This window comes from Lacticaseibacillus parahuelsenbergensis (assembly GCF_030770265.1).
GTDB classification, from domain to species: Bacteria; Bacillota; Bacilli; order Lactobacillales; family Lactobacillaceae; genus Lacticaseibacillus; species Lacticaseibacillus casei.
Genome location: NZ_CP132482.1, coordinates 230,687 through 692,059, shown reverse-complemented (window position 1 = coordinate 692,059; position 461,373 = coordinate 230,687). Strand labels below are relative to the sequence as shown.

Sequence of the window (461,373 nt, the reverse complement as noted above, 5' to 3'; positions counted from 1 at the left end):
TAACCAACAATGTTCGAAATGTGCCAGTCGAGGTCGCTAAAGTCTGTAGTTTGTTAAGCGCCTGCCGATCCAATTTCAGTTTCTTGAAATACGCATAAAAACGTTCGCCAAGCATGGCTTGATTAATGATTTTGCCTTTTTTATTGAAGACGACCATATTCATCCGAAACGAAATCGGCCGACTTCCTCCCGGCTGCCGTGGCGCGCTGGGCGTCGTCATCCCTGTCGCTGGTTTGATGATCATGGTCTTTTGCTGCTCTAACGTATGGTCAATGTCTTGATAAACCGAGCGTTCATACAGAAAAAAGACGATAAATCCCAGCACCAGGAAAAGTCCGGCGAAACTCAGCAGCTGACCGACAAACAAGCGCCGCTGCTGCCGCTTAATTCCTTTATCTGCATTCATTCACGGCCCTCCGGTTCTTGAAAAATATAGCCAACATTGCGAATGGTTTTAATCCAGCCGTCAACTTTCAGCGGTTTTAACTTTTTGCGTAAGTTCGACATATAAACTTCAACCACACTCACAGCGGTTTCGGAGTCAAAGCCCCAAAGTCGATCGAAAATCTGATCTTTCGTGATAATGGTTTTTTGATTCTGCAGCAAATACACGAGCAAGTCGAATTCCTTACCATTTAACGAAACGGGTTGCCCATTGATCAGCACTTCATGGCGATTTAAATACACTTCGTATGGCCCAGCAGTTAAGCCATCATCATCAAAAAAGTGTCCAGTGCGTTTCAACAACGCCTTGAGCCGCATAATGAGTTCTTCTCGGTGAAACGGTTTGGTGAGGTAATCATCCCCGCCTAATTCAAACCCGTGCAATTTATCGGCAAGCGCATCCTTGGCCGTCAAAATAAGCACCGGCGTTTTCACCTGCTTGGCGCGCAACTGTTTGAGCAAGTCGAAGCCATTCAGCTCTGGCAACATAATATCCAGAATAATCGCATCAAACACGCCTTCTTCCGCCTGATACAAACCTTCTGCCCCAGTTAACGCGGCTTCAGGTTCGGAAAAGTCCCGAATGAAGTCAACGATGCTTTCATTCAAATCCGGATCGTCTTCTATGACAAGAATTTTTGGTTTAACCGTCATTTCTATACTCCTACCTTTGGTGAGCGTGAACTGGCGCGATTAAAAATCTACACCAGTAGCCGCATTATACTTCAATCACTTCAGCCACTATTTCAGCCTAACACGCCAACCATAAAACCTTCTTAAGAAAAAATCCGACCGCCTTTAAGGTTAATTTATGCTGCACATCGCATACTAGTCCCATTCATCAGGAAGGGAGCGATACGATGCGCCTAAAGCTGAAACAATTCATTAGCTTCGGTCTCGTCGGAGGGATCAACACCATTTTGACTTATTTGATCTATCTGACATTATACCAATTGATCAATCCGACCGCTGCAATGGGTGTCGGTTATGGGTTAACGTCCATCTTGGGACTTTTCCTCAATGATACCTGGGTTTTCAAAGTCAAAGATCATCGCCAACTTAAAAGTGTAGCGCCGCGATACTATTTCTCTTATGGCCTCACATTTATTTTAAGTCTGGTGCTGACCAGCTTCTGGAATGATGCTTTGGGTTTACCTAAGCCTTTAGCACCGATGTTTTCGCTTATGGTTACTGTCCCGACGAACTTCCTTTTAAGTAAGTTCTGGGTATTCCGAGAAAAGGGAGTTACGGCACATGAAAAAAATTAGACAATGGACGGTTGATTGGTGGCTCATTGGCATTTTAATTCTCGCAGCGTTTCTTTACGCGTGGAACATATGGGAAGCAGGCAATGCCAATGATTATTACACCGCCGCCATTACCAGTATGGTTCAAAGTTGGCACAATTTCTGGTACGGCGCTTTTGATCCCGCTGGCTTTATTACAGTTGATAAACCACCGGTCGCACTGTGGTTTATGGCCATCTCCGCCAAAATTTTCGGGGTTCATGGCTGGTCAGTTGTCCTACCATCCATTTTGTTCGGCATCGGCAGCGTTGCCTTAATCTACAACATGATCAAGCCACGCTTTAATGCCTGGGCAGCGCGACTAGCCGCACTGGCACTCACTTTGATGCCGATTGTGGTTGCGGATTCGCGGACAAACAATATGGACGCCACCTTACAATTCTTCCTACTGCTTGCTAGCTGGTGCCTCATGAAGGCCATTAGCACCCGCAAGCCATGGTTGGTGGTTGTCAGTTTTGCCTTAATTGGCGTCTCGTTCAATATTAAAATGCTTCAGGCCTTTATGATTTTGCCGGCCCTATTGCTTTTCTACTGGCTCGCCTCGAACCAGAAACTTTGGCGCCGCCTTACCACACTAGGCATTGCGGCTGTCGCCATGGCGGTTACCACACTAGCCTGGCCAATGCAGGTTGATTCGACTGCTGCGAGTCAACGGCCGTATGTCGGCAGTTCTGAAACCAACTCGGAAATGGAATTGGCTTTTGGCTATAACGGTACCGAACGCTTACTAGGTCAGACAACCGGTACTGGCGCAGCTTTCCCAGGCATGGGGAATAATTCCAAGTCCAAGACCGGTGGCACCCCACCAACTGGCACGAAAGGTAAAACCGGGACTGCGCCTACAGGAACCAAAGGAAAGTCCGGAACACCGCCAACTGGCGCAACCGGTAAGACCGGCAATCTACCAGGTGGCAAGTCGACTAAAGGCACGTCCGGTCAACCGGGTACCGGCAACAACCAAGGTGGTACCCCGCCAACCGGCACGAAGGCTAAAACCGGAACCAAGACCAAAACAACCACGCCGCCAACTGGGACTAAAAAGCAGCAGGCAACTGTCAAAACCAAAAAAGCTACCGGCGGGAAAATGCCTGCCAACCTCAAAAAAGGTAACTTCAAAGGCGGACCCGGTACAGGCGGCGGTGCTCCGGGCGGCCGTAAAGGTGGTGCTGGTGGCGCTGGCGGCGGTGGCGGTGGTGCCTTTGCAATTGGCACTGCTGGCCCGTTACGTTTGCTCCAATCCGACCTTGGCCCACAAATCAGTTGGTTAGTCCCAGCTGCTTTAATCGGCTTCATCAGTGCATTTGCTTATTATCTCGATCGCAAGCGTAAATGGTATCAAACAACCACTCAGCAAAATCATTTGCTTTTCTGGATGGGTTGGCTCGTACCAGTCGCCGGTTTCTTCTCAATTGCCAGCTTCTTCCACCCTTACTACATGATTATGCTCGCACCGCCGATTGCTGCTTTGTTCGGCATCGGGATTGTCACAATGTTTAAGCAATTCAAGCTAGGCTTCAAGCATTGGCAAAGTTGGTTATTGCCACTTGCTATCGTGACAACGACCGGACTCCAGGCTTGGTATGTCAGCTTGTACTATCAGTGGCAGACATGGCTGGTGGTTGGTGCAGGTCTAATTGGCTTAGTGCTTCTTTTCATCGGCCGCACCAGAAGTTGGCGCAAATCAGCCCTGGGCGTTGCCATTGCCGCTATTTTGGTAGCGCCGGGCTTCTGGTCACTTACACCGACGCTTGCCGGTTCATCAGCTGCGATTCCGTCTGCCGGTCCTTCACTTCTGACCTCCGGCGGTAACAGCGGCGGCATTGGCAGCGGCAGCGTTGACAGCGGATTGCTGAAGTATGTTGAAAAACATCAAGGCAGCGCCAAATACCTGTTTGCTACCAGCAACGCTAGCACGGCCGCGCCTTACATCATTAAGTCCGGCAAAGCAGTCATGGCGATCGGCGGATTTAATGGTACCGACCCTGCCATTACCCTTAAACAATTCAAAGCCCTCGTTAAAAAAGGCGACATGAAATATTACCTGTCCTCAGGTCGCTCGGGCAATTCCAAGATTGAAGCCTGGGTCACCAAAGTCGGTAAAAAAGTTTCGTCAAGTAAATACAGCAGTCAAAGCACCGCAAACGCCAAAGCCCCAGGTGGTATGGGAATGGGCGGCGGTATGGGTGGCGGCACCCTGTATGAGCTTGACGCCAGCATGGTTAAGTAACCCATTAATATTTTGAAAGGAGAAGATGCGCTATGCGACAAGAAAAGGATCCCTTCATCTCGATCGTTTTGCCAGTTTATAACGAAAGCGCCGGTATCGGTGAGACGATCAAAGAACTGGCTAATTACGTCCGTGCCAGACCGGAACGATATGAGCTCATCTTTGTCAACGACGGTTCAACTGACGATAGCGCCGATCAAATTAGAGCCGCTGTAGCGAAGAACCCGACGATTCGGCTGGTGGATTTTTCACGCAACTTCGGCCATCAACTGGCGATTACAGCCGGCATTCGTTACGCCAGCGGAGACGCGGTTGTCGTCATGGATGCCGACTTGCAGGATCCGCCGCGCGTGATTCCCGAAATGCTGGCACGCTGGCAGGAAGGCTATGATGTTGTTTACGGTAAGCGCCGCAAACGCAGCGGTGAAACCTGGTTTAAAAAGTTGACCGCCGAAACGTTTTATCGGGTGTTGAAAGCCGTCACGAGTATCGATATTCCGGTTGACACCGGCGACTTTCGACTCATGGACCGTCGCGTTGTCAACGTTTTAAAACAAATGAACGAACAAGATCCGTATGTTCGCGGCATGGTCTCATGGGTCGGCTATAAACAAGTCGCAGTAGAATACGATCGGCAAGAACGCACCGCTGGTAAAACCCACTATCCGTTGCGAAAAATGCTGCACCTTGCCATGAATGGCATTACCAGCTTCTCTACTGTCCCTTTGACGATTGCCAACTGGCTAAGTGGCTTCTTCCTCTTAGTAGCCGTTGCCACCACCTTCATCAGCCTTCTACTCGGCCGCCTCAGTTTATTGACTTGGGTCATTAGTGCCACCTTCTTTGTCGGTGCCGGCGTGACCTTCACTATCGGACTACTTGGCAATTACATCGGCAGAATGTTTGCCGAAAGCCGCCATCGCCCGCTTTACATCGTTGCCGACACCTATGGCTTCAAAACCCAAGCAGCGCAACAGCCGCATTATCGCTATCATGCGTTGCAAAACTAAAGAAAGCTCTATTCACCATTGATAAAACAGGACTGCTGGTCATCACTCGGCAGTCCTGTTTTTGTGAGCGTGACCCAGCCCGGTTAGAAACCGGCGTGCCGATTCAAAATTTTACAGACGACACTTTGTCATGTTACGGTTATTATAAGTAAGTATTGACATGACCCACCCAACCCAGAAAGGACTGAGTGTATGCCAACAACGACCAAAGCCTTGACACTTCTGACGCCGAGCGATTTGGCCGCTGAATTTGACACTAACCTCACCACCGGTCTGACAACTGACACAGTTGTCAAACACCGGCAACAAAATGGTTCCAATCAATTGACCGCTGCCAAAAAGCCTAGCTTGTTTCGGCAAATCGCCCACCACCTCAGCGATATCACGTCATTGATCTTGCTCTTTGCTGTCGGCCTATCCGCTTATCTTGCATTGACGACGGACAGTAACTGGACCAAGACGATTGTCATTGGCAGTATTGTGATCTTAAACGTTGTCATTGCCTTATATCAGGAACACAGCGCCGAAAAAGCATTGGCTGCGTTAAAAGCCATGACTGTTCACACTGTTACCGTGATTCGCGATGATAAAACGCAAACCATTCAAGCGGCGGATTTAGTTCCAGGTGACTTAATGCTGCTCAATGCTGGCGATGCCGTTGCTGCAGATGCCCGGCTGATTGAAAGTCAGGAACTTGAAGCAGACGAAGCCGTTTTAACCGGCGAAAGCGAATCTGTTGCTAAATCAGCTGCCCCATTAGCTGAAGTTCCTGAAAATCTCGGCGATGCGGCTAACTGCATTTTTTCCGGCACCGCAATTACCAGCGGAAAAGCAACCGCGATCGTCACGGCGACGGGGATGAATACCGAACTGGGAAAAATTGCCTCGCTATTAAACCAAACCAAAAAGCAGGTCACTCCACTCGCTAAACGGCTCGACGCACTTGGCAAACGGCTATCATTAGTTGCAGTTTTAGGCGGCGCGTTAACCATGTTATTAGCCATGCTGTATCATCAGGAAACTCTGGCAGACAGTCTCATGCTTGGTGTCAGCTTAGCCATCGCGGCAGTTCCGGAAACATTGCCGGTCATTGTCACCTTGAGTCTGGCACACGGTGTTCAGAAAATGGCCAAACGCCGCGCGATCATTCGTCAAGTCACCGCAGTCGAAACCATCGGCAATGTCAACGTCATCGCCTCGGACAAAACCGGTACTTTAACGCAAAATAAGATGACCGTGACGCATTTTTGGTCATTCGGGCAGTCTAATATTCAAAAGGCGACGGCCGAACCGCTAACGACTGACACGCGCCGTTTTCTGTCGTATCTAGGGCTCGCCACTAACGCCCAGTTAACCGATCAGGATGAACCCGACATCGGTGACGCTACCGAGCTGGCCATTATGCGGTTGCTTGCCCACTATGACTTAAGCCGCGACGAACTTGAAACCCGTTACCCACGCATCGCTGAGGCGCCTTTTTCATCAGCTAAAAAGACCATGGCGACGTTACACCGCACCCCGGAAGGCCACTATCTTGCTATTATTAAAGGCGCCGTGGATCGGATTGCCTTTTCAGCGCTGAATTGGCAAACCAAAGCCACTGACGTTCATGATCAGATGACAGGCCAGGCGTTGCGCGTTCTGGCTGCCGGTTACCAACAATTTGCAACCAATCCCGGGGCCGATTGGGAAAATCAACTTACAGAGGTTCAGCCACTGGGGCTCATTGGGCTGATCGACCCGCCACGCCCGGAAGTCCCGGCTGCGATTCAAGCTGCAAAAGATGCCGGGATTGTCACCGTGATGATTACGGGCGATCATCTTGACACTGCCACCGCCATTGCTCGGGATATCGGGATTCTTGATGGCAGTCACCGCGCGATTACCGGTCACGAGTTAAACCAAATGAGCGATGAAACCTTAGCCGCCACTATTCAGCAGATTCGCGTCTTTGCCCGTACCACGCCGAGTGACAAAATTCGCATTGTGAAGGCTTGGCAGCAGCAACAAGCCGTTGTCGCCATGACCGGTGACGGGGTTAACGATGCACCAGCGCTAAAAGCTGCGGACGTCGGCATTGCGATGGGCATCACCGGAACCGACGTGGCGAAAAATGCGGCCGACATGATTTTGACCGACGACAACTTCGCCACGATTATCGACGCGGTGGCGCAAGGACGAACAGTTTACCAAAATATTCTCAAAGCCGTTGAATTTCTGATTTCCGTCAATTTCGCCCAGATTTTCACCATGCTAATTGCCGTTTTAATTGGCTGGGGCGCCGTGATGACACCGGAACAACTGTTGATTGTCAACGTGCTGGCCGATGGGATTCCGGGATTCTTCCTGAGCCGCGAACTGGCTGAGCCCGGCATCATGCACCTCAAGCCGATTCCTAAAAAAGCTAGTATTTTTGCCAATGGCCTCGGCAAACGCGTCGCTGTGCGCACGGCGACTTATGTTGGACTGATCCTCGGTATCTATGCGATCGGGCGCTTCGTTGTCAGCCCTGATCAACCGATTGTCGGCATGACCATGCTCTTCTTGACTTTGGCGATTGGCTCCATGCTCGACGTTTTCCCGATCAAAACGCGTGCGCGGCTCAACCGGACTGCTTTGACTAGTAATCCGATTTTAACCGTCAGCCTGTTGGGAACCATGGCGATCATTCTGCTGCTCGCACTTCTTAAACCGTTTCAACAAATCTTCCAGCTAGCTCCTCTGACACTTGGTCAGTGGCTCATTGTGTTCGTAGCCGTCTGGTTGCCAATGCTGATTGTTGAAAGCTACAAACGTTGGCAGCATCGGCACGAACTGGCGGCCTGGCACCAACCGAATCTGGTTAGCGACAACGAATAACGAGCGTTTGGTTATTACGAATGAAACTGCTATGATTTAGTTAATAATTGAGCATAGAAGTGATTCTTATTACGAGGAGGTAGCTCCAATGCAGTTTTTTCAAGCATTCATTCACGACGGCCAAAAAGCGACACTACAAACGATCACCACAGATGATCTGTCCGCGGGCGAACTTTTAATCCGCGTCGCTTATTCAGACATTAATTATAAAGATGCCTTAGCTTACCAGCCGCACAACCAAATTATTCGGCAATACCCGCAAACTCTCGGTATTGATCTCAGCGGCACGGTTGTAGCTAGTCAGGATCCGCAATTTAAAAAAGGCGATCAGATTCTGGCAACCGGCCATGGCTTAGGCGTCAGTCAAGGCGGCGGTTATGCCCAATATGCCCGCATCCCAGCAAAATGGGCCATGCCACTACCGCCGAACATGACGCTCGAAACGGCCATGGCATTCGGGACAGCAGGGTTAACGGCAGCATTATGCGTCAATGCGTTGATGCAAGCTGGCATGACGCCAGAACAAAATCCCCAGATCTTAGTGGGCGGCGCAACAGGTGGTGTCGGCAGCATTGCCTTACAATTGTTAGAAAATACCGGATTTTCAAATCGAATTGCCGTTGTGCGCACCCCTGATCAGCAGTCCCATGTTCGCGATCTCGGTGCCACCGGAACCTTGGCGCTAGATGAATTACCCAAAGGCAAAGCCCTGAGCCGCCAACAATTTGATTATGCCATTGATCCACTTGGCGGCAGCTTCACGTCCAGTTTACTGCCAAGCATGCGCTATAATGGCGCGGTCGCGTTATGCGGCAACGCGGCCGGTACTTCCCTACCGCTAACAGTCTTTCCGTTTATCTTGCGGAATATTAGCTTGTTAGGCGTGGATTCCGTCAGCGCCCCGAATGAATTACGTCAAGAAGCATGGACGGCGCTGGCAAAGTTAAACCCTGTTCCCTTCCAAAAAATCAACCTAGCTGATCTTCCGCAAGCGTTAAACAACCACTTTACGCACCATCCAGTCAGAACGGTTGTTAGTATGGCTTGAGAATATTTAGAGGAGCAAAGTCAGCTATCTGTCAAAATTAAAAAGCACCTGGACTCCCAACGATAGACGTGTTGGGAATTCAGGTGTCTTTTCAATTAAGCCGCTTTTTTTAGTATTCATTCGCTAACTGGGCGACTCACTCCTGAAACTTTAACTCAACAAAACAGCATCGTCAGCAAACTCCTGCCCGCTGCGTTCTTTGAACAGCGTCAGCAAGTCTTCAACCGTCAGATTTTGCTTTTCCTCACCGCGGACATCCACAGCAATTTCGCCATGGTCCAGCATGATCAGCCGGTCGCCATATTTCAAGGCACTCGCCATGTTATGGGTGATCATCAACGTGGTGATCTTCTGCGCTCTTACCATCTGATCGGTCAACGCCATGACGGTTGCGCTGGTTTGCGGATCAAGCGCTGCCGTGTGTTCATCTAGCAGCAACAGCGCCGGCTTTTTCAGCGTCGCCATTAACAACGTGACCGCCTGACGTTGACCGCCGGAAAGCAGGCCCATCTCAGCACCTAATCGCTTCTCCAGTCCCAATCCCAGTGTCGCGAGCTTCTCTTGAAAGTGCTGGCGATCGCGTCGCTTTACGCCGCTGGCCCAGAAGTTACGCCAGTCACCGCGTTTTTCCGCCAAAGCCAGATTCTGTTCAATCGTCAATAACGAAGCCGTGCCTGATCGGGGATCCTGGAAAACCCGGGCAATTAATTTAGCACGCTTGGCAACGTTTTGGTAGGTCACGTCTTTGCCGTCAATGAGAATCTGTCCCTGATTGACCGGCAGGGTGCCGGCAATACTGTTAAGCAACGTGGATTTGCCCGCGCCGTTACCCCCGATGATCGCCACAAACTCGCCACGTTCCAGGCTCAAGTCAATACCCTTCAATGCGTGGTTTTCATTGACGGTTCCTTGTTCAAAATATTGATGCAAACCGTGTACTTCGAGAACTGCCATTTTAACGAGCCTCCTTTTGCTGTTCCATCGGCGAAACTGCCATGGTATCTGCCGCCTTGGGTGTTACCGCTTGGCGTTGCTTGACCGGATGCCGATTGCCATGCCGCACTTTTAGCTGGAAAAGTTTCTTCTTCAGTAATGGCAAGGACAGGAAGACCGTCAACATGAGTGCGTAGAAGAAACGCAGGTAGTTCGGATCCACGCCCATGTCCAATACCACCGCAATAATCAACCGGTAAATCACGGCGCCAACGATGATCATCAACAACCGGGCCCACAGCGGGACGCCGCGAACCAGAATCTCCGAAATGATAATGGCAGCCAAGGCGATAACGATCGTGCCAATCCCCATCGATAAGTCGGCATAGCCATTGGTTTGCGCCATGAGACTGCCCGACAAGGCAATGAGCCCGTTGCTTAGCATATAAATGATGATCTTCATGGCGTCATTGTTAATCCCGTTCGCCGCGGCCATATCCTGATTGTTACCAACCGCGGCCGCCGCCAACCCCATTTCAGTATGGAAAAAGAACACCAAAGTGCCAATCACCAGTGCTACCACGATGGCGCCAACCATGATGCCGATCGTCGTCGCATCACCGCTGTCAGTCAAATTGAAAACTGTTTTGACGGTGCCAATTAAGCTGATATTAGCCTTGCCCATAATGAACAGGTTCACCGAATATAAGCCCGTCATCGTCAAAATACCGGTTAACAAATCCGGAATATGCAGCTTGGTGGTCAAAAATCCGGAAACTGCCCCAGCTACAGCGCCACCAACAAATCCCATTAGTGTTGCCACAATCGGTCCTGTCCCCGATACAATGGCATGAGCGGTAATCGCTGCCCCTAAAGGAAAACTCCCTTCTGCTGTCATATCTGCAATGTCTAAAATACGAAAAGTCAGATACACGCCGATTGCCATAACCGACCATAATAATCCTTGGGCAATACTCGATGTCACAATGTCCATAACGAATCCCCTCGTTTTTTAAATCGTTTGTTTATTCTGCTTCTTCTAACATGGCTTTTGTCAGCCCGAATTGCCGCATCCGTTCCGGATTAATCACCAATCGCGTCTTGGATGGTTGTTCAACCGACAAATCTTTAACCTTCTTACCCTTCAGCAACTGCACGGCTAGTTTGCCGGTTTGCTTGCCAAGATCTTCGTAGTTGATGCCCACAGTGGCAACTCCGGCCAGCTTAACCATGGTCGCGTCTGCCGGAACCACGGGAATTTTTTCTTTGGTGCTGACTTTACCAATCGTCGCCATGGAAGCTGCCATCGTGTTGTCGGTTGGAATGTAGATGACATCACTTTGTTTCATCAATGCCGATGCACTTTGTTCAACGTCATTGGTTGTCGCTGCGGTTTTTTCAACGGCTGTCAGCCCCAGCTTCTTAATCGCTGCTTTGGCTAGCTTGACTTGAACCTGCGAATTTTGTTCTGCGGCGTTAAACAGCAAGCCGATCTTTTTGGCCTTCGGAAAGACCTTATGAATAAACTTGATCTGGCCAGCCACATCGACTTTATCGGTGACGCCGGTGGCATTTTTATTCGGTTTCTCTGGATTAGTGACTAATCCAGCTGACTTAGGATCAGTGATCGCCGTAAATAACATTGGCGTTTTGGTATCTGCCTTTTGCAACGCTTGAGCAGCCGGAGTCGCAATCGCCAAGTTAAGATCATTCTTGTCGCGGGCGAGGCGCTGGCTCATGGTTTGAAGATTTGATTGATCGCCTTGGGCATTGACGTAATCCAGCTTGATCTTATTGCCCTTGTAACCGGCTTTTGCAAGTTCGTCTGTGAAGCCTTTGCGGGCCGCAGTTAAAGCTTGCTGATCAATGAGTTGTAAAATGCCGACCTTCACCTGACTCTTGTCAGCAGCGGCTTTGGTTGACTTGCCGCAGCCAACTAACGTCATGATGGCTAGTGCGGTTGCTGCGACGGCAGCGATTCGTTTGAGTTTCATTTTTTTCTTCCTCCTGAGATGTTTGGTGAATTGACGTGCTGGTTTGGGCGGGTGGTTCAGTATCCGCAGCACGACTGTGAGCAGACTGGCTCAAATTCTAAAAAGAGACCCACCACTGGATTTCCTCATCCGTGTGGTGGGCCTCTTACTTTTTTCCCGGGAAAGAAAAAGCCACATGGATGAATTCGTCCATGTGGCGGTTAATTGCAAGTGAAATACTCACGGCCATCATGGATACAAACCTGATTGGCTTGTATCCATGAGATACAAACCATTATCCGAAATAGCCGTAATAGTACGCGTGATTAAGTTGTGTTGTTTTGCTTTGTCTCATGATCAACACTCCTTGTGTCCAGAGGTTTGTTCCTTCTGGCTTGTTTCTAAGAGTATCCTCATAATTTCATCTTGTCAACACATATTTTCACGATTATTTTGACCATCTCAGGTTTTGCTCGGTTTAAAATGTCAAAGAAGGTTGTTATACCGGTTACTTCGGTAAGTTAACTTTTTGTTTCACCACTTTTAACATGGCGTCATTTTTCACGGTTTTAACATTGGCCGGTTTTTCGACGGCGAGTTTTTTGACCGAAGTGCCTTTCAGCAGTTTGATTGCCATTTTCGCGGTTTGTTTGCCAAGATCGCGATAGTCAATGCCTTTGGTGATTGTGCCACCATCTTTGACCATGGTCGACGCTGCTGGCACGACCGGAATTTGTTTTTCCTTGGCAACTTTACCAATGGTCGGCATCGCCGCAGCCATTACATTATCTGCCGGTAAATACAATGCGTCGACATCCTTGGCTAGGATTTCGGCTGCCTGTTGAACATCGTTAGTCGTCGCAGCTGTCTTGATCTGGTAACGCAAGCCCAGCTTCTTGAGATGTGCCTTAGCTTGCTTGATCTGATAGACCGAATTGGGTTCGCCGGCGTTGTACATTAGCCCAATCGTTTTGGCTTGCGGAAATGTTTTGTGCAGTAAGTCAATCTGGTCGCTAACAGCAACTAAATCGGTAACGCCAGTGGCATTTTTGTCCGGCTTCGTCAGGTTCGTCACCAATCCGGCTGACTTTGGATCCGTGATAGCGGTGAAAAGCAACGGTGTCTTCTTATCCGCTTTTTGCAGCGCTTGGGCGGCCGGAGTGGCAATGGCGAGATTCACGTCATTCTTCCCGCGCGCCAGCCGATCGCTCATGGTTTTGAGATTCGCCTGATCGCCTTGCGCGTTCACATAATTGATCTTGATGCGCTTTCCTTTGTAGCCGGCCTTGGCGAGTTCCGCCTCAAACCCTTTGCGTGCCTCGGTCAACGCGGTCTGATCCATTAATTGCAAAATACCGACTTTAACAGTTTCTTTGCTGGCGGCTTTCGATTGCTTGCCACAACCCGTTAACGTTAAGCCGATCAGTGCCATGCCAGCCATTGCGAGTAAAAGATGTTTTTTCATGATAGTCCTCCTTGAAGTGACGTTGCGTATTTAACCTGTGACAAAACCGTGAAGACCTTTTTTAGCAGATGACTGGGTACACACGGAAGTTTGGCCTTGACTTACCCTTCCCATAAACACATTCGCCTAATAAAAAGCGGGCCAATCACATTTTTCCATGCGACTGGCCCGTGTTTTCGGTATAGAAAAGCCGCATGGATTATTGTTCATCCATGCGGCGTTGTTGACACATTTAATGTGACAGCCTTATGGATGCAAACCGTTGCTTGCGCGGTTTGCATCTGACTGCAAACCGCTATCCAAAAAAGCTGCCAAAAAAGGTATTCAGTTGTGTTTGCCGATGATTCATCACGGTCAACACTTCCTTCGGTTTTGTATGGGATTAAGAATACCGAATGGAAGATACGTTCGTCAAGAGAAATTTTTAATCTTTTTACAATACGTTTGTTATCTAAAAATCATTTTAAGGTACTGATGATTGGCGGCCGCTACCAATCGATCTACCATACTTAGTCTAAGTGCGCCACTTGCTTGTTGGGCCAACCGAATAAGCGGTGTGTCCAACACGATCGCCTGCTGGAACTTGGCCTCTGGACCGTCTTTGTCAATGTAATCCTTGGTGCGCATTTTAATGACCGTCCGCGCGACCATGCGTAACAGCCACGAATATTTCTGCATTTCGCGTGGCGTGTTCAGGCGCGTGAATTCACCCGGAACAAACTCATGATGTGGCGGTACCTTTTGACCGGTAAGCTGTTCGAAATCGTGCACGGTCGGTTTGCCCGACGGTGTTGTATACCAATCGGGCACGTTTTCAAAATCCGTAAACGCTTGGCCGTGAATTTGAACCGGCAAGACACTGACAATATCCGCAGAACTTGTCCCGATGGCCACGGCTTTTGCGGCATCAGGCAGTTCCCATGTCTGGTTTTGTTCATGCCACTCTTTAAACGCCTGCGCTGGAAGTGCTAACGTAACCGTCACCGTTTCGCCAGCTTTGACGAACACCTTTTTGAAGGCTTTCAGTTCTCTGATTGGCCGCAAAGGACGCGCGGTTTGTTCCTGAACGTAAGCCTGAACCACTTCTGCGCCATCGCGGCTGCCCGTATTCGTCAACTCCACCTGTACAGTCACTGGTTGATCATCGGTGACATGATCGTCAATGAGGCGTGCATTTTTAATCGCAAAAGAGGTATAGCTTAAGCCAAACCCAAACGGAAACGCCACCGGCACCTGAGCTTTGTCGAAGTAGCGGTAGCCAATATACGTGCTTTCGACGTAAGGTACGGAGCGCGTACGATGATCGTAAAGCTCCGCAGATGGTATATCCGCATAATGAATCGGGTAAGTTTCGGCCAACTTACCGCTTGGATTTACTTGTCCGGTCAAGACCCGACCGGCAGCTGCTCCGATCTGTTCACCGCCTAAATACAAATCCAAAACCGCCTGTACCTGATCCAACCATGGCAGCTCAACCGGTGCGCCGGCGACCAACAGAACGACGACATGCGGATTAATTGCAGCAATCGCCTGCAGCAAATCATTTTGAACTTTCGGCAAGGCCATGTTTTGGCGATCAAAACCTTCAGACTCATAGTTATCTGGCAATCCGGCAACAAAAATAACCTTGTCGTGGGTGCGGGCCAGTTCCAGTGCCTGAGCGATTGCTTCCTCATCGACTTGATCATCCAGTCGATAGCCCGCCGCGTAATCATAAGCGATGCCAGCTTGCTTGAGTCCAGTCAAAATCGGCACCTGTTCCGCCGCCTTAATATGCGATGAACCGGCACCTTGGAAGCGGGTCTCTTTGGCCAACTCGCCGACCACGGCTACTTGCTCATTAGCAGCTAAAGGCAAAATTCCGTCATCGTTTTTCAACAGCACGATGGCACTTTCCGCAATTTTTTGCGCTAATTGGGCATGCTGATGTAGTAAGTCCTCACGTGAGCCAATGAACTTAGGTCGCTGTTTACGCGCCATTTTGGCAATATTGGCAGCGGCGCGATCCAGACTGGCAGGCCGCAACTCGCCGGTCTGATAAGCCTTCAACGCCTCTTTGTCAAAAAGGTGCTGATCCCCGGGCATTTCTAAATCCGTACCGGCATTCAGCGAAGCAACCTTATCGTTTAGTGCGCCCCAATCTGTGATGACGGCGCCGTCAAAGCCGAACTGGTTGCGCAGAACCTGCGTCATCAAATAATGATTGTCACTGGCATAGCGACCATTTACTTTATTGTAAGAACACATCACCGATTCCGGATGCCCTTCAGTAACCGCAATGCGAAAGGCTTCCAGATAGATTTCGTGCAGCGCAACCGGATCAATGATCGAATTAGACGACAACCGGCCATTTTCCTGATTATTCGCCGCAAAGTGTTTCAGACAAGCCGCAACCCCTTGCTTTTGAATGCCTTGAATCCAAGCCGCACCAAGTTTCCCGGCCAAAAACGGATCCTCGCTAAAATATTCGAAATTTCGGCCACACAAAGGATTGCGCTTCATATTCACGCCGGGTCCCAACACAACATCAACGCCCAGACTGCGTGCCTCAAGACCGATCGCCTCACCCATTGCAGCAATGAGTTCAGGATCCCAAGACGATGCGCTGGCACTAGCCGTTGGAAAACTAGTACTCGGCACACTGTCATTGATGCCCAGATGATCGGCTTCCGCAGCTTGATAACGCAAACCATGCGGCCCGTCACTCATCCGAATGCTAGGAATACCGTGCTCAGGAAACGCTTCGGAAGACCAGAAGTCTTTTCCTGAAGTCAATTTCACTTTTTCTTCAGTAGTCAGACTATTAAGATTAACTGGCGACACTGAATGATCCATCAAATTACCCCATTTTCAAATTTCTAACTGGCATCTTTGTCTTCCTTAAATCTTAACGTTTTTCGCCCAGAATTTCCCGTTAATGGCCTCATTTTTGGGGAAAAAGACCAGCGAAATGTCACGTTTGCCAAGGCTTATCGAATTAATTGACTATTTTTGACGGAAAGTGACAATCTGCCGCTTATTCCCAAATAAACGCTGGTGGTTGCCAAAAAACCAGCGAAAAAACACGTGTTCTAAAATTTTGTGTCAGATCGTCATAAAAAGTTCACATTTACGGATTATTCTTTTAACCGTAGCAAGGAAGTTTACCCCCTTCTTACTACTACCCCAACCCAACTTTTTTCATTTTTACTCCTCCAAAGTAAAAATAAGTCAGTACCACCCCCAATGGCACTGACACGGGAACCCCGCGCACCCCCAATGCGTGGGGTCTTTTTTTGTTGAGCGCGAACAGGAGCGCTTAGAAATCGGAGTGTAAGTGGCCTCGGGCGTGATGGCCCGGGCTTAGGCCATCGCGACCGAGGTCCTTACACGCAGATTTCTGCGACTGTGAGCGCGTTATAGAACGCGAAAGTCCATCTACATACTTGCCCATAATAGAAAGCCTTCCCGCGTTAACGCGCTCTTGACCAGTTGAAACCTTTATGTGGCAGCCCCCCCACGCCATCAACCGCCTTACAGAACACAACAGTCCACCTACATACTTACAAACCAAAAAACACGACCCCCGCCCGATGACCAGCCACACCACACCGCCAACCATCGAACCAAGGATCGTGTTTTGCTTTACTCACCCAAACAACCAACCGCACCATCACGCATCCGCATCACGCACCGTAATCCGATCCTGCAGCGCAGTCGGCCGTTCCAGCTGATCAAGAATCGCCAGCGCCATATTTCCAGTGGTAATGTGGCTCTGTCCATCTTCGCCAACCAACAAGGTATCCTTACCGGCAACATAACTCGTGGCCGGCCCAGTCGGAAACGCCTCGCTCGCTGAAATCCCGATCCAGTTAACATTATCGGTCATCTGCAAGAACCGATATTCATAATACTGATACTTAGCACCGTCATACCACGGCTGGCTTGCAGCACTTTCAGGAAAATCAAGAATCATGGGATGATCCGCGCCCGGCATCGACAGACTTGCGCTACCCAGAATGAAAACCGCTAAAGTGTCCGTATTCCGTAACAAACTAATCAGGTGGGTCGCAAAGTCCAAATGCAAATACCCGCGACCGGATCCCCACGGTACACTCAGCGCATCCACAACGGCATCAACGTTATCTAAATCAGCTTCTGTCAACTCCAGTGGTGCCTTCACCAATGTCGGCACATTTTGGCCAAGTCGACTGGCCGCTTTTTGCGTGTCCCGAACGACTGCCAACACTTCATGACCACGCCGCTGCGCCTCGGCAACGATCGCGCTCCCAGCCCGGCCAGTTGCACCTAAAACAGCTATTTTCATGTTCCTACCTCATTTCGTTTACGCTTACCAACCAGATTTGATTTCATTCTAGCATGCATTTGATGAAAGCGGCTGATTCAACCTTCTCTGTGGCAAAAATGAGAATAAAACTTCCTTATATGCCTGTTTATGCGGTACACTTAAAATAACCGGATAGAATGTGAGAGGATATTAAATGTCAATCGAAACGAGTCTAACTTACCAAAAAAAATTCTTCAGTGATTTTACCGATGCCTGGCATAAAAAATCACGTTATCGCTTATATCAGGGAATCGATGCAACCGCCGAAAACTTGCGGCTAGACATCGAAGAAGCCCCTGGTTACATCTTAGCCTACGACAAAAGTGCCCAAGCTGAGTTGCACGACTTTTTGCAAATCGGATTCATTGATTTTTTGCGTCAGCACATTCCTTTTTTTGAGGTCAACGACCAAGGAATCGTCTATTTCGGTAACTGGTACCACCGTCGTGACTTCGGTCATATCAACGTTATTTTACGCGCCATCACCCAGTCCACCGATGAGCAGCGCAAAATTCTGCCACAATTGGAAGCCTTCTCTGCCGACCCTGACCATTATCTGGATCGGCAACTAGATGCGATGCGCAAGGAAGTGTATCGCGATGTTGATTCGCTGCACACGCAAATCGATAATCTCGAAGCCGAGGCTGCGCCGGAACGCGACCAACCTGCGCAAGGCGGTAGCGGATTCCGCGGCTTGTTGAAGAACTTCATAGATCCAAACGATGACGATGATCCTGCACCGACATCCCGATCTTCAGCCGCAGACGCTTCACAACTCAAAGCCCGCTTTGACAAAGAAAAGCTGGCTGCTGATGACACCTTCGACAAGCGCAAACGCGAACTGGAAGTTTCTGCAGCCATCACGCGCTATGAATATCAGGCCGTCATGAATACTTACAGTTCCGTTGCTGAATTTGAAAATGTCCTTGCCAATCTAAAGGACGATTTCATGCAGTCATTAAAGCTTGAAGGAGGCCGCACGAATGCTTAATCTGAATGACACACATCTGGCTGCCTTAATTGCCAAGCCCCTATCTGTTTCCCAATTACGGCAACAAATTAGTACCGCTTATCAAACCGAAACCGACCGTCTGGCTGATTCCCCACTATGGGGCGCCAATGACGACGCTTTGACGGCATTATTAGCCAGCTACACCGGCCTCATGCGCGATAAGCTCTATCAGACGTTGCAAAACATGGCGTCAATTCCGGCCAACTTTTTGCAAACGTTGTGGTTCAAAGATACAACGACCGATTCACAGCATAGCGAAATCACGCTCATTCAGGCAACCGAAAACGACAATAACACCTTATTGACGATTGTGAATCCTTTAAGCGCCGATGCGACGCTCAAAGCGGTCAATCTGCCAACCTTATTGCAGATAACCGCAAGCGACAGCCATGCGTTGCCGTACGATGACGATGAAGTCAAGGCACTTTCTGCGTTGACCAAGGCGCTTAACCAAGGTGGCTACAAGTTCTCATCAATTGATGAAACAGTCTTACAACCTGTCAACGGGCTACACTTTAAGACCCGTTTTGACAACCTCAAGCCATTAGTTGCCAAAAAGACGGTTGTCAAAGCAGGCACCTTTAGCATTAATGTCACCTTAGATCTTGAAAGCAAAGTGCTCGATTATCAGATTCTGGATGAGGACGGCCACGATTGGAAAGATCTGGGTTCGGAAGATGTGAAAAGTGATCGCTTCGAATGGGCATCGACGACAATTCCGGAAGAACTGGTCAATCACCATCTCAAATTAGTCGTGCGGGTTGCTGCCGGCAATAACTCTCCTGCTTTAGACGAACTATTTGTCATTGCGTCAAACAATGCGATTTTGATGCGGCAAGGCAAACAAAAAGGTGTCTACGAATTACCGCTGCCCAATCAAAAACTCTTTACAGTTCTGATTGATCCTGATAATAATATGGTTTATCTGAAGTATCCGGATCCGGAAACTCAGGTAATTGAATTAAACCGGCAGTATCCGTTTATTGGCGAATGGCTTAAAGCCGTATTGCCGCAGAAACGGGCGTTTAATTAAAGTTAATCATCACAGATCAGGCAGCTTAACGTGTTCGCTGGCGCAGAAGTCTGCATGTAAGGATCTCGGTCGCGATGGGCAAAACCCCGCCATCACGGCCGAGGCCGCTTACACTCCGACTTCTAACCGGGCCAGCTCACGCTCACAATTTGTTGGGAGGTTTTTCCATGGCTAATGAATTTCCGCAAGTAATGACGATTGGCGGTACGGATAGCGACGGCAGTGCCGGCGTTCAAGCCGATTTGCATAGCTTCTTTATGCGCGGTGTGTATGGTGCCACCGTTTTGACCGCTGCTGTTGCCGGCAATTCCTATGGCATTCAGGACAGCATGGTGATGCCATTGCCGTTCATCGATGCCCAATTCAAGTCGTTGGCCGCTGACCTGAAGATTCGCGCGGCCAAAACCGGGATGTTGGCTGATCGCGCTTTGGTGCAGGATATTATCAAGAACTGGCAGCAATATGATTTTGGCGCGTTGGTAGTTGACCCGGTCATTATCACCAAACATGGTGCCATGCTCTTGGAGCAAGACGCGTACGACGCCGTCAAAAATGACCTCATCCCGCTGGCAACCGTTGTGACGCCGAATCACTATGAAGCCGAGCATCTTACCGGCATGAAACTTGATACGGATGCCAACATCGAAGCAGCCGCGCATCAATTGCAAGATTCCGGAGCTAAGAATGTCGTCCTAAAAGGCGCACACGATAATCCTGAGCAAAAAGAAGTTCGCGACTTCGTGTTGCTGGAAAGCGGCAAAACCTTCTGGCTAAGCGAACCTTACCACAATACCGATCGGGTCAATGGCACCGGCGATACACTGTCAGCCGTCGTTACCGCTGAAATCGGTAAGGGTAACACGATCGAAGACGCCATTCGGATTGCCAAACGCTTTACGAACCAGGCGATCGGTCATCCCATTGCCGTTGGTCACCAATATGGACCGATTAATCACTGGGCCAATCAGATCGTTTACCCGCAAAACTGATCAAAGCGCAGCGTTGCAAAACAAAATCGGTGCAGGAAACCCAAACAGTTTCCTGCACCGATTTTAGTTTGGCCACCTTAACCGTTTAATAACACAATTATCGATTAGTTATAGACGACATGCTCTTCATCAATCTGTCCAAAGTTTTCGTCTAACGCGACTCGCAAAAGTACAGGGGCTGTTTTCGAATACCCAGCCACATAAACTTCACGATGGCGATCATTGTACTTCGGCACCAGCTGATTGTCCGCGATCGTTGTTTGAATCCGCGTCAAGGCAGCCGCGCTATCGTCCAGCGGCGTGTCGCTAAAGCTCTGAATCTCAAAACCTTCTGCCAACTGTTCAAAATGCAGCTGTTTGGCGATGGCTGGATCAAAATCAAGTTGCGCTAACGCAGCCGCAAATTGCGCCTTTTCAATAAACAACGGCTGCTTAAGCCATATCCTGAAAACATGCCGACTGCTGATTTTGTCGCCGCCAGACCAAACTGCCTGCAACGGATAAGGTCGGTATGCCTTAAAGTTCGGAATCTTAATGCCAACGTTAGGACCTTCGCTGATTTGCTTGGCCACTGCCGTAACCGCGGCTGCCAAATCGGTAAATGTTGCATCAGCTAATCGATTCGGCGCAACCCTCATCGCCGTGATATAACTCCGCGTGGTTAATTTAACAAAACTTGGTGTTGCCGAACGCGAATATTCGTCCTGTTCGACTTCCTCCCAATTGAATTCACTCATTTTATTGTCCCCTCTCTGTAAGCGCTTATCACATTCCTGCCACAGAGTTTAGCGATGTTGGCGGTGAAACACAATTAATTTGTCTGGGGCTTGAGTTAGTGCTTCTGGAGCTAATTGAAAAAAAGATTCATGGGAACTGACCCATGAATCGGTAAAACACCTTCAGTACTTAGTTGTAATGGTTTTTACAAGCGACAATTACGAGATGCTCATCTTTGACCGTATATACCAAGCGGTCTTTGCCATTGATTCTTCTTGACCAACCATCCTGATATTTCAATGGTTCGGGATCGCCCAAGCCATTCCCTAATCCCTCTCTCTGAATGGACTTAATGAGATTGTTGATGCGTTTTAAAGTTTTTCGATCCTCATTTTGCCAAGCGATATACTCCTTCCAAGCTTCGTCTAAAAATTCTACCGATTTCAATTGCTACTCCCCGCTGTTTAATAAATGGTGAGAATGGACATCTTGATCGTTGGCCACTTTTTTAAAACGGCGATCAAGTTCAGCCTGATTAGCATCATTATAAAACGGATCTTTAACCTCAAATGGTAATCCGCCTTCAGCGATACTCTTCTTAATGAAAATATTTATAGCCGTTGATAAATTAAGTCCTAAACCATCAAATATCTTAGCGGCTTGTTGCTTATCAGCTTGGCTGGTCTTTACAGAAATAGTTACTTTCTTTTTTTCAGTATCTAACAATGATCTCACCTCACTGTTATGTTAACACGATAACCATACATTGTAAACTAAAAGGCGAACATTGAGCTACTATGTCTGTCCATCGTCATAAACGATACTGATTTACTGAAAGATTTCAGTCATAATCGCCACTCATTCTGGTGTTCATTTGTATAGACCTATAATGACCAATCACTGATTGCAAAGAGATGCTTGTTACAAATATGATGGAACAAGCACTTTGAAAAGGATCTTAGCAACCAAAACCTATTTACCACTCTGATATGGTGCTGAATCTAGCGGCTTTTAAGCTTATCCTTTAGATTGATTCATATCCCCATGCGGTGTATTAGCCTAATGATACACCGTTTGACCGAATGATCTGCTGATACCAATAGAAACTGTCCTTCTTATAACGTTTTAAATCTAGCAGATCTTCATCAGTCCGATTAACGTAAACAAATCCATATCGTTTGCGGAAACCATTTGTAGTGCTCAACAAATCCATAAACGACCAAGGTTCGTATCCGATAACATCAACACCTTCATCAATGGCTAAACGTAACTCTTTTAAGTGATCACTAATGAAGTCAATCCGGTAATCATCGTGCACTCTTTTATCAGCAGTCAGAGTTTCAACACCACCAATGCCATTTTCAGTAATCATCAACGGCACCTGATAACGATCATATACCTGGTGTAACAAGATTCTTAACCCCATTGGATCAATCTCCCAATGCCAAGCATTGCTAGGGAGATGACTGTTTTCGACTTCTTGATAAAGTCCGGGTCTAGTTTCGCCTACTCGCATTTCTTTCCCGGTGACGCTTGCTCGAGGTGCAGCATAGTCTGTCCCAGTAGGAACGGCGCGAACCGTTTTGCTCTCGTAGTAGTTAATTCCCAGATAATCTGGCTTCGCCTGCGGGTCCATTAAAATTGTTTGATCATTTGGCTGCATTTGCGGAACCAGATCATACTCAGTCAAATAATTAAGCACTTCAGGATGGTACGTTCCCCTGAAATAAAGATCATTAAAAAAGTCATTCCGGAAAACTGTAGCTTTGTGGGCAGCCAAAACATCTTCAGGTTTTGCTGAAAGGGCATAATAAGGTGACAACCCGATGGCAGGCCCAATAACAGCCCCCGGCATCATTTGGTGGGCACGCTTAATGGCTGTGGCGTTTGCCAACATCATATGATGGTTCATTTGAAACTTCACGCGTTCTTCCGACTCATCCCCACTGAGGTTTAGCAAATACGGAAGTGCAAACATATTACTTTGTTCATTGATTGTGAGCCAATACTTAACCTGATGACCAAAGGCCTTAAACAAGACATAGCAATAATGATCAAAATCTTTGATAATTTGACGCGATCGCCAACCTCCATATTTATCTTGGAGTGCCTGCGGTAAATCAAAGTGATAGATGGTGACAACCGGCTCAATATTTGCCGCTAAAAGTTCACCAATCAGATCTCGATAAAACTTAATTCCTTTAGGGTTAACGGCGCCATCTCCATCAGGAATAATCCGGGGCCAAGCAATCGAGAATCGATACGAATTCATTCCCAGTTCTTTCATCAATGCGACATCCTCACGCCAATGATGGTAGTGATCAGACGCTACGGACGTATCTGTATAGTTTTCGTTGATACTATTGTCGACAATTGATCGCGTCTTGCCATCACCATCACGTTCGCCTTCGAATTGATAGGCAGAAGTCGCCCCGCCCCACAAAAAACCATCGGGAAATTCTTCCGGCATTTTTATTCCTCCTTAAAATCGACCCGCTTGAAAAGTCGAATTAACTGTTTAGCAATATTCATCTCACTCATAATTGTCATCAGTGTGTCTTGAGCGTGGGAAAACAAGACCGAATATGGAATCTCAGTGCCTTGGGCCGCAGCTTGAATCGTATTCGTTTGCGATTCATGAGCTTTCTTAATGTTTTCTTGGGCCGCAGCTAACAAATCTGTTGCAGCTTCGAATTTTTGATCCCCAATCTTTTCTAAAGCATCGCTGATCTGATTACGAGCATCTCCAGCATGCAGGATAATCTGCATACTTACCTTATTAATTTCGTCTTCACTCATGATTTCGTTCATTATTGTGTGACCTCCTCTAAATCATTATCAGACGTAGCTACATGTTTATTCGTTTTTTTCGATTTTTTAGCTAACGCCTTCGCAGCTTCTTTTTCCACGAGCTGGTGATCATAAACCCTAAAGAATGGGTACCAAACAAGTGTTGCAATGATTAAATTCAACACCATTAACAGAATGCCACGAAGATCAAGATTGAAGATATATGTCGAGGCGCCAATCGGCAAGTACCACATTTGATTCATTTTGTCTGGAATCGTCACCATGCCGAAATGCATGGCCAACCAGGTGATTGCGGGCAAAATAATGCCATTAATCCACATAGGAATCATCATAATTGGATTGAATGCAACCGGAGCCCCAAAAATGGTTGGTTCATTAATATTGAAAATTGTAGGAACTAAGACAGTGCCACCGATGACTCGCAAACGTTTGGACTTTGCCATAAAAGCCATCATGAACACTAAGCCAAAAGTGGCCCCCATACCTCCGAGGTTAATCCAACCAGCAGCCACCTCCATCGTGTTAATATTGGTTGCTGCATGACCAGCGGCTACTAAGTTAGCATTTTGTTGAATGCCTTGAACCCATACCCCATACAAAATGGGATACAGAACCCAAGCGCTGACCCCAAAGGAGTAAAAGAAGAAGCCCAAAAATGTGAAGAAAACAAATCCCCAAAAACTCTGAGCCGAAGCCGTCAATGGCTTGAACAGCGCATTGATTAAAGTGAAGAGATCCATATTTAGTTGAAAGGTGAATAACCACCCCACTAACAAAATCAACGTAACAGGAATTAAAGAATCAAACCAAACGACAATAAAGTCTGGTAAAGCATCATTGTTTTTAAAGAACGAGAACTTACTAAAGATGAACATGATGAAAGCCGTAAATAGTCCGGCGATCAATGCAACAAACATTCCGACGCCACCAAAACGCTCAAATGAGAAGGAAATAGTTGCACCATCAGCAGAAAACTTAGGGAAAATGGCAATTAAATAAAGCGCGGCCCCAGCACACCCAGCAACAATTGTCTTATCTAGAACCTTTTTACGCTGCATGATGTAATAAGGAATCAAAAAGGCGATGAATAGACTCATGATCCCAAAGGAAAAATTGTTGATCATCGTAAAGTCGGGAATTGCGGGAACAACCATCTTCAAAAGAGAAAGCAAGGTCATCAAGGAACCCACTAAGATGAGTGGTAAGACACCCATGATCGCGTCTTGAATACCAGCAACCCAAGCATTCCCAGTGATTTTGTTCATCTTAGGCGTGAAGGATTCATTCATCCAATTAATAAAGCCGTTCATGTTTAGCCCTCCCCTAACATGTCCTCAATCTGCTCATAAACTGCTTGGCCATCCATCATGCCATAGTCATCTTCATCAATTAGTTCCATTGGAATCTTCTTAGGGTCTGTCATCGACCTAATTTCATCTTCCATGTAGGCTAAATGTGGTCCGACTAGTAAAGCATCAATGTCATTAATGTAATTCGATAACTCGGATTCACTGCGCGCTTCGATCTTAAGGTCTGCGCCTTGCTTCTTGGCATACTTCCGAATATTGGCTGCCAAAAAACCACTTGATGCTCCGCCGCCACAAACCAATAAAACAAACTTCGTCATTTTGAACACCCTTTCCTTGTTTACAAATTCATTGTAAAGCGCATACAATGAATCTGCGCATCAACAATTTTCCGCCAAGAAAAGGATGGAGGAACGAGGAAAATGGTAAAGAGGCAAGAGGCACAAGATTTACTATTACATTTACTTCAAGAGGCAGCGCCAAAATTTTTAAGCGGAAAATACTTGGCTTCTGCACTTTCCGTTACGACTCGAACCGTCCGAAACTATGTCTCAGCTCTGACCGCAGAAGGTTATACTATCACCTCTTCGAAGACCGGTTATCGTTTCGAAAAAGGGGTTTTGCAGCGCAGATTTGCCTTTAATAGTGACAGCCTGAATATTATCCACGCTCTGTTGTACGATAGGCGTCAACGCGTAACACGTGTCGCCTTGGCAGTAAATCTGCACATCAGTGAGGCAACCCTAGATCGGCGATTATCTGAACTTAGCGAATTCCTTCAAGGGAAAAATATCACGTTAAAGTCCAAAAGTGGCGAAGTCTACTTGCAAGGTTCTGAACTAGCAAAACGCCATTTGATGTATTTACTTCTCGATCAGGAAAGCCAGCAAAATATCTTAAAAGAATTCACATTACCTGAAGAGCAGCAACTCGGATTGAAGAAAATCCTGCTAGAGACTACTGCTAAACATCACTTACACCTCGACAGCGGTACACTCAACAACATTCTTCTTCACCTCAGTATTGCTTTATATCGCATCACCCACACACATCAAATCGACATATCCATCAACGAACGGATTCACAAACAATTAATTAACACGGGCGCAATGACAATCGCCCAAGAAATTGCAACCCAAATCAAAAGTAACTTTGACATTCAAATGCCCACTCCGGAAATTGATAATATTGGATTGTTGCTCCTAGACTCTTTACACGCTTCACAACCAAACGAAACCCAGCTCAAAGACTTGGTCGCACCACGTTTCTATCTTCTTGCACTCTTACTACTCAAAAATATCGATGATACCTACTCGTTATCACTAACTCAAAATACAACCTTCATTTCGAGATTTGCACTTCATATTCAGAATCTTTATACCCGGTTAAAAGCGAATATCGAAGAATCGCAGCCTGTCAAAAAGACAATCAAAAAGAAGTTCCCCTTTATTTACGACATCGCTGTTTTCATCTGCGCTCAAATCTCTGACATCTTCGAACAACGAGTTCCCGAGAGCGAAATCGATTTTATTGCGATGCACATTGGGACTTTATTAATGTCGACTACCAAGCCGCAGCCGGTTTCTTTTTACCTCGTTGACAAAAACTATTTGAACAGCAATCGTGCAATTGTTGAAAAACTTCACTCTAAGTTTGGCAATACTATTTCGATCTCGAAAGTATTTCAGACTTACAGCGCTCTGCCAAAGGAAATTGATTATTCACGCGTGCTTGGCACTGCCATCCCAGTACCAAGTTCGCAAGTCCTCCAACTTTCCCCATTTATTGATCAGCGTGATGTTGATGCCATCCAAAGGCGAATTAAGCAACTCAACGATCGATCAAACTCAGACAAAATCCTACACTACATTGAGACCTTCCTGCCTGAAAGCTTAGTATTCAGAGAAAAGTATTTTGATAACGCTTCTGGCTGCATTAGCTGGCTGTGCGATCAAATGCAAAGTGCAGGGCTGGTCGAACCGGCATTCAAGAGCAACGTTTTGAAAAGAGAAGCGTTGTCATCAACTTCATTTATAAAAGATATTGCGGTCCCTCATCCGCTAAAACCAATGACACAGCAAACCTCGCTCGCACTTATTCTTAATCAGGCACCCATGAAGTGGGGTGACTCATCGGTTCGAGTTGTGCTGCTCCTTGGACTTAGTCCAAATGACCATCAAAAATTCCAATCTATTTTTGATGCCTTCATTTCCGTTCTTTCAAACGAAGAAACGGTTGAAAGTCTCTTAGCTGCCGAAAAATATGCTGATATTATCAAAATTTTGCGAGATAATGTCGTTTTTGCAAACTAAAAGACCCTGAAGTTCCGGATGTCCGAATGCTTCAGGGTCTTCAGTTTGAGATTAAAATTATGATCCCATCTCGTGTATATTTGCTATTTTTGCTTACTACCAAACAACTGCAAAATCCCCATCACGACCAGCAATCCGCCAAACAGCGAGAAGACCATCATCACGGTTCTAAATGGGTTAATCACCATGATCGCCCCGATAATGATGAGGGCGACGCCATAGACGATGGTTGGCCACGGTGCGACATTTACATATTGCTGCTGATGACGGGCACTCATAATTTTATTGATGCCATAAACGATCAGCACAATGCCGATGATAAACGGCCCCATGCTCATCAGTGGCATGACAATCGCCGGTAATAGCAGGGCTACTAACAGATAGACGATGCCTGTAAAAAGCGATGTGCTATAAGTTCCGGAGCGCTTTTTAGCCGAAAAGCCGTCGATCAGCTTAGGAATGGCCGCAACAATCAACACCGCAGCCACGATCCATAGAAAACTCCGATAGACTTGGTGGGGTTCAATTAAAATCCAGACCCCGATCAGAATCATAAGCAGGCCGCGTAACCACGACCACCGTTGAAGACGATCAAACATTGCTTGCATATATCCGATGCTCCCTTGTTTTACTAATTAAAGCATAGCATATTGCCCGGCAATGCCCCTCCGTCGTCAGACCGAACTTTACCACTGTTCATGATTCCAGCTGCGACCGTCGATTTCTGCTTCCAGTTGTTCGCGGCGCTCGGCTTGTTGCGCGACAAAAGTTTGCAGAGCCGCAAAGAAGGCCGCCTTTTCATAAGATACCGCATCTTTTTCATGCTGGGCGGCCGTGGTAATGAGCCACTGTTCGTCAGTCGTCACTCAGACTCACCTGCCTTCAACTCATGCAGCGTCAAACGCAAACGGTCGATTTCATCAGTTTGCGTAGCCAGTTGGTCAGCTAGCATGGTCGTCTTGGGGTCTTCCTGCAACCGATCGATAAACCACTGCGCCTGCGCTTCAAAGTTATCAGGATGCTGCAACGTCAAATATTGCTGGTAGCGGATCAGTAATTGCTGGTGTTCCGAATCATTTTGGTTGGCGAATCGGGCAATGGCCAATGGCGCCAACAGCCGCAAGCCGGTCTTTTCTGCCAACGCGGCATATGGTGCCAAAAATTGGCTCAAACTAAACCCTACCTGGCCGCCAAGTTGATAAGCCGATTCCGGTTGGCTAAAGCTCACCACGAGGCCCAATGACTTCCCCTTCAAAAGGCCGCCATGTGCGTCATAAACGAATTGCTTTACCCAAACTTCTGTCAACCACTGATGCAAGCTTGCCGGCGCCATGTACCAATACAACGGAAACTGCAAGACAATCCGGTCAGCTTCCTGAATCATTTGCTGCTCGGCTGCAACATCAAACGGCAAGTTTGCATCTAAATGGTGCCACACAACTTGCGACAAAGAAGCGGCACTGGCTTTTAGAAACTGCTGTGTGTCGCTTTTTTCGATATTCGGATGGCTAACAACCACTAGTGTCTTCAATTTGATCCCTTCAGTAAATGCTGTGCTAAGAATGCGACCGTGCCCGGCCACGCTTCGGCAAGATAGCCTTCCGCATGCTGGCCGCCGGGGATGACCTGCAACGTCACCGGCACGCCCAACGTCGCGGCTGCTTGACCAAGCTGATAAATGCCGCTCACTGGAATGATCTCTTCCTGTGAATTAGCCAGATACATCGGACCGGCCTGCGCTGTCAAGCGTTCAAACGGTTCAACTTGCGGAAACTTGGTCTCATCTGCATCCACATAATTCAAAATAAACCACTTGTAAAATGGATCGTTCCGGCCGCCTTGATCGATTTTAGCACTCGCCGTGTTCACGAAATCGGTTTTGGTATCAGGTTGCGCCACGACTTTTGGGTGTGCCGCAAACCACTGTTGGATGTCAAAAATCCCCGACCACGAAACCATCGGCACACCTTCAGCCAAGCCAACGTCAACCGATAAGGAACCGCCAGCACTCGATCCGAAAACGCCGAGCTTTTTCGTCTCCACATGATCACGCAACCACGAAAAAGCCGCTAAAACATCATCCCGCGCTGCCGGGAAAAAGGCTTCCGGCGCTAATCGATAGTTCGGAACGGCAACCGCATAGCCAAGCGCGGCGAAGCGTTCGGCCATACTGCCTTCCTTATTCTTTTCACCGCGAAACCAACCGCCGCCGTGAATATCAAGAATCGCCGCACCATTTGGTTTGTCCGGTTCATAGAAATCGAGTTTCTGTAAAGGGGCATCGCCATAAGCAATATCTTTGGTTACTTTAACTGTCAAAATAATCGCCTCTCAATCATCACGATGACCACAGTATAACGCCCTTTTCTATAAAACAGCTAAAAATTGCCCCGCTTCAGCTTGCTGCTAATCGCGACATGAATGGCCTGGAATCTAATCTGAATCATCCAATCCTAGCGCCTGATTCAGCTTCTTCTGGACGGTCGGCAATGCTATCTTCCCGAAATCTTTAGGCGCCACCCATCGTGCAGGGATAAACTTCAGCTCCTCGGCTTTGGCATCGGCGCCGATTAATGTCATCTGCCAGCGTTGGTGGGTAAACGTATGCTGAACCTGCTTGACGCCAAGATCGGCGAAAGTTAAGGCCAAGCCTGATGATGCAGCAAAAGTCTGACTCACTTCATCTAGTTGATCGCTCATCATGGTTGCTTCGAGATCAGCCATATCAATTAACGGAAACATCCATAGATCTGCCAACATCCCGGTACTAGGACGCTGCTCGAACAAATAACCGGCATCAGAGCGCACGACCAAAGCAAAATAGCGATGCACAACTGGTCGCGGTTTTTTCGTTTTAACCGGATAATCTGCCACAACGCCATCGCGATAACTTGCATCAAAGTCACGCACAGGCGAGTGCTCGGGATCCGGGTGACTGGCGGACATATAGCTTGAGCCCAGATCCATCACGGCTTGATTGAAATCGCCAGGACGATCTTTTGGAATTAATGGGCGAATCAGATCGTAAAACACTTGGCGCGTTTGCGGCCGCGCGATATCGGCATCCACTTTGAACAAGCGGGCAAATACCCGAAACGCATTGCCATCAATGGCCGGCACAACTTCGCCGAAGCTAATGGAAGCAATCGCGCCGGCTGTATAAGGACCGATGCCTGCCAACGTCTGTAACTCAGCTGACGTCTGTGGCCATTTTCCACCATAATCATTCACAATTTGCTTGGCCGCTTGTTGCAGGCGCCGCGCCCGTGAATAATAGCCTAAACCTTCCCATGCCTTCAAAACTGTGGCTTCCGGCGCCGCGGCCAGTGCCTCGACAGTTGGAAACTGTGTCATAAAGCGTTCGTAATACGGAATGACCCTCTGCACTTGCGTCTGCTGAAGCATTAATTCGCTCACCATCACATGATAAGGGTCATGATCTTGCCGCCACGGCAGCGTTCGCGCGTGTCCGTCATACCAATCTAAAAGTGCCTGTTGAAACGCCGCTACTTTTTCTGGCGGCCAATCCATTAATTTGTTGTTTGTCATCATAGGGATTAGCTTACCATGGAGTTTGGCGTTGGGAAACTGTTTGGTGGCTTGATGGGGATTGTTCTATTTGAGGCAATGGAATGGGTGACTTTCGTGTTCTATAACGCGTTCGCCAGCCCAGAAACCTGCGTGTAAGGACCTCAAGTCTAAATGGCCAAAGCCCAAGTGCTGGAATCCCATTCTATTTTGGGCAAGTCAAAATCCGGCTTTCACTTTCTATAACGCGCTCACAGTCGCAGAAATCTGCGTATAAGGACCTTGGTCGCAATGGCCAAAGACCAGCCATCACGCCCAAGGCCACTTATACTCCGATTTCTAAGCGCTCCTGTTCGCGCTCAAAAAAAAGTCACCCTCACGATCATACGTATCATGGGGATGACTTCCTTTACGGTTCAATGATCACTGCAACTGCTGCAATTCTCATCGATTCGTTTTGCTTACTACTGGGTTTTGCCCATCAACGACAGTGGTGCCGCTTCTGATCATGCTTGCAATGCAGTTCGTGAGTCTTGAGCCGCCTGACGACAAACACTACTCAATCCATTACTGAATTTCAATGTTGTGACCAGACTCCTTTGATTCAGTCAACTTTGGGCATGTGATGTTGAGAACACCATCTTTGTAGTTTGCCTTGATGTTGCTGTCATCAACGTTTGGCAGTTGATAGCTCCGACTCATCGTGCCATAGCTGCGTTCGGACATCATGACGTTGCCGTTCTTGTCGGCGTGATCTGTGATGTCATCCTTGTGAACATTGATGCTCAAAATGCCATCATGGTAGTTCAACTTGATGTTGTTCTTGTCGATCCCAGGAACATCAACATGAACTTCGTAAGCGTCCTTGGTCTCCTTAACGTCAGTCAGCAATCCGTTGACGGCCGTGCTGGCAATGGAAGGAGTTGCCCAATCCATCCAGTCAGATACCGGGCCGAAGAACCGACGCGCCAAGTTGTCAAAGAACGGATCATTAACATCATTCATCAACTCATTATTACGACGATTCATAACTTCATTAGCCATAACAGATAACTTCCTTTCAATCAGAGACTTTGGGGATTCAGGAGAACGATCTTAGCTCCGGAGCCTTTGTTCCTTCTCCCTCGCTCCACCTATAGTTATACCACAAATTAGCACTTGTGAACGCCGAGTGCTAAAGTTTTTTGAAAAAAGTTTGGTTAGCGGTTGTTATGGGGCGTCATTATTGTGTTTTCGGGTTGTGTATTTAACTATACCTTTGTTGGAAGTAGATATCATCGGGATACTTTGTTGTGGCCGTAAGTGATTTTAGCGGCATCGGTATTTGTTCTATTGTCTGCAAAGATAGGTTGGGCTGTTACGTTCTATAACGCGCTCGCCAGCACAGAAGCCTGCGTATAAGGACCTTGGTCGCAATGACCAAGCCCGGGTCATCACGCTCAAGGCCACTTATACTCCAGCTTCTAAGCGCGCTGGCTCACGCTCACACAAAAAAAGATCCCAAACAATTTCTCATTTGGGATCCGTGACTTAGCTAAAAATTAGTTTTCATTTTCAAGGCGTTCTGCTTCTTCGTCAATCGTTTCGAAACCTGACTTCTTAGGCTTCTTTTCAGGATGTTCTTGGCGCTCCTTTTCGACCTTAGCGATCAAAGCTTTCTTCTGTTCTTTGCTCAATGATGCCATGTGATGTCGCCTCTTTTTGGTGTGAGTTAGAAGGTTTGACCCTTTCAACTTCTGTTATACCACTTAAATGGCACCTTGACACACCAAATTTTAATCTGATCACCGACTCAGGAGAAGAACAAATGAATTTTTGCCCTTCTAGCATATGTTTTTCAAGCTTAATTCTTTTGGGGTTTCGCCCACTCAAACCGTTTAACCTGAGCAAGGTCATCGGTCTCAGCCTGTGACAACCGGTAATTAAAGTCAAGCTGTAAAAGCCATCTAGCACTAAGACCAGTGGCTTGCTCAATTTTCCGCGCAACATTGATGCTCATATACGCATGCCGATTCAAAATAAATGAGAGCTGCTTTTGCGAAACGTCAATGTGCCCTGCAAACTCAGACTGCGTAATATTGTGATACGCCATCAGTTCCTTCAGCGCATCAGCTGCCGAAGTCGTTGGCACAATGTTCATAGGTACTGAATCATTAAAGTCTGCTTCAAACATAAATCCCCCTGTTAATGAGCATGTTCAGTGTTTTCAAAAATACCAATCGCTTCATTGAACATTACCATACGGGTATATTCCTATCAAGTAAAACCTTTGTCGCACCGCGCTCAACATCCCTTAACTAAGCCATATGCAACACTTTCAACCGACTGCGCCCAGTGCCTGCCGGTTGTACCTGGAGCTGATCGGGAATATTATCGCGTAATTCCGTGACGTGGGAAATAATGCCGATCAGCCGCGATTCGCCTTCCAATGATTCAAGGGCGTTCATGGCCACATCAAGGCTATTGGTGTCCAAACTGCCGAATCCTTCATCAACAAACAACGCATCAATGTTAATGCCGCCACTTTCCTGTTGAATCACCTCGCCTAATGCTAGCGCCAGACTAAGGGCTGCGATGAAGCTTTCACCCCCGGACAGCGTCTGAACCGCGCGCTGTTCGCCAACCTGATCATCATAAACATCGATTTCCAAACCGGAATGAATTTTCTGCGTACCCAGATCGGTGTGCAGCACAAACTGATAGCGCTGATTTGATAGAACCTGCAGCCGCGTGTTGGCGACGTCCAGAATTTGTTGAAGATAGGCTTGCAGAACATACCGTTCCAAACTCAGCTTCTTCGGCCCATTGCCGTTCATCACTGTTGTCAACGTCTGTAAGTCAGCATAGGCAGCCAGCGCGGCTTTATTTTTTGCTAAAATGTCCGCAGCCTGCTTCAACAACTTTTTGGCCGTGTCATGCGCCTGCTGCACTTCAATCAACGCAGTCTGGGCTTTGGTTGCTGCAGCCTCCGTCAAAGTGGCCTGCTCTTCAAGTTGATCAAGCGCCGGCTCGTGCTGATCGCCAATGGTTTTATTGCTGGATTCCAATAACGTCTTTTGCTTCAAAACCGCATTGTTATAGTCTTGAGTCTGCTGTTGCAAAATCGGCAACTGATCCAATTGCTCTTTTAGTGCAGTAAATTGTTTGGACCCATCTGCGCCAAAATATTCTGTTACTGCTTGTAAAAAGGCCGCCGCTGCTTCCTGATGGTCTTTTTCCAGTTTGGCAATTTGCTCCGTGGCGTGGCGCTCATCGGCATGGAGTCCGGCTAGCTGGCGATCCAAGTCGCTTACTTTGTCTTGTGCGGCTTGTCGGTTTTTCTGATACGTGTCAACCGCTTGGGTCAGTTCCGTCGATTGTGCCGTCACGGTTTCCAAATCACTGGTTCCCTCAGGCAGCGCCGCTTGCATCGTCGCCAGTGCACTCGTAGCTGTAGCAGCCTCAATTTTGGCGGTATTAAGCGCCTCTTGAGCAGCCTGAACTTTGTCCGTATCCTTCGTGACAGCGGTTTGCAACGACTTCAATGCTGCTTCAAGCGTCGTTTGTTTCGCTTCAGCTGCAGTCAGATCCTTCACGATCTTGCCAGTCTCAGTCTCAAGCGCATCCAATTGAGCCAGAATATCGTCATGGTCAGCCTCAGAACTCATGAAATTCGGTTGCTGGGCCAGTGTGTCCACAAAGTCATGCTTGGCGACGCTAGCCTTTTTGTTAGCCGCTGCCTGCTGCTCTTCAAGATTTTTAAGCTGCGTCTGCAGAGTTGTTTCTTTTGCAGCAGCCTGCTGACGCGCTTGTTCCGCCTGCTTGATGGCCGCCTCGGTTACCAATGGTTCGGTCGTGGCCACGGCTCGGTGAGGATGCTCAAGGCTACCGCAAACCGGACAAGGCGCACCGGGTTCCAGCTTAGCCGCCAGCCGGGAAATTTGCTGCTTGATTTGGGTTTGTTGCAGGTCATTTAGTTGTTGCGCTGTCGTTTTGCTGGTCTGTGTCGATTTTTCCAACGAAGCTTTAACTTTTGCTAACTTTTCTCCAAAAGTAATGGCATCTTTTTGCGCTTCCTGGTAGTTCGCTGCAATCGGCGTCAAGGTCGCCAATAACTGTTTATGTTCTGCTGCTTGACTTGCTAAATCGGTCACTGACAAGTCAGATAATTCGGTTTGCTTCTGGGTAAGCGTTTGTTGATCGTCCGCGAGTTTTTGCTGCGCCTTCTTCAATGCAGCACTTGCTTTCGTGACTGCATTTGCTTGCACTGCTACCTGTTCTTTTTGCGCGTTCATGTTGACAAGTTGTTCGCGAACCGACTGCAATTGATCAAGTTGTTTTTGCTTCGCGTTGATAGTCGGCTCTTGTTGCTGCAACTCGGCCAAGCTTGTTTTGGCCTGATCCATGGACTGTTGGGCCGCCACCAAAGTTGCTTTGGTCTGCGTTGCTTGCTTCCGCGCATTAGCCAAATCCTGCGCTGTGGTTTCGACCCGTTGCGCAGCGGCTTCATGTTGCTGAACCCAGATTAATTGAGCCATGCGTTTCAGACGGTCTTGCTGAACCGGTTCCTGCTCGGCAAGTTTCGCCAACGCAGCGGTGGTCTGTTCGCGATCTTTGAACGCTTGCGCCAACTGTCTGCCCGCTTGAAGCGCTGCCTGTGCAACCTGATAGGCATGATGACTACTATCGGCGGCTTTTTGTCGTGCCGCAACTGTCACCGCTTGTTTTTCGACAGTCTCCCGCATCAAGTCCAACTTGTCCGCTGGGGTAGCATTTTCATCTGGCTCGACTTCAAAATCAAACTGAGATGTCAGCAGGTTGAGCATGCGTTCCTGATCCTGAATTTCCGCGCCCTGCTCTTTGGTTTTGGCTAACATTGCTGTCTGCCAGCGCTGAATGAGCTGCGTGCCAAACAAGTCTCGTAGCAAATCTTCCTTAGCATTACTGTCCGCATCCAAAAAGTGCCGAAAATCGCCTTGAGGCAACAGAACAATCTGCCGAAACTGTTTGGCATCCAGATGCAAAACCGCATCTAACTGCGCCTGCACCTGATTCTTCTTGGTATATTCCGCGACTTGCTTATCGCCATCCGCGATCGCCAGCACGACCTTGGCCTTAACCTCGGTAAGCCCATCCCCGCGCTTTTTTTGTTGCAACTGTTGCGGCTGCCGCGTGACCGAGTAGTGTTTGCCATCATGTTCAAACGTCAACGTCACTTTCGTTAAATCATGATGGCTGGCAAAATTCGACCGCATCTGAACGCCATCCCGCTCGCCAGAAGTTTCGCCATACAAGGCATACACCAGCGCGTCAAAAATGGTGGTTTTCCCGCTACCGGTCGGACCACTGATCAGAAACAAGGGACTGGTCTGAAAATCATCAAAGTCAACCGTTTCATCTGCATACGGGCCAAAAAACTGCATGTGTAATTGTTTTAGTTTCATCGCTTCTGCTCGCTTTCTGCCGCGGCAAGACCGGACTTTGCCCACTTCAGCTGATCAGCCGTCAGCTCGGTTTGCATCAGTTCTTCATAGAAAGCCTTCAATAAACTGACCGGATCCAGATCACGTTGCCGCTGTTGTAGTGGCTTCACCGCCTGGACACCATTTTCGCGCCGTAAGCTGATGATGCGTGGATAAATCTGCCGTAACTGAGCCATCACGTTGGGAATCACCTGGGTATCGGTTAAATCAATCCCGATGTAGGCATCTCGATCCTGCTTTTGGTAATACGCCGGATCGGTCAAATCCGCATAGCTGGCTTTTAATTCCAGTAAGTCATGCTGCGGCTTTAATGGAATAAATTCCCGCTGCATCATTTCGGTGTCCACAATATAAACACCTTTCTCCTGCTTCGCCTCGCCTACTGCATACTTCAGCAAAGCGCCGCTATATTGAATTTTCGGCTCGCCATGCAGCGCATTATGATTATGTAAATGTCCCAACGCAACATAATCAAACGCCGCCAAATCATCGACCGGCACCGCGTCCAAGCCACCGACATTCACCTTCGTTTCTGAAGCACTATGGTCACTGCCAGCTGCAAAAAAATGGCTCACTAAAATATGCCGCATGTCCGGTTTGAACAGCGTCTTCATCTTGGCAACAATCGGCCGAATCGCCTGTGCGACGTTTGTAATGGTCTGATCCTGAAAATAGTCGCGAACCGCGAACGGCTCAAAATACGGCAGCAGGAAAAATTGAACGCCATCAAGCTCAATCGGCGTAAATGCTTCGGCTAACTGCGTATTGACATACATTTGGGTGGCGGAAAACCAGGAACGACCGGTTCGCAAACGCACCGCCGAATCGTGGTTGCCCGAGATCACCAACAACGGGTAATGCAAGTCGCGATTCAACTTCACGAGCATCTGGTCCAGCACCGCCACCGCTGCTTCGCTCGGCAGTGCCCGATCATATAAATCGCCGGCAATTACGATGGCGTCTACCTGTTGCGCCTGCGCAACCGCCACTAGTCGATCAAAAACTGCCTGCTGGTCTGCTAATAAGTCAAAGTCATTTAATTTTTTGCCAATATGCCAATCGGCTGTGTGTAAGAATCGCATTTGAACGCCTTTCTTTGTTACCGCTTACTTGCTACAATAATATTGGTTATTTAGGAGGAAAATTTATGAACACGTTTATCTTTGATATCGATGGAACCTTACTCGATAATGTCGAGGGTTATCTCTACGGTTTACAGAAAACGCTGCGGCGGCACGGTCGCAAGGTACCTATCCAGGATCTGACTTGGACCAATGGCCGTGCAGGCGTTGATAGCTTGAAAGAACTAGGCTTTAGCGATGAAGAAGTTCCCGTGGTTCACGAAGAGTGGCGGGAAGATTCAAAGGCTTTTTTGACTGACGTTAGCTGGTTTCCTAATATGCAAGCCGTTCTTAAACAGCTAGGTCGGCAATATAAACTCGGTCTTGTCACATCAAAAGATAAACCGCAGTTTCTTGAAGAGGACAAGAAATATCACTTCAGTCCTTATTTTCAGACGGTAGTTGTCGCTGGTGAAGCCAAACGCAATAAGCCATTTGGCGATCCGATTACATTGGCTCGCGAACGTCTAGGTGGCAACCCAGAAACAACGGTCTATATCGGCGATACCTCGACCGATGCCCAAGCAGCTGCCAACGCGAATGTCGCTTTTGCACTCGCTGGGTGGACAACGCCGCCTTCACCAGCTGTCGCCCCACGGGTCGCCGTCTTGCAGCGAGCTGACGATTTGCTGAAGCTTCCGGACTTAGGATAAACGGTTGTTTCTATTATATACTACGCATTTAATCCGCTAACGCAATTTTCAGAAGGCCAAAAATGGACAAGAAATCAATCATTTTCATATAGAAGATTTAGAAAAGCCGACCCGCGACAAACTTTGCCTGCAGGAGCCGACTTTTCTTTGTCTTTATCAACTGATTGGTGCAGCAGGTGACACACGTTCTCCTTCATCAAAAAAGCTCGTCATTTAATGACTTCTATTCTGTTGCAATCACAAGCCCGTGAGATTTTCCGCAACCGGTATATACCATATGTTAAGGCTTGTTATATTCTGTTCACTTTTTCGGGCATTTTGTGAGCTTATTCAGGCAATAATCGATGACTTAAGAAAGCGGACAAGGCGTTCAAAAATCGCAAACTTGGCGTTAAACATTGTCATTATGAGCTTGACGAATGGTGTCGCCGGTGGTAACTTAAAAATGTAATAAGGAACAAAAACAAACAACAACGAACAGATCATGTGAGGTGATTCAATGTTAAAAGACGAGCGCTTGCTGACAATTCGCAACTTAGTGGATCGCAAAGGGATTGTGACCGTAAACGAAATTGGTGATAGTTTAGGCGTTTCAACCATGACCGTGCGTCGGGATCTGGAAGAGCTCGCCGATCGAAATGAGTTAATCCGCATTCACGGCGGTGCCCAAAGCACGCATTTTAAGCCGCTAACCGAATTATCCCGAAACGAGAAGCGATCCATTCACGTCAACGAAAAACGCAAAATTGCTGCGACCATCGCAGACATCATTACGTCAGGCGATACGGTGTACATCGGTCCCGGCACAACCATGGAACTCATTTCCCAGTACCTCAAAAAACCGGAAGTGCGCATTATTACCAATAGCCTTCCTGTTTTTCAGAGTTTTCAGGATCGTGCAGATTATTTTTCACTGAAACTGATTGGTGGCCAGCTGCGAGAGCGCTCCGGTGCTTTCATTGGCAGCTTAGCTAATGAGATGTTAGCTCACCTCACGACCACCAAGGCCTTTATCAGTGTCAACGGGATTGCCGACAACCATATCAGCAATGCCAGCCCTGAAGAAGGCCAGACGCAGCGGATTGCCCTGAACAATGCCGGCATGAAGTTTGTTGCTGCGGATCATTTTAAACTGAATCGGCAAGATTTTTACAGCTTCTATGACCTCGATCAAACCGATGGCCTCATCACGGATCATGGTATCAGCGCTGACGATAAGCAGCATTTTAGCGAGTATACCTCTGTTATCGTAGGAAAATCGTAAGGCGTTCACTGGCGCAGGAGCCGGTTCACGCTCACAAACAAAGAAGGAGAATAGTATATCATGGATGTCATTATTGGTGCAGACAAAGATGGATTTGCAATGAAGGAACAGGTTAAGAAGTATTTGGAGGATCATCAGTATCAAGTTGCCGATGTAACCCCTGAACCTGCTGAAGATTTTGTTGAATCTGCTTTGGCAGTTACAAAGAAGTTGCTGAACGGCGACGCTCACAAAGCGATTATGTTCGACCGCTATGGCGTTGGCTCAGCTATGGCTTCTAACAAAGTCAAAGGCATGGTCACTGCTGTTGTTCAAGAAGAAAACACGGCGCACATGACCGCTGAACACAATGGCGCCAAGGCAATTGCGATCGGTACCGGCATCACCGGCCCTGATCGTGCCATTGCTATCGTTCAACGTTACCTCGACACTGAATACGCTGGTGGCCGTCATCAGATTCGGTTAGATATGTTGGAAAAAATGATCTAAGTTACGTCTCCGTTTATTTAAGCCAAGAAAGGAAGTTTCATCCTAATGATTATTGCAATCGGAAATGACCACATTGTCACCAATGAAAAAATCCAAGTCTCCAATATGCTGAAAGACATGGGCTACAAGGTAATTGATGAAGGTACCTATGACACGCATCGTACTCACTACCCAATTTATGGCAAACGCGTTGCCGAAGACGTTGCTGATGGACGCGCAGATTTAGGTATCGTGATGTGCGGAACCGGTATCGGTATCTCAACTGCTGCCGATAAAAACGAAGGCGTCCGTGCCGCGATGGCCAACGATGCAACTTCGGCAGTTTATGCCCGTGAACAATTGAATGCCAACGTCTTAGGCATTGGCGGGGCCGTTACCGGTATCCACTTAATTGAAGATACGGTTAAGGCTTTCCTTGACGCAACCTACAAGGAAACACCGGAAAACAAGAAGATCATCGACAAGATTGACAAAATTGCTAAGCCTAATCCAGAACAAAAAGACAACCCACACTTCTTCGATGCTGAACTCGAAAAGTGGGACGAAGGCGTTTATCACGACTAATTTGGCTTCATGAGCGTTAACGCGCTCACTAACCTTTACTAAATTGGAGGAATTTTCATATGACTGTTAACCTTACTGCGGGTCAATTTAAACATTTACAACAACTTTCCGATGACAACAACGTTATCTCCGCTTTGGCCATTGATCAACGTGGTTCCCTGAAGAAAATGCTAGCAGCCGCTGCTAACAAGCCGGCTGACGAAACCACGATTGTTGATTTCAAAAAGGCTGTTTCTGAAGAATTAACCAAGTACGCTAGCTCCATTTTGCTGGATCCGGAATATGGCTTGCCAGCTGCAAAGGTTCGGGCACCTCAGGCCGGCTTGCTGCTTTCTTACGAAAAGACTGGCTACGATGCGACCGAACCTGGCCGTTTCCCTGATTTGATCGACAATCAGAGTGCATTGCGCATCAAGAACGAAGGCGGCGACGCGGTTAAGTTCTTGCTGTACATTGATCCAGACGAACCAGACAGCATCAACGATCGCAAGTATGCTTTTGTTGAACGTGTCGGTGCTGAAGCTAAGGCCAACGACCTGCCGCTGTTCCTTGAATTGGTCTCCTATGATGGCAAGACCAACGAAACCGGCACTGCCGCATGGGCCAAGGCTAAGCCAGCAAAGGTTATCAAGATCACCAAGGAATTCAGCAAGCCACAATACAACGTTTCTGTCCTCAAAGTTGAAGTTCCGGTTGACCAGAAGTTTGTTGAAGGCTTTACCGATGAAGGTGTGACCCCGGTTTATACCAAGGAAGAAGCCGCTAAGTACTACAAGGCACAGTCAGATGCCACCGATCTGCCGTTTATTTTCCTTTCGGCAGGCGTTTCAAATGAATTATTCCTCGAAGAACTCAAATTCGCTAAGGAAGCAGGTTCAACCTTTAACGGTGTTCTCTGCGGTCGGGCAACCTGGAAGCCAGGCGTTAAGCCATTTGCTGCTGAAGGCGAAGCTGCCGGCAAGAAGTGGCTGGAAACCGAAGGCAAAGCTAACATCGATCGTTTGAACAAGGTTTTGGCTGAAACTGCCACCCCTTGGACGGACAAGGTTACTCACGATTAGTTCGTGTGTAGGCCATAAAAGCCGACTCCCCAGGGAATCGGCTTTTATTAAATGAACGACTGGCGGCAGTGCAGCGTTACGTTTGAATGAATGCACGCCAGCTCAGGCTCATCATAACGCGTTCCCTGGCGCAGGAGCCTGCATGTAAGGACCTTGGTCGCAATGGCCAAAAACGAGCCATCACGCCCAAGGCCGCTTACACTCCGGCTCCTAACCGCGCCAGCTCACGCTCAGAAGGAGAAGAAATTCATGATTTTAACCGTCACTTTAAACCCCTCAATCGACGTTTCCTACCCACTCGAACATCTTAAAATCGACACGGTGAATCGCGTCAAAAATGTTCGCAAGACCGCTGGCGGTAAGGGGCTGAACGTTTCCCGGGTGATTCACATGCTGGATCACGATCTTACTGCGACCGGCTTTATTGGCGGCTATTTTGGCAAATGGTTGGAGAATCAATTGGATCGCGATGGCATCGCCCATGATTTTCTGCCGATCGATGCGGAAACCCGTAGTTCCATCGCAATGCTGCATGATGACGGCAAGCAAACCGAGATTCTTGAAGCCGGACCAACGATTACCCCTGAAGATGCGCAGAAGTTTCTCGATCACTTTGACAAATTGCTGGATCAGGCAGACCTGCTGACGATCTCCGGTTCCATGCCGCAAGGACTTCCGGAAGACTATTACACGCAAATGATCGCCCACGCTGGCGCCAAAAATGTCAAAGTCTTGCTCGACACATCGGGCGCCACTTTGAAGTCCGCACTCGAAGCACCAGTGAAGCCCCTTTTGATCAAGCCAAACGAAGAAGAACTGGCTGGTCTGCTTAACCGCAAAGTCGATAAAACCGATTATGCCGCGTTGAAACAAGACCTCCAGGATCCGATTTTTGACGGCGTTGATTGGATTGTCGTTTCTTTGGGATCAGCAGGCGCCTTTGTTAAGCATCAAGACAAGTTCTATCACGCCGCCATTCCTAAGATTCAGGTCGTCAATCCGGTTGGTTCTGGTGATTCAACCTTAGCCGGGCTCGCCATGGGCATTCACGATGGCAAGTCTGACGAAGACATTATGAAGACGGCGATGACCACTGGGATGCTCAACACGATGGAAGCAGAAACCGGCTTCATCAACCCGGCGAAGTTCGATACCTATTTTGCCAAAGTCACGATTGAAAATTACTAATTTTGGAAAGAAGCCATTAAATGTCAACTTTTGAAAAGATTCAGCAGTTGAATCCAGATAAGCAGATTCATCAGCTAACGGATCCGGCGTTTGCCGATTACGGCGTCACCTACCCGCAATACGATGTCAGTGAGCTCAAAACGTTCATGGACCAAAACGTCAACATCCCTGCCCCAACCACAGCCAACCTCTACGTTCCGTCAAACCCGGACATGGAAAAGATTCCGGTTGTCCAGCAAATCGGCCGCGATGTTTTCGCTGGCCTGCCAATCGAAGCAGGCGAATGTGCTGGCCACGCCGAAACTTTAACCGCCGTGGAATTCCACCAAGGCAGTGAAGTGAACGTATTTTTCACAGATGTCGTCATGGTCATCGGCAAGCGCGGCCAAATGCACGCTGGCAAATTCAACGCGGAAAAGGATGCTAAACTGTTCTTCGTTCCAGCTGGCACCGTGGTTGAATTCTTCAGCGACACGTTGCACTACAGCCCATGTGAAGCCCATGCCAGTGGGTTCAAGTTTATCGTGATGCTGATCCGCGGCAGTAATCAACCCTTACCAGCTGATTACCACACTGACAACAAACTGATCGTTAAACAAAATAAGTTCCAAGTCGTTCATGCCACCCGCACCGATAAAATCAAGCAAGGGATCCAAGTCGGCGTGACAGGTGAGCTCGTCAAGGTAGCACATTTAGATTAGTTAGTGATGGCCGATGACGCCGATGCCCCAACAAGCACAAGCTAAGACTCGACCGATCGTTCATTTTTGGAGGCGTTTTTTATGGTAGAACTAGAATCAGTTAAAGATGAATCACCATTAAGTCGTTCCTTACAAACCGAACACTATAACGGCGCTGTCGCAGTGGTAACTGCCGACAAAGAGTTAGCAGCAGATTCGCAAGGCTTTGCCCATATCGATATGAAGGTTCCATTCGCATCGCATACGCTCAGCGGTGCCGGAACTGTCACGCAACAATTCTTTGGCGTTTTGCTCATGCAATTTGTCGAAAAAGGCGCGCTAAAACTGACCGACAAACTGTCACAATACGTGCCTGAATATAAGCAAGCTGACAAAATCACCATCGGCCAGCTTGCCACGATGCAAAGCGGGATTCCCGATTACTTAACGCTCATGGCTGAACCGTTCAAGGCGAACGCGCCGGCAACTTTGCCGGATGAGCGTCTGGCCTTACAAATCAACCAGCACAATGCCGCGGACATGGACCTGGCTAAAGTCTTGGATGTCGTTGATGATCAACCGTTAGCCTTCAAGCCAGGTAGCCAGACTGCTTACAGCGCCACCAACGCCATTTTGCTAGGCGAAGTGCTTGATCGGCTCACTGAGGAACGCCCGCTTGAAGCCATTTTGAAGGAAAACATTTACGATCCTTTGGCTTTGACACATACCAAAATCGGCACCTCACACGCTTTTGCCGAAAGCTATCATTGGATTGCCGGCAACCCGAACCTCGCTGGTAAAGGTGATGAAAATCAGACAGATCGCGGCTTAGTCACAACAATCGACGATCTTGAAAAGTTTGCGCAAGCTGTGTTGAAAGGCAAGCTGCTCAAAGCAGGAAGCTGGGAAACCATCTTCAAGGCTGCTGAAGGCGGCTACGGATTCGGCTGGCACAAGCTTGCTGACGGCTGGTTAGGCAACAGCGGCAGTGTCCTCGGCTATACTGGCTTGCTCAGCATCAACCGCAAGCAGAAGAAGGCTGCGGTCGCTCTGACCAATGTCTTAAAGCCGCAAGCTGATATGACGGAATTCGTTGATAAAATTCAGCAGGCTGCACAAGAACTTTAAACTTCATAGACAAGAAACCCCGGCTGAAGCCACCAACTTCAACCGGGGTTTTCTTGACATTCATAACATCTTAGCGAGACACTAACAGAGAAAAATTGAAAAACAGATGGGGCGCAACCATGACATTTTGGTTATTCATTTACTTTATCGGTGCCGGCATCCTCGGCGGCTTATTGGCTTCGATCGCTGGCTTAGCTTCGTTAGTTTCCTACCCAGCACTCCTCATAGCCGGCATCCCGCCAGTCATTGCCAACGTAACCAATACAGCCGGACTCGTGCTTTCCGGTATTGGCGCAACCGCATCATCATCCCGCGAACTTCGCGGTGAAGGCAAACTGGTCACCGGCTTAACCGCCCTCACGCTAGCAGGCGGCATTCTAGGATCTGCACTTTTACTTATTGAGCCGGCATCCACATTCGAACATATCGTGCCTTTCTTTATTCTGTCAGCCGGTATTCTCCTCCTAGTCAGTGGCCGTCAAGCTGATCGCAGAAACGTCCCTGCCTTACGCGATCAAAACAAATTCGGCCTAGGTTTAAAAGCCATCGGTCTCTTCTTAATCGGCGCTTACACCGGTTACTTCGGTGCGGCAGGCGGCGTCATTATCCTCGCAATTTTAACGCTCAGCCTACCCCAGCGATTTGCGGTGCTTAACGCCTTCAAAAACGTCATGGCCTTCATGGCTAACGCAGTCGCGACGATTATTTACGCATGGACTGGCAAAATTGATTGGCTAGTTGTTCTCCCGCTTGGCATCGGCTTTCTGATCGGCGGCTACTGTGGTCCGATCGTTGTGCGGCACGTGCCAGTCAGACTGTTACGGATTTTAATTGCGTTTGCTGCGTTTGGGTTGGCGGCTGATTTGTTTGTGCAGGCGTATTTTTAGCACGTCAAAAATCAACGATCTGGATATTGAAAAGACTAACTCGCATGCATCTAAACGTGCTGGTTAGTCTTTTTTGTGAAGGTTTAAAAAATCCGGAACTCTATTTGTTCTTTTTTGTTTTAAAAAGTTTTTTATTGTGTGGAAATTGTGCAAAAACTACGGTACAATAGAATTAGTTAATAAGTAGCGGAGGTGTTTGCTCGTGACAAATCGAAGAAAAACCTATCTCATCTGGCTTGGCGTTGTCACACTTGTCGCAATTGCCAATGGGATCTTCAAAAATACATTTACTCAAGTTTTAGTCATGGTCACTGCATGTTATGCACTGTATCAGCTTCTCAAGATAGATCATGTTTTTGACCGTAAGAAGCGGCGAGCTAACCGACTGAACCAATAACGATAATTCTTTTTCTTAAGTTGCGTATATCCGCAACTTTTTTTGTGCTTAAATGACAAACTAAAAAAGCCCCCCAACGAATGAGGACTTTTCCAGCTTACTTTTTATTTTGCAAACAAAGCTTATTCGGCTGAGCTAGCTGCGCCGTGCGTTGGCACGAATTTAACATCGTCAGCAACTTCCTTACCATCGTCAGAGTACTTCTGATTCCGCTTCATCATTTCATGGCGATACCAGAAGAATAATGCGGTATATGCGACTAATGCCAATGCAGCATACAGAACCATCATCATTTCGCCCTTAGAAGCTTTACCAACAAGAACGGCGATGAATTGTTCAATCGGGCCTTCCTTGGTTGACGCTGAGAACAAGCCAGTGGAAGGAATCCCCGGTGCGTGCAAAGCACGAGCTGTGTGCGTAATGAATGGTGCTGACAGTGTGCCTGCCCAAAGGAACAGTGGCAGTTCAATTGCACCAATGACAATCATCCGAATGATCTTACCACGAGTAACAACTAACAATGCTGGGGTAACACCCATGGCGATAATACCGCCTAAAGGTAAAATCCCGTTGCCTGGTAAAACAAGTGCTTCAAGCAACATGATAGGTGCCAAAACGTTGGCAGCTGCCCAGATTTCGGCACGGCCAGCTAAGAACGGCCAGTCAAGTCCGATGTTCAACATCCGGCCGCCAAGACGTTTGTTGGCAAAATCACTAACACCTTGTGACAGTGGTTCAACAGCGGCAATAAACCAAGAACCGATGATACTAAACAGCTCCAAGCAGGTTGCAGCCATAAAGGCCAGCGTTGCAATGGATTTAACACTCTGATGAGAGATTAATCCGATAAAGATTCCTAGATAAATCCCAATGGCAAATCGACTGCCCCAGAAGCCAATCTTTTCATTCAGCTTTGCAGCATCAAAGTCGTATTTGTCTAACCATGGGAACAACTTGTCAAATAGCTTATCAAAGATCATGATGACCGGGTTCATCATATAATTCAAATGGGTTGTGGTCATTGGGTTTTCCCAGTCATCAAGTAAATCATTAAATGTCGGCTTCATAAGATCAGAATTGATGATCTTCAAAATGCCGATAAAGATAACCAGAATAGTAGCAACAAACAGGTTGGCCCCGAAATAAATAGCCAGTAAACCGGTAAATGATAAGTGCCAGATATCAAAAATATCAACATCCAACGTATTCGTGCGATTCAAGAACAAGAGAATCAGGTTAACGATTACCAAAATTGCTAAGAAGAATAATGTGTACGGTGAACCCCAAGTAATCGTTGCCAGTGGTGCCCAGCCTAAATCGGTGATGGAAAGATTAATGCCAGTTGATTTAACAAACGCATTCAACGCTGGCTGATACGTTGTGGTCAATAAACCGATAACACTCCCGATCGCGGTGATCGCAATCGCAAGCTTGATGCCGCCTTCCAACGCATGGAAGAAGTTAACACCGACTGCCCAAGCGATCAAGGTTAGCACGATCAACATGATCGGTGCTGCCCCTAAATCAATAATTGGCTTAAAAATGGTGTTAGCCAAGTCAATAATGGTTTGCATGAAACTTCTCACTCCCTTATATGTATCCGATGGTTCATCGCCATCAGACCATAGACTACTTCAGATTTTCTTTCTTAATGACCCCTTCAATCTTGTCGTAAACGGGTTTGGCCATCGCTGGCATCCGATACAAAATTGGGCCTGCGTTAATCACTGGAATTGTGGGGGTGAAACCTAAGTCTGTTTTCGCAATTGGTGTGAAGATGTCATAGTTCTTCATCATGTCTTCATTAACATCTTTGACCATCACCGCATCAGCTTGCACGTTGTAACCGCGCTTCTTGAATTCCTTCTCGATAGCATCCTTGATTTGGTGACTGGAGTTAACGCCTGCACCGCATGCTGCCAAAATCTTAACTGTCATAACAAAAGTCCTCCTTATTTTTTAAAACCTGTTACTAAAATGTTATAAATGGTTGCCGGGTCCTCAGCCTTGAACAATTTTTCTAATGTCTCAGCTGAAGACGTCGTCAGAAAATCCATGATCTGAGCCAAGACATTGGCCTGGCCTTCAGGATCATTGTTCAAAATCATGAACAGAAAACTAACCTGGAGCTTTTGATCTGGCGCAATCATATTCGCAAATTCGATTGGCTTCTCAAGGCGGATCGGCACAACTTTGCGAACATTAACGAATTCTCCTTCGGTATGCGGGATCGCAACATTGGGATATTCAGGATTGACAACACTCATATCAATGCCTGTCGGATAGTTCTTCTCCCGCTCGCTAAGATGTTGGTAGAAATCTGGTTTTACTGCACCTGCCGCCAACAGCCGATCGGAGACTTGTTTAAAAATGGTATCCTGATCATCACCGTCCTCGACAAAAACTAATTTTGAATCAAAAAGGTCATTCTCAAGCGCTTCAGCCATTTCCTTCACTCCTGTTAATTAATGTTTGTTTCTGTTCACTCTTAATTATATTCAAACGCTTTCAGGAGTCAAGAAAATCTTAGAAAAGGTTTGCAAATCGTCTCGTCAATTTTTACTCGTGTTCGAGTCCTTGTTATGTCTGCACTCAGACCGTCTATTAAACTTTGCAAAAAAAGTGTCATCATTGTGTTTATTGTAATAATACCTAACAAAAAGGAACACAATTAAACAAATGGCCAACAATTAAATTGCTGACCATTTGTTTTGGGGTTATTTAATTATCTAGACTCCAAAAATCATAATAGGAAATATGCTAATTTTGGGGATGACGAAATTTAACTTGCTTACTGCCTATGGCTAACCAGGACACTAAGATCAACCCCACAACTATCGCCCAACTTGGCCAAAATGGCACGGACCAAGAATTTTGATCAATATTACCGAAGAAGAACGAATTTTCCAAAATCTGTTTTCCGTGAAGCGTGAAACTCACGTGTGTCATTACATAAATGATCCCGAAAAGGAAAACGATCCAGCAAACTAGCCTTATAATCCTTCCCCGTTTTGAGCTATAACGAATCATTTCACCGTATAGTTGAAAAGACCCAACAAATAGCGCCATAAAGATCAGCAGTCCCAGTGTCACGCTCGACCGTTCGAACAGCGAAAAGTTTTCCAATCCTGTCACGGGTAACCAAAAAGTTGTTATAAAGATGATGGCAATCGTAAATAGCCACAATGGCATCATCATTCTTAACACCTGCTGAAGCGAATACTGCATGCGACCTTGCAGGGTAACTCGAAAAACGCTGTACAGTGTGAGTAACAGAATAAACCAGAACGAAAATTGCGTCCAATCAGCGGTTACAACACCGTCTATCCTTGATAATAGTGGAACAAACGGCGAAAGCGACACTGGTGCTAAGTTCTGTTCAGTCGGAAAATTATAGCCGATAAATACCAATGCTAAGGCAAACCAGATAGCACCCAGGATCATACCTTGTAATGCGCTTGGTAAATGCTGCCACTTTGTTTTCATGATCGTTTCCTCCAGAAGTCGCTTGCACAAAGCATCACCAAGATTCAACCACAATATACCTAAAATGATTATGTAAAACAAGGAATACGACTTTTATCAAAATACCAATATGACTTGAACAAAAAAAGAAGCTTCCCCAGTGCTAAGGAAAACTCCTTTCTTCCATAAAACCTTCTTTTAATCCTACAAACTGAGAATAGCGACCAAATACACTTTACTCAAACGTCCAAGTATTCGCCAACGTAAACGGCTCCCCTGGCAACAACGTAATCGCTGACAGATCATCCCCGCTAACCGGCGCAAACTGGCATTCAAGGGCCACACCGTCGAATTGTTTGATGTTGTGAGGAATGCCGGTGCCATCGAAGTGATTGGCGGTGTAGACAACCACACTTGGTGCCGTGGTGACTAGGGTCATAGTGTGCTTGGCTGTTTGAAGCTTAGCCGCCAGTGTTTTGCCGTTTTTCAAAAGAAATGGATGGTTGATCCCGCGTTCGGACGTGATTTGATCGGCGCGGGTGTGGATGACATCGCCGAGTTTTTGGCCTTGACGAAAATCGAACACGGTGCCAGCTACTGGCTGCCAGCCTTGATTTGGCAAGTGTTCGGCGTCTAATGGCTTGTAGTCATCAGCCGGAATTGTCAAGGTGGTGTCATCAATCGTCGCTGGTTGATCCAACGCGAAGTAAGTATGGTTAGTCGGATTGAAGAGCGTTTCCGCGTCACTTAGCGCATCAACTCGGTACTGTAAGGCATTCGTGTTGGTCAGCGTATAGGTAACTTGCAGCTTGAGATTGCCGGGATAGCCGTTGTGGCCGTCCGGATCAACAAACGTAAAGCTGGTGCTGGCGGTCGTTGCCGTTTTTTCGATGCGGAAATTGTAAACTTGCCGATCGAGGCCGTCATCCCCGCCATGAATATGGTTATTGCCTTCATTCATGGGCAAGTCGACTTTGACATCGCCATGTTGCCAAACGTGACCGCGGATCCGGCCGACAATGCGGCCAACCGTCCCGCCTAGAAAATTACGCTCTTTTGAGTAATCCTCACGACTTGGCAGCGAAAGAATCATATTGTGCAACCCGTCAGCTTCCGGCAGCAGCACTTTTTCCAAAGTGGCGCCGTAGTTTAACAGTTTGACTACCATTCCCTGATCATTGGTCAAGGTTAGTTCATACAGGTCGTGTCCTTGGTACTGACCATATTGTTCAACTGAAACGTCCATCATACCCTCCTTAATCAGTGATGCTGCGACTCGCTACAAACTGCTAGCCCGCATCACAAGCTCACTCTTAAAATTGACTTGGCGTGGCACCCGCTTGGCGTCACTCAGCCTTGCCTGCAACAACTCAACCGCCGTCTGGCCCATTTGATCCGTGGCAGCATGGACCGTCGATAATGGCGGCGTCGTGAACTTGGCGACTGCCACATCGTTAAAGCTAATGACGGACACCCGTTGCGGCACTGCTAAGCCAGCCTCGTTCAAAGCCCGCAACGCGCCGACCGCCATGGTGTCATTGGCGATAATGAAGCCGTGCGGCAATTGATCGCCTAACGTTTCGATCGCCTTTTTCATCAAGCGGTAACCTGAATCCGGCGTAAATTCGCCGATTAACCGAAACTCAGGGCGTGCAAGTCCGGCGTCTTTCGCCACACGATCAAACGTTACCGTGCGCACATCCTGAAACTGCTCGCGGCCACTGCGACTGGTCTCAAGTCCGCCGAGAAAACCAATATCGTCAATGCCGACTTTGCGAAAATGCGCAATGATCTCTTTAATTGGCCCGGCATAATCGGCGGTAACCGAATCGCAGTCGAACGCCAGCATGTTCTGATCGACAAAGACCACCGGCAGTCCCAGTGCTTTCATTTTAGCCACTTCGCCGGCGTCATATTTACCTAAAGCAATGATGCCTTGGATGTTAGCAACACTGTCACTATCCAGCTGCTCGAGGTGAAAATTCTGCAAATGGTAACCAACGCTGGCTGCTTTGGCTTCAATTGCGTATTGAATTTGCAAGTAATAAAGATCGTTCAGTTCTTCCTGCTCACTGCGCCATTGGACAAGCGCCACCGTTGTCTGAGTGGGTACCCGTTTGCGTCGTCGCGGTTTATACGCTAGTTTCTCAGCGGTTTTCAAAACGCGCTGCCGCGTTTCTGGCGTCACAGCCAGCGTCGCGTCGTAATTCAAAATTCGCGAAACCGTAGCGATCGACACCCCCGCCGCCTTCGCAATATCTGTAATCGTGGTCATCGATTCCCTCCGTTTCCCTGACTGTGCTGCCAAAAGGTGTGCTTAAAGCGAGCGGCAGAAGCGGCCAAACGCTTCCTGGCCGATTTCATCGCGTTTGAACACGCCGGCATCTTCCAGCACGCGGGCGAAGACGCGGCCTACAGCTTCTTGCAGCTGAGCCTCTGCATTCTCCGGCGTCCACTGGTATTTGGCCTTAAGCTGGTCTGCCCATGCTTTGTGCATCGGCTTCATGTCATTGGCTTCACCTAATAAATATTTTTGCACTTCAGCCAATTCCGTCTTGAGCCGTGCTGGTAAAATGGCGCGTCCCATCACTTCAATCAGTCCGATGTTTTCCTTTTTAATATGTTGGACATCCTGATGCGGGTGGAAAATACCGTCAGGATACTGCTTGCTGGTCTGATTGTCACGCAAAACCAGATCAAGCTGGTATTCGGAGCCAACACGACGAGCAATCGGTGTCACGGTGTGGTGCGGCTTACCGTCCACAAATGCCCGCACGTCAACGGATTCATCCGTATACTGATCCCATACCTGCCGAACATGCTCAGCAGCATTCACCAGTTCTTCGCGATCAGCGCTGACCAAGCGAATGACACTCATCGGCCACTTCACGATGCCGGCGAAAACCTGCGGATGGCCGCTAATTTCGACTTGGGTCTCAATCGGCGCCTTAGCCATCGGGAACGTATGCCGGCCACCTTGATAATGCTCGTGAGCCAGCATCGAACCGCCAACAATTGGCAAGTCAGCGTTGGAGCCGACAAAATACGTCGGGAACATGGCCACAATCGCCAACAGATTTTCAAATGTGCTCTGATCGATCACCATCGGTTCATGAATGGCATCCAAGAAGATCGCATGCTCGTTGAAATACGCATAAGGCGAGTACTGGAAGCCCCAGGTTTTCCCACCTAATAAGAAGCGAATAATCCGGTGGTTCGTGCGCGCAGCAAAATTACTGCGGCCCGTATAGCCTTCCGTTTGTAGGCACAACGCACATGCCGGATAACCGGACTGGGCGTGGGCTGCGGCGGCAATATCTTTCGGATCCTTTTCCGGCTTGGAGAGGTTGACCGTAATTTCCAAGTCACCATACTCGGTTTTGGCCGGAAAGACCAAGTTCTTGGCAATCGCCCGGGTTTGAATGTAATTATTCGCCCGACTTAAAGCAAAGAACCAGTCAGTTGCGACCCGTGGACCCGCCTGATACTTATCCCAGAACATTTGGTTGACGCGACTCGGAGTTGGCGTGGCAAAATCCATCAGCTGCGCTTCAAGAATCTGGTGGGCTGACTGTGAATCCGGAATTTTACCGTTATCCTGGGCGGCTTGAACCATCAAATCCAGATTTTTCAACGGATCCTCGTCACCTGGCAGATCAAGCGCAGCATCCCCGATTAGGTTCAGCAACTTGTTGGTCAGGTACACGGCGTCCATGTGGGTATAATCAGGATTCAGCTTAATAATGGTCTCAATATGATTGGTAATTGCGGTCAATTACGGTCACCAAAGCCTTCCGGATGATTCTCGTGCCAGTTCCAGGCAGTCTCGATAATTTTGTCGATGTCATCATAGTTCGGTTTCCAGCCTAAGATGTCGCGTGCCTTGTCCGAGCTGGCGATTAAGGTGCTTGGGTCGCCTGCACGCCGCGGCGCCATGGTTGCCGGGATCTTCTGCCCGGTCACTTTACGGGCAGCGTTCAAAATCTCCAAGTTCGAGAAGCCATGAGCGGAGCCGATATTGAAGGCCGATGACTGGTTACCCGCGTTCAAATACTTCAATGCCAGTACGTGGGCATCAGCTAAATCAACCACATGTACATAATCACGAACATTGGTGCCGTCCTTGGTTGGGTAATCATCGCCATAGATTTGCAGACCGGTACGGGTACCTGCCGCAACCTGCAAAATGATCGGGATCAAGTGGGTTTCAGGATGGTGATCTTCACCAATCGAACCATCTGGCATTGCCCCAGCCACGTTGAAGTACCGCAGCGCAACAAACTTCAGGCCATAAGCAATGTCGGCCCAGTGCATGATCTTTTCCATGGCCAGTTTGCTTTCGCCGTACGGGTTGGTTGGCACTTGCGGATCGGTTTCCTTAATTGGTACCTGCTTCGGTTCGCCATAAGTAGCAGCGGTCGATGAGAAGACAATCTTTTTAATGCCGAACTGGTTCATCGCTTCAAGCAGCGTGATCATGCCACCGGTGTTGTTGTCAAAATACTTCAGCGGATCTTTCATGGATTCCGGCACAATCGAAAAGGCCGCAAAGTGCACGATGCCGTCGATCTTTTCCTTGCTGAAGACCTGACTCAGGAAGTGGTAATCGCGAATGTCGCCTTGGTAAAACCGGGCGCGCGGATCAACCGCCTTGCGATGACCGGTAATCAAGTTGTCTAAAACAACGACATCTTCCCCGTCAGCCAATAGTTGTTTAACCGTATGTGAACCGATGTAGCCTGCGCCACCTAAAACTGCAATTGTCATGTTAATATTTTCTCCTTTACTTTTTGCTTCTGCATCCGTCTGCGTTGACTGATATTCCGCCAGCGCTAGTTTAACTGCTTAGCTCCGTCGGCAATGTCGGCCACATAGAAGTGAGCATCATAGCCGATCTTTTCAGTATAAGCCTTGCCAACATTACTAATAAAGTCCTCAACGTCAGCGCTGTTGACAATAGCAATCGCACAGCCGCCAAACCCGGCACCGGTCATCCGTGCACCTAAGACACCGCGTTGTTTCAAGGCGTTAGTAACTAAGGTATCGAGTTCAACGCCGGTAACTTCATAATCAAATGCCAAGGAAACCCCAGAGGCGGAAACCAGCTTGCCGAAGGTCGTCAGGTCGCCTTTTTGCAGTGCTTGTGCCGCCGTTAATGTCCGTTGGTTTTCAAAAACCGCATGACGCGCACGTTTGATCAGAATCGGATCATAGATGAGATACGTGTTTTCATCAAATTCGTCTTCAGTCAGTTGGCCAAGACTCTTCACGTCGATGCCTTTTTGCAGCATTGCCAAAGCCTTTTCGCATTCACTGCGGCGTTCGTTGTACTTGGAATCAGCCAATTCGCGGCGCTTGTTGGTGTTCATGATAACGATCACGTTGTCGCCCATTTCAACTGGCAGATACTCGTATTTCATGGTGTTCGTATCCAGCAGCGTTGCTTGGTTGGCGCGGCCCATTTCGATGGCAAACTGATCCATGATCCCGGAGTTAACGCCGATATAATCGTTTTCGACTTTCACGCCGAACTTAACCAAATCCAACGGGGCAAATCCGCCGTCAAAAAGATTGTTCAGAATCGTGCCGACCAGCATTTCCAATGAAGCTGAGCTCGACAAGCCAGCGCCATCCGGCAAATTACCATTAATATAAACATTCAAGCCGTGGGTGTAATTAATCCCCGCCGTCTTCATCACCCGCGCCATGCCTTGGAAATAGTCTGTCCACAAGCCGCGTTTTTCCTGGAAAAGATCCGGGAACGGAATGTCGATAATCCCTACCTTAGGGAAGTTAGCTGAATACAACCGGAACGCATTGTCTTCATTGGCACCAACTGCGGCATAAGTCCCAAGCGAAATCGCGCAAGGGAAAACGTGCCCGCCATTGTAATCGGTATGTTCGCCGATCAGGTTAATCCGCCCAGGCGCGAAGAACGTATGCTCCGCCTGCTTACCAAATTGCTCCGTAAAGCCTTTCGTAACATCTGTACTGTTCACTCTGAATTCCTCCTATATTTAAAACAGATAAGTCAATTTGTTCGCGATTTTTGTAACCGTTTTTATTTTACTAAAAAAGTTGTGCAAATGGAAGCGCTATTGTCAAAATATTTTATTTGGATTGAGGCATATGTCCGTTCCTTGCTGTGTTATCTGGTTATGTTTTACTAAAATTTTAATATCCCACCGCTGCTTATGCCGAATTCATCAGCGTGCTTGCGGGCAACCAAGTCGTTTTAATTGACGGCTACCAAAAACTGACGATAATGATCAAAGCAAAGAACCGATATTGCAATGATTCAACCGCTTAGGCGCCGTGCATAATTGAGGTGCCGCCAAGGAGGTTTAGGTTTTTATGACAAATTTAGACTTATCCATTATTGTGCCAACGTATAATCTTGGCCGGTATCTGCCGGCTACCCTTAAAACCATTCAGGAACAGACAATTGATGTGGAACTGTGGCTCATCGATGATGCTTCAACGGACCGAACGGCACAAACAGCGGCCGATTTTGTACGCGGCGTGCCAAATTACCATGCTACGGCCTTTGATCGTCATCGTGGTATTGGCGCCGCCCGCAACTTCGGGATTGATCACGCCAATGGCCGGTTTATTGCCTTTGTTGACGGTGACGATTTGATCGCGCCTACTTTTGCCGAGACACTTGTGCGTGGTTTCACCCCGGGCGTCGTTGCGACAGCGGTTGGTTACGATTGGTGGCATCGCAGTCGCGGCGGTCCTAATCGGTTCCGGATATTGTCACAAGCCGAAATGTTTGAACAGGTTTCTCATCACGGAACGGAAATCGGCGGATATATCTGGAATAAAGCATTTTCCCACACCGCTTTGGACGCCGGCAACATTCGCTATAAAGAGCAGCTGCGGATTGCTGAAGACTATGACTTCACCGCCGAATATGTTGCCCATACTCGCGGCAAGTATGCTTACAATCCAACGGTTCTGTACAAAAAAATCAACCGGCCGAACAGCACCATGCACAACTTCTCTTGGGACGACCGGCGGCAGGAAGACAAGATTTTTGACCACATTTATCAGCTCAAACGACTCATCTAATCAGCCTTACCTAACCCGGCCGCCATGCCGGGTTTTCTGTTTAGTCGGGGCGCAGTTTCACCGAAAAGACAAGCAATCTATATTCTCAATTGCGAATATAGGTCTTATGGTTAAAATAACTTATGATTTATATAAGCATAATGCTTGCATTCGTCCCGGCGATCAGGTATAACTATTACCGGAAACGTTTTCATTGTGTGCAATTATATTTCACTGGAGGTAGCTAATCGTGACAAACGAACAACAATATATTTTAGCGATTGATGAAGGAACTACCAGCACCCGGACCATCATCATCGACCATAATGGGCAAAAAGTGGCGGATGCACAACGCGAGTTCCCGCAGTATTTTCCGCATCCCGGTTGGGTAGAGCATAACGCTAACGAAATCTGGAACGCTGCCCTGTCAACGATTGCCACGGCTTTCATTGAATCACATATTCAGCCGCGGCAAATCGTCGGAATCGGCATCACCAATCAGCGGGAAACCACGGTTGTCTGGGATAAGCAAACGGGCTTGCCGATTTATAACGCCATTGTCTGGCAATCCCGGCAAACCAGCGAGATTGCCGATCAACTCAAAGCTGATGGTTACGACGATCTTATTCACGATGCTACGGGCCTGCTGATTGATTCTTATTTCTCAGCGACCAAAATTCGTTGGATTCTGGATCATGTTCCAGGCGCACAGGAACGTGCGGAAAAAGGTGAACTGCTTTTTGGGACAATTGATACCTGGCTCTCCTGGAAGCTGTCCGGCGGCGCTATTCACGTGACGGATTACACCAACGCCTCCCGAACCATGCTATTTAACATTCATAAGTTAGATTGGGACGACGAAATTCTGCGCATTCTGAACATTCCTAAGCAAATGTTGCCGGAAGTCCGCAGTAACTCGGAAATTTATGGCGATGCCGCTGCTTATCACTTCTTCGGCAGCACCGTTCCAATTGCCGGCATGGTCGGGGACCAGCAAGCCGCTTTGTTCGGTCAGCTGGCCATTCAACCGGGTATGGTCAAGAACACTTACGGAACCGGTGCCTTCATCGTCATGAATACCGGCGACAAACCAACCCTTTCCAATAACAATCTGCTGACCACCATCGGCTATGGTCTTGATGGCAAAGTCACCTACGCACTTGAAGGCTCGGTCTTCGTTGCCGGCAGTGCCATTCAATGGCTGCGCGATGCAATGAAAATGATCGAACGCTCAAGTGATTCGGAAGCCGCCGCTTTGGCATCAAAAAGTCAAAATGAAGTCTATGTCGTTCCTGCCTTTACCGGCTTAGGGGCTCCTTACTGGGATTCCGATGCCCGTGGCGCGATTTTCGGTATTACTCGCGGTACGACCCGCGAAGATTTTATTAAGGCAACTTTGCAATCGCTTGCATATCAATCCCGCGATGTTGTCGACACGATGAACGCCGATACCGGTATGCCGATTCCAGCACTGCGCGTTGATGGCGGGGCCGCCAACAATGATTACCTGATGCAATTCCAGGCCGATATTCTGGGGATTCCGATCGAGCGGGCCGCTAACCTTGAAACCACCGCGATGGGCGCTGCTTTCTTTGCCGGCTTAGCCACAGGTTTCTGGAACAACACCGATGAACTGCAAAGCATTGTTAAGGTCGGCAAGCGGTTCGAACCGCAAATGGACGCCGTCGACCGTGATTATCTGTACGAAGGCTGGAAGCAAGCCGTTGCCGCCACCCAGATGTACAAACATACGGACAAACACAACTAATTCTTTTTAAAAATATCATTCAATCATTATTCAAAAGGAGCTTATTAAAATGGCATTTTCAAGTGAAACCCGCAAACAAACGATTGAACAATTAAAACAAACCGAACTGGACCTTCTGGTTGTCGGCGGCGGCATTACCGGTGCCGGAGTTGCGATTCAGGCAGCCGCAAGTGGCATCAAGACCGGCTTGATCGAAATGCAGGACTTTGCTGAAGGCACCAGTTCACGTTCGACCAAACTGGTACACGGCGGCATCCGTTACCTTAAGACATTTGACGTTGGCGTCGTTGCCGATACCGTCAAGGAACGGGCCGTTGTTCAAGGCATCGCCCCGCACATTCCGCGGCCATTCCCGATGTTACTGCCGATTTTCCAGGAACCTGGCAGCACGTTCGACATGTTCAGCATCAAAATCGCAATGGATCTTTATGATCGACTGGCAAACGTTGAAGGCTCGCAGTATGCCAACTACACCGTTACGAAAGATGAAATTCTACAACGTGAACCACAGCTGGAAAAAGACGGGCTGCAAGGCGGCGGCGTTTACCTCGACTTCGTGAACAATGATGCGCGTCTGGTCATCGAAAACATCAAAGAAGCGGCTGAACTCGGCGGGCTCATGGCTAGCCGCGTGAAGGCGATCGGCGTCTTGCACAATGATGCTGGCCAAGTCATCGGTTTGCGTGCTAAGGATCTTTTGGATGACAGCGAATTCGATATTCATGCCAAACTCGTGATCAACACCACCGGTCCATGGTCCGACAAGTTTAAAGCGCTCGATAAGAACGAAAATCAGGCCCCAACCCTGCGCCCAACTAAAGGGGTTCATTTGGTTGTCGATGGTTCCCGTCTGCCGGTACCGCAACCGACCTACATGGATACCGGTTTGAATGACGGCCGGATGTTCTTCGTCGTACCACGTGAGGGCAAGACTTATTTTGGCACGACCGATACCGATTATACCGGCGACTTCAAGCATCCACGTGTCGAACAAGCCGATGTGGATTACCTGCTAAAAGTGATCAACAAGCGCTTCCCGGAAAGCCACATCACGATCGACGACATCGAGGCCAGCTGGGCCGGTCTGCGGCCACTGATTGCCAACAACGGCAGCTCCGATTATAACGGCGGTGGCGCTAACACTGGTAAGGTTTCGGATGATTCGTTTGAGGCCTTGGTCAAAGTCGTTAACGATTACGAAGACAACCAAGCGACCCGATCCGATGTTGAGCACGCCATTTCCAAGCTGGAGACTGCTCATGCCGAAGCTTCCCTGAGTCCATCCCAGATTTCCCGCGGCAGTTCCCTTCGCCAAGCCGATGATGGCATGATCACACTGTCCGGTGGGAAGATCACTGACTACCGGAAAATGGCGGCTGGCGCCCTCGCCTTGATTCGTCGTGTCTTGGCTGAAAAATTTGCGACCGAAACCCGCACCGTTGACTCCAAAAAGCTTCAAGTCTCCGGCGGTCATTTTGATCCGACCAACGTTGACGATACGATTGCTTTCTACACCCGGATCGGGATTGACGCTGGCATGCCTGAAAAGGATGCGGCTGACCTTGCCAATCGCTACGGCTCCAACATCAGTCGCGTGGTCACGTATGCTGACGGCCAGCCGGCACCAGGCTTGAGTCTCAAGGAAACCATGAGTCTGCGCTATTCAATCAATGAAGAAATGACGCTGACGCCGGTTGATTACCTGTTGCGCCGGACCAATGCCATTCTTTTCCATGCCGAAACGCTGGCTGACTTGAAACAGCCGGTGGTAGACGAAATGGCCCGCATCTTGGGTTGGGACGAAGCCACAAAGGCACAACAGTTGGCTGATTTGGAACAAGCGATCAGTGAGAGTCGGTTGGATGACTTGAAGAAGGCGCCGGCTTCGGCTCCTCAAGCCTAGAAAGGGGCACCCATATGTGGACACAAGCATTAGGTGAATTCATTGGTACCTTCGTTTTGATCCTCCTTGGCGATGGTGTGGTCGCAGGCGTGTCGCTGAACAAGTCCAAAGCCAATGGGGCCGGTTGGGTTGCCATTACCCTAGGATGGGGATTGGCCGTAACCATGGGCGTTTATACCGCCGCCTTCTTAGGACCGGCACACCTTAATCCGGCAGTCACCGTAGCGTTTGCGGCGATTGGCCGCTTCCCTTGGGCGTGGGTACTGCCCTTCATTATCGCCCAGTTACTGGGTGCGTTGCTCGGAGCAGCTGCTGTCTGGCTGCATTACTACCCGCACTGGGCAGCTACCAAAGATCCTGCAGCAACCTTAGGCGTCTTTGCTACTGGTCCGGCCATTCGCAGTTACGCGGCCAACTTCATTTCCGAATTCATCGGCACTGCTGTCTTGATTTTCGGTCTGTTAGCCTTCACCAAAGGCAAATGGACAGACGGCCTGAATCCAATCGGCGTCGGCATCCTGATCACCGCGATTGGCTTATCACTTGGCGGCACCACCGGTTATGCCATTAACCCGGCCCGAGATCTTGGCCCGCGGCTGGCGCATGCCATTTTGCCAATTGCCAACAAAGGCGACTCCGACTGGCCCTATGCCTGGGTACCGGTTTTAGGCCCACTGGCAGGCGGTGTGGCTGGCGCGCTGATCTTTGCAGCTTTGCCATAATCTATCACTTGATTTGAACCACAAAAACCGACATCGCGATTGATGTCGGTTTTTTGTATACCTTTGAATCATCTAAAAAGCAAGCTCCTAATAAGCTGAAACTGTTCCAGCATCTTGCGAACAGCTTCCTTTTGGCTATACAACGATAGTCATGCGATTGAGAGTGCTATGCTTCAGCCTCTTTTCCAGCAGCAACCTGCTTTTCGTCATTGACCAATTTAGCATCGTACAGTTTAATAAACGGAAACCAAATGAGAAATGCCACGATGCCGCACAAGATGGCTACAATCACCGCTCGTATATCAACGGTACTGATCAATGCGCCGAAACCAATTGGTGATGGCCATGGTGCCTGTGTGATGATCGGATTGATTAATCGGAAATAAAAGGCAGCGTAGGCCAATGAGGCACTTGCCATCGGTGCTAAGAAAAATGGAATCGCCAGATAAGGATTATAAACGATTGGCAGTCCGAAAATCAGAGGCTCATTGATATTGAAAAACGCTGGCGCTAAAGACGCTCTCCCCAAAACCTTCAGTTGTTCCGAGCGTGCAGCGAAGGCAATGAAAAGACAAAGTCCGAGTGTGGCACCGGAGCCTCCCATAATGGCAAATGAGTTGTTGAATTCCCCGGCAAATGGAATATGTGCACCGTTTGCATTAGCGGCCATGTTTGTCAGCAAAATCGGGCCGATAAAAGCACTGATAATGTTTGCGCCATGAACACCAACAATCCACAGGGCATGGATCAGGAATTCGATGACAATGACGCCGATCCATGTACTCGTCAGATTGGTGACAAAACTAAACGGAATTGAAATCATTTTGAAAATATCCGTTCCCAACAAGACAAGCGAGCCATTGATGACCATCACAACAAGGGCAATGACAGCGGTTGGAATCAAAGCAGTGAACGAACGGGAAACACCTTCAGGGACAGCTTCCGGCATTCTAATCGTCCAATTATGCTTGACACAAAATTTGTATAAATAGACAGCCACAATCGCCATAATAATTGCTGTGAAAATGCCTGAGGTCCCCAAACGATCGATCGTTGCCGTCATTCGAAACCCATTGATCACTTTCTCTTTTGAAGTAATAGAGTTGAGTAGAATGATCTTTCCGCCCTTGACAACCAGTTCAGGTAAACACATGAAAAAGGCAAAGAGTGACAAGAACGCGCCGTTTAGCGGTGCAACTTTCAGCTTATCTTCTGTTTGGATAATTCTGGTGAGTTCATAGCCGATCGCTAGTGCAAAGTACATCGCCAGAATGCCCATGGTTGCTGTGTTGATAACCATATAAAGGTCGCTGAATTTCATGAAAGTGGCGTTCCAAAAACCGGCTGTCACCGGCCAAACTAAAGGAATAACATTAAGAACTAATACCATTGAGCCGACAATTGTGAAAGGAATACTCGCCATGCCAGCTGCCATAACCGCCCGTACAATCCGATACTGGGCAACCTTGGACATGGATTTAAGTAAGGTCTTCGTCATAAAATTGAAAAAGCGCCCGTTATTCTCCATTAGTGATTCCTCCTAATTATGAGCGTGAGCCGTCGCGGTATTGCTTGCGATGACACCAAAATGATACTTAACAGCCTTTGACGCGAGGAACGAAATTAGCTTTCTCCTCTAAAAACTCTGACACGCTGACTTTCGTTACTTATGAAGTGTTGCTTGATAAGCCAGCAATCGACTATAAAATCGATCCTTGCCCTGTCTAATCAAATGCAGTCGGCGTAAAGACCAGCCACCAAGGCCAATACCGACCATCAAAATCAAAAGAACAACACCGCGATTGTTATTCGTATCGCGAATGAAGGGGTATAACGCATTAAATAGTGGCGTCACAATCAAAATACTGAGGCCAATGTTCACCCCTGTTTGGCACCAGAAATAAAGCGTGGTATATGGCAAGTGATGCGTAGGGGTTCCAAAGAGCTTAATTTGTTCATAAATCACTGGAACTGCAAGCATCATCAACCCCACCGGCAGCCACTTGCTCCAAAGATTGTTAGCAATGATTGCCCACCAAAGATTAGCAAAGAAGAAAACAGCGGTTAGATAGCGAATACCCAAAAATCGATTGAACCGCATGCTTTGCAAACTAAGCGCTTGGCGGTTCTTATCAATGGTTGCCGTTGTTTGTGTCCTCACGTTCTCACTTGCCCTTATCTTCCGGTTCATTGCTTTTCAACTCCCCTGCAGCAGCCTGATTGCGATAAAGATGCTCCATTTCCAACGCAACTTCGCGTAATGTCATCGTGGTCATCAAGTGATCCTGGGCATGAACTAAAATGATCTCCATCTCGATCTTTGTGCCACCGGCATATTTCTTTAAGAGATCGCTTTGTGATTGGTGTGCTAGTAATAATTCGTCATTTGAAGCCTTCAATCGTTCATCGGCTTTGTCAAAATCGCCAACACGCATAGCCGCGAACGCCTCATGAATCATGGTTCGTGAATTACCGCTATGCAAAATAATTTCAAATGCAATTAATTGAATATCATCTGAATTCATCGGCACTTATTCCTCCTCCATCATTTGTAAAAAGCGGTGACGAAAACTTTTGAAATCTGAGGCTGCCACTAATGACGCTTGCCAATCCGCATGGTCAGTCAACGCAACAATTGTCTGGGTGATTGAGGTCAGCCCTCGATTCCCCAAATAAGAAGGTGACAAAAGAAACACGAGCTGGACAGCTGGGAAGCTTTCGGACCATTTTAATCCCGCAGGAATGACGCCAATGGCAATTTGGGTAAATTGGCCGATTGGCATCGCCGGATGAGGAACAACGATTTTTTGACTAAATGTAATGCTGCTCATCTGTTCGCGTTGATGTACTTGAGCTTTTAACTCGTCTGCAAAATTAGCCGGCTCAAGAAGCGCTACTTGGGCGCAGAGTCGATTTAAAACAGTTTCTCGATTAACTGGCTCTGTCCAACGTACAAATCGACTAGAATCAGTAAACTGATCAAAAATGCTTTTACCGACAGCAGCAATAGCCTCGACTTTTGAAGCCGCTTTCCCATGTGGGCGATTATGCGTCTCCAAGAATTGACGAATCGCCCGAACATCCATTTCACCCAAGAAGACACTGACCTGAATGACTGGGACACGCAACACCTGGGTCGACAGATCAATCGCTGAAATGATCAGATCAACGTCAGCCAAACTTTCGTCATCAACTTCGTAATAACCTTTGACCCCGACAATATTCAGCGTCTCGCCAAACTCCTTTTGCACGCGATTATTGAGTAACTCTGCACTGCCGTAACCGGTGGCACAGATAATCAAGGTCCGTAGTTTATGAGCATTATGATACTTTTCGACTGCTGCCATGAGATGCATTGCCATATAGGCCGTTTCGTCATCGTTAATCGTGTACGCAGACAATATTTTTGACATGCCTAGAAAGCGCTTGGTGTCAGCAAAATATTGCGGATAATGGGTCTTGATTTCTTTTAACAATGGATTTTTTAGCTGAATGCCTTGCTGCAGCCGTACTAACATCGGCTTGATGTGTTCGGCCAGACTTTTTCTTAATGCATAATCCGTGCTCACCGGATAACCTGTCTCGGCTTCGATTCGCCTGAGTACTTGATCCATGTCCTTCCAAAGAGCCTGGTCGTTCGAGTCTTGCGGGCTTCCCTTTGCCATCGCAACAAGCTGAATCGCTAAATAGGCAACTTCACTGTCCGAAAACTGCAACCCGGTACTTCTGGCGATCCGTTCCATGATCCGCTCAGCTACTGCATAATGCCGCTGATGTTCTGGCGCTTGTTCAACCCTCAAAGGAGATAAATTGTTCCCTTTTCGAACCCGCTCGATGCTGAGTGCCAGGTATAAAACAATATTTTGAATGATAAAATCCGACAAACCCAGACTAGCTTCCCGACATTCATCAATCACGACGATCGTCAGCTGTTCAAAGCTGACATCGGCAAAGAAAGACTTACTTTCCATAAACCGTTGAAAGTTGTTCTGGCCATGGCTGAAGAAATAATCCAGAATGAAATGCCGGCGATTGCGTTCCGTCCCGACAACATAAAAGCCCTTGTTCGCTCTACTCTCAAGATGCAGTGCATAAGGCTCTAACTTCTCACGAACAGCTATCATGTCTTTTGAAAGCGTCGAGCGACTGACGAATAGCCGTTCAGTGAGATCATCCATGAGTAAGGCCTCGTCTTCGATTAGCAGCTTATTGAGAATATAATTCTGGCGATCAATCGACTCGGAGGCCGTCACAGTATCATTGGCTTTTGGACTTAACACCTTATGCTGGTTTAAAAACAGATCAAACGCGACCGGGTGGAGAATATGTAAGCGATAACCGAAACTCGGCTTCGCTTCGAGACTCGCACCATGCTTCTCGATCATGGATTTTAAACTTTTAACATAGCTTCGGACCGTCCTAGGCGTCATCAAAAGTGTGTTTGCCAAGTCTTTACTCGTGACATATTGATCCTGATTCTCAACGAGATAAAGCATTAACTCGCGCTCTTTCTGTTTCATACTGATGCCTCCTCGATCCGGTCTTTGCTTCGCGGCTTTCTACATAAGCGTGTTGTCATTGCCGACCTGAAGGAAAGATAACTTCAGAGATTTTTTTCAACCAACTTTGCCATTTTCTCGATCCCCATTGGAATTGGAATGTAAGCATCAAATGGAATGCTGACAACTGGCTTACCTACCTCTTTGCCAACTTTCTGGAAGTTATCCAGATACATGTTGGTCTGCGGTGAAATCAGGAAAAGATCGAAGTCGCCGTTGCGGATTTCATCTTCACCTTCAGTTGCTGTGACAGCATCTAACTGAATGTCTTTGCTGTGTGCCTTAAAGTAATCTGTGGTTTTCTTCGCCATCATGGATGACGACATTCCTGCTGCACAGATGATCAATGCTTTTTTCACGATACAGTCTTCCTTTCCTACTTGACGGCCAGCGATCACACTGCCGACTGCCATTACCTTAATTCAGATTCTCACCGTTTGACGCGATGACCTGTTTGTACCAGAAAAATGAATCTTTACGGCTACGAGCAAGCGTTCCTTCGCCTTGGTTATCCTTATCAACGTAAATGAAGCCATAACGTTTGTCCATTTCGCCGGTTCCGGCAGAAACTAGGTCAATCGGGCCCCAAGGTAAGTAACCGATTAAATCGACGCCATCTTCCGTCACTGCCAGTTTCATTTGTTCAATATGTGCGCGTAAATAATTGATGCGATATGAATCGTGAATCTGACCATTCGCTTCAACTTTGTCATACGCGCCGAAGCCATTCTCAACAATGAACAGCGGTTTGCGATACCGATCTGTCAGCCAATTCAAAGCGTAACGCAACCCGCACGGATCAATTTGCCAACCCCAATCGCTAGCTTTCAGGTAATTATTTTTGACCACTTGCTTTAAATCGAGATCGTCAAAGGATCTAGCAGGATCCTTTTTAACAGCGTGCGACATGTAATAACTAAGCCCAATATAATCGACTGTGCCATTTTTCAGAATCTGGCGGTCCTCAGCACTGATCTCAGGCGTAATGCCTTTGCGCTCCCAATACTTGAGCAACGTTGCCGGATAGTCACCATGCACGTGTACATCAGCAAAGTAATAATTGTGCTCCATCGCCTTTTGCGCCAACAACACGTCTTCAGGATTCATGCTGTATGGATAAATCGGACCCATCGCGATCATGCAGCCGATTTGCATCGTTGGATTGATCGCGTGACCGATTTGAACGGCCTCTGCACTGGCAACCAATTCATTGTGGGCCGCCTGATACATGATAGCCTCCCGATCATCACCAGGTTGATAACGTAAACCCGAGTTGGTGAATGGTGCAAAATCATCGACAAAATTTGCCTGATTGTTAATTTCGTTAAATGTCATCCAATACTTAACCTTGTTCTTATACCGTTCGAAACAGGTAGTAGCAAATCGAACAAAAAATTCAATTAACTTGCGATTTCTAAACCCGCCATATTCAGTTACAAGGTGGTACGGTAATTCAAAATGTGACAAGGTAACAACCGGTTCAATGCCGTTCTTCAATAGTTCGTCAAAGAGATCATCGTAAAACTTTAAACCTGCTTCGTTTGGCTGAGTCTCGTCTCCATTTGGATAAATCCGCGTCCACGCAATCGAGGTTCGAAAACTGTTGAAGCCCATTTCCTTAAACAAAGCAATATCTTCCTTGTAGCGATGATAAAAATTGATCCCATCATGGTTCGGATAGTATTCTCCCGGAACCACGCCGTCCGTGATCGTCCGCGCTTTTTTCGGACCACCCACCGTCATAACATCGGCAACACTGACGCCTTTGCCGTCTTCTTGCCAAGCACCTTCCAGCTGATGGGCAGCAACTGCACCGCCCCATAAAAAGTTTTTAGGTAACCCTGTTGTCATGTTTGATCCTCCTCCTTACGTGAACCAGCATAATATGTAACCGGTTTCACGACCATATCGGCTTTTTCCGCATTGATGAGGAAAAAGCCGATTGAAAATGAAACTAATGAAACTGCCGTATTATTAAACGATTCTTCTGCCCCACATCTGTGAATGAAGCGTGTTACGGCCACTAAAAATCGGCCCAAGGCATTTAGTTATGTTCCTCAATGGCGAAAAATAATATTAGGCAACTAGTCTGACCACATTACAATCTTGTTTTTGGCACTAAAAAACGGCTTCCTAGAAGGGAGCCGCCAACCGTTCGAACGATCTTGTCAACATTGCGGGTGTCTAAGCCGCGGTGATCTTCAAATGGCACTTATACTTTACTCTAAAAACACATTATCATTTTCGGTACTTTCTGTCATTTTTTGTGTTCCGAATCACTTCATCAACCGCGCCACCCGCTGCTGCAACGCCGGCACAACCTCATCCATGAACCACGGATTGCGATTCACCCAGCCATAGTTCAACGGCGAAGGATGGACGATCGGAAAATAGGTCGGTAAATAGGCCCGGAAATTTTTGACCGTCGCCGTCAGCGTCTTTTCCCGGCGTTTGCCTAGGTAGTACTTCTGCGCATAGGCACCGATCACAATGGTCAACTGGATGTGTGGCATCAGTGCCAACAAAGGGGGATGCCACTTAGCCGCAAAATCTTTACGTGGCGGTAAATCTCCTGACTTGCCTTTTCCCGGATAATAAAAGTCCAGCGGCAGGACAGCGATTTTACCACTGTGATAAAACTGGTCGTTCGTCACGCCCATCCAAGTACGCAAACGATCACCGCTTGGATCATTCCAATACGTTTTCGTGGTCTGGGCTTTCCGGCCTGGCGCCTGACTCGCAATCAGGATGGTCGCATCTGGCTCGATGTGGTAAAGCGGATCCCACCCTTGCGCAGTGAAGTCTGCGTTGGCCGGATCACGCCGGATTGCTTCAAAAATCTGATTGGCTGTTGTCACGCCTTAATGCCTCCTTGTCGATACCTCGGCCATACCTTAGTCCGTTCAAAATCAGCCGCAAGCGTCCGCGCGTCTTTGATCAACGTCGCCGGATACGCCATTGTGGCCAACAAGGTGATCGCATTATGCGACGTCGCCGGGCCTTGATGCAGCAAGTAGTCAAAGACAACGCCATCCTTTTTGGTCACCTTTTCCTGAAAATGCCAGTTGACGCATTGTTCGCCCATGATATCGGTCAGCTCGTTATCATGCGTCGCGACAACCACCAAACTGGGATAGTGGCTCAACCAGTTGATGACACTGGCCGATGCAGCAATTCGTTCGACCGTGTTGGTACCCTTCAGAATTTCATCAATGAAGCCGTAAATTCGCTTGTTGGTGGCAACCGCATTTAAAAGCCGATGAATCGCCTTGATTTCGGCCACAAAATAGCTGTCGCCTTCGCTTAAATCATCACGAATTGCCATGGCCGTAATCACCAGACCCGGTTGGATCGAGAAGTCCTTCGCCAAAACTGTGTTGATCGTTTGCGCCAGAATCGCGTTGACGGCGATGCTTTTGACATACGTTGATTTACCAGACGCGTTGGCACCGGTAATCAAAGCGTTCTTCTGCCAGTCAACCGGATTAGCCACCGGATGCTTGAGCAACGGATGAACCAGCTCCTTCGCCGTCAGCCCGCCATCCGCAAAAACCGGTTGGCTGCTGTTAGCATGCGCCTCGCGAAAATTAGCAATCGCAATCGCCAACTCCAAGTCGCCTAACGCCTGCCACAAAGTTAACGCCTCGGCATGCCGATTGTGCAAACGCGTCAGCACGTTGTTATAGGCAATAAACCCCAGCATAAACATACTGCTAAAATATTCGGTCATCATATCGGCACTGCTGTTATCGCGCGTGCGGAAAACAAAGGCAAGCCGCGTGATTCCGCGCATCGGCTTCAACGCGGTGCGCAAAGCAGCCTGCGTTGGTTGGGCAATTTTAACGAGATGCTCGGCCGTCACAATCGTGCGCACCAGATACCCCATCGCCATTACTTCGGTATCCAGCGCCTCCCTTTTCACAACGTAATAAAAAAGATTCACCAAAAGGCTCAAAGTCGCCACCGCCACACCAAGCGCTGGCAACAACGGGATCAGGAGCAAGCCCACGACCGGCAACCCGCCTAAAGCCTTAAAGCGCCAAGCATGAGGCAGGGCCGCCTGTGTCGTGGTGCGGAGATAATGCTGACTATTATTCGCCGCTTCCGTGCCCAAACCGGCAAACGCAAGCTGAACTTTAAGCCGCTCCTCGGCGTGCGTGCGAAAAAAGTCAATCAACGTTTCGTTAACATCGGGCCTGCCCAAGTCGTAAGCCCGCAACTGAGCATACACGCGCTCCGCACCAACGCTGCTCTGTGTGGCGTTAAGCTGTTTGAACACCTCAAACATGTCCAAATCCCGCCACGTCAAATCATCAATGAGACAATCATGATTAACCTGCGCCTCATGATCAAGATACGCCGCCTTCAAATAACGCTCGCTACCACCACGCTTAACCGGCAACGTCCCCCAGTCAGCAAGCAACTGCCGCTTCAGCTTTGCCTGACGCCGCCACGCCAACAGCAGATTAAGCACAACGACGGCAACAGCAAAGCCGCCAACACCAAGCAAAATTATCACGGGTTGGGTCATATCGATCATCCCTTCTTATGCACCAGGTCACGGGTTCATGCCGGCTATCTATCACACAAATCTAATGATATTATCTCTCGTGCAAAGATAAAAGACAAAAAAATAGACGAATCAACTTCCAACGATGTTATGCGGAAGATTAATTCGTCTGTTTCTAAAGAAGAGTCGGGGGAACATTTCGTTGTGTTCTTGGAAAACCCAGTGCCAAAGCGGAGCAATCGGAGGCCAGATGAGCCTCAGTGGTGACATTGTTGTTGGTGGGGCGCTCTTTGCCCCGCCTACAACAAGGCCGAGCTTTAAGACTCAGCGTTTTTTGCTGAGGCTTAAAGTCGTGCCCACCACGTTCCAGGCTCAGCTGGCCGGAGATTGCGGAGTTTGGCACGTCCCGGAACAAATTGCCTAAGCCTGCCGCAACGACTCCGGATAAATGGCTTCCACTTGCTTCTGCGCAGTTTCATGCTGCATAAACTCGTCATAGCTCGTGTCAGCCCGATCAACAACACCCAATGGTCCGACTTCGATGATATGATCCGCAATCGTCTGGATGAACTGATGATCATGACTGGTAAAAATCACGGAACCCTTAAAATCAATCAACGCATCATTCAGGCTAGTAATACTTTCCAAATCAAGATGGTTGGTCGGATCGTCCATGATCAACACATTGGCCTTACTTAGCATCATCTTCGCCAGATACGACCGCACCTTTTCGCCACCAGACAAGACATTCAACTGCTTAAGCACCTCATCACCGGAGAAAAGCATCCGCCCGAGGAACCCGCGCAAGAACGTATTATCCTGCTCATCTTGCGGCGCAAATTGGCGCAACCAATCCAGAATGTTGAGGTCAGCGTGGTCAAATTCGGGATTTAAATCCTTAGGCATCGCCGCACGGCTGGTTGTGACACCCCAGGTAATCGTGCCGCTATCCGGCTCCATCTCACCTGCCAGCAACTGCATCAGCACCGTTGCCGTCACATCGCTGCGGCTGATAATGCCGGTTTTATCACCCGGCCGCAAAATGAAACTGACATCTTTCAGTACCTGCTGGCCGTCAATTGTCTTGGAAACATTCTCCACCCGCAACAAGTCGTTCCCGATCGCCCGCTCAGGTTCAAACTTGATATACGGGTACTTACGGGAGCTCGGCCGAATATCGTCCAAGGTAATCTTTTCAAGCTGCTTCTTACGCGAAGTGGCCTGCTTCGACTTGGATGCATTGGCCGAAAAACGGGCCACGAATTCCTGCAGCTGTTTGATCTGTTCTTCTTTTTTGGCGTTGGCCTGACTCTGCAGCTGCAACGCCAACTCGGAACTCTGCTTCCAAAAGTCATAGTTGCCGACGTAAAGTTCGATCTTACCAAAATCGACATCACACATCATGGTACAAACCGCGTTCAGAAAATGCCGGTCATGGGAGACAACCAACACAGTATGCTCATAGTCCGCCAAAAAGTCTTCGAGCCAGCTAATCGCCTGTGGATCAAGACCGTTTGTCGGTTCGTCCAGCAGCAACACGTCCGGTTTACCGAACAGCGCTTGCGCCAAAAGCACCTTGACCTTCTCCCCTTCAGGCAGATCGGCCATGAGCTTTTGATGTTCGCTTTCCCGAATACCCAGCGACTGCAACAATTGCGATGCGTCGCTTTCCGCGTTCCAGCCGTCCATTTCCGCAAACTCGCCTTCAAGTTCGGCAGCCTTGTTACCGTCTGCTTCACTGAAGTCCGCTTTAGCGTAAAGCGCGTCTTTTTCCGTCATCACTTGATACAGACGTTCCCACCCCTGTAAAACAGTGTTCATGACGGTCTGATCATCGAACGCAAAGTGATCCTGTTTCAGGCTGCTCATGCGCTCGTTAGGTGAAAGACTGACAGATCCGGTCGTCGGTGTCAGCTCGCCTTCAAGAATTTTGAGAAAAGTCGATTTTCCCGCCCCGTTGGCACCAATAATGCCATAACAATTACCGGGCGTGAATTTCAGGTTAACGTCTTCGTACAGCTTCCGATCCGAGAACGTCATCGAAACATTGTTTACTGTGAGCAATTTCATACCTCGCTTAAAAGATTTCTACATATATTATCAGATTATCGCGGGTTTCACAAATAACGCTGTTTCGCCAAACGTTATCAGTTCGGCCAACTGGCTAAAACTCGATGGAAATAATATTAGGGTTGTCAGCATAGAACATCAGCAGTCGCCGCATATCTTCGTTGGCCCTGCTTTCGACATGTAAACTCATTTTCACTTCATCGCCTTCGTGCTTGATGGAGACATTCAAGACTTTGATATGATACTTGCCAAGCGTTTGGCGCATGTGTTCCATATCAAAGCCTTCATTGCGAATCCGAATCGTCAAAACCCCATTGTCGCCACTTGGCAGCCAACGATAATGGTGATGCAGGACTACCTGAATGCCCAAGACGAGCGCCGTCGCCGACAAACCCAGAATATACAGTTTGGCACCAATCGCCATCCCGACAGCAGCCGTGGTCCAGACACCGGCTGCTGTCGTCAAGCCATTAACGTTGTTGTGCCGCACCAGAATCGCGCCGGCACCAAGAAAGCTGACACCGCTGACGATCTGAGCCGCGACCCGGGAAGGATCCAACGCAATATTTTTCAAATTCAAAATATCAAAGAAACCATACTTAGAAACAATCATAATCAGTGCCGAACCCAGCGCGACAATCATGTGCGTTCGGATACCGGCATTTTTAAAGCGATTTTTGCGTTCAAACCCAATGGCAAACCCGCAAAACGCTGCGACCAGCAGTCGAATGACGAGTTCGACTTGATCCATTATTGTCATTGTCAAAACATCACAACCTTTGTTCTTACTTTACCACCCAAGGCAACGGTTTAAAACGCACGAATGGGAACCCCCAACTCTGCGTGAACGGTTAACGAAAAAAATCCAACGGTAGCGGCTGCTGACAGCCTTCACGCCTGCCAATACAGCTTCTTAACTAAATCATCCTGTCCAGGTGAAAATCGTTGCAATCCCTACCTGCTATGCTAAACTAAAACCAGATTAAAATGATTCTAGTTTGGAGGAGAAAGAATGGCAATTGATTTACGGGATGTACAGGATGTGTATAAAGATGCGGGGTCGGATATTATTTTTGCAACGTTTGATCTTAAACGGCAGGACGTTGCAAGCGACAAAGAAATGATTGCCGATTTGGCGGATCATCTGCCGGCCTTCATTAACAGTCTGAATATTCGTTATCCTGATGCAAAACTGGCAACGGCTTTCGGCTTTTCGCGGAAGGCGTGGGATTATCTTTTTCCTGATGCCGAACGACCAAAGGAGTTAGAAGAATTTCAGCCAATCGTGGGACCTAAATACACCGCGGTTGCTACCCCGGCGGATCTATTCTTCCATATCCGGTCACAAAACTCCGCCGTGCCATTTGAATTGATGTCCGAAATCATGGAAATCATCGGCGACAACACAGTCACCCTCGATGAAACCCATGGCTTCCGCTACTTTGAAGGCCGCGCCATCATTGGTTTTGTTGACGGCACGGAAAATCCCAGCGCACTGGACACACCGGAATACGCGGTGATCGGCGATGAAGATCCTGCGTTTGAAAATGGTTCGTATGCCTTCGCCCAGAAATACCAACATAACCTGGATGCCTGGAACAAACTCAAAACGGAAGATCAGGAAAAAGCCATCGGTCGTAAGAAGTTCAATGATTTTGAGTTAGCCGATGAAGAGAAACTGGTCAACTCGCACAACGTTGTGTCTCAGGACAACGAAGGCGGCGTCGAGCATAAGATCGTGCGCATGAACGTTCCCTTCAGCAATCCTGCCGAAAAAATCAACGGTACTTATTTCATCGGCTATGCCCGCCACTGGGCCGTCACCAAGCGGATGTTGCAAGGGATGTTCGACAACTCCGACCGCTTGCTCGACTTCTCGACGCCATTGACCGGTGAACTGTTCTTTATTCCATCTAAGTCCGTGCTTGGGCAGATTGCGGATGGTGAGCTTTAAAAATCTGAATTTTTTAATCCTTGCCGTGCCAAACTCCGCAATCTCCGGCCAGAGGGGGCTGGAACGCTGTGGGCACGACTTTGAACCCGCAAAAACCGCGGTTTCAAAGCTCGGCCTTGGCCTAAAACGGGAAAACCACCCGTTTAAGGCCAATTTCACAGCTGAGCCCCCTCTGGCCTACGATTGCTCCGCTTTGGCACTGACATAGCGATGTCCCTAACGAATTACTCTTAGTGAAACAAATAGCGAACATACTCACAGCTCACCAATGGAGTATGTTCGTTTTATATTGCCATTTTGAATTATGCCCCAGCCACTTTCCTAGCAATTTCGTTCTTTTACCTCAAATTTATATAGACCAATGTACCGAAAATCAATCATCCCCGTCGACCGTCAAGTTCTGGTGTCACATAACCTAACGCAGAAAATAATTTTTTGCAACCCGAAAAATCCTTTAACATCGGCAAGCATATAATCCGCTCGTAAATTGGTCTAGATAAATGCTAGACGGCGCCACCCTGTTTTGGCAAAAACCCGTGCTACAATACCACCATTCAAGATGAACGGGGTGGCACAGATGAATTTAGCCGATACAGGGTTTGTGATCATTGCAAGTGTGCTGGTTTGGTTTATGACGCCAGGCCTAGCCTTCTTTTATGGTGGGCTTGTTTCTAAACGCAACGTGATTAATACCATGCTTTCGGTTTTTTATATCACCGGTATTGCCATTTTATTGTGGGTCGCCGTTGGTTACGAACTGAGTTTTAACGGTAATCTATTTGGCGTCATCGGTCAGGTACATCATTTTTTCCTGAGTGACATTTCGCTTGGCGCGGTCACGGCGGCGCGGATTCCGACCGGGGTTTATATTCTTTTCCAGATGATGTTTGCGATCATCACGCCGGCTTTGTTTGTCGGGGCGGTTGTCGGGCGGATGCATTTTAAATTTCTAACCTGCTTCATCGTTTTGTGGTCACTGCTGGTTTATTATCCGCTGGTGCATTTGATTTGGAGTCCTGATGGTTTGCTGGCGGGTCTCGGCGTTCTCGATTTTGCCGGCGGGACGGTGATCCATATCAATGCGGGGATCACCGCACTGACCCTCTCCGCGTTTCTCGGGCGCCGGACTGACGAGCACACGGTTCCTTATAATCGACCATGGGTGTTGCTGGGAACCGCGATTTTATGGATCGGCTGGTATGGCTTTAATGCCGGGTCTGCGCTGGGCGTCAATCAAGCTGCCATGACCGCCGCCTTGACAACTTCGGTCGGCGCGGCGGCTGCACTGGTCACCTGGATGTGTCTCGACATCTGGCAAACCGGGCATCCAACCTTGATTGGCACTTGCACCGGCGCTTTGTGCGGACTGGTCGGCATCACGCCCGCTACTGGCTATGTCACGAGTTTTGGCGCCGCCTGCATCGGCATTTTGGCAACGTTAGCCAGCTACTGGTTTATCAGCAAAATCAAGCCACGCCTCGGGATCGATGACACCTTGGATGCATTCGGCTGTCATGGTGTGGCAGGCATTGTCGGCAGCATCCTGACCGGTGTTTTCGCCAGCAAACAGGTCGCCCCGAACATTGCCCACGCCGGTCTGGCCTATAACGGGGGCTGGCATCTGCTGCTGATCCAGTTAGCCGGCACGTTGATTGTCATCGTCCTGGTCGGGGCAATGGTCACCATCATTACCGTTGTACTGTCCCGATTCGTCAGTATCCGCGTGTCCCCTGCCGCTGAAAAAATGGGCTTGGACTACAGTGAGCATGCCGAACCGGTTGATGAAGAGGTTGCGGCTAGCTGGGAACACCACACACCGGTCAGTTCATTTCCGGATGAGTTTAAGGGACAACTCCATGGCTTTGATCCGCGACCACATCAAGATGATCGCTAATTGAATTGCGCTTAAAAGGTTGACTAAGAGGATGCCAACTGTAACCGTTCACTTTTCCTCCACGACTTCAAGGCACTTTAATTGTCTTTTTCCCTAATCATGGTTAAAATGCCGCTAGTTTAACATTGGCATAACGCGCTTACCGGCGCAGAAGTCTGCGTGTAAGGACCTTGGTCGCAATGGCCTAAGCCCGGGCCATCACGCCCAAGGCCACTTACACTCCGACTTCTAACCGCGCCGGCTCACGCTCACCAACATGATGGAGGGAAGAATATGATTGGATATGGATTTAGCGAGGCAGGCGGTCCGGAAGTCATTGATGCGATTGAATTACCGACACCGCAACCGGGTCCGCGGGAAATTCAAATCAAAACCGAAGCAATCGGCCTTAACAACCGTGATCGGATCGCACGGCAAATGGGCGGCAGCGGCTTGACTGTGCCGGGCTATGATGTTGCTGGCGTCGTAAGTGCAATTGGCAGTCGTGTCACGCAATTTAGCGAAGGCGATCGCGTCATTGCCCGAACCACCAGTGCATATGCCGAAATCGTGACCGCAGCGGCTGACATGAGTGTCTTGTTGCCAGCTCCCATCACTCCGGAAACCGGAGTTGCATTGATTACCCCTGGCGTCACTGGTTATCGCATGGTCGAACTCGGTAAAATCAAGGCCGGCGATACGGTGATTGTAAAGGGAGCTTCGGGCGGCGTTGGCTCTGCCGCGATCCAACTGGCAGTTGAACGTGGTGCCTCCGTGATCGGCATCGCCGCCAGCCGGCATGAAGCCGAGGTCAACCGCCTCGGAATCGAACATTTTGTCGCATATGATCGCGGCAACCCCGTCGATGAGCTGCGCCAAACAGCTGATGTCGTCATCAATGCGGCAATGAATGGTCTTGGCGGTGATGATGATGTTGAAATGGCCAAGGATGGTGGGCTGATCGTTTCGGTTAGCCATACTGAGCCTTTACTGAGTCGCGGTGTTCGGTTCGTGCACACGCGACCACTCGGCGGCTCTGAAGTTGGCCAGGCGCTACAAACCCTCGTTGATTTAATGGCGCAAGGCAAATTGACCGTCCAAGTCGGCTACGTGTTGCCATTTACCCGCGAAGGTTTTATCAAAGGCCATCAATTGCTAGATGATCCGCGCCATGAGGGTCGAATTGTCATTAAGCTTTCCAAATAATCAAGCTCGGTTTTGTCCTGATGATCAAACCGTTAACTTAGAAGTGGTGCTTAGATCATCCGGAAGAGCGAATATTAAAAAACCGCGGTCACGCTAACCGCGGTTTTTTGCATGCAACTTGTTCGTCAACTGATATATCAGTTGACCACATCCACCGGCCCGTGATCGTCAACATGGTCGCCGTGAACATGTTGCAACCGACCATTAACCAAATAATCAATGTGATCGCCATGCGGTACTTGTTCATGGCCGCAGTACTGATCATGCAACTCGCCTTCAACAATCGGACTTTCACCATCAGGATTAGTGGCGGATACGGGAATCACAGCCTCATCAAAATGGTCTTCATGCGGGTGATGAAGATGGCCATTTTCGAGATAATCAACGTGATCACCGTGCAATAGTTTGGTGTGGCCACAAGCAAGGCTGTGATGATGATGAGCATCTACTTCTGCAATCGTATGTGCCATTAAAAGTCCTCCTCTTTCATTACCTTAGTATTTTCATCGACACTCATTTTATATCATTATCGTTTTTCTAAAGTCAATTAAAAAGCCCTTTCTCGAACTAGTAATCATTACTATTTACTATATAAAAGTGCTTTTAAGGTTCGATACAACGCCCTTTTCGTTGATTAGCATTTAAACTTTTCAATTTTTTAAAACTTGTTTCTCACTAAATAATGTATTTTTAGCATTAAACGATAGTGACCTTGTTAATTAGCATCTAAGCATTGTTCTTTGCCATAATGTCTTCTACGTCGCTTAAGCGGCTATTTTACTTGTGATCTCCATACACGGGTGGTAATCTGATGCTGGTTATGGACACTCGACAGCATAACGATGTACTTAAATCGTAACTGTCTAAAACGAATCTTCTGACATTCATTTCAATAAGGAAGGCGGGTTTTATTGTGGCACAAGATATTCTGATTACAACGACCGAGAACATTCCCGGTAAGCATTACGAAATTATTGGCGAGGTTTTCGGCTTAACCACCCAGTCTAAAAACGTGATTAGCAACATCGGCGCAGGGCTAAAGAATATTGTCGGCGGTGAAATCAAAGCTTATAGCAACATGCTGCATGAGTCACGGGAAAAGTCGATCGAGCGGCTGCGCGATGAAGCCCGCAAAGTTGGCGGTGATGCCGTTGTCATGATGCGGTTTGACTCCGGGTCAATCGGCGGCGACATGCAAAGCGTTGTGGCGTATGGTACGGCGGTTAAGCTGCTCGACTAGTCTGACCTCTCACTAACAATCCAACTCACCTCGCTCACGAGGAAAAACAGGTTTTGCTTTGGCAGGGCCTGTTTTTGAAACCATTCATCTATTCGATGCGACGAAAGGAATTAGCGCGATGCCACCGTTAGACTATCATCATCAGGGTACTTGGCCGAATGGTTTTGGCCAGCAACAGTCCCCGATTGACCTGCGTGACGCAACTGCTGCGGGTCCTTCAACGTTAACCATTGCGAAGCCGTGGCAGGCGGATCATGAAATTGACGACCGCGTTACCATCCGCTTAGCCGGACATGGGCTTACGCAGATCGACCAGACCCAATGGCACTTTGTTCAGGCGCATCTGCATGTGCCGGCAGAACACCAAGCCACCAATCAAGGCGCCGCAGAATGGCATTTTGTGCATCAATCGGCCATTGGCGCACTTTGCGTCGTGGCGGTTTTATTACCGTTGGGCGATGGCATGCCGGTAATGGACAGCGTACTTGATCATTTTGTGGCCCAAAGCTCGCAGCCAGTGGTAATGCAACTCGACAGTTTGCTGCCGCCAAAAGGGACGGTCTATCGCTACCTCGGTTCACTGACCACACCGCCGCTAACTGAAGGCGTTACTTGGTATGTCATCGATCAAACCGCCGTCACCATCAGTCCCCAGCAGTTGCACCGTTTCCAGCAACTTTTCCCGGACAATCATCGACAGCTTCAGGCCCGCAATGATCGTCCGGTTTTGCGTGGCCCATTTTTGCAAAGATCGAAATAGGCTTGGCGCCGTCATTGTAAGGTCGCGGTGTCTTACTTTTTTTATGATCGTTTACTCGCCACGCTCACGCTCAGGAGGCTTGTACATCATGAAACGCAAACAATCGAAGAAACGTCATCATTGGTTAGGAAAAGCTATTCTCGGCTTGTTGTTGCTGGCCAGCGGCGGTTATTGGCTTTGGTGGCAAATTGGCAGCCAGCCGATCCACGCCCGCACTTATCGCAACACCCATGTCGTCACGGTTTTCATACCGGGCTACGGGAGTAACAGCCTGACATTTGGGCCCATGGTCAGCCGGTTTCAGAAGGATCACGCCACTAATCAAGTCACGACCATTAAAATTAGTGCCGCTGGAAAACGCACAGTGACTGGTGCCAAACGCTACGATGGGAAAAATCCGCTTATCAGCGTTGTCTTCGAAGATGCCAAGGCGCCGGTCAAAGAAACCCGGCAACTCACCGCCTTGCTACATTGGCTGCGCACCCAACATCAGGTTAAGCGGGTTAACCTTGTCGGCCATTCCATGGGCAGTAACCTCAGCTTTCGGTATCTGACGACGCAACACACTGACGCCCAACCGCAAGTGGTTAAATATATCTCGTTTGCCAGCGAATTTTATCGTGATCCCACGTCGCAACTGGCATATTTTCCTAAATCCGTTCAAACGCTCGTCATTGGCGGCCAGATTTTCGGGGCAAAAGGCGACTGGGCTGTCAGCCTTGCTGGCGTCAAGCGGTACGAACAGGAGCTTAAAGCAGCCGGCGTTCCCACATCCCTTTACATTTACCGCGGAACGCCGATCGGAGCCTACCACAGTAGTTTGCACCAGAATCCTTATATTGACGCTAAGATACTGCAGTTTTTGTTTACCTGATATCCGACATCCACTGCAACGAGCTAGCAATCAGTGTTTTTATAAATTTGGTGTTAGAATTGAGGCATCGAATCGGGTCAACCGGTGAAACGCGTTCGCTGCGCCAGCTCACGCTCTAAGGGGGGATTGCTTTGAGTCAGGTTGTTATTTTCGGCATTATGTTGGCCACCGTGATTGTTGGCAATCTGCTTGCCCGCCATATCCCTAAGATACCCCTGCCCTTCTTTCTGATTGGCCTTGGCGCAGCGTTGGCCGTCATGCCGTCGTTGCGGAACTTTGCCATTGATCCATCGGTTTTCTCCTTCGCCATCATTGCCCCATTGCTGTTTAACGAAGGTCAAAATGCATCACGACTCCAGATCGGCCGATCATTGACCAACATCGTGTCGCTAGCGGTTGGTTTGGTGCTGTTTTCGGTCATCATTTTAGGCTTTAGCGTCCACGCCCTTTTCCCGGTTATCCCACTCAGCTTGGCATTTGCTTTGATCGCCATTGTCACGCCTACCGACGCATCGGCAGTTAGTGCCGTTGCGCAGACGAATCCTTTGAGTGACAGCCAGATGCAGCTGTTAAATAATGAAAGTCTGTTTAACGACGCGGCGGGCATTGTTGCCTTTGACCTGGCCCTTTCCGCCTATGTTTCCGGCAGGTTCTCGGCAACCGATGCGTTATTGGACTTTCTGTTTGTCTTTTTTGGTGGCATTTTAGTTGGCGCGATTATCGGCACCTTGATCGTCAATCTCCGGGCGTGGTTAATTCGGATCGGTGACGATGAGCCGCTCATTATGGTCGGCATTCAGCTGCTGACTCCGTTATTAGTTTATTTTTTGGCCGAGGAGCTGGCTCTTTCCGGCATTTTGGCAGTGGTGGCGGCCGGGATTGCGCAAGGTGTTGAGCGTGACCGATTACGGCTGACCAGCGCCCGCATGCAGATTATCAGCGCCAATGTCTGGGAAATGATTGCGGCGGTTTTGTCTGGATTGGTGTTTGTCCTGTTAGGCTTATCGTTACCGAATGTTGTCATCGAAGCCTTACGCGGCCAAGCCGGCTTATTCAGTTTGCTCGTGGGAATCGGTGTTTTCATTTACGCAGCAAAGTCACTGGTTCGCTTCTTCTGGAGCCGCACGCTGTTACGCATCGGCAAGAAAAATCGGTGGCGTAATGCCTTGATCATGATGCTAGGCGGCGCAAACGGAACCATCACGTTATCGTTGGCTTTTTCTATGCCACGGACGATTGACGGCCACGAATTCGCGCTGCGTCAAGGTTTGATCCTGATTGCCGCAGTGGTCATCCTGCTGAGCCTGATTGTGCCGGTGATTGTGTTACCATTCTGCGTGCCTAAACAACCAAAACGCAATCGCCAGTATATCTGGTTGCGACGCATGTTGTCGGCTGGTATCGATGCCATGCGCGACGAAACCGAACATCACAGTGAAGCCCAGATCGTCGCCGATGCTTTATCGCAGGAAATGATTCTAAACGACAATCCGTCACGGCGGCTGCAGCGGAGTATTTTTGAAGGCACCATTACAGCGGAAAAAGCGGCGATTGAAGCGTTGCGCGCCAATGGAACGATTACAAAAGATGAGGCGTATTATTATAACCGGTTTATCGACTTAAATGATTTCACGGCTGATCAGCGCTTATGGAAAAACCTGTTTTTGCGAATACGCTTTTCCATTAACATGGGGCGCATGTACAAGGCATTTAATGAAGCTCAAAACGCCTTTTTGACCACGCCGCTTAACCTGGAACCGATCTTTTGGAAGCGGCAATTCACCGCACATGGTGAGGATCTTCTGCCAATCGAACAGGCGGGATATGATGCGGTCATGAAATATCTGACACATATCGAAAATGTCCAAAACCGCAGTGCTGTCAACACGATCCGCCGCTTCTACCGCGATCGCCATCGCCGGGTTCACTCCGACTCCTTCAACGGCGACATCCTCTACGCCATGTTCCTCAAGGCCTTCCACGCCGAATATGAATTCATCCAGCAGGCATTCGCAGACGGCAAGCTAAGTCGTGACATCATGCAACGCCTGCAAACCCGCATCACATTTGACGAAATTACCTATCTGAAAAATCAGGATAGTTTCATCGTGTGACTGTGCGTACACCATAGCGCGCTTCCCGACGCAAAAGCCAGCTCGCGCTTACACAAAAACGGTTCCGGAGAGATGAGGTTATCATCATCTTTCCGGAACCGTTTTGCTATTGTGGCGATTATGAACTGTTGTCGTGGCTGCGAGATGATTTACGATCGAGATATAAAGGCGATTGAACACTTTTGTAGTGCCAAAGCGGAGCAATCGTAGGCCAGATGGGGCTCAGGAGTGAAATTGTTGTTGGTGGGGCGCCTTTTGCCCCGCCTACAACAAGGCCGAGCTTAGAGACTCTGCCGCTTTTGCAGAGGCTCTAAGTCGTGCCCATTCCGTTCCAGCCCCAGCCGGCCGAAGATTGCGTAGTTTGGCACGGCATAAAACTCCTAGCCTAACTTTAACGCTTAGCTTTTGAGTCAGAATCCAACGCCATTTCGAGTTCATCCGCAGCTGTCTTGGCAACACTTTCAATTTTCGCCAAAACTTTACCATACGGCTTCGGATCCTTATTGATATACCGCAACAGGCCAGCCATTCGTGCCGTCATGTCATACCAACTTTGATTCGGCATGCCGGAAATCTGGCCGACGCGCGCATTTGGCAAAACGTCGATCAACTGTTCCAAAGCATTTTTAACCACCGGCAACGCGCCCCGAACCCGATCCGAGTCCGCATACGTGGCATCGAAAATCAGTTGCATGAACCGATCAGGCTGCGAATGCTTCGACGGGGTTGCGGCCCGCTCTGCGCGAACGCCCATGACGACTTGCTGCAACCCAAGCAATGTCAGGCGCACAAGTTGATCGTGCTGCGAAACACCAAGCTCAGGCATCGGATTAATCCCAATCAGGCTAAGTTCATCATGGCTTAAGCGCAAAGCCGCATTGGCAACAAAATCAGACAACTGCAAGCCAAGATGTTCACGCGAATCAGCAAACTCAAAGCGAACTTTGATCGGCCGCTCCAGTGACAACGTCAGATAGCGGCTGACAATATCGGCCCCCATCACGAGCTGATTGCCTTCCAGCTCGTTACGATGATCAATCATAATCACGATACTGTCAAAAGTGGTATCCACATCCCGCAGCACATGAATCGTTGCCCCGATATACGGATAGAGATATTCCATTGACGGCGCAAAATCAGGATAAGTCGTTTTGCGTGAAAAGACCGTGTACATCCCCATATGCTCATGTTGCGCTGCTTTAATCAACTGCGTCAGTGCATCGACTTGTTTGCCGCGCGCCTTGACCTCATCGCCAGGTTCCCAGCCATACGGGTAAAGCGCATCCCGAAAACCGGCAAGACTTTCATCGTCACCTTCCGGGAAAACGGCTGCAATCCCCATATGCATCATGCGTGGATCCGGCCGCCGTTCTTCAAAACTTTCATCAATGAACAGCTGCAATTGCTTACCGGTGACCAATGGTGCTTCGGTATGCATACCATAACTGACACGCTGATTCCGCTGGCTGGTGGCGTTGGTCGCAGAGGTGTTGTTGCTCGTACTACTTGCGGTTGCACCATTTACACCATTGCGCTCATTTGACGAAGAGCGGATGACACTTGGCGTATGGGTTTCAACTTTATTGACCACAGCCGGCACATGTTGCTTGGTTGCGTCTTGACTGGGCATTGACTGCGAGGCACTGGTAGAAGCCGATTGCGTCATTGGCTGCCAGTTTTGCGGATCGGCATTAGCCGCAAACCGATTCTGCTTAGGCCGCCCCGGACGTCGGGTGCTATTTGGCTTGTTTCGATCGGTCCGCACATTACGCCGTTCGTTTCGAACCGGTTCGTGTTCAGACTTGCCATTACGCCGGAATGTCTCGGTTTTACCGGTTGGCGTGTGCTGTTTAGTATGCCGCGCCGTTGTTTCATGCCGTTCATCGTTTTCGGCCGGTTTCACTGAAGCCGCAGCAGACTGGCTGTTCGTTTGCGTCTGACGCTTCTTTGCTTCAGCTTGCGCCTCTTGTGTTGCCACATCCGGCTGCTGCCGAATGGTAAAGCGATGGTTCCGAGTTGACGGTCGCTTACTTGTGGTCGGCTGCTCGGTTGGCGCTTCTGAGTTAGTTGCCTGGTTTTGATGCTGATTATTCGTCCGGTTAGCCTGGCGTGCCGTCACGCTTGCCCGATTAACCCGCGTTGTCGTCCGACGCTTTGGTTGCGTGCTTGCCGCATTTTCCTGCGTGTTAGCAGCCGCTTGGGTCGTTGACTGACTGTGATTGGTTGCCGATGCGCTCGTTGAGTTGGCTTGGCTGTGTGCCGGACGTCCAACGGTTCCGGTTGAAGTTCGCTTAGCTGCCGCTTTTGGCGTAGCCGGCGTCTTTGCAGCGGTCTTACGGGTTGCTACTTTAGCTGCTGGTTTCTTGGCAACAGTTTTCTTTGTCGTTTTGGTGGTGGCTGCACCTGCTGGCACTTTGCCTGATGCAATAATGCTCTCAATCTTAGCAGTCGTCTTGCGGCTGACTTTTTCACCACGCAAGGCTTTGCGTAACGTCGGCACGGATACGCCGATGGCAACGGATGTGGCGTTGGTGTTCAGTTGGTGCTTTGCCATATAAGCATTTAATGATGTTTTTAACTTATTATCTTTATCCAAAATATTTCCTCATATCCTACTTAAATTTAAATGATTCGGTACTAGTTTAACGCAAACGAGGACGAACGAACATGATTTGGAACAGCAAGCGTTATACTTACAAATGTAGTACATGCCGGTTTCAAAAATGTCTGCATTTTGTGTTCACCTGTTTGCGCAAACTAGACTTTTCTTGTATAGTCTTTTTCTGTATGCCACTAGATGAAAGAAATGGGGATCAACATGCAACGAAAACTTAGCGGACGCCATATGCAAATGATTGCGCTTGGCGGCACCATCGGCGTAGGCCTGTTCATGGGTGCCGGCGCAACGATTAAATGGACCGGGCCATCAGTTCTGATTGCGTATATTGTTGCCGGCCTTTTTCTCTATCTCATCATGCGGGCCTTGGGTGAGATGCTGTATGTCGATCCGGCAACCGGCTCGTTTGCCAAATTTGCCAGCGAATACATGCACCCACTTTTTGGTTACTTAACCGCATGGAGTAATATTTTCCAGTTCGTGGTCGTGGGCATGTCAGAAATGATTGCCATTGGTGAATATTTTAAATTCTGGTGGCCCGGGCTGCCGGGATGGCTTCCTGGGCTCGTAGCGATCACCTTCCTTGTTTTAGCCAATCTGATTTCGGTGCGAATGTTTGGTGAATTGGAGTTTTGGTTTGCACTCATCAAAGTTGTTACCATTATTTTGATGATCGTTGCCGGACTCGGCGTCATTTTATTCGGTCTTGGCAATGGCGGCCATCCCGTGGGTATCAGTAATCTGTGGACCCACGGCGGCTTCTTCACCGGCGGCTTTAAAGGCTTCTGCTTCGCCTTGTCAATTGTGCTAGGTTCTTACCAAGGCGTGGAACTCATTGGGATCACGGCAGGCGAAGCGGCTAATCCCAAGCCGACGATTGTTAAGGCGGTCAAAGATACGATTGGTCGAATCCTCATCTTCTACGTGGGCGCGATTTTCGTCATCGTGGCCATTTACCCGTGGGATCAGCTCAATACACTAGGATCACCGTTTGTGCAGACCTTCGCCAAAATCGGCATTACGTTTGCGGCATCCCTCATTAACTTCGTCGTCATCACGGCTGCCTTGTCCGGCTCGAATTCAGGCATCTATTCTGCCAGCCGGATGCTGTATACCTTGGCTGATGCCAAACAATTGCCGCGAATTTTCACCAAACTGAATCGTCATGGCGTGCCGTTTTACCCAGTCGTTTCCGTTGGCGCCGGCATTTTACTTGGCGTCATCTTAAACGCCTTATTGCCTTATGTGGCCCCTGCCGCCAAGAATGTTTTCGTGCTGGTCTATAGCTCCAGCGTTTTACCAGGCATGGTGCCGTGGGTCGTCATTCTCGTCAGCGAAACGCGCTTCCGCAAGGTTCACGCCGATAAAATGCCTGACCATCCTTTTAAAATGCCATTCGCACCTTACAGCAATTATCTCACACTTATTTTCCTCGCGTTCACTTTATTTTTCATGTTGCTCAATCCTGAAACCAGCATTTCGTTGTTAGTCGGCGTGATCTTCTTGGCATTGGTCTGCCTGCATTACTTTTTCCACTATCGCACCGGGGCAAAAAAACTTCCGCCAGCCGAGCATGATAACGATCATCGCTAAGAATTAGTGCGGTTTAGGCAGTGAAAAATTTGCATTTTTTCACTTTTAAAAGAAGCCGCGTTCTCATCTTTTGTTCCATTTTTCCGATCATGTTTTTATTTCTTCACTAGTTTGTATAATGGACTTGTAGGAAGAAAGGAAGGTTGCTTTTATGAAAACGATCAATATTGGCGACGTCACGGTACCAATTGTGGGCATGGGTACTTGGTATCTAGGCGAAGGCAACGCTGCGCAGAGTGCTCGTGAAACCGAAGCCTTAAAATACGGGCTGGATCACGGCTTGAACGTGATTGATACTGCGGAAATGTACGGGAATGGCGCTGCGGAATCCCTGATCGGCGGTTTTCTGGGTGATTACAACCGGAGTGAGATTTATTTGATTTCCAAGTTCTACCCGTCCCATGCAGACAAAAAGCAAATGCGGACGGCGCTGACCAATAGCCTGTCCCGCCTTAAAACCGATTACCTCGATCTCTACTTGTTGCATTGGCGTGGGGCAACCCCGTTAGCAGAAACGCTTGAAGGCCTCCAGGAATTGAAAAAAGAAGGCCTGATTCGCCAATACGGTGTTTCCAATTTTGATGTTGACGACATGGATCAGCTCACGATGGAACCCGGTGGCGATCAAGTTGCCGCTAACGAAGTGTTATACAATTTGCAATCACGCGGCATTGAATATGACCTCCTACCACGTCAAAAGCAAGCCGGCATCACGGCGATTGGCTACTCGCCTTATGGTTCCGGCAGTGGTAAGTCAATCAAGTTGACCCCGGAGCTCGTGGATCTGGCCAAAGCCAAGGGCGTTTCAACCCATCAGCTTATGCTGGCGTGGGTACTGCGTAATGGTGATGTGCTGTCGATCCCGCGTACCGGCGAAGTGAGCCACATGGCCGAAAATATCGCAGCTGCCGACGTTACATTTACGCCGGATGAACTAGCGCTGTTTGACCAAGCGTTCCCGGCACCGCGTCACCATATTCCGCTTGAAATAATTTAAACCTAGCACACTGCCGGTCTTGAGCGTCGCTTAGTCTAAAAAATTCGGCGAGCGCTTTCATGCCTCAATAAAAAACGTTATACTGATAACAACTATTTTTCAGGAAAGGACCTTTGTTGTGAAAATCTTTGTTGTCGGTGCCCATGGTCAGATTGGCCAGCTTTTGGTGCACAAACTTTTGGATCGCGGCGATACCGTAACTGGCGGTTATCGCGATCCGCTCACCCAGACGCCTGATCCGCAGAAAAATTTTCGGGCAGTCGAACTTAATCTCGCATGGCCGGTCTCACGCTTGACGGAACTTTTTGCCGGCCACGATGCCGTTATCTTTGCTGCCGGGTCACGGGGAAAGGATTTGCTCGGCGTGGATCTCGACGGTGCAATTAAAACCATGAAAGCGGCCGAAGCCGATGATATTGGCCGCTTCATTATGTTAAGTGCGCTGGATGCCGAGGATCCCGCAAAATGGCCGGAAGAGCTGCACGATTATTATATTGCCAAGTATTACGCTGATGAGTGGCTGATTCATAACACTGATCTGGACTATGTCATTGTCCAGCCAACCGCTCTCACCAACGATCCGGCGCAAGGCACCATCACGTTACAACCGCAACGGCCGTCGACCATTCCACGGGCCGATGTCGCCGATGTCCTCGTCGCTGCTTTAGACAGCAACCGCCATCGCGAAACAATCAAAATCGCCAGTGGCAACACGCCAATCGCTGAAGCCGTTAAAAGTTGACGAACCGGTCCAGCCGTGCTAATTTAAAAACAACGTTAAACCGAAAGTGAGGTCTGTCCATTGAAGTAAGCCAATTGTTGAAAATGTCCAAGTCCTGTTCTCAGCAACGGGGTCAGTGCGGACTTTTTGACAATTGGGCTTGATCAATGGCGGAGACTCCGTTTATTTTGATCAGCCCTGAATTATTTGGGGTTTTTTTTTATGAGCGTGAACCGGCGCGCTCAGGAACCGGAGTGTAAGTGGCCTTGGGCGTGATGGCGCTCTTTGCCATTGCGACCAAGGTCCTTACACGCAGGCTCCTGCGCCGGTGAACGCGTTACGGAAAGCTGGGCATGAATTGCCAGGCGTTTTCAGTTACGCCATCGCACGCCACTGCGTACCCCCAAAAAACTCAAAAAGTCAGCTGATCTTTCTTCTGATAGCACAGGCATATCCGCGAAAGGACGTGGCTGTATGTCAACGATTCAAATCAAACACCTTTATTTTGCCTATGACGGCCAGGCACCGCTTTTTAGCGATGCCGGATTTAACCTCGATACTGGTTGGCACCTTGGCTTGGTTGGTCGTAACGGCCGCGGTAAAACCACGTTGCTGCGGTTATTGCAGCAGCAACTGGATTACCGCGGAACGATCACGGTTCCCGTGCCTTTGCGCTATTTTCCGCAAGCGCTGGACGAGAGCCAACTGACACTTCACGCAGCACAAGCCTCCCAGGACGTGGCTCAGTGGCAACTGGAACGCGAACTTAATTTGTTGCATGCCGACCCTGATATTTTGTGGCGGCCGTTTCAGGATCTATCTGGCGGTGAGCAAACCAAGGTCCGGCTTGCCTTGCTCTTCATCCAAGACGATGGCTTTGCGCTCATTGATGAGCCGACCAATCATCTCGACTTACGCAGCCGCCGCCAAGTCGCTGCCTACCTAAAACAAAAGCCGGGCTTCATTGTGGTCAGTCACGACCGGGATTTTCTCGACGCTGTCACCGACCATACGCTGGCCATCGAGCGCCAAAAAATCACGCTTTACCAAGGCAACTACAGCACCTTTACCACGGAAAAGCAGCGGCAGGATCAAACCGAACTCGCGCAAAATGCTCAGCTAAAAACTGAAATCAGCCGCTTGAAGCAAACTGCCCACGCCAAAAAAGTTTGGGCTGAAAATAAAGAACGCAGCGTTTACGGCAAGCGCCACGAAAAAGATAGCGGGCACAATAACACCCGCGGCTTCATCAGCGCCCGGGCAGCAAGAACCATGAAAAAAAGCAAAAACCTGGAACACCGCATGGATAAGGAAATTGCGGCAAAAGAACAGTTGCTTAAAAATTTGGAGAAAGTCGATCCACTCACCATGGCGCCACAACCAACCCATCATCACCATTTGATTGTGGCCGAAAATGTTCAAGTCGGTTATGATCAGCCGCTTTTCCAGCCAATTTCATTTACGTTGCACCCCGGCGACCGAGTGGCGATCGTCGGTGAAAATGGCAGCGGTAAATCGACGTTGATCCGTGCTTTACTGGGCCATTTTACCGGCAATCAAACCGGGCTTCTGACCTTGGCGCCGGTTGCTTTGAGTTTGGTGCGCCAGCAATATCCTGACAATCGCGGGTTACTACCGAACTTTGCCGAAAAGCGGCACCTCAGCCTCGAAGTTTTGCTTAACAACTTGCGTAAGCTCGGGATGCCGCGCGCCGATTTTGTCACGCCGATCGAACATCTTAGTATGGGCCAGCAAAAGAAAGTCGAAGTTGCGCGTTCGCTTGCAACCCCAGCCTCCTTGTATATTTGGGACGAGCCGCTCAATTATCTGGACACTTACAATCAAGACCAGATCATGGCCGCGATCACTCGCTATCAACCAACAATGCTATTTGTGGAACACGACGAGCATTTTATCAATAAAATTGCCACGAAAGTTGTCCGCCTGACGCCACTGGCCTAATCAGAAACGGATCCGCCCGTTTTTTATCCGAGACACATTGCCCGCAAATTAAGCGGTTCCATGGTATACTCACGGTGAAAGCTTTAAAACAAGAAAGGATGGATAGCATGGCAGAACGATCTTTGTATCATACCTATGTCCGCAACGAAAATGGTTTAGTCGGTGAAAGTTATGTCGAAGGCAATCAAGGGTTAGCCCTTGGTGTTTCCAGTTCGCTTCTGGACGCTCCTGGCACCAATCCGGAGCAATTCATTGCATTTGCCCTGTCCACTTGTTTCAACGCAACGATTCGCATCGTCCAGCATCGTGAAGGCACCGCGGAAGATTCGCAACTACGCACCCGAGTGGACATTGAGCGCGACAAAATCGGCTACAAATTCATTGTCGACGCGCAAATTCTCATGCCAAGTCACACACGCGAAGAAGCACAAAAAATTGTGACCCAGGCATTAGATGAGTGCCCAGTCGCTAAACTGTTAAAAGAAAACGAAAATGTCAGCTTCCGAATTGTTGACGAGTTCACCGATGAGCCGACGTTAGGTGAATAATGAGCGGTAATAGCCGTTCTTCGTCTACATTCGCTTAAGCAAAAAAGTACGCCAGGAATCTTCCGAGACTTTGGCGTACTTTTTTTATTTTTCCGTCAAGAATCCTGTGTCTCAAAACCTTAATCCACCGTGCGCGTTACACTTGACCATAAGTGGAGATGGTAAGGATGATCAAGCAAGGTAACGGACAAACAACGCATCATTTAGGATTGGCGCTTTGTATGTGGTTAGGCAGCATCGCTTTTCTGGCGACTGGCGTCTGGGCCACCATTTTATTAGTGCTCACGTCCCGAATCACAGTCGCACTCATCATCACCTTGATCGGCGGTTGGGTGACGCTTGCCGGTATCTTCGCCTGTGTTGTCACACTGTGGCAATTAGTTCGGGCACCGCAAGCGGCTCGTCAGTTGGTTCGTCGGTTGCAATGGCTTCTCGGCGCCATCACAATCATTGTGGCCGTCATCAGTCTGTCGCTCTCCTATGCGTGGGCCAAAAGTGGCGATGCACCGGGTATTATTTTCATTGGTTTGTTTCTTGCGGCAATGCCTTTTGCTTGTTGGGTTTTGACCAGTGTCTGGCGATTGACGTTGGAGCGGTGAGTTTGTGTCAGGGGATCCAAGTCTGTTCTTGGGGCTTTCTATTGGCGGCAATGGCATTGTTGACTGTTGTGTTTTATAACGCGCTCCCTAGCGTAAAAAAAATCCACCTAGTTTCCTAGGTGGATCCTTTTTTAACGAACCAAGAATTAAAGCTTGGTAACGTTAGCAGCCTGAGGGCCACGATCAGATTGTTCTACATCGTAGGAAACAGCCTGACCTTCGTCAAGACTCTTGTAGCCTTCGCCGTTGATGGCGCTGAAGTGTACAAAGACATCTTGGCCGTCTTCACCAGTGATGAAGCCGTAACCCTTATCAGCGTTGAACCATTTAACTGTACCTTTTTGCATGAAAGTGAATCTCCTTTTCAAAACTAACAACAACAGACAACCGTAATCCTAAAAAGGAAATTCATGTTACATGATGTTTCCCGTTCAAGTATTACCATGAATAGACTATAACACGTCCAGCAAAAAAAAACTAATTTTTTTGCAAATTAATCGCGATTAATTTGCTGAAAGCGCTCACTTGCAAGAAAGTCGGGTTTGCCAGCAGAGCAATTAGTCTAGACCAATGTGCATAGCAACTTGATTTTATTAGTTGGAAAATTACCCATCAATCTGATGACAGTGATTTACCCTGTAAACGAATCAAACCACATCACACTTTTACGTGTAGCTCGATTCAATTTTTCCATCAACTTAAGACGTGCTAAAACTTCCTCTTCTAACTAGAAACTGTATTTTAGGCCTTTACACTAAAAAGATTCGATGCTACATTGTGGTTGACGAATGAAACACAAGTGAACACACAGAAACAAATATAAACATTCCGTAAAAAATTGCTTATAACTTTTTTCTTCGGGTGCTCTCCCCCACTGACTTTCTTCAAAACGATCAGCTTGCCCCGCCAGTATCTGAGTCACAAATGCTATTCAATTAATCAAAGGAGTGACAATTTTGGATGTTGTGATTGGTGCTGATCAGGACGGTTTTGCCATGAAGGAACAGGTCAAGGACTATCTCAAGCAGCGTGACTACCATGTCATTGATGTAACGCCGCAACCAGCGAAGAACTTTGTCGAGTCTGCTTTGGCTGTGACCAAAGAAGTGATGGCAGGTAAGGCGCATAAAGGCTTGATGTTTGACCGTTACGGCGTTGGCTCAACAATGGCTTCTACCAAAGTCAAGGGTATGGTCGCAACCAATGTGGGTGACGAAACCGCTGCGCATCAAACTGCCGAACATAATGGTGCCAAAGCCATTGCGATCGGTACTGGACTTATCGGCCTAGATCGGGCGCTCGGCCTGATTCAACGTTATCTAGATGCGGAATACGTTGACGGTCGCCACCAGGTTCGACTCGATATGCTTGCGAAAATGATCTAACTTTGGAAGAAAGGAAGTCTGCCCCCATGATTATTTCTTTAGGTAATGATCATATTGTGACTTACATGAAGATTAAGATCTCGAATTTTTTAAAGCATGCTGGCTATCAAGTTATTGATGAAGGCACCTACGACACCGTCCGGACGCACTATCCGATTTATGGCAAGAAGGTTGCTGAAGATGTCGCCGATGGTCGTGCTGATCTAGGCATTGTTTTGTGTGGCGACGGCAGCGGCATTACCATGGCCGCCAATAAAAACGAAGGCATTCGCGCTGCCATGGTGAACGACGCCGCAGCAGCCAAATATGCTCGCGAACAATTAAATGCGAACGTATTGGGCTTCGGCGGTGCCAGCATCGGTGAACATCTGGCATACGATATCATCAAGGCCTATCTGGACGCCACCTACAAAGAAACGCCAGAAAATGCGGAACTGATCAAAGAAATTGACCACATTGCCAAACCAAACCCTGATCAAAAAGATAATCCGCACTTTTTTGATGAAGAAAACGAAAAATGGGCCGAGGGCGTCTATCACGATTAGTCGCGTCTAGGTTCAATCGAATTAACCAATACGGTGATTTAGTTGTCACCGTAGCAAAAAGGCTCGGAATTCCGAGCCTTTTTTGATGCCGTCATCTCCTTCTAGGAATTTGTCATTGTGGCTTCATCGTGCGTCGTGCTTAAGCATCGCAAAATGGATAATATGAGTCGACACATACCATAAAATCGTATACTATCAAAACGTAGCAGGGTGGAACAATGGCGCTAATTTCATGATCCGCCTTATTTTCGCAAGCAGCAGCGTTGAAAAAAGTTGTTCAACGTCTCAAGAAAAGGTGAATAATATGACTAAAAGTACACTCGAAAAAAGTATTGAAGAACTCAATCAGCTACTAGACGGACATGATCCTGGCGTCGAACGACATGAGCGACATCTACCAACACCGCCTGAGTTTACCGGTGAAGAAATCAAGAAAATTCGTCAGCAAATACCGGCAACGCAACTCGTCTTCGCCCAAATTATGGCGGCTTCTCCTCGTACCGTTCAGGCTTGGGAAACGAACCGCAGTAAACCAAATGGGCCGGCTCGTCGGCTCATGCAACTGATTGAACTTGATCCATCAGTGGCGCGGCTTTTGATGTAGGAAAGAACAGGATTTGATGCCAAGTACCGTTTTATAGACGGCTGCTACGTTGATAGTTTTTTGGCTCACGCTCACATATAAAACAAACGGCGATCAGATAACCTCATGATTATCCGACCGCCGTTGTTTTCGTGCCTTTTGATCTCGTCAATGAAGAGGCCATGCGGAAACTCAGCGCTTTAAATCCACTATTTCACCTTTTGCCATCGTAACGAATTGCCTACATTCCCTGCGCATACATAGCATCTGCCACTTTCAGAAAACCGGCGATGTTCGCCCCCGCTTCGTAGTTACCGGGCATGCCGTATTCGTCAGCAGCATCTGCGCTGGCCTTAAAAATGTGTTGCATGATTTCATGCAGTTGGCTATCGACTTTTTCAAAACTATCACTTTCGCGGCGGGAGTTCTGCCCCATTTCCAGCGCTGAAACAGCAACGCCCCCGGCATTGGCGGCTTTTGCCGGTCCGTATAAAATTCCGGCATCTGCATAGGCAGCGATGGCGTCTGGATTGCTCGGCATATTGGCGCCTTCAGCTACCGCGATCGCGCCGGCTGCCTTAAACCGCGCCGCCTGTTCACCATCAATTTCGTTTTGCGTGGCGCAAGGCAATGCCAGATCGAACTTAAGATCGTTAGCGTCCCAAACCGAACCTTCATGATACTGTGCACTAGCCACCCGGTCCGCATAAGCTTTAATGCGACCGCGCTCAACTTCCTTGATTTGTTTAACCACCGCAACATCAATCCCGTTTTCATCAACCACATAGCCATTAGAATCGGAAACAGTAAGCACCTTGACCCCCAAGGCCTCAGCTTTCTCGGCGGCATGAATCGCAACGTTACCAGCACCGGAAATAACCGCGCGCTTCCCGGCCAGCGTTTCGCCATTGGCCTTCAACAACTCATCGGTGTAGTAAATCAACCCATAACCAGTGGCTTCCGTCCGCGCCAACGAGCCGCCATAACTAAGGCCTTTACCGGTCAGAACACCACGTTGCGCCCCTTTTAACCGTTTGTATTGACCGTATAGATACCCAATCTCGCGGGCACCGACACCAATGTCCCCAGCCGGCACATCCAAATCCGGCCCGATATACTTACTCAGTTCGGTCATGAAGCTTTGACAAAAACGCATCACTTCGGCATCCGACTTCCCTTTCGGATCAAAATCGGAACCACCTTTTGCTCCCCCGATCGGCAAAGTGGTCAAACTATTTTTGAAAATCTGTTCAAAGCCTAAAAATTTCACGATGCTGAGATTGACGGAAGGATGCAAGCGCAAGCCGCCTTTGTAAGGACCAATTGCCGAGTTAAACTGGACCCGAAATCCGCGATTAACTTGAACATTTCCTTGGTCATCCTGCCACGGAACCGCAAACTGAATCGCCCGCTCCGGTTCAACCAATCGCCCAAGTATATTAGCCTTCACATACTCCGGATGCTTCTCAAGCACCGGCGTAATCGTTTTCAAAAACGTTGAGGCTGCCTCAAAAAATTCCGGTTGATTAGGATCGCGCTGTTTAAGCGTTGCAAGCACTGACTGCACATAAGATGCTGCTGACATGGGAAACCACCTTTCTCGAAAAACGTAACGGACGTTGTTTTAAGGTTAACAGAAAAATGGCATTTTGATAAGAATTTTTTGAGCGTAAGCCGGCGCGTTCAGGAGTCGGAGTGTAAGCGGCCTTGGGCGTGATGGTCGGGCTTTGACCATTGCGACCAAGGTCCTTACACGCAGACTCCTGCGCCGGCGAACGCGTTATGGTGCGAGCGTGAGCCAGCACGGTTAGAAACCGGAATGTAAGTGGCCTTGGGCGTGATGGCCCGGGCTTAGGCCATCGCGCCCAAGGTCCTTATGCGCAGATTTCTGTGACTGCGAACGCATTATGGTGCAAGCGCGAGCTAATTTTCAACTCATCAATCACGTTTATCAAGTTATCGCAACTGTCATCTGTTACAATGAAATCGGATACATGAAAAACAGCTGACCATGACCATTGTTGGGTGACGGTCATTGTTCAGCTTCGGATAGCTACGTTGGTGTCAATATCATTATGAGGAGGAATTTTGGAATGCAAAATCGCGGCAATATTATTTTAATTGGTGATGGCGCCATTGGGTCAAGTTACGCGTTTAACTGTCTCACAACCGGCGTCGGCCAGAGTCTGGGCATCATTGACGTTAATGAAAAACGGGTACAAGGCGACGTCGAAGATCTTTCGGACGCACTGCCTTACACGTCGCAAAAGAATATTTATGCGGCTAGTTATGAAGACTGCAAATATGCCGACATTATTGTGATTACTGCGGGGATCGCGCAAAAACCGGGACAGACACGACTTGAGTTGCTAGCGATTAACGCCAAGATTATGAAGGAAATCACCCACAATATCATGGCAAGCGGCTTCAATGGTTTCATTTTGGTGGCTTCCAACCCGGTTGATGTGCTGGCAGAATTGGTTTTGCAGGAATCCGGCTTGCCGCGCAATCAAGTATTAGGTTCTGGCACCGCCTTGGATTCGGCGCGACTACGAGCGGAAATCGGCTTGCGCTACAACATCGATGCCCGCATCGTTCACGGCTATATCATGGGCGAACATGGTGATTCCGAATTTCCGGTTTGGGATTACACCAATATTGGTGGCAAGCCAATTCTTGACTGGATTCCGAAAAATCGGCAGGAAAGTGACCTTGCTGAAATCAGCGAGCGCGTGAAAACTGCGGCTTACGGGATCATCGAAAAGAAAGGCGCCACCTTCTACGGCATTGCCGCTTCGCTGACCCGGTTAACCAGTGCGTTCTTAAATGACGACCGCGCAGCATTTGCCATGTCCGTTCATCTCGAAGGTGAGTATGGCTTAAGCGGCGTTTCGATCGGTGTTCCTGTCATTCTTGGCGCCAACGGTTTGGAACGCATTATCGAACTTGATCTGAATGCCGAAGATCATAAGCGCCTAGCAGATTCTGCGGCGATTTTAAAAGAGAATCTCCAGAAGGCTCAGGAAGCTTAGTAACCACTCATAAATCAACGCAAATTAAAAACGCTCACAAAGACAAAATCTTTGCGGGCGTTTTTTAATTTGAACCGTATTTTTAAGCGTTCAGTCTTCTTTTGACTGCTCCAATGCTTCGGTTTCCTGTTCAACAACCGACCCTTTTGTCAGCGCTGAATGCCGCATGCCATACAGAAAGTAGATGGCGCATCCAATCAGGAACCAGACGCCGGAGTACATTTTGGCTTGGATATCCAGACCCAGGAAAACCACCAGCGAGCCGAGAAAAGCTACGGCCGGCAATACCGGATACAACGGCATTTGGAAGCGCGGCTTGGCGATGTCCTTGCCTTCACGCGGACGGAGGCGATAAATGCCGAGCGTGACGAACATGAAGGCAATCAGCGTGCCGGCGGAAATCAGTTGTGCCAGGAACGCAAATGGGAAGAATGCCCCGATAATGACACCGATCGTGATTAAAACTGCCAACGCAATGTTCGGCAACTTGCGGCTGTTCAACTTGCCCAAACCGTGTGGCAGCATGCCGTCGCGGCCAAAGCTATAAAGCAACCGGGATCCTGCCATGGCCATGCCGATTAAGGCCGTGAACATCCCCAAAACCGCGATGCTTTCCACCACTGTCGCGACCACCGCATGACCGGAGTGCCGCAGCGCCCAGCCAACCGGTTCAGCGTTGTTGGCGTAATCCTGATACGGGAACATGCCCAACAAAACAAGCCCGACCGAGACAAACAGGAAAACCGCAATTAACAGCGAGCCAAGAATCCCCCGCGGCATCGTTTTCTCCGGATCGATCGCTTCAGCCGAATTCGCGGCAATCGAATCAAACCCGATATAGGCCAAGAAAATCATGGAAACGCCGGCGTAAATGCCTTGCCAGCCCCCAAAAGGTGTTCCATCAGCATTCAGGTGATACTTCGGGAAAAAAGGATGGAAGTTTTCCGGATGAATCGCGGTCAAGCCGACCACAAGGAACAGCAAAATTGCCAAAACCTTCATGACCACCAAAATATTTTCGACCCGCGCGGCACTTGAGACACCGCGTGACAGCAAAACGCCGACCATCAACATCACCACCACGGCGACCAGATCGACAACCCCGCCGTCAGTGCCAAACGGATTGGCCAACGCCGCCGGAAAATTCAGGCCGATCGTCGCCAGCAAGCCACGAAAATTGGCAGATAACCCTGAAGCAACGAACGCAACGGCAATAAAGTATTCGGCCAACAAAGCCCAGCCGGCAATCCAGCCGAAGAACTCGCCGAACACCACATTAATCCACGAATAAGCCGAGCCGGCAAACGGCATCGCGGCCGACATTTCCGCGTACGCAAACGCCACCAACCCTGCTACAATCGCAGCGACTAAAAAGGAAATCGAGACTGCGGGACCTGCGTGTTTAGCCGCAACCACCCCTGGCAGCGTAAAAATTGACGCCGACACAATGGTCCCGACCCCTAAAGCGAGAAAGTCACGTACGCGCAACACCCGCGGCAGATGCGAATCTTTATCTTCGTAAACACTTGGATCCTCTTTTCGAAACAGTCGTTGCCACACTTTGCCCATCGGTACCTCCATTAAACAGTTAATGCTGTCTTTTCAATGTGTTAATAAAAAATCCATGAAAACTAGGTTAGCACATTTTAGCAAAGCTGGAAAGCGCTGTGTTTTTAATGACATCAGTTATCATAGGAAAAATAACCTTACAATTTTTTAAGCTAGACAATTTGTCCGTTAAATCAACGTTTTACAGCTAAAAAGTGTGTCAACGTTGAAACGCAAAAACTGCCCAAGTGACTTCTTTCGTCTCTTGGGCAGTTTTCATCAGTTTATAAAATGACTGAGTTGATGCCTGACACCATGCTTCAAACTGGAAGTACTGCTGCAAATTAAATCTGTTCGCCCTCTTCTTCAACCGGTTTGGCAACTTTAGCTTTCACTTTACCCGCTGCTTTAACCGCGGCCCGCATATCGACTGGATGACCATCACGGCGATCATCGGCATATTCTGCCGTGGCAGTAAACAACAAATCGGAAGCCGAATTAACCGCTGTTTCCACGGAGTCCTGAACTACCCCGATGATGAAGCCGATACCGACCACCTGCATCGCTATGTCATTGGAGATTCCAAACAGCGATGCCGCCATTGGAATTAATAACAGCGACCCACCGGCAATTCCCGACACCCCGGTTGCCGAAATGGCCGATAAGAAGCACAGCAGCAACGCTAGGAAAATGCTGACGTGCACGCCCATAGTATTGGCCGTTGCCAGCGTCATAATCGACACCGTGATCGCGGCACCACCTGAGTTAGCCGAACCGCCCAGCGGAATCGAAATCGCATAACTTTCTTTGTTCAAGCCTAAGTCTTCACAAGCTTTTAAGTTGATCGGAATGTTCACCGCGCCGCTACGGGTGAAGAATGCCGGAATGCCGCTAACTTTTAACGTCCAAAACGTCAACGGATATGGATTCTGATGGGTCAACAGCCACACCATAAATGGGTACACGATCAGATAGACAAATACCATCGTCGCGACCAGCAAGATGAGCAACTGGCCATATGCCATGACGCCTTTAACGCCCGTCTTGCTTAGCGATTCATGCAGCAAACCGACAATTCCGAACGGGGCAAACTGGATCACCGTTTGCGCCACGCTGCTGACGGTTTCCGCGAACTCGGTCACCACTTTTTTGGTTGTGCCACTCGCCAAACGCAACCCCGCCCCAATCAGCAACGACCAGAATAGAATCGCCAGGTAATTGCCTTCAACCAGCGCAGAAATCGGATTGGCCACTGCATTGGTCAGCAGGTCGGAAACAACCGTGCCTAAATCTTTCGGTGCACTTTCGGCAATTTTCATCGCACCCGGCAACACAAGCTTGATCGGGAAAAGATAAGAAACAGCAACCGCCGCAATGGACGAAAGCAACGTGGCACTTAAGTAAAGCACAATGACGGTGCCAAAGTGGTTCTTCGAGCCAGACCGGTATTTTGAAATCGCCGACATGATCAGCAGAAATACCAGTAATGGCGCGATCGCTTTTAACGCGCCAACAAATAACTTCCCTAAAATATCGATAAAGGACCAGGAGGGCACCAGTACCCTTAACACTGCCCCAACAACAATTCCGATGACAATTTTCAGAATCAGCGACACATCTTTGTACCGTCTATACATCTCGGCCCCTGCTATATAAAATGTGGAAGAATGCCTCTTCGACACCAATAAAGGTTTTATATATTTCCTTTCTTGATTGACAACCCTACATTTCATTTAGTCCCGTCAACAACGGTATTCCCACACTGAAATAATTCATCATGACAGTGACCGCCTCCTGAACTTTAAGGGTATAGCCTACCCCATTACTTTTGATTTCGCATAAACCATCAGATTTTCAACCGCGTTTTCGTCTCGCCGCAGCTTCACCCCGCACTGGTAACAATGATAGTCATCGTGACCGGTCCGGTGTTTTAAGTTGCCTCTCAGTGTGACGCGTTCATCAGCCGTTTTCACATAACCACATCGTGAACAACGTTGCGTACTGGGGTAAAACCGATCCGCTAGCACCAACGTATTCCCATACCAGTCAGCCTTGTACTGCATGATCACTTTGAACTTACCAAACAGTGATCGATGCAGGTTCTTGGCTAGACGTTTATTCATGCGCATATGGTGATTATCCAGGTCCTCAATCCCAATTAAGTCATAATCAGTGACGAGCATCGTCGTGAACTTTTGCAGCAAATCTGTTTGAATCCGTTCAACTCGTTGGTATTGACGCTTCAACTTGGTTCTCGTTGTGCGATAAGCCGCGGAGTTAAAATGCTTGGGATTTACTTTCCGTTTGCGGGCTAATTGGCGCTGATAATGAGCAATGCGGGCGTAAAGCACTGGCAGACGTTCAGGCAAGGTGGGTTGAGTGGCATAGCCGGTTGCCGTTTGATAGTCAAACTTGCCGATGTTGGCATCAACCCCAGTGACCGTTAGAATCGGCCGCTTTTCAACAGAAGTTTGAACCTCAATTGAAAAGGAGGCATAGTAACCATCAGCGTCTTGAACGACGCAAACTTGTTTCAGTTCGCCCTGCCAGCGCGGTTGCTCGGCTAGTTTTCATACCAGGCACCAGCACCATAAGGTTTATCCAAACGTAATTTGCCATTCACAAGTTGCGCCCGATCCGTTTTGAACGTTTTGCGGGATCGTTTCTTAGATTTCCAGTTGGGCTTATCGTGATCTGGCATCTTCGGATTGAAGTAGTTCTTCCAAGCCTTACCTAGATCGTTTACCGCAAGCTGTAAAACTCGGGCTGACTGCTCATACTGCCAGTAGGTTTTGTTCCAAACCAGTTCGTCCCGTACTTTGCGTTCATTAGGCCGCAGCGTTTTGTCTGCCATTACCAGAGATGCGTCGTACATGGCGTTCCACGTTTCTAAGGCTTGATTCCAGCAAAACCGGCGATAGTTAAACAATCGTTCCAGTTCACGCCGCATGGTTGCATTGGGATAGAGTTTAATCTTATGCGTTTTAATCAAAAGTTGTCACCTCCTCTCACTTGGCTGGTTAAACGCTATTTGAGAGAAAGCCCAGAGTAAGCGTTCAAACCAAGGCTAGCCAGCGAAACTTTGGTAAGAACCATCATACAGTATCGATTCAGGCTCTTGTCAATACATTTCGCCAGTTAACTAGGTTTGAACACACGGACAGCTTCCACTAAATTATTCTGTCCATGTTGTACCGCTTAATTCCATGTTGTTTGACATATTTGAATTTTGTTAACAACCCCCAACAAAAAATTAATGTTTAATGAGAATACTTTCAGTGTGCCTTAAACTGGCCACAACTGCAAGTTATTTTTATCGAAATCGGCACAAATTTTTGTGGCGTTTCTCCAATCATGATCGGCCTCGCTTTTTTGCCAAGCAAAAACACCGATGCCCAACGACATCGGTGTTTACTACTAGACTTTGATTCTTCGTCAAAATGACACGATTATCATTTTGAACCACTTTTCAGTGAAGCCTTAACTCATTATTCAACTGTCTTTCCTAAGCGCTTCTTCTTAGGTGCTGCCTTAGCCGCATTGGCATCGGCATCTTTATAACCGAAGAAGTAAACCAAGAGGAAGGCGGCAACCAAGGTCACAACCGAAGCAATCCAGAATCCGGCAAAGTTGCCTGGATTGTGTGCCCAACCCGGAGCAGCAAATGATGGAAAACCAATGAAGCTGCCAGTGAATCCGTACATCGAAACACCTAACAGGCCATTGACAACGCCACCGATTGCGGCACCGATACTAGCAAAGACGAAGACCCGGCCATACTTCAAGTTAACACCATACATCGCAGGTTCGGTGATGCCGCAGCATGCGCTGATGAACGCGGAAATAGACAAACCTTTCAGTGCTGGGTTGTGCTTGGTCTTAACCCAGACAGCCAACGCGCCGGCACCTTGGGCAATCATGGAAATGGAGACGATGCCGTTAAGCACGGACTCTGGGTGTGCCGAAGACAATTGTGCGGTAATAACCGGGATAACCGCCCAGTGCAATCCGAAGATAACCAGAACCTGATACAGACCGGCAATAATGGCGTCGGAAATCATTGGCGTCAAGCTGAGCAATGCCTGAATCCCGGATGTGATCGCACCAGACAGCACCGTGATCAGTGGACCGACAACCAAGACAACCGTCATGCCGACTAAGAAGATTTCAACCAGCGGCGTGAAAATCATCCGCAGAACCAGCGGCATCCAGCTCTTGATCCACGGTTCAAGCTTGGCTGCCATCCATGCCGCAAAAATCATCGGGAAAATCGAATACGTGTAATTCGCAATGTGGACAGGTAAGCCGAAGAAACTGGCATTGACCCCCATGCCCAGTAACGTACCACTAACTTTACCAGCCGTTGCAATCTTAGCAATTGATGGATAAATCAGGAACGCACCGATAATGCCAACGATAACCGGATCCGAACCGAGTTTTTGCGCGGCCGTGAAACCGACGATCACAGGCAGGAAGTAAAAGGCTGCATCGCCCATCGCATTAATAATCACGTATGTCGGATCCGTTGTTGAAAGATGGAACCAGGTGGTCATAATGTTGAGAACACCTTTGAGCATCCCACTGGCGGCCAACAGTCCGATAACCGGAATCATGGATCCGGTTATCGTCCCGATCAACGCCTGGGTCCAACGTTTGATTGTGCCCCAGAAGCTGGTATCTTTAGCCTCTGCTTGGGTTTCTTTAATGGCTTCCGCAGTGCCTTCAGCATTAGAGTAGCCGGGGCCTAACTGTTTAATGACTTCATCATAAACGTCAGTGACGGCTTGCCCAATGACCACTTGATACTGGCCGTTTGCTCGGGCAACATCAATGACGCCCGGAATGTTGCGCACTGTGTCATCGTCCGGCTTTTGTTCATCTTTCAGATAAAACCGCAACCGGGTGATACAGTGAATCAAACTATTGACGTTCTGCGCCCCGCCGACATCGGCAATAATCTGGCGGGCAGTCGCCGCATACTTGCTTTCCTTCTTATTTGGCGTGGCCGCGGCTGTTGATGTAGCCGCCGCTGCCTTAGGTGTCATCACGGCAACTTCTTCACCAACCTTAACTTCGCCCGGGGTGACATCAAGATGATCAACCACGTCATTGGTATTGGTAATCGCAACAATGACAGTGGTCTTTTTGCCGGCTTTCTTGATTGCATCCAAATCCATGGAGCCAATCACGTCGCCGGCTTTGACTTTGGCATCCATTGCCGTATCGATTTCAAACGGTGCGCCTTTCAACTCAACCGTATCAATGCCCAAGTGAATCAACAACTCGGCGCCGTCATCGGCTTTAATCCCGATTGCATGCTTGGTATCGGCAATCATCATGATGCGTCCGTCAACCGGCGCAGCAATCTGACCATCTGATGGTTCAATGCCAAAGCCATCACCCATCATTTTCTGTGAAAAGACCGGATCGGAGACGTCTGTAATCGCCATGGCAAGCCCTGAAACAGGCGCCAAAATGTGTAGCTTCTTTTCATCAGCCATTTTTGGTTCCTCCTTAATTCTCTTCCGATGTCAACAATGCAATCGTCGCGTACGGCGGCAATGTCATCGTTGCAGTTGGTATTAATCCTGATTCGTTGGTAATAAGCACTTTTGCGGATTGGAATCGATTTGGCAGCGGTACTGTGATCGCCTTGTCACTGAAGTTATTCAGAACCAGTAGGTGATCCGCACCAGCAACCCGTTCGTACGCATACAAGCGGTCGATGTCGGTTCCAAACGGTTCATAACTGCCGTCACTGATCACGTCATATTGTTTCCGCAGTGCAATAAGCTTTTGATAAAATCGGAAAATCTCACCATGGGCCAACTCATCTTTGACGTTGATGTCTTTTTGATTCGTCGGCCGCAACCAAGGCGTGCCGGTGGTAAAACCGGCATTCGCCGAATCATCCCACTGCATCGGCGTCCGACTGTTATCGCGAGCCTTCGCTAAAATGATGGCAAACGCCTCTTTTTTCGACTTACCTTCCTTGAGCAATGCCTTGTAAGCATTCTTGGCTTCGATATCCACGTAATCAGCCATTGAATGGTAGTGCGGATCGGTCATGCCGATTTCCTCACCCATATAGATATATGGAGTGCCGCGACTGAGATGAATCGCCGCAGCAAGCATTTCGGCACTTTTAACCCGATACTTGTCAACGTTGCCAAAACGATTGAGTGCCCGTGGCTGATCGTGGTTATTCCAGAACAGCGCCTGCCAGCCGCCACCTTGATCCAACTGTTGACCCCAGGTATGCAAAATGTCCCGCAATGCATTGAAGTCATACGTTTCTTTCGTCCACTTTTCACCGTTCTTGTAATCCGTCTTCAAGTGGTGGAACTGAAAGACCATGGATAACTCATGATTTTCCGGCTTCGTGTAGGCGATTGAGTTCTTAACAGTTGTCGAACTCATTTCGCCCACCGTGACGCTGTTAGGGTCTTGGCCGAAGCTGTTAGCAGCCAATTCCTTCAAATAGTCCTGAACGATCGGCGTATCCGTGTACAGCGTTTTGCTGGCAACCTTTGGCGGTGCATCGACCAGTTTTTCTGCCTTGCCAATCACGTTCAACACATCGAACCGGAATCCGTGGACACCCCTGGCACGCCAAAAGTTAATAATCGCTGCAGCTTCTTGCCGAACTGCTGGATTGTGCCAATCCAAATCAGCTTGGCGGCGTTCATATAAATGCAGATAATAATTGCCGGTGTCGCCAAACGGTGCCCACGCTGGTCCGCCGAATTTGCTTTCCCAGTTAGTCGGCAAGCTGCCATCCGGCTTTGGCGGGCGAATATAATAATAGGCTTGATAATGCTTGTCGCCAGCCAACGCCTTCTGGAACCATTCATGTTCCGTGCTGGTATGATTCAACACCATGTCCAACATGATATCGATACCAGCTTCTTTGAGTTTCTTAGCCAATTCGTCAAAATCCGCCATCGTACCGAACCGCGGATCAATGTTGCGATAATCGGCAACATCATAACCGTTATCGTATTGTGGTGACACGAAAAATGGATTGAACCAGATCATGTCGACGTGCAATGACTTAAGATAATCAATCTTGTCAATAATGCCACGCAAATCGCCGACCCCGTCGCCATTGCTGTCATAAAACGACTTGGGATACAGCTGATAAATGACTTTCTTATGAAATCCCATCATGCACCTCCTTAATCTTCACCTTTAACTGAAGCTCGACCTGCCACCATTCACGGCCGCATTCGCCGCGCAAAATCATGAAACTTAAACCGATCCGCCCGGTGCCGCGACTCCGTGTATTGAAACTTTGTCGTATCCACCAGACTGCTACAACTGCGAACCACGACGACCACTGCGGCTTGGGGTAACTTCAGGTACCGCCGATCTTCTTCGGTTGCTGTTTCCACCGTGATTTCCTTGGTCGCATAGGCAATGGTCAATCCCACCTGACCTTCAAGATAGGCATACAACGAATCCTTGGCTGCCGACTCCGGAATCGGCGGCACCACCTTAGGATCAAGGTAATCGATATCGATGATGTCCGGCTCGCCTTTCAAATACCGCACCCGCTTCAAAAACCGCATCTGTTTAGTCGTCACATGTGGATCCACGTCCTTAAACGACTTGGCTGGTAACGTTGCAAAATGATTGGCCAAAATGACGGTTCGCGTCTGTAAGTGAAATTGTTTGGCCAGTTCGGCATAACTCACAACTCCTGAAACGGGAAAAACGTATTCCTGCCGATTAATCACCGTTGAACCTTTACCTTTTTGCGACTGGATAAACCCGTCGTCTTTGAGCAGCTGCAATGCTTTTCGTACCGTGTCGCGCGACGCCCGGTACATTTCCTGCAACGTCCGTTCACTTGGTAGCAACGATCCCGTTACATAAATCTCTGCTTCGATCTTGTCCTTCAGATCCTGATAAATGACATCGTACTTACGCATTTCTTCCCCCTCCAGAAAGCGATTTCACTTACAGAGCTTATTTTACCTGTACGTACAGGTTTGTCAACAAAAGACGCTTGGATTTGGTCAATAATATGTGGCATAAACTAAAAATGTTGTCATATCAGCATTTTGGGACATAAAAAAATCCCGTACCTAAATACGGGATTTTGATATATTAATATCCACATTAGACGATGTTTATATCACCAGCAAAACATCAACGGCAAAATGTTTTTCATTCAGCCTAAAGTCTCTCTCTGTCGATCTTTTCGCAGACAAAACCGTTAGTCGGTCACATGCTTCGCATCTTGCGCAGTTGCTTTGAATTCCCGCCGAATGCGAATTGACAGCCCTAGAGCCAGTAATTCGAGAAGAACAAAGAGGATCAAGCTAACGGTATAATTGTGAAAATATTCTTCGCTAAAACTCAGCAGCGTCGGGCCAACGATTCCCGCAGCGGCCCAAGCCGTCAGCACATAACCATGAATCGCCCCAAGCTGTTTGGTGCCAAAGACATCCCCAAGATAAGCAGGAATGACCGAGAACCCGGCGCCATAGCAAGACATGATCAGGCATAACGCAATGCCAAAGAGTAACGGGGAGCCCACGGTCAAAATGCCGACTAGCATGATGACGTCGACCACAAAAATCAACGTATAGGTGAGCGGCCGGCCAATCAAATCAGACAACGTTGCCCAAGCCAAGCGGCCAAAACCATTAAACAAACCCACAACCCCAACCATCATAGCGGCGGTCGCGGCGGACATACCGGTTTGCTGCTGGGCCATCGGCGATGCAACCGCCACAAGCCCGATGCCACAGGTGATGTTAATAAAGAACATCAGCCATAAGTAGCGGAATGCTGGCGTTTTAACTGCTTCATTGGCGGTCATCGCCTTACCGGTCAAACTCACGCTTTTAGCAAGATCGGCTGCCGGCACTTCATCCGGACGCGGCTTGCGGATCACTTGAGCTGCTCCCAACATGATCACCATATAAACCGCACCCAGCACATACATGGTGGCTACCAAGCCAATAGTGGCGATCAATTGCTGGGCAACCGGGCCAGTCAACATGGCGGCAAATCCAAAGCCCATGATCGCCATTCCGGTCGCGAGTCCGCGATTATCCGGGAACCACGCAATAATCGTTGAAACCGGCGTCACATAGCCAGCACCCAAACCTAACCCGCCGATCACGCCGTAACCCAGATATAGCAACGGCAACGAATCGATTTGAACCGCCAAGCCGGTTAACAAAATACCTGAGCCGTATAAAATCGCGGCAACTGTCCCGGTCAACCGCGGGCCAAAGCGCTCAACCACCCGCCCCATGAAGGCAGCACTCATGCCTAAGAAGAAGATGGCAATACTAAACGCGACTGTGACCGAGGACAACGCCCACCCTGTCTGTTTGGCAATCGGACCGGTAAACACGCTCCATGCATAAACAGAACCAATCATCAAATGCAGCAAAATACCGCCTAAAGCGACCAAATACCTACGTCTGCTCATTGCTACCTCCACGAAGTCTTTATTGATCAAAACAGCGAACAGCATCGTTCTGATATAGAAAGACTATCATAAGTTTCAAGCTTTAGAAAGGCCTGTAAATCGCTTTATATACGAATTATATTAAAAAATATCCCGAAATAGTTCGGGATCTTTTGAATCACTATTCAAACACCATCTGATTATGGTACAGCTCGGCGTAAAAGCCATTTTGCGCCAGTAACTGTTCGTGATTGCCTTCTTCAATAATTCTGCCATCACGGAGGACGACAATTTTATCGGCATTCAAAATCGTCTTCAACCGGTGGGCAATGACAAAACTCGTTCGCCCTTGAATCACGTTATCCATCGCTGCTTGAATCTTGGCTTCAGTGACCGTATCCACGTTACTGGTCGCCTCATCAAGAATCAGTAAGCGCGGATCGGTCAAAATGGTCCGGGCAATCGACATGAGCTGCTTTTGGCCGGCTGAAAAAACGCTTTGTTCATCCGAAACCAACGTATCATACCCATCCGGCAGGCTCACAATAAAGTCATGAATGTTGGCCTGTTTGGCGGCGGCTTCAACCCGCGCTTGATCTGCTTCAGGATCACCGAAACGAATGTTGTCACGAATCGTTCCGGAAAATAGTTGCGGATCCTGCAGAACAATGCCGACATTTTGCCGCAGTGATGCGAGTTTAAATTCACGCACATCGACACCATCAAACGTAATCGAACCGGAATCGACATCATAGAAACGATTCATCAGGTTCATCACCGTGGTTTTCCCGCTGCCAGTCGGGCCAACCAGCGCCACCATCTCACCTTTTTCAACATGGATTGTGACGCCGTGCAAGATCTCTTTACCCGGAATGTAGCTGAAATGCACATTATCAATCACCAGTTCGTGTTTCAAGCCATCGAGGGTGCGACCATTTTTCGGATCGACTTCATCCGGCTGTTCCCGCACTTCGGTAATCCGGCGGGCACCGGTAATGGCTAATTGAATCATGTTAAACAAACTGGTCAGCTGCACAATTGGCTGATAGTACTGCTGCGCATAGTTAACGAACACAACCACCAAGGCCAAAGCCGCGCCTTGACTCAGTGAGCCGTTTAGCGCCAGCCAGGAACCGGCAAAGATCACAATCGCCGTATTCAGCAACGACAGCCCCATGAGTAACGGATTTAAAATGCCACTCCAAATCTGCCCACGCAGGTTAGATTTGCGTACCGCATTGTTATACGGTTGGAAGCCGGCAACACTTTCCTGCTGCAAGCCATTGGTAATCAACATCTTCTGACCGGTAATTTGCTCGTTGATGTAACCATTAAGTCGGCCGATGTCGTCCTGCTGGCGATCAACCGACACACTTGCCTGGTGCATCACAAACGCGGCCAAGCCAATCGCCACCGGGGTCGAGGCCATGGTGATCCACGCCAACGTGGCATTCTGGGTGAACATCATCCAGATAATCCCAATAAACTGGGCACCGCTTAAGAATATTTCGATCAGCGCCTGGTTCATGGCATTGAAAATGTTATCCAAATCACTGGTAAACCGCGACAGAATATCGCCATCACTATGACTGTCAAAATACTGCACTTTCATGCGCTGCATTTTCCGAAACAAACCCACCCGCATAGTCCCGGTCGAATAACCGCTGACTTTTGACAGCAGCAGGCTCGAGATCAAAATACTGGAGGCATCGATCAAATACAACAAGACAAAAATGGCTAGGGTGTGGTTAAACGCAGTAAAGGAGGCTTGCGCACGCGTTGCCGGGTTCGCCCATTGCTGAACGTAGACAGTCAGTTCCTCAATGGCGCGGCCCATATACGTCGGTGCAACAACAATCGCCCATGTAGAAATCGCGATCAAAATCGTCGTGATCAAAAACTCTAGCCAATAAGGCCGTAAATAATGGGCATAAAATTTACCCGCATTTTTCAAGTCTTTCATGAGCTACACCCCCTCTTCCAATGCCTTTTGGGTTGCATAAATTTCGCGATAAACATCATTATGCTGAGCCAATTCATGATGTGTGCCGCTACCGACCAACCGACCTTCATCAAGTACTAGAATGCGATCGGCCTTGATAATCGAACTGATTTTTTCGGCGATGATAATGGTCGTTGTGTTTTTCAGTTCATGCGCCAAAGCTTCTTGAACCAATTTTTCCGAACGGGCATCCAGCGCTGAGGTAGCATCATCGAGAATCAGGATCTTCGGCTGCCCGATGACCCCACGTGTAATCGAAAGCCGCTGCTTTTGGCCGCCTGAAAAGTTCGACGATCGTTCTTCTACTTCTGCGTGGTAGGTGTGCGGCAAACGTTCAATAAACTCAGCTGACTGAGCGATTCGGGCCGCCCATTTCATAGAAGCTAAATCAGCGTCCGGATTGCCTTGCTGCAAGTTTTCCGCAATAGTGCCGGAAAAAAGCGTGGATCGTTGCAGGACAAAACCAACCGTCTGCCGCAAATCAGCTTCAGTGACAGCGCGGACATCATGCCCACCAACCTTGACGATCCCGGTGTCTGGGTCAAACAGCCGCGGAATCAGTTGCGCCAATGTGGTCTTGCCACTGCCGGTCGCCCCGACAATGCCAATCATTTCACCTGGCTTAACCGCAAAACTGATATCGCGAATCGTCGGTTTTTCATCCCCCGGATAGGTGAATGTCACGTCGTTGAATTCAACGGCGCCATTCAGATCCCGATGCGGGCCACTCACAAAGGTCATGCTCGGCCTAGTATCCATGACTTCATGGATCCGCCGTAAAGAAACCAGCGCCCGCGACGCGAATGTCAGCATAAAGCTTCCGTTAATAATCGCGAACAGAATCTGCATCAAGTAGTTGATAAAACTGGTAATCGCCGCCAAGTTACTTGGATGGCTCGTAATGTTCTGGCCGATCAGCCAGATACTTAAGGCAATCGCTAAATTGGCAATCAGGAAAAACGCCGGCATCAACAAGGCAAACAAATTACCGATTTTGACACTGACATCCCGCATCTCATCGCTTGATTCCGCAAAATTTTTCGTCTGATTGGCGCCCTGAACAAACGACTTTACCACCCGCATGCCCATTAAATTTTCGCGCGCTAAGGTGTTCACTTTTTCAATCAGCTGTTGCATCCGGCCAAAATATTTGCCCATGCGACTAAATGAAAAAAGACTGACTCCCAGCAGCAGCACCATCATGACCGCAATCACCCACCACAACTCCGGCAAGGTCACGATCGCAAGAATCACGGCACCCACAAACAGAATCGGGATACGCGTGACTTGCTGAAAAAAGCCCATGACAATCTGCTGTACCTGATTAATGTCATTGGTCATGCGTACAACCAGATTTGACGGTGAGAATTTCTCGACATCCGCGTATGCCAGACTCTGGATTTTGGCATATTCATCTGCGCGCAAATCAGTAGCAACACCCAGTGCCACCCGCGCCGAATAGATGGTATTGATAATACCGCCAACAATCCCGATTATCGCCAAGCCAATCAAATACAGCCCATTGGTCCAGACGGTCTGTTTGTCATTTTTCATAATGGCATTCATGATCACCTGAAGCAGATGCGGCTGCCAAAGTGTCGCGAACGCTACCACAAAAATAGCCAGGATTGACCAGATCACGTCCCAGCGATATTTCTTAATGTATGGACCCAAAACTTTCATAGCATTCTTCCTCCGATGACTTGTGCTAATAGCTTACCCTAAAATTTGAAACAAGTCAGTGTTAACGCTCTTTGACTTTTCTTGTTCAATTCGTGGCTGCGCAATCTCGAGGGTAAGCATGACACTGGTATTGTCATCTTAACAAACCTGCGCCATTATTTACGAAATAATGAGAATAAAACAGGTGTTTTCGCAACAACCTAGTAGTTAACAGCCACGGAAGGCTTCATCTTAATTTAATAAATATCTTGACAGCTGCCATAATTGTCAGTATGCTAGTCGCAACATTGAAATGCGGAAAGATGAGTAGTTGGCGATTTCCTGCCTAGAGAGTGTCCATTTTGGTGCAAGGACATCTGGAAACGACGACGAATATGGTCTTGGTGATGCAGGTGTGTCGAGCGCGAGCAAAGCACACATGGGGACGCCCATTATTGCGTTAGGTCTCACAGCATGGCTGTCGGACTGATTGAGGAAAGTCGTGTGAGCGACTTTTAAACCAAGGTGGTACCACGGTAAGCCGTCCTTGACCTAGACTTTTTTTGTCTGGGTCAAGGACGGCTTTTTTGGTTTCCATCTCCGCGTGCAAATACAAGCCACGTCTTTCGACAGTTCATTTCGATCATTAGCAAGTGTTCTTCAATTCATCATTGGACTGATTGACATTATGCCTAAAACAGGAGGTTTTATTATGACAACAACCATCATCGGTTACCCACGAATTGGTGAACATCGCGAATTGAAGTTTGCCACTCAGGAGTATTTCAAGCACCAGATTACGGCACAGGAACTACAGGAAAAGGCCAAAGCATTGCGCCAGCAACACTGGGAAACCATTCAGACGGCGGGCATTGATCAAATTCCCACCGGCGATTTTTCATTCTTCGACAACACCTTGGACGTTGCCAACCTTTTGAATATTGTGCCAAAGCGGTATTTGGACTTGAACCTTTCGTCACTGGATACCTACTTTGCCCAGGCGCGGGGTTATCAAGGTGATGCCGGTGATGTTAAGGCGCTTGCCATGAAGAAATGGTTCAACACCAACTATCATTATCTGGTGCCCGAATTTGACCACGACACGCACATTCAAGTGACGGACTGGCAACTTTTCGAGCAATATCAAGAGGCCAAAGCATTAGGCATCGCGGCGCGCCCGACTTTAATCGGCCCTTACACGTTGTTGAAACTGTCACGCTTCATTGATGTTGCTCCGGATGATTTCGTAGCCGACTTAATCACCGCTTATAGCACGATCATTCAGCGACTACACGCAGCCGGCGCGGAATGGCTTCAACTTGATGAACCGGCGCTGGTTTATGACCAGACCGATGCTGACTTAGCCTTGTTTGAACGACTTTATACGCCGATTCTCGCGCAGAAGAATGCCGCCAAAATTCTGGTTCAGACTTATTTCGGCGATTTAACCGACTCGTTTGAACAGATTTCCGAACTGCCTTTTGATGGCTTCGGCCTGGATTTTGTGGAAGGCTATGCGAACCTCGATCTGCTGAAAAAACATGGCTTTCCGGCGCACGCCACCTTGTTTGCCGGTATTGTCAACGGCAAGAATATCTGGCGGACGCACTATGCCGATGCTTTGGCAACGATTAAGCAGCTGGCAGCCATCACCGACAAGCTTGTGTTGAGCACCTCCACATCGCTATTGCATGTTCCTTATACACTACGCAACGAAACGCATCTCAAGCCGGAAGAAAAGCAATATCTGGCTTTCGCTGAAGAAAAACTAAATGAGTTGCACGAATTGGACGCCATTTTCCACACCGGTGCCGATCACGAAGCTTATCAAGCCAACGTCGCCTTATTCAGCAAGCCGCGTTACGAGGAAAATAAAGCCTTAAACGCCAAAATTGCTGCCTTAACGCCGGAAGACTATAAGCGGACACCCGATCGCAAAACCCGGCTGGCGATTCAAGCTAAGGAATTCAACCTACCGCTACTGCCGACGACCACCATCGGCTCGTTCCCACAAACCGCAGAAGTCCGCCGCAATCGGGCTAAGTTCCGCCGCCATGAAATTACGGAAGCCGAATATACGGCGTTCAATCATCAAGAAGAAGTCGACTGGATTAGATTCCAGGAAAAAATCGGCTTGGACGTTCTGGTTCACGGTGAATTTGAACGCAACGACATGGTTGAATATTTTGGCGAAAACTTCGGTGGTTTCCGCTTCACCGACAACGGCTGGGTACAAAGTTACGGAACCCGCGGTGTGAAACCACCGATTATTTGGGGCGATGTGGTGCGCACCAAGCCGATTACGGTGGCGGAAACTGTTTTTGCCCAAAGTCAAACCGATCACCTCGTCAAAGGCATGCTCACCGGACCGGTCACCATCTACAACTGGTCGTTCCCGCGTGAAGATTTGAGCCAAAAAACCAGCGTTGAGCAGATTGCATTGGCCTTGGAAGATGAAGTGCTGGATCTTGAAAAGCATGGCATCAAAATCATTCAAATCGACGAGCCGGCGTTACGGGAAAATCTGCCGCTGCGCAAGAAGGACTGGTATCCCAAGTATCTGGACTGGGCAGTGCCGGCCTTCCGCCTCGTTGCCAGCAAAGTGAAACCGGAGACCCAGATCCACACCCATATGTGTTATTCGCAGTTCGGCGACATCATTAAGGCGATTGATAACCTCGATGCCGACGTGATTTCGTTTGAAGCTGCACGGTCTGATTTTAGCCTCTTGGACATTCTCAAAGCCACTCATTTCCAGACCCATGTCGGCCCCGGCGTTTACGATATTCACTCGCCGCGCATCCCTTCCAAAGACGAAATTGTCCACATCATCCACGAAATTCTGAAACGGTTGCCGGCTGATCATGTTTGGATCAACCCTGATTGCGGACTTAAAACCCGCGACGTCCCGGAAACCAAGGCCAGCTTGATCAACATGGTTGCAGCGGCTAAACAAGTACGTAAGGAACTCACTCATGAAAATCAACCAGTGCTTTAAAGATCATCAAGTCATTTCATTTGAAGTCTTTCCCCCGCGCAAAAATGCCAGCAACGTTGCGCTGACACCAATTCTCAACACCCTTGATGCAGTAAAAGAAGCCGATCCCGATTTTGTCTCCGTCACATTCGGCGCGAATGGCAATAAGCCACACATGGGCACGCTGGAGGTTGCCAAGTTGATCAAAGACCAGTTTGATCTGGAACCAGTTGCCCACTTACCGGCTGCCCAGCTCACCCGTGCGCAGGTCGATGCAGAATTGCGCGGTTTTCAAGAAGCCGGCATTGATAACATTCTCGCCTTGCGCGGTGATATTCCCAAAAGCGGCCGCGTCAGCAACGACTTCCCTTACGCCTGTGATTTAATCGAACACATTCACCAACGCGGCGATTTCAACGTTGTGGCAGCCTGTTACCCGGAAAAACATCCCGAATCACCAGATGTGGTCAGTGATATCCGGCATTTAAAGGAAAAAGTCGATGCCGGAGCCAGTCAGTTGATTAGCCAACTTTTCTTCGATAACCAGGTTTTCTATCGCTTTCGGGAGCGCACCGAACTTGCAGGGATTCATGTGCCCATCGAAGCCGGGATCATGCCGGTGATCAACGAGCATCAAATCGAACGCATGGCCACCATGGCTGGCGTCAATTTACCGCCAAAATTTGTCGCCATGATGCAGCATTTTTCCGGCAACAAAGAAGCCATGCGCGATGCGGGGATTGCTTATGCCATTGATCAAATTATTGATTTATTAGTGCATGGTGTCGATGGCATCCACATTTATACCATGGACAATCCCACGGTTGTTAAACGAATTGCTACAGCGACAAAGACAATTCGAAATGCTTAACTGATTTTGACGCCTTCAATATGAATGGTCCCGGCGCGGTGCCAGGACCATTTTAGTTTGCACAGAAGGCAGTTTGTGCCAATATATAAAAAAGCTCATTGACAGTTCGTTAAAAATTGCGCATGCTCTTTGTTAAGCACCTATACTTTTAGAAAGGATTCATACTTTGAACACGAAAAGTCTGATCATTAGTCAGGATTTGTGCGGTGTCGGCCAGGTTTCCATGGGCGTGGCTTTGCCGTTAGCGGCCGGTCTGGGGTTGACGCCGTATGTGTTGCCGACCGCCTTACTGTCAAGTCACACTGGCGGTCTGGGCGCTAATACTTATCTTGACCTGAGTTCCGAGATGTCAGGAATTCTGACCCATTGGCAACGACTGCAACTGCAACCCGACGGCATTTATCTCGGCTATCTTGGCCAAAATGCCGCGCTTCAATGGCAACGCTGGCTGCCAAAATTTTCCGCGCCGCTGGTTCTGATCGATCCGGTTATGGCAGATGACGGCAAGCTTTATAAAGGTTTTGATGCCGCCTACGTCGAAACGTTGCAGCAGTTAGCCTACCGCGCAACGGTCTTGACGCCGAACGTCACCGAAGCACAACTGCTTTTAGACGAACCATTGGTGGCACTGGCGGAACCGTCAGCCGTGATGGCGTTGGCCAAGCGGCTGCATGCCCAGTTCCACAATGCGGTTTTAATCACTGGGGTCCCGTTCCATAAGCAGATTGCCGTTGTCGGGATAGATGCGTCTGGAGAAACGCTGGCACTGGCCCAGCCAAAAGAACCCGGGCATTATTTTGGCACTGGCGATCTTTTCGCTGCGGCCTTGGCAACTGGCTTGCTGAAAGGCCAGCGCTTGCGGCAAGCAGCGGCAACTGCCATGGTGGCCGCGCGCTTAGCAATTAAAGCCACGTTGGCTGCTGATGCTGATCCAAAATATGGGTTAAATCTCGCTGGGGTTATCCCGGCATTGAGTAAGCAACTGCCTTAGATCATACAAATACGCTAGCGTGCTGCCGGCTTCTAACCGCGCGGGCTCACGCTCATCTTAACGCGTTCCCCCGCGCAGAAGCCTGCATGTAAGGATCTTGGTCGCAATGGCCTAAGCCCGGGCCATCCCGCCCAAGCCCACTTACACTCCGGCTTCTGACCGCGCGGGCTCACGCTCATTTTTGGAGGGTAAAACATGCAAACATCGCATAACACTTTGAAAAACATCATTTTCACCGGCTTATTCGCCGCAATTATTTACATTGGGATTTCACTATTACGCATTCCGATTCCTGCCATGGTTGGTCGGCCGTTTATTCACTTTGGCAATCCCTTGATGGTGCTGGCCATTCTCTTCTTAGGCGGACGGCTAGGCGGTTTAGCAGCTGCGATTGGCTTGGGTGGGTTCGACTTGCTGAATGGCTATGCCGCCACCTCTTGGCTGACAATCTTGGAAGCGATCGTAATGGCAATCGTTGTCAGTGCGCTTGTCAAAGCGTTCAAGCATGACGATCAGCCGCGTAACATCATTATCATTGGCATCGTTGCCGGATTAACAAAAATCGTCACATCCTATCTCACGGGTATCGTTGAAGCACTCATGGTTGGGACGATCTTTAAAACCGCGATTGTCGGCGCCTTTTTAAGTCTTCCGGCAACTGTCATCAACTCAATTGCAACTGCCTTTATCGTGCCGATATTGTATTTTATCCTTCGTCCGCTCTTCAAACGGTTCACGAACTGAACAATTTCTTTCGTTTTTTTATTACGATTTCTTTTGGACTAGTCCGGCGAACAGCAGACTAGTTTAACACTAAGCAGAACGCTTGGTGTTTTTTTATGGGCTTTTTTAGCGGCGTTATACAACAAGCATTTCCCTATACAACAATAATATTTTCTGTCATAATCGGCCCAACGCAGTATGTTGATAACTCGGTCAAGAGGAGGCCATTTTTATGACAGAACCCATCGTGACCCTCAGTCACATTCGGAAAAGTTTCGGACCCAAAGAAGTATTGAAAGATCTCAACTTCTCAATCACCCCTGGCAGCATCGTTGGTTACATCGGTCCCAACGGTGCTGGTAAAAGTACAACGGTTAAAATGATGCTCGGCTTGCTTGAACCAGATGACGGCACACTCGAATTATTCGGCCAACCGATTAGCCCTAAAGATCCCAGTTATAAACGGCGAATCGGCTATGTCCCGGAAAGCGCCGATGTTTTCGATGCGTTAACGGCGCGGGAATATTTGAGCCTCATTGGCCAGCTTTACGGTTTGAGCGCCGCCGATGCCGAGCAAAAGGCCTTCGCGCTGGCGGAATTGGTTAACCTACGCGATGCTTTTGATCGGCGAATTTCATCCTATTCAAAAGGGATGCGGCAACTGATTCTGATTATTGCCAGTTTGCTGCACAATCCGGACATTTTATTCTGGGATGAACCATTGAACGGGCTTGACGCCAACACCGTGCTGGTCATTGAAGAAGTGTTGCAGGACTTACGCGATCAAGGTAAAACGATCTTCTATTCCAGCCATATTCTTGATGTCGTCCAAAAACTATCGGACCGGATTATCGTTTTGAACGCCGGAACAGTGGTGGCAGATGGGCCATTCAAAGCCATTGCCAAGGAAGCCGACACCAATTTGCAGCAGCTCTTCAATGATCTGACCGGTTTTGCGGAACATGGTCAAAAAGCCCAAAGCTTCGTGGATATTGTGACAGGCGGTGACTCGCATGAAGATGCTTAAAAAAGCAGAGCCCGAACCAACTGACCCAGCAGCTTTGCCTCTGCCTAAAAACTTTGCATGGTTAACCCGACTTCGCCCGACGTTGGAAAAACGTGGGATTCAATTTGATCAGTTGCGGTTGATTCTTGCTAGCAAGAGTCTACTGGCCTCGCGTGAATCAAGCGGCTTAGGCAGCATGTTTAATAACAATAAGCGTCGTACGGGTTCACGTCTTAGAACAACCTTTTTGTGGAATACCTTATTCGGCGCAGTTTTAGGTTTGTTGCTGCTTATTCCCACATCCATCGTGACCACCTTTACCATGTTCATGACTGTCCAACTGTTGACGAGTTTTCTGGCAATTTTAACCAGTTACTCCAGTTTGATTCTTGATCCGCGTGATCGTACAGTTTTTGCCGCTCGTGGTGTCAATGATCGCACGTTGAGTTTTGCCCGACTTCTTAATATTTGTTTCTACTTAGGGATGACGCTGCTGGCAATGGGCGGTCCCGGAATCGTCATCAGCGGCTTTCATTATGGGCCGATTGTTGCGATTGGCGGCTTCATCGCACTGATATTCAGCGGCGTCTTAAGTCTGATGCTGGCACTTTTTGTCTACTTGCTGATTTTGCGGTTCTTTGATGGTGAACGCTTACGAAACATGTTGAATCTGGTGCAAATTTTACTGATGATCGGTATCTATGTTGGCGGCCAGTTGCCTAATTTATTGCCACAGTCCATGTCAATTTTCGGTGCGTCCATCAGTGACCAGTTTAGCTGGCTTTTCATACCAGCCTTTCCTGCTTGGTTCGCTGGTTTACCTATGCTATTTGCCGGGCAGGTAACGGCTTTAAGCCTCATGTTGGCTAGTTTAAGCGTCGTGATCCCGATTGCCATGACCCTTACTTTCCTTCACTTCTCTGGTGTATTTGAAGTCTATTTGGAAAAACTAAATCAAGGCAACGCCCGTCCACGCAAACTAGGCTGGTGGTTCCGCGGTCTCAGTGCTTTAATGACGCGCCCTGGTGAAGAACGCACCTATTTCACATTGGGTTGGCGGATATTAGGCAGTGAGCGTGACTACAAATTACGAGTTTATCCGCAACTGGCATATGGCCTGGTTTTACCGTTAGTCTTCATCGGCAATGAATTACGGGAAATGAGTTTCAAGTCCGCAAGCCACTTTATTGCTTACGCCGGCATCGGTGTCGTTGTGGCACTTGCACCGGCTTTAGTCAATCTGCGGTTTTCAAGTCAGCCTCAAGCCATGGCAATTTTCCAATATGTCCCATTTAAAACGCACGGATTATTATTGCGCGGCGTAGTTAAGGCCATGTTTGCCCGCTTATTCTTGCTGCCACTTGTTTTAATTACCGTAATCACAACAGCCATTGGTGGTTTTGATGCGTTAGTGGCCGGTATTGCGATCATCATTTTAACTTATGGCATCACATTAATCATGGGTTGGCCACTGGTAGGGGGTCAATTTCCGTTTGCAAGTATCTATTCAACCAACGCTAACTTTCGCGGAGGATCTACCGGCGTTATCAGCATCATTGTCGGCGCCATCGCGGCAGTTATCATTATCTTGGTTGGTGGCTTTCTTGGTGGCTGGATTTTCCCACTGGCTTTGACACTCTTAGGTTTGACGTTCGGCTTGCTACTAGGGCACTTTTATCGCACCAATCTGCGTTATGAATTACGAATCAACACTGAGCCAGAATAACCACTTAACATTCCAAAAATGAACATCACTCTGGAATCGCTCCTTGAGACGCAATTTGTCTTTAGGGGCGATTTTGATTGATCGAGCAAAATGCCGGCAAGCTTCCATGCACGTGCGTCAAGTTTGATCAAAATAACACGAACTAGCCAATCAGGTTCTTTTTGCGTATAGTAGTCTGGATGTCTTAATTTGAAAGGATTACTGCTATGCCGCGCACTGAAGCTCATCTTATGAACGATTCGAATCGAAAAATAAAAGGGGTTACATTTGCCGTTGTTGGCGCCATTTTTTGGGGTGCCAGCGGTATTTTTACGCAAACGCTTTTTACCAATGCCGGCGTTAAGCCGCTTTGGCTTGTGGGTATTCGCCTCTTTTTTGCCGGGATGTTACTAGTATTGTGGAGTGCTCTGCGCGATCCGCAATCGTTTTTGGCCCTTTGGAAAAATCGGCGGGATGCTGGTCTTATGATTTTGTTTGCCTTCTTCGGCATGGTGCCATCTCAGTTGACTTATTTTCTTGCCATTAATGCCGGCAATGCTGCAACTGCAACCATTTTGCAGTTTTTAGGTCCGGTGTTTATTTTACTTTACATGGCACTGGCAACTAGGCAAATGCCGCGGCGGATTGATTTTATCAGTATCACATTAGCTTTGATTGGTACTTATTTGCTCGTCACGCGCGGCCATCTCACCAGTTTACAGCTCGCCCCTGCCGCTATCTTCTGGGGGATTATGGCCGGCGTGAGTCAGGCGCTTTATACGTTGCTGCCGCGAACCTTGCTGGCCAAATATGATGCGCGCGCCGTCACGGGCTGGTCCATGTTGCTCGGCAGCCTGCCATTCTTACCTCAGTACGTGCTCCATCCTAACCCGATGCTCACGCTGCCAGATCTAGGCGCAATTGGGTTTGTCGTCATCTTCGGCACCATGCTCGCTTACTTGCTGGTGCTCGGCAGCCTCAACTACATTTCACCTGTGGCAACTGGCATGTTAAGCGCGTTCGAACCGTTAACCGCCACCACGCTCGCCGTCACCCGCCTACACATCGCCTTTGGTCCGGCAGAATGGCTCGGCGGCCTCCTCATTGTCTTGAACACCTTGTTGCAGGCGCTGCCGTTCAAAAAAATTCAGGGTATTCAAAAACGGCTGATTCACCAGCTTTGGCAAAAGTCTAAGTCCTGAACATCAAAAAGAGATGCTAAAAGTCTAGGGAAAATCCCGAAACTTTCAGCATCTCTTTTTTGTTCGTTGATTGACCAGAACCAGTATCGACTAAAGGAAGCCGGTGAAACTGGCAATCAAAACGTGAATGGGCAGCTCTAGCAAGAAGGCCAGTGTGCCCAAAACTACGACCGGCAGTAAATGAGAACGTGTGAAATGCTTTTTCATTAGCAGACCCCTCTATAACCGCAATCCTGACAACTCAATATTTAAAAATAAGAATTGTCCATATCATATTCTCATTTTAAGAATAGTTCAACTCATTTTTGCGGTTTTAGGAAATTGTTTGTCCGTTAACGCCTCATTCTGGTGCATCTGCAAGGGTCCATGTGGCGGTTGCATGATATTTTCCAGCGCGGACGGATGGTGTCCCTTTAACGGTCATTAGAGCTTGTGCATGTTGCGCACCATCGCCAATTTGCCACGTACCGCCCCCACTTGGCATGTTTTTGACGGTCACTGTATCGTTGTTATCCTTCACACGTGCAACTTCACTGGTGCCGTTTGAATCTATCAGCACGATTTCGGCCTTACCACCGGTTTGACTGCCGTTGTCGCCTAGAACATAATCGCCACCGTCAAGTTTAAACGGTGAAAGCTTCATTTGAAGGTGCCACCCCGGTTGATCGGGACGGGTATCAAGCACTTCGAGATAGTCCTCGGTGCCGCCACCTTCAAGCGTATTCAGCCACTTTTTGAAATCTTCGGGAGTTGATGGCAGCGAATTGTCGCCGGGGATACCGCGAATAATATCCGCGACAGTCGGATCGCTAAACCCGCCCGTATACTTCTTGAAAACGAATCCCGGTACATGTGTTAAAAACAGATCGCCTGTGTGGGCCCCGAGCACATACTTAATCGTATTTGAGCTATCAGCCGTATTGATCAACTTGTAATCCTTAGCTGGCGACCCACCATTGATGGTTCCGGCATCATCACTAAAAGCTTGATTAGCGGAAAGATTATACAGCTTTACCTGGGCGGGTAAGCTAAACGTTACCGTCGTGTTTTTATTTTTTGGTAACTCCGGCATGTTCGTGATGACGGCTGACTTTTGATCAGCCTGAACAATCGCTTTAACTTTCGGACCCGCGACGCCGTCAACGGTTAATGTCACTTCCAACTCGTCGCCAGGTTGGGCCGGCTTTCCGTCAGCTTTCAGATAATCAAAGTACTCGCCTTTTGGTAAGGTGATTGTCGGCATTGGCCAAGGGCTACCATCAAGATTATCGACATTAAGATTGTAATCATAGGTTAACTGATCGCCAGGTTGCAGGATCGTGGTTTCTCCGACGACCTGACCTTCACGCTTTAACGTGACCTCAGGCTTGACGGTGATAAAATCGGCCAAACTCTTAATTGCGACCACGTGCGGTTCAAAGGCGTCACCTGTGGCGCTTGTGAAGCCCAGGTACAACTGGCGCTTATAGCCAAAAATGTCATTGATTTGTTGATTGGTCCATGTGAGTGAGCGCGTGACAGTATTAAAACCTGTCCCGCTTAATCTATAAATCAAATTCCCACCCGTAGCAGTCTTGTGCCACTCCACACTCAAATCTTGCCACGAGCCGTTAGTAATTTTACCGCTTAAAACTTTGGCTTCATTTGGAAATTCCGGGTTATTGAATTCAAGCTCAGTTTTATAATTGGGAAAACCGATTGCATACATACTTGCTTGGCCAGGATACCCAGAGCCAATATACTGATTTGATGAGCCAAGTAAGGGGTAGCCAACCCTTTGATCCATACCAGTTGTGGCAATTATGCCATCACGACTTCTCTTGGTATCAACCACGATTGCAAAACTGTTTGGCAAACCGGTTGTGGCAATGTCGATCGGCTTTCCACCGTTCTTACCAGTAATCCCCCAGATGCCGAGTGACGCACCACCTGAAAACACTTTGGTTGGCCTATCCCCTGCCAGCGCAAAAGCAAGGCCATCCGCGCCACTCGTGGTGTTGCCCAAATAGATTCGCATGTCCAACTTGAAACTGCTTTTATCTAAATCGACAAAGGGTTGGTTACTCCAAATGCTCCCTGTCTGACCTGCCACATTTGCATTCAACTCAAGGCCGACTTCATCTGGACCATTTGCAATCATATGAGATTGTGTGCTGACTGGTGAAAAAACATCGTTCAAACTCGTAAAATTTCCTTCACCCGGTGACGGATAAGTGCTCGGAACCGGCCAAGTAGCTGCCGCCGCCGCGGATTGTATCGGGCCCAGCATCACGCTGAACACTGCGGCGAGGCAAATCATGATTAAAGTCTTTTTCTTCATTTTTTACCTCCTTGCCGCGAACGTCCGTGCACGAGCACAGCACTTAAGATAACAATCAACAGAACTTCGACGCCGATCACGATTAGCCATGGTTGAACCGCATCCCCTGTTTGTGGGAGGCGGCTGTAGTCCAGAATTGACTGTCCTTTTCCATATTGATCACCATGCGGATCGCCTGCATTGGATGGATCGGTTGCGCCAGCCGGATCGGTTGGGTCGGTCGGATCACTCGGATCGCCACCGCTCGGCTTTCCACTCGGATCGGTTCCTGGGTCGGGTTTTGGATCGGGTTTCGGGGTCGGTGGTGGCGTCGGATCCGGTCCCGTTGACGGCAATTCGCTGACGAGTTCGACTTGCGCCACTGATGTTTCGGCGTGCACCTTATGAGCTGCGGCTCCGCCTGCCGTGAGACCGACCATCATGAGCATTATGAACCAAAAGTTACGCTTTCTTTTCGCCATCAGTCTCCCTTCCTCTCTTTTGTCGTTGCCGCCAAATAAGCCAAAGCAGGATCAGAATCACCACGGCAAGGATGATCGCAATGATGATCCATACCCAAGGCGTTTTTTGCGGTGTCCGGCCTAGTTTTTCTTCGATGGCGTTCGACTGTTGTCGGGTAATCGTGAAGTTACGGCGCCAATGCCAGGTTTTCCCGACAGCCTTGGCAGTCAAATCCAAGGTGTAGGTTCCGGGAGCGAGCGCCTCTTTGGTAAAAATGGCATAGTCAAAATGTGAGTTAGGGGCAAACGACCAGCCTTTTTCATGTCGGGTTAAATAAGGTTCATTCGATCCCTGCCGGTACACCTTACCGTCTAACGTCATGTCACCAAACAGTCGCGGCTTAAAGTTTTGAATGGTCGCTAATACGCCTGCTTGGTTGTCCTGCAAGCCCGGCTTAACCTGCATGAGCTTAAGATCAGGCGCCACTTCGGTTTCCGAAGTTTGCAAAACCACCCCGATCAGCATGGCAAATTTGTTATTAATCGCCATGCCGCCACCGCCGCTTTTATGCACATTCGGGTCTTCAACGTACAAACTGCCGAGAATTTGGCCCGTAAAGCCTTGTTCCGGAATTTTGACATCAAAAGTCACCGGCACTTGGCCATTGGCTGGAACGTCGATGGTCTGCGGCTCACTTGCCAGCTGGGCAAATGTGTATTCGGCCGAGTTGTCCTTTTTATTATTAGGATAGTAGCCTAACGTTCCGTTATTTTGCGTGAACGCACTGACTGGACTGACCTTTAGCTTCTTAGCCTGATCGCTCGTATTCTTCACGTAAATGAGCAATCGCTGCGTTTCGCCTGGCTTGACTAGCAGATTGAAGTACGTGGATTTGTCAATCTGGTTTTGCGGCAGAGCGGGGCTAATCGTGAAACCTGCGCCTTCAGCCGCCTGAACCTGATGCAGATTGCTAAGCCAAAACATGCCCAGCAGTGCAATAAGGCCAAATAGAATTTTTCGTTTCATGCTTACCCCTCTCTGAGCGTGAACCAGTCCGGTTAGAAACCGGAGTGTAAGTGGCCTTGGGCGTGATGGCCCGGGTTTAGGCCATTGCGACCAAGGTCCTTACACGCAGGTTTCTGGACTGGTGAACGCGTTAATGTGAGCGCGAACCGTCACAGGTAGAAACCGGAAAACGCGTTAATTTGCCAAAAAAGGACAGCGGATGCCCCGCCGCCCTTTAGCTTGAACACTAAATTACAAAGGTGCATCAGCCAGCGTCCAAGTAATTGCTGCTTGGTATCGGCCGGCGCTTGCTGTTGGATCTTTGAGAAGGTGAAGAACCGTTTCACTGCCCTTCTTTAATAAGGCTGTGTTCTTACCTTGCCCTTGCCCATTTGTGCCTGTTGCCAAAGCATCAGCCTTCCAGATCGGAAGTGAACCGCCACCGAAATCAAGGGTCGTTCCAGCTGTTGGGTTAACGGCATTGAGGGTCGGGTTATCTGTCGTGACGTCAGCAGTTTTGAGTGTCAGTGACCCATTCAACGTTCTACCGGCAGAGTCTTTCATATCGCCTAATTGGGCGGTCAGAGCCCAACCTGCACTGGTACCACGATTATCAGACACAGTTAGTTCGCCGTCAGCATTACCGTCCATGGCATTGGTACCGTCTTTAACCGGACCTGTTGCGTCAATCGTATTGTTATCAAGCTTTAGATCAACGTTGCCTGCCGTGATCTGACCGATGTTGATTGTGCCAAAGTGAAGATCAGGCACCTTGTCCAAGTTAATATCACCAGGAAGGATATTAACTTCTGCCACAGAAGTCTTTGTGTCATTTGCAGCAAACACACTTCCTGTTGGTACCAGACAACCTGCCAACGTCAAAGCCGAAATACCAGTTACAATATAATTAATTTTCCTCATCGATTTTACCTCCATGGGTGTTGTGAAAAGTTTCTTTACCTGTGTTACTAATATCAATATAGCACCTTGCCGAATCGGTAATCAAACAATACGATCAGCCAATCAGCCCCGTCAGACGGGCAATATTACGGAATTTTTGAAATTTTGTTTTTTATAAAATTAGGCCATTTACATTAATATGAGTTTATAAGCAACATTAGCAATTTATTTTTAACCAGTTCATCAAATCAGCGTTATTGAACCCATTAAAAAATATTTTTTGTGGTTGTCATTTCGAACGCCGGTTAACCGATATAAGTTGTGCACTAGTGAACTTTAGCCAAAGTTATCTATTGATTGCATTATATAAAAATTATAATTTTTGTTTCGCACGAGATTTACCGAGCACTATTTTGAATGCCACCGAGTTTTTCTTTGATCCAGTTAGCATCATTAAATTTAGATTAGTTGTTGACAAGGAAGCAAAGCGTGTTAAACTCATAATCAAATACAAATGCAACGCGAAAGACAAGTAGTGATGTTCATGGATTCAGCGAGCTTCGGTTGGTGTGAGGGAGCATTCAGGACATGATGAAGATCCCTTTCAAGCAGGACACCGAACCTTCAGTAACGTGTCATGGGAGCACCCATTACAGTGCTAGCATATCGTCCACGGACCGTATGCGATGAAGGCCAAGGCTCTATGCTTTGGTGAATTAAGGTGGTACCGCGCAAAGTCGCCCTTAGATTAAATCTAGGGGCGACTTTTTGTATCTACGTAACCTGTCCGTATTTTCGCGTAGCAACTGGATCAACAAACCAATTAAGGATGTGATGCAATTGGAATCTGACATTACCCACATTAGTCGCCTCATGAATGAATTAACGTCTGACTTAAACTTATTGGAGGAACTCAAATGGAATTACCTGAAAAGAAACTTTCAACCCGTGATTATGTCGTCATTGCATCACTTTTGTTCGGCCTCTTCTTTGGCGCCGGCAATCTAATTTTCCCATTACACCTTGGTCAACTCGCTGGGGCTAACTGGTTCCCGGCCATGCTGGGCTTTTTAGTCACCGCGGTTGCATTGCCGCTACTAGGCGTTTTAGCCATCGCCGCCACGCATGCGGAAGGCGTTTATGATATCGGACGACCGCTTGGTAGCGTCTTTGCCCTCGTCTTCATGGTGCTGATCCACGCAACGATCGGTCCTATGTTCGGCACCCCGCGGACAGCAACCGTCTCATTCACCACCGGCGTTTTACCAATGTTGCCAAAAGATTGGCAGCAAGGTGGCCTCCTTGTTTTCTCCGCCTTGTTCTTCGGCGCAGCGTTCTTCCTGTCCTATAAGGAACGGAAGATCACCACGGCTGTCGGTAAAGTTTTGAACCCGATTTTTCTAGTGCTCTTATTCTTCGTCTTCTTCGTCGGCTACCTCCATCCAATGGGCAATCCGGCTGCGCAAACCGTCACCGCCGCATACAAAAACGGCAGCTTCATGAATGGCTTCCTGCAAGGCTACAACACGATGGATGCACTTGCTGCGTTAGCATTCGGGGTCACCGTTGTCACGGCGGTTCGCGGCTTGGGGCTGAAAAATGATGACCATGTCGCCAAAGCAACCGCCAAGGCCGGCGTCATGGCAACCAGTTTTATCGGATTGATCTACGTTGCATTGATCGTGCTTGGCAGTATGTCACTGGCACATTTCAAACTGAGTCCTGAAGGTGGCACTGCCTTCAATCAAGTGGTCACTTATTACTTTGGTACCGCTGGCCACGCTGTCTTAGCCACCTTGCTAACGCTGACCTGCCTGACAACCGCTGTGGGCTTAGTTGCCGCATTCGCGCAAGACTTCCACCGGCATTTTCCTAAGGTGAGCTATCGGGCATGGCTGGCACTGACCAGTTTTCTGTCCTTCCTGACCGCTAACTTCGGACTTGAACAAATCATCGCTTGGTCCGTGCCAATGTTGATGTTCCTATATCCATTCTCAATGGTCCTCATCCTCATGTCTGTTTTCGGCAAAGCCTTCCATCACGATCCGGTCGTTTACCGCGTCGTCGTTGCCTTCACCGCAGTACCGGCTGTTTTGGACATGTTCGCCGCATTCCCGGCAGTTGTGAGTCAAAGCGCAGTTGGCCTGGCTTTACACAGTTTCCAATTACATTACCTGCCATTCGCCGCAATGGGTCTGGGCTGGTTGGTTCCGGCTGCTGTCGGTCTGGTTATCGGCCTGGTCGCCCACACCGTTAAAACACGGCGGGCAACGGCTTTAGCCAAGGTTCAAGCGGAACAAAATTAAGCGCCAACGTTCTTACTGATCATCCCAAAAGCCAGCTACCCAAAAGCTGCTTGATCAGACGTTTCGTCGCAATCGAAAAGGTACCGATCACGTTTTGTGTGCGATCGGTACCTTTATTTTTATACGTTTTCTTCTATTATAGCTAAGCAAAGATTCACCGATAATCGGCATTGATCAGGTGCTTCAGTAGAACCTGATTAAGTAAACCGATGACATCTTTGATCGTTCGATTCGCTGGCGTCAGAATATCCTTTTGAAAGTTCTGCGCTAGTTCCTTGACAGAAAACGTCTTGTGGAGCTCTTTGGTTATGAGCGCCAATGATGTTTTGACAATACCCTGATCGTCGGTCGGTTCATGGACAACCAGCCGGTCACTGACATCGCTTGGACATTGCTGCCGCTGGGAAAATGTGTCGATTAACGCCTGCCAAATGAGTTCGACAGCGGTACGTGGATGTTTCCGATTTGATGTAGATGACTTAAAGTAGTTGCCATCACTGGAAACAACCGGCACCGCGTGGTCAACTTTAACGTCATCGTGCGTTGCCGCTTGCGCTGCTGCAACCACAGCCTGTTCTTTTTGTTCTTCTGCTGTCGGCTTTGTCACTGACTGACTGGCCAGCGAATTGACTTCCTGCTCGGTTTTAATCGTCGGTGTTGAACTGACTGTTTTTTCGGAAACCTTGCTTGGCTTGTCTGCCGATGTTTCCGATACTTTGCTGCTTGGTACTGAGACCCCGCTGATTGCTTCGGTGCTTGCAGATGATTTCTTGTCGTCCTGGGTATCGGAAGTCACCACGGAACTTTTCGAAGCTTCCTTGCTGTCAGTTGGTTCATCCGTGTCAGCCACTGTGATGACCGGTTGCTGATCATCGGTCGTCTTTTCGGTGGCGTCTTGCGTTGTCTTCACGCTGTCTTCTTTTGGTTGTGTGCTACTGCAACTTGGTGCTGATGCCTGTACCGCAACTGGTGGCGCTGAAGCTGCAAACGTCAACGCCTGATTACCAATCACCGTTGATACACCCAAGCCAAGCATGGCAGCTAAGCCGTAAACCCATGCCTTTTTCATCTTATCCTCCACTAAAACATTAACATCTTACATAACTTCTCCGCATTTAATATACCTCATTTATGAAATAAAGTCACTGGACTTTAGGACTAGAGAGCGTGAACAGGCCCGGTTAGAAACCGGAGCATAAGTGGCCTCAGACCCAAATGGCTGGGCTTTGGCCATTTGGGTCTGAGGCCCTTATGTACAGGTTTCTGGGTCTGTGAACGCGTTTTCTACAAGAGCGTGAGCTGGCGCGCTTAGAAGTCGGAGTGTAAGTGGCCTTGGGCGTGATGGCCCGGGTTTGGCCATTGCGACCATGGTCCTTACACACAGACTTCTGCGCCAGTGAACGTGTTTCGCGCCAGTATCGGGCGAGTCAACGAACAGACCTGCAAACTACCATCATGCAAGCAAAGCCTTTTCCCGCCGCTTACCCACACATCAATCAAAAAACAGGTCTGTTCCGTCGATGTTTGATGCTACAACATGAACGAAATAGACCTGTTTTGGGCTGTGCTAAGTGGATCGCTGCTCCCGTTCTAGACAGAAATATTTCTTAAGTACCGGGGCGTTTCCGCTTGTTATCTTATGTCTCTAAAAAGCTTACTGAACATCTTTCACTTTGAGAAATGCATTGTTGGCCAGGGAATTAAGATCCGTATTCTTATTAACGATGCCGATCTTCTGCAAATCCTTACCAACCTGAATGAACGCTTTTTGTCCACCATAATATGAAGCTTTCCAGTCATACGTCTTGAGTGCTTTTTCGTTCACACTTGCCTTGCCAGCCGCAAATTTGTTTGAGATTTGAATGGCCGCTGTCTGTGACTGATGGGTTTTAACCCAGTTAGTGGCTTCTTGCATTGCCAACGTATACTTCCGTGCTGCTTCAGGATGCTCTTTTGCAACTTTTGCGGAAACATATGCCACACAGCAATATTCAGTGTTGAATGGCGCCGTTTCTGCTGAAGAAGCGACGATGTTGAAGCCATACTGTTTGACCGCAATCTGAACAGTGGGGTCTTCAATGGCAATCGCATCAACTTGCCCTTTGGCTAACGCAATTGGTAATTCAGAAGCATCATATTGAACAAACTGGACCTGGGCATTGTTGGTTCCAACCTCAACCCCATGATCCCCCAACCAACGTTTGGTAAACGTCGCTTCAGATCCGGCAACAGCGGCAACCCCGATTTTCTTGCCGACAAAATCTTTCGGTGCCTTAAGCGTTGAGCCTTTTGCGGTTAAAACGCTGATACAACCGGTGTGCAAGCCCGTTGTAATTTTCAGTTGTGCCCCATTAGCAATCGGCTGAACGATTGACCCCAATAGCGAATTAGAGGCATCGATTTTGTTTGAGGTGACTGCCTCAATACCGGTTGTGTTTGCATCAACTTTGACGACTTTATATTTCAATCCGACTTTCTTGAAGAACCCCTTCACTTGCGCAATCTGTTGCGGCGCACCGCAGACACCACCCGGATCACCCAAGCGCAAAACATAGTTATCGTCTTTCTTCGCCACGGTGGCTGTGTTTTGTGGCGCAGTACTGGTTGTTTGCTTATTTTGATGAACAAATGCAAAAACCAACACAACTGCCAAACCGGCAATCGTTGCGACTGCTACCCAAATAGTTTTGGTCTGCTTTTTCATGATGACACACTCCTCTTTTGCTTCTAATCTGCAACAATGAAATGATGCATTAAGCTTTAAAGTTCAAAATAGCCAACACTTTTTCTTTTAACGCAATGAACTCAGGACTATTACGATCTCTGGGATGTGGCAAGGTAACCGGAACAATTTTTTTGAGCACTGCCGGCCGCGGCGTCATGGTGAAAACCCGGTCAGCCAGATAAACGGCTTCTTCAACGTCATGCGTCACAATGATCATCGTGATCTTTCGTTTCTGCCAGATATGAATGAGCTCATCATGAAGCCGCATCCGCGTAAACGCGTCCAGTGCCCCAAAAGGTTCGTCAAACAGCATAATTTTCGGATAATTAATCAGTGCTCGGGCAAGCGCCACCCGTTGTTGCATCCCACCGGAAAGTTGGCTGGGATATTCATGCTCGAATCCAGTTAGCCCCACAAGCTCAATCAACTCATGAACTGCGTCGTCCGTATTCTTTTGATGCGCAATTTTCAGACCAAATCTGACATTTTCCGCAACCGTCAGCCAAGGATACAAGGTAGCATCTTGGAAAACCAACCCCCGCTCGCGACTTGGCCCCGTAATCAACTTGGAATCGACTTTTAAGGTTCCTTCTGTCGGCGTATCTAGACCGGCTAGCAGGCGCAAAAGTGTCGACTTGCCGCATCCCGAAGGCCCAATCAAAGCAATGAATTCCCCTGGGCGGATTTGCGCGTCCACTTGATGCAGAGCCTCCGTATTTTTGGCACCCGGTCCATTATCCGTGTATATTTTGCGAACATGATCAATTGTAATTGCCCCACTTGTCGTCTCTACCATTGGATAATTCCTTTCTGCCAACGCAAGAAGTGATCGCGAATTTTGAAAAAGATCGTGATAATCAACGAAAAGCTAATGGCGATCACCAGCAAGCCAGCGTATACATTGGCATAACCCATGATTTGTCGTTGCCAGTTAATATACCAACCAATGCCATATTTAACCCCAATCATTTCGGCCGTCATCAAGGTAATAAAACTTGAGCAGATGCCGTTAAAAATGCCAACAAAGATATCTGGCAGTGCTCCCGGAATCGCCACCTTGAAAATTTTCTGAACGTTGCTTGCCCCCATCGTATCGGCAACTTCGAAAAACTGTTTTTTGACATTCACAATTCCTGAGTTGGTCAGGATGGTGATTGGAAACCATGTTGATAAGGCAATCAGGAAAACCGAAGCTTGGAAGCTTGTTGCAAATGCCGAAAGCGCTACAGGAATAAATGCTGTTGAAGGAATCGGGCCAAAGAGTTTGACGACTGGTGATAGCCAGTAATTCCACTTGGTATACCAACCAATCAAAATACCGGTAACAAGACCAGTGACGATGCCAAACAACAAACCGAGAAACAATAATCGCGTTGAATAGGCAAGACATTTCAGTAAGAATGCCCAGTCCTTGACCAGAACGTCCAGAATCGATTCAGGGCTGGGGAAAAACAGCGGATTAATCAATGCGTATTTCAGAGTCACCAGGTTATACAACCCCAACATCAGAAAAACGCCGCCAATAAAATAGCTCTTGTACACATAACGCTGTGCTTTGGACGTAATCAGGTGATACAAAGCCAACCCCACCGTTACCCCCAATGCGATTAATAATAAGTCCGTGAACCATGGTTCTGATTTTGCTGTAATGGTCCTAGCTTTAGGTAATAAAAGCTGCAAAATCAACGTGATAAAAATTGCCAAGGGCGCAAAGAACGCACGTAGAGGTGCAATGGTGTCTGGTTGCGCCACGGAAACCGCCGAAATATTCGTCGTCTCTTGCAAAAGATCACTTCCCTTTCTTTGATGAACTCGAAGACAAAAAAACGCCGCCCTTAGCCAATTTCAAAATTGGCCAAGGGCGACGTTGCGCGTTACCACCTTGGATTTGCGAGAATCGTTCACACGATCCGCCTCGACAGGTACAATCAAGTTGATGATACCCCGGCACCATAACGACTGCCCACCGTTGCGGATTTACAATGCTCATCCACAAATCACTCTGGGGACCATTTTCGCTGATGCCGCCTGTCCGCCTTGCACCAAGTTAGCGGCTCTCTGAGCAGTAAGCATGTAGTTACTTATCCCGTCTTCATGATCATCAATTGTTGAATTTCACTTTAGTCGCGCCGTACATGCATGTCAACACTTTTCTGATTGTTAAATTAGAGATGTGTCTTTTTTACTAACTAAAATTTCAAAAATGGCCACACAAAAACATTGACTGATTATGTTAACGCGCCTATGCTCATGATGTAATCGTTGCCACAGGAGGCGAATGCGAATCACAGAAATTTTGCCTAAAAAAGAACGCACCCAGATTGATAGAGGTGGACATAACGCAACTTCAGCGGTTAACCGAATTAGTAATGCCTAAGACATTTAGGTAACGAAAGGAGTGGTACCTAATGATGATGTATCCTTATATTAATTTAGGTCCCAGAGATGGCGTTTTGTTAATTGCAGCCATCATGCTGTTAGTTTTAACATTAGTTTTTAAATGGTCAGTCTCTGAGTTTGTGTTTTCTGCTATTGCCGTCATCATTGCGTTCTTGGCCGGAAGCATGAAATCAGACAAGAAGAACGTGCTTACGTTCATAAAAAAGTAATCTAAAAAGATTATTCATGGAGAAACTAAAGACAAGCGCAATTTCAAACATTCAAATTGCGTCTGTCTTTATGTTGGGAGTTGTAAATTGCCCCAGCTTTTGCAGGTAGCATATGCCCTTCTTACAAGCTATTTGCCGGAAGATTAGGCGGTGAAATCGTTATCTAATTGTCTCGTCAGTTCGCTCTCTGCTATTGACAACACCTGTTTTTTAGCCTAATGTAATGTCAATATCTTAGCGGCAGAGAGATGAGTAGTCAGGCGAAGATCCGCAGCGAGTTGTCAGTTGGTGGAAGACAATGATTGGGTTCTGGCGAAGATGGTCTTTTCATGCATTCAGTTGTGAACGTTCACCGCAAGCAGCTGACGGGTGCTCCCGTTATTGAGTCAGGGTATTCGCACATGAGATGTGCTGTACTTAAAGGGAGCCGGATCAGTTCGGTTAATCAAGGTGGTAACGCGGAACATTTTCGTCCTTGTCTATGAAAAATGGACAGAGGCGGAAATGCTTTTTTATTTGCTCGTTCGTTTACAGCATGCCGCTAAGAAAAGTAGCTTGAGAACATGCAGTCTGCTTGACATTTAGCGAAAAGTACCGGCATGTATCTTAAGAGGAGGAACATTATGTGGAAAATCATCGTTGATGCCGTGCCGCAAATGGTTGCTGCCGGAATTAAATACACCATTCCGATCGCGATTGTCTCATTTGCCATTGGCCTCATCATCGCTTTAATCACCGCCTTGACACGGATCTCGGCACGCAAAGGGGTCTTAATCACTCTTGCAAAAGGCATTGCCTCGTTTTACGTCTGGCTTTTCCGGTCAACCCCTTTGTTGGTTCAATTGTTTATCGTTTTCTTTGGCTTACCCAGCTTGGTCATCCCGGGCATTTTCCCGCATGGCATCAAGCTCGATCCGGTTGTGGCGGGGATCATTACCTTTTCGCTGAATACTGGCGCTTACTGTGCGGAAACAATTCGGGCGGCGCTTTTATCCATCGATTCCGGTCAGTGGGAAGCCGCGTATGCTGTGGGGTTGCCGCGACGTCTGGTTTTGCGAGAAATCATCATCCCTCAGGCGCTGCGAACCGCGGTCCCGCCGCTGTCAAATAGTTTCATCAGCCTCGTCAAGGACACCTCTTTGGCGGCGTCGATCACCATCGTCGAAATGTTTCAGGTCAGTCAGCAGATCGCGGCGGAAAATTACCAGCCATTGTTGATGTACTCACTGGTTGCGTTGCTCTATGCGATTGTCTGCACCGTTTTATCCTGGGGTCAGCGCTACCTCGAAAAAGTCACCTCGCGCTATACGGCAAACACGCAGTCGACTCAGTTGTAAGGTGTTTACCATCGCGCGTTCACTGGCGCAGAAGCCGGTGAATGCACAACCTTATCTATGGAAGGAAGAAATATGATGTTGAAGAAAAAGTTGTGGTTCATGTTGCCAATCATGGCGCTCGTTGTCTTCACCCTGACGGCCTGCAGCAGCGGATCGTCCAGCACGTCTAAAAGCAGCGACGTCAAAACCGAATTGATTAATAAGAACGAGCTCACGATCGGTCTTGAAGGAACCTATGCCCCGTTTTCCTATCGCAAAGACGGTAAGCTGCAGGGGTTCGAAGTTGAGCTCGGCAAGGCTTTAGCCAAAAAAGTCGGCGTTAAGGCTAAGTTCGTCCCTACTCAATGGGATTCCCTGATCGCCGGTCTTGGCAGCCAAAAGTTCGATCTGGTGCTCAACAACATTGCCGAAACGCCACAACGTAAGAAAGTTTATGCCTTCACGACACCGTATATGTACTCGCGTTATGCCTTGATTACTCGCAGCGACGATACTTCGATTAAGGAGTTGAGTGATATTAAAGGCAAGAAATTCGTTGAAGGTACTGGCACCCCAAACGCCGCCTTAGCGAAAAAGTACGGCGCGACCATTACACCGTCCGGCGACTTCACGGTTTCATTAAACCTGGTCAAAGAAAAACGCGCTGACGGCACCATTAACTCCAGCGCTGCTTGGTATGCTTATGCCAAGAGCAATTCAACGGCGGGCCTGAAGAGCCAAACGCTTAAAGTCAGTGCGGCAAAGCCCGACGACATTGCGGGGATGGTCAGCAAGAAATCACCGAAGCTCCAAGCTGCTCTTTCTAAAGGTATCAAAGAACTTCGCAAAGACGGCACTCTGAAGAAGTTGTCGCAAAAATACTTCGGTGCCGACTTGACGACGAAATAACTTGTAGCATTGCTTTTAAACTTTCAAGCCGCGAATGTTCGAAATTCGTGGCAATACATAGTCAACATGTTCATCAAAGGGAGGTCGGGTTTTTATGACTCAATTCAATACGAAATTAGTTCATGGACCGCAACTACAGACTGATCAGGCTGGTGCCATCGTGCCGCCGCTTTATCAAAGCGCCATGTTCCGGTTTGCCCCTGATGGACAGGAAACCCACTGGGACTACGCGCGCAGTGGCAACCCGACCCGCGAATATTTGGAACGGCAGATTGCAACATTGGAAAATGGCGACGCCGGCTTTGCCTTTTCCAGTGGGGTTGCTGCCATTGCCACCGTTTTAGCCATCTTCCCCAACGGCAGTCACTTCATCATCGGCGATTCGCTTTACAGCGGGACCGATCGGCTGATTAACCAATATTTTGCCCAGCATGGCCTGACTTTTACAGCGGTCGACACGCGCGACTTGGCGGCGGTGGAAGTGGCGATCCGTCCTGAAACCAAGGCCATCTTCTTTGAGACCTTTTCCAATCCGCTACTAAAAGTCAGCAGCGTGAAGGCGATTAGCGCGCTTGCGAAGGCGCACGACCTCATCACAATTGTGGACAACACGTTCCTAACGCCTTATTATCAGCGGCCGCTCGACCTGGGTGCTGACATTGTGTTACACAGCGCAACCAAATATCTTGGCGGCCATGGCGACCTAATTGCCGGACTGGTCGTCTCCGCCCACCCTGATCTCAGTGAAAAGTTGGCCTTCTTGCAAAACACGATCGGCGCCATCTTAAGCCCACTGGACTGTAGCCTGGTGTCGCGCGGCATCGCAACCCTCGCCGTTCGCCTTGATCGGGAAACAGCCAACGCCCAGGCAGTAGCTGAATTTTTAAACCAGCACCCCGATGTTGCCCACGTCTACTATCCCGGACTGCCAAGCGACCCCGGCTACGCGCTGGCCCAACAGGAAACCACCGGCGCCAGCGGTCTATTGTCCATTAAGCTCGCCGACAACATTGATCCGCTGAAATTCGTCAACAGTACCAAGGTCTTTGACTTCGCCGACTCACTAGGCACCGTCTCCAGCTTAGTCAAACTACCATGGTTCAAACTACCGGAAGAAAAACGCGCAGGTTCCGGTTTAACGCCGCAGCATGTCCGTATCGCGATTGGCCTGGAAGATCAGCAGGATTTGATTGATGATCTAGCGCAGGCGTTGGTGGCGGCGGAAAAGAAATAGGTGGTAAAAAACATCCTTTGAGCGTAAAACTCAAGGGATGTTTTTTATGCTCGCCGATCCAAAATGGAAAACTGTCAAAATCTCAGTGACCATTATATGGCCAGCCAACTTTAACTTGTTTGGGCGTATCAGTTTGGTCAAGCCTATCCACACCTTGCTCCAATGACTGCAGTGCTTGATAAGCAAGCCTCAGCCGTGATGCATAGCCACGCCAATTATCATCGTCCCGTCCGGCATTGACCGCCGGATCATAAGGTAAAAAGCTGATTTTTATTGCCGTAATTGGCAATTTCGCGACTTTGCAAATCAACGGCCATTCCGTATCTGTCAGCAAGCCTTTTGAGTTAGCTAAAATATACCTAGCCGCTTCTTGGCTAAAAGCACAGCATCCAGCCGTTATGTCCAAATCAGGCAATCCCAACACCGCAGAAGCCGCTTTATTGGTAATAGCCTCGGTTTCGCGCCAAGTTGCCGGATAACTGCGCATCACCACTAAATCACGACCGACAATCTGATACCCGTCAACCGCCTGAAGTCGTTTCACAAATGCTTCTAGCGCAGACTCCGCCCGTTCCACCGCCACCACGATCTTATCAAAATCGCAGTAAAAAAATGATGCCGAATAATGGACATCCTGCAAACCAAACTCAAGTACTTTTCGGCGGGCATCAGCAGCACCATGCGGCTCAATAATGCGACAATGAAATTTTGGTGCTTCGTCTAGTAAACGCGCGATCTCATTAGTAGTGACAGAACTGATTGTGACGTAGATGGCCGAAAATATTTTGCTGACACTCGCCACAACCTGTTGTAGCTGAGGCAAAGAGACATTTGGGTGATGGACAGTGGCTAGTAGCACAGGTTGCATATCAAAGACCCCTTATGCGATTTTGTCAGCGTTCGATAGTTAACACGGATGCCTCCACCGGGCATAACTGATAGCTATGTATCAACATTTGAGGTATCCTTGTCCCCTTTTTGTCCCCTTTGGCTCGCAAATCTAGAAGCATCCAGAAGCAAGTTATTAAATCGTGTTTCAACGGCTTCACTGTGGCTGATAATTTAGTGCACAAAAATAAGCCTCCCTGAGCAAGGGAGGCAGAACGACAAGGTATTACAGGCTGACTAAAATATTTAGTTGCTTACGTATCTTATTTTACAGCATTATGCCCGCGCTTCAAAGCAACAAAAATAAGCCCTCCACCAGCGTTAGCGAGCAGAGGACTTTTTTGTTACCGGATATACAGGCTTTCGCCCGGGTAGATCAGGCTGTAGATTGACTTGCCATTGTTAGCAGCCAGCGTGTACATGCTAATGCCGTACTTGCTGGCAATGCTCCAGAAGCTATCACCAGATTGCACAGTATAATACGTGTGTGAATAGGTTTGCGCATTTGAACTGCGCGAACCATAGCTCTCACCGCCGTTAACACCCAAGGCAACATAATGATACTGACCGGAGTAGCTGAGGTACCGTGCCCAGACGTATGAACCGCGAATATACACATGATCATACACAAGGCTCTCACCCGGCACATAGCTGCCAACTGCTGTGTATCCTGTACCAGCACCAGTGCGGATGTTAACAGTCACGGACGGCTTGAAAACACCAGTTTGCGCATAGTCGACATCACTGGCCGCTGTTGAAGTAGACGGTTGCGATGGTGTTGCGGGCTTTGATGGCGCGACAGGTTGTTGACTGTAGCCATTATCGGTTACGCCAAGCAAGTCAACGTTGCCATCAAGACCGCCTGCCGCATGCATAGAAGTAAATTGGTAGAGCGCAATGCCGGGCATTGACGGGAATACACCATAATCTGGCAATGCCCGAATCTGATAGTCCGGATAGGCCGCGATCCACAGTGAATTGGGAAACTCCGCTAGAATGCGCTGATAGTCAACGTGTGCCAGTGTATACGGCTTGTAGCTGTAATACATTGGCGTATATCCCGCCTGCGCAATGCGCCGCATACCATATAGAATGGCATCGGTATTGGCAGCCATACTTGATGAGGCACCGTCCTCATAATCAAGAGCAACAATAGAACCTTTCGGCGTTAGAATCTTGGGAAGGAAGTAGTCAAGTGCCTGTCGACCAATATCAGCACTGCCACCGACCCCGTACCACAGATAAGTATGGGCTTTGAGCCCATTCGCCTGTGCTGCCTTGACTTGGCTTGCATACGTCCATTGATCATACAGCGTACCGCCTTGTGTACCGCCAGCCTGAATGATCGCGAACTTGTCATTCGTGCCATATTCCCCGTTGGCTCCCTGATAAACTGCCCAGTCCACACCGATATCTCCCTTGGCCGCATTGACCTGCGATGGCAGGGCAAAAGAAATAGCCGCCAAGAATGCGACTACCAAGGTGATGAGTTTAGTTTTTAATTTCATGGTGCCCTCCTTTATTCTTTATCAATTTGGATTGCACGATTTTCAAATTTTTTGTAAGCATCAAGATACAATTCATGTTTATCACCATTGTATGTTATCTCGTAGTACATGCCGTCGCTGACCTTTGTACTAGCCAGTGCCTTTGAGTTCTGAAGCGCTCTGCATGACCAAACGATATATACATCATCTGGAGTGATTGAGTTTCCATCGGTATTATCCATGTGGTCATTTGTATAATCAGCAACTAAACGCTGACACGTGTTTCTAAAATCTAAATCGTTCATTGATTTTCCCCTTTTTATTGCTGTGGAGCAACAGATGACGGTGCTGCCTGAGTAGCCGATTCTCCTTTGGGCCCTCCCTCTCCTACGGGGTCTCTATAGCTTGGACCAACCATTTTTGTCCACTGATATTTGCTTGGATCATTGCTATCTTCTTGGTCATAGCTGAAGTATGCACCTATATATGATTTCCCAAGGGGATCCTTTGTAGAGAAGTCTACTGTGCCATCAGCGCTGTTGGCATAAGCAACATGGGGATAATATTGCAAATCCGTTACTTGAATGCCTTCTCTTTTCGGATAGGTTTCTGCTAGGCTATCCTTCAAGTCCGCGTAAGCTTTTTCAACTGCGTTGGCAATCGTCTGCTCGTCTGTGCTGGTGAAACCAAGCGACTTCAAACCATCTTTAACTGCTTGAATGGCAGTCGATTTCTTGACCGCACCATCAATCGCCTGTGTCACACCAAGCTGTTCTGCCGCTGTTACCGCAGCATTTGCCAACGGGCCTAATACCTTTACCAAGGTCAACGCTTGTTTGTTAGCCAGCAACTGTTGTGAGATCCAAGCCCCAATGATCGGGATTGCTGCTACTGCAAGTGATACCAAAAGTTCTGTCCAGTTATTCATGGTTATCTTCTCCTTTAATGCCTACATGGTCTTCCAATCGAGTAATCCTAACCGAGTGACTGCCAAGCTCGTCATCGTGTGTTTTAAGATGCTGACCCAAGTCTGCCAGTGACTGTTCATGCAACTTAAGCTGACGATTAATCGTATCTGACAGGGCTTGAATATCAGAGCGCAATGGATCTAAGGCAATCTTTTTGAACAGCCAGCTGCCAGCACTCACGCCCACCCCGATGATTGATATAACCTCTGCCCAGTCACCAATCGTGTATCCAAAAAATGTCACTTTCTCACTTCCTTCCATAAAAATAGCCGCTAGCTTTTGCTGGCGACATAGTCACTGCCTGTAATTTGCTTGTATTCGTCTGGGGTAATCATGACCGGTACATAAGGTGTTAAATCAATTCCCCAACTGTAAAGTAGTGCACACTGATCATAATTAGTCACTTGATTTCGCCGCCTTTAGCTTAGCTACTTCAAGAGTGAGCGCGGCAATCATCTGCTGTTCAGGTGACGGTCCGGGGAGTGGATGATCATTAGCCGGATCGTAACCCTCATCGGCAACGATTTTGCCGTCTACAAGAGATGCGTGACCCTCAAAAAACTGAGACACGTCATCTGCTTCTATGATTTGTTGACCGTCCTCTGTTGGGCCCAATTTAGCATCTTCTGCTTCATAGGCCCAGTTGGTTAGTCGGTTTTGCTCATCTAGCCAAATCTTAATCTTCATCTTAATTCACCACCGCATCATTAATCGGATACGCATCACGCGTAATGAAACTCAAGCTGCCGGTATACGCGCCTTGACCACGCCACGGAATGATGTAAATTCCACCCGCTGAAACATACAATTCACAGGCTGCGCCCGTATACGACATGCTACCGATCAATCTTGCTGCATCATCATTATTGAATGGACTATATCCTGGTCGAATGTTGGCAATTTTGACCCACCCGTTGCTAGTTTTCATTTCAAAAGCAATCCCAATGGTGACATTTGGGCCTTTTCTTGAATATCCAATTTTCATACTTCTAACGTCATTGGTTTCAAGGCCACTATCAATGTGCTGATAGAAAACCGAATCAGCCGCCGTAAACGTTGATACAAGTGTGACGTCTTGCCCAGATGGATTATACAAAGATTTTAGTGTGAGCATGCCTTGGCGTGCATCAACGGAACTAACTTCCTTACCGTCGTACATTGACTTGCTAACCAACCCCAACTGATCAACTTTAGATTGATACGTTTGCTTGCTATTACTATCCAGCGTTGCATTCGTGACCATGCTGCCACCACTAATTTTTGTCGTCCCACTGATCGTATTTGGAAAACCATCTGGTTGGATGTGGTTGAAAGATGAGATAAAGGTAGATCCGTTAAAAGTGACCCCATTAAAAGTCATGCCATTAAAGGTTTCGACATTTAATGCTTTGGCTGCAATTGGTTTTGAATCCCAACCACTTGTGGTATCAAATATGGCAAAAGCGGCAAGATTTCCGTCCTCGTCGGTTAACCAGTGCTGGTCCCCAGCCTTTGGTTTAGCAGGGTAACTCGGGCCAACCGTCACAACCGGAACATTGTCACTACCGTCTTTACCATCGCGCCCATCGGCGCCTTTAAATAATGCCCACAAGTAGCGTGTCGGGTCGGTACTGTCAGCTTGCGTTTCGTCAACGTACTGCCCGAAGTAAGATCTACCGCTGGCATCTGTAACTGAAAAATCAGTTTTGCCGTCGATACTATTGGCATATGCAGTATGAAGATAGCTGCTGGTACCGTCGGCACCTTTAGGCCCCGGTTTACCGTTAGCACCATCCTCTCCCTTAATCAGTGCCCATTTACCAGCATAATCGGCCGGATTGTCACTCGGGACTGACGACTTGTTCGACCAAACTGTTGCCATATACTTCTTACCAGCAGGTAACGCTGACATGTTAGTGCCTTTGTCATCATCGGCATAACGAATCCATGGATAAAACTGAATAGTCTTCGGCATGTTGGCCATCTTATTGGCAAGATCGCTGAGCCGTTGGTCAAAGCTGACTGTTTCATGAGCGAACTCACCCAAAGTAAGCTTGACAGAATGGTTAGCACGGCTGCGCTGAATGCTCAACACTTTGGCAGACAGGAATAGCTGTTGATTCTCATCGGCAATGTGGACGGTTTGATTAAGCGGTACGTATGGCGAATTAACCAAATCAATGTCGTACGTTTCGTTTGGGTGGTTATACTTTTGCAAGTCTGCCAAAGCCGCTTGCAAAAGTTCCGCCTGCGATTTTGAATCAAACGTTTTAACCCGATTCCAGTCAGACTGTGTTGGGTTAGGGTTGCTGTTGCTTAACAAACGTGAATATTTCTGCACAGCAATGGTATCGTGCAAGAACCCGTACTGATCAAGCACAAACTGTCCCGTCGGATCAGTCCATTTGTAGCCGATCAAGTTGATTGGATCATTATTAGTTGATCCATCCGTGCTTTCTGGCACCGCTCCGTAAGCCTTAATCGATGTTTCCATGTCATAGGTATCGAGGTGCGTGACGATGTTGTTGATGTCCTTATTCATTTCAAAAGAGATCAAGCTGTCACCGGCCGTTTCATGCCGAATGTTAATGACACGCTTGACCAAGTTGGTTCCCACAAACTCAAAGCCAAAACTAAGCACTGCATTAAAATCTTTTGCCACGGCAATAATGCGAGCCAACGACGATTCTTCGCCTGTCCACTCAAGCGTTCGGACGTTATCAGGAAATTCGTTGATACCAATCTCCCAGCCAGAATCATTTGTAAACATGAGAATGTATTCAGCAATCGTATATGGTTTGTCGGCCTTGAAGGCGCCAACGGTTTCGTTTATTAAATCATTACCAGCATCGCTGGCAACAATTGAATGGATATGGCCTAGTGAATCATGCTCAACCGATTCAATCACCATTTGGTGAGCATTGCCTTCTTCATCTTGATACATGATGAAGTTGGTTGCTTTAGCCATCTCATTGACTGCTTGTTCCTGATCAGTCGTGAAGTGAATATCAAGAGAAAGCTCGACCGCAGGACGGTTATCAACACTTTGTGTTTCGACATCATTGTCAATTCGCCACTCGCCTTTGCCATCGGTCGAACCAACACCCAAAATGTTTGATTTTCGATCTGCAAAGTAATACTCCATTTATAGCCACGCCTCCCTTATCTCGACTTCACATGCAAATGGCTGTGCCCAGCTCGAGGGCGTGATAGCAATCTTAGTATCACCGGGTGGCAGTTTGAATTGCTCCCATTGATTACCGAGCGTGTGCATGGTTGGGTCAAGAGAACCATTCAAGTACGTCTTAGCATTAGCCACATCAATCTTGAGAACATCACCATTGCTAAAACGATTCTTGATATTCGTATACCAGCTAACGTTCTGCCATTTGACGGTGGACGCAATCAGATACATGGTCGATTCGCCCCACGTCTTGTCACGCATGAACCACGCGGAAAATTGCTTAGTCTCGACACTAGCAGCATCCGCAAAGGTAAACTGGCGGGTAATAGTCGTCTCTCGTCCTTGATTGCCAACCCATGGGGACACTCGGAAAACAACTGAATTACCAAATTTCTGTAATTCCAACTGAATGAACTTGTCATTAGTGAAAATGCTACGATCAAGCTGTTCATTGACGACCAGCTGATCTTTGTAATAGCACATCCACCATATTTGGTCAGACAGTGCACTATTGTCTTTCAGTATCATCTGAAAGATTGGCTTGCCGTCACTTTCTAAAGTTGTTTCGAGTGAACCAACCTTTGAGACACCAGTTTGGAAGCGTGTCATAACGTCCCATGTGAGATTGCTCTTAAAGTTACCGTTATGTGTCTGAGCAAGGTTGTGCTTGATTGAAGGACCGTTCCAATACTTGTGGTCGCCAGTAATACTGGGCCAATTAGGCTCAACCTTCCAGCCATCATAATCGTCATGAGTCCAAATCGCATTGCCAATCTGTTCATTAGGCATGCTAGGATCACCACCCCAATAGGGATTGTTTGTGGCGGCTTGATTATCCATATGTGAGCCTTGCACGGCTGCCAAATCAAGTGCCACTTCGCTTTCTTCGGTGGTGAAACCATCAATTTCTTGCGTACCGAATTGAAGAATACCCGGGCGATCATTGACAATCCCAACCATGCCGTTATCCGCGTGCATAGTTGCCGTAATAACTGGCTCAACAGGATAGGTACCACCGTTGTGTACCGTGATGGTGTTGGTATAGTATTCAGGATCAGCTGGGTTAGGCGACCAAGGAGAAACGGTGGGTTCTTGTGCTAGCTTTACATTGTCAATACATACCCATCCTGCGCTTGCCGATGTTTTTGTAAAGCCAAAGCGCAAAGTGGTTACAGTGACGTCTCTGTCCGCCGTCCACGTTTTTACAAAACGATGCCACGTTGTCTGATCTCCCGAAGCATCCCGTGCGTCATGCCCCATTGACAATTCAGTAAGTGGATCTGGTTCGGTTGTCAGCAAATAGTCAGATGCTTGCCCAACTGCTGACCCAGCAGTTGCGTAGTAGTAGCTATAAGTCCATGTTTCTCCTTTTTTAATAGAAACTGGTTCGGATAAAGGAATTTGGACGTACTGATCTGGAATAGTTGATGAATCAGTACTCCAGTTTGCAATTTCAAGCATATAATTACCGAAAGGCGTTGGGAATGAAGGAACTTTTCCGGTGACTTGGAATATTCTATCATTTGTGTTTTTACCGTCACCCCAAACATAGTTTACTGGGGTTCGTCCTGATTCAAATCCGGAGTCAACCAGCATGTTCACTGGCACGTCCTTGTATGGCATGTTGTCAAACGTCTTCTTGGCTACCGAGTGCGCAACGCCATCGGGGACAAGAAAATTAATAGTACCAGTGCCAAGAAAATAAGCCCGGTCCATATCAATCTTGCCGTCAACTTTTGCATACCAAAATTCATCAGGGCGATCATCAATGATTAGCTTCTGAACATCCGTGCTATAAAGTAGTGGCGCTAACTGCCGTTCAAATTCACGACGAGATAGCGCCACAAAATCATAAGTTACTGGAATGATTCTAGACTTAAGACGACTATTGATAAGCATCTCACCATCGCTAATTCCAACAGACTGGGAGGTGTTTTCAATCTCTGATGTAATTCCCCTAGCAGCACTAAACTGCAGAACGGAACTACCAATCTTGTGTCCTCCAAATATCAAGTTCGCCAATTAATAAACACCCCTCCCATGTCTTTCTCTGATTGTGTTTTGCTTATCCAACTCATTAATTGTTGGGTACAACCATTTGCCAATTTCGCGGTTATTTTCCAGCACTACTTTGCCTTCAGTACGTTGTGTATGATTAATCTTATAAGTTGTTAATTCGATCAGTCTTGCTAGCAAATCCTCAACACGACTATTGCTACCACTAGAAATGCTGGTAACAAAGGTTTGCGGATTCAATTGGTTTATTCTATTAGCAGCGCCTCCGAAGTCTGTGGTGCCACCAGCAAAACGTGGAATGTTCATTCGACGAGCCTTATCAGCAGGAATAACCATTGAGTGACGAGCAAGCGGAAAAACCACATTTCGTTCTTTGAACATAAACATGTTGCCATTAGGAGTGATAATAGGCTCTTGATAGTTAGATCCGGAGGCATCGTTCACCATCGCCAGTGAACTCGTTCGGAGATCATTAGTTCCGTGCTGCAAGTGAAGAAGCTTCCGAATACTGTCCGAAATATTAGCCACAAAATTGAAAGTCTTCGTGATGACTTCATTCCCACCAAATGCGCTAACTGCACGTTTGGCGGCACTTGCGGGTCCTGTCGTATTATCATGGCCTTTGAAATATTTATCTCCCGGATTTGTTCCATTAAAACTTCCGATACTGTTTTTACCAGATCCGGCAGCCCCCACAACGCTTGAAGCATTACCCATGAAGTAACGCATTGATGGGTTAGTTCCATTGAAACTGTTGACTTCGCCCTTACCTTTTTCAGCATGTGACGTCACGTTTGAGGAATCCCCAGTAAAGTAACGTGCCAACGGATTAGTCATGTTAAAGGTATTGATCTCACTCTTACCGTGTTCAGCATGTTGAGTGACATTTGAAGAATCGCCAGTGAATTGCTTCATCCCCGGCTTGTAAGAATCATAGGAGATTAGATCTCCTTTCGCTTGCGAAGTCTTCGTCAGTAAATCATTGACGTTAGCCGTCAACTCTTTCGGTCTCGGGTGTTTGGCCTCGTATGCATCTACATCAATGCCTGCCTCAACTAGTTTGGCGCGGGCATCAGCATTATTTACCAATAATTCTTTGGTCTTTGACGGTAATTGATTCCACAAACCAAACTTGGTCACAGCATCAGCAAGCTGTTCCTCGCCTTTGGCCTGAATCAGTGCCGTCTTAGCCTCGACTGACAACCTGTTCCAAGACTGTGCTTCAATCATGCCTTGAACCAAGGTGGCTGTTGCTTTATCTTGCACAATCATCTGCATCTGCTTAGGTGTCAGTTGGTTCCAACCGTTAACTTCATCAATTGCCGTGACTAGAGATGAATAATCACCCTTAACCACCGCCTGCATTTGCTGCGGAGTAATCTTGTTCCACAGGGCCAACTGGTCAAGCATGTCAGCGAGTTTACCCTCGCCCACGGCTTTAAGCGTTGTGTACTGATCTTTGGGATCGATTGACTGCCACACGCCCAGGTTGAATAAGACGTCCTTGAGTTCGTCTTTACCCTTGGCATTGATCAACGCAGTTTGTTGCTTAAGTGTCAAACCCTGCCACTTGCCAGATTGCGTCAAGATATCAATGAGTGGCAAAGTAGCCTTGTCATGAACGATCGCTTGCTGTTCTTTGAGACTCAATTCATTCCAGTAACCCATTTGAACCAGTGCGTTGACAAGTGGTGTGTAATCTCCACTGACGATGGCTTGTTGTTCTTTTGGCGTGAACTTATTCCATGAAACAAACTCGGTTATGATGTTAGCTAAGTCTTTTTGACCGGATGCCCTCACTAGAGCTGTCTTCTCTTGAACGGTCAGCGAATTCCACTTGTCGGTAGAGGCCATCGCCTCGACAATCATTTGCTTAGCATTTGAGCTAATCTTGGCATTCTTTAGGTCAAATTTAAGACGTTTCCAACCATCTTCCGTGCTTGCGGTATCCTTTAGAACTTGTGGCAGATTGGTGACAACTTTACCAGTTTTAGGATCTAGTACAAGGTTGTTCCAATCGTTACCAGCCTTCTGGACACTCTTGCTCATATTGGAATTAACGGCGGCCGCAAATTGCTTACTATCTTTGACACCCTTACTCATTGCCTCTGAATAAGCGCTCATTGCTTTTTTAGCTTGAGACGCCGTCGCACCAAACTCTGTTTGAAGTTGTTCTTGAATCGTCTTGTTGGATAGTCCTTGCGCTTTCATTGCTTGGATCGCACCCGCATAAATCACGCTCATGTTGCTTTGATGATCTTTTTCCAGCTTTTCAAGATCTTTATTCTTTTGAGCCGTACTCAACTCAGCAGAGTTTTTAATGGCAGCATAATGTTTGCCATAAGTATCAGTTTCGTCAGCAAATGCCTGTTGCATCTGGCTGTACTGTTCCTTAGCCGCTGCTTGACTCATCCGAATCTTTTCGCCATTAATAGCTTTTAAGACATTCGCTTGTTGGGTACCGGAAATTCTAAGTGTCTTAACGGCCTCGGCTGCACTGCTCTTGCGCAAATTATCCAGAATCTGAATTTGATCTCGAGTAAATTCGGCATGTTCTTTGCTGGCAGATTCAGTAATTGACTTAGCTTGTTTGGCATTAGCCTCAATTTGCTTGATGCGTGCATCGTCGGCCTTCTTCATTTCTGCTGCGTCTTTACGAATCTGATCAGCAGTCGATCCACCGACTTGCTTCGCCAACTTGTCGAGTGCGGTTTGGGTATTTTTGGACGATTCTTTAGCGGCCTTCGTAATATCATCAAAGCCTTTTTTGATGGTTTTGCTATTTTGCTCGACTGTGTGGTTTGTATCATCAAAAGCACCAGAAATTGCCCCAGAGGCATCTTTCATTTTGGAAGCAGATCGGTCGGCATCGGCACCAATATCAGTACCCCATCGTGAAGTTCTGTCAGCAGACTCAAGAGCCTTTTTGCCCCACAATTCCCAGATGGCTACACCGGCACCGACGACTGCTGTCACACCTAAAACAACTGGGACGATTGGCCCCAATGCCGCTAGTAATCCTGTTCCGCTCGCTGCGGCTCCGCCCATGGCTGCTCCCATTCCAGAAGTGCCTTCTGCCGCCGCTGCTGCGGCTGGTGCAACCTTCAATGCTTCAAAGGCTGTCTTACTAAAGCCAGACTTGAGCACATCCATTGCAGTTCCGCCGAGCTTTGCAGCTGCAGATGCTCGCCCAATGACTCCCGCAATTCCAGATATTCCTTTGCTCAAAGCAGTAACAGGCTTAAGAGCTCCACCGATAAGAGAACTCACTGGCCCTACAACTGCCGCAAACGCTGCAAATTTAATAATGGTTTGTTGCGTGCCACTGTCCATTTTTGTAAAGGCGTTGACAACATCGGTTGCTGTTTTGATAAGAGGAGTCAGCGTCGGTAGAAGTTTTTGACCTACTTCAATTCCTAAAACATGAATCGACTCTTGAAATCTCTTCAATTTGGCGGCATCCGTATTGTTTAACTGGTTAGCAATTTTGGCAGTTGTTCCGCTAGCATGCTCAGCTTCACTGGTATATTTGCGTAGCTCACCGCCACCTGCACTAATTAAGGCATTCATGCCGGCTTGCGCTTCAGTTCCAAAAGCCAACGCTACTGCAGAAGCACGTTGCTGGTCCGTCCACCCCTTAGTGTTATTCTTGATTTTGTCAAGAATCTCTGGAAGAGTTAGCGTTCCTTTTTTGAAATCAGCAACAGATATGCCTAATTCATTAAATCCTTGAAGGTTTTGCTTAGAAGGCTTCAACAGTCTTGTTAAAGCACCACGTAATGCTGTGCCAGCAACTGATCCTTCAATCCCTTTGTTGCTCATAATACCAATAGCAGCCGCTGTTTCTTCGAGTGAAATACCAGCAGCATGAGCAGAAGGCCCGACATACGTCATTGCCTCGCCCATATCTTGGAACCCTGCTGCAGTAGCGTTCGCAATATAGGTAAGAGTATCTGTAACGCGAGACGTGTTTTTAAGCATGCCCGTTGTTGATTCTGTCTTTAGACCAAATTGCTCCAAAACGGATGTAGAAACATGCATAACATCGTTGAAGTCATCGCCAGACGCTTTTGCCGCATTGAGAACTGCAGGCATAGCGCCTAAAGTTTGCGCAGCGGTATAGCCACGTTTGATCATTTCTGACATGCCGTCGTTAATTGCAGCCGTGGAAACGCCATATTCAACCGACCACTTTTTAGATGCTGATGCTAGTTGATCAAGTTGCGCACGATACTTGGCAGTAATCGCACCCCCATTTGTTAGCAAGGGCCCCATTGCTTGAATTTGGCTGTTGAAATCAATAGCAGATTTAGCTGCTGCCACAAACCCAATGGCAATTGGAGCAGTTACCGCCCTTGTCATCGTTGATCCGAAACTGGTTAGCTTAGAGCTTGCCTTTTCGGTAACAGATGCAAACTTTGATGCACCGTTTGATACTTTAGTCCAGCCGTCGCTTTGCAGCGCAATCTCTTTGCGTAAGGCCGCCATTCGGTTCTCATTTTGTGCAGCCGCGGCAGCAGTCCGATTATACTGTGATGCAGCATTAGCTTGCAGCTTTGTAGCACGATTAATTTCTTCCTGCGATGCAGTCTCACTTTTATTAAGTTTTTCAACCGCTTTCGAATTTTCATCATACTGTTCTCGTTGTTTCTGAAGCTGAGCTTGGTAGTTCTTTGACTGGCGACTCAATGTGTCATAGGTTGAACGCATGTTGTTGATAGACTTTTCAGAGCCCTTAAACGCAGCATCTTGAGCCCGCAACTCAGCGGCAGTTGCTTTAATTGAAGAGTTCAAAACTCGCTGGCTTACTTGAAACGGATCAATGTTCAAGCTTACGGTAGCCGCAATTTGTCCGAGATTTCCTAACATGTTTTACCTCCTTTCATAGAACTAGAAAAGGAACGGAAAGGCCTTGTCGATCGTGGTCTCCCGTTCCTCGTAAATCTGGTTAAGCTTTTCAATATCGCGGAGCGTCATAGCATCAACGTCAGCTAATCGGTAGCCTTCAGAGAGCCTTGCTTTGTAGAAGTCGTCAAGGTTGCTAATGGCTTCTTTGACGTCCGCTTCGGTGATTTTTTTGCTGTGTCCTTCTTATCCTCTTCACCATCGCTTAGAGAATCGCCAATGGCATCATTGATTGAATCCAACGATTTCAAAGAAATAGACGAGCCATCAATAACATCATCGGTAGTAAACTGGTTTTTCCAGAAATCAACCGCAAATTTGGCTAAGTTTTTCTCGTTCTCATCGTAATCATCGTTTGAAGGGCCATCTTTACGGTTTAGCATGCGCAATTGTTGTTGCTGCACTTTTAAGGCGTTCGTGGTATCGCGTAATGTTGGCTCTCCATTTCGTGTGAATACGCAAGTTTCACCCTTGATATTTAGTTTAATTTGATATGCCATGCTTAATCTCCTTAGGTATAAGCCGCCCGCTGTTCGCGTATTGTGCATTTACAAGGCGACGAGTTTATTGCTAAGCCACAGTTACAGTTGCGGTGGCAGTTTTACCACCATCGTCAGTTGTGACTGTTATGGTTGCAGACCCTGCCTTTACACCAGTCACAGTTCCATCACTGGAAACGGTGGCAATGGTAGGATCTGACGTTTTGAAAGTAACTTGTTTATTTACGGCATCAGCCGGATCAACTTGCACTTTTAGCACTGTAGATGCGCCAACCGCAAGGTTAATCGAACTGTTCTCAAAGCTGACGCCGACTACGCTTTTGGGGCAATAGTCGCGTCTTGAGCAGTCTTAGGGAATACATAGCTGTGGAAGGTATCAAAATTGAATCCATCGTTGTCTTCACGACCAATCAACACAACATTGCCAGTGTCTTGGTCACCACGAGGAATGAATGATCCTTCGATGCTGTCAGCGCTCGGATCTGGCGTGCCGTCAACAGTCTTGGTATCAACGCCCGGAAGTGAGAACATTCCCTTGAGCATACCAACCCAAACGTATTTACCATTTGATAGCTTTGTACGGAACAAAGTTGCGGCGTAATTAGGGCTAAGGTTCTTTGGATATACTTCAACCCCATTAACAACCTTAATGCCAAATAAATCAGCCTTCATCTGTGAATCCACATCGTACATTTCGATTGTTTCGGTTGCTTCTGTGATACCACCAGAAAGAATCAAGTACGGGCCATCATCAGCGGACAGCGTCTTTTGCTCTGTTTTAATATCCAATTTCACACTAGATAAGCCTTGAATCTTGCGTGTGCTTTGTACAAAGTCGTCATCACCGACAACCCCGTATTCAAAGGCCGAAGCCCCAAATTTTGCTAACTTCTTATTAGTTGTAACAGCAGTATCTGCCATATTTAAAATCCTCCTTTAGGAAAATGAAAAGGACTAGCCAATCGGCAGTCCTTGAAACTGAAAGTATCCTGTTGTCATGCGGAGGGTTGGGGTATCACCATCAACATAGGAATTGCGATAATACCTTTCCCAGCCAGCCGCATGTAGTGCTTGATATATCTGTGTTTCTATTTTTTCTTGCTGATCCCAGTCAGTGTTATTCACCCAAAAGTCTACTTGCACTTTCGGATACTCTAATATCCTAGAATCGTCAGCATAATCAGCAGCATCACCGGGCAAAGAAGTTATTCTCACCCATGGAGCTAAACTTTCAGGAGTTACGCTAGTCTGGTTATTGAAGTCTGGAGTGCCTATATACACCTTGTCAGCAATATCCAAATTGGATGACAGAATGTCATAAACACGTTTTTCAGGTGCCATTACATCCCGCCTTCCTTCAAGTGGCTTAGGAAAGTAGCGATAACAACTGGCCGCATGACTTCTTGGGTTTCTTCAATGAAATGCTGCGGGTCCTGCATTGAAGTGCCTGAGTTTGGAAAGTGAGCACGCCAGCCAGTATCTTTACCATATCCAACGTCTACTTCTGTTAATCCGCTCGTTTCACGGACACTTGAAATCTTGATGTCATCTCTCAGATGTCCGCTCATATCGGTCTCGCCTTCCCACTCAGGCGTATTACTTTTTAGCTTGTCGGCAAACTTTTGTGCGCCATCTCGGACAGCCGCTCGAGCTTCTTTTGCAAACCCAAATTGAAGCTTGTTAAGATTAGCGAGCATTTCAGCATCCCCTGTGACTTTTACGCCCATCAGCTCACCGCCTTTGCCGTAATCGTTGTCAGATCACGCCTATCGTAATCGGGATCAAGACCTGTGATTTGATAGTCATTACCACGCCATTGAATTCTCCAAGTTGGTTGGATTTCCTCTGCGGTCAAAAATCGCACTAAAAAAGTCGGGCTGTCTTTGCGAGTGTCCAACTTTGTCTGTGGGTCATTTGCTTCTCTGATTGGTACCTTAGGAACTTCCGCCCAAACCGTCATATGATTAACAGGCACACCATCAACCGGAACTCCGTTAACCTTTTTTGACTCATAGCTGACGAACGTAATTCTCTCAGTCATTCGATTAGTTCGCATCAGAACCACCATCCTCTTCCGGCAATTCTGAGCGAAGCTGGTTGATGATATTTGTGGTTGATGTTTGCAACGGAAAGCGCATGACTTCAGCACCCATACCTCGGTAGTCATAGTCTTCCTTCACTTGCTTCATTAGCGCTGTGAAGAAACGATCCCGAGTTTCTGGATTGCTTAGAAATTGTTCCGGATTTGATCCAAAACTAATAGCCGAACTGATTTCATCACAAGCGTCATGCACCAGTTGCATAATCATTTGGTCTTCGATTGTCTGATCAACCTTCAAGTACATTTTCAGAACCTGAAACTGTTCATCAGTCAGTGGGCTTTTGTCAAGCGTAGTATCTGCCAAGAGTAATCACCTACCCAGCGTTAACAGTAACAGCAAGCGCTGAGCTGATGCCATTAGTGCTAAATGTGATTGTAGCTGATCCCGCTGCCAGATTGGTAATGGTGTAAACACCATCGGACTTCTTAGCAACCGTAGCGACGCTTGTATTGCTTGACACAGCTTCAACTGCTTGAGGAGCGCCATCAGGAGTGACTGTCACCGTGATATCTTTTGTGGCTCCGACACCACCCGTGAACGTTTTCTGGCTCAAAGTCACTCCGTCAGGCGTTACGCTTTTGGGGCATACGTTAAGAAGTACCCTGCCTTTGCGTCAGCAACAGATACACCAAAGCGCATTCCTGCTTGCAAGTATTGGCCGTAAATCTGATCATCAATCCACCGAACCATGAAGTCTGCGCGGTTAGCAAACAGAATTGCCCGCTTGATGTCACCCAAAAAGGCGTGTGCTTCGCCTGCTGCACCCAACGTGTCGTCAGATACAACAACAATCGGCATACCAAGAACGCTCTTTCCAGACGGGGTCAAGATGCTATCTTGTAGCAAGTAGCGACCATTGCCATCTTTAGCCGTGTCCAAGAAATTGTAGAAACTCTGTGAAGCAATCATTACACGAGAATATGCAGGGTCTAAATCAACGTTATTGATATGCTTCAAATCATCAACGGAGGTAATGCTCTTTGGAGTGAATCCCTTCAGCAAGTTCGTAATAGCACTGTTGGTCGTGTTGACCTTGATTTGTTGTGCATTTTGAGCAATCAAGCCGACCAAATCAATCGCAGAATCATCAATGGACTCCTGCGAAATTGGCAACGATTCCCGATAGGTTTCCACGGACCAGTTGACAGGATTGAAATTAGGCTTAGCCATTGCCGGGTTCTTTTCCAGTTCAGCAACGGTTGCCATCTTGGTAGTGGCATTTGCAATCGTTGGATAAGTTCCCTTTTGTGTTGAGGCTTGGAAGACATTAGTGAATGGTTTCAGGTCGACCACTGTCTGCAATTCACGCTGTGGTGTATTGATAATAGTTTCTGGAATGGTCGAGGAAGCATCTGCAGACTTGACACCGGCATTTACCGCATCACTAGCATCAGCAGGATCAGCTCGTAAAACTGCAAATGTACCAACATCAGTCTTTTCAAAGTTGACACCTTCTGTATTACGGCCACGAGTATGCAAATAAGCATTAAGTGCATCGCGATAGCTATGCTCTTCCGAATGGATAGGCTTCTTCCCACTCGGCTGTTCATTGCCTTTCAACGCAGCCTCGTATAAGTCACGTTTTTCTTCAGGATCTTTGATCTCTTTGCCAGCTTTATCATACTTGGCACGAACACCTTCTGCCTTCTTCAGGCTTTCCTCTGAATCTTCACCTTCAAGTAAAGAACGAAGTTCTGCCTTCATAGCTGGCAACGCTGAACGTTTTTCATCAAGTTGCTTTTTAACAGCAGCTAATTTTTCATCTAAAGTCATCTAGTGACCCTCCTTATTTTTTGTATAAAAACAGACATCTATTATTCGATGCCTTTGAGTAAGTCCTCTTTATTCAATTGATAAAGCATCTTGCGCCGCTTAATTTCCCATTCTGGAAGCTGATCTAGCGCTTTTATCTGTTCCAACGATCGTGCTCCGACCTTTACCTCAGTATCCGGATACGCTGGCGTGGTTACTGGAGAGACATCGAACAGATGATCAATGTTGTTGATCGTGCGCTCGTATTTAACCCCTCGTTCGCTTGACTTTTGCCACTTTTGCGCGTCTTTGTCTGGCGCAATCGTAAATGCAAAGCTTGACTGATTGATAATCCCTTGCCGGACGTTTTCGAGTAAGTCGCGACCGAGTTGTGTATCTGGTGGCGTCAACGTATATTTTAGCCCCGTTTCATCAACCGCCAGCTCTAAATTGACTCCCGTTCGGCCTAACACTTGGTTTTTGTCATGATTAAATAGCGCAACAACGTTACTCATGTCCGTATTGTCAAGTGCGTGTGGGTCAATGTGTTCGCGGAAACTCAGCTCGCCACTGCCCATAATCTCGGATTGTCTGTCGAATTTAAGGGCATACCCCTCAATAACGGCAGGATGATTATCATCCCCATCACGAATTTGCATTGGCGTTGCTGTCATTCGCAGTTCCTTTGTCATTAGCATCACCTCCCTTCAGTTGCGATGCATGTTCAGCTTGGTAAGCTTCTTTCTGGTCAATGAAAACAGTATTCAACGTTGACTGGATCCGATCCATGTTCGGATCTTTAAGCGGCTTGCTGCCAAGCTGCGCCCTACCTTCGTTGCCAGTCCAAATGCCGCCGTCAATTGCTAGCTTGACATCAGAGATTGGCAATCCATTGACGGCTTTAGTATCAAAGCCAATGCGATACTGATGGCGCTGATTGTCATCAAGCAACTTCAACTCAAACTCACTTGTAATCGGCTCAAAATAAAACGGCAGATCATTGCGAATGTAGTCATCAGCCAACTGCTTCACTGACTGGTTCGGGCTGTTCTGCGCCAACCGATATGCTGGCACACGTAATGCTTTCGCAATCTGCGCGGTCGAGTAATTGTTGCTGTTAATTAAGTTTAGGACATTGGTATCGACCTCCAATGGCTGATAATCCATTGTTGAGTCAACCACGATAGGCGATCCAGCATCAGCACCTGCCTGTGCCCTTTCAAAATCTTCACGAATCTTCTGGCGTGCTTCGGCAGACAGACGGCTCTCCTTTGCTTTGATAATTGAGCCTTTCAAGCCGCTCTTGAAGAACTTCTGTAATGTTGAAACGCCTGACTCCTGAAGTCCAATTTCATCACTAAGCGACAACAGCGGTGAGCGCCCCATGATTGTGTCGTATGAGAAAAACTTCCAGTGAATGACGTCATCAAATCCACATACTTTTTGCATACTAGAGTTGTAAGGCGTGAAACGGTAGATAATGTTATCGGGGTCGCTTGTGTCCACCTGCGTCTGTGATGGGGCATAGAACTCAAACATCGCTGGTTCGTTGGTTATCGGATCGCGCACAATACGCGAATAAGCATTGCCAGTCAAAATCGCATTGACCATCATGGAAAATTTCCACTGATAAGCCGACAGCCGCTTATTTACCTTCGTATTCATCAAGTAATCAATATTGTCTAAGTCAACAACCTCATCGGTTGATCTGTCCGTGATTACTAGCGGGAAACGACTAACATCACCAGATACAATCGATACAGCCGTAAGCACGTCAGAGTTTTGCAAGGCAGAAATGCCAAGGTATCCGCCTCGAAATGATGGAATTACCCCAGAATCGAGCAAATTATCTGCCCAGTGAGGGTCCACTTCGGTTGCCAATCCTCGAAATAGCTTCATTCATCTCACCTCCCTTCGTTATCAGGAAGCAACAGAATAAAGGCGAGAACAAACAACAAGCCGCCGCAAACCATGAATCCAGTAGGTCTATTGATTAAAAAAGCCCCATATCCGGCTAAAATGAAGCCTAAAACAGTGGCAATTCCAGCCATATTTGCGCCAAGAATTCTAAAAAAGTTAGCTAGTTTTCCATTCACGTTATCACCTCCTAGAAGCCAAAATCATCGCTGAAGACACGCTCATCGTCCAAGTAGTTGTCCAAGTCTTCCTTGAACGCGATGGCATAAGCATCAAGCGTGGCATCAATCATGTCTATTTTGTTAGCATACTTATTCTTATTAATACGGACGCCGTTATTGTCAGACATTAGAACCGCGTTCATTGCGGCGGCCTGCATAATGCGATTATCTGAGTGCTTTATGCGACCGCCTATAACGTCATCGCGGAACTGCTTAGTTGGCATTGACAGTGTCATCGTCCCTTGTCGTACCTGTACCATCGGCCACTCAGGATGATTCTTCTCAATTGCCGTTAGAATTGGTCCAAATTGATAAGGGTCGTACATGATGCCTTGAACATCTAAGTCATTACGTTCAATGAAGTCTTCGAGCCATTCATATACCCGATCGTTGTCGATGATACCTGACTCTAAGCTGCTGATTTCTCCTTCGCCGTGTTGTTCAGCAGCCAAGTAGTCAATCCGATCTGTCTTGATTTTGTTATCAATTCCGCCTTTAGAAGCGACAAATGCATAACCATCGAGCCACCACCAGCCTTCTTGCGGGATTAACCAAGTAATGGCAAAAAGGTCGCTTGTACGACCAACATCAATACCAATCCAAGCTCTTTTGCCGCGAATATCAGGCTTTTCACTCAATTCAGCATCCTTCCAAGCATCGAAGTCTAAATAACTATCTTCAGTCGCTTGCCGCCAAATGTTGAAATTCTTGACCAGTTTTGCATTTAAACTGCCATCAGCACGAGCTTGAGATAGCTTTGTGGTCAAATAGTCGGTGATCTGATTATGCACAATGTCAACGTCAAGTAGCGGATTCGATTTGATCCAAGAATTTGGGTCATCAACCTCTTGCACGTTGTCTTGTTCAGCAATGAATGCAAAATAGCGTTCTGCCGTTACTTCGCCTGACAACACCTTTTTGGCATATGGATAATTTTGTTTAAACATCGGCACATTCATGTCGAATCCAGCCGTTGAAATGATGAACGTCAAATAACTTGGCAGTAACACCTGCCCTGAGGCAAGGGTTTCAATCATGTCTGTTGTTTTAGCATTGGCATATTCGTCAACCACAGCCACGTGTGGTTCATAGCCATCGACAAGTCCTGTATCACGAGAGAATGAGCGAATTGTTGATCCGTCGTCTAAATTGACAAGTTCATCTCGCGTAATCTTAACCATTCGTTTGATACCAGGGTCTTTCCGCATGAGTGCACGTAGTCTGTCTTTGACCATTCCGAACACAATTCCAGCCTGCTTGCGATCATTAGCAGCGGTATATAATTGCCGTTTGTTGGCTGGATTCTTTCCGAACAGAAACTCATACAGAATGACGCCAGAAATCAAAAGCGACTTACCGTTTTTTCGTGCCATCGAAATGAACACATCGGTAAATCGCCTTATATTTGAATCATCTTTATCAACCCAGCCATATATACTGCCAATAATGAATTTTTGAAACGGTGCTAATGGTTGTGGTTTCCCACTTTTTGGTTCTGGCAGAATCTCCATAAATTTAACAGCTTTTCCCGCTAGATTTGGATCATATCGCCATCGCCAATCTGTTCGTTTCAAGTCTTCTTGATGCCGTTTCACCGCAAAATTAACTGCCTTAGAGGTAATAAGACGACCGTCCAGCACACGTTTTATGAAATTAGGCATTGGATCCTTAAATTTTGACAACCAGCATCACCTCCATCACGGTCAGCCAAAAGTATCAATGATTGAATCGTTCTTCTGTGCTTCGGTCTTAGGCATGCTCATCTGCATCCGGCTATTGACATTAAGACCAAGATCACTGGCTAGACTTTTAATATTTGCTGTGGCTTTATTCAAGGTGCTAATGTACGCATAATATTCATCTTGATCTCCATTCTTTAAAGCCAATTTCATGTTGACCGATGTGTTTTTGTAAACCGAATACCATGTACAATAGTTTTCCAACTCGGCGCGATCGAGATTTCTAAGTGGTAAGGTACCCAGCGATTCAATGATTCGTTTATATTCTTGCTTGGCGATTGGATCAAGATGATTTGGAGGCGTTACTTGAAGTTTTGGAATTCCGTCTTTTGCCATCAATTCCGCGTGTAATTTGGCTTCTTGCCGTTCCTTGGTCAAATCACCTTTAGACATTGCCAACACTTTATATTTTCCAGCCATTCCCCACTTCACCTCCTTATATCTATATAAAATGGGCTTCATTTACCCCTGACGCCTTAGAAATCGTTACAATTTGGGGCGCAAAAAAGAGGCCGACCGTTCTTCCGTTTCAAAAAATGTAACCCCCGATAAAAGTGAAGGGGGGTATGGAGGATTTCAGCCCGTTTGTTTTCCCGACAAATTTCTTTCAAAAATTCAATTTTTTAATTTTGATTTTTTACTTTTTTGAATTTTGCAAATTTGTTTTCTGATTTCATTTCGTCAAGTTTGTTCATCGCTTTGATGAGTTGACTCACATCTCGACCTTGCTTAGACAGTCTCTGCATGCATGTGTCTCGGTCAGTATCGATGAGTATGTGTTCGACATCTCGACTAGCAAGCAATGTGTCTAGCTTCTCATCTGGATATGTCATGACTAACCATACATGGTCAAAGGTCTGCTCTGCTTTAAGCTTCCGCAGTATCAGCTCATAGATTAGCTGCACATAATCATTGGCATCTATATTGCCATGATGTAATGGCAAGCCTGTTAACGCCGTCATGAGATGGTCGTAATCATAGACGAGGTCATGCTGTCCTTGATGCCGCTTGACGTATGTTGACTTGCCACTTGCTGGATAGCCAACGATTACTGTAATCTTCATGGATCGATGTTGTCCCTTCTTACGCTTGGTTGTCTCACGTCTCGTCTTCCAATAGTGGCAATCCTTGCATAAAGCCTGAAGATTATCCGCGTTCGTGCGGTCTTCCCAGTCATCTTCGCTTGGAACAATATGATCAACTAATGAGGCTTCCAGTCCACAGCGTTGGCATAAACTGTTGTCTCTAATCAATATCTGCTCGCGCAATTGCTTCCATTCATTACTGTGATAGAACCTAAGGTAGTCCGACTGCTGCTCATTCCGCACACGGTTGTACTGCCTATCCGCCTCCGATCTAACACGAGCATTGGCATCAACCAACTGTGGTCTGCCATTTATAAAGGCGAGCTTCTTACTTGGCATGGGCATCTCCCGTATACGATGTGTTAGTCATGTCTACCCTTCTCATGTAATCCGATGACGATTGCCATGCGATCAAGCCGAACAGTTTTGCCAGCACGAATATTAGTGTGAGCAGTAATAAAAAATTGCACATGCTAAATCGTCTCTCGATTAAGACAATATGATTGTCGAATAGGAACCGTCAATGTTTATGCCAGTAACATCCCATCCAGCAGTCGTTAGTAAGCTGATTACTTCATTAACGACTGCTGGATTATACTTGGAAACGCCAACTGAGATTGGGGATGTAGTATTAATTCCTTGATTAATGGCTTCGTTAACTTCGGCAATCAGACTGTGTTTGTATTTCTTAGTTGCATTGGCACGAGTTGGCAGGGATCCTTCCATTTTTGGTAGCACTGGTGCTGGTGGAGGCAACTGACGGTGAGACAATTTCCTGCTTTGGCCTTTAGCATTATCGAATAGCATGTCTATCCCTCCGTGTATTGTTTGATCTTGTCAACCCGCAAGTCGCACCATTCATCATGTGTGCCGTCTGCCTTGTAAATTGTTACTACTGGCATTGATCGATAGCCTAGTTTGCGGAACCGCTCGTAGTCGTCCGCGTCTGCTGTGATGGTTTGTACTGGCATGACACGTGACAGCCTGAATACTGTTCGCCGGCACTTTTGGCAGTGCGGCTTCGTGTAGATAATTGCTTGCATGTGTTTCTCTTCTCTCGATAATTCTTCAATGATTGCTTGCTCGGTTTGCGAAACATAACCGTAGCTAACACGTTTCATTCCATTAGACATAGTAGATCGCCCTCGTATCATGATCGCTGTATTCGACCAGCTCAAACGTTTTGTGAGCAACCACGCCGAGATCATCTGTCCACTTATCCGTCGGTTTCCTAGTCGACACTTGCCGCTGAATGAAACCTCCAAGGTCGCGAGACATTTCGCTATGCATGTGGCCAGTAAACAGCTCGCGGTTCTGTGCCGTTCCCAGCATGAAACCGTATGCGTCTAAAAATTTCGCAAGGTAGTTGTTCTTGCCCTTGTCTCCGTGGGTCGCGCCAATGAAATTTCTTCCCAGCATGGCCGCTTTGTAATGATTCAAATCGATATCCCAAGTGATATTCGGCTGGTTGCTGTAGGCGCGTTTCAATAACCGTGCGAACATATATCCGACTGACGGGTCGTGGTTACCGGCACAATACATGACCTCACACTCATTGGCGTTCTTGATAATTGCTTCAATCAACGTCTCGAAGTATTGCTCCATTTCGTTCACGGTTTCGCCTAAGTCGGTTGTTTCGAGCTGTGTACCCTTAGCTGTGGTCGAGTTGATATTGTCAACGTGAGCCAGATCACCGCCCAGAATGAGCAATATTTTGGCGTAGTGACCACGTTCAATGATTTCTAGCTGACGCTTCAGAGATTCAGCATAGACATCAAACGTGTGACCGTTGAAATGTGTATCAAACGCAGGAATGACTAGATAGCGATCTGATTCCACAAAAATAGGAGCCTTAGCTTGGTATGGCTCCTTGTGTGTGATGATGTCATTCATCAATGATTCGTATTGTTCTGCTTCAACTAACGGCCTGATTTGTATCTTGCTTTGATACAACGTTGCTTCAGGCGTCTGCTTCCAGAAGTTGCTTGTGGCACGTACAAGCTCCCACTTGGTGTAATCGTACCCATGAGCTTCCAAAACCTCTCTAGGCGTCATTTTGTGACCCCTGACAACCTTTAGAATTGTTTCACTGGACTGCGTTCCATCTGAATCGTATTCATTCTTGACTGGCTTTTGAAACTCGATCCCAAGCCGTCTTGCTTTGCCTTGAAGCGCATCATAGCTAATCCCTAGCTTGTCGGCTGTCTCTCGTCTGGTAAAGCCTTCAGAGGCGAGCTTCTTAATGTCACCGATCTGTTCATCTGTCCACTGCATCTACTCGCCTCCGAAAATATAATGACCGTGAGCAGTTTGATGACGCTGCTCACATTCTCATGAAGAACTTCCCGAGTTCTTAAGCCCTCGGATTCGGCCCCGAGAGCTTTTTTGTTGCTTAAAAAATTTCAATGAGTTAGAATTAAATTGTTCCCAACAGATACTCATTTTCACTCCTCTGTAATACCCTATCTTTAGGCTCTCGGCCCCCAACCGAGGGCTATTTTAGTATCTTCTATAAGGAATGTGCTATTATGTAACCGTGAGCAGTGGCCTTTCTCCTCCAAGTCAATTGTCATTGCTCACTCCCATAATTGCTGGCCCTCAGTTAATCGCTCAGAGGGCCTTTTTTGTTGCACTTTAGATAAGCTTATATGATAATTGATGTTAAAAGGAGGTAATATCTATGAGTTTAGATGGTAAAGTCGACAGCACCAAGGACAAGATCTCCGGTAAAGCTAAAGAAGTTGAAGGCAAAGTAACGGGTGATAAGGCTCGTGAAACACAGGGCAAAGCAGAAGGAATACTTGGCAAGGCCAAGGAAAAGCTTGATGATGCCAAAGATGCTGTTAAAGATACATTAGATGATGTGAAAAACAAGCTCAGCACAGATAAGAAAGACTAATTAACTGGCCGGCAAACTGCCGGCTTTTTTATTTCCTTTTTAAACCTGTACAAATCCGGTACAAGAGCTTTACGCATTTGATAAACTCACCTGCTATACTGATCTTGCAAGGCAGGTCACCTTGCAATCACACTTACTTCCTCATGTGTGCCTTCAGCTTGGGTAGCTGGAGGTTTTTTTGTTGCACAAAAATAGCACCTCACCGGTTGGCGGAGTGCTCAATACATTGGTTTAATTCTGAATAGATATCTTTTCGAACGTCTTACTTAAAGTTTCGGTCAGCTCAAACAATTCATGAATGGTATCAGCCATAGTGCCATCTGCTACTTTCCAATTAGATTTCACTATCCACATATTGGGCGCAGGGAAGTCAAGGAATCCAGCACTACGTAAAACATTTTGTAGCTTGACAGTTATTTCAAGAACATCATCATTCATAACAGCAATATAGCGCTCTTGATACTCTCTCAGCGCCTTTTCCATTATTGAGCAGTAATGGTATGAAATTCCTTGGAAGTTGTAATGTTGATCAGCCGCATTAACAAAATGGAATGTCCGCATCGTATTAAAGAAGGCATCTGTCAGGTATTTGCTGGGATTAGTTAAAATGTTTTGAAATATTTCATCGTCATTTCTTGTTGGATCATACACGCTATTATCAACAACCAAGGCTGTCAAATTCATTTTTAAAGTAGCAATCAGCCTTGGGTTAGTTTCTCGCGTTATCTTAGCAAAGCGTTGCCGATCGCGAGCCTCATCCCGTTCAGCAATTATTTTATCTAGTATTAACACAGTAATCACAACCTCCACTGGAAACCAAATCATATTCTCAAACATAAATCCCCATACCGATTTGCCTAATGGGCTAATTTTGCCTATTGCTCCACTGATCATGCAGATTAATGAAAATGTAATCAATTCCCTTATATACTTTTTCACAGATATCACCTCAAAAAAATAGTACCCCAGCACGAACTGGAATACTACATTGAGGTGATATCTAGTGCTTCATATGTCTGCTGCTCGCTCTCCCAGTGTCAGATGGGGTCATCGCAAGCTGTGTCCGGTCGCTAAACTGGACAATGTGGCATGCGGGAATCGAACCCGCCTGACTATCTCGGCCAGTCCTCATTGCCACGCCTTGCCACAGCTTTATCATCACTGAGGCTCAGAGGAAAAACGCGGTGTCTCAGGTTTCTCACCTTTGGCACAATACCATCATAAGGCGGAAAAGCGTGTTTTTTGTTGCATCATTGTTGCACGGATGTTGCAACTAGTTTCACTAGCGGACATATTTCAGCAAAAGCATAGAGAGCTTCTTGTGTTTGTCGCCAAAGGGTCGTTCGGTCAACATGCAAGTGGTCGGCTAACTGAAGGCTGGATTTACGTGTCGTCTTTGGAGTCAGATAGCTCTCAACTAAAATGATCCGGTAGTTTTCATTCTCTAGAGATTCAATGGCACCTTCACAGCACGCTATATAGTACAGCTCGTCAGCGTGCGATACGAGCTTGTCCTCGGCTTTATTTCCATAGCTAGGTGACTTGGGCATGCCGTCCATCACGGGGCTTCTGAGCGCTATTTTGGTGCGTTGAGCGAGCCGCTTGTGATGCCAGTAGTTCTCCAAGACCTCTTTGGCGTTTTCAATTGTTTTGTCATGATCAATTGGGCTAAAATATCTCGTTACTCGCACCACTGCGTCCACTCCTTATGGTATAATTAAATTTGTAAAAGTTTGGGGGATAAGCGTGCCTTCGTGGTGCGCTTTTGTTATACTGTATGTGAAGATGGTGGCTTAAGTTCCATTATTCAAAAGGCATGTATTGCATAAAAGTCCCTGTCTTCCACCCGTCGCTAATCCGGCGGTTTTTTGTTATACTGTCTTCGGAGGCCCACTCCAAAATGATTATTACCCTAGGTTCAATTTACACACTGGCCTCCGGCGCGTCCCTAATCAGGCGCGCTTTTTGTTTGCGATCATTTTCCTCTTTTCCAGTTAGCCCACGCCCATATTGCAGCACCTGCGATGATCAATATAACGGCAATCATTGCTTTCCCTCCAGCCTGCGTCCGCACATCGGACAATAATTAATCACGATTGGATCATCGACCTCAGCATTATCAAAGCCAACAGCTTCGCATGTGTGTATTGCTGCACCGTTTATTTTTTCAGGCTCGATTCTATCCCATTCATTTCCACCAGTCATACCGATTCGAAGGAAGTTGCCAAGTTCTGATTCAATGAGCTTATGTGGCTCATGACAATATGGACAGTTTTTCTGGTTCTCCGTAAAGGGGGTCGAATTCGACCCCTTTTCCACTTTTTCAATCATTGCTTTCCCTCCAATAGCTCTTGGTTTTCAAAGATGTTGCCGATGACCTCGCAGTCTTTGGTTAGCCTTTGCCAAATACCATTTCCTCCATTGTCAAGCACATATCCAGCAGCATATGTTTCATAACTAACCGGTGCTACCACAGGTTTACCGTCTTGATTTCGAAGGCCAATATCTAAGATATCGCCTTCATAGATTTCTCGCCCGTTCTTGTCTTTAAGGCCGGTAAACTGCATCAAATGGGCTTCTTCGTCAATTAGTTCAATGCCATTTTTGCCATCATCAGCAGTTACCCAAATACGGCCATCAATATCCCATTCAATATTACTGACTGGATACATTTTGTGGTTGTGACTGCTATACGCTCTGAACTTAATCTCTCGTTTCATTTCTCCGCCTCCAGTTTCACGATTTCCCCGGTTTCCTCAACGCGCCAGACACCTAGCAGCCATGCAAGGGCAAAAGTGTCAGAATGGTAGAATATCCAATCAGCCTCCTCATCATCGACCGCGTGAAAATCTGTGGCATCAATAATCGCTGATCTTAATGTTGATCCCTGTTTCTGCCGTTCGATGTACTCTCCGATTTCCTTGGGAATCACCGGCAGATCATCTGGCAAGGCTGCATCATAACGGTCTTTGAATCTTTCTTCTTTGATTCTGACAAGCTTAAAATCTGGATATTTCCAATTGGCATCTGGCATAGTTTCATCAATTTGCCATTCGTCCAGAACTTCATCGAAAACGTCCCGCTTCGTCTCATTGCTCATCGTCAGTCACCTCCCACTGACTCAATGGTTCTTCCTCAATCTGCGCATCTAGCTCGCGTAACAATCCAAGCGCCATTGCAAGGTACCAGAATCGGTCCTCCTTCATCTGACTACTCATCGCGTACCTCCAATAATTTCCATCCTTTACACGTCTTGTGCTGTCTCGCGTGATGCAAAGCGTCACTGATAAACCCGGTTGATGTTCCAATTACTGATGCAGCGTGCCTCATAGAATTGAAAGTGACCTTAATTCCACTTGGGCTTATCCCATAAAACGGCTTTTGCAATTTAGCAGCTGTACGTTCAATTCCATCTCCGTAGTGTCTGTTGTATAGCGGCGTGCAATATTCCAAATTTTCAACGTGATTGTTTTTTCGGTTCATATCTTTGTGGTTGACCCATAAATCAGACGGTCCAAAAAATGCCGCTGCAACTAATCGGTTCACCCGGTATGCTTTGCGCTTGCCTTGCTTAGACAAAGCAACATACAAATATCCGCAGTTGTTCTCATGTTGCTTCATCATTTTGCCCGCACGTCTCTCGGCACAAATTGATCCGGCTGCTGATTTCTGAATGATTGTTCGTGGCATAGATCTAACTCGTCCTTTGCTCGACACCTCATACCAGCCTTCAAATCCAACTACTGGTCTCCATTCCTCAGTCATCGCTATCACACCAGATTTTCTCGCAGTCTTGCAAGCCGTAATGCTCGATCTCTGCTTCGGTGAACTTCATGGCATCATATTTATCATTGGCAACAAAATCATTAACGCTGAGTCCACCATCTAACTTTTTCCAGTAATAAAAAGACGTATGTGGCACCTTGACGTTGTATTCCTTCTCCTTTGCCACGGTGTAGCCATTGGCATAAGCGTCCATCAGTAGCTTCTCCAAACAATAGGAACTACCAGTATGGTCAGAAATATAGGATGCTGGAAATTGAGACTTGTTTGCACCTTCAACGATTTTGGCCTGTTTCTCGCTTAGCACTACTTTTTCAGGTTCCTCAACGAGCGTGACAACGTGACCACCATGCTCATTTGCAGTAAACGTGGCTAAGTTTCTTCCGCTAGTAGTAGGGCACCGTGTTGCAGCTAAGCTCCAGAAAATATCATTGTCTGAAAAGTCCCAGTATTTGCCTTCGTCATTCTTTACCGCATACAGTTTTAATTCGCTCATTTTTCGTCCTCTACTTTCGTAAGCTTGTACATAATTCCTTTAATATCCACATAAACCGGTTCACCGGTCGCTTGGCTGATGTAAACATCGTCTACTTCGGTTTTCATTGGTCGGCCTCCGTTACATTCATTCAGCGTTGTCTGTATATAGCACGTTTCTGCTCTGGCATACCGGATCTTTTCGCCGGTGGTAGAACTCCTTTGAGACGCAATCTACGAATCTTAGCTTGAATGGTGCCAACGTTTCGATTTAATATTTTCGTCAATTTGTCGTAATTTGCTGTCACGCCAAAACTGTCAAATTCGATATTGTTGATAAGGAGTAATAAGTCTGATTCATTCCATTTTTTTACCAGCATAGGGCCCTGCTTTCGGCAAATAGATTCAATGCCGTATTTGGTTCTGCCCATCATTTGAGCTATTTCTTCGTGAGTATGTGTTGATCGAAGTTTCATGATCATTTGCTTTTCTCTTTTGCTATAGAAGCTTCCATACTTTTCTATCTGGTTTTCTTTGCAAAACTTCGGCAATTCGCCACGAGATCTGAGCTTATTTGCAGCGTGTTTAACGCCCAGCACGGTTCTCCCAAACATGTCGGCGAGTTCTTCATAGTTGAGGATGGCATTTGTATCAGCTGCCATAATCACTTCATCTTTAAAGCGATCAAGTTCTTCAGGCGTCCAATTTTTGTTTACTCTGTCTTGTTTCATATCATTACCTCACAAAGCGGCCATTAATTGTCCGATCTTTGCATCTTCCGAAGTCTCTGTATCTTTCAACAAATGGATATATACCTTCTGGGTTGTCAGCGAGCTAGAATGGCCTAACCGTTTTGCGACGGCCTGTAAGTTGATGCCTTTGCCAATCAGCAACGATGCATGTGTATGCCGCAATCCATGCGCCGATATAACGGGAACGCCAGCATTCTCACAATGACGTTTCAAGATGTCATTAATGGTCTCGTTGTATATACGCTTCCCGTTCGGTACAAATATCGGCTTATCTTTCGGCAAATTTTGGATCAGCATTGCAAACTTCGCTGCAGTTTTGTAGTCAAGCGCAATCGTTCGCACAGATGATTTATTTTTTGTAGGGGCAAACTTACCTGTAGCGCTTTTGTAATCCCAAGTTTTGTTAATCCTTAGTGTCAAAGAGTCCAAATCGAAGTCTGCCGGTGTTAGCCCGAGAGCTTCTGCAAATCTCAGTCCCGTCTTGGCAAGCAGTAAAATCATGTAATCGTAATCTAGCTCTTTTCCCAAATTGAGATCTTGGAGAAGTTTTTCTAATTCTTCTGGCTGCAAAAACTTAATCTTGTGTTCTCTATGCCTAGTGCCGCCAATAACTGTTCATTTCTCTTCAATTTTGTCCTCCTTTCCCGCTGCTAATTTCTGAATGGCTTCGTTGTATCTTGCGGGTATCTCTGTTGATTCAATGTGATTTTGTTCAGGCTCTAGCCATTGTCGAATATCAAATTCTTGTTCAACGTCTGTGCTGTGCGGCATCACATTCACTGTGCTGAAATGCAAATAGTCGTCTTCATCGTTTTGAATGAAATATACTTGTCTAGCAGCACGTGTCAGACTGTCACCATGAACAATTGTTGCGTTCATGCCGCGAATGGCACAATTGAATATCAAAAACGGCAACGTACTATCGCCAAGCTCTTCCAGATGGTAAAAATACATGCTTGGCCGATAGTCCCACGGCTTGTGCTTCAAACGGTCTTGTTGCCATCGTTGAATCATCATTGAGCCAGTCCCAGCCGCGACCTCGTAATACTCGCTACTGTCATTCGATCCAACGAGCATGTTCACGAGCTTGCTAATGCTTTCAGGGGTGAAATCTTGTTTCTTGTCTTTGCGATCAGCTTGAACACTCATGAAATATTCTGAGAACCAGTCATGTGATACGTCTGTGCTGACATCTAGGAATTTCTTAAAAAGCTCGTTACGCTTTTGCTGATCCATGACAATGCCCATCAATGCTGCTGGCGCCTGCTGTGCCTCACGAACACCTAACAGTTTGTGAACGACATCTGCTGTGAATTTGGTCGTCATTTTTTCTCCTCAATCAATTTCTTCTGCTTCAATCTCAACACGCGGTTGATCGCTGTACCATTTTCCAACATGGATTTCGACTATTTGGTTGTCGTCTTCCCATAAAATGCCGGTAAGCGCATCTGATACAGACTTGTAGTAGTTGTCTACATCCGGCTTAACTGTTGGCCTAACTTTGCCTTCTTTTTTCTGCCTTATTAATGCCTTACTGCCAGACTTTTGTAGCGGACGGTATATTTCCATTGCTACCCTTATTGGGCCGCTTAGAGGCTCAATATTTAGCTCTGAAGCCACATTCTTAACGTACTGCTTGTAGTTTCTTGATTTAGTCGGATCGTAGGCACGACCTATTCGCGTGAACCTCGGCCGGCCTTGTGGGACTGGGTTACCAGGTATCGTTAGCTTTATCACGCTGGCTTCACGTCCTTGTGCTCAATCATGCTTTTTCCTCCTTAAAACTTTTGCTCCGGTAAGTTCACATTTAGCTTCTTCAGATATCCTCGCCAAATATCGTATGTGTTTTGGCAATAAGCTCGCGTTACTGGATCAGTTTCTTTTGTTGGTAAATATGCACTAGTTTCCCCATAATATTCTGACTCAGCCGTCTCTAACGCGTTGACCAATGTCACGTACGCCCATTTGTACCAAAACTTCTTCATACCAGCATCGGCTTGTTGCGCCTTTTTTAGATATTCCATGGCTTCATCAAGCTGCAGAATAACGAACAGCGAGTATTGATAATGCCCCTCCTGCATGTACTCATTGAACTCTTTAAGTGTCATAGTTGGATAAGCCATTTCAATACGCCACCTTGAACTGCAACTTTGGTGCGAAAAAACGAAAATCAATGCTACCAAGTGCTCCTTCACGATTTTTTGCAATTGTTAAAGTCACAGTACGTATATCTGATTTTTCGTTCTGCCGATCACTGTTCCAAAGGAATCCAACCGCATTGCTATCTTGTTCAATTGACCCCGACTCTCGTAAATCCGATAGTACCGGTTGCTTGTCCTGACGATTCTCAATACCTCGCGATAATTGACTAAGCAAAACAATCGGGATACCAAGCTCGTTGGTCAGCACTTTGAATTGACGGGTGATCTCTTCGATTTGCAGACGGCGATCGGATTGGCTACGAACACCAATCAGCCCAAGATAATCAACAATCGCAAGGTATCCTTTATCTGCATCAGCGGCTCGCTGCCGCATTGTTTTGACGATCTGCGGTAATTCCACCTGCTTGTCGTAAAGCTGCAAGTGATAGTCTTTAAGGACGTTTCCCGCCTTTTCAACCTCAACCTTCTCAGCATCGCTTAGACTTTTCTGCGGGTTGATGAATTTACCAGCACTGATGCCAGTCTTGCAGGCCAACAAGCGGTTATAGTTTTCTGCATTTGACATTTCAAGTGAAAACATATCAACTGTCAATTCCGGTTGCTGTTTCAAAGCCTCAATGATGAGATTGATCGCGAATGCTGATTTACCGACACCAGGGCGCGCACCAATCGTCAACAAACGTCCCGGCATCAAACCGCCACCAAGAATATTGTTAAGAGTGAAGTACGTTTTAATCCCATTGTCAGTAGCACCGTGTAACATTTTGTCCTCCATGGCCGCTGCCAAATCTGCAATGCTACTTTCAGTGACTGTCTGGCTTGCTGCAGTCGCATTCTGTGAAGCCTCCATCATTGCAGTAAGATTGTCCTCGCTTGGTTCTTCCGAGTACGCTTGTGCTGCTTTAATGAGCTGACTACGGAAATAGTCCCGCTTCAGCTTGCCTACCCACCAGTCAAAACGTGAGGTGCCAAAATCACTGGTCAAGATGTACTGCCAATCTGCTGCTGACATCACGCCTGGATGAGCTGTTGCAAAACCATCCTGCAATTCCAGCGTATCTACGTCACCTGGCAACTTGTTCATGTAGGCAACTACTGCAGCGTATTGCTGGCTGTTAAACCATTTAGGATCAATCCATTCAGACTTGATGAGTTCCGGCTTCGTATATAGTCCATACATGACATGTGGTTCAGGATTGCTAGGGTCATAAAGTTTTTTTGTCAAGCTTGTTGCCTCCGTTCATCGTATTCAGCAATGTAACGTTTAGCATCTTCTGGATTGATCGGAATACCCTGCGCTTTGATTTCCTCAAGCACGCGATCTAGGCTGTTGTAATCAAGGTACATAGCGATGGCTGTTTTTTGCGGGTCAAACTTCGGCTTACGGGCTTGTTGTTCCTCTTGCTCTTCTTTGATAACCTCCAAGTAATCATTCCAAGATTCTTGGTTAAAGAACGTGCTGCCATCTTTTATGAATTGCTTTTCTGTGCCTTTGCTATTGATTAGCTGTCGATAAGCCACAATGCCATCCTGAATTTGTCTGTTGGTAGCAGGGTTCTTCTTTCTACTCATTACCCGTTTGTAAGCAGCTAATGCTGGCTTCTTGCCGATCTTCTTTGGATATAGTTTCCAGAGCTTTTCAAAATCACTCTCTAACGTGCTGGATGCACGTATGTTTTTATTAATACTTGTATTATTATCTGGGCAGTTTTCTTCCCTAGGGTGAGGAAGATTTTTTCCCCACGTAGGCAAGACTTCTGATCGAGGAGCTAAACTAATAAATCTCTGTTCGATCTCGTTGCTGCCGTTTTTGTACTTAACAACTCTGCTGATATATAAATTGTCCTCTAGACACTTTAGCCAACTTCTGATGGTCCGATTGCTAACCGAATAGAGTTTTGCAAAATAGTCATTTGATGCCCAGCAGTAACCGTTCTTATTGCTGAGTGCCGTGATCTCGCTGTACAGAAGCTTGGCTCCTTGTGGTAGCTGTTTGTCATAGCGCACACCTGCTGGAATGATGGCATAGTAACTAGGGCTTTCATTCATGATCATCACCGCCTTCTTAGAATGGAAGATCATCATCGCTGACATCGACTGGCTGGCCATTGTTAGCAAAACCGTTGCCTTGGCTTGCGGCCGCTGGGTTATTATCCGATCGCTGTTGGCTGTCCTGAGACATCTGCCGTGGCTCAAGCAAAGCAAAATTCTCAACAATGACCTCAGTCACGAATACTTTCTGGCCTTGCGCGTTATCGTACGTACGTGTTTGGATATGACCTTCGATGCCAACGAGTGAACCCTTGTGCGTAAAGTTGGCAAAATTCTCAGCAGACTTACGCCAGATGGCACAATTGATGAAGTCAGTATCCCGGTTACCGTTCGCACTGCGGAATTGACGGTCAACAGCGATTGTGAATGAACCGACTGCCGTTCCGCTTTGTGTGTAGCGAAGGTCAACGTCTTTAGTTAATCTGCCTGTTAAAGCAACTGAATTAAGCATTTTTAGTCTCCTTTTTACTCGGTACGTGTTTTGTAATGTGGTTGAATTCGTTTAAGTTCGTCAGCTGTCAGCTTGATTGGCTTAATGTGATATTTTTGGATGAACGACGTGAGGCCGATCGTGTGCTGCTCGACATGATGAATGCGGCATAGGCTCATGTACCTGAACTTTGTTTCGTCTATCTTATTTCTGTTGCGCCCCATGCCAACCGCCTCGTAATGTGCCAAGTCAGCGGGCTTACCGCAGATAACACACTTGCGGAAACGGAGGCAGAACCATTGGCGCGCATAGTCATTTGGGATCATGTCCCATGTTCTTGTCTTGAACGGCACGTCATTGCGGAAACAGAACTCTAAAATCGTATATATCATGTTGTTAGCAGTCGTCATCGAGCAATCACTCAGTGAATACGGCTCAATTGCGAATATTTCGCGCGTATACGATTTCATGAGGCATTCGATCATGTCCACCGTGTCACCGTTCCAGTCGGAGATGTCGCGCATCAATGCAAATATCTTTTTGCGCTGATCTGGGCTTATATGGCGCCCGTCCTCGACTTCTAACTCAACCGAGGGTGATTTACCAGCGGCAAGCTTGGACAGCGTATACAGGCTAACATGGGCGTCTGCGGTGATAGTAATTTTGTTGCCCGACAGCTTGTCAAGCCTGCCGTTGATTTTCATTAGCGACACCTGCCAGCTTCTTTACTTCTTTCTCAAGTAAGCTCTTGATTCCAGCGGCCGCATTTGGTGTCAGTGTTTCAATGCTTGTCGCCTTGCTTCCAAACTTCGCATTGGCTAACCCAATCCATATTTCTGCCAGTTCATTCACCGTCTTCGGCTTGGGATCACCGTTTTTGTTGACCTCCGGCATTTTGTTAAACTGTTGCATAATGAGTTCTTTAACTGCCTTGACTGTAGCGTGATCGAGGCCACCATTTTGCTTATTAGTCCGCTTAGGTTGAGCCTTTGGCGGATTAACTCCGGCCACAGTACCGTCATCATCAAGGTCTGATGTGATGCCGAATGCTGCCGATAGTGAGTATCGACGTGCATATGTCTCAGCAGATCCGAACGCTTGAGCATCGTTCTTAGCAACAGGAACGGACAGCGGCCCCAGCTCAATAAATTGGCCGCTAGAGTGGAAAATCAAAGTTGTCACGCTCACCTGGTTTCCTTCGCTAACCACATCTTGTGTATATGCCAGTCCCGTATCAGGTAGTGCGCTGTCGATTGCATCCACAACACCCTCAAGCTGAACGTAACGAGACTTTAGAAACGGGTTGTCACCATCTTTTGCCGGTTGCTTGACAACTTGCCTGAATGCGTTGATTGCCTTCGCAATCTCGTTTATATTCTCTGATGTACGCATGATTTACCCTCCTACTTAATCAATAAATGCTCACCACGTGGCTTAAGCTCAGCACCGAGCACTTTTTCTCCGGATTCTAGTCGTTCTCGAATCTTGTCCATGTCTGGCTCGCGCTTGATTTTGAAAACATCAGCCTGCAAATTGTCTTGATCGATGGAAATTGGCTGTTTTCCGCCATTCTTAGCAACACTGATAGTGAACAGCGGTGTCTTGATTTTGCGTTGATTAGTTTCGTTCATTGCTTCAACCAACCGCTGTGAAATAGTACCGAGGTTAGATTGATAAGCTTTAATCCGTGCTTCGAAACGGTCACGTTCTTTTTTGTTAGCTTCAATATCGGCCTTGATTTGGCGAATAACCCGTGCATATCCTTCGGCTTTGTCATTAATTGCATCCACGATTGAATCCATGGTGTCGGCCAATACTTCGGGATCAGTTGTCCCGTCTTCAGCTAGTTCTAATAAACTCGCATATTTTCCTTGTAAGTCGTATAATGTTGACATAAGATCTTTCCTTTCATCAGTCGTTGGTGTGCATACCAGCGGCTTTTTTCATAGCTTGGTTGATGATGAATAAGATTGCGTGTGCACCATCTTCTTGACCCATGGCGTACGTTTGATGAGGGTCTGTGTTGTTCGGCCCATAGTCGGTAGCAATCTTGTGATATTTGGCAATCTGACGGTTAGCTTCGGCTAAAATGTGCTCGTATACTTCATTAGTCATCACGTCATCCCCTTAGTTTTGCTAGTCGTGCACGTAGCTTCTCGTTCTCAGCAAGCAACATCTTTGCAATTGGTGTGTGGTTGCCGCGCATAATGTCTAACGTCAATTTGTTGTGTTCGTTCAGCAAATCACCAATGGTTCGTTCCGCTTCATTCAATCCACTGCCTCCAATTTCCGCTGTGGCCTAAGCAGTGACCAACGATCACGCCGAAGCCACCAGCAATTAGTAAATAGCCAATCATTATTTGCCCTTCTCTCTAAGTGACCTTGAAATCTCTGGGAACCATTTGTCTAAGAAGTCGAGCCATGGTTTCGGATGAAACAGATACCCCTTTTTGCCAGGCGGTGGATATGAAACCACGGTATCTTGCAAGAACTTGTGGAAGCGTGGGACGTTCAAGATATTGTTAACTACCCACGTGTTGTTATGCCCTTCGACATAGCTTGTTGCGGTGGTGAGCGTCCACATACCTCGTGCTGCTAGCTTGCGTTTTAACTCTTGGTTCTCCTTGATCATCTTTGTCAGTTCTTCTTCATCGACCGCTAAATACTTTTTACTTGAAATCTGCTTATTTTCGACAATTTGTAACAGTTCCATGGCGTTTCCTCCTTTCCTGTGATCGCCTCCTGACGGATAATGAAACCGAAGGAAGGTGATTTAGATGAACGAATTCTTTAAAATAGCAACGTTTGCATTTACCCTTATTACTGTGGCATTTTTGCTTCTTGACCACATAAAAAGATATTTATCTTCACGAGTTAGATTTAATTTAATACTGTCTGATTTTGAAGTCCTAGAAGAAGCCCAAGTTGTCAAAATGGATATGGTTATCGTCAACCATTCGTCTAGCAATTTAGCGATTATTGCAATGTATTATTTGGAGGATGGTAGTGAAGACACCATCAAGGGGTTATTCCCACCAAATTGGTCAAGCAGATATGTTGCTCCGATTGATGAAACCAGCAAGTACTTCAAAAAGCTTTCAAAAGAAGATAAACTTGTCATTGGAAATGCTGGCGGAATGGCACTTGGCAAACGCGAATATAAGTGGGTAGGATTACCGGAACTTGATACATTTCCTATAAATATGAATGGATATTCCGCTATTGATTTAAACTTGAGCTTTCAAGCGTCAGGCATGCGCCATCTTTTCGATCCCGGTCTGATGAAACATACCTTCTTGGTTATTACCTCTAGAGGAGTGTTTAAGAAAACATTCACAGCGTATGCAGCACGTATAATCCAGCAATAATCATGGCCGGTACACCAAAAACGCATGCTATCAATCCCGGAATTGACATCCAGTCATGGAATTTAACGATGGAATAAACCGCGATAGCGATTACAGGCAATACTCCAATCGCTGTTGCAAAGCAAAGAACTGCGAGCATGATGTTCATAATTACCATAGTTATCAACGGCCTTTCTAATTAATCAAGATATGCTAGCTTGCTTGACAAGCTCCGTACTTCCCATATCAGTGCGGGGCTTTTTGTTTTCTTCGTTCATACCGTCATCCCCTTTTGCAGAAACTTGTTGATAAAATACTGCTGGCCTTTGCCGGTTACCTTGGTAGTCTTGGTGATCCGCACGCTGCCGTCCGGGTTCTGGAATGTACGTTCCTTGATGTCGAACAGCTCCAAGTCCATTGCCCGTTGTGTCGGCATGTTGCGGCGGTCTCCACTGCCAATCAGGTATCCGTGTTTCCGCAGCCAACCGAACAGCCTATTCTGGCCAATATCCACACCGTTCTGGCGGATGAGCTTGGCTAAGTCACCGATGAGAATGCTCGTGTTACTTGTGGCTACCGCGTCTGCAAACAACGCTTTAGGCGCTTGAATCGCGATGGTTTGCTTCTGTTGCTCAATCTTTTCAGCTTGATTAGCTGCCAGCTTCAACGCTTCGGCATAGCTTCCCGGGATTGCATAACCCGTTCTGATCTGCGTTTCCATACTGTTAAAGGCTTGGATGTACTGAATCTTGAACTGAAGCGCACGCTTCCCAGTGAATCCAACAGCCAGCAATGTGAATCCGTCACGATTCATGTAGTACATTGGATTCGTTTTCCCATTAGAAGCGGTGTAACTACCATCAATAAAGTACTTTTTTAGTACAGCGTAATTTTCCGCGCTACTCATCAAATCACGAATTGCTGCTAGTACATCTCTGTGGTTCTTTCCAAATGATTCAGCGACCTTAAGACTGGTGGTGACTGCCTGACGGTCGCGCATAATTATTAATTCATTCAATGTGTTCCCTTCTTTCTTTTGGCCTCATTCATTAACGATGGCCATTTCACGTGCTTGACCTGAGGTACCGATTTGGTACTTCAGCTGGTCTTCTTCTTCAACTATGAGACGGTAACAAAGTCTTGCTTGCCACCGGGGGTCATCAATTTGGTGACCCCTTTGAATTTATCTGGAACATATTTTTTGACTGCGTTCGCCGGTTTCCTATATCCGAGTACTTCTGCGATGTCCTTACCGACAAACATTGGCTCATTGTCAACAACTACAGTTCGCACTTGCCGGCCTTTAAAATCAAAATGCTGTAATTGGTTCATACCGTCATCCCCTTTCGTTCTCTATTGGGAACGTTACTTGTAAAAAAAAGACCTAGTTGATTAGTACCATATCCCAAAATGCTGGCCATTTTTACTAATTCGGTAGCGCTGATTGTTGTAATACCATTCTCACGCTTAGCGTACGAAGAGCGGGTATGCCAGCCCATAGCTTTTGCCATTTCGTCTTGGCTCATTCCTTTTGCGATACGTTCAGCGCGAAGACGTTTTAAATTTAGTGTCATTGGATTGCCTCCTTTCGTTTCCTTTTGGGAACATCTAAAGAATATCATCCATGTTCCCATGTGTCAACGATTATTTCAAAAAAATATTCAGATATTGTTTTTTTGTGCCCCTATTGTGCGCAATCGGGAACGGTGTTAAAATCATTCTTGAGGTGAGATACATGAAAACAAATGATGAAATAATCAAGACTTTGAATGATCTTCGCAAGCGCGAAGGGATTTCAATCAGTGAACTAGCACGCCGTGTTGACATGGCAAAATCGTCTGTGTCTCGCTACTTCAATGGAACGCGTGAGTTTCCATTAAACTATGTTGATAAATTTGCAAGTGCTCTACACACAACTCCGGAAAGCCTAATAGGAGTTTCTCCTGTAGATCCTTTTAAAGTCAAAAAACTACATGTTCATTCTTATCCATACATTCCCGCTGAGATATCTGCTGGAATCTTGTGCAACGTCGATCCGCTAACTTCAGATGACGTTGAAACGATTCAACTACCGGATAGTGTTATGGGAAGATATGCCGGAGACAGTAGCATATTGATGATGCACGTTAATGGCGAATCAATGAACCAAACAATTCCAGACGGCTCTTTAATAGCCGTCAAACAATACAGCGACATTCAAGATCTCAAGGACGGGGACATCGTTGTTTTTGCAGATGATGGGGACTACGCTGTTAAATATTTCTACAACGACCGTCAAAAACAGATTGTGACCTTTATTCCAGATTCCACCGACAAAAGATTTAGTCCTATCATGTACACCTATGAAGATCTTGAAGAAGAGAATATCAATATCATCGGCAAGGTAGTCGTATACACAGTCGTTTTATAGCACAATCTTACGTCCAAAATCTGATCGACGTTAAAAGCTGAATTTTTTGGAGAGGAATAATGAAACTACTTATCTTAATTGCCTTTTTGGGATCGCTCCTATTGGCTGCAATATTTGGCACATTGTCTATAGTCCAACGAAAGGACTCGAGAAAACTAAAACGGAACCTTATTATTACCGCGTTGTCGGCAATAGCATTTATTGCAATCTTTTTTTGGATTGGCACCTATTCGGGAGAAAGCAACAGGTCAGCTGCATCTAGTTCGTATTCGAAAGCTGAGTCGTCAAAGGTCGAGTCGTCACAAGATGATGATGACAGTTACGAAGACACTGATAGCGATGACTCTGATGATGAAGAATCATCAAGCACAGAAACATTCAACGCAGCTGACTACAACACTGGGATCACTTATGAACAATTGGCACGGACTCCAAACGACTACAAGGGCAAGAACATCACTTTAACGGGCAAAGTTATTCAAGTCGTTGAGGGTGACGATGAAACTGATTTGCGTGTTGCAGTTGATGGTAATTATGACAATGTAATTATGGTCGGTTATGATCCAGATATTATGAACGGCTCTCGCATTCTAGAAAATGACAAGATCACCTTCTATGCTGAAAGCTTGGGTACCACCACTTACAAATCTACCATGGGTGGCAAAATCACAGTTCCATTGGCTTTGGCCAAGAAGATTGATGACGCCGGAACTGCTCCCGACGACTATGGTGATTAGTCCCTTCCCCCACGCAAGCGGCGTCCCCGTGCAAGCCGGAGAGTTGGGCTTGTGCCACATACCAAGTACGGGTTCCATTAGTGGCACTGTTGACAATATTTCCCATAAAATATAGGATGATGGTACTGGGAGACTAGTTCTCCATTATATGTATCTGCGAGACCCTTTGCGGTCCTATTAGCCATCGTTCTTCGGAGCGGTGGCTTTTTATTTTGGCCACAAAAAGGCGTCTACTCCCCAGAATGGGTAGACGCCTTAAAGGTTGCGTGATTGTATGGTAGATGCAATAGCACCTACTTGTATTATAGCACAAGGAGGTGTAAATGATGGCAACATTTAGAAAACGCGGAAAGTATTGGGAATATCGTGTTAAGTATACGAATGCCGCTGGGAAACAGTTGGTTGCTTCACACGGCGGGTATCGGTTGAAATCATCTGCGCAAGATGCTGCAGAAGCTGTAGAAGATGACCTCAAACGTGGTGGCGATCCATCAAAACAAGACGTTCTGTTACTTGATTATTGGGATCAATGGGCTGAAGCATACCGAACCAATGGCAAGTCAATCAACACTGTATACCGTTACAAGCTTTTCAGAAAGCACCTAAAGAGCCGATTTGATGGGCGAAAGCTTAATTCTATTCGACCTATCGAATGGCAGAAATTTATTAACGATTTTGCTGCTGGCAAAGATCGCAAGGATAAAACCACACGAAAGCGGCCACGTGAGCGTTCGAAAGATGTTGTTACCAAGATGAACAGCTATGTTCGTGGGATGGTAAAAGCGGCAATCAATGAACGCATTCTATTTTCTGATTTCACCTTTGGAACGAAGACATCAGGCGTGCGCTCTAGTGGGAAAGTAAAGGTGCTAGACAGCCGCGATTTCGCTAAGGTTAAAGCAATTGCTATTGAACGGGCTTCGTACCGCAATATCGGGGCGCTTGCTGTTTATATTGGCTCGATGACTGGCATGCGAATATCTGAAGTGTTGGCTTTAACTTGGCCTGACATCGATACTAAGCTCGGCGTCATTCATGTTACGCGTTCTTGGGATCATTTGTATGGAACAGGATTCAAGCCAACTAAAACTGATTCGTCAGTTCGCGACATTGAGATATCGCCCAGCGTCATTGAGCTTCTTAATAAGATCCATCAGGAACAAGCAGCATCTTATCTTCGTACTGGATATCGTGACGAAGACCAGATGATTATGCGTGATCCACGTCACAACGTGATTACAGACAGCGCATGTAACAAAGCCCTGCACGTCATTCAGAACAAAGCTGGGATCCCTGAAGATAAGCAGATCACCTTTCACGGGTTGCGTCATAGCCACGTCAGCTACTTGATCAGCAAAGGCGTCGACATCTATTATATTTCAAAGCGGTTGGGTCATTCAGACGTGACTATTACGATGAAAGTCTATGGTCATTTGTTAGACTCACAGAGAAAACAAGAAGCACATAAGGCCGTGTTATTCATGGATCAGCTATGATTGTGTTTGTCCCCTTTTTGTCCCCCGAAAAATAAAAACAAAGGAACTCTAAAGATACCTAAATTGCTGTAAATGCTGATACATAAGCTTTTTAAAAAGCTAAAATAACCTAAAGAAAGCTAAATAATGCCTCCACCGGGATTCGAACCCGGATCTGTGGTTTCGAGGACCATTATGCTATCCATTGCACCATGGAGACTTACAAGTTTTATTATAGCGCTTTTAACGCAGTGGCGTGATGACTGACTTCGAAGCTAGTCCCAAAACCCAAAAAGTTTACGATAAATCCCCCCAAAACAAAAAACGCCCAATTCCTTTAACATCAAAGGATTGAACGTTTTTGACCCCTTCTAAGTGTCAAAGAATGGGAACTCACAATGCCACTACCCACGCATCGTTTAGCTAGGCACGGCATTCATTGACCTTAATCATCAAACTTAAACAAATCTGTCGACAGATACCGCTCGCCGTTATCCGGGGCAACGGTTGCTACGCTCTTGCCTTTGCCAAGTTTCTTGGCAATTTCAATGGCGCCGAAAATGTTGGCACCGGCTGAAATGCCTGGCAGGAAGCCTTCTTCATGGCTGACGTGGCGCGCCATGTCGATGGCCTGATCACTTGTCACTTCGACGATATCTTGATAGAGGTTCGTATCCAAGACATCGGGAATGAAGCCGGCTGAAATGCCTTGGATTTTGTGCTTGCCGCCATGGCCTTCTTTGAGCATTGGGGACTCGGCTGCTTCCAAAGCGTAAATCTGGACGTTTGGATTGATTTTCCGCAAAGCACGGCCGACACCGGTTAACGTGCCGCCTGTCCCAACGCCTGCAACAAACGCGTCCGGCGTCCCGCCATCAAATGACCGGATGATTTCCTGGCCGGTGGTGCGTTCGTGTACATCTGGGTTGGCGGGATTCTGGAACTGCATCGGCAGGAAGTAACCATTTTCTTTGCTAAGTGCCTCGGCCTTTTTGATTGCACCCGGCATGCCATCTGCGCCTGGGGTCAAAATCAATTCTGCCCCATAGCCGCGCATCAACGCCCGGCGCTCGACACTCATGGTTTCTGGCATCGTGATGATCAGATGATACCCCTTAGCTGCCGCAACCAGAGCAAGGCCAATGCCAGTGTTACCGGAAGTCGGTTCGACAATCGTGCCGCCTGGCTTCAAAACGCCTTTGTATTCAGCATCTTCAATCATTGCCAGCGCAATCCGATCCTTTACGGAACCACCGGGATTGAAGAATTCAAGCTTTACATAAACATCGGCCGCGCCTTCAGGTACAACGCGATTTAACTTGAGTAACGGGGTGTTGCCAATCAAACCTGTAATATTATCTGCTGCTGTGACCATATTAAAGCCTCCATATTGTGAGCGTGAGCCAGCCCGGTTAGAAACCGGAGTGTAAGCGGGCTCAGGCGTGATGGCCCGAACTTAGGCCATTGCGCCTGAGGTCCTTACACGCAGGTTTCTGGGCTGGCGAACGCGTTATCATATCGGCATTGAACGATCTTCGTTACGATGCTCGGCAACATGCCGAATCCAATTGTCAAAAATCGTTCGCTGTGTTTTCTTCCAATTAAACTTCGGATGATCATAATCGTTTTTGTGATGATAATAGTGTTTAGCACGCGCGTAGTCGATCTCGGGATGCGCGGCGATTTCGCGGTGATATTCCGCATCCAGTCCCCACCGATCGTACTCGATATGTGAAAAGACAAAGGTTTGGGTGCCGGTCGGTTCCGTCACCATGAACAATTTGCCTTTTGTCGTGGTCGCGTTGATCGTTAATCGTGGGTCATTGCGAATATCGCGGACATCCATCTCGGCATAACGCGCATGTGGTGCCTTGAATCCATCTTTTAAGCCTTGCAGGAGCGGATGTGGTTCCAGAATCGTTTGCGGGTAAACGCCGAACAATTTGTGGGGAAGAATGAGCTTACTGACACCGAAAAAATAATTCAGTGCTACCATGCCGCCCCAGCAAAGATAGAGTTGATTCGGTACATGTTGCCCCAACGTTTTCAAAAGCGTCCGTACCTCGGCAATGTAATGCACTTGATCGAACTCTAAGGTTTCAATCGGCGAACCCGTGATGATGAACCCATCCATTGTCGCCGCTTCGTGAATATCCAGTGGATCTAAAATCGAACTGACCGCCTCTGGCACATCACGTCCTGCGTAATGGGTCATGGGGTAATAAAAATGCAATTCAACCGGAATCTCAGTGCGCGTCAAGACGTGTTGCAGCCGAGTTTTGGTATCGGCCTTATCATGCATGACGTTTAAAATACCGATCTTGAGTGGCGATTTTGTCAAGATTCACCTCCTATCTCATGATAGTAACGACTCAACCTTAAAAGAAGCTTTGCGCATGACCGCGGACTAAACTGTCGCGCGTCGTCACTTGCCCGGACACATCAGGGGGATACCCTGATCAGTCACACCGTGCCAACATCGATTAAATGCAATGAGGTTTTTCATAGTATCCTCCCTTTTAGTACTTATATACTAACTAAATGTAAGGCTAATAACAACCTTTCGCGTTAATATATTCGCGAATTCTTTTTGTTCGATTAGTTGATGGTCGACAGGCGACACTTATCGCGATTCGACGGCTTAATCCTATATATTGAAAAGGACGATGACGACACACCGGCGTAGAAAAACAAATTCTTTTATCTACGCATGCCAAAACCGTACTGCTGTTTTAAAATAGAAGTGTTAAAGTTCTTGACGCATTCATCTAAGGAGGTCGCTTATATGCGTACACAAACTCAGTCATCTGTCTTGAAGCTGGCAGCGGTTGGTGCCGTTGCGGGCTTAGTATCAGGGCTTGTCAAGTTGGGTTGGGAAAATATTTTACCGCCGCGAACACCGGAACGGGATGCCACCAATCCGCCGCAACAATTTTTGCAGCAGCATGGCCTCACCCCGGCGGAAACTCATGCCACTTACACGTATTCCGGCCATCAGATTCCTTGGGTCAGTCTTTTGGTTCACTTTGGCTTTTCGTCAAGCCTCGGTGCGCTTTATGCTGTTGCCGGCCATTATGTCCCGTTGTTTAAATTGGGTTATGGCAGCATGTGGGGACTTGGCGTGTGGGCCGGCGCTCATCTTTGGGCGATGCCTGCGCTGAAAATCGTGCCGCCTGCTAAAGATCAACCGGCGGAAGAACATTTGTCCGAAGCTGTTGGGCACATGGTTTGGAATACGGTTAACCAAATCGTGATCAGTGATATGTTGCGGGAAAAGCATGATTAAAAGCGACTGCTAATATCCGAAGAATGCAGTCGTACATGTTTCGTGTCAGTTATCCACGAAAGAAGGTTTGCGGATGCAAAAAAAGCCGACTGCACAACAAACAAAGTGGCCTGAACGCATCAGTTACGGCCTGAGTGACGCGGCTGATAATCTGGTCTTTCAGGTGATGACAACCTATCTACTGTATTTCTACACAGACATTTACGGATTGAGTGCCGGCGCGGTCGCCCTGCTGTTCCTGATCGCCCGCGTTGCCGATGTTTTCGAAAGTCCGGTGGTCGGTTTGATGATCGACCATACGCACTCGCGCTTTGGTAAAAGCCGGCCCTTCTTCCTTTGGTACGCGTTGCCTTATGCCATTTTTGCGGTGCTTACCTTCGTCACGCCAGACTGGTCGGCTAATGGTAAACTGCTGTGGGCTTACGCGACGTATCTCATCTTGGGGTTCCTCTACACCGCAGTTAACCTGCCAATCACCTCGGTTCTGCCGACGCTAACGCAAAATCAGCAGGAGCTGACTTTGCTCGGGGTCATTCGCCAGTTCTTCGGCAGTTCCGTTCAGATTATTGTAGCCGTGTTCACCTTACCGCTAGTGGCATTTTTCGGCCGCGGCAATGATCAGCACGGCTTTCTTTTAACCATGGCGTTGTTTGCCGGCATTTCATTACTATTAATTCTCAACACCTTTGTGCATATTCGTGAGCGTTTTACCCAGAAAAAAATTGCCCATCAGCCGTTTCGCGCAGTTGCCAAAATCGCGGTGCGCAACAAGCCGTGGTTGATTCTGTCAGGCGTCATTTTCACGTACTGGCTGCTGACGGCGATCAAGAACCAGACGACGGTTTACTATTTCAAATACACGTTACACAATCAGAATCTGGTTTCCTGGGCCAATAGTTTTACGTTTTCATCATTGATCGGCGTCTTGCTGATTATTAGCATTGCCGGACATTATGGGAACAAGCACACCATGCGCCTGGGAATGCTGATTGGCTTGGCCGGACAATTAGTCATTGCCGGGGGCGTGTACCTGCGCCAGCTGTGGCTGCTATTTTTCGGCATTCTGGTCAACAGCATCGGTCAAGGCATGATCGTCGGCTTGGTTTCCATCATGTTAGCTGACACCATTCGCTATGGCATCACCCTCGGCGCCCAAGCTGAAGGCTTCTTCGCCTCAAGCAACGACTTTGGTGTCAACCTCGGGCTGGGTATCGGTGGCCTCGTCACCGCCGGATTGTTCGACCTCACCGGTTATGTTCCGAACACCAACCAAAATGCCGCAACCCTTGGCATGATTGACCTGAATTATGTCTGGTTGCCACTGTTGCTTTACGGCATCTTGCTGCTGCTCATTCACTTTTACCCTGAAAAGAAAATGTTGACCGCGATTCGTGAGCATCATATTTGAGTCAAAAAAGGATCTGCCACTCTCTCCGGTAGCAGATCCTTTTTTCATGTCGCAGTTTATTCCGTAGTTAACTCGTTGCGCCGTGCCAACATTGGTAAAACCAGACCCAATGCCAAGAGCACGACCGGCGTAATCACATTGAGGCCCATTTGGAACCACCATGTGCCGGGATCGCTCAGATAGCTGATTTTCGGCAGCATCCCCAGTAAGCAGGCGAATGCGGTGAAGAAGAAACACCAGCCGCCAATGAGCATGCCCGCGTGTTTGTTTTTCACTAACATGTAGTCTGCTTGGAACTTCTCAAGGTGACGATTAAGCAGATAATATGCTAAGAAGACCCAGAGATAACGTAGTGGCATCACGACCGAGTTCAGGTTCAGCAGCCATTTGTATAATTCATTCATGTTGCCGATACCTAACGCCGGAACAATAATCAGAATGCTGACCAGAATCCCGGTCATCCAGTAACCGTTAATCGGCGTGCCTTTTTTGTTGATCCGCCGTAATTTTTTAGGAATAAAATGCGGATCGGCGTCACTCAGCAGGATTTTCAGCGGGGCATCAATCGAAAAAGCCAAGGCCGAAATCGAAGCAAGTGCATTGGCGATGGCGTAGAGAATGACAAAAACATTCCCCAAATGATAATAATTGCCGAGCATCGCAAACGCCGTGTATGGGCCATTAGACATGAGATCAGTCGGAATATGGTGACTGTCAAACAACATGCCCATGCCAAAAGATCCTAGCAAGGCACAAAACGCAACCATGCCGGCAAGGACCAACATCCCCAACGGAAATTCTTTGGAAGCATGTTTGGTGTTGTTGACGTATGGCGAAATTTTTTCCGCCCCGCCGACCGCAAAGACCAGCATGGAAATCGTGGTGAAGTAATTTAAATCAAATTTCGGTAAGTAAGTGTGCAAATCGCCCATGTCCGGCGTGGCCACATGAACCCCTTTGACCATCAAAGGTGCCGTGACTGCTAAAATGATGAACAGGATCGACATCAAGAACATCGCGGTACCGGCCATGCTACCGATACGATTCAGGGTCGTCAGGCCGCGTGATGACAGCCATAAGAAAAGTAAGAACAGCGCCAGACAGATCAACGACACGGTCATCGACGATACGGTGTTGACAAAGTTACCGTTGCCTTTGAAAAGCCAGCTGAGCGCAATCAAAATCGCTTGCGGCTTCTGGGCCAGGTACGGAATATGCACCACCCAGTAGGTCCATGCAGCGTAATAAGCCAGCCGCACACTGCCGGTTTCCTTAATCCAGGAACTGACGCCGCCCGCCTGATCCTTAAAGGTTGAACCAAGCTGGCCGACGATCAAGGCATATGGCACGAAGTAAATCAGCATAATCAGAATCCAGCTGGTCACAACGGACAGGCCTTGTTGTGCATAGTTGTTAAACACATTGCCAAGGCCCCAGACCGAGACGAAGGCAATCAAAGCCACGTTATACCAGCGCAGTTGTTTCTTAGTGTCTGCCACGAATATCCCTCCAAACAAATCCCGCCTTTGGAAAAACAGGAATTTGTTCTCCAGTGTACCGGTTTAGCAGCCCCTATTTCCCGTGAAAATGTATAGATATGGATTAGATTTTTCTAAAAAGGCAGTTGCTTTTTCGCCATGGACGTGTTTCTGAACGCAATAATTTCTTGCCGTGCCAAACTCCGCAATCTCCGGCGTTTTGGGGCTGGAACGCTGTGACGGCGCTTTGAGCCAGAAGCCCGCTGTCTCAAAGTCGCCTAACAACATCAGCGACAAGCCCGGTCGCTGTGTTGTTTGCACGGCTGAGCCCCAAAACGCCTACGATTGCTCCGCTTTGGCACTACAAGCATAAAGCTTCTGACAACTTATTATGTCGAAACAAAAAACAGACTCACTTTTCAAAATTCCCGAAAATGAATCTGTCTCTCTAGTAAATTATTTAATTAATTTTCCATTAGCAATTACTTAACCGCCTTAGCAACCGCCCCATTAACTGCTTGTTGCTCGGCCTGAATCAAATCAACCCGGCTGGCGATGACGCTGGTGTCCATCGTGATTTCACGAGTTAACCCTGGCGTCGGTAGTTTAGGCTCGAAGAATGCTTTGAATTCGTCAAGCCGGTTTGCGGTTCGGAAGATGCCGGCAATTACGGTGATATAGGTGGTAAATTCCATGTCGCCGCCGACCGTCTTTTCCAGCCATGACCATTCTTTGCGAATCCAGTCCCATGCAGCCTGTTCGCCGACATGGTTGTTCAATACGCCGCGGAACCATGAGCGTAAATCCTGAGGCTTGATTGTATCGGCATTTTCGAACTGATCAACAATTTTCCCGATCAAGGCCTTATCCGGGGTGCTGGTTAAGGCAGCGAGAATGTCTGCCTTATAACTTGAATCCGTGGTCTGCTTGTAGGCTGTCAACAACTGATCGAACAAGGCGGCGCTGCCAAAGTTTTTCACTTCGTTTTGGAGCACAAACATCCGCACGTCTGCCGGCAACTGGATTAATTGATCCTTGTTAGCCGTGAAAAGGTCGTGACCTTGCGCAATGGCCGTAGCGTTTTTAGCATAAAGTGCCATGCTTAGCACGTATGGCCGCGTCAACTGATCATCATTGCTTTCGTCTGGCTTCGGCAACCAGCCAAGACGTTTAAATTGGCCTGCGCTAAGCTGATCGAAGAATGCTTTCAGCTGGGCTTCATCTGAGGAGTCAGGTGTCACAAACTGCTTCAAATCATTGGCAACCCGATACAAGGCATTGATGACAATCGCGCTGTGACTTTCGGCAAAACGCGGTAACAACGGCACAATATTAGCGTATGAATTTTGCCGTCCTTCTGCCAACAGCCGCAAATCTTGCAGGATCTGACGCTGATCAATCGCATTCAGCTGGTCAAGGTGATCCAGAATATCAGTTAACAGCGTTTGATCATACTGCACGATGAAATGGGAGTTATTGCCAACGTTAACCCGGAATGGCTCGCCGCTATCTTGACGCAACTGTGCATAGTCGCCCAATGTCGCTTGCTTATCAGCAAAAATCTGTGGTGCGACTGCATAGTTACTGTTCAACGGAATCTGCCATTGGCGGCCGACGTCTTTGCCTGCACCGATGAAGAACTGTTGCTGCGACAAGGTGAGCTTGCCATCCACCACCGCGGCGGTCACAACCGGATAACCTGGCTGCTCCAACCACGATTGCATGATTTTGCCAACATCAAGATGCGACGCCTGACCCAATGCTGCCCACAAATCGGCGCCCGCGGCATTGCCAAACTTGTGCGCTTCAAAGTAAGCTTTCAGACCAGCACGCAAGGCATCGTCGCCAATCAACGCACGGACCATGACCAGCATCCGCGCCCCCTTGGCGTAGACAATGGCGCTGTCGAAAAGCGAATCGATTTCAGCCGGATCTTCAACCTGCACATGTACCGACTGCACACCATCAGTGGCATCACGCTGCAAGGCCATCGGCACTTCCAGCGTTTGGAAAGCTTCCCAGATGTGCCAGTCCGGTTGCAACGCGTCCACTGCAACATATTCCATCATGTTGGCAAAGCTTTCGTTCAACCAGAGATCATCCCACCACTTCATGGTCACAAGGTCACCGAACCATTGATGCGCTAACTCATGGGCAATGACAGTGGCAACGCGCTCTTTGGTCTCCAGCGACGTGTTATCCGGATCGATCGTCAGCAGCGCTTCCCGATACGTCACCAGGCCCCAGTTCTCCATGGCACCGGCAGAAAAGTCCGGCAATGCCAGCTGCCAGGAATGCGGCAACGGATAAGGCGTCTGGTAAAAGTCTTCGTAAAATTCAATCGAACGCTTGGCAATGTCTAACGCAAAGTCCAGTTCGTTAGGCTTGTGCGCTTTCGTGGCAAAAACGCCGATTTTAACGCCGCTCTTCGTCGTAGTCTGCTTACTTTGCAACTCACCAAACGCAAACGCAATCAGATAGGTCGACATCCGCACCGTGGTATCAAAATAATGAACGCCATTGATTTCACGCACTTCCGGCATATTACTAATCACCGTCTCGCCCGGATGTTCATCAAACTTAATCGCCAAATCAAACGTGGCCTTGGCTTCAGGTTCATCAACACTCGGAAAAGCCTGCCGCGCCGCCGTGGTTTCAAACTGGGTTCCGATGATTTGCTTCTTGACCCCGTCCACTTCGTAGTAAGACGGGTAAATGCCCATCATGGTATCCGTCAACGGCGCCGTGTAGGTAATCGTCAACTTCACATCGCCTGCTTTTGGCAACGTGATCCGCACGGCCTCGGCCAGATCATCGGTTGTAAACGGGACCGCTTGGTTGTTCGCCTCAACGGATTCAACCTTCAAATACTTTTGATGAACCGCAATGTTCGGCTGCTTCGCTTCACCGATAATCGACGTCTTGCCGCTAATGGTCTTGGTCGCCCGGTTAATATCCAAATAGAGATCATAATGCGACGGTTGAAAAGTTTCATAGAAATGTGCTGCTTCGCTCATGACTTTCCTCCTCAAATTGTTAGATTACGCTCATTATACGCCAAGTGCGCTTTCTGGGCAGGGAAAAGCCCCACTAATAAACGGTTACGCTGAATAGAGAGTGGTTCGCCAGCGTTTCTTGATTAGCACTCTTACGGTATTTAGCGGACGGCCATTTTTTAACTTAGAGCTTGTCATTGATTCATCGCAATTTTTTAATTGAACGTGATGTGTACTCCTTGTCAACATTGGTGAAAACGCGGCTTAAAATAACCAAATGGATAACTTTTATATAAAATATACCTTTCGTATAAAATCGGCGAAATCCAGCTCTATATCAGGGTCTGAATCCATAAACCAATCGTTGACAAAATGACATTTGCAGTTTTATAATGTAACCGAATACAGAGCGCGCTGTATCCAACATTATTGCTAACAACTTTTGTTAAGTGTTTACTTTCCAGGAGGAAAAGAAATGTCAAAGTTTATCAAATTTGCTGGTGCCCTTGCAGCTTTGACCTTTGGACTGTCCCCTGTTATTCTGGCAGGAACAACCGTTTCCGCTGCTGATAGTGCCAACCAATCAGTTAGTTCAACACTGCCGACAGTAACCCCATCAAATGTTGTCGTAGATCCAGAGAACAATTTGGTTAGTCAAACAACTTCTGCAGACGGAACCCATATCACTTTGACCTACCATGTGACTGCTGAACAGCTGGCTGCTATTAAGAAGGCCTACTCGGTGCCGAGCCGTTTGAATTCCTCAAAATCAGCCTTCGGTACGATGAGTGTAGCTTCAGCATCATATACTTCCACTTACAACGGCTCTTTTAAACTTGGAAATGTTCTGGACACAGCTGGATTTATTGCCGGGTTAGCTAGCGGTAGTGCTAGCACAGTAATTGGAATTGCTTCAACTATCGTACGTGCAGTTGGCGCAGGCACCGTCTACTTTCATTACACTCAAACAAGCTGGAGTGCGAGTGATGGCTTCCATGTGAGCGTCAATATTAAATTCTACAAGAACGCTAGCCATACAAGTTACATCACTCAAACGACATTTGATCGAGTGTATCAAAATGATTAATCGGTACGTGTAGGATTTAAAAAAGCGAGGTGATTCAAATGAATAACAGGGACGTCTTTAAAAACCGTTACAAGCACATCCTTACTTTCTTAGGCTTTTGGATCGCCGGATACTTTACGCTGGATTCATTGTTTTCTGGTTTGCCTCTGCCCCTCACCGTGTTTTCTTCTACAGTTGTGCCGATCAGCTTTTTGAGCTATTTGGTTTATGATTATTTCAAACTAAAAGTCAAAAGACCGGCCTCACTCATTTTTTTAGTCGTGATGATAGCAGCGTTCATCTTTGCAATCCTTCTATTTCTCAAGATCGTAGTGCTCTTTTAAATTCCAATGTGCAATGATAACAGGAATCTGGAATTGCATGAACGATTAACACTGTCTACTACTAAGGCCAACCACCTATTCGAATCAAGTGGTTGGCCTTTTTTTATTTTTCAATGGATTTTGTCAGAAAATTCATACTCGCTCGCAACACGACACCACTTGCCACCACCAAGCGAGCCTCAATACCGAATCCGGAAAGTCTTCGGTGCCATCCGATAAATCACCGCGGTGCCGATTGCCACATAAACCAGCGTTACCACACCAATCAAAATCGCATACGCGTAGCCGGAAAATTGCACTTGGGTGAAAACCCACGCCACCCAGTACATCCCCCAGTACAAGAACCGATACAGTGGTGAGACAACCGACATGTCATCTGTAAACGGCTGAATCAAGTAATAGATAAACAAGTCGTGGAAGGAAAAGAACAGCACCATGCCGCAAACTTCTAGCAGTAACACCAAATAAAAGTTCATCGCATCCGGTACCGATGAAACAAATTGCAGTGCAAAAATAAACAGAAAAATCAGCCCGCCTGTGACTGCGTTGTACTGGACAATCCGCCAGAATCGGTAGAAGAACCCGACCAAAATGGTTTTCGGTTGCCGATAAAACGGATAGTACAACATGGCCGAGTCGCAGTTAACAAATAAGAGTTGAACGATCGGTGCGCCGAGTGATGACAGGTACATCGGGAAGAACAAGGCGCCATAAATCGATGTCAAATCGCCGACCGAATGAACGGCGAAAAGTTTGATGAGTACTAAAATTCCAACGCCAAGGCTGCCAATCCATAACAGCCGCGTCCGCAACTTTTTCCATAATTGCTGGCGATAACGGGCAAATAATAAGGCATTCAGATAGTTACTACCGGATCGGCTGGTTGGCTTGACCGTTGCTTTGGTGTCCAGCGTCAACTTTTTCTGCATCGCCTTACCAGCGGCCAAAAACTGCTGATCCCGGGAAGACGTTACCATGTTCAAAGTAATGGTCGCCTGCTGAATGGATGCCATCAAAAACGGAATATCATCAGAAAAGCTGTGAATATACCATGCCATCGCCAGCAAAGCGAACAAGCCGATCATGAATCCTAAAGGTGAGAAAACACCGTTAACAAATGCCGCGAGTTGGCCGGTTATCATCACGCCGGCAACCACACCCCACAGGCTCACCCAGTAAATGATCTGTGCCATTAAGCCCAGTTGCCGGTGTGACCACGCCAAGCGCGGCAGAAAAGCCTGCCACCGCCAACTAAAGATGGCCATTTCCAGCCCAACCAGCAACAACCATAGATTACGGGTGATAAGTGCCAGAATAAAAAGCGGCAAAAACGGACCAATCACGACCCCAATGATCTGATTGATCAACAAAGTTCCCCGAACCAATGCAACCCGATCCAGCGAAAAGTACTCGCCAAGCTTAATCGTTTTGATATTAATCGCTGCATACCGAAAAATCAGTCCGCGCAGCATGAGGCATCCCAGTGAATAAACCAACACGGCAACCATAATTCGCAAGGTGAAGTCAGTTGGGAGCGGATGAATGAAATCGTTGTAAGCATTGCCGACCAGGAACGCCAAGCCCATCATCAAGAGGGTTATCACTGGCTTGGTCAGCAGCATCATGAAATTTAACAAAATGGCCAAAAGACTTTTCAACGTCCCCGTGCGATACCATCTGGTTGGAATCTTTTTTCCTACAAACGGGATCCGTCGCAGAAAGTAAATGATTCCATTCACCCCGGTGGTCGCATCGGTTTGCGCTTGAAACCAGTAATATCGCCATGCATCACGCATCTACCTGCACCTCGTCACTTAACCGCGCAATCACGGCGTCTTCAAATGCCTGACTGTGAATATCCAGCCCCGTCAATTCAGTTAATTGCTGCTGATGCAACAGCACCACCGCGTCACAGATGGCCTGCGCCAGCTGCATAATGTGCGTGGAAAAGACAACTACCGAGTCGGCCTTCATCGCAACGATCATCTGCTGCATCTCATGCGCCGCCACCACATCGACGGTTGTCAGCGGTTCGTCGAGTAACAGCACCGGCGGCTTCAACATCAACGACACCACAATCTGCAGCTTATTGCGCATTCCCTCCGAATAGTCGCGCAACAACTTATTGGCATCTGCCTTACCCAGCCCAGCCATATCAAAAAAGTCCGCCGCTTTGACCGTTGTATGCATCCGGTCCAGCCGTTCGCGATTAATCGCGATAAAATAGTCAACGAATTCAACGCCGGTCATGAATGCCGGCAAATGTGGCTGAGTGTAAACCATACCGACTGCCGTATCCGAGTAATTTGTGATCAGCCCTTGCCCATCATCCGAATCAACCGCAATCGTGCCGCTATCAATCGGCAGGTTACGGACAATCATGTTGAACAACGTCGACTTACCAGAACCATTGCGCCCCAGCAAGCCATAGATCTTACCTTGTTGAAACGTATAATTGGCGTCTTTGAATAAAACCTGCTGATCGAAGGCCTTATCCAAATGAGCAATTTCAAGCTTTTTCATCCCGCCACCTCCAGTGCCACCTGAATTTTTTCTTGAGTATAGCAAATTATTTTCAGCCATACCATTGACAAGACTCATGACACTTGCCGATAAATAACTGTTTTCACTCCCAAAAGCAACCCGATCGGTCCATAAGCTGGAAACGCTTAAAAGCGACAGCAGTATCCGCAAATGCTAAGCTTGATAAGATGATATTGGGTGTAAAATAATGAAAGAAAACAGATTTACCCCGAAAAATAAATCAAATGAGGCGAGCTTATGACGCTCGAAACAATCTTGTATTTACTCGGCATGAGCCTAATTGCCGGCATCCTCAATGGCACAGTGGGAATGGCGGCACTCACGCTTTACCCGATGTTGCTGTCGGTCGGTATTCCGCCGATTACGGCCAATGCAACCAACACAATCGGTCTTTTGTTTAGCGGATCTTCGTCGGTCCTTTCATCGCGGCGGGAATTAAAAGGCCACTGGCACCAGGCACTGCTCATCACATTACTTAATGCTCTTGGTGGCGTCTTAGGAGCACTTATTTTAATTCACAGTTCCAATGCCAGCTTCAAAAGAGTCGTTCCGTTTATTATTTTCCTAGCTGGCGTCATGATCCTGACGCCGAAAAAAGATCCCGATCAGGCTACCCATCGCAAACTTGCCCAAGGGTTTGGTTATGCGTTGATTATGCTTGTCGGCTTATATATCGGTTATTTTGGCGCCGGTGCCGGGCTGTTGATGATCGCGGTACTGTCGCGCATCGTCGCAGGCCCGTATGCAACTTACAACGCTATGCGTAACCTCGCATCGCTTGTGAACAATACGGTCACATCAATCATGTTCATCTTCTCGATGCCGATTGCCTGGTGGGTTCTAATTCCGGTCTGCATCGGCTTGTTCGCAGGCGGCTTTCTCGGTCCGATCATTGTCCGCCTGATTCCGTCGCACGTGATTAAAACAGCGGTTGGGATCTTCGCGATCGGGCTTGCGGTTGTCTTGTTTTATCAAGCTTATCTTTAATGCAAAAGATCCAAAAAGGCATCGCCGAATTTTCGACGATGCCTTTTTACTTAACTGGTTGATGAATAAAAGAAAATATGTCGTCGCCGTTCATGCCAGCGCAGCCTGCTGCGTCTGATAAAACTTACCCCAGGCTGCCATGGCGTCGATCACCGGCGCCAATGTTTGGCCTAACTTGGTTAAGCCATATTCCGTGGCGCGACCATCTTCATCGCCGACTTTCTTGTAAATAATCCCATCACCTTCAAGTTGCGCCAATTGTAACGCCAACATGCGCTGGGTCACTGAAGGAATGGCCTTGGTCAGCGTGCTGAAGCGAGTGGCATCCCCTTTAAAGAGATGATAAAGAATGACGCTTTTCCATTTTCCCGAAATCAGATCAACCGTATTTTGAACCGGGCATCCTGCAGCACAATTATAAAGTTCACGATCCATCACAAGGCCCCCTCGTTGCTTTCCTACAAGTTACTTACAATTTGCTCACTTACTATGTTAGTGCATGCTGGCTAACATAAAAGGTGAAAGGTTAAGCAAGCAAACGAAAGGAAGTCTTTTTGATGAAAGCCATTGGATTTACGCAGCATTTGCCGATTGAACAGGAAAATAGTTTAGAAGATTTGACGTTACCGACGCCAACACCTGAAGGCCACGACTTATTAGTGAATGTCCGGGCAGTTTCGGTGAATCCGGTCGATACCGGAACGCGTGGCGCAGGTCATGCACGCCTTGCCCAGCCGAAGATCATTGGTTGGGATGCCGTGGGGATTGTGACCGCTGTGGGCCATGACGTTACCCGGTTCCACGTAGACGATCGGGTATTCTACGCCGGCAGTTACAAACGTTCCGGCAGTGACGCCGAATATCAATTGATTGACGAGCGGATTGTCGGTCACGCTCCGGCTAAGCTCACCGATGCCCAAGCCGCCGCCATGCCATTGACCAGTCTCACCGCATGGGAAGCGCTGTTCGAAAAACTGCACATCCCACTTGATAACAAAAAGGAAAATCGTAAGCATGCCATTTTGATCATTAACGGATCAGGTGGAGTTGGTTCAATGGCGACGCAACTTGCCCACCTCGCCGGCCTGCAGGTACTCGCCACTGCCTCACGCCCCGAGTCACAAAAATGGGTACGGGAACATGGCGCCGATCACGTTTTGAATCATCGTCAGCCATTACCGCCACTGTTAAAAGCAGCCGGCTTCAAAAATGTTGACTACATTCTTAACCTCTCGCATCTAGACGAACATTGGAACGAAATCGCCACCATGATTCGTCCTGACGGGTGGGTTGCCGCCATTACGGAAAATCGGCGCGGTATTGACTTACAAAAGTTGACCAAAAAGCGGGCCACGTTTGCCTGGGAGTGGATGTTTTCGAAGTCTTGGTATGGTTATGATCTCGCTTCCCAAGGGATCATTCTCGACAAAGTTGCCAGCTTACTCAATGACGGCACGATTCAATGCACCTTAGCCAAGACACTACAGCCGTTGAATGCTGCCAACTTGAGGAAGGCGCATGCACTGGTCGAATCCGGTCACATGATTGGCAAGGTCGTTGTTGCCGGTCCGTGGGCTTAGCTCAATCGATCACTGTAAACCGGGAATGACTGATATTTGCCATAGTTGGTTAGCGGCTTCATCTGCTTCAGCATCGTCATATCATCGTCGCTGATGGTAAAATCAACCTCTGCATTAGCCTTCATGTGGTCAGGGTTAACGGTTTTTGGCAGCGGCAGTAGGCCCAGCTGCAGCAGATAGCGCATGCCCAACTGCGCAACGGAGACTTGATACTTAGCCGCCATTTTCTGGATGTCCTTATTCTTGAACATCTCGCCGTGGCCGAATGGCGAATAGGCCTCGACTAATATCTGATGCTCTTGCGCAAAGTCAATCGTTTTGAACGGTGTCTGGGTAATATGCGCTAAAACCTGATCAACCATTGGAGCAATTTCAGCATGATCCAGCAGGTTCTTGAGATCGGTGGGATCAAAATTGGAAACTCCGATGGCGCGCAATTTGCCGGCTTTATAGGCTTCTTCCAATGCCCGCCAGGCTTCCAGATTCCCCTCGAAGTACCGCTCCGGTTCATCATATTTGGCCCATGGCTTCGGTGCATGGATGATCATCATGTCCGCATATTCCAGATCAAGCTTCTCAAGCGAGCCGTCGATAGCTTTGACGGCCGTGTCGTGGTCCTTGATCTCGGCCGCGAGCTTGGTGTTGACGAAAATATTTTCACGCGCCACGCCGGATGCCCGCACACCTTCGCCAACCCCGGCCTCATTCCCATAAGCCTCCGCCGTATCAATATGGCGGTACCCGACATCAATTGCTTCATGAACGGCCTTTGCCGCTGCATCATCCGAATCAATCATCCAGGTGCCAAAGCCGATTTTGGGAATCCTGACCCCATTCGTTAACGTATATGTCTCTTCCAACAAGATAGCCTCACTCCTTTTAAAAAATTGCTGCACATTGCTCATCACGTGCGATGTAGCCATAACAGCATTTTTTCGCCGACAAGGGCATAAAAAAGACCGATGAACGCAATTTTGCATCAATCGGCTTACGTGCTACACTCACTTTATCCCCTAAAGTCGACTTTAGGGCAAGTCGTTTCTTTTTGCAATATGTCTTGTCATCTCGTAAGGAAACATGGAGGCTTTCATGTCAGTTTCATACACCATCGGCGAAGTTGCCGCAATCACCCATCTATCCGTCCCGACCATTCGTTACTATGATAAGGAAGGACTCATCCCTGACCTGCAAAAAGATCAAGCAGGTGTGCGGTGTTTTACCGACCAGAATCTTGGCGCACTGGAAATGATCAATTGCCTTAAAACGGCGGGTATGTCGATTAAGGATATCCGCACGTTTATGCAGTGGAATCTCGAAGGCGACGCCACCCTCACCAAGCGGCTGGACTTCTTTAATCAGCTCCACACCGCGGTCGAAAACCAGATGAAGCAACTGGAACAAACGCTCAACACGATTGAATACAAGCAACACTATTATCGCCAAGCCGTTGCAGACGGCACTGAAAAGTACGTCAAAACCGGCACTGCCCATGCTAAAGCTGTTACTATTGAGCAAGAGCGGCGAGATTAAAAAATGCGCTGACATTTCAACATGTCAAGCGCACTTTTTTTCGTTAAACTTCAGAAAAAATCAAAAATCTTCCAACCGCGTCTCAACTTTTCGCCGCTTGGTTGCGACCCATAGGCCAATCAGGAACCAGACGAGGGCGATGTAAGGAAAAGTATTCATCGGAAACGCCGGAATCGGCCAGAGACTCGTGTAAATCGGATAAATGAGTACGAGAATCCCGATCACCGGTGCCAGCACATGTTTGAACATCGACCGGCCTTTGTCTTTGCGGAAGTAAACGATCGCGCCAATATTCACCAACACGTAAACCGTCAGCAGCCCCAGCATCCCAATCGTGCCAAACCAGTTATACATATCGCTGGCACTCACACCCAAACCGATCGCGAAAATAACATACACAATCAATGCGAGTCCGGTAATGCTGTCAAGCGCATGCGTCGGCGTCTGCTTGTCTCCGCTTTCTACCGCCAGCCACGGATGCAGATAACCGCTTTTACCTAACGCCTCCAGCATGAACGCGCCGGCATTAAGCGCTCCGAAATAGCAGGCGAAATAACTGACCATCGCCGCGAAGTCCATGAAAATCGCAGCATTGGTTCCCAAATAATGGGTCGCCAGGAAGTTCATGGGTGCCGTGCTTTTCGCAAGATCGCCAATGTGCGCGGAACCGAAGCCAATCACTTCGGCGTAACTAACAAGAAAATAGAAAATCGCCGCAAAACTCACGGCACCCAGCAAGGCAATACTAATCGCTTTACGCGGATTCGTGGCGCGCGGGGCAATAGTCGCCGAGCCTTCAAAGCCGGCAAAGGACATCAGCGCAAATACCATGCCCATCCCTAAACCGGTCGCCATATGCGGCTGCGGAATTAACGGCTGCACCGAGTTACCACTGCGACCGCCGGAAAAAATAATCACGACCGTCAGCACACTCAAAACCAATACCGCCAGCAATTCAAGGACCAGCGTCAAGCGCGTCGAAAATTCAATGCCTTTATGACTCAGCCAGCCGCCCAGCAACAAAACCAAAATGTTGTAGAGATTTACCGGTAGATGTACGCCTAAATGACTGAGAAAGACATTGGCAAAGTTGCCGACAATGGCGCCGGAACTAAACACGAACGTCACGTACGTCAACACCAATAACCAGCCGGAAATGAAGCCGGCCTTTTCACCAAGTGCTTTGGCATTATACGCATAAGCCGAGCCATCGCCGGGAATCCGCTTGCCCAGTTCCACGAACGAAATCGCCACAAACAAGACGCCAATACCGCCAAGCAAAAAAGCGATTGGCATGTTGATGCCGGCATTGGCGGCGGCACTTGCCGTATTAAACGACATCGCCCCAGTTGGCGCCACCATTGCAATCGAGAGTCCGAAGACCTCAAGCAAGGTTAATTTTTTGCGTTTTTCCATAACTAATTCACAAACTCCTCTTCTTGGTGGTAAAGCTTGGCCGCTGTCTGCCAGCAAATCGCGTTGATCCAAGCTTTTTTCTGCGCCAGATCGACAAATGGCAGGGAGGCAAAATGCCCGATCAGTGCCTGTTTGAATTGTTGCGCCGCTAACCCATACATTTCCGGATACGTGCTGGCATCGGAGGCAAACAGCAACCTTGTGTAAGGCGCCAGTTCGACTGCTTCATCAAAAACCCGCTGCACGCCGCTGGGGCCGAGATTGTCCAGCAGCGAAATGTCAAAATAGACATTCGGAAAGACACTGGCTAAATAGCCGGCTTCGCGATGATACGGATAGCAATGCAGTAAAACCACTTTGAGTCCCTTTTTGGCAAAGGCATTCAGGAAATCGCGCATCAATAATGGATTACCTAGGTACATGTCCGTGTCCGCGTCGCCATAGCCAACGTGAAATTGCAGCGGCAGATCCTGCGCCATGATCAACGGCGCTGCATGGTACAGGATGTAATCGATAAGCGGCTTGGACGTTAACCGTTTGACTCCGGAGTTCTTCCAGGTATCAAACCCAGCCGCGGCTTCCATGAGATTAACCGGTTCAATGTGCAACCCCACGCGGTAAGCTGCAATCGATTTGAAGCCGACATAGCCATGTGCCTTCGCCTGTTGAATGTCCTGACTAAAAGCCTGCCACCAAGCCGCAAAATTGTCTGATTTCAGCATGAACGTTTCAGCATGCGTTTCCAGACGATAAATCGCCTTCACCGGCACACCGGTTAGCTTAGCAGTTTCATCTAAGTCGAGAATCGCGTCATCCGGCACAAATCCGGTATCAATCAGCAATTCTTTAAAGTGATAATGACCGAAAATGCGCTGATTATAAGTGGCATAACCCGGATCATTCATCGCTGCCAGCGGGTGCTTGGCATCAAGGGCAAATTGCTTGGCTACAGCTAAAAAGCCGTGATAGGCCAAGCGGTTTTTGGTATCGGCGAGCGGATAATCATTGTCCGCCTCTGTCGACACCTGCGCCAACCGTTCGTCGCGATTCGGCACTTTCCCGTTAATTAAGAAATGACAGTGATGGTCCAACAATGGGACTTGGTCGACAAACTCCGTTAGGTCGTCCAAAATGTTTCCTCCTCATGCACAGCGGTCACCATTCATGATGATGGCCGAAATTAGTTCTTCAACTTGCAATTCAATATAGCTCGCGGTGCAATGCCGCAATTTTCTCTAATGCTAACTTCGAATAATATTGATCGTCTTCGCGCTTGATTTTGGCGTAAGCATCGATCAGTTGCGGACCGAATACGTCGTGGAAAAGCGAATCGGTCACGAACGCGTCGACCGCCTGGTTCAATGACTGCGGCAGACGGTGAATCCCCATCTCATTGCGTTGGGCTTCGCTTAACGTTGCCGGATCCACATCACAATAATCACCCGGTTGCGTCTGGTGCTGAATACCATCCAGCCCTGCTGCCAGTAAGCCAGCAAATGCCAAATACGGATTTGCCGTCGCATCGCTCGCTTTCAGCTCAATGTTCATCGAGCTAGCCGGATCGCCCCACGCCGTTGACGGAATCCGCACCGCCGCCTCGCGATTGTCCTTGCCATAAGTCGCATAAGCGCTGCTCCAATGCCCCGGAGCCAGCCGCTGATAGGAATTCGCCGATGGACAGGTCAGCGCCAGCAAGCCTTGAATATGTTTCAATACGCCACCGACAAAATACTGACCGGTCTTGGATAGCTGCATCGGCGCGTCTGCATCGAAAAAGGCGTCTTCTTGTCCACGCCACAACGATAAATGAATATGCGCGCCGGAGCCAGCCGAATCGACAAGGGGCTTCGGCGCAAAGGAGGCATACAAGTCAAAATCTGTGGCGGTGTTTTTAATGATCCGCTTGTAAATCACTTCATTGTCTGCCGCGGTCACCGGATCCTGCGGCAACATGCTCAATTCGTGCTGGCCAATGCCGCCTTCCGGATAGTAGGCATTCGGCATAATCCCGACTTGTTGCAGTTGATTGATCGTTTTAAGAATGAACGGATAGGCAAAGTCCATGGACTCCGTTGAGAAGGCAACTCGCGGCATCGCCGGTTCGCGATGATCCTTATCCCCGGTGAACAACTCGAACTCGTTTTCATAAGCCATTTTCACGGTGAAGCCTGCGTCAGCCAACTGCTTGACCACTCGTTTCAGAATGGTGCGCGGATCGGAGGCATAAGGCGTTTTATCAAGATTATAAATATCGCCCATTAAGGTTGCCACTTGCGGCATGTAAGGCAGCACATGCGCCGAAGCAGCGTTCCCGATCAACCGCAATTCACCAATCGGCGTCATGTCGGCGACCGGCAAAATGGTGTCACGTTCACTGACATTCAGCGTTGCTTTGGTCAAGCCGATCCCGTCAGCCAGCTTGGCTTTCAGGCTGGCCAGCGGAATCACTTTTCCCCGTGTCAGCCCGTTATAGTCCACGTACAAAAACTCAATCAGCTCGGTTTGCTTCTCCGTGAGCTGCTCAATAACGGCTTCATCGTCCATTCCGGTTCCTCCTCATATGCTCCGGTCCCATGCCTAATGGCTTCATTAAACAACAACCGTTTTGTCAATGCTACTCGGCTTCAATCTTACATGATTCTAGCTAAAAGAAAAGATTTTCTGAAAATTGTTTTGGGGCTTGTCACTACTAATTGCGATTTGACTGTAACGCACCACACAGAAAAACCGCCTCATGAACGAGACGGTTTTCAACGGATACGTTTAACGGGGCACTTTTTACGATTCATCGAACCGCAGAAGTCACTTCTGATGATCCGCAACACGTTTCAAAAAGTCCTGGAAAACAACGAGCTGTTGCGGATCTTCCTGCTGCCACATGTTTTCGGGATGCCACTGAACACCTAAGAACAGATCGTTGTCCGTGGACTCCATTCCTTCGACCACGCCATCCGGCGCAACGGCTGTCACCCTCAATCCCTTGCCGACAGTCTTAACTGCTTGGTGGTGGCGGGAGTTGACTTTAATGGTCTCCTTGCCGTACAAATCAGCCAAGCGACTACCAGGCGTTAATTCGGCATGGTGGGTCGCAAACTGACCCAATGTGGCTTGGGGATGTTGAATTTTCAAATCAGGATATTGCTGTTCAAGATCCTGATACAACGTGCCGCCCATGGCAACGTTCATGATTTGGATCCCGCGGCAAATGCCAAAAATCGGCTTGTTCGCCGCTAAGGCTGCCTTAATCAAGGCAATTTCGAACAAATCTTTTTGGTACAGCGTCATGCCGATCTTGGGATGCGGTTCCTCGCCATAGAGCGTCGGATCCACATCCGGGCCGCCTGGCAGCATCAGGCCGTCGATCAAGGCCATATCATCTTGCGCCAGCTGTTCGGTCTGACTGACATCATCAGGAAACGGCAAAACGAGCGGGAGCGCACCAAGGTGAATAAACGCCTCTTTGACATCATGGGGCACATAGGCAGGATGATTATTCGGCATCACGGGATTGACTTCGATCAGTTCGTCTGTGGGAATACCAATTCTTAGTTTCACGAGCGATTTCCTTCTATTCATTTTAGTTTTGATTTCATGAGTATACGCCGTGAAAGGATTGGCGACAATAGACAGGCACGACTGCTCACGCCGTTTTGGTCGTTGCCACAATCAGCATCATCGGACGGCGCAACTCATCCGCCATGCCAGGAATGGTTTTAACCATTTCAGCAGTCGGCGTCGGCTCAATCACGCGATCCAGTCGCAGGTGGTTGTCGAGCAAGGTATTCAAATAGGTCGTCAACGTCCGATGGTATTTTTTGATTCGATGGCCTAAGAAGTCGGTTTCCCGTTTGCTCTCGTCAAAATAACGATCAACCGGCCAGTATCGATTGTGGCCCTGCTCGTCCGTGACCCACTCCTCATTGCCTTGGGCCGTAAAAATCGGATGTTCCACGGACATGACAAATTGCCCGCCAATTGGCAGTTTGTCGCTGATCTTGCCGACAAGTTCGGCGTAATCGACAATGTAATGAATGGCCAACGAGCTTAAAATGACATCAAACTGCCCCGGCAATTGATCGATGGCCTGCATGTCCAGCCGGCGATACGCGATCCGCTTGTCATCCGTCAGCTCAGCGGCCTTGGCAAGCATTTTGGCTGACGTATCGATGCCAAGCACACTTTTAGCGCCATGATCAGCGGCATAGCGACAGTGCCAACCATAACCGCACCCGAGATCAAGCACCCTTTTACCGGTAAAGTCCGGTAAGACCGTCTTCAACGCATGCCACTCCCCCGCCCCGGCTAAACCTTTTTTCGAGCGATCCATTTGGCTATATGCCTTGAAAAAATCCGGATTATCATAAATCGCAGCCATCTGTGTTTCCTCCTTCAGTGATTAAGGCCATCATCGCAGTCAAGGCAAGATGATGCAACCGGTATGGCAAGTAAAACCCTCAATTAGACTTCCATTGGCCAATGATGATATTTCAGTTTGAAAAGCATCGGGATGCATGCTATCGTTGCCTCAACGTTTTTTCGGCTAAAGGGAGGCCTTCTCGTGACAGATTGGAACGGCTATCAAGCTATCAATGAAAAATATCATCTCAATGGTGCCACCATTTTAGTGGATGCCAATAATCAATTGTCCCACTGGCAAAACGGCATGGCGGATTTTGCGAAACAAGAACCATTCACAATCCACACTACTAGCGGTTTAGGATCGTTAAGCAAGCAATTTACGGCCGACAGCATGCTGCTGTTGGATGCGGATGGGGCGCTGAACATTGACGCGCCGTTGTCGGAATATCTGCCGGAATATCGGTACGCCAAGCAGATCACCTTGCGCCAGATGTTGCACATGGCAAGCGGCATTCCCGACTACACTGAATTGTTGTTAGCCGAATACACCAAAAAGATGCCGAACGCCAGTGAATCCCATTTAAGCTACCCGATACTGGAAGATCTGGCTCACGGTGATGCCCTTCAACAAGTCCTTGACTTATTGAACCGCCATCCGCTAGATTTTGCGCCGGATGAAAAAGGCGCTTACTCAAATAGTAATTATTTCCTACTCGGCCACATCATTGCCCAAGTTGCCGATATGCCGCTGGGGGATTTCATCGAACAGCAATTTTTCCAGCCGTTGGGAATGACCCAAACCCGTTTCGGAACCCAGACCGCCGAGGCAAATAGCTACGATGATCTAGATTTTACCAACGGCCAACCAGTGGCTTTAGGTCGCGGCGATTACACCGGTGGCGATGGCGCCGTGGTCAGTTCGATCACCGATTTGGCTAAATGGGCGCAAGCTACCTTGCATCAGCAGATTTTACCTGCGTCAGCTTGGCGTGAAGCATTAACGTTGACGCACGATTTTTACGGCATGGGCTGGATGAAGTCAAAAACGCCGGGATGGCTGGCGCACAACGGTCACGTCTTTGGATACTGGGTCTACTTTGACGTTTTATTTGACAAACAGTTAGCGCACATCACGTTAAACAACATGTCGCCAGGCACTGAGGCGCGTAAAGCATGGCATAAGGAAATGGCTACGTGGCTGTCAACTTTATAACAAAAGCGCACGTCTTCATACTAAATGATTTATGAGCAATAGAAAAAGCGCGAGTTTCCATTTAGAAAATTCGCGCTTTTTCTAATGAGTACATTCCTTGCACTGTCATTAACAATTGAACTTCTGTTAGAAGAACTGCCGCATAATGTCCTTCAACGGTGGCATGGATGGAATCTTCCAGTAATTTTCAAGATACTGGGACCCATACTTCATGTAGCCCTTCGCTTCCTCACCGACAATTTTGCCTGGTAGCGGGGCGTCGTCTTGAACGTAGGTATTGATCAAAACCGGCTTCTCCGTTTCCTGATAGGCTTTGGTCAACGCTTCCTTGAACTCGTCGTTGCTGTGGGCTGTGTAACCAACGCCCCCAGCAGCTTCAGCAATCTTGGCATAGTCCATGTCCGCCAAATCAATTTCATAATTCAACTGACCGGCACTTTGCTGTTCATATTCGATGAACGCTAATTTCTGGTTGTTCAAAACAACCATGATAATGGGCAGCTTGTACTTAACAGCCGTGACGAAATCCTGCATGACCATGGCAAACGCGCCATCACCAGCCACACTGATATTTTGCCGCTTCGGGAAAGCTTCAGCCCCGGCAATCGCACCCGGCAAGCCGCAACCCATCGTGCCTAGCCAAGCCGAAATGGTGTATTTCTGCGTTGGTTGAACGTTTAGAAAACGGGCACCCCATGACGTCGACGTCCCGACATCAACTGAGTAAACCGCATCTTTTGGCGCGGTTTGATCAATCGTGGCAAAGACTGCTTCCGGCGAGGCTGGGTTCGTGGTCAATAGACGCTTTTCGGCCATCCACTTGTCCCAACTTTCCATATTCTTCTGGCAAGCTTTCAAGAAGCGATCGTCATCCCGTAACGATCCCTTGGCATTCAGCTCGGTCAAAAAGTTTTCGACATCACCGTCGACCGCCACATCAACCGAGTACCGCTTGCCCAGATTTTCTGGCTGCGTGTCGATTTGGACACATTTTGCCTGTCCTTCATCAGGTAAGTAAGGTGTATACGGGTAGTTGGTACCGATCATGAACAGCAAATCAGTTGCCTTCATCGCTTCATAAGCAGGTTTGGTGCCGAGCTTACCGACATTGCCCAGACTATTAGGATGATCATCGGCAACTGTCCCTTTAGCCGGCATCGTTTGAATAAACGGGATGTGGTTAGCCTCAACAAACTTTTGAACCTGTTCCCCGGCATGTTCCGCCCCACGGCCGATCAAAGCTAATGGCTTCTGCGACTTCTGCAATAGCGAAGCCACATCATCCAGCTGCTTAGGATCAACTTCCGGCACGTTCAACGCAAAGGCCGCAGCACTGTCGCGATAACTCGTCGTTTCCTTTTGATCCGGCAAATCATCTGGAATCGTCAAAACCGCTACGCCTTTTTCCGTAAACGCGGTTCGAATCGCCGTGTCGACAATCTGGCCTAAATTATCCGAAGCCATGACCGTTTTATTGTAAACCGCCACGTCATCAAAGAGCTTAGGGGTATTGACTTCCTGGAAAAAGCCTTCATTCAAATTGCTGGTCGTGACTTGTCCCAACAATGCCAAAACCGGGGCGTGATCCATTTTGGCGTCATACAACCCGTTCAACAGATGGATGGCACCCGGGCCACCAATTGACAGGCAGACGCCCAAGCCGCCAGTCAGCTTGGCCGTTGCCGAGGCAGCTAGTGCCGCAACCTCTTCATGCCGAACCTGAACGAACTTAATCTTGTCTTGATGGCGGCGCAACGCATCAACGGTCGTATCAATCGAATCACCTGGCAGGCCAAAAACGTGCTTCACTTGCCAATCCATCAAAACGCTGACTAACTGATCTGCTGCTTTTGTTGCCATATCAAGATCTCCTCTTTTGACTATTTTTTCGTGTGAACAACTCAATTGTTCTCAATCTGTTACTATCTTCACCTTAGTTCTTTGATTTCTATGGTCAATCATTCTTAGCAAGGTTTCATTTATACTGGCATAATTTGCTTGTGAAAATACAATCTATTTTTGGAGGTTAGTAATCAAATAGCGCCTAGAACTAGCGTGATAAAGCTGTTTTATTTTTATTGTTTTTAAAGTCGCTTGTGAAATCCGCTACGTAGTGTATGAATCGATCATTCGAATAATGAGAGCGTTCTCATTATTTGGCGAGGACAATGATGACTGGTTCCCGCAAAACCCGTCACTTAAACCGTCAGGATCTCATCATTTTCTCGCCCTTTTCTCTTGCAATCTATGGTAGAATACAACGGTTGTGAATTGTATATTTCGTAGGAGGATATCTACATGCCATTAGTTAACGCTGCAGAGCTTGTAAAAGCTGCACATAAAGGTCACTACTGTATCGGTGCCTTCAACACCAACAACTTGGAATGGACCCGTGCCATTCTCGCCGGTGCTCAAGAATTGAACGTTCCGGTTATCATTCAGACTTCCATGGGTGCTGCTAAGTACATGGGCGGCTATGAATTTTGCCAAACCATGATCGAAGCAACGGTTAAAGCCATGGGCATCACCGTTCCGGTTGTTATCCACTTGGACCACGGTAATTACGAAGCTGCTAAGGAAGCCATTGCTGCCGGCTACAACTCCGTTATGTTCGACGGCCACGACCTCGACTTTGAAGATAACTTGGAAAAGACCAAGGAAATCGTTAAGCTGGCTCACGCCAAGGGCATTTCCGTTGAAGCCGAAGTTGGTTCCATCGGCGGTGAAGAAGACGGTGTTGTCGGCGAAGGAGAATTAGCTGACGTTGAAGAAGCCAAGACTTTGGCTGCTACCGGGATCGACTTCCTGGCAGCCGGCATTGGTAACATCCACGGCCAATATCCAGACAACTGGAAAGGCCTGCACTTCGACCGCTTGCAAGAATTGAACGACGCCGTTAAGATGCCACTCGTTCTTCACGGTGGTTCCGGTATCCCTCAAGAACAAGTTCAAAAGGCGATCACCATGGGTATTTCCAAGTTGAACATCAACACCGAATGCCAACTTGCCTTTGCTAAAGCAACCCGTGAATACATCGAAGCTGGCAAGGATCAACAAGGCAAGGGCTTTGACCCTCGTAAGATGCTCAAGCCAGGCACCGATGCCATCACAGACACCTTCAAGGAAATCACCGGCTGGATCGGCAACAAGCCTGTCAAGATGGTTCCTGAAGCACTTTAATTTCACCGATTTTAAGGTTTCATCAGTCCATTCGCGTTTGGTGCGGGTGGACTTTTTTTAATTCAGTTTTCATTGAGGATTTCTCGAACTCTTCATGGCATTTATAATGGGTGACAATATAGCCGGTTTGGCGTCATAATAAAGCAACAATGGCCTAAGGAGGTTGGCAGCAATGGCATCTCGATCACGCATTAACGTTGAAGTTGATATAGAAACAAAAGCTCGCGCTCTCCGCGTCATCAATAGTATGGGATTAGACATGTCCTCTGCCATTAATATGTATTTGAAGCATATTAGCGACAGTGGTGATTTGCCATTTACCCCTGAGATAATTGTCGAAGGCCAGCTGCAAACTGCAGAAGCGGATGTCAAAGCTGGCCGGACCAAAAGTTTTAAGACGGTCGGCGCTTTACTGAAGGATTTGCACAATGATATTGACGACTAATCACTCAAGATAAGTTGTTCTTAACGGCAGACTTCTATTGCATCTTCAGCGAATCCGCATGGCTGCCGATCAAAAAGCACGTCACTTCAACAAGAGGTGGCGTGCTTTTTGATCTTTCAGAAACGTTCAGTATTCGGCGTCCTTTATGGAATATTATTTGCTATAAAAGCGCGCTCTCATCCCACTCACGATCGCTTTCCGTAACACTATCTCTAAACCCATACCATTCCGTTTCGTCAGCAAACAAATCTTTGTGAACTGGCGTCAAAACAAATGTATCAGCGATCTTGTGAATCTGATACTTTTCGCCAACTTTTGCATGAAACTCTTTTGGAATAATGACACCAATCGAATCTCCAAATTTGCGAATGGTTGTTTCCATGAGTGTTAATCCTCCTAGCGCTCTGATAAGCGTTGCCAGCATTCCAATCGACGAATATCGGTTAACACTTTCATTTTTCCAGCAACTGATAAACAAAACACCTGGTTTCATGATCGTTGACCAGCCCTGCTGCCTGCATAAACGAGTAGATGACGACGGGACCGGTAAAACTAAAACCATCCTTCTTCATTTGCTTGCCCATGCGCTTGGCCAAATCGGTTGTGTTGGGAACTTCCGCATGACTGGTGATGTGATGTTGAATCGGCCGATTTTTGACGAATGCCCAGACGTAGTGATCAAAGTTCTCGCCTTTATCAGCCAGCTTTGCAATGGCATTCGCGTTGTTGATAATCGCTGTCACTTTCAGACGATTCCGGATGATTTGTGGATTTTGCAAGAGTACAGGGATTTCGGGGGTCATCTGCTGTACTCGGCGATAATCAAAGTTAGCAAAGGCTGTCTTGAACGCTGCCCGCTTATTCAAAACCGTCTGCCAACTCAAGCCTGCCTGCATGATTTCCAGCGACAACAGTTCAAACAAGTGGCGGCTGTCATGACTGAGTCTGCCCCACTCTTCATCGTGGTATTGCTGCATCAAGGCATTGCCGGTTTCACCCCATGCACACCGTTGTCGCTCAACTGACATGGGACACCGCCAAAGATTTCTGACCAATTGGGTGTAAAACCCGGACAAGTCTGTTCCCGCTCAAGACCATTTGATGATTAGCCACCAGCTTTGCCAGCAACTCATCCCCTAATTTACCGGCTAAATGAACCCGGCGCTCTGAAAAGTCGATGCAAGTCTGAACCTTTCTCTGGCGCACTGGGTGACCGAGGTACCGCGCCAAAACGTGCTGACCTTTTTCCGTCAATCGATAGGCGTTGGCGGTCGTCAAGGTAATGAGTTTTTGCGTTAAAAGTTGGTCAAACAGGGCTATGCCAGCTTTTCCTGCCAAATGGTGGTAACAAGTCCGGGCGTTGCCCAATTTTTGCGCTGCATGTCGTCGATCCAAGTATTGTTCAGCTGCTGTGCTGAGGATATTCGGCTCCGTCTGTGGCTGAACCGTTTGAAAATAATCGCGACCGGCAAAATATCGCCGGTTAATTTTCTCAGCACGCACCAATTTAAGTAGTTCGCTTTTGATACTTGCTTCTGGATGGTTTAGCAGTTTAGCGATTTCTTTGGTCGTTAAAAACCGCCCACTGCCTAACAACAATAAGATTTCCTGCGCTAAATTTTCCTGCATGATGGCATCTTCTTTCCGAACAGCAAACATATGTTCTTGCGTCAATTATATCGTTTGCTACTTTTCGGAACAATACCTCTATGCAAAAAATTACGAATCATCAGCGGCTTGTTTGCAGCTGCGTCAACCACCACTGACTAAAGTCAGTGGCTTGTGAGCAAGCACCCCTGTTACGAGCGCTTGAATCACAATTTGCACAGATACACCACTGCAGGCAGTTCTACGAACTGCTTGTCTTACACGGCAATTACCAGTGCCTTTAGCGTCCCCAGGTTGCCATAGGGACGAGCCTATTCAGGCTAATTTAGCAATACCTTTGATCAGTATGTTCTGAGCGGCATTGTGATCGCGAACGTGATGGGTCTGGCATTTAGAACAGTTCCATTCTCGATCAGCCAGCGTAAGCTTATCAGTGCCTTCTGTTCCCATGACGAAGCCGCAATGATGGCAGGTTTGAGTGGTATTCTTAGGACTGACCGTTACAAACTGGCGACCATAAAGGTCAGCCTTGTAAGTTAGCATTCCTAAGAATGTGCGCCAGCCTACGTCTGCGATGCTCATGGCCAAGGCATGATTTTTTAGTAAGTTCTTACTACGCAATTCCTCTGCAACCACCAAATCGTGGTTCTTGATGAGTGTGGTTGAGACGTTGTGCAAGAAGTTCTTACGACGATCCAGAACCTGTGCATGAATCTTGGCAACTAGCAAGCGCTGTTTTTGGTAATTCTTACTGTTGCGTAGCGGCCGATGCTCTTTCTTTGCCCTTCGGGCGCGGAGTGACAAAATGCGTTGTTCCTTAGCCAATCGTCCCTTAATTGTTCGATAGTAGTGCGGGTTGGCTATGACTTTGCCATCACTGGTAGTCAAGAAGTTTTCCGTGTTGAGGTCAATGCCAGTTTGCCGATTGGTCTTGGCAGGCTTCGTCGTGAAGGGTGTATCAGAACCCAGCTGCATGGATAAAAAGAAACGGTCTGCAGTGTCCTTAGTAATCGTGACAGTGCCAATACGAGTTTCTGCTTTTCGATTCAATAATCGTTTGTGTGAACCTTTGATGCGTAGACGCCCTAATTTAGGCACTAAGACGTGCTTATCATCTTCAAAGCAGATGGTCCCGTTGGTTAGCTGCATCGTTTTCTGCTGGATATATTGGCAATTAGTTTGGTAGCCCCACGCATAGCTTTTGCGGTGGAATTTTGGGACGCCAGTACTATGAACCTTCCGAAAGGCTTTCCATGCCTTGCGATAGTTTCGGATAGCGTTAGCCTTAGCAAGACTGTCAATTCGCTTGTCTTCTAAGAATTGGAAATGATTTGACATCTGCTTGGCATTTTGCCGTAGTTCAAGTTGCTTGATTCGATCTTGAACCGTATCAATTGGTAGCTTAACTTGTTTTAATTGCCAGAGTTCTTTACCGATCGCAACCATCTCGTTATAGACGAAGCGACTGGCATCGCTGTTTAGCTTAATCAATTTCTTTTGGTGATCACTTGGGTAGACGCGAACCTTCAATCCATAATGATATTCTAATTGTGCCATTGACTTCATTTAATATCACCTCTTTTCTTGCTATAATGGTATTATAGCATTCGTCAATGACTCTAACAATTGAGGTAACTTTTATGACTAAAGAAAAAATCCAAGCCGCGGTTTATACCAGACGCTATATCTATAATTTTCATTACCATTTGATCTGGGTCACGAAATATCGCAATCAAACTTTTGCAACTAAGGAACTGGCAGACGAAATGAAAAGCATTTTGCAAAAGGTCGCCGATGATAATGAGATTGTGATCGAAAAAATGGCAGTCATGCCCGATTATGTCCATGTCTTGATCAGTTTTCCGCCTAGCAAGGCACCAACCAGTGCCATCAAGGCGCTCAAGGGTAGAAGTGCCTTTATCTTTCTCAAACGGCATCCAGAAATTCGACATTCTCAAGATTGGGGTGGGCATTTATGGTCACCCAGCTACTACATGAGTACCCTTGGCAACATGGGCAAGGACGCGGTTGAGAATTACATCAACGAACAAAAGTACAACGAACTAACAAAACACCCTAACAGGCGTTGACAGGGCCTGTCCATCCCATGACTAAAGTCACGGGATTTTCGGCCAGCCATAATTAAAATAGCCTTGCCGCGCGTACAGCAACATCGCAAGGGTTACCCCAATAGCGGTAAACACTGCAATGCCGGAGAAGCCCGTGAACTGTTTAATCAAAATACCACCGACAACGCCGCCGATTGCTTCGCCAAGATACATCACCGCGTTGGCCAAAGAGGAAATGGTGCCGCGGGCTGAACGCGCTTGATCTTGCAAAGTGCTCATGAACAACGGCAACAGCGCGCCGCCAATGGTGTAAATCAATGCCAGAATGATCGTTGCGACTAACGCCGACGAAGCCAATGGCAAAACGACATAGCCACTGATGAACAACAGGAATTCAAGCAGGAACGCGTGCGGCTGACCTAACCACGTCACCAGTCGAGCGCCGATCAAACTGCCGACAAACTGCCCGACACCGATCACCAGAATAAAGCTGCCGATCGTGCCCACCGAGAGCCCAAAGCTTTTCGCGAACCAGGTACCGATGAACGCAAAGCCGGTAAAATTTGCCGTCTGAAACAATAAGTACGCGCCCAATAACTTAAGTACCGGCTTGTTCTGGAAAAGCTGACCGTAGATGCTGGATTTTGGCTGAGCGGTTCTAACTTCATTAAGACTGGGCATGAACCGCGCGACCAACAATGTCAGTATCAGTGCAATCGTGCCAACAAAGAAGAAGGGAAAACACCACGAGATAACGGCCAAATAACTACCGAGCGGAACGCCGACAATCTGGGCAACCGCCAAACCAGCTGTAGCGTATCCCATGACTTTGACCACCTGACCCTTGGGAAAGAGCACGGGAATCGCCGCCCAGATCTGCGGACCGGCTGTCGCAGCGGCAATGCCGGCAATAAATCGGGTGACGAGCATCAGCGGAAAAGTATTGGCCAGTCCGCACCCGGCAGTGGCGAGGGTAAAGACAATTAGGCCGATAACCAAAATGCGTTTACGATCATGGCGATCGGAAATCGGGCCAATCAGCAACGCAGACAGCATGTAACCCACCGCGTACGCACTGACGATGAGACCGGAAAGACTCGTTGAGATGCCGTAAAACCGGGTCAAAGTCGGTAATAAAGGTGAAACCAGAAATGTATCTGTGCCAATTACGAACATAACGAGGAAAAATAAAAGCGAGAGTCTGCGTTCTTTCATGCAAAAGTCTCCAATCTGTTTTATAGTTTTAAATTTATCAAACAATTGTCGCTAAAAAATAAGCAACCATGTGCTTATTTACAGCTCTGCAAGTAATCCTGGGAAAACAGATTCAATCTTATCAGTATTTAACGTGACGAATTTCTGCCGTCCCTGAACGCGCGTGGTAATCATGCCGATTTCACGTAACGTGCGCAAATGATATGACATCGTTGATTTGTCAATCTCCACGTGCTGGTTAAGCTCATTGCACCCCATCTCGTGGCCCACGTGGTAAAGCATGCGCACAATCGTGTAACGTCCCGGCTCGGACAAGGCAAAGAAAATTCGCTGCTTGAAAGCTGTTGCGTCTGTTGATTGTTTGATATCCATACAACAGTTATGCCACAGATGCTCGGTGAAAACAAGGAACTTCTCAAAAATAAGTGGACGTTCAAACCATTTTTAGCGTCTAACCGCTCGCAGTATCGGCTTTAATTGATTCCCCAAAAGCAAATTTTCTTCACTCTTGGTATACTGTTCGTATATGTCAAACACCAAGTAAGGGAGGCTGCAGCATGGCGCGGTCCACTAATCGAAAAAGAAAAATGCGCTCGCCGCGGCAAGCACGGCGTCAGTTAAATAAATTATTGCGCGACCCAATTGCCAAACCGCATAACGCCGCAGCGGTGCGCATTCGCCTTGATGAACTCACGGCGCTCTTTCAGCATCGTGAATACCGGCCACACCAGTCTGCAACCGTTAATCGGGTCAACATTCAGGGAAACGTGCAATTCGATCTGGCTCGTTGGTATCCTGAAGGTGGCCGGTTGCGTGACATGTTACGCCCACGCGGCCCACTGCTTCCGATCATGTTTTCGGTTCAGGATTTTGGTAATCACCGCAAAAGCCTCGCCCGCGGCCTCACGCTAGCTGTTTCTAGAGCTGCTCGACAACTGGATCAAATGAGAACCGCCGATAAATTGCCAATCATCATGCAGCCTTTTAGTGACTGGGTCCATCTCCTCGCCCTCGGATTGCAAAATTGGCTTGAAACCGGTCAGGTAGTCTTTTCTTTGCTTGATCTCAAGGGCGCCTACGTCTTGACAACGATGCCGACTGCCCCAGCTACTTGGCTGGCCAGGCTTTTTGGCATTTCCTTGGGCCAAGCCGATCAGACCCTGACCGATTTGCGTCATCAACGGCAAGAGCAGGCGGATCGCTTAACGACCAAACTAGCAGCCAAGTTTGCGCAGGAAAAAGCCCCGTTAGTGCAATCTGCCAACCAGCGCGCGGCCAAGTCGCTGCAGTTAGACCCGCCAACTATGGCCCAGCTTGCCTCAGACCAGGCACCGTTAAAAACGCAAAAAGACGTCATTGATCGACTGGCCCGGGGCGACTACATCGTGATCGATACAGAGTTTGTGGCCGATCGCAACCAACTTGACCTCACCGAAATCAGCTTGTTACGGGTCCGTGGTCATCAAGTCGCAGGTGCGTTTGACATTTTCACCCAACTACCCGAAGGCCATCACGTGATGCCATTCTCGGTCAAAATCACCGGGATTACCGATGACTTGTTGAACCAATACGGGCAACCGTTGCCGCTGGCGAAAACAGCTGTCGAACAATTGTTGAAGCATGAACTCGTTGTCGGCTTCGCACTCAGCAACGACCTACGCGCCCTTCGCGCCGGCCTCGCGATCGATGTGCCACCTGTTCAAACCTTCGATGTCGCCGCATTAGCCCGTAAAACTTTCGGAATCGGCAAAAAGCACACCCCTTCGCTGCAATACTACAAAGAAGCGCTCGGCATTGATTTACCTTCTCACACAGCCTTGAGTGATGCTCAAACCACGATGGCCTTGCTCGAACACCTCATTTGGGAAGGCAGCCCACTCATCACCAAGGAACTTGGCTTTGAACAACGCCCACCTGAACACGCCAATGATCCGGAACCTTATCAGAAGCCGGATTTGAGTGACAAATAGTTAGAAATAAAGCCAATGAATTTGTGCGTCTACACAGATTCAAAGATGGCTATTTTAATTTTGAGGGGTCAATCAAAATGCGAAAATTATGGATTTCAGTCATTGCAACTTTCTTTATCTCTTTAGTTCTTGGTCTTCTTTATAAGCAAATTGGCGGGGCATTTTTCTGCTTGCATCTTTAGCTTTTGGCTTGGGAAACGCAATTATTCTGATTATGATTCTTTATAAATCAATTTCCAGGACTCTTAAATCGTAATACAATCCTGACTTAGCAGATAACAACATCAGTTTACTGAACATATGTAAGCGTTTATACTTAATACGGTTACCTAGTATGCTACAACTGAATTAAGGACATCATTTACTGGCCTAACCGTTAAGTACGCGCTCCATGAGTCCAAGTCTATCGACAATCCAAGGAGGAATTTTCATGCAAGACGAACGTTGGAATCACCCACTGTACACAACTGAAGCCATTAACGACGAAGGACTGGAAGGTCACGCTTATGTGCCGGGCGGCCTGAAGGTGCAAACAAGCAGCCCGATGAATGACCATCCGGGGACCAACCCTGAACAGCTTTTGGGCTTGTCGTTGAGCACTTGCCTTGAAGCCACATTGGAAGCCGTTGAAAAAGAACACGGACTGCCACATACCGGCGCAGTTCGCGTGAAGGTGGCGTTCATCGGCGCCCGTGCTGAGTATCAATTTCTGGTTCATGCCCAGGTTATGGTGAAAGGCGTCGATCTGGATACCGCCAAATCCTTCACCGAAGAAATTGAAAATCGCTGCCCGGTTTCAAAATTACTTAAAAATAGCGGCAACTACACCATCGAAACTGTCACCGATTTCGATGACTAACCGTTGCATCACCTATTCGCCTCGTTAAGCCAAAATGTGCTAACGAGGCGTTTTTATTTTCTGACCCGCGATCTAAAACCGATCACCACAAACGCCGCCACCATTAAGATTCCCCTTGTTATTCTTAGCTGACGACCTGACTTTTTAGCACTGAAAGCGGTACACTGATAACTAGAAGGGAGTTGCAAACAAATATGAAGAAGATTATCAATGACCCGGGCGATATTGTCCCGGAAATGATTGCTGGTCTCACTGCCAGTTATCCGCAATATTTGAAACAGATTCCTGAAACAACGGCGGTCGTCCGCAATGACGCCGCATTTAAGCAACATGCAAAAGTTGGCGTTATTTCCGGTGGCGGTTCAGGTCATGAGCCGTTGCATGCCGGTTATGTCGGCCAAGGCATGCTTGATGCCGCAGTGGCCGGCCAAGTCTTTACCTCACCGACGCCCGACCAGATTTACGCCGCGATCAAGGCAGTTAACCAAGGCGAAGGGGTTCTCATGATCGTCAAGAATTACTCCGGTGACGTCATGAACTTCGACATGGCCAAGGACCTGGCCAGCGTCGATGACATCAAAGTCGAGTCAGTCGTCGTGGATGACGATGTGGCCGTCAAGGATTCACTGTACACACAGGGCCGTCGCGGCGTTGCCGGCACGATTTTTGTCGAAAAGATTCTCGGAGCGGCTTCCGAGGCTGGGTTAGGCCTTGATGACCTCAAAAAGCTAGGCGATACGGTCGTTAAAAATACCAAGTCGTTCGCAGTTGCCTTGCATGCTGCGACTGTGCCGGAAGTCGGCAAACCCGGTTTTGACTTAAAGCCTGATGAAATCGAGTTTGGCGTTGGCATTCACAACGAACCCGGCACCGGTCAGGAAAAGCTGCCGACTTCCAAAGTTCTAGCCAAGCAACTCATTGGCAAGCTAACGGTTGAATTCAAAGATCCTAAAGCTCATAAATACGCGGTGCTGGTCAACGGCATGGGTGCAACCCCACTGTCCGAGCAGTACATTTTCATGGGCGATGTTTTGAATGAATTACATGCACAAGGCCTCGAAGCCAGCTTCACCAAGGCGGGCAATTATGTCACATCGCTCGACATGGCCGGCGTTTCACTGACGATGCTGGCGCTGGACGACCCGCAATGGCTGACTTATCTGAATGCATCTGCACATACTGTAGGCTGGGGGGATACTGATGTTAAACGTTGAGACATTAACCAAATGGATGACGAATTTTGAAAACCGGATTGCCGATCAAAAAGATCATCTCACCGAACTTGACCGCGTGATCGGCGACTCCGACCATGGTAACAACATGGAACGCGGCGTCAATGCGATCAAAGCAGCGTTCGAAAAGACCCCGCCAACCGACGATTTGGCGCAAGACTTCAAGACAATTGCCATGGCGATGCTCAGTAAAGTCGGCGGCGCCAGTGGTCCGTTGTATGGAACGGCTTTCCTGGAAATGGCCAAACTCGCCAAAACCGACACTGACTTTGGCGACCTTGTCGAAGCAGCTGCCAAGGGTATCGCCAAACGCGGCCAAGCCAAGCCTGGTGACAAAACCATGTTAGATGTCTGGGCACCTGCCGCTGATTTGATCAAGCAAAACAAATTGACCGCCGACGCCATTGACAAGCTGGTCGAAGCCACCAAGCCAATGACCGCCAAACGCGGCCGCGCCTCTTACCTCGGTGAAAAGAGCGTCGGCCACGTTGACCCAGGCGCAGCTTCGACTGGTGAGCTACTAAAAGCATACCTCGATGCAAAAGCGTGAACTTTCAAACCTCAAAGGAGCGTGATTCTATGGCAATGGGCATATTGCTCGTTTCCCACGTACCGGCCATCGCCAGCGGCCTTGAAACGCTAGTCAAACAAGTCGCCAAAGATGTTCCCATCACCACAGCCGGCGGTACCAGTGACGGTCAAATCGGCACCGATCTTGACCATATTCAAAAAGCCATTAACGACAACCCGGCTTCCGAGTTGTTGGTTTTCTATGATCTTGGCAGCGCCAAAATGAATCTCGACATCGCCGAAGAAGTCAGCGACAAACAAATGCATGTCTATGACGTGGCGTTTGTCGAAGGCGCTTATGCCGCGGCTGCGTTACTTGAAGCCAACGTGACACTGGATAAAATCGAGGCACAGTTGAAGCCGTTGAAAGTTAAGTAACCTCTCCACCTGTCGCTGTCTAGCAACAGTTCGACAGACTTTTACCCCCAATCTACCCGATATTTCTAGCATAACTACAGGAGCAATGATGTTGATGGCCACATCCGATCAGACCAAAATGCAGCTCGCGACCACCTTAAAGCAGCTCATGCAGCATAAGCCGCTGGATCGCATTACCATTGCGGAATTGAGTGCCGCAACCCACGTGAATCGCAACACGTTTTATTATCATTTTGAAGATATCTACGGCCTCCTGAAGTGGACGTTTGAAGCTGACATCGGCCGTAAAGTCATGAAGAATCTTGGAGCGGCCACCTGGGAAGCCAAGTATCGGCTGGTGCTCGATTACATCTTGGCCAATCAGGCATTTTGTCTGAACGCCTTTAATTCTGTTGGTCGCGACATGCTGGAAGAGTTTCTTTTCCAATCCGCGACTGACATGGTCAAGCCAGTGGTGCTGGACATTGATCCGACTACCCCGCCAAAAATGGTTGCGGACATCTGTAATTTTTATGGCGCCGCGATTGTCGGCCAGGTTTTGTTGTGGTTATCACAGTCGTTACAGGAACCCGAAGACGACCTCATCAAACGCGCTGATCTGATGCTTAACGGTTCGATTGCGTTCATTGTGCACAAGCAAGCGCACAATAAAAGAACTTAATTTTCGAACAAACGCCACATTTTGACTAAAGACGCTTCTTTTTCGCATGGCTATACTATAGCTATAGACGGAAAGGAAGCGTTTTTATATGAAAAAACTTTTATGGACGGCACTCGGCCTAGCCTTGGTGACCGGGGGAACAGCCTGGTACTTCGCTAACAAAATGGAACTGTTCAAAGATGACGCAGATGCATACAAGAAGTTCGAAAGTCGTTAGGGGGAACTAAAAGATGATCAAGCATAAGGCGATCATGATCGGCGCTGGGCTAGCTAATATGGCGGCTGCCGTTTATCTGATTCAGGAAAGTCATTGGCAGGGCAATCAAATCACGTTTTATTCACTGGACGATCATGGATCAAATGATGGGGCTCCGGCTGCTGATACGGCAGATGAGTACTGGAATAAGGTTCATCCCATGGAAAACACCAAAGGCTATGTGGCACGCGGCGGTCGCATGCTGAACTATCGAACCTATGTTGATTTGATGGACCTGTTGAGTCGGATTCCCTCGGCAACTGAACCGGGGCTGACGGCTGAAGAAGATACCCGGCAGTTTGATGCCCAGCATCGCACTTTTGACAAGGCTCGGCTGATGGAAGGCGGCATCGGCATCATTCAGGCTGGCCATCTAGGGCTGAATAACAAGGATCGCCTTTTGCTAACCAAGCTGATCATGATGCCGGACTCAGAAGAAGAAAAACTCGACAATGTCAGCATTGCCGATTATTTCAAAGATGATCCGCATATGTTCCAGACGAATTTCTGGTACATGTGGGAAACGACCTTTGCGTTCCGGATTGAAAGTTCAGCGCAAGAGTTGCGGCGCTACATGCACATGATGATTTACGAGTTCACGCAAATCGAGCATCTGGTAGGCGTTAACCGCACCCGTTACAACCAATTCGAAAGCATCATGTTGCCGCTGATCAACTATCTGAAGGATCAAGGCTGCCGGATTATTCTCAATCGCCGGGTCACGGATTTTGAGTTTAAAGATACGGCTATGACCGACGAAATCACCGTCACCGGTCTCAACATGCTGAAAACTGAAACCGGCAAAACCGAGCATGTCGATGTTGATGATGACACTGCCGTCTTCTTTACCAACGGCTCCATCACTGATTCGGCCACGCAAGGCGACTTTGACCACCCGGCCGTTGAAAACATGGATCAAGGTGCCGCAGCTGGCTTATGGAAACAAGCTACCGAGCATTTTTATAATCTTGGCAATCCTGATAAGTTCTTTGCTGATCGCGCCGCCAGCGAATGGGTCAGTTTTACTTTGACCACCAAGGATCACCTGCTGCTCAATGAAATCGAGCGCATCACAACGCAGCTTCCGGGGAATGCCTTGAATTCCTTCTTATCCACCCAGCCGATCACGGCGCTTGGGCAAAAAGACGTGATGATGTCGATTGTCGTGCATCATCAGCCGCACTTCACCACCCAAAAACCAAACGAAACCGTTCTTTGGGGCTATTTCCTCTATCCACGGCGTTACGGTGAGTTTGTGAACAAGCCGTATATCAAAATGACCGGTAAGGAAATGGCACTTGAATTGATCGGCCAATTGGCAAAAGTTGATCCGGGTCCCGGCAATATCCGCGATCACCAAGATGAGATTATGGCCAGCATCATCAACAACATCCCGGTTTACATGCCATATGCTTCGGCACTCTTCAACAACCGTGCCAAAGTCGATCGTCCCGAAGTCATTCCGGCCCACTCAACGAACCTCGCCTTCACCGGTGAATTCGTCGAACAGCCATTCCAGATGGTCTTCACGGAACAAAGCGCTGTCCGCTCAGGCGAAATTGCTGCCTATCACTTCACCGGCATCCCGATGAGTCACCTTGTCCAAACGCCACGATACGACAAGGATATTAAGACGCTGATGCGGGCAACGAAGAAAATGTTCGAATAAACCGCCACTGAAGCAACCTATGCAGGTAAAAATCATTTATCCACCACACTTACAGTCAATCGGCACCAAAGACGCGTATTCTGTCTTTGGTGCCGATTTTATTTGGCTAGATTTTAACCCATTAGAAACTCGCAAAAACACCCATATCGCAGGACTTTTGCTGCTGTGAATTTCTTTTGGAAAACAAAGCAAGTTTTCATGTGAGCAAGGGGCGACAACTGGTAAACTGAAGGTAAGCAAACCCGTAACAATAAGAAGTGGAGGGCAACATGGATTACCAAGAAAAACTGCAACGACACGCCAGCAAGGAAATCGATCTTTATTGGTCTGATTTTCAAAAAAGCGATGACTATGCAGCCTTGATGCAGGATCCGGATTTTAGAAAAATACCGCCAAAAGAAATTCGCACGATCCTTGTCACCTTCTTTGCTGCGTCATTCAAGAATCTACGGTCCACCATTCAGACGCTTTCTGCTGAATCGGTGTCGATTGCGCTCGAAACGACACTGCAACAGGTCAACGATGACGATCGCCGCCGCAGCGAAGCCATCGCCGTTGCTTCAGAACTCATTAAAGCCATGATGATTTGGTTGATTCGCACCAAACGTGTCAAGTTGACGATTGTCGACTTCATTGATGCATTAATGGGCGCATTGCTCACAACAACCTATGTCCTCGGGTTAGTCGAAGATGGTGAGCTTGCGTCTCCGATGGCTGATGATTCTGACGGGCGTGATATTGGCTTTGACCCTGCTGGCGATCTTGATGTTGATTCCGAAAGCATGTCAATCCTAGTCGACCAGCTAATGGTCTTTTTCGACTCAAAGGCCTGGCATCACCTGCCAGAAGCCACCCAAGACGAAGAGTTCTTTGGCGCAGTGATCTTTTTCCTGATTCACACGATCCAAGCCATGTTTGGCCACGAGCCGAAAGAATGGACCAGCCAGGACATCGGTGCGGCGCTGTTGCTATTGCTGCGCGACACCAAGCTCGTGCCGCCGGATAAGCAGGAAGGCCTGGGCCAATCCTTAGCCATCTTCATCAAGTCCACTGCCAGCACCCACTTGTGGACGGCAACCCAAATGAAATCCCTGGCTGATACGGCGCAAAATCAGATTAAGGAAGCCTTGACCAAAAAGCCGGTCCCGCGAAAAGGCCACGCCAAAACAGCCGGTCACGCCGACTCGGATCAGATTATTCCCATGGCCGAGTGGCAGAAGAACAAACGGCAAAAACGGCAACGATAAAATTTATAGCATTGTGCAAAAACGCCGTCAAAGGGGAGCTCCTTATTTGGCGGCGTTTTTGTGATGAGTTTTTGGAGATTTTTTATAGTTGATTAAACTGTTCCGTTTTTACCAAATCGTCATAGGTGACTTCCGTAACGGTCGGGTCGAGCGTCTTGGTGGTCATGGTTAGCGTGTTTGAATCCTGAACGTAAATTGCGCGCTTGCTCAAGTCATAGCCTGACCAATACTGGGTGTAATCCGTCAAAATGTCGTGTTTGGGATCGCGACCCAAGCCTTGCGGAATCAGGACTGTCTTGAAGGCATTGTAAAGCACGCGGATGCCATCTTTGCTTTCAAACGGATCAAGATTGCGGGACACAAACATGGCTCTGACAAACCGCGACGGGGAGGTGTAATCACCTGGCAAGCCAAACATGCCGTAGCCGGTGCCCAGTTCAATCGGGTCAAGATGGTGATCACCGAGATCGGCACCTTCAGGATAATTGCGATCGTTCAGGCTGACATAGTTGCGTAAATTAGTGGTGTGCCAATGATATTCCGGGCTATTTGTCATGGCGCCAATGCTGTCATAAAGTTTGAAGGCCCCGTGATCGGTTGGCTCAATGACTAACCCAGCACCAGACGGATCGACAAACGTGTAATGCAGTGGAATTTTAACGCCTTGACCGCCAAACTGGAGTGGTTCATCAATCAAGCCATATTGACCGGCCAGTTCCCGTACCTCGGCAACGTTTTTGCAAGTCGTCAAAGCCAGGCTGACAAACTCTTCACCTTTGATCGGTTTCAAGTTGCGTTTCGCCAGTGAATCGGCACTCGCCCAGCTACACTCAACCAGCACCTGCAAATCGCCAGCAAGTCCTTCACTGTTGACGCCATCAAATAAAGCGACACTCTGATCAACACCAACGCCAACCGCAGCATACTTGGTTGTCCAAGTTCCACTTTGCGCCGGCAATTGATGATCGGCCGGCAGACTCACGATTTTCCCCGGAACGCCGCCAGCCGGTGTCTCGTGAAAGAAACTCGTGTTATAGTCCATCGTTCGGCCCCAAAAAATATCACCTTGAAGCGATTTGATCGTCATGGATGAACACATATAGAAAAACCTCCTTCAAGAAAATTGAATCACGTGATCTAACAGTACAGCTGTTATTATACGCTTGCTCAGTCAGCACTTTAGGTTCATTTAACCTCTGACATCTTTTCAGGCTTTTAGTTATTAAAAAACCCGCGATATGATTGGTCGCGGGTGTGACATCTGATAAGCTATGAATGAGCAGAAAAGTTAATAGGCGGTGGCGCCTCGCAATCGAAAGAAGGTGATGCCGATGGTGTAAAAACTATCGAACCACATTCCGACGAAAGGAGGTGCCGGTGTGTTTATGATTGCCGCACTTGCGACAATCACGGTTTGCATCAGCTCGTTCACTGTTTTGGTCAACGCGTTTACCCGTTTGATCAAGGCTTTGAGAAAACTGTGCTTTGCAGTTTACGAGCTAAAGCAGGCGCTCGGATTATTCCGAAAAAAATAAACATACTAAAAGCCGCGTTGACTTTGGACACCAATCGCGGCTTTTAGTTTGCGATGTAAGCCACCGTTCTTAATACGGTTCTGCTGTAACAAGGGACGCTTTGTTGAGGCAAGGCGTCTCTTTTACGTGTCCATTATAACAGATCCAGAATGACATAGGAACCTCGGAAATTGACAAGAGCGTGAACTGGCGCGGTTAGAAGTCGGAGTGTAAGTGGCCTCAGGCGTGATGACCCGATTTTGGCCATTGCGCCTGAGGTTCTTACACGCAGACTTCTGCGTCAGTGAACGCGTTTCAGCCAGGTAAACTCACTTAGTTACTTTTTTGCAGGTAGCTAATCGGCTTATCAACCTCAAGTTTCGTCCCGGAAAAAGTCTTCTTGATCCAAGTTTGAAGGGTTGGATCGTGGTAAAGTTTCACGAGTTTTTTGAACTGCTTATTGTTCTTGTTCTTGGCTGCAGTTGCAAGAATATTGACATTTGCCCGCGTCTTCTGGGTTAATTTTTCATGGAAAAGCGAATCCTTCAAAACGTTGAGCCCGCCATCCAAGGCCCGCGTATTGGAAATCAGCTCTGCGTCAACATCCGGCAGCGTCTGCACCGTGGTTTCCACCTCTTTAAATTTCAGCTGTTTGGGATTCGTCTGAATGTCTTTCACGGTACTCAGCGCATTAAAATTCGACTTCAGTGTGATCAATTTAGCGGCCGCAAGTAGTAATAGCCCACGGGTCGCATTGGCAGGATCATTTGAGATGCCAATCGTTGCGCCATTTGGAATGTCACTTAAATGTTTGTACTTTTTTGAATACAGTCCCATCGGCTCAAGATAGGTCGTCCCAAGTGCGGCCAGTTTTTGGCTCGGATTGATTTTATTGTATTGCTGAAAATAGGCATACGACTGGAATGCATTTACATCAAGTTGCCCTTCAGCAGTCGAAGCATTAATTACGTTACCATCCGTGACCTGCTTCACTTTAATCGTCAGTCCTGCCTTTTTGGCTTGCGGCGATTTAGCGATATGTTGCCAGATTTGATAATCCGAGCCACTACTGCCGAGCACGATGGGCTTGCTGCTTGAGCTGGCAGCACTGCTATCATTCGCAGCCTTACCGCAAGCGACCAGCGTCAAAAGTGACACCAAAGCAATTCCTGTGACGATTATTTTCTTCCAACGATTCATAAACACAGCCCCCTCAAATGATCAGCCACCGTGAACATGGCCGATAGCAACCTCGACAAAAATTATTTTCACGATCACCGTCTCAACACCTTGTTTTGAGTGACCTTCAAACTTGCTCCTGCTGCAAACAAAAAGTCGCCCCCTGACTACTTTTTTGTAGTCAAGGGACGACCATGCCGTGTTACCACCCTTATTCGCGATGTTATTAACACACCGCCTCCAGTACCTGTTGATACCTGGCAGGATAACGGCTGCAGCCGATCCATGGGCGTTAACCACACGAATCACTATTCGAAGCTCATCTTCGCCTTCTTGCCAATGCCCCTTTTCCACCAACCGGGTTCGCTGCATCATTTGCGCTAAGGTTACTCTTCTTCTCAAAGTGTTGATTAGTTGTTAGGAATATACGGCCTTTACTCGCAAATGTCAAATTTCTTACCAAGAGCGTGAGCTGGCGCGGTTCGTCAGTTCTTTGGCCGATCACTAACAAAACGAATCGCACTGGCATGTTCGCCACCACAGCTAATCGTCTGCGTCGCCTTCACGAAGCGGTCACTGGCAAAGCCTTCCTCGGTTCCGGGATTCGGAAAAACAAATCCGCCAGCCGAACTTTGAATGTCGACGCGCAGGCGATGGCCGGCCGGCAATTCATAGGATGTTTTCTGAGAAAGCACGGTAAAATGGGTCATCTCGCCAGGCTTGAGATATCTTGGCTCTGACAAACTGTCACGGAACTTGGCATTCATCGTGCCTTCAGCCATTTGAATGGACTGACCATCCGGCGTGACATCCAAGACCCGGAAGTCCCAGTCACAATCGACGGCGCTGGATGACGCCCAAAGATCGAGCTTCACCTGGCCAACGACACGCAGCGGGGTTGTTAGTTCCTTCGTGGTAAAACTAACCATATCCGGACGCTTTTCAACTTCCTGATAATCAGCCGGAAATTCGAATTCATTCTGGGTTACCGAGATCAACTTAGGTACGGGATTGCTTGGATCGTGAACATAGATGACCGTGCCCGCTGCTGGCGCGGACGCCGCCAAACTGCCATCTGCGCCCAGATGTAGGACCTTGACGAAGCCTGCTGGGGGAAAAGATGCTGCTGTATGCCAGCGTTCTTCGCCAACGGTATAGTATTCAACCAATGGGCCCGCAGCGACGCCATTTTCAACGCCCTTAAGAAAATGATCAAACCATTGCTGGTGAATCAGATCAATATCTGGCCGCAGTGCTTCGGCGCCCAAGTGAACCGGTCCTAAATCATACTGGGCATTACCCCCATGCAGCCACGGGCCAAGAATGATCCGGCGCTTGTCGGACGGATAGTCAGCCGTCGCCGCAATGGCTTCCGTCGAGCCGATGCCATCATCATCGTACCAACCACTTTGAATGAGCGCCGGCACTTTAATTTTGTCGCGTCTGGCGAACCAGTCCCCTCGGTTGAGGAAACTATCATAATGATTATGGCGCATAAATTGGGTCATGCCATACTGGAGATGTCCCAGAACAATCTCGGGAATCTTTTCGATCGGCCGAACCTTCATGAGTTGATCCCAATCATCGCGATCGGTTAATGTCGAATTGAAGTGGCGGCCGTCCGTCGCGATTGACCATGCCACCTGCGCCATAAAGGGAGCGCCGCGGCGGTAGTAAGTATCAGTGAACGGACCACCTGCCGTAACCATCGAAACAATGGCCTGAAGGTGCGGATTCCCACTGGCGGCCGCAGCCCACTGAACGTACCCGCCATATGAGCCGCCAGACATCCCCACCTTGCCGTTACTCCAAGGCTGGGCAGCAATCCAATCCAGCGTGTCATCGCCGTCATCCTGTTCGTGGATCATCGGCAACCATTCGCCTTCCGAATCACCGCGGCCGCGCACATCCTGCAACACCACCGCGTAGCCACGCAATACATAACGCGTGTAACTAGCCACATAAACCTCGCGACCATAAGGCGTTCGTTCCATCACGGTTGGAAAAGGTCCGGATCCGGCAGGCAAAATCACCGTTGCTGCCAACCCGACGCCATCACGCATGGGTGCCCAAGCCGTGTATGGTTGATGCGCGTGACCTGGTGTTGTGGTGTACCCCGCTTCCTGCCACTTAGCCAAAACACTATAACCCTCGTATCCCGGTTGGATCAGCACACTGGTCAGATTACGCGCACAAACCTGAAACCCGACTATCTGTCCCTCAGCCTCAATCAAATCAACCGCATACTTTGGCCCGCGATTCATCCAATGATGTTCATCGGCCCGTTGGTATTCAGCGCCCCAAGCAGTTTTAAAATGATCCGCCTTTGAAAAGTCCGCGTAGCCGCCATCTTGCCACCGCTTTAACGTTGCCTGAATATCAAGCTCGCCATATGTCTTAAAAGTAGCATTATAGTCATCGTTTAACGTTTTTCCCCGACTACCTAACCAAGAATATGTAATGGTTTGATCAGTCAATTCGAACATACCGAAATGCAAACCTGATTGATAAAATTTAAAAGTTGTCATAAAGACCTCCTAACCTAGCGTGAGCGTGAACCGGCGCGTTTAGAAACCGGAGTGTAAGCGGCTTTGGTCGTGATGGCCCGGGTCTGGCCATTGCGACCGAGGCCCTTACATGCAGGTTTCTGCGCCGGTGAACGCGTTATGGTAACCACTGTCAACAACTCAAACAGCTTCTACAGATCGCATTCGATGCCTAATCCCGGTTTGTCGCTTAGCTGATAGTTCCCTGCATCCGCCGTAAACCCACCGCGCAACCACGCTGGTTCATCAAACAGCAGAAACGAATCCAAGTCAGCGTACTGGACATTTTGGTGGGCAGCAACAAAATGCGCTGCCGCAGCAATGCCGATGCGCGTTTCCGCCATACAGCCCACCATGCACGGAATCCCAGCCGCCTCAGCCACCGCATTAATCTGCTCGGCACCAGATAACCCTGCCGACTTTTGCAATTTGATATTAATGATATCGCACGCATTTGACCGCACCGCCGCAAAGGCATCGCTGGCATTATGGACGCTTTCATCTAACATCACCAATTGGTCAATTTGCTGACACACTGCCGGCATCTGATCCAGGCGGTTAGCTGGCAATGGCTGTTCAACTGCCGAAGCGGCACCGCCAATGGCCCGCATCATCCGAATAGCTTGTTTAGGCGTCCATCCTTGGTTGGCATCCAAACGCAAATCTACCGTTGGGCCAATAGCCTGGCGAATCGCCTGCACAGCAGCAAGATCATCAGCGTCTTGAATGCCGATTTTTACCTTAAGTTCTCTGTATCCTTGATCGACCAGCCGTTTCGCTTCTTGCGCCATTTTTTCTGGCGAGTTAATCCCAATGGTATAATCACTGGTCAAAACGTTCCCAGTCCCACCCAGCAACTGATAAATCGGCAACCCGGCATCTTTTCCAATCAAGTCCCAGCAAGCCATATCAATCCCCGCTTTTGCCGCGGTATGTCCAGCAAAACAGGCATCCATTTTGGCGTGAATGGCTTCTAAGCTGCGCGGATCACCCGCACTTAACGCCTGGGATAAGGTCTTGAGCGCAACTTCCTCCGTATCGATACTTTCACCAGTCACCTGCTCAAGTGGGTTCGTTTCCCCATAGCCGATCAAGCCAGTGTCAGTGGTGATTTTGATAATCAGTGTCTCGAGTTTATAGAGTGTGGTAAATGCAACTTTGAACGGCTCATGTAAAGTGATTGGGCGGCGAAATATCTGGATCGTCTCAATTTTCATTCACAGCATCTACTTTCATTTTATTTTCATTTTACTCGTGCCATTATGAGGGTCAACATATATTCAAGCTTGTCCTGAACGACCAGAACCACATAGGCTATCAAAAGTAGAGCTTCTCACGGATCCTGAATAAGTATTATAGTTCCATTAGTGACATGCAAATCTTGAAAAAGAGAGGAAAACAAAATGACCAAACCGCTGTCTGAAATGACTTTAGAAGAGCTATGGCAACTATTTCCAATTTCGCTGACTGAACCGCAGAAACAATGGGCAACTGACTATGAACAAGAGTCAAACAGAATTCGCAAAATATTGCAGAATGTCGCCGTCGTCAGGATCAGTCATATTGGCAGCACAGCCATTAAAAACATTTGGGCTAAGTCGATCGTGGATATTTTGGTCGAGGTATCACCAAAAACTAATTTGATCAATGTTGCTGAACAGCTATCCAGAAATGGCTACATCATCATGTCTGAAGAAAAGCAAAGAATTTCTCTGAATAAAGGCTATACAGTTAACGGCTTCGCTAAATCTGTTTATCATTTACATTTAAGGTTTGCCGGCGATAACGATGAATTGTATTTCAGAGATTACCTGAACGATCATCCAGAAGTAGCCAAAAAGTACGAGACCTTAAAAATTAAATTGTGGCATCAATTCCAGCATAATCGCGATGCTTATACCAAGGCCAAAGGAAATTTTATCCAGAAATACACCAAGCTGGCCAAAACAAAATATCAAGGTCGATATGTTTAATGATCTTCTCTGAAGAAGCTTAACTTGTTCCCGTCTATTTCGAGACGTACACTGGTCACAAGACTGTACGGAGGTAATGCTTATGAATAGATCCGATTTAGCTGATATCTTGCTTGTGATCGATGTTCAAAATGGTTTAAATCAGGCGGCTCGGTTTGATGATGTGGTAAAAGATATTAATCAGCGCATTGATCAATATCGGTCAGCTCAACGTGCGCTGTTGTTTGTTCAGAATTGCGATGAGGGTCTAGTTTACGGCAGCTCTTCTTGGCAGTTTGCACCGACTCTGGCACGACAGTCTGGTGATCGCGTCTTGGGTAAGTATCATTCTGACGTCTTTTTTGAAACCGGATTAGACGTCTTACTAAAACACGCGGGTGTGCAGACTATCGAGGTTTGCGGCTTGCAGACAGAATACTGTATCGATACGGCATTCCGTGTCGGCCACGATTACGGGTATAAGATGCAGATTGTACATGGGTTACACACAACCTTTGATACGCCGACCCTGAGCGCTGCGCAAATGTTAAAACATCATGAACACATTTGGGATGGCAGCTTTGGACGGGTATTGTCAGCACAATGATTGGTTAATGGAAAGGCAAAAAGACTTGGATGATGTGAAGACTTTCTTCCAACACTATCACTACAAAACCGAATTGGTTGATATATGCCGGCAACGCCATTTGCCGACCCATGGCACCAAGGCTGAGCTGTGCGCACGATTGCTGGCGTCCATGACAGGTCAGTCAGAGTGCAAGACAGGATCGTCCCCTCAGCAACAACACGTCACTACTAAAATCACGCTTGAGACACCCTTAACAGCTTTTGCGTTTACTGAAACTGCCCGTTCGTTTTTTGCTGCTTATTTTGATGTTCAGCATTTTCACTTTACCAAAACAATGGCCATACTTAGGCGTCAAGCTCGTTCTAATCCTTCTTTGGGCTTAACTGTAGCTGACTTGATTGAGGTTTATAAAAACACACAATCCAAATCCAGTCGTGATGCTTTTCTAGCTAGGACGACGGACGAGCAAAGCTATGAATGGAACCATTTTGTCCATGACTTTTTCAAGGACCCATCAACAAAGCAGTATCAACAACGTTTGAAAGTGGCAGCCGTGTTATGGCAGATTGTGAAGCGCAGCGCTAAGCCAAAATGCTATAGTCCAGAGTTGTTGATAGCTCATCACCAAGACTTAGTGGCGTTCGAACACCATGGATTGAGAGGCTAAACTCGAATGAAAGCATTGTTCTTCAAAACGTTTGGTGACGCGAATGTGCTGCAATACGGATCGCTGCCCGACCCGCAAGTCGGCCCAGAGGATCTTTTGGTTCAAACCCACTATATTGGTTTAAACTTTGCTGATATTTATCGGCGGCGCGGAACCTATCACCTCGAACCGCACACACCATTTATCGATGGATATGAAGGGCTCGGTCAAGTTGTTGCCATTGGATCCGACGTCACGACTTTTACGCTGGGCGAGCGAATCTTATTTGTTGACGTCCCATTCGCCAATGCCTCTTTGGTCCGCGTTCCGCGCGACCACGCTATTCGTGTTCCTTCAGCAATTGATGATAAAACCGCAGCAAGCATTGGATTGCAGGGCTTGACGGCCGACTTTTTGGCGCACGACTTGGCTCGGAATCATGCAGGTGATCGCGTATTGATTCATGGCATTAGCGGTGGTGTCGGCCAATTACTGGCCCAAATGTTGATTGCCGATGGCGTCCAAGTAGCAGGCGTGACCTCTACTATGGCGAAAAGAGAGATTGCTTTGAAGCTGGGCGCATCAGCGGTTTTCCTTCGACACTCAGATTGGGCTGCCCGTGAACGTGGCCATTTTGACACAGTGTTCGACGGGGTCGGCGTCACACTTCCGCTAAGTTTTGACCTAATCCGGCATCGTGGCAGCGTTGTTTTTTATGGCATGGCAGGCGGACTCCCACCCAAAATTGACGCTGTTAACTTGTTAAATCAATCAAAAAGTCTGCTTACTGGCGACTTGTGGGATTATCTCACAAGCTTCGAAGCCCGCCAGATTCGTAGCACCAGGCTGTTTCACTATGTTTTAGACGGCGCGATTAAAGTACAGCCGCCAACTATTTTACCGTTAGCGGATGGCCGAAAAGCCCATGAATTGCTTGAATCAGGCAAAAGTACGGGCAAAATTTTATTAGAAAGCGGGTCGATTTCATGATGAAAGTGGTCGTGATTGGTGCATTCGGAACAATCGGGTCACAAGTAGCACAATTATTGCGAAAGTATGGGTATGACGTCATCACTGCTAGTCGGCATCAAGGCGATGTGAGGGTCGATATCGCTGATCTGACAAGTATTGAGGCCATGTTTAGGAAAATTGGTACTGTTGACGCAATCGTTAATGTGGCAGGCGCGGTCAAGGTGATGCCGCTCGACAAGATGACACCGGCAGATAATATGGTCGCGGTTACCAGCAAGCTTCTCGGTCAAATCAATCTTGCATTGATCGGCCAACATCATCTCAATGATAATGGCAGCATCACCTTAACCACCGGTGTCACCAAGGACGATCCGATTGCAGGTGGTGCGTCAGGCGCGATGGCAAATGGTGGCGTAGCAGCATTCGTCAAGTCCGCCGCGGTAGATCTGAAGCGCGGTTTAAGGATCAATTGTGTAAGCCCAACGATTGTAGAAGAATCTTACGAGCAACTCAAGGATTCGTATGCCGGCTTTATCCCCATCCCGGCAAAGCTTGCAGCGACAGGTTATTTGAAAAGCGTCCAGGGAAAACAAACTGGACAGGAATATCGGATTTATCGTTAACAACATCAAGCATGCACGAGTTCAAGAAACAAGGCACAACTAGAAATGACAATCCTTGCTGATGTCGGTACATTTTTTATTGTGTCTACTACTCCCGGAGTCTTCTGAGTGCTTCCTTCAATTCGTCAATGGCATCCCGCAGTTCTACGAAAGACTTGATCAAATGACGTCCGGTGATAAGCAAATAAGTGCGATCTGCTACCATCATCAGTAATATCGTCACCCCCATGATGACCATTAGTGCTAGATATGATTGCAATGTTCCGATACGGCTGCCATTACGATGAACCCGATACGTCAAAAAGACGAGAATCAAAAACAGTAATCCGGTTGAAAAAATGCCAGTGATGACCTTAAGCGTTTTGTGTTTCAACTTTCCTACCTCCGTTTGAATGTGGGTATGAGCTATGATCTATGCACTACACAAGTTACCGGAAACGGGTTCCACTGTGAATTCGAACCTGTTATAATAAATGTGTAAGCAAAGAGCGCCTTGCTCTGACAAGACGCCCCTTGTGGTACAGCAGAACCGTCAAAAGCACGGTGGCATATTACGCAACTAAAAGCCGCGATTCCTTGCCAAAGTCAACGCGGCTTTTAGTCTGCCTACTTTCCTCGGAATTTTCCGAGCGCTTGCTTCAGCTCGTAAACTGCATGACACAGTTTCTCCAAAGCCTTGATCAAACGTGTGAACACGTTGACCATGACAATGGCCGAGCCGAGGCCAGCCGTGATTGCCGCAAAGGCGTCAATCACAGACGACAAACTGGCACCCCCTTTCGTCGGAATGTGGTTCGATAGTTGTAAAACCATCGGCATCACCTTCTTTCGATTGCGAAGCGCCACCGCTTATTTAACCTTCTGCTAGTCATAGCTTATCAGATGTCACGCCCACGACCAATCATATCGTGGGTTTTTTAATTACCGTATCTTAGGATTTCTCTCAACTGTACCAAGAGTTAATCTATACCGAATACAGCGTGATCATACAGCCATTGCTTGATGTCTTGAATGCGGTCGGTCTTATTAAATCACATGAATTCATTGGTGGTGTTATCATTGCTAGCAAAAAGTCCTCCGTGTTAAAATAATTTTTGCTAGGGACACTACTAGCACTGGGTTAACAATCAAAAAAGACCGTTAGACTTCCGTGCCAGAAATCTAGTAACGGTCTTTTTGATTGCCGATGATAGCAACAACGATGCCAATATTGTGCATTTGTTTTATAGGCTCTAGAATTCCAAATCACTTGGAACTCTAGAGCCTTTATTTGCTTCCAAGTCGTTCAACGTAATCGTTCCCAATACCCTCCAAAACCACATCCGGACCCCTAGCCCCCTCATCAACCCACTTAACAAGCCAATCACATGCAACTTTTCCATTCCCGCCGTAGAATGGCTTCATAAGTAAAACGGAGGCAACTAACATGCTGAAAATCTTGTTCGACCACATGCATGGCTGGGCGCGGGTGAGCTTTTTTCTGGCGCCGATCGCCATTATGGGTGAAGCCTTGCTGGATCTGCAGCAGCCGACTTTGATGGCCAGGATCGTGGATGTCGGCTTGGCGCGCAAGGATATGACCTATGTCTGGAAGACCGCGATCCTCATGGCGATCATTGCCGTAGCGGCGTTTGCGCTCGGCGCCATTTGCAATGCTTTTTCATCATACGCGGCGCTGAAAATGGGTCAGAATCTGCGCAGCCACATGCTGGCCATTGCGTTGGCCGATCGCGATCCGCAGGCGCTGAAGCCGGAAACCTTGATCACCCGAATTACCAACGACGTGACGCAGATGCAAACCATGGTCAGCATGCTCACCCGTGGCTTGATCCGCTCGCCGATGTTACTGTTCGGCGGGATTGTCATGTCTATGATCGTATCGCCGCGACTTTCATGGATTGTCTTGATCGCCTTGCCGATTCTGGCAATTTATATCTACGTTGTCGTCCGCCGCTCCTTGCCGCTTTATACCGCGATGCAAGGGCAAGTGGACGTGATGAACCGCATCATGAGTGAAAATCTGACCGGGGCCAAAACGATTAAGGCCTATGTTCTGGAAGACCATCAACGCACTCAGTTCAACACCGAAAATCACAACCTGCAGCAAATCAGCCAGCGCGCCGTACTCGCGACGGTTACCTTGGCGCCGCTGATTATGCTGGTTTTGAACCTTGCTGTGGTCACCGCCCTGGCCTATGGTGGCAATCTTGCAATCAGTGGCAGTATGACAACTGGTGAAATCATGGCATTTGTTAATTACATGATTCAAATCACCACCGCCATGACCAACACCGTCAACCTTATCACCACCTTCTCGCGGGCCGTCACCTCCAGTGCGCGGGTCAGTGCCGTTTTGGCCGAAGAAGCCGGCACCGAAGCAACTGGGACGCTGGCTGCCCCGGCCGACAGCACGATTGCATTTAACCACGTCACCTTTGGCTTTTCCAAAAGTCGGCCGATTCTCGATGACATCAACCTCACTGTTCCCAGCGGTCAGTGGCTTGGCATTATCGGCTCGACCGGTTCCGGCAAAACCACGCTCATCGAATTGTTGACGCGGCTTTACGAGCACTATCAAGGCAGCATTACCATCGGCGGCAGCGATATTCAGCAAATCAGCTTGGCATCGTTGCATAAAAAGATCACTGTTGCCTTGCAAAATTCGTTGCTTTTCTCCGGAACTGTCGAACGCAATCTGGACTATGGCGCCCCGCAAGCCACACCCGCACAACTAGCCTCGGGCGTCGCCATCGCGAGCGCCACAGAATTCATCGGGACGGATTACACCGCACCAGTCGAAGAAGCCGGCAAGAACTTTTCCGGCGGCCAACGCCAACGCCTGAATCTAGCCCGCGCGATCATCCCCGACCCGGATATTCTGGTCATGGACGACGCTACCAGTGCGGTCGATCAGGAAACTAACACGGCCATTCAGGACGCGTTAGTCAAAAATCGCCGCAACCGTTCGACCATTATCATTTCCCAACGTGTGCCGAACATCATGGACTGTGACCAGATCATCGTCATGCAAAACGGTCGCATCACCGCCCGCGGCACCCACGACGAGCTCGTCAAAAGTTCGCCATTTTACGCGCAACTTGTTCAAACCCAGTTAGGTGGTGAGTACCTTGATTAATATCGGAGGACGGCGCGGCCCGCGCAACCTGCATCCGGAAAAAGTAACTTTAGTGAACTGGAAACAAACCGTGCGCCGAATTTGGGGCTACCTCAATGCGGATCGCAGTAAATTACTCATTGTTTTTGGCTTAACACTCTTCACAACCCTAGCCACTATCATCGGCAACCGCGTCAACGGCATTGTGGTCGACCAATTTATCACCAAAGGCCGACTGCGCGAACTGTTGATCGTTAGCGGCTTGTTGGCAGGCATGTATTTTCTAAGCAGCGTCTTCACGTATTTTCAGACCAGCATCACCACCAAGGTCGCACAACGCACCAGCGCCGCCATTCGCCATGATTTGTTTGCTAAAATGCAACGCCTCCCGATGCGCTATTTTGACACCCATGACAATGGCGATATTATGAGTCGATTGACCAATGATGTCGATAACATCAACACGGCGCTGATGCAGACGTTTGTGCAGCTGTACACCGGGATTATCAGCGTCATCGGAATGGGCATTGCGATGCTGCTGCTGAGTCCTTTGTTGACGGGCATTGTTGTTCTGGCCTCGGTTGCGACCTTCTTTTATTCGCGGGCAGCTGCGCGAATTACCCAGCGGGCGTTTACCGTGCAACAGGAAGCGCTCGGCAGTCTCAACACGCAAATCGAAGAAAATGTGGCCGGTAAGCAGCTGGTGCAACTTTTCGATCACCAGCAAGATACGCTTGATCGCTTCAATGAAACCAATGCCCGCTACACGGCCGCGGCGTATCGGGCACAGCTTTTCTCCGGCGTTATCGGCCCGTTCAACAACATGACCAATAACTTCGCCTACCTGCTGATCACGTTTGCCGGCGCGCTTGCGATTCTGCATGGCGGCACAAGCATCACGGTCGGCGTCATCTTCACTTTTCTCATTTATCTGCGCAATTTCACGGGCCCCATCAACAACATCCTCAACTTGATTAACACCCTGCAACTGTCGCTTGCCTCCGCCGAGCGAGTCTTCCAGGTCGTGGATGCCGAGCCGGAAAAAGACTTGCCAAATGCACTGACGCTGACCCACACAGCTGGCAATGTCCAGTTTGATCACGTTTCGTTTGCCTATGATGGTAAAACCGAGGTTCTTCACGACATCAGTTTCACTGCGCACCAAGGCGAAGTGGTCGCCATCGTCGGGCCAACAGGGGCGGGCAAAACCACGATCATGAACCTGCTCACGAATCTCTATCCACTCACCAGCGGCAGCATCACCCTCGACGGCCACAACGTCACCGACCTCACTCGCGCGAGCCTGCGTCGCCTGGTGACCGTTGTACAGCAGGAATCGTTTCTTTTCACCGCCACCATCCGCGAAAACATTCGGATGGGCCGGCCTGAAGCCACCGACGCGGAAGTCGAAACCGCTGCTCAAGCTGCCAACGCTGACACATTTATTCGGCAACTACCAGACGGCTACAACACCATGCTCAGCGAAAACGCCAGCCGCCTGTCACAAGGCCAGCGCCAACTCCTCAGCATCGCCCGTGCCTTTGTGGCCCAAGCGCCGGTTCTGGTTCTCGATGAAGCCACCGCCTCCATCGACTCCAACACCGAAACCGACGTCCAGCGCGCCATGAACCGCCTCATGCAGCAGCGCACCAGCTTCGTCATCGCCCACCGCCTCTCCACCATTCGCCACGCCAGCAAAATCCTCGTCATCGACCAAGGCCGGCTTATTGAATCTGGCACGCATGAGCAGTTACTGGCCGCTGGTGGCTTTTACGCGAAACTGTACAACAGTCCGCTGGCGGATATGGATAAGTTGAAGCGGTGAGAAGTTAGTTTCATTCCACTCAAAGTGGCTTTTTGATCTTGGGAGGACTAGGGATTTCCTTAGCCTCCTTTTATTTTGCCTGCTTACTGTCCCCTAAAAGATAAAAGTCTATCAGTATCCTTCTATGCGCCTAAATCAATTACTTGATCGTACGCACCCCTTAGCTCATGATCGAGATGGTGACTCACTTCAATCAGTGTCATATCAGGGTCCTTCAAGAATTCCTCAGTGACGAGCTTAGCTGTTTTAGCATCTAACGCAGACGTCCCTTCATCAACAAATGCAATTGGTTTTGGTGCATAGAAGAATCTCGCCAAAGCCAGACGTTGCTTCTGACCACTTGATAAATTCTGACCATTTTCTTGAATGATCTGGCCCGGGAACTTAACAAAATCGACTTTTGCCTTTGAAAAAGCTTCTTGTAAACGGTGCTTAGACTGCGACTGGTTTTCCCACAGCGATGTATTGTTTGCCACTGAATCATTAAATAAATAAACGTTTTGATCAACGTACTGCGAAACCTTAGTTAGCTCCGCCATGCTCATTGTTCGCAAGTCCTTGTTGTCGATATAAACATGTCCCGTATAATCGGTAATCTGTCCGTCCAGAATTTTCAGCAAGGTACTTTTGCCCACACCACTGCGGCCAATAATCGCATACTTGCCACCGCGCTCGAACGTGAGATTCAAATGGTTGAGAATCTTTTTCCCGCCAATCGCGTAGCTAAGATCAACAACCCTTAGAGCATGGCGAAAGACAGGTGCTTGTGTATTTTTGTTAGATGGTAACGCCTTTGAAACGCCGGCGCTAACCTTGTCAAATAAGGGATAAGTCGCCTTAATTTGCACGGTGTCATTGCTTAGGCTCGACAGTGAGTTAAAAATGCTGGCGGCAATACTGCCGGTTGAACTAATAGCCCCAAGCGGAATGGCGCCAAGAATCGCAAGTATGCTGGTCATGATATCGACCATCACCTGACAGAAAATACTCAACGCTGCGATCAAATTCGAAACACGCGCGTTGGTTTTCGTATAAGTCACCCTGACTGCGGCGTACTTTTTTGCGGCAGACTTAATTAAATCATGAAGCTTGCCTAGTTTATTAGCGTTAAACAAAACATCGAAGCCATTAAGCACGTTGGTGACTTGATTTGAAAAGGCTGCGTTACCCTCCGACATTGTTTTAGTTGCTGAGGTCATAGGCCGACTTAGCCGTGAAGGCACTCTAAGCATCAACACCGATAAAAGAAGGATCGCCGGGATAAATAGCAGGTGATACGCAGCCAACGCAATTGTTGAAAAAACAACGGTTGTGCCATCGGAAAGCAGCGTGAAGAACTTCTTAATCGCATTACTTTCAATATTGCCCACATCATTGACATATTCGGAAAGATACTCGCCGGTTGTTTTGTTGTGGTACTGCGCGTATGAGCTGCCAACAATTTTCCTCGAGATGGTGTCCCGGATGTCCACCATAATCCGCTGAGTCAATTTCTCTTGAAAAACCACCTGAAAATAATTGCTGATCAGAAAGGCTCCCCAAACCGAGAAATTAATCGCCGACCACACCAACAAAGCGCGCATATCCCTAGAAAAAATTGCGTTCGTTGTGAAAGTCAAAAGAACCGACGTCCCAGTGTATAGAAGAACGTTCACCACAATCCAAATAATGTTGATACCTGTGCGTCCACGTTCGTGTTTTAAATAACTTTTCATGTTAGTTCCTCTTTTCATATGCTTCAACGTATCTGCATCTTCTATCGTTTATTGATACTTCACACGATAGCCGCTAAAATGACTGATAACCGAAACGTTTAAAATATGAAACAGGGAGCGGTTCATCATCGAAAACTTTGGGGCAACATTTAAATACTTACGAGAATCGCGCGGTATCACCCTTAGCTCTTTGGCCGATGACGTTGTGTCCAAAGGCATGATCTCAAAATTCGAAAACGGGACATCCGATCTATCAACGAAACGATTTTTCCATCTGCTTAAAAAGCTTTATATCACGCCATTCGAATTCACGGTCGTCATGAATCACTTTGAGCCTTTATACGACAACAAGTTCGCGACAAATTTAACGCAATCTGCGCTAAACAATGACTTTGCGGGCCTTAAGCGCTTGGCAGATAGTGAATATGCGCGTTGGCAAAACTCGCATTCAATTTTTGACCAACTGAACTGGATCATGGCCGAATGCGTTCGCGCAGAGGCAGAAAAGAAACCCTTGTCTGATAAAGTCCACTTAAATGTGCTCACCAACTACTTATTTCAGTGTGAAGATTGGGGCAACTTTGAATTGGTTCTCTACGGCAATACCATGACTCAACTGCCGATCGAAACTATCACGGTCTTTTCGCAAACTCTGTTAGATAAATGTTCCATCTACATTGGCCTCACCAGCGTTTACGAGACCTGCATCAATGTGTTGCTAAATACCGTTGCGTTACTCATCCGCCATGAGAAAACCCAGCATGCTCTAAAAACGTTGGCAATTCTTGAACAAAAGAAGCTGCCAGAATCCTTTCTACTAGAACGGGTGTTGCTAAACTACTACAAGGGAATATTACTGACTCAAACGGGCCGACGAGCAGAAGGTGATCAATTGATTGATAGCTCTCTTGAGGCTTTAAAAGCGGGCGACTGCGTGGAATTTGTTAACTCGTTAAAAAAAGATCTGGCTGAGCTTGGTCTGTATCATATTTGAAACGAAAAACTATTTCTGTCTAAATATCTTGAGATCTTAACATTCCTTGAAACACACAAGCGGCACCACCTCATGAATGGACATGAAGCGGCGCCGCCTTTTTCTGTGTGTATAAATGCTTCTAAATATCTCGCGATTACAGGGGACCACTGATGCCTGGAAAGCTAATGAAGAACTTCTTAGCAATCTCCTGTGCCGCTTCCTCCATATCAAAAAGTGCATCGCGTTGCTCAGCCGTGATCTGATAATGATGATCTAACATTTGGTCCCTAATAAAAATGCTGACCGGATGCACTTCGGGTTCAATGTTGGCTCCTTGTATCCTTTTCTTGGCCAACCGATCAACAACCTGCTTAATCTTAACAACAATTTCTTGGGATATCTCGTCCGCTTGCGGCTCAAAAAGGTGTTGAAGCTTCAGCATCTTTGCGATGAGCGCTTGTTTTTCGTCAACTGCCATAAAGCATCACCCTCTCACCTAGAGCTTGTTTTGAACTTAAATTTTGAAAATCACATCAGTAAAGAAAACGGTTACATCTCATTTTGATGACCTCATCTTAGTCGAGGGCGATGCATTTTGCAAATAAATTTTCTTACGAGGTTTTCCCTTCATCCCCTTAGCGTTACGCTTAAGAAAACGAAGGAGCCTTCTCACAAATGCCCACACGCCAGATCATCGAACAATCGCGCTTCAAAAAACATCTCAAGCACCTTCTCCAGGCCGAGCGATTTACACAAGCGGACTATCAACAAGTATTGGACTACTTGCTTTCAGGCCAACCACTGCCGGAAAAGTATGACGATCATGTTATTAAGAAACGCAAAACCGATCGTGCGTTGTTTATTAAGGGTAACTGGTTGTTAATCTATCGGCTTGAGGATGACACCATCCGTCTGCTGGACGTTGGTCGGCATGGGGAGGTTTAGAATTCTGACTTATCGAAAGCCTTGTCGATGGACATCATGCAATTTTGGCGTTGCCGCCCCTTTTCCACATTGTTGCCGCCCGCTTTCCATGCTAAGCTGACTTCAAGAAGGGATGTGACTGCCATGTTTCGCTTGATCGCAGTCGATTTGGATGACACACTACTCGACTCGCACAAGCAGTTGTCGTCTGCCACCATCCGTGGGTTGAAGGCAGCGCAGGCTAAGGGAATTAAAATCGTTCCGTGCACCGGGCGGCCGTTGCCAGGCGTTCGAACCACGTTGGATGCTTTGGGGCTGCATGGAGACGATCAGTATGTCATTGTTCAAGGTGGCGGGGTAGTACAGAGTACCACCGGCAAAATTATTGCCCAGAAGTTTCTGAATCATCAGGATTATCAGGATTTTTCGACTTTTGCGACGCATGTTTCGGCGGCCGGGATCGATAGCAACGTGATCACTCCTGCTGGCGATGTGTATACGGCTGATCGTAATATCAGCAAGTATACGGTTTTGCAGGCGTGGGAGAACCACGCCGGGATTAAGGTGCGTGAGCCTCAGGAAATGCCGAATGATTTTGTGATTGCTAAGGGCTTGTTGCTGGGTGAACCGGAAAATCTCGCTAAAATCCAACCGCAAGCTGAGGCGGAGTTTGGCAATCGTTTTACCGTCATCCGCAGTATGCCGTTCATGTTGGAAATCATGCCCCGCGGCGTCAACAAAGGCTGGGGGCTAGCACAGCTGACCCAGCATCTGGGCTTGCATCCAGCAGACGTGATCGCTTTTGGCGACGAACATAATGATTTGGATATGTTTGATTTTGCCGGCACCAGCGTTGCAGTCGCCAATGGTCAGGATGTTGTCAAAGACCAAGCTGATTACGTCACCGCCAGCAATGACGAAGATGGCGTGGTCCAAGCATTGAAGCATTTCAAAATCATTTAAGTTTTACTCGGTTAACTAAATCATCGTGGAAAAGTGCTGTAGACAAGGCAGATAACTGCCCTTTGCAGTACTTTTTTGGTACACTCGGTTTAGGTAAAGCTAAAATAAAATTGTGCGATAATTAATTGCAGTCAGCCATTGACGTTAGATTGTAACTATTCTAATATAGAGATGGAATCGCGAGACTGAATGCGGTTACTACATAACCAAGGAGGAATTTATTGTGGACAAACCAAAGATTATTGTTGTTGGAGCATCACATGGTGGTCACCAAAGCGTTTTGGAATTATTGCATCGGTATCCGGATGCTGATATTACCATGTTTGAAGCGGGTGACTTTGTTTCCTTTATGTCATGTGGGATGGAACTTTTCCTGGAAGACCAGGTGACGGACGTCAATGACGTGCGGAACTTCCGCCCGGATGATTTGATCAAGCGCGGCGCCCATGTCCTTAACAATCATGAGGTCACGGCGATCAACGCTGATGTCAAAACGGTGACCGTCCGCGACACGAAGAATGGCACGGCACAGGACTATCCTTACGATAAATTGATTCTGAGTTCCGGCGTGCGGCCGAATTCATTGCCGGTACCTGGTAACGACTTGAAAAATATTTTCCTGATGCGCGGTTACGACTGGGCAACCAAAATTAAAGCAAAGCTGGAAGATCCGGCAGTTAAACATATTACGATTATCGGTGCCGGTTACATCGGTATTGAAGCGGCCGAAGCCAGCCGAAAAGCGGGCAAAGAAGTCACACTACTGGATATCATTGATCGGCCATTGGGCACTTATCTCGATCCTGATATGACCGACATTATCGCCAAGGAACTTACCGATAAAGGCGTTGAGCTTAAACTCGGCGTCAAAATCGAAAGCTTCGCCGGTGACGGTGCCGTTAGTGCTGTGAAGACCGACGCGGGCGATGTTGCGACGGATCTGGTCATTCAAGCTGCTGGGGTTAAGCCGGCAACGGAATGGCTGAAAGGTACTGTTGACCTTGACGACCGCGGCTTCATTAACACGGATCCATATCTGCGCACCAACCTGCCTGATGTTTACGCTATCGGCGACGCAACGCTGGTTTACGGAGTTGCCGCTCAGCAAAAGGTGCCGATTGCACTGGCAACCGTTGCCCGGCGTGAAGCACGCTATCTGGCGGCCAACATTTTTGCAGAGCATCCGGCGCGTCCATTTGGCGGCGTAGTTGGTTCCAGCGCATTGAGCGTTTTTGATTATCATTTTGCGGCTACCGGTCTGAACACCTTCACGGCCGGCCGCTCCGGGGTTAAGGTTGACACCTCGTTCTATACCGATACCTTGCGCCCGGCGTATGTACCGGAAGGCAATGGTAATCCACCGGTTTGCGTCAATCTTGTCTTTGATCCGCAAACTCATCGACTGCTCGGCGGCGCTGTTTTATCAACGTACGATGTCACGGCACAAGGCAATGTCTTGGCGCTCGCCGTTCAACACGGTCTGAGTCTGGAAGATTTAGCCGAAGCCGACTTTTTCTTCCAACCTGGTTTCGACCGACAATGGAGCCTGCTAAACCTAGCTGCGCAACATGCATTAGGTGAACCACGCTTTTAATCGACTATTGTTTATTTGACAAAAGGCATTTGGGCTAGTGCCTTTCATCAGCCATGCAAAAAGGACCAAGCACTTTTCAAATTGTGCTTGGCCCTTTTTCGTATGATCAATGTGCCGCCACAAACTTACGCAGCATACTTCGGCGCGCCTTCTTTTAATTGGCCATCGAGCAGTGTGAACTTTCGATCTGCAAACTGTTCCAGCCGGACATCGTGGGTGACCACGACGATAGCCTTGTTGTGTTTGTGGGCGAGGTCGGCTAACAGCTGGCCGACAATGGCAACTCGTGGGCTATCCAAAGCCGCGGTCGGTTCATCGGCGAGCACGATCGCTGGGTCCGGATAAAGCGCCCGGGCAATGGCAACCCGTTGCGTTTGGCCGCCTGACAATGATGCCGGATATTGGTTCACCAAGTTGGCGATTCCTAAATCGTCTAATAGTGCTTCCAAGGCCTCATGACTGAGATTGCCTTTTGGCTTGATCTTATCGACCAGTTTAAACTGTTCGCCGACCGTCAGATATGGCACTAAGTTGTAGGACTGAAGCACAAAGCCGATGTTATCTAGACGTAGGGCATCGCGCGCCTTGCCGGACAATTGTTCAAGATTCTTCCCGGCAGTCGTGACCACCCCTTCAGTCGGCGTCTGAATACCGCCGGCGATGGTCAAAAATGTACTTTTACCTGAGCCGGACGGACCTAATACCAATGATAGGCTGCCAGAATCAGCGCTAAAATTGACATCCTTGAGCACCTCGACGTTGCTTGTCGGGGTCTTGAAATTTTTAATAATGTGTTTTAATTCGATTGCTGACATAAGATCAACCTCCAATGGCGGTAACAGGATCGACTTTTAAGATGGTGCGGATGGGAATGATCGAGCCGAGAAAACCGGTGAGCAGAATACCGATGACGATGGCGACATTAAGTTGAGGCGAGAAGATCATCGGGACCCCCATTGGCATGAACTGCGCCGTGATGGCCGTCAACGCGCCACCTAAAGCCAGACCTAATGTGACCAAAATCAAAGCTTGCGCAATGGTCGTGATGACCAACGTCCGGGACGGCACACCTTGCGCCCGCAATACCGCGTAGTTTGGCAGTTTTTGCATCGTCAAAATGTAGAGGAACACGGCGATGACAATCAGTGAAATCACAAACAGAAAGCCGATCATAAAGGTAAAGGTACTATTTTGGGCCGAATAACCGGGCAGTTTCTGGATAAAAGTATTCGCCGAGTAAGTCTTCAGGTCGCTTGTGTTGACTTGGAAATTGTTCGACTTGGAAACAATGCCGCTAGCCGTGAAGGTATTCGGCAGATTATGCAAGGTGCGCCAAGCGTTCATGGTGCCGTAAACAACCGGGGCAACGCTCATTTTGGCATTCTCGGTAAAGCCGACAATCGTATAACGCTTGCCTTTCGTGCTCAGCTTAACCTTGTCGCCAAGCGCATAGTCTTTATCTTTGAACTCCGTATCCACCACAATTTGATGGTCGCCCTTAGCTCGATGGCCGCTGACCAGTTTCATATCCTTGCCAATATACTGATCCCAGTCAAGCCCGATCATGGTCGAGCGGATTTCGTCATGCTTGCTGCTGGTCGCGACTACGCCGATTGTTCCGACGTAAGCTTGCGACTTGCCCAAGTTGAGATCCTTGGTTTGTTGAGACGTCAACAACGATTGGCTTAGATTGATGTCCGAATCTTTCGCCAACACCACCCGCGACGTGTCCCACGAGTTAATCGCCTGCGTGTTCTGTTGCGACAACCCGTTGGCCAGTGCGCTCAGAATGAACACTAGGTAGGTGACCAACAGCATCATCGCGACGATCAGACCGTAGCGTAATTTTTCATGCCAGATTTCTTTTAATGAGAGATACATTGACTCACGACTCCTTCACGTGCAGCTGTATAAGAGCTGCTTTCAAGTTTTTTAAAATTAAGTCCGCCTGCTCCGGATTGGCTAGCGCTTGCGAAATCGCGCTGTGGCACAATGTTGTGACCGCCCACTCGATCGCATTGGCAGCAATCGGCGGTTCGCCAACGGACACCATGCCGCTATTCTTGGTAAAATGCAGCCGGATAAAATCGCGATCCTGACTTTCATCGGCTTCTTGTAAAAAAGCGACCGTGGCGGCATAAGGATCACGCCGCATTTCCGGCCCGGCGATCCCCGTGTGCAAGCGGCCGATCACTTCTTTAAAAGCGTATTGATACGCATCTTTTAAATCGCTGAAGTACTTATAAAACGCGCCACGAGCGATGTCGGCCTGCTTGACGATCCGCGCGACTTGCGCCTGCGCCAATGGATACTTGGAAAATTCAGTTACCAGCGCAGCTAAAATGCGTTGTTGTTTATTTTCATCTAAATGTTCAAACGTTGATAAAACCATCGTTATCCTCCTTGGTGACACCGTGTCACTGCTTAACATCCTGTAGTCTACACGGAAGGTGACACCGTGTCAACACTTTGAGAAAAGATTTTTTCATGAATGTTTTCAGCACCCCGATTCAGTCTACAAAAGCTTGCAGTTAAGGCATTCTGTCCACGCTAGTTTACGCCAAACAAAAACAATCATTGTTTAGCTATGTACGCCAAATCAACGATTGTTCTTTTCGTCCGTAACTAATTCAACCGCAACTGATCGCCGGGATGAATCACACTGTAGATGGTTTTGCCATTCAAGGCGGCTAGGTTGTCCATGTTCAGGCCGTATCGATGCGCGATTGCCCACCAGCTTTCGCCCGCCTGCACGGTGTGGTAACGAACGGTGGGCACGCGGGCCACGCCGCCGTTGAGTTGGCCTGAAAGCCTGGTCGTGTAGTGGCCAAAGAAATCATAACTCATGTCGACGCCTAGCCCATGAAAATTGTTCGTGAACTGCCACGTGCCCACATTGTCGATCCCCGGCTGATCAACGCCATAACTCGCGATCCATAAATTCTTGGGAATCAACGCCACCCGATCAAAGCGGCCCGTTTTCATCCAATTAGCCATCGTATATAGATCCGTGTGCGGATACCCCAGCGACTTGACCGTTTGAATGAACACATTCGTCAAGCCGGTCAGGTCACCGGTTAATTCCGGTGCTTCCACATCTGCCGCCATCACACTCTGCGTCGATACTCCAAGCGCCCGCGCCGCCAAACCGAAAAACCGGCCTTCCGCAACCGCCTCGGCACTGTTACGATAATGCGCATAATGATACGCATGCACCTGCATCCCCACCTTGCGCCCCGCCGCTAATTGGGCGGCCGCCTTCGGATTCTGGTAAGTCGTGCCTTCTGTCAGCTTCACCACCACCGCCTTGACGCCAAAATCGGCCAACTTACGAAACCAACTCTCCGAATCCGGCTGCCAACTGCTGACATCTGCCATTAAAATCGCCATCTTTTCCCTCCTATCTTTCGTGCTTGCCTTCAAGCTTGACCATAAAAGTGCCCATATTCGTGATCAGCGTATCGAGTCGCCGCTCAATTCGCGTGAGTAAAATCACGGCAATGACAACACCAACTGCCTGATCCAAAACATACGTTAATAATTCTTTATCCATTTAAAAATTCCTCCAATTCGAGTTGCCGATATTTCGCCTGTATTTGCTTGCGCACTTTTAAAACCCGTTGCCGGCTCACCTGCAACTCCCCCGCAATACCGGTATCAGGTAAGCCAGCTAACCGCAGCTGCAAAACCCGCCGTTCTACCGGTGTCAAAATAGCCTCTAGCTGCCGCAACTGCAGCTTCAACTCAACTGACTGCTCTATACTAACGGGAGCCGTGGCCACGGTGGTCGTCTGCAACACCGCCGCATTCGCTGGTGCTTCTTCCAGCTCCCGGCGATGCCTAACTTTTTGCAGCCGTTGCATCAACGTGAGGAAAACGAACCGCCACGCCAGCTTGTTAAACTTGGTAATCGCGGCCTTGTCCGTTAACGGATCGCGATACCGGTTGAAATAGTTGAGATACACCAGCATGCCCTCGTCCCGCCAATCCTGAAAATCACTATGATGCGGACGAATACCCAACTTCGCTAATGCCCCGTAAACCACGGCTTGGTGCTCAAGAAACAACGAAAATCCTTTCTGTGCTACTGCCATTCTTCATCCAATCCGGCGCCTCATGTCTTTCGATATCGATAGGCGTAGTTTAGCGAATGATGCAGGGGGTTGTCTGATCGCAATGAAGTGGCGTGAAGGTTGGTTTAATAAGGCTTGGCATTGTTCGTTGGGATTGGTTATTTGAAAAAGATTGTTGCGACGGCATTTTGCTGGAATGTATTGCGCAGAAAGTTTTTGTTTAATTATTTATAGAAACTGCTTCATTGGAATTTTGGGCAAGAAAAAGCGCGTCTAGGAAAATCTTCCAGACACGCCTGTTCATGAAATATATTCAGTCAACTTGGCTTATTTTGACATAGCTACATTATTCCTTAACCTGTAGAAAATCATTTAATGCGCGCCGATCAGTTTTGAGTTCATTAATCTTGCTCTCTGCCGGATAACCCAGGGCAATTCCCATCAGTAACGTTTCATCATCCCCTATTTCAAAATGGGCACGGACTTCTTCGGGATAGCGAATAATCTCATACGCCGGAATGGCTCCCAGTCCTGCTTCGGCCGCTGCCAAAAGAATGCCATAGCCAAACGCCCCTGCATCATAGGCGGAATACGCAGATGACTCGCGGGGTATCGTCAAATAAACTAACGCAGGTGCGCGATAAAGCATCTGTCCCATTTGATGGAAAGCCTTCGATTCGGCTTCATCAAAAAATGCGGCCGCTGTCGTTTGCCAATGCTTGATATTGACTTCCGCCGCTTTTTGCCAAGCAAGTGGCGGCGTCACCTCGGTCCAACTTTTTTGCTGCGCCTGTGTCGCTTTCGTATGATGCATGCGGATCGCCTTGGCGGTATCGCCGAGCGCTAAGTAAACCCGCCATGGCTGCGAATTTTCCCACGACGGCGCGTGATTGGCGGCTTGCAACACCGCTTCAATCGTCTTGCGTGCGACCGGGCGATCCGTAAACAAACGTGTTGACTGACGCCGATAATATGGTTTTAGTTGATTCAAAGAAAACACCCTTTCAAAATTAAAGTTCGAATGCATCTATAAGCAAATTCGTTCTTACTATTTGTTAATGGTATAATGACGGACAAATCGCCACAATACTGCACTTTTTGTCACTAGCATCGAAAGGGAGTTTTCGAATCATGCCAACCTGTACATCAGCCACAGCTCAACGTTGTCCAGCCATCCAACTTCTCCAAGCCATTTCCGGCAAGTGGAAGGCTGTCATTCTATACCGTTTTACACAGCAGCCCGAATGGCATTTTGGCGCACTGAACGCCAGCATCTCACCTTGCCCAACGCGAATGCTGGCACGCCAATTAGCGGCATTGTGTGCTGATGGTTTTATCCAAAAAACCGTTCTTTCAAATCAACCTTTGGCGACTGTTTACCGATTAACGGACCGAGGGGAGGCGCTGGTGCCGGTGATTCGGGCGATTGCGGCGACAGGGGAATCTGAAGTAAACATTCAAAGATAAAAAGCAGGTCGCTGTTGTCATAGGAAGCGACTAAACGTTAAAATCATCCTAAAAAGAGCACGGTGACCTAATGGATAAAGTCAAAAATAGAATACGAGATCATGAAAGGAAGCGGCACAACGCCACACCAGTCATCGCGTTGTACCGCTTCTTTTCGGCAATCTAGATAAAAACTCGATTCAATCAATCTTCCGCGGACTCAACTCACCGCTCGAAATCGCCTTTCTAAAAGCCGAGGGCGACATGCTTCGCGCCTTCATAAACGCCTTTGCGAATTGCGGATAGCTGGTAAACCCGACTTTTATCGCAATATCGCCGATCGCATCGTTAGTATTGCGCAACAACTCGATTGCCTGATTAATCCGCAGCTGCATCAAATAACTTTTCGGCGAAACGCCGAGATTGCTCATGAAAATGCGGTAAAGATAAGTACGCTCGACTTTAACGCGCGCTGCCACGTCATCAATTCTCAACGTGTTGTCCGCATACTCATTCTTAAGAATCTCGACGGCTTGCAATACATACTGCTGAGTAGGAAGCACGCCCAAGCGCGTTTCCTGCTGATAATCCTCAACCAAGGCACTCACAATTTCATAGAATTTCCCTAAAGCGCCATACAAATGGTCACCGCTAAAATAGTCGTAAGCCTCGCCAAATAAGCGATCCATTTGATGAACATCTTGATGCCTATAAACAAAATTGGTCTTCCCCAGTCCCGCAGCTTTAAAAACGGCCTCGGCACCTGTCCCGCGAACGCCGATCCACCGATAACTCCACGGGTTGCCAATCAAAGGATAATAGTTGTTATCCGTAAAAGGCGGGATCAAAAAGCCCTGCCCGCGTGACAACTGGTGAATTTCGTTGTTAATAAAGAACAGCCCTTCGCCTTGAAGAATAAAATGCAGCAAGTAGTAATCCAGCTGTTCATACTGATAAGGCGCCCGCGGATGAACGTCCTCATACCCCACTTCAAAAACCGACAGTTCCGGACACACAAACTGATCCGTTCGCAGCCACTTGTTTTCTTTAAACATAATTCGAACCCATTTCTTTCTATAGCGCTTACATGACCATAGCTTAACACTTAGAACCAGATTTAGCGCTCTGTTCCGTTATATTTTTAAGGCAAAAAAATAACCATTGTGAACCTTTTACGGATCGCAATGGTTATTTGTTGTTAAGGGCGGTGATTGAAAGCTGTTTGGGATGAGGTTTTTCCGGTGCCGTAAATGTTGTGGTGGAGCATGTAATAGACACTTGAAGACCAGCTAAAATTCATGGAATTGAGTCCATTTCCGTTTAACGGATTGTAATTTTCACGAATAGGGCCGGTGCCATTCAATCCCTGTGCATGATCGAAAAGTTTGTCAATCAGCGTCAAAGCATCCTTGGTATAACCATAATTTTGCAGTCCTTCAACACCAAACATCGCCTGGTCCAGCCAAACCGGTCCACGCCAATATTTCGTCGCGGTAAATTTCTTGTTATCGCGCGAGGTAGTTGGCAAAGGCATGTAAGTATTGAACATCTTTTTGTTCATCATGACCTTTTCAACACCTTTTGCATGACTTGTTGTGGCTAAGTTAGCCCAAAGTGGAATCCAGCCTTCAGTTCCCTTGCCGCGATTGCTCAGCAACATAGACTGCTTCCCATTCACCTGGCGATCGTAATAGAATCCGGTCTTTTGATCATAAAAATCTTGGTTGATGACCTTTTTGAGGTTTGTTGCCTCAGTCGTATATTTGGTCACATCATCTTGTTTCTCCAAGACTTTTGCCATCAAGGTTAGGTAGCCTTTCTCTGCATATAAGTATGCGTTAAGATCGACCGATTCCTGATTAATGGAATATCCGACCACCTTGCCATCGCTATTCTTATTTTCCCGAATTTTAACGCCTTTGTCCGCCTTGCCAATACCCTTGGCATCAAAACGAACGGCATTATCCATTCCGGATTCCCACGCCGAAGCCAGAATAATCGCCTTAGTATCTGGCTTCTTCTTGCCTTTAACTTTCTTAAAATGTAGTGGATCAACTGTTGCGCCGTATTCAGCCAAACCATTCTTGTTGAAATCACGATTTGTGTACCACCAATTATGATAAGCAACGAGCTTCGGATACATCTCTGCAAGAAATTGCTTGTCATGGTTCTGTTGATATACCTGCCACACTGCCCATGCAGCTAATGGCGGCTTAGAATTGCGTTCGTTCCAATTAATGCCGTCACCGCCACGCTCTTTGTTCTTGTTGTAGAAAATAGCGTCAGGAATCATCCCGCTATCTTGAGGACGCACTTTATCACTGGTTTGAATCTGATAATCAAACAAAGCGCGAATCGTATTTTCCGCCAAGGTTGGATCAATTTCAGCCACGGCAGAAGCTTCTTTCCAAGAGTCCCAAGCCCATAAGCCCACAAACCACTGATCGGACATCGATGGAACAATTCCGTCATGTTTTAAGGCTCCTGCAGGACTCATCCAGTTATTGATTAACGTCTCGACGCTTTTAATGGCGACCCGATCGCGTTTCTCTTTCTTCTTCACATTCTTTTGGTCAGAAGAAACGGCTTTGTTGATGTAATTGTTCCAACGGGCTGCATTTTTTTCAAAATACTGTTTTGCATTGGTGAAGTAATCTTGATAGTTCGCTGTTTCCTTTGCTTGTTCTGCTGTATTAAAGACATAGGACTCTACCGTATATAAATCAGTTGTCCCTTTTGCAGCTAAACTGATCGAGTCTTTCATACTACTTTTGTACTGATTGCCAGTAATTGTCGTTGTGACTGGTCGACTGTATGCCACAGTCACCTTGTTTTGATCGGTCGTCATGTAATAATTGTCATTACGAACTTTCTGGAAAGCAACTTGTACGCCGTCATTCGTCGCTACCAAATGCTGTTTTAAGGAGATATCCTTTTCCCCAGCACGTAATTTATTGATGATGTCCCCCGTCCAAGCGCATTTGAGATCTAACGATTGCTCGGTTCTATTCTTCAACGTTGTTTGGATGAGCGCCGTCCGATTTGAAGTAAAAATCAAATTTAAAGTCACTTCAAGATCCTTAAACGTGTAAATCTGATTTAACCGTCCGGGATACGATGTGAATGTTGCCTTGGCATTTTTAAAACTGTATTTTTTACCAGTCTTGCGGTTAACCAAGTTGAGCTGCGAAAGCTGATGCGACAGATTCACCGGATATTCTTCGGCGATAATCATTGGGCCAGGAAAACCTCCCAAGGTCGAGGCAACCCGCTTGATTGGCTGATAATAGCCATGCCAAGCTCCTAAGTCTGAAAAATGTGAATACTTGTTAGTCGAAACGTCTTTATTTGCGGAATAAATATGTTTAGTTGGATTCCCTCCAACATTTAGCAGATTCGGATAATCGTTGATGGTATCTGCATGTACGGCTGTCCCATGAGTTAACATGATGCCGCAGAAACATAAAATGAGACTCGCACAGCCAACAACCACGTACTTAATCAGCTTCTTCATTTTTTCCTCCAGTGGTTATTCTGATAAATCTCTTTAACCTTACCCTCGTAAAACTCGGAACCTTTTGAAATTGCGTTTATTTAAGTGACATATTCCAAAATAGCTTCAAAATACTAGCGCTGTTCCCGGCGGCGTGTTAAATCAATCTGGTCAAGTGGAATCAGTTTTGTCTTATTTTTAACTTTGTAATAAACAAACAAACCGATAAATAGTGGAAGCGACATATAGGAAATCAAGAGCCGCCGCCAAGCAAAACTAGTTAGCGAGCCAATATCCTGACCAACGATCACAATCAAGCTCATCACCATCGCAAGCACTGGACCGACCGGGAACCATTTAGCGTGATAGGCCAACTCATCCAGTGAATGACCCTGCTTGATGAATGCCCTACGGAAACGAAGATGCGAGATCGCAATCCCCAGCCACGCCAGAAATCCAGTCAATCCTGATGCTGCCACTAATAATTGATACACACCCGGGCCCATGATGCTTGTCAAAAAAGTCATACCGCCAACCAGTGTGGTCAAAAGCAACGCAGCAATTGGTACGCCACGACGATTCGTCTTTTGAAAAATGCGCGGTGCAAACCCTGAGCCTGCCATCGCCCATAGCATGCGAGTCGAAGCATACATCCCCGAGTTGGCCGAAGACAACACCGACGTTAGAATCACAGCGTTCATGATACTAGCTGCTCCGGCCATCCCGATTCGGTTAAAAACCAGCGTGAATGGAGAAATAGCCACGTCATTAACCGAAGAGCCAAGCAAGTTGGGACTGGTATATGGGATGATCGCTGCGATGATGGCAATTGATAAAATGTAGAACAATAGGATACGCCAGAAAACCTGTTTGATTGCCTTGGGAATGCTGGTTTCCGGAGTCTCACTTTCTCCCGCTGTAATACCAATCAGTTCCGTACCTTGAAAGGAAAAGCCTGCTACCACAAATACCGAGAGCGTTGCGGGCAAGCCTCCGACAAAAGGTGCTGCGCCAGTTGTATAATTCCCCAAACCAACCGCACCATCACTGCCCATAATACCAACAATAGTCAACACACCAACGCCCAAGAAAACAATCACTGTTACAACTTTAACCAAGGATAGCCAGTACTCTGTCTCCGCAAACGACTTTGCAGAAACAAAATTGATGACAAAAATCAACGCAAGGAAGCCAACCGAGATAACCCACCCCGGTAAATCAGGCAACCAAAAATGCATCACTATCGCCGTTGTTGAAACATCCACTGCTAAGGTAATCGCCCAATTGAGCCAATAATTCCATCCCAGCGCAAACCCCAAAGCCGGATCAACAAACCGACTGGCATATTCGGAAAACGATCCCGAAACCGGCGCATAAGTGGCCATCTCACCAAGACTAGTCATCAAGAAAAAGACCATTAAGCCAATCGCAATATACGCTACGATTGCTCCACCCGGCCCAGCAGTAGCGATCGCACTCCCGCTGGCAACGAATAAACCGGTGCCAATGCTGCCGCCTAACGCAATCATAGAAAGATGACGTGTCTTTAACACGCGTTTAACTTGTGTTGATGCGATCATCTGTGCCAATGTTCGACCCCTTTTATCTTCCTCAAAAGCAGCTCAACGCACCAACATGGCCTCGGTAATTGCCGCGACCATGCCAATTCTTTATAATTGAAAATTAACTTAATGGGATACTGGTTCAGCCTTTGCCAGCCGTTCGCGTTTTTCATAGCGATCCCAATATATCCATGCGACACCCATGAAAATGACCACACCAAGTACGTTGTATAGTAACGTACCGATCGGGCTAGCAGTTCCTTTTGGTAAATGACCTGCCAGTTCCTCAGCAATCAGATGCGGGTCAGGCACAGTGGACATAAAGAAGACAAACAGGAAAACGCATAGCAGGAAAATCCCAGCAATCAATCCGACTGTGCGGTTACCAAAACGAAAGTCGCGCGGCATATCGTCTTTCTTCCATCGCAACATGATATAAGCAATCAACAGGAACAAGACTGGCAGTAGGGAGGTTGCGGCGGTCATGTTGATCAGGGTTTCCAAGAAGCTATCCAGATTACCAATGCCAAGGGCTGGCACGATCATCAGCAGTGTTACGACAAAGCCTTGCACGATCAGCGCATTCGTTGGATTACCTTCTTGATTGGTTTTGACCATCCATTTACCGAAGACACCTTCAGGAATTTCGGAGAAGAAAACTTTAACTGGCGCTGCTGTCCATAGGGCTAGAGATCCCAAACTCCCAATAAAGAGAATTAACCCAACGAGCCGGACCATCACATTACCGGGAATGTTGAAATGCGTGCCTAAAATCTTGAAAATATCAAAGATCCCATTGGAGAAGTTGCCGGCCAAAACTGACTTTGGAACAACGAAGCCAACCGCGATAGCACCGAGAACATACATTAAGCCCACAATAAGGGTCGAAATAATCATGGTGCGTACAAAGGTCTTGTTGCCGCCTTTCGTATCCTTGATATAAACGCCGATACTTTCGCCACCACCAACAGCCTGCAAAATCCACGCCATGGTCATGAAGAACGTCCAGTTAAACGTCGGAGTGATCGCCTTCATACTGAAGTCTTGAGCAGGCTTTTCGCCCATCCCCATGACGACCACAAAAGCGAGCACAACAAAGATCACGCCCATCAGTAATCGCGCAGTTCCGGCAAAATTGGTGACAGTCGAAATCCACGAGACTCCTTTAATACAAACCCACGTAGCTAGCCAGAACAAAACGATTGACAGAACTGAGATAATCTTCGTCCCCATCGCCCCGCCAAAAACGTTATGGCCTAGCAACGCATATGAGCCATAAATCAGGGTGTTAGGCAACAATGAAACAAAGAAAAACAAATTGACGAAGAAATACGACCATGCTCCCAGGAAAGCGAACTTACTACCCAGTACGCTTTCCAGCCAACTATGCACCCCTGACTCTTTATCAGAGTTAGCCGAAGCAAATTCAGCAATCATCAAAATGAACGGCAAGAAGTAGAAAAGGCTGCCAAAAATATAACCGGGAATTGTTGCAAGGCCAATTTGAATGCTGTTGTTGACGATGCTCGGAAAAGCAAACACCGCCGAGAAAGTCATCAACATTAAAGCAGCCGAACCTAAACGCTGCCGTGATTTATCTTCTGACATTGGAAAACACTTCCTTTCTTTATGACGTTTTCACTAATTCGCCTTGAAGTTAAAACCAAGCTCAAAATCATCAAACTTGCAGCGATAACGCTTAAGTTGATCCTGGCCACAAGAATTCGTCCCTAAACCGTTTTGCCGGAAATCCAAATACAGGTTCAGCCTATCTGACTGTTTAAGATCAATCGTGTGCTTCGCAGCCTCCAGCGTTTCATCAGCATAGTTAGACACACTGAAGTTCAGTGGTTTTGTCATCGTCAACGTCAGATGATGTTGGCCATCTGTGAGTGCAAGTCGATCTGTATCCATATGATTGCCATTTTCCTGCGGCTTCACATAGTTCACAAACAAATCGTCAACGCTACTCGTGAAGTGACTATAATATGCTGCTTGGTGTGAGTCGCGATAGTTTTCCGTAGGACCCAGGCCATCATAGGAGACTTGTTGATAAGCTTTCGGCAAGGTCACTTTGACCCCGATTCGTGGCAGCATCTCCGGAGCCATATCGCGTTTGCCACTCGCCTTGCCTACGACATCAAGGTCAAAACTGCCATCTTGATGAATGGTATATTGTTGCTGGATCATGTAATACCAACTGCTATTGGTCGTACCCACTTGCTTGGTTAAGCTAACAACATAATTGCCATTTGTTTGGGGCTGCAAATGAACTTCGCGGGTACTCTCATGCCAAAGATTCAGGAAATATTTGTTGTAATAGTCATCCAGCAAATACATGTCGTTGTCGATTGGCGCACGCCAGAAGTTCATCTTAATCCCGTCGCGAATTAGGTCGCTTCCAGCATGACTCAGACTGAAAGTTCCCTTGATTTTATCGAACCGGTATTCGTAATCCCCGCCCGTCACCGTGATCGTGGTGTTATCTTCGGTTGCCTGTAACGCGGTCGTCTGTTGATGAGCCACTTGAAATTTTGGCCGTTGCAGATTGATGACTGATTGTGACAATACCGTGCCGGCATCAGCCCAAGCGGTTGCTTCCTTGAGTTCAGTGAGTAAATGCAGGTTATAAATGGTTTCAGCGTTAAACTTTGGCAATTGAATACCTAATTTAACCGTTTTAGCAGTTCCCGGCTGAATAGTCGGTAAATCAAGTTTGCCTTTTGCGACCGTCTGACCGTCAGCTTCCAGCTCATAAGCAAAGCTGAATTGATCCGAACTCAGAAAATCAAGCCGGTTCGTAATCGTTATGGTCTGCGTTGCTAAGTCACGCACCGCTATCTGGAAAGGTTCAAACGTCTTTTTAACTTCAGTCAATGCTGTCGATGGGTTCCCATCCGGGCGAATCAAGCCGTCAATACAGAAGTTGCCGTTGTTAGGTTGATCACCAAAATCACCACCATATCGGTAATAGGTCTGATCACCTTCCTTAGTCGCAACGCCTTGATCAAACCATTCCCAGATAAAACCACCTTGCAACTGCTTATGACCGTAGAAAAGATCTTGATATTCCTTCAGATTACCAGGCCCGTTACCCATTGAATGGGCATATTCGCATAAGATGTGCGGCTTTTGAGTTTTCTGAAGAACATCCGCCATCGTCATCTTGGTATCATGTTCAAGCCAAGTGTACATAGTCGAATAAACATCGCTGACCTCAGCCTCGAAATCGCCTTCGTAATGAACTAGACGCGTTGCATCTTCGGCTTTACAGTAAGCTGCCATTGCCCGGAAGTTATCCCCAAAAGCAGACTCGTTGCCAAGTGACCACATGATGATCGATGGATGATTCTTATCGCGCTGTAGCGTACGGCGCATCCGATCCACGTATGCCGTCTTCCAGCGCGGATCATCAGTAATCCAGTCATAGCGCTCGGTCAATTCAAATCCGTGGCATTCAAGATCAGTCTCATCAATGACATACATGCCTAATTCGTCACACAGGTCATAAAAGTACGGTGCTTTTGGATAATGTGACGTGCGGATCGCGTTGATATTGTGACGCTTCATCAAAATAATATTCTTTTTGAAATCAGCTTCAGACATGACCCGCCCCTTAGTAGCGCTGTAATCATGCATGTTGACGCCCTTAAACTTAATTGCTTGCCCATTGACTAAAAAAGTTTTGCCATTCAACTCAATCTGGCGAAAACCAACCCGTTGTCGTACTACCTCAAGCGGCTGATCGTCCTGCAAAACCGTCATGGTTAAATCGTATAGATGCGGTGCTTCAGCGGACCACGCTTGAATGTTGTCAATAGTCGCATCCAAAGAAACATCAGCGGGTAGCGTTTGATCTACCAACGTTGCACCGTCTTTAGTTAACTCATAGTGAATTTCTGACGAGACACTACCCGTCAAAGTCGGTGTGACTACCAGTTCGCCGGTACGGTATGCATTCGATAGGTATGTGCGAATACGAACATCATAAAGGCCGTTTTGTGGGCGCGAATAAAGGCTCACGTCGCGAAATAGTCCACTTAACCACCACATATCCTGATCTTCAAGATATGTACCATCCGACCATTGAACGACTTCAACGGCGATCGTGTTGGTTCCTTGTTTCAACGCCTTCGTAACGTCAAACTCGCTTGGCAACCGTGCGCCTTTGCTATATCCAATAAACTTGCCATTGAGATATAGCTTAAAAGCAGAATCGACGCCATTAAAGCCAATGATATATTGTTCATTTGCTGCCACTTCATCTACCGTAAAGGTTCGCCGATACAGCCCGGTCGGATTTTCCCGTGGTACAAAGGGTGGATCAATCGGAAAGTTATACCAGAGGTCGGAATAATGCATTTTCCCATAACCTTGCAACTGCCAGTTACTTGGCACAGGAATCTGATCCCAGTCTTGATCATCAAAGTCACTCGCCATAAAATCTGCAGGCGCATATTCCGGCGCGTCTAAGAATTTAAACTGCCATGTGCCATTTAGTAATTGGTAATGCCGCGGTTGTTTGTACTCACCTGGAAAGAAAGTTTCGAAATGGCTTCGTGGCGCCATTCGATTAATGTCGGTTAATTCAGGTTGTTCCCATAGTTTTGCTGTTGTCATCGTGCTCCTCCTCATCAATGTGCTGCCTAGCAATAGAACTGGTGTTATACGCGTATTTTTTAAGCATGCTGGTTTTGTTTGCGCTTTCATAATACGAGCAAATTATCTGGTAAAGAGCTATGTTTGTTGCTAAAAAATGTCATTATGTTGTTTTTAAGGGGGCTCTATTTTTAAGGAAATCTTTGCATGATCTTTGATTTCTTCCTAAAACCCTATTAGAATGCCAATCAGTACTCGTGAGTTCCAAAGAAAAATTTGCGCAACATTAGAACATATACTGTCGGGGGGGCTACATTCGGATTTTCGAAACGATCTATAGTACTTCGGAACGATGAACTCAAAAATGGTCTAGTCAAATTAATGTAGTTTGATGAGCACACAAATATGCCAACTCGACACAACAAGCGACATCAAACCGTTTCATCAATTAGAGGAATCTTGTAGGGTAAATCCACAGAAAATGATTTTTAGATTATGTCAAAAAGAAACGGTTTTTGCTTTAGTTTGCGCGTTGGCATATAAATATTCGTTGATCAGATCAACCCTTCAGTTTCGGCTTACTCTTTTCGCGTAAATACCGAAGAACATCTTGCACATTTGTCTTTGGGCTAACTAATAAGCTCATAAAATGGTTGTCAGCCAATAAGTCCATCAAATCCTGCAAAACCATCAAATGATCAGTCGGATTAACAGCACTTAGCACAAAAATGAATCTAACTTTTTCGTTCTCCATTTTGCCAAAAGTGACCGGGGATTTTAAAACGGTCATGCCAATGGCAACCTTTTTAGCCCCATTTTCAGGATTGGAGTGTGGCAACGCAACACCAGGAGAAATAATATACGCAGACAAGGCATGCTCATCATCCGGCGAAACCATTTTTTCGACATAATTCTGACTAATAGCTCCTTGCTCAACTAATGGTTCCGCCGCAACTCGAATGGCATCTGTTGCAGAACTTGCTTCAACAGCTAACTTAATATCGTTCTCATTCAAAACATCGACAAGTGCAAGTTTGTGTGTCACCTGACGAACTTTCGGCTTAAATAGATTGGAGTCTAACTCTCTTCGAATTTGCACCAACTGCTTATCATTCTTAACTGTCCTGGCGACAATCTCCATCACAGAGTTCAATGTTGGGATTGTTAAAGTACTTGAGGACATCCTCGTATTGACTTCTTGTATAAGATTATATTTTTCTTCTGTCGACATAATCGGTTTAATGATGAAGCAAGGTTTGCCTTTCGTAAAGAGATCACTCCGATAAAACGTTGAAAAGATCATATCTACATTGGCTAAATGGTGATCCAAATCAGCATACCGGAAGGGCTTTAGGAACTTTATATTTGGGAATAAGCTTGTCAATTGTAAATAGGCCAATGCTGAATTGCCTATGCCATTGGGACAAACGATTGCCGCCGTAATAGAATCGTTCTTCGAGTTGTCGCCAGTATAAATAAAACTAATCAAATGAATCGTTAAAAAAGCAATCTCATCATCTGGAACCGCTCCAAGAATATCGCTAAACGACCGAATGGCTTGAGCGACCAAGGTGAAGACTTCTTTATAGTTATTAATAACCTGCTCAGTTAACGGATTTGTAATGGGATAGTCAAACTGTAAACGGTAGTACATTGAACGAAAATGCGTGAACATTTGACGTATCACCTTATGCAGATCTGAGAATACAATGCCAGAAATATCTGAAAATTTTTGGACAAATTCACTGGTTACAGAAAAGATATGACGATCAGCACGCATATTCTCTAACCCGCCAACACTCAAACATAAAATAATTGTTGTTAGGTATTCTGAGGCTGTGATACTATGAATGCCTTCTTCAGCCAACAATGCTTCTGAAAGCAAGAACTCCTGTGTCCCCTGTATATTGAATTTTCGTGCACGAGCTGGCAGATAATCTTTCTTAATCCGAAGTCTCGCTACTATGAATATAAAGATATAGCCAAATTCAAGGAACCGATTTTCAACAAAATCAATTTTGTTCGATCGCGCTTGTTGTGAAATTTCGTCTAACTTTTCGCCGACGTTAACGTCTTGAATAATCTTTGCACAGGTCGTCAATAAGTCAGCATGGTTTTTAAATAGTTCCTCAGAAACCAGCCTAATCATAAAACCACGTATTTTGTTTTCTGAGCCTTCCAGCCGATAGCCTGAGCGTCGGTCGTAATGAATTCGAAGCTGAAAGGTCAAAAGCCGTCGTTCCAATGTCCTAAGATCTTTAGAAATGGTGGACTGACTAACCTTTAAATAGTCTTGTAAATGTATGAGTGATAAGTAACCGTTGTGACAAGCTAATAGCAAAGCCAAGAATAGTTGCCGCTCTTTACTGCTAAAAACATAATTAGAAGGAGCCGTTAAATTTTCCGATACCCGTAGTCCCAACAAGTACCGATAAGCCTTACTCGGGACATTGATGTAGGCTCCATCCACATCTATACGTGGCACATCATGATCCGTTAGCTGTTGGTTTATCTTCTCGATCGCGTAATCGATTTGCCGATTCGTCAGCTTTAGTTGCTCGCTCAATCTTGTCTTGGTCAAAATGGGATTTTGAATCATCGTGTCAATAACTTGCAACTGATTGGTATCCAGCATTATTTTCCCTCCTTTCGTCTTTAATATGAACTCAGCTCAGACGCCAAGAGGGCCAAGCTACCCGCTTAGCCCCTACCACGTTATTTTTCAGTGGATCGAAATGCGTCAATTTCTTTTCGAATAGAGCGAGCGCTCGCCTCAATCGTGTCCTTACTCCCTTTGGATAAAGCACTCCCAATGCCAACAACTTCAACACCAGCATCAAACCACTGCCTAACATTGCTGGCATCAACGCCACCTGATTCTAACAATGGCATTTCAGGAATTGGTGTTTTAATTGTTTTAATGACGTCAGGGCCTAACAACCCACCATAAGGAAAGTACTTAATAAAAGTTGCCCCTGCCCTCATTGCCTCGACTGCTTCCGTCACGGTTGAACAGCCAGGAGCATAAGGAATCTGATATTCATTGGCCAGGCTCATAACCCCTCGATCAAAGATTGGCGAATATAGAAAGCCTGCCCCATGAGCAATAGCGTCTTTAGCGGTCGCACTATTGTTGACAGTACCTGCGCCGACTAAAATACTGGATCCTAAATGCTGGTGGACAAGATCGATTGCTTGAGGAGCATCTGCATTTGTATAACTGATTTCCATAACTGGAATACCACCGCGGACGATACTTTCAGCAATTTCAAGTACTCTCTCAGGCTTGGCTCGAACTACAGCCAGAGCACCACTATCAAGAATTTTTTTCATCAAATCAAATTTTTTCAAAATTGTTCTCCTTTTCTAGACGATTTTCTGTCGCTGATACGCACTAATAACAGCTTGAGTTTCTCGATACAGAGCGTCTTCTTTGTTTGGCATCTTAGCAGGTAGTCTAGTCGGACCAACCGTGATACCCGCAATATTAAGGGCAGTCTTAAGCGATACCGGCGAAGTTGCCTTATGCAACACCGTTCTGAGTGGTTGGATATGATCTTGGTATTTCTTTGCAGTATCAATGTCACCCTTAACAAAAGCCTGATATAGTGCCACATTATTGGCTGTCAACAAATTGGCTGTACTAGCAATAGCTGCATCACCACCATGTTGCAAACTTTCAAGAATTCTTCCATCCGAACCCATGATGATGGAAAATGGTCGATTTGGTCGATTCTTCAAATAACCATCAAAGTTGTCCCATTCTCCAGAACTATCTTTTATACCAATCAGATTCTCATACTTTGATAGTTGCTTCATGGATGAGGGTTCAATATTGCTTCCCGTTTTTGCTGGCATGTTATAAAGTAAGACAGGAACGTCAACGGCTTGAATAACTGCTGCAAAATGATCGATGAGTTCCTGCTGCGAAGGCGCAACAAATGAAGGAGCAACTAGCGTGATCGCATCTGGATGCATTAACGCTACTTTCTGGCTAAAGCGAATGGTTTCTTCAGTTCCATTTAATCCTGTTCCGACTAATATCTTGGTTCTGCCATGAACATAGCCTATGACATGAGCAGTAAACGCCAGCTTCTCTTCCTCATTCAAAACATAAGCTTCTCCGTTTGTACCCAATATGAAGATCCCAGCAATGTTCTCAGCTAATAAATGGTCTAACAGTCTGTCCGTTCTCTCGTAACTGACTCTTTGATCATCGGTTAATGGCGTAACCATAGCAACTAAAATCCCAGACAAAGGTGCCATGACAGTAATTTCCTCTTTTCATTTTTATGTGACCATCACGCATTATTAATGAAACAGTCCCAAGATGCTGTTTAACAACGAGCCGACAACGTTATAGTCAACGTTCGGGAACATCGCAGTTGACACTCCCATACTTGAAATAGCTGGATATAACAATACTGGCAAGAAAACAAGCAATAAACCGACGACAAAGGAACCAAAAACAGCACCTCGCCAGCCACCAGTTGAATTACCAAAAATCGCAGCAGTTCCGCCTGAGAAGAAGCAGATATGCGCAGCCGGGATGATGACCATATCAAAATGAAATGCAATCATGATGAGGACACCGATAAGTCCGGCAGCATATGAGCTTAAAAAGCCAACAAGAACCGCTGTAGGAGCAAAAGGAAAAATTGTTGGCACATCCAACGCAGGTCGGGATCCCGGAATGAACTTCTCAGCAAAAGCGTTAAATGCAGCTGTTATTTCGGCCAAGAACATCCGAACACCTGTCATTAAAACTGAGATACCTGCCGTACATGTTAAGGCTTGAATCAGTGGGAAAACTAACCAGTCAACGCCACCAGAAATCTTCATGACAGCCGATTTACCAGCCGCAACTGCTGCCAAATAAAAGAGAATCAACATTACAAAGGCAAAACCCATTAAAAAATCCTTGAAAAATGATAGTGCTTTAGGAAACTTGATATTCTCAGTTGTATCATCGGCATGTTTCTTAAACGCGTTACCGAGTAATCCCGAAAGTGCGTAGCCAAGCATATTAAAATGACCAATCGCCTGAAAGTCACCGCCCGTAATTTTCCGCATAAACGGTTGACAAAGCTGAGGTAGTGCCGAAGAACAAAAACCCAAAATGGTTCCACCTACAATAATTGTCCAAGTATTATTAAAACCATGTGCTTTCATAACCAAGGCAAGGACACACGCGAAGAATAGACTATGGCCTCCGGTGAAGAAAACATTTTTAAACGGCGTGATTCGCGCAAACACTAAATTCATGATGAATCCAATAATTAAGGTCATTGACACCGCAAAGCCAAATTTATTTTGGGCAAGTGCCGTGGCTGCCTCAGGTGACGCGATCACACCATTAATGTGGAACCCTTCGGTAAACAGCTTATTGAAGTTCTGCAGTGTGCCCGTCATCGTTGCCGCGCCAATTCCAAAAATCAAAAACCCAATCGCTGTTTTAGCCGTTCCAGTAAAAACTTCTGTTGGACTCTTTCGTTGTGAAATCAACCCTATCAAGGACACAATTGCTAAAAGTATTGCCGGATTGGAAAGCAGACTAACTAAAAACTTCATGATTAATCCCCCATCTTGCTCTTGTTAGTTAACGCCAATATCCTGTAAAGCCTTTGCTACTTTGGTGTAGATTTCTTTTTTGTCCAGTAAATTCCTAATCCCGACAATTTCCTTTTTGACGCCTTCTTCTTTCAGCTCATCGGCTACGTCGCTTAACGTGACAACAATCGGGCCATCGAAGCTGCTTAGTTCATCTAAAGAAGAATGGATCACTTCCATATCCCATTTGTGTTCCGCAATAACCTCATTTAACTTAATCTTTAACATGAGACTCGATCCAACGCCTGCACGACATGCAACTAATACTTTAACCATTACAATCACTCCTATTCGTTGACAAAGTTGATTCAATATACGTCATAATCTCTTGACCGGATACAGCCTGATCAAGCACGTTATAAAAGCCATCCGTTGAAAGCAGTTGAACAAACTCTTGCATCGCTTTAAGATGTGAATTTGCATTCGGTGCGCTCAGCGTGAATACATACCGAACTGGGTCATTTGCCTTGTTATGGAAGTCTATTGGCGGATCCAATGTCGTTATACCCATAGCCAGCGTCTTAGCACCGGCTTGACGAGGGGCATGAGCTAGTGCAACATGTGGTGCAATCACGAAATAAGGACCAAACTTTTCTGCTGAGCGAATAATTTCGTCAACATAATTTTGGGTCACATCCCCATCTGCGACTAAAACGCGTCCGGCTTTTTGAATGGCGTCACGCCAGCTTGTTGCTTTTACCTTCAACTGGATTAATGAATCTGTGATAATTTTCTCAATCATTCAGCATCACCTCCTTTGTTCCTACAAGCCAAATGTAAGCGCTATCGAAGAGCCGTTCAATGGTTTCTGATGACAGCTTTTGTTTATCTACTCACAATTTCAACAAAGACCACTACTCTCTATGAGAACAAATCTCTTAGTCATGCGCTATCTTTTTCCCAATGCAGTCGGTGCTTTCGAAATATGTTTGCTCCCCAACAAAACAACTTATCATCGCTAATTGTTATTAGTACTGTGACAGTCAACAATGAAGGCGGGATAAGGAGGTTATCAACATGATCAAAAACAAAGTATCGTTAATACACACCTACATGCAGAGGGAAATTTCCGCCATGCAATTGATAGAGTCACACGTTGATGAGTCACAATACCAATCTCTGATTGATAAGATTATGGAATTAAAGGGAAGGTTAGTTTTTATGGGCGTTGGCAAAACGGGGCATATTGGGGTTAAACTTGCAGCTACCTTTGCCAGTCTTGGAACCCCATCAATCTTTGTGCACGCAACCGAGGCAATGCACGGAGACTTAGGCATGATCACATCAAAAGATTTAGTCATTATCATCTCCAATAGCGGTGAAACAAAAGAGACACTTGCCCCATTACCTTCACTGAATTTAATTGGTGCAGAAACAGTGGCATTAACTGGAAATGAGACGTCACATTTGGCTAAAGCATGCCAAAGTGTTCTAACCATTCCGGTCAATAACGAAGCGGATGATTTGGGATTAGCGCCGACAAGTAGCTCCACGGCAGCTCTAATGGTTGGCGATGCTATCGCTTGCACAGTATCAAAGTTAAAGGGCTTCACCGCTTCTGACTTCGCAGTATTCCATCCAGGTGGTGCTCTCGGACAAAAGTTGTTGAAAGAAGAAAATCTGGAATAACACAAACAAAATTAGCCCTTGAACAAGGCTAACCAAATCTAAATAGTTCTATAGTAAATACAGGCCTAAAACCTCTGAGTATTGATAAAGCAGACTCTACAAACAGAAAGAGTCCAAATTCGTTGTCATAAACATACGAATTTGGGCTCTTTGATTTACCTCTATAACAATTCTCAATTTTTGCTGACAACATCCCCTCCCGATTGCTGAATCAACGACCGGAACTCTTTGGCAACCGGTGAAAGCATTTGATATTTAAGCCATGCACAGTACACGTCTCGATGGCGTGATTCTGCTAGGGGCAGGATCTTGACGTCAAAGTGATCCAACAAATATATCCGCGGCACAACCGCAATCCCAACGCCCGATGCAACCAAAGCAGCCATCATTGCAGGATCGTCAACCTGCATTGCAATAGCCAGTTGTTCCATATCAACATTTAAAATATTTGCAACATCATAATATGCACCGCTGCGCGTACTGAACGTCACCATAGGATATTTCAGAATATCAGTAACCACCACTGACGTCTGCGTAGCTAGTGCATGGTCTGTTGGCGTAATGACAACGTACGGTTCACGTTTAATGGCAGAAAATTCGACGAACTCGTTCCGACGCGAATAAGAACAGATACCTAAATCGATTTCGTGATTACTTAATCGCTCGACAAGCTGCTCTGTATTTCCTTGTACCAAACGCACGGTGAGTTGATTTTTCGGATGATATTTTTGGTATAAATTAATAACCCGGGGAACAATGGTGACCCCAAATGAGCCAGACACACCAATCGTCACGCAGCCAAGATTCCCATTCAAATACTGCGCCATCTTTTCCTTGCTTTCCGCTACATTTGCAAGAATTTTTCGTGCTTCGCTTCGTAAAACTTCACCGGCACCAGTCAGATAACTGATCCTTTTTTCGCTGTAAAACAGGGGAGTGTTGAACTCTTGCTCAAGTTTGATCATTGCTTGGCTTAAAGTCGACTGTGCTATATCCAGCTGAAAAGCTGCTTCACTATATGAGCCAACTTCTGCAAGCACTAAGAAGTATCGCAGCTGGTTGAGATTCATTGAGGTCCTCCTTTTTGGAAGTTCCATCGCTTTTATCGATAGAAACAGTATACAGAATCGATTGTACAAATGAAAGCGATGTTTTATCCTGCCTTTAGTGAATTTGTGAACATAATCGGTTTAAACCTAAAGGAGGACACATTAATGGATTTTGACTTAATGGTTATTGGTGGTGGTACTGCTGGCGTTCTGGCTGCAATCAAGGCAGCATCAAAGGGCATACGGGTTGCGATTATTGAACAGCAGAATGTTTGCGGTGGTAATGCGACACTATCTGGTTTAGCTGAATTTAACGCAGCCACATTTTTAAAACAGCCACTTTATCACGGCTTTGAACAAATGATTTTTGACCGACTCATTGAGCGTCAAGCCGGTCAATATTATTACCAACTCCCAATGTCATCTGATAAAGATATTAAAGTTGACCGGCTTCGTTACAACCCTGAAGTGCTGAAGTTGATCTTAGAAGAACTGTTAGCCGAAAACCACGTTCGAGTCTTCTATAACACCTATTTCCAAGCAGCTAAGAAGGAAGCGGCCGGCTTTACGGTTCAAGCAACTAATTTCGGCACGCCTTACCAATTCTCCACAAAATACTTGATTGACGGTACCAGTAATTGTTTAGTTGCTACAAGTCTTGGTTGCCAAACACAACCACTTGCTACTGGGGATATCGCTGTCTCAACCCAACTATTTAGGTTATCTAACGTTGATCTTCCAACATTGCAGGCATTCATTGCGAGCGGAAAGCTTTCTGATGTTATAAGCGAAGCCTTTGACAAAGATATTATTCAGGGGCGGATTCTTGCTTTCGCACCGATTCCGGGGACAAATGACACTAGCGTCAATGTCACCAGAACAAACGTTGATTATCGCGACCCTGCACAGCTTTCACAAGGCCTTCATGAGACCAGAAGCCAAATCAACAGGATTGTAGGATTTATTAAGGAAAACATTCCCGGATGCCGAGAAGCTTATCTATCAAACATTGCCCCAATCTTAGGTGTTCGGGCAAGTGTCAAGCTTGATGGACGCGAAACGCTTCACCTCGATGATATTAAGAATATGCGCCAATTCGAAGACTGCATTGGCGTTGGTTGCTATCCCGTCGATATCCATGACCCTGTCACAAAAAAGGTTCACTTCTTGAAAATTGATGGCGTTTATCAAATTCCTCTAGGCGTTTGTCTTCCTAGAGAGGATCTCAATCTGGCAGTTATTGGCAAAGCGATCTCTACTGATATGGAAACATTCGCTGCTACACGTGTCATGCCAATTGTGATGAATGTCGGCGAGTCAATCGGTGCCATCTTTGCCTATGCCGTCAAGAATTCCAAGGATGTTTATACATTAAACCCAACTGAAGTTAAAAAAATAATGATGCAAGAAGGCCTAGTCAATCTAACTAGTGAGGTAAACTAATATGCAAACGACAGTCAAACAGGCAAATAGCCGTGCCATTCTCGGCCGTTTCAATTTCAACAAGCTGATGCAAGTTGTCTCTTTCGCCTTCATCTTTTTGTTTCGGTTTGTCCCAGCCCCTGCCGGATTGACAGCGGACAGCATGCAAATGATCGGCATTTTTGTCGGGATGCTTCTTCTCTGGAACTTCGCCGGTATCGGCTGGACAAGCTTGCTTTGTATGAGCGTGATCGTTTTGTTTCAAATCATGACCCAAGCCGAGGTTTTTGCAAGTGGCTTGGGCAACTGGGTTAATTCATTCCTTTACGCATTCTTTATGATCAGTTATGTGATGACCCAAACTGGTCTTTCAAAACGAATTGCCATTTGGTCAGTTTCAAATAAGTTAGCAAGTCGTGGGCCATGGACTTTCATTATTGTTTTCCTGTTCGCTTCGGTCTTTCTCTCAGCGTTTATGTCGCAAACTGCGGCATTGTTGGTGTTTATTCCAATAGCCGAAGAATTGTTCAAAGAACTTGGGCTAAAAAAAGGCGATCGCCTACCACAAATGATCATCTTAGGGTTAGCTATGTGTGTCGGTATCGGTTCTTCGATGACCCCTATTGGCCATGCGATTGTTTTAATTCCACTTACTTTCTTGGCGCGTGACGCCCATATCAATATTGACGTGCTTTCTTACAGCATTGTCGGCATTGCAACTGGTCTGCTCGTCTTTATTGTGTTCATGTTGATTTACAAATTCTTCTACCGCCCTGATGTTAAACCTTTACGAAATTTTGACGCGCAAAAACTCCGAGCAGAACTGCCACCGATATCACGACAAGAAAAAATTACCGCTGCTGTCTTCGTTGCTGTCATCGTCATCTGGATCATCCAAGGAACTATTGGTAATATTCTCCCAGATATTGGTGCCTATCTGTCGTCCATCGGAAATGCCATTCCCGCCTTTATTGGCGTCATCCTTTTATGTCTTATCAATGTCGATGGTAAGCCAGTGATGGATTTCAAAACAGCATCAACGCAAGGTGTCCCATGGAATACTTTGATTTTTAACGCCGCCGTCTTGGTTCTTTCTGCAGCACTTGTCCAAGACAAACTTGGTATCACTAAATATTTCACTAAAATTGTTCGACCGATTGTCAGTGACTTCTCCAGCTTTCTATTCATACTCGTGGCCATGTTCTTACTTGTCATGCTCAAACAATTTATATCAAGCACCATCATGGCCACTGTCTTTTATTCTTTGCTAATCCCACTGGCATTGACCTTAGGCAACATTAACGTTGCAGCACTAACAATCTTAATTGCAGCTGGCGCCTCTTACGCTTGGTCAACTCCACCCTCAACAATCCCGATGGCACTTGCTGGCGGATCAGGTTGGGTCGACTTAAAAGTCATGCTCCGCTATGGTTTAGCTCTCGCATTAGCGGGCGTTCTAATCCTCTCGTTTGTTGGTTATCCATTGGCGTCAATGATCCTTAAATAATATATTCTCCAAGGTTAGGAAAAAAGATTCAAGGACCTCAAAATTAATTTGGGCTCTTGAATCTTTTTTGGCTGTGATAAAGCAGCGATAATGGATGAAAATAGCCGAATCTAGATGTCATCCTAACAGACTGCCGATTAATGCACTGCAACCTTCTCTTTACATAACTTAATGAAAGTTTCAAATTCTGTCACTCGTGCCAATCGGTTAACAAAACTAGTAGAATCTAATACTTTCACGAGCTCCCCAAATAAATCCTCAAAGTCACTATTACGTTCAGACGTTAGAGCCAACAAGAGCACTAATCTGACCTTCTTACCGTTCCAATCGATCGCTCGCGGCAAGGAACAAACTGCGATGGCACTGTTCATTGCTACCCGCTGGATTGCATGAGGGATGGCGTGATTATTTTCATAAGCCGTACTGGAAAGGCGTTCTCGTTCCAAAACCAAGTTGACGTAGTTTGCGTCTACATCACCATTATCAACCAGTTTTTGACACAAAAACCGAATGACATCTTCCGGACTGGTCAGGTTTTTACCTGGGAAAAATAAACGAGGATCCATAAACTTTTCCATCACAAGTTGGTGTTTTGTCTTCTTTTCCTGTTGCAAAAGGCGAGAAATTCCAGCCACATCCTCGTCAGAGAGCAATCCGTGATAAAGAAAAATTGGAACCCCAAGACTGGTCTTGATCGGCTCAGTTGTAAGAACAAGATCTATGTTGCGGGTCTGATGAATAATGTGCTGAGCTTCTTTAATTGTTGGTGTATCTTTGACGTTTATCTCAAAACTTTCAATCTGATTTAACTTAACCTGAATTAATCTTTGATTCCCCAGTCCATATGGTGTGATTAGGAGAATGTTCTTGGTTCGTTCCGATTGAATCGTGTCGTAGGAAGCAAGAAAGTGAAGAGCAATATAAGCAATCTCGTCGTCAGGAATTTGGAACTTAAGCTTCTTTTGAAAGAGGACAGCTGCAAAAACGCTTAGGTTGTAGATGAATGGATACTGAGTTTTAATATCGCTGGTCAATGGATTGATCAGAAAACGATCGGCCTTTGCCCGTTGATACAAACTCTTCATGTGATTCCGAAGATAGGCTGCCAAGTCTATATCACGAGAAAAGTCAACATAAAAAGTCTCGCGGATAGCCGTCAACACCTGATGAATGACTTGATCTAACTTGGTTTGGTTCACTGGTTCGACAGTCTGAAATTGTCCTAAATACAGATGGTAAATATATGCTAACTCTTGATCGGGTAGCGTAATTTGAAACTTTTTTTCTAACAATTGTTTCAAAGCCTCGGCATACTCTCGACAAGCATCATGATCTAAATCGGCTTGTTTTTGGTAAACATAATTACCTTCATGGACGCGTTCCAATAGAACTGAAATATGCAGGACAAAGGAAATCGCTGCGAATCCATTCATTTTGATATGTTCTTGCTCGTGTAACGCGTTAATCAAAGAATAGAGTTCTCGCAAATCACTAAAGGCAAAATAGGAAGCGTACTTATCTAGTGGTAAATCTTTTTCTCGGATTTCCTGTGCCAGAAATAAATTGAACACGTGCCGTCGTTGTCCTTCAGTCCCACTGATAAGCAGATCATTATTAACCCGCCTGATCTGCAAACTAGGATCCGCCTGAGCAATAACGTTATTCAAATTGCCGACCATCGTCATTAAGGCACTATCGCTAATAAAAAGTTTATCCGCCAGTTCATACAAATTGACTCGTGGCGAATCGATCACCGCTTTCAGTACTTCATACTGAAAATTTTCTTCATTTTGATCGACCATAATGTGAGTCTTAGAATTATCTGCAATAAAGTAACCCACGCCCCTCTTAGAGTCAATGAGGACGCCTTTTCCTGTATGGTTCAAAGCCCGAATATCATTACGAACAGTTTTGGGCGAAACACCTAAGTGCGTAGCTAAATCTTCACTGGTTAAGGGCTGACCGGCTTGTGCTAAATATTCCAACATAGTGTTCTGTCTGATCGTGATCGGCATCCTGTACACTTCCCCCTTCACATGCACAAAAAGGCTAGTCACCTAGCCATTTTCTCTATTTTGTATCCTTCTTAACATCATCATCTGGTGTCGCTTCCAGCTTAACAAGGTTGCGTTCATAAACCTTAAAGAACGGATAATACATCATGCCGTCTAACACGATCAGGATCAAGACTAATACGACTGCCCGCCAATCCATCGTTGACAGAAACGCTCCAATCGGTGCCGGCATTTGCCACGAAAAGACCGCAAATGTTTTCCCTACAATTCCAAATTGCATACATAAATATGTTACAATCCCGTTAAAAGTCGATGTAAAAATAAATGGGAAGAAGAACACAGGGTTTAACATCAAAGGCGTCCCAAAGATCAAAGGTTCAGAAATTCCAAAGAATGAAGGAATAAGTCCCACTTTACCGACCGTACTTAATTGCTTCGACCTAGATCGCATCATCAAGAAAGCTAAAGCCAGAACCGATCCGGAGCCACCAATAATAACAAAGTAAGTCCAGTAAGGGGTCGTAAAGATTCGCGACAATGGTTGTCCTGCCATCTTCTGTGCAGCATTGATTGAAAGGTTCCCATCACGGATCGGGCCTAAGATACCTGCTAACGCTGCATCATGCAGGCCAAAGAACCAGAACACATGGACTAAAACAATCAATAAGATGGCGATTGGCAAACTATCAGCAGCTTTAAAACTTGGTGCTAAAACGGTATAAATAAATGCCACCATTGTTGTATTCATGGCATGGAAAATGATGAAGAGTAGCGTGTATCCAGTTAAGATCACCATCGAAGGAATCAGCATGGCAAAAGTCTCGGAGAGTGAGGCCGGCACACTATCCGGCATTGAGATACGGCCAATGTTGTGTTGCCTCATCCAATGATAACTTTCAACCGTCAGTATTGAGATCAGTAATGCGATAATGATCCCTCGACCATCCCAATAACTGATATCAACGATGTTACCTTCCCATCCCAATTTCTGTGGATCCAACACAAGCATCAAGAAACCAATTGTTGAGAACAACATGGGATGTAACGGATTTTCGTTATAGTGTTTGCATAAATAATAGGCGACTCCGATACAGATCGCTAACGACATGGCGTTTAAAGTCACCGCGCTAATCCACGTCAGCGTCATGGCATTTGTCTTGGCAAAACCTGCCCACGCAAGTAAAAAACCATTTGTCGTGTGCTTATCTACTGGAGGTGCAGCCGCTAAGATGACTGGAATGGAGCCGAACAAGGTAATAGGCAAGATCGACATAAAAGTATCCCGAATCGCCCTCAAATGGCGTTGCTTTGATAACTTTGCGGCTAACGGCGTAATATGTCGTTCCATATAGGTCGTAATGGCATCAAAGTGCATGATTTAACCCCCGATCTCATTCACGATGTCCTGATAAATTCCTTTGCCATCCATCATGCCGTACTTTTGCGGAGCGATAGTCTTGACAGTCTTGTGCGATTTTTCCGCAATATCATCGGCCAAAAACCGAATCTGGGGACTGACTAAGATCAGATCAACGCCATCCAAGTAGTCTTCGTACTCAGCTTCAGCATAAGCATGAACCTTAATCGTGTCATTAGATGCTGCTTGGATCTTCTTTGCCAAAATTCCTGTCGACATACCTGCATTGCAAATTAACATGATATTTTTCATGATTCTCCTCCTTGCGTTATTAATACGCTTGCCGCTTAATCGCGTCCCCATTTGAATCTGCTACTTTCTTAAACCAGTCATAAGAAGCTTTTGGCCGCCGCTCTAAATGATGGTCGAAATCAACTGCGACTAGTCCATAACGTTTTTCTACGCCGTTTTTCCAAGAATAAAGATCCATTGTCGACCAGGCAAAGTATCCGCGAATGTCACACCCATCATCAACAGCATTCATGATGGCATTGATATGATCATTCATGTAACTGATGCGCCAATCATCGTGAACTTTTGGCACAGACACATCTTCACGCACCCCTACGCCGTTTTCTGTGACATAAATTGGCAAGTCGTATTTGGCATAAGCCTTCTTCAAGCCATCATACAAGCCACGCGGATAGATTTCCGTATCCCATTCGGTAAACTCACTTTTAGGATCCATGACCTGCTCGAACCAATCTTTTAGCACAATCTTAGTCGATCCTGGTTTACCAGTATTATTGAATTGCAATTGCGTTTCGCCATGAGTGTAAGGTTTGACTAGTGAGCGAGCATAATAATTAAGCCCCAAAAAGTCCACCGTATTATCTTTAATAATCTTGAGCTCTTCCGGTTTCATCAAGCTGATGTCATAGTCTTGTGAAAGCCGGGTTACAAGATCCATCGGGAATTCTCCAAGGGCCGCGGTATCAAGTACCCAATTATTGCTGTAATTATCGGCATTGCGCACTGCAATCTGGGTCTGAATCGTGTCATCCACACCATCAACCGGGGTGTAACTATGGACGATGCCAATCTTGCCTTGATAGTTTCCTTGTCGGAACGTGCGTACAGCCAAAGCACTCGCAAACATCATGTTATAAGCCGCATTCATCGTATGTTGTACGTCATGCTCGCCAGGCGGGTAGTTACCGATCAGATAGCCATTGACCAAACACCATTTTGGTTCATTAAATGTGGCCCAGTAATTCACGCGATCACCAAAGTTGTCAAAACAAACTTTAGCATAGTGATCATAAGCCTCACAGACATTGTGATCCAACCATCCGCCTGTCTCTTGCCAATATTGCGGTAGATCCCAGTGATAGATGGTCACAAATGGCGTAATACCGTTTTCTAGGCAACAATCGATCACACGGTTATAAAAGTCGATGCCTAAGGGATTGATCGTCCCTTCGCGATCTGAGATGATCCGCGGCCAAGACAGTGAAAAGCGATAAGCATTTTGACCGCCCGCCTTCATCAGCTTGATGTCTTCCTTATAATGATGGTAAAAGTCACTGGCGATGTCACCATTTTCCAAATGATGCTCATGCAAGTACCGATCCCACATTGATTCGACCCGACCGTCTTCGTTCCAAGCCCCTTCACATTGGTAAGAAGCGGTCGCGCTCCCCCAAAGAAATTCTTTATGCATTCTCTAATGCCCCTTTCCATTCCAAGATCTCACCGATTTCACCAATCAACTGAACTGCGATATCTGTGGAGGATAAATGCCCCTCAGCATGGACTAAAAGCAAATCAACGTCTTTCATTCGATCAGCGTTAGCCAAATCCCGCAACAGAACCGCATGGGCTTTTTCAGCTAAAACCAGCTCAGACTTCGCCGTTTGATAGTACTTTCGGTAGCTATCAATGTGGCCAAGCTTGACTTCTTTCAATGCTTCAAATGCACTGCTTTTGGCATTTCCAGCATGCAGAATAATCTGCATTGAGCCTTCATCAGTATTAATCTCCTTCTCCACAACGGATCCTCCTTATGTTTCTCAGCTAACTTATAGACATAGTATAGCCAGCAAAGTAAGCGCTTTAAATTTTTCTTTTGCCATAACACTTATGGCAATTGTGCTTTCCGTAGACTTCCGGAAAATAGCTTTCGCGGACGAAGCTTCGCAGGAATTTACATGACAAAAAAGCCCGACGATCAAATGACCATCGAACTTCTTTATAAACTATGAAGATAGACTGCTATTCCTAACTCATCCCCGAAACGGATTATAAAACCGCCCGCCATTAACATGAAACAGCACCAAGCCAACCAAAATGATCACCACAACCCCCACCAGCACTAGCCAGTCAGGCGTCCGCAGCGGTTGATCCATGTACCATGTCCGCCGTTTGCCAGTACCGAAGCGGCGCAGTTCCATTGCCTGACTAATCTGATCAATCCGATCGAGACTGGTGAAGATGAGCGGCATCAGGATCTGACCCATGCCTTTTAAGCGTTGGAACAGCTTGGCTTTGTGCGACAGCTCATAGCCGCGGGCCTGTTGGGCTAAGCTGATTTGCCGGAAGTTGGCTTGCACGTCGGGAATATAGCGCAAGGCTAGCGCGACTGAATAACTGATACGATACGAAACATGCAACTTGTTGAGGCTCGCCGCGAATTCGCTGGGGTTAGTCGTGATCAAGAAGATCAAGGCAAGCGGCACAGTCACGATGTATTTCAACGCCAGGTTGAGTTCGTAGAATAATTGCTCTTGTGTGATCGTGAAGTAGCCGACGTGGAGCAAAACATGTTTGCTGCCATACAGACCGACGCCATACTGCGGCGAGAAAACAAATACCAACAACAGATTGACCACGGCAAAAATCGTAATGATCTTCACGACTAGGCTAATTTGGTGCCAGCGAATTTTGGCTTGGGCAAACAAAATAATCGACGCCAGCATCACAGTACACACGAAACGCGTATCATAGCTGGCCATGACAATCACTGAAATGCCAAGAAACGCCAACATTTTGGTGGCACCGGTCAAGCGATGCAGCCACGTGTCTTGCGGGTCGTATCCAAAAAGTGAATTCATTGGCGGACCCTCCGTTCTTGATCAATGACTGCTTGGGTAAATGCCAGCGGATCGAGATCCAGGCGTTTGGCTAACCGGTAAAGGCTTGGTTGCGCCAATGAGGCATGCTCGATGACAGCTGGATTCGTCAACACGGTGGCCGGTGTGGCATCCATCAAGACGCCGCCATCCCCAAGGACGATCGCCCGTTGCGCATATTCCAGCATCAGATGCATGTCATGTGTAATCAACATCATCGTGATCCCTTGAGCGTTCAGCTTGGTCAAAAAGCGCATCATGTCGGTAAAATGCCGCCAATCCTGCCCGGCAGTTGGCTCATCAAGAATCATCAAGGCCGGTTCAAGCACCAGAATCGCCGCAATGGTGACTCTTTTTTTCTGGCCGTAACTCAGTGCATTAATCGGCCACGAACGAAATGGATAGAGACCGCAAACCTTGAGCGCCGCCAACACGGCATCCTTGACGCGGGCCTCATCCCAGCCGCGTAACCGCGGGCCAAGGGCAACTTCATCAAAAATCAGGTGTTTACTGATCATCTGATTCGGATCCTGCAGAATATACCCGATTTTATCCGCCCGTTCCTTCACCGACCAATCGGCCAGATCTTCGCCGTCCAACGTGATCTTGCCAGCACTAGGAGTCAAAAATCCCGCAATCAAATGACTCAGCGTTGACTTGCCAACGCCATTTCGCCCAACCAGCGCCACCATTTCACCGTGATGCAATGTCAGGTTAAGATCGGTAAAAATCTGACGGCCTTTTGGATACGCAAACTGTAATGCATCCACCGTTAAAAGTGGTGCTTGTGGCTTTTCTGCGACCACAGTTGGCGCATCTTCGGTGAAAGTCGCAAGCTTCGCGCCGAGTTCTGGCGCATCGAACGTTTTGAGATCCGCTAGATGGGACGCCTGCTTCAAATCAATGCCCGCAAATTCAGCCGCTTCCAGATACAACGGTTCCCGTAACCCGATTTTTTGCAGCAATTGTCCGCGCAACAAATTCTCCGGCGTGTCGTCGGCCAAAATACGGCCATCTGCCATCACCACCAACCGATCAACCGGTCGCCGCAAAACGTCTTCCAGCCGGTGTTCAATGATAACTTCGGTGACGTGATACGCCTGATGCAACTCGTCAATCAAAGCCACCGATGCTTCACCTGTTGCCGGATCAAGACTCGCCAAAGGTTCGTCAAACAGCAGCACGTCGCCTTCGTCAATTAAAACGCCAGCCATCGCCACACGTTGCTTCTGCCCACCAGAAAGCGATTGCGGCGCCTGCGCCAACAAATCGCCAATCTTCAAACGATCGGCCCATTTTTTGACGCGGGTATGCATCTCGCTAGGAGCAACCGCACTATTTTCCAACGCAAACGCAATATCCTCGCCTGCCGTCAACGCGACAAACTGAGCGTCAGGATCTTGCAAAACGGTTCCGACATTCACCGACAAGGCGGCCAGGCTTTGATCCTGCACCACCGCACCATTGACTTTGACGGTACCGCTCAATTTCCCGGGAAATGCATGCGGAATCAGGCCATTAATCAAGTTACCCAAGGTCGATTTTCCCGATCCCGAGGGCCCGACAATCAACACCTTTTCGCCAGGTTGGATCGTCAGGTTGACATCGTGCAAGGTCGGCTCCGCCTGGCTGTCGTACTGAAACGTCACATGTTCAAGTTGAATTGCTGGTACCGTCATATCAAGACTCTTTCTTCAGACTGCCGGAACGTGTCCGGGTTGCAGCATACGCCACCAACAAAATCGTGCCAATCACACCGGTCGCAATACTATTCGAAATCGCCGATACGATCCCCTGAACATAAACCTTATTCGCCGGTTCACTGTAAATGATGATATCCAGCGTCGGCGCAATCAAGCTCCAGCTAACCACATTAGTAATCACTTGCAGAACATTGAACGCGACAATCTTTTTCATGCCAAAATTGCCTGCTTCAATGTTGAATCGCTTCCAGAACAAGCCGATCACCATGCCGACCAATCCGGTAGTGAACACCCAGGTCCACCACGGCTGGCCATACTGGGTAAAGTCGTTCAAGGCATGGCCCAAAAAGCCGATAAAGAAGCCTGCGACCGGTCCAAAAAGCGTGGCGATGAAGCCGAGAAAGCCATAGGAAATATCAATGTTCGTGTTGGCAATACCTGTTGGAATAACTGCAAATCTTTTTAAAATAAATAAAATAGCTGTACCAATCCCAATTGCGACAACTGTCCGAACACTCAAAACTTTGTGATCTCGCATACCGAATCCCCCTATAAGAATAAACGTTATCTTTTCACGGATGAACCATCATGACTAGTCCATCGACACATTGAGGCACTTTTCACGTGGCCCATACAACGTGTCAATTATACCGAAAGTCGCTTCACCGTGATATGCCAATCGACACCGGTGCCAATGTGATACAACTTCGAGAATGAATCCTGGTTAATCGCCACACCCAGATTCAGCAAGGAGTTCACATACACCAGCGGCTCGCCAACCCGCACAGCGGCAAAGGTCCGCGTAAACGGCATCTGGTTTTGGTACCGCATCTGATCCCGATAATAGATCGACACCTGCACCAGCTCGCCCGGCTCAACCCCAAGCTTCTTAAACGTATCCAGCGGAATGTTCGTCCACAACGAGCCAAAACGAATATCCAAAATGTCAATCGTGCCGGCAATCTGGTTATCGCCTTCCGTCACTTCGCCCAGCGGCAACATCACCACATCATCAGGCGAAATCAGTTGACCAAGATCCTCAAAAGAAATCTGACCACTCGCCAACTTAGCGCCATTATAAGCATAAACGTCCCGGCCATGGAACGTATGACTCTCCTGACTCCCAGGCAACGCATGCGACGCCTCATCAATCACACTCACACGCTTCAAACCTACAAACTTCGCCAAATGCGTCAGCGTTCCGTTATCCGGCGTGATAATAAAATGATGATCAGCCGTCTCCGCGATAATACTCCGCCGATCACTACCAACACCCGGATCAACCACCGACACAAAAACCGTTCCCTCAGGCCAATACTTCGTCGTCTGATACAGCCGATAAGACGCCGCAAAAATATCATACGGTGGAATCTCATGCGTCAAATCATGAATCGACAAGTCGCCATCCACCCCATAAGCGACACCATACATCGCTGCAACGGCACCATCAACCAAGCCAAAATCCGTCTGTAACACTAACTTCGCCATTTTCTGTCCCCCTATGCACCGGTATGCCCGCAGATAAGTTGCGAGCATACCGACGCGCGTCTATTTGTTCAGTTTTTTCTAGATGATCCAGTCCTGTGAGTGCGTTATCGTGCCACTGTTACACCCAAAGGCTGGATCTGTATTAGCTGAATGTAATCTGAGTTTATCGGAGAAACGTTCGGGTGTAAAGGTGGAATGGGGAGAAATTGAACATCCGAGCGTTGTGCATAAATGCAAAACCTATTTTAACCTTCGTTTGAGTGTCGGTCGTTGACTCCCCGCCTTTTTGAAGCTAAGACGCGAGTTTACTTCAATCCAGACTCAGTGCATTTTCTTAAGCATAAAGAATTTAGTCTTGCGAAAGTCGTAAAAGATTTTGGAAAACGCAAATAATTTTCCCGAACTTAAATATGAGTCATCGCGGACAACAAGACTGGGACTGCCATCCGGAACATTAAAAAATCGCGCTGGCAGCCCAGATATCATCTCGCACTCAATGACAGAATCAATAAACCCCACTTTTAACCCAGGCTTTTGATTGATAAACGCAAATAGAGATCCCTTAAGCGCACGATCAGGAATTTCTCCTACAATGGATTTTAAGTAGTAGGAATGCTCCACCAAAAAAGGTTCATCATCTAACTTTCGCTGCCGAATTACCGAAATCAGTTCGGTTGCTTTATCCAACTTCTGGTTCTCGGGAATAAAGTCTGCTTTTGCCAGCGGGACGACCTCTTGACTAATATGTGTCGTCTTGACGACTTTTCCTTGCCTCGCCATCTCTTCGGTCAATCCAACGTTATTTTGAAGAGAAATTGCGCCTTCTACGTGATGCGGACGTGCAAAGGTACCACTCCCATGGGCCTGATAAATATAGCCAAGATTAGCCAGATTCTTTAAAGCCTGTCGTAGTGTGTATCGTGTCACATGATATTGATTCATTAACTCGGGTTCAGTTGGAAGCTGGCCTTCTGCATCCTGAATCACACCTTGCTGAATATCTTTTAGAAGCTGATTCACAAGCTCCTTTGTGTCGTAGTTTTTTTCTCGCTGTGACAACTTTTTTCTCTCCCCTAATGTTCGCCAGTTAGTGTTTACTCAATCAAAGTCTTAGATTGAATTATAACGCCATTTAAACTTGTGAACTAGCGCTTAAGCTTTTCTTGATGCTACACAAAAAGCGCCTTTGCTTACAGGGCAAAGACGCTTCGGTGAAAACGCTAACCATCTGATCAGGCTAAGTCTTCTCCATTACTTTGAATCACTTTGCGGAACCAGTCAAAAGAATCTTTCTTGCTTCTGGCAAGCGATCCCTTTCCTTGATCATCCTTGTCAACATAAATAACACCGTAACGTTTGTCCATCTGCCCAGTCCCTGCAGACACAAGATCAATGATTCCCCATGGCGTGTAGCCCATAAGGTTAACCCCATCGACTTCAACTGCTAATCTCATTTGCTCGATATGCTGACGGAGGTAATCAATGCGATAATTGTCATGGATACTGCCATCTCTTTCAACCTTATCAAAAGCACCCAGACCATTCTCAACAATGAATAGTGGCACGTCATAGCGATCGCTGAACCAGTTAAGCGCATACCGGAGACCTACAGGATCAATCTCCCAACCCCAGTCCGAGCGCTGGAGTGTTTCATTTTTAACTTCTTGGTTGTTGCCTAGCGTGATGAAATCTTTCGGTTCGTCAGCTTGGGCTTTAATAACATGTGATGCATAGTACGAGAAGCCAATATAGTCGACTTTCCCAGCTAATAGAACATCACGATCCTCCAACGTTATGTCCAGATCAAACTTGCGCCGATCAAAATAATTTTCTAAGAACCGTGGGTAACGCCCTTTCACTTGAACGTCAGCCAAATAATAATTCATTTGCATGAGTCGCTCTGCTTTAAACACATCATTTGGATTTGGCGTTGCTGGATAAACCGGCCCCATCGCAACCATACAGCCAATCTGGAAGTCAGGATTAATTTTATGACCGACTTGAACTGCCAATGCACTAGCTACCGCTTCGTAGTGAGCTGCTTGAAACATGACCTTTTCTTTATCTTCACCAGGTTGGATAACTAAACCTGAATTCGTGAACAAAGACCACTCGTTCAACATGCCAACCTGATTATTAATTTCGTTAAAGGTCATCCAATACTTGACCTTATCCTTATAACGATCGAAGACAACCTTCGCAAATCTAACGAAAAAATCAATGAGCTTACGGTTGCGCCATCCACCATAAGCCTGTACTAAGTGATATGGCATTTCAAAGTGTGATAGCGTAATAACAGGTTCGATATGGTGAGCTAAAAGATCATCAAACAGATCATCATAAAACTTCAAGCCCTTCTCGTTAGGTTGATCCTCGTCCCCGTTTGGAAAAATACGACTCCATGCAATGCTTGTCCGAAAACAATTCAAGCCTAGTTCCGAAAAAAGTTCAACGTCGCCTTTATAGCGATGATAAAAATCGATGGCTTCATGATTCGGATAATTCTCACCTGGTTTAACCCCATCCGTGATCCGCCGACTGGTTTGATGATCACCCGCCGTCATAACATCGGCAATGCTAACGCCTTTACCGTCTGAATCCCATCCACCTTCGAATTGATGAGCGGCAACTGCGCCACCCCATAGAAAACCTTTAGGAAATGCTGACAAATTTTTTCCTCCTCTTCAACGTAATCGATATGACTACAAATCTTTTTAATTAAGCAGCTGCTTCTTCTGCTCCCTTAACTTGCTCGTCTTTGTATAACTTGCCATCATAAAACTTAATGAACGGGAACCAGATTAGGAAAGCAACAAAGGCGCAAACGAATGCAAGCACAATGGCTCGCCAATCCCCTGCAGTGCCGATAAATCCAGATAACCCAAGTGGTGTCGGCCATGCAGGTTGGGCAATCATCGGCTTAACAAGATGTAAGTCAATTGCAAAGTAAGCGATCGTCATTGAAGCCATTGGCGCTAAGAAAAATGGAATCGCAGTATACGGGTTATAAACAACCGGCATCCCAAACAAAATGGGTTCATTAATATTGAAGAAAGCAGGTACAATCGATGCTTTACCCAAAGCACCCAGCTGAGCTGATTTTGCAAAAAACGCAATGAAAACAACCATGCCAAGCGTTGCACCAGATCCACCAATTGTGACAAAGCAATTATTAAACTCACCTGCAAATGGAATATTGGCACCTTTTTGATTTAACTGCATATTGGACAGAACAATTGGCGTTAAAAATGACGTTACGATTGTTGCTCCGTGGATACCAACAATCCAGAGGGCATGCATAATGAAGTACACAACCAGCAAACCGACCCACGTACTTGTCAGATTCGTCACAAAGCCAAACGGGATCGCCACAATCTTATAAATGTCGGTATTAAAGGCCATTAACACGCCATTAATGACAATTACCGTTAACGCGATAGCTGCTGTCGGAATTAATGCCGTAAATGAACGTGAAACGCCTGCCGGAACTGTGTCAGGCATCTTAACGACAATATTCTTTTTAACAAACCACGCGTATAACTTCACGGCGATAATAGACATGATGATGGCTGTAAAAATACCTGTGGTTCCAAGACGGGTGACACCGCCCGCAATCGCATAACCATCAATAATCTTGCTATCCTTTGTAATTTCTGTGACTAATGTTGCTGTCCCACCTTTAAAAACTAATTCTGGTATACACATAAAGAAAGCCATCATGGAAAGCAAGGCACCGTTTAAAGGATTAATATCAATTTTCTCTTCTTGCGCCTGAATTCGCGTGTACTCATATCCGAAAACAAGGCAAAAGTATAGCGCCAAAATTCCCATCGTGGCACCATTTGCTAACATGTAAAGATTAGCGATCTTATCAAAGGAAACTTTCCAAATCCCAGCCAAAGCTGGAAAACTTTGTGGCAACACACTAATAATCAAGAACATTGATCCGACAATCGTGAACGGAATAGAGGCCATCCCTGCAGCCATGACACCACGCACAATTCTAAATGAGGCAAGCTTTCCCATTGGCCCCATTAGATGATCATTCATAAACTTAAATAACTTGTTGTTGCTTGAATCCATATTTTTCTCCCCATTTCGGTTTACTCAAGGCTTTGAGCGAATCTGTGAATCTGCTTCAGATACCGATCTTTGTTTGTTTCAATCAAATGAACTCGCGCCAAAATATAGAAGCTTAACCCCATGCCGATTAGTAATATGGTCGTGACAAGGGATATCCCTTTTGGCCCGAAAAATGGAAATACATTTGGTCCAAAGCCAGTCGTAACTAATACCAACGAGCCAAAATTACTGAGCAGTTGCACAAGGTAACCTATTTTGGTAACTGGCAACTTATTGTCTCGTCGCCAATATTTGCTGGCTTGTTCAACTGCTACTGCCGTAGTGATGATTAATAAAGCTAATGGCCACCACTTGATAAATCCCACAGCACTAAAGCTCAAAACAAACCAGTATAAATTAGCAAAGAAAAAAGCAGCGGTCGTGTACCGGATCAATAGATAGCGATTAAAATACATACTGGTTAGGCTCAGCTCTCGGCGACCTTTGTCATACTTTGATTTATTCGGTGACGGCATTGCGTTGACATCCTCCTCAGTTATTTGGCTTTTCCAAAATCTTTCGGTAAAGATCAACGATTTCCCCTGCTAAATCCCGAAAAGTAATAGCATTCATAACGTGATCTTGACCATGAACCATTAATAGCGATACCGGTTGGTGGTGGCCTTGAGCCTCATCTGTTAACATCCCGGTTTGAGCATTATGCGCATCTGCCAAAAACTTATCGGCTTCTTTAAGCTTTGCCTCTGCAGTGTCAAAATCACCGGTTTTGGCCGCCTTAATTGCTTCAAAAGCAGATCCTTTTGCATTACCCCCAGCCATGATCAGCTGCATCACCACAAGTTGTTGTTTCTCGTCCATAAGAGCCCCCTACTTTTTGTCAATCAAATCAAGTGCCGCTTTGAGAACTTTGTCACCCTTCATCAGCCCATAATCCTGCATGTTGATAACCTCGACAGGAATGCTTAAGTCTTTCTTGAAATCATTTTCCAGATAGCGGACTTGTGGTCCTAACATTAATACGTCAGGATTTTCGGAATTTAGTTTGTCATGAGCATCGGCCGTAGAAGTTGCAAAGATCTTTGCATCGACACCCTCTTTTGCTGCAGCATCCTCCATCTTTTTAACGAGCATGCTGGTGGACATACCAGCAGCACACACAAGCATGATTGTCTTTTTGGTCATAGCAATCTCCCTCACTTTATTTTTTGTAATGAAAATCTTCTTGGGAAAGTAACGCGCGCGTTGCGTTTTAAAAGTCATTCGAATGAATATTCGTTCGAATGACTTTATATTAGCAGGTAACGTCCGTTTTGTAAACGGTTTCTTCCTGAGCTGTCCAAAATAATTCCCCGAATCCCAGCGTGACCGCATTTGCACCCTCAAGCCGGTTAATAAACTCTCGCACACAGCAAAAATATCCCCAAACCTAATTGCACGGTTCGAGGATATTTTTGGAATGGTCTTTTGATTTTAACTTTCCGCGTTCTTACGGTAACTAGCTACTACTACATCCAGCTCTCCAGAAGGCTCACAATTCGGTTAATGCGACATGAGTTTGCTTCGAATAACTCAGATCCTCGCCATTCGAGGCAATCACTTGCTGGTACCAGTAGAAAGATGCTTTACGCGTTCGCATGAGACTTCCATGGCCCTCATCATCTTGATCGACGTAGACAAAACCATAACGCTTAGACATTTCCGACGTACCTGAGGAAACCAGATCAATAGACGACCATGCTGTATAACCAAGGAGATCCACCCCATCTATCAGCGCTTCTCTAACTTGTTCTAAGTGTTTTTGTAAGTAGTCAATCCGATACGTATCAACTACCTGCCCCTTTTCATCTGGAACGTCCTCTGCACCGAGGCCATTTTCGACAATAAATAGCGGTACTTGGTAGCGATCGTAAAAGGTGTTTAACGTATAACGCAGTCCTTTGGGGTCAATCTGCCATCCCCACGCGGAACTTTCGAGATAAGGATTCTTCAGAGAACTTCTTAAGTTCCCTTCCGTTGTCGCCGAAGCCTCCGGAGCCGCACTTGTCACGTTCGATACATAGTAGCTAAATGCCAAATAATCAGCTGTATAGTTTTTCAACAACGCTTCATCTTCCGCTGCCCAAGCAATCTTCACATTGTTTTCGGCAAAGAAACGCTTCATGTAGTGCGGATAGGCACCTCGCACCATCACATCTGTATAGAAGAAATTGTCGTGTTGTTCGTCTAGCATCATTTGTAAGACATCATCTGGCTTACTAGTCGCGGCATAGGTGGTAAACCGCGCGATCATGCAGCCCATCTTGGCATTAGGATTGATTTCACGTAACCGCTTCGTGATCTTAGCCGCGGCAACAAACTGATGATGAACCGCTTGATAACAATCTTGAAGGTAGTTCGCACTCTTATCTTCCACCACACCCGTTGACTTAAACGTTGAAAATCGACCAGCGTTAATTTCATTAAAAGAAATCCAATATGGCACACGCTGACCGAAACGTGCGAACAAACTGTCAGCATACCGATAAAACATGTCGACCACGCGCCGATCTGCCCATCCGTTGTATCGATTGACCAACGCTAAAGGCATCTCAAAATGTGAAATTGTCACTAGAGGTATCATGTGATGCTTTTCAATTTCTGTTAGAACACGATCGTAAAAATCTAACGCTGCCTGATTCGGGGTTAACTCTTCGCCAGTCGGGAAAACCCGGCTCCACTTGATGGAGAAACGAAACACCTTAAATCCCATTTCTGCACAAAGCGCGATATCTTCTTTATAGCGATGGTAAAAGTCAACGCCATGTCGTTTAGGATAACGTGCAGTACCGGTATCAGCCATTGCGGTTTCAATAATTTCCGATGTTATTCGGCGATGCTTTGCCAAATCTTGACGATCTAGTTTCGGATCAAAAAAGGAAACATCCGAAACAGCAAGGCCACTATTGTCTTCTAAATACGCCCCTTCTGTTTGGCAGGCAGCGATGGCGCCACCCCATAGAAAATCTTTTGGAAATACGTTCGTCTTTTGCATGTTCATCTTCCCTTCTACACAAGTGTTGCTAAATGTTCGCCAACGCCAATCTGTTCTTGCTTGCTTAACTCCATACTTTGATAAGGCGCAATGCTGGTAAAAATGATCGGTGTAGTCAGATCAAATCCAGCAGCTTTAATAGCATCTAAGTCAAAGTGAACCAGTGGATCGCCAACTTGCACCCGCTGGCCCTGCTTCACTTTCAGCTCAAAATATTGACCGTTTAATTTCACCGTATCCAACCCAATATGGATTAGGATTTCAGGACCATCATCCGCCATTACCCCGATAGCATGACCAGTCTCAAAAGCAACTGTCACTGTACCTTCAACAGGCGACAAAACCTCACCTTTAGCTGGTACCACAGCCACGCCTTGACCTAAAGCACCTGACGAAAATGCTTTGTCGGCAATTGTTTCTAACGGGCAAAGCTTCCCTGTTACTGGACTAGAAATGGTAACGGCCTTCGATGGTTGCGTCTTTGCATTTAATGGCTCAGTATCCTTTTTGCTTGTACCCGATTTTTCCGGAACATCCTCAAAACCAGTCAAATAGGTCAGCACTGTCGAGGTGATGAATGTAACGGCAATGGCGATGAGGAAGCCAATAAAACCTTCACCGTTTTTTCCATAAAAAGCAGGTATCATCAGAATACTGGAAGGACCAGCGGCATAACCGGCACTCCCCGAAAAGCCAACAATCCCGCCACCAATAGCAGCCGAGACGACGCCAATAATAAAGGGCCGTTTCAATCGCAAGGTCACCCCGTAAACAGCCGGTTCAGTGATGCCAAACAGTGCCGAAATGACCGCAGATGCTGATAAGGCTTTAAACTGCTTGTTCTTCGTTCTTAGCATGACACCTAATGTAGCCCCAGCTTGCGAAAAAACAGAAATGGCGTTCGCCGGTTTAATCGGATCGCGTCCCAAGGTAGCAATATTATTCAACATCACCGGCACGATTCCCCAATGCAATCCGAAGATAACCAGAATCTGCCACGACGCTCCCATCAGTGCGCCTGCTATGATGGGATTGATATTGAAAACCGCTGTCAAACCAGCTGCTAAGGCATTGCCGACATAAACACCAAAGGGACCAAATAGCATTAATGTCAGAGGTACCACAGTCACAAGCACAATGGCTGGTGTCACGAAGTTCTTGATGCTCGTGGGTAAATACCGATTTAGATATCTTTCAAAAATGCTAGCAATGTAAATCGCCAAAATAATCGGAATAACTGTCGAGGTATATTTCACCATCACCAAAGGAATGCCAAAGAAGTCAACCGATTTTCCCGGATCTGCCAAAGTGATGATCGTAGGATATACCAATGTTCCGGCAATCGTGACCGCCACAAACGGATTGCCCTTAAACTTGCGTGCTGCCGTGATTGCCAGCAAAATTGGCAAGAAGTAGAACAAACTGTCGCCAATTGCATTCAAGATGATATAAGTCGAAGTATTCGGCATCACCCACTTCAACTGGGTTGCGATTGCCAAAAGCCCTTTTAAGATCCCCGCACCCGCCATGACACCTAAAAGTGGCGTAAACAAGCCTGAGATTAGATCAACAAATCGGCCAAAAATCGTTTCATTTGCGTTATCTTGCGTATCTTCCTGGCGATCCTCATCAATCAAACCAGAAATTTTTCCAAACGCTTGATACACGTCGCTCACAGTGTTCCCAATGACCACCTGAAACTGACCGGCGCTTTCCATCACGGTCACAACCCGTTCCAAGGCCTCAATCTGTTCTTTGTTCGCTAATGCCCGATCCTTTAGCTTGAAGCGCAATCGTGTTGCGCAATGCACCAGTGACTTTACGTTATGCTCCCCACCAACTTGTGCTAAGATTTGCTCGGCTAGTTGTTGATCATTCATTGAACATCTCCTCCTTAAACTCATTGCAGTTTGTTGCTTAGTAATACAGCTTGATATACGAGTTTCGTTTGATTTAGTGGCTTTAGGGCAAAATAAAAACCTGAACACTGACAAAGAACGCATACAAGGTTGCTGTATACTTCTTTGTCAAAGCCCAGGTTTCGCCTGCCGAACAGTCACAATCCACTCGTCTTCAACTGAATTATTAAGATGGTTTTATGGTAACGGTTACATTTACGTGTGTCAAGCTTTTTTTATTCGGATTTTTGGTAAGCTTCCAACCGATTTCTCCACAATAAACCGTTTCGCTAGCGCTCAACTCATGGTGAAGCATCTTCCCGCTCACTTTCGCGAACTTGCAATCGATTAAGGTGAATCATCAGATATAGCATTTCTTCAGTTGTCAACGTCATTCCAAACGTATTGGCAACATAATTCGCAATTTTACAACTAACTTGATACGCATCCGGATGCTTCTGCTTCATCAACAAATACAGTTCTAAGTCATTGCCCTGAAGCATGGTGTTCTGTATGATCCGCTGAACGAAAAACTTAAGGTGTGTCAATAAGCGATAATCGTTTAATGAATGTTCATCATAAGTACCGTGAAAAGCATACTTGATAATATTGAGCATGGCATAAACTTCCTTCATAATCACGATTGTCGTCCCCATCTCTTCATTCATTTCCGCATTAATGAGATGCATCGCTACAAACCCAGCCTCATCAAGTGGCAAGTGAACGTTTGTCTCCGCAGCAACCATTTCCAAAAAATGTTTGGACAACATGAATTCCTGGGGATAGAGATTTCGAATTTCGTATACTAACGAATTTGTAATTAATTGCCCTTCTTCGTAACGTTTAAGTGCGTGATAAATGTGATCCACCAGTGATACATGCAAGCTAGCGTTCAACTTTTGGCCCAACTGCTTTGCTGCTTGATCAATGAACTGTTCCGTGACGCGTAGTATTTCATAAGGCACTTCCGCAATCAAAGCCGAAAAGTGCGATTGCATATCATCATTCTGTAAAGAAAAAAGCTTATCGACGACGGCCGGATCTAGTTGTTCACCAGCGCTACGTTTGAAGCCAATTCCCTTCCCCATCGCAACTTTCTCGAAACCATGGTCATCTTTAACTACGATGACATTGTTATTAAGAATTTTATTAATCTCCACTTGCATTCCCCCTTGTGGTCCAACTTTGAATACTATTTTATGTCAAATTGAAAGGGGTTTCAACAAGTCTTCAAGAATGTCTATTCCTTAAAAAGCTCCCTATACAAGAACGTTCATTAAGATCATACTCCAAAATTGAGCGATAAATTAATAGATATATTAAAGAAATAAGCAGTGCGATTAAAAGCTGAAATTTTCCAAAAAATATATGGCCCAAAATAGCAGTTAGGTCTTTTCTGATGACTGCTGTATGTTCTCAATTAGCCAGAATAAAGAGTAATAAAATAGCGGCGATTAATTCCTATAGCCGTAAACCCAAACTAGAATTAATCGTCGCTTTCAATAAATATGTTGTTATTATGATGCATACCAATACACTAACCACATTTGATATTGAATTTAGAAGATAGCACCAAAGAATTGGCTAATCTTAATAAAGCCCCATCCAATCCATGTTGTTGCTGTCCCGACAATATTGGTCATCGACGAAATTCCCTTTGGCACAGCAATCTTGCTTTCAATTGCGGCCTTAGTGTAAAACGGAGCGATGTCAGTTCCAACATAGAAGATGCAGATAAGAACTAATGCCCCGGCTATCATCATTCGGAACATATTACGCTTAACAAATGGGGTGATCAAAGCCAGAAGAAACATTAGTGATGCCAAGTCTACAAACGGAAGAACTTTATTTCCAGGCAAGATAAAGGCCAACACAATCGCAATCGGTATCAAAATCAACCCAGTGGCTAATACTGATGGCTCACCAATCAATAGGGCGGTATCCATGCCAATATAGAATTTTCGTTTTGGAAACCATTTTTTGAGCTGTCCCTCAACTTGATCGCGAACAATAACAAGTCCCTCAATCAAGACATCAATCATCTTTGGCAACAAATACATGGAGGCAGCAACGTTAATTGCAAGCGCAATAATCTTAGTTGGTGAGTATCCTGCCATCAGCCCGATAGCAATGCCAAGAATAAAGCCTAGTGTTAACGGTTCTCCAAACACGCCAAACTTTTTCTGAATTGTCTCAGGATCCATCTTAATTTTGTTCAATCCGGGAATCTTATCAACAATCCAGTTGGCAGCAATGCCAAATGGCACCCAGGCTAAACAAGTTAAGTGAGGAAATGAAATTCCCTTCAAGTTGTATTGTCTTTGAATCCATGGGGCAGTTAGATCTGCAACAACCAGAGTAACAGCAAAGATTATGAGCGTTCCAATGATCGCAAACCAAAAACTACCAGACGCAGCGTAACTCACAGCCCCCACTAACAAGAATAACCAGTAGTTAAAGATATCAATATCAACCGTTTTGGTAAGATTGGTTACTAACATGAGCGCGTTAACAGCTAAGAAACCAATAACAAGAACTGGCATAATTGGAGAACCCCAGCCAATTGTTGAAGCTGTTGGCCAACCTGTGTCAACAACTGTCAGTTTTAGGCCGATTCTTTCGACCATTGCTTTCGAAGCAGGACCCAAGTTAGCGAGAAGAAGGTTAATAACCATGTTGACGCCAGTAAAGCCAATCCCGACTAACATACCAGCTTTAAAAGCTTTGCCAACTGAGAGTCGGAACATCATCCCTACAACAAAGAAGATGATTGGCATCATGGCAGCAGCACCCAAATTGACAATTGCTTGAATGAATTGCATATGTTTCACCCACCCTTTCTGGACTTCTAATCCGCTCTATTTGCCATATTTTTCTAAGAAACGTTCGGCAAATAGTTTCGGGGTATTGCGAAACGCATCTGCTGTACTACCCGCCAAATGAGAAGTGAGCGTTACATTTAGCAACTTTAAAAACGGACTGTCAGCAGGTAAGGGTTCGTTCATGTAGGTGTCCAGCGCTGCTCCCATAATCTTTTTTTCTTTAAGAGCCTCGATCAGGGCTGGTTCATCTACGAGTTCGGCGCGAGCTGCATTAATCAAATAAGCACTCGGCTTCATTTCAGCCAGTTTGGCTTTATCGATAATGTGGGTTGTTTCCTGAGTAACCCGCATGTGTAAAGTCAGGATATCGGAACGTTTGATTAACGTATCCAGAGAGTCTACTTTTTCAAAGTCAGCATATTCGTCAACATATTTATCAAAGAAGATAATCTTGGCGTCCATTGCTTCAAGAAACTTTCCAACAAGTTTCCCAATGTGACCTAGACCGGCAATGCCAACTGTCTTGCCGCCAACCTCTGGAATGTTATCTTTATTAGGAAAATCTTTCAGCCAAACGTCTTTTTTCATTGCTGCGTGGGTTCGGGCAATGTTTCGAGTCTCGGCTAGAATAAGACCAACTGTAAACTCCGCAACAGCGCGGGCATTCCGCCCTGCCGTATTTATCACAGTGATGTTGTGGGACTCAGCATATTTTTTATCAACGTTTTCTATCCCACCTCGCAAAACACCGATATACTTCAAATTCTTTGCAGAATCAATAATCTTCCTGCCGATTGGAGTAAACTGGGTTACGATTAAATCGAATGAATCAATGTCTTTGAGCAAAGCATCGTCAACTTTAACTGAATCAGGCCCTTCTTGTTCCACTTTGAGATTATCACGTTGTAAATCTGCCGTTGTCGGATGTGACCAATCACGGATAACGATTTCATCACCGCGATCTTCAAACGACTTTAGGCCATTCTTTAGCATTTCTGGATCAATTAAATTATCGCCAAAAGCTAATATTTTCATTTTAAAAGTCTCCTTTTGCCACTATCAATTAGTGCATTAACATGCCACCGGTTGCATCGATTGTGGCGCCTGTCATGTAACTTGCCGGAGCCGAAGCCAACCAAATACCGATATTTGCGATCTCGCTAGGCTCAGCCACGCGACCAACTGGAATACGATTCAGATAATATTGTGGGTCTTTATCAAGATTTGCTTGAATCATCCGAGTGTGCATAATACCAACCGCGACGTTATTCACGTTAATTCCTTGTTTTGCAACTTCTCGTGCTAAGGAAATTGAAAAAGCAATTAGCCCAGCCTTGCTTGCTGCATAATGTGCATGTCCAGTCGTTGAACCGTGGTAGGCAGCTTGTGAGGTAACGTTGACGATGTGACCACCTTTATTTGCTTTGGTTGCGTAATTTACGAAAGCTTGAGAAAGTAGAAACGGCGCACGTAGGTTAACCTGCATGGTCAAATCCCAGTCCTTCACAGGAATATCAGCAATCTTTCCTGATAACCAAATACCCGCGTCATTAATGACAATATCGATACTTCCAAGAGCTTTTAAAGCTTGATTGAAGAAATCTGTGATCTGATCTGGATCAGCTAAGTTCGTCAAAATCGGTACGGCCTTGACGTCACTAATCTCTTTCACTTTTGCCACAGTTTCCTCTGGTTCTTCTTTTTCACTCATGTAAGTAAACGCGACATTCACACCCTCACGAGCAAAGCCAAGAACAAATTGTTGTCCAAGGCCTGTCGCACCACCAGTCACAATTGCGTTTTTCCCTTTTAAACCTAGATCCATACGCTTTACCTCCAAATTAAAATGTTTCCATTTTTTGCCAAACTGGATTCATTAGCTTGAGCACTTCTTTATAGTGTTGATACTTCTTCTGATAAACTGGAACGTCCTCAGGATTAGGTTCAATTGTCTTCCCAACATGAACCATCTTTTTGGCTGCCTCTTCAACAGACGCAAAGTCACCTGTCATCACACCAGCAGTCATTGCAGTTCCCAAGGTCCCATTTTCTTTGACGTTGACTAATTCCAACGGTTGCTGCAGGGTATCTGCAAAGATCTGCAGCCAAACTTTGGAATTTGTGATTCCGCCTGCAATCCTGGCTGCTCCAGTTAATTTGTCATTGATATGCCGTAACTTTTCAATATGATACATATGAGAAAAGACCACCCCTTCATAAACAGCTCGAACAAAGTAGCCTAATTCGTGAAACTTTGTCGCTCCAACAAACCCAGACGTGGCATTAGGTACAGCATTCCCACCAAAGATAAACGGGAAGAATAATAAGTCACTGTCGCGGGGATCTGTCTGAGACACGAGTTTATTGCAAAGATCATAGATCGAGAAACCAGCTGCTTGTGCATTACGTTTATTGGCCGACATGAAGGTGTTGATAAACCACTCTAGATTGCTAGCCGAGGTGGGACTTGCCTCGGTAATTAACCATCGATCTTTAATTGGATAAATCGAGGTCATAAACAAATCTTTGACCACAGTTGGATGGTCAGTAATATATTCGTTGATTGACCATGTGCCAGTAACAATACCCAACTTGTCACGATGAACCAAACCAGTTGACAGGGCCGAAGCTGCAATGTCGAAAACACCGCCAGAGACCGGTGTACCTGCAACCAGTCCTGTTTCATCCGCCGCGGCTTGGGTAATGGCCCCACATTGTTCGGTGGATTTGGCAATAGGCGGCAATTTATCTAACCACTTCTCAATCCCAAAGAATTTGAACAATTCGGGGTCAAATTCTTTCGTTTTCAAATTCATTAAACTTGTTCCTGACATATTTGTAATTTCAGTTCTGGCAACCCCAGTCAACCAAAACCGCACCATATCCGGCACCATAAAGACATACTTGGTGCGCTCAAGAACTTCTGGTTCATGATCTTGAAGCCAAGCCATCAAAGCAGGCGGTTGAGATGCCCAAACATTTTGCATTGTCTTTGGACGAACCACAGTGTCATACGCCGGATCCTTTAGCCATTTTTGGACATAACGTTCAGCTCGCGTATCTGTTGAAATAATGCCGTTATGTGTCGCTTTGCCATGCTCATCACTCATGTACATGCCATTTCCATGACCGGTCACCGCAATGCCAACAATGTTGTGGGGATTCACCATTGAATCATTGATAGTCTTTTTAATCACATAAATATTGGCTTTGTGTAACTCTTCCATATCACGCTCTGTAAAGAATGGTCGCGGCGTCAACATTTTCGTATTCGTTGTTGTTTTTTTGATCTCGTGACCTTCCATGTCATAGATAGCGGCCTTCGTACTGGTACCACCATTATCAATACCCATTAAATAACGATTACTCAAAGTCTTTCACCTCCATAAAGCAATATCGCTTGTTGTGACTGCTTTAAAACCTTTTGCAAATATCCTGATTAAATCTTCTTTCGATCGGATAAACCCACCCGCGATCAAGTCAGTCGTTTTGAGATATCGGTGTAGCGTTTCAACTTCCTGCACCGCATAGCCACTTGGCAGAATCTCAACAGCGGAAAAGTTTTCGTCGCTAAGCACACTGGAAGCTCGATCAATCGACCGTGAATCAAGTAGAAAGACACGGTAAACTGTCGCCATTCCGAGCTCTTTTCCCATCATCAGAGCGCGAAAGTTTGTGGAAATGATGCCATCCACTTTGTACATCATTTTGAGTAACTTCATGCCTTCAGTGTCTGGTTTGAAACCAGCAATTAAGTCGATATGAACAAAAGCCTGTTTGCGACACCGATGGATCTCCGTAACAAAAGCTTGAAGGTTTCCAATGCTACAGCCTGCAATGAGAACAATTGGCGATGATGACTGACAAGCTAACTTTAAATTCTTTCCTTTCAAGGAAGATGGAATGACGGTTTGTGTATTTAACATCCATCGGCCTCCCCGTATAAATCAGTTTGTCTTGTTGTATGCATCAAAGGCTGCCTCAGGACTGCCTTGCTTGTGAACTAAGACGTTCAGTCCAGCAACCATGCCAGCAGGATTCTTATCCTGGGTAATATTCCGCCCAACTGCGACACCACGTGCACCCGAATCAAGGCAATGTTTAACAAATTTGTAATAGGTTAAAGTGTCCGTCTTTGGACCACCCAACGCCAATACAGGGCGGCTAGCATTTTGAATGATTTCTTTATCACTGTCTTCACCGCTCAACCGTGTCTTAATCACGTCGGCACCAAATTCAGCTCCTAACCGTGCCGCCGTTGCAATATACTTAGGATCATTTGATTCTGGGGTCGTGACAGGATATCCAAACGGTAAGGTTTCAGCGATGACAGGCATATTCCATTCCTCGCCTTGCTTGGCTAAACTTGCTAACATCTGATGTGAAAACTGCTCTCGTTTGCCCGCCCCTGCGAAGGTCATGCAAACTACGCCATCAGCTCCAAGTTTCAGCGCATCAGTAACATCAAAAAATTGATCAGTTTCTGGCACCGTTGGTTCATAAACATTGATTGAGGCGTCAACCCGTAAGATCGTTGTGATCTTTGATAGTTCTTTTTCATACGTTTTGGCTTGCCCATAAGTTACGAGCGCCGCGTCAAGACCATTTGCAATCAGTTGCTCCAAATGCTCGCAAGTATAATCAACACCTTGCGTATTCATCGAAAATCCAAATCCATCTAAAGCCGCAATGATTGCATTCCCGTCACTGCTGAAGATTTTTGCTAACCGTGCTTCTTTACTCATGAAAATCTCTCCTTTTGTTTTTCACCTGAGCGCACGAAAAAAGACGCCCGAAAGAGGATTTTGCAATCCTATTCCGAGCGTCTTTATTCTAGTGGCTCAAATGTTTTATTTAGTTAACAACTGCATAGTAGCGCCAGTTTTTCAATTTGTCAAGCGCTTTCAAAACATTATATTTTCCATTCAAAATTGGAGTGTATTTGGTTTGTTTACTTCTTAAAGAAATGGTCTTAATTGCTCTGGATGTTCAAGATAAACACGCAGTTTATGGTCACTCCCAAATAGGCGGATCTTTTCCGCGATCACTTTTCGTTGCTCTTCGTCAGCAAAAGGTGTCATAACCCACGGCTCATAGTCTCCAGGTTTATCTGAAACAGTCTTGGCAATGCCGTGGTAAAACGGTACTTTGATGTCAGTTGAAATATTCACTTTTGCTATACCATTTTGGATGGCCTCACGAATCTTACTATCAGGATTGTCCGATCCACCATGTAATACCAGCGGCATGTGTAACGCTTCATTGAGCCTTTTTAGGATATCAATCCGTATATCATTTTCACCACTCGGGTATGGGCCGTGAACCGTTCCGATTGCAACTGCTAAATCATCAACACCAGTTTCCTGCACAAACTCCTTAGCACTCTCAGGATCAGTATAGATTCTTCCCATATTCTGATCTTCCGTAAATTTTCGATTGCCAATGCTGCCTAGCTCAGCCTCAACAGAAACACCGACACTATGGGCAACCTCAACAACTTCTTTAGTTATCTTCAGATTGTCGTCAAACGGATGTCCAGAGCTATCAATCATCACCGAGTTTGCCTGATCTTGAATTGCACGTAACACATCTGCCATATTTCTGCCATGATCCAGATGAATTGCTACGGGAACGGTGGCAGTTAATGCTGCCTCTCGAATATATTTAAAGATGGCACTCCCCATCAGCTCATATTCAAGTGGATGAATTTCCAGAATAACTGGCGCCTCTAACTCCTCTGCTACACCGATGATATTTTTAACAAATTCGCTGTTTCCCACATTAAAGGCCCCAACAGCAAATTGGTTTTGATACGCCGTTGTAACCAGATACTTTGTCGAAACAAGTGGCATAGTTGCACAGCCCCTTTCTAAATCACCTTTAGGCCAATTAGCACAATAAGAACACCTGCAATCATATATAGAAAATTGACTTTTCGTTTTCTTTCTTTTGTCTCTGGCTTTACAAGAAATCCACTTGTCAGAAGAATTAGCCCGATTGCAATTATTAACGTGTTTTGATTAATCGTCTTAACTCACCCTTATTTTAAAATGCCAAGCCAGTATCCAACAATTCCGACCCCAAATAGTGCAAAGATCAATAAAATCGGGCTAACTTTCTTTCGTAGCAAATACATGCAAAGCAAGGTCAAGCCAAGTGCCAAGAGTCCCGGACAAAACTGATCTAAGATATTCTGTAACGTTGTAACGGTGGTTTTACCATTAACGGTGGTCTTTGAAACGACCAATGGTACATTGATCGTTGTCCATTTTGTAACTAGAACACCCATAATGAACAGACCAAGTACAGTTGCACCCTCAGTAATCTTCTGTAAAAGATTACCACTCATGTCTTTCACAAGTGCCAGACCTCTTGAAAAACCAAGTTGAAGTCCGTACCACTTGAAGGCTAATCGGACGGCATTAAAGGCAACGAAGAACAAAATTGGTCCTAACCAAGATCCCTGAAGCGCGAGTGATGCACCAAGCGCAGCCAGGATGGGCCGTAATGTGCCCCACATAATTGGATCCCCGACGCCTGCCAAGGGTCCCATTAACCCGACTTTAAAACTGTTGATAGTACCATCGTCAATTGGTTCACCAGCTGCTCTGCCTTCTTCTAGCGCCATCGTGACACCAACAATAGGGCCGCACATAGCTGGGGTTGTATTAAAGAAGACAAGATGTCGCTTTAAAGCCGCAACCTGATCTTCTTTCTTCGAATAAACCCGTTTTATTGTCGGAATCATATCGACGCAAAAGGCAAGTGCATGAATGCGTTCAAAGTTGAAAGATGCTTGTTGAAAATTTTCAAACACAAAGGTTTTCAACATATCGCCTTTTGTAATCTTTGTTTTTAGTTTGTTTACCTGTACTGGTTGATCGGCCATGATTCAACACACTTCCTTTCAGTCATCCAACTCGTCTTCTGGTAACGCCGCCACATGATCTCCCGCTGCAGCACCGGTCCCACCAGAACTATTTGTTCCGTTGTTTTGATTTGATGCAAACTTAGGATTTAGTTGGACATAAATAATGGCAAAGATTAGTCCAACAACGCCCCAAGCTAATAAACTGAGTTTCAAATAACCCCCGAGAACGAACCCAAGATAGAAAAACGGCATTAAGTACTTAACGCTCATCATGTTAAGAATCATTGCATACCCAACAACCACAATAAATCCGCCTGCAACCGCAAGACCACCAGTAATCACTTTTGGCAGTGCATCCAGCATGCTCTTAATCTCTTCTGGGCTGACAAAGACAGCAACAATTGTGGTAGGAATTGAGACGCGGAGTGCCTGTACAATTAAGGCAGTAAAATGTAACCATATGATGGCGGTAAAGTTTGCTTTTTCCGCCTCACGATCGGCAGCATGTTGAAAGGCCACTGTAACAGTCCGCGCCAAGACAGTAAGAACTTGTCCCGCAGCCGCGACAGGCAAAGCGATCGCAATTCCTTTTTGAATATCTTGATTGCCGACAATGACCAAAATGGTTGAAATTGTGCTTGCTAGAGCCGAATCTGGAGACTGGGCAGCGCCAATATTCATCCAACCGAGTGCGATTAATTCCAAAGTACCGCCTAAAATGATCCCGGTTTTTGGATCTCCTAGGATAAGACCCATAACCGAGCAGGCGATTAAAGGCCTGTGTGTCTGGAACTCATCCAGAACACTCCCCATACCAACTACGGAAGACCAGATGAAGATGAGAATAATTTGAATGGTTGAAATTGCCATTGATGATCACCGCCTATTCCTTTCCGAATACTTCATCAATTTTTGCTAAGATGTCAGACGGCGTATCTGTCTTTACAACTCGCAAATCTAGCTCCACGCCCAATCGGTTCAGCTCCCGAAATGCAGCAACATCGTCTGCATCCAAAGAAACGGCTTTACTGATCTGGGTCTTTCCCTGCTTGAATTGCATCCCACCAATATTAAGCTTTTTTAGTGGAATACCGCCTTTTACTAGATCCACAACTTCACGCGGGTTTGTAAACAGATAAAACACCTTGTCATTCTGGTACTTAGGATTGTTATACACAGCAATTGCTTTTTGTACATCAACAATGTTCACTTTCATGCCAGGAGGTGCAGCCTGTTTTAACAGCGTTTTACGAATGTCGTCCTTATAAACCTCCGAGCTAACGATAATAATTCGATCAGCATTGGATTCTTTAGACCAAACTGTTGTAACTTGCCCATGAATTAAACGATCGTCAACTCTTGCAAGTGTGATAATCATCAGAAGTCATCCTCCTCTGTATCTGTTTTTGCCTTCTCACTAAGACTAGTGGAAAACTCTTCTTTGTTCTTCATTAGATGCGCAACAAGCTGACTGACACTCATGCTGCTGGAATTAACTGCGACCTCAAGCAACATCGGTAAACACATGCCGGCTACAACATCAGCCGCCTTCTTTTTTAAAACTAATTCAGCCGAAGCATTGTAGGGTGTTCCCGAGAACAAATCAGTAATAATCAGCGTCTCAGCAGCCTTATTAGGTTCAATTTTCGAAACAATCTTACTTGTCAGTGACTGCAATCCTTCTTTAGGCGTGAAATCTACTGGATGGAAATTTGGCACTTCGCCATAAATCATCTCCACCGCTTCTTTAAAAGCTTTTGCAGTTTGTGCATGCCCTACTAAGATGATTTCCATATCTTATACACCTCCAATCCTTGAACTTCTTTAACCGCGCGACTTCCCGCCTGCTACATTGGTCGTAACGCCGGTGATGTAGCTAGCACGATCGGAAACAAAATAGTTAACCAAATCGGCAACTTCACTGAGTTTTCCACTTCGACCCATAGGCGTTGTAGAAGTAGACTTATAACCCGCTCTGATAGCGTCTACCGTTGTATTTCTTGTATATGCTAGTGCTTCTTCATAATCTGGTGTTCTTAGACCGGTTGCTTCCATAATGCCAGGCGCTACGCCGACAACGCGGATATTATATTTACCTAATTCCTTCGCCCAAGAGCGGGTAAATCCATTGATCGCTCCTTTACTAGCTGAGTAAACACTTTGACCAACAGACCCTTCTAGTCCTGCTTCAGAGGACATATTTACAATGACACCGTGGTGTTGCTTAACCATTCTGCGTGCGGTTGCCTGCGATACAAGAAAGACGCTTTTGACGTTTACATTAAATATCTGATCAAATGTAAACACATCAAGCTCATACTTGCTGTGCGGTTTTGTGGGGTCAACCAAAACACGCGGTTTATTAATACCGGCATTATTAACAACACCCCAAATCTCACCGTTTATCTGTTCTGCCTCTGAGACAAGATTCTCAACTTCTTCTGGATTTGTTACGTCTGTCTTAAAATATGTTAGATGTTGATCCTCCAAGCTTCCCTTTTTTAGGTCGCCATTCACTACGTTGGCACCATTTTGAATCAGCTCTTTAACAATGGCTTCCCCAATTCCTGATGAGCCACCCGTAACAATAATTGTTTTCCCTGATAAGCTAAGCCAATCTGACATAAAGCTTCTCCTTTCTAACTTCACAAATGTTAAATACATGTTGTTACTTGTTTCACTTTTGATTATAATTATATTGTAACCGGTTACAATAAGACCGGTTTATAATTTCACATTTGTGATTTTCGAGGTGACATTTATGTCAAGCTTACCTAAACGCTATGACCGCGCAACGCTCGTCAAAATTTCAGATCTTTACTATATGCACGGTCTCACCCAACAAGAAATTTCCGACATTGCACACATCCACAGAACTGAAATAAGTCGCATCTTAAAGGCGGCTAGGGATGAGGGCGTTGTTTCGATTGCTATTAATCCGGAAACAACCGCCGTTAGTCAACTTGTAGATTTTTTTAAACAAAAATACGGTTTACGTGATGCTGTCATTGTTCCTTCATCCGAAAATGGTGGCAACGAGCTGAACGCATTGAGTGTTTATGCGTCAATGTTTCTATCTAGGATTATCAAAAGCGATGACGTTGTTGGACTAAGTTGGGGTTCAACCCTCTCTAGCGTTATTAGCCAATTTCCAGTAAACAACAAACTACAAAATATTAAGGTTGTGCCTCTTGTCGGTGGGCCCATGGGCCGGATACCTTCAAATTATCATGTAAATTATTTGACTCACCGTTTAGCAAATAGACTCAACGGAACAGCCTTTGTTTTAGATTCACCAGCTTTTGTCAGATCAAAAGCATTGCGTAAAGAGTTGCTTGCAAATCCAAACACGCAAGAGATTCTCGGTCTCTGGACTCGTGTCAATGTAGCAATTTTCGGGATGGGTAGTTCACTCATCACCGATTCACCTGACTGGCAGGCATTTTATGAAAACACAAACTTCAAGTCTTACTTCAGTGCTGATATGGTAGGGGACATCCTCTCTCATCCTTTCGACAAAAACGGTAAGGTGGCGCGAGACATTGACTCCATCCTTGTCGCATTCCCCTTATCCGCTATGAAGAAAGTGCCGTATTCTGTTGGCATCGCTTTTGGTGAAGAGAAAGTTAAAGCAATCCTTGCTGCTCTACGTGGTGGACTTCTAAACACGCTCATCACAACCGAAGCCACCGCAAAGTCAATAAAAGATTTGTCTTAACCATTTCACATTTGTGAATATTTGATAGCGCTTACTTGTTCATTCTCATTCCCCGAATTATCATGATGTTGCAGCTAATAAAGTAAGCACTTAATCATTTTTCACATTTGTGAATGGAGGGCATTGATATGGAAAGTACAGCATTACGAATTTACGGGAAAAAAGATCTTCGAATTGATACGTTCGAACTTCCCGAAATGAAGGATGATGAAATCCTCGCAACTGTAGTAAGTGACACAATGTGTATGTCATCATGGAAGCTTGCCATGGAGGGCGAAGACCATAAGAAGACACCCGATGACCTGGCGCATCATCCAGCGGTTGTTGGACACGAATTTTCAGGAAAAATCTTAAAGGTTGGGAAAAAATGGCAATCCAAGTTCCACGCTGGTCAAAATTACGTCATTCAACCAAACCTAGCTCGACAAGATACGCCATTTGTTCCCGGCTACTCGTACCCTTATATTGGTGGAGACGCCACAAAGATAATTATCCCTGATGAAGTGATGACTATGGGGTGCTTGATCCCATTTGAGGGCGACGCGTATTACGAAGGTTCCCTTTGTGAGCCAGTAAGCTGTGTTATTGCAGCATTCAGAGCTCAATATCACGTTAATTTCCACTCTTATCAACCGACAACGGGAATTAAAGAGGGCGGCAATATGTTAATCATGGGCGGTACAGGTCCAATGGGCTTGTTAGCCATTGACTATGCACTCCATGGCCCCAAGAAGCCCTCCACATTAGTTGTTACTGACGTCAATCAAGAAAAACTTGATCGTGCTAAAAAGCTTTACCCATCTGACTGGGTCGACATCAAGTTCGTGAATGTAAATGGTTTGTCAATGGATGAACAAAAAGCCGCGCTTTTGAATGCGGTCGACGGAACTGGATATGACGATGCATTTCTAATGATCAGCGTAGCGCCTTTAGCCACTTTAGCAGATTCTTTGCTAAATCCTGACGGGTGCTTAAATCAATTTGCCGGTCCAATGAAGAAAGACTTCTCAGCATCAGTTAACTTCTACAATATCCACTACAATTTCACGCATTTCGTAGGTACTTCAGGCGGAGATGCTGATAACGAGGCAGAAGCAGCACAGTTAATTGCTGAGAAGAAACTGGATGTTTCAAAAGTCATCACTCATGTTATGGGACTGAATGATGCAGGCGAAACAACCATGAATCAGCCCGAAATTGGCGGCGGCAAAAAGCTAGTCTATAGCGGTAAAAAATTTGATCGTATCGAATTAGCTAAGGTTGATACAGCCTCCGATTTAGGAAAGATTCTCGCTAAGCATGATGGTTTATGGTCAAAAGAAGCTGAGGAGTGGATTCTTGCAAATGAACCTGACTACATTGATTAGGCCGAATATTGACTGGTCCCATTGGCCTTGAAATGTTTTGTTTCTTCTCACATTTCATGATTCTTTTTACAACTCAATATCAAAAAGTAGCGAACATCTGTTGTCCGCTACTTTTGTTTTCTCGGTGCATGCACAATTTTGAAATTATTGGCACGTTTAAATTTAGGCTCAAATAATGCCTGCTGCCATCTGTTGATTCATTTGCTGCTCACTCAATATCTTCTTAGAGAAGCCTAAAATGAGCGCTGTAACAATTGATCCAATGACGATGCATCCAATGTAAAGAATCGGCTTGTTGCAGGCTATTGGAATAACAAAGATCCCCCCATGCGGTGCCTGTAAAGTGATGCCTGTCGCCATACAAATTGCACCGCCAATAGCGCCACCAATGATGTTTGCGGGAATAACCCTCAGGGGATCAGCCGCAGCAAATGGAATCGCTCCTTCCGTAATAAAACTTGCACCAAGTACCCAATTGGCTTTGCCAGCCTCGCGCTCCTGAATCGTAAACTTTCGCTTAAATAGCACGGTTGCTAGCGCAATTCCAAGTGGAGGAACCATGCCTCCAACCATTAACGCTGCCGAAGGACCATAAATTTTTGATGCAAACATCGCTAGGCCAAAGGCCGAAGCAGTCTTATTGATTGGGCCACCCATATCTGAAGCCATCATACCAGCCAAGAGTGCGCCCATAAGGAAAGCATTGACACCGCTCATGGATTTCAGCCAGTTTGTCAGAAACGCAATCATATTCGACATCGGTGTGTTCAAAAGGAAGAACATGACGAGACCGACAATAAATGTTGCTAAAAGCGGAATGACCAACACTGCCATAATTCCTTTGTAAGAGTGGGGAACGTTTTGCGTCTTTTGAACGATGAAACGCGTGACATAACCAGCTAAGAATCCTGCAACCATTCCGCCTAGAAATCCCGATCCCCCATTCACTGCCATCATGCCACCGATCATGCCTGGTGCTAGGCCTGCTTTATCCGCAATACTCCAAGAAATAAACCCACCTAGAATTGGAACGTAGAGTTTAAAAGCTGCATTTCCGCCAATCTCATTAAAAAATGCTGCCCAGATATTGTACTGGTCGCTTTTAGGGTCGGAGGCGTAGATGCCAAACATAAACGAAATTGCGATAAAGATACCGCCGACTACAACAAACGGAATCATATACGATACGCCGCTCATAATGTGTGTGTAGAAAGCACGGGCAAATTTGCCCCCTTTTGTTAAGTCCTCTTCAGCCTTTTCCTCTTTTCCTAATGCCGACTCAAGATTCTTATGAGATTGAACAGGCTGAGATGTTATTGCATCTTCTTCTAATGCTTGATCAACAACTAAATCTGGCTTATCAATAGCGCGCTTAACCGGAACGTCTAAAAAAGGCTTTTCTCCAAAGATGGTGGTGTCAACCTTTACATCGTGAGCGACAACAATAGCATCTGCTTCCTCAACGTCCTTCGATGTGAGTCTATTCTCAACACCAGTAGATCCATTCGTTTGAATCTTAACGCGCATACCACGTTTCTTAGCTTCATTTGCAAGTGCTTCAGCCGCCATATACGTGTGTGCAATGCCTGTCATGCAAGCGCTAATTCCCACAAGATATTTTCCTGCAGATTCTCTAGCCTGCGAAACATCTGCATCTTCACTTTTTTTAGCATCCTCTTGAACAAGAACTTCATACATTTCCTTAGGATCAGCAGCCGTGATGAGTTTAGCTCGAAAGCTCTCGTCCATCAAAAACGTCGAAATCTTTGACAGCATCTTTAAATGCTCTTCTGAAGCATTTTTCTCAGCGGCAATCATAAATACCAAGTTGACTCTTTCTTGACCCCATGAAATGCCAGATAGATTTCTAAAAACGCCAATCGTTGACTTTTTGACAGTACTAGTTCGCGCATGTGGAATTGCAACGCCATAGCCTACAGCAGTTGAAATTTCCTTTTCGCGTTGGTAAATAGCCTTACTGAACGTTTCTGTATCTTGAATATAACCATTCACTTTTAGTTTATGGATCATGCGTTCAATAGCTTGATCTTTTGTCATTGGTTCAATACTAGTATCAATATTTTTGATATCAATTAATTCGTCTATATGCATCTAGCTCACCTCCGAAACTAGGCCTGTTTGTTAGATATTAGTATAAGTCAGCTTTGTCAGTAGAATTAAAGAGATCCATTTTATGCTCAACAACATCTTGTGCTGCTTTCCTAGCTGATGGCATCAGCTGATCAGGCTCATACGCATCTGGATTATTATCCAAATTCTTCCTAAGTTGCTTAAAGAATGCCGTCTTCATGTCTGTAGACAGATTGATTTTTGCCACTCCGTGAAGATAAGTCTTTTTAATTTCCTCATCTTTGTTATCGGAGCCACCGTGCAAAACCAAGGGAATATCAACGGCTTCATGAATTTTCTCGAGTAAATCAATTCTCAACTCAGGTTTTTCAACGTGACTGTAATGTCCATGGCGAGTTCCAATTGCTACGGCCAGAGTGTCGACGCCGGTCAATGCTACGAACTTCTTTGCATCTTCAGGATCGGTATACAGAATTTTATTTACACCTGTCCCTTCAGTTGAAAGTTCATTAGATCCAATTGTGCCAAGTTCTGCTTCAACAGATACACCCACACTATGCGCTACATCAACAACTTGCTTGGTGAGTGCCACATTGTTATCCCATGAGTCTGCTGACGCATCAATCATGACAGAGGTATATCCGTCATGAATCCCACGAACACAATCTCCCAGTGTTGCACCATGATCTACATGAATTGCCATTGGAATGTGCGTACGCGACACCGCCTGTCTAACGTAGGCAATAAAGTTATCACCAATCAAATTAATTTCATTGGGATGAATCTGAATAATGGCTGGTGCATTCTTCTCTTCTGCCGCGCGAATAATTGCTTCAACAAACTCGCTATTTGCGACATTATAAGACCCAACGGCAAACTTATTTTTATACGCGACACTCAGCAAATCGACCATATTATAAAGCATGTGAATACTCTCCTTTTCTATTCCAAACGTCAATAAACTCCTGCTTGGTTTTTGTTTCCAATAAAGCATGAACTTCAGCTAAATCACTTGTATGTTCATAGACATCATTGAAGAAATTCTTGTTTGTCTTCAAATCCGCAGCAGGAATATAAATTACAACTAATCTAACTTTTTGATGACCCCACGGAATCTCTTGCCTATTGATACCTACAATTACTTTCGCCGTGGTTTCTGACCCTTTTAAAAATGGGTGAGGCATCGCCACCAGATGTCCAATATCGGTTGGTGACATCGACTCACGTTTTTGGAAATATGGTAAAAGATTAAGGTACCCAGATTTCCTTAATAAATATTCAATTGCTTCCTCACTTGATGATTCATTTATATGATGATAATCAAGCTGTTGAATTAAAGAGGCTGTCCCAATTGTTTCTACAAAGTTTTGAATCTTTGCAATATCACGCGTATCCATTTCTTTGCTAATTTCAATGACCTTAGAACTAATAACACTAGTGGTTTCTTGAAAGCCGCAGCAGATGATCAGTTGATACTTTTCAATGTCTGATTGATCTATTGTCGGTGTGACGGCCTCGATCTCTAATCTGGGAAAATAGGTTTGAATCTTATATCGAAACAATTCTCCCTCGGCCTTTTTACCCTGAAATACCAATTTTGTTGGAATAACATTTTTGGTTTCCTCAGTTAAAACCAGCTGAATGTGAATGGCTAAATAAGCTATTTCGGACTCGGGTATTTGCAAATCAAAATCACTTTCTAGATCATCATAGAGAAAACAGGCAATCGAGTATGCAAACAAATACTCTCTTTTTGTTTTTTCCGAGTATGGATTAAAAATTGGGATGCTCTCTTCAAGAGGATCTAGCAGTCTCATAACATGATTCATGATCTGTGCTCGATACCGTTTATTCGAATAAAGCGGGATCGCATAATATTCTTCTGCTCGCTTAAGTGAAGCTTCCAGGACCTTTTTCTGGCGAGCATTCATATCTGGAACAAATGCACCCGGCGTATTAAGCGGAAGAGCAATGAGATAATTAGTAAGTGCCATCGTTTCCGCTTCGTCATTGATTGGATAAACGGACATTGCCAATAACGAAGAAGCAAGCTGAAATTCAGGATGGCTCTCATTGTTACTTCCCACTTCCGACAAAGTAATTAAACTAGCATTTTTGCAACGGTTCATCACAATAATCATGTGACAGATAATCTTTGCGTAAACAATGAAATCCATCGTTGTATGATGCCGTGAAAAAACTGCATCAATGCTACCAATCTCAGCTTTAATACTCTTTCTATTTGCTAATAGCCCCATGAGTTTAAAAGTGGAATCAGTTAAATTTCCTTTTTCAATTTGCTCGATAGGGATTAGCTGTTCTAGAAGCAATCTTTTTTGGTTCTCCTCACCCAAAATTCGAATACCCGTAAAAATTCTTGATTCCAATCTGACGTGCAGCTTTAGATCATGAATTTTAGAAAATAGAGCCTGAACCTTGCTCCGGATGCTCTCAACTGAATAATTCAATTGAACAGCAAGATCATCAAATGTAATGAAAGTCGATTGATTCATCAAAATCAATGCAATTCTAAAAAGCAATTCTTCATCATCTTTTGCGAAAAGACGATTTTTCACACTTTCATTGTATAGATCACGCTGAATCTTGTACCCCTTGTTTGACGAAACAATTAAAGGATCTTGTGTTTCGCTGCTATTTAAAGTCCTTACATAGTTTCGAATGCTCCTTTCTGTGACACCGAGCATGTCAGAGAGTTGTAAGGCGGTAAGGTAACCCTTTTGCTGCAATAAGACGTCAAGCAACTGTTTAATCTTCTCGTTCATGATCGCCCCCTTCTTTCACAGATTACTTAAGTACCCCACCTCTTGACAATCTTATTATTACATGTCAGCAAGCGTTTACATTGGTATATCTTTTTCCGGTTTAATTTTACGAATTTTCCGGTTCAACCAATTCATTGACAAACGCAAGTCGTTGCTATGTCACTTGCAAGAAGCCAAGAGGGATCCTCAGCCTTGGTTTAATCGGAATTCACCCATTTATCAATAAAAGACGCTTCGACCTAGCCAATCAACAATGACCAGAGACTCCCTTTCCCAAAAAACACTAAAAAAACAGCGCCACACCGCCTCTCAACGTGTAAGCGCTTGCCCTTAATTTGAAGTCATGCTATATTAAAACCGTTAGATTGTGCAAAATTTAATAGTGTAAAGCACTTCAACAACAACGAGGAGAGATGTTGAAAATGACCAATGATCGTTCAACCATTGCCGCTGGTCTTGCTGTGGTGAAGGTTTTGGAAGCATGGCAGGTGGATCATTTATATGGGATTCCGGGTGGCTCGTTTAATTCAATCATGGATGCTTTATCTGCCGAAAAGGAAAACATCCATTATATTCAGGTTCGGCATGAAGAAGTCGGGGCGATGGCCGCGGCAGCTGATGCGAAGTTGACTGGCAAAATCGGCGTCTGCTTTGGCTCAGCTGGACCGGGTGGCACGCACTTAATGAACGGGTTGTACGATGCGCGCGAAGACCATGTGCCGGTGCTGGCATTGATCGGTCAGTTCGGCACGACCGGCATGAATATGGATACTTTTCAGGAAATGAATGAAAATCCGATTTATGCTGATGTTGCCGCTTATAACGTGACCGCCGTTAGTGCTAGAACCCTACCGCACGTCATCGATGAGGCCATTCGTCGCGCTTATGCCAACCAAGGCGTCTCGGTGGTTCAAATTCCGGTGGACCTGCCATGGCAGGAGATTCCCCAAGATAGCTGGTATGCTTCAGCCATCAATCACCAAAAGCCACTTTTGCCGGTTCCTGACCCTGACTTGGTGAAAAAGCTGACGCAACAATTAGTCGACGCCAAACGCCCAGTCATCTACTATGGCATCGGCGCATACACCGCCGGCAAGGAGCTGCAACAACTTAGCGAATTGCTGAAGATTCCACTTATGAGTACTTATCCGGCTAAAGGCATTGTTCCTGACAGTTACCCAGCATACTTAGGTTCCGCCAACCGCGTCGCCCAAAAGCCGGCGAATGAAGCCTTAGCCCAAGCAGACACGGTGCTATTTATCGGTAACAACTATCCTTTTGCTGAAGTCTCGAATGCTTTCAAGAATACCCAGCATTTCTTACAGATTGACGTGGATCCGGCTAAATTAGGCAAGCGTCACCAAGCAGAAGTTGCCATTTTAGCTGATGCCAAAACGACCTTGCAACAAGTGCTTGAACAAGTCAGCGAACGCGAAGAAACGCCGTGGTGGAAAGCCAATCTTGCCAACCGACAAAATTGGCGTGACTATCTAAGCAAACTGGAAAACAAACAGTTTGGTGAGCTGCAAGCCTATCAAGTTCTGAAGGCAGTTAATGATATTGCGGATGAAGATGCGATTTTTTCGATTGACGTTGGCGACATCAACTTAAATGCTAACCGCAATTTGAATTTGACGCCGAAAAATCGCCACTTCACATCCAACTTATTCGCAACGATGGGCGTCGGCATCCCCGGTGCCATCGCGGCCAAACTGGACTTCCCGGATCGTCAAATTTTCAACTTATCCGGAGACGGCGGCGTGGCGATGACCATGCAGGATCTGGTCACGCAGGTTCAATACCACCTGCCAGCCATCAACGTGATCTTCACCAATAAGCAATATGCCTTCATTAAAGATGAACAAGAAGACACCAACAAAAACGACTTCATCGGCGTCGAATTCGATGATATTGACTTCAGCCTAGTTGCCAAAGCCGTCAACATGAAGGGCTTCCGGGTCACCAAAATTGAAGACCTAGCTCCAACCTTCGCTAAGGCAAAAGAGATCGCCAAAACAGAATCCGTTTTAATTGATGCGGTGATCTCCGGCGATCGGCCGATGCCAGTAGAAAAACTGCAACTCGACCCAGCCAAATTCTCCCAAGAAGAAATCGACGCATTCGTCAAACGGTACGAAGCGCAAGATTTGCGGCCGTTCGCTGATTTCTTGAAGGAAGCGGGATTGTCCGTACGTGATGCCGAGAATAGTGAAGGCGGGTTCTAGTTAGTCGGTGGCTGTTGATTAACATTAACGGTTCATTATTTTCCTCCTTTAGTGCATGAGAAAGCCGTCCTGATTTTCGAAAAGGAAAATCGGGGCGGCTTTTTTGTGGTATGGAACTTTTTCAAGTGGTAGTTGGCTAATTAGAATTGATTGCGTCAATCCACCGGACTAATTTGACTTTGTAAATCATGCTGAATTCTAACAACGTTCACTCTAAATAAATTAGCAGGAATATAGTGTTTGTTTTGCAAGAGCCTTTCGCCATTCAGTCCAAAGATGTCTTCTGTCATCAAAATTAACGGGCTTGTGTCACTAAAGGTGCGGCGAAACGATTTCTGCTGGCGATCAGACAACGTAATCGACACCGATGAGCTTGAAGCTTTTTGATAAACGGATTTCTCCAAAAAGTTAACGATACTATCTGGCTGGTTCAAGTTAATGCGAAACATGGTCACTGTTTCTGGCAACAGAATAGCCAACGTGTTCCCAATATTCTCGCCATTATTCTGATACCAGATATTAAGTGTGTCATACGGCTCGTCGTGACTGTCAAACAGCTGGTCTGTGAACTCACTCGGTTGGTTTTCGTGATAGTAAGCCTCCCGCCGCTCAATTGTCGGCACAAGCCCTTTTAGTATCGGATTGCCTAGCGTTTCGATACCACTCGTCTTTTTTTCCCCGGCCTCGACAAAATGTCCTTGTCCGTGAATACTGCGAATTAAACCGTCTTCTTTAAGCAACGACAAAGCCGTACGTAGCGTCACGCGACTAACCTCAAACTCATTGGTGAGTACCTCCTCAGAAGGGAGTTTAGAACCTGGCGCTAGTTGGCCTTGTTTGATCATCTTCAAAATCTGGTTGTAAATTTGAACATACTTCGGTGAACGATGCATTGTCTTTCTCCACTTTCAGGCTGAATTATGATTTAATTCATTCTACCATGAAAGCAGCATCACCATTTTGCCATCTACCAAACCGGAATAATTGAACTTAATTTTCAGGCCTAGAAAAGTATCAGGGACATAACAAGCATCATCACGACACCGAAGACCATCGGCACCGACGTTCTTTTAACGATTTGAATAGGTGATAATTTGGTTGTTCCTGCCACAATCAACACCACCGCAGCAACTGGTGAAACCGCGCGTAGCAAGTTGCCGGCAAGCTGAAGCGGAATTGACAACGCGACTGGATCAATCCCCGCAGCCTTGGATAGTGGAATGATCAGTGGAATCATCGCAAAAACCAACGCTGTGCCACTGCCGCTTAATAGAACAATGACCGCGGTGAACAGAACCATAACAATGGGCAGAACGATGCCCGACCCACTCATATGCGTCATCGAATTCTGAATTAGCTCAATGATACCCAAGGAAGTTAACCCTTGCACAAAAGTTTGGGCGGCCACCAGCAAGGCAACAATGCTCATTACATCGCCCATTCCAGTGAAAAAGGAATTAGTGCCTTTAAGCACGTTTTGAACTTTTCGTTTGGCAAGCAATTCAACGATCACTGCCACAACAAAACTGATCAACGTTACCAATTGAACGTTAATATTTAACTTTGTGCCAGCCACTATGTTTGTAAAGAAAATCGCCAATAGCAAAACAATGGGTAGCAATGGTAATAACCCATAAACAAACGCAGTTAAACCGTGGTAGGAATTAACATTTTCCTTTGAGTCAATGCCGTCATCGTGGTTCTCTGCAACTTCTTTATCGTAGGTCAGTGTCTCTGGATCAACCTTATCTTCATGCTTTTGCCAGAAATAATGAACCACCGCAATCGCTAACAATGTCGGAATTGAAACCAGCGCATGGCTTTTAAAAACATAGTCTGTCACGGCCATATGCAATTGGGCCGCAACCGCAACATTATCTGAACCTAAGGGCGTTGGAACAATGGTCGCCGATGTGCCAATAATGGCCGCTGCTGACAATCGACTCATACCTGCTGCCCGCAAAACAGGGTATAAAGTCGCCAACAAAATGATGGCCAAATTAGACGCACTAGGAATGACGAGTGATAGCAAGTTACCGATCAAGAAGACAATCGGTATTAGGATATAAACCGATCGAATCTTGGCAATTGGCTTGGTTAACGCCTGAATTGTGACGTGATTAGCGCCGATGTGACTCATATAGGCGCTGTATCCGCCTAAAATCAGAATGACAAAGCCAGGACCGACAAGCGTATTAGTAAACTGATCTACCACTGCCTGAAAAGGATCAAGCCACACGGTCCCAGTCGATGCAGAGACTTTGATTTTATTCCCTAGAAAGATAGCAAGATACATTAACGTAATACCAAGAACCAATAATGTCATCTTGATGTCGTTCTTCTTCAACAGCATGTAAACTAAGATGGCAACGGCTAGAATACCGATAACCGAGACAAGAATTGCATTCATTATGTCATCCCCCTCATGAAAAACATCGCCACCCTCGTGTTTTCATAAGAGAATGGCACCTACTGTCTTTCTTTTTACCTCACGCGATCATTAGTTACTGTCAGTCACCTACAAACTGGCAGTTGCAGCAATCGCATCAACAAACCAACTTTCAAATTTTTCTGAATCAACGTTAGTAGCAACACTTGCATTATCAGGTTTTCCTAAGTACCCTTTTAGATCGATTAGTGAAGCCCCCGCTGTAAATTCGCCACGCGTTTCAATCTCCACGTGGGTTGTTACTTCATTGAAGTAAGACGGCTCAAGAATCATCGCTACAGCAAGCGCATCATACATGTTCAAACCAGTTTTGAAACTTCCACCGCGATATTTGGAAAACAGCGCATAAAACATGTCGCCAACCTTGCCTAACTGCTTAATCTTTTCCGATGTTTCAGGTAGAATTTTTGCTTGTCGCCCAATTTCCATCGGTGCAACTCGAATTGGCAGACCACTATTAAACACAATCTTTGCGGCTTCAGGATCAGTTCCAAAATTAAACTCGGATAAAACGCCAAGGTTGCCGCGTCCAAGTGCCCCGCCCATTAAAACAAGTTCTTTGATCTTCTTTAGATCGTCGGGATATTGATGAATAAAGAGAGCAATATCCGTTAACGGCCCGATACCGATAAGCGTTACTGGTCTGGAATTAGCCATCACGGTTTCATGCATGGCAACCGCCGCAGGAATCGACGTATCAACTTCCACAGCAGGCTCTGGGAAGGGATACCCATCCATCCCCGTCTTGCCGTGAACACCACTTGCATCTTTAAGCGGCCGCAAAAGTGGTTTACTACTGCCCTGAACAACTCGCGGTGCTTGATTCAAAAAAGTAAGCAAACGCCGGGTATTAAGTGTTGTCTTCTCCACGCTTACATTCCCTGCAATGGGACAAATGAGTTGTACATCTAGCATTGGACTGCCTAACGCAATGGCAATCGCTACTGCGTCATCAATGCCAGGATCGGTGCTGATGATCGTTGGTGCAGGACTGGTTGTTGACATAGTCTTTCCTCCTCGTGAATTGAATGCGCTTTCATTTCGTATAAAATTATACAACGTTGTATTTAAAAGTACAACGTTGTATCACTTATTTTTTTGCTCCCACTTCCGAATTTTTGGTAAGCAAAAAGTGGCAGTTGCGACATCTTCACGTCACAACTGCCACCTTTCAACAATTCAGCATTAAAGATCCACACTCATTCCCACATGCCGCTTCTCCGCTGCCTGCAAAATCTTCTCAGCCACAACCACATCCAAGACAGCTGTACCAACGGCTTTAAACAGCGTCACCTGATTATGCCGCTGCCGACCCTTGATTTTGCCATTAATCAACTGCCCGAGCTCGCCCGCATAATGCGCTTTTGTCACCAGTCCTTCTTTCAGCGGCGTGATCATATCGCCGGCTTCCGCCAAAACGCCGTCCATGGTATCGAAAATGACACTGTCTGCCCGCTGAACAAGCTCGGCCGGAATCTCGTGCATTTCTGGCGTATAGGCACCAATGCCGTTAACGTGGGTGCCGGGTTGCACATCAGCCGCATCAAACGTTGCCTGCTTTGAAGTCGTAACGGATGTAATAATATCCGATGCCCGAATCGCCTTGGAAAGATCATTGACTGGCAGAATGTCGACATTGAACTGCTTACCGAAACGATCAGTCATGTCTTGGGCAAACTTTGCTGCGCGATCGTGGTCGATATCGGAAACATAAACACGCGTTAACTGACGAACATTGAGCATCGCTTCCAGCTGCGTCGGTGCCTGGCCGCCCGTCCCGATTAACGTGGCCACTTTAGCATCAGGGTTAGCCAGCAGATCGGTTGCCGCCCCTTGCAGCGCACCGGTTCGCAGCTGCGTCAGGTAGGTTCCGTCAATGATCGCCGACACAATGCCGGTCTTGGGATCCAGGCTGACCATAGTCGCCGGGACACTCGGCAATCCCTTGTCGATGTTATCAGGATAAACGGAGACGATTTTAACGCCGAGCGCAGGTTGCTCACCTGCAGCATAGCCCGGCATGTAAAGACTTTGGCCATGTTCCGCCTGAACATCAATGTTGGCCCGCAACGGCACAGTCGCATCACCGTTAGAATAAGCCGCCAAAGCAACTTTATCGTCAGCGATCGCATCTTTCATCGTATAAACTGCTTGCACATCTTTTTTTGTTAAAATCCGCATCGTATGACCTCCATTATTCTCAATTTAGTCAACAAGTTATGCTTCTTCTTTTTGCCGCAGCGACAATGCCATGCTGATGGCGGAATATAGCAACACCACGATCACTAGCCATTGCAGCATGCTGGTGTCCAGACTTTTCACAAAGAAAACGGCGACCAATACGCCCAAAACGCCAAAAGTCGACGTGAATAAAGTGATTTTCCGGCTATAATCTGCCAACTTGACGAATTGAATGGAGCTTGTCGAAACAGAAAAAGTTGCGGCACCCATCATGATTGGAAAAGCTGCGGACGGATTGAGCCCCATCGCATACACAGTCGCCATCGTCAGAGCATACGAGCCAATACCGATGTTGTTCAACGCACCGTACACAAACAATAAGACGGCTGTCAATATAAGTTTCCAACCTGATAAACTAGTCGCCGTTCCGTTGGCTGGGATCCAGTTAAATTTACCAGCCAAAATCATCAGCGCCGCAATCAACAAACCAGCCGTGACAAACTTCTTAATCGTGTCAGCGGGCAACTTAACCACAAACCGCGGCCCGATATAGGCACCGATCACCGCCGCAATGATGCAAATCGCCAACGTTTTAATATCAACCGTAATGGCGGTAATGTACGAAAGCGCCATGGCAGCCACCGGAATAACACATTGCGTGTTCAAGGTGCCAGGCAGCTTTTTGATCGACACCCATTTGACCTTAGGATACAGTGCGGTGCTAATGGCGAAATCGGAAATGCCAAACGTTGAAAGAAGAAAGATCAGGAATGAGCTGAATGGCAAGGCCCAAGTTGTTGCCGGTTCTGTCATGATTTCCGAGCGGTGCCGTAGCAAATCACGTACAAAATAGAAAAGAAAACCTAAATTAATAAGAACAATCAACCCCAGTAAGACCTTAATCATGAACGTCTTCCCCCTCCGATCCAACATGTAAATGTCTCGGACGCCTTCAAAATCTGGACCGAATGCTTTCTTGGCAGCCGTGTCCAAAGTTTCAAGCGTTCTCAGATTATAAGTGTCTTGAATGACGTGTTCTTGCGCAATGAAAACAAACGCATGGTTTCGCGTGCAAACGATGTCGTCACTTTCGCCTCTTAATAACTACTGTAAGTGAATTAATTCACTAGTCAAGGCTGTTCCCCAATAAAGTTAACCAGATCAATGTTTTGATTCAAAAATAGTGGTTCAATGCCCCTGTCTATGCCGCTACAATTATGAATGCAACAAAATAGCCCTGCCCAAAAGTTCGTCGGACAAGGCTACTATGAGATGTTAGATTTCAGATCATTCTTCAGGAACATACATTGATCCCCTTCTTTTACCTATGTATGGATCCTCAAGTTTAGGAATCAGTGTATAACTAGGTTTGACATCATCTTCTGGTATAAGAAGCCACGATTGCACCTTCTTGAATCCTTTATTTTCCGGCAACGTCAACACCAACGAATTACCCAACTGAACAATTCGTACCTCTTCCACAGTACCCCGCCCTTTCTCGTGAAGCCAATTTAAAATTATTGTATCATTGAGCGACAACACCATATCATTCATGATATTTCTCTACGAAAAGCTGTTCAAAATAACAACTATTACTTATTGACCGCATACGCAACAACCTATAGACTAAAATCACGACAAAGAAAGAGGACTAATTACCCTCACTTCTTAGTCTAGCGGACTGGAGATGACACACACCTCTCAACATTTCTAAACCGTGGAGGTGAAGTCATGCCAAATTGGAAAGACGAGAGGTGTAGCGACGCTGGAAGTGGCGTCAATTATCGTGGCAACGGCCATGCTGATCACGAGCATGGCCAACGCCTATGCGATAATCAAAAAAGCTAACCGTATGGGCTAGCTTTTCACTCAACTCGTCATCTAAACCGTGCTTGAGGTCATCGGGATGCCGCCCGGTGGCCTCTTTTCAATGTCTGGATTATACGTTAGAAATGGATGATTCGTCAACTTACTAATTAGTTGAAAAATCTAACGTGTCGACTGCAAGCGCTACCTCTATGTGTTTAAAAATTGCGGCGTGTTCTTATTGACTGCATACGTTACAATCTATAAACTAGAATCATGACAAAGAAAGAGGACTAATTACCCTCACTTCTTAGTCTAGCGGATTGGATGGCACACACCACTCAACATTTTTTGAATCGTGGAGGTGATGGCCATGCCAGACTCAGGAGACGAAGGGGGTTGCCACTTGGATGTGGCGTCGATTATTATCGCGCTAAGCATACTGATTACCAGTAGCGCTAAAGCGTATGCGATAATCAAAAAAGCTAACCGTCAAGGTTAGCTTACCCATAGTCATCTGAACCGTGTTTGAGGTCATCGGGGCGCCACCCGGTGGCCTTTTCTCAACTCCTAAATTATACGTTAGAAATGACAGATTAGTCAACTATTTGTCTGCGCCAGTAAGCTTTTTGTACTATTTACCCGCTTCGGTATGTTTTTGTCCGCTTCAGTATGTGTCAAGGCTCATAGTTGTCCTTGCAGAATGTAATCCTTGTCACTAACAGAAAAAAGCCATCCATGAAAGGCTAGCTTCTCCCTGAATCGCGGTTGAGTTCATCGGGATTTATCTCGATGATCTCTTCACAACCTGCAAATTTTACGATAGGTTTTACAGACTCGTCAACAAAATAGTCTCATATCTTCAACCCATTTATCCGACAGCCGATGCCTTCAAAAACTCCTTCAACCGTGCCACCAGCGTCTGATAATCCACCTTCGCATAATCATTCACGTCCACCCTGATCAGCCTGCCAATCTGAAAATTCTGATAGCCGCGATCACTCACTCGGTTGCTGAACACTTCAAACGAAGGCATGCCATCGGGTTTTTCGTTAATACTTTCAAAGGTATCACCGCGATGGTAATGATTCATGAGATGGCCAAGGTGGCGGGGATCAGACAGATCGCGTTGACGCTGGCGATTATAAAGTACTTTGATGTCGGCTTCTAATCGGATTGTGATGACTGGGTAATGATACTTTGCGGCCAACTTTTCGAGTGCTGGTTTTTGCAGACGGCTAAACGGGTAATCGCCTAGAATCATTTTGTGTTCGCTCATCAGAATATCAATGCCACGGTAGTAACGTGTTCTTGCCTCGGCATCAAGCGTTTGCTTTTCCTGAAGATTATCGAAACCCAGCTCATCGTAGAGGTGCTCTTTAAAAAGATCGAGCGGCAGCGACACGAACCCGCTGATTGCCTGCATGATTTTGTTTGCCGCATACGTTTTGCCAGTACCAGGCGCGCCTGCTAACAGAACCAAAGCTTGTGTATCAACATCCATCGTGTCGTCTCCTCCTATCGCTTTATGCGTTCACTGGAACTTCTGCGTCCTTATTTAAGAACAGCCCTATTTTGTGTTTGACGATATCATAAACGACTTGGTTACATGGCTCGATGTTGTTGCGCAGAGAGTTGTTGACTTCTGTCTGGGCAAACATCTCTTTTGCTTTGCGGGTCCAACCAACTAACAACTCTGTCCCAACGTTGAATTTTCGGAATCCGTTCTCAGTTAATCGATGATAATCAGCCTCATTAACGCCCGTGCCACCATGAATGACCATTGGCGTGCTGATCTCTTGATGCAATTCTTCGATCAATGGCCAATTCAACTTGGTTTTTGATTTAAATTGACCGTGATGCGTACCAACGCCGACTGCCAGAGCTTCTACATCAACATGATTCAGGAACGTAATTGCTTGCTGCGGATCTGTGTAACGGCCTTCCTTAACTGTTACGCCTTCTTCAGTTCCGCCGATTGTTCCGATCTCACATTCAACAGAGACGCCATGTTCGTGGGCATAGTCGGCCACCCGTCGCGCACGTTCCATGTTTTCTTTATTTGGCAGGGCCGAGCCATCAAACATGACCGAGGAATAACCGGCATCGATCGCTTCTTTGATGGCATCAAACGACTTGGCATGATCAAGATGCAGGTCAACATCAACTAATAAGTCTTGCGCCATCGACTTACAAACAGCAACAAAGTTCTTCATGCCGACATATTGAGCCGTTGCCACACTGGTTTGTATGATAATAGGAGAGCCTGCGTCCTTGGCCGCCATGATCATTGGTGGCACCATCTCTAAATTGTGCGCGTTAAAGGCGCCGACCGTGTAATCGAGTGCTTGTGCTTCATCCATTAATTGCTTTAAATTCTTGTACATATGATTGCCTCCTAGATTAATAGCCAAAACCAGACCGCATGACGCGTTTCGACATATCAAGCAACGCATCTGTTTTGCTAACCCATTTCTGAATATCGTCATCGTTCTTTGCTTTTGCCGCTTGTTTCCGCTGTACCTCATACAGATTCAGCAAAGCATTATAAGCATCGCCGAACTCCTCTTTGTCCTTGATGCTCGCTTCATACGCAGCAATGGCCGCCAAATCGTTTCCTAATTTTGCTTGTGCAGCGCCTAGTTGGTTGTATAAAAGATGCCGCTTTTCTTTATCGTCCGTTGTTTGCTTGATTTGTTCCGTTAAACTGGCGACTTTTTCCTTCAGATCTGCAGTATCGGTTGACGAAATTGGTTGATCACGTTGTTTTGACACCGCAGATGAGGGTCTCTGAGCATCTTTCTTTTTAAATAAACCGCCAAACATATCCATGCCCCTTTCTTTAAACTGCTTTAAGAATCGGCGTCAAGATCCACGCGTACATCAGCATGGCAACAATGGTGTCAGAGTCCGTTGCCGACGCATTCACGAACCCAAACGAGGTCAAGGCCGTTACTAGTAGCGCTGGCAATAATGTGATGAATAGGCCGTGAACGATACCGCCGATAATGGCGCCGCGCCGACCACCGACAACATTACCGAAGATACCGGCAGTCCCACCGGCAAAGAAGTTCGTCAGCATCCCCGGCAGAATAACTGCCAGACCGAAAACAGGCATCAGGAACATGCCGATGACAGTGCCAATTGTGGTGGTAATGAAGCCCAGAATGACCGCATTAGGTGAAAAAGGAAACAGTACCGGGCAGTCAAGTGCCGGCTTGGCATTAGGTACCAGCTTCATCGCAATGCCACGGAAGGCCGGAACGATTTCGCCAAGTAAGAGCCGAACGCCAGCAAGCAGAACGTAAACACCGACAACAAACTGAATGCCCATCATAAACGCATTCATGATATAGTTCAGACTCGTACCATTTCCGGCATATTTAGGGCCTGCAAACGCCGCCGTAATCATGAACAACGGCACCATCACAACCGCAACCGACAGATACGTGTCTTGCAGAAATTCCATATACTTGGGTAATTTAATATCCTCAATTGAATGTTTCTTTTCGCCACGTTCACCAAACACCCACGCAGCGCCGGCTTCTACCATGTAGCCGATCGTACAAAAGTGGCCTAGCGCAATGGCATCGCCCTTCGTAATCTTACGAACAAAAGGTTGAGCAATGGCAGGCATTGCGACGGCAAAAATCCCGCCAATGACACTGCCAACAACAATGGTCAGCACAGAATTGAGGCCGGCCATTTTCCCACCGACAACCGTCATCGTTGACATCCATAAAAGTGCCTGCCCGGTCAAAAAGATATATTTCCATGGCGAGAATCGAGCAATCAGGATGTTGACAATAAAGATGCCTAAGAAGGTCAAGGCAATTTCATTCCCTAAGCCCAGCGTGTTCATCGCCTGGCCGTTAATCGCCTCAATACTGGGAACAACGCCTTGCAAGTGAAAGCCATGTTGGAAAATCTTACCGAAATAAGTCAATGCCGTGACAATAATAGCTGATCCCGCGGAAAGCACCTGGAAGCCTAATAGTGTTTTGAACGTCCCGGTTAAAACTGCACCAAAGGATTTACGCTGTAAGAGCAAACCCAACATCGCGATTAATGCAATGGTGATGGCAGCTTGGGTCAGGATATTTTGAATAATAAAGTTAACCACAACCATGATTCATTCCTCCTAACGCGTTTGTGCTGAATCAGCTGGCCTTTGCGGATAGTTCCTTGATGACTGGCACAAGCTTGGCCTCAATCTCAGCAGGATCAACAATGTTGTGCAAAAAGACAAACTTGATAGCTGGATCAAGATCATACTGTTTGAATTGTGAAGCAAAATTTTCCGCCGATACAATAATGTCCGTTCGTAATCCTGGCGTTGATGAAATAGCTTCGTGTTCGAGATTTTCATCCAAACCCAGGCGATTCAAAACATCTTCTGCTGTCATTTGGCAAGCTAAGGAAGACCCTAAGCCGGCCCCGCAAATAAAGTAAATCGTTAATTTTCTACTCATTTAAATCGTCTCCTTTGAGGTCTTTTCGTTAAACAAAATCGTTTTGAATTGCTGAATATCCGTCTGTTGAACCAATTGATCAACCTTTTGCTGATCATTAATGAGTTGAACAATAGCTTTCATGACGTTGAGATGCGAATAATTGTCAATTGCTGCAAGACAGAAGATGATTTTCACAGGATCATTGTCGGGATTGCCAAAGTTGATTGGCTTTGCTAACGTCGTGATGGTGACGCCCAGCTTCTTTGCCCCATCTTCCGGGCGCGCGTGGGCTAGCGCGATGGAAGGTCCAATGACAATATACGGACCGAATTTCTTTACTGAATCAATCATCGCTTGTACGTAATGCTCGGTAATGTAATCCTCATCAAGCAATGGTTTTGCCGAAAGACGGATCGCATTTTCCCAATCATCAGCTTTCTGTTGAAGTAGGATCTGGTGGTCGTTGATTAAGTCTTTCAACATAGGCTGAACCTCCCTTTCATTGATTTCGACATGGTTATCCTTAAACGCTGCCTGCAAATCAGCCAGTAATCTTTTATCAACTGTTACTTGATGTGACTTGAGCGTGTCCAGAATGGTTTGAAATAATCTAGTTGGATCTAAAGTCCGGCCTTCATATTTAGTCAACGCAGCATATTTCTTTAAAAAGGCTGCGATGCGATTCAGGTCAACTTCTGAAGGAATCGGGTTTACCTTCAAACTGGGAATCTCATCAATAGGCATGTCGACTGTCTTGAAAACCAAACTGACTGGCAATTTACGGAGAATCCCCACTTCTGACGTGCTGAGAACTGCAAGAACATCAATGTTAAAGCGCTCTTCAAGTTTGGCTGCTAAAACCCGACCAGTCGCCGTGCCGAAGTTGCAGACAACTGCGGCTTGATACTGATAATCTTGACGCTGCCGATCTTCAGCCTGTGTTGCTGAAAAATACATGGCAAGAAAGGCTTTCTCATCATCGGACATCGTTAGCTGATAACGACCGGTCGTAAAGAATCGATTAATGGCGTCATAGATCGGACTATATCCTTGCTGAATAGTCTTTTTCAGCGGATTAACCACCTTCATATTCCGCGACAGACGTTTGAACAAAGCAGTCATGTGGTTGTATAGCTCTTCAAAAAGCTTTTCATTTTTGGAAAAAGGAAAACCGATTTCTGTTTCCATATAATCCATCAGCGCAACACTGAAAATCTGGGCCTTAACCCAGTCATCCAGATCAATCGCCCCGCGACGATTAAAACTGTTAATCAAAAAGCCGACATAACCCAACTCACTGCTGATATCAATCGTTAAGTCATAGTGCTGGATCAACTCATTGAGGAAGCGCGCGTTTTCCTTATTGAGGTCAACCGCTGTTTCATCGTCTTTAACATAATGCTCGCTACGAACTCGGTGTAACCAAATGATGAGCAATACTGTCACTTGCTGGCGATACATATCGTTCGCGGCCAAAGCACCATTTGGAAAACACCTCAACAAGAGATCGCTGATGTAAGTCACATCTTGTTGGTTAAAGACTTCCTTCATTTTGTCGACATACATGCCACTGACGATCAGCTGCTGACCGATCAAGGTGACTAATGCGTGTTGACGCGTTAAGACATCCCCGAACATGGTACGAATGGATCGTTCATTACCTTCAATCTGCGCACCTAACTTTGGACTGGTTGTGAGGGTTAAGCTGTATTTCGCTAAATCAGCCCGCAAGTTGCGCAAATCGGCATCCATCGTACTTTTGCTAATCTGCATTGTTCCCTGTTCATCAACAAGATAAACGGGATGCCTTGCCTGAAGTAAATCCAGCAATAGATAAACTTTTCGTTGTTCAGGGGTTAACGCGCCTTGACTAATACTGTTAAAGTCAAGTACATCAGACAGCGAATGCAGCTGTTGCGTTGAGATGTGATTATAAGCAACACCTCTTTTGATATCGAATAAAGGCAATCCTTTCTCCGCCAAAACTTCATTTAAAACCTGAATCTCATTCCGAATGGTTTTGGTCGTGACGTTGAATTGTTTACTTAAATCCGATAACGAGTTCTCTGAACTGTCCAACAATGTTCGCAGAAGATTCGTCAATCTTTCTCGCATTGTCTTACCCCCTTACAGCTTCTATACTAGGCAAGCGCTTACATTCCGAAAAGTAGAACCTTTTTCTTTTACTTGGGAAACAAAGTACACCTCGTGTCTTAAAGTTCAATCTATTAAATTTGTGTGGACACGAAAAAACTCCATGATGACTAAGGCTTATCTGCTTAACCATTATGGAGCACAACATGAGATTCTAAGCTCAGTAATAAGGAAATCTTCAACCATACAGGGAAAAATCAAAGTATGTGAATAAAATCGCATGTTCTACGAGTACCGCCCTTTTAATCTCGTATACTTATGAGCCCATGCTATACTTATTTTAATATGGAGGGGATTATTATGAAAAGGCTTTTATTCTTAGCTGTCATTGCAGTGACAGTCATTTTCGCAGGGTGTAGCAAAACTACTAGTGAACAGGAACAATCTTCAAAGGCTCGCCCAAAAGAATCTATTACAAATCGTACCCAATCTACCCCAACAACCAGTTCAAAATCTTCTATGAAAAACCTAAATACAATCTGGTCGCCAGAAAAAAATACGAAACTAACTGCTTTCATGAAAGACTGGCAATCAAATATGGGACAATCTTTTAAGGGAACTTATGCTAGTGAATCAATTACTAGACTTGGTGAAGTATTTCCTGGCAGCTTAGAGACGCAAAAGACGGAACTCGTATTTGATTCTTTTGCCACACTCAAGTGGTCTACTACAGGAGAAAGCAACGCTGATTACACAGTCGTTGCGGCAGCTGAAGGTGGCAAACCGAATGTTGTGTGGCCAATGCTTTACCTTTTTGTGATCACAAAAGACAATCACGCTCTTGTCCTACAAACACAGACGACAAATGGTGACTACCTCCATTTTTACGAAACACAGAATACCATGTTACAACAAGGATTTGCTAAGATTGCGACAGAGAACAACAACAATGTCACTGCTTCCCCAAATTCAAGTTGGCACTGGAATCTAGATGAAGGCTTTCGCTACCTTAAAGCGATGCACTCTTCGAACGAAAAAATTCAAGTGGCAGCAGATAGTACAACAGAAGGGCCCTTCTTTGATGCAAAGATGGATGATCACGGTCGAACCGGAAGAATAGTAGGACCAGATGGAGGTGGAGGCTGGTCGTTAACCAAATTAGATAACGGTACGACCATTGCCCAACAATTCGATGAGTCTTCAATGCCTAAGGGCGTCTGGTTTCTTGTCAGAGATTCAGATCATCTTATTCTAGATTTTAAAAACCGACCGCAGTAAACACGAAATAAGATAGACAGACATTGCTTGGAAGTCTGACAGAAAGAACTTTTTGAAAATCAGATTCCAAGCTCAGCATATAATTTAGTAGCCTTAAAGGCGATAGCAGTTCTGCTACAGTTACTCTAAAATTCATGAATGTGTTTGGCATAAATGCACTTTTGCGGTCCTTTCATATAAAAATTACGGCATTCGCCTCCGTTAGTTTTCAGAGCGAATGCCGCGGCCATCATTTATCTAATTACAGATATTCAAGTGTTTGAAACCTGCTTCGAATAAGTACACGTTTCATCTTTTATTTGAAATAAGCTACTCCAACCTGTAGTTACAGGCCTTGACGAAGGCTCGGTTGGTTCTATCAATTCTAATTATTTCAGTTTAACAACTTCCTGAAATTCCCACCTTCAGGCTTGCTCAATTATTTCATTGACACATGCAATCCCTTTTTTAGCATCACTGACTAGAGAGCCCTTTTTGTCAACTAAATGAGCATTCACATAGCTGATAACCATTGGCATATTCATACCAGCATAAAGATCAAACTTCTTTGTACTTTCCATCAAAACTCTAGCAGCAACATTGCACGGTGTCCCACCTATCAAATCCGCGAAGACAGTAAAATGATCCGACAATTCCATTATCTTTTCAAATCGCTCACGAAAGTCATCCGGTCCATCATTTGGCCCTAAACTCAAAGTTAGAATATTCTCTTGGGAACCTAGAATCATTTCAACGCTCTTTTTGAGCTCCTCACAGTAGCGGCCATGACTAATTAATAATAGCTCTGACATACCAGTCAATCCTTTCAGAAATTTAAGCAGATAGAATTTTAAGACCAGTTCCAATGATGCTAAATGCGATTATGACGATCAGTATCCAGCCGACTTTCCATTTCTTTTTCAACATCCACATCACTGCTAACGTTGCTAGAATGGGAAGCATTGATGGTAAAATCTGATCAAGGGTCTTAATTAGTGAAACCGCGGCTTTCCCGGTACCAATCTGAATTGGTGAGTTGACAATCACATAACTAGGAACCATTGCCCCAATAACCATCATTCCTAGAATTGAAGCTTTTTCTGAAATACTTTGAATGATATTGGAGTCACTCATCCGAGACATGAGACTGGTGCCTTGCTCATAGCCAAGTTTAAGCCCGAAGTAGCGAATGATCGTTGTTGGAACATTGTAGGCCAACAGGAAAAGAATCGGTCCAAACACGTTACCGGCCTTGCACAGTGCGATCGAAATACCCGTACAGATAATTCGCCAGGTTGTTAGGATCAGCGAATCACCGACCGCCGAGAGTGGACCCATCAAGCTCACCTTAATATTATTGATTAGCTCTGGATCAAAATCCGGGTTTTTATTATTTTCTTCCTCCATAGCAATTGACGTTCCGAGCGTAATAGGAGCCAAAACGTTGGTGATATTAAAAAATTGCATGTGTCTGATAAGTGCTTGTGACATCGCGTTGTTCTCATCTTTATAAATTGCCCGCAATGCTGGTGTCATTGCGTATGCATACCCAGTTGCCATCTGCCGCGTATACTCCCATGAAGCGCCCATGGTAAAGGTGCGCCAGAATACTGAGCGTAGGCTCTTTTTGACTGCCGGATTAGAAACTGTCTGTGTCGTCATTATTTGACCCTCCAATCATTGCAGGTCTATTCTTTTTTTCGTTGTAATACATGATCATGACGATGACCATCCCGATGATGGCTACCCCAATGATCGGCATCTTCAGATATGCAGAGAGTACGAATCCGAGGACTAGGTATGGGACGATTTCCTTACGCAGGATCTGCTGAATCAGCATAGCAAACCCAAAAGCAGGTAACAGACCACTGGCAACAACTAGCCCATCTTGAACAAACTGGGGAATAGCGTGAACAATCGTGGATGAAAACCCAGTGCCAAAGTAATACGCTGCCATAATTAGTAAGGTTGATGGCACAAAGTTCACGACGGTTCCGCCCCAGAAAGACATCATGCTAAGTTTGTGAGAATTGCCTTCTCGTGCATACTGATCGCATTTGGCGACATATAACGGTGCAACAAAGACATAAGCCAAATTTTGAACCAATAACACCAACATTGACAATGGCAACCCAAAAGTTAAAGCTGCAGAGATGCCCTTACCAGTACTGATTGCAAAAACCGTGCCAAGCACACCAGATGAAACCATGTCTTGTGGAACGGACGCCCCAATCTCCACGACTCCTATATAAGCTAATTCGAGTGCTGCCCCAATTTCAATTCCAGTCGTCAAATCACCTAGAACAAAGCCGGTTAATGGTCCGATAACAATTGGTCGAGCCACCTGACCACGCCCAGTCAAAAAATACTCACCATAACCTAGAAAAGCCACAAGGCCTATCAAAAAAGTTTTCAGTAACATGACCCATACCTCCTAAAACTCCAACGTCTTGGAAGACGCTGTTGGGACCTGTTGAATATAAACCTTAACGCCAGCATCAGACAATTGTTGGAGCTCCTGCTTGTCTTGGGGTGTCACATTAACGGTTGCGGACAGGCTTTCAGTTTCAGCAGTCGCCTTAGTTCCGCCTAAATTTAATTCTTTTGGCTTATTCTTAAGCCCAGTTATCAATCGATACGCATCGTGTATTGATTCGACGACGATCATCAAATCATACTTATCAGCAATGCCGCTGTTAATCTGATCAACACTTTTTTTGATAGACATAATAACGAGTTTTGCCCCATTTGGACGAGCCATTTTGATTGTTGCCTTGCGGATTGGATCATTTGGCACATCATCATTGGCAATGAGAATACAATTGGCATTGGTTGCCCCAAACCATGATAGCGCAACTTGTCCATGGAGCAGCCGGTGATCGACTCGAATAAACTTGATCATTTCGATCTCCTCCTAAATTTTAAATTGATATCTGTCTGATGCGATCAGTTGCTCACCGTACTGGACGACTTGGTCATGATCATCAAATATCTGTGTTTCAAGATAAAATAACGGAAACCCAACAGAACGATTCAACAAATCAGCTGCTTCCACATCTGCAGTCTTGATGCTCAAAGTTGTATTATCTGAACTCATTGCGCGAATGCCAAAATGATCTTTAAAAATCGCGTACAACGATCCATTAAGATCGTAATCTGGGAGTGAAGCAAAGCGCGGTAGGGGATAATAATTACTTTCGATAAAAATCGGATCATCATCTAAGTAACGTAATCTCACCGTATGCAACACGTTTTTTGAAGTTGTCGTTAAAAGGCGACTAAGTTTTTCAGTTGTTTGGACTCTTTCCACTTTAAGCACCTTAGTATGCGGCACAAAGCCGCTCTGCTTGGCCACCTTTGAGAAGCTTTCCACTGTGCTCTCCCGAACAAGACGACTCACCCGTTGCGGTTTACGCACATAGCTTCCTTTACCCTGAACGCGTTCAACGAGGCCGTCTCTGACCAGACCATCTACTGCTTGACGTACAGTAACGCGGCTCGCTCCGTACTCTTCTTGCAGTTTGACCTCGCTTGGAAGCTTACTATCCAGGGGATAAACGCCAGAAAGAATCTTGGCTCGAATGCTATTCATGATCAGTTCATACTTCGTTACGGGTGTCGTCATAGTGAAAATCTCCATTCAGTTTTATTAGTAGGACACCTTTCCCATATATCGGCGCACATCTAAAGAATGATCACGCTTATCTGCCAACTTGGAACGATATTCGCTGAGAATGGTGTAAAAAAGGATAGGACTAAAGTATTCTGCTACTTCACTATCAATCATATCCAACCCAAGTTCTTTTGCATCCACAACTTCAACTTTTTCAGCGTATTTATGAAGAAAAGTTAGCGCTCGTTCGTCCATAATCCGTGTCCGTCCGACACTTTCAATGACAATGTATGGACGATTTTTGTCTGTCACTTCAAAAGGACCGTGAAAGTATTCACCAGAGTGAATTGGAACGGCATCTAGCCATTGCATCTCCATCAGGCTGCAAATTGCAAATCCATAGGCATGCCCAAACGACGGACCACTACCAAGAATGTAAAACATTTTTTCATTGCTATATTTTTCAGCAAATGCCTGAGTCCTTGGTTGTACCTGTTCGATTGCATTGTCAACAATCGTATCGATCTTATTGAAACCATCCCTGAATTCTTCAAGTTGATCATAATCTTCAATTCCGGCTAATAATTGCGTAGTCATGTCAAGCATGATCGCCATCGGGTTATGAACGACCTCTCGCTCATTGCCCCATTCATAAACGATTTTTTCATCCGAGTATTTCAACACGTCAGCTTTGCCATTGAAGGTGAGACCAACTGTGTACGCCTCATGCTCCTTTGCCACCTTAGCTGCAGTAACAGCTTCTGGTGTGTTTCCACTGTGCGAGCAAACAAAAACAACAGAATTAGGTCCAATCTTTTTTGGGGTGACATGAACAAACTCATTTGCGGTATACCATCCCGTCGAAACAGTCTTAGCTTCCGACTGCAAGAAATAATAGGAAACATACATATCCACTAAAGACCCACCACAAGCGACAAAGTAGATAGAGTCAATCTTACCGTCGTTATGTTTGAGGATGCGTCGAACCATCTGTTTTGTATCAGCCATCTCAGTTCCTCCTTAATACGTCTTAATACGTCTTTACGGTTCTATTGTATCCGTTTTCAAAAAGCTGTCAACAGCTTTTTTTTAAATTTCGTATACAGTTGCGAATTTCTTAATGGCTACAAGATTTTCATTCCCTGCTCATCCCAAACTTCCAAATGTCCGCATTCGTAACATATCAAAAAAGCCATAATTCCAAACACAAACGAAAAGGCTCTGAAATTTCGCATAGAAGACTTCAAAGCCTTTTGATACAGGCATTTCGCCATACTTAACTTCAAAAAATAAAGTAAAGGGTCCACATACAAACGAACTAACAAGGATCATGTCTGGTTTACATTTTCGATTTAATTAAACCGTCTTGAGCACATTAAAAAGAGACAGAATCTATTCAATTCTATCTCTCCCTCGTAAAGTGATCACTCCTGCGACTTCACATAAGCCGCCGCCTGCGTTCCTGCCTGCCGACCGAAGATCACGATGTCAGCGACGGAATTACCGCCGATTCGGTTATTGCCGTGCAGACCGCCGGTGACTTCGCCAGCTGCGTATAACGCTGGAATCGGTTGTTGTTGCTTGGTCAGTACCTCAGTCTTCGTGTTGATTTTCACGCCGCCCATGGTGTAGTGAATACCTGGGGCGATTTTGAAGGCGTAGTACGGGCCAGTGGCGAGGCCGTGATCCATCCCGGTCGTGCGCCCGAATTCAGCATCGTTCTTAGTGGTGACGGCCTTGTTCCAGGTAGCAACAGTCTTGGCTAGCGTTGCGGCAGGAACCTTCATTTTCTTGCCGAGTTCAACAAGCGTGTTGCCTTTCACATCAAGCTTGTCTTTAATATAGAAGTCAATGGCACTTGAACGCTGCCGCACACCTGTATCGATGACGACCCAAGCATATTTACCTTTTTGCTTGTTAATGGCAGCGGAGACCTTGTCGCGCGTGTTCATTTCGTTATAGAAGCGTTTCCCGCTTTGGTTGACCAAAATACCGCCTTCACCACGGGTCGCTTCGCCAATCAGGATGTGTTTGCTTTGGTTAACGGTTGGGTGGATCTGGATCTTGTTCATATCAATCGCGTAACCACCGACTTTTTCAATCATTTTGATGCCGTCGCCGGTTGCACCGGCTTGATTGGTTGTGACGTAATTGGCGAGATCCGGACGGTACTTCTTGATCATCTTCTTACTTGCGCCAAAACCGCCAGTCGTGACGATCACAGCCTTGGCCGCAATTTTCTTGGTTTTATCCTGGTTGATCTTCACGGTCACGCCGCTGATTTTACCGTTCGTTTCATTTAACTTGGTAACGTCAGTGTTAACGAACAGTGGAATCTTCTCTTTCTTGACTTCTTTGACAAGTCCATCAACCAGATAACCACCTACCGCCGAGCCATCATGCGGCCGATGGGTGCGTTTGACGGACATTCCACCGGAAATCGTCAGCTTGTCTAGCTTGATGCCAATAGAATCGAGCCAATCAATGGCGCTAGCAGAGTTATCGACAAAATAGCGTAGCAGCGCCTTATCGTTAGTGCCACCGCCGCCTTTTAACGTTTCCTCATAGAAGAGGTCATTGCTATCCTTAACGCCTTGAGCAGCTTCAACTTTTGTCTGGCTAGCGTTCATGCCGCTCGAAGCCTTCAGCGTATTACCGCCAGCAACCGGCATCTTTTCAAAAATGACCGGATTCATGCCCTGCTGCTTAGCTTCAATCGCAGCCGTCATCCCCGCACCACCGGCACCGACGATCACAATGTCATACTTTCCCTTCATCATCTTGGGATCTGTATAAGTCTGTTGCGAAGCGCCACTTGTCACCTTAGTGCTAGTCGCCTTGCTCGATTTCGAGCTTGATGAACTGGATTTTGAACTCGTTGAACTGCTACAGCCAACCAAAATAGCACCCAACAGCACCAATATCCCCGTAATCTTAACCCACTTTTTCAAAAGAAGTCCTCCTCTTTGAATGCGCTTACTAATGAACGTGAATAGGTTAACAAAGCTGTGGGTTTTTCTCAACTTTTGGAAAGGCTAGGTTAAATATTGCAGATTGCGGTCGACGTGGTAAACCATGCAGAGGTTTAGTGCTGACAACACTTGGCCTATTTTTTGCAAAAAAAAACGGCTCCCCTTGTCAGGAAGCCGCCAACGTTCGAACGATCTATCAATATGCGGGTGACTAAGCCGCGGTGACCTTCGAATGACATTCAGTACTCTACTCTACAAAAAGAATATCGTTATGCCTCGTTTTTTTCAACTAAAACCCGCATAAAGTATCAAGCTAACGCCGATCATCTTAAGCCATGATCACAACGCGCTACACCTCATCATCCAAACGCGTCAACCGCTCTTCCAACTTGGCAATCTCACGTTCGACTTTTTTCAACCGCGCCATCACCTCTTCCAAAGTGAGGCCTTCAGAACTATACCCTTTGTACCGTGCACTGATATAGTCCTCTTCTTCCAGACGGCGGGCCTCTTCTTGCAAATCGCCCAGCCGCCTGATCAGCGTGTCAAAATCTGGCTTTGCCATGTAGCTTCACCTCGTTACGCCAACGCGTCCGGTGCTGACAACTGTGGCGCCTTGCCTTCTCTAGCCAAGACCCAGTTGTCGTTGTTCCACATCTCCGTCGCGCGCCGATTGCGAAAATAGTCCCACAACGATTCACGTTCGACTTCGATCACTTGGTTGTCTGGCCCGATGGTGACCCAGTTGTAGGAACCGTTCCGGTGGGCAAACTTGATCCAATATACCGGTGCCGAAACATGCACGCCATTGTCTTCATAATGCCGTTCTTGGCGCTCGGTGCGCATGTAACTCAAGCCGGCAGCATAGTCGGGATCGAGTTGATTGAACAAGGTGATGGCCTGCTCCAAGGCCTTATCGGCAGCTGGTAAATGCCCACCGTTTTTGAAGGCACTTGAGTTGAAGCTGATCAAGTGGCCTTTTTGATCGGTGACCACTGTCAGATGTTTGTTATTAGGTGTGATGTCATCAGTGTCTTGGAAGCGTTCGACCGTGACGCTCGCCCTATTGCGTTTGCGGACATTGGTTTCGACCACGTGAAAGTCTTGGGGAATAGGCAGTAAGTTCATGAATTCGTTTTTCAAAATTCCAACTCCTTTTCCGTTTCGATAAGCAGATCCAACATGTGTCCAAACTTGGTCTTATTATCGATATGCATCTTCTCAGTGAGCATTTCTTCATAATCTGCAACAATTTGCGCCACGCGTGGCACCAGTTTACGACCTTTTGGCGTTAGGCTAATGACCCATGCGCGCTTGTCCTTATCGGAGCGCCGCTTGACCACTAACCCAAAGGTAACCAATTGTGCCAATCTGCGCGTCACATTACTGGGATCAAGGTGAATCATCTTGAACAAAGCTTCTTGGCTCATTTCATCTGCGGTGCCAAGTTTTAAGATAAAATAATAGTTACTGGCATTGAGCCCGGTCGGCGCCAGTGCTTCGTCCAAATCGTGTTGAATATTACGTGCCAAAATATTGACCTTGGCAATTAACTCATCCGGTTCTTTTTGCATCTTTAACCTTCTTTCCCAAAATCATGGCTGCAATTAAAAATAGCCCAGCCGCAAGCAAGAAACTGACGCATTGCGCTGTGAGCAACGCTTGCGATCCCGCATTAGCCGCAGTGACGTTGGGCCGGATCAGGCCGAGCGTTTGGTAAAAGACCAAGCCGGCAACTGCACTGCCAATGCTCATCCCCAGCTGGCGGGCTAGCGAGGTGGCGGCACCGACCTGCCCGCGCATACTTGCATCGACACTCTGAATCAGCACAACACTATTCGGGTTCGTGAACAGTGCCGTTCCTAATGCAAAGATGACGGACACGATGACAAACGGCCAGAGCACTTTTTGATTGGGAACCAGTGCAAAGGCGGCGTTCGTGACAACGAGCAACAGCAGGCCGACCACCATGAGCCGGCGTCGATCGCAGCGATCAGTGAGGAATCCAGCAAGTGGATTGGCCACCAATGCGGTCAACGGCGTCAGCATCAGCAGATACCCAGACACGGCAACCGGCACGCGCAGGATCAGTTGCAGATAAATCGGCGCAAGCAAGGTGAAAAAGTACGCCGCAACATAATTCAAAAACGAAGCCGCCAGATTCCGCGAAAAGCGCTGGTTCCTGAACAACCGCGTATCCAGCATCGCATCCGGTGCTTGCCGCTCATGCCGCCAAAACAGGTAGGTGCCACCACCAATCAGCACCAACAACCCAATTGTCAGTAGCGGAACATGATTTATTTGAAGCAGCAACAACAAACCGCCAATGACAATGAGTTGCAGAAATCCACGGTGATCAGCCTTCCTTTTCCCTGAAGCTGCCGTCACCCTTGGGAAAACGGCCCATTCAATTAACAAACAAAGCAAACCGATGGGTAAGTTCACCCAGAAAATGTAGCCCCAGGGCAACCGACTTAAGATTAAACCGCCGAGACCCGGACCGGCCAGTGCCCCAGCTGAAATAAAAATCGACTCGATTCCTAAAGCCCGCCCCAAAAGCGCAGGTGGGAAAACATCGGCAACAATCGCATAACTCGTTGCCATCGTCATACTGGCTCCGACCGCCTGCACAACGCGAGCTGCCAAGACCAGTTGGAAGTGACTACCAAATCCGGCTAACCCGGAACCAATCAGGAACAGATACGTGCCCCAAATGAACAGGCGCGATCGTCCATATTGATCAGCCAGTTGCCCGAAGAACAACAGACAAACACTGATCGTTGTGAGATAAACCGTCAACAATAAGTTCACTTGGCTCGGACTTACCGCCAAATCTTTGGCGATGGTCGGCACGGCAACGACAACAATCGTCCCGTCAATGATGACCATAAAGAAGAACAAACCAAGGGTGATGAGAATCAGCCAGCGTTTAATCACGGCCTCACCTCCTGTTGTTATTATAGAGACATTTATTTGCTTGCGCAAGCAAATTTAAAAACTTTGCCTTATTTTTTTGCCTTGCCGAATATAAAAACTGCTGCCTATCATGCAAGAAAGCTCAACGGGATCATTGTCTCATTGAGCTTCTTGCGTGGATTTTCAGTTAATTCTGATGACTCATATATGTGCAATGTTTCGCTTTTTCAAACACTATTTTTCCAGTCCAGCTGCAATCTTTTCCAAATTCCACTTCATCATCCCATAGTAACTATCACCGGTTTTACCCGGAGCCGCAATGGAATCAGTAAAGAGCGTGGCGTAAATCGGAATCCCAGTGTCCTTCGAGACGGTTTTCATTGGTTTCGGATTGACACTGCTTTCAACGAACAGCGACGGCGTTTTCGTCTCCTTTAATTTGCGAACCAACGTCGAGATCTGTTCCGGCGTGCCTTCTTCTTCAGTGTTGATCTCCCAAATATACGCAGATGGAATTTGATAGGCCTTGCTGAAATACTTGAAACAGCCTTCACTGGTGACGATCAACTTCTTCTCAGCCGGAATTTTGTCAAATTTGTTTTTAGCCGATTGGTGCAACTTGTTCAGCTTGGCTTCATAGGTAGCCGCATTACGCTTATAAAAAGCCGCATTTTTGGGATCGACCTTCCCAAGTTTCTTCGCAATGTTACGGGTATAAATCATCCCGTTGGCAAGACTCAGCCAAGCGTGCGGATCCTGTTTCGAAGACTCGCCTTTGCCTTGCAGGTGGATTACGTCCACGCCATCACTCACCGCCACCGCCTTAGCCTTTGCTTTGCTGCCTTCGTTGTTCATCATTTTGGTAAACCACGCGCCGGGAGCATTTTCGAGATTGATCCCATTGTAAAAAATCGCATCTGCTTTCCCGGTCGCTGACACATCCGCAGGCAACGGATCATACTCATGGGGATCCTGGCCCACCGGAACAATCACGTGAATCTTAGCTTTATCCTTGGCCACGTTTTTTGCAATGTCGCCAATAATCGTATCCGTGGCAACGATCGAAATCTTGGACCCCGACTGAGCCGCTTTGTCCGAACTTTTACTTTTGGAGCCGCAAGCCGTCAGCCCGATAAGTGCCGTCACAATGATCGCTGCTTGTACGAGGACTCTTTTACGGTTCTTATTTTTCATGATCTTCCTCCAATAGGTAGTTTGATTAAGTTCTGCTTTTTGGAAAATGGAAAACATACGATGAAAACAAATGTACCGAGAAGCACGATGCAGGAACCGACTGCGATGTTAAACGAATAGCCAATCACCAATCCGACAAAAGAAATCAGGCCGCCCAGTGCGCCGGAAGCGATGACCATGGTGCGTAACCGATTGGCAAAAAGATAAATCGTTGCCGCCGGGGTGATCAATAAAGCCACAATCAAAATCGTGCCAACGCTTTGCATCGACACAACGGCAACCAGCGTCAGCATCACCATCAACAGGTAATGATAAGCGTTGGTATGAATCCCCATCGCCTGCGCCATCACCGGATCAAAGGATGTCAATCGAAGTCGGCGAAAGAATAGCACAACCAAAGTGATGACAACGATCGCAATCCCGATTGTCAAATACATGTCTTTGTCTTGAACGGCCAAAACGTTCCCAAACAAAATATGAAACAGATTGGTGGTTGTGTGAACCAGTGCGATCAGAATAACCCCGAGCGCTAAAAACGAGCTGAAAATAATGCCAATGGCGGTGTCGCTTTTGATCAGACTATGTTGGCGAATCAAAGTGATTAATATCGCTGCCGCAATACCAAAAGTCGCGGCGCCTACTACTGTCGGCACACCGACCATGAAAGAGACCGCGACGCCAGGAAGAACTGCATGTGAGATCGCATCACCCATCAAGGACATCCCGCGTAAGATCACAAAACTTCCGATCACCCCGGCGACAATGCCAACCGTGATGGACGTCAGCAGGGCATTCTGCAAAAAGTGAAACTCAGCTAGATCGTGCCAAAAAGTAAGTGTCATCACTGCCCTCCCCGATTGACATGCATAGGTAATCCATACGCCTGCTCAAGATTCGTGTCCGTAAAGGTTGTCGCAACCGGACCCGCACCGATCATGTGGACATTCATCATCACGACACTGTCAAAGTATGATCGAACGGTTTTTAAATCGTGATGCACCATTAAAATGGTCTTTCCTTCCGCCCGCAACTTACGCAGAACGATCATGATGGCCGACTCGCTGCGGTTATCAATGCCGGCAAACGGTTCATCCAAAATAATCAGGTCGGCTTCCTGAACCAGACACCTGGCAATCAAAACGCGCTGCAATTGACCACCCGATAACCGCCCGATTTGACGTTTGGCAAAATCCGTCATGCCCACCATTTCCAGTGCCTGCGCGATCGCTTTACCTTCGTTTTTTCCAGTGTAGCCGAACATATTGGCATGCGCCTGCAGACCCAGTGCCACGCATTCGCGCACAGTGATGGGAAACGTCAGATCAATGTTGCTTTTTTGCTGAACGTACGCGATCTTCCGGGCCTGTTTCGCTAACGGCTGCCCGTCCATCGCCGCATTGCCTTGATGCGGAATAAGATCCATCATGGCTTTGATTAATGTAGACTTACCCGCACCGTTTGGCCCAATAATGCCAACGATTTCGCCTTCCTTCACTTCAAAACTAACATCTTCGACAACATTGAGATTCCGCTGATAGCTGACGGTGATGTGGTTGACTTTTAATATGGCGATCCCTCCTTATTCGTAATGGTTACGTACTAAAGTTAGGCTAACCTAATTTTATAAATTCGTCAATACTTTATTTTGAAGATAGTTTTATAAAAATTGAGCAACTGATGATGTCTTGGATTCAAGCCGCGCGAATAAAAGCGCTCAATTCGTTGGAAACTTCCGAAAAGATTTAAACGCAGATCATCATTAATTGTGAGAATCTCTTTTGCCGTCAATGCCCGTCAATAGACAAGTCTTAGAGATAACATTCGTTTTCTCTAAGGCATTTTTTAGTTTTCCAAAGTTTCCTCTGCTCAGTTCGAAGCGTAGAATGACCTTGTTGGGATTTTAGGACATGCACAATGCGTTCACCGACGCAAGAGTCGGCGAACTCTCAGAATGGAGAATTAAAAATGAAAAAAACGACCCTCACCGTGATTGGCGGTGTCATTGCCGCCGTGGTCATTATCGGCGGCGGCTTTGGCTTTTATCACTGGTATCAAGCCAAGTCTGAAGCTGATGCGGTTCAGGCCACGGCCCAAACGTATACGCAAGCATTTGCCAAGCGCCAATATACCAAGGCCGTCAAGCAAGTCGATACCAAGCACCTTTCCGGACCGGGCTGGGATTATACGCCTAAAACATTGGTTGCCCGCAATCAGGCCGTTTTCGATCGGGTTGGTGCCAGCAACATTAAAATCAGTAAAGTGACCACCAAGAAGCAGGATGCCAAGAGTTACAAAATGACGTTTGATGCCACCATGAATACCAAAGTTGGCAAACTGAACACCCAGCATTATGATGCGTCCATTGTCAAATCCGGCAACAAGTGGCTGATACGCTGGGATCCGAGTCTGCTTTTCCCTTCTATGTATGGCAAGGACACGGTGCAACTTGATGTCACTGCCGCCACGCGCGGCCAGATTCTCGATCGCAACGACCAACCGCTCGCTAAGAACGGCGATGTGACGCAAGCTGGACTTGTTCCGGGCAAGTTGGGCAGCGGCGACGAGCGCACGGCTAATCTCGAGAAAATTGCCGCAGCGTGGAACGTGAAGGTGACCAGCCTCGAAACGTTACTCAAGCAATCCTGGGTCACCGATGACACGTTTGTCCCGGTCAAAGTCGTCACCGACTCACCGACATTAACCGGTGCTGCCTATCAGACAATCGGTTCCCGCACTTATCCATTGGGCGAAGCCGCCGCGCAGTTGATCGGCTACGTCGGCACGGCAACTGCGGAAGATATCCGCAAAGATCCGACCCTGACTGCCAACAGCAAAATCGGCAAAACCGGTTTAGAACAACTTTATGACAAGCAACTGCGCGGAACCGATGGCGGCACTATTTCGATTCAAAACGGCAACAACGTTCACCCACTTTTAAGCAAAAAAGCCGTGAACGGTAAGAATCTAAAGCTGACCATCGATGCCAACCAGCAGAAAACGGCTTACGCCCAACTCGTCGGCAAATCTGGCAGCGTGGTGACCATGAACCCGAAAAATGGCGAACTGCTGACGCTGGCCAGTGCGCCTAGCTATGACCCGAACGCGTTCGTCAACGGGATCAGCCAGACCGATTACGATAAGTACGCCAACAATCAATCCTTGCCATTCCTCAGTCGCTTCGCCCAGCGTTACGCTCCGGGTTCAACGTTCAAGATGTTGACAGCAGCCATCGCCTTGCAAAACAAGACGATTACGCCAGACACAACCAAGTCAATTTCCGGTCTCAAGTGGCAGAAAGATTCCTCTTGGGGTGACTACAAGGTGACGCGGACCGTCGATGCTTCGCCTGAGAATATGACGCAAGCCTTAGTCAACTCCGACAACATCTGGTTCGCCCAAGTCGCTTTGAAAATGGGCGCTTCAGCTTACCTCAAAGGTCTCGAACCACTTTTCAAGACCCAGGCCGACTTACCACTGACGATGAAAAAAGCCCAGATCTCCAACTCCGGCAAGCTCGCTTCCGAAACACTTTTAGCCGATACGGCTTACGGTCAAGGACAACTGCTCCTGTCGCCGATCGAACAGGCAGCCATGTACAGTGCGATCGCAAACGGCGGTACCATGCAGCAACCGACCCTCATCCAAGACACCAAAGGCAAACGTACCAGCGTCTTGCAGGCCAACGCGGCTAACACCGTCAAAACGGCCTTAACCCACGTCGTTTCCGATCCAACCGGCACGGCGCATGATCTTGCCATCGACGGCCACACCATTGCCGCCAAAACCGGCACCGCCGAACTCAAGCAAAAGCAAGATACCGATGGCAAAGAAAATGGCTTCCTAGTTGCTATGGATGCCGACAAGAACAGCTATCTGACCGTCGCGCTGATTGAAGGTACTGGTAGCGGCGAAGTTGTGACTGTCATGAAACCTTATGTTGCCAGTCTGTATTAATTGAATGTCTGTTTCACCCACTTAAAAATCGCGCCGATTTCTCACTAGTGATGAGAGATCGACGCGTTTTTTCGTTCCATGATTTGCCCTTAATAAATTATTTATGCTCGTTCAATGCCGCCTTAACATCATCCCCCAGCGGAATCGACGGGAACGCCCCCAACTTCTGAACCGTAAACGAACTGGCCATGCTGGCATAGGTAGCGGCTTCGACAATATTTTTGAGATCGCTCTGCAGGACGCTGGCCAAGGCACCGATAAACGTGTCGCCGGCCGCGGTGGTGTCAACGGCCTTCACTTTAAAAGCTGGCACAATGCTTGCTTGACCATCCAGTGAAATGAACGCACCCTTCGAGCCCAATGTGATGATCACACCGCGAATACCCAGTTCATGATAATACGCCGCCGAGGCTCGCATGCTGGCTTCGTCTGTCACCGGGATGCCCGTGATCAGTTCACTTTCGGTTTCATTCGGTATGATGAGATCCACATTTTTCAGCAATGTTAACGGTAAGTCTTTTTGCGCCGGTGCCGGATTTAAAATGGTCACCTTTCCGGCCGCTTTGGCAATCTTGAACGCTTCTGCAGTTGCTTCCACGGGAGTCTCCAACTCGGCAACTACAAAATCGGCGGTTTGAATCAAGGTTGCCGCTTTTTGCACATCGATTGGCGTGAGATCGAAATTAGCCCCATGCTGAATGATAATGGAATTTTGTCCGGACGCTTGCAGCAAAATATAAGCTTGTCCGGTTTGCTCGCCGCTAGTTGTGGTTACGTATTGCGTATCGATTTGATTTTTGACCAATTCACCGCGCATAAAGGCTGCATTAGCATCGTCACCGACCCGACCGATGAAACTGGTTTTAGCACCAGATCGCGCCGCCGCAACGGCCTGGTTAGCACCTTTGCCGCCAGCCGCCTGAGAAAAGGCGTCCATCTCCATGGTTTCGCCAGGCTTTGGCAGCCGCTGAATGTGCAAAATAGCATCGACATTGATACTGCCGATAATAACAACATGATTAGGCATCGTTTTTCTTCCTCCGAAATTTGTCTAAAGTGTAACATAGCGCGTCGACCCGCGCTTAACCAGCTTCACCGGCAATTCAACCGTATTGCGCGTATTGTGCTCGCCACTCATCTGCGCCACCAGCAGCTCAACAGCTTGCTGGCCCAGTTGGTCAATCGGTTGCGCCAGCGTGGTTAAGCCTGGGGTCATGAACCGGGCTTGCGTGACATCATCGAATCCGACAACCGCGTAATCTTCCGGAATCCGTTTGTGCTGCTCGTACAAACCGCGGTAAACACCACTGGCAACATCATCATTAATCGCAATAATTGCCGTGGCGTCGGTTTTGACAATTTGCGCGACTGCCTGCCGTCCACCTTCCGGATCGAAGCTGCTACGAAAAACCAACGCTTGATCAAAAGTAACGCCATGGGTCGCAAAGGCTTGCTGATACCCGGCAAGGCGATCCTGCAAGTTGATGGTCAGCCGTTGTGGCAACACCAGCGCAATTCGCCGATGGCCCAGCTGCAACAAATGATCCGCAACCAAAAAGCCTGCATGGCGCTCGTCAATCCGAATACTATCGCCAGTCATCAACGTGGTCGCCTGATCCGTAAACACCATTGGCAGACTGAGTTGATGACCCACTTTTTGAACAATTTCCTGCGAAGCCTCTGGTGCGGCCAAAATCAATCCCCGCTGCGTCCCGCCAAGAAACTGACGAATGAAGTAATCAACATTTTCATGGAACCCGTTGATGGAAAAGATCTGCGGAAACAAGCCACGTGGGATCGCCGCCTTTTCGACACTGACCACAAAGCTGGCGAAGAAGGGGTTCATCATGTCCGGGATTACCACGCCAATTGAGTTGCCGCGCTTGCCGACCAAACCACGAGCAAATAAATCCGGTTCATAGCCCAGTGCCTCCTTAGCTGCCAGTACCCGTTTGCGTGACGCTTCGCTGAACCGCGCACCTTTGCCATTCAAAATTTGCGAAACAGTTGTCACCGAAAGCCCAGTTTCTTTGGCGACATCAGTAATTGAGACCTTTTTCTTCATAACATCCACGACCCTGCCTGCATCTTTAGGTAAAACGTTTTACTTAACTTTGCGAATCAAGCTTAACGCGATTATGGAAGCGCTGTCAATTAAAAGAATTCGATTTTTATGAAACAAAATAGGAGAATGTGAGCATGATTAACTTTATTGACGTGTTCTTCTGCTACACCTGAAAGTTAAAAGTGTATCCATGTCGTTAGCGGTGCAAAATAGCTAGTTTAATCATCTTAATTAACCCAGTGTCTCGTTAGCAAACACAAACTGTTACATAACAGTCAACGTCCAAAGTTCGTGATTTTTAAGTAATATGTGTGAAACTTTTTTTCTATACCAAAAATTTTGACGACATAAAAAATGAACCATCACCCTTATCTTCCTGGATGATGGTTCATCGTTGATATTAAAAATTATCTAGTCTCACTCATGCGCACTTTATCGCTTAACTTCGCCCAGTGATTGGTCGGTCCGTGGCCATGACCAACGAAAATACCTTGGCTGATGGCACCTTGAAGGAAGGCTTTAGCCGTTACGATGGCACTTTTTAATGGCTGACCCTTGGCTAATTCCGCGGCAATGCATGCCGAGAACGTGTCGCCGGTGCCGTGGGTATTGGCCGTGGCGATTCGTGGCGCGCTGAGCCAAAAACTGCTGCCATCCTCAAGCAAAATATAGTCGGCCGCCTGCTCATCTTCGCTGCGATGGCCTCCTTTGATGATGACATTTTTGACGCCGAGCTGCTGAATGGTCTGCGCCGCTGTGATCGTGTCGGCATTCGTTTTTATCGGCCGTCCCACGATGATCTCAGCTTCCGGCAAGTTAGGCGTCACCACATCGGCTAGTGGTAGTAGCTTACTTTTGATCGTTGCAACGGCCGCTGGTTCAAGCAGCGTCGCCCCACCCTTGGCAACTATGACGGGATCGACGATTAGCGGTCCGAAGTCGACTTGCTGCAGATTGTGGACGACCGCCTCAACATGTTCACTGTCAGCAAGCATCCCGGTTTTGGCGGCTTTAATAGCAAAATCCGCATCTAGTGACTGAAACTGCGCATCAATAAAGTAGGTGGGAATCGGCAAGCTAGCCTGAACGCCGTACGTGTTCTGTGCCGTGAGTGCCACCACAATGTTCATTCCAAAAACATGGCGGGCCTGAAACGTCTTCAGATCGGCCTGCATGCCGGCACCGCCGCCGGAGTCCGATCCGGCAATGGTTACGACTTGAGGGGTGCGATTGACGCTACCCATGTCACAACACCTCTTTCAGTTTCCGGTTGATTGCGCGAACTTTCTGGGCCGTGTCCGGTGCCTGCATGATTTCACTGACAATCGCCACGCCGGCAATGCCTGTATTTTTGAAGATGTCGAGGTTACTTTCTTTAATGCCGCCAATCGCTACTACCGGAATCGGCACTGATTCCGTGATGGTCTTGAGCGTCTCGATGCTAAGTACCGGCGAGTCCGGCTTGGTTGGGGTTGGGAAAATCGCCCCAACACCGAGATAATCCGCGCCTGCCGCCGCAGCAGCCGTGGCCGTGGCCAGCGTCTTGGTCGAAACTCCCAGAATTTTATCCGGTCCGATCAGCTTGCGGGTCACTGCCACCGGCAATTCGTCATCGCCAATGTGTACCCCTGCTGCATCAACCGCCAAGGCAATGTCCACGCGATCATCAATCATCAGCGGAATGTGGTAGTGGTCAGTGATCGTCTTAACTTTCTCGGCCAACGCGTAATAATCACGGGTTTTCAACTGCTTCTCCCGCAGCTGAACCATGGTAACGCCATTTTCACACGCCGCGGTAATCTTGGCTAAAAACGCTGCCTGCGACTCATCATAGCGGTGTGTCACTAAATAAAGTTTGAGGTCTTCTGGTTTCATAGTGCTTCTCCTTTCACCATTTTTACCCAATCCGCTTGATCAGCCAACAACGACAATTGATCCAACGTCTTTTCCCTGAACGAAGCGATGCCGCCTGCCGTATTTTGGGCCGCGGCCACCTCAGCGCAGCAGTTGAAATAGCTAACGGTTAAAACAACCGCCTCATCGTTCGACAGGCCGATGCCCAGCAAGGCTGCAGTCAACGCACCGACAATATCGCCGGTACCGGTAAACCGATCCAGTTGCGGCACCCCATTTTCCAAGCGCCATTGACCTTTCGCACTGACAACTAAATCCGTCTCCCCCGTTGCCAAAAATGTCGTGTTCGGGAATCGCTCGGTCAGTTCCTGCAAGGCCTTCGTTAATTCGGCAAGCGCCGTCACACTTTGATCCAGCTGACTGCCATCAACGCCGCGGCCGGTACTTTTCAAACCGGCAAAACGGCGCACTTCGGAAATGTTGCCTTTGATCACATTCGGGTGATTTTGCAATAGCTGCTGGCCGATGTCGTAGCGCAATTGCGTCGCTGCCACCCCGACAAGATCCACCACAGCCGGCTTATGCGTTTCTGCGGCATAACGTCCCGCCGCCAACAGACTATCTTTGCGTTCAGGGGAAATGTGGCCTAAATTCAGCAATAACGCATCGATTTGGGTGAAAAGTTCCGGAAACTCTTCCGGAAGATCAGCCATCACCGGCTTGGCATCGATATACAACAGCGCGTTGGCCATCGATTCGATCGTCACGGGATTGGTGATGCAGTCTACCAGTGGCGACGACTTTAAGGGAAAAGTGGTTTTAAATGCATCTGCGAATACTTCGGTAATTGATTGTGTCATGGGTTTTGCTCCTCCTATTTTGGTTGACGATAATGCGCTCACTCGCGCCGGCTCACGCTCCACCATAACGCGTTCGCCGGCGCAGGAGTCTGCGTGTAAGGACCTTGGGCGCAATGGCAAAGAGCGCCATCACGCCCAAGGCCACTTACACTCCGACTCCTAAGCGCGCCGGCTCACGCTCAAAAAATTTTTTGCAACCGGTTCATAAAGCCGTTGCGGTCTAGTTCATATAAGACAAATAACGCAATGAGCGATCCGGAAATGGATCCGCCGAAGAACCGTGGCGTGTATACAAACCAGTAAAGGGACTGACTGCTGCCGGTGAACCAAACCATCACCGGATACGACAGCAGCGAACCGATCAAACCGGTGCCCAGAATCTCGCCAGCAGCGGCCCACCATTTTTTCCGGCCGAAGCGGTAACCAATGCCGGCTAAGAATGCCCCGAAAACCGCACCGGTTAAGGCCAGTGGCGGAATTCCTAGCAGCGTCATCCGTAAAATGGCGCAGGCAAAGGCCATCACCGTGGCGTATAGCGGTCCCATCACAACGGCAGCGACCACGTTGACCACGCTTGACATCGGTGCCATCCCTTCAATCCGAAACAACGGCGACAACACAACATCCAATGCAATCATCATGGCTAACATGGCCAGCCGTTTAACGCGGTTTTGCCCCATCGGCGATCCTCCCTTTTGGCCATGCTTCCAAGCGATAGGCCATCTCCCAAAAACTGTATTCCATCTGTGAACTGATCTTAAAAGCGGCAATCATCTGTTGTTGTTCGGCTGGTGTGCTGTGCTCGTAAAGCCGATCAACCAGTGCGACTGCTGCCTGCTGGTCATCAGCATTTTCATCGCTGCTATAGGTTTCGATCCAGCGCTGGTAAATCGGGACTGGTGACTGGCGCTGCGCCAAATATTGCCCGACTTCCTGATAAAGCCATGGACACGGCAGCATCCCCGCAATCGCAACATGCGGCGTGCCTTCGACTAACTGGCGGTACATGTGCGAAACGTAATGATACGCGGTCGGGGCAATCGCCGTCGCCGCCACTTCGTCATCAGTAATCGCCAAGGTTTCAAAAAAATCCTGCCGCACTGCCAACTCGCCTGCTGCCAAGCCGGCAGCAGACTGCTCCGCGTATGTTTTCAATTCAGGTTCTTGAGCCTGCTCCGCAATCAATGCGTACAAATGGCTAAAGTGTTTCAAATAATACGCATCCTGAATCAGGTAAAACCGAAAAATCGTCGGATCAAGCGTCCCATCCTGTAACTCAGTCAGAAACGGATGCGACAGACTCCCTTCCCAATAAGGCACGACCTGTTGCCGTGCAATTTCTGAAAATTTCATTTTTCATCCTCTCGTTAATCAATGTTCTTGTCCGTATCGCGGGCTTTTCACCTCATGAGCATAACAACAGCTATCGAACCAAGACATTCAACAGCAGAAACAGTGCCGCTGCCGCCACCAAGCCGCGGCGTGAACTAATGATCGCGCGGCGCACATTTCGTTTGGCGCCTTCGGTATAACCATGGGCATACATGGCTTTGACGTACTGGTCTTGCCACAACATGGCGACAAAAATCACCTTGACGTAAATCATGGGTGACCACGGATGCAGCTTTTGCCCGCGCAATAGACTGGCTTCACGAATCGCCGCAACCTCATGCATGATTTGCGGCAAGGCATGAATGACAACCAGCAAGCCGTAGACAAAATTAGGCGACAGCTTATGTTGTTCCAGCCACAGCAGCAACGCCTCTAGATCGACACCGATCAGAAACACCAACCCCAGCGCGGTGAAAGCATAAGTCCGCACAAACAGTAACAACGCGTAGGACGTATCCGTACCGTGTAAGGTGATCGCCCAGTATGTGCTCGCCGCCGGTATCATTGGGAGCAACGCTAAAACAACCAGACTTTTAAATGCGCGTCGCCACAGCAGAAAGCCAGTAGCTAAGCCAATCAGCGCCAAGTCAAGTTTCACCGAATGACTAAACGATATTTCAAGCGTCAAAAGCAGTATCAGCAAACTCAGATTCAGCGCATTCGTCTTCTTTGGTAACATCACTTCACTCCCCAAGAACCGCCAAGTGTTGATCAGCCAGTTGAACATGCTGTTGACTCACGCCTGCCAACGGAGCAAGCCGATGGGTCACAATCAAGAAGGCTTCCTCAGCTGCTTTTTCCTTAATCCACGCGGTGAAAAATGCACACGCGCGCTCGTCCAATCCGCTGAACGGCTCGTCTAACAGTAAAAAGGCCCGGTCCAAGCTCAACATGGCAATCAATTGAATCATTTTCTTTTGCCCGTCGCTCAAGTGATACAGGCTGCCGGATTGCTTCTCCGTCAATCCCAGATAGTCGAGCGCCGCTTGTTGGCGTTCGCGAACTTCCGCCGTGAGCGGAGCACCGAACTTTAATTCATCCGCAGGCGTCAGCGTCACAAATTGCTTCGTGGCATCTTGCACCGCCAGCGTCATCGTCTGGAACAATCGCTGTCTGCGCCGCAAGCGCCGTTCACCGAGAAACATGCGACCTTGATAAGGATGCAGTTGCACCATGGCCCGCAACAACGTCGACTTACCGCTGCCATTAGCGCCAGTCAGGGTCGTGATGCCGGTATTAAAATGCCATTCAGCCGCATGGATCAACACCCGGCGATTCTGGGCACAAACCACCTGATCAAGGTGAAGTAAAGGAGTCGTGGCTGCATCGGTTTTCGTTAAATGAAAATGAGTCGGGATTGTGGTGAGTGTTGCTAATGGCAAGCGGGTCAGCTGTCCCTTTTCCAACGACACAAGCTCATCGGCAACGCCGGCATAATCGCTCAAGTCGTGATCAGCAATCACAATTGTTTTCCCCGCATCGCGTAATTTACCCAGCTTGGTGATGAGTTGCTGCCGACTAGCCGGATCAATGCTGGCAAACGGCTCATCTAACAACAAAACCGGCGCATCCATCGCCAGCAAAACCGTTAAGGCCGCACGCTGCTTTTCGCCACCGGAAAGTGTCTGTAAGTCCCGATCCAAAAAGTCATCTGTTTCGCCCAGTGCGACCGCCTGCCGGATTTGTTTCGCCATCACATCAGCCGGCAAGTCGAGATTTTCCAAAGCGAAATTAAGTTCACCGCGTAAGGTTCGCATGGTAAATTGCTGATCAGGATTCTGAAACAACATCCCCACACGGCTTGCTTTCGTTTGCATAGACGCGTTGCGATTATCCTGCCCATCCACCAAGATCGTGCCTTCATAAGCCAGTGGCGCAAATCCGGCAATCAAGTTGAGTAAGGTCGACTTTCCACTGCCACTGTCACCGGTCAACACAGTCATCGCGCCCGTTGCAAATTCGAAATCAAGGCCATCAAACAATGGCCCATCCCGCTGAAATCGCAATTTTTTGAGTTCAATTCCCATCATTTACGACCTGCCAGCCAGTCGCTTGGCACCAGCGGCTTGGTCATAAAGTTTCATCACCAGTTGAACCAAAACAACGCCGAAGAAAATAACCGACAGCAAGCGCACCGTCACCAGAGCCAGAATCATACCCAGACTGTATGCGCCGTAACCCAGCTTGAAGTACTCATAGGCAAAACTGAAAACCGTCGTCCCAACTGCGGCCAAAAGCAGACTCACTGTGTCATAGCGCCGATAACGGGTCACAATGAATCCCGCCTCACTACCCAAGCCTTGAACAAAACCGGACAGCAAGACAGCCGGGCCAAAGTAGGATCCATAGAGCATCTCCGCCAGCGCCGCCAAACATTCACCTAAAATCGAACTGCCTTTCTTTTTCAGCAACATGGCGGTCATCGGTGCTGCCATTACCCACATACCAAACAGAATTTCGTTGGCAAACGGCGCATAACCGATTGGCGTCAATGCCGCTGCCAACAACGCGTAAATCGCATCGGCACCCATAAAGACGCCGCCAAACAGAAAGGCCAGAAATGCCAGTAAGACAACATCGCGCAACGACCATTTGTCCATAAAAATAACCCCCATTTCTTCAAATAAAGACAAACGGGGGCCAGGCATGATCAATCCATCATTTCGAAGCTTACTTGTGTCTCATGTTGGCTCACCCGCCAAGTCAAAAAGCGCGGTGGCTCACCATAACGCGATCGCCAGTGTAGAAGTCTGCGTGTAAGGACCTCAAGCCTAAATGGCCAAAGCCCAGACGCAATGGTGCGATTTTTACGCGGGGAATTTGTTCTATTTTGGGCACATGCGGAGTCTGACTGCCGCGTTCTATAACGCGCTCACAGTCGCAGAAATCTACGTGTAAGGACCTTGAAGCCCAAATGGCCAAAGTCCAGCCATTTGGACTTCAAGGCCACTTACACTCCGATTTCTAAGCGCTCCTGTTCGCGCTCAACCAAAAAGGACCCGTCACCAAATCATCGGCGGGGTCCATGAAATCACAAATAATCATCAAAAAACGATTGATCTTAACGACATTTCCCTGCGACAGTACTAACTGCATCAGGTTCCATGGGTATCATCTCAGCTTTTACAGCACCCCAAATGTTTCTATTCGATTGTAACGGCAGTATATCACTTTTTATTTGGAAGCGCTACAGGAAAGAACTGATGAATAGCGCCAACTTCTTGGTCAAGCCTGCTTGGTAACAAAAAATACCGAACCCAGTGATGGTGCACTTTACGCCGTTATGCCTTGATGCAGGCTCACTGGCAGCAAATAATTCGGGTCTAGGTCAGCCTTGTGATCGTTGATCCTTGTCAGTAACAGGTCGACTAGCAGTTTTGAGATGTCGTCCAACGGTTGAACAATCGTTGTCAGCGCTGGGTAATAATTTTGAATGAAGCGAGTGCCGTCATAGCCGATCAGTTTTAGGTCATCCGGAACGCGGATGCCCATAGCCAAGGCCAGCTGATGGATCTGCATGGCGGTCAGATCATCGGTGCAGAAAATTCCGTCATACTGCCCACCGGCCAATAAGTGCTGAATCTCCGTGCGGCGAATGGCCGCGGCAGTCTCAAACGGGATCGCCACGGTCGCGGGTTCGATTCCATGGGCAGCAAAGTAATCGTGAAAACCTTGTGACCGAGCATTTGTCGGTGAATTCGGCAATTCCTTACCGGTGATGATTAGCGGGGCTTGCACGCCATTGGCTGACAAGACCGATGCGGCCAAGCGCCCACCCTGGGCATTGTCGGAACTGACGATCGGAATGGTCGGAGCCAGATTGCGATCAAAGCTGACGATCGGTAGCCGGTACGCTTTATATTCCGGAATATTTTCATTGTGCGCTCCGGCAATGATACCGTCGACCTGATTGGCTGCCAGCAGGCGCAGGTACTCGCGCTCCTTTTCCGGATCATTGGCGCTGTTGCATAAGATTGCCTTATACCCGCGCTCGAACAGCAGATTCTCGAGTCGGGAGACCAGCTCACCGAAGAATGGGTGACTGACGTCGTAGAAGATCAATCCAATGAGATGCGGTGACTTGCCCTGTAGCGAGCGAGCCAAAGTATTCGGCCGATAATTCAGCTGATTCATGGCGGCATGAACCGCCTTTTTCGTTTTATCACTGATGGCACCGTAATTATTGATCACGCGGGAAACCGTGGTCGGCGACACTCCAGCCAATTTGGCGACATCTTCAAGTTTAACGGTCATAGTTTGGTATTACCCCTTTTTAGATTCCACGCTTGACACATACTGACGGCATCGGCGTTGGTGATCGCAGCTTGGGCTGAGGCGATAACGCGTCGCTGTGTTCCATCTGGTCGGTGCATTTTTCTGCCACCCTTGTGCGGTGTCATTGCGCCCCAATCTGTTTGTCACGATTAGCTTTATCATAACTGAAAGCGGTTGATTGTCAATCGAAAAACATTTTTAAAACGCTAAGCCTAATGAAGTCTCTCAACAATAAAGAATTAAATTGTCAAACGCTTGACAATTTGTCGAAAGCGCTTTATATTTTAACCGTCGCAAAACCGATATTATTTTTTAGCCCATTAACCGCTTTCCTGAGGAGGACCTTTTATGAAACATGCTGACGTTGCCAAACGGATCTTGCAAGATATTGGCAAGGATAACATCCAGGCCGCTGCCCATTGTGCGACCCGGCTGCGCCTTGTTCTTAAAGACAGCAAGGCGATCAACCAGAAGGCGCTGGACGATGATCCCGACGTAAAAGGCACGTTCGAGACTGGCGGCCAGTTTCAGATCATCATCGGTCCCGGCGATGTCGATAAGGTTTATGACGCCTTGATTGGCATTACCGGCCTAAAGGAAGCCACCACGGACGATATCAAAAAGATCGCAGCCACTGCCGGCAAACCGAATCCCTTCACCAGTTTCCTAAAGATGCTATCGGATATCTTCATCCCAATCGTGCCGGCATTGGTCGCCGGCGGGCTGCTGATGGCGTTATACAACGTTTTGAGCTCACCGGGTTTGTTCATGAGTCGGTCAGTCGTACAGGCGGTGCCGAATCTGAAGGGACTGGCTGACATGGTTAACACTATGGCCAGCGCCCCATTCACCTTCCTGCCAATCCTACTGGGCTTCTCAGCAACCAAGCGTTTTGGCGGCAACCAGTACCTTGGCGCCACCATTGGGATGATCATGGTTCTGCCGACCTTGGTTAACGGTTACCAAGTGGCCGCCGTCACTGCCGCTGGGAAAATGACCTATTGGAACATCTTCGGGTTACATGTGGCTCAAGCTGGCTATCAAGGTCAGGTTCTGCCCGTCCTCGGGGTCGCATTTTTGCTGGCGACGATCGAGAAGTTCCTGCACAAACACCTCAAGGGTGCGGTCGACTTCACCTTTACACCGCTGCTGTCGATCATCGTCACCGGTTTTCTGACCTTTGTGGTCGTCGGTCCCGTACTGCGAGCCGTTTCTGATTTTCTGACGAATGGTCTGGTTGGCTTGTATAATGCGACTGGTTGGTTTGGCATGGCAATATTCGGGGTCTTCTACTCTGCAATTGTCGTCACCGGGCTGCATCAAACCTTCCCGGCGATTGAAACCACGCTCATTGCTGCCAAGGCAACGACTGGTGGTTCCTTCATTTTTCCAGTCGCATCAATGGCTAACATCGCGCAAGGCGGTGCAGCGGCTGCTGTGTTCTTCGCATCTAAGGATAGCAAGCAGCGCGCTTTGGCTTCAAGCTCCAGCATCTCCGCCTTGCTCGGAATCACCGAACCGGCAATATTCGGGGTCAACTTGAAACTGCGCTTCCCATTCTACTGTGCCGCGATCGCTTCCGGTATTGCCAGCGCTATTCTCGGCCTCTTCCACGTCCTTGCCTGGGCGATGGGCAGCGCCGGTGTTCTTGGCTTCATCTCGATCGCACCGAAATCTATTGTGGCCTTTCTACTAGCCGCAGTCATTAGTTTGGTGACCTCCTTCGTCATGACTTTCATCGTTGCCAAACGCGTTTTGAAAAATGAACCCGAAGAAGCACCCGTAGATCCGACCACCGGTGAAGAAACACAAGCAGATACTGTCATTGCCGCCCCAGTCGCCGGCACCACCGAACCAATCACTCAGGTTAACGACAAGGTCTTTTCAGCTGAGATCATGGGCAAAGGGATCGCCATTAAACCCGCTAGCGATGAGGTCCATTCACCAGTCACCGGCACGGTAACCGTCGCCTATCCGACTCACCACGCTTATGGCATTAAGGCTGATGACGGTGCTGAGGTGCTCATCCACCTTGGCATCGATACCGTCGACCTCAAAGGCCAGTATTTCACCAGCAAGGTCAGCCAAGGCGACCATGTGAACACTGGCGACCTGCTGGGAACCTTCGATTACCAAGCCATTGCCAATGCCGGCTATGACACCACCGTCATGGTTGTTATCACCAACACGAATGACTATGCCAGCGTTGAACCAGTCACGACGCCAACGGTCAAGCCCGGTGACCACCTCGTTGCGCTGACCGCACGCAACAGTGACAACGCCGTGGCAACTGACCTGTAACGTCAACTACCCAGTCGATTCACTTTTCACCCATTCTTTGAAGTTTAGCCATTCACCGTTAAAGCACGCCTCAAAGACTCGGCCCCAAAACAACCATCTTTGTACCATCGTTGAAAGGAGTTCCACTCTCATGCTCGGAGCAATCGAAGCTGGCGGCACAAAGTTTGTGTGTGCCATCTCAGAAAACGGTATCGACATCATCGACCAGGAAACTTTTCCGACGACAACGCCGGACGAGACCATCGCCCAAGTGATCGGTTATTTCAAGACACACTCCGCGGACCGGATCGGTCTTGCTTCATTTGGCCCAATTGACGTCAACCGTAAGTCGGATCAATACGGTTACATTACCAAGACCCCTAAAGCCGGATGGCAGTTTTTTGACATTCTTGGTACCTTACAGAAACATTTTCCTGACACCAAGTTTGCTTTCACCACCGATGTCAACGCCGCAGCATATGGCGAACTCAAGGCCGGCGCTGGCAAAGGCTTGAACGACCTCGTCTATTGGACTGTTGGTACTGGTGTTGGTGCTGGCATCGTGCAAAACGGTCAGCTGCTGCAGGGCTACAGCCATCCTGAGGCGGGACACATCATCCTGCGCCGCCACCCAGACGACACATTTGCTGGTAATTGCCCATTTCACGGCGACTGTCTGGAAGGTATGACCAGCGGACCGGCGCTCCAGAAACACTGGGGCAAACCCGCCAAGGATCTGCCGGCCGATCATCCGGCCTGGGATTTAGAGGCTTACTACCTCGCCCAGGCATGTGTCGACCTGACCCTGACCGTTGCCCCAGAGAAGATTGTCTTCGGTGGCGGGGTCATGCACCAGCAACAACTTTTCCCTAAAATCCGTGATCAGTTTAACCGGTTGTTGAACAATTATGTAACCGTCCCGCCGCTTGACAGCTACATCGTCCCGATCAATCTGGCGGATAATGCCGGTGCGATTGGTGCCTTCCTGCTTGCCCAAAGCGCCTAAACTCACACCAAAGGAATCGAATCGCCTTAACGGTGCAACGACCAAAGTTTGCTCAGATACAGTGGTCGCCTATACGCTGGTCTTACTAGCTAATTACCAAAGTCTTTGATGTCCGCAGATTGCCAAACGGACAAACTGATTTTAGATGGCCCAATATTGCTTTTAAAAACGTTGCCGTAGCAGATTCGAAATCTGCATGATATAATAAAAACGTCCAGAGGACCTGGTGTGCTAGCACCAAACCCCTTGGAATGCTATTTAACAGCAGCTCATTTAAGACTACAAAATAGCCGTTAATTCGCTAGCTAGGCGTGACGGCTATTTTGTGTTATTACGGTCAATCAGCACAATGACTAATGCTACCAAGGCAAGAATAAAACTACTTCTTTCTCTTTGGTCTTCACTGTTGCACTTAATTTGACAATTCAGGGTTCATTTTTCAGAGTACCGATATGGCAGATCAGCAATCTACATGATATAATAAAGACGTACAAAGAGCTTGGTGCGGGAACACCAAGCTCTCTGGAATGCTATTTAACAGCAGCTCGTTTAAAGCTACAAAATAGCCGTCAATTCGCTACCGAGGCGTGACGGCTATTTTGTGTTATTCCTGTCAATTAGCACAATGACCAACGCCAGTAAGGCAAGAATGAAACTGCCGAACTGAAGCATCAAGTCAAGTGCGTCTTTGACTGGCACAAGTCTACTCCTTTCTTCAGGATTGTGAGGTACTATAGTTCTAAAACCATAGTGATCACCCTCTTTCAGATGGTGTAGCTGCCGTCGCGTAGCATCCTGAATTTATTGTAACATGTGCTTAGTTGACGTTGTTAATGCTTTTTAAAATACTAATTGTTATTATTTAATTCTTGTCGAATACTTGTAAAAGTTTAAAACCCTGCTGTAGCGCATTTGGAATCTGCATGATATAATAAAAGCGTACAAAGGGCTCGGTGCGTGAACACCAAGCCCCTTGGAATGCCATTTAACGGCAGCTCATATTAGACTAGCAAAAAATAGTCGTCAATTCGCTTGCCAGGCGTGACGGCTATTTTTTGCGGTCCCGTTCGGTTAGCACGATGACTAATGCCAGTAGGGCAAGAATGAAACTGCCAAACTGGAGCATCAGCTCAAGTGCATCCTTTACGGACAAAAATGCTACTCCTTTCTACAGATTTGCGATGCACTACAGTCCTAAAACCATAGCTATCACCCTCTTTCGAAGTTCGTAGCTGCCGTCGCGTAGCATTCTGAATTTATCGTAACATGAGGCTGATTAGAATAGAAACCGCTTTTTAGAATAGCATTAGTTATTATTAAACGTTTGTTAAGCGGCTTCAGGAACGTCATATCACTATTGATGATTCTTTAACCGCATGCTATTATATCCATACAAAAGAGTTCGGTGCGTCAACACCAGCTCCTTTAAAATGCTATTTAACAGCAGCTCATTTTAGACTACAAAATAGCCGCCAATTCGCTACCTGGGCGAGACGGCTATTTTGGGTTATTCCGGTCAATTAGCACAATGACTAATGCCAGCAGGGCAAGAATAAAACTGCCAAACTGAAACATTCAGTCAAGTGCATCTTTCACAACTAAGAAACTACTCCTTTCTTTAGGATTGTGACGTACTAAGGTTCTAAAACCAAAGTCATTACCTTCTTTCGAAGAATGCAGCTGCTGGTTTCATAGCATACAAACAGCCCATCATGCCGCACAGTTTCTATGTGCAAGATGATGGGCTGTTTATTTTCACTTAATGATCACTTCAGATAAGCCGTCTTGAAGTCATACGGTGTCCCGTTAGGATTGAACGACAATCCCTTCACGTTTGACCGTAACAACTGCAGGTTATCAGCTTGATATAGCGGCAAAGTGCCTTGATCCTTCATCAAGATCTTTTCGGCGTCTTGCAACATGGTCCAGCGCTTTTGCGGATCGTTGCCGTACTTGGTTTCGGTTTCGCTTAGCAGCTGATCCAACTTGGTATCTTTGTAGCCTGATGAATTGTAACTGGAGTCGCTGATCCAGACGTCCAAGAAGTTGTAGGCGTCAGCAAAAATCGACTGCCACCCTGTCACCACCATGTCGTAGTTGCCGGCGTTCATGGCTTGCAGTCGCTGCGCCTTCGGAATGCTCTTGATCGTGACTTTGACATGCGGCAGGTTTTCAAACGCACCTTGCAGATATTCGGCAACCTGCTTGGAAACATCTGTATCATCGGCTAGCAGCGTTAAGTTCAACTGACTCTGGCCCGATTCTTTCATGCCTTCTTCAAACAACTTCTTGGCCTTGGTTTTGTCATATGCCACCGCACTTTTCACCTGCGTTGTCTTGGCAAAGTCCGCGCCAGTTTTTTGATTGGTATGCAGACCGACTGGAATGAAGCCCAGCGCTGGTTTAGAGCCATCTTTCAAAACATTCTTGGTCAGCGCAGTGCGGTTAATCATCATGGAAAAGGCTTGGCGCACTTTAAGGTTCTTGAACGCAGGAACCTGTTTTTGATTCAGATCGACCCGGGTCATATTGGAAGACAATCGCTTAATCGCATCTTTGTCATTAAGATGGGCGGCGGCCTGCTCGCCGGTCAACACGATTGAATCCAACTTCTTGGTTTGATAAAGGTTCATCCCGGTTTGGACATCCTTGATGACCGTTTCGTTAACCTTAGCCAGTTTAACGTGCTTCTTATCCCAGTACTGCGGATTTTTGGCAAGTGTCCAGCTATCACCGGTACCATTCCACTTCGTCAACTTGAACGGACCACTGTAAACCTGTGTGGTTGCCGAAGTGCCATACTTTTTTCCATATTTTTCAACCACTTTTTGATTCTGCGGATAATACAGCGGGAACGCCAACAGCTTCTTGAAGTAAGCGGTCGGATTTTCCAGCGTGATGGTCAAATGGTGGCTATCGGTGGCTTTGATGCCAAGATCGGATGCCGGCTTAGTGCCTTTGGTGATGGCCGTGGCATTTTTCACTGGTGCAAAGTAGAATGCGTCGGTGGCTTTGGTCTTAGGATCCACGGTGCGTTGCCAACTATACACGAAGTCCTGCGCCCTAATTGGATCGCCATTGCTCCATTTGGCATTGCGCAAGGTGACGTGGTAAGTCATGCCATCTTTACTGGTCGTGACCTTTTTAGCCAGTGCCAACTGTGGCTTTTGCCCTTTGTCGGTTAACCGGTAAATTCCTTCCTGCGTGTTGTTCAGGACCTGAAAAGAAACGGTATCCGTTGATTGTGAAGGATCATTCGTCACAATTGCAGATGTTTCTGACCAATTGAGCGTTTGATTGGTACTTGATTGCCCACTTTGACCACTGCTGCTTGATGAGCAACCGGCGGCCAAAAGGACGAGTGCGGCAGATGGCAACGCCAAAAGCCATTTTTTTGACCTAAACATATGTATCCCTCCAAGTAATTCTCAAATTGCGCTATTGACAAAATACTAAGCCAGATTCAAACTGATTGCAATGCAATGTTAATATTTTTCTCATCGAAAAGGCAGGGATTCTCATTGACGATTGACCTTGATTTAGCGCAAATACAGGCAGACTTTATCCGTTATGCAAAAATTAACACCCGCTCTTATCCGGGACGCGACACGACCCCCTCGACGCCGGGCCAAACAGAATTGGCCAAGTTACTGGTCCAGCAGTTGCAACACTTAGGGCTACAGGATGTCGGCTTAAATGCAAAAAACGGTTTCGTAACGGCCACATTGCCGGCTAACACCGACAAGCCGGTCAAAAGTTTTGGCATCATCGCTCATTTGGACACGGCGGATTACAATGCCGAAAACGTGCAGCCTCAAGTCCATCCGCACTACGATGGCAGCCCGATTGAATTTGCTAATGGGTTGCGGTTGACCGTTGAGCAGTTTCCAGCGTTGAAACAGTATTTTGGTCAAACGCTTATTACCAGCGATGGCACAACTTTGTTAGGCGTTGATGACAAAGCTGGCATCGCCGGTGCGGTTGCGACGGCGCGGTATTTGCTGGCTCATCCGGAAATTAAACATGGCCTCATCAAGTTTGGTTTTGGACCGGACGAGGAGATCGGTGTCGGTGCCGATAAATTTGACGCCAAGGGTTTTGCGACTGATTTTGCCTACACGCTGGATAACGGCGATCCCGGGCAAATCGAATACGAAACCTTCAACGCTGCGCAAGCCACGGTGACAATTGAAGGTACCTCGGTTCATCCCGGGGAAGCCAAGGGACTGATGGTGAACGCCAACACGCTTGGCCGCCAGCTCGATGCTGCCTTGCCCGCTTTTGACCGTCCGGAATTCAGTGCCGGTCACGAAGGCTACTTCTTGCTCTTGAAGTTCCATGGCGAAATCAGCGAAGCCCAACTGACTTACATTATTCGCGACTTCGATCACCAACAGTTCGAGGCTCGCAAAGCATACTTCAACAAGGTCGTGGACGAACTTAATGCCCAGTTTGAGCAACCACGCCTCAAAGTGACGATGTACGACCAGTATTACAACATGGCCGACATCATCAACAAGGACCCTTACCCGCTCCGCTTAGCTGAAGCTGGGATCAAGGCGGCCGGACTCATCCCTAAAACCGTTCCGTTCCGCGGTGGGACAGACGGCTCAAAAATTACTTATCAAGGTATTCCGACACCCAACCTGTTCAACGGCGGTATCAATTTCCACGGTCCCTATGAGGTTGTCTCCACAGAGGCCATGGGTAAAATTGCCGAGACGTTGATTCAAATGGCGCAGTTAAACGCTGATGGGACGGTGGCTTAAAGAGCCATGCAGCATGACCCTCGCGATGATTTTGCGGCTGGCGACGCTGGTTTCTGTCCTAAAATCGTATGTTTTAATCGAAACGAAGACGACCAACTTTCCTCGGACTGCAAGCACATGCAGTTCTGTGAGAAGCTGGTCGTCTTTACTTTGGAAATAACGCTTTTGATTCAATCCAATCTAATTTTCAATAAAGTCCAATAATCTAGCACAGTTTCATCAGATTAAGCTTGACTTAACATGCTCACCCAATGTATTGGCAATCTTCTGAGGGGACAGATTTGCGTATGGGTCCATCAGTTAAGAACCTCCATCAACTTAAAAATATCACTCCTGGGATATAGTTGTTCCTTAAGTTCCTTGAGTTTACGATACGACTCAACGCTGTTGCCGTATTCATACATATAATTATTAATGGCTTCTTTGCGGATATATGGCGCGACATCTGCACGCTCCCAAAATTCAAGAATCGTTCTTTCTACCGAGTAAACTGGCACAATTCCCATGTTGGGGGTTTCGACGGTTGTAATCCCCGGAAAATACCGGTCAGAGACATAATAAATTGGCACAACCCCATGTTCCGCTAAACGAGGATTCCGGTATCCATGCGGAAAAGCCATGATAAATCGGTCAGGGAGCTGATCGGTTAGGCCATGCAAAAATAAGGCCGTATCTAACGCAAAGATGCCTTTAGTGTATCGTTGGGACAGAACCGCAAAGTCATCCCATGTATAGCCATCTTGGACGTAAACACCACGCTCTTCACGCGAGATACGACCAACATTGACAGCATTTTTAAGCATTGATGAGGAAATGCCATAACGGCGTGCCGTACCACTGACAAAGGTGTGATACTTTTTTAACAGCGCGTCAAGCCCTTTAATGTCGTTCATGTTCGTCCGCCCTTTTTTGTCCTTATATACGTCAAAATAATCATATGACGTTTATAAGAACAAATCAACTAAAAAGCACTGAGCGTCTACAACTGAGCAAACCTTTCGCTCACTTTCTAAGCGACTGCCACAACCCCGCCATTTTTGCCATGCCAATCCGCAAAAGTGGGGCTTTTGGCAGTCGCTTATTTCCGGCATAATAGCATTATCGTTGAAAGCGCTTACGTATTGGGGGGACTTACTTGCGTGAACACATGATTATTCAGGCACTACAGACAAACGGCGCGATGTCCGCAGCGGCTTTGGCTGAGACGATTGGGGTTTCGCGGCGAACATTGCAAAATGATTTACGGTTACTGAATCGTGATGCGACCGGTTTTCAGATTTGCTTTCAACGTGGTCGCGGTTATCAACTCCAGGTAACAGACTCGCAACTTCTGGCGGATTATTTGGCCGCCATGAAGCAGCAAGCACAACCACAGATGCCCGCCAAAAGAATTCCGGAGCTGTTGCGTCTCTTGCTGACAACGACGCAATATCTCACAGTCGCCGCACTGGCGGAAACCCAGCAAATCAGTCCTAAGCAGTTGCAACGTGATTTACGGGAGCTGGATAAGTTACTTGTCGGCACGCCGCTGAACTTAGAACGCAAAGCACATTATGGGGTGCGGGTGTGCTGCCACTGGCAAAGTCGGGTTCTGGCCTTGCAACAATATGGCGTGCCGCCTCGCCACTCAGCACTGACGCAACAAGTGCAGCCACTAGGACTGGATCCACCGGTAACCGCCCAGTTTGCTAGCGAAATCGGCTGGTCGTTGGCCGTCACAGGTCAGCAACCACAATCTGCGCCTGACGATGCACCATTTGCAGACGTGGTGACCGACATCCGTTTGGGGACGGAAGCCTGGGAATTTTTAATCGTCAGTTTTGCGGCAAAACGTAAACAACCGACGACCCGACTGGATCATGATCGGCTGAAAGCTAAACTTCAAGCTTACTTCACGGCATTAGATGAGCGCCACGAAACGAACTTCGCCACGCATCCGGAGTTCCTATCACTCATGTACTTCCACGTCTTGGCATTGATTGGCCGGCTGCAGGAGCACCAAAGTCTGGCGGGCCTGAATCTGGAACCATTGGCGCGGGATTACCCAATCGCGTTTAACTGGGCGGTTCAATTCGCACAGTGGCTGAGCCAGGAATATCAAATTGACGTCCCCAAAACCGAAATCGGCTACCTCACAACCCACCTGTTGGTACCGCTAGAGCAGGCGCATGAAAAATGGAGCCGAGGCGGCTACCGAATTGCGGTCGTGTGCGGTACCGGCGGCGGGATTGCGACGCTTTTGTGCTTACGCTTACGGCGAATTTTTCCTGAAGCCATGATTCAGACATTCGGACTTAACGAATTGGCCGCGATTCACGAGCTATCACCAGACTTGTTGTTTACGGTAACTGCCTTAAACGAATCGTTTGACTGTCCGGTGATCCGGATTGACGAAGTCGCTTCGGATCTGGACTTTGCGCATTTGCTTCACGAATTATCGGTCGCCTCTCGCCACAATGCGACAGCGTCACTGGCCGATTTGTTGGTTCCATCGCTATTTTTCCAGCAATCGAGACCAACTGATTATCGCGGCCTGCTGACCACCGTCACCGCGACAATGGCCGATTATTGCGGGCAGGCAGACTATGCGGCTTCGGTGCTTCAGCGGGAAGATTTTCTGCCGACCATCTATGACAATGGCATCGCGATTCCGCATCCTTTGTCATTCAACGCCAAGAAAAATGCAGTTGCCGTCATTCTTTTGCCAAACAGCGCCACCAACACAACCCGGCCGGTGCACCTTGTCTGGCTGATCGCCTTGAAACAGGATCAGCTTCCTTTGCACCGTACGTTAACCATGCAACTGGCGGCCTTAATGCAAAAGCCGGACGTCATCAACAAACTAGTTCAGCAAACCGAATTTTCCTCATTTCACCAGATCTTGCGCACAGCGCTGGAAGGAGCGGAAACAACATGGATTTACAATTAATGGCAGCGTTAAGCAATGCCGACGCAATCGCGTCCAACGAAGGCGAAGTGCGCAACATTTTACGCCATTATTTAGCACCGTATGGCTTTGCTGCCCAGACGGATGGCCTTGGTAGTCTGATTTTTACCAAAAGAGCTGCCAAACCGCAGTTTTCAATCATGATTTATGGCCACATGGATGAGGTCGGCTATATGGTCCGGACGATCGCACCTGAAGGCCTCTTACGCTTGATGGTTGTCGGCGGGGTTAAACCTGCCGCAAGCCACTGGCAAAGCGTTCGGGTCACGACGGCTTCCGGAGAAAAGCTGCCGGGAATGGTCATTCGCGATGAATCGCTGCCTGCCTTTGATCAAGTGTTGTGCGATGTCGGTGCCAATTCGGCTGATGAAGTATCCGCGTTGGGCATTAACATCGGCGACATGGTCACCTTTGCGACTGAATTCAGCGAATATGCCGCGGAAGGCGTTTTTGGCGGTAAAGCATTGGACGATCGGCTCGGTTGTTATGTCGGTGCCCGGCTTTTGGCAGCGCTTGCCGATGAAGAGCTGCCATTCACGTTACATTTTGCCGCGACCAGCAGTGAAGAAGTCGGCATTCGCGGTGCCAAAACTGCCACCCAACTGATTCAGCCAGATCTGGCTTTCATTGTGGATGTCGCGACTTTTCAGCATCCCCGCGAGCGCAGCGAAGTGAATCAGCGTCAAGTCGGTAAGGGACCGATCTTCACCCACTTTGATCGCACGTTGGCGCCGAATCGGCAACTGCAACAATTCGTCAAAGAGACCGCAGCCGCGGCTTCCCTGCCGTTGCAGCTGGACATGTTTAATGGCGGTGGTACCGATGGCGGCGAGGCACATAAAGTCGGCGCTGGCATTCCGACGGTCGTGACTATTTTGCCGTGCCGCTATGGCCACTGTGCCCAATCGCTCGCCCAAGCAACCGATGTTGATCACATGGTAGCCTTGTATGCTGCCATGTGCCAGCAAATGTCGTTGCAACTGGTCGAAGCTGCCCACACTTTTTAGCACCATTGATGGCGGCTTCCAGTCGTCCTAATCCCTGATGAAAAAATCCTGCCAGCCGCGTTACCACTGCTGGCATTTTAAAGGAGCGTTTTATGGCAACCACCCAAGAACTTGAAATCATGCAACTCATTGCGAACGCCGGCGAAAGTAAAACCAAAGCATTCGAGGCGTTGGCAGCGGTGAAAACACGCGACTTTGACCGCGCGCGCAATTTGCTGGCGGAGTCTAAAGAAATTGATGTCGCCGCTCACAACGCCCAAACCGCCATGATCAGTCGAGAATTTGACCCTGATCAGACACCCGAACCTGTCAACTTGCTCATGGTCCACGCCCAAGACCACTACATGACTAGCCAGTTGGCGAGGGACTTGATTGAGACAATGATTGATATTTTTGAAAGCAGAGCGTGAGCAGACGCGGTTAAAAAAATTGCTATGCCAATTCCCAACACTCAAAAATAGGAGGAACTTCCAAATGCGTATTCTTTTATGTTGTGCCGGTGGCTTTTCCACCAATATGTTGATGCAAAATATGGCCAAGGTTGTGAAAGACAGCCGCAAGCTGAATGAAGCTGATTTTCACTTCAATGCCATTCCCGTTGATGGTCTGGAGGACGAAATCGATAACTATGACATCGTTTTGGTCGGGCCGCAAATCGGTCACAAAACCGGTTACATTAGCGAAATCTGCGAACCGCGGCATATCCCTTATGCCGTGATCGACAAAGATGTTTACGGTCAGATGGATGGTGCGACTGTGATGAAGCTGGCGCTGGTGACGCATGCCAAATACCAGAAGAAGCACGCTGGTTAATGGTTTAGCACCATGCGTTTGTCGGTTCAAATTCCGGGCTGGCTCACGCTCACCATAACGCGTTCGCCGGCGCAGGAGCCTGCGTATAAGGACCTTGGTCGCAATGGTCAAAGCCCGACCATCACGCCCAAGGCCACTTATACTCCGGCTCCTGAACGCGCCGGCTCACGCTCACACCACGAGAGGAGTAAAACCTGCGATGTTTAACAAATTCGAAGCGTTTATGAATCGTTTTTTCATGCCGATTGCGCACAAGGTGGATAATCAACGCCACTTAAGCGCGATTAAGGCTGGAATGGTGGCGATGACGCCTTTTACCATTCTCGGTAGTATTTTCACTATCATTCCGGCATTGCCAAATATGCTCGGACCTAAGAATGCTGTTTCGCAGTTTATTACTAGTAACGCCGCGCTGTTTGATTTACCGGTCAAGCTGTCTATTGGCATGATCGGCTTGTACGCCTGTTTGTCCATTGCCTACAACCTCGGTAATCATTACAAGCTCTACATTCCCGGATGCGTCACCTTGTCTGGCTTTGCCTTTTTGATGATGGTCGCTACCTTCAACAAAGCCGGCCAATTAGATGTCGCCAACCTTGGCGCTCGCGGACTGTTCACCGGGATGTTGGTCGCTTTGCTGACGGTGGAACTGTATCACTGGTGCAAAACGCACCATCTGACAATCAAAATGCCTGAAGGAGTGCCGGATTTCGTATCTCGTTCATTTGAGCTGATTCCGGTCACGCTCATTACCGGTGGCGCGTTCATTGCCGGTCGGTTTGCATTCTTAAACATCGCTGGCGAGTTGCCGCCAAGCATTTTGACCCGCTTCTTGGCGCCACTGGTCGGCAGTATGGACAATCCATGGGCCGTCTTAGCCCTGAACTTTGCGATCTGTACCGTCTTTTTCTTCGGTATCCACTCATCGGTTTTCTCACCGATCACCAGTCCGATTATGGTGACCTTCATCGCCGAAAATATTGCCGCGATGAATGCCGGCGAAGCCATTCCCCATTTTTACACAGCCGGCGCGGTTTCCAGCTTCTTCGGTTTTACCGGCTGCGGCATCTCGATCGGCTGCGTGGTTGCCTGCATGTTGTCCAAGAGTAAACGGTATCGGAAAATCGGTAAAATCTCCCTGTTCCCGGCTTTATTCGGGATCAACGAACCGATTCTTTTCGGCGCACCGATCATCCTGAACCCGATTATGTTCATTCCGCACGTTTTCGGTGGGGCCATCATTGGCACGTTGCCGATGTTCTTCATGCATTGGGGCTGGATTGCCAAACCGATCTTCAACCCACCTTATGTCGGCGTTTTCCTGGAAGGTTTCTTAACCAACGGCGACTACCGCACGATTTTAGCCAACGCCTTGCAACTGGTCTTGGCAGTCGCACTTTACTGGCCATTCTTCAAGGTGATGGAACGCGTTGAATTACGCGATGAAGCAAAAAAAGCCGCCCAAAAGTCAATCTTTTCAAAAGAAGACGAAGATACCTTGGCTGGATTGGATCTCGACTTTTAATCAGCCGGATTTGCTGAAAATAGATGTTGCTAAGGGTGCCTGATTGATGTGCACCCTTTTTCCAAAGGCATGTATGGAATGAGAGGAAAAGAATGAGCCACTTAACCAAGTTACAAAAGACTCTGGAAACCGAAGTATTAGATGCTTTGCTGCTGCATGATCGGCCGAGCAAACGCTATGTCGGCGCATTACCTGGCAGTGGTGTGTACGTGATCGTCACACCAACGCAGGCACTGCAGCTTCACGACGGCCGTTACCGTGCTGAAGCCGCCGATACCCAAGGATTTACGAATGTCGAAGTCCCTCAAGGCAGTTATTTGCCCCAGTTGATTGACTGTTTAAAAACGCAAGGTAGCCAGCGCATCGGTCTGGTCAGCAGCGGCTTTTCAATCGCGGAGTATCAAGCATTAGCGTCCCAGAAATTGGCCACCACCCTTGCCGATGATCTCGTGGCGCGGCAACGGGCGGTCAAAGATGAAGCGGAAATCGCTGCGGTAACGGCTGCTTGTTCGGTCACGGACACCATTTTCGCGCAACTTCTCCCGCATATTCGGCCGGGGGTCAGTGAACAAATCCTCAGTGCTTGGCTACATTTTTACACGTTGGAAGCAGGGGCGTCTGCGATGGCGTTTGACCCGATCGTCGCCAGCGGCCCGCGGGGAGCGTTTCCGCATGGTCGTCCGACTGCTCGGCGTCTACAGGAAAACGAACTGGTCACGGTTGACTTCGGAGTGGTTTTCGATGACTACCAATCAGATATGACGCGGACGCTTGCCATCGGCTCGCCTACTCCTGAACTGGCCGCGGTGCACGAGGCTGTGCTCACCGCCCAGCAAACCGCGATTGCCGCCATCAAGCCGGGGATGCAAGGCCGTGAAGTTGACGCAATCGCGCGGGGCGTTTTGACCGCCGCTGGTTATGGCGACTGCTTCACCCATGGTCTCGGCCACGGGCTGGGGCTAGGCGGTGATCAGCCGATTCTCAACCTGCGCAGCCAGACGATCCTGCAGCCTGGCATGATTGTGACGGTCGAACCAGGCGCCTATCTGCCGGGCATTGGCGGGGTGCGAATCGAAGATGATATTGTGATCACCGCAACCGGTGCCCGCGTTTTGAATCAGACGCCGCGCCATTTAACTCAACTGGAGGTTATGGAAAATGAGCCAGTTTGACACACTTTTCGACCGCAAAGCCGGCAACGCGCGCAAGTGGGCTGATCAGGTGCTCGCTGAAAAATTCGGCCTAACGCCTGATGCGATTCCCATGGATCTGGCTGATTTAGACTTTCCGGTCGCTCCGCCGATTCATCAGGCTATGGTGGTGCGGGCAGCAGTGCCAGATTATAGCTATACCTATGTTCCTGAAGCTTTTTACGCGGCCGTCATCGCCTGGAATGCCCGTCGATTCGGACTGAAGCTTGAAAAAGACTGGATCAAGCTGAGCTATGGCACCGTTCCGACACTGCACTATCTTGTTCAAGCCTTTACGGCCCCCGGCGAGGCAGTTTTAATCAACACCCCCGCCTACGATCCTTTTGCCGAGGCGGTCCAGAACAACCACCGCCAGCTCGTGACCAGTCCACTGGCGATCAAGGAAGGCCGCTACTTCTTTGACTTCGCCGATATGGCGGCCAAAATGCAACGCCCTGACGTCAAGCTGTTCATTCTCTGCAGCCCCCAAAATCCCTCCGGACGCGTCTGGACAGCAGCGGAATTGGCAAAAGTCGCTGAGCTGTGCCGGCAATATCACGTCTTACTAGTCAGCGATGAAATTCACCGCGATATTGTTTATCCCGGCGTCAACTTTACCAGCATTTGGCAGGCAGATCCGGCTATTCAGTCGCAAAGCATTCTCTGCTTATCACCCAACAAAGCCTTTAATTTAGGCGGTTTGAAAACATCCTATGTGGTTATTCCCGATCCCGCAATTCGGGCGCGGCTCAGCCAACAATTCAGCGCCAACTCAATCACCTCACCCAACAGTTTTGCCGTTCCGGCGCTCATCGCCGCGTACACAGACTGCGACGCATGGTTAGACGAGATGGTCGCATATGTCGCCGCCAACTTTGACTATTTAAAAACTCGTCTTACCGCTATTCCCGAGATGAAGGTGATGCCAGCCGAATCTGGTTTCCTGGCTTGGATCGACACGCATCGGCTTTTCCCTGATGAGACCAGCATGAAACAGTTCTTCACCGCAGCTGATTTATCCTGCGTTGTCGGCAGCTATTTTGTCGCTGATGGCGAAGGCTTTGTCCGCCTCAACATCGGCATGCCGCGCCCATTGCTCAAGGAGGCACTGGATCGCATCATCGCTACCTATGCTGAATGGCCAGCAATGGAAGAAGGCTCCTGTAAAATTGCCCGAAACACAGAATAATGACAAAAAATGGATCCTAGCAGACTAAATTACGTCTCGCTAGGATCCATTTTTTACACTTATGATTAATGATGCTGAGCACTCGCCATCATTCAGCAAGTAAAGCTAGCTAAGCTTCATAATCCATCGCTGGCGCCTTAGCTTCATTAGGAAAATGGCGCTTGTACCATTGAAGCATGTTGCGCTCATTGGTGTTCTTAGCCATCCAGATCGGCTTGCCGATGCGTTTCGCCTCATCTTTAGCCGCAAACATCTGGCCATGGTCGACAAAATCAGTCGGCACAATGACCACATCGGCTTTTTGCACTTTTTTCTTTAACATGGCGTTGGAGTCTGAGCGCGGCGATAAAATCAGCTTGCCGCCGCGTTCTTCCACGTTGCGCTTAACTTTACGCGGCATGCCAGAGTTTTCAATGCAAACTAGCAACAATTGTTTGTTGGCAAATACCTGCTGCAGTGCGCGTTGCTTCCGTTTGGCCGGTTTATTGACCGTAGCTTTGTATTGCGTTTGACGACTCGCAGCCGTTTCATGATTAGACTCCGTATCGGTTGCTTTGGCAAACTTTTGCTTCATGCGCGTCGCAACTGCGGCTGAATTCGTGTAACGCCAAATGATTTTGCCATCAATTTCCTGACCGCGGCGATAGGCATAGTCGATGTAGTCGCCCGGCTTCAGCTTAAATAGCATCACATCATAATCGCCCAAAAGCAATTGTTGTGTGGTTTCATGTTCCGGTGATTTAAATTCAATATACCAACGCTTCACATCTTGGCGGAAGACGGCAGGTAGAAACTTCAGTCGCACAATATCGGTCGGCAACGGATCGCGCTTCAGTGTCGTCATTTTATAATTCACTGAATCACCATCTTTATACTCATCTGCTCGCACCCAGTCGCCGTTTTCCGGTGGGTTCGACATTTTATGTAGCTTACTTTCAGAGACTTTAATTGAACCGACATGGCCACCATTCAAATCTAAATGGAACCGGCCAATATACGATTTGTGATTATTCAGCCAGTGTTCTGACAACAACGGCACTTCAGGCTCGCTGCTGACTTTAGGCTGTTGCGGCACCTGCTCGTGTTTTTCTACTTGCGTGGTGACAATCGGTTTTGGAGCGGGTGATTCAATGGTTGCTTCTTCAGAAGTTGTTGCCGGTTCTTGCTTAGTAGGTGTCTCAGACGGCGTTGCAACGAAATCGATTGCAGCGACATCATTGAGGATTTTGAGCAAATCTTGAATGTCTTGAGTTGTTTTCTGAATATTCTCGGTCGTTAATTCAGCCGTTTTAGCTGTCACTTGGTGCTTGAGCAATTCAATGATCTTTAGTTTGTCATCCATTCAGATACCTGCTTTCATTTTAAAAGTGACTTTCTCCATTGTACTGTTATTGAAAAGATTACAAAAGCATTCTACCTTAAATTTTTTAAAAAAATGTGATGTATCCAATAAGAACAACGCTAACGTGTCATTTCGTCCATCATACTCGCAAAAACAGCACCCGCATACCGCCAATTCTGCATTGCGGTGTGCGGGTGTTGATCGTGCACTACTTTTTATCGTCTTTTCGGGGATGAATATTCAACTCGCGGGCAAGATCATATTCGAATAGTTCGTAGCCGCCCATGGCATCGTGAACTTTTACTATGATAAATAAGCCATGAAAAAAGCCCGCATCCAACCGGATACAGGCTTTCCTCAGTCATTCAAAACTGACTAGTGCTTTACGATATCGTTGATATAAACCACGCCAGCTTTTCCGTCACCTAGCAGATCAGGCTTCATGTCCAGCATCTGGGCATTCAAGTAGCTGATGACCATTGGCAGGTTCATGCCGGCATAAAGGTCGAAGTTGCCGCCTTCTGCCAACACCCGGGCAGCAACATTGTTGGGGGTGCCGCCTTTGAGATCGGCTAGCACGGTAACATCATCGGCGCCTTCGATTGCGGCCTTGAACTTGGCTTGAAAATCTTCCGGTCCTTCGTTCGGCAGTAACGCAACTGTCGCGATATCATCTTGTGGTCCCATGATCATTTCGGCACTCTTTTTGAGTTCCTCGCATAACTGACCATGACTGATTAAAACTAATTTGCTCATCTCGTAAAACTCCTTTAACATGCGCCGGTCCAACCGACCGCGGTTCATGATGATTTAAAATCGCATGACTGTTTAATGATACCTGCAATCAGATATGGCTGGAGCAGCTCATGCTTACAACTAAAACTTTAACGTACTTGATTAGCCTTTTGCAATGACACCCAAGGCGGACAGTGCAATGGATACGAACAAGACGATGAAGATTGCCCGAGTCGAGGTCATGTGCTTACGGCCAAGCAGCCAGTAGATGGCACCCACGATCAAAGCTGGTAACAGCTTAGGAATAATCATATCCGAATACTTCTGGAAATCCAATGGCACATTACCAATCTTTGGTGCAAAGGCGAACTTAACGTTAATCATGGTTGCAACCAACGCGCCAACCATGAAGACCCCCATGATCGTTGCGGCGTTGGTCAGAGCAGCCAGACGATGCGACATAGTGGTAACTAAGGAAACCCCTTCGTTATACGCAATCCGTAACTGTTTCCACCGGAAGACCATGATGGCAACTTGGGCGGCGATCCAGATGAACACCCCAACTGGGTTACCTTCTTGCGCCATGTTAGCCGCAATGGCCCCGAAAATGGCAGGAATCAAAGCAGCGAAGATCGAATCCCCAATGGAAGCGAAGGAACCCATTAACCCGGTTTTCATACCAACGACGGTTTCTTCGCCGGCGATACCTTCTTTTTCTTCGACTGACAAATCAATCCCGGTGATGATGGTGTTGAAGAAGTTAGATGTGTTGAAGAACTGGGTGTGCGTCTTCATCATTTTCTTCAGTTCAGGTGTGCCATCACCATAAATCTTCCGCAGTTGTGGCAGGATCGTGTACAAGTAACCTGATGCCTGCATTCGTTCGTAGTTCCAACCCAACTGGAAGCCGAACAAGCTACGCCGATTAATCTGCCGGAAATCTTTATCCGTTAATTTGTAAGTGGGTTTATTAGAGTTCATCATCGGTGATTTCCCCCTCTTCATTGGTATTCTTCTTCGGTGCAGAACCGCTTTCACCGCTACCGCCGCCAGTGCTATCGTGCAGTGCTGTTGACTGCTGGTAAGCAATCGCAGCAAAGGCAAAGGCAATGAATGCCATCGCTAACATGGACAGGCCATTGAAGTTTGCCGTGAATTTCTTGGTAACTTCAGTCATCGCCGTACCCAGCATCTGGACACTGCCGAACAGCGTTGTGAAAAGCATCGTGAAGGTGAACCCAAGGAACAGATAAGCAAAATGCTTCTTAACTGGCAGGTAGTGGAGCAGGATCGCAAACCCGACAGCCGGTAGAACCGCGCCGGCAGTTGTGAGCCCGTCGCCTAACCATTTCCAACTTGTGTTCAAGACATGTGCCACGTTGGTAACAAAGCCGCCACCAAAGGAAAGCGCCAAACCAACCGGAATCATCCGTGACAGTGCCCATGGAAGTGCACCGGCAAGGAAGTAACGTTCGATACCCTTGTAGTTATATTCGTCAACCATCTTATCAATCCGATGTGCAAAGAAGGTGTTGGCAAAACGTGCTAAGATATCGGTCTGAATCATGATACTTGCAACCGGAACCGCAATCGCAGCAACCGCTGCAGCCGGCTTCATCCCTGAACTAACGGAGAAAGCCGTTGCCAGAATCGTCCCGGAGTTGGCATCAATTTTAGATGCACCACCGAATGTGCCGACCCCTAAAACCATCAACTGAACGGACGCACCGATCATCAAACCGGCTTTCATATCGCCCATGACTAAACCTGATACTAATCCGGCAAAAACCGGTGAACTCATGGCTGAATAAATTTGCAGTTCATCAAGGATTTGATAACCTGCATATAATGTTAAAAGTGCTATTTGCCACCATGCAATCATTGTTGACTCCCCCTATCCTTTTTTGAGCAGCGTCATGAAATCTGCTGCGGGATCCCCCGGAACCATTTGTGCAATCAAGTGAACACCAGCGGCATCCAGCTTCTTGAAGGTCTCAACGTCATCATCAACCACATTGATTGACTTGGTAATGGACCGAGTCTGATCTGTCTGGGACATATTGCCGACGTTCAATTCCTTAATCGGCACGCCAGCTTCGACTAAGGCCAAAAATGTTTCCGGCCGCTTTGCGACAATGAAAACCCGCTGGGAATCATATTTGTGGTTCAAAATGTGATTAGCCGCGGTCTTAACATCCAGAACTGACAAGCGAACCGTCTCCGGGGTTGCCATCCGCAACCCACTCTTATCGATGTCACTCTTGGAAGCTGCCTCATCGACAACGATAATTCGGGTCGCACCCAGTTTGGTGGTCCAAAGGTTGGCAACCTGGCCATGGACCAGGCGACCATCAATACGTGCTGCAATAATAGCCATTTTCTACTCCTCCTCATTATTCGTGAGCGTGAGCCAGCCCGGTTAGAAACCGGAGTGTAAGTGGCCTTGGGCGTGATGGCCCGGCCTTAGGCCATTGCAACCAAGGTTCTTACACGCAGGTTTCTGGGCTGGTGAACGCGTTATGGTTCTACAAATATCGGGTGGTCAGCCATTTTCAAGCTTTCGGCATAGCGGCCTTCGGTTTCAAACACGATGACCTCATTTTGTCCGGCATGCAGGAGTCCCGCCGGCACATACAGTGACAACGTGGGTCCCTTCTCCCAGAACCTGCCGACATTGACACCATTAACCAGCATCACTCCTTTACCGAATCCGCGACAATCCAGATAAGTATCGTGCGGCTCTGTCAGATCAAACGTGTATTTGTAAAACGCCGGCGTTTCAGGCTGCCAATCTTTTGAAAAGTCCAGTTCTGGCGCCTGATTCAAGTCCAACGGGTACTGCTGATAACCCTTAATAAAATGCAGGTCAACCATGACACCGGTTCGAATGCCCTTAAACTGGGTAATGGCCTCGATTTTGGCACCGTAGTTAACCCGGCTCATATTTTCGAACAACAAATCAAGCTGGTGATGGCCTTCAACCTGTGGCAATAAAATGTCATCGCCTATGGCTTCCTGATATTGGGTCGCCAACCAGTGCTGATCCAAATAAGCTTGAACCCGATCGCGGGCATCAATCACCCGCAATTTGGCCGGCGTCCCTTTGTCAGTGCCACTAATCAACGGCTGCGCCCGATACAAGGTATAACCCGTGTACTGGCCCAAAAACTCTTGGGTTTGCGGATAAGCAGCTGCGACCGGCTTAGCAAGCTGATCAAGCACCGCAAACAACGAAACCTTGGCCGTCAGCGGATGTTCAGCCGGTGCCATAGTCTGCTTGACCAGTGGCTCGGCTTGCTGAATGTCCGGTAAGACCTCATGAAGCATTTTTTGAATGGCAAAATACTTCGGTGTGGGATTACCTTGTTCATTGAGCGGTGCATCGTAATCGTAAGAAGTCACCTGAGGCAAATCGTGATCCTTACGTGCAGACGTGCCATTCATGAACCCGAAATTGGTGCCACCATGAAACATGTAAAGATTGACACTACCGCGTTCAATGACCGCTCGCAGATCCTCGGCAGTTTCGTCAGGATCGCGGCGAATGATCGGCTCGCCCCAGCGGTTGAACCAGCCATCCCAGAACTCCATGCACATGAGCGGCCAATCCTGACCATGCGCCTGATGAAACGCAGCCAGTCGATCAAAGTTCTTATCGGCTGCCGAGCCAAAGTTGCCGGTTGCCAGAATACCATCGTTGATCATACTGCCGGCATTTAACGTTGCTGGCCACGGTCCGTCTGAGGTGAACAGCGGCACATCGACACCGTGTTTCTTCATCAATTCGGCAAGCGCCGCTAGGTAATCGTGGTCTTCACCGTATGAGCCATACTCATTTTCCACCTGCATCATCAGGACGTTGCCGCCATGGGTGACTTGATGATTAACCAGATGCGGCATCAACGCTGCATAATAACGATCAATCGCTTGCAGATAATTTGGATCATCGGTGCGCAACCGCATGGACTTGGTCAACAGCCATGCCGGGAACCCACCGAATTCCCATTCGGCACAAATATACGGTGACGGACGCACAATCGCGTACAGGCCAAGATCTTCAGCCACATCCAGAAAATGTTCAATATCGAGGATGCCGCTGAAATCAAACTCGCCTTCGCGATACTCATGCAAGTTCCACGGCACATACGTTTCAACCGTGTTAAAGCCCAGTGCTTTCAGGTTATACAAACTGTGATACCAATCGTCTGGATGAACCCGAAAATAATGAATTGCGCCAGATAAGATCTTGAACGGCTTGCCATCCAACATAAAATCATGCTCGATCGAAAAAGTCGTCATGAAGGCCTGGCCCCCTTTCACTCATAACAGCTGTCCTGCTAACACTCTTCAGTTTCACACATTAATCCCGATTTTCACAGGTTTTGTGTCACATAAGCTCTCATGCTTCGGCCTGATAAGCCAGTTTACCGTCTAAATACGTTGCCTGTAACGTTAAATCGGTATCCAGCACCAGATAATCAGCAGCTCGGCCTGGTAAAATGCTGCCGCACTGACCGTCAATGTTGCATGAAGCAGCCGGCGTTTGGGTCGCCATCCGAATGATCGCTTCCGGTGTCGCCGCATTCCATGTCAGCAAATTTGTCAATGCATCTTTTAATTCCAACACGGAACCGGCTAAACTATCGCCATCTTTCAACCGCGCCATGCCGTCTTTGACATAAACCGGGAATTCGCCTAAGACATAATCGCCATCCGGCATCATGCCAGCCCGCATACAATCGGTGATCAGTGCGATGTGTTCCGCACCTTTTAGGCGGATTAACGTAGTGGCTACTTCCGGTCGCACATGGTGGCCGTCACAGATCAACTCGTCGTCAACGCCTTGCAGGTACATCGCGGCACCGACCATGCCGGGCTCCCGATGATTCAACGGGCTCATGCCATTAAACGTGTGGGTGAAGACCGTCGCACCAGCATCAACGCAGGCCTTTGCCTGTTCAAACGTGGCATCGCTGTGGCCAAGCGCGACCACAGTGCCATCAGCAGTCGCGTACCGCGTAAAGGCGGCGGCACCGTCACGTTCCGGTGCAATGGCAATCTTTTTCAAGAGGCCATTGGCAGACGTTTGCCAAGCATCGTATTCTTTTTCACTCGGGTTTTTGAAGTACTTCGGATTCTGCGCGCCCTTGTGTTTCGTGGTGAAGTACGGGCCTTCAAAATAGATGCCTTGGATCTTAGCGCCGGTTTCTTCTCCAGCATGTGCGGCGATGGTTTTGCAGACGTCGTTCAGCTGATCAAACGAACCGGTCAAAGTGGTCGGCAGCCAGCTGGTGACGCCGGCTTTTACCAAGTTCTGGCTCATTGTCTCAATGCCGTCCCAACTGTTGTCCATCACATCATGACCCAAAAGGCCGTGGATGTGCGTATCGACGAGCCCCGGTGCGATCAACTTACCGGGTTGTTCCACGATGTCGCCATCCGGCTTGGCATTTTCCGGTAGATACTCGCCGAATTCTCCGTCATCGGTAATTTCCAGATAGCCGCCGATTTCAGTCGCATGTTTAAGGAAAAACTTTGCGGCGTGAATGTAATAACTCATGAACATTTGCCTCCCAGTTTAAGCAGTGCCAACCGACGCGATTTTCTTGCCGGCTTGCACCATGACAACGCCAACCTTATTCCTGACCTGAATAGTCGTGGAGGATAACCCCTTTGACCACCCGATTAACGGTTCCAGTCGGTGATGGGGTGTCAGGTAAGTTGCCAACCTTGATGGAAGCCAAAAGTGCCAATGTCTGGGCAAACATCACGTCCGGCAAAGCCTGATAACCTTCAGGAAGATCTTTTAGGCCATTTTCAAAATAGAAGCCGTCGCCTGAGAAGTTCTGGTCTTGCTTGGTGCCAACTGCCATCACTGAAGGAGCAATATTGTCGCCTTTGACTTCTTCAAGCACATCAATGTCATATTGACGGGTATAGGCATTGTTGCTGACGAAATCGAACAGCAAGGTCTTGTCGTTCACAAAGCTCTTAGGACCGTGACGGAAGCCCATTGACGTGTCAAACATCGTGGCGTATTGACCAGCCGTCAGTTCCAAAACCTTCAGGCGCGTTTCCCGAGTTAATCCGCCGAGACTGCCGGAGCCTAGATAAACGATGCGTTCGAAATCGCGATTGATGACGTTTTGAACTTCAGCTTCGCGATCAACGACTTCCTGGCCCATCGTAGCAATCACCTTGACCCACTGTTGTTTGTCCGCATCACTAGCGGTATCGAATACCAGTAATGCGCTCAATGTCATGCAGGAGAAGCTGCCGGTCATCGCAAAGCCTTTGTCGTTAGAGCCAGCCGGTTGCAACAGTAACAACGTCTTGTCTTCGCTGGCGGATTTCTTAGCCAACTGACCTTCAGGCGCACAGGTAATGCTGATTTGATAGAGGTTATGCACCACTTGTTCGGCTAATTCAACGGTCTTCAGACTTTCTGGTGAGTTACCGCTACGAGCAAAGGAAACCAGAATCGTTGGTGTATCGGCTTCTAGAAAATCGTAAGGCGCTGAAACGATGTCGGTCGAACCGATTGATTCAAACACAAACTTGCTGCGATCGCCATGTGCCCGCAAGTACGGGGTCACCGTGTCGCCAACATACTGGGAGCTCCCGGCACCGGTGAAAATAACCCGAATCTGCTTACCGTTAGCGGCATCCGTTACTTGTTTCAAGAAAGCAGTAATCTTTTCTTTGTCACGGGTGTAATTGTCAAACGCTTCTTGCCACAGTTCCGGCTGCTGTTTGATCTCAGCGGTCGTAATCTGTGCGCCTAATTTGGTTAATTCTTCAGTTGTCTTTTCAAACAAATTATCCATCCTCCTAGTGATTAACATGATGAACGTGATAAACAAATTGATCAGCCCGCGCCACGCTCAAGGTATACTCGACGATCTCACCAGTGTCTGCAAAAGTCGTCCGCCGAATGTTCAAGCATGCCGATGCCGGCGCGACCCGGAGCAGCTTGGCGTCTTCCGGTGAAACCAAGCCGGCGAAGAACGCTTCGTCAACCGACGCAATATGGATGCCGTAGTGCTCTTCCAGCCAGTCATACAACGGTGACCTTTCCAAGGCGTCTTTTTCAAGATCCGGCACGGTTAACGCCGGTAAGTAACTGCGTTCGATCATCATCGGTAGTTTGTCCGCAATCCGCAGCCGATCCAATACATAAACCGGCGTCCCTGGATCGATGCGCATCCGCTTGGCAATATTTGCCGGTACCGCGATTTTTTCTAGCCGCTGAATCTTGGTCACGGGTTGACGATTCATGGCTAGCATCTGTTTGGTAAAACTGTACGAGCCGCTGACATCGGTTCGTTCGTCAAATCGTTCCGCCACAAACGTCCCTTTACCGGTACTGCGATAAATGAAGCCGCGCAGGAACAATTCGTTCAGCGCTGACCGAACCGTATTTCGGCTGACATGGTACAGTTCGCTAAGATCCCGCTCGGACGGCAACTTGTCATTGGGCTGAAGCTTTTCTTTGATAAATGTCTCCAGCTGATCTACCAGCTGTTTAGTCAACGGAACCTTTTCCATATCCTCACCTCCGCGTGGTACCAACCACTTAGTAGTGTATGCGCTTGCACTTCTGATTGTCAACGGAAACGATCTAATTCTAATGTGGCGAATCTGCCTTTTTGATTTGCTGTGGTCCATACCAGTCACATGATCTTGTCACGAAAAGATACCACAGACGCAAATATTCAGATTTTCACTGGCTTAACCAACTGTTTGATATAAAAAAATCAATACGAAAGCGTTCTCATTTTTGGTTAATTTTTTGGGTGTTAAAGTTTTAAAGTCATCAAAAAAACAGCTCCAGAGATTTTCCAGAACTGCTTGCGTTTGACCGAGTTTATTTGGCAGGTCAGTACCGTCAACGCTAGCCATTAAGCATCCACACCCGGTGTCGATGTGACAATAGCCAGCTTTCCAGTGAACTGCCATGCCTTGATTTGGTTAGGAATCAGGAAGCTGTCACCGGTTTTAATCGGATAATCCTGACCGTCTGCCGTGAAGGTGCCTTCGCCTTCGAGAACGGTGACATTGGTATAAGGTGCTTGCTGGGTAAACGGCATTGTGCCGTCAATATCCAGGCGATAAACGGCAAAATGTGGCGACAACGGTGGTTTGACAAAGGTTGTGATCTGGCCGCCTGGCACTTGCTGCTTGGTAATGTCCAGCTTCGGATCCTGGAACGGTACGGTGGTCACGTCAAGGCTTTGCTTGATGTGCAGTTCGCGCTTATGGCCTTGATCATCGGTTCGATCGTAATCGTACAGCCGATATGTCGTATCCGAACTTTGTTGGGTTTCCAAAGCGACAATCCCCTTGTTAAGCGCATGGATCGTCCCGCTTGGCACATAGACAAAATCACCGGTCTTGACCGGATATTTGCGCAACAGATGCTCCCAGTCGCCGGCCTCGATCATGTCCTTCAGCTGCTCGCGCGTCTTGGCATGATGACCGTAAATCAAGTAAGATCCCGGATCAGCTTGCAAAATATACCAGCATTCGGTTTTACCCAGCTCGCCCTTGGCTTCATGGGCAGCGGCGTATGCGTCGTCTGGGTGCACCTGCACACTTAGGCTCGCTTCGGCATCCAGAATTTTCACCAAAAGCGGAAATTCCTGACTATGCTGCGGTCCGAAATAAGCCGGGTCTTCATGCCAGGCTTCACGCAAGGTTTTGCCTTTGAGCGGTCCATTTTCGATCGTCGCCGGTCCATGCGGATGCCCCGAGATAATCCAAGCTTCACCGATTTTGCCGTCCGGAATATCAAAACCGTATTCTGTTTTAAGTTTACGCCCACCCCAAATTTTGGGATTGAAGTATGGTTTCAAAAATAATGGTTCTGTCAAAAGATCCACTTCCTTTTAGTCGCGTTGACCAGCAGTTGGCTGTGTCATGACTGCTTTTTCCTGCAATCGACTCCCATTATACACGATTGCTCTAGGCCAATCACCCGGTATCGCGTGCTCACGTTCATCAAAATAGCGCATTATCATTTTTTAAAATTAACCAAACTCGTTAATTGTTTCAACGTTTTATCACAATTAACCACTAAGATGTTCCTTGGTGTTGGGAAACATCGACAGCCCGCTACGCAAGAGATGCGCAGCGGGCTGATTTGCATTATTCAGCAGATGCCATGCTCTTTTGATGGGCAACGGCGCGCTGCTTGAGGAACACGATAATGGCGGTCGAGACGATGACCCCAATTAAAATCGACAGGAAGAATAAGCCTAAGTTGTTCGTCGCACCCAGTACGCCGACGATCGGTCCGCCATGCGGCACGGCATCGGTAATGTGGAAGACCATCCCCACAGCACTGGCCACCCCGGAACCGATAATAATGCCCGGGAAGACTTGCTTAGGATGCGCAGTTGCTAACGGAATCGCGCCTTCGGTAATGCCGATCAGCCCCATCAAAATGGCCGATACGCCAGCCGTCTTTTCTTCATCACTGGTCAATTCCGACTTGAACAACGTCGCAATCCCGGATGACAACGGCGGTACGGCAATGGCACAGGCAACGGCACCCATAATCTCAGGCGTGCCTGCAGTAATGGACGCGACCCCGAAAAGGAAGGCAACTTTGTTGATCGGGCCACCCATATCAATTGAAACCATCGCGCCTAAAACAAGCCCTAAGACAACGCTCGTGGACGGACTCTTGGACAAGAACGTCAACAGGTTTTGCAGTGCGGTCATCAACCAGGAAATCGGACTACCCAGCAGATAGACAAAGGACGCACTGATAATTGCAGTGCCGAGCAGCGGGATGACGAAAATCGGCATCACGGCCCGCAGACTCTTGGGAATCGGCCAGGAGTTCATCCACTTGGTTAAATAACCAGCAGCATAACCAACCAAAATGGCGCCCAGAAACCCGGTTCCTGCTTTGGTGCCTAAAATGGCTGGCGTGTTAGAAACCATGGCGCCGACCATCGCCGGAGCCAAGGCCGCACGTCCGGCAATCGCGTACGCAATAAAGCCGGCCAAGATCGGAATCATCAAACTAAAGCCAATCGTCCCAATTTGATTCATCGTTGACCAAATCGTATTAGGCGCTACAACCATCCCTTTAGCGGTCGCATGGCCACCCAATGCGATGGACAAGGCAATGAATAACCCGCCAATTACGACAAACGGAATCATGTGGGAAACCCCATTTAGCAATTGTTTAATCACGGGACTCTGCTCATGGGCCGTGTCTTCGGATTCAGCATCGGCTTCATTTTCAGCAGTGTGCTGTTTTTCACCAGTATAAACATCGGCATGCTTACCTTCATCAACCAGCTTTTGCGGATCCTTAATCGCCTCCGCCGTCGTTGAAAAGACAACGCGCTTGCCGACAAACCGCTCCATGCCATCAATGGCTACATCAATGGCCAAAACAACAAAATCAGCAGCTTTAATCTCATCAGCGGTTAAGCTATCTTCAGTGCCTGACGCACCTTGTGTTTCAATTTTAACTTTGTAGCCGTCAGCCTGCCCGGTTTTTTGCAGCTTTTCGGCTGCCATATAGGTGTGGGCAATGCCAACCGGACATTTGGTAACACCAACAAAACTTGCCATCAAAAATTCCCCCTTTTACAAAACTTGATCCAGTACTTTGGTCATTTGTGAACCATCGTGCTGCGCGTCCTTCAAGGCTTTGATAAAATCATCATCCATTAACTTACGCGCCAGTTTCGACAACATTTTCAAATGCAGCTTATCCGCACCGTTTTGATCTGGCATTACCAGGACAATGGCGATCGAGACAGGCTGACCGTCCAAAGAATCCCACGCAACAGGCTGTTTAAACGTCACGACGCCAACAAAAGGTTCAGTTAATCCGTTGACCTTGGCGTGTGGGATAGCTACGCCGTTACCAAATCCCGTGCTGCTTTCGTCTTCGCGTGCAATGAGGTTATCACGCAACTCATCAGCTGAAATTGGGCGGTTCGTGCTTAAAATCGTTGCAATGGTCCCAAGTGCCGCATGTTTATCGGCAGGGACGGCAACATCGGTGTGGACATCAGTGGTGACATTGACTTCATTCAAATTCATTTACTCCTTTATGAACATATTCAGATAAGGTTCTTAACGCACTAGCTGGGGATGAACTTTGCGCCAGCTTTTCGCAAAATAGGCGATCATCAATCATTCGATTCATGACTTGGTAAATGCGGCGCTGATCGTCGGGTGCAGCCGCATTGAGTGCGAGGAAAAAGACCACTTTGACCTTCTGCCCGGACCAGTTGATGCCTTCGGGTGCCAGTCCAAGCGCAATTGCCGGACGTTGAACCATTTCCGGCGAGATATGGGGAATCGCGACGAGACGCATCGCCGTTGTCGCGAGCTTTTCGCGATCTTCGGCCAGTTTCAGCGGCAACGTTTCGTCTTCAAACACACCGTTTTTTGTCAATTGCCGAATCATTACCTGCATGGCCGCATGTTGATCAGTCTGCGGCAGGTTCGGTAACACTAGCTTTGGATCTAACAGGCTGAGGAAAGCATCGCCATCTGTTCCAAAGCGCAGGCGATCAGCTTGCTGCGCGACTTTTTCGATGTCATGTTGCAACAGTAACGGATTCACGATCACCACCGGTTGGCGCATCCCTTGGATCGGCACCGTGCTGATAATCAACGTCTCGGGAATCGTTTGCCGCATCAGGTCTGCCAAACCGATTGTCCGAGTGATGACTAACTTTTCGCGGAAGCGTTCTTCCAAGCGTTGGGCGAGCAGACGGCTGGTCCCGACACCGCTGGAACAAACCACCACCGTGGAAATGCGGTCCGCGGCATGTTGCCGTTCGAAGAAGGATTCAAAATGTAGCGCTAGAAAGCCAGACTCGTCATCGTTGAAGGTGACATGATAGTGTTTCGCAACGGCCATGCTTAGCTGAGCAGCCGCATCAAACGCCATTGGAAAGTTGCGTTTGATCTCTTCCGTATAGGGATTGGGAATCGTCAGCCCCCGGGAAATCCGGGCCAGTGCGCCGCTGAGATGAACGCTTAAATCTTCCAGTAACCGCGTGTCCGGCGATATCCCGGTTAGCCACCCGGCAATCTGCTGTCTAAGCACCGGTGCTGCCTGCTCCTCAATGCTTGCGGCCGGGGCATCGCTGACCTGCCGATCCAGAATCGCTGCGATGTGGGCATTGATTTGTTGCGCGTCAGCATTATCCAGCGTCCGGTGCACATGCTTAGCCACAAGGGTTAATAATTGCTTGGTTTCCGGCAGCAGTGGCGCTGGGTGAACCGGTGCAGGTGCGGCTTTTTTGGGGCGCTCGCAAGCGATAATGAGATGAATGGCCAACGATTGCAGTGCATAATCTGAAAAGATCAAGTCTGACTGTTTCAGAAATTCAGCCAAGCTCTGCATAACCGCCTTGGTGGTCGCTGGATTGACTAAATGATTCAGATACGCCGGCAACTGGATCTGCTGGACCACCTCGCCATCTTTTTGCTTGGCAACGGACAGGCTTTCACCCCAGTAACCGCGAAGTAATTTTGCCAACATATGGCGCCGCCGTGATTCGGAGGCTGTTACTTGGATACCGGTTCGGCTGGTTTGCACGGTTACGTGATTTTCTCGGAAGACTCGCTTGACTGATTTGAAGTCGTTGTCGATGGTGCGGCGACTGACAAATAGGTCGTCAGCAAGCTTGCTGAGGGTATACGGCCGGTTGGTCAGCAGCAACTTGATCATCAGATAATGCTCACGTGCTGTTTGCGAGGTGAACCCTTCCTGACCATGAATGCTGCGCAACAAATGGGCTTTTTGGTCGGCCGGCCCGTCTAAAGAGACGCCGACATTGCGCTTTCGCACCAATTTGACGGCATATGGCGATAAGTCCGCGTCCAGCCGATTTAAGTAATTGCCAACTGTGCGCTCGGAAAGCCCGGTCGCTTCGGCAATTTGATCGTAATGAACCGTGCCGTGCTTCAGTAAAAAGTCCAGAATCAACAGCTTTTTATCTTTCAAATTGCCGTTCCCCCTTTCCAATTAAAAAGTCTAGACCGCCTGTAAGCTGTTGCAAACGCTTGCTTTTGCATTTATGAAAACGCAATTTTTGCACTGTTATTGCACATTGTTTCCAGAAATTGTGGTTCATGTTGGCTCCTTTCGCTGGTAAACGGGTCGTTGCCGGCCACTTGACCGGTTTTGGGCAACCAAAAACCCGTTGCGCAATTAAGCGCAGCGGGCGTTATTGTCAGTTTAAAAATAACTAATCTGTCATACGACGGCGCCAGTATAACAGGCCCATGCTTGCGAGCAATGAAGCGCCTGCGAGCATTAGTGCTGGTGTTGTTGCTTCTGCCGTACCTGGTAACGGCGGTTGCTTGTTTGTCTCTTTTGCTGGCGCGGCGGCTGTCGGTTTTGGTGCGGGTTCCGGTGTTGACGACGTTGGCGCCTTTGGTGGTGTTGGTTTAAGTGCCAGTCCTTTGATCGCCGCCTGAATTGCATTCGCCATTGCGTCAACCTTATTTTGTTGGGTGATGTCCAAACCGCGTTTCACGGCCGCAATCGCAGCATCAACCGCGGCAAAGTCTTGGTAATGTTGTCGGTCCAATTTTTTGGCCGTTGCGATCGCGGCATCAACTTGACTATAATCAGCGCCCCGCAGCTGCAGACCTTTAACGGCAGCGGTAATCGCTTGGGCATAGCCATCGACAGTTGTCTGTTCGTTGGCTTTTTTACCGCGAATCACCGCATTAAGCGCTGCTTCTAATTTGGCTAACGAGGCATCCGTGTACTGGCTCAATTGCCGCGGCACGGTGGCAATCGCCGCGTCAACCTTGCTGTAATCTGCTGGCCGTGGCATGTAGGCAGTATATGTGGTGGAAAATTGATCCATCAGTTTCAGGAGTGCAGGCATATCCAGCTTTGCGCTCGGGTTATCGGCCCAAACTGCCTGAACACTGCCGATAATCGGAACCGTGCTGCTGGCACCCGGCACATCCGTAAATTTTTTGCTCTTTAAGCTGGCAACCGCAGTCTCATAACTATACAGATTGCCGGTCATACGCCCTAACACCCAGTACCAGCCATCGTTGGTATTCATGATCTTTAAGCCTTTATTCGCCAAGAATTCCGGCTTGGCAACGTCATAGCCAAACCACCCTGCCGTCCAATAAGACACAATGAGATTCTGGTCAAACGTGCCAAAATCCGTGCGATCGTTGTAATAAATGCCATCGTTAAACACCATAGGCTTCAACCCGGCACTTTCCGCCATCTGAGCCAAGTCATTCACATACGCCACAAATTTGCGATAAGTGCCGGTTTGTTGCAACTTCGCCCAGCCGCCGGTATCGACATCGTTGGCATATTCGTCGCTGCCGAAATTAAAAATCGCCACACGGTCTTTAAAATAGCTAACGTACTTTTGCAACAAAGCCTTGGTAAACGCAATGGCTGTGTCGTTGTTCAAATCAACCGTACGTTTGGAGCCATTAAACGCCGGATTTTTGATTCCAAGCTTCGTCATCGCCGTTAAAATGGCATCCATATGGCCGGGACTATTGATCACCGGAATAATGTTAATGTCGCGCGCTGCGGCATATTTTAAAACCGCGTCCATATCAGCTTGCGTCAAGGCATTACCGTTCGGATCGTTGTAGTAAGCCTGATTCCCGGCAAGTACGGCTTGCTTAACCGCATCGCTGGTATACGTTTTCCCGTCAACGGTCAGACTCATATCATCCAGCATGAAGCGTAACGCATCATTACCCAATAGAATCTGCACATCGGTGTATCCGTCCGTGTGCGCCCGATCAATGATCGTTTCCAACTGATCAACCGAAAAGTACTTCCGCCCGGCATCAATCGAAAAGACACTTTGCAACCGATTATCGGCAGCCGCGACCTGCTTCGGCGGCTGCTTCAAACCCACGACAATCCCCAGTAGTACCGCAAGTACCAAGAACCAAACGTGTATCCCCTGCTTTTTCAAAAATTCGACCTCCCCTATGGTTGGTGTCTAAAACGAAATTGGCCTATTCCGCCAACATCACAAGAATAATATGCAATCGTTTTCATTTCAAATCATTCGGCGGTTTTCACATATCATTCTCACGTTTTCCTCAGATGAATTGTTACCACATCGTTGTTTACGTTTTTGAAAATTGAGACGCCCATTTCTGCGCGCATGAAAATAGCCAGCGATCCGACTAAGTCTCGCTAGCTATTCGGAACATCATTTTCTCGTTTACTTTTTAGCGGTTTTTCGTGTCGTTGTCTTTTTGGCAGTGGTGGTTTTCGCCGCTGCTTTGCTTGCAGTTGCCGCTTTTTTGGTTGTTTTCCGCGTCGTGGTGCGTTTCTTCGTGGCAGTCCGTCTGGTTGTTTTTTTGGCTGTCGGTTTTTGTTTATTGGCTGGAACTTCCTTGGCGATTTCCTTAGGCTTAGCCATCTCGGTTTGAATGTGATCCAGTTTTTCCTGAACTGAGGCAATCATCTGGTCATTGATCGTTGCGAAGTCCTGCAGATAATCAGCGGCCGTTGCAGCTTCGTCAATTCGCAAGCCGGAAACGTTGACGAATGGGGAAGTCACGATTAAATAAACACGGACCGGGACGATTTCATCCGGTTCAAGGAAGTTCGTAATTTTGTTGACGTTGGCAAACGGCAGGTTGATCACGCCGGTTTCAACTGTGATCGTGGTCGGCTCAGGAAAGTCGATGACCAAATCAGCCTGAATCAACTGGTTCTTTTCAATGGCGCTGTGGACATCCGCGAACACCTTCGCCATCGCGGCATCAACACCGTCTTTCTTAAAAGCGGCTGCGGTCAGATGCACTTCTGTATGCTCAAAAGTGCCTGCTAAAACTGCTTCCTGAAACTTGTGTACATTGATTTCCATAATGGTCTCCTTTAATACTTAACAATCCTCCGACCATCATAGCCCACCGAGGTTGGGTGACGCAAACGCCATAAAGGAATTGTGTTTGCGTTGAATACGCCACAGTTACGGTATTTCGCCAATTGAACCAGCAAAAAAATCGGCAAAATGAGTTTCATATTCCCTTGTCGTTAAGTAATTTTATAAAGTTTTGGGGTTATAAGCATTGGTATATAAATAAAGTTCTTAGCTAATAATTAGATAGTCCTTTTTGTAATCATAACATTATTTGATTATTAGTTTCGGTTAACGGTACAATGACATTATTTCCAAATATCATGTCACCCAGTTACTAAGCATGGAGGTTTTAAGATGCTATGAAATCGCATAAAAAGGCATATTTGATTTACTCAATCAGTTGGGCGATCATGTTTGTCAGCGCTCTGATTTGGTTCACCTCGAAAGACGGACTGACGATAGATACTTTAATCAACTCATTAGGAATCGCAACACTCGGCATCATATTTCTTGTGTACGGCTGGTTCGTGCTTACGTATGAGCGTAAATAAAATTTGAATCTGTAAGCAAATGACCGAACTTACCAAAAAAATCTGGCAGTTCGGTCATTTTTGAAAACGAAAGGTATCACTAACTCATTGAGGCACCATTACTTATTTTCTTTCAAAATTTTCTCAGTCTGCTTCTGCAGCTGATCAAATGCGGTTTCGCCACTGACGTTTTTCGTCAAGGTACTGTCAACTGTACTCATAAGGTCGTTGCGGTAATCTGTGTAGCCGGCAAAGACGGTTGATGCAAAGCTTTGCGGCACGGCAGAAACCGCTGCTTTGTATTGCTCGTGTTTCTTCAGGTAATTCTTAAAGGTCGTACTGTTGGATGCGCTCTTGGTTACTGGTACATAACCGGAATCCATCGCCCACTGTGAAGCATTTTCCGACTTCAACAGGAATTTCTGGAATGCCCATGCGCCGGCTTGTTGCGCCTTGGATGCGCCTTTGAACAAGACATTGTAGTTTCCGTTTAATGGATTGCTGCGCTTGCCTTCATATTCAGGAATCACAGCGGTTCCCCATTCGAGATTCTTTGGTGCCTGTTGCAATAAGACCGGCACGGTGGCTGATGAGCCAATTCCAAAGACGGCTTTACCATTTGCAAACGGGACGCTGAAGTACTGATCTTCACCCGCTGTCTTCAATGCGCCGCTCTTGCGCAGATCAAGAATCTGGTTGACGGCGGCCAACGTCTTCGGTGCATTCAGGTTAGCTTTTAGCTTTGGGGTAATCAGTTGACTACCTGCACCGTAAGCCATCCCTTCTAACGGAACATCGTAACTTTGATCCAGCTCGACAGCGTTAATGTCCGTCCCTTTTAACTTATCCTGATCAGCCGCAAAATCTGCCCATGTCTTTGGCATGCTGATATTATATTGTGACATCAGACGCTTGTTATAAAAAAGCACCGAAGTCGAAACCGAGAATGGCAGACCGTAGTATTTACCGTTGTACTTACCGGCAGCCAAGAAGCTTGGGTAGATATCTTTCTGTTGACTGCTACTCAACTTATCCGAGCCGTTTAACATTTCAGGGTCGAACGGTAACAATAATTGGTTCTTCACATAGTCGCCAATATTGGTATAAGGCGACTGGGCCATCGTCGGCAAGGTCTTGGACTTGCCTGCAGCCATAATCTTTTGCTGCAGCGCATTGTAAGATCCCTGTGACGTCGCAACCACTTTATATTTCTTTTGACTTTGATTGAACTTCGTAATGAGCTTGTTCAATGCTTTGTCATAAGAACCTGTCATCCGGTGCCAGTATGTAATTTTCACTGGTGCACTGGATGACGACGATTTGGCTGCTGAACTTTGCTTACCGCAAGCGGTCAACAAGACCAAAATCGCACCCAAAAAACCTAACAAACGCCAGAAACTAGTCTTCTTCATCTTATGTCCCTCATTTGATGTCGCGGCTTACCGATCGACAGTGTTTGCAAGCCGCCGTATTTGTCATATGTCTTGACACCCTTTATTATGCCTCTAATTAAAATAAAAACCAAGGAACACCCGGAATTCGTTAAAAATCACAGGTGAACCATTTTCCCAAACAGAATGTATGTTCTATACTGAAGGCTAGTTATATTTTCAACTACATTAAAGGAGGGCCCGGTGATGGCGCATAATCGTATTGGTATTCGGGAATTTGTTGAGTTAACCGTTCGTACCGGCGATCTCAACCCGATTACTAGCAATTCAAATAATACCGCCATCATCGGCAGCCAAATCCACCGCAAATTGCAGGCGGCTCACCATGAGCCTGATTATGAAAAAGAAGTCTATTTAAAAACCACGGTTACCGTCGAAGATGAAGATTACCAACTCGAAGGCCGTGCCGATGGGGTCTGGACCGATGACAACAAGACATTAACCGTCGAAGAAATCAAAACCAGCGCCCGACCATGGGAAGAGTGCACCCAAAATACCAAGGATCGCTATTGGGCTCAAGCACGTATTTATGGTCACTTACTTTGTCAACAACGCCACCTTGACCATGCGACCATCACCTTGGTGTATGTGCAAACCAGCACTGACACCGTCACTCGCTTCACTGAAACCAAAACGGCTGCCGAACTGGCTGATGATTTCACGGATTTACTGACAGAATTCACCGATTGGCTCAAGCTACGCAGCGACATCATCAAGCGCCGCAATGAGTCGATTGATGCGCTTGATTTTCCTTTTCCCGAGTATCGTGCCGGCCAGCACGAATTCGCCGCCGCCGTTTACAAAGCCATTTACAGCAGCGCGCGCCTTTTCGTCCAAGCACCCACCGGTACCGGCAAAACAATTTCGACACTTTTCCCGACTGTCAAAGCTATGGGCAGCGGCTTGATTCAGCGAGCGTTCTATTTAACCGCCAAGCAAAGCACGCGGCGTGTAGCTGAGCAGGCGATGGCGTTGATGGCCGGATCCGGGCTCAAGGCCAAAAGCATCACACTGACGGCCAAAGATACGATCACCTTTGCCGATGAGCCAGACGATCCCAGTCAAAATCCTTACATGTTGGGCTATTACGACCGTTTAAAACCGGCACTTCACGACCTCCTGGCACATGAAGACCAAATCACCCGATCCGTCATCGAAACTTATGCGCGAAAACACACGGTCGATCCATTTGAATTTTCGCTAGACGCCAGCCTATTTTGTGACGTTATTATTTGCGACTACAATTATTTGTTTGATCCGTTAGTCTTTTTGCAGCGGTTCTTTAGCGATGCCGACGACAGTCAGTTTTTCTTAGTTGATGAGGCCCATAATCTTGTGAGTCGGGCGCGGGATATGTATACCGCCAGCATCACCGATCAGGACTTTGCCAACCTCAAGAAAGCACTGTCCCCATACAAAGGTGCGGCACTCACCAAGCTGCGGCGCGCCATCACCCGGATCGTGAATACCCTGTCAGCCATCGCCGATCAGCGGTTAATGAAACAATCACCCGTCTTTGAAGAAGCCCCGCTTGATGACCTTACCAATGTCCTCGCCAAGTTCACGGAAACGGTCCACGATTGGTTAGCCGAACCGCCAACGCCCGCCTTGCAGCCCGCCGTTGATCTCGTGTTACCGGTTTTCTTCCTGGCGAATCAATATTTGCGCATTGGCGATTTTTACGATGAGACGTTCAAAACCGAGATTACTAAGGATCATGGCGTTGTCACAGTCAAAGAATTGTGCCTGGATCCATCGCATTTTGTCGATGAATCACTGAAAAAGGGCCGCGGTGCCGTGTTGTTTTCCGCCACCTTATCGCCGATGCCTTATTTTCAAAAGTTACTGGGCGGCGTTGACAACAGTCTGACCTACGCCTTACCGTCGCCGTTTGACCCGCAGAATCAGGCCGTCATCGTTGATACCAGCGTCAACACCACGTATCGCCGGCGCGAGCAAGACCTGCCGCAGCTGATTGCAAGTCTCACAACCTTAGTCAGCGCCAAAAAAGGGCATTATCTTTTCTTCTTCCCGTCGTACGCTTATTTAAAAATCGCTTATGCCGCGTTTACCGCTGCCAACCCCACGCTTAAAACCTGCGTGCAGGAAAATGCCATGACCGAAGCGGATCGCCAGGCTTTTCTTGATCATTTCAAAGCCGGCCATGAGCCAGTGATTGGCTTTGCCGTTCTTGGCGGAATTTTTGCAGAAGGCATTGATCTGCGCGGTACCCAGCTAATCGGCGTTGCCATTGTTTCGGTTGGCTTACCAGGACTCAATGCGGAAACCGATCAGTTGCGGGATTATTTTGACCAAAATTCAGGTCAGGGATTTGCCTACGCGTATCAGCTGCCTGGCTTTAACAATGTTTTGCAGGCGGGGGGCCGAGTGATTCGTGGTGCTAAGGATGTCGGGGTTATTTTGCTCATCGATGAGCGGTTTGTGACGCCACGGTACGCGCGCCTGTTTCCGGACCACTGGACGCACGCTCAGGTTAGTCGCAATCCGGCGCAACTCGCTCAGTTACTCACTCACTTTTGGGAGGCACATCATGAAGACCCAGCTCACGCGTGATCTAGAAAAGACGTTGTATGCCTATTGGGAGGAACAAGGAGCCACTGCCGTTGAAGAGGTCACGATGCCCGATGATTTCGGCATTGTAGATACTTTGGTGCGGCAAAAGCAGGAAAATGAAACGATTTGGCGCTGTTTTGAGCTAAAAGTCACGAAAGCGGACTTCCACAGCCAGGCCCGCTTGAGTTTTATTGGTCATTATAATTATTTCGTGTTACCACAGCGGCTTTATCAAGCAGTCGCCACTGAGATTCCAGCTGGCATTGGCGTCTTCGCGTATCATCCATTCTCCAAGGCTGCCGTTGCCGCCAGCGCTGTTCCGGTGAGCACGCCTGGCACGCTGACAATCGCGAAACCGGCGCGACGTCAGAGCTTACAGGTCGCGGAAGAACAATTAACCGATCATTTCATCGCCAGTCTGAATCGTGAAGTCGTCAAAGCCAAGCAAGTCGCCAAAGGACTCGGACAATTTTCCACTGCGGAATTGTTTACCGAACTGCGAAAACGAACCGCTGACTATGATATTTATCATCCCGATAAAAATCTTTATGACCAGTTTGTCGATGACCTCAACAACACGACCATCACTGCGCTTCAAGAAGAAGTCGACGCCCTCAATGCGGAAGTGGCAACATTGAAAATGGATCGCTTATCATGAACTATTTCCCTATCATTCGCGGAAAATTATACGACTTGGCAGCGATCACCACCTTGGCAAACAGCCAGCGACTACCTGCGACCGTCATTCCGGTGCTTGAACCTGTCAAAGACATCCCCGGCTTGACCAAGACCACGCAGACACTAACGAAAACTGCCCACGCGGCCTACGTGATTCAGAATCCGCAAGTCGGCAGTTACCGACTGTTGGCAACACCGCGCCACCTGCCGATGCTTAGTCCATCAGTGCAAGTCGCGCGGATTTTTGATGCCCAGCCAGCACCATTGATCATTGCCACCACCGCTGCCCAAGCCAAACTGCTGGCGCGCCGCCAACTCGCTTTAGTACCGGACGAGGCACGGGTTCGGCGGTTAGGTTTGCGGCATGCCGTGTATCTCAATGACCATTTCACTGTCTATTCGCATACATCGGCATACGGCTTGTTGCAAGACGAGTTTTATCAGTTCCCGCCTGACATGTTGCCCGGCGTTGGCTTTGCCGACTATCCGCTCGCCACCTCAGACTACTTTGAGCACGGCTTCCCTCAGCGCGCCTTGGCGATCCACTTAGTCTACCCTGCAACTGACGGTTCCCTACGAATGCATCATTTTGTCTCCGTCAATAATGGAGACTTCACCAACCCGCAAGCCAAATTTTTCGAAATCCTCACGCAACTCGCCGCCTGGCTGCCCTATCATCGCCAAGCACAAACGGCCGGGGTAATGGCACTCATGAAGGCCGCTGCCGATCACCATTTTCCCGGCTTAGGCGTTGTCCGGAAGTTCCAGTTGATGCACCATTTAGAAATGATTGGCCGCTGGCTGCAAAATTAACAACACATGGTGAAAACGCTTCTTAACTATTTTTCACAAAAAAGACCTCGGACAATATAGCCGTACACAATTAATTGTGTTACACTTTCTTTGTGAAATCATTATCAAAAATACAAAGGAGCGTTCTATCTATGAAAATTATTGTTATCGGTGCCACCCATGCTGGTACGTTTGCGACCCAACAGATTCTAACCGACCACCCAGATGCAGACGTCACCGTTTACGAGCGCAACAACAACCTGTCATTTCTCTCCTGTGGCATCGCCTTGTGGGTCGGTGATCATGTCAGCGATCCTAACAAGATGTTCTATTCCAGCCCTGAGGCACTTGCCAAACTTGGCGCCAATATGCAGATGGAGCATGACGTCCTCAGCGTTGACCCCGACGCCAAAACCGTTGAAGTCAAGGACCTAAACACTGGCGAGGTCACCACTGATACTTATGACAAACTGGTTTACACCACCGGTTCTACTCCAATCGTTCCAAATATCCCGGGCATTCATGATACGGACGTCCACCTGTGCAAGAACTGGCAAGATGCCAAAACCTTAAAAGATCTGGCGCCAACCATTAAAAGTGCGATTGTCATCGGTGCCGGCTATATCGGTGCTGAACTTGCCGAACAATATGCCGTCACCGATAAGCAGGTCACATTAATCGACGGCCTGCCGCGGGTGTTGGCAAAGAACTTTGACGCCACCATCACCGATCGCGTTGAAAAACTTTACACCGATCATGGCGTTCACTTAGCACTCGGCGAAATGGTCACCAGCTTCACGAAAAATGATCAAGGTGAGACTGTCGTCACAACCGACAAGGGTACCTATACTGCCGACATTGCGATTTTGTGCACCGGCTTCCGGCCAAACACCGACTTGCTTAAGGATCATCTCGATACCTTGCAAAATGGCGCCATCATCACCGATGCCTACATGCAAACCAGTGATCCAGCTATTTTTGCCGCCGGTGACACCGCGGCTGTGCATTATAATCCAACGGGCAAGCACGACTATATTCCATTGGCAACCAATGCTGTTCGTCAAGGCATTCTAGTTGGTAAAAACATTGTGGCCCCGACTGAGAAGTACCTCGGCACGCAAGCCAGTTCGGCGGTTGAACTTTTTGATCATGCCATTGCCGCATCCGGGCTCACAACCGAAGGCGCCAAGGCTCGCGGACTTAAACTTGATAGTGTCACCATTGAGCAAGACTATCGCCCGGACTTCATGCTCACCACCACACCGGTTCTGTGCAGCCTGACTTGGGATCCGAAGACGCACGAAGTTAAAGGCGGCGCATTCTTCTCCAAACACGACATCAGCCAAAGCGCCAATGTCATTTCCTTGGCCATCCAAACTCACATGACCATCGAAACCCTCGCTATGGTCGACATGCTGTTCCAGCCAAACTTCGATCAGCCGATCAACTGGGTCAACGCTGTGGCAATGGCAGCGGTTGAGAAAGCTAACGCGGCGGATAAAGAACCGGTGGCTTAAATCATCTCAACCTGTTTACCTGTAGCGCGTTCCTAATGAACCAAAATTGTATTATATTCAAAAAAGCAGACAGTCATCAGCCGATACTTGCTGATGACCTGTCTGTTTTTTTGTGATCCCATTAATCCTTTAGTGTCTGCCCTAGCTCCTTGAACCACAGCGCACTTTTTTTGATTTCCCGTGCCTGTGTTTCAAAATTCACGTAAAACAAACCATAGCGTTTATTGTAACCATTGGCCCAGGAAAACTGATCCTGCAATGACCAGACAAAGTAACCTTGTACGTCAACGCCTTCACTGCGCGCCTTCAGCAGTGCCTCAACGTGCTGGTCAATAAAGTCGATGCGCTTTTCATCGTCAATAAGCTGACCAATGCCTTCATACTTGTCTTTATAGCCAAGACCGTTTTCGGTGATATAAATCGTTTTGCTATTCGGATATTCACGGGCAACACGTTTGAGCATATCGTACATGCCGGCAGGATAAATGTTCCAATCCCAGTCAGTCGTTGGCACGCCTGGCTTCTTAACATGTTGGCCGACACCCTGGAACTTGAAGGAACTGGTTCCCTTTTCGCCTGTGCCATTGAACGAATTGGTACTTTCACCTTCATAGGCAGCGACAAAAGACGGCTGGTAATAATTCATACCAAAATAATCATTTTGCGTGGAGGCCTTTTTCAGAATGTCCATATCGCCCGGTTCGATCTTCAGCTTGGCATCGTTGGCTTCCAGCAATTCGTTAATCAGCGCCATCGTTTCCGGCGTATATTCACCCTTAAACGTGCCATCCAGCAAGAAGCGGTTCATGAAAGCATCTTCAAGTGCTGCCGCATGCTCATTGGCCGGCGTGTCCGGATACGGATAGACCGGCTGCAACACATGAATCAACCCAATGCGCCCTTGATAACCTTTCTCTTTGAACAGATTGACCGCCCGTGCATGCGCCAATAACTCGTTATGCTGCGCCTGGATCCCACTTGTGACATCAAAATGATGATTTGGCGGGAAATTGCCTTGAATATATTGGGAAAAGGCTAACGAAATCAGCTCATTGATCGTGAACCAATTTTTGACTTCGGAAAACTCTTTGAAACAGAAGTCAGCATAGTCGACAAAATAATCAATATTCTTGCGATTCAACCAGTCGCCATCATCAAATAGGTTCTTTGGTGAATCGAAGTGATGTAAAGAGACGTAAGGCGTGATGCCATTGTCCAAGCAGCACTTAAACAAGCGATGATAGTACGCTACGCCGGCAAGATTGGGTTCGCCATATCCTTTGGGAAAAATCCGTGTCCACGCAATCGATACCCGAATCGCATTTAAACCATATAGTTTGGCAAGCTCAATGTCTTCCGGATACAGATGGTAAAAGTCACTGGCAGGATCAGGTGAAAAGCGGCCTTGTGCTTTGAGATAGTCATCCCACATCGTTTTGCCTTTGCCATCTACTTTTGTGGCACCTTCCACCTGATACGCAGCGGTTGCGCCGCCCCAGACAAAGCCTTTGGGTAATGATTGGACGCGTTTTAATAAGCTCGTCACGATGATGCTCCTTCCTTTGGTCTTACTAGTGGATGTCGTTTGTTGGCAGCGCGATGCCCAGCTGTTTTTCAATCGCAGCCAGCCGTTCATACTCGTCGATCGTGAAGCTAATCGTGTCCAACAACATCATGGTGGTCATCAAGGTATCCTGCCCATGCACCATGATAAAGGTGACATCCATATTATCGCCGCCTGCTTCTTTGCTAAGCAGCTTGGTTTGTTCGTTATGTGCTTCGTTAATGCTTTGGCGCGCCTCTTCAACCAATGACCGCGCATGTTTAAAGTTCCCTTTGCGTGCTTCATTCAGCGCTTCAATTAAATCAGTTTTCGCATCGCCAGCGTATGCAACGATTGCGAAACCGGTCATTGAAATTTCTTCTTTAGTTGCCATCAAAATTTCCTCCTTGGTTATGAATCTTGAGGTGCAGGTGTTTGCGGTTCTTGAATGAGCCGCTGAATATGGATGATGAAATAGACATGTTCATTTTCGTTAAGCTTAATCTGCAAAGCCTTCTCAAGCTCCGTGCAAATCTCCATGGCAATGGCAAATGATTTCGGATAAAGCCGCTTGAAGTCTTGCCCGATTTTTGGATCAAGATCAGCTTCATCTTGTTCATCGGTGTTTAATCGCTCAACCAGATACTGGAGATGAATCATCAATCGATCAAAATAGTTTTGATTCGTCAAGCTCCGTTTCAGACCATATTTAGCAAAAACCTGCGTCACGATTGTATTAACGCGCGCCGTGAGCGTCACGGTCGGATCCAAGTCACCGTCCACCCCTTTAGCATTAATAAAATGCAACGCGATATTTTTCACTTCGGCATCGGGAAAATGGACGCCCAGATCATGGTTGAGGCGTTTGACTGCCTCTGTCGCAATCTGATAAGCCAACGGATAACGATCGCGAATATCCGGAGCCGGACTCGCTTGGTATTTGCCAGCGGTCAGGCGTTTATACATTTGGAAAACGTGATCGGTCAGTGTGACATAAATATAATTCAAAACCGGGTAATGATACGTCTTCTTCGCCATGCCAATCACACCGAACGTGGCAACAACGATGTCAATTGGCACATCCTTAAGCAATGACGTAAAGTGGTTCTTCACTTGTGCATCATTGAGATACAATATCTCCGAACTCTTTTTGGGATCGATCTGATCGCCTTTGCGTTTGCTAAAACCAATACCTCTGCCTTGAAGAATTGCCTCCTTACCGTTGCCAACGTCTACAAGTACAGCATTGTTGTTATACACTTGCTTGACCCTTAGCAACATTGGTACACCGCCTTATCTTTCTTTTTATCAGTATTTAGTTTGATTGGACGCAACGTTATTCTGTCGCAGGAGCCTCTTTCGTATCGCTTTCTTTGTAGTGATTGACAACAAAGTCCAGCGCCTTTTCAGGATCGCGGGTCAAAGCAATATATTGCTGGCCTTTGGTTGCCACAAGCTTGATGCCTAATCGATCTGTATCATGCTTCAAATCGCTATAATAAGTCCGGACTTGCGGTGCCAAAACCACCATATCATAGTTCGGTAAAATATCATGATGTGATCCGTAGGCACCAGCACTGGCAACGATCGGTTCATGATACGTTTTGGCGCCATCAGTCAGCGCGTTGGCTAACTGCTCACTTGTACCACCGCCAGCGCACAAAACCAAAACTTTCAACTCATGATCAAGCTTGCGGGGGCCTTTCGCAGTTTGCCCATCATCAGTCGAGGCGTTTTCGGCTTTGGCTGCTTTGACATCCGCTGGTTCCGGAAATTCCTGAGCAGTTGCAGCATCGGCTTCAGCAGCAACTTCTCCTGTTCCAGCTGCTGTTGCAGTTGCGACGGCACCAGCATCGGCGGCATCAACTGCAGCTTCTTGTTGAAGAAGTTCCGCATCATACGCTCTGATGAACGGCATGTAGATAAGCGCGTCCACCACTAGCAAAATCGCCATGAGCACTAGCGAGGTCCACTGGAAACCGGTATCAATCAGTGCACCAATCGGCCCCGGCAATGCCCACGACATGAAGTACATGAACCCATGCATGATGTGCAGGTCAATAAATGCTTTACCAATCACAACGTTGACAACCGGCGCCAACACAAATGGCACGAGGAAGTACGGATTCAAAATAATCGGCGCCCCAAACAGCAGCGGTTCGTTAACCGCAAACATAACTGGGATGAAGGAAGCTTTGCCAATAGCTTTTAGCTGTTTTGACTTCATAAAGAACATGAACAAAAATGGCACGATAAATGTTGCACCGGTACCACCGAGTTCGCCGACAAAGTTACCGAAGTTTTCGGTCAAGGCATGGTATGGAAAATGACCAGCTTTGAAAAGTGCTAAGTTTGCCGTGGTATTCCCAAACAATGCAGATTCAAGCGCTGGTTTAACAACCGATGGCCCATGAACACCAAGGAACCAGAACATGGGAATCAGGAACCAAATTAGCATCATGCCGGGATAAGTTTCTGCTCCTTTAAAGACAGGTGCTAAAACGGTGGCCAGAATGGCGCTGAACGGTACTTTGAAAGCTGCTCGGGCTGCGACATCAATCAGTGAGAAGACAATCGTTGCTGCACCGAATGGGATAATATCGCGGAAATTTTGGGAAATGGCACCCGGAACTTCTTTTGGCATCTTGATGGTTAAATCGCGTTCAACACAGAACTTGTAAACCCATACGGTCACAAACGCCGCAACAAACGCTGACAAAATGCCTTGAGTGCCAAAGAATGTCGGCAAGAAGTTGCCTTTACCGGTTGTTCCGATCGCCAGTAACATGAACCCGACCATTGCGGCCATCATCGTTGATGTATTGTTGATGAACCGTCCACCTTTGATGCGCTGGTTCATGGAGCCGGTCAACGCCTTCGCCGTCGTTCCGGCAACGTAAAATCCAACAAAGCCCATGGTGTAGTTGTAAATCTTATTAAACCATGCGTTCAAATCAGTGGGGATCTTGATCCCAATTAATGGCGGGATATTCGACAAAAGAATAAAAATACTGGAAAACAGAATGATCGGCATTGCTGCCAGGAAGCCATCTTTAATGGCCATCAAGTAAATGTTTCGCGAGATCTTTTCAAATAAAGCCTGATGCTTCTCAAGTCGTTTCACAATGACTTGCATGAGTTAGCCTTCTTTCTAGGTGAAAAATTAATATGCCTTCGCCGGTCGCGATCCGGGTCAATGCTATAAACTGCTAAACAAAAAATGGCAAAAGAAAAACCACGGTCGGTCGAAGATATCCAGCTATCTTCGACTGCCGTGGTTACGCCTAATTGAATAGTAACGATCCACATGTGTTCCTGTATTCAACAAATTGACTATAACATGTAACCGTTTTAATGTAAACGCTTAATAAACAACTTTTTTCATTTTTTGATTTTGTTGGGACGACAACACCTATATATAGGGATTTCCAGGCTGTTCAAATAAACAAAAAAGAACAAATGTAAAGACAGCAAGGCGCACCAGTCCAGTCGTCTTTATCTGGCGAATATTGAAAAGAATCACCCCAAACAAAAAGAACGCCTCGCTAAAAGACGCTCTTCTTTGAAATAGATAATTCAATTTAAGTTTACAGGTTCGGACGAACCGCAAAATCAGGTGTGAAGTACTGTACTGCGGTGTACTTAACATTTTCACCTGGTTGCGGTGCTTGAATCATGGTACCGCCGCCGATGTAAAGCGCAACATGATAAGTGTTTCCAGTTGGTCCCCAGAAGAGTAAATCGCCTGGTTGAAGACTGTTCAATGAAACACGAGGGCCTGAAGATTCTTGTGGTACGGTGTAACCACCGATGTTAACACCTGCGCCATGCAGGAATGCATAGTACATCAAGCCGGAGCAATCGAAGCCTGTAGGACCTTTACCGCCCCAGATATATGGCTTGCCGATTTGCTGTTCAGCAACCGCGATAACTGCCTGAACCTTGGCCGAGCGTGAGGTGTCAGTTGCGGCTGGCGCTACAGGTGCTGAGTAAGCTGCTGGTTGCGCCTGCACATTATTACTTGCGTTGGTATTGTTTACTTGCACTGTTTGGGCCTGCGGTGCTGCTGATGATGCCGGCGCTTGACTTGGCTGTGCCGGTTGCGTAGCAGCACTTGAAGCTGGTGCTTGTGATGCAGGTGCTTGACTTGGCTGTGCTGCTGAGCTTGAAGCAGGCGCTTGTGATACCGGTGCCTGACTTGCCTCTGACGATGCTGCACTAGATGCCGGCGCCTGAGATGCTGGCGCTTGACTTGGTTGTGCTGCTGAACTTGAAGCAGGAGCCTGGGATGCAGCAGACTGTGCAGGTTGCGCAGCTGCGCTTGACGCAGTCGACTGTGGTGCTGTGGATTGCGGTGCCGCTGCTACAGGTGTCGTGCTGACAAAGCGTGCAGGTACATAGCCACCGTTAGAAAGCTGGTACCATGTTTCACCATTTGCTTGCTGTTGGGCCACAGCTGTGACGGACTGCTGGCCTTCAAGATACTGACCCGTTGCACGTCCGTATGCAGGCGTTGCCCAAACGGTCACAGCCGAGCCAACATTCTTAACATAAAGTTGGATGTTGGCGCTTTGGGTGGCTGCTGGAGTCGCTGCAGGTGCCGCCTGGCTAGCAGGCGCTTGACTCGCCGGTGCTTGACTTGCTGGCGCTTGGCTAGCAGGAGCCTGGCTGGCAGTTGATGCTGGTGCTTCAACTTGAGCAGTCTTCCCGTCAACGTTCAAATAGAGCTCAGGGATCCACTGGTTGTCGCCAACCTTGTACCAAGTCGCACCATTGTGATCAACTGTCTTACCTAATAGCTGCACCGTGTCGCCAAACGTTACATAGCGTTTTACGTGGTTCCATGATGGACTATTCCATACGGTGGTTGCACCGGTCTTGTAGTTGACCGTTCCCGTTGTAGATGCAGAAACAGTATTAGCACCGGTTGCTAAAGCCGCCAGACCGGCAGCACCAACAAAGCCTGCCGTTACTGACCATACTTTTTTAGATTTTACCATGTATGTACTCCTCCATTCTTCGACTGAATAATTGCATGAGACTGAGTTTTACAATTCAATTGTCATTTACCTTTTCTTAAGAAACCATATACAGAGTAACACGTTTCCCACTTGTTCGCATATTAAATTGCTGTTACAGCTGAAAAACAATCGAAACAACATTGCTGGTATACATAAAATTTATATGTTATTTAACGTACAGGAACCTTTTTAGCCACGCCGAGTGCTAATCCGATCATGTCATTGAAGCTGGTCTGTCGCTCTTGAGCGGTGGTTTCTTCGCCTGTAATCAAGTGATTCGAGACGGTCAGGATTGATAACGCCTGTGCATGGAACTTAGCTGCAAGCAAATATAGCGCTGGCGTCTCCATTTCTGTTGCCAATACTTCGTAGTCAATCAGCTTTTGGCGATCCATTTCATCATTATAGAAACGGTCTTCGCCTAGTACATTACCAACATGGTAGCGGATCGAACTGTCATCTGCCAAATTTGCTGCTTCGCGCAATAGCTGAAAATCTGCCAAAGGCGCAAAGTACATGCCGGCACCAAAGGTATTCAAAATGATGCTGCTGTCCGTTGATGAGCCTTGTGCCAACACCACATCGCGAACCTTGACGTCCTTGCCCATTCCGCCAGCCGTACCCACGCGAATCAGCGTTTTGACGCCATAATCCTGAATCAACTCGTTGACATAAATCGAAATCGACGGAATGCCCATCCCTGTTGCCTGAACCGACACGCGCCGGCCTTCAAACGTTCCGGTGAAGCCAAACGCATTACGAACGGTGTTGTAGCGCGTCGCATTTTCCAAAAAGTTCTCGGCAATGTATTGGGCGCGCAATGGATCGCCTGGCAACAACACCACATCCGCGATGGCGCCTTTTGGAGCTGCAATATGTGTACTCATGGTTATCCCCTTTCGCTGGGTTGTGTTATTTTAACAAGCTCAGAAATGATTGGCCGACCTGATTGCCGCTGACGCCGAAATTATCGAGAATCGTGGCGCCCAAATCAGCAAACGGTGACCGGACACCCAAGTCACCATTGCCGACGAATTGCTTACTATAAGCCAACAATGGTACATATTCGCGGGTATGATCCGTTCCGCGGAAAGTCGGGTCATTCCCGTGGTCGGCCGTAATCATGAGTAAATCGTCGCGCCGTAAAGCCGTCAGTAAATCACCCAGCTGGCGGTCAAACGTCATTAACGCCTCGCCATCACCTTGGGCATTGCGCCGGTGACCATACATGGCATCGAAGTCGACCAGATTCGTAAAAATAAAGCCTTTACGGTCAGATTTCGCCGCCTCAATCGTTTTGTCCATGCCGTCTGTATTGCTGACGGTATGCACGCCACCGTCTAAGCCTTGTCCCGAGAAAATATCATTGATTTTCCCGATACCATAAGTCGGCACGCCAGCTCCTTGCAGCCGATCGAGATCGGTCGGCTTATCCGGCTGCAACGTGTAATCGTGACGATCACTGGTGCGGGTGAAGGTTGTCGGATCGGTGCCAACATATGGGCGAGCAATGACCCGGCCGATTCGATATGGCGCATCAATCGTAATACTGCGGACATATCGACAAATTCGATACAACTCTTCAAGCGGAATCACATCGGTCTGCGCGGCAATCTGTAACACTGAATCACCGGAAGTATAAACAATGAGATCGCCGGTTTTCAATTGCTGCTCACCATAATCCTTAATGGCTTCGGTGCCGGAATACGGCTTATTGAGAATGACTTTGCGCCCGGAAAAGTCTTCGATTTGCTTAATCAGGTCAGCCGGGAAGCCCTTAGGAAAATAGCCAAGCGGTTCAGTGACCGGAAGACCCATCATCTCCCAATGGCCATCCATACTATCTTTACCAGCAGAAATCTCCGCCATCTTGCCAAAATAGCCGCTGGGACTTCCCAATGGTCCAACCCCAGCAATTGGCGTTTTCCGATCGATATTGCCCAGCCCGATCGCCTGCAAGTTCGGCAGCGCTAGTTTCCCGCCAAAATAATCGCCAATGTGACCAAGCGTATCGGCGCCTGTATCATGAAACTTTGCTGCATCCGGCGCTTCGCCAATGCCGATCGAGTCTAGAACAATGGTAATAATTCGCTCAAATGCCATATTATGCCTCCCCCGCTTCTTTCAAAATCTGTACCCCGGCACTTGCCCCTAGCCGATCAGCGCCGGCTTCAATCAACGCTTTGGCTTCGGCATAGGAGTGAATACCGCCAGCGGCTTTAACGCCCAACTTATCGCCAACTGTCTGCCGCATAAGCGCAACATCATGAACCGTTGCCCCGCCCGCAGCAAAGCCGGTTGACGTCTTGACAAAATCAGCGCCGGCAGCAGCTGCCAACTTGCAAGCCGTTACCTTTTCCTCATCGGTTAACAGAACTGCTTCAATGATGACTTTCAACAAGCCGCCTTTTGCATGGGTCATATCCGCAACGGCTTGAATGTCGGCACGAACATGGTCATCATGGCCTGCTTTTAGCTCGCCGATGTTCAAGACCATGTCGACTTCTTTTGCGCCTTCATCAAGCGCCTGACCTGCTTCAAAAACCTTGGTCTGCGTTGTGTTGGCGCCAAGCGGGAATCCAATCACGGTACAAACGTTGACGTCCGTATCGTGTAAGCTGGCCGCAGCCCTCGCAACCCAATAAGGATTGATGCAAACCGAGGCAAAATCATACTGCTTTGCCTGATCCAAAACGACATCAATCTCGTCCTGCGTTGCATCCGGTTTCAATAAGGTGTGATCAATATACTTTGCCAATGGTTTTTCGTTCTTATTCATTTTTACGCCTCCAAAAATTAAGAGCGCGAGCTGGCGCGCTTAGAAACCGGAGTGTAAGTGGCCTTGGACGTGATGGTCGGGCTTTGACCATTGCGACCAAGGTCCTTACACGCAGGTTTCTGCGCCAGCGAACGCGTTTCCGTTTACTGTCCTGACTTAAGAATACCATGGTACGGAAGCCCTTGCATGCTGGAAAACAAGTTCTCATGCCTGCTTTTTCAGCAAATCGTTAAACTCGTCAAGATTCCGTCTTAAAGCTACTCGCTCACATTAATATTTGTTAGAATAACCTTAATAGAACTTCATCAAATAAAAATTAAGGGAGATGGCAGCAATGAGCAATCTCATGCAAAGATTGCTTCCCATGCTCGTGGCAAACAGTGTTCGATTGCGGCATAACCGGATTTATCGTGCACTTCAGCAAACTTTTGCTGTCATTTTCCCGTTTGTCATGGTCGGCGCGTGGGCCCAGATGCTGGAACTAAGCGTCTTTTCACGCAATGGTTTTTTTGCGGTCATCTACAATCTCGACAATGTCATCCCTCACTACAACCAAATTCGCACGCTTTTGCTGATCATTGAAACCGTGACCGTTGACCTGATGTCTGTCATGGCTGCCTTCTTCGTTGCAAAATACATTGCCCGTTCTTATAAAAAGGATGATTCACTGGCGGCACTCACCAGCGTTGGTGCTTTTTTGATTTTAAATTTTAATGCGCAGCGTAATGCTCAGTCACCGTTTCAGATGAACAACTTCGGCTATCGCGGTTTGTTCATCGCCATTATTTTCGGTTTACTGATCGGCTGGTTATTTCGCTTCACCCACGCTGATTTTGAGGAACCTTCACAACACTACACCATCGCTGGCCTAATCAGTCGCGGTTTGCGAGGTACCTGGTTAACTGTACTGATCCTTATTAGCTGTGTTGCGATCACTTATGGCCTTACTTTTGTGTCAACGGAAGGTTTTGTCGGTCTTTTCTATGTGATTTTTCAAGTTCCGGCCACAAACATACCGCATGTATCGCTTCGGCTCGCACTGGTCACGACAATCAATGCGCTTATGTGGTGGGGCGGAATTGAAGGTCCCATTAATCCGTTGATGGTGCAGTCAGGAAGTACGACTGGCACGGCGAACTTAAACTATGCGCTGGAGCACGCTAATTTGTTCAACGTGCCTAACCCGATCACCATGAATACCATCTACCATCCGTTTGCCAGCTTTGGCGGCGTCGGCATGACATTAGCGCTGATTATTGCGACACTTTGGGTAGGAAGATCCAAACCATTACGGCGGATTGCCGGGCTATCGCTTCTGCCGGGTTTGGTCAATGTTAGTTCCCCTGTGATGATCGGGTGGCCGGTAACCCTTAATCCGATTCTATTAGTGCCGTTTTTGATCACGCCTTTGGTCAACATGGTAATTGCCTGGGCCGCCATTCGTCTGCGTCTCATGCCGCCTTCGGTTTACACGGTGCCGACGACCACGCCGGGACCGCTGGCAGCGTTTCTTGGCACGAACGGCAATCTGGTTGCCTTAGTGGTGGCCGTGATCTGCTTAATCGTCTCGGTGTTGATTTACGCGCCGTTTGTCCGGTTGGCCGAAACTGTCAGTCTTGAATCAGCGAAAGTCGGTGATCATCATGATTAAACACTGGCGCAGATGGCTGCTTATTCTTTTCAGCATTCTTGCCATCGGAGCAGTCGTGTTCCCAGCAACCAAATGGATGGCCCAAAACGTCAAATCGGCACGAGTCGTCCATAATTCGCGGATGCAGCCCATCATCTTAATTCCCGGGAGCTCGGCGACTGAAGACCGTTTTAACACCTTAATCACCCAACTCAACAACCAGACGAATGGTCACAGTCTCCTGAAGATTACGGTGAAAACGGATGGCACGCTGACTTATAGTGGGAAAATCGCTGCGCGTGACACCGAGCCGTACATTGTTGTCGCATTTGAAAATAACAAGGACGGCTACAACAACATCAAAAAGCAGGCAGCGTGGTTTAATATTGCCTTCAAGCAGCTGGCCAAAACCTATAACTTCAATCGTTTCCGCGGCATTGGCCACAGTAACGGCGGCCTCATTTTCACGCTTTTTCTCGAAAAATATTACAACGAGTCCGACGTGCAGATGACCCGCCTCATGACGATTGGGACGCCATATAATCTTGAAGAAAGTAACCCTAACAACCGCACCCAGATGTTGAACGACTTCATTACCAGTCGGGACAAGCTGCCGAGCACCCTAACCGTTTACTCGATTGCCGGAACCGAAAACCTCGATGGTGACGGCACCGTGCCGATCGAAAGTGTCGAGGCAGGGAAGTATATTTTCCAAAATCAGGTCGCCCATTACACCCAAATCACCGTTTCGGGTGACGAGGCCGGCCACAGTGACTTGCCGCAAAACAGGCAAATTGTTAATTTAATCAGTCAATACATGGTCGCAACACCAAATCAACAAGGCGTTCGTCCAGGACAAGGCGGTAGCGGCCGTGGTGTCGGCCCAGCGCCACGTGACGGCAGTCAGAATCCTTGATGAACAAGCCGCGATAATTGAAGCATAAAAAAAGCAGGTCAATCGCATTCATGCGGTGGCCTGTTTTTTGCTAGTTACCCGATCCGATTCACAAAAGATCTAAACTAGCTGGCAAGACTCAGGCTTCACGCATGGCGCTTAAACCGCTGCGTCAGCTTTCGTTCGCTTTGTTCAAGCAAACTTTCCGGATCAATACCGAACTTGTCGCTTAGAATCAGAACCTGATCGAGAACATCCGCCAATTCTTCTTTCAAATTGGCATCCAAGGCATGCTGACTTTTAACCGGTTCCCCCGGATGATCGCGACCAATTTCCAGCGCCCGAATCGCCCGCGATAATTCACCGGTTTCTTCGGTCAGAAAATTAAGTCGGATGAAGGGACTATAAGCGTACCAATTGTGCTTCTGGTAAAAGTGAACTAGCCACTGCTGGTGTTCGGTTAATGTCAATTTTCATCCTCCTGATGTCGTTCACAACAGATGTTTTGATGACTTCGTTTAAAAATTACATTCGTTTTCCATACTACGCCAGCCTGGTTGCTGAAGCCATGCTTTTTGACCAAAAAATAAGCAGCTCATGGCCACCTATTCAAAACAATTAAAATTTTGATTTCCACTCAAGTCGCCGGCTGCGCACCTAGGTAAGTTGCCTGAACCGCTGGATCCGCCAGCAATTCCGCACCTGTACCGGTCAACTTCACTGTCCCACTGGCCAAAACATACCCGCGATTTGCAATTGCCAGCGCCTGCTTGGCATTTTGTTCGATTAACAAAACCGTGGTGCCTTGTTCGTTGATTTTGGTAATGATGTCGAAGATCTCCTGAATGAAAATCGGGGATAAGCCCATCGATGGCTCATCCAGCAAAAGAAGCTTCGGCCGTGCCATGAGCGCGCGTCCCATTGCCAGCATCTGCTGCTCGCCACCGGACAGAGTTGCGGCATCCTGATTGAGCCGTTCCCTTAGAACCGGAAAACGATCGTAAACCACCGCCAACTGGTCGCTGGCAGCTTGCTTGTCTTTGAGACCAAACGCACCCATCTGCAAGTTTTCGCTGACCGTCAGCCCAGCAAAGATATGCCGGCCCTCTGGCACTTGCGAGATCCCCATTTTTACGATTTTAGCGGCCGCCATGCCCACAATGTTTTTATCTTCATATAGGATGGTGCCGGAACGCGGCCGCAACAAGCCTGAGATAGTTTTCAAGATGGTACTTTTACCCGCACCATTCGCCCCGATAAGCGCCACAATTTCGCCGGTGTGAACGCGGAAGCTGACGTCTTTGACCGCCTGAATCCCGCCATAATTGACCACCAGATCTTTGACCTCAAGCATGCACGTCACCTCCCAAGTAAGCCCGAATAACTTGCGGATCACGTTGAATCACTTGCGGTGTACCCTCGGCAATCATCGCGCCGTGATCCAACACATAAATATATTCAGCCAGATTCATCACCAACGACATATCATGTTCAATCAACACCACGGTAATGCCAAAATGTTCCCGCACCCGGGCGATCAGCCGACTCAAATCAGCCGTTTCTTCCGGATTCATCCCCGCTGCTGGCTCGTCCAAAAATAATAACTGTGGCTTCGTAGCGACAGCGCGAACAATTTCAACGCGCCGCTGGGTCCCATAAGGCAAACTCGCCGTGGGTTCATCTGCGACATCAGCTAGGTCAAAAAAGTCCAGTAACTCATCAGCCGCCGCGCCGACGTCATGTTCCCGTTGATAAAATTGAGGCAAGCGTAAAACCGTTCCGAGAAAATCTTCGTGGTACAGATGGGTTCTGGCCACCAGCACATTTTCCTTCACTGACATGGCGCCGAACAACCGAATGTTTTGAAAGGTTCGGGCAACGCCTAACTTGGCAACTTGGTACGCCTTCTTTTTGGTAATGTCGACATCACCGTTAGCAGTCGTTAAGGTTATTTTTCCAGTCGTTGGCCCGGATTCACCAGTCAACATGTTGAACAAGGTGGTCTTGCCAGCCCCATTAGGACCGATTAACGCGATTAATGCACCTTGCTCAATGGTCAAACTTACATCGGCGACTGCCTTCAGCCCACCAAACACTTTGCTGACATGATCGATTACAAGTTGGTTCGTCATGAGGATGCTGCCTCCTTTCGCGCGCGCCGTTTACGCCCAAAAGAAAGTTCGTAATGTCCCAGTAGTCCGGACGGCTTGAAGACCATCAGCAAAATCAAAGCGAGTGCATAAATCACCATACGGAGCGTGCCAAAATTCTGTAACGCCGTGTCGATGATCCCCAAGACAATCGCCGCCACAAACGTCCCAGTCATACTGCCGACACCACCCAACACCACAATAATGAGCAGTGAGATCGAATTCATAATACCAAAGTCCCCTGGCGCAATGGTTTGCAAATAGCTGGCATGCAACGATCCGCCAATCGCGGCAGTCGCGGCGCCTAACACAAACGCGGCCAATTTCCATTTGGTCGGGTTAATTCCGATCGATTCGGCCGCAATGTCATCATCGCGAATTGCCATCACCGCGCGTCCAGCCCGACTATGAATAAAGTTGACGATGACCACCGTTGTCACGCACATCAAGACATAAACCGTTGGCCATGATGCCAGCGGTGGAATGTTGAACATACCGGCAGGGCCGTTGGTGATTTTCAGATTGTTAATCACCACGCGAATAATTTCCGCCGCTCCCATCGTCGCAATGGCCAAGTAATCGCCGCGCAGTCGCAAGGTTGGAATGCCGACAATCAACGCCGCCACGATCGCAATCACCATCCCCAGCGCCATCGCCAGATAAAAGCCAAGCGGTGTCGCCATATTTTGCGTCACAATCGCCGTTGCGTAGGCACCGATGGCCATGAAGCCAGCATGCCCCAGTGAAAATTGACCCGAAAACCCGATAATCAGGTTTAACCCGACTGCCAAAATAATATTAATGCCAACTGTCACCAAGGCATTTTCGATAAAGGTGTTGATCACGCCGGTTAATTCCCCGACATTGATCAGAACAAAGCCGCTGACCATGATCGCCAACCAGATTAATTTGCTGCGTAAGTTTTTTAGCATGCGCTCACACCTTCTCCCGTTGACGTTTGCCGAACAAGCCCGCCGGCAAAACAACCAGCACCAAAATCAGAACCAGATAAACCGCGGCATCCTTGTAAGCCGACAATCCAATGGCCTGCACACCGGTTTCCAGCAGACCGATCAGGAAGCCGCCGACTGCCGCACCCGGCACCGAGCCGATACCGCCGACAACCGCCGCGACAAACGCCTTGATCCCGGGCACCATCCCCATCAAAGGATCGATCGAGTTGTAATAAAGTCCGATCATAACGCCCGCTGCCCCTGCCAAGGCCGAGCCCAAAGCAAAGGTGAAGGAGATAACGTGATCCGGATTAATCCCGACCAGTTGCGCCGCCTGCGGATCCACCGCGACCGCGCGCATCGCTTTCCCCATCGTCGTTTGCTTAATGATGAATTGTAACAACACCATCAGCAGCAACGATGTGGACAAAATCAGCAGTTGCACATTGGAAATCCCCACGCCGAACACATAATAAGTTTTGGTTGTAATCACTTGCGGAAAATTCCGGGCGTTGGCGCCAAAAAGAAACGACATCCCATTTTCAAGGAAAAACGATACGCCGATCGCGGTAATCAAAGCAGCGATCCGCGGTGAATTACGCAATGGCCGATACGCCAGATACTCGATTAAAACCCCTGAAAGACTGGCCATCACCATCGCCGATAATAAAGCGCCAACAAACCCTAAGTGTAAAAAATTAATCGCGTAATAACCCCAAAACGCGCCGAGCATATAAATATCGCCATGAGCGAAGTTGATCAACTTGATGATCCCATAGACCATGGTGTAGCCCAGCGCAAGCAAGGCATAAATACTGCCGAGTGAAAGTCCATTGATCATTTGTTGCATCATGGTCTGCAAAGTTGGTCCCCCTTCCCAGAATTGTGGAAAACGCCTACTTAACGGTATAGGCCTTCGTAATCTTGCCTTGCGTCAGTTCTTCAACTGCAATTGGCTTCTCTGGATTATGCTTGCTATCAATGCTGGTTGTTCCGGTCACGCCTGGCATATTTTTGATTTTCGCCAGCCCTTTAGCGATGCTTGCCGAATCCGCTGACTTCTGGTCTTCGATGGCCCGCTTGATCATGTAAACCGAATCATAGGCCAGCGCGGAAAATGTTGGTGCACTCGCGTTGTACTGTTTTTGATAGTTATTCATGAACGTCTTAACCAGCGAACTGCGATTGGCAGCTAACGTCGAAAATGGCGTGGTGTAGTAGACATCGGTCGCATTTTCGTTGCCGGCAATCTGGGCCAGTTTAGGATCGGCCATGCCATCTGCCCCAATGATCGGTACCTTGATCCCGGACTGACGCGCTTGTTTAATCAACAGGCCCAGTTCAGAATAGTAACCCGGTGCATAAATCGCATCAATTTTTTTGTTTTTAATATTTGTCAACATGGCATTGAAGTCCTTATCGCCTGATTGATAATATTCCGTGGTTACAACCTTGCCGGTAAACTTCTTCTTAAACGCTTTGGCCAAGCCAGTGCCATAATCCGTTGAGTTGTCGGCAATAATTGCCACATTTTTTGCTTTCAACGTGTCATCGGCAAACACCGCGGCTTTTTGCCCCTGGAAAGTGTCCGTGAAACAGGCGCGGAAAACATAAGGCTGCACCTGACCGTTTTTCTGCAAGGTGAAATTAGGATCCGTTGCGCTTGGCCCCACCATTGGTACTGCTGCTTTGGTGACATTTGGAATTGAAGCCGTCCCATTATTAGTGGTTGCCGGTCCGACGATAGCAACGACCTTCTCGTTATTTGCCAACTGCGCCGCAACCGACGCCGCCCCGCTGGTTGACGACTTGTTGTCGCGATAAACTGCCGTCAGCTTTTTCTTGCTGTTACCAACTTTCACGCCGCCAGCAGCATTAATCTGCTTAACTGCCAGCTCGACCCCTTGCTTTTCCTGCTCGCCATAACCAGCCACGGCACCGGACAATTCCATATTCACGCCGATCTTAATCGTAGTACCCGCCGTATTTCCTTTGTTTGCCGCACTTTTGGTCGCACAACCGGTCAGTGCCAGCATGGACATGGCAACAACCCCAGCGCCAATCAAGGCTTTCACAACGCTCTTTTTCATTTTGGTTCCCCCTTTTAACATCCTTAGCATTTTCATTAATCTTTAACAAAAAGGCACCCATTCCGACGAATGGGTGCCAAGTATCAGCCCCATTGTCAATACGAAAACGGGGCTCGATACGCTGATCATTAACGATCAAACTGTCGGGTCCCTGGCATCAACAACAAGACTAAGCATATGCTTTGACGAATATTGCTCTTTTTAGATGACATACACATAGATGACATTGAATCGCCTTCTCCCGTTAAAATTAATGATTGGTTAGAATACTAATTGGATTCACGCAAAAAGTCAACTTAAATTTTCAATTTTTTGCACGTTTAACAAAAGCAGCTGATGTGTCGCTATCTTAACGTTTTCCAGACGCTGCCCTAATGTGAAATATCACTAAAATCAAGGGGATCATTCTCATAATTTTGTTAATAAGTGAATGATTTCGGAACTTTTTTTGATTTTAAAAAAACAGAGTGAAAACAGCCAAAACGGCGTGAAACGAAAAAAAGCAGCCAAGCATTAAGCTTGACTGCCAATTTTTACAGTACCCAATTTAACTTGGATAGGATCTCGCTGGCTCCACAACCTTGAGATCGCTGACCCCACAATCCGGCGGGTGGCTTTTAACCAGTCAGCTGCAACTTTCAGCACAAGAACCGTGCTTACTCGACTCATCGCATAGAAACAGCATATCACTTTTTCGGCTTTAAGACTGCCTGTTTATACAACAATTCTGACAAGAGTTGCGCCAACATAAAACCGACCGCAATCGCACCGGCAATCATGATCACGCGACTGACATATTGTAAAGCGCTATCCAGTTGCCCCATCACCACCGCGCGAACCGCCTGATAGGCAACGGCGCCTGGCACCAATGGGACAAAACCCGGAATGTTGAAGATAATGACAGGCATTTTTTTATAACGCGCAAAGAAGATGCCGCACACCCCAATGACAAAGGCACCGGTCAAGTTAGCCATCATCCGGCCAATACCTGCCTCCATCAATAGCCAGTATGCCAGCCAGCCCATCATGCCAGCCCAACCAGCAAGATTCAGTGCCTTGCGCGGAACATTGATAATCACCGCAAACGCAACGGTTGCTAAATAACTAAAAGATAGCTGGATCAATAACGCAACAAACCACGGCAAGAGCACTGCCTCCTTCACTAAAAGAACCGGAAAATAATGGCAATCCCAACACCAATGGCACAGGCGCTTAAGATCGCTTCCATGCCCCGCGCCATGCCGGACAACAGGTGCCCGGCCAACATATCCCGGATCGAATTGGTAATCGCCACACCCGGCACCAGCGGCATAATCGCACCGATGATAATGTCATCCAGATCATGACCTAACCCTAATTTAACACCGATCCAGGCCGTTAATCCGACAACCAAAGCGCCGAGTAATTCACTGATAAAGCGAATATTCGTTAAGGCATTCACCTTGATATTCACCCAAAAACCAAGTGCGCCAACCAACGCCGCCAAGGGCATATCAAACCAGTTGTATTTTTGCGCAAATAAAACCATTAAGGTCAAACTGACAACGGCAGCACCGATCACCTGCCACCAAATTGGGAAAAACGGCGTATTCTGATCTAATTTAAGCAGTGCCGCATATAAAGTATCCAGATCAATTTCCTTAGCAGCAAACGATCGGGAAAGCTGATTCACCCGGGAGACTTTCTCCATATCAATTGAGCGTTTGCTAATCGGTCGTTCCTGAATATACGGTTGATTTTCGATGCTGGCAAAAATCCCAGTTGGCGTCGTGAACACCAAAGTTTGCGGTTGACCAGCGTTAAAAGCGATTCGGCGCATCGTGTCTTCCACCCGATACATTTCCGAACCGCCTTCGATCATAATTCGCCCGGCTAAAAGGCAGGTAGCTAAGACACGATTTGGGGTTTGGGTTTTTTCTTGTTCAATTGAATGTGTCATCGCGCTGCCTCTAACTTCTTTTCAAAGTAACGCTTCAATTTTTCTTTGGCATAAACGCCGCTCACTTTTTCTTTTGGTTGTCCCTGCTGATAGACTACTATTGTCGGCACTGTCATGATTCCCAATGTTTGCGGCACCGAAGCATCCGCCTCCACGTTATAGCGCACTACTTTTAGCCCTGACAGTTCTTTTTCAAGCGCACTTAAAATCGGATCAAGCACCTTACAAGGCCCACACCACGGCGCCCAAAAGTCGACAACCACCGTTCCGGTAGCGGTCAACTCCTTTAGTGTCTCTTTCGTCGCATTCACTGGCATTTTATGGCCCCCTTTTCCGCTTGCTTCTGCAATGTAGCACGCATGGTACTGTTGTTTCAAGATTATTTTTTGATTTTCCGTTTGTGGAGAGTTATGAATTTTGTTCTGTTGACGGCAGGTTTGAAGTCTTGCTCAGCTTTCCATAACGCGCTCACTGGTGCAGAAATTTGCGTGTAAGTGGCCTTGGTCGCTATGGCAAACACATATCAATTAGGAATTTGTTCTATTGTTGGCAAATGTGAAATCTGATTTTCGCTTTCTATAACGCGCTCCCCGGCGCAGGAGTCTGCGTGTAAGGACCTTGCTCGCAATGGCAAAGACCGCCATCACGCTCAAGGCCACTTACACTCCGACCCCTAAACGCGCCGGCTCACGCTCATCAAAAAAAGACCCAGTCAATATGACCGGATCTTATCTTAGCGTGGCAGCTTCCTACCCTCGCAGGCAGTTTCCCACCAACTACTCTCGGCGTGAAGAAGCTTAACTTCTGTGTTCGGCATGGGAACAGGTGTATCCTTCTTGCTATCGCCACCACACTTATGAGAACTTTGCGCTCTCAAAACTGGCTATCATTGTTGTTTTTGTGTTGTCGGGAACCAGTGTATTTCATCGAAACGCGTTCGCAGTCGCAATCGCTCCTGCTCACGCTCTTACTTGGTTAAGTCCTCGACCGATTAGTACTGGTCCGCTCCATGCATCGCTGCACTTCCACTTCCAGCCTATCTACCTGATCATCTCTCAGGGGTCTTACTTCCATATAGGAATGGGAAATCTCATCTCGAGGGGGGCTTCACACTTAGATGCTTTCAGCGTTTATCCCTTCCGTTCATAGCTACCCAGCGATGCGCCTGGCGGCACAACTGGTACACCAGCGGAACGTCCATCCCGGTCCTCTCGTACTAAGGACAGCTCCTCTCAAATTTCCTGCGCCCGCGACGGATAGGGACCGAACTGTCTCACGACGTTCTGAACCCAGCTCGCGTACCGCTTTAATGGGCGAACAGCCCAACCCTTGGGACCGACTACAGCCCCAGGATGCGATGAGCCGACATCGAGGTGCCAAACCTCCCCGTCGATGTGGACTCTTGGGGGAGATAAGCCTGTTATCCCCAGGGTAGCTTTTATCCGTTGAGCGATGGCCCTTCCATACGGAACCACCGGATCACTAAGCCCGACTTTCGTCCCTGCTCGACTTGTCAGTCTCGCAGTCAAGCTCCCTTCTACCTTTACACTCTGCGAATGATTTCCAACCATTCTGAGGGAACCTTTGGGCGCCTCCGTTACATTTTAGGAGGCGACCGCCCCAGTCAAACTGCCTACCTGACACTGTCTCCCGCCACGATTAGTGGCGCGGGTTAGAGTGTTCATACAGCTAGGGTAGTATCCCACCAACGCCTCCATCGAAACTAGCGTTCCGATCTCTACGGCTCCTACCTATCCTGTACAAGCGGTACCAACACTCAATATCAAGCTACAGTAAAGCTCCATGGGGTCTTTCCGTCCTGTCGCGGGTAACCCGCATCTTCACGGGTACTATAATTTCACCGAGTCTCTCGTTGAGACAGTGCCCAAATCATTACGCCTTTCGTGCGGGTCGGAACTTACCCGACAAGGAATTTCGCTACCTTAGGACCGTTATAGTTACGGCCGCCGTTTACTGGGGCTTCAATTCTGGGCTTCGCTTGCGCTAACTCATCCTCTTAACCTTCCAGCACCGGGCAGGCGTCAGCCCCTATACATCATCTTTCGATTTAGCAGAGACCTGTGTTTTTGATAAACAGTTGTTTGGGCCTATTCACTGCGGCTGACCTTGCGGTCAGCACCCCTTCTTCCGAAGTTACGGGGTCATTTTGCCGAGTTCCTTAACGAGAGTTCGCTCGCTCACCTGAGGATACTCTCCTCGACTACCTGTGTCGGTTTGCGGTACGGGTAGTTTATTTCTCACTAGAAGCTTTTCTTGGCAGTGTGACATCAGGAACTTCGCTACTTTAATTTCGCTCCCCATCACCGCTTGTCCTTATGGTCGCAAGCATTTCACTCGCCACCAGACTTGCGGCTTGGACGCACTTTTCCAGCCGTGCGCTTTCCTTAGCCTCCTGCGTCCCTCCATCGCTTAAACAAAATAAACTAGTGCAGGAATCTCAACCTGCTTGTCATCGACTACGCCTTGCGGCCTCGCCTTAGATCCCGACTAACCCTGGGAGGACGAGCCTTCCCCAGGAAACCTTAGTCATACGGTGGATCAGATTCTCACTGATCTTTCGCTACTCATGCCGGCATTCTCACTTCTAAGCGCTCCAGCCGTCCTCACGATCGACCTTCAACGCCCTTAGAACGCTCTCCTACCGCGCACCCTTACGGGTGCACCCACAGTTTCGGTATTATGCTTAGCCCCGGTATATTTTCGGCGCAGTGCCACTCGACTAGTGAGCTATTACGCACTCTTTAAATGGTGGCTGCTTCTGAGCCAACATCCTAGTTGTCTGTGCAACGCCACATCCTTTTCCACTTAGCATAAATTTAGGGACCTTAACTGGTGATCTGGGCTGTTCCCCTTTCGACAATGGACCTTATCGCTCACTGTCTGACTCCCGGAGTAAGATCGATGGTATTCGGAGTTTATCTGAATTCAGTAACCCTTGATGGGCCCCTAGTTCAAACAGTGCTCTACCTCCATGATCCATCCTCCGAGGCTAACCCTAAAGCTATTTCGGAGAGAACCAGCTATCTCCAAGTTCGTTTGGAATTTCACCGCTACCCACAACTCATCCCAGCATTTTTCAACATACATGGGTTCGGTCCTCCAGTGTGTTTCACCACACCTTCAACCTGGTCATGGGTAGGTCACTTGGTTTCGGGTCTACATCTGCCTACTCATTCGCCCTGTTCAGACTCGCTTTCGCTCCGGCTCCGACTTTTCATCTTAACCTCGCAGGCAAACGTAACTCGCCGGTTCATTCTACAAAAGGCACGCCATTACCCCTTAACGGGCTTTGACTAATTGTAGGCACACGGTTTCAGGAACTGTTTCACTCCCCTTCCGGGGTGCTTTTCACCTTTCCCTCACGGTACTGGTTCACTATCGGTCACTAGGGAGTATTTAGCCTTGGGAGATGGTCCTCCCGGATTCCGACGGAATTTCACGTGTTCCGCCGTACTCAGGATCCTGGACGGAGGGTCCGCCGTTTCGCTTACAGGGCTTTCACCTTCTATGGCGCAGCTTTCCAGCTGACTTCGACTACGTCGAACTTTGGTAACTCCAATGTCCAGTCCTACAACCCCGAGAAGCAAGCTTCTCGGTTTGGGCTCTTCCCACTTCGCTCGCCGCTACTATGGGAATCGAGTTTTCTTTCTCTTCCTGCGGGTACTGAGATGTTTCAGTTCCCCGCGTCTGCCGCCAACAAGCTATGAATTCACTTGCAGGCAATACACTGATGTGTACTGGGTTCCCCCATTCGGAAATCTCCGGATCAAAGCTTACTTATAGCTCCCCGAAGCATATCGGTATTAGTTCCGTCCTTCATCGGCTCCTAGTGCCAAGGCATCCACCGTGCGCCCTTTGTAACTTAACCTGTACTGACTTGCGTCAGCGGTTATGCGATGCGAATTTCTATATTAGAAACTCATACAAATACGCTGTGTTCTCGGCAATTTAAAACATTTACAACAATGATATCCAGTTTTCAAAGAACAAAGTCGCGCCCGCTAGGGCGCTTGAGGGTCGTCCCCTCAAAACTAAACAAAGTTTCGTGTGTGCAGGTTTCCGTCAGACTTAAAGTCTGTTTCCTTAGAAAGGAGGTGATCCAGCCGCAGGTTCTCCTACGGCTACCTTGTTACGACTTCACCCTAATCATTTGTCCCACCTTAGACGGCTCGCTCCCTAAAAGGGTTACGCCACCGGCTTCGGGTGTTACAAACTCTCATGGTGTGACGGGCGGTGTGTACAAGGCCCGGGAACGTATTCACCGCGGCGTGCTGATCCGCGATTACTAGCGATTCCGACTTCGTGTAGGCGAGTTGCAGCCTACAGTCCGAACTGAGAATGGCTTTAAGAGATTAGCTTGACCTCGCGGTCTCGCAACTCGTTGTACCATCCATTGTAGCACGTGTGTAGCCCAGGTCATAAGGGGCATGATGATTTGACGTCATCCCCACCTTCCTCCGGTTTGTCACCGGCAGTCTTACTAGAGTGCCCAACTGAATGCTGGCAACTAGTCATAAGGGTTGCGCTCGTTGCGGGACTTAACCCAACATCTCACGACACGAGCTGACGACAACCATGCACCACCTGTCATTTTGCCCCCGAAGGGGAAACCTGATCTCTCAGGTGATCAAAAGATATCAAGACCTGGTAAGGTTCTTCGCGTTGCTTCGAATTAAACCACATGCTCCACCGCTTGTGCGGGCCCCCGTCAATTCCTTTGAGTTTCAACCTTGCGGTCGTACTCCCCAGGCGGAATGCTTAATGCGTTAGCTGCGGCACTGAAGGGCGGAAACCCTCCAACACCTAGCATTCATCGTTTACGGCATGGACTACCAGGGTATCTAATCCTGTTCGCTACCCATGCTTTCGAGCCTCAGCGTCAGTTACAGACCAGACAGCCGCCTTCGCCACTGGTGTTCTTCCATATATCTACGCATTTCACCGCTACACATGGAGTTCCACTGTCCTCTTCTGCACTCAAGTTTCCCAGTTTCCGATGCGCTTCCTCGGTTAAGCCGAGGGCTTTCACATCAGACTTAAAAAACCGCCTGCGCTCGCTTTACGCCCAATAAATCCGGATAACGCTTGCCACCTACGTATTACCGCGGCTGCTGGCACGTAGTTAGCCGTGGCTTTCTGGTTGGATACCGTCACGCCGACAACAGTTACTCTGCCGACCATTCTTCTCCAACAACAGAGTTTTACGACCCGAAAGCCTTCTTCACTCACGCGGCGTTGCTCCATCAGACTTGCGTCCATTGTGGAAGATTCCCTACTGCTGCCTCCCGTAGGAGTTTGGGCCGTGTCTCAGTCCCAATGTGGCCGATCAACCTCTCAGTTCGGCTACGTATCATCGCCTTGGTGAGCCGTTACCTCACCAACTAGCTAATACGCCGCGGGTCCATCCAAAAGCGATAGCTTACGCCATCTTTCAGCCAAGAACCATGCGGTTCTTGGATTTATGCGGTATTAGCATCTGTTTCCAAATGTTATCCCCCACTTAAGGGCAGGTTACCCACGTGTTACTCACCCGTCCGCCACTCGTTTTAAGTTGAATCACGATGCAAGCACCGTTCATCGACCAAAACTCGTTCGACTTGCATGTATTAGGCACGCCGCCAGCGTTCATCCTGAGCCAGGATCAAACTCTCATATAAATATGAGCTGTTCGAATAGCTCGATTTGTTGTTCTAGCGAATTGACTTCGCAAATGTTACTTTTTGCCTCGATACCGGAGTATCAAGGACCCTGCACATTTAAACGAAACTTTGTTCAGTTTTCAAAGGACGACTTCGTTGCCAAGCGACAACTCAATTAGAATATCAAATTGGCAACCCTTTGTCAACATCTTTTTTTAAATCGCTGTGCGGTTTAAACTGTTTTGATGACTGACAACTCGTAATATACTACGCAGGTTCTCCGTTTAAGTCAACTACTTTTTCAAAAAAATTTTCAGAGGGGAAATATCTTTTCATGAAAGAAGATCGGGCCTTTTGGAATCAATTCGCCGAAGACTACGCCGCGGCCGAGAAAGCGTCACGTTTGCCAATTGCTCGAGATGTTACCGCATGGCTGCTCGCTGAAGGGCTGCTGCCGACTAAATCACTCGTTGACCTTGCTGCCGGGACCGGCCGTTACGCCGCTCGCTTCGCCGCGCATGTCCAACAACTGACGTTAATCGATTGGTCTTCTGCCATGCTGGCTTATGCAAGGCAACAGCTAACAGCCAATTCGACTACATCGGTCAACTTCATAACCGCCGATTGGCATCAGCTTGAAACGCTGCCTGCTGCCGATCTTATTTTTGTTAGCCAATTACCCACGCTGGAAGCCAATGAACTGTCATTATTAACCGACTGGGCTAATCAAAGCGTTGTGTTGAACTTTCAAAGCGAACAGTCTGACGCTTTGATGGATCGCGCGCTAACTTATTTAGGCCAACCCGTACCGGTCACTTATCAGGCAGACCCTAGTCGCGTTGCCAGCTATGAGCGGTGGTTACGTGCCCACCACGTTCCGTTCAAATCACATACGCTGACTTATCATCTTGTGGAACAGACAACGATTAGCGATCTTTTGCCTGAGCTAACCGTGCCCCTGGGTGTAAAGGCGGCCAGCCAACTTGCCAAGGCACTGACTGGAAACGAAAATGCCCACATGCCAGTCACCGATCATCTCACTTATACCTATACGCAACTGGTTTGGGATTCGGATCATTAGCAATTCAACATACCACTGCGCGTTCCAATACGAACTAAACACCCAAAAAATAGGCCCCGCCGACAATTTCATTTTGTCGGTAGCGCCTCTTTTTTCGCGAAAATTAGTCTAGTTTATTTGCTCCAGGCAGAAATTGAATCACGCCTTAACTTGTAACTGTTCCACGTTAACAACCGTATCCACCCACGAACGATCATAAAAGCCTGCCTCATGTGAGACGAGTAGGACAGCACCGGGATATTGTTGTAGTCCGGTGCGCAATGCGCTCTTGGTGTCGTCGTCCAAATGGTTGGTTGGCTCATCCATGATCAAAATATTGGTGGTCTGCAACATGAGCTCTGCCAATTTGACTTTGGCTTGTTCGCCCCCGGACAGCATGGTTAACGGATTATTGGCCTCTTCACTTGTCAAAGCAGTTCGCGACAGCATCTGGCGTACAACTTTCTGGGTTAACGCCGGGAAACGTTGCTGCAAATACTGAACCGGACTTTGCTTAGGCTGATCCCAATGTAGTTCCTGCTCGTAATACCCAAAGACCACGTTGTCGGCAACTTCGACACTGCCGCTAATGGCCGGAATTAACCCGAGGATCGTTTTTAATAACGTCGATTTACCGACCCCATTAAACCCTTCAAACGCAATGATCTGATCTTTTGCAACTGAAAAATTGATTGGCTGCAACAATGGTTGATCATAGCCAACAACCAAGTTATTCACATCGACCAAAATCTGCCGATTCACTGGCAGGTAAGGAAACGCCAAGTGGGCTTTAGAACGAGTTCCCGGTGGTGTCAATTTATCCATGCGGGCCAGTTGCTTTTCCCGACTTTTAGCCATTGTGGCGCGCGTCCCGGCCTTGAACTTGCGAATGAATGCTTCGGTTTTCTTGATCGTTTCCTGCTGTTTGGCAAATGCCTTCAGGTAAGTTTCGTGATCGGCTTCCTTTTGGCGCATGGCCTGTTTCAAAGTGCCGGTGTATTTCGTGATCTGCCCGAACTCAATATCCAAAACCGCATTGGTCACATTTTCAAGGAAATCAAAATCATGAGAAATAACAATAAAGGCTCCTTCGAAGTTCTGGAGCCAGTCAGTCAACCATTCAATGTGCGACACATCCAGGTAATTGGTCGGTTCATCGAGTAAGAGCATATCCGGTTTTTCAAGCAGTAATTTTGCCAAAATCAATTTTGAACGCTGACCACCCGAAAGCGCGTCAACCGGATGATCCATCCCCATGGCCGTGATGCCTAAACCTTCCGCCACAGTTTGAATCGTGGTTTCGAGTTCATAAAAATCACCGGCTTCCAGTTCCTGCTGAAGCTCGCCAGCCTTCGCTAACAGTGTGTCGTCCGGATTCGTTGCATAGTCTGCATAAATTTGATTCATTTTGGCCTCTTTGCGATAAAGTCCCTCAAAGGCTGTACGCAAAAATTCGATCACGGTCTGGCCAGGCACCAAGTTCGCGTACTGGTCTAAGTACCCAACGTGCAGGTGCTTTTGCCAAACGATTTTACCGGCATCCGGCGTCAACGCACCAGTTAAAATCTTGATTAACGTACTTTTGCCAACCCCGTTCTGGCCAATCACGCCAAGATGGTCTTCGATATTCACCTGAAAGCTGGCATCTTGATATAACACTTTATCTAAAAACCGTTGTGACAAGCCGGTTACGGTTAAAACACTCATGAGAACTCCTTAATCTATAAACCGTCATTGATCCAACTAAAATGCCGGCAGCACCTTTTGCTCATTGCAGGACATCTTGCCAAATGGATCAACTTTTTCCTGAAATCCAAGCATCACGGGCACGCTCAATCGTGCTTACCGCGACGTGCTTGGCTGCCTTGCTAGCCGTACACCAAAGCCTTAATCAAACAATTGGCAGGCTAGCTTTCTGAAAATAGCTACTGCTTGCTAGGCTATCACAGCTCTTATTGTTTTACAACGAGGCAAATCTTTTGCAATTTCTTCTTTTCTAGGGAAATAATAACTTCATGTCTATGATTAATCGGTGCTGCCCATGACGCATCTCGCTGGCAAACATAGCGTCCGCTGATGCTGTGCCTGCGACATGCATAATGGGCGCTTTCTTATATAAGGAGGAGACAAATAATGGGCATCATGGAATCACGTTTGATTCACGCCACAGTTGGCTTTGCTATCGGTGATGCTTTGGGTCTGCCGGTCAAGGGCCAAACGCAGGCTGAGTTAGCCGCTTCGCCGGTGACTGGGATGAAGGGCTATGGCACATTTAATCAGCCAGCCGGCACCTACTCAGATGAAACAGGCCTCACCCTGGCCGGTCTGGATGCGTTGCAGCATGGGTTCGACCAGGATGCACTGGTCAATGCCTACCAAGCTTGGTTCAAAAACGGCGAGTACGCACCCTACGGAAAAAGAAATCCTGATATTTGGCCGAGTATCGAAACGACCTTGACGACGGGAAAAGCCACAGCGGCGCCTAACGAACCAGGGGCTTTGATTCGCACATTGCCCTTTGCCTTCTTTGCTTACCAAACTTTTGACACCAAGCTATTCGAAAAGGCAGAAGGCAGCCGACTATTTCAAAATTTCGTCACGCTCACCAATCTGGATCCTGAAAATATGATCGCTGCTGCCGTTTATACCCAAATTGCAATTGAACTACTTGCCGATGCCCCTGACTTACCCACGGCGATCACCACTGGCATCAACAAAACCGGCGCGTACTTTGCTGATCAGCCAACTTATCAACCTGCTTTTGCCGCCTTTAACACACAACTCGAGGCTCAGACGCCAGACGGCACTGCCACAGATCCACTAAGTTTACTGGCCCGAACCTTACACGCACTCCAAACCTGGCCGGATTATCACGATGCGGTTTTAAATGCGCTCATGCTCGGCGGTGCGACTGATACCGCGGCCGCGTTGACCGGCGGCTTAGCAGGCTTGGCCTATGGTTACACAAGCCTGCCGCATCGCTGGTGTTTGATGCTAGCTGAATACGCCCAAATTGTTGATCTATGTCGGCAAGCAGAAAAAAGTGGCTTTTTCCCGAAGTATGATTGAAAGACGAACTTTCTAGTCGTTGATAGAACGCTTGTGGTAGACTAAGGTTAATCTGTACCGGAAGGTGTCATTTTGAAAAATAACAATCAATCCGCCTTAAGAACGATCCTTGAGTTTCTGCTTCTTTTCGTCGTTATTTTCTTCGCATCCCAGCTGCTGATGCGTTACGTCTTAAGCAAAGATGTGGTGCAGGGTACGTCAATGCAACCGACATTGGAGAATAATGAACGGTTATATTCCGTTCGGATCAAGAAACCTAAACGCAACGATATTGTCGTGATCAATGCGCCTGATCGGCCAAAGTCACTTTATATCAAGCGGGTTATCGGGATGCCAGGCGATACGGTGAGTTCCAAAAACGACAAACTGTATGTTAATGGCAAGGCAATTGCTGAACCCTATCTGAACCATAAGTTTTCACGTGATGAAATTAATAAATGGGCCAGTCAACAGGGACTGGATCCGTCCAGTATTAAGTTCACCAACGATTTCAATATCAAGACGCTTTCGTCAACCAAATCAGCCAAAGTCCCCGCTGGAAAATATTTCGTGATGGGCGACAATCGTTTGGTTTCCCACGACAGTCGTGATTTTGGCTTTGTCGATAAGTCCAAGATTCAATCAGTCGTTGTTTGGCGGTATTGGCCGTTAAATCGGATGAAGATTTTCTGATACACGCTATTTCCTAATTAAAAAACATCGTCAGACCCTAAGCTGGGCTTGACGATGTTTCTTTAGTTTAGGTGCACTTCCCAGCAATTCGTTAAATCGGAATCAAAGCTATTAATGCCTTCCACCTCTTAATAGCCATCTTAATCAGCCATTTGAACACGGTGCGGTTGCCAGAACCATTCGCGGCCGTCACGCGACAACAAATCAAACGCCGCCTGTGGCCCCATGGTTGCGGCCGGATACGTTGGCATGTTCGGCTCTTGCGACCACGCAGCCTGGATGGCATCAATGAAGTGCCACGACGCCGACAATTCGGACCAATGGGTAAAGTTAGTCTGATCGCCTTCCAACACGTTGTTAATCAACCGTTCATAGGCCTCCGGTGCTGCAGCCGCTGCCTTTGGGTCATGACGGTAACGCAATTCATCCGGTTCAATGGTGAGGCCAGTTCCCAACGCTTTGCCGTTCAGCTGTAGCGAATAGCCCTCACTTGGCTCGATATAGATCGTCAAAGTATCCGGTTTGCTGTCGGCGGATTGGCCAAACAACGGGGCAGCGACTGGCTTGAAGGTCAGTGTCAGCTGCGTCGATTTGCGCGTCAGGCGCTTGCCGGTGCGAATATAAATCGGGACGCCTTGCCACTGCGGCATGTCCAACATAATTTTTCCGGCCACAAAAGTCGCGGTTTGTGAATCAGGCGCCACGCCTTCTTCCTCACGGTATCCGCGAACGGTTTTCCCATCGACTTCAGCGCCGACGTACTGGGCGCGGACAAAGTTAGCTTTCGCGGTTGCTAGATCATATGGCTTCAATGCCGCAAACACTTTATCCTTTTCTGCCAAAATATCATTGGTCGTAAAGGATTTCGGCTTGTCCATGGTGAGATAAGACAGCACCTGCATCACGTGGTTTTGCACCATGTCCCGCAGTGCGCCAGCCTTTTCATAATAGCCGGCCCGCTCCTCAACGCCGACCGCTTCGGCCAACGTAATTTGAATGTTGTCGATATACTTCTTATTCCAGATGCCTTCAAAAATCGTATTGTCAAACCGAAACGCCAAAAGATTCTGAATCATCTCTTTGCCTAAGTAATGATCAATCCGGAAGATCTGATCATCGGCAAACGTTGCCGTTAACGAGTCATTCAGTTCTTTGGCGCTGGCGTAGTCATGGCCAAACGGTTTTTCGATAATGAGCCGATTAAACCCGACATCCGTCAACAAATGTTCGGACTTGAGATGGCTGGCAATGGTTTCAAAGAAGTCCGGTGCCATCGCCATGTAAAAGACCCGATTGCCACCCGTCGCAAACTGATCATCCAACTTAGCCGCCAGATTTTTTAGCGTGATGTAATGATCCGCATCGGTGACATCATGGCTTTGATAAAAGAAATGTTGGGCAAACGCGTGTGCTTGCGCCGGCTCCGGGTTAAGCCCGGCAATCGCGGTTTCAACCACCTCATGGTAATGTTCATCGCTCCATGGTCGCCGGGCAGTCCCGATCACGGCAAAATGTTCAGCCAACACGCCGCGGCGATAAAGATTAAACAATGCGGGATATAGTTTACGCGAAGCTAGATCCCCTGACCCTCCAAAAATAATGATCACAGCGCGTGATTCTTCTGGCATGTATACGCCCCTGCTTTCTCAAACAGCCTTATGTTGAAATACCACAAAGCGTTTCTCCCGCGGTAAATAAGACTTTTTCCCCGCAGGCGCCTCAATGGATCCGAATGGCATTTCAGCCCGGAGCACCCATTCGGCAGGAACTGCAAAAGCTTCGCGTACTTGCTCGTCAATCAAAGGATTATAGTGTTGTAAACTGGCACCGATATTATTCAAAGTAAGCGCGACCCAGACCGCCTGTTGCGCCCCTCCCTGAGCTTGTTCAGCCCAATCTTGAAAGTTGTCGCGGTAAAGTGGATAATCCTTCTCTTCTTGCCGGACTGTTGCACTGTCTTCAAAAAACAAAATGGTTCCAAATGCAGCCTTAAAACTATTTAGTTTCTTCAACGTTGCTTGGTAAGCCTCATCTGATGGAACCTCTGAGCGCAAACGTTCAGCTGTCAGGTCCCATAAGTGTTCGTGATGCTCATCAAAGAGAAAAATCGCCTTCACTGTCTGGCCATTAAAGGCCGTTGGTGATTCAATGATGGCATCTTGCGCTATCTTGACAATATCATTCGTCGGCGTCGTGACCGATCTGCCCAGTTGGTAAATCGACCGCCGTTTTTTTAAAGCAGCTACAATTTGATTGTTAAACATTTTATAACCTCCGTGTGCTTATCCATTCGTTAATGACCTATCCCGGGATCGCAGGGACAAAAGGAAGCTTCTGCCGATAGTCGCTATCGAAGCTGATAATTCGCCAAACGATCAATCAGTTTTTTGTCTGAACCTCTGTTGTCCTTGCAAACATTATGATACGATTAGCACTATATTAATGTAAGTGAGAAAAATGTAAGTCATTTTAACCCAAAGGAAGTCCTCTCTATGGCACGCGAAGTTTATGATTGCGCTGACGGTTGTCCCGTCCAAAGCACGGTCCAATTCATTTCCGGAAAATGGAAGAGCGTCATTTTATATCATCTTTTGAGAGGTGACGCGACACGTTTTAGCACGCTTAATCGCGCGATCCCATCCGTTACCGAACGAATGTTGGCACTGCAGCTGGCACAACTGGAAGCTGATCATCTTATCGTGAAAAAAATAGGTACCGTTAGTGACAACCGTTCGATGGAATACAGTTTAACTTCATTTGGGCGATCCTTAACACCGGTTATCGAAGCCATGGCCGCTTGGGGATCCGCCTTCAACGATCACAAGATTGAGGCAAGCGACAACGTCTAATGTTTCTGTTGAATCCTTCTTTATTGATTGTCATTAATTGAAAACTGACGCAGCAAATCGTCAACACCAAAAAGGACGAATGAGAATTCACACACATAATGTGGAAATCTATTCGTCCTTCATTTTGTTTTCGCACAGATAGTCGCTATGATTCACTCATGCTCACTGCGTTTTAATACCGTGCTGGTCAATCAGCCGGCGTAACTTGCTTTGAACTGTCAGCATCGTCATTCTATCTGACTGCTTGAACGCATCGACATAACTAGACGCATCGGTGGTGACGGTGGCGACTTGCCGGCCATCGAGATCGCTAATCATAATCGCATTCCCGTTTAGTTTGGCCGTGAAGTAGCTGCCTTCAAATCCTTCGTCTAGCAGCCACTGTGCCCAGTTTTGAATATTTTCGGCAATTGCCTGGTCAAGCGGCATTTTGTCTTTTAAACTGGCCTGCCGCTTTTTGACTTCTGCCAAGGTCATATATGCTTCGGTTTCCATAATAACAGCGCCAACCTTCTTCTTTTAACACCACACAATTCCTGACTCCGTCTTCAATCGCTGTCAGTATACCCTGCCTGTGCTAAAAGTGCACGTCAGAACCATTGCGGTGCAAGGCCGCCATTTTGTAAGCCCGGCGGTTTTCGTAGTAATTCGCGTGAACCAGCTGCAAATAAGGATTGATGGCCCAGTCGAAGAGATGGAAAGTAGCATTTTCTAACAAATACCAGCCAATCATTGAGAGATACAAGCCGAGTAAATCTGACTTAAAGCCTTTCATGAGGCGCCACGATCCGATTAAGGCCGTGATGGACGAAAATCGTTGATCGGCCTCGTGCCCATCTTTAAAGACCCAAAACGCCTGTCGCCATCCCAGGGCTAACATGATCCCGGGAAAGATCAGGAAAGAAAACCCGATGAGTGTCAGAAAATACATAAAAATCCACAATGAAATGGATCCCCAAAACCATTTACCGTTAAACAGACCTAACACAGCTTGAAGCGGCCGTACACGTTCATGGTTGCGGACGAGATCCAGCACCGCAAAGTTAACGCCTTGGACCAACATCGTCACCACAAGGCTTTGAATGGTATTCACCATGCCGCTGTCATTACTGCTTTGGGCGTAGTAGGCCTGAAAACCGGTCGGATCGGTGAGTACTTTTTCGGCACCGAAGCCTTGCACCACCGCCTGAATCATCAAATAAACGGTGATCATCGCCGCGGCCTGTAATAAGCTCGGTAACAAATACGCCAGCATGAGATCCCGACGATTCGTTCCCGTTCTCAGTTGTTTCTTGGCTGCCTGTTTCAATTGCGGAAAAGTCATTAAATTTTCTGCCAAAGTCCGTGATCCTCCTGATCAATGATCGATTTTAACGGTTTCTTTCTTAGTTGCTTTGGCGCGGCGGCGTGCGTGGCGCAAAACCCGATGAATGCGCCATAAAGCATACAGTTGCTGCGGAATCGCACCAAAAATACCCAAGGACTGGGTGGCTGAATCGCGCCGGACCACATGGTGATAAGTCGGATGACCCGTATACAGGAAGTGGTGCGTTGCCATCACGTAAGTTGCTGTAAATAGTTCGTCTTCCATAATGGACATTTGCTCGTCGAAGCGCAACTGCAGTCGTTCAATAACGTCTCGACGAAAAACTTTGTTCCATAGATAACCACGAATATAACCCACTGGATGCAGCATCTGCCGAATCAAGCCCTCGCGCGTCAGTTGTTTTGCTTTGCGTAAGCCCGGGCGCACCGGTTTTGGGTCAGGATCATCTCGGAAAAACGGCATCGCAATGAGATCCCATCCTTGATTCATCATTTTAACGGCATGGGCAATGAAGTCCGGCTCATACCAGTCATCGCCATCCATGAATGCGATCAGCTCACCCCGGGCCTGCGCCAATCCGCTGTTACGCGCTGCAGAAACACCTTGGTTAACCGATTTTAAAATGGCATGAATTCGGTTGTCCAGCTGGGCAAAATGGCTCACGATCTGTGGGGACCGATCGTCGGAAGCATCATCAATCACAATGATCTGTAAATGGGAATAAGTTTGGGCCAAGAGGCTTTGCAAGCCATGCGCCACATATGCCTCAAGGTTATAAACCGGTACAATAATCGTCACAAGCGGCGTTGTCATGACGCCACCTCCTCGTGAATCCGTTGCTGATAGGCTATTTGCTTAAGTTGAATACGTATCAAATCCTTTTTTGCTAAGTACTGCTCAGCTGCCAACGATGAAATTTGTTTGTGGGGCGAACCAGCGTTTTTGCGGCGCTGATAATTTCTTGTCCGTAATCAGCGTGCTAATCTGTCCAAGTTCCAATCCGCGGTAAGGCGCTTCAATCTGGAACTTTTCGGTTTCAGACACTACGACCACCTGACGCGCCGATAACGCTGCTGCTTGTTTAACCTGTGCATCTTCCATATAGGAAAAATACACGCCGTCTTCGGCAATCGCCGTTGCGCCGATAAACGCGGCATCAAAAGCAATCCGGCGCAAAGTTTCCAGCATGGTCGGCTCAAAGAAGAACCGCGCGTGGTGATCAAGCTTGCCGCCAAAAAGGTGCAGGTTGACTTGTTCTTCTACTGAAAGGGCAATGGCATTATCGAGGCTATGCGTATAGACGGTCACCGAATGACGAATGGACTGTGACAATTTCAAAAGCGTGGTCGAGTCATCAATAAAATAAACGCCGCCCGGTTTGATCAGCGATAATGCTGCCTTAGCCATTTTCGTCTTCTGGGTCGAAAACCGTTTCAAACGAGCCGAGTAGCTGGGAATACTGTGGCCGAAGTTTAACGATACCAAGCCACCGCGGGTTCGGCGGGCAATTCCTTGAGCATCCAAGGCCACAATGTCCCGGCGCGCTGTGTCGCGAGAAACGCCAACTGCTTTCATAATATCGTCAATACTCAGCTCATTGCGGACTGCCAGCAGTTTTTTGATCTCCTCAAAACGCTTTTCCCGATACATTGCCACCGAACAAACCTCCCCACTTGTCTCGCCTTATTATACCTGATTCTTGAAAACCGCGTTAAATGACTTTCAAGGAAGAACATTTATTGTCCAATTTTCGATTTTTACAAGTGAATAACCCGCAATCTGGTCTTGACCACCCTCGATAAACGGTCACGATTTTGACTTTTTAGCCGTGAATTTAGCATATCATTTCCCGATCGCTAAAAGTTTAGGCTCCCATAAATTTTGGAAAAATTCACAAATTGTGGTAGAAAATGGCCGCAAATCATAGAATCTTCAAGGGTTGAACCCACTTTTCCGAAAAATGTTCAGTGATTGTTACGAAAAAATTTAACATTCCGTTTGTTACGTCAGCGTAACAATATTACCAATTTAGCTATTTTTGTAATGATGCTGGTATTTTATTGACACACCACACCTATATACTTCGTTTGTGTTCTCGGGGGAACAAAACGACGGCTATTCAAAATATAGGAGTGAATTTTTATCTTTACTAAGCAAATTAAATTATCGATCATTACGTTACTCAGCGTGGCACCTTTGTTAGGAATGGCAAGCAATCATTCGCAAAAGGTTGAAGCGATTGCCGATCATGCCACATCTGATAGTGACAACAGTAAAGTCAGTGCCAAGTCAATTGTGTTAAGCAATGAGGCTAAGGTTGAACAGGCGAATGCATATTCACTGGTCAATCCTAAGAATGAAAATACCATCACAGTCGGCACAAATGATATTGCCGAAGCAGCACATCAAATTGCTGATCAAAAAGCGGCTGCTGCCAAGGCTGCCGAAGAACAAGCCGCTGCCGAAAAAGCAGCAGCTGAAAAAGCGGCTGCAGATCAGGCAGCTGCCGAAAAAGCAGCGCAAGAGCAACAAGCTCAGGCACAGGCAGCGCAAAATGCTGCTAACGCTGCGGCGGCAAGTGCAGCACCAACGAGCACTGCACAAACAACCCAGACAACAACCAACAAGGGAACCTTTAAGTTGAGCTTCTACGATCCCGCAGTCCTCGGCTCAAACATGGGATACGATGGCGTTGCTGCCAATCTCTCGGTCTTCCCTAAAGGTACACGTCTGAAGATCACCTTGTCTGATGGTACAGTTTGGTATCGGACCGTTAATGACACCGGTAGTTTTGCGGCAGGCAACCCTAACCAACTGGATGTCGCGATGCCTAACTCCCAGATTCCTTCAGCAGGTGTGATGTCAGCAACCGTTGAAGTTGTTGGCTAATTCATCAGTTCGGTAAACCTCCTCACAAGCCTGAGGAGGTTTTTTTATGCCTTCCAAAAAGTCACTCCCATACATTTCTTACGATTTTAAAATTAAAATTCTTGACATTCACCGATTTCTTTGTAAAATAAGTTTCAATTCAACAAATGTTCAAAAACGATGAGTAGAAGAGTACCTAGGTTGTCAGTGTCAGCGAGTCTCGGTTGGTGGAAAGAGACCTCTGATTGCCTGGTGGAAAGTAGTCTACGAGTTGCCATTGCGACTTCGGGAGTAATGGCTGGGATTGCGCCCATTACAGCAATCGCGTATCGCCGGGAATCCGGCCGTACGCGGCGAGGCCGCTGACGGTGACGTTGGCGGTAAAGTAAGGTGGTACAGCGTGATCCGCGCCCTTAACAGTTCTGACTGTTAAGGGCGTTTTTTGATGTGAGCGTGAGCCGGCGCGTTTAGAAGCCGGAGTGTAAGCGGCCTTGGGCGCAATGGCCCGGGCTTAGGCCATTGTGACCAAGGTCCTTACCCGCAGGTTTCTGCGCCGGGGAGCGCGTTAATGTGAGTGCGAGCCAGCTTCTGCTCCGGGGAGCGCGTTATGGGCAATGCGCCACATGCCCGCCTCAATAAGCTTCTTGCAGTCAATGTCGCGATTGCAATCGTTTATAAAATGGAGGGATTTTCTATGTCAACACAACCCAAACTTACCAAACGCCAGTACCTTACCCTTGGCTCCCTGTTGTTCGGGATGTTCTTTGGAGCCGGAAATCTGATTTTCCCGATTCACATGGGCCAGCTAGCCGGAAGTGCCTGGCTACCTGCCGCCATTGGCTTTTTGTTATCAGCGGTGTTACTGCCGCTTCTGTCCATCATGGCCATAAGTCTCACCCGTGCGAGTAGTATGTACGATCTAGCCCGCCCGGCAGGCCATGGATTCGCCTTGTTCTTCCTGCTTGCGACCCACGCCAGTCTCGGTTTGCTCATCGCCTCGCCACGGACGGCCACGGTTACTTACGCGATTGGAATTTCGCCTTTTTTAGGAAAAGGTCAGCAACAAATCGGCTTACTGATCTTTTCGTTCATTTTCTTTCTGACAACCTTTCTTCTTGCCCGGAATGAAAGCAAAATTACCACCTATATCGGCAAACTGCTAAATCCACTTTTCTTGATTTTATTAGCCTTCATTTTCTTCTGGGCACTTTTGATCAAAGGTGACATTCGGGCCATTAGCTTTACCGGAAACGCCAACTTAATCAGTGGCAATCTCGTTAATGGCTTTTTGCAGGGTTACAACACAATGGACGCATTAGCAGGCTTAGGCTTTGGAGTGACGATTATTACCGCCCTTAAGCTCATGGGATTGCATCGGGCTTCCAGTCGCGCCAAAGCGGTTGCGAAAGTTGGCTCCTTAGCGATGGGACTTGAGGCAATCATCTATCTGTTGCTCATCATGTTAGGTGCCATCAGCCTAGGGTTTGCTAAATTAACCGCAAATGGCGGAACTGCTTTTAATCAGATCATGACCCATTATACGGGACTCATCGGAACCGCCTTGCTTGGTGCCATGACGTTACTGGCCTGCCTGACAACTGCGATCGGTTTGGTCACTTCCTTCTCCCAGGATCTTGGTCATCGCTTCCCGAAACTGGGTTACCATTTCTTCTTACCGATCACGACAATCGGGGCGTTTTTCATCGCTAATTTCGGACTGGATCAGATTATTGCTTACTCCACGCCAATCTTGATGCTGCTTTATCCATTGGCCATTGCCTTGATCATGTTAGGCCTGCTTCATCCGTGGATCGGCAAGAATACCCGCATCTATAAGACAACTATCGCCTTTACCATGATTCCGGCCTTACTCGATGCCATTCACGCGCTGCCTGCCGGTTTGGCGCAATTGCCTTTCTTTGCCGCCATTCAACATTTTGCTTCAACCTTCATCCCCTTGTTTGGCATTGGCATGGACTTTGTACCATTCCTCCTCATCGGGTTCATCTGCGGCTTCATTGCTGCCAAATTTAGCGGGGCAAAATTGGCACCTGACCTGCCTGATCCAGACTAGCCTTGCTGTATATGAACCAAAGGAGTGTAAAAGGGACGATGCTTGCCGCGCTGGCTTGCCCGCCTCGATGCAGAAACAAAAAGGCGAAAGAATTCTCGCCATCGCAAACTGCGATTTGAGAATTCTTTCGTCTTTTTTCGTCGGTGATACCTTGTTTTGAAGTGCCAAAGATCTCAGAACATCACGGGCCAGTGGTGGCACCGTCAAGCGAAACCGTATAAACCGGATTGTTGGCCGTCCAGTCAAAACCGGCAGCATTGTTAATTTCATTTTGCCGGGTATTGAAGTTACTTAGCTTTTCGCTTTGTAAACCTAGTTGTTCACGCAGTTCGTCTGACGTTTTCTGAAGCGTATCGGTCTTCATAACCTGATAGGCAGCATTATCAATGTAAACACCAATACCACGAAGTTGCTTACGTTCGATAGTGCCCGCTGAAGCCCGGTAATTTTGGGCAATCGCCATCATGTCATCAAACGTCAGATTCGTCCGCATGCTGGAAGATAAGGAATCCATAACCTTCTGATAGTTCGTCAGCGACTTAACTGATAACAGATGTTTGACAATTTGATTGATGACTTCCTGTTGCCGCTTCTGCCGGCCATAGTCACCTTCCGGATCTTCGTCACGCATCCGGGCGTATGCAAGCGCCAGTTCGCCATTGAGATGGGCTTTGCCTTTCTTGAACGTCTGACCACCGGTGTTGGCGTCTGTCCAGGTAAATGGCACATTGACGTCCACACCGCCGACAGCATCGACAATCTTTTGCAGGCCTTCCATATTAACCGTTACGTAATAGTTAATTGGAACATTCAACAACTTTTCAACGGTTTTGATAGCAGCGCTTGATTTGCCATAAGAGTAAGCTGCATTGATCTTTTCATAGGTTGAAGAGTCGTTGCCGGTCCCCACCATTTCTGCCAGGGTGTCACGCGGAATGCTGACCATGGTCGTTTTCTTTTCTTTAGGATTAATGGTCACGAGCATCATGGTGTCGGACCGGCCGGTATCTTTACGACCAAAAGCGCCGGTATCGGTTCCCATCAAGAGAATACTGATAGGCTTTTTGCCATCAAGGTCAGAGTCAACGGCCTTGGTGCTGACGGGATCGTAAGTTTTCGCCACGGCTTTCTTCGCTTGAGAGTAGAATCTGGCTGCATAGCCGCCTACAAGGAATAACGCCACGAGCGCGATGACGACCACAGCCCGAAGAATCGGATGACGTCGTTTGGGCTTATCATGTGTCGTTCGCAGATTTGAATCTTGTTGCTTAGACATTACTTCTTCACTCCAGTTTTAGTTTCTACGGTAGTGTAGCAGATAATTATGAAGAAAGAAGGGATTTAGCTCAAAAATCAGTGTGATATGGTAACATTAAAGAAATATTAGAAATTGGAGCTGATCAGATGCAACATTTACCGGTACGTGAAGATGTCCCAACCAAGCTGACATGGGATCTAACCACCATTTATCCAAATGATGCGGCGTGGACAGCCGACTTTGAAGCTGTTCGCGAGCAGGCCAAAGAGGCGGCTGCGCTCAAGGGAACGTTAGGCAATTCAGCCGCTGCGCTCATCAACGGCATCAAGGCGGTTTTAGCAGTCTTTCGGCGATTTGAAAAAGTTTATGTCTATTCAAGTCTGAAAAGCGACCAGGATACCGGCAATGCCACTTATCAGGCGATGAATGCTAAGGCCGAAAGTCTCGGCGCCGAGCTGGCCAGCCAGTTAGCCTTTTTGGATCCTGAGATTCTGGCAATTCCCGCGGACAAACTGGCAGCATGGCGCGACACCGAAAGTCTCAAGCCGTTTGGGCATTTTATTGACGCCATTACAGTCAACCGCCAACATGTGCTGACAACCGCAGCGGAAGCTCTGATTGCCAGTGCCGGTGATGCGCTGAACGCCAGTCATGCCACTTTCAACGTCCTAGACAACTCCGACCTGCAATTCGGTTTTGTCGAAAATGAAGACGGCGAAACAGTGCAGCTCAGTAACGGCTTGTACGGCCAGCTGATTCGCTCAACCCAGCGAAAATTGCGCAAAGAAGCCTTTGAAACGTTACTGCGTGCTTACGAAAGCATGAAGAACACGTTTGCCCAAACCCTGAGCGGCCAGGTCAAGGCGCATAATTTCAATGCCAAAGCCCATCATTACGCTAATGCCCGTGCGGCGGCAATGGCAAGCAACCACATTCCGGAAAGTGTTTATACGACCCTTATCGATCAAGTCAACACCCATTTATCCCTTCTGCATCGCTATGTCGCATTGCGGAAAAAAGTCTTGGGCGTCGATCAACTACACATGTATGACATTTACACCCCGTTGAGTGGCAAGCCGCCGTTGACGTTCACGCTTGATCAGGCAAAAGCCGAGGCATTAAAGGCTTTGGCGCCGCTTGGTGATGATTATCTCAGCCATGTCCGGGAAATCTTTGACAACCGCTACATTGATGTCGTCGAAAATAAAGGCAAACGTTCAGGCGCTTATTCAGGTGGGTCTTACGATACGAATCCGTTTATTTTGCTGAACTGGCATGACGCGGTGGACGAACTTTATACTTTGATTCACGAAACCGGCCACAGCGTTCACAGCTGGTACACGCGTCACAACCAGCCTTATGTGTATGGCGATTACCCGATTTTTGTTGCCGAAATTGCGTCAACGACCAACGAAAATCTGCTTACCGATTACTTCCTGACCCATACGGATGATCCCAAAGTACGCGCCTACATCCTGAATTACTATCTCGATGGGTTCAAAGGCACCGTTTTCCGCCAGACGCAATTTGCTGAATTTGAACACTGGATTCATCAACAGGACCAACAAGGCGAGCCACTCACGGCAACCAGCATGGCGACTCACTACGCTGATCTCAATGCCCGGTATTATGGACCGGATGTTGCCCGCGATCCCGAAATTGCCTTCGAATGGGCACGAATTCCACATTTCTATTACAATTATTATGTCTATCAGTATGCAACCGGATTTGCCGCAGCATCAACGCTAGCCGCTGGTATTAGCAGCGGCGAACCCAACGCCGCATCCCGCTACTTGGACTATTTAAAGTCAGGTAGCTCGCAATACGCCATCGATATCATGAAAACCGCTGGTGTCGATATGACCAAACCGGACTATCTGGAAGCGGCATTTTCGATGTTTGAAAAGCGTTTAACGGAATTGGAAGAACTTTTACAGAAAGGATGAGCTCGTTGAAACTTGGATTTATTGGCACCGGTGTGATGGGTACCGGCATCATCAAGAACTTTCTTAAAGCCGGTCAGGAAGTCATCGTTTACAATCGCACCAAGGCCCATGCGCAAGCGGTCTTAGATGCAGGCGCCGTCTGGGCAGAGTCGCCCCATGCCGTTGCCGCACAATGCCATGTCGTCATGTCGATGGTCGGCTTCCCACAAGATGTCGAAGCAGTCTATTTTGGCTGCGATGGCATTCTTGCCGGTACTCAGGCAGGTGACTTGGTGATTGACATGACCACCAGCACCCCGACACTGGCCAAGCAAATTGCCGAAAAAGCCAAAGAAAAAGGCGTCATTGCCATTGATGCGCCTGTTTCCGGTGGGGACATTGGCGCTAAAAAAGGCACCCTCACCATCATGATCGGCGGCCAAAAAGACTTGCTGCCGAAACTCAAGGAGCTGTTTGCCCCGATCGCCTCATCCGTCAATTATTTTGGCCCGGCCGGTTCCGGGCAGCATGCCAAAATGGCCAATCAAATTATGATTGCCGGCACGATGACCGGATTGAGCGAGATGCTCGTCTATGGAAAAGCCGCTGGACTGGATCTGAACGAAATTCTGAAAGTCGTCGGCAGTGGCGCCGCGGCGAACTGGAGTCTCAGCAACTACGGTCCGCGCATGCTGCAAGCCGATTACACGCCTGGCTTTTTCGCCAAGCATTTTCTCAAAGACCTCCGCATTGCGTTAGACGAAGCCAAGAAAATGCATTTACAGTTACCGGCAACCGAATTGGCCGAAGATCTTTATGCCAAAATGGTAGCAGTAGGCAAAGGTGATTTAGGCACGCAAGGATTAGTCACGATGAACGAACGGTGGGATGAAGCATGACCAAAATCGCCATTTTATCAGATATTCACGGCAATATGACTGCCTTTTCGGCGGTTATTAAAGACGCTCAAGCACATCATCCAGATGAATACTGGTTTCTTGGCGATCTATTCTTACCAGGCCCGGGAGCAGCTAACCTCTGGCACGGCCTGCATGCCTTGCCGCTAACCCATCTTGTCAAAGGAAACTGGGATGACGATTTATTCTGGGTTTTAGATGGTCCGGTCGACTTGGCGCAACCCACCGATGTCTACTTCAGTCGCTTAGTGGCGTATCTGTGGCCGCAGCTGACGGCCGACATGTTGACGACCATCCGTCATTGGCCGCTGCATGACGTTTTTGAACAAGATGGCCTCGTGATCAGCCTGGCCCACAATCTGCCAGACGCTAATCACGGTCATCGCTTATACCCCGACCAACCACAGGCAAACTTTGACCAGATTGCTCCGAGTCAAGATATCGACATTGCGATTTATGGGCACACCCATCAGCAATTGCTGCGCTATACCAGCAGCGGTCAGGTTATTCTCAATCCCGGTTCGATTGGCCAAGCCTATTCACCGCGCGCCAAGTTGCAAACCACCAGCTATGCGGATTACGCATTATTGGAACTCGGCAACGGCGCCATCACCGATCTGAACTTTCGGCAGGTTTCCTATGACGTCTCGGCCGAATTGGCGGTGGCCAAGGAAGCCCAGCTGCCTTATCTAGAGGTTTACACCAAGCTGCGGCACACTGGCGCGACAAGCACCCACGACGCCACCTACCTTGCCCAGTTCGACCAATCCCACCACTATCGGGCAGAGGTCGCTGAATTTTTGCGTCAACAGCGCGAGCGGCACTAGTGGGATTTAGACCAACACGAAAAAATGGCTTTAGAGAGGCATGCATCTGCTCTCTAAAGCCATTTTTTAATACGATTCAATCAATTTGTCTGGTGGTGATACCAGAGCGCTAGGAAATAAAAGATAAACTCAATGGCAGCGATGAAGAACGTCACTGGCCAGTTCGTCAGGAAGCCAAGGTAAAGGCCACTCCAGACGCCGATTAACGCCGTGATGACGGAAATCACGATCATTTGAGGCAGCGTTCTTCCCAGATACTTGGCAACATTAGGCGGCAGCGTGAGCAAAATGAACACTAGCAAGCTACCGACAATCTGCGCACCGATCGAAACCGACACCGCGAGAATGAGTAGAAAGTAAATGGAAATGTATTTACTTTTCAACCCCTGCGCGGCAGAGCCCACCGGATCAAATGAATCAAATGCTAGGCGGCGATATCCGAAATACAGCGTAAACAGAACACCAGCCGCCAGTGCAACCAGCTGCCAAACGTCACTACGCGAAATGCCGATAATGCTGCCGAACAGAATCGTCGTCGCATAGCTAGCATTGGCACTCGAAAGCGATAAAAACAAAATGCCCAAACCGATGAACAAGCTCGAAACCGCGCTAATCGACGCTTCACGACGCGAGGCCTGAACCGACATCCGGCCAACACTAATACTGCTAATGGCCGTAAACATCAACATCCCATCCAGCGGTCTAATGCCGGCAAACACCGCAAACGCGGCACCGGCAAAACCCACTTCAGACAAGGTATGCGCCAGGAAGGACATATTACGGGCAACCACAAAGACGCCGACAATACCGGTCGTGATAGCAATAAACGTGCTAGCCATAAAAGCATTTTGCATGAAGGCATAAGCAAATAAATTCATGCGATCACCCCGCGATTCTCGGCATCATTGCGCAACTCTTCCGGCATTGAAGCCAGATCCATCTCGGCAGTCGGCTTCATTTCGTAACGATCGCCAGTCAACAGCAAATATTGTTTGGTATATTGCTTCGCCAAGCTCAAGTCATGCGTCACGAACAACACCGTTAACTTCTGGGTCTGGTTCAGCTCCTGGACCAAATCCATCAACTCATGCTTGGTATTCACATCCAGGCTCGCCGTCGATTCATCGAGAATCAAAAAATTGGGATCGTCCAGCAACGCCTGGGCTAAATAGGCTTTCTGCTTTTCACCGCCGCTCGCCATCCCCAGCCGCGTGTCAGCAATATGCGTCAAGTGGGTCGCTTCGATAACCCGATTCAGCGCCGCTTTTTCCTTAGGCGTATGCCAAAAGAAAAGATGGTCCAGCTGCCGCAACTGAATAAAGCTGCGGATTGACAGCGGGAACTCTTCATCGACATTACGAAACTGGGGCACATAGCCCAGTCGAACCGGTGGCTGCTTGCGAAACTGAATCGTGCCGGCTTGCGGCTTTAACTGTGCCATCAACAGGCGAATCAGTGTGGTCTTCCCCACCCCATTCGGCCCAACCAAGCTCGTTATCGAGCCGACATCCAAATGAAAACTCAGGTCGCGATAAAGCTGTTGATCGCGAAATCCAAAACTAAGGTGCTTCACAGACAAAATTGGTTCGCTCATAGCTGCCTCCCAATCGTAGACGGTAACGATTACGATCTACTATTTTACCTAAGTTTTCATGAAAAGGCCAGTTTTATTTGGTTTTATCTGCTTTGAACGGATTCGCGGCACTAAAGTCAATTCGAATCGTCTTCGGCTTATCCTTCACCACAAGAATATAGCCATGCCCCAAAAAAGGCTTGTCCCCCTTATAGGTCAACGGAAATTCCTGCGCAGGCGCCAGGTTACCTTGAATAATCATGGCATACATTTCGTCATCGGTATAATCATCCGAAAAGGCAATCGCCACCGGCGCCGTCACCAGTTGCTTGGCCTTTTGCATCACGGCAATGACATCAAAAAGCTGATTCGTTACCTCTTCGGGAAAAACCTTGGCAACATCTTCGGCAACGCGGCGTTTTTTGGTTGGTTCGTACATAAGTTAAAGATCTCCATTTCTGTATTTGTGAATGGCGTAAGTTTATCATATTGAGCGGCTGACTGCGACGGTCGGCTTCAGCTTGTAAACGCAAAAAAGCCGACGTATCGTCGACTTTTTAATATTTTTGCCTTTAAACAAACAAACTCAACAAAAGCACGCCACCCAGTCCAACAACCGAGATAATTGTTTCTAACAAGGTCCATGTCAGCAGGGTTTGCTTAATGGTGAGATCAAAATATTCACGGAACATCCAGAATCCGGCATCGTTGACGTGGCTGGCTGCCAATGATCCTGCGCCAATTGCCAGCACCATCAACGCCGGTTGGATGCCGGCGCTTTGCATCAGAGGCAACACCAGTCCAGAGGCGGTCATGGCAGCAACGGTTGCCGAACCGAGGGCGATTCGCAAAACCACGGCAATTAACCAGCCAAGAATCAGTGGTGAGATTGACGATGAGACGAATAGATTTTTCACGGAGTCGCCAACGCCGCCATCAATTAAGACTTGCTTAAACGCACCGCCCCCACCGATAACCAACAGCAGCATCGCGATGGACTTCACTGCCTCTTCCAGCGTAGCCATGATATCCTTGGCCGGCAGCTTGCGGGCATAACCCATGGCCCACATCGCGAATAGAAGTGAGATTAGCATGGCAATACTCGGTGACCCGATAAAGGCAATCAGATTGTCCATGCCTGTCGGTGTTTTTGGCGTTTTGCCACCATGCAGAACCAGTTCATAGACCGTCGCAATAGCCATCAGGATAACCGGGAACAGGGAGGTCAAAACCGAGATGCCGAAGCCCGGGGTTTCATCAAGCTTGAAGGTTTTTTGCGGCCCCAACGCTTTCAAATTGCCACGCCGTTCAAAAGCATCCGGAACCAGCCGATGGGCAAGTTTGGAAAATAGCGGGCCGGCAATGTAGACCGTTGGGACTGCAATGATGACCCCATATGCCAGCACCAGTCCAGCTGAAGCACCCAGCGCTGTCGAAATGGCTGTCGGTGCCGGGTGCGGCGGTAGGAAGCCGTGCGTAACCGACAAGGCGGCTGCCATCGGAATGCCAAGTGTCAAAATCGGGACACCGGCTTCGGCAGCAATGGCAAAGACGATCGGAACCAGCAAAACGATCCCGACTTCAAAAAACAAAGCAATGCCGATGATGAAAGAAGCCAAAACCACCGCTAATTGAAGACCCCGGCGTCCGAACGCGTTAATCAGCGTGTGGGCGATGCGATAAGCACCACCGGCGTCGGCAACCAGCCGTCCCAGCATCGCACCAAAACCAAAGACCAGCGCAAGCTCACCTAATTGCGAGCCAATACCGGTTTGAATACTCGTGGCGATCTTAGCCGGCGCCATCCCCAGCCCCAGTGCCACAACAACAGCTGTTATTATCAGAGAAACATAAGTGTTGAACTTAAATTTAATAATCAACACCAACAGTAATAGAATGCCTAGAACCAAGACAAGTAAATCCATGTTCAGTCCTCCTTGACATGAATCGGCGCGGTTAGAAGTCGCCGAACGCGTTAATTTGAGCATATGCCCGCGCTTATAGAAACCGCTTACAAAACTATCGATAAAAAGTGGCAGCCGCTTTTGTGATCGTTTGCGTCTGTCGCCTAATTTTATATGCCTGATTAATCCTGTTCTTTGCTACGTGCCCTCGGATCCGGATGTGCCCGTTGATAATCGGCAATCGCCTGATACTCGCTGCCTAGCTTGCGCGTTAACCGAATCCAGATTGGCAACAATTCCCGATAAGCTTGGAAGTTAGCTTCATTCGGTTCATGCGTGTTGGTGACGCCAATCATATCCTTGACGACACTGAGATCATCAATCAACCCTAACGATTTCATCCCGATCACCACGGCTCCCAATGCTGAACTTTCAAAACTTTCAGGAATATTGACCTCCTGTTCAAACACATCGGCCAGCATTTGTCGCCATAATGCGCTGCGGGCGAACCCGCCTGTCGCTTGAATGGCGCGAGGTTTGCCAGTAATGCCTTCGATCATCAACATCACCATATACAGGTTATAAACGATGCCCTCAAGTGCCGCGCGAACCATGTGTGCTCGTGTATGCTGGCGGGTTAAGCCGAAGAAACTGCCGCGCGCATTCGCGTCCCAAATCGGGGCCCGTTCCCCGCCAAGATACGGATGGAATAATAGCCCATCGGCACCGGCAGGAATTTTGCTGGCAATGTCGGTCAAAACTTCATATGAATCAACCTGTAGTTGCTCGGCGGTGATTTTTTCCGGCGCAAACAATTGATCGCGCACCCAGCGGAACACGATGCCGCCATTATTCACCGGACCGCCGACGACCCACTTATTAGGTGCCAAGTAGTAAGTGAATAACCGCCCTTGCGGATCAACAACCGGCTTATCCGTCACCACGCGAACGGCGCCTGAAGTGCCAATCGTGACCGCCAAAACGCCAGGATCAATCGCGCCAACGCCAAGGTTACTTAGCGTGCCATCACTAGCCCCGAGAATGAACGGTGTTTTGTCGTCAATGCCGGTCACGGCGGCGTAATTAGCATTCAACCCGGTCAGCTGATAACTCGTATCCACCAACTCCGGCAGTTGATCGCGCCGGACATTGGCGACATCTAGGGCACGATCATCCCAATCCATCGTATGGATATTGAACAAGCCCGTCGCGTTTGCCAGTGAATAGTCTTGAACATACCGCCCGAAGAAGCGGAACAAGATATAATCTTTAATCCCGATAAAATGACGCGTGCGGGCGACAAGCTCGGGATGCTCGGCACTGAGCCACAGTAACTTCACCAGCGGCGACATCGGGTGCGTTGGAACCCCGGTCGCCTTAAACAGCGTCATCCCGAGGTCACTTTGCTTCAGCTTCGTCGCGTAAGCCGCCGCCCGATTGTCTGCCCAGGTAATAACCCGCGTGATCGGTTTGTCATGCTCATCCATCAAAATCAGACTATGCATGGCGGCTGAAAACGAAACGCCGCCTAATTCACCGGGCTGAACATTTCCGCGATGCATGACTTCGGTTAATCCGCCAACCGTCGCCGCAAAAATTTCTTCCGGATCCTCTTCAGCCATATCCGGCGTATCTTGATATAACGGGTAAGGGTTATTCGCCGTTGCAATCGCTTGACCTTTTAGATCAAACAAAACGACCTTGGTACTCGTTGTACCTAAATCAACCCCGATCATATATTTGATAGACATCACGTTCTTCTCCTTTACTTCACTTGGCCGCCGTGTTTTCCAGTCGTGGGATCAACTGCATGTCCCCCGAACTGATTGCGTAAAGCAGCCACTACTTTACCGGTCATGGTGTCGGCTGCTTCTGATCGGTAACGCATCATCAAAGCACTGGCAATCACCGGCGTTGCCACGTGCAAACGCAAGGCTTCTTCGACTGTCCATGCGCCTTCACCCGAACTATGCATGATCCCCTGAATCTTTTCGAGATCGGCATCGTCGCTGAAGGCATTACCAGCCAGTTCCATCAACCAACTGCGAATCACGGAGCCATTGTTCCACATTTTGGCAACTGCTTCATTGTCGTAATCATAAGGACTATGAGCCAAGACATCGAAGCCTTCGCCAATCGCCTGCATCATGCCGTATTCAATGCCATTGTGAACCATTTTCAGATAATGCCCTGAGCCGGCTGGGCCGGTATACAGATAGCCACCAGGCGCGGCAATGGCTTTAAACAGCGGTTCAATTTTGGCAAATTGCGTTTGGTCGCCGCCGATCATGAAGTTGCCATTGGCCCGCGCGCCTGCCATGCCACCGGACGTCCCGACATCAAAAAAGTGAATGCCCTCTTCTGCCAACAACTGACTTCGCTTGATGGAATCCTGATAATAAGAATTGCCACCATCAATCACGATGTCACCAGGCCGCAGTAACTTGGCCAGCTGATTAATCGTTGCATCGGTTGGTTTTCCTGCCGGTACCATACTCCAAATAATCCGCGGTGATGCCAGACTCATCACCAGTGCATCGAGACTGGCAACAGCTCTCGCTTGATATTGCCCCACTTCCGTCCGCGCCTGATCATTCAAATCAAACGCAACCACTTCAATATCATGATCGCGCATATTCGCGACCAGATTCATACCCATTTTGCCTAAACCTACCATACCTACTTGCATATGCTATCCCCTCCTGAGCGTGAGCCGGCGCGCTTAGAAGCTGGAGTATAAGTGGCCTTGGGCGTGATGGCCGGGGCTTAGGCCATTGCGACCAAGGTCCTTATACGCAGGCTTCTGCGCCGGCGAACGCGTTAATGTGAGCGTGAGCCAGCGCGCTTAGAAGCCGGAGTGTAAGCGGCCTTGGGCGTGATGGCCCGGGTTTGGCCATTGCGACCAAGGTCCTTACACGTAGGCTTCTGCGCTGGCGAACGCGTTAATGTGAACGCCAAGACCACTTTTCCGGGGATCAAAAGCGCTCCTCCGTGATCATGGTGCCATTGTATGTAAAAAAATTACAAAAATCAAGCAAATTGACCGTAATTAATTTTCAGTCCATGCATTTAATGCTATACTAATCTTGAAATGGAGGAGGGGCATATGCACGATTTTCTGGTACAACTACAAATTTATAAACCAAACTTGAGTCGCCAAGAAAAGAAATTGGCGGATTTTCTTCAAACGCATCCCGATCGCGCCAGTCAGGCAAATATCGCGGAACTCAGCACGATGACCGGCGTCAGTACGGCCACGATTTCGCGATTTGCCAAGGCGTTGGGTTATCCTAACTTCCAGGCGCTACGGATGGCACTGGTTCAATCATCACCGGAACCGGATCAAACGCTATTTGCGGAACTGAGCCCGGACGATTCGGTCGAGACCTTAGCGCAAAAAATCTTCACCTCCAATATCGATGCGCTCCGAACCACCTTGGCCAACTTGGACACGGCTGCCTTGGCTAAAGCGATTAATTGGATTACCCATGCGGATCATCTCGGTCTTTTTGGATTAGGCGCCAGCAATCTCGTTGCGTTAGATGGCTATCACAAGTTTCTGCGGACGGCCATCCCCGTTTCCTATGCCGCGGATTATCATATGCAGCTCATGGCAGCAACGCATCTGGGCGCCAATGACGCCATGATCTTGACGTCGCATTCCGGTGAAGATAAAGATGCCATTGCGTTAGCTGACTTGGCCAAGCAACAGCAGGTGCCGCTTATCGTGATCACCGGCGCACCGGCTTCTCGTCTGGCAAAAATGGCCGATGCCGCGTTTGTCGCGGTTGCCGAAGAATCGCGCTACCGAACCGAAGCGCTCCATGCGTTAATCGCGGAGCTTAGCCTCATGGATACGCTATTTATGATCAGCGCCATTCAAACCAACAGTCAGACTGCTCCGCTCTTTCGCCGAGTTCGCGCCACCATTGATGCGACGCGCCGATAATCAATCATCAGCAGCTTATGTCACTTTAAGTATACAAAAACGACATCTGAGAATTCATGCACCAGGTGTCGTTTTGGATCAGAAATATTTTTTATTGAACGGCATTGACCGTCACCAGCCATGCCTATTAGAGTTGCAGGCCATTCTTGATCGATTGTAATGTGATTTTATTTGACCAATCAACCTTGTCGGGCCAGGCAAACACGTTATTGGTGATGATGCCGTTAAAATGCCGTTCCCGCAGCACAGCATAAAGTGTGGCAAAATCGACTTCGCCTTCACCCGGATTTAAGTGCTGGTGGATCGTCACCGGTGCGCCTGGCGGATTGATGATGTAACGCAAGCCTTGATTGCCTTTGTGATTAAACGTATCTGCAATCAGAACATGGGTAATGAGATCACCGGATTCGGCAAACTGTTGGCGAATATCGCCGTGCCCGTCGTCCATATAAAAGGCGTGGGAGCTGCACCAAACCTGATGGACCCAGTCCACATCCAACGAACGAATTAAGCGGCTAGCGGCTAGGTTCGATTCAATAAAGTCATTGGGATGCGGTTGGATTTCCAATGTGATGCCGTTCTTTTCAAACTCCAGCACCAGCTCTTCCATGGATTTGTACCACTGTCCCTGCGATACCAGTGGCTGGAACTTATCGCCTGAAAATTCGGTATTCAACACTTTCACACCCAGCGCGGCCGTGATTTCAATGGTGCGTTTCAGGTTGCGGACAGCAAATTCACGCTCCTGTTCATCGGGTGACGACCATTGTTGCACCGGAAGCACCGAGGAAATTTTAACGCCGGCATCCTGAGCATACCGTTTTACCTGCTTGATCAGTGCCGTGTCAGCTACCGGATGTTCATAGAACCAAATGAAATCTCTACGTGGCGACAGTTCAACATATTCGTAGCCGAGACGAGCGACCTCATCAAACATTTGCTTCAACGTCATGGTGTCGCGAAACATGGAAGGATCGTAAGCTAATTTCATGGTCTTCACACCTCCAAGTTTGAAACCGCTGTTGGTTGATTTAGCCGATTGATACTGGCAGTGATTTGATCCGCCAGCTACTTGTTGCTTTCGGCCGCTAATCGTGTCGAGAAGGCTTCAAAGGAATAGTTGCCTTTATAACCCATTGATTCAAAAAGTTGCACCTGTTCAACGTTTTGCATGATGTCGCGGTCTGTGATAAACATGCGGTCCTCATCCAAAACTTCGCGCAACTCGTGAATCGGTTCGATGCCGGACAAATGGACGAGTCCGATTCGTTTCACGTCAACATTTGCTTTAAACTGCGCTGCCGTTATATGTGCCAAGAAGAAGTGGAAGGTATCAATGGTTAACTTGAACTCCGTGCGACCGGACAATTCAATCGCCTGTTGCGCCGTCCACGGATACCGCAACGTGCTAGCCATAAAGCCCAGCGGTTCAACTAACCCGGTCAGATGATAAGTCGCTAAGATCTCGCCAAACACTTGCAGATTGTGGGCCGCATCCTCCAGTCGTTGTTGCGGCGTTCGGCTATCTTGCGAATTAACTTCCGGTACGAAAATAATGGCTGGGCTGCCGATTTGAACCGCCAACTCGGCCAATCCGGTCAAAAGTTGCCGATTTTTGACTAACTTTGCTGGCTGATTAAATTGTTGCAGCGCATTAATGGTCAGAATCTTCATGCCGTATTTGGCTTTTAACGCATTAAATGCTGCAGCCGGCATTTGATCAATGACTGTCTCGGGATGATCGGACGCCGTCATATCGTTGCGCAACTCCACCTGATGAATGCCAACCTCTGTCGCTAACTGGAAAAAGCTTTCGAGTGAGCGGTTTTGCGCCACTTTTCGATTGAGCGCCATTTTTTCTATTTGAATCGTCATATTTAACGCCTCTACTTTCTTACGCACACTGTTTCGCTACTGTTAGATGTCAGCTTTTCTAACACATCTTGCAGCCGCACAGAAAATGCCTTGACCGTTGCATACTTCCAGAAACGGCCAAGGCATTTTCAAGCTATCTTATGATTCACCTACAAACTGCCATCCAGAAATTGCGCTTTCCCTTGGCCGAAACTCCATCCTTGGTCGTTGTTGAACGAAACATTGATCATGAGATCGTTTTTATCGACTAGCCCTGCCGCCGATAACCGTTCCGCCAGCGTTGCATAGAACTGCTTTAATTGGTGAACGGTACGTACGCGGCTGACCAATGAAATGACCACAACCTTATCCGTGCGCGGTATTCCCAATCCGGTATCTTCAACAACCATTTCGTAAGGCTCATGTTGGTGGACAATTTGATACCGATCACGTGCCGGTACATCAAAAGCCGCCACCATGACCTCATGCGTGATTTGCAAAATCTGTTGAATCGTTTCGAGTGATCGGCCCTTTAACATGTCAAACCGAACCAGTGGCATATCATCCCTGCTTTCATAATTCGCACTATTCAGTTAATCAACTTCATGATTTACTGAACACAATATCAGTAACGCTTTCACTCCATCGCAGTCAGCCGGGCACTTTTCCCCAAAATATGAAAGTCGTTCATTTTACTTTCAACCAGGCGCGCCATCGCTTGCTTGCCTGCTGTAAGAATTGGCTGTGGATCGTGACCGGAGCGTTTTTGTTGAAGCGCTTTGGCAACCGCTTCCGTCCACACGGTGTTCACTTCCGTATTGATGTTGATTTTGGCCGTTCCGGTTTGAATTGCCTGCTGAATCTGGTCGTCAGGAATACCTGATGCACCGTGCAAAACCAGCGGTAGTTGGGTTGCTTGGGCAATCTCGGTCATCCGCTCAAAGTTAAGCTTGGGCCGCCCAACATAATCGCCATGAACCGAACCCAATGCCGCAGCCAACGAATCAATACCGGTGCCAGCCATTTTTAACGCATCCGCCACGCTGGCATACTGAACACCGCTGATTAGGCCATTTTCATTCCCACCGACGCTGCCAACTTCTGCTTCAACCGACACATGACGTTGATGCGCATAGGCGACCACCTTTTTGGTTAAGGCGACATTTTCATCAATGGGCAACTTTGAGCCATCAAACATGACCGATGTATAGCCAGCATCAATCGCCTGATAAACGTGCTCGACGGATAACCCGTGATCCAGATGAAGTACAACCGGCACGGTAATTTCCAACGCTTGGATCATGAAACGTACGTAGCGCGACATGAAGTCGAAGCCCCCAAGAAAATCCATAATCCGATCGGAAGTTGCCACAATAATCGGCGTTTTGGTTTCTTCAGCAACCCTAAGATACGTCTCCAGCCAGTCGGGACCATTAATATTAAAATGACCAATTGCAGCGTGGTGAGCCAGTGCGGCTTGCATCAATGTTGTTGCTGGTATCAACGCCATAAGGACCATACCCCTTCTAAATCTAACCCTTTAAACCGCTTGTGGGATTGCCATGATGGTATCCAGGTACTGTTTTGCTTTCAATGCATATTCAAGCGGATTTGCCTTGGCGGGATCCTGCTCGGCTTCAACCACAATCCATCCGCTATAGTTGCTCTTTTGAATGGCTTGCCAGATTGGCTTGAAATCAATCATGCCATCGCCAGGCACCGTAAACATCCCGTTTTTGACCCCAGCCAAGAAACTCATGTGTTCTGCCCGTTCTTGCTTAGCTTGCTCCGGGCGAACGTCTTTGAAGTGAATATGCTTAATCCGATCTTTGTAGCGATTGAAAATGTCTAGCGGATCTTCACCGGATAGGACCAGATGCCCGGTGTCGAACAAAAGTGAAACCTTGTCTGGATCCGTCATCGCCATCAATTTATCGATTTCAGCCGTTGTTTGAACACCAGTCCCCATGTGATGGTGATACACAATTTGCATTCCTACTTCATGTGCCCGATCGCCCAACCGTTCCAATCCGGTCGCCAACCGCTGCCACTCTTCATCGGTAAAATGTGGCTTGTCATCAAAAACGGCTTTGTCCAGCATTCCTTGAACACTATGTCCTTGTTCCGCAACGACGATCACTTTGGCGCCCATCGCGTGAAGAAAGTCCCGATGTTTAATGAAAGCCGCTTCGGTTTCCTCATACGGCTTGGTCGTCAAAAAGGCACTGAACCATGCGCTGGCAATTTTCAGATGGCGTAATTCCAGATAATGCTTTAGCACTGCCGGATCCTTTGGGTATTTATTGCCTACTTCGGTTCCTTGGTACCCTGCCAACGCCATCTCATCAATTGCTTGTTCAAATGTCACTTCTTTGCCCAGTTCCGGCATATCATCATTTGTCCAACCAATTGGCGCAATTCCTAGCTCAATCGTCAATTTAAGCACCCACCTTTTTATCTACGTCATCGACTTTGACAATATCGTTCTTTTCAAATGCCTGTTGTAATGCCAGCGCTGCTTTCGTACCTTGCAAGCCATCTTCTGCCGTAATCCCGACTGAAGTGTCTTTCAAAATGCTGTCAACAAACGCCTTTTCTTCACTCAGAAATGCCTGGGCAAACCGCTCAGGGAAGTTCTGGGATGTTGGTCGGATAATGCCCTCTTCGTTCATCACCGTTACCAGATTCTTCTCTGGAACCTGGGCGACCCGCAACATCCCTTTGGTCCCGATGACTTCGGTTTCGACATGATAGCCATGTGCTGCATTGCGCCCGGCTACCAGGATCGCCATGGTCTTATCTTCAAGTTGCATCAGCGCCGCGCCGGTTTCCAGCTCGCCAGCCTGATCCAGAACCGGATAAGCGCGATTCAACCCGATCGCCCAAACCTTGTCAATCTCTTTACCGGTGAACCAGCGAATCACATCAATATCATGAATCGACATATCTAAGAACAAGCCGCCACTATTAGCCGAGGTCGCAAACTTAACGAAGCTTTCCATTCCGGACGCCGGGTCAATGCTGTAACTGCGGATGAGTGTAATGTCGCCAATTTTGCCTTCATCAACTAGCTGCTTTGCATAAACATACGAATCATCGAAGCGCCGCATGAAGCCAAGCTGGAATTTCAAATCAGGATGCTGGTTGATCACGGTCTGTGTGTGTTTGATCGCCGCAAGATCTAAGCCGATCGTTTTTTCGCTAAAAACGTGTTTGCCCGCATTCATAGCGCTTTCAATTTGTGGCAAATGGAATCCTGAAGGTGACACAATAAACACCGCATCAATATCTGCGTTTTGAACCATATCGTCGAAATCTTCATAGGTTTCTTCAACCCCAAGTTCTTCGCGCGCCCATGCCAACTCCTCTGGAACAACACTTGTGGCTGCCTGCAGCTTAGCGTGCTGAATGCTGGTTGCCAGATTAGTCGCATGGATTTTCCCCAGTCGTCCTAACCCCACAATGCCGATTTTTACTGTCCGTTGAGCCATCATCAATATCCTCCTCAAGTCATTTATTTGGTTCACTTAAGCTTTTACTGCCTGTTTCTTTTGATAAAATGCCGGTGTTGCGGCTACGTTAATGAGAACCGGTTCCTGATCCTTTTGCGAGCGAATGCCGGCTTCTGCGGTCACAGCGGCAATATAGCCGTCCCACGCACTAGGGCCAATTGGCGACTGATTCTTGGCCACTTGATTAATAAATTCCTGCACTTCGGTGTTATATGCCTGCAAGAAGCGCTTGACCCAACTTGTTTCCATTGCAGTCTGTTGCGTTGCCTGGGTTCGCACAATTAGCGCAAATCCGTAATCCGGCAGTTTCAACTCGCCAGTTTCCCCAACCACTTCAAGTTTGACCTCATAGCCATATTGCGCCGTCACATGAACCAGCACTTGAATAACCACGCCTTTTTTAGTCGTCAACGTCGCCAGTTGCGGATCCCGCAATCCTTCGTTGTTCACTTTGCTTGACTGCCGCGGATAGGTGATCTGAATCGATGCATAATCGTCATCAAGCAACCAGTGCATCTCATCGATTTCATGAATCAAAGTATCGGTAATCGCCATTTCATTGGAATAGTTCGCCGCCACATCCGGATTGATGTGACTGGCCCGAACAACCAGCGGAGTCCCAATGATGCCTGAATCCAACTGAGTCTTCAACGCATGAATCCCTTCGTCATAGCGGCGCATGAACCCGACTTGAATGACCTTTCGCGGTTTGCCCATTTCTTTGTCGACGATGCGCTTGGCGCCTTCCAGGGTTGTCGCCAATGGCTTCTCCGTAAAAATAAATTTATCCGTATCCAAGGCTTTAAGAACCGTCGCTTCATGTGCCCCACCAAAACTGACAACAAAGACCGCATCGATATCCGGATCCTGTAACAGACTCGTGTCGTCAGGATAAACTTTTGCATCCAGTTTAAAATCACGCACCGCAGCTTTAGCCGCTTCTTGATTAATGTCGGTAACTGCCACCACTTTTGCGCCGGTTAAGACATTCGTCAGCCGATCAATATGCGCTCGACCCATTGCGCCTGTTCCGATAACACCAACTTTGACAACCATGTTGATCGCTCCTTTTGCTGTTTTCTCCTAGTATTTAAACGCCTGATCAATACCTTCTTGAATGGCCCGATACGCCTTTTGGACTTTCGGATTGTCGGAGACTTCAGACACCCCGACACGCCACCAGCTTTGACCGTAACCTTGCGTCATTGTTTTCGGCAGCACCTTGATGTCAATTAACGTTGAAACGGTTTGCTTTTTAGCGTCTTCCAAAGCGGCGATCAGGCTTTCCCGATCATTAGCGTGGTAGGTTTTCGCCCCGTATCCTTCAGCGATTTTGGCAAAATCAATGGTCAAAATATCGTGATCGGCTGTTCGGAATTCAGTCAGGTAACTATTGCTGCCTTGCGCCATTTGTAAATTATTGATCGACGCAAATCCGGAATTATCAAAGACCAAAATATTGATTTTCTTGTGATACTGTAGGGCTGTGACGAGTTCCGAATGCAACATGATAAAGCTGCCATCCCCAACCAAGGCATAACTTTCTTTATCCGGCTCCGCCAACTTGACGCCCAAGGCTGCTGGAACCTCATACCCCATCATGGAATACCCATATTCCATGTGATAAGTGTTCGGCTCGACCGGATCCCAGATACGTTGAACATCCCCCGGCAACGAACCGGCTGCTGCGACCATAATGCTGTCTGGAGCAATCGTGTCGTTGACTGCAATGACTGCCTCGGTTTGCGTAAAGTGGGTTTTCAGTTTTGCCGCGTACTCTGCCAAGGTTTCGGGGCTAAACTGGTTTTTAACTTCAGGCGTAAAGTCCGGCGCATCATAATTCGTGTGTGCCAAGCGGTTCCGTTCCTTTTGCCAAGTTGCCTTGATGTCAGCCAAGTCAGTAAATCCACTTTCGTATCCGGGCAGCGCGTTTGTCAGTTGGGTTAAAGTATCACGCACATCGGCAACTACCGGGAACCCATCAAACTTATAGGACTGCATGCGATTCAGATTAATATTGATAATGTGGGTCTTCTCCGGATCAATGGCGGTCTTGGATGCCGTCGTAAAGTCCGTATACCGCGTACCCGCCCCAATAATCAGATCGGCTTTGGCAATCACATCGTTGGCAGCGGCGGTCCCCAGAACGCCGGTGCCACCCATGTTGTTCGCAAAAGCGGATGAAACGGTGGACTTCCCTGTCGGGGTTTCAACAATCGGAATTTTCAATTGATCTGAAAACGCCTCAATTGCCGGCCCGGCCTCACTAAACTTCGCGCCACCGCCGACAATCAAAACCGGATAGCTGCTTGCCTTGATCAGCCGGGTTGCTTCCGCCAATTCGGCTGCACTTGGCTGAATGCGTTTCACGACATGGACGCGCTTCTTGAAGAAACTGCGCGGATAATCAAACGCCTGCGCTTCGATATCCTGTGGCAAGGCAATGGTTACCGGCCCTGCCATAGCCGGATTGGTTAGCACTTCAAACGCTTTAAGCAAGGCACTCATCAATTGCTCCGGCCGCTCAACCCGATCCCAATACTTGGATATCGGCTTCAGCGCGTCATTAGTGGTCGTCGTTGCGCTGCCATCCACTTCAATCTGCTGCAGAACCGGATCCGGCTGGCGCGTCGCAAACGTGTCGGCTGGCAAAAAGAGAATCGGAATGTTGTTGACGTAAGCATTGCCGGCCGCCGTAACAAAGTTTGCGGATCCCGGGCCTGCCGAAGCCGTCACCGCAAAAATCTTATGGCGATACAACTGACGGCTATACGCAATCGCCGTGCTGGCCATGCCTTGTTCGTTGTGTCCTTGATAAACATTCAAATGACCGGGGTCTTCCTGTAAAGCCTCTCCCAGCCCTAACACATTGCCGTGTCCGAAAATGGCGAAAATACCTTCGACAAAAGGTGTCACTTCTCCATCCACGTCAATATATTGTTGATTTAAAAAACGAACCAACGCCTGTGCGGTCGTCAGCCGGACAGTGTCAGGTGCGGACCGTTGCGACGCTTTTGTTTGCGGCTCCAACTCCATTGCGCTCATCTCAATGCACCCCCTGCGTCTCAGCCTTTTGAATAAACTCGGTCAGCTGCGCCAAGTTCGGCATCGCTTCCGAGGAACTTAACTGGCTAATGACGATCGATGCCGCAGCACTCCCATACTTCAAGGCCGTTTCAATCCCCAGATGATGGCTGTAAGCATACAGGAACCCGGCAGCAAACGAATCACCTGCACCAAAGCTCTTCAGTACTTTCGTTTTGAAAACGCCAAAATGATACTTGTCGCCCGCCTTGGTGTAAGCATTTGACCCCTGAACGCCACTCTTGATGACGATCAGATTGGCGTCGTATTGGAATAAGGTTGCGATTGTTTGCTCATCGGTATTGCCCTGATGATTTTCCAAAACATCAAATTCATCGCGGGTGCCGATGATGACGTCAGCTTTTTGAGCAACAAGTTGGTAATACAGGCTGGTTTCTTCGGCATTTTGCCAAGTGTACGGCCGGAAATCCAGTTCGAAGATGATCTCGACGCCAAGTTCCTTCGCCAGCAAAAGTGCTTTTAGAATCGCCTCGCGTGACGGACTTTGCGCTAATCCGGTTCCTGAGATGACGAGCATCTGTGCTTGGGCCAAGTAGTCTTTTGAAACCTCATCGGCCGCTAAATATAAGTCAGCGGCTTCATTGCGGTACATCAAAATGTCGCTTTCTTCAGGACTAATAATTTCGGTAAAAGTCAGTCCGATTTTATGGCCGGCATCATCCTTAACCATTTGTGAGGTATCAATGCCTACTTCAGCCATGTACTGGGTCACATAATGTCCCAGTTGATCATCTGACACCTTGCCAATGAAGCCGACTTTTTGGCCTAGCTTGGCGGAACCGATCGCAATATTGGCTGGCGAGCCGCCAACAAACTTTGCGAAGGTCTTGGTTTCTTCTAACGGCCGATTATATTCCACCGCATTTAAATCAACGGCTGCTCGGCCAATGGCAATCAAATCAAATTTTTTAGACATCTAAAATGCTTCCTCCCTTGCTCATCAACCTTTTCTACTTCCGATCAATAATCCACGCATGTTCCGGGGCATTGTGAAAATGCCAAACCCGGGTCGGTCCTGCCATAATGTTGAGGTAGTAGCTGTCATACCCATCTGGAACGCCAACAGGATGATAGCCTTTAGGAACAATCACAACGTCTTGGTTTTGAACGGTCATGGTTTCATCGAGCGAGTGATCGTCTGTATAGACACGCTGAAAAACAAATCCCTGCTTTGGTTGCATTTCGTGATAATAGATTTCTTCCAGTAACGATTCCGTCGGTAGGTTGTCATGGTCATGGCGATGCGGCGGGTAACTTGACCAGTTTCCCGAGTCCGTATAAACCTCCACCAGCAACAATTTGTCCGCAAATGGCAGGTCGTCTGGCAAAATGTTTTGCACCAGTCGTTTATTCTGATACTTGCCGCGATGCTCGATTTGATGAATGTCGCCTTTAAGCAAACGAACCGGGAAAGACGTCGTGGTTGGCGAATAAGCAATTAAAATCTTGGCTGCTGTTTGTGCCGTGATACCAAACGACAAGCCGGTGCCAACATAAACGCTGTCAGTCGGAATTTTGTCAAAAACCGACTGCCGCTGGCCAATACCTTCAAATCGCTGTTGGTCGGCGGTTACCGTCACTTTTCCGGCCAAAACAACAATGCCGGCCTCAAAATCTCCCAGAGTTTCGTCATACGAGGCGTTCGCATCAAGCGCCAAAACCTTGACTGCCGTATATTTCATTGCCGAATTACTTGCATTGACATCCTGAATCAAATGCACGCCTGGCCGAATTTCCTGATTTTGCTTTTGATACAGTAAGCTCATCGTGACCCCCCTCTTTTCAAAGCTGCAGAACTTTTACTTGAACCGGCTTTGATCATATCGCGCCGTCACAACTTTCTTGTGCGTATAGAAGTCCACGCTGTCTTTGCCATTGGCATGCAGTGTGCCGAAGAACGAATGCTTCCACCCGGAAAACGGGAAGACCGCGATCGGTGCCGGAACGCCAAGGTTAATGCCTAACATGCCGGCGTCGATATTTTCTCTGAAGTAACGAATAGATGCGGCTGAGTCCGTAAAGAGGCAAGCCCCATTGGCTAACTCGGAACTGTTGGCAATAGCAACGGCTTCTGGCAAGTCCTTTGCCCGCATCACCGAAAGCACTGGCGCAAACATTTCATCGTGCCAGATGGTCATGTCGGTCTTGACGTCTTCAAAAATGGTCGGCCCAACGAAGTAACCATCGTGTTCCTTGGCTTCTTCCGAACCATCCAAAACCAGTTTGGCGCCTTCTTTGACCCCGGTTTTGATATAGTTCAAAGTCCGTTCCTGATTTTCTTTGCGGATAACCGGTCCCAGGAAGACCCCTTTGTCCAATCCGTTGCCAATCTTGATATCCTTAGCTGCCTGCGTAAATTTCGCCATGAATTTGTCGGCAATGCTTTCTTGCAATACCAAAACAGAAGTTGCCATGCAGCGTTCACCGGCTGATCCGAATGACGAACTAATAATGCCTTTCACAGCTGCATCAAGGTCTGCATCCGCCAAAACGATGGTATGATTCTTTGCCCCGGTTAAGGCCTGAACCCGCTTCAAGTGTTCACTGCCGCGCTTGTACACATATTCGCCGACCCGCTCGGAACCCACAAAACTAATCGCTTTAACATCCGGATGATCCAAAAGACCATTCACAACATCCACTGACCCATTAACGATATTCAGCACCCCATCAGGCAAACCTGCTTCCTGGAACAGTTCCACCAGTCGCTGGCTTGTCAGCGGCGTTTTCTCGGATGGCTTCAGCACAAACGTATTGCCGGTTGCCACTGCCATCGGAAACATCCAACATGGCACCATCATCGGAAAGTTAAAGGGGGTAATGCCACCAACAACGCCAACCGGATAACGGTAATTGGTCGCCTCAACATCGGTAGCCACCGTTGTTAGCGAATCCCCCATCATCAAGGTTGGAACGCCAGCTGCAAATTCGACATTTTCAATACCACGGCCGACCTCGGCAACTGCTTCACTGAGGCTCTTGCCGTTTTCTTCAGTCACGATCCGCCCTAATTCTTCCTGGTGTTCGACTAATAACTGCTGGTATTTGAATAGAATTTTGGCCCGCTTAGGAATCGATACCCGCTGCCAGGTCTTAAACGCGGCGCTTGCTGCGGCAACCGCATCGGCAACATCTTCGCTACTTGAATGCGGTACCCGAGCTAAAACTTCACCGGTTGCGGGATTGTAAACATCTTCGAAGGTTTCGGTTTTGGCGTCTACCCACTTACCATTGATAAAATTCTTGAGTGTCTTCACTGCTTGTTGCGTTGTCATTGAAACTGACTCCTTTCGTGCTTCTTTTTCAAGGATGATATGAAGCGCTTACATTTTCAAATAAATTGACTTTGGAAACTTAATTTTTGTTGATCTTGCTCTTTTCTGGGAACTTGTCGTCAAACTTGTTGTCCAATTCGATTTCTTCGAGCGAACGACCGGCTGTTTCTGGTGCAAACCGCCATGCGAAAATCAATGAAATGATGTTGGCTCCCACGAAGACAAGGAAGGTATTCGACATACCGATGCCTGCCAACATAACCGGGAAGAAATAACCGACGAAGAAGTTGCTGATCCAGAGGAAGAAGGTGGCAAATCCCATCCCCAAACCACGGATCCGCGCCGGATAAATTTCCGATAGCAGCAACCATGTCAGCGGTCCTAATGCGCCTTGGAAGAACGCCAGATAGATAATCGTCAACAAGATCGTGAAATAAGGCAACATTGGACTGCCTGCCAGAAAGTGGCTGGTCAGTGTAATACCGACAAGTGAAAACAAGGTACCGGAAATCCCGGTTAATAACATTTGACGCCGTTTGAATTTACTCATCAAATGCATCGTCACAATGGTTGCGACCACCGATGTAACACCGTTCAGAATATTGGCAATCAAGGCCGCGTTCTGACCAAAGCCGGTGGTCTGCAGAATTGTCGTTCCGTAGTACATCATGACGTTAATCCCGACAATCTGTTGCATGATGCCTAAGCCAATACCGATCAAAACCAGCCGTCTGATCCAGCCAATCTTCAAGTCGGCAATCGAAGCGCTCTTAACTTCCTGCGCGGATTTTAAGGAAATCTGGATCTTTTCCATTTCATCGCGTGCCTGATCCTCTGTCCGAATTTCTCGCAAAACGGTTAAAGCCTGATCCAGTTTGCCATTGGCCGCCAACCACCGCGGTGATTCAGGAACAAAATTCATCCCGATCCAAAGAATAATCGCCGGAATCGTGGCCAGCACTAACATCCACCGCCAAATGCCGGGAATATGGCCCAACGTCGTTCCTAAAATAGCATTAAACACAAAGGCCAATAACTGGCCGGAAACAATCATGAATTCATTCTGGGTCACAATCCGCCCACGGAGATTTGACGGTGCAACCTCGGCAAGGAAGGTCGGAACAATGACCGAAGCACCTCCGACAGCCAGACCCAAAACGAATCGAACTGACGCTAATATCGGTGCCGTTGGTGACAAGGCCGACGCAATTGTCGAGACAACAAACAACATCGCAAGTGCGGTAATCACCTTGTGCCGACCTTTACGATCGGAAATCCGGCCGGTCAAAACTGCCCCAAAAGCGGCCCCCAACGTTAATGAACTTGCTACCAAGCCTTCCATCGAAGGCGACATATTTAATTCTCCTGCCTTGGTCATGAATGGTAACGCACCATTGATCACCCCAGTGTCATACCCGAAGAGCATGCCGCCAAATGTCGCAATCACGGAGATAATCCGTAACCGGCGCCGTGCCGACTTAGGCAACTTCTCTGACTTGATCCCGCCAGTCGTCTGCGGAGCAAGCGCAGCCTCGCCTTTGTCGTTAACAATTCCTGCTTTGCGCATTTTCCATAGCCTCCAAACTTTTCTGAAGTTTTTTAGTACAAAGTTAAGCGCTTACTTTATGATCACATTGCCATCATATAGGCACACCCGATCAAAGTCAACTAAAAAGTATTCAACATTTGTTCATAAAATGACCAATTATTTGCAAATCCGGTCAAAAAGATGAATCTCCCTATACCATGATGGTATGATAAAGACAAACAACTAGCTGCTCCGTCAAAGGAACCCAATGTTATCTTCGCCGTTTTGCGCATAGATCAAAGCAGATTTTATGTTTGAATGTTGCCATTTTTCTTGAGAAAATCAGTACATTTTTTGGGCAGCCGGGGCATGACCAATTGCTCATCTGGAAATTAATCATGATCTGGCTGATAAGTTGCTCAAAAGTTGTTCAAAAGTTTGTCATTAAATGCTATAATCAAATTGCTTATAGAAATGAAGAAGGTGACATCCATGCTTAGAAAAGAACGAATTGATGCCATGCAAGCTTATATCAGCGACGTCAAGACGGCTTCCATGAAAGAACTCGAAGATAAGTTTGACATCGCTCCCAGCACGCTTCGTCGCGATCTGGCCAGCCTCATCGCTGCCGGCACCGTTAAAAAAGTGTATGGTGGCGTGACGGATAACACCACGACTCCCAGCACGAAAGGCAACGCCCTCACCGTTTACAGTGAGCGTCAATTAGCGGCACCGACCGAAAAACACCAGATCGGACGCGCTGCGGCCCAACTCATCGAACCTGAAGACTTGATTTTTATTGACTCCGGGACCACGACTGCTGAGATGGGCGGTTTTTTACCGACAGATTTTCCGTTCACTTTAGTTACCAACAATCTGCAGATTATCAATCAAGCCGCACCGCTTGCGAACATCAAACTCGTCATCATTGGCATGAATTTTGATCGGCGGACCCAGTCGTTTACCGGTATTGATGATATGAACATCTTCAGCCGGTTTAACATTGGCAAGGCGTTCATGGCCGCAACTGGGATTTCGCTGACACGCGGCTTATCCAACTCGGAGTACAACGAATATCTCATCAAAGCCGAGATCTTTAAAAAGGCGCACCGCAAGATCCTGCTCATCGATCAGTCCAAGTTTGGCCGCGTCTCGCTTCTCACTTATGGTGCTTTGCAAGACATCGATGCGATTGTCACCTATGGCAATGTTGACGCAAAATATCGCGATTTTTTGACTGAAAACAATGTTCAGCTCATCAATGCCAAAACGCAGCAGGCCGTCTCACCTTCATAAATTTCGTCACGGCACACAAAAACCCCCGCGGTCTCCCGCGGGGGTTTTGTTCAGTCATACAATGATGACTGCATCGTCATTTTGCTCCTAGAAATCAGTAGTATCCGGATCCGTTGCCAGACCCGCTTCGCCATGTAATGCATCAATCAGCGTCATGTCGTGATGGCTCAGCTCAAAGTCGAACAGCTGGGCGTTTTCTTTAATACGGTCGTCGTGCACCGATTTTGGCAGCGGTAGGAAGCCATGTTGCAGTGACCAGCGAAGCACCACTTGCGCCACGCTCTTGTTGTAACGTTCCGCAATCTTCTTAAGGGATTCGACTTTGAAGATTTTGCCTGTGCCCAGTGGACTATATGCTTCGCTCAAAATATCATGCGCCTTGTTATAGTCCACGACTTCCGGCTGCAAATCACTTGGATTCAGGAAGATCTGATTGACCATTGGCTTGACGTTAGCGGTCTTGAGTAACGCGTCCAAATGCTTGGCGCGGAAGTTCGACACACCAATCGCCCGTAACTTACCTGCTTGATAGGCTTCTTCCATGGCTTTCCACGAGCCGGCATTAGCCTCTTCCCAATTGTTCCGGAATTGAATCGGATTTGGCCAGTGAATCAAATAAAGATCGACGTAATCAACACCAAGCTTTTGCAATGAGCGATCGATGGCGGCTTTGGTTGCTTCATAGCCATGATCGGCATTCCACAGTTTGGTGGTCAAAAAGATCCGATCGCGCGGAACACCGGATGCCTTGATGCCTGCACCGACACTATCTTCGTTACCATAGGCAGCAGCTGTGTCGATATGCCGGTAGCCGGCAGCCAATGCGGTTTCCACACTGTGCTTGGCAACTTCTCCATCAGGTGTCTGCCAAGTGCCAAAGCCAACAATCGGAATCTCAACGCCATTGTTTAAAGTATACGTGTCTGTCAATTTGGTTAAATGTGCCAAATTCTGCATCTTCTTTACTTGAGAACTGATTTAAGCTTACCACAAGTAAGCAGCGTTTTGTATGGCCGTCTACCACTCAAAAATGAATGATAACGCGTTCGCAGTCGCAGAAATCTCCTGTTCACGCTCGGCTCACACCATTAGTTGATTCAAAAGCGCCTTACCGTCCGCTTCGCTCTTGCGGAAGGCTTTGCCTAATGCCAGCGTTTTGTCGACAATAATGCTCTGGGCATCGATAACGTGATACGGATGATCGCCCGCTTTTTCCTGCGCAAATGACAGCTCGGTGCAGCCGAGCACGATGACGTTGACATGAAAATCATCATGCATCCGCTTTAAGATGCGGTGATACAATTCAGCGTTAACTTCGCCTTTTTCCTTAACGTACTTGTAAATCAGTTCTGTGACCATGTCCTGAAGTGCCTGATCCCCTAGAACAACTTCGCGTCCCGTGTTTTCGATTTCCTGACTATAGATGCCATCTTTAATGGTACCTTGCGTGGCAATGAGTCCGATGCGTTTTTCATTTGGGAATCGCTCGCACATGTCGCGGATCGCCAGTCGCGGCATGTGTAACAGCGGAATCGGGGTTGCGGCCGCCAGCTGATCGTAAAAATAATGAGCCGTATTGCAAACAATCACAATAAACTCGGGATTCAGCAAGCTTTGTGCCTGGATATCCTCAAGTAAATCCGGATAAAAGCTTGGTTTGCTATGATCCAAAATGTAATCGGTTCGATCCGGCACGGTGGCATCATTGACCAGAATATAATTGAGATATTCCTGATCACTGTGGGCATGCGTCCGTTGATTAAGCAGCCGCACGTAACTTTCTGTTGCGGGTGTGCCCATGCCTCCGATTACCGTGAAAAATTGACGCATTAATATCAGCCTTCCTGTAACGACTTGCCAACTTCTTTTACAACTGCCATGTCGGTTGGCCACGGCGTATTGACGCCGCGAATCTTCTGATAAGGATCCGCGCCTTTACCGGCTACGACCACCACATCTTGCGGGCCACTGGCTTTAATCGCTTCGGTGATGGCTTCTTTCCGATCAAGCACCTTATGAACTTTGACCTTACTGTGGTCGATTTTGCTGTCGATTTCGTTGACAATATTAGCAGGATCTTCGTAACCGGGATCATCGGTTGTGAGATAGGCTTCCGTAGCTAGTTCAGTAAGCACTTTGGCAAACCCCGGCCGCCGGGAAACGCCTTTATCACCAGGCGACCCGACCACAACCAGCATCCGCGGATCTTTGTATGAACGCTTCAAAAATGATAAAAGTGCCTTCATGCTGGCATAGTTATGGGCATAATCAACATAAACCGTGCCATGACCAGCAATCTGAACATGTTCCATCCGCCCGGGTATTTTAACCTTAGCAATCCCCGGAACTGCCGCCGATGCATCAACCCCTGCCAATCCGGCGCCGATGATCGCTGCAGTCGCGTTGCTTTCATTAAAATCGCCGATTAACGCAAGCGAATAATGGCCGCCAATATTGAGTGCGGCCGCTTTTTCCGTTACCGGCACTAATGTAAAGCGACTTTCGGCAACGTCCGCTTCCTGACTGTCAAACCGAAAGTCGATGTCAATATCGTCGCGCTTAGGCTTGAAGCCGGCACTGGCAAATAAATAAATACTTTCCGAATAAGTCGTCGTTGTCGCGGCGGCATAAACCTGGTCAAAATGCTCGGTTTCGGCATTAATCACGACTTTACGGGCGTTAACCAGCAATTGCAGCTTGTTGTGCAGATAGTTGGCAAATGTCGGATGCTCGTTCGGCCCGATATGATCCGGCGTGATGTTCAAGAAGAACCCGACATCATAAGTCAGCCCGAAAACGCGATTGCGCAGATAAGCTTGACTTGACACCTCCATCACCAGATGGGTCATGCCGTTTTCAACTGCTTCCCGCATATCACGGAATAAATCCAGGCTTTCCGGCGTAGTCAGGTTTGATTTGAAGCGTTGATTCGGTTCCGGGCCGACAACCGTGTCAATCGTTGAGAATAAGGCGATATGCCGCGGACGCGCTTCGTTCAAAATGGCTTCAGTGAAGTACGATGCCGTGGTTTTGCCTTTGGTACCCGTATAGGCAATCACAAACAGGTCATCTTGCGGATAGTCGAAAAAGGCAGCGCTGAGAATCGCCATGGCTTTGGTAATATTCCGGACAATTAAGGCATTGAGCCCATTACCTTCCACATACGGTTTTTCCGCGACATAGGTTTTGGCGCCATTGTCTTTGGCCATCGACAAATAAATCGGCCGAAACTTATCACCCTTGCAGAAAAACAGCGTCGGGCCAGACACTTTCCGTGAATCATAAGCAATGCCGGTCATGTCCACATCTTCGGTGGTTTGGATGGCCGCGCTTTTGAGTAAATGGTGTTCCTTCAACAATAAAATACAAGCTCTAAGTGATAGTGCCATTGGGCTGCTCCTTTTTATATGCCGTTATTTCAAGCTTCATTATAGCATAAGCATTAGTGTGGCTTTGCCAATGATTGATCATGTGGTCAAGTGACGATAAGCCAAAATCGGCCGATGATCAAGCATCCCCACTTCCCGGCTGAATCGCAAGAATCGTTACCTGATAAGTCCCGCTTGGCGCCGTGACTGTGACGGTATCACCTGCATAATGCCGCCGAACTGCCGCACCCAGTGGGGAATTGATGGCAAGTTTATCAGCGCCCATGCCGGCTTCTGCCGGACCCACTAACTCAAAGGTATCCTCATCATCGTCATCATCAAACTTAAGCTTGATTGTATTGCCAATATCAGCCATATCGCTTGCTGCCGGCGCCGTGACTTTAGCATAACGAATCAGCTTATCAAGATACCGCAGCCGCCCTTCCAACTGCCGCAGTTCACGTTTGGCCGCACTGTATTCGGCATTTTCCGACCGATCGCCTAACGCTGCGGCTTCGGCAAGATTCTTGATCTTCTCCGGACGAATCGCTTTCAGATCCTCAACCTCTTGCTTCAGACTAGCCAATCCGGCCGGCGTAATTTCGTGATAAGTCACCATGATGACCGCCTCCCTAACAAAAAGGTGAACGTGTTGATCTCCGTTTCGGAGTCCAAAACATTCACCACTTAACATCATTGTTGTCGCTTAAAAAATATTGCCGAAGAAATCACCAATCCCGCGGAAGATCAGGACAAAGAAGTTAGCCTTTGGATCTGCCTTGGTGGTCTTAAGCGTGATCCCTTCACGTTTTGCACCGCCGACAAATCCAAGCGAATCACCCTTGGCCGTCACTTCCAGATGGCCGATCGTAGCACCTTTCTTAACCGGTGCTTCAATCGTGTTCTTCTTGACCCCTTTTGCAGGTGTATAAGTATACTTTAGATCCTGTTTACTGGTATCTGACGGAACCACTGCGACAGCCTTGGTGACTGGGGCAATCGGCGTTGTCCGTGCTTTGCCGCGATTAACCGTGACACTGCGATAACCTTTGATGCCTTGTCCAGCATCAGCCAACTTCACGGTCTTCCAGTTTTCCAGAACATGATTCATCAATTTCTTGGTTTGGTCAAAACGCCGAGTCTTAGCATCCCCATTGGCGTGTAAGACCACTGTGATAATCCGCATGCCGTTCTTTTTGACTGTACCAGTAAAGCAGTCACCGGCAGCGTCGGAGGTGCCGGTCTTCAATCCGTCAACCGGCAGATTTTTGTCGTATGAAACCAGGCCC

The 461,373-nt window shown here is 47.6% G+C and carries 427 protein-coding genes, 1 tRNA gene, 3 rRNA genes, 3 pseudogenes, 1 riboswitch and 1 other annotated feature (2 of these 436 only partly in view); of the genes and pseudogenes, 124 read left to right on the top strand and 310 right to left on the bottom strand.

Features of this window, described 5'->3' with window-relative positions; translation table 11 throughout:
• Both LACPH_RS03245 and LACPH_RS03240 read right to left on the bottom strand, forming a co-directional pair.
• Positions 1-406, bottom strand: partial view of a sensor histidine kinase gene (locus tag LACPH_RS03245; RefSeq protein ID WP_306387254.1) — the 5' portion only. 887 nt of this gene lie to the left of the window's left edge; the window shows 406 of its 1,293 coding nt (coding positions 1-406); its start codon is at positions 404-406; its stop codon lies beyond the left edge, outside the window.
• Positions 403-1,098 carry a response regulator transcription factor gene (locus LACPH_RS03240; RefSeq protein WP_274784490.1) on the bottom strand — a complete coding sequence of 232 codons (696 nt, stop codon included), beginning with the start codon at positions 1,096-1,098 and terminating at the stop codon, positions 403-405. The genes LACPH_RS03245 and LACPH_RS03240 overlap by 4 nt, the downstream gene beginning before the upstream one ends.
• A 206-nt stretch (positions 1,099-1,304) precedes the next feature.
• On the opposite strand from LACPH_RS03240, the gene LACPH_RS03235 reads away from it, so the two are divergent.
• The 5 genes from LACPH_RS03235 (at position 1,305) to LACPH_RS03215 (ending at position 8,895) form a co-directional block, all read left to right on the top strand.
• Positions 1,305-1,712 carry a GtrA family protein gene (locus LACPH_RS03235; RefSeq protein WP_010493567.1) on the top strand — a complete coding sequence of 136 codons (408 nt, stop codon included), beginning with the start codon at positions 1,305-1,307 and terminating at the stop codon, positions 1,710-1,712.
• Positions 1,699-3,978, top strand: coding sequence for an ArnT family glycosyltransferase (locus LACPH_RS03230; protein WP_306387253.1), 2,280 nt, complete (start codon positions 1,699-1,701; stop codon positions 3,976-3,978). Before LACPH_RS03235 ends, LACPH_RS03230 begins: the two co-directional genes overlap by 14 nt.
• Before the next feature lie 32 nt (positions 3,979-4,010).
• Positions 4,011-4,988 carry a glycosyltransferase family 2 protein gene (locus tag LACPH_RS03225; protein WP_306387252.1) on the top strand — a complete coding sequence of 326 codons (978 nt, stop codon included), beginning with the start codon at positions 4,011-4,013 and terminating at the stop codon, positions 4,986-4,988.
• 192 nt (positions 4,989-5,180) lie between these two features.
• Positions 5,181-7,847, top strand: coding sequence for a cation-translocating P-type ATPase (locus LACPH_RS03220; protein WP_306387251.1), 2,667 nt, complete (start codon positions 5,181-5,183; stop codon positions 7,845-7,847).
• Between the two features lie 88 nt (positions 7,848-7,935).
• The gene (locus tag LACPH_RS03215; RefSeq protein WP_274784487.1) at positions 7,936-8,895 is read left to right on the top strand and encodes an acrylyl-CoA reductase family protein; all 960 of its coding nucleotides are present in this window, start codon (positions 7,936-7,938) and stop codon (positions 8,893-8,895) included.
• A gap of 150 nt (positions 8,896-9,045) precedes the next feature.
• Here the strand turns inward: LACPH_RS03215 and LACPH_RS03210 are convergent, their stop codons facing one another.
• The 6 genes from LACPH_RS03210 to LACPH_RS03185 all read right to left on the bottom strand — a co-directional run bounded on the left by LACPH_RS03210 (position 9,046) and on the right by LACPH_RS03185 (position 17,572).
• Positions 9,046-9,849 carry an ABC transporter ATP-binding protein gene (locus LACPH_RS03210; protein ID WP_010493560.1) on the bottom strand — a complete coding sequence of 268 codons (804 nt, stop codon included), beginning with the start codon at positions 9,847-9,849 and terminating at the stop codon, positions 9,046-9,048.
• Between the two features lies 1 nt (position 9,850).
• A complete protein-coding gene (locus tag LACPH_RS03205; RefSeq protein WP_274784486.1) occupies positions 9,851-10,822 on the bottom strand; it encodes an ABC transporter permease in 972 nt (323 codons plus the stop codon).
• Between the two features lie 31 nt (positions 10,823-10,853).
• Positions 10,854-11,822: an ABC transporter substrate-binding protein gene (locus tag LACPH_RS03200; RefSeq protein WP_274784485.1), complete on the bottom strand. Its 969-nt coding sequence runs from the start codon at positions 11,820-11,822 to the stop codon at positions 10,854-10,856.
• Between the two features lie 487 nt (positions 11,823-12,309).
• Positions 12,310-13,266, bottom strand: coding sequence for an ABC transporter substrate-binding protein (locus tag LACPH_RS03195; protein WP_274784484.1), 957 nt, complete (start codon positions 13,264-13,266; stop codon positions 12,310-12,312).
• Between the two features lie 447 nt (positions 13,267-13,713).
• On the bottom strand, positions 13,714-16,101 hold the full coding sequence (locus LACPH_RS03190) for a beta-glucosidase family protein (RefSeq protein ID WP_274784483.1): 2,388 nt from the start codon (positions 16,099-16,101) through the stop codon (positions 13,714-13,716).
• Positions 16,102-16,918: 817 nt separating this feature from the next.
• Complete coding sequence (locus LACPH_RS03185) at positions 16,919-17,572, bottom strand: NAD(P)H-binding protein (RefSeq protein WP_049171545.1); 654 nt, start codon at positions 17,570-17,572, stop codon at positions 16,919-16,921.
• Between the two features lie 175 nt (positions 17,573-17,747).
• Between LACPH_RS03185 and LACPH_RS03180 the strand changes: the two genes are divergently transcribed.
• The 3 genes from LACPH_RS03180 (at position 17,748) to thiD (LACPH_RS03170) (ending at position 20,627) form a co-directional block, all read left to right on the top strand.
• A complete protein-coding gene (locus LACPH_RS03180; RefSeq protein ID WP_274784482.1) occupies positions 17,748-18,584 on the top strand; it encodes an SbcC family exonuclease in 837 nt (278 codons plus the stop codon).
• Positions 18,577-19,638 (top strand): hypothetical protein, encoded by a 1,062-nt coding sequence (locus LACPH_RS03175; protein WP_274784481.1) that lies wholly within the window; start codon positions 18,577-18,579, stop codon positions 19,636-19,638. The genes LACPH_RS03180 and LACPH_RS03175 overlap by 8 nt, the downstream gene beginning before the upstream one ends.
• A gap of 167 nt (positions 19,639-19,805) precedes the next feature.
• Positions 19,806-20,627 (top strand): bifunctional hydroxymethylpyrimidine kinase/phosphomethylpyrimidine kinase, encoded by an 822-nt coding sequence (gene thiD / locus LACPH_RS03170; RefSeq protein WP_274784480.1) that lies wholly within the window; start codon positions 19,806-19,808, stop codon positions 20,625-20,627.
• A gap of 104 nt (positions 20,628-20,731) precedes the next feature.
• Here thiD (LACPH_RS03170) and LACPH_RS03165 read toward each other — a convergent pair whose 3' ends face one another.
• The 7 genes from LACPH_RS03165 to LACPH_RS03135 form a co-directional block, all read right to left on the bottom strand.
• Positions 20,732-21,364, bottom strand: coding sequence for a hypothetical protein (locus LACPH_RS03165; protein WP_306387250.1), 633 nt, complete (start codon positions 21,362-21,364; stop codon positions 20,732-20,734).
• Positions 21,365-21,533: 169 nt separating this feature from the next.
• Positions 21,534-21,791: a Txe/YoeB family addiction module toxin gene (locus LACPH_RS03160; RefSeq protein ID WP_274784478.1), complete on the bottom strand. Its 258-nt coding sequence runs from the start codon at positions 21,789-21,791 to the stop codon at positions 21,534-21,536.
• A gap of 3 nt (positions 21,792-21,794) precedes the next feature.
• Positions 21,795-22,079, bottom strand: coding sequence for a type II toxin-antitoxin system RelB/DinJ family antitoxin (locus LACPH_RS03155; RefSeq protein ID WP_274784477.1), 285 nt, complete (start codon positions 22,077-22,079; stop codon positions 21,795-21,797).
• 319 nt (positions 22,080-22,398) lie between these two features.
• Positions 22,399-23,814, bottom strand: a complete 1,416-nt coding sequence (locus tag LACPH_RS03150; RefSeq protein WP_274784476.1) for a glycoside hydrolase family 1 protein — start codon at positions 23,812-23,814, stop codon at positions 22,399-22,401.
• Between the two features lie 2 nt (positions 23,815-23,816).
• Entirely contained in the window at positions 23,817-24,155 is a 339-nt protein-coding gene (locus LACPH_RS03145; protein ID WP_274784475.1) for a PTS lactose/cellobiose transporter subunit IIA, read from the bottom strand.
• A complete protein-coding gene (locus LACPH_RS03140; protein ID WP_306387679.1) occupies positions 24,155-25,420 on the bottom strand; it encodes a PTS sugar transporter subunit IIC in 1,266 nt (421 codons plus the stop codon). Before LACPH_RS03140 ends, LACPH_RS03145 begins: the two co-directional genes overlap by 1 nt.
• Positions 25,421-25,467: 47 nt before the next feature.
• Positions 25,468-25,782, bottom strand: coding sequence for a PTS sugar transporter subunit IIB (locus tag LACPH_RS03135; protein WP_274784473.1), 315 nt, complete (start codon positions 25,780-25,782; stop codon positions 25,468-25,470).
• A gap of 102 nt (positions 25,783-25,884) precedes the next feature.
• Here LACPH_RS03135 and LACPH_RS03130 point away from each other — a divergent pair, with 102 nt between their 5' ends.
• Positions 25,885-27,774: a BglG family transcription antiterminator gene (locus tag LACPH_RS03130; RefSeq protein WP_274784472.1), complete on the top strand. Its 1,890-nt coding sequence runs from the start codon at positions 25,885-25,887 to the stop codon at positions 27,772-27,774.
• Between the two features lie 83 nt (positions 27,775-27,857).
• Here the strand turns inward: LACPH_RS03130 and LACPH_RS03125 are convergent, their stop codons facing one another.
• From LACPH_RS03125 to LACPH_RS03080, 10 genes are all read right to left on the bottom strand, one after another.
• The gene (locus tag LACPH_RS03125) at positions 27,858-28,382 is read right to left on the bottom strand and encodes an HdeD family acid-resistance protein (RefSeq protein WP_274784471.1); all 525 of its coding nucleotides are present in this window, start codon (positions 28,380-28,382) and stop codon (positions 27,858-27,860) included.
• 78 nt (positions 28,383-28,460) lie between these two features.
• Positions 28,461-28,640 carry a hypothetical protein gene (locus tag LACPH_RS03120; protein ID WP_047107299.1) on the bottom strand — a complete coding sequence of 60 codons (180 nt, stop codon included), beginning with the start codon at positions 28,638-28,640 and terminating at the stop codon, positions 28,461-28,463.
• Positions 28,637-29,305 carry an NAD(P)H-dependent oxidoreductase gene (locus tag LACPH_RS03115; RefSeq protein ID WP_274784470.1) on the bottom strand — a complete coding sequence of 223 codons (669 nt, stop codon included), beginning with the start codon at positions 29,303-29,305 and terminating at the stop codon, positions 28,637-28,639. The genes LACPH_RS03120 and LACPH_RS03115 overlap by 4 nt, the downstream gene beginning before the upstream one ends.
• Positions 29,302-30,093 carry an alpha/beta hydrolase gene (locus LACPH_RS03110; RefSeq protein ID WP_306387249.1) on the bottom strand — a complete coding sequence of 264 codons (792 nt, stop codon included), beginning with the start codon at positions 30,091-30,093 and terminating at the stop codon, positions 29,302-29,304. Before LACPH_RS03110 ends, LACPH_RS03115 begins: the two co-directional genes overlap by 4 nt.
• Before the next feature lie 114 nt (positions 30,094-30,207).
• Positions 30,208-31,323 (bottom strand): A/G-specific adenine glycosylase, encoded by a 1,116-nt coding sequence (gene mutY, locus LACPH_RS03105; protein WP_274784526.1) that lies wholly within the window; start codon positions 31,321-31,323, stop codon positions 30,208-30,210.
• 546 nt (positions 31,324-31,869) lie between these two features.
• Positions 31,870-32,346, bottom strand: coding sequence for an Hsp20/alpha crystallin family protein (locus tag LACPH_RS03100; protein WP_016363742.1), 477 nt, complete (start codon positions 32,344-32,346; stop codon positions 31,870-31,872).
• 497 nt (positions 32,347-32,843) lie between these two features.
• Positions 32,844-32,987 carry a hypothetical protein gene (locus LACPH_RS03095; RefSeq protein WP_005684115.1) on the bottom strand — a complete coding sequence of 48 codons (144 nt, stop codon included), beginning with the start codon at positions 32,985-32,987 and terminating at the stop codon, positions 32,844-32,846.
• Positions 32,988-33,145: 158 nt separating this feature from the next.
• The gene (locus LACPH_RS03090; RefSeq protein WP_274784468.1) at positions 33,146-33,475 is read right to left on the bottom strand and encodes a helix-turn-helix transcriptional regulator; all 330 of its coding nucleotides are present in this window, start codon (positions 33,473-33,475) and stop codon (positions 33,146-33,148) included.
• A gap of 124 nt (positions 33,476-33,599) precedes the next feature.
• Positions 33,600-36,725, bottom strand: coding sequence for an AAA family ATPase (locus LACPH_RS03085; RefSeq protein WP_306387248.1), 3,126 nt, complete (start codon positions 36,723-36,725; stop codon positions 33,600-33,602).
• Positions 36,722-37,846 carry an exonuclease SbcCD subunit D gene (locus LACPH_RS03080; protein ID WP_274784466.1) on the bottom strand — a complete coding sequence of 375 codons (1,125 nt, stop codon included), beginning with the start codon at positions 37,844-37,846 and terminating at the stop codon, positions 36,722-36,724. The genes LACPH_RS03085 and LACPH_RS03080 overlap by 4 nt, the downstream gene beginning before the upstream one ends.
• Positions 37,847-37,911: 65 nt before the next feature.
• On the opposite strand from LACPH_RS03080, the gene LACPH_RS03075 reads away from it, so the two are divergent.
• From LACPH_RS03075 to LACPH_RS03030, 10 genes are all read left to right on the top strand, one after another.
• A complete protein-coding gene (locus LACPH_RS03075) occupies positions 37,912-38,538 on the top strand; it encodes an HAD family hydrolase (protein WP_274784465.1) in 627 nt (208 codons plus the stop codon).
• Positions 38,539-39,037: 499 nt separating this feature from the next.
• Entirely contained in the window at positions 39,038-39,802 is a 765-nt protein-coding gene (locus LACPH_RS03070) for a DeoR/GlpR family DNA-binding transcription regulator (RefSeq protein ID WP_274784464.1), read from the top strand.
• A gap of 60 nt (positions 39,803-39,862) precedes the next feature.
• Positions 39,863-40,291, top strand: a complete 429-nt coding sequence (gene lacA / locus LACPH_RS03065; RefSeq protein WP_010493495.1) for a galactose-6-phosphate isomerase subunit LacA — start codon at positions 39,863-39,865, stop codon at positions 40,289-40,291.
• A gap of 45 nt (positions 40,292-40,336) precedes the next feature.
• Entirely contained in the window at positions 40,337-40,855 is a 519-nt protein-coding gene (gene lacB / locus LACPH_RS03060) for a galactose-6-phosphate isomerase subunit LacB (protein ID WP_025013209.1), read from the top strand.
• A gap of 59 nt (positions 40,856-40,914) precedes the next feature.
• Complete coding sequence (locus LACPH_RS03055) at positions 40,915-41,916, top strand: tagatose 1,6-diphosphate aldolase (RefSeq protein ID WP_274784463.1); 1,002 nt, start codon at positions 40,915-40,917, stop codon at positions 41,914-41,916.
• Positions 41,917-42,165: 249 nt separating this feature from the next.
• Entirely contained in the window at positions 42,166-43,104 is a 939-nt protein-coding gene (gene lacC / locus LACPH_RS03050; protein WP_274784462.1) for a tagatose-6-phosphate kinase, read from the top strand.
• A 20-nt stretch (positions 43,105-43,124) separates the two neighbouring features.
• Positions 43,125-43,805, top strand: coding sequence for a DUF4867 family protein (locus tag LACPH_RS03045; protein WP_274784461.1), 681 nt, complete (start codon positions 43,125-43,127; stop codon positions 43,803-43,805).
• 81 nt (positions 43,806-43,886) lie between these two features.
• Complete coding sequence (locus LACPH_RS03040; RefSeq protein ID WP_274784460.1) at positions 43,887-44,912, top strand: serine hydrolase domain-containing protein; 1,026 nt, start codon at positions 43,887-43,889, stop codon at positions 44,910-44,912.
• A 119-nt stretch (positions 44,913-45,031) separates the two neighbouring features.
• The gene (locus LACPH_RS03035; RefSeq protein ID WP_274784459.1) at positions 45,032-45,799 is read left to right on the top strand and encodes a sulfite exporter TauE/SafE family protein; all 768 of its coding nucleotides are present in this window, start codon (positions 45,032-45,034) and stop codon (positions 45,797-45,799) included.
• 202 nt (positions 45,800-46,001) lie between these two features.
• On the top strand, positions 46,002-46,196 hold the full coding sequence (locus tag LACPH_RS03030) for a hypothetical protein (protein ID WP_274784458.1): 195 nt from the start codon (positions 46,002-46,004) through the stop codon (positions 46,194-46,196).
• A 122-nt stretch (positions 46,197-46,318) separates the two neighbouring features.
• Here LACPH_RS03030 and LACPH_RS03025 read toward each other — a convergent pair whose 3' ends face one another.
• The 9 genes from LACPH_RS03025 to LACPH_RS02985 form a co-directional block, all read right to left on the bottom strand.
• On the bottom strand, positions 46,319-47,770 hold the full coding sequence (locus LACPH_RS03025; RefSeq protein ID WP_274784457.1) for a PTS galactitol transporter subunit IIC: 1,452 nt from the start codon (positions 47,768-47,770) through the stop codon (positions 46,319-46,321).
• A gap of 55 nt (positions 47,771-47,825) precedes the next feature.
• Entirely contained in the window at positions 47,826-48,134 is a 309-nt protein-coding gene (locus LACPH_RS03020; RefSeq protein ID WP_010493481.1) for a PTS sugar transporter subunit IIB, read from the bottom strand.
• 14 nt (positions 48,135-48,148) lie between these two features.
• Positions 48,149-48,643: a PTS sugar transporter subunit IIA gene (locus LACPH_RS03015; protein WP_274784456.1), complete on the bottom strand. Its 495-nt coding sequence runs from the start codon at positions 48,641-48,643 to the stop codon at positions 48,149-48,151.
• A 313-nt stretch (positions 48,644-48,956) separates the two neighbouring features.
• Entirely contained in the window at positions 48,957-49,682 is a 726-nt protein-coding gene (locus tag LACPH_RS03010) for a hypothetical protein (RefSeq protein ID WP_306387247.1), read from the bottom strand.
• Positions 49,683-49,896: 214 nt separating this feature from the next.
• On the bottom strand, positions 49,897-50,907 hold the full coding sequence (locus LACPH_RS03005) for an aldose epimerase family protein (RefSeq protein ID WP_274784454.1): 1,011 nt from the start codon (positions 50,905-50,907) through the stop codon (positions 49,897-49,899).
• 33 nt (positions 50,908-50,940) lie between these two features.
• The gene (locus LACPH_RS03000; protein ID WP_274784453.1) at positions 50,941-51,936 is read right to left on the bottom strand and encodes a LacI family DNA-binding transcriptional regulator; all 996 of its coding nucleotides are present in this window, start codon (positions 51,934-51,936) and stop codon (positions 50,941-50,943) included.
• Between the two features lie 42 nt (positions 51,937-51,978).
• A complete protein-coding gene (locus LACPH_RS02995; protein ID WP_274784452.1) occupies positions 51,979-53,436 on the bottom strand; it encodes a UDP-glucose--hexose-1-phosphate uridylyltransferase in 1,458 nt (485 codons plus the stop codon).
• Positions 53,433-54,428 carry a UDP-glucose 4-epimerase GalE gene (gene galE, locus LACPH_RS02990; RefSeq protein ID WP_274784451.1) on the bottom strand — a complete coding sequence of 332 codons (996 nt, stop codon included), beginning with the start codon at positions 54,426-54,428 and terminating at the stop codon, positions 53,433-53,435. The genes LACPH_RS02995 and galE overlap by 4 nt, the downstream gene beginning before the upstream one ends.
• Before the next feature lie 65 nt (positions 54,429-54,493).
• Positions 54,494-55,660: a galactokinase gene (locus LACPH_RS02985; RefSeq protein WP_010493473.1), complete on the bottom strand. Its 1,167-nt coding sequence runs from the start codon at positions 55,658-55,660 to the stop codon at positions 54,494-54,496.
• Positions 55,661-56,015: 355 nt separating this feature from the next.
• On the opposite strand from LACPH_RS02985, the gene LACPH_RS02980 reads away from it, so the two are divergent.
• The 4 genes from LACPH_RS02980 to LACPH_RS02965 all read left to right on the top strand — a co-directional run bounded on the left by LACPH_RS02980 (position 56,016) and on the right by LACPH_RS02965 (position 61,107).
• A complete protein-coding gene (locus tag LACPH_RS02980) occupies positions 56,016-56,735 on the top strand; it encodes a glycosyltransferase family 2 protein (protein WP_306387246.1) in 720 nt (239 codons plus the stop codon).
• Positions 56,736-56,964: 229 nt separating this feature from the next.
• A complete protein-coding gene (gene glpK / locus LACPH_RS02975) occupies positions 56,965-58,482 on the top strand; it encodes a glycerol kinase GlpK (protein WP_274784449.1) in 1,518 nt (505 codons plus the stop codon).
• Between the two features lie 49 nt (positions 58,483-58,531).
• Complete coding sequence (gene glpO / locus LACPH_RS02970) at positions 58,532-60,385, top strand: type 1 glycerol-3-phosphate oxidase (protein ID WP_274784448.1); 1,854 nt, start codon at positions 58,532-58,534, stop codon at positions 60,383-60,385.
• A gap of 14 nt (positions 60,386-60,399) precedes the next feature.
• On the top strand, positions 60,400-61,107 hold the full coding sequence (locus tag LACPH_RS02965; protein WP_049171027.1) for an MIP/aquaporin family protein: 708 nt from the start codon (positions 60,400-60,402) through the stop codon (positions 61,105-61,107).
• A gap of 166 nt (positions 61,108-61,273) precedes the next feature.
• Here LACPH_RS02965 and celB (LACPH_RS02960) read toward each other — a convergent pair whose 3' ends face one another.
• The 10 genes from celB (LACPH_RS02960) to LACPH_RS02915 all read right to left on the bottom strand — a co-directional run bounded on the left by celB (LACPH_RS02960) (position 61,274) and on the right by LACPH_RS02915 (position 73,006).
• Positions 61,274-62,635 carry a PTS cellobiose transporter subunit IIC gene (gene celB, locus LACPH_RS02960; protein ID WP_274784447.1) on the bottom strand — a complete coding sequence of 454 codons (1,362 nt, stop codon included), beginning with the start codon at positions 62,633-62,635 and terminating at the stop codon, positions 61,274-61,276.
• 135 nt (positions 62,636-62,770) lie between these two features.
• Entirely contained in the window at positions 62,771-63,268 is a 498-nt protein-coding gene (locus LACPH_RS02955) for a sugar transporter (RefSeq protein ID WP_274784446.1), read from the bottom strand.
• A gap of 4 nt (positions 63,269-63,272) precedes the next feature.
• Positions 63,273-63,632, bottom strand: a complete 360-nt coding sequence (locus LACPH_RS02950) for a PTS cellobiose transporter subunit IIA (protein ID WP_087911630.1) — start codon at positions 63,630-63,632, stop codon at positions 63,273-63,275.
• Positions 63,633-63,638: 6 nt separating this feature from the next.
• On the bottom strand, positions 63,639-65,627 hold the full coding sequence (locus LACPH_RS02945) for a BglG family transcription antiterminator (RefSeq protein WP_306387245.1): 1,989 nt from the start codon (positions 65,625-65,627) through the stop codon (positions 63,639-63,641).
• A gap of 83 nt (positions 65,628-65,710) precedes the next feature.
• A complete protein-coding gene (locus tag LACPH_RS02940) occupies positions 65,711-66,025 on the bottom strand; it encodes a PTS cellobiose transporter subunit IIB (RefSeq protein WP_010493446.1) in 315 nt (104 codons plus the stop codon).
• 58 nt (positions 66,026-66,083) lie between these two features.
• Complete coding sequence (locus tag LACPH_RS02935; protein WP_274784444.1) at positions 66,084-67,517, bottom strand: 6-phospho-beta-glucosidase; 1,434 nt, start codon at positions 67,515-67,517, stop codon at positions 66,084-66,086.
• Between the two features lie 425 nt (positions 67,518-67,942).
• Entirely contained in the window at positions 67,943-68,524 is a 582-nt protein-coding gene (locus LACPH_RS02930) for a uracil-DNA glycosylase family protein (protein WP_087911627.1), read from the bottom strand.
• Positions 68,521-70,197 (bottom strand): MutS-related protein, encoded by a 1,677-nt coding sequence (locus LACPH_RS02925; protein ID WP_274784443.1) that lies wholly within the window; start codon positions 70,195-70,197, stop codon positions 68,521-68,523. The genes LACPH_RS02930 and LACPH_RS02925 overlap by 4 nt, the downstream gene beginning before the upstream one ends.
• Positions 70,198-70,596: 399 nt before the next feature.
• The gene (locus LACPH_RS02920; RefSeq protein ID WP_010493437.1) at positions 70,597-72,240 is read right to left on the bottom strand and encodes an ABC-F family ATP-binding cassette domain-containing protein; all 1,644 of its coding nucleotides are present in this window, start codon (positions 72,238-72,240) and stop codon (positions 70,597-70,599) included.
• A 100-nt stretch (positions 72,241-72,340) separates the two neighbouring features.
• A complete protein-coding gene (locus LACPH_RS02915; protein ID WP_032958545.1) occupies positions 72,341-73,006 on the bottom strand; it encodes an MgtC/SapB family protein in 666 nt (221 codons plus the stop codon).
• Between the two features lie 252 nt (positions 73,007-73,258).
• Here LACPH_RS02915 and LACPH_RS02910 point away from each other — a divergent pair, with 252 nt between their 5' ends.
• The 3 genes from LACPH_RS02910 to LACPH_RS02900 all read left to right on the top strand — a co-directional run bounded on the left by LACPH_RS02910 (position 73,259) and on the right by LACPH_RS02900 (position 77,279).
• Complete coding sequence (locus LACPH_RS02910; RefSeq protein WP_274784442.1) at positions 73,259-74,200, top strand: Dyp-type peroxidase; 942 nt, start codon at positions 73,259-73,261, stop codon at positions 74,198-74,200.
• 577 nt (positions 74,201-74,777) lie between these two features.
• The gene (locus LACPH_RS02905) at positions 74,778-76,094 is read left to right on the top strand and encodes an ammonium transporter (protein WP_274784441.1); all 1,317 of its coding nucleotides are present in this window, start codon (positions 74,778-74,780) and stop codon (positions 76,092-76,094) included.
• Between the two features lie 273 nt (positions 76,095-76,367).
• On the top strand, positions 76,368-77,279 hold the full coding sequence (locus LACPH_RS02900; protein ID WP_274784440.1) for a quinone oxidoreductase family protein: 912 nt from the start codon (positions 76,368-76,370) through the stop codon (positions 77,277-77,279).
• Positions 77,280-77,416: 137 nt separating this feature from the next.
• On the opposite strand, the gene LACPH_RS02895 is transcribed toward LACPH_RS02900, so the two are convergent.
• Positions 77,417-77,749: a hypothetical protein gene (locus tag LACPH_RS02895; protein ID WP_010493422.1), complete on the bottom strand. Its 333-nt coding sequence runs from the start codon at positions 77,747-77,749 to the stop codon at positions 77,417-77,419.
• Positions 77,750-78,192: 443 nt separating this feature from the next.
• Between LACPH_RS02895 and LACPH_RS02890 the strand changes: the two genes are divergently transcribed.
• From LACPH_RS02890 to LACPH_RS02875, 4 genes are all read left to right on the top strand, one after another.
• Positions 78,193-78,519, top strand: coding sequence for a heavy metal-binding domain-containing protein (locus tag LACPH_RS02890; RefSeq protein ID WP_010493417.1), 327 nt, complete (start codon positions 78,193-78,195; stop codon positions 78,517-78,519).
• A 118-nt stretch (positions 78,520-78,637) separates the two neighbouring features.
• Positions 78,638-79,279: a carbonic anhydrase family protein gene (locus tag LACPH_RS02885; RefSeq protein ID WP_274784439.1), complete on the top strand. Its 642-nt coding sequence runs from the start codon at positions 78,638-78,640 to the stop codon at positions 79,277-79,279.
• A gap of 88 nt (positions 79,280-79,367) precedes the next feature.
• Positions 79,368-80,153: an alpha/beta fold hydrolase gene (locus tag LACPH_RS02880; protein ID WP_274784438.1), complete on the top strand. Its 786-nt coding sequence runs from the start codon at positions 79,368-79,370 to the stop codon at positions 80,151-80,153.
• Positions 80,154-80,284: 131 nt separating this feature from the next.
• Entirely contained in the window at positions 80,285-82,267 is a 1,983-nt protein-coding gene (locus LACPH_RS02875) for a cation:proton antiporter (RefSeq protein ID WP_274784437.1), read from the top strand.
• 391 nt (positions 82,268-82,658) lie between these two features.
• On the opposite strand, the gene LACPH_RS02870 is transcribed toward LACPH_RS02875, so the two are convergent.
• Entirely contained in the window at positions 82,659-84,863 is a 2,205-nt protein-coding gene (locus LACPH_RS02870; protein WP_370531188.1) for a DUF3800 domain-containing protein, read from the bottom strand.
• A gap of 222 nt (positions 84,864-85,085) precedes the next feature.
• Between LACPH_RS02870 and LACPH_RS02865 the strand changes: the two genes are divergently transcribed.
• The 6 genes from LACPH_RS02865 to LACPH_RS02840 all read left to right on the top strand — a co-directional run bounded on the left by LACPH_RS02865 (position 85,086) and on the right by LACPH_RS02840 (position 91,304).
• Positions 85,086-86,477 carry an amino acid permease gene (locus LACPH_RS02865; protein WP_274784436.1) on the top strand — a complete coding sequence of 464 codons (1,392 nt, stop codon included), beginning with the start codon at positions 85,086-85,088 and terminating at the stop codon, positions 86,475-86,477.
• Positions 86,478-86,628: 151 nt separating this feature from the next.
• A complete protein-coding gene (locus LACPH_RS02860) occupies positions 86,629-87,474 on the top strand; it encodes an aldo/keto reductase (RefSeq protein WP_274784435.1) in 846 nt (281 codons plus the stop codon).
• Positions 87,475-87,592: 118 nt separating this feature from the next.
• A complete protein-coding gene (locus tag LACPH_RS02855; protein WP_274784434.1) occupies positions 87,593-88,216 on the top strand; it encodes an SDR family oxidoreductase in 624 nt (207 codons plus the stop codon).
• 453 nt (positions 88,217-88,669) lie between these two features.
• Positions 88,670-90,157 carry a ribosomal protection-like ABC-F family protein gene (gene abc-f / locus LACPH_RS02850; protein WP_274784433.1) on the top strand — a complete coding sequence of 496 codons (1,488 nt, stop codon included), beginning with the start codon at positions 88,670-88,672 and terminating at the stop codon, positions 90,155-90,157.
• A 107-nt stretch (positions 90,158-90,264) separates the two neighbouring features.
• Positions 90,265-90,705, top strand: a complete 441-nt coding sequence (locus tag LACPH_RS02845) for an OsmC family protein (RefSeq protein WP_025012766.1) — start codon at positions 90,265-90,267, stop codon at positions 90,703-90,705.
• Between the two features lie 167 nt (positions 90,706-90,872).
• Complete coding sequence (locus tag LACPH_RS02840; RefSeq protein ID WP_274784432.1) at positions 90,873-91,304, top strand: hypothetical protein; 432 nt, start codon at positions 90,873-90,875, stop codon at positions 91,302-91,304.
• A 146-nt stretch (positions 91,305-91,450) separates the two neighbouring features.
• On the opposite strand, the gene LACPH_RS02835 is transcribed toward LACPH_RS02840, so the two are convergent.
• Entirely contained in the window at positions 91,451-91,651 is a 201-nt protein-coding gene (locus tag LACPH_RS02835) for a cold-shock protein (protein ID WP_003563620.1), read from the bottom strand.
• A gap of 609 nt (positions 91,652-92,260) precedes the next feature.
• Between LACPH_RS02835 and lacA (LACPH_RS02830) the strand changes: the two genes are divergently transcribed.
• From lacA (LACPH_RS02830) to LACPH_RS02820, 3 genes are all read left to right on the top strand, one after another.
• On the top strand, positions 92,261-92,689 hold the full coding sequence (lacA, locus tag LACPH_RS02830) for a galactose-6-phosphate isomerase subunit LacA (RefSeq protein ID WP_049170931.1): 429 nt from the start codon (positions 92,261-92,263) through the stop codon (positions 92,687-92,689).
• Between the two features lie 26 nt (positions 92,690-92,715).
• On the top strand, positions 92,716-93,234 hold the full coding sequence (gene lacB, locus LACPH_RS02825) for a galactose-6-phosphate isomerase subunit LacB (RefSeq protein WP_087911608.1): 519 nt from the start codon (positions 92,716-92,718) through the stop codon (positions 93,232-93,234).
• 304 nt (positions 93,235-93,538) lie between these two features.
• Positions 93,539-93,838 carry a helix-turn-helix domain-containing protein gene (locus tag LACPH_RS02820; protein WP_274784431.1) on the top strand — a complete coding sequence of 100 codons (300 nt, stop codon included), beginning with the start codon at positions 93,539-93,541 and terminating at the stop codon, positions 93,836-93,838.
• 220 nt (positions 93,839-94,058) lie between these two features.
• On the opposite strand, the gene gdhA is transcribed toward LACPH_RS02820, so the two are convergent.
• Positions 94,059-95,402 carry an NADP-specific glutamate dehydrogenase gene (gene gdhA / locus LACPH_RS02815; RefSeq protein WP_274784430.1) on the bottom strand — a complete coding sequence of 448 codons (1,344 nt, stop codon included), beginning with the start codon at positions 95,400-95,402 and terminating at the stop codon, positions 94,059-94,061.
• A 508-nt stretch (positions 95,403-95,910) separates the two neighbouring features.
• Between gdhA and LACPH_RS02810 the strand changes: the two genes are divergently transcribed.
• Positions 95,911-96,849: an L-lactate dehydrogenase gene (locus tag LACPH_RS02810; protein ID WP_049170919.1), complete on the top strand. Its 939-nt coding sequence runs from the start codon at positions 95,911-95,913 to the stop codon at positions 96,847-96,849.
• Positions 96,850-96,939: 90 nt separating this feature from the next.
• Here LACPH_RS02810 and LACPH_RS02805 read toward each other — a convergent pair whose 3' ends face one another.
• The 9 genes and pseudogenes from LACPH_RS02805 to LACPH_RS02765 all read right to left on the bottom strand — a co-directional run bounded on the left by LACPH_RS02805 (position 96,940) and on the right by LACPH_RS02765 (position 111,512).
• On the bottom strand, positions 96,940-98,418 hold the full coding sequence (locus LACPH_RS02805) for an APC family permease (RefSeq protein WP_025012772.1): 1,479 nt from the start codon (positions 98,416-98,418) through the stop codon (positions 96,940-96,942).
• A gap of 323 nt (positions 98,419-98,741) precedes the next feature.
• Positions 98,742-100,034 (bottom strand): serine/threonine transporter SstT, encoded by a 1,293-nt coding sequence (gene sstT / locus LACPH_RS02800; RefSeq protein WP_306387244.1) that lies wholly within the window; start codon positions 100,032-100,034, stop codon positions 98,742-98,744.
• 177 nt (positions 100,035-100,211) lie between these two features.
• A pseudogene (locus tag LACPH_RS02795) lies at positions 100,212-101,389 on the bottom strand (RNA-guided endonuclease InsQ/TnpB family protein).
• Positions 101,390-101,885: 496 nt separating this feature from the next.
• Complete coding sequence (locus LACPH_RS02790) at positions 101,886-103,898, bottom strand: PTS sugar transporter subunit IIABC (protein WP_274784428.1); 2,013 nt, start codon at positions 103,896-103,898, stop codon at positions 101,886-101,888.
• Between the two features lie 13 nt (positions 103,899-103,911).
• The gene (gene treC, locus LACPH_RS02785; protein WP_274784427.1) at positions 103,912-105,564 is read right to left on the bottom strand and encodes an alpha,alpha-phosphotrehalase; all 1,653 of its coding nucleotides are present in this window, start codon (positions 105,562-105,564) and stop codon (positions 103,912-103,914) included.
• 50 nt (positions 105,565-105,614) lie between these two features.
• Positions 105,615-106,331, bottom strand: coding sequence for a trehalose operon repressor (gene treR, locus LACPH_RS02780; protein ID WP_003577780.1), 717 nt, complete (start codon positions 106,329-106,331; stop codon positions 105,615-105,617).
• Between the two features lie 287 nt (positions 106,332-106,618).
• Positions 106,619-107,848 (bottom strand): L-lactate MFS transporter, encoded by a 1,230-nt coding sequence (locus LACPH_RS02775; protein ID WP_274784426.1) that lies wholly within the window; start codon positions 107,846-107,848, stop codon positions 106,619-106,621.
• A 160-nt stretch (positions 107,849-108,008) separates the two neighbouring features.
• Positions 108,009-109,790, bottom strand: coding sequence for an ABC transporter ATP-binding protein (locus tag LACPH_RS02770; RefSeq protein WP_274784425.1), 1,782 nt, complete (start codon positions 109,788-109,790; stop codon positions 108,009-108,011).
• Positions 109,791-109,793: 3 nt separating this feature from the next.
• Complete coding sequence (locus LACPH_RS02765) at positions 109,794-111,512, bottom strand: ABC transporter ATP-binding protein (protein WP_274784424.1); 1,719 nt, start codon at positions 111,510-111,512, stop codon at positions 109,794-109,796.
• A 691-nt stretch (positions 111,513-112,203) separates the two neighbouring features.
• Here LACPH_RS02765 and metE point away from each other — a divergent pair.
• The 7 genes from metE (at position 112,204) to LACPH_RS02730 (ending at position 120,966) form a co-directional block, all read left to right on the top strand.
• Positions 112,204-114,489 (top strand): 5-methyltetrahydropteroyltriglutamate--homocysteine S-methyltransferase, encoded by a 2,286-nt coding sequence (gene metE / locus LACPH_RS02760; protein WP_274784423.1) that lies wholly within the window; start codon positions 112,204-112,206, stop codon positions 114,487-114,489.
• On the top strand, positions 114,467-115,339 hold the full coding sequence (gene metF / locus LACPH_RS02755; RefSeq protein WP_274784422.1) for a methylenetetrahydrofolate reductase [NAD(P)H]: 873 nt from the start codon (positions 114,467-114,469) through the stop codon (positions 115,337-115,339). The genes metE and metF overlap by 23 nt, the downstream gene beginning before the upstream one ends.
• Before the next feature lie 166 nt (positions 115,340-115,505).
• The gene (locus LACPH_RS02750; protein ID WP_274784421.1) at positions 115,506-116,330 is read left to right on the top strand and encodes a PfkB family carbohydrate kinase; all 825 of its coding nucleotides are present in this window, start codon (positions 115,506-115,508) and stop codon (positions 116,328-116,330) included.
• 195 nt (positions 116,331-116,525) lie between these two features.
• The gene (locus tag LACPH_RS02745) at positions 116,526-117,074 is read left to right on the top strand and encodes an ECF transporter S component (protein ID WP_274784420.1); all 549 of its coding nucleotides are present in this window, start codon (positions 116,526-116,528) and stop codon (positions 117,072-117,074) included.
• Between the two features lie 211 nt (positions 117,075-117,285).
• Entirely contained in the window at positions 117,286-118,080 is a 795-nt protein-coding gene (locus LACPH_RS02740; RefSeq protein ID WP_274784419.1) for an ABC transporter ATP-binding protein, read from the top strand.
• Entirely contained in the window at positions 118,067-119,785 is a 1,719-nt protein-coding gene (locus tag LACPH_RS02735) for an ABC transporter permease (protein WP_274784418.1), read from the top strand. Before LACPH_RS02740 ends, LACPH_RS02735 begins: the two co-directional genes overlap by 14 nt.
• A gap of 206 nt (positions 119,786-119,991) precedes the next feature.
• On the top strand, positions 119,992-120,966 hold the full coding sequence (locus LACPH_RS02730; RefSeq protein WP_274784417.1) for an EamA family transporter: 975 nt from the start codon (positions 119,992-119,994) through the stop codon (positions 120,964-120,966).
• Positions 120,967-121,306: 340 nt separating this feature from the next.
• Here the strand turns inward: LACPH_RS02730 and LACPH_RS02725 are convergent, their stop codons facing one another.
• The 4 genes from LACPH_RS02725 to LACPH_RS02710 form a co-directional block, all read right to left on the bottom strand.
• A complete protein-coding gene (locus tag LACPH_RS02725; protein WP_274784416.1) occupies positions 121,307-123,286 on the bottom strand; it encodes a WxL domain-containing protein in 1,980 nt (659 codons plus the stop codon).
• Positions 123,283-123,747: an LPXTG cell wall anchor domain-containing protein gene (locus LACPH_RS02720; protein ID WP_274784415.1), complete on the bottom strand. Its 465-nt coding sequence runs from the start codon at positions 123,745-123,747 to the stop codon at positions 123,283-123,285. The genes LACPH_RS02725 and LACPH_RS02720 overlap by 4 nt, the downstream gene beginning before the upstream one ends.
• A complete protein-coding gene (locus LACPH_RS02715; RefSeq protein WP_274784414.1) occupies positions 123,728-124,753 on the bottom strand; it encodes a WxLIP family cell surface protein in 1,026 nt (341 codons plus the stop codon). Before LACPH_RS02715 ends, LACPH_RS02720 begins: the two co-directional genes overlap by 20 nt.
• Positions 124,754-124,984: 231 nt before the next feature.
• Positions 124,985-125,653 carry a WxL domain-containing protein gene (locus tag LACPH_RS02710; protein WP_010491100.1) on the bottom strand — a complete coding sequence of 223 codons (669 nt, stop codon included), beginning with the start codon at positions 125,651-125,653 and terminating at the stop codon, positions 124,985-124,987.
• Positions 125,654-126,142: 489 nt separating this feature from the next.
• Positions 126,143-126,380: a binding site (T-box leader), on the top strand.
• 169 nt (positions 126,381-126,549) lie between these two features.
• Here LACPH_RS02710 and brnQ (LACPH_RS02705) point away from each other — a divergent pair.
• Complete coding sequence (gene brnQ, locus LACPH_RS02705; protein ID WP_274784413.1) at positions 126,550-127,938, top strand: branched-chain amino acid transport system II carrier protein; 1,389 nt, start codon at positions 126,550-126,552, stop codon at positions 127,936-127,938.
• Positions 127,939-128,092: 154 nt separating this feature from the next.
• Here brnQ (LACPH_RS02705) and LACPH_RS02700 read toward each other — a convergent pair whose 3' ends face one another.
• The 4 genes from LACPH_RS02700 to LACPH_RS02685 form a co-directional block, all read right to left on the bottom strand.
• The gene (locus LACPH_RS02700; protein ID WP_274784412.1) at positions 128,093-129,007 is read right to left on the bottom strand and encodes a hypothetical protein; all 915 of its coding nucleotides are present in this window, start codon (positions 129,005-129,007) and stop codon (positions 128,093-128,095) included.
• 585 nt (positions 129,008-129,592) lie between these two features.
• A complete protein-coding gene (locus LACPH_RS02695) occupies positions 129,593-130,642 on the bottom strand; it encodes an ABC transporter substrate-binding protein (RefSeq protein WP_306387243.1) in 1,050 nt (349 codons plus the stop codon).
• A gap of 49 nt (positions 130,643-130,691) precedes the next feature.
• Positions 130,692-131,459: an ABC transporter ATP-binding protein gene (locus tag LACPH_RS02690; RefSeq protein ID WP_274784410.1), complete on the bottom strand. Its 768-nt coding sequence runs from the start codon at positions 131,457-131,459 to the stop codon at positions 130,692-130,694.
• On the bottom strand, positions 131,453-132,367 hold the full coding sequence (locus tag LACPH_RS02685) for an ABC transporter permease (protein WP_370531192.1): 915 nt from the start codon (positions 132,365-132,367) through the stop codon (positions 131,453-131,455). The genes LACPH_RS02690 and LACPH_RS02685 overlap by 7 nt, the downstream gene beginning before the upstream one ends.
• 704 nt (positions 132,368-133,071) lie before the next feature.
• Here LACPH_RS02685 and LACPH_RS02680 point away from each other — a divergent pair.
• The 4 genes from LACPH_RS02680 to LACPH_RS02665 all read left to right on the top strand — a co-directional run bounded on the left by LACPH_RS02680 (position 133,072) and on the right by LACPH_RS02665 (position 136,731).
• Positions 133,072-133,272, top strand: coding sequence for a hypothetical protein (locus LACPH_RS02680; RefSeq protein ID WP_047107217.1), 201 nt, complete (start codon positions 133,072-133,074; stop codon positions 133,270-133,272).
• Positions 133,273-133,895: 623 nt separating this feature from the next.
• Complete coding sequence (locus LACPH_RS02675) at positions 133,896-134,609, top strand: amino acid ABC transporter permease (RefSeq protein ID WP_274784409.1); 714 nt, start codon at positions 133,896-133,898, stop codon at positions 134,607-134,609.
• A 75-nt stretch (positions 134,610-134,684) separates the two neighbouring features.
• Complete coding sequence (locus LACPH_RS02670) at positions 134,685-135,497, top strand: transporter substrate-binding domain-containing protein (RefSeq protein WP_274784408.1); 813 nt, start codon at positions 134,685-134,687, stop codon at positions 135,495-135,497.
• 94 nt (positions 135,498-135,591) lie between these two features.
• Complete coding sequence (locus tag LACPH_RS02665) at positions 135,592-136,731, top strand: trans-sulfuration enzyme family protein (RefSeq protein WP_274784407.1); 1,140 nt, start codon at positions 135,592-135,594, stop codon at positions 136,729-136,731.
• A gap of 82 nt (positions 136,732-136,813) precedes the next feature.
• Here the strand turns inward: LACPH_RS02665 and LACPH_RS02660 are convergent, their stop codons facing one another.
• The 28 genes and pseudogenes from LACPH_RS02660 to LACPH_RS02525 all read right to left on the bottom strand — a co-directional run bounded on the left by LACPH_RS02660 (position 136,814) and on the right by LACPH_RS02525 (position 161,748).
• On the bottom strand, positions 136,814-137,599 hold the full coding sequence (locus LACPH_RS02660) for a hypothetical protein (RefSeq protein WP_274784406.1): 786 nt from the start codon (positions 137,597-137,599) through the stop codon (positions 136,814-136,816).
• A 364-nt stretch (positions 137,600-137,963) separates the two neighbouring features.
• Complete coding sequence (locus LACPH_RS02655; protein WP_306387242.1) at positions 137,964-139,127, bottom strand: LysM peptidoglycan-binding domain-containing protein; 1,164 nt, start codon at positions 139,125-139,127, stop codon at positions 137,964-137,966.
• A gap of 11 nt (positions 139,128-139,138) precedes the next feature.
• Positions 139,139-139,411, bottom strand: coding sequence for a DUF6275 family protein (locus tag LACPH_RS02650; protein ID WP_070543981.1), 273 nt, complete (start codon positions 139,409-139,411; stop codon positions 139,139-139,141).
• A gap of 287 nt (positions 139,412-139,698) precedes the next feature.
• Positions 139,699-140,034, bottom strand: a pseudogene (locus tag LACPH_RS02645) (phage holin); the annotation flags it as partial.
• Positions 140,027-140,317: a hypothetical protein gene (locus LACPH_RS02640; protein ID WP_306387241.1), complete on the bottom strand. Its 291-nt coding sequence runs from the start codon at positions 140,315-140,317 to the stop codon at positions 140,027-140,029. The gene LACPH_RS02640 and the pseudogene LACPH_RS02645, both read right to left, overlap by 8 nt.
• Positions 140,318-140,346: 29 nt before the next feature.
• The gene (locus LACPH_RS02635; RefSeq protein ID WP_019888587.1) at positions 140,347-140,478 is read right to left on the bottom strand and encodes an XkdX family protein; all 132 of its coding nucleotides are present in this window, start codon (positions 140,476-140,478) and stop codon (positions 140,347-140,349) included.
• Positions 140,471-140,761, bottom strand: coding sequence for a hypothetical protein (locus LACPH_RS02630; RefSeq protein ID WP_306387240.1), 291 nt, complete (start codon positions 140,759-140,761; stop codon positions 140,471-140,473). The genes LACPH_RS02635 and LACPH_RS02630 overlap by 8 nt, the downstream gene beginning before the upstream one ends.
• Position 140,762: 1 nt before the next feature.
• A complete protein-coding gene (locus tag LACPH_RS02625; RefSeq protein WP_306387239.1) occupies positions 140,763-143,198 on the bottom strand; it encodes a phage tail family protein in 2,436 nt (811 codons plus the stop codon).
• A complete protein-coding gene (locus tag LACPH_RS02620; RefSeq protein WP_306387238.1) occupies positions 143,199-145,259 on the bottom strand; it encodes a distal tail protein Dit in 2,061 nt (686 codons plus the stop codon).
• The gene (locus tag LACPH_RS02615) at positions 145,260-150,122 is read right to left on the bottom strand and encodes a phage tail tape measure protein (RefSeq protein WP_306387237.1); all 4,863 of its coding nucleotides are present in this window, start codon (positions 150,120-150,122) and stop codon (positions 145,260-145,262) included.
• 122 nt (positions 150,123-150,244) lie between these two features.
• Positions 150,245-150,658: a phage tail assembly chaperone G gene (gene gpG / locus LACPH_RS02610; protein ID WP_003661382.1), complete on the bottom strand. Its 414-nt coding sequence runs from the start codon at positions 150,656-150,658 to the stop codon at positions 150,245-150,247.
• 70 nt (positions 150,659-150,728) lie between these two features.
• Complete coding sequence (locus tag LACPH_RS02605) at positions 150,729-150,917, bottom strand: Ig-like domain-containing protein (RefSeq protein WP_236944229.1); 189 nt, start codon at positions 150,915-150,917, stop codon at positions 150,729-150,731.
• 53 nt (positions 150,918-150,970) lie between these two features.
• Complete coding sequence (locus LACPH_RS02600) at positions 150,971-151,579, bottom strand: major tail protein (protein WP_087911794.1); 609 nt, start codon at positions 151,577-151,579, stop codon at positions 150,971-150,973.
• Positions 151,580-151,612: 33 nt separating this feature from the next.
• Entirely contained in the window at positions 151,613-151,999 is a 387-nt protein-coding gene (locus LACPH_RS02595) for a phage tail protein (RefSeq protein ID WP_306387236.1), read from the bottom strand.
• Positions 151,999-152,385, bottom strand: a complete 387-nt coding sequence (locus tag LACPH_RS02590) for an HK97-gp10 family putative phage morphogenesis protein (protein ID WP_306387235.1) — start codon at positions 152,383-152,385, stop codon at positions 151,999-152,001. Before LACPH_RS02590 ends, LACPH_RS02595 begins: the two co-directional genes overlap by 1 nt.
• Positions 152,385-152,714: a head-tail adaptor protein gene (locus LACPH_RS02585; protein WP_306387234.1), complete on the bottom strand. Its 330-nt coding sequence runs from the start codon at positions 152,712-152,714 to the stop codon at positions 152,385-152,387. The genes LACPH_RS02590 and LACPH_RS02585 overlap by 1 nt, the downstream gene beginning before the upstream one ends.
• Positions 152,704-153,063, bottom strand: a complete 360-nt coding sequence (locus LACPH_RS02580) for a head-tail connector protein (RefSeq protein ID WP_306387233.1) — start codon at positions 153,061-153,063, stop codon at positions 152,704-152,706. Before LACPH_RS02580 ends, LACPH_RS02585 begins: the two co-directional genes overlap by 11 nt.
• Positions 153,064-153,073: 10 nt before the next feature.
• Positions 153,074-153,313: an Ig-like domain-containing protein gene (locus LACPH_RS02575; RefSeq protein WP_306387232.1), complete on the bottom strand. Its 240-nt coding sequence runs from the start codon at positions 153,311-153,313 to the stop codon at positions 153,074-153,076.
• A gap of 17 nt (positions 153,314-153,330) precedes the next feature.
• Positions 153,331-154,533: a phage major capsid protein gene (locus LACPH_RS02570; RefSeq protein ID WP_306387231.1), complete on the bottom strand. Its 1,203-nt coding sequence runs from the start codon at positions 154,531-154,533 to the stop codon at positions 153,331-153,333.
• Positions 154,534-154,574: 41 nt separating this feature from the next.
• Complete coding sequence (locus tag LACPH_RS02565) at positions 154,575-155,204, bottom strand: HK97 family phage prohead protease (protein ID WP_306387230.1); 630 nt, start codon at positions 155,202-155,204, stop codon at positions 154,575-154,577.
• On the bottom strand, positions 155,158-156,411 hold the full coding sequence (locus LACPH_RS02560) for a phage portal protein (protein WP_306387229.1): 1,254 nt from the start codon (positions 156,409-156,411) through the stop codon (positions 155,158-155,160). Before LACPH_RS02560 ends, LACPH_RS02565 begins: the two co-directional genes overlap by 47 nt.
• A 5-nt stretch (positions 156,412-156,416) precedes the next feature.
• Positions 156,417-156,608 (bottom strand): hypothetical protein, encoded by a 192-nt coding sequence (locus tag LACPH_RS02555; protein ID WP_003661399.1) that lies wholly within the window; start codon positions 156,606-156,608, stop codon positions 156,417-156,419.
• An 11-nt stretch (positions 156,609-156,619) separates the two neighbouring features.
• The gene (locus LACPH_RS02550) at positions 156,620-158,332 is read right to left on the bottom strand and encodes a terminase large subunit (RefSeq protein ID WP_306387228.1); all 1,713 of its coding nucleotides are present in this window, start codon (positions 158,330-158,332) and stop codon (positions 156,620-156,622) included.
• Positions 158,333-158,353: 21 nt separating this feature from the next.
• Entirely contained in the window at positions 158,354-158,809 is a 456-nt protein-coding gene (locus tag LACPH_RS02545) for a P27 family phage terminase small subunit (protein WP_306387227.1), read from the bottom strand.
• A gap of 203 nt (positions 158,810-159,012) precedes the next feature.
• A complete protein-coding gene (locus LACPH_RS02540) occupies positions 159,013-159,813 on the bottom strand; it encodes an HNH endonuclease (RefSeq protein WP_306387226.1) in 801 nt (266 codons plus the stop codon).
• A 150-nt stretch (positions 159,814-159,963) separates the two neighbouring features.
• A complete protein-coding gene (locus LACPH_RS02535) occupies positions 159,964-160,281 on the bottom strand; it encodes a hypothetical protein (RefSeq protein ID WP_306387225.1) in 318 nt (105 codons plus the stop codon).
• 2 nt (positions 160,282-160,283) lie between these two features.
• Positions 160,284-160,607 (bottom strand): thioredoxin domain-containing protein, encoded by a 324-nt coding sequence (locus LACPH_RS02530; protein ID WP_306387224.1) that lies wholly within the window; start codon positions 160,605-160,607, stop codon positions 160,284-160,286.
• Positions 160,600-161,748, bottom strand: coding sequence for a GcrA family cell cycle regulator (locus LACPH_RS02525; protein ID WP_306387223.1), 1,149 nt, complete (start codon positions 161,746-161,748; stop codon positions 160,600-160,602). Before LACPH_RS02525 ends, LACPH_RS02530 begins: the two co-directional genes overlap by 8 nt.
• Positions 161,749-162,154: 406 nt before the next feature.
• On the opposite strand from LACPH_RS02525, the gene LACPH_RS02520 reads away from it, so the two are divergent.
• Positions 162,155-162,373: a CsbD family protein gene (locus tag LACPH_RS02520; RefSeq protein ID WP_025013983.1), complete on the top strand. Its 219-nt coding sequence runs from the start codon at positions 162,155-162,157 to the stop codon at positions 162,371-162,373.
• Positions 162,374-162,604: 231 nt separating this feature from the next.
• On the opposite strand, the gene LACPH_RS02515 is transcribed toward LACPH_RS02520, so the two are convergent.
• The 23 genes from LACPH_RS02515 to LACPH_RS02405 all read right to left on the bottom strand — a co-directional run bounded on the left by LACPH_RS02515 (position 162,605) and on the right by LACPH_RS02405 (position 174,739).
• Positions 162,605-163,312: a hypothetical protein gene (locus LACPH_RS02515; protein ID WP_204149130.1), complete on the bottom strand. Its 708-nt coding sequence runs from the start codon at positions 163,310-163,312 to the stop codon at positions 162,605-162,607.
• Positions 163,313-163,623: 311 nt separating this feature from the next.
• A complete protein-coding gene (locus LACPH_RS02510) occupies positions 163,624-164,067 on the bottom strand; it encodes an ArpU family phage packaging/lysis transcriptional regulator (protein ID WP_306387222.1) in 444 nt (147 codons plus the stop codon).
• A 349-nt stretch (positions 164,068-164,416) separates the two neighbouring features.
• On the bottom strand, positions 164,417-164,704 hold the full coding sequence (locus LACPH_RS02505) for a hypothetical protein (RefSeq protein WP_138117718.1): 288 nt from the start codon (positions 164,702-164,704) through the stop codon (positions 164,417-164,419).
• A complete protein-coding gene (locus LACPH_RS02500; RefSeq protein WP_306387221.1) occupies positions 164,701-165,093 on the bottom strand; it encodes a YopX family phage-derived protein in 393 nt (130 codons plus the stop codon). Before LACPH_RS02500 ends, LACPH_RS02505 begins: the two co-directional genes overlap by 4 nt.
• Positions 165,090-165,473, bottom strand: coding sequence for a DUF1642 domain-containing protein (locus LACPH_RS02495; RefSeq protein ID WP_138117716.1), 384 nt, complete (start codon positions 165,471-165,473; stop codon positions 165,090-165,092). Before LACPH_RS02495 ends, LACPH_RS02500 begins: the two co-directional genes overlap by 4 nt.
• Positions 165,463-165,591, bottom strand: coding sequence for a hypothetical protein (locus LACPH_RS02490; RefSeq protein ID WP_306387220.1), 129 nt, complete (start codon positions 165,589-165,591; stop codon positions 165,463-165,465). Before LACPH_RS02490 ends, LACPH_RS02495 begins: the two co-directional genes overlap by 11 nt.
• Positions 165,584-166,138, bottom strand: coding sequence for an NUMOD4 domain-containing protein (locus LACPH_RS02485; protein WP_306387219.1), 555 nt, complete (start codon positions 166,136-166,138; stop codon positions 165,584-165,586). Before LACPH_RS02485 ends, LACPH_RS02490 begins: the two co-directional genes overlap by 8 nt.
• Positions 166,131-166,652 (bottom strand): DUF1642 domain-containing protein, encoded by a 522-nt coding sequence (locus tag LACPH_RS02480; RefSeq protein ID WP_306387218.1) that lies wholly within the window; start codon positions 166,650-166,652, stop codon positions 166,131-166,133. The genes LACPH_RS02485 and LACPH_RS02480 overlap by 8 nt, the downstream gene beginning before the upstream one ends.
• Positions 166,649-166,759, bottom strand: a complete 111-nt coding sequence (locus tag LACPH_RS02475) for an acetyltransferase (RefSeq protein WP_306387217.1) — start codon at positions 166,757-166,759, stop codon at positions 166,649-166,651. The genes LACPH_RS02480 and LACPH_RS02475 overlap by 4 nt, the downstream gene beginning before the upstream one ends.
• A gap of 23 nt (positions 166,760-166,782) precedes the next feature.
• Positions 166,783-167,361, bottom strand: coding sequence for a hypothetical protein (locus tag LACPH_RS02470; protein WP_306387216.1), 579 nt, complete (start codon positions 167,359-167,361; stop codon positions 166,783-166,785).
• Between the two features lie 9 nt (positions 167,362-167,370).
• Complete coding sequence (locus LACPH_RS02465) at positions 167,371-167,952, bottom strand: site-specific integrase (RefSeq protein WP_306387215.1); 582 nt, start codon at positions 167,950-167,952, stop codon at positions 167,371-167,373.
• A 45-nt stretch (positions 167,953-167,997) separates the two neighbouring features.
• Positions 167,998-168,708, bottom strand: coding sequence for an N-6 DNA methylase (locus LACPH_RS02460; RefSeq protein ID WP_306387214.1), 711 nt, complete (start codon positions 168,706-168,708; stop codon positions 167,998-168,000).
• Between the two features lie 9 nt (positions 168,709-168,717).
• Complete coding sequence (locus tag LACPH_RS02455; protein ID WP_306387213.1) at positions 168,718-169,119, bottom strand: RusA family crossover junction endodeoxyribonuclease; 402 nt, start codon at positions 169,117-169,119, stop codon at positions 168,718-168,720.
• Between the two features lie 41 nt (positions 169,120-169,160).
• On the bottom strand, positions 169,161-169,505 hold the full coding sequence (locus tag LACPH_RS02450; RefSeq protein ID WP_284794981.1) for a hypothetical protein: 345 nt from the start codon (positions 169,503-169,505) through the stop codon (positions 169,161-169,163).
• Between the two features lies 1 nt (position 169,506).
• Positions 169,507-170,769 (bottom strand): DnaB-like helicase C-terminal domain-containing protein, encoded by a 1,263-nt coding sequence (locus LACPH_RS02445; protein WP_306387212.1) that lies wholly within the window; start codon positions 170,767-170,769, stop codon positions 169,507-169,509.
• On the bottom strand, positions 170,766-171,593 hold the full coding sequence (locus LACPH_RS02440) for a helix-turn-helix domain-containing protein (RefSeq protein ID WP_306387678.1): 828 nt from the start codon (positions 171,591-171,593) through the stop codon (positions 170,766-170,768). The genes LACPH_RS02445 and LACPH_RS02440 overlap by 4 nt, the downstream gene beginning before the upstream one ends.
• 16 nt (positions 171,594-171,609) lie before the next feature.
• Positions 171,610-172,047, bottom strand: a complete 438-nt coding sequence (gene ssb, locus LACPH_RS02435; RefSeq protein WP_306387211.1) for a single-stranded DNA-binding protein — start codon at positions 172,045-172,047, stop codon at positions 171,610-171,612.
• A 14-nt stretch (positions 172,048-172,061) separates the two neighbouring features.
• On the bottom strand, positions 172,062-172,730 hold the full coding sequence (locus tag LACPH_RS02430; protein WP_306387210.1) for a putative HNHc nuclease: 669 nt from the start codon (positions 172,728-172,730) through the stop codon (positions 172,062-172,064).
• Positions 172,708-173,418 (bottom strand): ERF family protein, encoded by a 711-nt coding sequence (locus LACPH_RS02425; RefSeq protein WP_306387209.1) that lies wholly within the window; start codon positions 173,416-173,418, stop codon positions 172,708-172,710. The genes LACPH_RS02430 and LACPH_RS02425 overlap by 23 nt, the downstream gene beginning before the upstream one ends.
• A gap of 11 nt (positions 173,419-173,429) precedes the next feature.
• Positions 173,430-173,921, bottom strand: a complete 492-nt coding sequence (locus LACPH_RS02420; protein ID WP_061713682.1) for a siphovirus Gp157 family protein — start codon at positions 173,919-173,921, stop codon at positions 173,430-173,432.
• A gap of 16 nt (positions 173,922-173,937) precedes the next feature.
• Complete coding sequence (locus LACPH_RS02415; RefSeq protein WP_306387208.1) at positions 173,938-174,141, bottom strand: hypothetical protein; 204 nt, start codon at positions 174,139-174,141, stop codon at positions 173,938-173,940.
• Positions 174,142-174,145: 4 nt separating this feature from the next.
• The gene (locus LACPH_RS02410; RefSeq protein WP_005712709.1) at positions 174,146-174,298 is read right to left on the bottom strand and encodes a hypothetical protein; all 153 of its coding nucleotides are present in this window, start codon (positions 174,296-174,298) and stop codon (positions 174,146-174,148) included.
• 84 nt (positions 174,299-174,382) lie between these two features.
• The gene (locus LACPH_RS02405) at positions 174,383-174,739 is read right to left on the bottom strand and encodes a DUF771 domain-containing protein (RefSeq protein WP_306387207.1); all 357 of its coding nucleotides are present in this window, start codon (positions 174,737-174,739) and stop codon (positions 174,383-174,385) included.
• A 64-nt stretch (positions 174,740-174,803) separates the two neighbouring features.
• Here LACPH_RS02405 and LACPH_RS02400 point away from each other — a divergent pair, with 64 nt between their 5' ends.
• Entirely contained in the window at positions 174,804-175,394 is a 591-nt protein-coding gene (locus tag LACPH_RS02400; RefSeq protein WP_005688510.1) for a hypothetical protein, read from the top strand.
• A 253-nt stretch (positions 175,395-175,647) separates the two neighbouring features.
• Here the strand turns inward: LACPH_RS02400 and LACPH_RS02395 are convergent, their stop codons facing one another.
• From LACPH_RS02395 to LACPH_RS02385, 3 genes are all read right to left on the bottom strand, one after another.
• Positions 175,648-176,391 (bottom strand): phage antirepressor KilAC domain-containing protein, encoded by a 744-nt coding sequence (locus tag LACPH_RS02395; protein WP_306387206.1) that lies wholly within the window; start codon positions 176,389-176,391, stop codon positions 175,648-175,650.
• A 101-nt stretch (positions 176,392-176,492) separates the two neighbouring features.
• Positions 176,493-176,705, bottom strand: coding sequence for a BRO-N domain-containing protein (locus tag LACPH_RS02390; protein ID WP_306387205.1), 213 nt, complete (start codon positions 176,703-176,705; stop codon positions 176,493-176,495).
• The gene (locus LACPH_RS02385) at positions 176,702-176,947 is read right to left on the bottom strand and encodes a helix-turn-helix domain-containing protein (RefSeq protein WP_306387204.1); all 246 of its coding nucleotides are present in this window, start codon (positions 176,945-176,947) and stop codon (positions 176,702-176,704) included. Before LACPH_RS02385 ends, LACPH_RS02390 begins: the two co-directional genes overlap by 4 nt.
• A gap of 161 nt (positions 176,948-177,108) precedes the next feature.
• On the opposite strand from LACPH_RS02385, the gene LACPH_RS02380 reads away from it, so the two are divergent.
• The 3 genes from LACPH_RS02380 to LACPH_RS02370 all read left to right on the top strand — a co-directional run bounded on the left by LACPH_RS02380 (position 177,109) and on the right by LACPH_RS02370 (position 180,016).
• A complete protein-coding gene (locus LACPH_RS02380) occupies positions 177,109-177,783 on the top strand; it encodes a LexA family protein (protein ID WP_306387203.1) in 675 nt (224 codons plus the stop codon).
• Positions 177,784-177,842: 59 nt separating this feature from the next.
• The gene (locus LACPH_RS02375; RefSeq protein WP_204149148.1) at positions 177,843-178,520 is read left to right on the top strand and encodes a transcriptional regulator; all 678 of its coding nucleotides are present in this window, start codon (positions 177,843-177,845) and stop codon (positions 178,518-178,520) included.
• 326 nt (positions 178,521-178,846) lie between these two features.
• Complete coding sequence (locus LACPH_RS02370; RefSeq protein WP_306387677.1) at positions 178,847-180,016, top strand: site-specific integrase; 1,170 nt, start codon at positions 178,847-178,849, stop codon at positions 180,014-180,016.
• A gap of 127 nt (positions 180,017-180,143) precedes the next feature.
• On the opposite strand, the gene LACPH_RS02365 is transcribed toward LACPH_RS02370, so the two are convergent.
• The 3 genes from LACPH_RS02365 to LACPH_RS02355 form a co-directional block, all read right to left on the bottom strand.
• Positions 180,144-180,215, bottom strand: a tRNA-Arg gene (locus tag LACPH_RS02365).
• A 225-nt stretch (positions 180,216-180,440) separates the two neighbouring features.
• Complete coding sequence (gene cysK / locus LACPH_RS02360; protein WP_010493076.1) at positions 180,441-181,370, bottom strand: cysteine synthase A; 930 nt, start codon at positions 181,368-181,370, stop codon at positions 180,441-180,443.
• A gap of 138 nt (positions 181,371-181,508) precedes the next feature.
• Entirely contained in the window at positions 181,509-182,336 is an 828-nt protein-coding gene (locus tag LACPH_RS02355) for a homoserine O-succinyltransferase (RefSeq protein ID WP_274784397.1), read from the bottom strand.
• A gap of 444 nt (positions 182,337-182,780) precedes the next feature.
• Here LACPH_RS02355 and LACPH_RS02350 point away from each other — a divergent pair, with 444 nt between their 5' ends.
• Both LACPH_RS02350 and LACPH_RS02345 read left to right on the top strand, forming a co-directional pair.
• On the top strand, positions 182,781-183,281 hold the full coding sequence (locus tag LACPH_RS02350) for a DUF1440 domain-containing protein (protein WP_039639621.1): 501 nt from the start codon (positions 182,781-182,783) through the stop codon (positions 183,279-183,281).
• Between the two features lie 73 nt (positions 183,282-183,354).
• Entirely contained in the window at positions 183,355-184,689 is a 1,335-nt protein-coding gene (locus LACPH_RS02345; protein ID WP_274784396.1) for an MFS transporter, read from the top strand.
• Positions 184,690-184,745: 56 nt separating this feature from the next.
• Here LACPH_RS02345 and LACPH_RS02340 read toward each other — a convergent pair whose 3' ends face one another.
• Positions 184,746-186,188 (bottom strand): amino acid permease, encoded by a 1,443-nt coding sequence (locus tag LACPH_RS02340; protein ID WP_274784395.1) that lies wholly within the window; start codon positions 186,186-186,188, stop codon positions 184,746-184,748.
• Between the two features lie 461 nt (positions 186,189-186,649).
• Positions 186,650-189,184: a M1 family metallopeptidase gene (locus LACPH_RS02335; protein ID WP_274784394.1), complete on the bottom strand. Its 2,535-nt coding sequence runs from the start codon at positions 189,182-189,184 to the stop codon at positions 186,650-186,652.
• A gap of 454 nt (positions 189,185-189,638) precedes the next feature.
• Between LACPH_RS02335 and LACPH_RS02330 the strand changes: the two genes are divergently transcribed.
• Positions 189,639-190,250 (top strand): hypothetical protein, encoded by a 612-nt coding sequence (locus LACPH_RS02330; RefSeq protein ID WP_274784393.1) that lies wholly within the window; start codon positions 189,639-189,641, stop codon positions 190,248-190,250.
• A 502-nt stretch (positions 190,251-190,752) separates the two neighbouring features.
• Here the strand turns inward: LACPH_RS02330 and LACPH_RS02325 are convergent.
• Together LACPH_RS02325 and LACPH_RS02320 are read right to left on the bottom strand one after the other, a co-directional pair.
• Positions 190,753-192,369 (bottom strand): ABC transporter ATP-binding protein, encoded by a 1,617-nt coding sequence (locus LACPH_RS02325; RefSeq protein ID WP_274784392.1) that lies wholly within the window; start codon positions 192,367-192,369, stop codon positions 190,753-190,755.
• Complete coding sequence (locus tag LACPH_RS02320; protein ID WP_274784391.1) at positions 192,362-193,096, bottom strand: ABC transporter ATP-binding protein; 735 nt, start codon at positions 193,094-193,096, stop codon at positions 192,362-192,364. The genes LACPH_RS02325 and LACPH_RS02320 overlap by 8 nt, the downstream gene beginning before the upstream one ends.
• A gap of 258 nt (positions 193,097-193,354) precedes the next feature.
• On the opposite strand from LACPH_RS02320, the gene LACPH_RS02315 reads away from it, so the two are divergent.
• Positions 193,355-194,104 carry a sulfite exporter TauE/SafE family protein gene (locus LACPH_RS02315; RefSeq protein WP_010493046.1) on the top strand — a complete coding sequence of 250 codons (750 nt, stop codon included), beginning with the start codon at positions 193,355-193,357 and terminating at the stop codon, positions 194,102-194,104.
• Between the two features lie 90 nt (positions 194,105-194,194).
• Here LACPH_RS02315 and LACPH_RS02310 read toward each other — a convergent pair whose 3' ends face one another.
• Positions 194,195-194,539, bottom strand: a complete 345-nt coding sequence (locus LACPH_RS02310; protein ID WP_274784389.1) for a winged helix-turn-helix transcriptional regulator — start codon at positions 194,537-194,539, stop codon at positions 194,195-194,197.
• 122 nt (positions 194,540-194,661) lie between these two features.
• On the opposite strand from LACPH_RS02310, the gene LACPH_RS02305 reads away from it, so the two are divergent.
• The gene (locus LACPH_RS02305) at positions 194,662-195,684 is read left to right on the top strand and encodes a zinc-binding alcohol dehydrogenase family protein (protein WP_274784388.1); all 1,023 of its coding nucleotides are present in this window, start codon (positions 194,662-194,664) and stop codon (positions 195,682-195,684) included.
• On the opposite strand, the gene LACPH_RS02300 is transcribed toward LACPH_RS02305, so the two are convergent.
• The gene (locus LACPH_RS02300; RefSeq protein ID WP_274784387.1) at positions 195,681-196,547 is read right to left on the bottom strand and encodes an aldo/keto reductase; all 867 of its coding nucleotides are present in this window, start codon (positions 196,545-196,547) and stop codon (positions 195,681-195,683) included. The genes LACPH_RS02305 and LACPH_RS02300 overlap by 4 nt on opposite strands.
• A gap of 226 nt (positions 196,548-196,773) precedes the next feature.
• Here LACPH_RS02300 and LACPH_RS02295 point away from each other — a divergent pair, with 226 nt between their 5' ends.
• The gene (locus LACPH_RS02295) at positions 196,774-197,214 is read left to right on the top strand and encodes a MerR family transcriptional regulator (RefSeq protein ID WP_274784386.1); all 441 of its coding nucleotides are present in this window, start codon (positions 196,774-196,776) and stop codon (positions 197,212-197,214) included.
• A gap of 60 nt (positions 197,215-197,274) precedes the next feature.
• Here the strand turns inward: LACPH_RS02295 and LACPH_RS02290 are convergent, their stop codons facing one another.
• From LACPH_RS02290 to LACPH_RS02270, 5 genes are all read right to left on the bottom strand, one after another.
• Complete coding sequence (locus LACPH_RS02290) at positions 197,275-198,630, bottom strand: APC family permease (RefSeq protein WP_274784385.1); 1,356 nt, start codon at positions 198,628-198,630, stop codon at positions 197,275-197,277.
• Positions 198,631-198,632: 2 nt separating this feature from the next.
• On the bottom strand, positions 198,633-199,760 hold the full coding sequence (locus tag LACPH_RS02285) for an amidohydrolase family protein (RefSeq protein WP_274784384.1): 1,128 nt from the start codon (positions 199,758-199,760) through the stop codon (positions 198,633-198,635).
• 70 nt (positions 199,761-199,830) lie between these two features.
• A complete protein-coding gene (locus LACPH_RS02280) occupies positions 199,831-201,174 on the bottom strand; it encodes a glutamine synthetase family protein (RefSeq protein ID WP_274784383.1) in 1,344 nt (447 codons plus the stop codon).
• 258 nt (positions 201,175-201,432) lie between these two features.
• Entirely contained in the window at positions 201,433-202,185 is a 753-nt protein-coding gene (locus LACPH_RS02275; protein WP_274784382.1) for a gamma-glutamyl-gamma-aminobutyrate hydrolase family protein, read from the bottom strand.
• 85 nt (positions 202,186-202,270) lie between these two features.
• Positions 202,271-203,005: a class I SAM-dependent methyltransferase gene (locus LACPH_RS02270; RefSeq protein WP_274784381.1), complete on the bottom strand. Its 735-nt coding sequence runs from the start codon at positions 203,003-203,005 to the stop codon at positions 202,271-202,273.
• Between the two features lie 183 nt (positions 203,006-203,188).
• On the opposite strand from LACPH_RS02270, the gene LACPH_RS02265 reads away from it, so the two are divergent.
• Entirely contained in the window at positions 203,189-204,202 is a 1,014-nt protein-coding gene (locus LACPH_RS02265; RefSeq protein ID WP_306387202.1) for a serine hydrolase domain-containing protein, read from the top strand.
• Between the two features lie 126 nt (positions 204,203-204,328).
• Here the strand turns inward: LACPH_RS02265 and LACPH_RS02260 are convergent, their stop codons facing one another.
• Positions 204,329-206,062: a pyruvate oxidase gene (locus LACPH_RS02260; RefSeq protein ID WP_274784379.1), complete on the bottom strand. Its 1,734-nt coding sequence runs from the start codon at positions 206,060-206,062 to the stop codon at positions 204,329-204,331.
• 438 nt (positions 206,063-206,500) lie between these two features.
• Between LACPH_RS02260 and fba the strand changes: the two genes are divergently transcribed.
• The gene (fba, locus tag LACPH_RS02255) at positions 206,501-207,382 is read left to right on the top strand and encodes a class II fructose-1,6-bisphosphate aldolase (protein WP_010493008.1); all 882 of its coding nucleotides are present in this window, start codon (positions 206,501-206,503) and stop codon (positions 207,380-207,382) included.
• A gap of 172 nt (positions 207,383-207,554) precedes the next feature.
• Positions 207,555-207,827, top strand: a complete 273-nt coding sequence (locus LACPH_RS02250; protein ID WP_274784378.1) for a type II toxin-antitoxin system RelB/DinJ family antitoxin — start codon at positions 207,555-207,557, stop codon at positions 207,825-207,827.
• Positions 207,828-207,987: 160 nt separating this feature from the next.
• On the opposite strand, the gene LACPH_RS02245 is transcribed toward LACPH_RS02250, so the two are convergent.
• The 4 genes from LACPH_RS02245 to LACPH_RS02230 form a co-directional block, all read right to left on the bottom strand.
• Positions 207,988-208,209, bottom strand: coding sequence for an AbrB/MazE/SpoVT family DNA-binding domain-containing protein (locus LACPH_RS02245; protein WP_274784377.1), 222 nt, complete (start codon positions 208,207-208,209; stop codon positions 207,988-207,990).
• Between the two features lie 70 nt (positions 208,210-208,279).
• Positions 208,280-208,855: a DNA-3-methyladenine glycosylase I gene (locus tag LACPH_RS02240; RefSeq protein ID WP_274784376.1), complete on the bottom strand. Its 576-nt coding sequence runs from the start codon at positions 208,853-208,855 to the stop codon at positions 208,280-208,282.
• Positions 208,845-209,456 carry a transcriptional regulator gene (locus LACPH_RS02235; protein ID WP_274784375.1) on the bottom strand — a complete coding sequence of 204 codons (612 nt, stop codon included), beginning with the start codon at positions 209,454-209,456 and terminating at the stop codon, positions 208,845-208,847. The genes LACPH_RS02240 and LACPH_RS02235 overlap by 11 nt, the downstream gene beginning before the upstream one ends.
• 294 nt (positions 209,457-209,750) lie before the next feature.
• Complete coding sequence (locus LACPH_RS02230; RefSeq protein ID WP_274784374.1) at positions 209,751-211,001, bottom strand: RNA-guided endonuclease InsQ/TnpB family protein; 1,251 nt, start codon at positions 210,999-211,001, stop codon at positions 209,751-209,753.
• A 74-nt stretch (positions 211,002-211,075) separates the two neighbouring features.
• On the opposite strand from LACPH_RS02230, the gene tnpA reads away from it, so the two are divergent.
• Positions 211,076-211,525 (top strand): IS200/IS605 family transposase, encoded by a 450-nt coding sequence (gene tnpA / locus LACPH_RS02225; RefSeq protein WP_213291583.1) that lies wholly within the window; start codon positions 211,076-211,078, stop codon positions 211,523-211,525.
• Between the two features lie 27 nt (positions 211,526-211,552).
• On the opposite strand, the gene LACPH_RS02220 is transcribed toward tnpA, so the two are convergent.
• Together LACPH_RS02220 and LACPH_RS02215 are read right to left on the bottom strand one after the other, a co-directional pair.
• Positions 211,553-212,719, bottom strand: a complete 1,167-nt coding sequence (locus tag LACPH_RS02220) for an MFS transporter (RefSeq protein WP_274784373.1) — start codon at positions 212,717-212,719, stop codon at positions 211,553-211,555.
• A gap of 78 nt (positions 212,720-212,797) precedes the next feature.
• Complete coding sequence (locus tag LACPH_RS02215; RefSeq protein ID WP_010492997.1) at positions 212,798-213,091, bottom strand: ArsR/SmtB family transcription factor; 294 nt, start codon at positions 213,089-213,091, stop codon at positions 212,798-212,800.
• 185 nt (positions 213,092-213,276) lie between these two features.
• Here LACPH_RS02215 and LACPH_RS02210 point away from each other — a divergent pair, with 185 nt between their 5' ends.
• The 9 genes from LACPH_RS02210 to LACPH_RS02170 all read left to right on the top strand — a co-directional run bounded on the left by LACPH_RS02210 (position 213,277) and on the right by LACPH_RS02170 (position 221,561).
• The gene (locus LACPH_RS02210; protein WP_274784372.1) at positions 213,277-214,689 is read left to right on the top strand and encodes a 3'-5' exonuclease; all 1,413 of its coding nucleotides are present in this window, start codon (positions 213,277-213,279) and stop codon (positions 214,687-214,689) included.
• Positions 214,690-215,119: 430 nt separating this feature from the next.
• Positions 215,120-215,548: an OsmC family protein gene (locus LACPH_RS02205; protein WP_049169646.1), complete on the top strand. Its 429-nt coding sequence runs from the start codon at positions 215,120-215,122 to the stop codon at positions 215,546-215,548.
• Between the two features lie 194 nt (positions 215,549-215,742).
• Positions 215,743-216,762 (top strand): dihydroxyacetone kinase subunit DhaK, encoded by a 1,020-nt coding sequence (gene dhaK, locus LACPH_RS02200; protein WP_274784371.1) that lies wholly within the window; start codon positions 215,743-215,745, stop codon positions 216,760-216,762.
• Complete coding sequence (gene dhaL / locus LACPH_RS02195; protein WP_274784370.1) at positions 216,749-217,330, top strand: dihydroxyacetone kinase subunit DhaL; 582 nt, start codon at positions 216,749-216,751, stop codon at positions 217,328-217,330. The genes dhaK and dhaL overlap by 14 nt, the downstream gene beginning before the upstream one ends.
• Before the next feature lie 29 nt (positions 217,331-217,359).
• Entirely contained in the window at positions 217,360-217,728 is a 369-nt protein-coding gene (gene dhaM / locus LACPH_RS02190) for a dihydroxyacetone kinase phosphoryl donor subunit DhaM (RefSeq protein WP_274784369.1), read from the top strand.
• A gap of 94 nt (positions 217,729-217,822) precedes the next feature.
• Positions 217,823-218,389, top strand: coding sequence for a TetR/AcrR family transcriptional regulator C-terminal domain-containing protein (locus LACPH_RS02185; protein ID WP_274784368.1), 567 nt, complete (start codon positions 217,823-217,825; stop codon positions 218,387-218,389).
• Between the two features lie 88 nt (positions 218,390-218,477).
• On the top strand, positions 218,478-218,606 hold the full coding sequence (locus tag LACPH_RS02180; RefSeq protein WP_010492975.1) for a hypothetical protein: 129 nt from the start codon (positions 218,478-218,480) through the stop codon (positions 218,604-218,606).
• Between the two features lie 13 nt (positions 218,607-218,619).
• The gene (locus LACPH_RS02175) at positions 218,620-220,314 is read left to right on the top strand and encodes an oleate hydratase (RefSeq protein WP_306387201.1); all 1,695 of its coding nucleotides are present in this window, start codon (positions 218,620-218,622) and stop codon (positions 220,312-220,314) included.
• Positions 220,315-220,583: 269 nt separating this feature from the next.
• Positions 220,584-221,561: a hypothetical protein gene (locus LACPH_RS02170; protein ID WP_274784366.1), complete on the top strand. Its 978-nt coding sequence runs from the start codon at positions 220,584-220,586 to the stop codon at positions 221,559-221,561.
• Between the two features lie 82 nt (positions 221,562-221,643).
• On the opposite strand, the gene LACPH_RS02165 is transcribed toward LACPH_RS02170, so the two are convergent.
• A complete protein-coding gene (locus tag LACPH_RS02165; RefSeq protein WP_025013083.1) occupies positions 221,644-222,660 on the bottom strand; it encodes a linear amide C-N hydrolase in 1,017 nt (338 codons plus the stop codon).
• Positions 222,661-222,940: 280 nt separating this feature from the next.
• Here LACPH_RS02165 and LACPH_RS02160 point away from each other — a divergent pair, with 280 nt between their 5' ends.
• A complete protein-coding gene (locus LACPH_RS02160) occupies positions 222,941-223,096 on the top strand; it encodes a hypothetical protein (RefSeq protein ID WP_191978404.1) in 156 nt (51 codons plus the stop codon).
• A gap of 312 nt (positions 223,097-223,408) precedes the next feature.
• On the opposite strand, the gene LACPH_RS02155 is transcribed toward LACPH_RS02160, so the two are convergent.
• The 4 genes and pseudogenes from LACPH_RS02155 to LACPH_RS02140 all read right to left on the bottom strand — a co-directional run bounded on the left by LACPH_RS02155 (position 223,409) and on the right by LACPH_RS02140 (position 228,017).
• Positions 223,409-224,275 (bottom strand): MetQ/NlpA family ABC transporter substrate-binding protein, encoded by an 867-nt coding sequence (locus LACPH_RS02155; protein ID WP_274784365.1) that lies wholly within the window; start codon positions 224,273-224,275, stop codon positions 223,409-223,411.
• A gap of 150 nt (positions 224,276-224,425) precedes the next feature.
• Positions 224,426-224,608 (bottom strand): annotated as a pseudogene (locus LACPH_RS02150) (hypothetical protein); the annotation flags it as partial.
• Between the two features lie 131 nt (positions 224,609-224,739).
• Positions 224,740-226,782 (bottom strand): CocE/NonD family hydrolase, encoded by a 2,043-nt coding sequence (locus LACPH_RS02145; protein ID WP_274784364.1) that lies wholly within the window; start codon positions 226,780-226,782, stop codon positions 224,740-224,742.
• 170 nt (positions 226,783-226,952) lie between these two features.
• On the bottom strand, positions 226,953-228,017 hold the full coding sequence (locus tag LACPH_RS02140) for a mandelate racemase/muconate lactonizing enzyme family protein (RefSeq protein WP_274784363.1): 1,065 nt from the start codon (positions 228,015-228,017) through the stop codon (positions 226,953-226,955).
• A 186-nt stretch (positions 228,018-228,203) separates the two neighbouring features.
• Here LACPH_RS02140 and LACPH_RS02135 point away from each other — a divergent pair, with 186 nt between their 5' ends.
• From LACPH_RS02135 to LACPH_RS02115, 5 genes are all read left to right on the top strand, one after another.
• On the top strand, positions 228,204-228,773 hold the full coding sequence (locus LACPH_RS02135) for a GrpB family protein (protein ID WP_274784362.1): 570 nt from the start codon (positions 228,204-228,206) through the stop codon (positions 228,771-228,773).
• A gap of 82 nt (positions 228,774-228,855) precedes the next feature.
• A complete protein-coding gene (locus LACPH_RS02130; protein WP_274784361.1) occupies positions 228,856-229,359 on the top strand; it encodes an isochorismatase family protein in 504 nt (167 codons plus the stop codon).
• Positions 229,325-230,008, top strand: coding sequence for an SAP domain-containing protein (locus LACPH_RS02125; protein WP_274784360.1), 684 nt, complete (start codon positions 229,325-229,327; stop codon positions 230,006-230,008). The genes LACPH_RS02130 and LACPH_RS02125 overlap by 35 nt, the downstream gene beginning before the upstream one ends.
• A 6-nt stretch (positions 230,009-230,014) precedes the next feature.
• Positions 230,015-230,977, top strand: coding sequence for a zinc-binding dehydrogenase (locus tag LACPH_RS02120; RefSeq protein WP_274784359.1), 963 nt, complete (start codon positions 230,015-230,017; stop codon positions 230,975-230,977).
• A complete protein-coding gene (locus LACPH_RS02115; RefSeq protein WP_274784403.1) occupies positions 230,977-231,582 on the top strand; it encodes a short chain dehydrogenase in 606 nt (201 codons plus the stop codon). Before LACPH_RS02120 ends, LACPH_RS02115 begins: the two co-directional genes overlap by 1 nt.
• Positions 231,583-231,670: 88 nt before the next feature.
• On the opposite strand, the gene LACPH_RS02110 is transcribed toward LACPH_RS02115, so the two are convergent.
• Positions 231,671-231,955, bottom strand: coding sequence for a hypothetical protein (locus LACPH_RS02110; protein ID WP_274784358.1), 285 nt, complete (start codon positions 231,953-231,955; stop codon positions 231,671-231,673).
• 233 nt (positions 231,956-232,188) lie between these two features.
• Positions 232,189-232,395, bottom strand: a complete 207-nt coding sequence (locus LACPH_RS02105; protein WP_138117806.1) for a hypothetical protein — start codon at positions 232,393-232,395, stop codon at positions 232,189-232,191.
• A 613-nt stretch (positions 232,396-233,008) separates the two neighbouring features.
• Here LACPH_RS02105 and LACPH_RS02100 point away from each other — a divergent pair.
• On the top strand, positions 233,009-234,718 hold the full coding sequence (locus tag LACPH_RS02100) for an ABC transporter ATP-binding protein (RefSeq protein WP_274784356.1): 1,710 nt from the start codon (positions 233,009-233,011) through the stop codon (positions 234,716-234,718).
• The gene (locus tag LACPH_RS02095) at positions 234,711-236,522 is read left to right on the top strand and encodes an ABC transporter ATP-binding protein (protein WP_274784355.1); all 1,812 of its coding nucleotides are present in this window, start codon (positions 234,711-234,713) and stop codon (positions 236,520-236,522) included. Before LACPH_RS02100 ends, LACPH_RS02095 begins: the two co-directional genes overlap by 8 nt.
• A gap of 122 nt (positions 236,523-236,644) precedes the next feature.
• Here LACPH_RS02095 and LACPH_RS02090 read toward each other — a convergent pair whose 3' ends face one another.
• Positions 236,645-238,237 carry an ATP-binding cassette domain-containing protein gene (locus tag LACPH_RS02090; RefSeq protein WP_274784354.1) on the bottom strand — a complete coding sequence of 531 codons (1,593 nt, stop codon included), beginning with the start codon at positions 238,235-238,237 and terminating at the stop codon, positions 236,645-236,647.
• 127 nt (positions 238,238-238,364) lie between these two features.
• Between LACPH_RS02090 and LACPH_RS02085 the strand changes: the two genes are divergently transcribed.
• Positions 238,365-239,231 (top strand): helix-turn-helix domain-containing protein, encoded by an 867-nt coding sequence (locus tag LACPH_RS02085; protein ID WP_274784402.1) that lies wholly within the window; start codon positions 238,365-238,367, stop codon positions 239,229-239,231.
• 136 nt (positions 239,232-239,367) lie between these two features.
• Here the strand turns inward: LACPH_RS02085 and LACPH_RS02080 are convergent, their stop codons facing one another.
• Positions 239,368-239,691 carry a hypothetical protein gene (locus tag LACPH_RS02080; RefSeq protein WP_274784353.1) on the bottom strand — a complete coding sequence of 108 codons (324 nt, stop codon included), beginning with the start codon at positions 239,689-239,691 and terminating at the stop codon, positions 239,368-239,370.
• A gap of 197 nt (positions 239,692-239,888) precedes the next feature.
• On the opposite strand from LACPH_RS02080, the gene LACPH_RS02075 reads away from it, so the two are divergent.
• The 3 genes from LACPH_RS02075 (at position 239,889) to LACPH_RS02065 (ending at position 242,694) form a co-directional block, all read left to right on the top strand.
• Entirely contained in the window at positions 239,889-240,158 is a 270-nt protein-coding gene (locus LACPH_RS02075) for a type II toxin-antitoxin system RelE/ParE family toxin (protein WP_274784352.1), read from the top strand.
• A 123-nt stretch (positions 240,159-240,281) separates the two neighbouring features.
• Positions 240,282-241,100 carry a Cof-type HAD-IIB family hydrolase gene (locus LACPH_RS02070; protein ID WP_274784351.1) on the top strand — a complete coding sequence of 273 codons (819 nt, stop codon included), beginning with the start codon at positions 240,282-240,284 and terminating at the stop codon, positions 241,098-241,100.
• A gap of 223 nt (positions 241,101-241,323) precedes the next feature.
• Positions 241,324-242,694 (top strand): FAD-dependent oxidoreductase, encoded by a 1,371-nt coding sequence (locus tag LACPH_RS02065; protein ID WP_217774609.1) that lies wholly within the window; start codon positions 241,324-241,326, stop codon positions 242,692-242,694.
• Between the two features lie 125 nt (positions 242,695-242,819).
• Here LACPH_RS02065 and LACPH_RS02060 read toward each other — a convergent pair whose 3' ends face one another.
• The 7 genes from LACPH_RS02060 to LACPH_RS02030 all read right to left on the bottom strand — a co-directional run bounded on the left by LACPH_RS02060 (position 242,820) and on the right by LACPH_RS02030 (position 247,767).
• Entirely contained in the window at positions 242,820-243,509 is a 690-nt protein-coding gene (locus tag LACPH_RS02060; RefSeq protein ID WP_010492914.1) for an ABC transporter ATP-binding protein, read from the bottom strand.
• A gap of 4 nt (positions 243,510-243,513) precedes the next feature.
• Positions 243,514-244,575 carry an ABC transporter permease gene (locus LACPH_RS02055; RefSeq protein ID WP_274784350.1) on the bottom strand — a complete coding sequence of 354 codons (1,062 nt, stop codon included), beginning with the start codon at positions 244,573-244,575 and terminating at the stop codon, positions 243,514-243,516.
• Positions 244,576-244,579: 4 nt separating this feature from the next.
• Positions 244,580-245,086 carry a TetR/AcrR family transcriptional regulator gene (locus tag LACPH_RS02050; RefSeq protein ID WP_274784349.1) on the bottom strand — a complete coding sequence of 169 codons (507 nt, stop codon included), beginning with the start codon at positions 245,084-245,086 and terminating at the stop codon, positions 244,580-244,582.
• Positions 245,087-245,319: 233 nt separating this feature from the next.
• Complete coding sequence (locus LACPH_RS02045) at positions 245,320-246,084, bottom strand: GH25 family lysozyme (RefSeq protein ID WP_274784348.1); 765 nt, start codon at positions 246,082-246,084, stop codon at positions 245,320-245,322.
• A 10-nt stretch (positions 246,085-246,094) separates the two neighbouring features.
• Positions 246,095-246,247, bottom strand: a complete 153-nt coding sequence (locus LACPH_RS02040; RefSeq protein ID WP_010492908.1) for a YvrJ family protein — start codon at positions 246,245-246,247, stop codon at positions 246,095-246,097.
• Positions 246,240-246,788, bottom strand: coding sequence for a sigma-70 RNA polymerase sigma factor region 4 domain-containing protein (locus LACPH_RS02035; protein ID WP_274784347.1), 549 nt, complete (start codon positions 246,786-246,788; stop codon positions 246,240-246,242). Before LACPH_RS02035 ends, LACPH_RS02040 begins: the two co-directional genes overlap by 8 nt.
• 325 nt (positions 246,789-247,113) lie before the next feature.
• On the bottom strand, positions 247,114-247,767 hold the full coding sequence (locus tag LACPH_RS02030) for a nitroreductase family protein (RefSeq protein WP_274784401.1): 654 nt from the start codon (positions 247,765-247,767) through the stop codon (positions 247,114-247,116).
• A gap of 131 nt (positions 247,768-247,898) precedes the next feature.
• Between LACPH_RS02030 and LACPH_RS02025 the strand changes: the two genes are divergently transcribed.
• Positions 247,899-248,234 carry a winged helix-turn-helix transcriptional regulator gene (locus LACPH_RS02025; RefSeq protein WP_274784346.1) on the top strand — a complete coding sequence of 112 codons (336 nt, stop codon included), beginning with the start codon at positions 247,899-247,901 and terminating at the stop codon, positions 248,232-248,234.
• Between the two features lie 179 nt (positions 248,235-248,413).
• On the opposite strand, the gene LACPH_RS02020 is transcribed toward LACPH_RS02025, so the two are convergent.
• The 11 genes from LACPH_RS02020 to LACPH_RS01970 all read right to left on the bottom strand — a co-directional run bounded on the left by LACPH_RS02020 (position 248,414) and on the right by LACPH_RS01970 (position 264,219).
• On the bottom strand, positions 248,414-249,268 hold the full coding sequence (locus LACPH_RS02020) for an AraC family transcriptional regulator (protein ID WP_274784345.1): 855 nt from the start codon (positions 249,266-249,268) through the stop codon (positions 248,414-248,416).
• Between the two features lie 143 nt (positions 249,269-249,411).
• A complete protein-coding gene (locus LACPH_RS02015) occupies positions 249,412-251,727 on the bottom strand; it encodes an MGH1-like glycoside hydrolase domain-containing protein (RefSeq protein ID WP_274784344.1) in 2,316 nt (771 codons plus the stop codon).
• Between the two features lie 113 nt (positions 251,728-251,840).
• Positions 251,841-253,295, bottom strand: a complete 1,455-nt coding sequence (locus tag LACPH_RS02010) for an amino acid permease (protein ID WP_274784343.1) — start codon at positions 253,293-253,295, stop codon at positions 251,841-251,843.
• Positions 253,296-253,394: 99 nt separating this feature from the next.
• On the bottom strand, positions 253,395-254,876 hold the full coding sequence (locus LACPH_RS02005) for an amino acid permease (RefSeq protein ID WP_138117840.1): 1,482 nt from the start codon (positions 254,874-254,876) through the stop codon (positions 253,395-253,397).
• Between the two features lie 33 nt (positions 254,877-254,909).
• A complete protein-coding gene (ebgA, locus tag LACPH_RS02000) occupies positions 254,910-257,888 on the bottom strand; it encodes a beta-galactosidase subunit alpha (RefSeq protein ID WP_274784342.1) in 2,979 nt (992 codons plus the stop codon).
• A gap of 538 nt (positions 257,889-258,426) precedes the next feature.
• Positions 258,427-260,502: a BglG family transcription antiterminator gene (locus LACPH_RS01995; RefSeq protein ID WP_274784341.1), complete on the bottom strand. Its 2,076-nt coding sequence runs from the start codon at positions 260,500-260,502 to the stop codon at positions 258,427-258,429.
• A gap of 80 nt (positions 260,503-260,582) precedes the next feature.
• Positions 260,583-261,218, bottom strand: a complete 636-nt coding sequence (locus tag LACPH_RS01990; protein ID WP_274784340.1) for a beta/alpha barrel domain-containing protein — start codon at positions 261,216-261,218, stop codon at positions 260,583-260,585.
• A 15-nt stretch (positions 261,219-261,233) separates the two neighbouring features.
• Positions 261,234-262,133 (bottom strand): dihydrodipicolinate synthase family protein, encoded by a 900-nt coding sequence (locus LACPH_RS01985; protein WP_274784339.1) that lies wholly within the window; start codon positions 262,131-262,133, stop codon positions 261,234-261,236.
• Positions 262,134-262,178: 45 nt separating this feature from the next.
• A complete protein-coding gene (gene ulaA, locus LACPH_RS01980; protein WP_274784338.1) occupies positions 262,179-263,438 on the bottom strand; it encodes a PTS ascorbate transporter subunit IIC in 1,260 nt (419 codons plus the stop codon).
• Positions 263,439-263,462: 24 nt separating this feature from the next.
• The gene (locus LACPH_RS01975) at positions 263,463-263,753 is read right to left on the bottom strand and encodes a PTS sugar transporter subunit IIB (RefSeq protein ID WP_274784337.1); all 291 of its coding nucleotides are present in this window, start codon (positions 263,751-263,753) and stop codon (positions 263,463-263,465) included.
• Entirely contained in the window at positions 263,746-264,219 is a 474-nt protein-coding gene (locus tag LACPH_RS01970) for a PTS sugar transporter subunit IIA (RefSeq protein WP_274784336.1), read from the bottom strand. Before LACPH_RS01970 ends, LACPH_RS01975 begins: the two co-directional genes overlap by 8 nt.
• A 275-nt stretch (positions 264,220-264,494) precedes the next feature.
• Between LACPH_RS01970 and LACPH_RS01965 the strand changes: the two genes are divergently transcribed.
• Positions 264,495-265,106, top strand: coding sequence for a KpsF/GutQ family sugar-phosphate isomerase (locus tag LACPH_RS01965; RefSeq protein WP_274784335.1), 612 nt, complete (start codon positions 264,495-264,497; stop codon positions 265,104-265,106).
• 173 nt (positions 265,107-265,279) lie between these two features.
• On the opposite strand, the gene LACPH_RS01960 is transcribed toward LACPH_RS01965, so the two are convergent.
• Positions 265,280-266,176: a LysR family transcriptional regulator gene (locus LACPH_RS01960; RefSeq protein WP_274784334.1), complete on the bottom strand. Its 897-nt coding sequence runs from the start codon at positions 266,174-266,176 to the stop codon at positions 265,280-265,282.
• 144 nt (positions 266,177-266,320) lie between these two features.
• Here LACPH_RS01960 and LACPH_RS01955 point away from each other — a divergent pair, with 144 nt between their 5' ends.
• Entirely contained in the window at positions 266,321-267,598 is a 1,278-nt protein-coding gene (locus LACPH_RS01955) for an FAD-dependent oxidoreductase (RefSeq protein ID WP_274784333.1), read from the top strand.
• A 1-nt stretch (position 267,599) separates the two neighbouring features.
• Positions 267,600-269,084, top strand: coding sequence for an SLC13 family permease (locus LACPH_RS01950; RefSeq protein ID WP_274784332.1), 1,485 nt, complete (start codon positions 267,600-267,602; stop codon positions 269,082-269,084).
• A gap of 137 nt (positions 269,085-269,221) precedes the next feature.
• Here LACPH_RS01950 and LACPH_RS01945 read toward each other — a convergent pair whose 3' ends face one another.
• The 30 genes from LACPH_RS01945 to LACPH_RS01800 form a co-directional block, all read right to left on the bottom strand.
• A complete protein-coding gene (locus LACPH_RS01945) occupies positions 269,222-271,072 on the bottom strand; it encodes a BglG family transcription antiterminator (protein WP_306387200.1) in 1,851 nt (616 codons plus the stop codon).
• An 82-nt stretch (positions 271,073-271,154) separates the two neighbouring features.
• Entirely contained in the window at positions 271,155-272,474 is a 1,320-nt protein-coding gene (locus LACPH_RS01940) for a PTS sugar transporter subunit IIC (protein ID WP_274784330.1), read from the bottom strand.
• 3 nt (positions 272,475-272,477) lie between these two features.
• Positions 272,478-272,768: a PTS sugar transporter subunit IIB gene (locus tag LACPH_RS01935; RefSeq protein WP_274784329.1), complete on the bottom strand. Its 291-nt coding sequence runs from the start codon at positions 272,766-272,768 to the stop codon at positions 272,478-272,480.
• A 19-nt stretch (positions 272,769-272,787) separates the two neighbouring features.
• The gene (locus LACPH_RS01930; RefSeq protein ID WP_274784328.1) at positions 272,788-274,179 is read right to left on the bottom strand and encodes a glycoside hydrolase family 1 protein; all 1,392 of its coding nucleotides are present in this window, start codon (positions 274,177-274,179) and stop codon (positions 272,788-272,790) included.
• Complete coding sequence (locus tag LACPH_RS01925) at positions 274,172-274,507, bottom strand: PTS sugar transporter subunit IIA (protein ID WP_274784327.1); 336 nt, start codon at positions 274,505-274,507, stop codon at positions 274,172-274,174. Before LACPH_RS01925 ends, LACPH_RS01930 begins: the two co-directional genes overlap by 8 nt.
• A 234-nt stretch (positions 274,508-274,741) precedes the next feature.
• Positions 274,742-275,569, bottom strand: coding sequence for an energy-coupling factor transporter transmembrane component T family protein (locus LACPH_RS01920; RefSeq protein WP_274784326.1), 828 nt, complete (start codon positions 275,567-275,569; stop codon positions 274,742-274,744).
• Positions 275,566-277,266 carry an ABC transporter ATP-binding protein gene (locus tag LACPH_RS01915; protein ID WP_274784325.1) on the bottom strand — a complete coding sequence of 567 codons (1,701 nt, stop codon included), beginning with the start codon at positions 277,264-277,266 and terminating at the stop codon, positions 275,566-275,568. Before LACPH_RS01915 ends, LACPH_RS01920 begins: the two co-directional genes overlap by 4 nt.
• A 1-nt stretch (position 277,267) precedes the next feature.
• Positions 277,268-277,828, bottom strand: a complete 561-nt coding sequence (locus tag LACPH_RS01910; protein WP_049170697.1) for an ECF-type riboflavin transporter substrate-binding protein — start codon at positions 277,826-277,828, stop codon at positions 277,268-277,270.
• 107 nt (positions 277,829-277,935) lie between these two features.
• Entirely contained in the window at positions 277,936-278,778 is an 843-nt protein-coding gene (locus LACPH_RS01905) for an SAM hydrolase/SAM-dependent halogenase family protein (RefSeq protein ID WP_274784324.1), read from the bottom strand.
• Between the two features lie 321 nt (positions 278,779-279,099).
• Positions 279,100-279,837, bottom strand: coding sequence for a GntR family transcriptional regulator (locus LACPH_RS01900; RefSeq protein ID WP_138131165.1), 738 nt, complete (start codon positions 279,835-279,837; stop codon positions 279,100-279,102).
• A gap of 173 nt (positions 279,838-280,010) precedes the next feature.
• Positions 280,011-281,447: a 6-phospho-beta-glucosidase gene (locus LACPH_RS01895; protein ID WP_274784323.1), complete on the bottom strand. Its 1,437-nt coding sequence runs from the start codon at positions 281,445-281,447 to the stop codon at positions 280,011-280,013.
• 49 nt (positions 281,448-281,496) lie between these two features.
• A complete protein-coding gene (celB, locus tag LACPH_RS01890; RefSeq protein WP_274784322.1) occupies positions 281,497-282,861 on the bottom strand; it encodes a PTS cellobiose transporter subunit IIC in 1,365 nt (454 codons plus the stop codon).
• A 20-nt stretch (positions 282,862-282,881) separates the two neighbouring features.
• Positions 282,882-283,376 (bottom strand): PTS cellobiose transporter subunit IIC, encoded by a 495-nt coding sequence (locus tag LACPH_RS01885; RefSeq protein WP_274784400.1) that lies wholly within the window; start codon positions 283,374-283,376, stop codon positions 282,882-282,884.
• Positions 283,377-283,392: 16 nt separating this feature from the next.
• Positions 283,393-283,719: a PTS lactose/cellobiose transporter subunit IIA gene (locus tag LACPH_RS01880; protein WP_128517302.1), complete on the bottom strand. Its 327-nt coding sequence runs from the start codon at positions 283,717-283,719 to the stop codon at positions 283,393-283,395.
• A 9-nt stretch (positions 283,720-283,728) separates the two neighbouring features.
• Positions 283,729-284,043 (bottom strand): PTS sugar transporter subunit IIB, encoded by a 315-nt coding sequence (locus tag LACPH_RS01875; RefSeq protein WP_274784399.1) that lies wholly within the window; start codon positions 284,041-284,043, stop codon positions 283,729-283,731.
• 346 nt (positions 284,044-284,389) lie between these two features.
• Complete coding sequence (locus tag LACPH_RS01870) at positions 284,390-285,892, bottom strand: glycoside hydrolase family 1 protein (RefSeq protein ID WP_274784321.1); 1,503 nt, start codon at positions 285,890-285,892, stop codon at positions 284,390-284,392.
• Between the two features lie 14 nt (positions 285,893-285,906).
• Positions 285,907-287,772 carry a beta-glucoside-specific PTS transporter subunit IIABC gene (locus tag LACPH_RS01865; protein WP_274784320.1) on the bottom strand — a complete coding sequence of 622 codons (1,866 nt, stop codon included), beginning with the start codon at positions 287,770-287,772 and terminating at the stop codon, positions 285,907-285,909.
• Positions 287,773-288,092: 320 nt separating this feature from the next.
• Positions 288,093-288,950, bottom strand: coding sequence for a BglG family transcription antiterminator LicT (gene licT / locus LACPH_RS01860; protein ID WP_274784319.1), 858 nt, complete (start codon positions 288,948-288,950; stop codon positions 288,093-288,095).
• 399 nt (positions 288,951-289,349) lie between these two features.
• Positions 289,350-290,612 carry a PTS galactitol transporter subunit IIC gene (locus tag LACPH_RS01855; protein WP_306387199.1) on the bottom strand — a complete coding sequence of 421 codons (1,263 nt, stop codon included), beginning with the start codon at positions 290,610-290,612 and terminating at the stop codon, positions 289,350-289,352.
• Between the two features lie 36 nt (positions 290,613-290,648).
• Positions 290,649-291,647, bottom strand: a complete 999-nt coding sequence (locus LACPH_RS01850; RefSeq protein WP_274784317.1) for a 2-hydroxyacid dehydrogenase — start codon at positions 291,645-291,647, stop codon at positions 290,649-290,651.
• A 28-nt stretch (positions 291,648-291,675) separates the two neighbouring features.
• Positions 291,676-292,437, bottom strand: a complete 762-nt coding sequence (locus LACPH_RS01845) for an SDR family NAD(P)-dependent oxidoreductase (protein WP_274784316.1) — start codon at positions 292,435-292,437, stop codon at positions 291,676-291,678.
• A gap of 16 nt (positions 292,438-292,453) precedes the next feature.
• A complete protein-coding gene (locus LACPH_RS01840) occupies positions 292,454-293,983 on the bottom strand; it encodes an FGGY-family carbohydrate kinase (protein ID WP_306387198.1) in 1,530 nt (509 codons plus the stop codon).
• A 6-nt stretch (positions 293,984-293,989) separates the two neighbouring features.
• Positions 293,990-294,538, bottom strand: a complete 549-nt coding sequence (locus LACPH_RS01835; protein ID WP_274784314.1) for a glycerol-3-phosphate responsive antiterminator — start codon at positions 294,536-294,538, stop codon at positions 293,990-293,992.
• A gap of 21 nt (positions 294,539-294,559) precedes the next feature.
• Positions 294,560-295,357 carry a class I fructose-bisphosphate aldolase gene (locus tag LACPH_RS01830; protein ID WP_274784313.1) on the bottom strand — a complete coding sequence of 266 codons (798 nt, stop codon included), beginning with the start codon at positions 295,355-295,357 and terminating at the stop codon, positions 294,560-294,562.
• 213 nt (positions 295,358-295,570) lie between these two features.
• Positions 295,571-296,464 (bottom strand): ketose-bisphosphate aldolase, encoded by an 894-nt coding sequence (locus LACPH_RS01825; RefSeq protein ID WP_274784310.1) that lies wholly within the window; start codon positions 296,462-296,464, stop codon positions 295,571-295,573.
• Positions 296,465-296,652: 188 nt separating this feature from the next.
• Entirely contained in the window at positions 296,653-297,501 is an 849-nt protein-coding gene (locus tag LACPH_RS01820) for a mannose/fructose/sorbose PTS transporter subunit IID (RefSeq protein WP_274784309.1), read from the bottom strand.
• Between the two features lie 18 nt (positions 297,502-297,519).
• Positions 297,520-298,353: a PTS mannose/fructose/sorbose transporter subunit IIC gene (locus LACPH_RS01815; RefSeq protein ID WP_274784308.1), complete on the bottom strand. Its 834-nt coding sequence runs from the start codon at positions 298,351-298,353 to the stop codon at positions 297,520-297,522.
• Between the two features lie 13 nt (positions 298,354-298,366).
• Positions 298,367-298,861: a mannose/fructose/sorbose PTS transporter subunit IIB gene (locus tag LACPH_RS01810; protein WP_274784307.1), complete on the bottom strand. Its 495-nt coding sequence runs from the start codon at positions 298,859-298,861 to the stop codon at positions 298,367-298,369.
• The gene (locus tag LACPH_RS01805) at positions 298,861-299,277 is read right to left on the bottom strand and encodes a PTS sugar transporter subunit IIA (protein WP_274784306.1); all 417 of its coding nucleotides are present in this window, start codon (positions 299,275-299,277) and stop codon (positions 298,861-298,863) included. The genes LACPH_RS01810 and LACPH_RS01805 overlap by 1 nt, the downstream gene beginning before the upstream one ends.
• 30 nt (positions 299,278-299,307) lie before the next feature.
• Positions 299,308-300,108: an SDR family oxidoreductase gene (locus LACPH_RS01800; protein ID WP_274784305.1), complete on the bottom strand. Its 801-nt coding sequence runs from the start codon at positions 300,106-300,108 to the stop codon at positions 299,308-299,310.
• A gap of 136 nt (positions 300,109-300,244) precedes the next feature.
• On the opposite strand from LACPH_RS01800, the gene LACPH_RS01795 reads away from it, so the two are divergent.
• Both LACPH_RS01795 and LACPH_RS01790 read left to right on the top strand, forming a co-directional pair.
• Complete coding sequence (locus tag LACPH_RS01795; protein WP_274784304.1) at positions 300,245-301,201, top strand: sugar-binding transcriptional regulator; 957 nt, start codon at positions 300,245-300,247, stop codon at positions 301,199-301,201.
• Positions 301,202-301,329: 128 nt separating this feature from the next.
• The gene (locus LACPH_RS01790; protein WP_274784303.1) at positions 301,330-302,568 is read left to right on the top strand and encodes an alcohol dehydrogenase catalytic domain-containing protein; all 1,239 of its coding nucleotides are present in this window, start codon (positions 301,330-301,332) and stop codon (positions 302,566-302,568) included.
• A 168-nt stretch (positions 302,569-302,736) separates the two neighbouring features.
• Here the strand turns inward: LACPH_RS01790 and LACPH_RS01785 are convergent, their stop codons facing one another.
• The 3 genes from LACPH_RS01785 to LACPH_RS01775 are packed head-to-tail and all read right to left on the bottom strand — an operon-like array spanning position 302,737 to position 307,442.
• Positions 302,737-304,680 carry a PTS fructose transporter subunit IIABC gene (locus tag LACPH_RS01785; RefSeq protein ID WP_274784302.1) on the bottom strand — a complete coding sequence of 648 codons (1,944 nt, stop codon included), beginning with the start codon at positions 304,678-304,680 and terminating at the stop codon, positions 302,737-302,739.
• A 37-nt stretch (positions 304,681-304,717) separates the two neighbouring features.
• Positions 304,718-305,584 carry a ketose-bisphosphate aldolase gene (locus tag LACPH_RS01780; protein WP_274784301.1) on the bottom strand — a complete coding sequence of 289 codons (867 nt, stop codon included), beginning with the start codon at positions 305,582-305,584 and terminating at the stop codon, positions 304,718-304,720.
• Positions 305,574-307,442 carry a BglG family transcription antiterminator gene (locus tag LACPH_RS01775; protein ID WP_274784300.1) on the bottom strand — a complete coding sequence of 623 codons (1,869 nt, stop codon included), beginning with the start codon at positions 307,440-307,442 and terminating at the stop codon, positions 305,574-305,576. The genes LACPH_RS01780 and LACPH_RS01775 overlap by 11 nt, the downstream gene beginning before the upstream one ends.
• A 413-nt stretch (positions 307,443-307,855) precedes the next feature.
• Between LACPH_RS01775 and spxB the strand changes: the two genes are divergently transcribed.
• Positions 307,856-309,667, top strand: a complete 1,812-nt coding sequence (spxB, locus tag LACPH_RS01770) for a pyruvate oxidase (protein WP_370531187.1) — start codon at positions 307,856-307,858, stop codon at positions 309,665-309,667.
• Positions 309,668-309,822: 155 nt separating this feature from the next.
• Here spxB and LACPH_RS01765 read toward each other — a convergent pair whose 3' ends face one another.
• From LACPH_RS01765 to LACPH_RS01710, 12 genes are all read right to left on the bottom strand, one after another.
• Complete coding sequence (locus LACPH_RS01765; protein ID WP_274784298.1) at positions 309,823-310,560, bottom strand: GntR family transcriptional regulator; 738 nt, start codon at positions 310,558-310,560, stop codon at positions 309,823-309,825.
• Between the two features lie 110 nt (positions 310,561-310,670).
• Complete coding sequence (gene dcuC / locus LACPH_RS01760; RefSeq protein ID WP_049170608.1) at positions 310,671-312,077, bottom strand: C4-dicarboxylate transporter DcuC; 1,407 nt, start codon at positions 312,075-312,077, stop codon at positions 310,671-310,673.
• 108 nt (positions 312,078-312,185) lie between these two features.
• A complete protein-coding gene (locus LACPH_RS01755) occupies positions 312,186-313,121 on the bottom strand; it encodes a nucleoside hydrolase (protein WP_274784297.1) in 936 nt (311 codons plus the stop codon).
• 180 nt (positions 313,122-313,301) lie between these two features.
• Complete coding sequence (locus LACPH_RS01750; RefSeq protein ID WP_274784296.1) at positions 313,302-314,297, bottom strand: ornithine cyclodeaminase family protein; 996 nt, start codon at positions 314,295-314,297, stop codon at positions 313,302-313,304.
• A gap of 36 nt (positions 314,298-314,333) precedes the next feature.
• A complete protein-coding gene (locus LACPH_RS01745; RefSeq protein ID WP_274784295.1) occupies positions 314,334-315,203 on the bottom strand; it encodes a sulfite exporter TauE/SafE family protein in 870 nt (289 codons plus the stop codon).
• A gap of 381 nt (positions 315,204-315,584) precedes the next feature.
• Positions 315,585-315,851, bottom strand: a complete 267-nt coding sequence (locus tag LACPH_RS01740; protein ID WP_306387196.1) for a hypothetical protein — start codon at positions 315,849-315,851, stop codon at positions 315,585-315,587.
• A 1,123-nt stretch (positions 315,852-316,974) separates the two neighbouring features.
• Positions 316,975-317,607, bottom strand: a complete 633-nt coding sequence (locus LACPH_RS01735; protein ID WP_274784293.1) for a P-loop nucleotide/nucleoside kinase family protein — start codon at positions 317,605-317,607, stop codon at positions 316,975-316,977.
• 22 nt (positions 317,608-317,629) lie between these two features.
• Positions 317,630-318,490: a class II fructose-bisphosphate aldolase gene (locus LACPH_RS01730; RefSeq protein ID WP_138117882.1), complete on the bottom strand. Its 861-nt coding sequence runs from the start codon at positions 318,488-318,490 to the stop codon at positions 317,630-317,632.
• Between the two features lie 16 nt (positions 318,491-318,506).
• On the bottom strand, positions 318,507-318,929 hold the full coding sequence (locus tag LACPH_RS01725) for a hypothetical protein (RefSeq protein ID WP_274784292.1): 423 nt from the start codon (positions 318,927-318,929) through the stop codon (positions 318,507-318,509).
• A gap of 16 nt (positions 318,930-318,945) precedes the next feature.
• Positions 318,946-320,232, bottom strand: a complete 1,287-nt coding sequence (locus LACPH_RS01720) for a PTS sugar transporter subunit IIC (RefSeq protein ID WP_274784291.1) — start codon at positions 320,230-320,232, stop codon at positions 318,946-318,948.
• A gap of 31 nt (positions 320,233-320,263) precedes the next feature.
• Positions 320,264-320,575, bottom strand: a complete 312-nt coding sequence (locus LACPH_RS01715; protein WP_049170597.1) for a PTS sugar transporter subunit IIB — start codon at positions 320,573-320,575, stop codon at positions 320,264-320,266.
• Positions 320,576-322,672: a BglG family transcription antiterminator gene (locus LACPH_RS01710; RefSeq protein WP_274784290.1), complete on the bottom strand. Its 2,097-nt coding sequence runs from the start codon at positions 322,670-322,672 to the stop codon at positions 320,576-320,578.
• Positions 322,673-323,011: 339 nt separating this feature from the next.
• On the opposite strand from LACPH_RS01710, the gene LACPH_RS01705 reads away from it, so the two are divergent.
• Positions 323,012-323,929, top strand: coding sequence for a DUF4767 domain-containing protein (locus LACPH_RS01705; RefSeq protein WP_274784289.1), 918 nt, complete (start codon positions 323,012-323,014; stop codon positions 323,927-323,929).
• A 404-nt stretch (positions 323,930-324,333) separates the two neighbouring features.
• On the opposite strand, the gene LACPH_RS01700 is transcribed toward LACPH_RS01705, so the two are convergent.
• From LACPH_RS01700 to LACPH_RS01635, 14 genes are all read right to left on the bottom strand, one after another.
• Positions 324,334-324,720 (bottom strand): PTS sugar transporter subunit IIA, encoded by a 387-nt coding sequence (locus LACPH_RS01700; RefSeq protein WP_274784288.1) that lies wholly within the window; start codon positions 324,718-324,720, stop codon positions 324,334-324,336.
• A gap of 22 nt (positions 324,721-324,742) precedes the next feature.
• Complete coding sequence (locus tag LACPH_RS01695; RefSeq protein ID WP_070650678.1) at positions 324,743-325,570, bottom strand: PTS system mannose/fructose/sorbose family transporter subunit IID; 828 nt, start codon at positions 325,568-325,570, stop codon at positions 324,743-324,745.
• Positions 325,548-326,330: a PTS mannose/fructose/sorbose/N-acetylgalactosamine transporter subunit IIC gene (locus tag LACPH_RS01690; RefSeq protein WP_274784287.1), complete on the bottom strand. Its 783-nt coding sequence runs from the start codon at positions 326,328-326,330 to the stop codon at positions 325,548-325,550. Before LACPH_RS01690 ends, LACPH_RS01695 begins: the two co-directional genes overlap by 23 nt.
• Positions 326,331-326,342: 12 nt before the next feature.
• Positions 326,343-326,810 carry a PTS sugar transporter subunit IIB gene (locus LACPH_RS01685; RefSeq protein WP_274784286.1) on the bottom strand — a complete coding sequence of 156 codons (468 nt, stop codon included), beginning with the start codon at positions 326,808-326,810 and terminating at the stop codon, positions 326,343-326,345.
• Positions 326,811-326,822: 12 nt separating this feature from the next.
• Positions 326,823-327,533, bottom strand: a complete 711-nt coding sequence (locus LACPH_RS01680) for a GntR family transcriptional regulator (protein WP_274784285.1) — start codon at positions 327,531-327,533, stop codon at positions 326,823-326,825.
• Between the two features lie 24 nt (positions 327,534-327,557).
• Positions 327,558-328,529 carry an SIS domain-containing protein gene (locus tag LACPH_RS01675; RefSeq protein WP_274784284.1) on the bottom strand — a complete coding sequence of 324 codons (972 nt, stop codon included), beginning with the start codon at positions 328,527-328,529 and terminating at the stop codon, positions 327,558-327,560.
• 416 nt (positions 328,530-328,945) lie between these two features.
• The gene (locus LACPH_RS01670) at positions 328,946-330,472 is read right to left on the bottom strand and encodes a flavocytochrome c (protein WP_274784283.1); all 1,527 of its coding nucleotides are present in this window, start codon (positions 330,470-330,472) and stop codon (positions 328,946-328,948) included.
• 370 nt (positions 330,473-330,842) lie between these two features.
• Positions 330,843-331,058 carry a hypothetical protein gene (locus LACPH_RS01665; RefSeq protein ID WP_010492819.1) on the bottom strand — a complete coding sequence of 72 codons (216 nt, stop codon included), beginning with the start codon at positions 331,056-331,058 and terminating at the stop codon, positions 330,843-330,845.
• Positions 331,059-331,072: 14 nt separating this feature from the next.
• Positions 331,073-331,636, bottom strand: a complete 564-nt coding sequence (locus LACPH_RS01660) for a hypothetical protein (RefSeq protein ID WP_274784282.1) — start codon at positions 331,634-331,636, stop codon at positions 331,073-331,075.
• Complete coding sequence (locus LACPH_RS01655; RefSeq protein WP_274784281.1) at positions 331,633-332,067, bottom strand: MarR family winged helix-turn-helix transcriptional regulator; 435 nt, start codon at positions 332,065-332,067, stop codon at positions 331,633-331,635. The genes LACPH_RS01660 and LACPH_RS01655 overlap by 4 nt, the downstream gene beginning before the upstream one ends.
• Positions 332,048-333,430 (bottom strand): MFS transporter, encoded by a 1,383-nt coding sequence (locus LACPH_RS01650; RefSeq protein WP_274784280.1) that lies wholly within the window; start codon positions 333,428-333,430, stop codon positions 332,048-332,050. The genes LACPH_RS01655 and LACPH_RS01650 overlap by 20 nt, the downstream gene beginning before the upstream one ends.
• Positions 333,431-333,643: 213 nt before the next feature.
• On the bottom strand, positions 333,644-334,603 hold the full coding sequence (locus LACPH_RS01645; protein WP_274784279.1) for a metal ABC transporter substrate-binding protein: 960 nt from the start codon (positions 334,601-334,603) through the stop codon (positions 333,644-333,646).
• Entirely contained in the window at positions 334,600-335,445 is an 846-nt protein-coding gene (locus LACPH_RS01640; protein WP_274784278.1) for a metal ABC transporter permease, read from the bottom strand. The genes LACPH_RS01645 and LACPH_RS01640 overlap by 4 nt, the downstream gene beginning before the upstream one ends.
• The gene (locus LACPH_RS01635; RefSeq protein WP_274784312.1) at positions 335,445-336,170 is read right to left on the bottom strand and encodes a metal ABC transporter ATP-binding protein; all 726 of its coding nucleotides are present in this window, start codon (positions 336,168-336,170) and stop codon (positions 335,445-335,447) included. Before LACPH_RS01635 ends, LACPH_RS01640 begins: the two co-directional genes overlap by 1 nt.
• Positions 336,171-336,568: 398 nt before the next feature.
• Here LACPH_RS01635 and pbp4 point away from each other — a divergent pair, with 398 nt between their 5' ends.
• Positions 336,569-338,557, top strand: coding sequence for a penicillin-binding protein PBP4(5) (pbp4, locus tag LACPH_RS01630; protein WP_274784277.1), 1,989 nt, complete (start codon positions 336,569-336,571; stop codon positions 338,555-338,557).
• 97 nt (positions 338,558-338,654) lie between these two features.
• On the opposite strand, the gene rbsK is transcribed toward pbp4, so the two are convergent.
• From rbsK to LACPH_RS01575, 11 genes are all read right to left on the bottom strand, one after another.
• Positions 338,655-339,584: a ribokinase gene (gene rbsK, locus LACPH_RS01625; RefSeq protein WP_306387185.1), complete on the bottom strand. Its 930-nt coding sequence runs from the start codon at positions 339,582-339,584 to the stop codon at positions 338,655-338,657.
• 24 nt (positions 339,585-339,608) lie between these two features.
• The gene (rbsR, locus tag LACPH_RS01620) at positions 339,609-340,622 is read right to left on the bottom strand and encodes a ribose utilization transcriptional repressor RbsR (RefSeq protein ID WP_306387183.1); all 1,014 of its coding nucleotides are present in this window, start codon (positions 340,620-340,622) and stop codon (positions 339,609-339,611) included.
• A gap of 407 nt (positions 340,623-341,029) precedes the next feature.
• On the bottom strand, positions 341,030-341,866 hold the full coding sequence (thiD, locus tag LACPH_RS01615; protein WP_306387182.1) for a bifunctional hydroxymethylpyrimidine kinase/phosphomethylpyrimidine kinase: 837 nt from the start codon (positions 341,864-341,866) through the stop codon (positions 341,030-341,032).
• A 1-nt stretch (position 341,867) separates the two neighbouring features.
• Positions 341,868-342,497 (bottom strand): thiamine phosphate synthase, encoded by a 630-nt coding sequence (gene thiE / locus LACPH_RS01610; protein WP_274784273.1) that lies wholly within the window; start codon positions 342,495-342,497, stop codon positions 341,868-341,870.
• Positions 342,494-343,336 carry a hydroxyethylthiazole kinase gene (gene thiM, locus LACPH_RS01605; protein ID WP_274784272.1) on the bottom strand — a complete coding sequence of 281 codons (843 nt, stop codon included), beginning with the start codon at positions 343,334-343,336 and terminating at the stop codon, positions 342,494-342,496. Before thiM ends, thiE begins: the two co-directional genes overlap by 4 nt.
• A 179-nt stretch (positions 343,337-343,515) precedes the next feature.
• The gene (thiW, locus tag LACPH_RS01600) at positions 343,516-344,016 is read right to left on the bottom strand and encodes an energy coupling factor transporter S component ThiW (RefSeq protein ID WP_274784271.1); all 501 of its coding nucleotides are present in this window, start codon (positions 344,014-344,016) and stop codon (positions 343,516-343,518) included.
• Complete coding sequence (tenA, locus tag LACPH_RS01595) at positions 343,997-344,689, bottom strand: thiaminase II (protein WP_274784270.1); 693 nt, start codon at positions 344,687-344,689, stop codon at positions 343,997-343,999. The genes thiW and tenA overlap by 20 nt, the downstream gene beginning before the upstream one ends.
• Positions 344,690-344,759: 70 nt before the next feature.
• A complete protein-coding gene (locus tag LACPH_RS01590) occupies positions 344,760-345,407 on the bottom strand; it encodes an energy-coupling factor transporter transmembrane component T (protein WP_274784269.1) in 648 nt (215 codons plus the stop codon).
• A gap of 4 nt (positions 345,408-345,411) precedes the next feature.
• Positions 345,412-346,755 carry an ABC transporter ATP-binding protein gene (locus LACPH_RS01585; RefSeq protein ID WP_274784311.1) on the bottom strand — a complete coding sequence of 448 codons (1,344 nt, stop codon included), beginning with the start codon at positions 346,753-346,755 and terminating at the stop codon, positions 345,412-345,414.
• Positions 346,756-346,758: 3 nt separating this feature from the next.
• Positions 346,759-347,328: an ECF transporter S component gene (locus LACPH_RS01580; RefSeq protein ID WP_274784268.1), complete on the bottom strand. Its 570-nt coding sequence runs from the start codon at positions 347,326-347,328 to the stop codon at positions 346,759-346,761.
• 455 nt (positions 347,329-347,783) lie between these two features.
• A riboswitch (TPP riboswitch) is annotated at positions 347,784-347,874 on the bottom strand.
• Positions 347,875-348,001: 127 nt separating this feature from the next.
• Positions 348,002-348,982: a LacI family DNA-binding transcriptional regulator gene (locus LACPH_RS01575; protein ID WP_087911445.1), complete on the bottom strand. Its 981-nt coding sequence runs from the start codon at positions 348,980-348,982 to the stop codon at positions 348,002-348,004.
• 369 nt (positions 348,983-349,351) lie between these two features.
• On the opposite strand from LACPH_RS01575, the gene LACPH_RS01570 reads away from it, so the two are divergent.
• Both LACPH_RS01570 and LACPH_RS01565 read left to right on the top strand, forming a co-directional pair.
• Positions 349,352-351,304, top strand: coding sequence for a sucrose-specific PTS transporter subunit IIBC (locus tag LACPH_RS01570; RefSeq protein WP_306387180.1), 1,953 nt, complete (start codon positions 349,352-349,354; stop codon positions 351,302-351,304).
• Between the two features lie 130 nt (positions 351,305-351,434).
• Positions 351,435-352,289, top strand: coding sequence for an ROK family protein (locus LACPH_RS01565; protein WP_274784266.1), 855 nt, complete (start codon positions 351,435-351,437; stop codon positions 352,287-352,289).
• Positions 352,290-352,883: 594 nt separating this feature from the next.
• Here the strand turns inward: LACPH_RS01565 and LACPH_RS14260 are convergent.
• From LACPH_RS14260 to LACPH_RS01555, 4 genes are all read right to left on the bottom strand, one after another.
• On the bottom strand, positions 352,884-352,988 hold the full coding sequence (locus tag LACPH_RS14260) for a putative holin-like toxin (RefSeq protein ID WP_049170536.1): 105 nt from the start codon (positions 352,986-352,988) through the stop codon (positions 352,884-352,886).
• 349 nt (positions 352,989-353,337) lie between these two features.
• Positions 353,338-353,442 (bottom strand): putative holin-like toxin, encoded by a 105-nt coding sequence (locus LACPH_RS01560; RefSeq protein ID WP_049170534.1) that lies wholly within the window; start codon positions 353,440-353,442, stop codon positions 353,338-353,340.
• 344 nt (positions 353,443-353,786) lie between these two features.
• Positions 353,787-353,864: a putative holin-like toxin gene (locus LACPH_RS14255; RefSeq protein WP_225423737.1), complete on the bottom strand. Its 78-nt coding sequence runs from the start codon at positions 353,862-353,864 to the stop codon at positions 353,787-353,789.
• A gap of 191 nt (positions 353,865-354,055) precedes the next feature.
• On the bottom strand, positions 354,056-355,696 hold the full coding sequence (locus LACPH_RS01555; RefSeq protein WP_274784265.1) for a peptide ABC transporter substrate-binding protein: 1,641 nt from the start codon (positions 355,694-355,696) through the stop codon (positions 354,056-354,058).
• Positions 355,697-355,810: 114 nt separating this feature from the next.
• On the opposite strand from LACPH_RS01555, the gene pepT reads away from it, so the two are divergent.
• Positions 355,811-357,058, top strand: a complete 1,248-nt coding sequence (pepT, locus tag LACPH_RS01550) for a peptidase T (RefSeq protein ID WP_274784264.1) — start codon at positions 355,811-355,813, stop codon at positions 357,056-357,058.
• 296 nt (positions 357,059-357,354) lie between these two features.
• Here the strand turns inward: pepT and LACPH_RS01545 are convergent, their stop codons facing one another.
• Positions 357,355-357,951, bottom strand: coding sequence for a type IV toxin-antitoxin system AbiEi family antitoxin domain-containing protein (locus LACPH_RS01545; RefSeq protein WP_274784263.1), 597 nt, complete (start codon positions 357,949-357,951; stop codon positions 357,355-357,357).
• Between the two features lie 242 nt (positions 357,952-358,193).
• Between LACPH_RS01545 and LACPH_RS01540 the strand changes: the two genes are divergently transcribed.
• From LACPH_RS01540 to LACPH_RS01510, 7 genes are all read left to right on the top strand, one after another.
• On the top strand, positions 358,194-359,987 hold the full coding sequence (locus LACPH_RS01540; protein WP_274784262.1) for a BglG family transcription antiterminator: 1,794 nt from the start codon (positions 358,194-358,196) through the stop codon (positions 359,985-359,987).
• Complete coding sequence (locus tag LACPH_RS01535) at positions 359,972-361,012, top strand: M20/M25/M40 family metallo-hydrolase (protein WP_274784261.1); 1,041 nt, start codon at positions 359,972-359,974, stop codon at positions 361,010-361,012. The genes LACPH_RS01540 and LACPH_RS01535 overlap by 16 nt, the downstream gene beginning before the upstream one ends.
• Positions 361,013-361,104: 92 nt before the next feature.
• Complete coding sequence (locus tag LACPH_RS01530; RefSeq protein WP_274784260.1) at positions 361,105-361,422, top strand: PTS lactose/cellobiose transporter subunit IIA; 318 nt, start codon at positions 361,105-361,107, stop codon at positions 361,420-361,422.
• Between the two features lie 64 nt (positions 361,423-361,486).
• Positions 361,487-361,825, top strand: a complete 339-nt coding sequence (locus tag LACPH_RS01525) for a PTS sugar transporter subunit IIB (RefSeq protein WP_010492769.1) — start codon at positions 361,487-361,489, stop codon at positions 361,823-361,825.
• A 199-nt stretch (positions 361,826-362,024) separates the two neighbouring features.
• Entirely contained in the window at positions 362,025-363,350 is a 1,326-nt protein-coding gene (locus LACPH_RS01520; protein ID WP_047107718.1) for a PTS sugar transporter subunit IIC, read from the top strand.
• A 92-nt stretch (positions 363,351-363,442) separates the two neighbouring features.
• Positions 363,443-364,522 carry a M24 family metallopeptidase gene (locus LACPH_RS01515; RefSeq protein ID WP_306387178.1) on the top strand — a complete coding sequence of 360 codons (1,080 nt, stop codon included), beginning with the start codon at positions 363,443-363,445 and terminating at the stop codon, positions 364,520-364,522.
• Positions 364,509-365,729 carry a MalY/PatB family protein gene (locus tag LACPH_RS01510; protein ID WP_306387176.1) on the top strand — a complete coding sequence of 407 codons (1,221 nt, stop codon included), beginning with the start codon at positions 364,509-364,511 and terminating at the stop codon, positions 365,727-365,729. The genes LACPH_RS01515 and LACPH_RS01510 overlap by 14 nt, the downstream gene beginning before the upstream one ends.
• A gap of 109 nt (positions 365,730-365,838) precedes the next feature.
• Here LACPH_RS01510 and LACPH_RS01505 read toward each other — a convergent pair whose 3' ends face one another.
• The 16 genes from LACPH_RS01505 to LACPH_RS01430 all read right to left on the bottom strand — a co-directional run bounded on the left by LACPH_RS01505 (position 365,839) and on the right by LACPH_RS01430 (position 385,614).
• On the bottom strand, positions 365,839-367,071 hold the full coding sequence (locus LACPH_RS01505) for a DUF2325 domain-containing protein (RefSeq protein WP_274784257.1): 1,233 nt from the start codon (positions 367,069-367,071) through the stop codon (positions 365,839-365,841).
• A gap of 375 nt (positions 367,072-367,446) precedes the next feature.
• Positions 367,447-367,827, bottom strand: coding sequence for a PTS sugar transporter subunit IIA (locus tag LACPH_RS01500; protein WP_010492747.1), 381 nt, complete (start codon positions 367,825-367,827; stop codon positions 367,447-367,449).
• Positions 367,828-367,968: 141 nt separating this feature from the next.
• Positions 367,969-368,790 carry a PTS system mannose/fructose/sorbose family transporter subunit IID gene (locus LACPH_RS01495; protein ID WP_010492745.1) on the bottom strand — a complete coding sequence of 274 codons (822 nt, stop codon included), beginning with the start codon at positions 368,788-368,790 and terminating at the stop codon, positions 367,969-367,971.
• Positions 368,777-369,688, bottom strand: coding sequence for a PTS mannose/fructose/sorbose/N-acetylgalactosamine transporter subunit IIC (locus tag LACPH_RS01490; protein ID WP_047107722.1), 912 nt, complete (start codon positions 369,686-369,688; stop codon positions 368,777-368,779). The genes LACPH_RS01495 and LACPH_RS01490 overlap by 14 nt, the downstream gene beginning before the upstream one ends.
• A 12-nt stretch (positions 369,689-369,700) precedes the next feature.
• Complete coding sequence (locus tag LACPH_RS01485; RefSeq protein WP_010492740.1) at positions 369,701-370,183, bottom strand: PTS sugar transporter subunit IIB; 483 nt, start codon at positions 370,181-370,183, stop codon at positions 369,701-369,703.
• Positions 370,184-370,323: 140 nt separating this feature from the next.
• Positions 370,324-372,105 carry a glycoside hydrolase family 35 protein gene (locus tag LACPH_RS01480; RefSeq protein WP_306387175.1) on the bottom strand — a complete coding sequence of 594 codons (1,782 nt, stop codon included), beginning with the start codon at positions 372,103-372,105 and terminating at the stop codon, positions 370,324-370,326.
• Positions 372,106-372,205: 100 nt separating this feature from the next.
• Positions 372,206-373,366 carry an N-acetylglucosamine-6-phosphate deacetylase gene (gene nagA / locus LACPH_RS01475; protein WP_274784255.1) on the bottom strand — a complete coding sequence of 387 codons (1,161 nt, stop codon included), beginning with the start codon at positions 373,364-373,366 and terminating at the stop codon, positions 372,206-372,208.
• A 76-nt stretch (positions 373,367-373,442) separates the two neighbouring features.
• Entirely contained in the window at positions 373,443-374,624 is a 1,182-nt protein-coding gene (locus LACPH_RS01470) for an SIS domain-containing protein (RefSeq protein WP_274784254.1), read from the bottom strand.
• Between the two features lie 13 nt (positions 374,625-374,637).
• The gene (locus LACPH_RS01465) at positions 374,638-375,354 is read right to left on the bottom strand and encodes a GntR family transcriptional regulator (protein WP_025013257.1); all 717 of its coding nucleotides are present in this window, start codon (positions 375,352-375,354) and stop codon (positions 374,638-374,640) included.
• Positions 375,355-375,707: 353 nt separating this feature from the next.
• Positions 375,708-376,679, bottom strand: coding sequence for a mannose-6-phosphate isomerase, class I (manA, locus tag LACPH_RS01460; RefSeq protein ID WP_049172031.1), 972 nt, complete (start codon positions 376,677-376,679; stop codon positions 375,708-375,710).
• Positions 376,680-376,953: 274 nt separating this feature from the next.
• Positions 376,954-378,399 (bottom strand): PTS fructose transporter subunit IIC, encoded by a 1,446-nt coding sequence (locus LACPH_RS01455; protein ID WP_274784253.1) that lies wholly within the window; start codon positions 378,397-378,399, stop codon positions 376,954-376,956.
• A gap of 15 nt (positions 378,400-378,414) precedes the next feature.
• The gene (locus LACPH_RS01450) at positions 378,415-378,870 is read right to left on the bottom strand and encodes a PTS sugar transporter subunit IIA (protein WP_087911424.1); all 456 of its coding nucleotides are present in this window, start codon (positions 378,868-378,870) and stop codon (positions 378,415-378,417) included.
• Positions 378,863-380,797 carry a BglG family transcription antiterminator gene (locus LACPH_RS01445; RefSeq protein WP_274784251.1) on the bottom strand — a complete coding sequence of 645 codons (1,935 nt, stop codon included), beginning with the start codon at positions 380,795-380,797 and terminating at the stop codon, positions 378,863-378,865. Before LACPH_RS01445 ends, LACPH_RS01450 begins: the two co-directional genes overlap by 8 nt.
• Before the next feature lie 244 nt (positions 380,798-381,041).
• Positions 381,042-382,769 carry a family 20 glycosylhydrolase gene (locus LACPH_RS01440; protein ID WP_306387172.1) on the bottom strand — a complete coding sequence of 576 codons (1,728 nt, stop codon included), beginning with the start codon at positions 382,767-382,769 and terminating at the stop codon, positions 381,042-381,044.
• A 255-nt stretch (positions 382,770-383,024) separates the two neighbouring features.
• Complete coding sequence (locus LACPH_RS01435; protein ID WP_274784249.1) at positions 383,025-383,675, bottom strand: hypothetical protein; 651 nt, start codon at positions 383,673-383,675, stop codon at positions 383,025-383,027.
• Between the two features lie 646 nt (positions 383,676-384,321).
• A complete protein-coding gene (locus LACPH_RS01430; RefSeq protein WP_274784248.1) occupies positions 384,322-385,614 on the bottom strand; it encodes an ABC transporter substrate-binding protein in 1,293 nt (430 codons plus the stop codon).
• Between the two features lie 225 nt (positions 385,615-385,839).
• On the opposite strand from LACPH_RS01430, the gene LACPH_RS01425 reads away from it, so the two are divergent.
• The 4 genes from LACPH_RS01425 to LACPH_RS01410 all read left to right on the top strand — a co-directional run bounded on the left by LACPH_RS01425 (position 385,840) and on the right by LACPH_RS01410 (position 391,214).
• Positions 385,840-388,227 carry an ATP-dependent DNA helicase gene (locus tag LACPH_RS01425; RefSeq protein WP_274784247.1) on the top strand — a complete coding sequence of 796 codons (2,388 nt, stop codon included), beginning with the start codon at positions 385,840-385,842 and terminating at the stop codon, positions 388,225-388,227.
• Positions 388,205-388,885 (top strand): hypothetical protein, encoded by a 681-nt coding sequence (locus LACPH_RS01420; RefSeq protein ID WP_274784246.1) that lies wholly within the window; start codon positions 388,205-388,207, stop codon positions 388,883-388,885. The genes LACPH_RS01425 and LACPH_RS01420 overlap by 23 nt, the downstream gene beginning before the upstream one ends.
• Positions 388,882-389,718 carry a sce7725 family protein gene (locus tag LACPH_RS01415; protein WP_274784245.1) on the top strand — a complete coding sequence of 279 codons (837 nt, stop codon included), beginning with the start codon at positions 388,882-388,884 and terminating at the stop codon, positions 389,716-389,718. The genes LACPH_RS01420 and LACPH_RS01415 overlap by 4 nt, the downstream gene beginning before the upstream one ends.
• A 131-nt stretch (positions 389,719-389,849) precedes the next feature.
• Complete coding sequence (locus tag LACPH_RS01410) at positions 389,850-391,214, top strand: FAD-dependent oxidoreductase (protein ID WP_274784244.1); 1,365 nt, start codon at positions 389,850-389,852, stop codon at positions 391,212-391,214.
• Between the two features lie 121 nt (positions 391,215-391,335).
• Here LACPH_RS01410 and lacG read toward each other — a convergent pair whose 3' ends face one another.
• The 8 genes from lacG to deoC all read right to left on the bottom strand — a co-directional run bounded on the left by lacG (position 391,336) and on the right by deoC (position 400,557).
• Positions 391,336-392,760, bottom strand: a complete 1,425-nt coding sequence (gene lacG, locus LACPH_RS01405) for a 6-phospho-beta-galactosidase (RefSeq protein ID WP_274784243.1) — start codon at positions 392,758-392,760, stop codon at positions 391,336-391,338.
• Between the two features lie 25 nt (positions 392,761-392,785).
• The gene (locus LACPH_RS01400; protein WP_025013247.1) at positions 392,786-393,151 is read right to left on the bottom strand and encodes a PTS lactose/cellobiose transporter subunit IIA; all 366 of its coding nucleotides are present in this window, start codon (positions 393,149-393,151) and stop codon (positions 392,786-392,788) included.
• A 17-nt stretch (positions 393,152-393,168) separates the two neighbouring features.
• Positions 393,169-394,038: a PRD domain-containing protein gene (locus tag LACPH_RS01395; protein ID WP_087911413.1), complete on the bottom strand. Its 870-nt coding sequence runs from the start codon at positions 394,036-394,038 to the stop codon at positions 393,169-393,171.
• Positions 394,039-394,093: 55 nt separating this feature from the next.
• Complete coding sequence (locus LACPH_RS01390) at positions 394,094-395,893, bottom strand: PTS lactose transporter subunit IIBC (RefSeq protein ID WP_274784242.1); 1,800 nt, start codon at positions 395,891-395,893, stop codon at positions 394,094-394,096.
• 451 nt (positions 395,894-396,344) lie between these two features.
• The gene (msp1, locus tag LACPH_RS01385) at positions 396,345-397,757 is read right to left on the bottom strand and encodes a cell wall hydrolase P75 (RefSeq protein WP_274784241.1); all 1,413 of its coding nucleotides are present in this window, start codon (positions 397,755-397,757) and stop codon (positions 396,345-396,347) included.
• Between the two features lie 191 nt (positions 397,758-397,948).
• Positions 397,949-398,665, bottom strand: coding sequence for a purine-nucleoside phosphorylase (deoD, locus tag LACPH_RS01380; RefSeq protein ID WP_087911409.1), 717 nt, complete (start codon positions 398,663-398,665; stop codon positions 397,949-397,951).
• Between the two features lie 25 nt (positions 398,666-398,690).
• The gene (locus LACPH_RS01375; RefSeq protein WP_274784240.1) at positions 398,691-399,881 is read right to left on the bottom strand and encodes a phosphopentomutase; all 1,191 of its coding nucleotides are present in this window, start codon (positions 399,879-399,881) and stop codon (positions 398,691-398,693) included.
• Position 399,882: 1 nt separating this feature from the next.
• On the bottom strand, positions 399,883-400,557 hold the full coding sequence (deoC, locus tag LACPH_RS01370) for a deoxyribose-phosphate aldolase (RefSeq protein WP_047107744.1): 675 nt from the start codon (positions 400,555-400,557) through the stop codon (positions 399,883-399,885).
• Between the two features lie 334 nt (positions 400,558-400,891).
• On the opposite strand from deoC, the gene LACPH_RS01365 reads away from it, so the two are divergent.
• Together LACPH_RS01365 and LACPH_RS01360 are read left to right on the top strand one after the other, a co-directional pair.
• Entirely contained in the window at positions 400,892-402,208 is a 1,317-nt protein-coding gene (locus tag LACPH_RS01365) for a PTS sugar transporter subunit IIC (protein WP_274784239.1), read from the top strand.
• Positions 402,201-403,103, top strand: coding sequence for an alpha/beta hydrolase (locus LACPH_RS01360; protein WP_049172065.1), 903 nt, complete (start codon positions 402,201-402,203; stop codon positions 403,101-403,103). The genes LACPH_RS01365 and LACPH_RS01360 overlap by 8 nt, the downstream gene beginning before the upstream one ends.
• A 125-nt stretch (positions 403,104-403,228) precedes the next feature.
• Here LACPH_RS01360 and LACPH_RS01355 read toward each other — a convergent pair whose 3' ends face one another.
• From LACPH_RS01355 to LACPH_RS01300, 12 genes are all read right to left on the bottom strand, one after another.
• On the bottom strand, positions 403,229-403,552 hold the full coding sequence (locus LACPH_RS01355) for a MazG nucleotide pyrophosphohydrolase domain-containing protein (protein ID WP_047107746.1): 324 nt from the start codon (positions 403,550-403,552) through the stop codon (positions 403,229-403,231).
• A 167-nt stretch (positions 403,553-403,719) separates the two neighbouring features.
• A complete protein-coding gene (locus tag LACPH_RS01350; RefSeq protein WP_049172066.1) occupies positions 403,720-404,436 on the bottom strand; it encodes an ABC transporter ATP-binding protein in 717 nt (238 codons plus the stop codon).
• Entirely contained in the window at positions 404,429-405,214 is a 786-nt protein-coding gene (locus LACPH_RS01345) for an ABC transporter ATP-binding protein (RefSeq protein WP_049172067.1), read from the bottom strand. The genes LACPH_RS01350 and LACPH_RS01345 overlap by 8 nt, the downstream gene beginning before the upstream one ends.
• The gene (locus LACPH_RS01340; RefSeq protein ID WP_138131902.1) at positions 405,211-406,164 is read right to left on the bottom strand and encodes a branched-chain amino acid ABC transporter permease; all 954 of its coding nucleotides are present in this window, start codon (positions 406,162-406,164) and stop codon (positions 405,211-405,213) included. Before LACPH_RS01340 ends, LACPH_RS01345 begins: the two co-directional genes overlap by 4 nt.
• A 4-nt stretch (positions 406,165-406,168) precedes the next feature.
• A complete protein-coding gene (locus LACPH_RS01335) occupies positions 406,169-407,047 on the bottom strand; it encodes a branched-chain amino acid ABC transporter permease (protein WP_049172071.1) in 879 nt (292 codons plus the stop codon).
• Positions 407,048-407,081: 34 nt separating this feature from the next.
• Complete coding sequence (locus LACPH_RS01330; RefSeq protein WP_274784238.1) at positions 407,082-408,275, bottom strand: ABC transporter substrate-binding protein; 1,194 nt, start codon at positions 408,273-408,275, stop codon at positions 407,082-407,084.
• 686 nt (positions 408,276-408,961) lie between these two features.
• Complete coding sequence (locus LACPH_RS01325; protein ID WP_010492690.1) at positions 408,962-409,420, bottom strand: threonine/serine exporter family protein; 459 nt, start codon at positions 409,418-409,420, stop codon at positions 408,962-408,964.
• 17 nt (positions 409,421-409,437) lie between these two features.
• Entirely contained in the window at positions 409,438-410,214 is a 777-nt protein-coding gene (locus LACPH_RS01320) for a threonine/serine exporter family protein (RefSeq protein WP_087911401.1), read from the bottom strand.
• Entirely contained in the window at positions 410,211-410,531 is a 321-nt protein-coding gene (locus LACPH_RS01315; protein WP_070650393.1) for a thioredoxin family protein, read from the bottom strand. Before LACPH_RS01315 ends, LACPH_RS01320 begins: the two co-directional genes overlap by 4 nt.
• 419 nt (positions 410,532-410,950) lie before the next feature.
• Positions 410,951-411,067, bottom strand: a 5S ribosomal RNA gene (gene rrf / locus LACPH_RS01310).
• 118 nt (positions 411,068-411,185) lie between these two features.
• Positions 411,186-414,103, bottom strand: a 23S ribosomal RNA gene (locus LACPH_RS01305).
• Positions 414,104-414,322: 219 nt separating this feature from the next.
• Positions 414,323-415,892: ribosomal RNA gene (locus LACPH_RS01300) — 16S ribosomal RNA — on the bottom strand.
• The 16S, 23S and 5S rRNA genes sit together here, the layout of an rRNA operon.
• 316 nt (positions 415,893-416,208) lie before the next feature.
• Here LACPH_RS01300 and LACPH_RS01295 point away from each other — a divergent pair.
• Positions 416,209-416,955 (top strand): class I SAM-dependent methyltransferase, encoded by a 747-nt coding sequence (locus tag LACPH_RS01295; protein WP_274784237.1) that lies wholly within the window; start codon positions 416,209-416,211, stop codon positions 416,953-416,955.
• Positions 416,956-417,093: 138 nt separating this feature from the next.
• On the opposite strand, the gene LACPH_RS01290 is transcribed toward LACPH_RS01295, so the two are convergent.
• Entirely contained in the window at positions 417,094-418,641 is a 1,548-nt protein-coding gene (locus tag LACPH_RS01290) for an ABC-F family ATP-binding cassette domain-containing protein (RefSeq protein WP_274784236.1), read from the bottom strand.
• Positions 418,642-419,067: 426 nt separating this feature from the next.
• Between LACPH_RS01290 and LACPH_RS01285 the strand changes: the two genes are divergently transcribed.
• Positions 419,068-420,003, top strand: coding sequence for an ADP-ribosylglycohydrolase family protein (locus LACPH_RS01285; protein ID WP_274784235.1), 936 nt, complete (start codon positions 419,068-419,070; stop codon positions 420,001-420,003).
• A gap of 72 nt (positions 420,004-420,075) precedes the next feature.
• A complete protein-coding gene (lepB, locus tag LACPH_RS01280) occupies positions 420,076-420,675 on the top strand; it encodes a signal peptidase I (protein WP_010489740.1) in 600 nt (199 codons plus the stop codon).
• A 140-nt stretch (positions 420,676-420,815) separates the two neighbouring features.
• Here lepB and zwf read toward each other — a convergent pair whose 3' ends face one another.
• Positions 420,816-422,303, bottom strand: a complete 1,488-nt coding sequence (gene zwf / locus LACPH_RS01275) for a glucose-6-phosphate dehydrogenase (RefSeq protein ID WP_306387167.1) — start codon at positions 422,301-422,303, stop codon at positions 420,816-420,818.
• An 18-nt stretch (positions 422,304-422,321) separates the two neighbouring features.
• Positions 422,322-422,939: a nitroreductase family protein gene (locus tag LACPH_RS01270; RefSeq protein WP_274784233.1), complete on the bottom strand. Its 618-nt coding sequence runs from the start codon at positions 422,937-422,939 to the stop codon at positions 422,322-422,324.
• 228 nt (positions 422,940-423,167) lie between these two features.
• On the opposite strand from LACPH_RS01270, the gene LACPH_RS01265 reads away from it, so the two are divergent.
• Positions 423,168-423,524, top strand: coding sequence for a winged helix-turn-helix transcriptional regulator (locus LACPH_RS01265; RefSeq protein ID WP_217774425.1), 357 nt, complete (start codon positions 423,168-423,170; stop codon positions 423,522-423,524).
• A 162-nt stretch (positions 423,525-423,686) separates the two neighbouring features.
• Here the strand turns inward: LACPH_RS01265 and LACPH_RS01260 are convergent, their stop codons facing one another.
• The 4 genes from LACPH_RS01260 to LACPH_RS01245 form a co-directional block, all read right to left on the bottom strand.
• The gene (locus tag LACPH_RS01260) at positions 423,687-424,019 is read right to left on the bottom strand and encodes a hypothetical protein (RefSeq protein WP_274784232.1); all 333 of its coding nucleotides are present in this window, start codon (positions 424,017-424,019) and stop codon (positions 423,687-423,689) included.
• Positions 424,020-424,101: 82 nt separating this feature from the next.
• Complete coding sequence (locus LACPH_RS01255) at positions 424,102-424,863, bottom strand: DUF975 family protein (protein WP_274784231.1); 762 nt, start codon at positions 424,861-424,863, stop codon at positions 424,102-424,104.
• An 18-nt stretch (positions 424,864-424,881) separates the two neighbouring features.
• On the bottom strand, positions 424,882-425,664 hold the full coding sequence (locus LACPH_RS01250) for a glycosyltransferase family 2 protein (protein ID WP_274784230.1): 783 nt from the start codon (positions 425,662-425,664) through the stop codon (positions 424,882-424,884).
• Positions 425,665-425,748: 84 nt separating this feature from the next.
• Positions 425,749-426,507, bottom strand: coding sequence for a DeoR/GlpR family DNA-binding transcription regulator (locus LACPH_RS01245; RefSeq protein WP_306387163.1), 759 nt, complete (start codon positions 426,505-426,507; stop codon positions 425,749-425,751).
• A gap of 549 nt (positions 426,508-427,056) precedes the next feature.
• Between LACPH_RS01245 and LACPH_RS01240 the strand changes: the two genes are divergently transcribed.
• Positions 427,057-427,740: a hydrolase gene (locus tag LACPH_RS01240; protein WP_047106501.1), complete on the top strand. Its 684-nt coding sequence runs from the start codon at positions 427,057-427,059 to the stop codon at positions 427,738-427,740.
• 673 nt (positions 427,741-428,413) lie between these two features.
• Entirely contained in the window at positions 428,414-429,793 is a 1,380-nt protein-coding gene (gene brnQ / locus LACPH_RS01235) for a branched-chain amino acid transport system II carrier protein (protein ID WP_274784228.1), read from the top strand.
• Positions 429,794-429,974: 181 nt separating this feature from the next.
• Here brnQ (LACPH_RS01235) and LACPH_RS01230 read toward each other — a convergent pair whose 3' ends face one another.
• A complete protein-coding gene (locus tag LACPH_RS01230; RefSeq protein ID WP_274784227.1) occupies positions 429,975-431,069 on the bottom strand; it encodes an LCP family glycopolymer transferase in 1,095 nt (364 codons plus the stop codon).
• A gap of 128 nt (positions 431,070-431,197) precedes the next feature.
• Between LACPH_RS01230 and pepF the strand changes: the two genes are divergently transcribed.
• Genes pepF through LACPH_RS01215 form a run of 3 tightly spaced genes read left to right on the top strand, consistent with a single transcriptional unit; the run spans position 431,198 to position 434,720 of the window.
• Positions 431,198-432,997, top strand: a complete 1,800-nt coding sequence (gene pepF, locus LACPH_RS01225) for an oligoendopeptidase F (RefSeq protein ID WP_274784226.1) — start codon at positions 431,198-431,200, stop codon at positions 432,995-432,997.
• Positions 432,994-433,875: an NAD(P)-dependent oxidoreductase gene (locus LACPH_RS01220; RefSeq protein ID WP_274784225.1), complete on the top strand. Its 882-nt coding sequence runs from the start codon at positions 432,994-432,996 to the stop codon at positions 433,873-433,875. The genes pepF and LACPH_RS01220 overlap by 4 nt, the downstream gene beginning before the upstream one ends.
• Positions 433,872-434,720, top strand: coding sequence for a metallophosphoesterase family protein (locus LACPH_RS01215; protein WP_274784224.1), 849 nt, complete (start codon positions 433,872-433,874; stop codon positions 434,718-434,720). The genes LACPH_RS01220 and LACPH_RS01215 overlap by 4 nt, the downstream gene beginning before the upstream one ends.
• An 80-nt stretch (positions 434,721-434,800) precedes the next feature.
• On the opposite strand, the gene LACPH_RS01210 is transcribed toward LACPH_RS01215, so the two are convergent.
• The 6 genes from LACPH_RS01210 to gnd all read right to left on the bottom strand — a co-directional run bounded on the left by LACPH_RS01210 (position 434,801) and on the right by gnd (position 440,886).
• Complete coding sequence (locus LACPH_RS01210; RefSeq protein ID WP_010489770.1) at positions 434,801-435,598, bottom strand: metal ABC transporter permease; 798 nt, start codon at positions 435,596-435,598, stop codon at positions 434,801-434,803.
• Positions 435,595-436,314, bottom strand: a complete 720-nt coding sequence (locus LACPH_RS01205) for a metal ABC transporter ATP-binding protein (protein ID WP_010489771.1) — start codon at positions 436,312-436,314, stop codon at positions 435,595-435,597. The genes LACPH_RS01210 and LACPH_RS01205 overlap by 4 nt, the downstream gene beginning before the upstream one ends.
• Positions 436,315-436,387: 73 nt before the next feature.
• Entirely contained in the window at positions 436,388-436,732 is a 345-nt protein-coding gene (locus tag LACPH_RS01200; RefSeq protein ID WP_025013473.1) for a hypothetical protein, read from the bottom strand.
• A 133-nt stretch (positions 436,733-436,865) separates the two neighbouring features.
• Positions 436,866-438,218 carry a gluconate:H+ symporter gene (locus tag LACPH_RS01195; RefSeq protein ID WP_087911390.1) on the bottom strand — a complete coding sequence of 451 codons (1,353 nt, stop codon included), beginning with the start codon at positions 438,216-438,218 and terminating at the stop codon, positions 436,866-436,868.
• A gap of 161 nt (positions 438,219-438,379) precedes the next feature.
• Positions 438,380-439,948 carry a gluconokinase gene (gene gntK / locus LACPH_RS01190; RefSeq protein WP_049169213.1) on the bottom strand — a complete coding sequence of 523 codons (1,569 nt, stop codon included), beginning with the start codon at positions 439,946-439,948 and terminating at the stop codon, positions 438,380-438,382.
• Between the two features lie 14 nt (positions 439,949-439,962).
• Complete coding sequence (gene gnd, locus LACPH_RS01185; protein WP_274784222.1) at positions 439,963-440,886, bottom strand: phosphogluconate dehydrogenase (NAD(+)-dependent, decarboxylating); 924 nt, start codon at positions 440,884-440,886, stop codon at positions 439,963-439,965.
• A gap of 417 nt (positions 440,887-441,303) precedes the next feature.
• On the opposite strand from gnd, the gene LACPH_RS01180 reads away from it, so the two are divergent.
• On the top strand, positions 441,304-442,146 hold the full coding sequence (locus LACPH_RS01180) for a MurR/RpiR family transcriptional regulator (protein WP_274784221.1): 843 nt from the start codon (positions 441,304-441,306) through the stop codon (positions 442,144-442,146).
• A 127-nt stretch (positions 442,147-442,273) separates the two neighbouring features.
• Here LACPH_RS01180 and LACPH_RS01175 read toward each other — a convergent pair whose 3' ends face one another.
• From LACPH_RS01175 to LACPH_RS01120, 12 genes are all read right to left on the bottom strand, one after another.
• A complete protein-coding gene (locus tag LACPH_RS01175; protein WP_274784220.1) occupies positions 442,274-443,137 on the bottom strand; it encodes a sugar phosphate isomerase/epimerase family protein in 864 nt (287 codons plus the stop codon).
• A gap of 77 nt (positions 443,138-443,214) precedes the next feature.
• On the bottom strand, positions 443,215-444,021 hold the full coding sequence (locus LACPH_RS01170; RefSeq protein ID WP_274784219.1) for a TIM barrel protein: 807 nt from the start codon (positions 444,019-444,021) through the stop codon (positions 443,215-443,217).
• A gap of 149 nt (positions 444,022-444,170) precedes the next feature.
• Positions 444,171-444,560 carry a tautomerase family protein gene (locus LACPH_RS01165; protein ID WP_274784218.1) on the bottom strand — a complete coding sequence of 130 codons (390 nt, stop codon included), beginning with the start codon at positions 444,558-444,560 and terminating at the stop codon, positions 444,171-444,173.
• Between the two features lie 77 nt (positions 444,561-444,637).
• Entirely contained in the window at positions 444,638-445,510 is an 873-nt protein-coding gene (locus tag LACPH_RS01160) for a class II fructose-bisphosphate aldolase (protein WP_274784217.1), read from the bottom strand.
• 30 nt (positions 445,511-445,540) lie between these two features.
• On the bottom strand, positions 445,541-446,437 hold the full coding sequence (gene iolE, locus LACPH_RS01155) for a myo-inosose-2 dehydratase (protein ID WP_070652343.1): 897 nt from the start codon (positions 446,435-446,437) through the stop codon (positions 445,541-445,543).
• A gap of 1 nt (position 446,438) precedes the next feature.
• Entirely contained in the window at positions 446,439-447,491 is a 1,053-nt protein-coding gene (gene iolG / locus LACPH_RS01150) for an inositol 2-dehydrogenase (RefSeq protein WP_306387676.1), read from the bottom strand.
• A gap of 36 nt (positions 447,492-447,527) precedes the next feature.
• Positions 447,528-448,568, bottom strand: coding sequence for a Gfo/Idh/MocA family protein (locus tag LACPH_RS01145; protein ID WP_306387149.1), 1,041 nt, complete (start codon positions 448,566-448,568; stop codon positions 447,528-447,530).
• 27 nt (positions 448,569-448,595) lie between these two features.
• Entirely contained in the window at positions 448,596-450,557 is a 1,962-nt protein-coding gene (gene iolD, locus LACPH_RS01140; protein ID WP_274784214.1) for a 3D-(3,5/4)-trihydroxycyclohexane-1,2-dione acylhydrolase (decyclizing), read from the bottom strand.
• A gap of 1 nt (position 450,558) precedes the next feature.
• Positions 450,559-451,533, bottom strand: a complete 975-nt coding sequence (iolC, locus tag LACPH_RS01135; RefSeq protein ID WP_274784213.1) for a 5-dehydro-2-deoxygluconokinase — start codon at positions 451,531-451,533, stop codon at positions 450,559-450,561.
• Positions 451,534-451,567: 34 nt separating this feature from the next.
• Complete coding sequence (iolB, locus tag LACPH_RS01130) at positions 451,568-452,383, bottom strand: 5-deoxy-glucuronate isomerase (protein ID WP_274784212.1); 816 nt, start codon at positions 452,381-452,383, stop codon at positions 451,568-451,570.
• Positions 452,384-452,416: 33 nt separating this feature from the next.
• The gene (locus LACPH_RS01125; protein ID WP_274784211.1) at positions 452,417-453,892 is read right to left on the bottom strand and encodes a CoA-acylating methylmalonate-semialdehyde dehydrogenase; all 1,476 of its coding nucleotides are present in this window, start codon (positions 453,890-453,892) and stop codon (positions 452,417-452,419) included.
• A gap of 79 nt (positions 453,893-453,971) precedes the next feature.
• The gene (locus tag LACPH_RS01120) at positions 453,972-455,459 is read right to left on the bottom strand and encodes a sugar porter family MFS transporter (RefSeq protein ID WP_025013244.1); all 1,488 of its coding nucleotides are present in this window, start codon (positions 455,457-455,459) and stop codon (positions 453,972-453,974) included.
• Positions 455,460-455,912: 453 nt separating this feature from the next.
• Between LACPH_RS01120 and LACPH_RS01115 the strand changes: the two genes are divergently transcribed.
• Complete coding sequence (locus LACPH_RS01115) at positions 455,913-456,716, top strand: DeoR/GlpR family DNA-binding transcription regulator (protein WP_025013242.1); 804 nt, start codon at positions 455,913-455,915, stop codon at positions 456,714-456,716.
• Positions 456,717-456,803: 87 nt separating this feature from the next.
• Here LACPH_RS01115 and LACPH_RS01110 read toward each other — a convergent pair whose 3' ends face one another.
• The 5 genes from LACPH_RS01110 to LACPH_RS01090 form a co-directional block, all read right to left on the bottom strand.
• The gene (locus tag LACPH_RS01110) at positions 456,804-457,664 is read right to left on the bottom strand and encodes an aldo/keto reductase (protein WP_039639701.1); all 861 of its coding nucleotides are present in this window, start codon (positions 457,662-457,664) and stop codon (positions 456,804-456,806) included.
• 132 nt (positions 457,665-457,796) lie between these two features.
• Positions 457,797-458,546 (bottom strand): aspartate/glutamate racemase family protein, encoded by a 750-nt coding sequence (locus LACPH_RS01105; protein WP_025013241.1) that lies wholly within the window; start codon positions 458,544-458,546, stop codon positions 457,797-457,799.
• A gap of 5 nt (positions 458,547-458,551) precedes the next feature.
• Positions 458,552-460,105, bottom strand: a complete 1,554-nt coding sequence (locus LACPH_RS01100; RefSeq protein WP_306387142.1) for a UDP-N-acetylmuramoyl-L-alanyl-D-glutamate--2,6-diaminopimelate ligase — start codon at positions 460,103-460,105, stop codon at positions 458,552-458,554.
• 118 nt (positions 460,106-460,223) lie between these two features.
• Positions 460,224-460,703 carry a transcription elongation factor GreA gene (gene greA, locus LACPH_RS01095; RefSeq protein ID WP_274784210.1) on the bottom strand — a complete coding sequence of 160 codons (480 nt, stop codon included), beginning with the start codon at positions 460,701-460,703 and terminating at the stop codon, positions 460,224-460,226.
• An 87-nt stretch (positions 460,704-460,790) separates the two neighbouring features.
• On the bottom strand, positions 460,791-461,373 hold the end of the coding sequence (locus tag LACPH_RS01090; protein WP_274784209.1) for a D-alanyl-D-alanine carboxypeptidase family protein. The gene runs 728 nt beyond the window's last position; 583 of the gene's 1,311 nt are visible here — the last part of the coding sequence; the start codon falls outside the window, past its right edge — the gene reads right to left on this strand; its stop codon occupies positions 460,791-460,793.

Coding starts and splice junctions, on each gene's coding strand:
- thiW (WP_274784271.1), bottom strand. CDS start 344,016: ATGGGGCAAAACCGCGTTAAACGGCTGGCCATGTTAGCCATGATGATT.
- LACPH_RS02740 (WP_274784419.1), top strand. CDS start 117,286: ATGACAGAACCCATCGTGACCCTCAGTCACATTCGGAAAAGTTTCGGA.
- LACPH_RS01700 (WP_274784288.1), bottom strand. CDS start 324,720: ATGTCAGAGCTATTATTAATTAGTCATGGCCGCTACTGTGAGGAGCTC.
- LACPH_RS02310 (WP_274784389.1), bottom strand. CDS start 194,539: ATGGATCGTGAACTTTATAATTGTGCTGCAGGATGCCCGGTTCAAAAT.
- LACPH_RS03175 (WP_274784481.1), top strand. CDS start 18,577: ATGCTTAATCTGAATGACACACATCTGGCTGCCTTAATTGCCAAGCCC.
- LACPH_RS01295 (WP_274784237.1), top strand. CDS start 416,209: ATGAAAGAAGATCGGGCCTTTTGGAATCAATTCGCCGAAGACTACGCC.
- LACPH_RS01435 (WP_274784249.1), bottom strand. CDS start 383,675: ATGGAAATCAATGTACACAAGTTTCAGGAAGCAGTTTTAGCAGGCACT.
- LACPH_RS01915 (WP_274784325.1), bottom strand. CDS start 277,266: ATGACGGTACCAGCAATTCAACTTGAACATGTGACGTTTCAGTACGAC.
- LACPH_RS01510 (WP_306387176.1), top strand. CDS start 364,509: ATGAGCCAGTTTGACACACTTTTCGACCGCAAAGCCGGCAACGCGCGC.
- LACPH_RS02615 (WP_306387237.1), bottom strand. CDS start 150,122: ATGTTAGGAAATCTCGGACAAATTGCGGCTACCGTAAGCTTGAACATT.
- LACPH_RS02005 (WP_138117840.1), bottom strand. CDS start 254,876: ATGTCAGAAGATAAATCACGGCAGCGTTTAGGTTCGGCTGCTTTAATG.
- pepF (WP_274784226.1), top strand. CDS start 431,198: ATGCAACATTTACCGGTACGTGAAGATGTCCCAACCAAGCTGACATGG.
- LACPH_RS01715 (WP_049170597.1), bottom strand. CDS start 320,575: ATGAGTAGAAAATTAACGATTTACTTTATTTGCGGGGCCGGCTTAGGG.
- LACPH_RS03150 (WP_274784476.1), bottom strand. CDS start 23,814: ATGCCGGAAGAATTTCCCGATGGTTTTTTGTGGGGCGGGGCGACTTCT.
- LACPH_RS02625 (WP_306387239.1), bottom strand. CDS start 143,198: ATGGAGTATTACTTTGCAGATCGAAAATCAAACATTTTGGGTGTTGGT.
- LACPH_RS01695 (WP_070650678.1), bottom strand. CDS start 325,570: ATGACGACACAGACAGTTTCTAATCCGGCAGTCAAAAAGAGCCTACGC.
- LACPH_RS02905 (WP_274784441.1), top strand. CDS start 74,778: ATGAATTTAGCCGATACAGGGTTTGTGATCATTGCAAGTGTGCTGGTT.
- LACPH_RS03040 (WP_274784460.1), top strand. CDS start 43,887: ATGGTAGAACTAGAATCAGTTAAAGATGAATCACCATTAAGTCGTTCC.
- LACPH_RS01960 (WP_274784334.1), bottom strand. CDS start 266,176: ATGAATCTCAACCAGCTGCGATACTTCTTAGTGCTTGCAGAAGTTGGC.
- LACPH_RS02565 (WP_306387230.1), bottom strand. CDS start 155,204: ATGACAAAGGAACTGCGAATGACAGCAACGCCAATGCAAATTCGTGAT.
- LACPH_RS01515 (WP_306387178.1), top strand. CDS start 363,443: ATGAGCCACTTAACCAAGTTACAAAAGACTCTGGAAACCGAAGTATTA.
- LACPH_RS02660 (WP_274784406.1), bottom strand. CDS start 137,599: ATGCAACCTGTGCTACTAGCCACTGTCCATCACCCAAATGTCTCTTTG.
- LACPH_RS14255 (WP_225423737.1), bottom strand. CDS start 353,864: ATGTTTCAGTTTGGCAGTTTTATTCTTGCCCTGCTGGCATTAGTCATT.
- LACPH_RS02480 (WP_306387218.1), bottom strand. CDS start 166,652: ATGAGCGAATTAAAACTGTATGCGGTAAAGAATGACGAAGGCAAATAC.
- LACPH_RS01905 (WP_274784324.1), bottom strand. CDS start 278,778: ATGGCGAAGTTAGTGTTACAGACGGATTTTGGCTTGGTTGATGGTGCC.
- LACPH_RS02325 (WP_274784392.1), bottom strand. CDS start 192,369: ATGCGTGATGCATGGCGATATTACTGGTTTCAAGCGCAAACCGATGCG.
- LACPH_RS02950 (WP_087911630.1), bottom strand. CDS start 63,632: ATGAATTCAGATGATATTCAATTAATTGCATTTGAAATTATTTTGCAT.
- nagA (WP_274784255.1), bottom strand. CDS start 373,366: ATGAGTTATTACATTCACGCCGCAAAGTTTTTCCTTAAACATGCGACT.
- LACPH_RS02260 (WP_274784379.1), bottom strand. CDS start 206,062: ATGGCAACAAAAGCAGCAGATCAGTTAGTCAGCGTTTTGATGGATTGG.
- LACPH_RS01350 (WP_049172066.1), bottom strand. CDS start 404,436: ATGCTTGAGGTCAAAGATCTGGTGGTCAATTATGGCGGGATTCAGGCG.
- LACPH_RS02775 (WP_274784426.1), bottom strand. CDS start 107,848: ATGAGCAGACGTAGGTATTTGGTCGCTTTAGGCGGTATTTTGCTGCAT.
- LACPH_RS03075 (WP_274784465.1), top strand. CDS start 37,912: ATGAACACGTTTATCTTTGATATCGATGGAACCTTACTCGATAATGTC.
- celB (WP_274784322.1), bottom strand. CDS start 282,861: ATGGATTCAAGCAACAACAAGTTATTTAAGTTTATGAATGATCATCTA.
- LACPH_RS01765 (WP_274784298.1), bottom strand. CDS start 310,560: ATGCATCGTTCACCGAAGTATGTTCAAATTTACAACCAGATTTTGAAG.
- LACPH_RS03195 (WP_274784484.1), bottom strand. CDS start 13,266: ATGAAAAAACATCTTTTACTCGCAATGGCTGGCATGGCACTGATCGGC.
- LACPH_RS01740 (WP_306387196.1), bottom strand. CDS start 315,851: ATGAATGATATGGTGTTGTCGCTCAATGATACAATAATTTTAAATTGG.
- LACPH_RS03055 (WP_274784463.1), top strand. CDS start 40,915: ATGACTGTTAACCTTACTGCGGGTCAATTTAAACATTTACAACAACTT.
- LACPH_RS01750 (WP_274784296.1), bottom strand. CDS start 314,297: ATGCGGATTTTAACAAAAAAAGATGTGCAAGCAGTTTATACGATGAAA.
- LACPH_RS02205 (WP_049169646.1), top strand. CDS start 215,120: ATGCAAGACGAACGTTGGAATCACCCACTGTACACAACTGAAGCCATT.
- LACPH_RS02035 (WP_274784347.1), bottom strand. CDS start 246,788: ATGGCAGTAGCACAGAAAGGATTTTCGTTGTTTCTTGAGCACCAAGCC.
- LACPH_RS02865 (WP_274784436.1), top strand. CDS start 85,086: ATGCAACGAAAACTTAGCGGACGCCATATGCAAATGATTGCGCTTGGC.
- LACPH_RS03090 (WP_274784468.1), bottom strand. CDS start 33,475: ATGTTTGAAGCAGACTTTAATGATTCAGTACCTATGAACATTGTGCCA.
- LACPH_RS01505 (WP_274784257.1), bottom strand. CDS start 367,071: ATGGATGACAAACTAAAGATCATTGAATTGCTCAAGCACCAAGTGACA.
- LACPH_RS01705 (WP_274784289.1), top strand. CDS start 323,012: ATGAAAAGGCTTTTATTCTTAGCTGTCATTGCAGTGACAGTCATTTTC.
- LACPH_RS02490 (WP_306387220.1), bottom strand. CDS start 165,591: ATGAGTAGTCAGATGAAGGAGGACCGATTCTGGTACCTTGCAATGGCG.
- treR (WP_003577780.1), bottom strand. CDS start 106,331: ATGCGTAAGTACGATGTCATTTATCAGGATCTGAAGGACAAGATCGAA.
- LACPH_RS02895 (WP_010493422.1), bottom strand. CDS start 77,749: ATGGCACATACGATTGCAGAAGTAGATGCTCATCATCATCACAGCCTT.
- LACPH_RS02500 (WP_306387221.1), bottom strand. CDS start 165,093: ATGAAACGAGAGATTAAGTTCAGAGCGTATAGCAGTCACAACCACAAA.
- ebgA (WP_274784342.1), bottom strand. CDS start 257,888: ATGACAACAGCAAAACTATGGGAACAACCTGAATTAACCGACATTAAT.
- LACPH_RS03200 (WP_274784485.1), bottom strand. CDS start 11,822: ATGAAACTCAAACGAATCGCTGCCGTCGCAGCAACCGCACTAGCCATC.
- LACPH_RS01725 (WP_274784292.1), bottom strand. CDS start 318,929: ATGTTTGGCGGTTTATTTAAAAAGAAAGATGCTCAGAGACCCTCATCT.
- LACPH_RS01465 (WP_025013257.1), bottom strand. CDS start 375,354: ATGGAAAAGGTTCCGTTGACTAAACAGCTGGTAGATCAGCTGGAGACA.
- LACPH_RS02835 (WP_003563620.1), bottom strand. CDS start 91,651: ATGCAAAAAGGTACAGTTAAATGGTTCAACGCTGATAAGGGTTACGGC.
- LACPH_RS02540 (WP_306387226.1), bottom strand. CDS start 159,813: ATGCCAAGTAAGAAGCTCGCCTTTATAAATGGCAGACCACAGTTGGTT.
- LACPH_RS01525 (WP_010492769.1), top strand. CDS start 361,487: ATGCGTATTCTTTTATGTTGTGCCGGTGGCTTTTCCACCAATATGTTG.
- LACPH_RS02105 (WP_138117806.1), bottom strand. CDS start 232,395: ATGGTTTTACAACTATCGAACCACATTCCGACGAAAGGGGGTGCCAGT.
- LACPH_RS01865 (WP_274784320.1), bottom strand. CDS start 287,772: ATGAATGATCAACAACTAGCCGAGCAAATCTTAGCACAAGTTGGTGGG.
- LACPH_RS01985 (WP_274784339.1), bottom strand. CDS start 262,133: ATGGCACCTTTGTCTGGGATTTTAGTTGCTATGGTTACGCCATTAACC.
- LACPH_RS02415 (WP_306387208.1), bottom strand. CDS start 174,141: ATGACTAATGAAGTATACGAGCACATTTTAGCCGAAGCTAACCGTCAG.
- LACPH_RS02720 (WP_274784415.1), bottom strand. CDS start 123,747: ATGGCGAAAAGAAAGCGTAACTTTTGGTTCATAATGCTCATGATGGTC.
- LACPH_RS03185 (WP_049171545.1), bottom strand. CDS start 17,572: ATGAAAATAGCTGTTTTAGGTGCAACTGGCCGGGCTGGGAGCGCGATC.
- LACPH_RS02440 (WP_306387678.1), bottom strand. CDS start 171,593: ATGAATGAAAGCCCTAGTTACTATGCCATCATTCCAGCAGGTGTGCGC.
- LACPH_RS02710 (WP_010491100.1), bottom strand. CDS start 125,653: ATGAGGAAAATTAATTATATTGTAACTGGTATTTCGGCTTTGACGTTG.
- LACPH_RS01125 (WP_274784211.1), bottom strand. CDS start 453,892: ATGACAACGCAACAAGCAGTGAAGACACTCAAGAATTTTATCAATGGT.
- LACPH_RS02470 (WP_306387216.1), bottom strand. CDS start 167,361: ATGAAACAAGACAGAGTAAACAAAAATTGGACGCCTGAAGAACTTGAT.
- LACPH_RS01805 (WP_274784306.1), bottom strand. CDS start 299,277: ATGGAAATCATCTTAGTAGGGCATGCACAAACTGCAAAAGCTTTTAAA.
- LACPH_RS02675 (WP_274784409.1), top strand. CDS start 133,896: ATGTGGAAAATCATCGTTGATGCCGTGCCGCAAATGGTTGCTGCCGGA.
- LACPH_RS01320 (WP_087911401.1), bottom strand. CDS start 410,214: ATGACACATTCAATTGAACAAGAAAAAACCCAAACCCCAAATCGTGTC.
- LACPH_RS01175 (WP_274784220.1), bottom strand. CDS start 443,137: ATGAAATTAGCTTACGATCCTTCCATGTTTCGCGACACCATGACGTTG.
- gntK (WP_049169213.1), bottom strand. CDS start 439,948: ATGTCTATCAAATATATGATCGGGGTTGATTTAGGTACAACGAGTACC.
- treC (WP_274784427.1), bottom strand. CDS start 105,564: ATGGGATTTCATAAGAAAGTCATTTATCAGCTGTATCCCAAGTCGTTT.
- LACPH_RS02100 (WP_274784356.1), top strand. CDS start 233,009: ATGCTGAAAATCTTGTTCGACCACATGCATGGCTGGGCGCGGGTGAGC.
- LACPH_RS02595 (WP_306387236.1), bottom strand. CDS start 151,999: ATGGCACCTGAAAAACGTGTTTATGACATTCTGTCATCCAATTTGGAT.
- LACPH_RS02080 (WP_274784353.1), bottom strand. CDS start 239,691: ATGGCAGTTGACGAAAAACAAGCGCTCATCGCAAAGATGCTGAAGCTT.
- LACPH_RS02880 (WP_274784438.1), top strand. CDS start 79,368: ATGAAACGCAAACAATCGAAGAAACGTCATCATTGGTTAGGAAAAGCT.
- LACPH_RS01825 (WP_274784310.1), bottom strand. CDS start 296,464: ATGCCACTTGTTTCGACAAAGTATCTGGTTACAACGGCGTATCAAAAC.
- LACPH_RS02945 (WP_306387245.1), bottom strand. CDS start 65,627: ATGAAACAGAAAGAGCGCGAGTTAATGCTTTATCTCGTTGAGAATCAG.
- LACPH_RS01565 (WP_274784266.1), top strand. CDS start 351,435: ATGCTCGGAGCAATCGAAGCTGGCGGCACAAAGTTTGTGTGTGCCATC.
- LACPH_RS02290 (WP_274784385.1), bottom strand. CDS start 198,630: ATGGAAAAACGCAAAAAATTAACCTTGCTTGAGGTCTTCGGACTCTCG.
- LACPH_RS01830 (WP_274784313.1), bottom strand. CDS start 295,357: ATGAGTAAAGAAGCACGGTTAGCAAAAATCTTCAGCAGTGACGGGAAT.
- LACPH_RS01835 (WP_274784314.1), bottom strand. CDS start 294,538: ATGTTAAATACACAAACCGTCATTCCATCTTCCTTGAAAGGAAAGAAT.
- LACPH_RS02965 (WP_049171027.1), top strand. CDS start 60,400: ATGTGGACACAAGCATTAGGTGAATTCATTGGTACCTTCGTTTTGATC.
- LACPH_RS01675 (WP_274784284.1), bottom strand. CDS start 328,529: ATGGCTGATACAAAACAGATGGTTCGACGCATCCTCAAACATAACGAC.
- LACPH_RS03010 (WP_306387247.1), bottom strand. CDS start 49,682: ATGAAAACAAAGTGGCAGCATTTACCAAGCGCATTACAAGGTATGATC.
- LACPH_RS01570 (WP_306387180.1), top strand. CDS start 349,352: ATGAAACATGCTGACGTTGCCAAACGGATCTTGCAAGATATTGGCAAG.
- LACPH_RS02045 (WP_274784348.1), bottom strand. CDS start 246,084: ATGGCGATTTTAATGGCAGATGTCAGCAGTTGGCAGCCGGATTCGGAG.
- LACPH_RS01870 (WP_274784321.1), bottom strand. CDS start 285,892: ATGCAAAAGACGAACGTATTTCCAAAAGATTTTCTATGGGGTGGCGCC.
- LACPH_RS01720 (WP_274784291.1), bottom strand. CDS start 320,232: ATGGTTGTGGTTAACTTTATTATTCAAAATATCCTGACCCAAGCTGCC.
- LACPH_RS02545 (WP_306387227.1), bottom strand. CDS start 158,809: ATGGCTGGAAAATATAAAGTGTTGGCAATGTCTAAAGGTGATTTGACC.
- LACPH_RS01425 (WP_274784247.1), top strand. CDS start 385,840: ATGGCGCATAATCGTATTGGTATTCGGGAATTTGTTGAGTTAACCGTT.
- LACPH_RS01220 (WP_274784225.1), top strand. CDS start 432,994: ATGAGCTCGTTGAAACTTGGATTTATTGGCACCGGTGTGATGGGTACC.
- LACPH_RS02400 (WP_005688510.1), top strand. CDS start 174,804: ATGAACGAATTCTTTAAAATAGCAACGTTTGCATTTACCCTTATTACT.
- LACPH_RS01415 (WP_274784245.1), top strand. CDS start 388,882: ATGAACTATTTCCCTATCATTCGCGGAAAATTATACGACTTGGCAGCG.
- LACPH_RS01775 (WP_274784300.1), bottom strand. CDS start 307,442: ATGAACGAGAAGATTAAACAGTTGCTTGACGTCTTATTGCAGCAAAAG.
- LACPH_RS01910 (WP_049170697.1), bottom strand. CDS start 277,828: ATGCGAGATCACAAAGTTTTGAGTGTTCGGACAGTTGTCGCAATTGGG.
- metF (WP_274784422.1), top strand. CDS start 114,467: ATGAAAATCAACCAGTGCTTTAAAGATCATCAAGTCATTTCATTTGAA.
- LACPH_RS03135 (WP_274784473.1), bottom strand. CDS start 25,782: ATGACGAAGTTTGTTTTATTGGTTTGTGGCGGCGGAGCATCAAGTGGT.
- glpO (WP_274784448.1), top strand. CDS start 58,532: ATGGCATTTTCAAGTGAAACCCGCAAACAAACGATTGAACAATTAAAA.
- LACPH_RS01105 (WP_025013241.1), bottom strand. CDS start 458,546: ATGCGTCAATTTTTCACGGTAATCGGAGGCATGGGCACACCCGCAACA.
- LACPH_RS01955 (WP_274784333.1), top strand. CDS start 266,321: ATGGATTTTGACTTAATGGTTATTGGTGGTGGTACTGCTGGCGTTCTG.
- LACPH_RS01645 (WP_274784279.1), bottom strand. CDS start 334,603: ATGAAAAATAAGAACCGTAAAAGAGTCCTCGTACAAGCAGCGATCATT.
- LACPH_RS01395 (WP_087911413.1), bottom strand. CDS start 394,038: ATGTTGCTAAGGGTCAAGCAAGTGTATAACAACAATGCTGTACTTGTA.
- LACPH_RS01690 (WP_274784287.1), bottom strand. CDS start 326,330: ATGTTACTGAAAACTTTTTTGATAGGCCTTGTGGCTTTTCTAGGTTAT.
- LACPH_RS02535 (WP_306387225.1), bottom strand. CDS start 160,281: ATGCTATTCGATAATGCTAAAGGCCAAAGCAGGAAATTGTCTCACCGT.
- LACPH_RS03070 (WP_274784464.1), top strand. CDS start 39,038: ATGTTAAAAGACGAGCGCTTGCTGACAATTCGCAACTTAGTGGATCGC.
- LACPH_RS01640 (WP_274784278.1), bottom strand. CDS start 335,445: ATGACACTTACTTTTTGGCACGATCTAGCTGAGTTTCACTTTTTGCAG.
- LACPH_RS02900 (WP_274784440.1), top strand. CDS start 76,368: ATGATTGGATATGGATTTAGCGAGGCAGGCGGTCCGGAAGTCATTGAT.
- LACPH_RS01575 (WP_087911445.1), bottom strand. CDS start 348,982: ATGACCGTTAAACTTGAAGATGTCGCCAAATTGGCTGGAGTGTCGCCG.
- LACPH_RS02375 (WP_204149148.1), top strand. CDS start 177,843: ATGAAACTACTTATCTTAATTGCCTTTTTGGGATCGCTCCTATTGGCT.
- LACPH_RS03125 (WP_274784471.1), bottom strand. CDS start 28,382: ATGCAAGCAATGTTTGATCGTCTTCAACGGTGGTCGTGGTTACGCGGC.
- LACPH_RS01265 (WP_217774425.1), top strand. CDS start 423,168: ATGGCACGCGAAGTTTATGATTGCGCTGACGGTTGTCCCGTCCAAAGC.
- deoD (WP_087911409.1), bottom strand. CDS start 398,665: ATGAGTACACATATTGCAGCTCCAAAAGGCGCCATCGCGGATGTGGTG.
- LACPH_RS01795 (WP_274784304.1), top strand. CDS start 300,245: ATGTCAAGCTTACCTAAACGCTATGACCGCGCAACGCTCGTCAAAATT.
- LACPH_RS02020 (WP_274784345.1), bottom strand. CDS start 249,268: ATGTTTAAAGAAAACAAGTGGCTGCGAACGGATCAGTTTGTGTGTCCG.
- LACPH_RS03005 (WP_274784454.1), bottom strand. CDS start 50,907: ATGGACGTTTCAGTTGAACAATATGGTCAGTACCAAGGACACGACCTG.
- LACPH_RS01485 (WP_010492740.1), bottom strand. CDS start 370,183: ATGGCTATTATTGCAGCACGTATTGATGGTCGCCTGGTCCATGGCCAG.
- LACPH_RS01535 (WP_274784261.1), top strand. CDS start 359,972: ATGGATTTACAATTAATGGCAGCGTTAAGCAATGCCGACGCAATCGCG.
- LACPH_RS02385 (WP_306387204.1), bottom strand. CDS start 176,947: ATGACACTAAATTTAAAACGTCTTCGCGCTGAACGTATCGCAAAAGGA.
- LACPH_RS02650 (WP_070543981.1), bottom strand. CDS start 139,411: ATGAACGATTTAGATTTTAGAAACACGTGTCAGCGTTTAGTTGCTGAT.
- LACPH_RS01480 (WP_306387175.1), bottom strand. CDS start 372,105: ATGACGACTTTTTCGATCGAGCATGATTTTATGTTGGATGGCAAGCCG.
- cysK (WP_010493076.1), bottom strand. CDS start 181,370: ATGGTCACAGCAGCAGATAATATTACAGGTTTGATTGGCAACACCCCG.
- LACPH_RS02125 (WP_274784360.1), top strand. CDS start 229,325: ATGGCAGCTTTGGACGGGTATTGTCAGCACAATGATTGGTTAATGGAA.
- LACPH_RS02295 (WP_274784386.1), top strand. CDS start 196,774: ATGTCAGTTTCATACACCATCGGCGAAGTTGCCGCAATCACCCATCTA.
- thiD (WP_306387182.1), bottom strand. CDS start 341,866: ATGGGTAGCGTCAATCGCACCCCTCAAGTCGTAACCATTGCCGGATCG.
- LACPH_RS02450 (WP_284794981.1), bottom strand. CDS start 169,505: ATGGCTTATCCAACTATGACACTTAAAGAGTTCAATGAGTACATGCAG.
- iolG (WP_306387676.1), bottom strand. CDS start 447,491: ATGGCTCAACGGACAGTAAAAATCGGCATTGTGGGGTTAGGACGACTG.
- brnQ (WP_274784413.1), top strand. CDS start 126,550: ATGGAATTACCTGAAAAGAAACTTTCAACCCGTGATTATGTCGTCATT.
- LACPH_RS01920 (WP_274784326.1), bottom strand. CDS start 275,569: ATGAATTCACTTTTTGGATACGACCCGCAAGACACGTGGCTGCATCGC.
- LACPH_RS02350 (WP_039639621.1), top strand. CDS start 182,781: ATGCGTACACAAACTCAGTCATCTGTCTTGAAGCTGGCAGCGGTTGGT.
- LACPH_RS02460 (WP_306387214.1), bottom strand. CDS start 168,708: ATGACGACCAAATTCACAGCAGATGTCGTTCACAAACTGTTAGGTGTT.
- ulaA (WP_274784338.1), bottom strand. CDS start 263,438: ATGAAGTTTTTAGTTAGTCTGCTTTCCAATCCGGCAATACTTTTAGCA.
- LACPH_RS03085 (WP_306387248.1), bottom strand. CDS start 36,725: ATGAAACTAAAACAATTACACATGCAGTTTTTTGGCCCGTATGCAGAT.
- LACPH_RS01490 (WP_047107722.1), bottom strand. CDS start 369,688: ATGATTGCATGGTGGCAAATAGCACTTTTAACATTATATGCAGGTTAT.
- LACPH_RS02320 (WP_274784391.1), bottom strand. CDS start 193,096: ATGAAAAAGCTTGAAATTGCTCATTTGGATAAGGCCTTCGATCAGCAG.
- LACPH_RS02885 (WP_274784439.1), top strand. CDS start 78,638: ATGCCACCGTTAGACTATCATCATCAGGGTACTTGGCCGAATGGTTTT.
- LACPH_RS01260 (WP_274784232.1), bottom strand. CDS start 424,019: ATGGAAACCGAAGCATATATGACCTTGGCAGAAGTCAAAAAGCGGCAG.
- LACPH_RS02055 (WP_274784350.1), bottom strand. CDS start 244,575: ATGTATCTCTCATTAAAAGAAATCTGGCATGAAAAATTACGCTACGGT.
- LACPH_RS02405 (WP_306387207.1), bottom strand. CDS start 174,739: ATGGAACTGTTACAAATTGTCGAAAATAAGCAGATTTCAAGTAAAAAG.
- LACPH_RS01800 (WP_274784305.1), bottom strand. CDS start 300,108: ATGTCAGATTGGCTTAGCTTATCAGGGAAAACAATTATTGTTACGGGT.
- LACPH_RS02235 (WP_274784375.1), bottom strand. CDS start 209,456: ATGCAGGAAAATTTAGCGCAGGAAATCTTATTGTTGTTAGGCAGTGGG.
- LACPH_RS01970 (WP_274784336.1), bottom strand. CDS start 264,219: ATGATTGAGAAAATTATCACAGATTCATTAATCCAGTTGAAGGTAAAA.
- LACPH_RS03180 (WP_274784482.1), top strand. CDS start 17,748: ATGTCAATCGAAACGAGTCTAACTTACCAAAAAAAATTCTTCAGTGAT.
- LACPH_RS02165 (WP_025013083.1), bottom strand. CDS start 222,660: ATGTGTTCATCCATGACGATCAAATCGCTTCAAGGTGATATTTTTTGG.
- thiE (WP_274784273.1), bottom strand. CDS start 342,497: ATGAAACCAGAAGACCTCAAACTTTATTTAGTGACACACCGCTATGAT.
- LACPH_RS01885 (WP_274784400.1), bottom strand. CDS start 283,376: ATGCCGTCACCGAATAAATCAAAGTATGACAAAGGTCGCCGAGAGCTG.
- LACPH_RS01875 (WP_274784399.1), bottom strand. CDS start 284,043: ATGACCAAAAAGACAATCATGCTTGTGTGTGCTGCTGGTATGTCCACC.
- LACPH_RS02070 (WP_274784351.1), top strand. CDS start 240,282: ATGTTTCGCTTGATCGCAGTCGATTTGGATGACACACTACTCGACTCG.
- LACPH_RS01665 (WP_010492819.1), bottom strand. CDS start 331,058: ATGGCAAAGCCAGATTTTGACACGCTGATCAGGCGGCTGGGCGATTTG.
- LACPH_RS01290 (WP_274784236.1), bottom strand. CDS start 418,641: ATGAGTGTTTTAACCGTAACCGGCTTGTCACAACGGTTTTTAGATAAA.
- LACPH_RS01495 (WP_010492745.1), bottom strand. CDS start 368,790: ATGATGAACTCTAATAAACCCACTTACAAATTAACGGATAAAGATTTC.
- LACPH_RS02210 (WP_274784372.1), top strand. CDS start 213,277: ATGGCGCGGTCCACTAATCGAAAAAGAAAAATGCGCTCGCCGCGGCAA.
- LACPH_RS03165 (WP_306387250.1), bottom strand. CDS start 21,364: ATGAGTGAATTCAATTGGGAGGAAGTCGAACAGGACGAATATTCGCGT.
- LACPH_RS01930 (WP_274784328.1), bottom strand. CDS start 274,179: ATGCATAAAGAATTTCTTTGGGGGAGCGCGACCGCTTCTTACCAATGT.
- LACPH_RS01365 (WP_274784239.1), top strand. CDS start 400,892: ATGAGCAATCTCATGCAAAGATTGCTTCCCATGCTCGTGGCAAACAGT.
- LACPH_RS02690 (WP_274784410.1), bottom strand. CDS start 131,459: ATGGTAGAGACGACAAGTGGGGCAATTACAATTGATCATGTTCGCAAA.
- LACPH_RS01240 (WP_047106501.1), top strand. CDS start 427,057: ATGGCAAGCAATCATTCGCAAAAGGTTGAAGCGATTGCCGATCATGCC.
- LACPH_RS01530 (WP_274784260.1), top strand. CDS start 361,105: ATGGCAACCACCCAAGAACTTGAAATCATGCAACTCATTGCGAACGCC.
- LACPH_RS02370 (WP_306387677.1), top strand. CDS start 178,847: ATGGCAACATTTAGAAAACGCGGAAAGTATTGGGAATATCGTGTTAAG.
- LACPH_RS03095 (WP_005684115.1), bottom strand. CDS start 32,987: ATGGCATCATTGAGCAAAGAACAGAAGAAAGCTTTGATCGCTAAGGTC.
- LACPH_RS02665 (WP_274784407.1), top strand. CDS start 135,592: ATGACTCAATTCAATACGAAATTAGTTCATGGACCGCAACTACAGACT.
- LACPH_RS02840 (WP_274784432.1), top strand. CDS start 90,873: ATGATCAAGCAAGGTAACGGACAAACAACGCATCATTTAGGATTGGCG.
- LACPH_RS02025 (WP_274784346.1), top strand. CDS start 247,899: ATGCCAACCTGTACATCAGCCACAGCTCAACGTTGTCCAGCCATCCAA.
- LACPH_RS02390 (WP_306387205.1), bottom strand. CDS start 176,705: ATGAACCAATTACAGCATTTTGATTTTAAAGGCCGGCAAGTGCGAACT.
- LACPH_RS02980 (WP_306387246.1), top strand. CDS start 56,016: ATGACAAATTTAGACTTATCCATTATTGTGCCAACGTATAATCTTGGC.
- dhaK (WP_274784371.1), top strand. CDS start 215,743: ATGAAGAAGATTATCAATGACCCGGGCGATATTGTCCCGGAAATGATT.
- LACPH_RS01205 (WP_010489771.1), bottom strand. CDS start 436,314: ATGAGCGAACCAATTTTGTCTGTGAAGCACCTTAGTTTTGGATTTCGC.
- LACPH_RS02805 (WP_025012772.1), bottom strand. CDS start 98,418: ATGGGCAAAGTGTGGCAACGACTGTTTCGAAAAGAGGATCCAAGTGTT.
- LACPH_RS02570 (WP_306387231.1), bottom strand. CDS start 154,533: ATGACTTTAGATGAAAAATTAGCTGCTGTTAAAAAGCAACTTGATGAA.
- lacB (WP_025013209.1), top strand. CDS start 40,337: ATGATTATTGCAATCGGAAATGACCACATTGTCACCAATGAAAAAATC.
- LACPH_RS01340 (WP_138131902.1), bottom strand. CDS start 406,164: ATGCTAAAAAACTTACGCAGCAAATTAATCTGGTTGGCGATCATGGTC.
- LACPH_RS02725 (WP_274784416.1), bottom strand. CDS start 123,286: ATGAAGAAAAAGACTTTAATCATGATTTGCCTCGCCGCAGTGTTCAGC.
- LACPH_RS01455 (WP_274784253.1), bottom strand. CDS start 378,399: ATGGCAAGTTTTGTTGGTGTTACCAAATGTCCGGTTGGCATTGCCCAC.
- LACPH_RS02305 (WP_274784388.1), top strand. CDS start 194,662: ATGAAAGCCATTGGATTTACGCAGCATTTGCCGATTGAACAGGAAAAT.
- LACPH_RS02600 (WP_087911794.1), bottom strand. CDS start 151,579: ATGGCAGATACTGCTGTTACAACTAATAAGAAGTTAGCAAAATTTGGG.
- LACPH_RS01120 (WP_025013244.1), bottom strand. CDS start 455,459: ATGCGCAAAGCAGGAATTGTTAACGACAAAGGCGAGGCTGCGCTTGCT.
- LACPH_RS02590 (WP_306387235.1), bottom strand. CDS start 152,385: ATGGGCGTAAAAGTCACAGGGGATGCTGAAATGCTCGCTAATCTTAAC.
- LACPH_RS03145 (WP_274784475.1), bottom strand. CDS start 24,155: ATGAACGAAATCATGAGTGAAGACGAAATTAATAAGGTAAGTATGCAG.
- LACPH_RS01200 (WP_025013473.1), bottom strand. CDS start 436,732: ATGTACGAACCAACCAAAAAACGCCGCGTTGCCGAAGATGTTGCCAAG.
- LACPH_RS02335 (WP_274784394.1), bottom strand. CDS start 189,184: ATGAGCGAAGCAGCACATTTCTATGAAACTTTTCAACCGTCGCATTAT.
- LACPH_RS02790 (WP_274784428.1), bottom strand. CDS start 103,898: ATGGCTGATGAAAAGAAGCTACACATTTTGGCGCCTGTTTCAGGGCTT.
- LACPH_RS02130 (WP_274784361.1), top strand. CDS start 228,856: ATGAATAGATCCGATTTAGCTGATATCTTGCTTGTGATCGATGTTCAA.
- LACPH_RS01285 (WP_274784235.1), top strand. CDS start 419,068: ATGGGCATCATGGAATCACGTTTGATTCACGCCACAGTTGGCTTTGCT.
- LACPH_RS02700 (WP_274784412.1), bottom strand. CDS start 129,007: ATGAAAAAGGCATGGGTTTACGGCTTAGCTGCCATGCTTGGCTTGGGT.
- celB (WP_274784447.1), bottom strand. CDS start 62,635: ATGGAGAATAACGGGCGCTTTTTCAATTTTATGACGAAGACCTTACTT.
- LACPH_RS01375 (WP_274784240.1), bottom strand. CDS start 399,881: ATGGCATTTGAGCGAATTATTACCATTGTTCTAGACTCGATCGGCATT.
- gpG (WP_003661382.1), bottom strand. CDS start 150,658: ATGGCATATCAAATTAAACTAAATATCAAGGGTGAAACTTGCGTATTC.
- LACPH_RS01315 (WP_070650393.1), bottom strand. CDS start 410,531: ATGCCAGTGAATGCGACGAAAGAGACACTAAAGGAGTTGACCGCTACC.
- LACPH_RS01520 (WP_047107718.1), top strand. CDS start 362,025: ATGTTTAACAAATTCGAAGCGTTTATGAATCGTTTTTTCATGCCGATT.
- LACPH_RS02770 (WP_274784425.1), bottom strand. CDS start 109,790: ATGAAAGACTTGAAAAATGCGGGTAAATTTTATGCCCATTATTTACGG.
- LACPH_RS02505 (WP_138117718.1), bottom strand. CDS start 164,704: ATGATTGAAAAAGTGGAAAAGGGGTCGAATTCGACCCCCTTTACGGAG.
- LACPH_RS02695 (WP_306387243.1), bottom strand. CDS start 130,642: ATGAAAAAGCAGACCAAAACTATTTGGGTAGCAGTCGCAACGATTGCC.
- LACPH_RS01210 (WP_010489770.1), bottom strand. CDS start 435,598: ATGAATTTATTTGCTTATGCCTTCATGCAAAATGCTTTTATGGCTAGC.
- LACPH_RS01345 (WP_049172067.1), bottom strand. CDS start 405,214: ATGACGAACCAACTTGTAATCGATCATGTCAGCAAAGTGTTTGGTGGG.
- LACPH_RS02420 (WP_061713682.1), bottom strand. CDS start 173,921: ATGTCAACATTATACGACTTACAAGGAAAATATGCGAGTTTATTAGAA.
- LACPH_RS02425 (WP_306387209.1), bottom strand. CDS start 173,418: ATGCGTACATCAGAGAATATAAACGAGATTGCGAAGGCAATCAACGCA.
- LACPH_RS01250 (WP_274784230.1), bottom strand. CDS start 425,664: ATGACAACGCCGCTTGTGACGATTATTGTACCGGTTTATAACCTTGAG.
- LACPH_RS02170 (WP_274784366.1), top strand. CDS start 220,584: ATGGATTACCAAGAAAAACTGCAACGACACGCCAGCAAGGAAATCGAT.
- LACPH_RS02860 (WP_274784435.1), top strand. CDS start 86,629: ATGAAAACGATCAATATTGGCGACGTCACGGTACCAATTGTGGGCATG.
- LACPH_RS01745 (WP_274784295.1), bottom strand. CDS start 315,203: ATGATTAAGGTCTTACTGGGGTTGATTGTTCTTATTAATTTAGGTTTT.
- dhaL (WP_274784370.1), top strand. CDS start 216,749: ATGTTAAACGTTGAGACATTAACCAAATGGATGACGAATTTTGAAAAC.
- LACPH_RS02115 (WP_274784403.1), top strand. CDS start 230,977: ATGAAAGTGGTCGTGATTGGTGCATTCGGAACAATCGGGTCACAAGTA.
- rbsR (WP_306387183.1), bottom strand. CDS start 340,622: ATGAAGAAAAAGGTCTCAATTACTGATGTCGCCAAAGAAACTGGGCTT.
- lacA (WP_010493495.1), top strand. CDS start 39,863: ATGGATGTCATTATTGGTGCAGACAAAGATGGATTTGCAATGAAGGAA.
- deoC (WP_047107744.1), bottom strand. CDS start 400,557: ATGAATAAGAACGAAAAACCATTGGCAAAGTATATTGATCACACCTTA.
- LACPH_RS01790 (WP_274784303.1), top strand. CDS start 301,330: ATGGAAAGTACAGCATTACGAATTTACGGGAAAAAAGATCTTCGAATT.
- LACPH_RS01735 (WP_274784293.1), bottom strand. CDS start 317,607: ATGGATGTTGATACACAAGCTTTGGTTCTGTTAGCAGGCGCGCCTGGT.
- iolB (WP_274784212.1), bottom strand. CDS start 452,383: ATGAGCTTACTGTATCAAAAGCAAAATCAGGAAATTCGGCCAGGCGTG.
- LACPH_RS02520 (WP_025013983.1), top strand. CDS start 162,155: ATGAGTTTAGATGGTAAAGTCGACAGCACCAAGGACAAGATCTCCGGT.
- LACPH_RS02525 (WP_306387223.1), bottom strand. CDS start 161,748: ATGCAGTGGACAGATGAACAGATCGGTGACATTAAGAAGCTCGCCTCT.
- LACPH_RS01420 (WP_274784246.1), top strand. CDS start 388,205: ATGAAGACCCAGCTCACGCGTGATCTAGAAAAGACGTTGTATGCCTAT.
- LACPH_RS01940 (WP_274784330.1), bottom strand. CDS start 272,474: ATGCACTTTGATGCCATTACGACCTATATGGAACGACATATTACGCCG.
- LACPH_RS01115 (WP_025013242.1), top strand. CDS start 455,913: ATGCTTAGAAAAGAACGAATTGATGCCATGCAAGCTTATATCAGCGAC.
- LACPH_RS01780 (WP_274784301.1), bottom strand. CDS start 305,584: ATGCTTTATAATATGGTCGATTTGCTGAGTGTCGCGTATAAAAATAAG.
- LACPH_RS02175 (WP_306387201.1), top strand. CDS start 218,620: ATGATCAAGCATAAGGCGATCATGATCGGCGCTGGGCTAGCTAATATG.
- LACPH_RS02745 (WP_274784420.1), top strand. CDS start 116,526: ATGCAAACATCGCATAACACTTTGAAAAACATCATTTTCACCGGCTTA.
- LACPH_RS01935 (WP_274784329.1), bottom strand. CDS start 272,768: ATGAAAAATATCATGTTAATTTGCAATGCAGGTATGTCGACAGGAATT.
- mutY (WP_274784526.1), bottom strand. CDS start 31,323: ATGACAAACAACAAATTAATGGATTGGCCGCCAGAAAAAGTAGCGGCG.
- metE (WP_274784423.1), top strand. CDS start 112,204: ATGACAACAACCATCATCGGTTACCCACGAATTGGTGAACATCGCGAA.
- brnQ (WP_274784228.1), top strand. CDS start 428,414: ATGTCAACACAACCCAAACTTACCAAACGCCAGTACCTTACCCTTGGC.
- LACPH_RS02910 (WP_274784442.1), top strand. CDS start 73,259: ATGGCAATTGATTTACGGGATGTACAGGATGTGTATAAAGATGCGGGG.
- LACPH_RS01855 (WP_306387199.1), bottom strand. CDS start 290,612: ATGCAATTCATTCAAGCAATTGTCAATTTGGGTGCTGCTGCCATGATG.
- thiD (WP_274784480.1), top strand. CDS start 19,806: ATGGCTAATGAATTTCCGCAAGTAATGACGATTGGCGGTACGGATAGC.
- LACPH_RS01810 (WP_274784307.1), bottom strand. CDS start 298,861: ATGATTATCACACTTGCAAGAGTTGACGATCGTTTAATTCATGGGCAA.
- LACPH_RS01580 (WP_274784268.1), bottom strand. CDS start 347,328: ATGGACAAATGGTCGTTGCGCGATGTTGTCTTACTGGCATTTCTGGCC.
- LACPH_RS03225 (WP_306387252.1), top strand. CDS start 4,011: ATGCGACAAGAAAAGGATCCCTTCATCTCGATCGTTTTGCCAGTTTAT.
- LACPH_RS01815 (WP_274784308.1), bottom strand. CDS start 298,353: ATGGCAATTTCAACCATTCAAATTATTCTCATCTTCATCTGGTCTTCC.
- LACPH_RS02715 (WP_274784414.1), bottom strand. CDS start 124,753: ATGAAACGAAAAATTCTATTTGGCCTTATTGCACTGCTGGGCATGTTT.
- LACPH_RS02040 (WP_010492908.1), bottom strand. CDS start 246,247: ATGGATAAAGAATTATTAACGTATGTTTTGGATCAGGCAGTTGGTGTT.
- LACPH_RS01975 (WP_274784337.1), bottom strand. CDS start 263,753: ATGGTTAAAGTATTAGTTGCATGTCGTGCAGGCGTTGGATCGAGTCTC.
- tenA (WP_274784270.1), bottom strand. CDS start 344,689: ATGAAATTTTCAGAAATTGCACGGCAACAGGTCGTGCCTTATTGGGAA.
- LACPH_RS02630 (WP_306387240.1), bottom strand. CDS start 140,761: ATGAAGATTAAGATTTGGCTAGATGAGCAAAACCGACTAACCAACTGG.
- LACPH_RS02140 (WP_274784363.1), bottom strand. CDS start 228,017: ATGAAAATTGAGACGATCCAGATATTTCGCCGCCCAATCACTTTACAT.
- LACPH_RS02680 (WP_047107217.1), top strand. CDS start 133,072: ATGATGATGTATCCTTATATTAATTTAGGTCCCAGAGATGGCGTTTTG.
- LACPH_RS01655 (WP_274784281.1), bottom strand. CDS start 332,067: ATGCAAAAAGAACCGGATGAGTTAATTGCCAAGGTCAATATTTTGGCA.
- LACPH_RS02280 (WP_274784383.1), bottom strand. CDS start 201,174: ATGGACGATGAAGCCGTTATTGAGCAGCTCACGGAGAAGCAAACCGAG.
- LACPH_RS02180 (WP_010492975.1), top strand. CDS start 218,478: ATGAAAAAACTTTTATGGACGGCACTCGGCCTAGCCTTGGTGACCGGG.
- LACPH_RS03015 (WP_274784456.1), bottom strand. CDS start 48,643: ATGGCTGAAGCGCTTGAGAATGACCTTTTTGATTCAAAATTAGTTTTT.
- LACPH_RS01845 (WP_274784316.1), bottom strand. CDS start 292,437: ATGGATCTAGGTTTAAAAGGGAAAAACGCAATTGTGACTGGTGGTGCG.
- LACPH_RS02050 (WP_274784349.1), bottom strand. CDS start 245,086: ATGGTTTTATCAACGTTTGAACATTTAGATGAAAATAAACAACAACGC.
- LACPH_RS03025 (WP_274784457.1), bottom strand. CDS start 47,770: ATGCAAACCATTATTGACTTGGCTAACACCATTTTTAAGCCAATTATT.
- LACPH_RS03000 (WP_274784453.1), bottom strand. CDS start 51,936: ATGACCACGATTACAGATATTGCGAAGGCGGCGGGGGTGTCGATCGCT.
- LACPH_RS03215 (WP_274784487.1), top strand. CDS start 7,936: ATGCAGTTTTTTCAAGCATTCATTCACGACGGCCAAAAAGCGACACTA.
- LACPH_RS02925 (WP_274784443.1), bottom strand. CDS start 70,197: ATGACCCAACCCGTGATAATTTTGCTTGGTGTTGGCGGCTTTGCTGTT.
- LACPH_RS02230 (WP_274784374.1), bottom strand. CDS start 211,001: ATGAAGTCAATGGCACAATTAGAATATCATTATGGATTGAAGGTTCGC.
- LACPH_RS02730 (WP_274784417.1), top strand. CDS start 119,992: ATGCCGCGCACTGAAGCTCATCTTATGAACGATTCGAATCGAAAAATA.
- LACPH_RS01400 (WP_025013247.1), bottom strand. CDS start 393,151: ATGGCAACTAAAGAAGAAATTTCAATGACCGGTTTCGCAATCGTTGCA.
- LACPH_RS03130 (WP_274784472.1), top strand. CDS start 25,885: ATGGTAAAGAGGCAAGAGGCACAAGATTTACTATTACATTTACTTCAA.
- zwf (WP_306387167.1), bottom strand. CDS start 422,303: ATGCCAGAAGAATCACGCGCTGTGATCATTATTTTTGGAGGGTCAGGG.
- tnpA (WP_213291583.1), top strand. CDS start 211,076: ATGACTAAAGAAAAAATCCAAGCCGCGGTTTATACCAGACGCTATATC.
- LACPH_RS03080 (WP_274784466.1), bottom strand. CDS start 37,846: ATGCGATTCTTACACACAGCCGATTGGCATATTGGCAAAAAATTAAAT.
- LACPH_RS02240 (WP_274784376.1), bottom strand. CDS start 208,855: ATGTCAGTTGAGCGACAACGGTGTGCATGGGGTGAAACCGGCAATGCC.
- LACPH_RS01330 (WP_274784238.1), bottom strand. CDS start 408,275: ATGAAAAAGAGCGTTGTGAAAGCCTTGATTGGCGCTGGGGTTGTTGCC.
- LACPH_RS02120 (WP_274784359.1), top strand. CDS start 230,015: ATGAAAGCATTGTTCTTCAAAACGTTTGGTGACGCGAATGTGCTGCAA.
- LACPH_RS02090 (WP_274784354.1), bottom strand. CDS start 238,237: ATGAAAAGTTATTTAAAACACGAACGTGGACGCACAGGTATCAACATT.
- LACPH_RS01180 (WP_274784221.1), top strand. CDS start 441,304: ATGCACGATTTTCTGGTACAACTACAAATTTATAAACCAAACTTGAGT.
- LACPH_RS01710 (WP_274784290.1), bottom strand. CDS start 322,672: ATGCGAGAAAGATTGACGAATCTTCTGCGAACATTGTTGGACAGTTCA.
- LACPH_RS02475 (WP_306387217.1), bottom strand. CDS start 166,759: ATGAAAACCGAAGTAGACGATGTTTACATCAGCCAAGCGACCGGTGAA.
- LACPH_RS02145 (WP_274784364.1), bottom strand. CDS start 226,782: ATGACAACTTTTAAATTTTATCAATCAGGTTTGCATTTCGGTATGTTC.
- LACPH_RS02915 (WP_032958545.1), bottom strand. CDS start 73,006: ATGACAATAATGGATCAAGTCGAACTCGTCATTCGACTGCTGGTCGCA.
- LACPH_RS03100 (WP_016363742.1), bottom strand. CDS start 32,346: ATGGCTAATGAAGTTATGAATCGTCGTAATAATGAGTTGATGAATGAT.
- LACPH_RS02245 (WP_274784377.1), bottom strand. CDS start 208,209: ATGGAAACAACCATTCGCAAATTTGGAGATTCGATTGGTGTCATTATT.
- LACPH_RS03240 (WP_274784490.1), bottom strand. CDS start 1,098: ATGACGGTTAAACCAAAAATTCTTGTCATAGAAGACGATCCGGATTTG.
- LACPH_RS03235 (WP_010493567.1), top strand. CDS start 1,305: ATGCGCCTAAAGCTGAAACAATTCATTAGCTTCGGTCTCGTCGGAGGG.
- LACPH_RS01165 (WP_274784218.1), bottom strand. CDS start 444,560: ATGCCACTGGTTCGGTTTGACATGTTAAAGGGCCGATCACTCGAAACG.
- LACPH_RS01160 (WP_274784217.1), bottom strand. CDS start 445,510: ATGGCGTTGATACCAGCAACAACATTGATGCAAGCCGCACTGGCTCAC.
- msp1 (WP_274784241.1), bottom strand. CDS start 397,757: ATGGTAAAATCTAAAAAAGTATGGTCAGTAACGGCAGGCTTTGTTGGT.
- LACPH_RS01590 (WP_274784269.1), bottom strand. CDS start 345,407: ATGTTACCAAAGAAGACGAATGCGCTGAATCTGAGTTTGCTGATACTG.
- LACPH_RS02735 (WP_274784418.1), top strand. CDS start 118,067: ATGAAGATGCTTAAAAAAGCAGAGCCCGAACCAACTGACCCAGCAGCT.
- LACPH_RS02250 (WP_274784378.1), top strand. CDS start 207,555: ATGGCATCTCGATCACGCATTAACGTTGAAGTTGATATAGAAACAAAA.
- iolD (WP_274784214.1), bottom strand. CDS start 450,557: ATGAGCGCAATGGAGTTGGAGCCGCAAACAAAAGCGTCGCAACGGTCC.
- LACPH_RS01685 (WP_274784286.1), bottom strand. CDS start 326,810: ATGATCAAGTTTATTCGAGTCGATCACCGGCTGCTCCATGGACAAGTT.
- spxB (WP_370531187.1), top strand. CDS start 307,856: ATGTTGAAAATGACCAATGATCGTTCAACCATTGCCGCTGGTCTTGCT.
- LACPH_RS01680 (WP_274784285.1), bottom strand. CDS start 327,533: ATGACGACACCCGTAACGAAGTATGAACTGATCATGAATAGCATTCGA.
- LACPH_RS02430 (WP_306387210.1), bottom strand. CDS start 172,730: ATGAAAATCAACGGCAGGCTTGACAAGCTGTCGGGCAACAAAATTACT.
- LACPH_RS02185 (WP_274784368.1), top strand. CDS start 217,823: ATGGCCACATCCGATCAGACCAAAATGCAGCTCGCGACCACCTTAAAG.
- LACPH_RS02485 (WP_306387219.1), bottom strand. CDS start 166,138: ATGACTGAGGAATGGAGACCAGTAGTTGGATTTGAAGGCTGGTATGAG.
- LACPH_RS01950 (WP_274784332.1), top strand. CDS start 267,600: ATGCAAACGACAGTCAAACAGGCAAATAGCCGTGCCATTCTCGGCCGT.
- LACPH_RS01500 (WP_010492747.1), bottom strand. CDS start 367,827: ATGAGCAAATTAGTTTTAATCAGTCATGGTCAGTTATGCGAGGAACTC.
- iolC (WP_274784213.1), bottom strand. CDS start 451,533: ATGTCTAAAAAATTTGATTTGATTGCCATTGGCCGAGCAGCCGTTGAT.
- LACPH_RS02495 (WP_138117716.1), bottom strand. CDS start 165,473: ATGAGCAATGAGACGAAGCGGGACGTTTTCGATGAAGTTCTGGACGAA.
- rbsK (WP_306387185.1), bottom strand. CDS start 339,584: ATGCCTAATCATGTTGTTATTATCGGCAGTATCAATGTCGATGCTATT.
- LACPH_RS02670 (WP_274784408.1), top strand. CDS start 134,685: ATGTTGAAGAAAAAGTTGTGGTTCATGTTGCCAATCATGGCGCTCGTT.
- LACPH_RS01730 (WP_138117882.1), bottom strand. CDS start 318,490: ATGTACAAGAATTTAAAGCAATTAATGGATGAAGCACAAGCACTCGAT.
- LACPH_RS03140 (WP_306387679.1), bottom strand. CDS start 25,420: ATGAACAAAATCACTGGGAATGCTTGGGTTGCTGGTATTCAAGACGCG.
- LACPH_RS01145 (WP_306387149.1), bottom strand. CDS start 448,568: ATGGTTGTCAAAGTTGGTGTTATCGGAACAGGCGCAATGGGTCGAGCG.
- LACPH_RS01390 (WP_274784242.1), bottom strand. CDS start 395,893: ATGCAAGTCATTGTGAAACGACTTGAGAAGCATCAGGCTTTATTTGAA.
- dcuC (WP_049170608.1), bottom strand. CDS start 312,077: ATGAATGCAATTCTTGTCTCGGTTATCGGTATTCTAGCCGTTGCCATC.
- dhaM (WP_274784369.1), top strand. CDS start 217,360: ATGGCAATGGGCATATTGCTCGTTTCCCACGTACCGGCCATCGCCAGC.
- LACPH_RS01270 (WP_274784233.1), bottom strand. CDS start 422,939: ATGTTTAACAATCAAATTGTAGCTGCTTTAAAAAAACGGCGGTCGATT.
- LACPH_RS01965 (WP_274784335.1), top strand. CDS start 264,495: ATGATCAAAAACAAAGTATCGTTAATACACACCTACATGCAGAGGGAA.
- LACPH_RS01545 (WP_274784263.1), bottom strand. CDS start 357,951: ATGAACGACATTAAAGGGCTTGACGCGCTGTTAAAAAAGTATCACACC.
- LACPH_RS01100 (WP_306387142.1), bottom strand. CDS start 460,105: ATGGCACTATCACTTAGAGCTTGTATTTTATTGTTGAAGGAACACCAT.
- lacC (WP_274784462.1), top strand. CDS start 42,166: ATGATTTTAACCGTCACTTTAAACCCCTCAATCGACGTTTCCTACCCA.
- LACPH_RS03220 (WP_306387251.1), top strand. CDS start 5,181: ATGCCAACAACGACCAAAGCCTTGACACTTCTGACGCCGAGCGATTTG.
- LACPH_RS03035 (WP_274784459.1), top strand. CDS start 45,032: ATGACATTTTGGTTATTCATTTACTTTATCGGTGCCGGCATCCTCGGC.
- LACPH_RS03045 (WP_274784461.1), top strand. CDS start 43,125: ATGTCAACTTTTGAAAAGATTCAGCAGTTGAATCCAGATAAGCAGATT.
- LACPH_RS02935 (WP_274784444.1), bottom strand. CDS start 67,517: ATGACAACAGGGTTACCTAAAAACTTTTTATGGGGCGGTGCAGTTGCT.
- LACPH_RS02585 (WP_306387234.1), bottom strand. CDS start 152,714: ATGCGAACTAATCGAATGACTGAGAGAATTACGTTCGTCAGCTATGAG.
- thiM (WP_274784272.1), bottom strand. CDS start 343,336: ATGACACAATCAATTACCGAAGTATTCGCAGATGCATTTAAAACCACT.
- ssb (WP_306387211.1), bottom strand. CDS start 172,047: ATGCTTAATTCAGTTGCTTTAACAGGCAGATTAACTAAAGACGTTGAC.
- LACPH_RS01995 (WP_274784341.1), bottom strand. CDS start 260,502: ATGCTGGATACCAATCAGTTGCAAGTTATTGACACGATGATTCAAAAT.
- LACPH_RS01785 (WP_274784302.1), bottom strand. CDS start 304,680: ATGCATATAGACGAATTAATTGATATCAAAAATATTGATACTAGTATT.
- greA (WP_274784210.1), bottom strand. CDS start 460,703: ATGGTGACTTATCACGAAATTACGCCGGCCGGATTGGCTAGTCTGAAG.
- LACPH_RS01850 (WP_274784317.1), bottom strand. CDS start 291,647: ATGAAAATATTAGCTTTTGGCGATAATTTAATTGATCCAGAAATGCTA.
- LACPH_RS03210 (WP_010493560.1), bottom strand. CDS start 9,849: ATGGCAGTTCTCGAAGTACACGGTTTGCATCAATATTTTGAACAAGGA.
- LACPH_RS01880 (WP_128517302.1), bottom strand. CDS start 283,719: ATGGACGAGAAACAACAACTTGTGGTGATGCAGCTGATCATGGCTGGG.
- LACPH_RS01430 (WP_274784248.1), bottom strand. CDS start 385,614: ATGAAGAAGACTAGTTTCTGGCGTTTGTTAGGTTTTTTGGGTGCGATT.
- LACPH_RS01555 (WP_274784265.1), bottom strand. CDS start 355,696: ATGTTTAGGTCAAAAAAATGGCTTTTGGCGTTGCCATCTGCCGCACTC.
- LACPH_RS02060 (WP_010492914.1), bottom strand. CDS start 243,509: ATGTCAGCAATCGAATTAAAACACATTATTAAAAATTTCAAGACCCCG.
- LACPH_RS02015 (WP_274784344.1), bottom strand. CDS start 251,727: ATGAAGAAGCTGATTAAGTACGTGGTTGTTGGCTGTGCGAGTCTCATT.
- LACPH_RS03190 (WP_274784483.1), bottom strand. CDS start 16,101: ATGGATCATTCAGTGTCGCCAGTTAATCTTAATAGTCTGACTACTGAA.
- LACPH_RS02155 (WP_274784365.1), bottom strand. CDS start 224,275: ATGAATCGTTGGAAGAAAATAATCGTCACAGGAATTGCTTTGGTGTCA.
- LACPH_RS02135 (WP_274784362.1), top strand. CDS start 228,204: ATGACCAAACCGCTGTCTGAAATGACTTTAGAAGAGCTATGGCAACTA.
- LACPH_RS01945 (WP_306387200.1), bottom strand. CDS start 271,072: ATGTTGGAATATTTAGCACAAGCCGGTCAGCCCTTAACCAGTGAAGAT.
- LACPH_RS02845 (WP_025012766.1), top strand. CDS start 90,265: ATGGCAGAACGATCTTTGTATCATACCTATGTCCGCAACGAAAATGGT.
- LACPH_RS02530 (WP_306387224.1), bottom strand. CDS start 160,607: ATGTCTAATGGAATGAAACGTGTTAGCTACGGTTATGTTTCGCAAACC.
- lacB (WP_087911608.1), top strand. CDS start 92,716: ATGATTATTTCTTTAGGTAATGATCATATTGTGACTTACATGAAGATT.
- LACPH_RS02270 (WP_274784381.1), bottom strand. CDS start 203,005: ATGGCTGCGATTTATGATAATCCGGATTTTTTCAAGGCATATAGCCAA.
- gnd (WP_274784222.1), bottom strand. CDS start 440,886: ATGCAAGTAGGTATGGTAGGTTTAGGCAAAATGGGTATGAATCTGGTC.
- LACPH_RS03020 (WP_010493481.1), bottom strand. CDS start 48,134: ATGACAGTTAAGATTTTGGCAGCATGCGGTGCAGGCGTTAACTCCAGT.
- gdhA (WP_274784430.1), bottom strand. CDS start 95,402: ATGTCAGCAGCATCTTATGTGCAGTCAGTGCTTGCAACGCTTAAACAG.
- LACPH_RS02075 (WP_274784352.1), top strand. CDS start 239,889: ATGCCCACACGCCAGATCATCGAACAATCGCGCTTCAAAAAACATCTC.
- LACPH_RS01215 (WP_274784224.1), top strand. CDS start 433,872: ATGACCAAAATCGCCATTTTATCAGATATTCACGGCAATATGACTGCC.
- LACPH_RS02315 (WP_010493046.1), top strand. CDS start 193,355: ATGACGCTCGAAACAATCTTGTATTTACTCGGCATGAGCCTAATTGCC.
- LACPH_RS01170 (WP_274784219.1), bottom strand. CDS start 444,021: ATGACGATTCAAATAGAAAAAATGGCGCTCAATCGAAAAGTGGCGCAA.
- LACPH_RS03230 (WP_306387253.1), top strand. CDS start 1,699: ATGAAAAAAATTAGACAATGGACGGTTGATTGGTGGCTCATTGGCATT.
- galE (WP_274784451.1), bottom strand. CDS start 54,428: ATGACAATTGCAGTTTTAGGTGGCGCAGGCTACATCGGTTCACATACG.
- LACPH_RS01360 (WP_049172065.1), top strand. CDS start 402,201: ATGATTAAACACTGGCGCAGATGGCTGCTTATTCTTTTCAGCATTCTT.
- LACPH_RS02765 (WP_274784424.1), bottom strand. CDS start 111,512: ATGAAAGTTTTGGGTCCATACATTAAGAAATATCGCTGGGACGTGATC.
- LACPH_RS01820 (WP_274784309.1), bottom strand. CDS start 297,501: ATGGCCGATCAACCAGTACAGGTAAACAAACTAAAAACAAAGATTACA.
- LACPH_RS01230 (WP_274784227.1), bottom strand. CDS start 431,069: ATGTCTAAGCAACAAGATTCAAATCTGCGAACGACACATGATAAGCCC.
- LACPH_RS02560 (WP_306387229.1), bottom strand. CDS start 156,411: ATGAAGCTATTTCGAGGATTGGCAACCGAAGTGGACCCTCACTGGGCA.
- LACPH_RS02345 (WP_274784396.1), top strand. CDS start 183,355: ATGCAAAAAAAGCCGACTGCACAACAAACAAAGTGGCCTGAACGCATC.
- LACPH_RS02215 (WP_010492997.1), bottom strand. CDS start 213,091: ATGGATATCAAACAATCAACAGACGCAACAGCTTTCAAGCAGCGAATT.
- LACPH_RS02220 (WP_274784373.1), bottom strand. CDS start 212,719: ATGAAAGAACGCAGACTCTCGCTTTTATTTTTCCTCGTTATGTTCGTA.
- LACPH_RS01195 (WP_087911390.1), bottom strand. CDS start 438,218: ATGGATTTACTTGTCTTGGTTCTAGGCATTCTATTACTGTTGGTGTTG.
- LACPH_RS01755 (WP_274784297.1), bottom strand. CDS start 313,121: ATGTCAACAACCAGTCCTGCACCAACGATCATCAGCACCGATCCTGGC.
- LACPH_RS02330 (WP_274784393.1), top strand. CDS start 189,639: ATGTCAAAGTTTATCAAATTTGCTGGTGCCCTTGCAGCTTTGACCTTT.
- LACPH_RS01585 (WP_274784311.1), bottom strand. CDS start 346,755: ATGGGAATTGAACTCAAAAAATTGCGATTTCAGCGGGATGGGCCATTG.
- abc-f (WP_274784433.1), top strand. CDS start 88,670: ATGTCAACGATTCAAATCAAACACCTTTATTTTGCCTATGACGGCCAG.
- LACPH_RS01410 (WP_274784244.1), top strand. CDS start 389,850: ATGAAAATTATTGTTATCGGTGCCACCCATGCTGGTACGTTTGCGACC.
- LACPH_RS03205 (WP_274784486.1), bottom strand. CDS start 10,822: ATGGACATTGTGACATCGAGTATTGCCCAAGGATTATTATGGTCGGTT.
- LACPH_RS02380 (WP_306387203.1), top strand. CDS start 177,109: ATGAAAACAAATGATGAAATAATCAAGACTTTGAATGATCTTCGCAAG.
- sstT (WP_306387244.1), bottom strand. CDS start 100,034: ATGTATAGACGGTACAAAGATGTGTCGCTGATTCTGAAAATTGTCATC.
- fba (WP_010493008.1), top strand. CDS start 206,501: ATGCCATTAGTTAACGCTGCAGAGCTTGTAAAAGCTGCACATAAAGGT.
- pbp4 (WP_274784277.1), top strand. CDS start 336,569: ATGAAAAAAACGACCCTCACCGTGATTGGCGGTGTCATTGCCGCCGTG.
- LACPH_RS02655 (WP_306387242.1), bottom strand. CDS start 139,127: ATGAAATTAAAAACTAAACTCATCACCTTGGTAGTCGCATTCTTGGCG.
- LACPH_RS02810 (WP_049170919.1), top strand. CDS start 95,911: ATGCAAAATCGCGGCAATATTATTTTAATTGGTGATGGCGCCATTGGG.
- LACPH_RS02820 (WP_274784431.1), top strand. CDS start 93,539: ATGACTAAAAGTACACTCGAAAAAAGTATTGAAGAACTCAATCAGCTA.